The 448,981-nt window shown below is 73.0% G+C and carries 453 protein-coding genes, 9 tRNA genes and 1 riboswitch (1 of these 463 cut by a window edge); of the genes, 177 read left to right on the top strand and 285 right to left on the bottom strand.

Features of this window, described 5'->3' with window-relative positions; translation table 11 throughout:
• A protein-coding gene (locus tag IE331_RS02820) for a hypothetical protein (protein ID WP_192140282.1) crosses the window boundary here: on the top strand, positions 1-856 show its 3' portion. 380 nt of this gene lie to the left of the window's left edge; 856 of the gene's 1,236 nt are visible here — the last part of the coding sequence; its start codon lies off the left edge, out of view; its stop codon occupies positions 854-856.
• A 38-nt stretch (positions 857-894) separates the two neighbouring features.
• On the opposite strand, the gene tsaD is transcribed toward IE331_RS02820, so the two are convergent.
• The 7 genes from tsaD to IE331_RS02785 form a co-directional block, all read right to left on the bottom strand.
• On the bottom strand, positions 895-1,938 hold the full coding sequence (tsaD, locus tag IE331_RS02815; RefSeq protein WP_192140280.1) for a tRNA (adenosine(37)-N6)-threonylcarbamoyltransferase complex transferase subunit TsaD: 1,044 nt from the start codon (positions 1,936-1,938) through the stop codon (positions 895-897).
• On the bottom strand, positions 1,935-2,393 hold the full coding sequence (gene rimI, locus IE331_RS02810; RefSeq protein ID WP_192140278.1) for a ribosomal protein S18-alanine N-acetyltransferase: 459 nt from the start codon (positions 2,391-2,393) through the stop codon (positions 1,935-1,937). The genes tsaD and rimI overlap by 4 nt, the downstream gene beginning before the upstream one ends.
• Positions 2,390-3,028: a tRNA (adenosine(37)-N6)-threonylcarbamoyltransferase complex dimerization subunit type 1 TsaB gene (tsaB, locus tag IE331_RS02805; RefSeq protein WP_192140276.1), complete on the bottom strand. Its 639-nt coding sequence runs from the start codon at positions 3,026-3,028 to the stop codon at positions 2,390-2,392. The genes rimI and tsaB overlap by 4 nt, the downstream gene beginning before the upstream one ends.
• A gap of 9 nt (positions 3,029-3,037) precedes the next feature.
• Positions 3,038-3,970, bottom strand: a complete 933-nt coding sequence (tsaE, locus tag IE331_RS02800) for a tRNA (adenosine(37)-N6)-threonylcarbamoyltransferase complex ATPase subunit type 1 TsaE (protein WP_192140274.1) — start codon at positions 3,968-3,970, stop codon at positions 3,038-3,040.
• On the bottom strand, positions 3,967-5,058 hold the full coding sequence (locus IE331_RS02795) for an alpha/beta fold hydrolase (protein ID WP_192140266.1): 1,092 nt from the start codon (positions 5,056-5,058) through the stop codon (positions 3,967-3,969). Before IE331_RS02795 ends, tsaE begins: the two co-directional genes overlap by 4 nt.
• Entirely contained in the window at positions 5,055-6,206 is a 1,152-nt protein-coding gene (alr, locus tag IE331_RS02790) for an alanine racemase (RefSeq protein ID WP_192140264.1), read from the bottom strand. The genes IE331_RS02795 and alr overlap by 4 nt, the downstream gene beginning before the upstream one ends.
• Before the next feature lie 74 nt (positions 6,207-6,280).
• Positions 6,281-7,675 carry an NAD(P)H-hydrate dehydratase gene (locus IE331_RS02785; protein ID WP_192140262.1) on the bottom strand — a complete coding sequence of 465 codons (1,395 nt, stop codon included), beginning with the start codon at positions 7,673-7,675 and terminating at the stop codon, positions 6,281-6,283.
• A 132-nt stretch (positions 7,676-7,807) separates the two neighbouring features.
• Here IE331_RS02785 and IE331_RS02780 point away from each other — a divergent pair, with 132 nt between their 5' ends.
• Positions 7,808-8,731, top strand: a complete 924-nt coding sequence (locus tag IE331_RS02780) for a hypothetical protein (RefSeq protein WP_192140260.1) — start codon at positions 7,808-7,810, stop codon at positions 8,729-8,731.
• Here the strand turns inward: IE331_RS02780 and IE331_RS02775 are convergent.
• A complete protein-coding gene (locus IE331_RS02775; protein WP_192140258.1) occupies positions 8,726-9,097 on the bottom strand; it encodes a holo-ACP synthase in 372 nt (123 codons plus the stop codon). The genes IE331_RS02780 and IE331_RS02775 overlap by 6 nt on opposite strands.
• Positions 9,094-10,938, bottom strand: coding sequence for a glutamine--fructose-6-phosphate transaminase (isomerizing) (gene glmS, locus IE331_RS02770; RefSeq protein WP_192140256.1), 1,845 nt, complete (start codon positions 10,936-10,938; stop codon positions 9,094-9,096). Before glmS ends, IE331_RS02775 begins: the two co-directional genes overlap by 4 nt.
• 68 nt (positions 10,939-11,006) lie before the next feature.
• On the opposite strand from glmS, the gene coaA reads away from it, so the two are divergent.
• Positions 11,007-12,047, top strand: coding sequence for a type I pantothenate kinase (coaA, locus tag IE331_RS02765; RefSeq protein WP_192140254.1), 1,041 nt, complete (start codon positions 11,007-11,009; stop codon positions 12,045-12,047).
• A gap of 48 nt (positions 12,048-12,095) precedes the next feature.
• Here coaA and IE331_RS02760 read toward each other — a convergent pair whose 3' ends face one another.
• The 5 genes from IE331_RS02760 to rplM are packed head-to-tail and all read right to left on the bottom strand — an operon-like array spanning position 12,096 to position 15,554.
• Positions 12,096-12,254 (bottom strand): hypothetical protein, encoded by a 159-nt coding sequence (locus IE331_RS02760; protein WP_192140252.1) that lies wholly within the window; start codon positions 12,252-12,254, stop codon positions 12,096-12,098.
• Positions 12,251-13,141, bottom strand: coding sequence for a GNAT family N-acetyltransferase (locus IE331_RS02755; RefSeq protein WP_192140250.1), 891 nt, complete (start codon positions 13,139-13,141; stop codon positions 12,251-12,253). The genes IE331_RS02760 and IE331_RS02755 overlap by 4 nt, the downstream gene beginning before the upstream one ends.
• Positions 13,142-13,198: 57 nt before the next feature.
• On the bottom strand, positions 13,199-14,548 hold the full coding sequence (glmM, locus tag IE331_RS02750) for a phosphoglucosamine mutase (RefSeq protein ID WP_192140248.1): 1,350 nt from the start codon (positions 14,546-14,548) through the stop codon (positions 13,199-13,201).
• Positions 14,549-14,570: 22 nt separating this feature from the next.
• Complete coding sequence (rpsI, locus tag IE331_RS02745; protein ID WP_192140246.1) at positions 14,571-15,077, bottom strand: 30S ribosomal protein S9; 507 nt, start codon at positions 15,075-15,077, stop codon at positions 14,571-14,573.
• Positions 15,078-15,110: 33 nt separating this feature from the next.
• Positions 15,111-15,554: a 50S ribosomal protein L13 gene (gene rplM / locus IE331_RS02740; RefSeq protein ID WP_192140244.1), complete on the bottom strand. Its 444-nt coding sequence runs from the start codon at positions 15,552-15,554 to the stop codon at positions 15,111-15,113.
• A gap of 312 nt (positions 15,555-15,866) precedes the next feature.
• Here rplM and IE331_RS02735 point away from each other — a divergent pair, with 312 nt between their 5' ends.
• Entirely contained in the window at positions 15,867-17,198 is a 1,332-nt protein-coding gene (locus IE331_RS02735) for a citrate synthase (RefSeq protein WP_192140242.1), read from the top strand.
• A gap of 108 nt (positions 17,199-17,306) precedes the next feature.
• On the top strand, positions 17,307-17,474 hold the full coding sequence (locus IE331_RS02730) for a hypothetical protein (RefSeq protein ID WP_192140237.1): 168 nt from the start codon (positions 17,307-17,309) through the stop codon (positions 17,472-17,474).
• A gap of 8 nt (positions 17,475-17,482) precedes the next feature.
• Here the strand turns inward: IE331_RS02730 and IE331_RS02725 are convergent, their stop codons facing one another.
• The gene (locus IE331_RS02725) at positions 17,483-19,054 is read right to left on the bottom strand and encodes a long-chain-fatty-acid--CoA ligase (RefSeq protein WP_192140235.1); all 1,572 of its coding nucleotides are present in this window, start codon (positions 19,052-19,054) and stop codon (positions 17,483-17,485) included.
• A 72-nt stretch (positions 19,055-19,126) separates the two neighbouring features.
• Between IE331_RS02725 and IE331_RS02720 the strand changes: the two genes are divergently transcribed.
• On the top strand, positions 19,127-19,678 hold the full coding sequence (locus IE331_RS02720) for an MOSC domain-containing protein (RefSeq protein WP_192140233.1): 552 nt from the start codon (positions 19,127-19,129) through the stop codon (positions 19,676-19,678).
• Between the two features lie 19 nt (positions 19,679-19,697).
• Here IE331_RS02720 and IE331_RS02715 read toward each other — a convergent pair whose 3' ends face one another.
• The gene (locus tag IE331_RS02715; protein WP_192140231.1) at positions 19,698-20,621 is read right to left on the bottom strand and encodes a zinc metalloprotease; all 924 of its coding nucleotides are present in this window, start codon (positions 20,619-20,621) and stop codon (positions 19,698-19,700) included.
• Between the two features lie 285 nt (positions 20,622-20,906).
• Between IE331_RS02715 and IE331_RS02710 the strand changes: the two genes are divergently transcribed.
• Entirely contained in the window at positions 20,907-23,075 is a 2,169-nt protein-coding gene (locus IE331_RS02710) for an ATP-binding protein (RefSeq protein WP_192140229.1), read from the top strand.
• Here the strand turns inward: IE331_RS02710 and IE331_RS02705 are convergent.
• Together IE331_RS02705 and IE331_RS02700 are read right to left on the bottom strand one after the other, a co-directional pair.
• Positions 23,021-24,727, bottom strand: a complete 1,707-nt coding sequence (locus IE331_RS02705; protein WP_192140227.1) for an ABC-F family ATP-binding cassette domain-containing protein — start codon at positions 24,725-24,727, stop codon at positions 23,021-23,023. The genes IE331_RS02710 and IE331_RS02705 overlap by 55 nt on opposite strands.
• Before the next feature lie 57 nt (positions 24,728-24,784).
• Positions 24,785-25,111 (bottom strand): DMT family transporter, encoded by a 327-nt coding sequence (locus IE331_RS02700; RefSeq protein ID WP_192140225.1) that lies wholly within the window; start codon positions 25,109-25,111, stop codon positions 24,785-24,787.
• Positions 25,112-25,185: 74 nt separating this feature from the next.
• Here IE331_RS02700 and IE331_RS02695 point away from each other — a divergent pair, with 74 nt between their 5' ends.
• Together IE331_RS02695 and IE331_RS02690 are read left to right on the top strand one after the other, a co-directional pair.
• Positions 25,186-25,734: a TetR/AcrR family transcriptional regulator gene (locus IE331_RS02695; protein ID WP_192140223.1), complete on the top strand. Its 549-nt coding sequence runs from the start codon at positions 25,186-25,188 to the stop codon at positions 25,732-25,734.
• 62 nt (positions 25,735-25,796) lie between these two features.
• Complete coding sequence (locus tag IE331_RS02690; RefSeq protein ID WP_192140221.1) at positions 25,797-26,747, top strand: phosphatase PAP2 family protein; 951 nt, start codon at positions 25,797-25,799, stop codon at positions 26,745-26,747.
• Positions 26,748-26,759: 12 nt separating this feature from the next.
• Here the strand turns inward: IE331_RS02690 and IE331_RS02685 are convergent, their stop codons facing one another.
• From IE331_RS02685 to IE331_RS02470, 44 genes are all read right to left on the bottom strand, one after another.
• Complete coding sequence (locus IE331_RS02685) at positions 26,760-27,356, bottom strand: class I SAM-dependent methyltransferase (RefSeq protein WP_192140219.1); 597 nt, start codon at positions 27,354-27,356, stop codon at positions 26,760-26,762.
• Entirely contained in the window at positions 27,349-28,215 is an 867-nt protein-coding gene (truA, locus tag IE331_RS02680; RefSeq protein WP_318646754.1) for a tRNA pseudouridine(38-40) synthase TruA, read from the bottom strand. Before truA ends, IE331_RS02685 begins: the two co-directional genes overlap by 8 nt.
• A gap of 29 nt (positions 28,216-28,244) precedes the next feature.
• Positions 28,245-29,153, bottom strand: coding sequence for a carbohydrate kinase family protein (locus tag IE331_RS02675; RefSeq protein ID WP_192140217.1), 909 nt, complete (start codon positions 29,151-29,153; stop codon positions 28,245-28,247).
• A gap of 104 nt (positions 29,154-29,257) precedes the next feature.
• The gene (rplQ, locus tag IE331_RS02670) at positions 29,258-29,860 is read right to left on the bottom strand and encodes a 50S ribosomal protein L17 (RefSeq protein ID WP_192140215.1); all 603 of its coding nucleotides are present in this window, start codon (positions 29,858-29,860) and stop codon (positions 29,258-29,260) included.
• 113 nt (positions 29,861-29,973) lie between these two features.
• Positions 29,974-30,990 (bottom strand): DNA-directed RNA polymerase subunit alpha, encoded by a 1,017-nt coding sequence (locus IE331_RS02665; protein ID WP_192140213.1) that lies wholly within the window; start codon positions 30,988-30,990, stop codon positions 29,974-29,976.
• A gap of 70 nt (positions 30,991-31,060) precedes the next feature.
• Positions 31,061-31,669, bottom strand: coding sequence for a 30S ribosomal protein S4 (rpsD, locus tag IE331_RS02660; protein WP_192140211.1), 609 nt, complete (start codon positions 31,667-31,669; stop codon positions 31,061-31,063).
• Positions 31,670-31,710: 41 nt separating this feature from the next.
• Complete coding sequence (gene rpsK / locus IE331_RS02655; protein WP_192140205.1) at positions 31,711-32,118, bottom strand: 30S ribosomal protein S11; 408 nt, start codon at positions 32,116-32,118, stop codon at positions 31,711-31,713.
• Positions 32,119-32,212: 94 nt separating this feature from the next.
• Positions 32,213-32,587, bottom strand: a complete 375-nt coding sequence (gene rpsM / locus IE331_RS02650) for a 30S ribosomal protein S13 (protein WP_192140203.1) — start codon at positions 32,585-32,587, stop codon at positions 32,213-32,215.
• A gap of 204 nt (positions 32,588-32,791) precedes the next feature.
• Positions 32,792-32,905: a 50S ribosomal protein L36 gene (gene rpmJ, locus IE331_RS02645; protein ID WP_192140201.1), complete on the bottom strand. Its 114-nt coding sequence runs from the start codon at positions 32,903-32,905 to the stop codon at positions 32,792-32,794.
• Positions 32,906-32,933: 28 nt separating this feature from the next.
• Positions 32,934-33,155, bottom strand: coding sequence for a translation initiation factor IF-1 (gene infA / locus IE331_RS02640; protein WP_192140199.1), 222 nt, complete (start codon positions 33,153-33,155; stop codon positions 32,934-32,936).
• Between the two features lie 226 nt (positions 33,156-33,381).
• Positions 33,382-34,500 (bottom strand): LLM class flavin-dependent oxidoreductase, encoded by a 1,119-nt coding sequence (locus tag IE331_RS02635; protein ID WP_201930944.1) that lies wholly within the window; start codon positions 34,498-34,500, stop codon positions 33,382-33,384.
• A 145-nt stretch (positions 34,501-34,645) separates the two neighbouring features.
• A complete protein-coding gene (map, locus tag IE331_RS02630; RefSeq protein WP_404821736.1) occupies positions 34,646-35,461 on the bottom strand; it encodes a type I methionyl aminopeptidase in 816 nt (271 codons plus the stop codon).
• Between the two features lie 13 nt (positions 35,462-35,474).
• The gene (locus IE331_RS02625; RefSeq protein WP_192140195.1) at positions 35,475-36,050 is read right to left on the bottom strand and encodes an adenylate kinase; all 576 of its coding nucleotides are present in this window, start codon (positions 36,048-36,050) and stop codon (positions 35,475-35,477) included.
• 1 nt (position 36,051) lies between these two features.
• A complete protein-coding gene (gene secY, locus IE331_RS02620) occupies positions 36,052-37,353 on the bottom strand; it encodes a preprotein translocase subunit SecY (RefSeq protein ID WP_192141648.1) in 1,302 nt (433 codons plus the stop codon).
• Between the two features lie 155 nt (positions 37,354-37,508).
• Positions 37,509-37,952: a 50S ribosomal protein L15 gene (gene rplO, locus IE331_RS02615; protein ID WP_192140193.1), complete on the bottom strand. Its 444-nt coding sequence runs from the start codon at positions 37,950-37,952 to the stop codon at positions 37,509-37,511.
• Positions 37,949-38,149 carry a 50S ribosomal protein L30 gene (gene rpmD, locus IE331_RS02610; RefSeq protein ID WP_192140191.1) on the bottom strand — a complete coding sequence of 67 codons (201 nt, stop codon included), beginning with the start codon at positions 38,147-38,149 and terminating at the stop codon, positions 37,949-37,951. The genes rplO and rpmD overlap by 4 nt, the downstream gene beginning before the upstream one ends.
• The gene (gene rpsE, locus IE331_RS02605; protein WP_192140189.1) at positions 38,149-38,745 is read right to left on the bottom strand and encodes a 30S ribosomal protein S5; all 597 of its coding nucleotides are present in this window, start codon (positions 38,743-38,745) and stop codon (positions 38,149-38,151) included. The genes rpmD and rpsE overlap by 1 nt, the downstream gene beginning before the upstream one ends.
• Positions 38,746-38,782: 37 nt before the next feature.
• The gene (gene rplR, locus IE331_RS02600) at positions 38,783-39,166 is read right to left on the bottom strand and encodes a 50S ribosomal protein L18 (RefSeq protein WP_192141646.1); all 384 of its coding nucleotides are present in this window, start codon (positions 39,164-39,166) and stop codon (positions 38,783-38,785) included.
• 2 nt (positions 39,167-39,168) lie between these two features.
• Positions 39,169-39,708 (bottom strand): 50S ribosomal protein L6, encoded by a 540-nt coding sequence (gene rplF / locus IE331_RS02595; RefSeq protein ID WP_192140187.1) that lies wholly within the window; start codon positions 39,706-39,708, stop codon positions 39,169-39,171.
• 28 nt (positions 39,709-39,736) lie between these two features.
• Positions 39,737-40,144, bottom strand: coding sequence for a 30S ribosomal protein S8 (rpsH, locus tag IE331_RS02590; RefSeq protein WP_192140185.1), 408 nt, complete (start codon positions 40,142-40,144; stop codon positions 39,737-39,739).
• Between the two features lie 86 nt (positions 40,145-40,230).
• Positions 40,231-40,416 (bottom strand): type Z 30S ribosomal protein S14, encoded by a 186-nt coding sequence (locus tag IE331_RS02585; RefSeq protein WP_010831721.1) that lies wholly within the window; start codon positions 40,414-40,416, stop codon positions 40,231-40,233.
• Position 40,417: 1 nt separating this feature from the next.
• Positions 40,418-40,999, bottom strand: coding sequence for a 50S ribosomal protein L5 (rplE, locus tag IE331_RS02580; protein WP_318646753.1), 582 nt, complete (start codon positions 40,997-40,999; stop codon positions 40,418-40,420).
• A 1-nt stretch (position 41,000) separates the two neighbouring features.
• Positions 41,001-41,366 (bottom strand): 50S ribosomal protein L24, encoded by a 366-nt coding sequence (rplX, locus tag IE331_RS02575; protein WP_225579333.1) that lies wholly within the window; start codon positions 41,364-41,366, stop codon positions 41,001-41,003.
• Between the two features lie 3 nt (positions 41,367-41,369).
• Positions 41,370-41,738: a 50S ribosomal protein L14 gene (gene rplN / locus IE331_RS02570; RefSeq protein WP_192140182.1), complete on the bottom strand. Its 369-nt coding sequence runs from the start codon at positions 41,736-41,738 to the stop codon at positions 41,370-41,372.
• Between the two features lie 108 nt (positions 41,739-41,846).
• Positions 41,847-42,125, bottom strand: a complete 279-nt coding sequence (gene rpsQ / locus IE331_RS02565; RefSeq protein ID WP_192140180.1) for a 30S ribosomal protein S17 — start codon at positions 42,123-42,125, stop codon at positions 41,847-41,849.
• The gene (gene rpmC / locus IE331_RS02560; RefSeq protein WP_192140178.1) at positions 42,122-42,394 is read right to left on the bottom strand and encodes a 50S ribosomal protein L29; all 273 of its coding nucleotides are present in this window, start codon (positions 42,392-42,394) and stop codon (positions 42,122-42,124) included. Before rpmC ends, rpsQ begins: the two co-directional genes overlap by 4 nt.
• Positions 42,394-42,813 (bottom strand): 50S ribosomal protein L16, encoded by a 420-nt coding sequence (gene rplP / locus IE331_RS02555; protein WP_192140176.1) that lies wholly within the window; start codon positions 42,811-42,813, stop codon positions 42,394-42,396. Before rplP ends, rpmC begins: the two co-directional genes overlap by 1 nt.
• 5 nt (positions 42,814-42,818) lie before the next feature.
• Complete coding sequence (gene rpsC, locus IE331_RS02550) at positions 42,819-43,649, bottom strand: 30S ribosomal protein S3 (protein ID WP_192140174.1); 831 nt, start codon at positions 43,647-43,649, stop codon at positions 42,819-42,821.
• The gene (gene rplV, locus IE331_RS02545; RefSeq protein ID WP_192140172.1) at positions 43,649-44,074 is read right to left on the bottom strand and encodes a 50S ribosomal protein L22; all 426 of its coding nucleotides are present in this window, start codon (positions 44,072-44,074) and stop codon (positions 43,649-43,651) included. The genes rpsC and rplV overlap by 1 nt, the downstream gene beginning before the upstream one ends.
• Positions 44,071-44,352 carry a 30S ribosomal protein S19 gene (gene rpsS / locus IE331_RS02540; protein ID WP_192140162.1) on the bottom strand — a complete coding sequence of 94 codons (282 nt, stop codon included), beginning with the start codon at positions 44,350-44,352 and terminating at the stop codon, positions 44,071-44,073. Before rpsS ends, rplV begins: the two co-directional genes overlap by 4 nt.
• Positions 44,353-44,357: 5 nt before the next feature.
• Positions 44,358-45,194, bottom strand: coding sequence for a 50S ribosomal protein L2 (gene rplB, locus IE331_RS02535; protein WP_192140159.1), 837 nt, complete (start codon positions 45,192-45,194; stop codon positions 44,358-44,360).
• A gap of 38 nt (positions 45,195-45,232) precedes the next feature.
• Positions 45,233-45,538: a 50S ribosomal protein L23 gene (gene rplW / locus IE331_RS02530; protein ID WP_192140157.1), complete on the bottom strand. Its 306-nt coding sequence runs from the start codon at positions 45,536-45,538 to the stop codon at positions 45,233-45,235.
• Positions 45,535-46,179: a 50S ribosomal protein L4 gene (gene rplD / locus IE331_RS02525; RefSeq protein WP_192140155.1), complete on the bottom strand. Its 645-nt coding sequence runs from the start codon at positions 46,177-46,179 to the stop codon at positions 45,535-45,537. Before rplD ends, rplW begins: the two co-directional genes overlap by 4 nt.
• Positions 46,176-46,835, bottom strand: coding sequence for a 50S ribosomal protein L3 (rplC, locus tag IE331_RS02520; RefSeq protein WP_192140153.1), 660 nt, complete (start codon positions 46,833-46,835; stop codon positions 46,176-46,178). The genes rplD and rplC overlap by 4 nt, the downstream gene beginning before the upstream one ends.
• 8 nt (positions 46,836-46,843) lie before the next feature.
• Entirely contained in the window at positions 46,844-47,152 is a 309-nt protein-coding gene (rpsJ, locus tag IE331_RS02515) for a 30S ribosomal protein S10 (RefSeq protein ID WP_008360994.1), read from the bottom strand.
• A gap of 412 nt (positions 47,153-47,564) precedes the next feature.
• Positions 47,565-49,214, bottom strand: a complete 1,650-nt coding sequence (locus tag IE331_RS02510) for a S8 family serine peptidase (protein WP_201930942.1) — start codon at positions 49,212-49,214, stop codon at positions 47,565-47,567.
• Positions 49,215-49,368: 154 nt separating this feature from the next.
• Positions 49,369-49,746, bottom strand: a complete 378-nt coding sequence (locus tag IE331_RS02505; RefSeq protein WP_192140151.1) for a hypothetical protein — start codon at positions 49,744-49,746, stop codon at positions 49,369-49,371.
• 7 nt (positions 49,747-49,753) lie between these two features.
• Positions 49,754-50,509 (bottom strand): tRNA (guanosine(46)-N7)-methyltransferase TrmB, encoded by a 756-nt coding sequence (gene trmB, locus IE331_RS02500; RefSeq protein WP_192140149.1) that lies wholly within the window; start codon positions 50,507-50,509, stop codon positions 49,754-49,756.
• A 108-nt stretch (positions 50,510-50,617) separates the two neighbouring features.
• A complete protein-coding gene (tuf, locus tag IE331_RS02495; protein WP_192140147.1) occupies positions 50,618-51,811 on the bottom strand; it encodes an elongation factor Tu in 1,194 nt (397 codons plus the stop codon).
• 86 nt (positions 51,812-51,897) lie between these two features.
• Positions 51,898-54,009 (bottom strand): elongation factor G, encoded by a 2,112-nt coding sequence (fusA, locus tag IE331_RS02490; RefSeq protein ID WP_192140145.1) that lies wholly within the window; start codon positions 54,007-54,009, stop codon positions 51,898-51,900.
• An 83-nt stretch (positions 54,010-54,092) separates the two neighbouring features.
• On the bottom strand, positions 54,093-54,563 hold the full coding sequence (rpsG, locus tag IE331_RS02485; protein WP_192140143.1) for a 30S ribosomal protein S7: 471 nt from the start codon (positions 54,561-54,563) through the stop codon (positions 54,093-54,095).
• Positions 54,563-54,937, bottom strand: coding sequence for a 30S ribosomal protein S12 (gene rpsL / locus IE331_RS02480; RefSeq protein WP_056681807.1), 375 nt, complete (start codon positions 54,935-54,937; stop codon positions 54,563-54,565). The genes rpsG and rpsL overlap by 1 nt, the downstream gene beginning before the upstream one ends.
• A gap of 168 nt (positions 54,938-55,105) precedes the next feature.
• A complete protein-coding gene (locus IE331_RS02475) occupies positions 55,106-56,410 on the bottom strand; it encodes an MFS transporter (protein WP_192140141.1) in 1,305 nt (434 codons plus the stop codon).
• Positions 56,407-56,856 (bottom strand): MarR family winged helix-turn-helix transcriptional regulator, encoded by a 450-nt coding sequence (locus tag IE331_RS02470; RefSeq protein WP_192140139.1) that lies wholly within the window; start codon positions 56,854-56,856, stop codon positions 56,407-56,409. The genes IE331_RS02475 and IE331_RS02470 overlap by 4 nt, the downstream gene beginning before the upstream one ends.
• A 67-nt stretch (positions 56,857-56,923) precedes the next feature.
• Between IE331_RS02470 and IE331_RS02465 the strand changes: the two genes are divergently transcribed.
• The gene (locus IE331_RS02465) at positions 56,924-57,451 is read left to right on the top strand and encodes a GrpB family protein (RefSeq protein WP_192140137.1); all 528 of its coding nucleotides are present in this window, start codon (positions 56,924-56,926) and stop codon (positions 57,449-57,451) included.
• 3 nt (positions 57,452-57,454) lie between these two features.
• Here the strand turns inward: IE331_RS02465 and IE331_RS02460 are convergent, their stop codons facing one another.
• Entirely contained in the window at positions 57,455-58,951 is a 1,497-nt protein-coding gene (locus IE331_RS02460) for an NCS2 family permease (protein ID WP_192140136.1), read from the bottom strand.
• Positions 58,952-59,051: 100 nt separating this feature from the next.
• Here IE331_RS02460 and IE331_RS16880 point away from each other — a divergent pair, with 100 nt between their 5' ends.
• On the top strand, positions 59,052-59,360 hold the full coding sequence (locus tag IE331_RS16880; protein WP_201930940.1) for a DUF2530 domain-containing protein: 309 nt from the start codon (positions 59,052-59,054) through the stop codon (positions 59,358-59,360).
• 19 nt (positions 59,361-59,379) lie between these two features.
• Here the strand turns inward: IE331_RS16880 and IE331_RS02450 are convergent, their stop codons facing one another.
• Positions 59,380-60,165, bottom strand: a complete 786-nt coding sequence (locus IE331_RS02450; protein ID WP_192141638.1) for a DUF3027 domain-containing protein — start codon at positions 60,163-60,165, stop codon at positions 59,380-59,382.
• A gap of 90 nt (positions 60,166-60,255) precedes the next feature.
• Here IE331_RS02450 and IE331_RS02445 point away from each other — a divergent pair, with 90 nt between their 5' ends.
• A complete protein-coding gene (locus tag IE331_RS02445) occupies positions 60,256-61,809 on the top strand; it encodes an MFS transporter (RefSeq protein ID WP_201930936.1) in 1,554 nt (517 codons plus the stop codon).
• A 58-nt stretch (positions 61,810-61,867) separates the two neighbouring features.
• Here the strand turns inward: IE331_RS02445 and IE331_RS02440 are convergent, their stop codons facing one another.
• Entirely contained in the window at positions 61,868-62,263 is a 396-nt protein-coding gene (locus IE331_RS02440) for a cold-shock protein (RefSeq protein ID WP_192140132.1), read from the bottom strand.
• A gap of 44 nt (positions 62,264-62,307) precedes the next feature.
• Positions 62,308-63,798 carry an HAD hydrolase-like protein gene (locus IE331_RS02435; protein WP_225579332.1) on the bottom strand — a complete coding sequence of 497 codons (1,491 nt, stop codon included), beginning with the start codon at positions 63,796-63,798 and terminating at the stop codon, positions 62,308-62,310.
• A 184-nt stretch (positions 63,799-63,982) separates the two neighbouring features.
• On the opposite strand from IE331_RS02435, the gene IE331_RS02430 reads away from it, so the two are divergent.
• Positions 63,983-66,124 (top strand): S8 family serine peptidase, encoded by a 2,142-nt coding sequence (locus tag IE331_RS02430; protein ID WP_192140130.1) that lies wholly within the window; start codon positions 63,983-63,985, stop codon positions 66,122-66,124.
• Between the two features lie 60 nt (positions 66,125-66,184).
• On the opposite strand, the gene IE331_RS02425 is transcribed toward IE331_RS02430, so the two are convergent.
• The 4 genes from IE331_RS02425 to IE331_RS02410 form a co-directional block, all read right to left on the bottom strand.
• Entirely contained in the window at positions 66,185-67,003 is an 819-nt protein-coding gene (locus IE331_RS02425; RefSeq protein WP_192140128.1) for an ABC-2 transporter permease, read from the bottom strand.
• The gene (locus IE331_RS02420; protein ID WP_201930934.1) at positions 67,000-67,944 is read right to left on the bottom strand and encodes an ATP-binding cassette domain-containing protein; all 945 of its coding nucleotides are present in this window, start codon (positions 67,942-67,944) and stop codon (positions 67,000-67,002) included. The genes IE331_RS02425 and IE331_RS02420 overlap by 4 nt, the downstream gene beginning before the upstream one ends.
• A gap of 142 nt (positions 67,945-68,086) precedes the next feature.
• Positions 68,087-68,578, bottom strand: a complete 492-nt coding sequence (locus tag IE331_RS02415) for a hypothetical protein (RefSeq protein ID WP_192140126.1) — start codon at positions 68,576-68,578, stop codon at positions 68,087-68,089.
• Between the two features lie 66 nt (positions 68,579-68,644).
• Positions 68,645-69,394 (bottom strand): PP2C family protein-serine/threonine phosphatase, encoded by a 750-nt coding sequence (locus IE331_RS02410; protein ID WP_192140124.1) that lies wholly within the window; start codon positions 69,392-69,394, stop codon positions 68,645-68,647.
• 84 nt (positions 69,395-69,478) lie between these two features.
• Between IE331_RS02410 and IE331_RS02405 the strand changes: the two genes are divergently transcribed.
• The gene (locus IE331_RS02405) at positions 69,479-71,494 is read left to right on the top strand and encodes a helicase C-terminal domain-containing protein (protein WP_192140122.1); all 2,016 of its coding nucleotides are present in this window, start codon (positions 69,479-69,481) and stop codon (positions 71,492-71,494) included.
• A 49-nt stretch (positions 71,495-71,543) separates the two neighbouring features.
• Entirely contained in the window at positions 71,544-73,175 is a 1,632-nt protein-coding gene (locus tag IE331_RS02400; protein WP_192140120.1) for a DNA repair helicase XPB, read from the top strand.
• 39 nt (positions 73,176-73,214) lie between these two features.
• On the opposite strand, the gene IE331_RS02395 is transcribed toward IE331_RS02400, so the two are convergent.
• Positions 73,215-73,913 (bottom strand): hypothetical protein, encoded by a 699-nt coding sequence (locus tag IE331_RS02395; RefSeq protein WP_192140118.1) that lies wholly within the window; start codon positions 73,911-73,913, stop codon positions 73,215-73,217.
• Positions 73,914-74,045: 132 nt separating this feature from the next.
• On the opposite strand from IE331_RS02395, the gene IE331_RS02390 reads away from it, so the two are divergent.
• The 4 genes from IE331_RS02390 to IE331_RS02375 all read left to right on the top strand — a co-directional run bounded on the left by IE331_RS02390 (position 74,046) and on the right by IE331_RS02375 (position 77,387).
• Positions 74,046-74,729 (top strand): TetR/AcrR family transcriptional regulator, encoded by a 684-nt coding sequence (locus tag IE331_RS02390; RefSeq protein WP_192140116.1) that lies wholly within the window; start codon positions 74,046-74,048, stop codon positions 74,727-74,729.
• A gap of 70 nt (positions 74,730-74,799) precedes the next feature.
• Positions 74,800-76,005: a phosphoglycerate dehydrogenase gene (gene serA / locus IE331_RS02385; RefSeq protein WP_192140114.1), complete on the top strand. Its 1,206-nt coding sequence runs from the start codon at positions 74,800-74,802 to the stop codon at positions 76,003-76,005.
• A gap of 176 nt (positions 76,006-76,181) precedes the next feature.
• A complete protein-coding gene (locus IE331_RS02380) occupies positions 76,182-77,108 on the top strand; it encodes an oxygenase MpaB family protein (protein WP_192140112.1) in 927 nt (308 codons plus the stop codon).
• A gap of 96 nt (positions 77,109-77,204) precedes the next feature.
• On the top strand, positions 77,205-77,387 hold the full coding sequence (locus tag IE331_RS02375; protein WP_192140110.1) for a PspC domain-containing protein: 183 nt from the start codon (positions 77,205-77,207) through the stop codon (positions 77,385-77,387).
• Positions 77,388-77,493: 106 nt separating this feature from the next.
• Here IE331_RS02375 and IE331_RS02370 read toward each other — a convergent pair whose 3' ends face one another.
• Positions 77,494-78,048, bottom strand: coding sequence for a hypothetical protein (locus tag IE331_RS02370; protein ID WP_192140108.1), 555 nt, complete (start codon positions 78,046-78,048; stop codon positions 77,494-77,496).
• 407 nt (positions 78,049-78,455) lie between these two features.
• Here IE331_RS02370 and IE331_RS02365 point away from each other — a divergent pair, with 407 nt between their 5' ends.
• Positions 78,456-78,956, top strand: a complete 501-nt coding sequence (locus IE331_RS02365) for a hypothetical protein (RefSeq protein WP_192140107.1) — start codon at positions 78,456-78,458, stop codon at positions 78,954-78,956.
• 76 nt (positions 78,957-79,032) lie between these two features.
• Here the strand turns inward: IE331_RS02365 and IE331_RS02360 are convergent, their stop codons facing one another.
• On the bottom strand, positions 79,033-79,938 hold the full coding sequence (locus IE331_RS02360) for an NAD-dependent epimerase/dehydratase family protein (RefSeq protein WP_192140105.1): 906 nt from the start codon (positions 79,936-79,938) through the stop codon (positions 79,033-79,035).
• Positions 79,939-79,974: 36 nt separating this feature from the next.
• On the bottom strand, positions 79,975-80,529 hold the full coding sequence (locus tag IE331_RS02355) for a GNAT family N-acetyltransferase (protein WP_192140103.1): 555 nt from the start codon (positions 80,527-80,529) through the stop codon (positions 79,975-79,977).
• 75 nt (positions 80,530-80,604) lie between these two features.
• Here IE331_RS02355 and IE331_RS02350 point away from each other — a divergent pair, with 75 nt between their 5' ends.
• Positions 80,605-81,057 carry an SRPBCC family protein gene (locus tag IE331_RS02350; protein WP_192140101.1) on the top strand — a complete coding sequence of 151 codons (453 nt, stop codon included), beginning with the start codon at positions 80,605-80,607 and terminating at the stop codon, positions 81,055-81,057.
• On the opposite strand, the gene IE331_RS02345 is transcribed toward IE331_RS02350, so the two are convergent.
• Entirely contained in the window at positions 81,041-81,754 is a 714-nt protein-coding gene (locus IE331_RS02345; protein ID WP_192140099.1) for a hypothetical protein, read from the bottom strand. The genes IE331_RS02350 and IE331_RS02345 overlap by 17 nt on opposite strands.
• A gap of 78 nt (positions 81,755-81,832) precedes the next feature.
• Positions 81,833-82,045 carry a hypothetical protein gene (locus IE331_RS02340; protein ID WP_192140097.1) on the bottom strand — a complete coding sequence of 71 codons (213 nt, stop codon included), beginning with the start codon at positions 82,043-82,045 and terminating at the stop codon, positions 81,833-81,835.
• A 125-nt stretch (positions 82,046-82,170) separates the two neighbouring features.
• Between IE331_RS02340 and IE331_RS02335 the strand changes: the two genes are divergently transcribed.
• From IE331_RS02335 to katG, 5 genes are all read left to right on the top strand, one after another.
• The gene (locus IE331_RS02335) at positions 82,171-82,713 is read left to right on the top strand and encodes a dihydrofolate reductase family protein (RefSeq protein ID WP_192140096.1); all 543 of its coding nucleotides are present in this window, start codon (positions 82,171-82,173) and stop codon (positions 82,711-82,713) included.
• Positions 82,714-82,806: 93 nt separating this feature from the next.
• Positions 82,807-83,367 (top strand): cyclodeaminase/cyclohydrolase family protein, encoded by a 561-nt coding sequence (locus IE331_RS02330; RefSeq protein ID WP_192140095.1) that lies wholly within the window; start codon positions 82,807-82,809, stop codon positions 83,365-83,367.
• Entirely contained in the window at positions 83,368-85,047 is a 1,680-nt protein-coding gene (locus IE331_RS02325) for a formate--tetrahydrofolate ligase (RefSeq protein WP_192140094.1), read from the top strand.
• Positions 85,048-85,119: 72 nt separating this feature from the next.
• Positions 85,120-85,548 (top strand): Fur family transcriptional regulator, encoded by a 429-nt coding sequence (locus IE331_RS02320; protein ID WP_192140093.1) that lies wholly within the window; start codon positions 85,120-85,122, stop codon positions 85,546-85,548.
• A 28-nt stretch (positions 85,549-85,576) separates the two neighbouring features.
• Positions 85,577-87,820 (top strand): catalase/peroxidase HPI, encoded by a 2,244-nt coding sequence (gene katG / locus IE331_RS02315; RefSeq protein ID WP_192140091.1) that lies wholly within the window; start codon positions 85,577-85,579, stop codon positions 87,818-87,820.
• Positions 87,821-87,871: 51 nt separating this feature from the next.
• Here the strand turns inward: katG and IE331_RS02310 are convergent, their stop codons facing one another.
• Together IE331_RS02310 and IE331_RS02305 are read right to left on the bottom strand one after the other, a co-directional pair.
• Complete coding sequence (locus tag IE331_RS02310) at positions 87,872-88,327, bottom strand: hypothetical protein (protein ID WP_192140089.1); 456 nt, start codon at positions 88,325-88,327, stop codon at positions 87,872-87,874.
• 98 nt (positions 88,328-88,425) lie between these two features.
• Positions 88,426-89,343: an NAD-dependent epimerase/dehydratase family protein gene (locus tag IE331_RS02305; protein ID WP_192140087.1), complete on the bottom strand. Its 918-nt coding sequence runs from the start codon at positions 89,341-89,343 to the stop codon at positions 88,426-88,428.
• A 55-nt stretch (positions 89,344-89,398) separates the two neighbouring features.
• Between IE331_RS02305 and IE331_RS02300 the strand changes: the two genes are divergently transcribed.
• The 4 genes from IE331_RS02300 to IE331_RS02285 all read left to right on the top strand — a co-directional run bounded on the left by IE331_RS02300 (position 89,399) and on the right by IE331_RS02285 (position 92,656).
• Positions 89,399-90,193 (top strand): retropepsin-like aspartic protease, encoded by a 795-nt coding sequence (locus tag IE331_RS02300; protein WP_192140085.1) that lies wholly within the window; start codon positions 89,399-89,401, stop codon positions 90,191-90,193.
• The gene (locus tag IE331_RS02295; protein ID WP_192140084.1) at positions 90,190-91,110 is read left to right on the top strand and encodes an aminotransferase class IV; all 921 of its coding nucleotides are present in this window, start codon (positions 90,190-90,192) and stop codon (positions 91,108-91,110) included. The genes IE331_RS02300 and IE331_RS02295 overlap by 4 nt, the downstream gene beginning before the upstream one ends.
• A gap of 76 nt (positions 91,111-91,186) precedes the next feature.
• Positions 91,187-91,330 carry a hypothetical protein gene (locus IE331_RS02290; protein ID WP_192140077.1) on the top strand — a complete coding sequence of 48 codons (144 nt, stop codon included), beginning with the start codon at positions 91,187-91,189 and terminating at the stop codon, positions 91,328-91,330.
• A 60-nt stretch (positions 91,331-91,390) separates the two neighbouring features.
• Positions 91,391-92,656 (top strand): GNAT family N-acetyltransferase, encoded by a 1,266-nt coding sequence (locus tag IE331_RS02285; RefSeq protein WP_192140076.1) that lies wholly within the window; start codon positions 91,391-91,393, stop codon positions 92,654-92,656.
• 21 nt (positions 92,657-92,677) lie between these two features.
• Here the strand turns inward: IE331_RS02285 and IE331_RS02280 are convergent, their stop codons facing one another.
• From IE331_RS02280 to IE331_RS02250, 7 genes are all read right to left on the bottom strand, one after another.
• Positions 92,678-93,031 carry a VOC family protein gene (locus IE331_RS02280; RefSeq protein WP_192140075.1) on the bottom strand — a complete coding sequence of 118 codons (354 nt, stop codon included), beginning with the start codon at positions 93,029-93,031 and terminating at the stop codon, positions 92,678-92,680.
• A 368-nt stretch (positions 93,032-93,399) separates the two neighbouring features.
• A complete protein-coding gene (locus tag IE331_RS02275) occupies positions 93,400-94,086 on the bottom strand; it encodes a copper homeostasis protein CutC (RefSeq protein ID WP_192140074.1) in 687 nt (228 codons plus the stop codon).
• Positions 94,079-94,495: a DUF2177 family protein gene (locus IE331_RS02270; RefSeq protein WP_192140073.1), complete on the bottom strand. Its 417-nt coding sequence runs from the start codon at positions 94,493-94,495 to the stop codon at positions 94,079-94,081. The genes IE331_RS02275 and IE331_RS02270 overlap by 8 nt, the downstream gene beginning before the upstream one ends.
• A 57-nt stretch (positions 94,496-94,552) precedes the next feature.
• Entirely contained in the window at positions 94,553-95,278 is a 726-nt protein-coding gene (locus IE331_RS02265; RefSeq protein WP_201930933.1) for a GntR family transcriptional regulator, read from the bottom strand.
• 79 nt (positions 95,279-95,357) lie between these two features.
• Entirely contained in the window at positions 95,358-97,907 is a 2,550-nt protein-coding gene (locus IE331_RS02260) for an ABC transporter permease (protein WP_192140071.1), read from the bottom strand.
• Positions 97,907-98,665, bottom strand: a complete 759-nt coding sequence (locus tag IE331_RS02255; protein WP_192140069.1) for an ABC transporter ATP-binding protein — start codon at positions 98,663-98,665, stop codon at positions 97,907-97,909. Before IE331_RS02255 ends, IE331_RS02260 begins: the two co-directional genes overlap by 1 nt.
• Before the next feature lie 175 nt (positions 98,666-98,840).
• A complete protein-coding gene (locus IE331_RS02250) occupies positions 98,841-99,791 on the bottom strand; it encodes a class II glutamine amidotransferase (RefSeq protein WP_192140067.1) in 951 nt (316 codons plus the stop codon).
• A 349-nt stretch (positions 99,792-100,140) separates the two neighbouring features.
• On the opposite strand from IE331_RS02250, the gene IE331_RS02245 reads away from it, so the two are divergent.
• The 3 genes from IE331_RS02245 (at position 100,141) to IE331_RS02235 (ending at position 103,692) form a co-directional block, all read left to right on the top strand.
• On the top strand, positions 100,141-100,704 hold the full coding sequence (locus tag IE331_RS02245) for a dihydrofolate reductase family protein (RefSeq protein ID WP_192140065.1): 564 nt from the start codon (positions 100,141-100,143) through the stop codon (positions 100,702-100,704).
• Positions 100,705-100,824: 120 nt separating this feature from the next.
• Complete coding sequence (locus IE331_RS02240) at positions 100,825-101,469, top strand: DUF998 domain-containing protein (RefSeq protein ID WP_192140063.1); 645 nt, start codon at positions 100,825-100,827, stop codon at positions 101,467-101,469.
• Between the two features lie 126 nt (positions 101,470-101,595).
• Positions 101,596-103,692 carry an elongation factor G-like protein EF-G2 gene (locus tag IE331_RS02235; RefSeq protein WP_192140061.1) on the top strand — a complete coding sequence of 699 codons (2,097 nt, stop codon included), beginning with the start codon at positions 101,596-101,598 and terminating at the stop codon, positions 103,690-103,692.
• On the opposite strand, the gene IE331_RS02230 is transcribed toward IE331_RS02235, so the two are convergent.
• Genes IE331_RS02230 through IE331_RS02215 form a run of 4 tightly spaced genes read right to left on the bottom strand, consistent with a single transcriptional unit; the run spans position 103,689 to position 106,287 of the window.
• Positions 103,689-104,168 carry a hypothetical protein gene (locus IE331_RS02230; RefSeq protein ID WP_192140059.1) on the bottom strand — a complete coding sequence of 160 codons (480 nt, stop codon included), beginning with the start codon at positions 104,166-104,168 and terminating at the stop codon, positions 103,689-103,691. The genes IE331_RS02235 and IE331_RS02230 overlap by 4 nt on opposite strands.
• On the bottom strand, positions 104,165-104,620 hold the full coding sequence (locus IE331_RS02225) for an SRPBCC family protein (protein WP_192140057.1): 456 nt from the start codon (positions 104,618-104,620) through the stop codon (positions 104,165-104,167). Before IE331_RS02225 ends, IE331_RS02230 begins: the two co-directional genes overlap by 4 nt.
• The gene (locus tag IE331_RS02220; protein WP_192140055.1) at positions 104,613-104,975 is read right to left on the bottom strand and encodes an ArsR/SmtB family transcription factor; all 363 of its coding nucleotides are present in this window, start codon (positions 104,973-104,975) and stop codon (positions 104,613-104,615) included. Before IE331_RS02220 ends, IE331_RS02225 begins: the two co-directional genes overlap by 8 nt.
• Positions 104,976-105,021: 46 nt before the next feature.
• Entirely contained in the window at positions 105,022-106,287 is a 1,266-nt protein-coding gene (locus IE331_RS02215) for a PucR family transcriptional regulator (protein ID WP_192140053.1), read from the bottom strand.
• Between the two features lie 172 nt (positions 106,288-106,459).
• Here IE331_RS02215 and IE331_RS02210 point away from each other — a divergent pair, with 172 nt between their 5' ends.
• The 7 genes from IE331_RS02210 (at position 106,460) to IE331_RS02180 (ending at position 114,136) form a co-directional block, all read left to right on the top strand.
• Positions 106,460-107,248: an ABC transporter ATP-binding protein gene (locus IE331_RS02210; protein ID WP_192140051.1), complete on the top strand. Its 789-nt coding sequence runs from the start codon at positions 106,460-106,462 to the stop codon at positions 107,246-107,248.
• Positions 107,245-108,021: an ABC transporter ATP-binding protein gene (locus tag IE331_RS02205; protein ID WP_192140049.1), complete on the top strand. Its 777-nt coding sequence runs from the start codon at positions 107,245-107,247 to the stop codon at positions 108,019-108,021. The genes IE331_RS02210 and IE331_RS02205 overlap by 4 nt, the downstream gene beginning before the upstream one ends.
• A complete protein-coding gene (locus IE331_RS02200) occupies positions 108,018-109,856 on the top strand; it encodes an AMP-dependent synthetase/ligase (protein WP_192140047.1) in 1,839 nt (612 codons plus the stop codon). Before IE331_RS02205 ends, IE331_RS02200 begins: the two co-directional genes overlap by 4 nt.
• Entirely contained in the window at positions 109,853-110,764 is a 912-nt protein-coding gene (locus tag IE331_RS02195; protein WP_192140045.1) for a branched-chain amino acid ABC transporter permease, read from the top strand. The genes IE331_RS02200 and IE331_RS02195 overlap by 4 nt, the downstream gene beginning before the upstream one ends.
• On the top strand, positions 110,761-111,936 hold the full coding sequence (locus IE331_RS02190) for a branched-chain amino acid ABC transporter permease (RefSeq protein ID WP_192140043.1): 1,176 nt from the start codon (positions 110,761-110,763) through the stop codon (positions 111,934-111,936). The genes IE331_RS02195 and IE331_RS02190 overlap by 4 nt, the downstream gene beginning before the upstream one ends.
• 40 nt (positions 111,937-111,976) lie before the next feature.
• Complete coding sequence (locus IE331_RS02185; protein ID WP_201930931.1) at positions 111,977-113,263, top strand: ABC transporter substrate-binding protein; 1,287 nt, start codon at positions 111,977-111,979, stop codon at positions 113,261-113,263.
• A 240-nt stretch (positions 113,264-113,503) separates the two neighbouring features.
• Entirely contained in the window at positions 113,504-114,136 is a 633-nt protein-coding gene (locus tag IE331_RS02180) for an alpha-ketoglutarate-dependent dioxygenase AlkB (protein ID WP_404821732.1), read from the top strand.
• 88 nt (positions 114,137-114,224) lie between these two features.
• Here the strand turns inward: IE331_RS02180 and IE331_RS02175 are convergent, their stop codons facing one another.
• From IE331_RS02175 to IE331_RS02135, 9 genes are all read right to left on the bottom strand, one after another.
• Complete coding sequence (locus IE331_RS02175) at positions 114,225-115,049, bottom strand: SRPBCC family protein (RefSeq protein ID WP_192140039.1); 825 nt, start codon at positions 115,047-115,049, stop codon at positions 114,225-114,227.
• Positions 115,050-115,053: 4 nt separating this feature from the next.
• Positions 115,054-115,908, bottom strand: coding sequence for an FAD binding domain-containing protein (locus tag IE331_RS02170; RefSeq protein WP_192140037.1), 855 nt, complete (start codon positions 115,906-115,908; stop codon positions 115,054-115,056).
• On the bottom strand, positions 115,905-118,373 hold the full coding sequence (locus IE331_RS02165; protein ID WP_192140036.1) for a xanthine dehydrogenase family protein molybdopterin-binding subunit: 2,469 nt from the start codon (positions 118,371-118,373) through the stop codon (positions 115,905-115,907). Before IE331_RS02165 ends, IE331_RS02170 begins: the two co-directional genes overlap by 4 nt.
• Entirely contained in the window at positions 118,370-118,843 is a 474-nt protein-coding gene (locus IE331_RS02160; protein ID WP_192140035.1) for a (2Fe-2S)-binding protein, read from the bottom strand. The genes IE331_RS02165 and IE331_RS02160 overlap by 4 nt, the downstream gene beginning before the upstream one ends.
• Positions 118,844-118,983: 140 nt before the next feature.
• The gene (locus tag IE331_RS02155) at positions 118,984-120,228 is read right to left on the bottom strand and encodes a helix-turn-helix domain-containing protein (RefSeq protein ID WP_201930930.1); all 1,245 of its coding nucleotides are present in this window, start codon (positions 120,226-120,228) and stop codon (positions 118,984-118,986) included.
• 79 nt (positions 120,229-120,307) lie between these two features.
• The gene (locus IE331_RS02150) at positions 120,308-121,504 is read right to left on the bottom strand and encodes an XdhC family protein (RefSeq protein WP_192140034.1); all 1,197 of its coding nucleotides are present in this window, start codon (positions 121,502-121,504) and stop codon (positions 120,308-120,310) included.
• Entirely contained in the window at positions 121,497-122,600 is a 1,104-nt protein-coding gene (locus tag IE331_RS02145) for a vWA domain-containing protein (protein WP_192140032.1), read from the bottom strand. The genes IE331_RS02150 and IE331_RS02145 overlap by 8 nt, the downstream gene beginning before the upstream one ends.
• A 2-nt stretch (positions 122,601-122,602) precedes the next feature.
• Positions 122,603-123,475: an AAA family ATPase gene (locus IE331_RS02140; RefSeq protein WP_192140030.1), complete on the bottom strand. Its 873-nt coding sequence runs from the start codon at positions 123,473-123,475 to the stop codon at positions 122,603-122,605.
• Positions 123,476-123,548: 73 nt separating this feature from the next.
• Positions 123,549-124,088 (bottom strand): nucleotidyltransferase family protein, encoded by a 540-nt coding sequence (locus tag IE331_RS02135; protein WP_201930928.1) that lies wholly within the window; start codon positions 124,086-124,088, stop codon positions 123,549-123,551.
• A 91-nt stretch (positions 124,089-124,179) separates the two neighbouring features.
• Here IE331_RS02135 and IE331_RS02130 point away from each other — a divergent pair, with 91 nt between their 5' ends.
• Positions 124,180-124,527, top strand: a complete 348-nt coding sequence (locus IE331_RS02130) for a hypothetical protein (RefSeq protein WP_318646752.1) — start codon at positions 124,180-124,182, stop codon at positions 124,525-124,527.
• 130 nt (positions 124,528-124,657) lie between these two features.
• Here IE331_RS02130 and groL read toward each other — a convergent pair whose 3' ends face one another.
• The 4 genes from groL to IE331_RS02110 form a co-directional block, all read right to left on the bottom strand.
• Entirely contained in the window at positions 124,658-126,292 is a 1,635-nt protein-coding gene (gene groL, locus IE331_RS02125) for a chaperonin GroEL (protein WP_192140024.1), read from the bottom strand.
• A 221-nt stretch (positions 126,293-126,513) separates the two neighbouring features.
• Positions 126,514-127,398, bottom strand: a complete 885-nt coding sequence (locus tag IE331_RS02120; protein WP_192140022.1) for an ATP-grasp domain-containing protein — start codon at positions 127,396-127,398, stop codon at positions 126,514-126,516.
• Between the two features lie 46 nt (positions 127,399-127,444).
• Complete coding sequence (locus IE331_RS02115) at positions 127,445-127,702, bottom strand: DUF3618 domain-containing protein (protein ID WP_192140020.1); 258 nt, start codon at positions 127,700-127,702, stop codon at positions 127,445-127,447.
• Complete coding sequence (locus tag IE331_RS02110; protein WP_192140018.1) at positions 127,699-128,133, bottom strand: phage holin family protein; 435 nt, start codon at positions 128,131-128,133, stop codon at positions 127,699-127,701. The genes IE331_RS02115 and IE331_RS02110 overlap by 4 nt, the downstream gene beginning before the upstream one ends.
• Positions 128,134-128,272: 139 nt before the next feature.
• On the opposite strand from IE331_RS02110, the gene IE331_RS02105 reads away from it, so the two are divergent.
• Complete coding sequence (locus IE331_RS02105; RefSeq protein ID WP_192140016.1) at positions 128,273-129,529, top strand: DUF2157 domain-containing protein; 1,257 nt, start codon at positions 128,273-128,275, stop codon at positions 129,527-129,529.
• The gene (locus IE331_RS02100) at positions 129,526-129,999 is read left to right on the top strand and encodes a GDYXXLXY domain-containing protein (RefSeq protein ID WP_192140014.1); all 474 of its coding nucleotides are present in this window, start codon (positions 129,526-129,528) and stop codon (positions 129,997-129,999) included. Before IE331_RS02105 ends, IE331_RS02100 begins: the two co-directional genes overlap by 4 nt.
• 52 nt (positions 130,000-130,051) lie before the next feature.
• Here the strand turns inward: IE331_RS02100 and IE331_RS02095 are convergent, their stop codons facing one another.
• The 5 genes from IE331_RS02095 to IE331_RS02075 all read right to left on the bottom strand — a co-directional run bounded on the left by IE331_RS02095 (position 130,052) and on the right by IE331_RS02075 (position 133,593).
• Positions 130,052-130,327 carry a MoaD/ThiS family protein gene (locus tag IE331_RS02095; protein WP_192140012.1) on the bottom strand — a complete coding sequence of 92 codons (276 nt, stop codon included), beginning with the start codon at positions 130,325-130,327 and terminating at the stop codon, positions 130,052-130,054.
• A 39-nt stretch (positions 130,328-130,366) separates the two neighbouring features.
• A complete protein-coding gene (thrC, locus tag IE331_RS02090) occupies positions 130,367-131,695 on the bottom strand; it encodes a threonine synthase (protein ID WP_201930926.1) in 1,329 nt (442 codons plus the stop codon).
• A gap of 10 nt (positions 131,696-131,705) precedes the next feature.
• A riboswitch (SAM riboswitch) is annotated at positions 131,706-131,848 on the bottom strand.
• 66 nt (positions 131,849-131,914) lie between these two features.
• On the bottom strand, positions 131,915-132,760 hold the full coding sequence (otsB, locus tag IE331_RS02085; protein WP_192140010.1) for a trehalose-phosphatase: 846 nt from the start codon (positions 132,758-132,760) through the stop codon (positions 131,915-131,917).
• Between the two features lie 33 nt (positions 132,761-132,793).
• Positions 132,794-133,297: a LytR C-terminal domain-containing protein gene (locus IE331_RS02080; protein ID WP_192140008.1), complete on the bottom strand. Its 504-nt coding sequence runs from the start codon at positions 133,295-133,297 to the stop codon at positions 132,794-132,796.
• Positions 133,298-133,299: 2 nt separating this feature from the next.
• Entirely contained in the window at positions 133,300-133,593 is a 294-nt protein-coding gene (locus IE331_RS02075) for a DUF3263 domain-containing protein (protein WP_192140006.1), read from the bottom strand.
• Between the two features lie 245 nt (positions 133,594-133,838).
• On the opposite strand from IE331_RS02075, the gene IE331_RS02070 reads away from it, so the two are divergent.
• The 4 genes from IE331_RS02070 (at position 133,839) to IE331_RS02055 (ending at position 137,491) form a co-directional block, all read left to right on the top strand.
• A complete protein-coding gene (locus IE331_RS02070) occupies positions 133,839-134,234 on the top strand; it encodes a cyclic nucleotide-binding domain-containing protein (protein WP_201930924.1) in 396 nt (131 codons plus the stop codon).
• A gap of 62 nt (positions 134,235-134,296) precedes the next feature.
• On the top strand, positions 134,297-135,316 hold the full coding sequence (locus tag IE331_RS02065) for an adenylate/guanylate cyclase domain-containing protein (protein WP_192140004.1): 1,020 nt from the start codon (positions 134,297-134,299) through the stop codon (positions 135,314-135,316).
• 10 nt (positions 135,317-135,326) lie between these two features.
• Entirely contained in the window at positions 135,327-136,766 is a 1,440-nt protein-coding gene (locus IE331_RS02060) for an alpha,alpha-trehalose-phosphate synthase (UDP-forming) (RefSeq protein ID WP_318646751.1), read from the top strand.
• 17 nt (positions 136,767-136,783) lie between these two features.
• Positions 136,784-137,491 carry a spermine/spermidine synthase domain-containing protein gene (locus IE331_RS02055; RefSeq protein ID WP_192140000.1) on the top strand — a complete coding sequence of 236 codons (708 nt, stop codon included), beginning with the start codon at positions 136,784-136,786 and terminating at the stop codon, positions 137,489-137,491.
• A 25-nt stretch (positions 137,492-137,516) separates the two neighbouring features.
• Here IE331_RS02055 and IE331_RS02050 read toward each other — a convergent pair whose 3' ends face one another.
• Positions 137,517-138,413, bottom strand: coding sequence for a LysR family transcriptional regulator (locus IE331_RS02050; protein WP_192139998.1), 897 nt, complete (start codon positions 138,411-138,413; stop codon positions 137,517-137,519).
• A gap of 70 nt (positions 138,414-138,483) precedes the next feature.
• On the opposite strand from IE331_RS02050, the gene IE331_RS02045 reads away from it, so the two are divergent.
• Positions 138,484-139,551 carry a YeiH family protein gene (locus IE331_RS02045; RefSeq protein WP_192139996.1) on the top strand — a complete coding sequence of 356 codons (1,068 nt, stop codon included), beginning with the start codon at positions 138,484-138,486 and terminating at the stop codon, positions 139,549-139,551.
• Between the two features lie 112 nt (positions 139,552-139,663).
• Here the strand turns inward: IE331_RS02045 and IE331_RS02040 are convergent, their stop codons facing one another.
• The gene (locus IE331_RS02040) at positions 139,664-141,853 is read right to left on the bottom strand and encodes a hypothetical protein (protein ID WP_192139994.1); all 2,190 of its coding nucleotides are present in this window, start codon (positions 141,851-141,853) and stop codon (positions 139,664-139,666) included.
• A gap of 229 nt (positions 141,854-142,082) precedes the next feature.
• Between IE331_RS02040 and IE331_RS02035 the strand changes: the two genes are divergently transcribed.
• Together IE331_RS02035 and IE331_RS02030 are read left to right on the top strand one after the other, a co-directional pair.
• Entirely contained in the window at positions 142,083-142,625 is a 543-nt protein-coding gene (locus IE331_RS02035; RefSeq protein WP_201930922.1) for a sigma-70 family RNA polymerase sigma factor, read from the top strand.
• The gene (locus IE331_RS02030; RefSeq protein WP_192139990.1) at positions 142,622-143,365 is read left to right on the top strand and encodes a zf-HC2 domain-containing protein; all 744 of its coding nucleotides are present in this window, start codon (positions 142,622-142,624) and stop codon (positions 143,363-143,365) included. Before IE331_RS02035 ends, IE331_RS02030 begins: the two co-directional genes overlap by 4 nt.
• Before the next feature lie 10 nt (positions 143,366-143,375).
• Here IE331_RS02030 and IE331_RS02025 read toward each other — a convergent pair whose 3' ends face one another.
• The 3 genes from IE331_RS02025 to IE331_RS02015 all read right to left on the bottom strand — a co-directional run bounded on the left by IE331_RS02025 (position 143,376) and on the right by IE331_RS02015 (position 147,474).
• Positions 143,376-144,749: an MFS transporter gene (locus IE331_RS02025; protein WP_192139988.1), complete on the bottom strand. Its 1,374-nt coding sequence runs from the start codon at positions 144,747-144,749 to the stop codon at positions 143,376-143,378.
• Between the two features lie 11 nt (positions 144,750-144,760).
• Positions 144,761-145,531: a 3-hydroxybutyrate dehydrogenase gene (locus IE331_RS02020; RefSeq protein ID WP_192139986.1), complete on the bottom strand. Its 771-nt coding sequence runs from the start codon at positions 145,529-145,531 to the stop codon at positions 144,761-144,763.
• Positions 145,532-145,611: 80 nt separating this feature from the next.
• Positions 145,612-147,474, bottom strand: a complete 1,863-nt coding sequence (locus IE331_RS02015; protein WP_201930919.1) for a helix-turn-helix domain-containing protein — start codon at positions 147,472-147,474, stop codon at positions 145,612-145,614.
• 61 nt (positions 147,475-147,535) lie between these two features.
• Between IE331_RS02015 and IE331_RS02010 the strand changes: the two genes are divergently transcribed.
• Positions 147,536-148,864: an alpha/beta fold hydrolase gene (locus IE331_RS02010; protein WP_201930917.1), complete on the top strand. Its 1,329-nt coding sequence runs from the start codon at positions 147,536-147,538 to the stop codon at positions 148,862-148,864.
• 72 nt (positions 148,865-148,936) lie between these two features.
• Here IE331_RS02010 and IE331_RS02005 read toward each other — a convergent pair whose 3' ends face one another.
• Positions 148,937-149,644, bottom strand: a complete 708-nt coding sequence (locus tag IE331_RS02005) for a uracil-DNA glycosylase (protein ID WP_201930915.1) — start codon at positions 149,642-149,644, stop codon at positions 148,937-148,939.
• 63 nt (positions 149,645-149,707) lie between these two features.
• Between IE331_RS02005 and IE331_RS02000 the strand changes: the two genes are divergently transcribed.
• Positions 149,708-150,481, top strand: coding sequence for a dioxygenase family protein (locus IE331_RS02000; RefSeq protein WP_201930913.1), 774 nt, complete (start codon positions 149,708-149,710; stop codon positions 150,479-150,481).
• Between the two features lie 123 nt (positions 150,482-150,604).
• The gene (gene pdxY, locus IE331_RS01995) at positions 150,605-151,456 is read left to right on the top strand and encodes a pyridoxal kinase PdxY (RefSeq protein WP_192139984.1); all 852 of its coding nucleotides are present in this window, start codon (positions 150,605-150,607) and stop codon (positions 151,454-151,456) included.
• 23 nt (positions 151,457-151,479) lie between these two features.
• Here the strand turns inward: pdxY and IE331_RS01990 are convergent.
• The 3 genes from IE331_RS01990 to IE331_RS01980 form a co-directional block, all read right to left on the bottom strand.
• Positions 151,480-151,552, bottom strand: a tRNA-Thr gene (locus tag IE331_RS01990).
• Between the two features lie 90 nt (positions 151,553-151,642).
• Positions 151,643-152,557 carry a transketolase family protein gene (locus IE331_RS01985; protein ID WP_192139982.1) on the bottom strand — a complete coding sequence of 305 codons (915 nt, stop codon included), beginning with the start codon at positions 152,555-152,557 and terminating at the stop codon, positions 151,643-151,645.
• Positions 152,554-153,261, bottom strand: a complete 708-nt coding sequence (locus IE331_RS01980; RefSeq protein WP_192139980.1) for a thiamine pyrophosphate-dependent enzyme — start codon at positions 153,259-153,261, stop codon at positions 152,554-152,556. The genes IE331_RS01985 and IE331_RS01980 overlap by 4 nt, the downstream gene beginning before the upstream one ends.
• A gap of 48 nt (positions 153,262-153,309) precedes the next feature.
• Between IE331_RS01980 and soxR the strand changes: the two genes are divergently transcribed.
• From soxR to IE331_RS01965, 3 genes are read left to right on the top strand one after another with little or no spacing between them, the layout of a single operon-like run.
• Positions 153,310-153,741, top strand: a complete 432-nt coding sequence (soxR, locus tag IE331_RS01975; RefSeq protein WP_192139979.1) for a redox-sensitive transcriptional activator SoxR — start codon at positions 153,310-153,312, stop codon at positions 153,739-153,741.
• 49 nt (positions 153,742-153,790) lie between these two features.
• Positions 153,791-155,671: a glycoside hydrolase family 13 protein gene (locus IE331_RS01970; protein ID WP_192139978.1), complete on the top strand. Its 1,881-nt coding sequence runs from the start codon at positions 153,791-153,793 to the stop codon at positions 155,669-155,671.
• A gap of 48 nt (positions 155,672-155,719) precedes the next feature.
• Positions 155,720-156,928 carry a DUF4032 domain-containing protein gene (locus tag IE331_RS01965; protein ID WP_192139976.1) on the top strand — a complete coding sequence of 403 codons (1,209 nt, stop codon included), beginning with the start codon at positions 155,720-155,722 and terminating at the stop codon, positions 156,926-156,928.
• Between the two features lie 4 nt (positions 156,929-156,932).
• On the opposite strand, the gene IE331_RS01960 is transcribed toward IE331_RS01965, so the two are convergent.
• The 4 genes from IE331_RS01960 to IE331_RS01945 all read right to left on the bottom strand — a co-directional run bounded on the left by IE331_RS01960 (position 156,933) and on the right by IE331_RS01945 (position 162,767).
• Positions 156,933-158,576, bottom strand: a complete 1,644-nt coding sequence (locus tag IE331_RS01960; RefSeq protein WP_192139974.1) for a metallophosphoesterase — start codon at positions 158,574-158,576, stop codon at positions 156,933-156,935.
• A gap of 73 nt (positions 158,577-158,649) precedes the next feature.
• Entirely contained in the window at positions 158,650-159,606 is a 957-nt protein-coding gene (rlmB, locus tag IE331_RS01955) for a 23S rRNA (guanosine(2251)-2'-O)-methyltransferase RlmB (protein WP_192139972.1), read from the bottom strand.
• Complete coding sequence (gene cysS, locus IE331_RS01950; RefSeq protein ID WP_192139970.1) at positions 159,606-161,132, bottom strand: cysteine--tRNA ligase; 1,527 nt, start codon at positions 161,130-161,132, stop codon at positions 159,606-159,608. The genes rlmB and cysS overlap by 1 nt, the downstream gene beginning before the upstream one ends.
• A gap of 78 nt (positions 161,133-161,210) precedes the next feature.
• Positions 161,211-162,767: a molybdopterin-dependent oxidoreductase gene (locus IE331_RS01945; protein ID WP_201930911.1), complete on the bottom strand. Its 1,557-nt coding sequence runs from the start codon at positions 162,765-162,767 to the stop codon at positions 161,211-161,213.
• A 32-nt stretch (positions 162,768-162,799) separates the two neighbouring features.
• On the opposite strand from IE331_RS01945, the gene ispF reads away from it, so the two are divergent.
• Entirely contained in the window at positions 162,800-163,273 is a 474-nt protein-coding gene (ispF, locus tag IE331_RS01940) for a 2-C-methyl-D-erythritol 2,4-cyclodiphosphate synthase (RefSeq protein WP_192139968.1), read from the top strand.
• 108 nt (positions 163,274-163,381) lie between these two features.
• On the opposite strand, the gene IE331_RS01935 is transcribed toward ispF, so the two are convergent.
• Entirely contained in the window at positions 163,382-163,867 is a 486-nt protein-coding gene (locus tag IE331_RS01935) for a CarD family transcriptional regulator (RefSeq protein WP_116570704.1), read from the bottom strand.
• 212 nt (positions 163,868-164,079) lie between these two features.
• On the opposite strand from IE331_RS01935, the gene IE331_RS01930 reads away from it, so the two are divergent.
• From IE331_RS01930 to IE331_RS01920, 3 genes are all read left to right on the top strand, one after another.
• A complete protein-coding gene (locus tag IE331_RS01930) occupies positions 164,080-164,862 on the top strand; it encodes a UbiA family prenyltransferase (protein ID WP_192139966.1) in 783 nt (260 codons plus the stop codon).
• A gap of 81 nt (positions 164,863-164,943) precedes the next feature.
• Positions 164,944-165,516, top strand: coding sequence for a hypothetical protein (locus IE331_RS01925; protein WP_192139964.1), 573 nt, complete (start codon positions 164,944-164,946; stop codon positions 165,514-165,516).
• A complete protein-coding gene (locus IE331_RS01920) occupies positions 165,513-166,259 on the top strand; it encodes a phosphoglyceromutase (RefSeq protein ID WP_192139962.1) in 747 nt (248 codons plus the stop codon). Before IE331_RS01925 ends, IE331_RS01920 begins: the two co-directional genes overlap by 4 nt.
• A 6-nt stretch (positions 166,260-166,265) precedes the next feature.
• Here IE331_RS01920 and phoU read toward each other — a convergent pair whose 3' ends face one another.
• Positions 166,266-166,922, bottom strand: a complete 657-nt coding sequence (gene phoU / locus IE331_RS01915; protein ID WP_192139960.1) for a phosphate signaling complex protein PhoU — start codon at positions 166,920-166,922, stop codon at positions 166,266-166,268.
• 144 nt (positions 166,923-167,066) lie between these two features.
• Between phoU and IE331_RS01910 the strand changes: the two genes are divergently transcribed.
• The 3 genes from IE331_RS01910 to IE331_RS01900 all read left to right on the top strand — a co-directional run bounded on the left by IE331_RS01910 (position 167,067) and on the right by IE331_RS01900 (position 170,030).
• Positions 167,067-168,212, top strand: coding sequence for a sensor histidine kinase (locus IE331_RS01910; RefSeq protein WP_192139958.1), 1,146 nt, complete (start codon positions 167,067-167,069; stop codon positions 168,210-168,212).
• Complete coding sequence (locus IE331_RS01905; RefSeq protein ID WP_192139956.1) at positions 168,209-168,886, top strand: response regulator; 678 nt, start codon at positions 168,209-168,211, stop codon at positions 168,884-168,886. The genes IE331_RS01910 and IE331_RS01905 overlap by 4 nt, the downstream gene beginning before the upstream one ends.
• Positions 168,887-169,028: 142 nt before the next feature.
• Positions 169,029-170,030 carry a DMT family transporter gene (locus IE331_RS01900; protein ID WP_201930909.1) on the top strand — a complete coding sequence of 334 codons (1,002 nt, stop codon included), beginning with the start codon at positions 169,029-169,031 and terminating at the stop codon, positions 170,028-170,030.
• On the opposite strand, the gene IE331_RS01895 is transcribed toward IE331_RS01900, so the two are convergent.
• The 4 genes from IE331_RS01895 to IE331_RS01880 all read right to left on the bottom strand — a co-directional run bounded on the left by IE331_RS01895 (position 170,027) and on the right by IE331_RS01880 (position 175,077).
• Positions 170,027-170,539, bottom strand: coding sequence for a type III secretion system chaperone family protein (locus IE331_RS01895; protein ID WP_192139952.1), 513 nt, complete (start codon positions 170,537-170,539; stop codon positions 170,027-170,029). The two genes, IE331_RS01900 and IE331_RS01895, sit on opposite strands and share 4 nt — an antisense overlap.
• The gene (mshA, locus tag IE331_RS01890) at positions 170,532-171,788 is read right to left on the bottom strand and encodes a D-inositol-3-phosphate glycosyltransferase (protein WP_192139950.1); all 1,257 of its coding nucleotides are present in this window, start codon (positions 171,786-171,788) and stop codon (positions 170,532-170,534) included. The genes IE331_RS01895 and mshA overlap by 8 nt, the downstream gene beginning before the upstream one ends.
• Before the next feature lie 189 nt (positions 171,789-171,977).
• The gene (locus IE331_RS01885; RefSeq protein ID WP_201930907.1) at positions 171,978-174,632 is read right to left on the bottom strand and encodes an AMP-binding protein; all 2,655 of its coding nucleotides are present in this window, start codon (positions 174,630-174,632) and stop codon (positions 171,978-171,980) included.
• Positions 174,633-174,684: 52 nt separating this feature from the next.
• Positions 174,685-175,077: a hypothetical protein gene (locus IE331_RS01880; RefSeq protein WP_192139948.1), complete on the bottom strand. Its 393-nt coding sequence runs from the start codon at positions 175,075-175,077 to the stop codon at positions 174,685-174,687.
• 92 nt (positions 175,078-175,169) lie between these two features.
• Between IE331_RS01880 and IE331_RS01875 the strand changes: the two genes are divergently transcribed.
• Together IE331_RS01875 and IE331_RS01870 are read left to right on the top strand one after the other, a co-directional pair.
• Positions 175,170-175,952, top strand: a complete 783-nt coding sequence (locus IE331_RS01875) for an SDR family oxidoreductase (protein ID WP_192139946.1) — start codon at positions 175,170-175,172, stop codon at positions 175,950-175,952.
• Positions 175,953-175,999: 47 nt separating this feature from the next.
• Positions 176,000-176,689: an aspartate/glutamate racemase family protein gene (locus tag IE331_RS01870; protein WP_192139944.1), complete on the top strand. Its 690-nt coding sequence runs from the start codon at positions 176,000-176,002 to the stop codon at positions 176,687-176,689.
• Positions 176,690-176,699: 10 nt separating this feature from the next.
• Here IE331_RS01870 and IE331_RS01865 read toward each other — a convergent pair whose 3' ends face one another.
• Positions 176,700-178,037: a M4 family metallopeptidase gene (locus IE331_RS01865; protein ID WP_192139942.1), complete on the bottom strand. Its 1,338-nt coding sequence runs from the start codon at positions 178,035-178,037 to the stop codon at positions 176,700-176,702.
• Positions 178,038-178,275: 238 nt separating this feature from the next.
• On the opposite strand from IE331_RS01865, the gene heR reads away from it, so the two are divergent.
• Together heR and typA are read left to right on the top strand one after the other, a co-directional pair.
• Positions 178,276-179,076: a heliorhodopsin HeR gene (gene heR, locus IE331_RS01860; RefSeq protein WP_192139940.1), complete on the top strand. Its 801-nt coding sequence runs from the start codon at positions 178,276-178,278 to the stop codon at positions 179,074-179,076.
• Positions 179,077-179,201: 125 nt separating this feature from the next.
• On the top strand, positions 179,202-181,094 hold the full coding sequence (typA, locus tag IE331_RS01855; protein ID WP_192139936.1) for a translational GTPase TypA: 1,893 nt from the start codon (positions 179,202-179,204) through the stop codon (positions 181,092-181,094).
• A 41-nt stretch (positions 181,095-181,135) separates the two neighbouring features.
• Here typA and IE331_RS01850 read toward each other — a convergent pair whose 3' ends face one another.
• The 3 genes from IE331_RS01850 to IE331_RS01840 form a co-directional block, all read right to left on the bottom strand.
• The gene (locus IE331_RS01850; RefSeq protein ID WP_192139934.1) at positions 181,136-182,029 is read right to left on the bottom strand and encodes a hypothetical protein; all 894 of its coding nucleotides are present in this window, start codon (positions 182,027-182,029) and stop codon (positions 181,136-181,138) included.
• A gap of 127 nt (positions 182,030-182,156) precedes the next feature.
• Positions 182,157-183,476 carry an MFS transporter gene (locus tag IE331_RS01845; RefSeq protein WP_192139932.1) on the bottom strand — a complete coding sequence of 440 codons (1,320 nt, stop codon included), beginning with the start codon at positions 183,474-183,476 and terminating at the stop codon, positions 182,157-182,159.
• 68 nt (positions 183,477-183,544) lie between these two features.
• Positions 183,545-184,114 carry a TetR/AcrR family transcriptional regulator gene (locus IE331_RS01840; RefSeq protein WP_192139930.1) on the bottom strand — a complete coding sequence of 190 codons (570 nt, stop codon included), beginning with the start codon at positions 184,112-184,114 and terminating at the stop codon, positions 183,545-183,547.
• An 82-nt stretch (positions 184,115-184,196) separates the two neighbouring features.
• Between IE331_RS01840 and IE331_RS01835 the strand changes: the two genes are divergently transcribed.
• Genes IE331_RS01835 through IE331_RS01825 form a run of 3 tightly spaced genes read left to right on the top strand, consistent with a single transcriptional unit; the run spans position 184,197 to position 186,663 of the window.
• Positions 184,197-185,375 carry an acyl-CoA dehydrogenase family protein gene (locus tag IE331_RS01835; RefSeq protein ID WP_192139928.1) on the top strand — a complete coding sequence of 393 codons (1,179 nt, stop codon included), beginning with the start codon at positions 184,197-184,199 and terminating at the stop codon, positions 185,373-185,375.
• Positions 185,375-186,133 carry an SDR family oxidoreductase gene (locus tag IE331_RS01830; protein ID WP_192139926.1) on the top strand — a complete coding sequence of 253 codons (759 nt, stop codon included), beginning with the start codon at positions 185,375-185,377 and terminating at the stop codon, positions 186,131-186,133. Before IE331_RS01835 ends, IE331_RS01830 begins: the two co-directional genes overlap by 1 nt.
• A 32-nt stretch (positions 186,134-186,165) precedes the next feature.
• On the top strand, positions 186,166-186,663 hold the full coding sequence (locus IE331_RS01825) for a thioesterase family protein (RefSeq protein WP_192139924.1): 498 nt from the start codon (positions 186,166-186,168) through the stop codon (positions 186,661-186,663).
• On the opposite strand, the gene IE331_RS01820 is transcribed toward IE331_RS01825, so the two are convergent.
• Genes IE331_RS01820 through IE331_RS01790 form a run of 7 tightly spaced genes read right to left on the bottom strand, consistent with a single transcriptional unit; the run spans position 186,660 to position 192,382 of the window.
• Positions 186,660-187,346 carry a dihydrofolate reductase family protein gene (locus IE331_RS01820; RefSeq protein WP_192141608.1) on the bottom strand — a complete coding sequence of 229 codons (687 nt, stop codon included), beginning with the start codon at positions 187,344-187,346 and terminating at the stop codon, positions 186,660-186,662. The two genes, IE331_RS01825 and IE331_RS01820, sit on opposite strands and share 4 nt — an antisense overlap.
• Positions 187,334-187,927: a class III extradiol ring-cleavage dioxygenase family protein gene (locus tag IE331_RS01815; protein WP_201930903.1), complete on the bottom strand. Its 594-nt coding sequence runs from the start codon at positions 187,925-187,927 to the stop codon at positions 187,334-187,336. The genes IE331_RS01820 and IE331_RS01815 overlap by 13 nt, the downstream gene beginning before the upstream one ends.
• Positions 187,924-188,787 carry a dihydropteroate synthase gene (gene folP / locus IE331_RS01810; RefSeq protein WP_192139922.1) on the bottom strand — a complete coding sequence of 288 codons (864 nt, stop codon included), beginning with the start codon at positions 188,785-188,787 and terminating at the stop codon, positions 187,924-187,926. The genes IE331_RS01815 and folP overlap by 4 nt, the downstream gene beginning before the upstream one ends.
• Positions 188,784-189,776 (bottom strand): glucosyl-3-phosphoglycerate synthase, encoded by a 993-nt coding sequence (locus tag IE331_RS01805; protein ID WP_192139920.1) that lies wholly within the window; start codon positions 189,774-189,776, stop codon positions 188,784-188,786. Before IE331_RS01805 ends, folP begins: the two co-directional genes overlap by 4 nt.
• Positions 189,777-189,785: 9 nt before the next feature.
• The gene (locus tag IE331_RS01800) at positions 189,786-190,643 is read right to left on the bottom strand and encodes an HAD family hydrolase (RefSeq protein WP_201930901.1); all 858 of its coding nucleotides are present in this window, start codon (positions 190,641-190,643) and stop codon (positions 189,786-189,788) included.
• Positions 190,644-190,657: 14 nt separating this feature from the next.
• Positions 190,658-191,569, bottom strand: a complete 912-nt coding sequence (locus IE331_RS01795; protein WP_192139917.1) for an alpha/beta hydrolase — start codon at positions 191,567-191,569, stop codon at positions 190,658-190,660.
• A 9-nt stretch (positions 191,570-191,578) separates the two neighbouring features.
• Positions 191,579-192,382, bottom strand: a complete 804-nt coding sequence (locus tag IE331_RS01790) for an N-acetylmuramoyl-L-alanine amidase (protein ID WP_192139915.1) — start codon at positions 192,380-192,382, stop codon at positions 191,579-191,581.
• A gap of 89 nt (positions 192,383-192,471) precedes the next feature.
• Between IE331_RS01790 and galE the strand changes: the two genes are divergently transcribed.
• On the top strand, positions 192,472-193,452 hold the full coding sequence (gene galE / locus IE331_RS01785; RefSeq protein ID WP_192139913.1) for a UDP-glucose 4-epimerase GalE: 981 nt from the start codon (positions 192,472-192,474) through the stop codon (positions 193,450-193,452).
• 22 nt (positions 193,453-193,474) lie between these two features.
• Here the strand turns inward: galE and IE331_RS01780 are convergent, their stop codons facing one another.
• From IE331_RS01780 to rfbA, 3 genes are all read right to left on the bottom strand, one after another.
• Entirely contained in the window at positions 193,475-193,963 is a 489-nt protein-coding gene (locus IE331_RS01780; RefSeq protein WP_192139911.1) for an SRPBCC family protein, read from the bottom strand.
• Entirely contained in the window at positions 193,960-194,316 is a 357-nt protein-coding gene (locus IE331_RS01775) for an ArsR/SmtB family transcription factor (protein WP_192139909.1), read from the bottom strand. The genes IE331_RS01780 and IE331_RS01775 overlap by 4 nt, the downstream gene beginning before the upstream one ends.
• A 103-nt stretch (positions 194,317-194,419) precedes the next feature.
• Positions 194,420-195,283, bottom strand: a complete 864-nt coding sequence (rfbA, locus tag IE331_RS01770; RefSeq protein ID WP_192139907.1) for a glucose-1-phosphate thymidylyltransferase RfbA — start codon at positions 195,281-195,283, stop codon at positions 194,420-194,422.
• An 87-nt stretch (positions 195,284-195,370) separates the two neighbouring features.
• Here rfbA and IE331_RS01765 point away from each other — a divergent pair, with 87 nt between their 5' ends.
• From IE331_RS01765 to rfbD, 3 genes are read left to right on the top strand one after another with little or no spacing between them, the layout of a single operon-like run.
• Complete coding sequence (locus IE331_RS01765) at positions 195,371-196,453, top strand: LCP family protein (RefSeq protein ID WP_192139905.1); 1,083 nt, start codon at positions 195,371-195,373, stop codon at positions 196,451-196,453.
• Between the two features lie 36 nt (positions 196,454-196,489).
• Positions 196,490-197,488 (top strand): dTDP-glucose 4,6-dehydratase, encoded by a 999-nt coding sequence (rfbB, locus tag IE331_RS01760; protein ID WP_192139903.1) that lies wholly within the window; start codon positions 196,490-196,492, stop codon positions 197,486-197,488.
• A 7-nt stretch (positions 197,489-197,495) separates the two neighbouring features.
• Positions 197,496-198,890, top strand: coding sequence for a dTDP-4-dehydrorhamnose reductase (rfbD, locus tag IE331_RS01755; RefSeq protein WP_192139901.1), 1,395 nt, complete (start codon positions 197,496-197,498; stop codon positions 198,888-198,890).
• Here the strand turns inward: rfbD and IE331_RS01750 are convergent.
• From IE331_RS01750 to IE331_RS01735, 4 genes are all read right to left on the bottom strand, one after another.
• Positions 198,877-199,170: a DUF2516 family protein gene (locus IE331_RS01750; RefSeq protein ID WP_201930899.1), complete on the bottom strand. Its 294-nt coding sequence runs from the start codon at positions 199,168-199,170 to the stop codon at positions 198,877-198,879. The two genes, rfbD and IE331_RS01750, sit on opposite strands and share 14 nt — an antisense overlap.
• A 138-nt stretch (positions 199,171-199,308) precedes the next feature.
• Positions 199,309-200,097, bottom strand: a complete 789-nt coding sequence (locus IE331_RS01745; protein ID WP_192139899.1) for a hypothetical protein — start codon at positions 200,095-200,097, stop codon at positions 199,309-199,311.
• A gap of 56 nt (positions 200,098-200,153) precedes the next feature.
• Positions 200,154-200,573, bottom strand: a complete 420-nt coding sequence (locus tag IE331_RS01740; protein WP_192139897.1) for a helix-turn-helix domain-containing protein — start codon at positions 200,571-200,573, stop codon at positions 200,154-200,156.
• 89 nt (positions 200,574-200,662) lie between these two features.
• Positions 200,663-201,688: an asparaginase gene (locus tag IE331_RS01735; RefSeq protein WP_192139895.1), complete on the bottom strand. Its 1,026-nt coding sequence runs from the start codon at positions 201,686-201,688 to the stop codon at positions 200,663-200,665.
• 40 nt (positions 201,689-201,728) lie between these two features.
• On the opposite strand from IE331_RS01735, the gene cysC reads away from it, so the two are divergent.
• The 4 genes from cysC (at position 201,729) to IE331_RS01715 (ending at position 206,247) form a co-directional block, all read left to right on the top strand.
• A complete protein-coding gene (gene cysC, locus IE331_RS01730) occupies positions 201,729-202,922 on the top strand; it encodes an adenylyl-sulfate kinase (protein ID WP_318646750.1) in 1,194 nt (397 codons plus the stop codon).
• Between the two features lie 100 nt (positions 202,923-203,022).
• Positions 203,023-203,976, top strand: a complete 954-nt coding sequence (locus IE331_RS01725) for a sulfite exporter TauE/SafE family protein (protein WP_192139891.1) — start codon at positions 203,023-203,025, stop codon at positions 203,974-203,976.
• A 58-nt stretch (positions 203,977-204,034) separates the two neighbouring features.
• On the top strand, positions 204,035-204,949 hold the full coding sequence (cysD, locus tag IE331_RS01720; protein WP_192139889.1) for a sulfate adenylyltransferase subunit CysD: 915 nt from the start codon (positions 204,035-204,037) through the stop codon (positions 204,947-204,949).
• Positions 204,949-206,247: a sulfate adenylyltransferase subunit 1 gene (locus tag IE331_RS01715; RefSeq protein ID WP_192139887.1), complete on the top strand. Its 1,299-nt coding sequence runs from the start codon at positions 204,949-204,951 to the stop codon at positions 206,245-206,247. Before cysD ends, IE331_RS01715 begins: the two co-directional genes overlap by 1 nt.
• 148 nt (positions 206,248-206,395) lie before the next feature.
• On the opposite strand, the gene IE331_RS01710 is transcribed toward IE331_RS01715, so the two are convergent.
• The 4 genes from IE331_RS01710 to IE331_RS01695 all read right to left on the bottom strand — a co-directional run bounded on the left by IE331_RS01710 (position 206,396) and on the right by IE331_RS01695 (position 208,786).
• On the bottom strand, positions 206,396-206,746 hold the full coding sequence (locus tag IE331_RS01710; protein WP_192139884.1) for a phosphomannose isomerase type II C-terminal cupin domain: 351 nt from the start codon (positions 206,744-206,746) through the stop codon (positions 206,396-206,398).
• A gap of 86 nt (positions 206,747-206,832) precedes the next feature.
• Positions 206,833-207,801, bottom strand: a complete 969-nt coding sequence (ygfZ, locus tag IE331_RS01705; protein ID WP_192139882.1) for a CAF17-like 4Fe-4S cluster assembly/insertion protein YgfZ — start codon at positions 207,799-207,801, stop codon at positions 206,833-206,835.
• Positions 207,802-207,810: 9 nt separating this feature from the next.
• The gene (locus IE331_RS01700; RefSeq protein ID WP_192139880.1) at positions 207,811-208,275 is read right to left on the bottom strand and encodes a Fur family transcriptional regulator; all 465 of its coding nucleotides are present in this window, start codon (positions 208,273-208,275) and stop codon (positions 207,811-207,813) included.
• Between the two features lie 16 nt (positions 208,276-208,291).
• Positions 208,292-208,786, bottom strand: a complete 495-nt coding sequence (locus IE331_RS01695) for an FABP family protein (protein ID WP_192139878.1) — start codon at positions 208,784-208,786, stop codon at positions 208,292-208,294.
• 54 nt (positions 208,787-208,840) lie between these two features.
• On the opposite strand from IE331_RS01695, the gene IE331_RS01690 reads away from it, so the two are divergent.
• Positions 208,841-209,200 (top strand): DsrE family protein, encoded by a 360-nt coding sequence (locus tag IE331_RS01690; RefSeq protein ID WP_192139876.1) that lies wholly within the window; start codon positions 208,841-208,843, stop codon positions 209,198-209,200.
• 5 nt (positions 209,201-209,205) lie between these two features.
• Here IE331_RS01690 and IE331_RS01685 read toward each other — a convergent pair whose 3' ends face one another.
• Entirely contained in the window at positions 209,206-210,036 is an 831-nt protein-coding gene (locus IE331_RS01685; RefSeq protein WP_192139874.1) for a BKACE family enzyme, read from the bottom strand.
• 59 nt (positions 210,037-210,095) lie between these two features.
• On the opposite strand from IE331_RS01685, the gene dtd reads away from it, so the two are divergent.
• Complete coding sequence (dtd, locus tag IE331_RS01680) at positions 210,096-210,524, top strand: D-aminoacyl-tRNA deacylase (RefSeq protein WP_192139872.1); 429 nt, start codon at positions 210,096-210,098, stop codon at positions 210,522-210,524.
• Positions 210,525-210,632: 108 nt separating this feature from the next.
• Here the strand turns inward: dtd and IE331_RS01675 are convergent, their stop codons facing one another.
• The 5 genes from IE331_RS01675 to IE331_RS01655 all read right to left on the bottom strand — a co-directional run bounded on the left by IE331_RS01675 (position 210,633) and on the right by IE331_RS01655 (position 213,388).
• Positions 210,633-210,929, bottom strand: coding sequence for a DUF1416 domain-containing protein (locus tag IE331_RS01675; protein WP_192139870.1), 297 nt, complete (start codon positions 210,927-210,929; stop codon positions 210,633-210,635).
• Entirely contained in the window at positions 210,929-211,777 is an 849-nt protein-coding gene (locus IE331_RS01670) for a sulfurtransferase (RefSeq protein WP_192139868.1), read from the bottom strand. Before IE331_RS01670 ends, IE331_RS01675 begins: the two co-directional genes overlap by 1 nt.
• A 103-nt stretch (positions 211,778-211,880) precedes the next feature.
• Positions 211,881-212,327, bottom strand: a complete 447-nt coding sequence (locus IE331_RS01665) for a DUF4395 domain-containing protein (protein WP_192139866.1) — start codon at positions 212,325-212,327, stop codon at positions 211,881-211,883.
• Positions 212,328-212,628: 301 nt separating this feature from the next.
• Positions 212,629-213,078, bottom strand: coding sequence for a TlpA family protein disulfide reductase (locus tag IE331_RS01660; protein WP_192139864.1), 450 nt, complete (start codon positions 213,076-213,078; stop codon positions 212,629-212,631).
• A 7-nt stretch (positions 213,079-213,085) separates the two neighbouring features.
• Positions 213,086-213,388, bottom strand: coding sequence for a MoaD/ThiS family protein (locus tag IE331_RS01655; protein WP_192139862.1), 303 nt, complete (start codon positions 213,386-213,388; stop codon positions 213,086-213,088).
• A gap of 53 nt (positions 213,389-213,441) precedes the next feature.
• Between IE331_RS01655 and IE331_RS01650 the strand changes: the two genes are divergently transcribed.
• Positions 213,442-214,164 carry a response regulator transcription factor gene (locus IE331_RS01650; protein ID WP_192139860.1) on the top strand — a complete coding sequence of 241 codons (723 nt, stop codon included), beginning with the start codon at positions 213,442-213,444 and terminating at the stop codon, positions 214,162-214,164.
• A gap of 164 nt (positions 214,165-214,328) precedes the next feature.
• Positions 214,329-215,210 (top strand): mycothiol synthase, encoded by an 882-nt coding sequence (mshD, locus tag IE331_RS01645; protein WP_192139858.1) that lies wholly within the window; start codon positions 214,329-214,331, stop codon positions 215,208-215,210.
• Positions 215,211-215,286: 76 nt separating this feature from the next.
• Here mshD and IE331_RS01640 read toward each other — a convergent pair whose 3' ends face one another.
• Positions 215,287-216,333, bottom strand: coding sequence for an alpha/beta hydrolase (locus tag IE331_RS01640; RefSeq protein WP_192139856.1), 1,047 nt, complete (start codon positions 216,331-216,333; stop codon positions 215,287-215,289).
• Between the two features lie 68 nt (positions 216,334-216,401).
• Between IE331_RS01640 and IE331_RS01635 the strand changes: the two genes are divergently transcribed.
• The gene (locus IE331_RS01635; protein ID WP_192139854.1) at positions 216,402-218,582 is read left to right on the top strand and encodes an RNA degradosome polyphosphate kinase; all 2,181 of its coding nucleotides are present in this window, start codon (positions 216,402-216,404) and stop codon (positions 218,580-218,582) included.
• Between the two features lie 54 nt (positions 218,583-218,636).
• On the opposite strand, the gene IE331_RS01630 is transcribed toward IE331_RS01635, so the two are convergent.
• A complete protein-coding gene (locus IE331_RS01630; protein WP_192139852.1) occupies positions 218,637-219,698 on the bottom strand; it encodes a hypothetical protein in 1,062 nt (353 codons plus the stop codon).
• 47 nt (positions 219,699-219,745) lie between these two features.
• Between IE331_RS01630 and IE331_RS01625 the strand changes: the two genes are divergently transcribed.
• The 6 genes from IE331_RS01625 to IE331_RS01600 all read left to right on the top strand — a co-directional run bounded on the left by IE331_RS01625 (position 219,746) and on the right by IE331_RS01600 (position 225,712).
• Positions 219,746-220,615, top strand: a complete 870-nt coding sequence (locus tag IE331_RS01625; protein WP_192139850.1) for an NUDIX hydrolase — start codon at positions 219,746-219,748, stop codon at positions 220,613-220,615.
• Between the two features lie 200 nt (positions 220,616-220,815).
• Positions 220,816-221,757, top strand: a complete 942-nt coding sequence (locus tag IE331_RS01620) for a PstS family phosphate ABC transporter substrate-binding protein (RefSeq protein WP_192139848.1) — start codon at positions 220,816-220,818, stop codon at positions 221,755-221,757.
• A 19-nt stretch (positions 221,758-221,776) separates the two neighbouring features.
• Positions 221,777-222,709: a phosphate ABC transporter permease subunit PstC gene (pstC, locus tag IE331_RS01615; RefSeq protein WP_192139846.1), complete on the top strand. Its 933-nt coding sequence runs from the start codon at positions 221,777-221,779 to the stop codon at positions 222,707-222,709.
• Positions 222,709-223,617, top strand: a complete 909-nt coding sequence (gene pstA, locus IE331_RS01610) for a phosphate ABC transporter permease PstA (protein WP_192139843.1) — start codon at positions 222,709-222,711, stop codon at positions 223,615-223,617. The genes pstC and pstA overlap by 1 nt, the downstream gene beginning before the upstream one ends.
• Positions 223,618-223,745: 128 nt before the next feature.
• The gene (pstB, locus tag IE331_RS01605) at positions 223,746-224,516 is read left to right on the top strand and encodes a phosphate ABC transporter ATP-binding protein PstB (RefSeq protein ID WP_201931226.1); all 771 of its coding nucleotides are present in this window, start codon (positions 223,746-223,748) and stop codon (positions 224,514-224,516) included.
• Between the two features lie 185 nt (positions 224,517-224,701).
• Entirely contained in the window at positions 224,702-225,712 is a 1,011-nt protein-coding gene (locus tag IE331_RS01600) for a hypothetical protein (RefSeq protein WP_192139839.1), read from the top strand.
• Between the two features lie 103 nt (positions 225,713-225,815).
• On the opposite strand, the gene IE331_RS01595 is transcribed toward IE331_RS01600, so the two are convergent.
• The 8 genes from IE331_RS01595 to IE331_RS01560 form a co-directional block, all read right to left on the bottom strand.
• Entirely contained in the window at positions 225,816-226,820 is a 1,005-nt protein-coding gene (locus IE331_RS01595) for an inorganic phosphate transporter (protein WP_192139837.1), read from the bottom strand.
• Positions 226,821-226,822: 2 nt separating this feature from the next.
• On the bottom strand, positions 226,823-227,440 hold the full coding sequence (locus IE331_RS01590) for a DUF47 domain-containing protein (RefSeq protein WP_192139835.1): 618 nt from the start codon (positions 227,438-227,440) through the stop codon (positions 226,823-226,825).
• Between the two features lie 76 nt (positions 227,441-227,516).
• Positions 227,517-229,733, bottom strand: a complete 2,217-nt coding sequence (locus IE331_RS01585) for a heavy metal translocating P-type ATPase (protein WP_192141600.1) — start codon at positions 229,731-229,733, stop codon at positions 227,517-227,519.
• Between the two features lie 52 nt (positions 229,734-229,785).
• On the bottom strand, positions 229,786-229,998 hold the full coding sequence (locus IE331_RS01580; RefSeq protein WP_192139833.1) for a heavy-metal-associated domain-containing protein: 213 nt from the start codon (positions 229,996-229,998) through the stop codon (positions 229,786-229,788).
• A 10-nt stretch (positions 229,999-230,008) separates the two neighbouring features.
• Positions 230,009-230,302, bottom strand: coding sequence for a metal-sensitive transcriptional regulator (locus tag IE331_RS01575; protein WP_192139831.1), 294 nt, complete (start codon positions 230,300-230,302; stop codon positions 230,009-230,011).
• Positions 230,303-230,388: 86 nt separating this feature from the next.
• Positions 230,389-230,547 (bottom strand): hypothetical protein, encoded by a 159-nt coding sequence (locus IE331_RS01570; RefSeq protein WP_192139829.1) that lies wholly within the window; start codon positions 230,545-230,547, stop codon positions 230,389-230,391.
• Between the two features lie 220 nt (positions 230,548-230,767).
• Positions 230,768-230,971 (bottom strand): cold-shock protein, encoded by a 204-nt coding sequence (locus IE331_RS01565; RefSeq protein ID WP_045548871.1) that lies wholly within the window; start codon positions 230,969-230,971, stop codon positions 230,768-230,770.
• 319 nt (positions 230,972-231,290) lie between these two features.
• A complete protein-coding gene (locus tag IE331_RS01560) occupies positions 231,291-231,980 on the bottom strand; it encodes a helix-turn-helix transcriptional regulator (protein WP_192139827.1) in 690 nt (229 codons plus the stop codon).
• 73 nt (positions 231,981-232,053) lie between these two features.
• Here IE331_RS01560 and IE331_RS01555 point away from each other — a divergent pair, with 73 nt between their 5' ends.
• Together IE331_RS01555 and IE331_RS01550 are read left to right on the top strand one after the other, a co-directional pair.
• On the top strand, positions 232,054-232,791 hold the full coding sequence (locus IE331_RS01555) for an alpha/beta hydrolase (RefSeq protein ID WP_192139825.1): 738 nt from the start codon (positions 232,054-232,056) through the stop codon (positions 232,789-232,791).
• A 148-nt stretch (positions 232,792-232,939) separates the two neighbouring features.
• Positions 232,940-233,012 (top strand) — tRNA-Lys (locus tag IE331_RS01550).
• 272 nt (positions 233,013-233,284) lie between these two features.
• On the opposite strand, the gene IE331_RS01545 is transcribed toward IE331_RS01550, so the two are convergent.
• From IE331_RS01545 to IE331_RS01535, 3 genes are all read right to left on the bottom strand, one after another.
• Positions 233,285-233,890, bottom strand: a complete 606-nt coding sequence (locus IE331_RS01545) for a hypothetical protein (protein ID WP_192139823.1) — start codon at positions 233,888-233,890, stop codon at positions 233,285-233,287.
• On the bottom strand, positions 233,877-235,175 hold the full coding sequence (locus IE331_RS01540) for a hypothetical protein (RefSeq protein ID WP_192139821.1): 1,299 nt from the start codon (positions 235,173-235,175) through the stop codon (positions 233,877-233,879). Before IE331_RS01540 ends, IE331_RS01545 begins: the two co-directional genes overlap by 14 nt.
• Positions 235,176-235,272: 97 nt before the next feature.
• Positions 235,273-236,757, bottom strand: coding sequence for an NAD(P)/FAD-dependent oxidoreductase (locus IE331_RS01535; RefSeq protein ID WP_201930890.1), 1,485 nt, complete (start codon positions 236,755-236,757; stop codon positions 235,273-235,275).
• Positions 236,758-236,944: 187 nt separating this feature from the next.
• Here IE331_RS01535 and IE331_RS01530 point away from each other — a divergent pair, with 187 nt between their 5' ends.
• From IE331_RS01530 to IE331_RS01520, 3 genes are read left to right on the top strand one after another with little or no spacing between them, the layout of a single operon-like run.
• Entirely contained in the window at positions 236,945-237,886 is a 942-nt protein-coding gene (locus IE331_RS01530; RefSeq protein ID WP_192139817.1) for an ATP-binding protein, read from the top strand.
• Positions 237,883-238,302: a fluoride efflux transporter FluC gene (locus IE331_RS01525; RefSeq protein WP_192139815.1), complete on the top strand. Its 420-nt coding sequence runs from the start codon at positions 237,883-237,885 to the stop codon at positions 238,300-238,302. The genes IE331_RS01530 and IE331_RS01525 overlap by 4 nt, the downstream gene beginning before the upstream one ends.
• Positions 238,299-238,634, top strand: a complete 336-nt coding sequence (locus tag IE331_RS01520; protein WP_192139814.1) for a fluoride efflux transporter FluC — start codon at positions 238,299-238,301, stop codon at positions 238,632-238,634. Before IE331_RS01525 ends, IE331_RS01520 begins: the two co-directional genes overlap by 4 nt.
• Here IE331_RS01520 and IE331_RS01515 read toward each other — a convergent pair.
• The 3 genes from IE331_RS01515 to IE331_RS01505 all read right to left on the bottom strand — a co-directional run bounded on the left by IE331_RS01515 (position 238,625) and on the right by IE331_RS01505 (position 239,305).
• Positions 238,625-238,978 (bottom strand): metallopeptidase family protein, encoded by a 354-nt coding sequence (locus IE331_RS01515; protein WP_318646749.1) that lies wholly within the window; start codon positions 238,976-238,978, stop codon positions 238,625-238,627. The two genes, IE331_RS01520 and IE331_RS01515, sit on opposite strands and share 10 nt — an antisense overlap.
• Before the next feature lie 89 nt (positions 238,979-239,067).
• Positions 239,068-239,144 (bottom strand) — tRNA-Asp (locus tag IE331_RS01510).
• A gap of 85 nt (positions 239,145-239,229) precedes the next feature.
• Positions 239,230-239,305, bottom strand: a tRNA-Glu gene (locus IE331_RS01505).
• Between the two features lie 132 nt (positions 239,306-239,437).
• Between IE331_RS01505 and IE331_RS01500 the strand changes: the two genes are divergently transcribed.
• From IE331_RS01500 to IE331_RS01490, 3 genes are all read left to right on the top strand, one after another.
• Positions 239,438-239,511, top strand: a tRNA-Phe gene (locus tag IE331_RS01500).
• A gap of 90 nt (positions 239,512-239,601) precedes the next feature.
• On the top strand, positions 239,602-240,894 hold the full coding sequence (locus IE331_RS01495) for a hypothetical protein (RefSeq protein WP_192139812.1): 1,293 nt from the start codon (positions 239,602-239,604) through the stop codon (positions 240,892-240,894).
• 12 nt (positions 240,895-240,906) lie between these two features.
• Positions 240,907-241,737, top strand: a complete 831-nt coding sequence (locus IE331_RS01490) for a crotonase/enoyl-CoA hydratase family protein (protein ID WP_192139810.1) — start codon at positions 240,907-240,909, stop codon at positions 241,735-241,737.
• 27 nt (positions 241,738-241,764) lie between these two features.
• On the opposite strand, the gene IE331_RS01485 is transcribed toward IE331_RS01490, so the two are convergent.
• Positions 241,765-241,956 carry a BldC family transcriptional regulator gene (locus tag IE331_RS01485; protein ID WP_192139808.1) on the bottom strand — a complete coding sequence of 64 codons (192 nt, stop codon included), beginning with the start codon at positions 241,954-241,956 and terminating at the stop codon, positions 241,765-241,767.
• Positions 241,957-242,101: 145 nt separating this feature from the next.
• Here IE331_RS01485 and IE331_RS01480 point away from each other — a divergent pair, with 145 nt between their 5' ends.
• A complete protein-coding gene (locus IE331_RS01480; RefSeq protein ID WP_192139806.1) occupies positions 242,102-243,178 on the top strand; it encodes a Glu/Leu/Phe/Val dehydrogenase dimerization domain-containing protein in 1,077 nt (358 codons plus the stop codon).
• Between the two features lie 198 nt (positions 243,179-243,376).
• Here IE331_RS01480 and IE331_RS01475 read toward each other — a convergent pair whose 3' ends face one another.
• From IE331_RS01475 to purF, 3 genes are all read right to left on the bottom strand, one after another.
• Positions 243,377-243,574: a DUF3073 domain-containing protein gene (locus IE331_RS01475; RefSeq protein ID WP_192139804.1), complete on the bottom strand. Its 198-nt coding sequence runs from the start codon at positions 243,572-243,574 to the stop codon at positions 243,377-243,379.
• A 177-nt stretch (positions 243,575-243,751) separates the two neighbouring features.
• Positions 243,752-244,819, bottom strand: coding sequence for a phosphoribosylformylglycinamidine cyclo-ligase (purM, locus tag IE331_RS01470; protein WP_192139802.1), 1,068 nt, complete (start codon positions 244,817-244,819; stop codon positions 243,752-243,754).
• 20 nt (positions 244,820-244,839) lie between these two features.
• Positions 244,840-246,402, bottom strand: a complete 1,563-nt coding sequence (gene purF, locus IE331_RS01465) for an amidophosphoribosyltransferase (RefSeq protein WP_225579415.1) — start codon at positions 246,400-246,402, stop codon at positions 244,840-244,842.
• A gap of 140 nt (positions 246,403-246,542) precedes the next feature.
• Between purF and IE331_RS01460 the strand changes: the two genes are divergently transcribed.
• Entirely contained in the window at positions 246,543-248,342 is a 1,800-nt protein-coding gene (locus tag IE331_RS01460; RefSeq protein WP_192139798.1) for a sensor histidine kinase, read from the top strand.
• Between the two features lie 107 nt (positions 248,343-248,449).
• Here the strand turns inward: IE331_RS01460 and IE331_RS01455 are convergent, their stop codons facing one another.
• From IE331_RS01455 to arfB, 8 genes are all read right to left on the bottom strand, one after another.
• The gene (locus IE331_RS01455; RefSeq protein WP_192139796.1) at positions 248,450-248,944 is read right to left on the bottom strand and encodes a (2Fe-2S)-binding protein; all 495 of its coding nucleotides are present in this window, start codon (positions 248,942-248,944) and stop codon (positions 248,450-248,452) included.
• A gap of 18 nt (positions 248,945-248,962) precedes the next feature.
• Positions 248,963-251,353, bottom strand: coding sequence for a molybdopterin cofactor-binding domain-containing protein (locus IE331_RS01450; protein WP_192139794.1), 2,391 nt, complete (start codon positions 251,351-251,353; stop codon positions 248,963-248,965).
• A 150-nt stretch (positions 251,354-251,503) separates the two neighbouring features.
• Entirely contained in the window at positions 251,504-252,748 is a 1,245-nt protein-coding gene (locus IE331_RS01445) for a PucR family transcriptional regulator (RefSeq protein ID WP_192139792.1), read from the bottom strand.
• Positions 252,749-252,764: 16 nt separating this feature from the next.
• Entirely contained in the window at positions 252,765-254,096 is a 1,332-nt protein-coding gene (locus IE331_RS01440) for a dipeptidase (protein WP_192139790.1), read from the bottom strand.
• A gap of 79 nt (positions 254,097-254,175) precedes the next feature.
• Positions 254,176-255,126, bottom strand: coding sequence for a 2-hydroxyacid dehydrogenase (locus tag IE331_RS01435; RefSeq protein WP_201930888.1), 951 nt, complete (start codon positions 255,124-255,126; stop codon positions 254,176-254,178).
• Entirely contained in the window at positions 255,123-255,488 is a 366-nt protein-coding gene (locus IE331_RS01430) for a sterol carrier family protein (RefSeq protein WP_192139788.1), read from the bottom strand. The genes IE331_RS01435 and IE331_RS01430 overlap by 4 nt, the downstream gene beginning before the upstream one ends.
• Before the next feature lie 106 nt (positions 255,489-255,594).
• Positions 255,595-256,470 carry an alpha/beta hydrolase family protein gene (locus IE331_RS01425; RefSeq protein ID WP_201930885.1) on the bottom strand — a complete coding sequence of 292 codons (876 nt, stop codon included), beginning with the start codon at positions 256,468-256,470 and terminating at the stop codon, positions 255,595-255,597.
• Positions 256,471-256,639: 169 nt separating this feature from the next.
• Positions 256,640-257,068, bottom strand: a complete 429-nt coding sequence (gene arfB / locus IE331_RS01420) for an alternative ribosome rescue aminoacyl-tRNA hydrolase ArfB (protein ID WP_192139786.1) — start codon at positions 257,066-257,068, stop codon at positions 256,640-256,642.
• A 102-nt stretch (positions 257,069-257,170) separates the two neighbouring features.
• On the opposite strand from arfB, the gene IE331_RS01415 reads away from it, so the two are divergent.
• Positions 257,171-258,019 carry an SCO6745 family protein gene (locus tag IE331_RS01415; protein WP_192139784.1) on the top strand — a complete coding sequence of 283 codons (849 nt, stop codon included), beginning with the start codon at positions 257,171-257,173 and terminating at the stop codon, positions 258,017-258,019.
• A 7-nt stretch (positions 258,020-258,026) separates the two neighbouring features.
• Here IE331_RS01415 and purL read toward each other — a convergent pair whose 3' ends face one another.
• Complete coding sequence (purL, locus tag IE331_RS01410) at positions 258,027-260,270, bottom strand: phosphoribosylformylglycinamidine synthase subunit PurL (RefSeq protein WP_318646778.1); 2,244 nt, start codon at positions 260,268-260,270, stop codon at positions 258,027-258,029.
• A 289-nt stretch (positions 260,271-260,559) separates the two neighbouring features.
• On the opposite strand from purL, the gene IE331_RS01405 reads away from it, so the two are divergent.
• A complete protein-coding gene (locus IE331_RS01405; protein WP_192139780.1) occupies positions 260,560-261,939 on the top strand; it encodes a glycoside hydrolase domain-containing protein in 1,380 nt (459 codons plus the stop codon).
• 130 nt (positions 261,940-262,069) lie between these two features.
• Here the strand turns inward: IE331_RS01405 and IE331_RS01400 are convergent, their stop codons facing one another.
• The 10 genes from IE331_RS01400 to IE331_RS01355 form a co-directional block, all read right to left on the bottom strand.
• Positions 262,070-262,582 carry a DUF3817 domain-containing protein gene (locus tag IE331_RS01400; protein WP_192139778.1) on the bottom strand — a complete coding sequence of 171 codons (513 nt, stop codon included), beginning with the start codon at positions 262,580-262,582 and terminating at the stop codon, positions 262,070-262,072.
• 5 nt (positions 262,583-262,587) lie between these two features.
• On the bottom strand, positions 262,588-263,241 hold the full coding sequence (gene purQ, locus IE331_RS01395; RefSeq protein WP_318646748.1) for a phosphoribosylformylglycinamidine synthase subunit PurQ: 654 nt from the start codon (positions 263,239-263,241) through the stop codon (positions 262,588-262,590).
• Between the two features lie 25 nt (positions 263,242-263,266).
• Positions 263,267-263,536, bottom strand: a complete 270-nt coding sequence (purS, locus tag IE331_RS01390; RefSeq protein ID WP_192139774.1) for a phosphoribosylformylglycinamidine synthase subunit PurS — start codon at positions 263,534-263,536, stop codon at positions 263,267-263,269.
• Positions 263,537-263,655: 119 nt separating this feature from the next.
• Positions 263,656-263,847 (bottom strand): hypothetical protein, encoded by a 192-nt coding sequence (locus tag IE331_RS01385; RefSeq protein WP_192139772.1) that lies wholly within the window; start codon positions 263,845-263,847, stop codon positions 263,656-263,658.
• Positions 263,848-263,849: 2 nt separating this feature from the next.
• Positions 263,850-265,403, bottom strand: coding sequence for a long-chain-fatty-acid--CoA ligase (locus IE331_RS01380; protein WP_192139770.1), 1,554 nt, complete (start codon positions 265,401-265,403; stop codon positions 263,850-263,852).
• A 73-nt stretch (positions 265,404-265,476) separates the two neighbouring features.
• Positions 265,477-265,917, bottom strand: coding sequence for an SRPBCC family protein (locus IE331_RS01375; RefSeq protein ID WP_192139768.1), 441 nt, complete (start codon positions 265,915-265,917; stop codon positions 265,477-265,479).
• Positions 265,904-266,788, bottom strand: a complete 885-nt coding sequence (locus IE331_RS01370) for a phosphoribosylaminoimidazolesuccinocarboxamide synthase (protein ID WP_192139766.1) — start codon at positions 266,786-266,788, stop codon at positions 265,904-265,906. The genes IE331_RS01375 and IE331_RS01370 overlap by 14 nt, the downstream gene beginning before the upstream one ends.
• A 19-nt stretch (positions 266,789-266,807) precedes the next feature.
• A complete protein-coding gene (locus IE331_RS01365) occupies positions 266,808-267,764 on the bottom strand; it encodes an ABC transporter substrate-binding protein (protein ID WP_192139764.1) in 957 nt (318 codons plus the stop codon).
• A gap of 97 nt (positions 267,765-267,861) precedes the next feature.
• Positions 267,862-268,656 carry an ABC transporter permease gene (locus IE331_RS01360; RefSeq protein WP_192139762.1) on the bottom strand — a complete coding sequence of 265 codons (795 nt, stop codon included), beginning with the start codon at positions 268,654-268,656 and terminating at the stop codon, positions 267,862-267,864.
• Positions 268,653-269,360 (bottom strand): ABC transporter permease, encoded by a 708-nt coding sequence (locus tag IE331_RS01355; protein WP_192139760.1) that lies wholly within the window; start codon positions 269,358-269,360, stop codon positions 268,653-268,655. Before IE331_RS01355 ends, IE331_RS01360 begins: the two co-directional genes overlap by 4 nt.
• A 3-nt stretch (positions 269,361-269,363) precedes the next feature.
• Here IE331_RS01355 and IE331_RS01350 point away from each other — a divergent pair, with 3 nt between their 5' ends.
• Complete coding sequence (locus tag IE331_RS01350) at positions 269,364-270,371, top strand: ABC transporter ATP-binding protein (RefSeq protein WP_404821731.1); 1,008 nt, start codon at positions 269,364-269,366, stop codon at positions 270,369-270,371.
• A gap of 37 nt (positions 270,372-270,408) precedes the next feature.
• Here the strand turns inward: IE331_RS01350 and IE331_RS01345 are convergent, their stop codons facing one another.
• Positions 270,409-270,984, bottom strand: coding sequence for an antibiotic biosynthesis monooxygenase (locus tag IE331_RS01345; RefSeq protein ID WP_192139758.1), 576 nt, complete (start codon positions 270,982-270,984; stop codon positions 270,409-270,411).
• Positions 270,985-271,051: 67 nt separating this feature from the next.
• On the opposite strand from IE331_RS01345, the gene IE331_RS01340 reads away from it, so the two are divergent.
• From IE331_RS01340 to IE331_RS01325, 4 genes are all read left to right on the top strand, one after another.
• Positions 271,052-271,684, top strand: a complete 633-nt coding sequence (locus IE331_RS01340) for a class I SAM-dependent methyltransferase (protein ID WP_192139756.1) — start codon at positions 271,052-271,054, stop codon at positions 271,682-271,684.
• Between the two features lie 68 nt (positions 271,685-271,752).
• Complete coding sequence (locus IE331_RS01335; protein ID WP_201930883.1) at positions 271,753-272,382, top strand: RNA polymerase sigma factor; 630 nt, start codon at positions 271,753-271,755, stop codon at positions 272,380-272,382.
• On the top strand, positions 272,379-272,648 hold the full coding sequence (locus IE331_RS01330) for an anti-sigma factor (protein WP_192139752.1): 270 nt from the start codon (positions 272,379-272,381) through the stop codon (positions 272,646-272,648). Before IE331_RS01335 ends, IE331_RS01330 begins: the two co-directional genes overlap by 4 nt.
• Positions 272,645-274,159, top strand: a complete 1,515-nt coding sequence (locus IE331_RS01325) for a dihydrolipoyl dehydrogenase family protein (protein WP_192139750.1) — start codon at positions 272,645-272,647, stop codon at positions 274,157-274,159. Before IE331_RS01330 ends, IE331_RS01325 begins: the two co-directional genes overlap by 4 nt.
• Here the strand turns inward: IE331_RS01325 and IE331_RS01320 are convergent.
• The 7 genes from IE331_RS01320 to IE331_RS01290 all read right to left on the bottom strand — a co-directional run bounded on the left by IE331_RS01320 (position 274,113) and on the right by IE331_RS01290 (position 279,951).
• Positions 274,113-274,832 carry a TVP38/TMEM64 family protein gene (locus tag IE331_RS01320; RefSeq protein ID WP_192139748.1) on the bottom strand — a complete coding sequence of 240 codons (720 nt, stop codon included), beginning with the start codon at positions 274,830-274,832 and terminating at the stop codon, positions 274,113-274,115. The genes IE331_RS01325 and IE331_RS01320 overlap by 47 nt on opposite strands.
• Positions 274,829-275,968 (bottom strand): ABC transporter ATP-binding protein, encoded by a 1,140-nt coding sequence (locus IE331_RS01315; protein WP_192139746.1) that lies wholly within the window; start codon positions 275,966-275,968, stop codon positions 274,829-274,831. Before IE331_RS01315 ends, IE331_RS01320 begins: the two co-directional genes overlap by 4 nt.
• Positions 275,961-276,782: an ABC transporter permease gene (locus IE331_RS01310; protein ID WP_201930881.1), complete on the bottom strand. Its 822-nt coding sequence runs from the start codon at positions 276,780-276,782 to the stop codon at positions 275,961-275,963. The genes IE331_RS01315 and IE331_RS01310 overlap by 8 nt, the downstream gene beginning before the upstream one ends.
• A complete protein-coding gene (locus tag IE331_RS01305) occupies positions 276,779-277,648 on the bottom strand; it encodes an ABC transporter permease (RefSeq protein ID WP_192139744.1) in 870 nt (289 codons plus the stop codon). The genes IE331_RS01310 and IE331_RS01305 overlap by 4 nt, the downstream gene beginning before the upstream one ends.
• Positions 277,645-278,934, bottom strand: a complete 1,290-nt coding sequence (locus tag IE331_RS01300; RefSeq protein WP_192139742.1) for an ABC transporter substrate-binding protein — start codon at positions 278,932-278,934, stop codon at positions 277,645-277,647. Before IE331_RS01300 ends, IE331_RS01305 begins: the two co-directional genes overlap by 4 nt.
• Positions 278,931-279,572, bottom strand: coding sequence for a CDP-alcohol phosphatidyltransferase family protein (locus IE331_RS01295; protein ID WP_192139740.1), 642 nt, complete (start codon positions 279,570-279,572; stop codon positions 278,931-278,933). Before IE331_RS01295 ends, IE331_RS01300 begins: the two co-directional genes overlap by 4 nt.
• A 112-nt stretch (positions 279,573-279,684) precedes the next feature.
• Positions 279,685-279,951, bottom strand: coding sequence for an acylphosphatase (locus tag IE331_RS01290; protein ID WP_192139738.1), 267 nt, complete (start codon positions 279,949-279,951; stop codon positions 279,685-279,687).
• A 45-nt stretch (positions 279,952-279,996) separates the two neighbouring features.
• Between IE331_RS01290 and IE331_RS01285 the strand changes: the two genes are divergently transcribed.
• Positions 279,997-281,478, top strand: coding sequence for an MFS transporter (locus IE331_RS01285; protein WP_201930879.1), 1,482 nt, complete (start codon positions 279,997-279,999; stop codon positions 281,476-281,478).
• 18 nt (positions 281,479-281,496) lie between these two features.
• On the opposite strand, the gene purB is transcribed toward IE331_RS01285, so the two are convergent.
• From purB to IE331_RS01270, 3 genes are all read right to left on the bottom strand, one after another.
• Positions 281,497-282,921: an adenylosuccinate lyase gene (gene purB, locus IE331_RS01280; RefSeq protein ID WP_192139736.1), complete on the bottom strand. Its 1,425-nt coding sequence runs from the start codon at positions 282,919-282,921 to the stop codon at positions 281,497-281,499.
• On the bottom strand, positions 282,918-284,177 hold the full coding sequence (gene purD, locus IE331_RS01275) for a phosphoribosylamine--glycine ligase (protein WP_192139734.1): 1,260 nt from the start codon (positions 284,175-284,177) through the stop codon (positions 282,918-282,920). The genes purB and purD overlap by 4 nt, the downstream gene beginning before the upstream one ends.
• A 74-nt stretch (positions 284,178-284,251) precedes the next feature.
• Positions 284,252-285,544: an adenylosuccinate synthase gene (locus IE331_RS01270; RefSeq protein WP_192139732.1), complete on the bottom strand. Its 1,293-nt coding sequence runs from the start codon at positions 285,542-285,544 to the stop codon at positions 284,252-284,254.
• A gap of 102 nt (positions 285,545-285,646) precedes the next feature.
• Between IE331_RS01270 and IE331_RS01265 the strand changes: the two genes are divergently transcribed.
• Positions 285,647-286,567 (top strand): diacylglycerol/lipid kinase family protein, encoded by a 921-nt coding sequence (locus tag IE331_RS01265; RefSeq protein WP_201930872.1) that lies wholly within the window; start codon positions 285,647-285,649, stop codon positions 286,565-286,567.
• 43 nt (positions 286,568-286,610) lie between these two features.
• On the opposite strand, the gene IE331_RS01260 is transcribed toward IE331_RS01265, so the two are convergent.
• Positions 286,611-287,603 (bottom strand): helix-turn-helix domain-containing protein, encoded by a 993-nt coding sequence (locus IE331_RS01260; RefSeq protein ID WP_192139730.1) that lies wholly within the window; start codon positions 287,601-287,603, stop codon positions 286,611-286,613.
• Positions 287,604-287,906: 303 nt separating this feature from the next.
• Between IE331_RS01260 and lysS the strand changes: the two genes are divergently transcribed.
• On the top strand, positions 287,907-289,625 hold the full coding sequence (gene lysS, locus IE331_RS01255) for a lysine--tRNA ligase (RefSeq protein ID WP_192139728.1): 1,719 nt from the start codon (positions 287,907-287,909) through the stop codon (positions 289,623-289,625).
• A gap of 147 nt (positions 289,626-289,772) precedes the next feature.
• On the opposite strand, the gene IE331_RS01250 is transcribed toward lysS, so the two are convergent.
• Together IE331_RS01250 and fbaA are read right to left on the bottom strand one after the other, a co-directional pair.
• Entirely contained in the window at positions 289,773-290,183 is a 411-nt protein-coding gene (locus IE331_RS01250) for a DUF3151 domain-containing protein (protein ID WP_192139726.1), read from the bottom strand.
• On the bottom strand, positions 290,180-291,211 hold the full coding sequence (fbaA, locus tag IE331_RS01245; RefSeq protein ID WP_192139724.1) for a class II fructose-bisphosphate aldolase: 1,032 nt from the start codon (positions 291,209-291,211) through the stop codon (positions 290,180-290,182). The genes IE331_RS01250 and fbaA overlap by 4 nt, the downstream gene beginning before the upstream one ends.
• A gap of 117 nt (positions 291,212-291,328) precedes the next feature.
• Here fbaA and IE331_RS01240 point away from each other — a divergent pair, with 117 nt between their 5' ends.
• A complete protein-coding gene (locus IE331_RS01240) occupies positions 291,329-291,796 on the top strand; it encodes a DUF2867 domain-containing protein (RefSeq protein WP_192139722.1) in 468 nt (155 codons plus the stop codon).
• Positions 291,797-291,860: 64 nt separating this feature from the next.
• Here IE331_RS01240 and IE331_RS01235 read toward each other — a convergent pair whose 3' ends face one another.
• From IE331_RS01235 to IE331_RS01215, 5 genes are all read right to left on the bottom strand, one after another.
• A complete protein-coding gene (locus tag IE331_RS01235) occupies positions 291,861-292,331 on the bottom strand; it encodes an SRPBCC family protein (RefSeq protein ID WP_192139720.1) in 471 nt (156 codons plus the stop codon).
• A 2-nt stretch (positions 292,332-292,333) separates the two neighbouring features.
• A complete protein-coding gene (locus tag IE331_RS01230; RefSeq protein WP_192139718.1) occupies positions 292,334-293,065 on the bottom strand; it encodes a mycothiol-dependent nitroreductase Rv2466c family protein in 732 nt (243 codons plus the stop codon).
• A gap of 38 nt (positions 293,066-293,103) precedes the next feature.
• Positions 293,104-293,742: a TrmH family RNA methyltransferase gene (locus IE331_RS01225; protein WP_192141584.1), complete on the bottom strand. Its 639-nt coding sequence runs from the start codon at positions 293,740-293,742 to the stop codon at positions 293,104-293,106.
• 137 nt (positions 293,743-293,879) lie between these two features.
• Entirely contained in the window at positions 293,880-294,824 is a 945-nt protein-coding gene (locus IE331_RS01220) for a DUF368 domain-containing protein (protein ID WP_201930867.1), read from the bottom strand.
• A gap of 10 nt (positions 294,825-294,834) precedes the next feature.
• On the bottom strand, positions 294,835-295,554 hold the full coding sequence (locus tag IE331_RS01215) for a class E sortase (RefSeq protein ID WP_201930865.1): 720 nt from the start codon (positions 295,552-295,554) through the stop codon (positions 294,835-294,837).
• A gap of 31 nt (positions 295,555-295,585) precedes the next feature.
• Here IE331_RS01215 and IE331_RS01210 point away from each other — a divergent pair, with 31 nt between their 5' ends.
• Entirely contained in the window at positions 295,586-296,749 is a 1,164-nt protein-coding gene (locus tag IE331_RS01210) for a pyridoxal phosphate-dependent aminotransferase (protein ID WP_192139714.1), read from the top strand.
• A 30-nt stretch (positions 296,750-296,779) separates the two neighbouring features.
• Here the strand turns inward: IE331_RS01210 and IE331_RS01205 are convergent, their stop codons facing one another.
• From IE331_RS01205 to IE331_RS01160, 10 genes are all read right to left on the bottom strand, one after another.
• Entirely contained in the window at positions 296,780-297,436 is a 657-nt protein-coding gene (locus IE331_RS01205; RefSeq protein WP_192139712.1) for a hypothetical protein, read from the bottom strand.
• Positions 297,433-298,437, bottom strand: a complete 1,005-nt coding sequence (locus tag IE331_RS01200) for a hypothetical protein (RefSeq protein ID WP_192139710.1) — start codon at positions 298,435-298,437, stop codon at positions 297,433-297,435. The genes IE331_RS01205 and IE331_RS01200 overlap by 4 nt, the downstream gene beginning before the upstream one ends.
• Positions 298,438-298,467: 30 nt before the next feature.
• Positions 298,468-301,065, bottom strand: a complete 2,598-nt coding sequence (gene clpB, locus IE331_RS01195; protein ID WP_192139708.1) for an ATP-dependent chaperone ClpB — start codon at positions 301,063-301,065, stop codon at positions 298,468-298,470.
• 127 nt (positions 301,066-301,192) lie between these two features.
• Complete coding sequence (locus IE331_RS01190) at positions 301,193-302,161, bottom strand: Abi-alpha family protein (RefSeq protein ID WP_192139706.1); 969 nt, start codon at positions 302,159-302,161, stop codon at positions 301,193-301,195.
• Entirely contained in the window at positions 302,158-303,459 is a 1,302-nt protein-coding gene (locus IE331_RS01185) for a hypothetical protein (protein WP_192139704.1), read from the bottom strand. Before IE331_RS01185 ends, IE331_RS01190 begins: the two co-directional genes overlap by 4 nt.
• Positions 303,460-303,593: 134 nt before the next feature.
• Entirely contained in the window at positions 303,594-304,064 is a 471-nt protein-coding gene (locus IE331_RS01180; protein ID WP_192139702.1) for a heat shock protein transcriptional repressor HspR, read from the bottom strand.
• 1 nt (position 304,065) lies between these two features.
• The gene (gene dnaJ, locus IE331_RS01175; protein ID WP_192139700.1) at positions 304,066-305,196 is read right to left on the bottom strand and encodes a molecular chaperone DnaJ; all 1,131 of its coding nucleotides are present in this window, start codon (positions 305,194-305,196) and stop codon (positions 304,066-304,068) included.
• Positions 305,197-305,291: 95 nt separating this feature from the next.
• Positions 305,292-305,990, bottom strand: coding sequence for a nucleotide exchange factor GrpE (grpE, locus tag IE331_RS16875; RefSeq protein WP_201930863.1), 699 nt, complete (start codon positions 305,988-305,990; stop codon positions 305,292-305,294).
• Positions 305,987-307,861, bottom strand: coding sequence for a molecular chaperone DnaK (dnaK, locus tag IE331_RS01165; RefSeq protein ID WP_192139698.1), 1,875 nt, complete (start codon positions 307,859-307,861; stop codon positions 305,987-305,989). The genes grpE and dnaK overlap by 4 nt, the downstream gene beginning before the upstream one ends.
• A 147-nt stretch (positions 307,862-308,008) precedes the next feature.
• Entirely contained in the window at positions 308,009-308,614 is a 606-nt protein-coding gene (locus tag IE331_RS01160; RefSeq protein WP_192139696.1) for a hypothetical protein, read from the bottom strand.
• 206 nt (positions 308,615-308,820) lie between these two features.
• Here IE331_RS01160 and IE331_RS01155 point away from each other — a divergent pair, with 206 nt between their 5' ends.
• Positions 308,821-309,666 carry an aldo/keto reductase gene (locus IE331_RS01155; RefSeq protein WP_192139694.1) on the top strand — a complete coding sequence of 282 codons (846 nt, stop codon included), beginning with the start codon at positions 308,821-308,823 and terminating at the stop codon, positions 309,664-309,666.
• A gap of 32 nt (positions 309,667-309,698) precedes the next feature.
• Here IE331_RS01155 and IE331_RS01150 read toward each other — a convergent pair whose 3' ends face one another.
• Complete coding sequence (locus IE331_RS01150) at positions 309,699-310,205, bottom strand: MarR family winged helix-turn-helix transcriptional regulator (RefSeq protein WP_192139691.1); 507 nt, start codon at positions 310,203-310,205, stop codon at positions 309,699-309,701.
• A 39-nt stretch (positions 310,206-310,244) separates the two neighbouring features.
• Between IE331_RS01150 and IE331_RS01145 the strand changes: the two genes are divergently transcribed.
• Entirely contained in the window at positions 310,245-311,393 is a 1,149-nt protein-coding gene (locus IE331_RS01145) for an EamA family transporter (protein ID WP_192139689.1), read from the top strand.
• 601 nt (positions 311,394-311,994) lie between these two features.
• On the opposite strand, the gene IE331_RS01140 is transcribed toward IE331_RS01145, so the two are convergent.
• From IE331_RS01140 to IE331_RS01115, 6 genes are all read right to left on the bottom strand, one after another.
• On the bottom strand, positions 311,995-313,383 hold the full coding sequence (locus tag IE331_RS01140) for a cytochrome P450 (protein ID WP_192139687.1): 1,389 nt from the start codon (positions 313,381-313,383) through the stop codon (positions 311,995-311,997).
• Positions 313,384-313,553: 170 nt separating this feature from the next.
• Positions 313,554-316,493, bottom strand: coding sequence for a helix-turn-helix transcriptional regulator (locus IE331_RS16700; RefSeq protein ID WP_192139685.1), 2,940 nt, complete (start codon positions 316,491-316,493; stop codon positions 313,554-313,556).
• 49 nt (positions 316,494-316,542) lie between these two features.
• Entirely contained in the window at positions 316,543-316,686 is a 144-nt protein-coding gene (locus tag IE331_RS01130; RefSeq protein ID WP_192139683.1) for a hypothetical protein, read from the bottom strand.
• Positions 316,687-316,827: 141 nt separating this feature from the next.
• Complete coding sequence (hutI, locus tag IE331_RS01125; RefSeq protein WP_192139681.1) at positions 316,828-317,982, bottom strand: imidazolonepropionase; 1,155 nt, start codon at positions 317,980-317,982, stop codon at positions 316,828-316,830.
• The gene (locus IE331_RS01120; protein ID WP_201930861.1) at positions 317,982-319,370 is read right to left on the bottom strand and encodes a formimidoylglutamate deiminase; all 1,389 of its coding nucleotides are present in this window, start codon (positions 319,368-319,370) and stop codon (positions 317,982-317,984) included. Before IE331_RS01120 ends, hutI begins: the two co-directional genes overlap by 1 nt.
• Before the next feature lie 14 nt (positions 319,371-319,384).
• A complete protein-coding gene (locus IE331_RS01115) occupies positions 319,385-320,653 on the bottom strand; it encodes an allantoate amidohydrolase (RefSeq protein WP_201930859.1) in 1,269 nt (422 codons plus the stop codon).
• A gap of 98 nt (positions 320,654-320,751) precedes the next feature.
• Here IE331_RS01115 and IE331_RS01110 point away from each other — a divergent pair, with 98 nt between their 5' ends.
• The 4 genes from IE331_RS01110 to IE331_RS01095 all read left to right on the top strand — a co-directional run bounded on the left by IE331_RS01110 (position 320,752) and on the right by IE331_RS01095 (position 323,679).
• On the top strand, positions 320,752-321,354 hold the full coding sequence (locus tag IE331_RS01110; RefSeq protein ID WP_192139679.1) for a nitroreductase family protein: 603 nt from the start codon (positions 320,752-320,754) through the stop codon (positions 321,352-321,354).
• A 24-nt stretch (positions 321,355-321,378) separates the two neighbouring features.
• Positions 321,379-321,978 carry a DnaJ family domain-containing protein gene (locus IE331_RS16695; RefSeq protein ID WP_192139677.1) on the top strand — a complete coding sequence of 200 codons (600 nt, stop codon included), beginning with the start codon at positions 321,379-321,381 and terminating at the stop codon, positions 321,976-321,978.
• Positions 321,979-322,037: 59 nt separating this feature from the next.
• Positions 322,038-322,181 (top strand): hypothetical protein, encoded by a 144-nt coding sequence (locus IE331_RS01100; RefSeq protein ID WP_192139675.1) that lies wholly within the window; start codon positions 322,038-322,040, stop codon positions 322,179-322,181.
• A gap of 217 nt (positions 322,182-322,398) precedes the next feature.
• A complete protein-coding gene (locus IE331_RS01095; RefSeq protein WP_192139673.1) occupies positions 322,399-323,679 on the top strand; it encodes a peptidoglycan DD-metalloendopeptidase family protein in 1,281 nt (426 codons plus the stop codon).
• Between the two features lie 48 nt (positions 323,680-323,727).
• Here the strand turns inward: IE331_RS01095 and hutU are convergent, their stop codons facing one another.
• Together hutU and hutH are read right to left on the bottom strand one after the other, a co-directional pair.
• Positions 323,728-325,425, bottom strand: coding sequence for a urocanate hydratase (gene hutU, locus IE331_RS01090; protein WP_225579327.1), 1,698 nt, complete (start codon positions 325,423-325,425; stop codon positions 323,728-323,730).
• Positions 325,422-326,987 carry a histidine ammonia-lyase gene (hutH, locus tag IE331_RS01085; protein WP_192139671.1) on the bottom strand — a complete coding sequence of 522 codons (1,566 nt, stop codon included), beginning with the start codon at positions 326,985-326,987 and terminating at the stop codon, positions 325,422-325,424. The genes hutU and hutH overlap by 4 nt, the downstream gene beginning before the upstream one ends.
• 214 nt (positions 326,988-327,201) lie before the next feature.
• Here hutH and IE331_RS01080 point away from each other — a divergent pair, with 214 nt between their 5' ends.
• The 8 genes from IE331_RS01080 (at position 327,202) to IE331_RS01045 (ending at position 336,943) form a co-directional block, all read left to right on the top strand.
• Positions 327,202-327,684: a hypothetical protein gene (locus IE331_RS01080; RefSeq protein ID WP_192139669.1), complete on the top strand. Its 483-nt coding sequence runs from the start codon at positions 327,202-327,204 to the stop codon at positions 327,682-327,684.
• Positions 327,685-327,732: 48 nt separating this feature from the next.
• Positions 327,733-328,530 (top strand): IclR family transcriptional regulator, encoded by a 798-nt coding sequence (locus IE331_RS01075; RefSeq protein ID WP_192139667.1) that lies wholly within the window; start codon positions 327,733-327,735, stop codon positions 328,528-328,530.
• A gap of 30 nt (positions 328,531-328,560) precedes the next feature.
• Positions 328,561-331,167, top strand: coding sequence for a peptidase (locus tag IE331_RS01070; RefSeq protein ID WP_192139665.1), 2,607 nt, complete (start codon positions 328,561-328,563; stop codon positions 331,165-331,167).
• Between the two features lie 131 nt (positions 331,168-331,298).
• Positions 331,299-331,508 carry a hypothetical protein gene (locus tag IE331_RS01065; RefSeq protein WP_192139664.1) on the top strand — a complete coding sequence of 70 codons (210 nt, stop codon included), beginning with the start codon at positions 331,299-331,301 and terminating at the stop codon, positions 331,506-331,508.
• Between the two features lie 147 nt (positions 331,509-331,655).
• A complete protein-coding gene (locus tag IE331_RS01060) occupies positions 331,656-335,171 on the top strand; it encodes a heterodisulfide reductase-related iron-sulfur binding cluster (protein WP_192139662.1) in 3,516 nt (1,171 codons plus the stop codon).
• A gap of 140 nt (positions 335,172-335,311) precedes the next feature.
• Positions 335,312-335,848 (top strand): pilus assembly protein HicB, encoded by a 537-nt coding sequence (locus tag IE331_RS01055; RefSeq protein WP_192139660.1) that lies wholly within the window; start codon positions 335,312-335,314, stop codon positions 335,846-335,848.
• A gap of 85 nt (positions 335,849-335,933) precedes the next feature.
• Positions 335,934-336,758: a DUF4097 family beta strand repeat-containing protein gene (locus IE331_RS01050; protein ID WP_192139658.1), complete on the top strand. Its 825-nt coding sequence runs from the start codon at positions 335,934-335,936 to the stop codon at positions 336,756-336,758.
• Between the two features lie 11 nt (positions 336,759-336,769).
• Positions 336,770-336,943, top strand: coding sequence for a hypothetical protein (locus IE331_RS01045; RefSeq protein ID WP_192139656.1), 174 nt, complete (start codon positions 336,770-336,772; stop codon positions 336,941-336,943).
• Between the two features lie 39 nt (positions 336,944-336,982).
• Here IE331_RS01045 and dcd read toward each other — a convergent pair whose 3' ends face one another.
• Positions 336,983-337,558 carry a dCTP deaminase gene (gene dcd / locus IE331_RS01040; protein WP_192139654.1) on the bottom strand — a complete coding sequence of 192 codons (576 nt, stop codon included), beginning with the start codon at positions 337,556-337,558 and terminating at the stop codon, positions 336,983-336,985.
• Positions 337,559-337,638: 80 nt separating this feature from the next.
• Between dcd and IE331_RS01035 the strand changes: the two genes are divergently transcribed.
• The 5 genes from IE331_RS01035 (at position 337,639) to IE331_RS01015 (ending at position 341,661) form a co-directional block, all read left to right on the top strand.
• A complete protein-coding gene (locus IE331_RS01035; protein WP_192139651.1) occupies positions 337,639-338,400 on the top strand; it encodes an SGNH/GDSL hydrolase family protein in 762 nt (253 codons plus the stop codon).
• 28 nt (positions 338,401-338,428) lie between these two features.
• Positions 338,429-338,504, top strand: a tRNA-Gly gene (locus IE331_RS01030).
• A gap of 323 nt (positions 338,505-338,827) precedes the next feature.
• Positions 338,828-340,099: an ATP-binding protein gene (locus IE331_RS01025; protein ID WP_192139649.1), complete on the top strand. Its 1,272-nt coding sequence runs from the start codon at positions 338,828-338,830 to the stop codon at positions 340,097-340,099.
• Positions 340,100-340,286: 187 nt separating this feature from the next.
• On the top strand, positions 340,287-340,922 hold the full coding sequence (locus tag IE331_RS01020) for a DUF2461 domain-containing protein (protein ID WP_192139647.1): 636 nt from the start codon (positions 340,287-340,289) through the stop codon (positions 340,920-340,922).
• A gap of 163 nt (positions 340,923-341,085) precedes the next feature.
• Positions 341,086-341,661 carry a hypothetical protein gene (locus tag IE331_RS01015; RefSeq protein WP_192139645.1) on the top strand — a complete coding sequence of 192 codons (576 nt, stop codon included), beginning with the start codon at positions 341,086-341,088 and terminating at the stop codon, positions 341,659-341,661.
• A 15-nt stretch (positions 341,662-341,676) separates the two neighbouring features.
• Here the strand turns inward: IE331_RS01015 and IE331_RS01010 are convergent, their stop codons facing one another.
• Positions 341,677-342,135, bottom strand: coding sequence for an RrF2 family transcriptional regulator (locus tag IE331_RS01010; RefSeq protein ID WP_192139643.1), 459 nt, complete (start codon positions 342,133-342,135; stop codon positions 341,677-341,679).
• Between the two features lie 80 nt (positions 342,136-342,215).
• Entirely contained in the window at positions 342,216-343,109 is an 894-nt protein-coding gene (locus tag IE331_RS01005; RefSeq protein WP_192139641.1) for a sulfite exporter TauE/SafE family protein, read from the bottom strand.
• 289 nt (positions 343,110-343,398) lie between these two features.
• Here IE331_RS01005 and IE331_RS01000 point away from each other — a divergent pair, with 289 nt between their 5' ends.
• Positions 343,399-345,258, top strand: a complete 1,860-nt coding sequence (locus IE331_RS01000; protein ID WP_192139639.1) for an acyl-CoA dehydrogenase — start codon at positions 343,399-343,401, stop codon at positions 345,256-345,258.
• Positions 345,259-345,340: 82 nt separating this feature from the next.
• On the top strand, positions 345,341-345,565 hold the full coding sequence (locus IE331_RS00995; protein ID WP_192139637.1) for a DUF6458 family protein: 225 nt from the start codon (positions 345,341-345,343) through the stop codon (positions 345,563-345,565).
• A gap of 74 nt (positions 345,566-345,639) precedes the next feature.
• Here the strand turns inward: IE331_RS00995 and IE331_RS00990 are convergent, their stop codons facing one another.
• A complete protein-coding gene (locus IE331_RS00990; RefSeq protein WP_192139635.1) occupies positions 345,640-347,436 on the bottom strand; it encodes an NHL domain-containing thioredoxin family protein in 1,797 nt (598 codons plus the stop codon).
• 46 nt (positions 347,437-347,482) lie between these two features.
• Positions 347,483-347,917: a MarR family winged helix-turn-helix transcriptional regulator gene (locus tag IE331_RS00985; protein ID WP_192139634.1), complete on the bottom strand. Its 435-nt coding sequence runs from the start codon at positions 347,915-347,917 to the stop codon at positions 347,483-347,485.
• A 189-nt stretch (positions 347,918-348,106) separates the two neighbouring features.
• On the opposite strand from IE331_RS00985, the gene sigK reads away from it, so the two are divergent.
• A complete protein-coding gene (gene sigK, locus IE331_RS00980; protein ID WP_201930857.1) occupies positions 348,107-348,640 on the top strand; it encodes an ECF RNA polymerase sigma factor SigK in 534 nt (177 codons plus the stop codon).
• A gap of 15 nt (positions 348,641-348,655) precedes the next feature.
• Here sigK and IE331_RS00975 read toward each other — a convergent pair whose 3' ends face one another.
• Positions 348,656-348,943, bottom strand: a complete 288-nt coding sequence (locus IE331_RS00975) for a DUF1330 domain-containing protein (RefSeq protein ID WP_192139630.1) — start codon at positions 348,941-348,943, stop codon at positions 348,656-348,658.
• Between the two features lie 52 nt (positions 348,944-348,995).
• Here IE331_RS00975 and IE331_RS00970 point away from each other — a divergent pair, with 52 nt between their 5' ends.
• Complete coding sequence (locus IE331_RS00970; RefSeq protein ID WP_192139628.1) at positions 348,996-349,817, top strand: maleylpyruvate isomerase family mycothiol-dependent enzyme; 822 nt, start codon at positions 348,996-348,998, stop codon at positions 349,815-349,817.
• A complete protein-coding gene (locus IE331_RS00965) occupies positions 349,814-350,740 on the top strand; it encodes an oxidoreductase (protein ID WP_192139626.1) in 927 nt (308 codons plus the stop codon). Before IE331_RS00970 ends, IE331_RS00965 begins: the two co-directional genes overlap by 4 nt.
• Positions 350,741-350,777: 37 nt before the next feature.
• Here the strand turns inward: IE331_RS00965 and IE331_RS00960 are convergent, their stop codons facing one another.
• Positions 350,778-351,071 carry a putative quinol monooxygenase gene (locus IE331_RS00960; protein ID WP_192139624.1) on the bottom strand — a complete coding sequence of 98 codons (294 nt, stop codon included), beginning with the start codon at positions 351,069-351,071 and terminating at the stop codon, positions 350,778-350,780.
• Between the two features lie 157 nt (positions 351,072-351,228).
• On the opposite strand from IE331_RS00960, the gene IE331_RS00955 reads away from it, so the two are divergent.
• From IE331_RS00955 to IE331_RS00940, 4 genes are all read left to right on the top strand, one after another.
• A complete protein-coding gene (locus tag IE331_RS00955; RefSeq protein WP_192139622.1) occupies positions 351,229-352,686 on the top strand; it encodes a hypothetical protein in 1,458 nt (485 codons plus the stop codon).
• Complete coding sequence (locus tag IE331_RS00950; RefSeq protein ID WP_192139620.1) at positions 352,686-353,015, top strand: hypothetical protein; 330 nt, start codon at positions 352,686-352,688, stop codon at positions 353,013-353,015. The genes IE331_RS00955 and IE331_RS00950 overlap by 1 nt, the downstream gene beginning before the upstream one ends.
• A 21-nt stretch (positions 353,016-353,036) precedes the next feature.
• Positions 353,037-354,449 carry a hypothetical protein gene (locus tag IE331_RS00945; protein WP_192139618.1) on the top strand — a complete coding sequence of 471 codons (1,413 nt, stop codon included), beginning with the start codon at positions 353,037-353,039 and terminating at the stop codon, positions 354,447-354,449.
• A gap of 285 nt (positions 354,450-354,734) precedes the next feature.
• Entirely contained in the window at positions 354,735-356,228 is a 1,494-nt protein-coding gene (locus IE331_RS00940) for an HNH endonuclease signature motif containing protein (RefSeq protein ID WP_192139616.1), read from the top strand.
• Positions 356,229-356,686: 458 nt separating this feature from the next.
• Here IE331_RS00940 and paaN read toward each other — a convergent pair whose 3' ends face one another.
• Both paaN and IE331_RS00930 read right to left on the bottom strand, forming a co-directional pair.
• Positions 356,687-358,384 carry a phenylacetic acid degradation protein PaaN gene (gene paaN, locus IE331_RS00935; protein WP_192139614.1) on the bottom strand — a complete coding sequence of 566 codons (1,698 nt, stop codon included), beginning with the start codon at positions 358,382-358,384 and terminating at the stop codon, positions 356,687-356,689.
• A 423-nt stretch (positions 358,385-358,807) separates the two neighbouring features.
• The gene (locus IE331_RS00930; protein WP_201930855.1) at positions 358,808-359,590 is read right to left on the bottom strand and encodes a GAF and ANTAR domain-containing protein; all 783 of its coding nucleotides are present in this window, start codon (positions 359,588-359,590) and stop codon (positions 358,808-358,810) included.
• A gap of 133 nt (positions 359,591-359,723) precedes the next feature.
• On the opposite strand from IE331_RS00930, the gene IE331_RS00925 reads away from it, so the two are divergent.
• From IE331_RS00925 to IE331_RS00885, 9 genes are all read left to right on the top strand, one after another.
• Complete coding sequence (locus IE331_RS00925) at positions 359,724-360,221, top strand: GNAT family N-acetyltransferase (protein ID WP_192139612.1); 498 nt, start codon at positions 359,724-359,726, stop codon at positions 360,219-360,221.
• Positions 360,222-360,236: 15 nt separating this feature from the next.
• On the top strand, positions 360,237-361,220 hold the full coding sequence (locus IE331_RS00920) for an NAD-dependent epimerase/dehydratase family protein (protein ID WP_192139610.1): 984 nt from the start codon (positions 360,237-360,239) through the stop codon (positions 361,218-361,220).
• Complete coding sequence (locus IE331_RS00915) at positions 361,217-362,692, top strand: carboxyl transferase domain-containing protein (protein ID WP_192139608.1); 1,476 nt, start codon at positions 361,217-361,219, stop codon at positions 362,690-362,692. The genes IE331_RS00920 and IE331_RS00915 overlap by 4 nt, the downstream gene beginning before the upstream one ends.
• A gap of 155 nt (positions 362,693-362,847) precedes the next feature.
• Complete coding sequence (locus IE331_RS00910) at positions 362,848-363,774, top strand: methylenetetrahydrofolate reductase (protein ID WP_201930854.1); 927 nt, start codon at positions 362,848-362,850, stop codon at positions 363,772-363,774.
• A gap of 22 nt (positions 363,775-363,796) precedes the next feature.
• Entirely contained in the window at positions 363,797-365,101 is a 1,305-nt protein-coding gene (locus IE331_RS00905; protein WP_192139606.1) for a glycine cleavage T C-terminal barrel domain-containing protein, read from the top strand.
• A gap of 182 nt (positions 365,102-365,283) precedes the next feature.
• On the top strand, positions 365,284-366,084 hold the full coding sequence (locus IE331_RS00900) for an IclR family transcriptional regulator (protein ID WP_192139604.1): 801 nt from the start codon (positions 365,284-365,286) through the stop codon (positions 366,082-366,084).
• Between the two features lie 99 nt (positions 366,085-366,183).
• Complete coding sequence (locus IE331_RS00895) at positions 366,184-368,697, top strand: GcvT family protein (RefSeq protein ID WP_192139602.1); 2,514 nt, start codon at positions 366,184-366,186, stop codon at positions 368,695-368,697.
• Positions 368,694-369,464 (top strand): electron transfer flavoprotein subunit beta/FixA family protein, encoded by a 771-nt coding sequence (locus IE331_RS00890; RefSeq protein WP_192139600.1) that lies wholly within the window; start codon positions 368,694-368,696, stop codon positions 369,462-369,464. The genes IE331_RS00895 and IE331_RS00890 overlap by 4 nt, the downstream gene beginning before the upstream one ends.
• Entirely contained in the window at positions 369,461-370,453 is a 993-nt protein-coding gene (locus IE331_RS00885) for an electron transfer flavoprotein subunit alpha/FixB family protein (RefSeq protein ID WP_192139598.1), read from the top strand. Before IE331_RS00890 ends, IE331_RS00885 begins: the two co-directional genes overlap by 4 nt.
• 46 nt (positions 370,454-370,499) lie before the next feature.
• Here IE331_RS00885 and IE331_RS00880 read toward each other — a convergent pair whose 3' ends face one another.
• From IE331_RS00880 to IE331_RS00865, 4 genes are all read right to left on the bottom strand, one after another.
• Entirely contained in the window at positions 370,500-372,002 is a 1,503-nt protein-coding gene (locus IE331_RS00880; protein ID WP_192139596.1) for a dihydrolipoamide acetyltransferase family protein, read from the bottom strand.
• Positions 372,003-372,032: 30 nt separating this feature from the next.
• Complete coding sequence (locus tag IE331_RS00875) at positions 372,033-373,007, bottom strand: alpha-ketoacid dehydrogenase subunit beta (RefSeq protein ID WP_192139594.1); 975 nt, start codon at positions 373,005-373,007, stop codon at positions 372,033-372,035.
• A complete protein-coding gene (gene pdhA, locus IE331_RS00870) occupies positions 373,007-374,176 on the bottom strand; it encodes a pyruvate dehydrogenase (acetyl-transferring) E1 component subunit alpha (RefSeq protein WP_192139592.1) in 1,170 nt (389 codons plus the stop codon). Before pdhA ends, IE331_RS00875 begins: the two co-directional genes overlap by 1 nt.
• A 231-nt stretch (positions 374,177-374,407) precedes the next feature.
• Entirely contained in the window at positions 374,408-375,445 is a 1,038-nt protein-coding gene (locus IE331_RS00865) for an aromatic acid exporter family protein (RefSeq protein WP_192139590.1), read from the bottom strand.
• A gap of 69 nt (positions 375,446-375,514) precedes the next feature.
• Here IE331_RS00865 and IE331_RS00860 point away from each other — a divergent pair, with 69 nt between their 5' ends.
• Genes IE331_RS00860 through IE331_RS00850 form a run of 3 tightly spaced genes read left to right on the top strand, consistent with a single transcriptional unit; the run spans position 375,515 to position 377,779 of the window.
• Positions 375,515-375,994: an SRPBCC family protein gene (locus IE331_RS00860; RefSeq protein WP_192139588.1), complete on the top strand. Its 480-nt coding sequence runs from the start codon at positions 375,515-375,517 to the stop codon at positions 375,992-375,994.
• Entirely contained in the window at positions 375,991-376,437 is a 447-nt protein-coding gene (locus IE331_RS00855) for an MOSC domain-containing protein (protein ID WP_201930850.1), read from the top strand. The genes IE331_RS00860 and IE331_RS00855 overlap by 4 nt, the downstream gene beginning before the upstream one ends.
• Before the next feature lie 55 nt (positions 376,438-376,492).
• Positions 376,493-377,779 carry a bifunctional alpha/beta hydrolase/OsmC family protein gene (locus IE331_RS00850; protein WP_192139586.1) on the top strand — a complete coding sequence of 429 codons (1,287 nt, stop codon included), beginning with the start codon at positions 376,493-376,495 and terminating at the stop codon, positions 377,777-377,779.
• 9 nt (positions 377,780-377,788) lie between these two features.
• Here IE331_RS00850 and IE331_RS00845 read toward each other — a convergent pair whose 3' ends face one another.
• The 3 genes from IE331_RS00845 to hisC all read right to left on the bottom strand — a co-directional run bounded on the left by IE331_RS00845 (position 377,789) and on the right by hisC (position 380,967).
• Positions 377,789-378,724 carry a cation diffusion facilitator family transporter gene (locus IE331_RS00845; protein ID WP_192139584.1) on the bottom strand — a complete coding sequence of 312 codons (936 nt, stop codon included), beginning with the start codon at positions 378,722-378,724 and terminating at the stop codon, positions 377,789-377,791.
• Between the two features lie 48 nt (positions 378,725-378,772).
• The gene (locus IE331_RS00840) at positions 378,773-379,792 is read right to left on the bottom strand and encodes a glutathione S-transferase family protein (RefSeq protein ID WP_192139582.1); all 1,020 of its coding nucleotides are present in this window, start codon (positions 379,790-379,792) and stop codon (positions 378,773-378,775) included.
• Between the two features lie 83 nt (positions 379,793-379,875).
• Complete coding sequence (gene hisC / locus IE331_RS00835; protein ID WP_192139580.1) at positions 379,876-380,967, bottom strand: histidinol-phosphate transaminase; 1,092 nt, start codon at positions 380,965-380,967, stop codon at positions 379,876-379,878.
• Positions 380,968-381,274: 307 nt separating this feature from the next.
• Here hisC and IE331_RS00830 point away from each other — a divergent pair, with 307 nt between their 5' ends.
• Positions 381,275-386,461 carry a DUF7927 domain-containing protein gene (locus tag IE331_RS00830; RefSeq protein ID WP_192139578.1) on the top strand — a complete coding sequence of 1,729 codons (5,187 nt, stop codon included), beginning with the start codon at positions 381,275-381,277 and terminating at the stop codon, positions 386,459-386,461.
• Between the two features lie 80 nt (positions 386,462-386,541).
• Here IE331_RS00830 and IE331_RS00825 read toward each other — a convergent pair whose 3' ends face one another.
• Positions 386,542-387,441, bottom strand: a complete 900-nt coding sequence (locus tag IE331_RS00825; RefSeq protein ID WP_192139576.1) for a dimethylarginine dimethylaminohydrolase family protein — start codon at positions 387,439-387,441, stop codon at positions 386,542-386,544.
• A 99-nt stretch (positions 387,442-387,540) separates the two neighbouring features.
• Between IE331_RS00825 and IE331_RS00820 the strand changes: the two genes are divergently transcribed.
• From IE331_RS00820 to IE331_RS00795, 6 genes are all read left to right on the top strand, one after another.
• Positions 387,541-388,212, top strand: a complete 672-nt coding sequence (locus tag IE331_RS00820) for a GntR family transcriptional regulator (protein ID WP_192139574.1) — start codon at positions 387,541-387,543, stop codon at positions 388,210-388,212.
• Positions 388,213-388,222: 10 nt separating this feature from the next.
• Positions 388,223-388,597 carry a phage holin family protein gene (locus tag IE331_RS00815; RefSeq protein ID WP_192139571.1) on the top strand — a complete coding sequence of 125 codons (375 nt, stop codon included), beginning with the start codon at positions 388,223-388,225 and terminating at the stop codon, positions 388,595-388,597.
• Positions 388,594-389,169 (top strand): low molecular weight protein-tyrosine-phosphatase, encoded by a 576-nt coding sequence (locus tag IE331_RS00810; RefSeq protein ID WP_201930843.1) that lies wholly within the window; start codon positions 388,594-388,596, stop codon positions 389,167-389,169. The genes IE331_RS00815 and IE331_RS00810 overlap by 4 nt, the downstream gene beginning before the upstream one ends.
• Complete coding sequence (locus tag IE331_RS00805; RefSeq protein WP_192139569.1) at positions 389,166-390,029, top strand: fructosamine kinase family protein; 864 nt, start codon at positions 389,166-389,168, stop codon at positions 390,027-390,029. The genes IE331_RS00810 and IE331_RS00805 overlap by 4 nt, the downstream gene beginning before the upstream one ends.
• 69 nt (positions 390,030-390,098) lie before the next feature.
• Entirely contained in the window at positions 390,099-390,800 is a 702-nt protein-coding gene (locus tag IE331_RS00800; RefSeq protein WP_192139567.1) for a response regulator transcription factor, read from the top strand.
• Positions 390,800-392,191 (top strand): sensor histidine kinase, encoded by a 1,392-nt coding sequence (locus IE331_RS00795; protein ID WP_192139564.1) that lies wholly within the window; start codon positions 390,800-390,802, stop codon positions 392,189-392,191. The genes IE331_RS00800 and IE331_RS00795 overlap by 1 nt, the downstream gene beginning before the upstream one ends.
• A 14-nt stretch (positions 392,192-392,205) precedes the next feature.
• Here IE331_RS00795 and IE331_RS00790 read toward each other — a convergent pair whose 3' ends face one another.
• The 9 genes from IE331_RS00790 to IE331_RS00750 form a co-directional block, all read right to left on the bottom strand.
• Positions 392,206-393,516, bottom strand: coding sequence for an anthranilate synthase component I family protein (locus tag IE331_RS00790; protein WP_201930841.1), 1,311 nt, complete (start codon positions 393,514-393,516; stop codon positions 392,206-392,208).
• The gene (locus IE331_RS00785) at positions 393,507-394,097 is read right to left on the bottom strand and encodes an anthranilate synthase component II (protein WP_192139562.1); all 591 of its coding nucleotides are present in this window, start codon (positions 394,095-394,097) and stop codon (positions 393,507-393,509) included. The genes IE331_RS00790 and IE331_RS00785 overlap by 10 nt, the downstream gene beginning before the upstream one ends.
• A 10-nt stretch (positions 394,098-394,107) precedes the next feature.
• On the bottom strand, positions 394,108-395,844 hold the full coding sequence (locus tag IE331_RS00780) for a sulfatase-like hydrolase/transferase (RefSeq protein WP_192139560.1): 1,737 nt from the start codon (positions 395,842-395,844) through the stop codon (positions 394,108-394,110).
• Between the two features lie 100 nt (positions 395,845-395,944).
• Entirely contained in the window at positions 395,945-397,873 is a 1,929-nt protein-coding gene (locus tag IE331_RS00775; protein ID WP_192139558.1) for an anthranilate synthase family protein, read from the bottom strand.
• A 76-nt stretch (positions 397,874-397,949) separates the two neighbouring features.
• Entirely contained in the window at positions 397,950-398,618 is a 669-nt protein-coding gene (locus tag IE331_RS00770; RefSeq protein ID WP_192139556.1) for a hypothetical protein, read from the bottom strand.
• A 78-nt stretch (positions 398,619-398,696) separates the two neighbouring features.
• Positions 398,697-400,070, bottom strand: coding sequence for an NAD(P)(+) transhydrogenase (Re/Si-specific) subunit beta (locus IE331_RS00765; protein ID WP_192139554.1), 1,374 nt, complete (start codon positions 400,068-400,070; stop codon positions 398,697-398,699).
• Complete coding sequence (locus IE331_RS00760) at positions 400,070-400,405, bottom strand: NAD(P) transhydrogenase subunit alpha (protein ID WP_192139552.1); 336 nt, start codon at positions 400,403-400,405, stop codon at positions 400,070-400,072. The genes IE331_RS00765 and IE331_RS00760 overlap by 1 nt, the downstream gene beginning before the upstream one ends.
• Complete coding sequence (locus tag IE331_RS00755) at positions 400,402-401,559, bottom strand: NAD(P) transhydrogenase subunit alpha (RefSeq protein WP_192139550.1); 1,158 nt, start codon at positions 401,557-401,559, stop codon at positions 400,402-400,404. Before IE331_RS00755 ends, IE331_RS00760 begins: the two co-directional genes overlap by 4 nt.
• 54 nt (positions 401,560-401,613) lie before the next feature.
• Entirely contained in the window at positions 401,614-402,321 is a 708-nt protein-coding gene (locus tag IE331_RS00750; protein ID WP_192139548.1) for an NAD-dependent deacylase, read from the bottom strand.
• 152 nt (positions 402,322-402,473) lie between these two features.
• Between IE331_RS00750 and IE331_RS16690 the strand changes: the two genes are divergently transcribed.
• From IE331_RS16690 to IE331_RS00725, 5 genes are all read left to right on the top strand, one after another.
• Positions 402,474-403,400 (top strand): ABC transporter ATP-binding protein, encoded by a 927-nt coding sequence (locus tag IE331_RS16690; RefSeq protein ID WP_192139546.1) that lies wholly within the window; start codon positions 402,474-402,476, stop codon positions 403,398-403,400.
• Positions 403,397-404,203 carry an ABC transporter permease gene (locus IE331_RS00740; RefSeq protein WP_201930839.1) on the top strand — a complete coding sequence of 269 codons (807 nt, stop codon included), beginning with the start codon at positions 403,397-403,399 and terminating at the stop codon, positions 404,201-404,203. The genes IE331_RS16690 and IE331_RS00740 overlap by 4 nt, the downstream gene beginning before the upstream one ends.
• Positions 404,200-405,264, top strand: coding sequence for a sensor histidine kinase (locus IE331_RS16870; RefSeq protein ID WP_192139544.1), 1,065 nt, complete (start codon positions 404,200-404,202; stop codon positions 405,262-405,264). Before IE331_RS00740 ends, IE331_RS16870 begins: the two co-directional genes overlap by 4 nt.
• Positions 405,261-405,866: a response regulator transcription factor gene (locus IE331_RS00730; RefSeq protein WP_192139542.1), complete on the top strand. Its 606-nt coding sequence runs from the start codon at positions 405,261-405,263 to the stop codon at positions 405,864-405,866. The genes IE331_RS16870 and IE331_RS00730 overlap by 4 nt, the downstream gene beginning before the upstream one ends.
• Before the next feature lie 246 nt (positions 405,867-406,112).
• Positions 406,113-406,448 (top strand): tyrosine-type recombinase/integrase, encoded by a 336-nt coding sequence (locus IE331_RS00725; protein WP_201931225.1) that lies wholly within the window; start codon positions 406,113-406,115, stop codon positions 406,446-406,448.
• Between the two features lie 303 nt (positions 406,449-406,751).
• Here the strand turns inward: IE331_RS00725 and IE331_RS00720 are convergent, their stop codons facing one another.
• On the bottom strand, positions 406,752-407,669 hold the full coding sequence (locus IE331_RS00720) for a 1,4-dihydroxy-2-naphthoyl-CoA synthase (RefSeq protein ID WP_192139540.1): 918 nt from the start codon (positions 407,667-407,669) through the stop codon (positions 406,752-406,754).
• 63 nt (positions 407,670-407,732) lie between these two features.
• On the opposite strand from IE331_RS00720, the gene IE331_RS00715 reads away from it, so the two are divergent.
• Complete coding sequence (locus tag IE331_RS00715; RefSeq protein ID WP_192139538.1) at positions 407,733-408,167, top strand: nitroreductase family deazaflavin-dependent oxidoreductase; 435 nt, start codon at positions 407,733-407,735, stop codon at positions 408,165-408,167.
• Between the two features lie 44 nt (positions 408,168-408,211).
• Here IE331_RS00715 and IE331_RS00710 read toward each other — a convergent pair whose 3' ends face one another.
• From IE331_RS00710 to IE331_RS00645, 14 genes are all read right to left on the bottom strand, one after another.
• Complete coding sequence (locus tag IE331_RS00710; RefSeq protein ID WP_192139536.1) at positions 408,212-408,826, bottom strand: ACT domain-containing protein; 615 nt, start codon at positions 408,824-408,826, stop codon at positions 408,212-408,214.
• Between the two features lie 53 nt (positions 408,827-408,879).
• The gene (locus IE331_RS00705) at positions 408,880-409,644 is read right to left on the bottom strand and encodes a MerR family transcriptional regulator (protein WP_192139534.1); all 765 of its coding nucleotides are present in this window, start codon (positions 409,642-409,644) and stop codon (positions 408,880-408,882) included.
• 68 nt (positions 409,645-409,712) lie between these two features.
• On the bottom strand, positions 409,713-410,279 hold the full coding sequence (gene thpR / locus IE331_RS00700; protein WP_192139532.1) for an RNA 2',3'-cyclic phosphodiesterase: 567 nt from the start codon (positions 410,277-410,279) through the stop codon (positions 409,713-409,715).
• A 5-nt stretch (positions 410,280-410,284) separates the two neighbouring features.
• Complete coding sequence (locus IE331_RS00695; RefSeq protein WP_192139530.1) at positions 410,285-411,430, bottom strand: acyl-CoA dehydrogenase family protein; 1,146 nt, start codon at positions 411,428-411,430, stop codon at positions 410,285-410,287.
• Between the two features lie 43 nt (positions 411,431-411,473).
• On the bottom strand, positions 411,474-412,514 hold the full coding sequence (locus tag IE331_RS00690; RefSeq protein ID WP_192139528.1) for a hypothetical protein: 1,041 nt from the start codon (positions 412,512-412,514) through the stop codon (positions 411,474-411,476).
• 27 nt (positions 412,515-412,541) lie between these two features.
• Entirely contained in the window at positions 412,542-414,398 is a 1,857-nt protein-coding gene (gene recD / locus IE331_RS00685; RefSeq protein ID WP_192139526.1) for an exodeoxyribonuclease V subunit alpha, read from the bottom strand.
• Positions 414,395-417,775, bottom strand: coding sequence for a UvrD-helicase domain-containing protein (locus IE331_RS00680; protein WP_192139524.1), 3,381 nt, complete (start codon positions 417,773-417,775; stop codon positions 414,395-414,397). Before IE331_RS00680 ends, recD begins: the two co-directional genes overlap by 4 nt.
• Positions 417,772-421,155, bottom strand: a complete 3,384-nt coding sequence (gene recC / locus IE331_RS00675; RefSeq protein WP_192139522.1) for an exodeoxyribonuclease V subunit gamma — start codon at positions 421,153-421,155, stop codon at positions 417,772-417,774. The genes IE331_RS00680 and recC overlap by 4 nt, the downstream gene beginning before the upstream one ends.
• 121 nt (positions 421,156-421,276) lie before the next feature.
• The gene (locus tag IE331_RS00670) at positions 421,277-422,473 is read right to left on the bottom strand and encodes an exonuclease/endonuclease/phosphatase family protein (protein WP_192139520.1); all 1,197 of its coding nucleotides are present in this window, start codon (positions 422,471-422,473) and stop codon (positions 421,277-421,279) included.
• 228 nt (positions 422,474-422,701) lie between these two features.
• Positions 422,702-424,213 carry a S8 family peptidase gene (locus IE331_RS00665; RefSeq protein WP_192139519.1) on the bottom strand — a complete coding sequence of 504 codons (1,512 nt, stop codon included), beginning with the start codon at positions 424,211-424,213 and terminating at the stop codon, positions 422,702-422,704.
• Between the two features lie 158 nt (positions 424,214-424,371).
• Positions 424,372-425,235 carry an oxidoreductase gene (locus IE331_RS00660; protein ID WP_192139518.1) on the bottom strand — a complete coding sequence of 288 codons (864 nt, stop codon included), beginning with the start codon at positions 425,233-425,235 and terminating at the stop codon, positions 424,372-424,374.
• Between the two features lie 362 nt (positions 425,236-425,597).
• Positions 425,598-425,670 (bottom strand) — tRNA-Arg (locus IE331_RS00655).
• Positions 425,671-425,740: 70 nt separating this feature from the next.
• On the bottom strand, positions 425,741-426,817 hold the full coding sequence (locus tag IE331_RS00650) for an NAD(P)H-binding protein (protein WP_192139516.1): 1,077 nt from the start codon (positions 426,815-426,817) through the stop codon (positions 425,741-425,743).
• A 7-nt stretch (positions 426,818-426,824) separates the two neighbouring features.
• Positions 426,825-427,196 carry a hypothetical protein gene (locus IE331_RS00645; RefSeq protein WP_192139514.1) on the bottom strand — a complete coding sequence of 124 codons (372 nt, stop codon included), beginning with the start codon at positions 427,194-427,196 and terminating at the stop codon, positions 426,825-426,827.
• 240 nt (positions 427,197-427,436) lie between these two features.
• Here IE331_RS00645 and IE331_RS00640 point away from each other — a divergent pair, with 240 nt between their 5' ends.
• Together IE331_RS00640 and IE331_RS00635 are read left to right on the top strand one after the other, a co-directional pair.
• Positions 427,437-429,263 (top strand): phosphoenolpyruvate carboxykinase (GTP), encoded by a 1,827-nt coding sequence (locus IE331_RS00640; RefSeq protein WP_192139512.1) that lies wholly within the window; start codon positions 427,437-427,439, stop codon positions 429,261-429,263.
• A 111-nt stretch (positions 429,264-429,374) separates the two neighbouring features.
• The gene (locus IE331_RS00635; RefSeq protein WP_192139510.1) at positions 429,375-430,367 is read left to right on the top strand and encodes a LuxR family transcriptional regulator; all 993 of its coding nucleotides are present in this window, start codon (positions 429,375-429,377) and stop codon (positions 430,365-430,367) included.
• A 162-nt stretch (positions 430,368-430,529) separates the two neighbouring features.
• On the opposite strand, the gene IE331_RS16685 is transcribed toward IE331_RS00635, so the two are convergent.
• The 3 genes from IE331_RS16685 to IE331_RS00625 all read right to left on the bottom strand — a co-directional run bounded on the left by IE331_RS16685 (position 430,530) and on the right by IE331_RS00625 (position 431,460).
• Positions 430,530-430,658: a hypothetical protein gene (locus IE331_RS16685; RefSeq protein ID WP_263863294.1), complete on the bottom strand. Its 129-nt coding sequence runs from the start codon at positions 430,656-430,658 to the stop codon at positions 430,530-430,532.
• A 202-nt stretch (positions 430,659-430,860) separates the two neighbouring features.
• Positions 430,861-430,953: transfer RNA gene (locus tag IE331_RS00630), tRNA-Ser, on the bottom strand.
• Between the two features lie 66 nt (positions 430,954-431,019).
• Positions 431,020-431,460, bottom strand: a complete 441-nt coding sequence (locus IE331_RS00625; RefSeq protein WP_192139508.1) for a hypothetical protein — start codon at positions 431,458-431,460, stop codon at positions 431,020-431,022.
• Between the two features lie 101 nt (positions 431,461-431,561).
• On the opposite strand from IE331_RS00625, the gene IE331_RS00620 reads away from it, so the two are divergent.
• Both IE331_RS00620 and IE331_RS00615 read left to right on the top strand, forming a co-directional pair.
• On the top strand, positions 431,562-431,930 hold the full coding sequence (locus IE331_RS00620; protein ID WP_192139506.1) for a hypothetical protein: 369 nt from the start codon (positions 431,562-431,564) through the stop codon (positions 431,928-431,930).
• Between the two features lie 83 nt (positions 431,931-432,013).
• Positions 432,014-432,102, top strand: a tRNA-Ser gene (locus IE331_RS00615).
• A gap of 206 nt (positions 432,103-432,308) precedes the next feature.
• Here IE331_RS00615 and IE331_RS00610 read toward each other — a convergent pair.
• Both IE331_RS00610 and IE331_RS00605 read right to left on the bottom strand, forming a co-directional pair.
• The gene (locus tag IE331_RS00610; RefSeq protein WP_192139504.1) at positions 432,309-433,343 is read right to left on the bottom strand and encodes a hypothetical protein; all 1,035 of its coding nucleotides are present in this window, start codon (positions 433,341-433,343) and stop codon (positions 432,309-432,311) included.
• Positions 433,344-433,352: 9 nt separating this feature from the next.
• The gene (locus tag IE331_RS00605; protein ID WP_192139502.1) at positions 433,353-434,183 is read right to left on the bottom strand and encodes a carbon-nitrogen hydrolase family protein; all 831 of its coding nucleotides are present in this window, start codon (positions 434,181-434,183) and stop codon (positions 433,353-433,355) included.
• A gap of 44 nt (positions 434,184-434,227) precedes the next feature.
• Between IE331_RS00605 and mobA the strand changes: the two genes are divergently transcribed.
• From mobA to IE331_RS00585, 4 genes are read left to right on the top strand one after another with little or no spacing between them, the layout of a single operon-like run.
• Positions 434,228-434,845, top strand: a complete 618-nt coding sequence (mobA, locus tag IE331_RS00600; protein ID WP_192139500.1) for a molybdenum cofactor guanylyltransferase — start codon at positions 434,228-434,230, stop codon at positions 434,843-434,845.
• A gap of 53 nt (positions 434,846-434,898) precedes the next feature.
• Positions 434,899-435,222: a DUF6457 domain-containing protein gene (locus IE331_RS00595; RefSeq protein ID WP_192139498.1), complete on the top strand. Its 324-nt coding sequence runs from the start codon at positions 434,899-434,901 to the stop codon at positions 435,220-435,222.
• 54 nt (positions 435,223-435,276) lie between these two features.
• Complete coding sequence (locus IE331_RS00590; RefSeq protein ID WP_192139496.1) at positions 435,277-436,245, top strand: NAD(P)H-quinone oxidoreductase; 969 nt, start codon at positions 435,277-435,279, stop codon at positions 436,243-436,245.
• Positions 436,246-436,254: 9 nt separating this feature from the next.
• A complete protein-coding gene (locus IE331_RS00585) occupies positions 436,255-436,878 on the top strand; it encodes a bacterial proteasome activator family protein (RefSeq protein ID WP_192139494.1) in 624 nt (207 codons plus the stop codon).
• 59 nt (positions 436,879-436,937) lie between these two features.
• On the opposite strand, the gene IE331_RS00580 is transcribed toward IE331_RS00585, so the two are convergent.
• The 6 genes from IE331_RS00580 to IE331_RS00555 all read right to left on the bottom strand — a co-directional run bounded on the left by IE331_RS00580 (position 436,938) and on the right by IE331_RS00555 (position 442,019).
• Positions 436,938-437,552: a hypothetical protein gene (locus IE331_RS00580; RefSeq protein ID WP_192139492.1), complete on the bottom strand. Its 615-nt coding sequence runs from the start codon at positions 437,550-437,552 to the stop codon at positions 436,938-436,940.
• Between the two features lie 78 nt (positions 437,553-437,630).
• The gene (locus IE331_RS00575; RefSeq protein ID WP_192139490.1) at positions 437,631-438,428 is read right to left on the bottom strand and encodes an HAD family hydrolase; all 798 of its coding nucleotides are present in this window, start codon (positions 438,426-438,428) and stop codon (positions 437,631-437,633) included.
• Positions 438,425-438,940 carry a GNAT family N-acetyltransferase gene (locus tag IE331_RS00570; protein WP_192139488.1) on the bottom strand — a complete coding sequence of 172 codons (516 nt, stop codon included), beginning with the start codon at positions 438,938-438,940 and terminating at the stop codon, positions 438,425-438,427. The genes IE331_RS00575 and IE331_RS00570 overlap by 4 nt, the downstream gene beginning before the upstream one ends.
• Positions 438,937-439,773, bottom strand: a complete 837-nt coding sequence (locus IE331_RS00565) for an HAD family hydrolase (protein WP_201930837.1) — start codon at positions 439,771-439,773, stop codon at positions 438,937-438,939. Before IE331_RS00565 ends, IE331_RS00570 begins: the two co-directional genes overlap by 4 nt.
• Entirely contained in the window at positions 439,766-441,040 is a 1,275-nt protein-coding gene (serS, locus tag IE331_RS00560) for a serine--tRNA ligase (protein ID WP_192139486.1), read from the bottom strand. The genes IE331_RS00565 and serS overlap by 8 nt, the downstream gene beginning before the upstream one ends.
• Positions 441,041-441,095: 55 nt before the next feature.
• A complete protein-coding gene (locus IE331_RS00555) occupies positions 441,096-442,019 on the bottom strand; it encodes a hypothetical protein (RefSeq protein WP_192139484.1) in 924 nt (307 codons plus the stop codon).
• 112 nt (positions 442,020-442,131) lie between these two features.
• Here IE331_RS00555 and IE331_RS00550 point away from each other — a divergent pair, with 112 nt between their 5' ends.
• Positions 442,132-443,712: a diacylglycerol kinase family protein gene (locus IE331_RS00550; RefSeq protein WP_201930835.1), complete on the top strand. Its 1,581-nt coding sequence runs from the start codon at positions 442,132-442,134 to the stop codon at positions 443,710-443,712.
• Positions 443,713-443,769: 57 nt separating this feature from the next.
• On the opposite strand, the gene IE331_RS00545 is transcribed toward IE331_RS00550, so the two are convergent.
• Positions 443,770-444,165 carry a DUF4446 family protein gene (locus tag IE331_RS00545; RefSeq protein ID WP_201930833.1) on the bottom strand — a complete coding sequence of 132 codons (396 nt, stop codon included), beginning with the start codon at positions 444,163-444,165 and terminating at the stop codon, positions 443,770-443,772.
• A gap of 70 nt (positions 444,166-444,235) precedes the next feature.
• Between IE331_RS00545 and IE331_RS00540 the strand changes: the two genes are divergently transcribed.
• Entirely contained in the window at positions 444,236-445,084 is an 849-nt protein-coding gene (locus tag IE331_RS00540) for a prephenate dehydratase (protein WP_192139480.1), read from the top strand.
• Between the two features lie 63 nt (positions 445,085-445,147).
• Here the strand turns inward: IE331_RS00540 and IE331_RS00535 are convergent, their stop codons facing one another.
• Entirely contained in the window at positions 445,148-445,939 is a 792-nt protein-coding gene (locus IE331_RS00535) for a VOC family protein (protein ID WP_192139478.1), read from the bottom strand.
• Positions 445,940-446,033: 94 nt separating this feature from the next.
• Between IE331_RS00535 and larB the strand changes: the two genes are divergently transcribed.
• Genes larB through IE331_RS00520 form a run of 3 tightly spaced genes read left to right on the top strand, consistent with a single transcriptional unit; the run spans position 446,034 to position 448,794 of the window.
• Positions 446,034-446,972, top strand: coding sequence for a nickel pincer cofactor biosynthesis protein LarB (gene larB, locus IE331_RS00530; RefSeq protein ID WP_201930825.1), 939 nt, complete (start codon positions 446,034-446,036; stop codon positions 446,970-446,972).
• Positions 446,969-448,168, top strand: coding sequence for a nickel pincer cofactor biosynthesis protein LarC (gene larC, locus IE331_RS00525; RefSeq protein WP_192139473.1), 1,200 nt, complete (start codon positions 446,969-446,971; stop codon positions 448,166-448,168). Before larB ends, larC begins: the two co-directional genes overlap by 4 nt.
• Entirely contained in the window at positions 448,168-448,794 is a 627-nt protein-coding gene (locus IE331_RS00520) for a TMEM165/GDT1 family protein (RefSeq protein ID WP_192139471.1), read from the top strand. The genes larC and IE331_RS00520 overlap by 1 nt, the downstream gene beginning before the upstream one ends.
• Positions 448,795-448,981 lie beyond the last annotated feature (187 nt).

Genomic DNA, 448,981 nt, shown 5'->3' with positions numbered 1-448,981 from the left:
GCACACCGCCGACGGCGAGAACATCCGGCTGGAGGGGACCTACGAGGACGTCGTCCGCTACGACGACGGATGGCTCGGCATCGGTGGGGGGCTGGCGGTCCTTCTCGACGCCGACGGTGCCGAGACCGGCGAGTCCTGGGTGACGGCGCGGAACCTCGCGACCGGGCAGGGCGGCGACGTGGTCCTCTTCGTCGCCGACGGGGAGCTGCGGCTGCACGACAACGTCGACGGGGAGACCACCGTGCTGCGCGACGGGATGCCGGACACCGCCGAGATGATCGGCGTCGACGACGAGGACACCGCGGCGTACAACCTGGTCGGCCCGCAGGGTGAGCCGTTCGCGGCGCTCAACCGCGACGGCGAGGAGACGATCCCGGACCCGGGCACCGATGCCTACGTGCTCAATGACGTGACCGAGGCCGGCTGGGTCAGCGCGATCACCCAGCTCATGGACGACGGCACCTGCTCGCGGACGGTGGCACCGAACGGTGACGTCGCCGGCGAGACCTGCGAGCTGATGTTCGACCGGTTCTCCCCGGACCAGCGGCACGTGATCGCGGGTCCGGCGTACGCCGACGGGTACGGCGCCGGGCAGCTCGCGGTCCTGCCGGTCGACTTCACCGACGGCGACGACCCGGTGCTGGAGCTCCTGCAGAGCGGGGCCCGGGACGCGACCCTCATGTCGTGGGGCTGGGAGGACGACGACCACATCCTGGTCGTCACCGCCACCCCGGTCGATGGCAGCACCGACATGACCTGGCAGCTGGTCCGGATCGGGCTGGACGGCACGGTGGAGAACGCTGCCACCCCCGTCCGCGGCGACGAGTTCGCGTTCCCCTTCGCCCTCACCTCCTGACCCTCCGCACCCCTACCGGACAGGTGGTGTGGGGTCGGTCAGGCGACGACGGTGGTGATCGGCTGGGAGGAGTCGGCGGGGAGGTCCAGGGAGGAGGCGTCCCGGCCGCGGGCGACCAGCTCGGCCCCGAGGGCGGCCACCATGGCGCCGTTGTCGGTGCACAGCCCCGGACGCGGCACCCGGACCCGGATCCCGGCGGCCGCGGCGCGCTCCGTGGCCATCGCCCGCAGCCGGGTGTTCGCGGCGACGCCGCCGCCGATCAGGATGTCGTCGATGCCCTGGTCGGACGCGGCATCCACCGCCTTGCGCACCAGCACGTCGCAGACCGCCTCCTGGAAGCTGGCTGCCACGTCGGCCACCGGCACCGGCTCACCGGCCCGCTCCCGGGCCTCGACCCAGCGGGCGACCGAGGTCTTGAGCCCGGAGAAGGAGAAGTCGAACCGGTGCCGCTCGAGGTCGCGCCGCGAGGTCAGGCCGCGCGGGAAGTCGACGTACACGCTCGAGCCGGACTGCGCCGCCCGGTCGATGTGCGGGCCGCCCGGGAACGGCAGCCCCAGCAGCCGGGCCACCTTGTCGAACGCCTCCCCCGCCGCGTCGTCGATGGTCGCGCCCAGCGGCTCCACGCCGAGGGTGACGTCCTCGACCCGCAGCAGCGAGGAGTGCCCGCCGCTGACCAGCATCGCCAGGCAGGGCTCGGGCAGCGGTCCGTGCTCGAGCTGGTCGACCGCCACGTGCGCGGCGAGGTGGTTCACCCCGTACAGCGGCTTGCCCAGGCCGAGGGCCAGCGCCTTGGCGGAGGCCACCCCGACCAGCAGGGCGCCGGCCAGCCCGGGGCCGCTGGTGACCGCGATCGCGTCCACGTCCTGGAGCCGGATGCCGGCGGTCCCGCAGGCGCGCTCGATCGTGGGCACCATCGCCTCGAGGTGCGCCCGTGAGGCGACCTCCGGCACCACCCCGCCGAAGCGGGCGTGCTCCTCGACGCTGCTGGCGACCGCGTCGGCGAGCAGCGTGTTCCCGCGGACGATGCCGACGCCGGTCTCGTCGCAGGAGGTCTCGATGCCCAGCACGAGTGGTTCGGTCATGGCCTCTCCCCGGGGCAGTCCGCCAGCAGCGGGCGGTGGTGGATGATCGCGTCCGAGCCGTCACGGTAGTACCGCCCCCGCACGTCGACCCGGGCGAACCCGGCGGCGGCGTAGAACGCCAGCGCCGCGTCGTTCCCCGAGGAGACCTCGAGCAGCACCCGCTCAGCACCGCCGGCCCGGCACCGCGCGAGCAGGTCCTCGACGAGCGCGGCCGCGATGCCCCGCCGCTGCCGGTGCGGGTGCACGCCCAGACGCAGCAGGTCGGCCACGTCGCCGGCCAGCATCCCGATCGCGTAGCCCGCGACGGCGCCCTCCTCCTCGGCGACGAGCACGGTCCGGCCGGGCCCGGTGAGCTCCTCGGCCAGCGACGTCGCCGGCCAGGCGTCGGCCCCGAAGAGCGACGCCTCGAGTACGGCGACCTCGGCGAGGTCGGCGTCGACGGCGGGCCGGATCACGAGACCGACTTCGGCTTCCCGGGGGCGACCGCGTCCGGGCGGCGCAGGTACATCGGCTCGGGCTCCAGCAGGGTGGCCCGCTCCTCGGCGACCAGCCGGGCCAGCCAGCCGGCGGAGGGCCGCTCCGGCGCCAGCCCCAGCGGGAACGTCGCCGGGTAGAGCGAGGCCCCCTCCCCGACGACCGGGCCGGCCCAGTCGACGTCCAGCGGCCGGTCGACCGCGGGATCGGTGAGCCGCTCCGCCCGGGGTCCGTACCTCGCCCAGTAGACCTCGCGGCGCCGCGCGTCGGTCGCCACGACGAAGTCCTCCGCCACGTCCCCGGTGAGCACCGCCTCGGCGGCGAGCACGTCGAGCGAGCACACGCCGTAGACCGGGATGCCGAGCACGTGCCCGAGGGTCCGGGCGGTGACCAACCCGACCCGCAGTCCGGTGAACGGTCCCGGGCCGACGCCGGCCGCGATCGCGGTGAGCTCGCCGCGGTCCGTCCCGGTGCGCTCGAGCAGCGCGGCGACCATCGGCGCGAGCTGCTCGCCGTGCTTCATCGTCTGCTCCGAGGCGGCCTCGTCGAGGACGTCGGCGTCACGGGCCAGCGCGACGCTGACCTGGGGCGAGGAGGTGTCGAGGGCGAGCAGCACGGTCCGAGGCTAGCCGGTGAGGCTCTCGAGTCCGGAGTCGAGCCAGCGCAGCCCGACCGGCTGGAGCACCAGGTCGCGGGGGTCGTGGTCGTCGAGGGACTGCTCGCCACCGGGTGCTCGGACGATCCGGATCTCCAGGCGCTCGTCGGCCAGGCTTTCGGCGACGTCCTCGCCCCACTCCACGACCGTGACCGCCTCGGTGAGCGAGGTGTCGAGGTCGAGGTCGTCCAGCTCGTCGATGCCGCCCAGCCGGTAGGCGTCGACGTGCACCAGCGGCGGGCCGGAGTCCAGGCCGGGATGGACCCGCGAGATGACGAAGGTCGGCGAGGTGATCTGCCCGCGCACCCCCAGCCCGGCGCCGATCCCCTGGGTGAGGGTGGTCTTGCCGGCACCCAGGTCGCCGCTCAGCAGCAGCAGGTCCCCGGCCCGGAGCAGCCCGGCGAGCCGCTCCCCGAAGTCGCGGACGTCGTCGGCGGTCGCGAGGGTGTAGCGCCGCGGGAAGACCTTGGCCAGCCGGAGCGTCACCCCGACCCGGCCCGAGCGGGTGTAGCCGTGGTACTCCCAGAACGCGATCGACTCCGGCAGCTCGACCCGCGACTTGACCCGCAGTCCGTGGTAGCCGTTGGCCAGGGCGTGCTCCTCCGCGACCCGCACCAGACCGCTGGCCACACCGTGCCCCTGCGCGGTCGGGGCGACGCCGAACCGGCGCAGCATCAGGCCCGGCCCGGAGTGGTCGAAGAGCATCGACCCGACCGGCTCCCCGCGCAGCGTCGCCAGCACGCCGCCGTACGCCGCCAGCTCCTCGGCCACCGTCTCGACCGTCTCCGACAGCGCGTCGGCGGGCGGGTCGATCGGCGGACGGGCGCGGAACGCCTCCTGGATCACCTGGTGGACGGCCGCGGCCGCCTCGACCCCGACGACCGAGACCTCGAGGTCGCTCACTCGGGCTCCGAGGGGACGTACGCCGCGGCCGCGGCGAGCAACTGGTCCAGGGCGGCGTTGACCTGTTCGTGCCGCTCGAGGATCACCATGTGCCCGGCGCCGGGGCACTCGACCAGGGTGGAGCCGGCGACCAGGCGGTGCAGCTTCCGGCTGTGCTCGACCGGTGTCATCCGGTCGGAGGTGCCGCACACGATCACGGTGGGCACCCGCTCGAGGGCGTTGAGGGTGGCGAACTTGTCGAGCGCGGCGAAGTTGGGGAAGAACTCCGCGAGCACCTCGTACGGCGTCCCCGACAGCATGCGGTCGACGAACTCGACGTAGCTGGGGGGTACGTCGTCGCCGAAGGCGAACATGTCCGTGGCGACCATGGCGATGTCCTTGCCGAGGCGGCGCAGGCCGTCGACGGCGCGTCCGCCGTGCGCGAGCGCGGCGACCAGCCGGTGCGCCAGGTCGCCGCCCAGGCCGCTCAGGCCCTCCGGCAGCATCGGGAGCACCATCCGGTGCGGGGCCAGCCCACCCGCGGTGGTCGAGATCAGGGCGACGCCGGTGATCCGGTGACCGAACAGCTCGGGGTGCTGCTCGGCCAGCGAGATCACCGACATGCCACCCATCGAGTGGCCGACCAGCACCACCCGACCCTCGGGCACCACCTCGTCGAGCACCCGTCGCAGGTCCTGGCCGAGGTGGTCGATGGTGGCGTGACCGTCCGGGGCCCGGCCCGAGCGGCCGTGCGAGCGCTGGTCGTAGTAGACCGCGCGCACCAGACCCCGGTAGCCGGCCCGCTGGAAGTGCCAGCAGTCGAGGCTGAGGGCGTAGCCGTGCACGAAGACCACCGTGAACGGCTCCACCGTCCGGCGGCGACGACCCCGCGCGGCCTCGGCCGGCAGCTCGTCGACCTCCACGTGCAACGGCACCCCGTCGTCGGCGACCACGGTAACCGGGGCCGAGCGCAGCGAGCCGAAGCGGGCCTCTCCGCGGTCGCGCCGCGCGATGACGTGCCGCTGCCGGGCGATGCCGATCGCGGTCCCGGTGAGGGCCACGCCGACCGCGCCGGCCGCCAGCCCCCAGATCCGACGTCGCCCGGTCATGGCTGCGTCCCCTCGCTGTCGACGATCGTGCGGGTGAAGCGGCCACCGATCCGGGTGACGATCTCGTAGTTGATGGTCTCGCAGGCCTGCGCCCACTCGGTCGCGGTGGGTCCCCCGCCGGCGCCGGTGCCGAACAGCACGACCTCGTCGCCGGGTCGCGCCTCCGCGTCGCCGAGCTCGACCACCACCTGGTCCATGCAGACCCGCCCGCGGAGCGGTCGGCGCGCGCCGGCCGCCCACGCCGAGACCCGGTCGGAGGCGATCCGCGGCACCCCGTCGCCGTACCCGGCCGGCACCAGGCCCACCGTGGTGTCGTACGGCGCGGTCCACCGGTGCCCGTAGGAGACGGAGTCCCCGGCGCGCAGGCGCTTCACCATCGACAGGCGGGCGCGGACGGTCATCGCCGGCACCAGCCCGAGGTCGGGGGCGGTCTCGCCGGGGGCCGGGTCCAGCCCGTAGCTGGCGATCCCGCACCGGACCAGGTCGTAGTGCGACCCCGGTCGCAGGACGGTGGCGGCGCTGTTGGCGAGGTGCCGCACCTCGGGGGTCAGGCCGGCGGCGGCCGTGATCTCCAGGGCCTCCTCGAACACCCGCTGCTGGTCGTCGTTGGCCGGGTGTCGCGGCTCGTCGCTGCACGCGAAGTGGGACCAGACGCCGGTGACCCGGACCAGCCCGACCGACTCTGCCTTCGCGGCCGCGGCGACCAGGTCCGGCCAGTCCTCGAGTCGGGCGCCGCCGCGGGCGAGACCCGTGTCGACCTTGAGCTGCAGGCGGGCGGTCACGCCCGTGGCCCGCGCCGCGTCCTCGATCTCAGCCAGCTCCGCCTGGGAGTACGCCGTCACGTCGATGTCGCCCGCCAGCGCGGCGGAGTAGTCCTCACCCGGGACCCCGAGCCAGCACAGGAGTCGCCCGGTGTCTCCGGCCTCACGCAGCGCCAGGGCCTCCTCGACGGTGGCGACCCCGAGCCAGGTGGCGCCGGCGGTGCGGGCTGCCGCGGCGACCGCCGACATGCCGTGGCCGTACCCGTCGGCCTTGACCACGGTCATCATCGCCACGTCGGGACCGGTCAGGCCGCGCAGGAGGCGGACGTTGTGCCGGACCGCCGCCAGGTCGACGACGATCTCGGCACGTGCCGGATCCGGAGCCATGGGGAGGATTGTCTCAGGTCCGGGCCGGAGGGTGGGGCGGGTGGGTCGCTGGTCGGACGGGACCGGGTGGCGGCTCACGGCAGGCGGCGCACCGCCTCGGGGATCGCCGAGGCCACCTCGGGGGCGGTGATCGGCCCCCCGGCCGAGGCGAGGGTGGCCGCCGCTCCGTGCAGCCAGGAGCCGACCGCGGCGGCGTCGAAGGCGTCCAGGCCGGTCGCGAGCAGGGCGCCGACGAGCCCGGCCAGCACGTCCCCGGCACCGGCCGTGGCCAGCCACGGCACCCCCGTGCTGGTGACCGCGGCCCGACCGTCGGGGGCGACGACCAGCGACCGGCGCCCCTTGAGCAGGCACACCGCCCCCCACCGGTCGGCGGCCCGGCGGGCGTGCTCGAGCTGGGCGCCCTCGACGGCGGCCCGGTCGACGCCGAGCATCCGGGCCAGCTCACCGGCGTGCGGTGTCAGCACGGTGCCCGCGGGGAGCTCCTCCGGCAGGTGCCGCAGGCCGTCGGCGTCCACGACGACCGGCACCTCGTCGGCCAGCGCCGTCGCCAGGTCCTCACCCGCGGCGTCCCCGCCGCCCGAGCCGACCACCCAGGCCTGCACCCGTCCGGCGCCGACCACGACGTCGGGCCGGGCGGCCCGGACCAGGTCGGCGACCTCGTCGGGGCCGGCGTACCTGACCATCCCGGCCAGCCCGGACGCCGCCCCCGCCAGGCTGAGCAGCCCGGCACCGGAGTACGCCGTGCCGGTGCGCAGGCCGACCACGCCGCGGGTGTACTTGTGATCGGTGTCGCCGGGGGTGCGCAGCAGGGAGGAGACGTCGGCCGCCTGCAGCGCCACCACGTCGACCGGCGGCAGCCGCAGCCCGAGGTCGACCAGCTCGACCGCTCCGCAGGCCGCGGCGGCGGGGTCGACCAGGTGGCAGACCTTGTGGGTGCCGAAGGTGACGGTCAGGTCCGCGGTCACGTGGGGGCCGACCAGCCGGCCGTCGTCCACGGAGACCCCGGAGGGCACGTCCACCGACACCACCGGCACCCCGCGGTGCCGCTCCAGCTCGGCGACCGCCTCGGGGCGCAGCCCGGGCCGACCTCCGATGCCGACGATGCCGTCGACGACGACGTCCGGGCGGGAGCGCGGGCCGCTCTCGCCGCTCGAGCCGCCGGGGACCACCCGACCGCCGGCGGCCCGCAGCGCCGCCAGGCCGGCCTCGTGGACCGAGGAGCCGAGCAGCACGGCCTCGACGGCACAGCCGCGGCGGGCCAGCCGAGCCCCGGCGAAGGCGGCGTCACCGCCGTTGTCCCCGGATCCCAGCAGCAGGAGCACCCGCCGGCCGTAGGCGCCGCCGAGCAGGTCGACGACGGCCGCGGCCAGCCCTGCCGCGGCCCGGTCCATCAGCGTCCCGGCGGGCAGCTCGGCCAGGAGGGCGCCCTCTGCGGCGCGGACCTGCTCGACCGTGTGGGCGCTGCGCATCCCCCCAACCTAGCCGGGCGGGTCCGGGTCGTGTGCCCCTCGACGCGCCAGCGCGCGTCCTCGGGCACACGACCGCGGAGGGCTGTGGAGGAGCCGTCCCGGACCGCGGTCTCCCGGGTGAGGCTGGACGGCGTGGAGGACTGGAAGGCACTCGCCGCGCGGCAGCAGGGGATGCTCGCGCGCCGCCAGCTCAACCGGCTCGGCTTCGACTCCGACCGGGTGCGCAACCAGCTCGCGGCCGGGCGCTGGAGCGAGCGCACCCCGACGGTGGTCAGCGTCACCACCGGCCCTCTCTCCTGGGAGCAGCGGCTCTGGCTGGCTGTCCTGCATGCCGGTCCCGGCGCCCTGGTCGGCGGGCTGAGCGCGGCCGCCGTGCACGGTCTGCGGCACTGGGAGCGGCCCACGATCACCGTGCTGGTCGACGACGAGCGTGCCTTCGACCCGGTCGCGGGGGTCGACTTCTTCCGGACCCGACGGGACCGGGTCGCCCTGCGCCAGCCTGCCCTGGCCATGCCGGTGTGCCGGCTCGAGCCCGCGGTGCTGCTGTTCGCCGGCTACGAACGACACCGCCGCACCGCCCACGGCGTGCTCGCCGCGGTCGTCCAGCAGCGACTCACCACCCCGGAGCGGCTCGGGGAGTGGCTGGCGACGATGCGGCCGCTGCGCCGGGCGAGGGAGTTCCGGGCCACCCTCCTCGACCTCGCCGGAGGCGCCCAGTCGGTCGCCGAGATCGACGTCCGGCGGCTCTGCGACCGGTTCGGGCTGGTCCGGCCCTCACGCCAGGTGCCCCGAGTGGACCGGTCCGGCCGACCTCGCTGGACCGACTGCGAGTGGCGGCTGAGGACCGGACGGACGCTGGTGCTCGAGGTGGACGGCGCGTTCCACCTCGACGTCACCCACCAGAGCCGGGACGTACGCCGGGCGCGGCGGCTCACGACTCTCGATCGGGTCGTGCTCCGGTGCACCTCGTTCGAGCTGCGACACGAGCCGCACGAGGTGGCCGCGGACCTCATCGCCCTCGGCGTACCCCGTCGTGTGCCCCTCGACGCGTCATAGCGCGTCGTCGGGCACACGACCCTCGAGGACGACGAAGGCGGAGGCGATCCCGCCGTCGTGGGAGAGCGAGAGGTGCACAGTCCCGGCGCCGAGCGCGGCGGCCGCCGAGCGCACCGTCCCGCGCAGCTCGAAGTGCGGCCGGCCGGACGGGGCCGAGACCACCTCGGCGTCGTGCCAGGCCAGGCCGGCCGGTGCGCCGAGCGCCTTCGCGATCGCCTCCTTGGCCGCGAACCGGGCCGCGAGCGACTGCGGCTGCAGCCGCGCCTCGGCCGGTGTGAAGAGCCGGGTGCGCAGCGACGGGGTGCGCTCCAGGGACTCCGCGAACCGCACGATCTCGACGACGTCGATGCCGACCCCGACGATCACTCGACCGTGACCGACTTCGCGAGGTTGCGGGGCTGGTCGACGTCGTGGCCGAGCTGGGTGGCGAGCTCGCAGGCGAAGAGCTGCAGCGGCACCACCGCCACCAGCGGCTGCAGCAGCGTCGGCACCTTCGGCAGCCGGATCAGCACGTCGGCGTACGGCTCGATCGCGGTGTCGCCCTCCTCGGCCAGGCAGATCGTGCGAGCCCCCCGGGCCCGCACCTCCTGGATGCCGCTGACCATCTTCTCGTGCAGCTGGTCGCGACCGCGGGGCGGGACGACGCACAGCACGGGCAGCTGGTCCTCGATGAGCGCGATCGGCCCGTGCTTGAGCTCGCCGGCCGCGAAGCCCTCGGCGTGCAGGTAGGCCAGCTCCTTGAGCTTCAGCGCGCCCTCGAGCGCCACCGGGTAGCCGGCGTGCCGACCCAGGAACAGCACCGACCGCGCCCCGACGTACTCCCGGGCCAGCGCGTACACCTGATCCGCGTCGGCCAGCACCGACTCGATGTGGCCCGGCATCGCCTCGAGCTGGTCGACGACCTGGTTGATCTCGTCGCCGTAGCGGGTGCCCTTGACCTGCGCGAGGTAGAGCGCCAGCAGGTAGCAGGCCACCAGCTGGGTCAGGAAGCCCTTGGTCGAGGCGACCCCGATCTCGGGCCCGGCGCGGGTGTAGATGACCGCGTCGGACTCCCGCGGGATCGTCGAGCCGTTGGTGTTGCAGATCGCGAGCACCTTGGAGCGCTGGGTGCGGGCGTGCCGGATCGCCTGGAGGGTGTCGGCGGTCTCGCCGGACTGGGAGATCGCCACGACGAGGGTGTCGTGGGTCAGGATCGGGTCGCGGTAGCGGAACTCCGAGGACAGCTCGACCTCGACCGGGATCCGGGTCCAGTGCTCGATGGCGTACTTCGCCACCATGCCCGCGTAGAACGAGGTCCCCGCCGCGATGATGATGATCTTGTCGATGTCGCGCAGGTCCTCGTCGGAGAGCCGCACCTCGTCGAGCTGCAGCAGCCCCTCCGGCGTACGCCGGCTCAGCAGCGAGTCGGCGACGGCCCGGGGCTGCTCGTGGATCTCCTTGCGCATGAACCAGTCGTGACCGTCCTTCTCGGCGGCCGAGAGGTCCCAGTCGACGTGGTAGCGACGACCCTCCGAGGGCGACCCGTCGAAGCCGGTGACCTCGACGCCCTCGCGGGTGATCGTCACGACCTGGTCCTGGCCCAGCTCCATCGCCTCGCGGGTGTGCCCGATGAAGGCGGACACGTCCGAGCCGACGAAGTTCTCGCCCTCGCCGAGGCCGACCACCAGGGGGCTGCTCCGCCGGGCGGCGACCACGCGGGAGGAGTCCTCGCAGTCGACCGCGACCAGCGTGAACGCGCCCTCGAGCCGGCGGCAGGCGCTCTGCATCGCGGTGGTGAGGTCGGCTCCGGCGACCAGCTCGCGCTCGATCAGGTGCGCGGCCACCTCGGTGTCGGTCTCGGACAGCAGGTCGTGCCCGTCCGCCTCGAGCTCGGCGCGGATCTCGGCGAAGTTCTCGATGATGCCGTTGTGCACCAGTGCCAGCCGGGACCGCCGGCCGTGGTGGGGGTGGGCGTTGCGGTCGTTGGGGGCGCCGTGGGTGGCCCAGCGGGTGTGTCCGATGCCGGTCGTGGACGGCGGCAGCGGCGTCTCGGCGAGCGCCTTGTCCAGGTTCGCCAGCTTGCCGGCCCGCTTGTCGCTGGCGATGGCATCGCCCGCGACCAGGGCGATCCCGGCGGAGTCGTAGCCGCGGTACTCGAGCCGGCGCAGACCCTCCATCACGACGGTCTGTGCCTGCTTCTCCCCGACATAACCCACGATTCCGCACATGCGCCGGAGTCTATCGGCCCACCCGGGACCTGCCCGCCGCACCGTGCCGGACTGCAACAATGCACCGCATGTCCTCCCCCGGCGGCCCGTCCTGTCGCGAGCCCCATCGAGAACAGGGCCGCGATCAGGCCCGCGAACCGGCCCGGGAGCAGGGCCGGGAGCAGGGCCGGGAGACCTCGCCGTACGTCGAGCTGGACCGGGCCGCCTGGGCGGCCCTCACCGAGCCCGGCGAGCAGCAGCCGCTCACGACCGGGGAGATCGAGCGGGTCCGCGGGCTCGGCGAGGAGCTGGACCTGGCCGAGGTCGAGCAGGTCTACCTCCCCCTGTCCCGCCTGCTGAGCATGTACGTCGAGGCGGCCGGCAACCTGCACCGCCGGCAGGAGGAGTTCCTCGACCGGCCGATCCCGCCGCGCACGCCGTTCGTCATCGGGCTGGCCGGCTCGGTCGCGGTCGGCAAGTCGACGACGGCGCGGGTGCTGCAGCAGATGCTGGCGCACTGGCCCGAGCACCCGTCGGTCGCGCTGGTGACCACGGACGGCTTCCTGCTCCCCAACGCGGAGCTGGAGCGCCGCGGGCTGCTGCTGCGCAAGGGCTTCCCCGAGTCCTACGACCGCCGGGCCCTGCTGCGGTTCGTGGTCGACATCAAGTCCGGCAAGGACGAGATCGAGGCGCCGATGTACTCGCACCTCACCTACGACGTGCTCCCCGAGGAGCGGGTGGTCATCAAGCGCCCCGACATCGTGATCATCGAGGGCCTCAACGTGCTGCAGCCGGCGAGGGTCCTCGAGGACGGCCGCACCGGGCCGGCGGTCAGCGACTTCTTCGACTTCAGCGTGTACGTCGACGCGGCGACCAGCGACATCCGCCGCTGGTACATCGACCGTTTCCTGCGGCTGCGCGAGACCGCGTTCCGGGACCCGGACTCCTACTTCAGCCGCTACGCCAGCCTGACCGAGGCGGAGGCGGTGGCGGAGGCGGAGCGGATCTGGGACTCGATCAACGGTCCGAACCTGATCCAGAACGTGCAGCCGACCCGCTCCCGGGCGACGCTCGTGCTGCGCAAGGACGCCGACCACTCGGTGCGCTACGTCCGGGTCCGCAAGCTCTGACCGGGCAGGCGCCGGTCAGATCGCCGGCCGGGAGGCCTTCGACCCGGCTCACAGGGACTTCTGGAACTCCAGCCGTCGCTCCACGGGTCGGAAGCCGAGCTCGGTGTTGACCGCGTTCATGTGCGCGTTGACCGCGGCGTTGCCGGTCAGCAGCGTCGCGCACCCGGGGAACGCCGCCCGAAGCTGCCGCTGGTTGGCCAGCTTCATCGCGGCGCCGAGGCGGTGCCCCGCTCCTCGGGCAGCACCAGGGTGCCGCCGATCCACGCCAGGTGGGTCTGGCCGTCGGTGACGTAGAGGTCGGTGAACCCCACGACGCGACCGTCGGCGGCGACCGCGACGACCACGAACCGGTGCTGGCCGGCCCGGGCATCGCGCTCCTCGTCCTCCCGGAGCCGGGCCTCGTCCCAGTCGCTGCCGGCCAGGTCCAGCTCCCCCAGCGGGATCTCGTCCATGAACCGGGCGTAGAGGGCGCAGGTGCCCTCGACCAGCTCGGAGGGCGTCGAGCCGCGCCAGGCGACCAGCCGGTGGCCGGGGTGGTGGCCGGCCAGGGCGGCGGCGTGCCCGGCCCAGCCGCCCTCGGAGGAGGCCAGGTCGAGGGCCTTCACCTCCTCGGCGCTGGCCAGGGTGAACCCCTGGGCGGCGGCGAAGCCGGCACCGGCCGGGTCCCCCCGCATCGGAGCGAGCACGTCGCCCAGCAGGCTGCGCCGGCCGGCGGCCCTGGCCTCGCCCTCGAGGGTCGCGAGCAGTCGGCTGCCGTGGCCGCGCCGGCGGTGCTCCTCGAGCACCTGGACCTGCGCGTAGGCGGCGTGGGTGTTCTCCTCCAGCGGGAGGTCGACCCGACCCGCCGCCACGATCTGGCCGTCGTCGAGCACCGCAAAGGGCCGACGGTCCGCGTCCGCCCTCGGATCGTTGAGCAGGATCCGGCAGGCCTCGAACGGCCAGTGGTCGTCGATCGGCCGGACCGCCTCGACCTGACGGCCCACGTCCCACCACGCCCGCAGCCCGTCGATGTCGGCCGGATCCACCCGGCGCACCTCGACCCGGCGCACCTCGACCCGGGGTGCGCGGACCCGCGGCTGGTCGGTCTCGGTCACGCTCGGAGCCTAGGCGCGCGGCTCCCGCCGGAGCGAGGGGTTTTCGTGCCGGACGGCTCAGAGGGCCAGGCGGTCGCGCACCACGGTCGCCAGGCGGTCCGCCACGGCGCCGGCCTGGTCGGCGGTGGGGGCCTCCACCATCACCCGCACCAGCGGCTCGGTGCCCGAGGGCCGCAGCAGCACCCGGCCGTCGTCGCCGAGCTCGGCCTCCGCCTCGGCGACGGCAGCGGCGAGGACGGCGTCGTCGTCGGTGCGCGACTTGTCGACGTCCGCGACGTTGACCAGGACCTGGGGCAGCCGGGTCATCACGGCTGCCAGCTCGGCGAGCGGAGCCCGGGTGGCCGCCATCCGCGCGAGCACGTGCAGGGCGGTGAGCACGCCGTCCCCGGTGGTGGCGTGGCCGGTCATGATCACGTGGCCGGACTGCTCGCCGCCGAGGCTGTAGCGGCCGGCCTTCATGGCCTCGAGCACGTACCGGTCGCCCACCTTGGTCTGGCGTACGCCGACCCCGGCGGACCGCATCGCCTGGACGAAGCCGAGGTTGCTCATCACCGTGGCGACCACGGTGTCACTGGCCAGCTCGCCGGCGTCGCGCATCGCCAGCGCGAGCACGGCCAGGATCTGGTCGCCGTCGACGACCTCGCCGGTCGCATCCACGGCCAGCACCCGGTCGGCGTCGCCGTCGACCGCGAAGCCGGCGTCGGCGCCGTGCTCGGCGACCGCCTTCTGCAGGTCCTCCAGGTGGGTGGAGCCGCAGTCGTCGTTGATGTTCAGCCCGTCCGGCTGGTCATGGATCGCGACCACCTCCGCCCCCGCGGCGCGCAGCGCCTGCGGCCCGAGCCGGTGGGCGGCGCCCTCGGCACAGTCGAGGACCACCTTCAGGCCGGTCAGGGGGGCGCGGATCGTCGCCGCGAGGTGCGCGGCGTACTCGTCGACCGCGGTCTCGTGGGCCGAGACCCGTCCGACGCCGGACCCCGTGGGCCGCTCCCACGGCTCACGCAGCCGCTTCTCGATGGCGACCTCGACGGCGTCGTCGAGCTTGTGGCCGCCGCGGGCGAGGAACTTGATGCCGTTGTCGGGCATCGGGTTGTGCGAGGCGCTGATCATCACGCCCAGGTCGGCCTCCAGCGCGGAGGTGAGGTGGGCGACCCCGGGCGTCGGGAGCACACCGAGGAGCAGGACGTCGACACCGGCCGAGGCCAGCCCGGCGACCACGGCGGCCTCCAGGAACTGCCCGGAGATGCGGGGGTCCCGGCCGACGACGGCACGCGGCCGGTGCCCGGCGAACTCGCCGCGGTCGGCGAGGACGTGGGCCGCGGCGACCGACAGGTCCAGGGCCAGCTCCGCGGTCAGCTGACCGTTGGCCAGCCCCCGGACCCCGTCGGTGCCGAACAGCTTCTGCGACATGCGGCGCAGACCAGCCCGCGACTCAGCGCTTGCTGAACTGCGAGGCCTTGCGGGCCTTCTTGAGACCGGCCTTCTTGCGCTCGATGACGCGGGCGTCACGCGTGAGCAGCCCGGCCTTCTTGAGCGAGGGACGGTTGGCCTCGAGGTCGATCGCGTTCAGGGCACGGGCCACACCGAGGCGCAGCGCGCCGGCCTGACCGGTGATGCCGCCGCCGTGGATCCGGGCGATGACGTCGAAGCGGTTCTCCAGGTCGGTGGTCACGAAGGGCTCGTTGACGACCTGCTGGTGCAGCTTGTTCGGGAAGTAGGCGTCCAGCGGTCGGCCGTTGACGGTCCACTCGCCGGTGCCGGGCACCAGGCGGACGCGGGCGACGGCCTCCTTACGACGGCCGGTCGCGCCGGCCGGCGCGATGGTCGCGGGACGCAGCGGGGCGTCGGCGGAGGGGGCGCTCTCCGAGCTGTAGGCGACGCCCTGCTCGTCGACCTCGAAGGTCTCCTCGGCGGGGGTCTCGTTGGTGGTGTCAGCCACGGGTGTTCCTTACCTCGTCCTCGTTGCGAAAAGTCACTGGGAGACCTGGGTGATCTCGAAGGGGGTGGCCTTCTGGGCCGCGTGCGGGTGCTCGGGGCCGGAGTAGACCTTGAGCTTCTTCAGCATCTGGCGGCCCAGGCGGTTCTTGGGGAGCATGCCCCAGACCGCGGCCTCGATGGCCTTGCGGGCGTCCTTCTCGAGGACCTCGCCGATCGGGGTGGCCGAGAGGCCACCGGGGTAGCCGGAGTGCCGGTAGGCCATCTTCTTGGTCATCTTGCTGCCGGTCAGGGCTACCTTCTCGGCGTTGACGACGATGACGAAGTCACCGGTGTCGACGTGGGGCGCGAACATCGGCTTGTGCTTGCCGCGCAGGAGGTTGGCGGTCTGGACGGCGAGCCGGCCGAGGACCACGTCGGTGGCGTCGATCACGTGCCATTCGCGCTGGATGTCAGCGGGCTTCGGGCTGTACGTACGCACGGTTTGAGCCTTACTCGTTCGTTGGGCCCGACCAGACGACCCGGCCGGGAGGGAAAGCTGCGGCTTCTGACGAACACGGCCCGGCTTCGCCACTGCGAGGTGGTTGTCCGGATCTGCACCGTGACGTGCGGTCACGGCGCGGCAGGAGTCGCGACGCATGAGTTTAGGACGCGGGCGGTCCGGGCGTCAAAACGCCCTGCGTTCGCATGATCGTGCCCGACGGAATAGGTTGGCCCTCTGCACAAGTCGAGAGTCGACACCCACTCGCCTCACACTCGAACAGCACTCGCACCCTCCCAGACAGGAGCCGACGTGACCGACGTACAGGCCGCCAGCGACGCCGCCGATTCCTCGGGGAAGACCTCCCTGACCGTCCGCGACAACCGCACCGGCAACGAGTACGACCTGCCCATCGTCGACGGCACGGTCAGGGCCGCCGACCTGGGCCAGATCCGTGTCGACGAGGAGCAGCCCGGCCTGGCGGTCTACGACCCCGGCTTCGTCAACACCGCCTCCTGTCGCAGCGCCGTCACCTACATCGACGGCGACAAGGGCATCCTGGAGTACCGCGGCTACCCGATCGAGCAGCTCGCGGAGCACTCGAACTTCCTCGAGGTCGCCTACCTGCTGATCAACGGCACCCTGCCCTCCAAGCAGGAGTACGGCGCGTGGGAGCACGAGATCACCTTCCACACCTTCGTGCACGAGAACGTGAAGCGGTTCATGCACGGCTTCCGCTACGACGCGCACCCGATGGGCATGCTGATGGCCTCGGTCGGGGCGCTGTCGACGTTCTACCCCGACGCCCGCAACATCGGCGACGCCGACAACCGGCACATGCAGATCGTCCGCATGATCGCCAAGATGCCGACGCTGGGCGCGTGGTCCTACCGGCACGCGCAGGGCAAGCCGTTCGTCTACCCCGACAACGAGCTCAGCTACACCGAGAACTTCCTCTCGATGCTGTTCAAGATGAGCGAGAAGAAGTTCGAGGCCGACCCGCGGCTGGTCAAGGCCCTCGACGTCCTGTTCATCCTGCACGCCGACCATGAGCAGAACTGCTCGACCAACGCGGTGCGCTCGGTCGGGTCCTCGCAGGTCGACCCCTACTCGGCGGTCTCCGCCGGCGTGGCGGCGCTCTTCGGCCCGCTGCACGGCGGCGCCAACGAGGCGGTGCTGCGGATGCTGCGCCGGATCGGCAAGAAGGAGAACATCCCCTCCTTCATCGAGGGCGTGAAGAACGGCAACGAGAAGCTCATGGGCTTCGGCCACCGGGTCTACAAGAACTACGACCCGCGCGCGCAGATCATCAAGAAGGCCTGCGACGACGTCTTCGAGGTGACCGGGGTGAACCCGCTGCTCGAGATCGCCCAGGAGCTGGAGAAGATCGCGCTGGAGGACGAGTACTTCGTCAAGCGCAAGCTCTACCCCAACGTCGACTTCTACTCGGGCCTGATCTACGAGGCCTTCCAGTTCCCGCCGGAGATGTTCACGGTGCTGTTCGCCATCGGCCGCACCCCCGGCTGGCTGGCGCAGTGGCTGGAGCTGGTGCAGGACAAGGAGCAGAAGATCGCCCGCCCGAAGCAGATCTACACCGGCGACCGCACGCTCGACTTCGTGCCGGCCGCGCAGCGCTGGGCCTGACCCACGCCGTACGTCGACGAGTGCCGCTCCCGGTCACCCGGGGGCGGCACTCGTCGTTCGGGGACCCTGCGGTCGTATCTCCGCGGCGCCGCTCCCCTCCTCGCTGTCATGATCGCACCGCACCCGCTCGCCAGCTGGGTCCAGCTCCGGCAGTCCCCGAGACCCGGCGTCCGAGGCCGACGCCGCGGCGACCAGGGCCCGGACTCCGAGGACCGGACCACCCCGCGCACCCGCTTCGGCCGGCGCCGGGGAGGCTCGGACACCCCCGACACCTGACCGGCCGCTCACACGACGGCCGTGTCGTGGCCCTCCCAGTAGGGGCGGCGGAGGTCCCGCTTGAGGATCTTGCCCGTGGGGTTGCGCGGCAGAGCCTCGATCAGGTCCACCGACCTGGGGCACTTGAAGCCCGCGAGCGACTCGCGGCACCAGGCCAGGAGGTCGGCCTCGGTGGCCTCGGCGCCCGGGTGCAGGGCGACGACGGCCTTGACCGCCTCGCCCCAGGTGTCGTCCGGGATCCCGATGATCGCGACCTCCATGACGGCGGGGTGCTCGGCCAGCACCCGCTCCACCTCGGGTGAGTAGACGTTCTCCCCGCCGCTGATGATCATGTCCTTGATCCGGTCCTCGACGAAGACGTATCCCTCGTCGTCGACCCGGCCGATGTCGCCGGTGCGGAACCAGCCGTCGTCGGTGATCACCTCGGCGGTCTCCTCGGGGCGGTGGAGGAAGCCCTTCATCAGCTGCGGCGTCCGCAGCCAGATCTCCCCGTGCTCCCCGACCGGGACCTCCTCGAGGCTGCCGGGGTCGACCACCCGCAGCTCGCACTCGGGCACCGGCCGGCCCGCGGACACCAGCCGCTCCGGATGGTCGGGGTCCCGGTGCTCGTCCGGCATGAGGTGGGTGGCGACGCCCGCCACCTCGGTGAGTCCGTAGACGTGGATGAAGTCGGTGTCCGGCCACGCCGTCATGGCGGCGCGGAGCAGCGGGGCCGGCATCGGCGCGGCGCCGTAGGTGTAGGTCTTGAGCGCACCGAACAGCCGGATCGCGTCGTCCCCCGACTGCAGCACCTGGGCGAGCACCGCCGGCACCAGGAACGTCCGGTTGGCTCCCGCCATGATCGCGCCGGCGAGGGAGGCGCCGTCGGGGTCGCGGGTCATGACGCTGGGGATGCCGTCGTGGATGCCGAACATGACCCAGGAGGACCCGCCGACGTGGAACAGCGGCATCGAGACCATCGCCTTGTCGCCGGGCTCGAAGCTCCATCCGTCATGGGCGTTCCGGGTGTGGCTGAGCATGTTGCGGTGGCTGAGCATGATGCCCTTGGGCCGACCCGTGGTGCCTGAGGAGTACATCACCAGGCACACGTCGTCCGGGTCGAGGTCCTCGGCCCGGCCGGTCGGGACGGCGGCCGCGAGCCACGCCTCATACTCGTCCGCGTCGGCTCCGTCGGGGGTCACCTCGATCACCCGCTCCACGGCGTCCAGCCGGTCGCGCACCTTCTCGACGGTGGGCACCAGCTCGGAGCCGACGAACAGCACCCGGGCACCGGAGTCGTTGACGGCGTAGTGCACCTCGTCTGGCGCCGAGCGCCAGTTGACGATCGCGGTGGCCGCGCCCAGGGAGGCGGCGGCGTTCGTGACCTCGACGCAGGCGGGGTGGTTCTTGTCGAGGAACGCGACCACGTCCCCCCGACCGATGCCCAGCTCCCGCAGACCACCCGCCGCCCGGCGGACCCGGTCGTCCCACTTCGCCCAGGTCCACGACCGGGACAGGTAGGACATCGCCTGTGCGTCGGGGGTCTGCTCCGCCCACCAGGAGATGCGCTCGTCGATCGAGGTCGGCTCGGGTGCGTCCATCCGGCGATTGTGTCCTACCTCACACGGCGGGACAACGGGCCCCTGGGTGCGCCGCGGTGCCATGATGCCCCCATGGCGCACCGGACCACTGCCGAGCTGGAGCCGGCACTGCCCTCCCTCAGGGCCGCGCCACGACGCGAGGGCAGCCTGGACCTGCTGGTCCGCCGACCCGGTGCCGCCGAGCGCGAGGTGCTCGAGGAGGGCGTGCTCGACGAGGCGCTCGGGCTGATCGGCGACGACTGGCTCGACCGGGCCACCTCACGGGCGGTGTCCGAGGGACGCCATCTCAAGGCGCAGCTGAACGTGATGAGCGCCCGCATGGTCAGGCTCCTGGCCGACAGCCCGGAGGAGCAGGCCCTCGCCGGGGACCAGCTCTACGTCGACCTCGACCTCTCCCACGACAACCTGCCGACCGGGGCGCGGCTCGCCATCGGGCCGGACGCCGTCATCGAGGTGACCGACAAGCCCCACAACGGGTGCGCCAAGTTCGAGCGCCGCTTCGGTGCCGACGCCCTGTCCTTCGTGAACTCCCCCGCCGGCAAGGAGCTGCGACTGCGCGGGCTCAACGCCCGGGTCGTCTCCGGGGGGCTCGTGCACCCCGGAGACGACGTACGGCGCCTGTGACCGGCAGCGCCGGACCGGCTCAGGCGCGGAACGCCAGCCAGGCGTCGCTCATCCGGTCCACCTGGCCGCGGGTGAACATGTTCATGCAGGAGTCCTGGGTGTAGTCCATGAAGTTGTGGATCGGGTCGTCGCCGGGCGCCGCGCAGGTGTCCCTGCCCTCGGGGCAGTCGAACGCCGGCGAGGCCTCCTTCGGGGTGTCGGCGACGAAGTCGTTCGACGCCGAGCACCCGCCGTTGAACGTGTGGTGCAGCGCCAGCCAGTGCCCGACCTCGTGGGTGAGCGTGTCGCCCTCGGCGTACTTGCCGGCCGTGCCGCCCGGCATCGACTCGTCGAGCATCACCACACCGTCGCGGTAGTCGTTGCCGTTGTTGTAGCCCTGCGGGAAGTAGGCCCAGCCCAGCAGGCCGGCGCCGATGTCGGCGGCGTAGACGTTCAGGGTCCTCGCGTCGCCGCGGTGCAGCTCGCGCTTCATGTCCCGCTCGGTCTTGCCCGGCACGACGTGGTACCACTCCGGCCGGTTGTGGATCACGAGGTCGACCAGGTCGAAGCGGAACGGCGAGTTCGCCGCGAGCGGCGCGGTGCTGCCGGAGAAGGAGTCGTTGAGCACCTCCATCTGGTCGTCCACCAGACGCTGCCACCGGGCCAGCTCGCCCGCGCCCAGCTCGTGGTCGGAGATCAGGTTGAAGACCGTGCGGACGGTGACACTGCCGTCGGCCATGGTCGGCTGGTCCTTGATCTGCCCGTACGCCTTGGCCTGGCTGTCCTTGAACAGCTTCGGCTCGGCCGCCTTGCGATTCTTCACCCGCGCCGCGGCCGAGCCGTCCACGCACTCCTCCCCGGACGCCTCGGCGGCGGAGTGCTGGGGCGGCACCGCCCCGCCGGTGCAGAGGACGACGGTCGCGGCGACGGCGAGAGCGGCACGCCACGGCAGGCGGTGGGACATGGGGAACCCTTCTCCGAACGATTGTCGGCGCGCGGGCGCGCGCACGCGAGGAATCTAGCCCGGGAGGCTCCTGACCGGAAGACCTCCGGCCCACCCGCCGCTCGCCCGCGGCCCACCCGCGGCCCACCCGAGCACCGGACCACGAGCCGCGTGGCCGGCCTCGGCGCGCCGGCGCACAGATCATGATTACCTCAAGATGGGGGCCGGTTGCCCCGCCGGATGCCGGGTCACGGAAGGATGGGGCACTCCGCCGCTGGGGCGGTGACCTGGCAGCTGGGAGACACGGTGGGTGAGCGCGACCGCCGCCGCATCACCGGCGGCCCGGACGGCTACCTGTCCGACCGCACCTGGGCGCTGCTGGTCGTGCCTGCCCTGCTCGCCGTGCTGGCTCTCGGCCAGGTCTCGGTGGCCCTGGCACCGCCCGGCAGCAGCGTCGCCGCCTGGTGGCCGGCCGCCGGGGTCTCGGTCGCCCTCGCCCTGTGGACCCGGCCCGGGCTCCTCTGGATCGCCGTCGGGGGCATCTTCGTCTTCAGTGGGGCCGCCAACTGGCTCGGCGGGCGACCCCTCGACGTGTCGGCGGGCTTCGCACTGACCAATGCCGCCGAGGCCGTGGTGGTCGTGTGGTGGCTCAAGAAGGGGCGGCCCGGCCCGCCCCGGCTGGTCGAGCTGGGTGACCTGTGGCGCCTGATCGGGGCGGCGCTGCTCGGCGCGACGACCGCCGGCGTCCTCGGCGGTCTCACGGTCGGCCTGCTCACCCCCGGCGACCTGGTCGTGACCGGGCGAGCCGTGATGGCCTCCCACGCGGCGGCGGTCCTGATCCTCTGCCCACTGGTGATGCTGCCGGCCCCCCGGCCCAGCCGCATCAGCCGCGTCGAGATGGTCCTGCAGCCGATCGTGCTGGTCGCGACCGTGGTCCCGATCTTCGTCATGCAGAACGGGCTGCCGCTGGCGTTCCTGCCGATGCCGATCCTCGCCTGGGGGGCGGCCCGCTTCGGGGTGCAGGTCGCCGCAGTGCAGCTGCTGCTGGCCGGCGTCGTGTCCTCCCTGCTGACCACGCGGGGGCGCGGTCCGTTCGCGGCGGCGGTCGACCGGCTCGACCTGATGCCGGAGGTCACCGGCACGCTGCTGCAGGCGAACCTCGTCGCCTACGCGCTGGTGTCGCTGCCGATCGCGCTCGTCACCGCGCAGAGTGCCGCCGCGCTGGAGCGGGCCCGGTCGTCGACGGCCCTGCTAGAGGGGGTCATGGACGCGGCGAACCGGACCGCGATCATCGGCACCGACCTCGACAGCACGATCACCTTCTTCAACGCCGGCGCCGAGAACCTGCTCGGCTACTCAGCCGAGGAGCTGGTCGGCCTCCGCACTCCCGAGGTCTTCCACGACCACACCGAGCTGGCCGAGCGCGCCGCCGAGCTGTCTCTGCCGCCCGGACTGGGCCCGGTCGGCGCGACCCTCGACAGCGGGGCGACCTCGGAGCAGCGGGACTGGACCTGGTGGGCGAGGGACGGTCGCCGGATGACGGTCTCACTGCGGGTCAGCCGACGCTACGACGCCCAGGACCGCTTCATCGGCTACCTGGGGGTCGCCGACGACGTCACCGAGACCCGGCGCACCGAGGAGGTCCTGCGGGCCGCCCTCGACCGCGAACGCGAGGCCGTGCAGCGGCTGGCCCTGCTGGACCAGACCAAGAACGACTTCGTCGCGTCCGTGAGCCACGAGCTGCGGACCCCGATCACCAGCGTGATGGGCAACCTCGAGCTCGTCCTCGACGGGGGTGGCGGCGAGCTGACGCCCGCCCAGGCCACGATGCTCGAGCGAGTGGACCGCAACGCCCGGCGGCTGCTGGGCCTGATCGAGGACCTGCTGACGCTCTCGCGGGTCGAGGCGGGCACCTTCCGGGTGAAGGCGCAGCCGACCGACCTGAGCGAGGTGGTGTCCCGGTCGCTGGAGGCCCTCGGGCCCCAGGGGTGCACGGGTGACCGGCTCGACGTGCGTACGCCGGCCGAGCCGGTCACGGTGGCCGGCGACCCCGACCAGCTGGAGCGGGTGATCACGAACCTGGTCTCGAACGCCCTGAAGTTCAGCGACGAGCAGAGCACCGTCGTGCTGGACCTCGCGGCCGCTCCGACCGGCGCCCTCCTCACCGTCACCGACACGGGGGTCGGCATCTCCCCCGAAGACCTTCCGCAGGTCTTCGACCGCTTCTTCCGCTCGGCGGCCGCCACCCGCCAGGCGGTGCCCGGGACCGGGCTCGGTCTCTCGATCGTGCAGGCGATCGTGGCCGGCCACGGCGGACGGGTCGAGGTGGAGTCGACCGAGGGGGTGGGCAGCAGGTTCACCGCCTTCCTGCCCGAGGCCGGGCCCTCGGCGGCACCCTGCACCGGCCGGGCCGAGGGGTCTCAGCGCGTCCTGTCCACCCTGCCCTCGTCCCACACGGGGCCGTCCGCCTCGTAGACCGACCCGTCGGCCCCGTAGACGAGGAACCGGTCGAACCCGCGCGCGAACCACCGGTCGTGGGTCACCGCGAGCACCGTCCCCTCGAACGCCCGCAGCCCCTCTTCCAGCGCCTCCGCGGACTGCACGTCGAGGTTGTCGGTCGGCTCGTCGAGCAGCAGCAGCGTGGCCCCGGACAGCTCGAGGAGCAGGATCTGGAACCGCGCCTGCTGGCCACCCGAGAGCGAGTCGAAGCGCTGCTCCGACGAGGCGCTCAGCTCGTAGCGGTCGAGGACCCGCGAGGCCTCCTCCCGCCCCATGCCGGAGCGTCCGCGCCCGTCCGGCTGGGCGTCCCCGCGGTGCAGGATCTCCAGCAGCGTGCGCCCGGCAAGCTCGGGGTGCTCGTGGGTCTGGACGAACCAGCCCGGCCGCACCCGAGCCCCCAGCCTGGCCCGGCCGCTGTGCGGCACGGGCTGCACCTCGACGTCACCGACGGGTCGGTGCTCGACCTCCGGACTGGTCCCGCCCGCGGCAAGCAGGCGGAGGAAGTGCGACTTGCCCGAGCCGTTCGAGCCGAGGACGGCGACCCGCTCGCCGTACCAGACCTCGAGGTCGAAGGGCCGCATCAGGCCGGTCAGCTCGAGCTCCTCGCACACGACCGCCCGCTTGCCGGTCCGGCCGCCACGCAGCCGCATCGCCACCTGCTGCTCCCGAGGCTGCTCGGTCGGCGGCCCGGCGTCCTCGAACCGTCGCAGCCGGGTCTGGGCGGCCTGGTAGCGCGAGGCCATGTCGGCGTTGTAGGCCGCCTTCTGCTTGTACATCAGCATCTGCGCCCGCAGCTTCGCGTGCTCCTCGTCCCACCGTCGGCGCAGCTCCTCGAAGCGCGCGAAGCGGTCGCGGCGCGCCTCGTGGTAGGAGGCGAACCCACCCGGATGGGTCCAGACCGCGTTGCCGGCGCCCCCGCGTCCGAGCTCGACGGTGACCACCCGGGAGGCGGTGTTGGCGAGCAGCTCCCGGTCGTGACTGATGAACAGCACCGTCTTGTCGGACTCCCCGAGCCGCGCCTCGAGCCACCGCTTGCCGGGGACGTCGAGGAAGTTGTCGGGCTCGTCCAGCAGCAGCACCTGCTCCGGGCCGCGGAGCAGGTACTCCAGCACGAGGCGCTTCTGCTCGCCACCGCTGAGCGTGCGCAGGTCGCGGTACTTGGCCCGGTCGTACGGCACGCCGAGGGCGGCGGTGGTGCAGACGTCCCACACCACCTCCAGGTCGTAGCCACCGGCGTCGCCGAACTCCGCGAGCGCGGTGGCGTAGCGCATCTGGACCCGCTCGTCGTCGGTCTCCATCAGCGCCAGCTCGCAGGCGTGCACCTCGGCGGCCGCCTGGCGGGTCCGCGGCGGAGCGACCGAGAGCAGCAGGTCCGCGACCGTGGCGTCCTCGGCCAGGCCGGCGGTGACCATCTGCGGCATGACACCCAGGCCGCCCGAGCGCGTGACGGCCCCCTGGTGCGGCGACAGCTCACCGGAGACGATGCGCAGCAAGGTGGTCTTGCCGGCGCCGTTGGCGCCCACCAGAGCCACCTTGGCCCCCTCGCCGACCCGGAACGAGACGTCGTCGAGCAGCACCCGCCCGTCCGGGAGCTCGAAGCGCACACCGGCGACATCCACGTGACCCACGTCGGAGCAGTCTGCCGCATGACGACCGGGACGGCACCGGGGTTTTCCGCGGGCGCCTCAGTGCCCGGCGACCAGGTTCAGCCCCACCACGCCGGCGATGATCATCGCCAGGAAGAACGCCTTCGCCGGGCCGACCGACTCGCCGAGCAGGGTGAGGCCGACGATCGCGACGAGTGCCGTGCCCGCCCCGGACCACACGGCGTAGGCCACCGAGACCGGCATCTCCCGCACGACGATCGCGAGCAGCCAGATGGAGACGGCGTAGCCGCCCAGCACGAACGCCGACCAGACCGGGTCGGTGAATCCCTGGGCGCGCGGCAACGCCGCCGTCGCCGCCACCTCGACCACGATCGCCGCACCGAGCAGCAGGTAGGCCAGCCCCATCTCGTCACCTCCATCGCCTGTAGCAGTTGCTACATAGCCTGGTGGCAAGCGTAGCACCTGCTACATTCACCGCCATGGGACGCAGAGAGCAGCTGCTGGAGGGGGCGACCGACCACGTCCTCGAGAGCGGCCTGATCGGGCTCAGCCTGAGGCCGCTGGGGGAGGCACTGGGCACGAGCGACCGGATGCTCCTCTACCACTTCGGGAGCCGCGCGGAGCTCGTGACCGCGATCATCGACTCCGCCAACGACCGCGCGATCGCCACCCTGAGCACGGTGCCTCGGGGGCGCACGGTGCGAGCAGGTGTGCTGCGGCTGTGGGAGGCGTTCCGGGAGGAGCCACTGCGGTCGTGCGAGGACCTCTACGTGCAGGCCGCCGCGAGCGGGCTGCTCGGCGAGGAGCCCTACCGGTCCGGAGTCCGGCGCAGCAACGAGCGGTGGATGCAGGCGCTCGGCGGCTTCCTCGGCGACTGCGGCGCCCGCCCGGCCCGGGTCGCCCGGGTGACCCGCCTGGTCGACGTGGGCCTCCTGGGCCTGCACGTGGACCTCGCCGTCGACGCCCCCGAGGAGCTGGACCGAGCCGCGCGCGACCTGGCCGACGCCGCCCACGCGCTGGCCCGCTGACGGGCCGCTGCTGGGTCGCTGGCGGCACGCCCACGAGGCTCCGAGGAGCCTAGGATGAGTGGATGGGGAAGCGGGGCGCGGAGGGAGCACCCGCCGTCCGCGAGGTCGGCTCCCCGGTCGCGATCACCCGGACCGGGCCCCGGATCGCCGCCGTCAGCGGCTACCTCGTCCTGCTGGTCGCCTGGACCCTCGCCTGGGGCGTCCCCAGCGACACGGTCCAGATCTTCGGCTGGCTGTGGCTGGCCACGGTCTGCTGGCACGTCGAGGCCCCACCGGGCCACCACCTGGGCTTCCTCAGGGACTGGTGGCCTCCGGTGGCGGCCCTCGTCGTCTACTTCTACAGCCGCGGGCTGGCCGACGAGCTCGGCTTCACGCCCGAGGTGACGATGCCGATCGCGGTGGACACCTGGCTCGGCGGCGGCGAGCTGCCGTCGTACCGGCTGCAGACCGCCCTGTGCGGTCAACCGTGCGTCGGCTCCGGGGGCGCGCGGTGGTACGACGTGCTGTTCACGTCCGTCTACACGACCCACTTCGTGGCCGGGCTGGCCCTCGCCATGGTGCTGTGGCTGACCCGGCGCGTGGAGTGGCGGCGGTGGATGCGCCGCTACGTCGCGGCCAACCTGGCCGCCCTGGTGGTCTACGTCCTCTACCCGATGGCTCCCCCGTGGATGGCCTCCCGCGACGGGTACCTGACCCACGAGGTGCTGCGGATCACCGACCGGGGATGGGGCGACACGGACCTGGCACGGTTCCACCTGGTGCTCACCGGGGTGGGCAACCCGGTCGCGGCCATGCCCTCGCTGCACGCGGGGATCGCCTTCCTGCTCGCGCTCTACGGGATCCAGCGCCTGCGCGGCCCCTGGCGGTGGGCCCTCCTGGCCTACCCCCTGACGATGTCGCTCGGGCTCGTCTACAGCGGCGAGCACTACGTCGTCGACATCGTGGCCGGAGCCGTGCTCGCCGTGGGCGTGCTGGGCGCCTGCTCCTGGTGGGAGCGGATCCGCGGCGACTGAGCCACGCGGCCCTCAGCCGCGCCGGCACTCCAGCACCCTGAACCCCTTGGCGCTGGCCAGGCGCCCGGTCGGGAACCCCCGGTCGGTCAGCCACCGCTGCAACGAGTCGGCACCGAGGTTCTTGCCGACCACCAGCACGGCGCGACCGCCCGGCGCCAGGCGGGGCAGCCACTCCAGCAGCAGGGCGTGCAGGGCCTGCTTGCCGATCCGGATGGGCGGGTTCGACCAGATCTCGTCGTACGTCGCGTCGGCGGGCACCGCGTCCGGCAGGACGGCGGTGAACCGGTCCGCCAGGCCCAGGGCGGCGGCGTTCTCGGTGGCGAGCAGCAGCGCACGCTCGTTGACGTCGACCCCCGTGACCGTGGCGCCCGGGACGGCGGAGGCGATGGCCAGGCCGATCATCCCGTAGCCGCAGCCGAGATCGAGGATCCGCCCGGGCCGCGGCGGCTCGGTCTCGCGGAAGAGCACGGCCGTGCCGACGTCGAGTCGTCCTTGGGCGAAGACCCCGGACCCGCTCGTGAGCGAGAAGTCCCGATCCCAGACCCGGGCCACCACGGGCGCCCGCCGGAACGGCACCGACGGGTCGGCGGAGAAGTAGTGCTCATCCATCGTCGGTCCCCTCCGCAGGCTCGGGTCGGCCGCGGACGCGGCGGGTCGCGTCGGCCTGGTCCGCGAGGGCGTCGTCGGGCGGGTAGCGGACCTCCTCGAGCACAAGGCCGTGCGCCGCCAGGACCGGCACCGCGGGATCCCGTCGTCCCGCGCGGAGGATCTCGCGGACCCATGCGGGCTCACGCCGCCCCTCCCCCACCCTGACCAGGCAGCCCATCAGCGAGCGGACCATGTGGTGGCAGAAGGCGTCGGCCTGGACCGTCGCCACCACCAGCCCCTCGGGGAGCCGTCCGACGTGCAGTGCGAGCACCCGACGGACCGTGGTCGCCCCCTCGCGCCGCTTGCAGAACGCCGCGAAGTCGTGCTCGCCGAGCAACGGGGCCGCCGCCGTGTTCATCGCGTCCAGGTCCAGGGGCCGGGGCCAGGACAGGACGTGCCCGCGGGCGAGCGGGTCGGCGGTCCCCGAGTCGTCGATGCGGTAGGCGTAGCGCCGCCAGAGCGCCGAGAAGCGGGCGTCGAAGCCGGAGGCGGCCGGGACCACCCGGCGGATCCGGACGTCGTCGGGCAGCAGGCCGTTCAGCCGCCGCGCGAGCACCTCGGTGGCCTCCGCCCCGGCGTCGGCGGCGCGGCGGCCGGCGACCGCCCGCAGGACCTCCTCGGAGAGGTCGACGTGGGCGACCTGACCGCGGGCGTGCACCCCGGTGTCGGTGCGACCGGCACACGTCACGCTCGTCGACGACCGCCGCAGCACGGTGTCCAGCGCCGTCTCCAGCTCCGCCTGGACCGTGCGCAGGCCCGGCTGCCGGGCCCAGCCCTTGAAGTCGGTGCCGTCGTAGGCGAGGTCGATCCGGAGGCGCACGATCGGCCATCCTGCCACGCGGGTCCGGATCAGCCGAGGTCGCTCCGGCGCGGCGGATCGGCACCCGGTCGCGACACCGTGACCCGGGCCGCGGCGCCGGCGAACTCGAGCACCTCCCGCCAGCCCTCCGGGTCCAGCCCGACCAGGCCGTCACCGACGAGCAGGCCTCGCTCCCCCAGCGCCACCAGCAGCGCGGCACCGAAGGTGTCGCCGGCGCCGACGGTGTCGACGACCTCCACCGGCTCCGCGGCGACGTGCACCTCGCCCTGCGGCCCGTACCACGACGCGCCGGCACCACCCCGCGTCACCACGACCGCCGCCGGGCCGAGGCCCAGCAGCAGCCCGGCCGCGTCGGCGATCGGCAGGTCCGGGTGCAGGGCGGCCAGGTCCTCGTCGCTGGCCTTGACCACGTCGGCCAGGGCCACCATCCGGTCGACCCGTTCGGCGATCTCCGGCCCGGTGCCCGTGACGCCCGGCCGGAGGTTCAGGTCGTAGCTGACCACCGCGCCCTCGGACAGCCCGGCCACGAGGTCGGCCACCCGTTCGCACCCCGGGGCGAGGACCGCCGCCAGCGAGCAGGTGTGCACCAGGGTCGGCCGCAGCCCTCCGGGCAGCACCACCGGCGGGAGGTCCCACTCGATGTCGAACTCGTAGGTCGCGGCCCCGCCGGCGCCGATCGTGGCGACGGCGGACGAGGTGCGGGCCATGCCGGCGTACGGCCCCACCAATGTGACGCCGTTGCCCTCGAGGTGGGCCGCGATCCGCCGACCGTGGTCGTCCTCGCCGAGCCGGGTCACCAACGACGTGGCGACGTCGAGCCGGGCCAGGGCGAGCGCGGTGTTCGCCGCGCTCCCACCGGCATGCTCCTGCACGGCGCCCTCCGCGTGCACCACGTCCATCAGGGCCTCGCCGACCACCAGCGCAGAGAACGGAGTCATGCCCCCTCTCTACACGATCCGGCCGCGGACCGGGGCGCGTCTCGGATGCGGCAGGGCCCGCCACCGTGTCCGGTGACGGGCCCTGTGCGTGCGACGGTGCCGGGTCAGGCGTCCTTCGACTCGCCCTCGGCGGGCTCCTCGGCGGGTGCGTCGGACTCCTCGGCGGGTGCGTCGGCGACCTCGGCGGCCTCCGTGCTCTGCGCCTCGGCGGTCTCGACGTCGGCGGCCTGGGTCTCGACGACCTCGGTCTCACCGTCGGTGCCGGTGGCCTCGACCTCGGCCGGGGCGGCGTCGGTCTCGACCGGCGCGGCGGCCTGGGTCTTCTTGGTCGACGGCGCCTTGGGGCTGTAGGCCTCGGTCACCAGCTCGATGACCGCCATGGGGGCGTTGTCGCCCTTGCGGGGGCCGATCTTCGTGACCCGGGTGTAGCCCCCGGGGCGCTCGGCGAACGTCGGTGCGATCTCGGTGAAGAGGGTGTGCACGACCGACTTGTCGCGGACCGTCTTGAGGACCTCGCGACGGTTGTGCAGGTCGCCGCGCTTCGCCTTGGTGATCAGCTTCTCCGCGACCGGGCGCAGCACCCGCGCCTTGGCCTCGGTGGTGGTGATCCGTCCGTGCTCGAACAGCGCGGTGGCCAGGTTCGCGACCATGAGCCGCTGGTGGGCCGGGCTGCCGCCGAGGCGCGTGCCCTTCTTGGGGGTAGGCATCTCTGGTTCTCTCGATTCTCCCCGGCCGTGTCAGGTACCGGGATAGAGGGTTTGTCTCGCGGGCCGGGCCCGTCGAGGTCAGCAGACCTCGACGAGCCCGTCCGTCGAGGGGATCAGTACTGCTCGTCCTCGACGAACGCGTCGTCGTCGTCGTCGCCGTACGCCGCCAGGGCGGCCTGCGGGTCGAAGCCGGGCGCGCTGTCCTTGAGGGACAGGCCCATCTCGACCAGCTTGCCCTTGACCTCGTCGATCGACTTCGAGCCGAAGTTGCGGATGTCGAGCAGGTCCTGCTCCGAGCGGGAGATGAGCTCACCCACGGTGTGGATGCCCTCGCGCTTGAGGCAGTTGTAGGACCGCACGGTCAGCTGCAGGTCCTCGACCGGGAGGGCGAGGTCGGCAGCCAGCTGCTCGTCGACGGGCGAGGGGCCGATGTCGATGCCCTCGGCCTCGACGTTGAGCTCCCGGGCCAGGCCGAACAGCTCGACCAGGGTCTTGCCGGCCGAGGCGATCGCGTCACGGGGACGGATCGACGGCTTGGTCTCGACGTCGATGACGAGCTTGTCGAAGTCGGTCCGCTGCTCGACACGCGTGGCCTCGACCTTGTAGGTCACCTTGAGGACCGGCGAGTAGATCGAGTCGACCGGCATCCGGCCGATCTCGTTGTCGCCGCCCTTGTTCTGGACCGCGCTGACGTAGCCGCGGCCACGCTCGACGACCAGCTCCATCTCCAGCTTGCCGCTGTCGGAGAGGGTGGCGATGGTCAGGTCCGGGTTGTGCACCTCCACGCCGGCCGGCGGTGCGATGTCGGCCGCGGTGACCGCGCCCGCACCCTGCTTGCGCAGGTACATCGTGACCGGCTCGTCGTGCTCGGAGGAGACGACCAGGCCCTTCAGGTTGAGGATGACCTCGGTGACATCCTCCTTCACGCCCTCGATGGTCGAGAACTCGTGCAGGACGTTGTCGATCTTGATGCTGGTGACGGACGCGCCCGGGATCGAGCTGAGGAGCGTGCGACGCAGCGAGTTGCCGAGCGTGTACCCGAATCCGGGCTCCAGCGGCTCGATCACGAACCGTGAGCGGAACTCGTCAACGGACTCTTCCGACAGGGTCGGGCGCTGAGCGATAAGCACTGAGACTGTCCTTTCCGGGCCCACCCACCATTTGACGGGCCCGAACTTCGGTGATCGATGAGGGAGGGGGTTACTTCTTCGAGTAGTACTCGACGATCAGCTGCTCCTGGACCGGGATGTCGATCTGGGCCCGGACCGGGAGCTGGTGAACGAGGACGCGCATGCGGTTGGGCAGCGCCTCGAGCCATGCGGGGACGACACGCTCGCCGTGGGTCTCGCGAGCCACGATGAACGGGGTCATCTCCAGGGACTTCTCACGCACGTCGATCACGTCGTGCGCCGAGACCTGGAAGGACGGGATGTCGACCTTCTTGCCGTTCACGGTGAAGTGACCGTGGACGACGAGCTGACGGGCGTGGCGGCGGGTGCGGGCGAAGCCGGCACGGTAGACCACGTTGTCGAGACGGCACTCGAGCATCTGCAGCAGGTTGTCACCGGTCTTGCCGGCGCGCCGCGAGGCCTCCACGTAGTAGTTGTGGAACTGCTTCTCCAGCACGCCGTAGGAGATGCGGGCCTTCTGCTTCTCCCGCAGCTGGAGGAGGTACTCGCTCTCCTTGATGCGGCCGCGGCCGTGCTGGCCGGGCGGGTAGGGACGACGCTCGAATGCCGAGTCGCCGCCCACGAGGTCGACACCGAGACGGCGCGACTTCTTGGTCATGGGGCCGATGTAACGGGCCATAGCTCAATGACTCCTTGGTCTCTGCTGGTCTTGGTGGCGGGTCAGACGCGCCGGCGCTTGGGCGGGCGGCATCCGTTGTGGGGCGTGGGCGTGACGTCCTGGATGGTGCCGACCTCGAGGCCGATCGCACCCAGGGACCGGATCGCCGTCTCGCGGCCCGAGCCCGGGCCCTTGACGAAGACGTCGATCTTCTTCATGCCGTGCTCCATCGCCCGGCGACCAGCAGCCTCGGCTGCCATCTGTGCGGCGTACGGCGTGGACTTGCGCGAGCCCTTGAAGCCCACGGTGCCCGCCGAGGCCCACGAGATCACCGCGCCGGTCGGGTCGGTGATCGTGACGATCGTGTTGTTGAACGTGCTCTTGATGTGGGCTTCGCCCTGAGCGATGTTCTTCTTCTCCTTGCGGCGCACCTTCTTGGCGCCGGCCGCGGTGCGGCTCTTGGGAGGCATACGTTTCTCCTGAGGTTCTGGAAGCTGTGAGTTCGAGTGAAGTCAGCAGGTGCGGCGGTGTGCCGGGTCGCGGAGGACCCTCAGCGCACCGACGTCACTTGGTCTTCTTCTTGCCGGCGACAGTCCGCTTCGGACCCTTGCGGGTGCGGGCGTTGGTCTTGGTGCGCTGACCGCGGACCGGGAGGCCCATGCGGTGGCGGCGACCCTGGTAGCTGCCGATCTCGATCTTGCGACGGATGTCGGCCTGGACCTCGCGACGGAGGTCACCCTCGATCTTGAAGTTGGCTTCGATCTGGTCGCGGAGCTTGACCAGCTCCTCGTCGCCCAGCTCGTGGACGCGGAGCTCGGGGCTGACGCCCGAGAGCTCCAGCAGCTGCTGGGCGCGGGTACGGCCGATGCCGTAGATGTAGGTGAGTGCGATCTCGATGCGCTTGTCGCGCGGGAGGTCAACACCAACGAGGCGTGCCATGTGGTGGCGGTTTCCCTTCGGTTCTCACAGAGGTGTCTGGTCGTGTCGCGCCCCGGTCCTCGAACCGGGCTCCGGCCTCTGCTCCGGAGGTGATTCGGTCTCGCCGGTCGGGCCGGCGCAGACCTCAGCGATCACGTTGTGAGGTGTCTTCAGTTGTGGTGGCTCAGGTGCCGGACCGGGACGCTGCGCGCCCGGCCCAGGAACTCAGCCCTGCCGCTGCTTGTGCCGCGGGTTGGAGCAGATGACCATGACCCGGCCGTGGCGGCGTACCACCTGGCACTTGTCGCAGATCCTCTTGACGCTCGGGTTGACCTTCATGAGAGGCCTTTCACTGTCGGCTGACGTGTCACTTGTACCGGTAGACGATCCGACCCCGGGTGAGGTCGTACGGAGAGAGCTCCACCACCACCCGGTCCTCGGGGAGGATCCGGATGTAGTGCTGACGCATCTTGCCGCTGATGTGGGCGAGGACCTTGTGCCCGTTGCTCAGCTCTACCCGGAACATCGCGTTCGGGAGAGCCTCGATGACGGTGCCCTCGATCTCGATCACGCCTTCTTTCTTCGGCATGTCCTCCGCAATCTGATCGTGTGTGATCTACCGTGAAAACCTGGCCCGGGAACCTCTCCGCTCGCGCGAAGTGGACCTCGTGCAGCCGTTCCGAGGACCTCTTCCCGGGCGCGCTGCGACCTGCTCACCGAGCAGGACGGTTGGCGATCCGGGCAGCCGCGAGGCACCACGAAACAGACCCACGTTGGGCCGACCGCTCAGTCTAGTGCGATCGTGCACGGATTCCCTAATCGCGTCCGGACCTCGCCGGGGCCATCGCCTGCTGCAACAGCGCCAGGGTGCGCTCGCGGGCCGGCGCCGCGTCGGCGGGCTCGGAGGCCATCGCCCCCGCCACCGGATGCACCATCACCTCGTCGACGCCGTACGTCGTCGCCAGCCGCCGCACCTCCGCCGCCGCGCCGGCCGGCTCGTCGAGGACCCAGCGGCCGGCCATCGCCTCGAGCAGGCCCCGGTGCTGGTCCGGCACCGTGGTCGCCTCCGCCTCCTCCACGAGCATCTGCGGCCCCAGGGGAGCACCGGTGCGCAGGGCCAGCATCGCGTGCTGCTGCGGGAGCGCCCGCCGCCGGGCCTCCTCGGCGGTCTCGGCGACGCCCACGTTGACGGTGAGGAAGGTGCGCGGCTCGGGGCAGTCGCCGGAGGGGCGGAACCGGGTCCGGTACAGCTCCAGGGCCTCGGCGGTGCCCTTGCCCGCGAAGTGGTGGGCGAAGACGTAGGGCAGGCCCTGCTCGGCTGCGAGCCGGGCGGAGTAGTCGGAGGACCCCAGCAGCCACACCGGCGGCCGGCCGGCGGCCCGCGGGGTGGCGCGGAGCTCGTGGGTGCGGCCGGCCACCGCCATCGACACCCCCGACTCCTCCATCATCGACACCACGTTGCCGACGTACTCGGGGAAGCGCTCGACGGCGCTGTCGTCGACACCGCCGGCGCCGTAGCGCAGCGCGTAGCGGGTGACCGGGTCCGTGCCCGGGGCTCGGCCGATGCCGAGGTCGATCCGGCCGGGGAAGGCGGCCTCGAGCAGGGCGAACTGCTCGGCGACGACGAGCGGGGCGTGGTTGGGGAGCATCACGCCGCCCGAGCCGACCCTGATCCGCTCGGTGGCGGCGGCGAGCAGCCCGATCAGCACCGGCGGGTTGGTGGCGGCGACGGCGGGCATGTTGTGGTGCTCGGCCACCCAGTAGCGCCGGTAGCCGTGCCGCTCAGCGACCCGGACCAGCGACCTGGCTGCGGTCAGCGCCTCGGCGCTGGTCTGGTTGCTGCGCACCGGCACCAGGTCCAGCACCGACAGCGCCGGCCCGGTCCCGTCGGGCAGCGCCGGCCCGGTCCCGTCGGCCATGTCATGGGGGCTCATATGCGCTGGCAACACCGCCCCCTCCCTCCTTGTTCCCCGACCCGTCGCTTGTGTCGGCCCCCAGCGCCTCGACCCGTCGCTTGTGTCAGGCCGACACAAGCGACGGGTCGGCGGGTGTGAGACCGACACAAGCGACGGGTCGGGGTCAGCCGGCGAAGGGGACGCCGAGCTCGGCGAGCCGGGACTCGCCCCCGTCGAGGGCGGTGAGGATCCACAGCCCGTCGGGGGTGATCGTGAAGGTGTGTTCGAAGTGGGCGGCGAAGCTGCCGTCGGCGGTGACGATCGTCCAGTCGTCGTCGAGCACGTCGGTGTGCCTGGAGCCGAGGGTGACCATCGGCTCGACGGCCAGGGCCAGGCCGCGGACCAGCTTGGCGCCACGACCGGCGCGACCGACGTTGGGGACGTTGGGCGGCTGGTGCATCTCGGTGCCGATCCCGTGACCCGTGTACTCCTCGAGGATCCCGTAGTCGCCCTGGGACCGCACGTAGGACTCCACCGCCGCCGAGATGTCGCCGACCCGGCCGCCGAGCCGGGCGGCGGCGAAGCCGCGCCACATGGACTCCTCGGTGACCCGCATCAGCTCGGTCACCGCGTCCGGGATCGTGCCCACGGCCACCGTGATCGCCGCGTCCCCGTGCCAGCCGTCCACGATCGCACCGCAGTCGATCGAGATCACGTCGCCCTCGACCAGCTCCCGGTCACCGGGGATGCCGTGCACGACCTGCTCGTTCACCGACGCGCAGATCGAGGCCGGGAACGGCGGGTGGCTGTAGCCCTTGAACGACGGGACCCCGCCGCCGGCGCGGATGTTCTCCTCGGCGATGGCGTCGAGCTCACCGGTGGTCACGCCCGGCCGGACCGACCGCCGCAGCAGCTCCAGGGTCTCGCCGACCAGCAGGCCGGCGACCCGCATCTTCGCGATCTGCTCCGGGGTCTTGATCTGGATCCCGCGGTCCAGCAGGCCCATGCCGGGCTCAGCTCTCGGGGACCGTGGACAACGCCGCGAAGATGCGCTCGGTCACCTCGTCGACCTCGCCCATGCCGTCGACCTCGACCAGGATCCCCCGCTGGCGGTAGACGTCGATGAGCGGCGCGGTCTGCTCGCCGTACACCTCCTGGCGACGACGGATGACCTCTTCGGTGTCGTCCGCGCGACCCTCGACCTGGGCACGGGCCAGCAGCCGCTGCACCACCTCGTCCTCGTCGACGGTGAGCACCACCACCGCGTCCAGCTGGTGACCGGTGAACCGGATCATGCCGTCGAGCTCCTCGACCTGGGCGACGGTCCGGGGGTAGCCGTCGAGCAGGAACCCCGGCTCCGCGTCCGGCTGGTCGATCCGGTTGCGGACCATCCGGTTCGTGACGTCGTCGGGGACGTACTCCCCCGCGTCCATGTAGCGCTTGGCCTCGATGCCGAGCGGCGTGCCCTCGGAGACGTTCGCCCGGAAGATGTCGCCGGTCGAGACGGCCGGGACGCCGAAGCGCTCCGCGACGAACTTGGCCTGGGTTCCCTTACCGGCACCCGGCGGGCCCATGATGATGAGTCTCATCTCAGCGGAGGAATCCTTCGTAGTTGCGCTGCTGGAGCTGGCTCTCGATCTGCTTCACCGTATCCAGCGCGACACCCACCATGATCAGGATGGAGGTGCCGCCGAAGGGGAAGTTCTGGTTCGCGTTGATCACCGCGAAGGCGATCAGCGGGACCAGCGAGATCAGACCGAGGTAGAGCGCGCCCGGCAGCGTGATCCGGGACAGGACGTAGGACAGGTAGTCCTCGGTCGGCTTGCCCGCCCGGATCCCGGGGATGAAGCCGCCGTACTTCTTCATGTTGTCCGCGACCTCGTTCGGGTTGAACGTGATCGAGACGTAGAAGTAGGTGAAGAAGATGATCAGCCCGAAGTAGACGGCCATGTACAGCGGGTGGCTGCCGTCGACCAGGTACTTGTTCAGGAAGCTGACCCACACGGGCTGCGGGTTCGCGCCCGCGTTGAACTGCACGGCCATGGCCGGCAGGTAGAGCAGTGAGCTGGCGAAGATGACCGGGATGATGCCCGCCTGGTTCACCTTGAGCGGGATGTACGTCGAGCTGCCGCCGAACATCTTGCGGCCCACCATCCGGCGGGCGTACTGCACCGGGATCCGGCGCTGGGCCTGCTCGATGAAGATGACCGCCGCGACCAGCACGAGTCCGATCGCCATCACGATGCCGAAGGTCCACACGCCCTGGGAGACCTTGACCTGCCACAGCGACGAGGGGAACGTGGCGATGACCTGGGTGAAGATCAGGATCGACATGCCGTTGCCGACGCCGCGGTCGGTGATCAGCTCGCCGAGCCACATGATGACCGCGGTGCCGGCCGTCATCGTGAGCACCATGATCAGGAAGGTGGCGATGCCGTCGTCGTGCAGCAGCGGACGGTCACACCCGGTGAGCAGCTGCCCGGACCGGGCCAGCGCGACGATGCCGGTCGCCTGCAGTACGGCGAGGGCCAGGGTGAGGTAGCGCGTGTACTGGGTGATCTTGGTCTGGCCCGCCTGACCCTCCTTCTTCAGCGCCTCGAGCCGCGGGATGACCACGACGAGCAGCTGCAGGATGATGCTGGCGGTGATGTAGGGCATGATCCCCAGCGCGAAGATCGTCAGCTGGAGCAGCGCACCGCCCGAGAACAGGTTGATCAGCGTGTAGACGCTGCTGTCCTCGAGCTGGTTCAGGCAGGTCTGCACGTTGGCCGTGTCGACCCCGGGGGCCGGGACCTGTGAGCCGAGCCGGAAGATCACGATGATCCCCAGGACGAACAGCAACTTGCGTCGCAGGTCGGGAGTCCGGAAAGCGTTGGCGAACGCGCCTAGCACGTGATCTGCCTTTCTCATGCTGATGACTCTCGCCGGGCCAGTGGACCCCGGGCGAGAACTCGGGGAAGCCTAACAGGCCGACCCCGGAGGCCTTCGGGTGAGACAGGGCGAGGGGCGCCGGACGGATCCGGGCCCCTCGCATGGTCTGACTGGCGTCAGGAAAGCACCGTCACGGTGCCGCCTGCGGCCTCGATCTTCTCCTTGGCGGAAGCGGAGAACGCGTGCGCGCTCACCTGGACCGCCACCGAGATCTCGCCCTGACCGAGCACCTTCACGGGCTGTGAGTCGCGGACCGCGCCGCGCGCGACCAGCTCCTCGACCCCGACGGTTCCGCCCTCGGGGAACAGCGAGCCCAGGCGGTCCAGGTTCACGACCTGGAACTCGACCTTGAACGGGTTCCTGAACCCCTTGAGCTTCGGCAGCCGCATGTGCAGCGGCATCTGGCCACCCTCGAAGCGGGCCGGCACCTGGTAGCGGGCCTTGGTGCCCTTGGTGCCGCGACCGGCCGTCTTGCCCTTCGACGCCTCACCGCGACCCACACGGGTCTTCGCGGTCTTGGCGCCCTGGGCGGGACGCAGGTGATGCAGCTTGAGTGTCATTTCGCGTCGACCTCCCCGTCGATCACCGAGACCGTCACCAGGTGACGGACGGCGTGGACCATGCCCCGGATCTCCGGGCGGTCCTCCTTGACGACCACGTCGCCGATGCGCTTGAGACCGAGCGTGCGCAGGGTCTCCCGCTGGTTGGGCTTGCAGCCGATCGTGGATCGGTGCTGCTGGACCTGGAGCTGTGCCATCAGGAGGTCACCTCCGCCCGAGCCCTCAGCAGGGCCGCCGGGGCGACGTCCTCCACCGGCAGGCCGCGACGGGCCGCGACTGCCTCGGGCTCCTCCAGCATCCGCAGCGCCTCGACGGTCGCGTGGACGATGTTGATCTGGTTGGACGACCCGAGCGACTTGCTCAGGACGTCGTGGATGCCGGCGCACTCGAGCACCGCACGCACCGGACCACCGGCGATGACACCGGTACCGGGGGCCGCCGGGCGCAGCAGCACGACACCGGCCGCCTTCTCGCCCGTGACCGGGTGCGGGATCGTGCCCTGGATGCGAGGGACGCGGAAGAAGTGCTTCTTCGCCTCCTCGACACCCTTGGCGATCGCCGAGGGCACCTCCTTGGCCTTGCCGTAGCCGACACCGACCATGCCTTCGCCGTCGCCGACGATCACCAGGGCGGTGAAGCTGAAGCGTCGACCACCCTTGACGACCTTGGCGACTCGGTTGATCGCGACGACACGCTCGATGTAGGCGGTCTTGTCGGCAGCTCCTCCACGACGGTCGTCACGGCCTCCGCGACGGTCGCCGCCGGCGCGCTGTCCGCGCTGGGCTCCGCTCATCAGACTTTCCTCTTCTCTCTCTTGCTCGTCTTCGCGATCAGAACGTCAGTCCGCCCTCGCGGGCGGCGTCAGCCAGGGCCGCGACGCGGCCGTGATACCTGTTGCCGGCACGGTCGAAGGTGACCGTGTCCACGCCCTCCGCCTTCGCGCGCTCGGCGACCAGTTCGCCGACGCGCTTGGCCTTGGCGGTCTTGTCACCGTCGAGGGCGCGCAGGTCCTGCTCCATCGTGGAGGCGGCCGCGAGCGTCCGCCCGGTCAGGTCGTCGACGACCTGGACCCCGATGTGCTTGCTGGACCGGGTCACGACGAGGCGCGGACGCTCCGCGGTGCCGGTGATCCGCTTGCGGCCCCGGACCTGACGACGCAGACGCGACGCGGTGCGAGCAGCGGTGTGCTTGTTGTGCTTGAGCGAGATCGCCATGGTCACTTACCAGCCTTTCCGACCTTGCGGCGGATGTGCTCACCCGCGTAGCGAACGCCCTTGCCCTTGTAGGGCTCGGGCTTGCGCAGCTTGCGGATGTTGGCCGCGACCTCACCGACGAGCTGCTTGTCGATGCCCTGCACGCCCAGCTTCGTCGGGCCGTCCACGCTGAACGTGATGCCCTCGGGAGCGTTGAACGTGATGGAGTGGGAGTAGCCCAGCTGGAACTCGAGCTGGGTCGGGCCCTTCGAGAGGACCCGGTAGCCGACTCCGACGATCTCGAGCTTCTTCTCGTAGCCGTCGGTCACACCGACGACCATGTTGTTGATCAGGGTTCGGGTCAGGCCGTGGAGCGAGCGGCTCTCGCGCTCGTCGTCGGGCCGCTTGACCTCGAGGGCGTCCTCGTTGCGGTCGACCGTGATCGGGGCGGCCACCGTGTGGCTCAGCGTGCCCTTGGGGCCCTTGACCGTCACGAGGCGCTCGTCGATGGACACGTCGACACCCGACGGGACCACGATGGGGAGCTTGCCAATGCGCGACATGCTTTGCGTTCTCCTTCTGGTCTCGTCGTTACCAGACGTAGGCGAGGACTTCCCCACCCACGCCCTTCTGGTTTGCCTGGCGGTCGGTCAGCAGGCCTTGGCTGGTCGAGATGACCGCGATGCCGAGGCCGCCGAGCACCTTGGGCAGGCCCGTGTGCTTGGCGTAGACCCGCAGGCCGGGCTTGCTGATCCGGCGGACGCCCGCGATGGAGCGCTCCCGGTTGCGGCCGTACTTGAGCGTGATCGACAGGGTCTTGCCGACCTCGCCCTCGGACGGCTCCGCCACGTCGAACGACGTGATGTAGCCCTCCTGCTTGAGGATCTCGGCGACGCCAGCCTTGAGCTTGCTGTACGGCATCGCCACCGAGTCGTGGTACGCCTGGTTGGCGTTGCGCAGACGCGTGAGCATGTCTGCGATCGGGTCAGTCATCGTCATGGCCGAATGGCCCTTTCCCACCGTGGTTTCGACCCGCCGTGCGCGGGCCGACCTTCAGCGATCGTTGATGGAGTCGAGTTGCGAGGTCACCAGCTGGACTTGGTCACGCCGGGCAGCTCGCCACGGTGCGCCATTTCCCGCAGGCAGATGCGGCACAGGCCGAACTTGCGGTAGACGGCCTTGGGCCGTCCGCAGCGCTGGCAGCGGGTGTAGCCGCGGACAGCGAACTTCGGCTTGCGGGCGGCCTTGACCTTCAGTGAAGTCTTCGCCATGTCAGTTGCCTTCCTTGAACGGGAAGCCGAGCTGCTTGAGCAGCGCCCGACCCTCGTCGTCGTTCGTGGCCGTGGTCACGATGGTGATGTCCATGCCCCGGGACCGGTCGATCTTGTCCTGGTCGATCTCGTGGAACATGACCTGCTCGGTCAGACCGAAGGTGTAGTTCCCCCGGCCGTCGAACTGCTTGCCGTTGAGGCCGCGGAAGTCGCGGATGCGGGGCAGCGCGAGCGACAGCAGCCGGTCGAGGAACTCCCACATCCGGTCGCCGCGCAGTGTGACGTGCGCACCGATCGGCATGCCCTCACGCAGCTTGAACTGCGCGATGGACTTGCGGGCCTTCGTGACCTGGGGCTTCTGGCCGGTGATCGCGGTGAGGTCGCGGACGGCGCCCTCGATCAGCTTGGAGTCGCGAGCCGCCTCGCCGACGCCCATGTTGACCACGATCTTGGTCAGGCCGGGGACCTGCATCACGTTCGCGATCTCGAACTCGGACTGCAGCGCCGGGATGATCTCCTCCCGGTAGCGCTGCTTGAACCGGGGCATCGTGCGCTCGGTGCCCTTGTCGATGGTCTCGGTCATCTCAGATCTCCTTGCCCGAGGTGCGCGCCACGCGGACGCTGCGCTGGGCGGTGTACTCGGAGCCGTCGGTACGACGCTTGGTCACCTCGTCGCGGCGGAACCCGACCCGGGTCACGCCGTCACCGTCGACCAGCATCACGTTCGAGACGTGGATGGCGGCCTCCGTGGTCACGATGCCGCCGGTGTTGCCGGCGCGGCCGCCCTGGTTGACGGCCTTCTCGTGCTTCTTGACGCGGTTGACGCCCTCGACGATCACCCGGTCCTGCTCGCGCAGCACGGAGATCACCTTGCCCTCGGCGCCCTTGTCCTTGCCGGCGATCACCTTGACGGTGTCACCCTTCTTGATGTTCACGTTCTTCTTCGCCATGGCTCAGAGCACCTCCGGTGCGAGCGAGATGATCTTCATGAACTTCTTCTCGCGCAGCTCGCGGCCCACCGGGCCGAAGATGCGGGTGCCTCGCGGCTCGCCGTCGTTCTTGAGGATCACTGCGGCGTTCTCGTCGAAGCGGATGTAGGAGCCGTCGGGACGACGGCGCTCCTTCACGGTCCGCACGACGACGGCCTTGACGACGTCACCCTTCTTGACGTTGCCACCGGGGATCGCGTCCTTCACGGTGGCTACGACGACGTCGCCGATACCGGCGTAGCGCCGACCCGAACCGCCAAGAACACGGATGCAGAGGATCTCCTTCGCACCGGTGTTGTCGGCGACCTTGAGTCGCGACTCCTGCTGGATCATCGGTTATCTCCTGGTTGTCGAGCCGGTTCTCGCCGTGCCCCGCGGGGCGGCCGGCGAGCCTTGCCGAACTTGAATTGAACTAGAACGTGGGTGTGGCGGACGGGGCCGTCACTTGGCCTTCTCGACGACCGAGACCACGCGCCAGCGCTTGGTCGCGGACAGCGGTCGGGTCTCCATGATCTGGACCCGGTCGCCGATGCCGCACTCGTTGGCCTCGTCGTGCGCCTTGAGCTTGCTGTTGCGGCGCAGGACCTTGCCGTACAGCGCGTGCTTGACGCGGTCCTCGACGGACACGACCACGGTCTTGTCCATCTTGTCGCTGACGACCAGGCCCTCGCGGACCTTGCGCGCGGTGCGCTCGTTCGTCACATCGGTCGGCTCGCTCATGCGGCGCCACCCTTCTCCGTGGCCTCGTCGGCGTCGTCGGTGTCGGCGCCCGGAGTGGCCCGGATGCCGAGCTCGCGCTCGCGCACCACGGTGTAGATCCGGGCAATGTCCTTCTTGACCGTGCGGAGCCGGCCGTGGCTCTCCAGCTGGCCGGTGGCGGCCTGGAACCGGAGGTTGAACAGCTCCTCCTTGGCCTCACGCAGCTTGGCCTCGAGGTCCACCTCAGTGAGCTGGTCGAGCTCGTGCGCGGTGCTGGTCTTGGCGCTCATCAGAATTCACCTGCCTCGCGGGAGACGAAGCGGCACTTCATCGGAAGCTTGTGCATCGCGCGGCGCATGGCCTCGCGAGCAATGTCATCCGGAACGCCGGAGAGTTCGAACATGATGCGGCCGGGCTTCACGTTGGCAACCCACCACTCGGGGGAGCCCTTGCCGGAACCCATGCGGGTCTCGGCGGGCTTCTTGGTCAGCGGGCGGTCGGGGTAGATGTTGATCCACACCTTGCCGCCGCGCTTGATGTGCCGGGTCATGGCGATACGAGCCGACTCGATCTGCCGGTTCGTCACGTAGTGACCCTCGATGGCCTGGATCCCGTACTCGCCGAAGGCGAGGTGGGTGCCACCCTTGGCCGCACCGGTCCGCTTGGGGTGGTGCTGCTTGCGGTGCTTGACGCGTCGGGGCATCAACATGGTGCTCAGCCCTCCTGTCCGGTGCTCGGCGCCTCGGCGCCGGTGCTCGCGGGCGCCTCGGCGGTGGCCGGCTCGGGGGCGGTGCCCCGGTCGGCGCGCGACGGGCGGTCGCCGCGGGACCCGCGGCCGGGACGCTCGCCGCCGCGGGAGGGCCGGCCGCGACCGGGCGCGCCGGCCCGGGCAGCGGCCTGGGCCTCGCGCTCGGCGCGGGTGCCCGCGACCTCGCCCTTGTAGATCCAGACCTTCACGCCGATGCGGCCGAAGGTCGTGCGGGCCTCGTAGAACCCGTAGTCGATGTCCGCGCGGAGCGTGTGCAGCGGCACCCGGCCCTCGCGGTAGAACTCGGTGCGCGACATCTCGGCGCCGTTGAGCCGGCCGGAGCACTGGATCCGGATCCCCTTGGCGCCGGAGCGCATGGAGGTCTGGATCGCCTTGCGCATCGCCCGGCGGAACTGCACCCGGCCGGCGAGCTGCTCGGCCACGCCCTGGGCGACCAGCTGGGCCTCGACCTCGGGGCTCTTGACCTCGAGGATGTTCAGCTGGACCTGCTTGCCGGTGAGCTTCTCGAGCTCGCCACGGATCCGGTCCGCCTCGGCGCCACGGCGACCGATGACGATGCCCGGACGGGCGGTGTGGATGTCGACACGGACCCGGTCGCGGGTGCGCTCGATCTCGACCTTGGCGATGCCGGCGCGCTCCATGCCCTTGGACAGGAGCTTGCGGATCGCGACGTCCTCACCGACGTACGCCTTGTACAGCTTGTCGGCGTACCACCGGCTCTTGTGGTCGGTCGAGATACCCAGGCGGAACCCGTTCGGGTTGATCTTCTGCCCCATCAGGCAGTCCTTCCCTTCTTCGCGGGCGACACGTCAGCCGGCTGCACAGCGATCGTGATGTGGCTGGTGCGCTTGTTGATGCGGGTGGCCCGGCCCTGGGCCCGGGGGCGCCAGCGCTTCATCGTGGGGCCCTCGTCGACCCGCGCGACCGAGACGACCAGCGAGGACGCGTCCAGGCTCTCGGTGGTCTCGGCGTTCGCGACGGCGCTCTCGACGACCTTGTAGACGGTCTCGGCAGCGGCCTGCGGCGCGAACTGCAGCAGGGCGAGGGCGTCCTCGACGGGCAGGCCGCGGACCATGTCGACGACACGGCGGGCCTTCATCGGGGTGATCCGCACGAAACGCGCGCTCGCGAAGGCACCCGGCTGGTCACCGAGCAGCGACTCGCGACGGGCGCTGGTGCGCCTGCGCTCAGTAACACTCATCGACGTCGTCCCTTCCGGTCTTCCTTCACGTGCCCGCGGTAGGTGCGGGTGGGGGCGAATTCACCGAGCTTGTGGCCGACCATGGCGTCGGTCACGAACACGGGAACGTGCTTGCGACCGTCGTGCACCGCGATGGTGTGACCGATCATGTCGGGCACGATCATCGAGCGGCGCGACCAGGTCTTGATCACGTTGTGGCTGCCCTTCTCGTTCTCCGCGTCCACCTTCTTGCTCAGGTGGTCGTCGATGAAGGGGCCCTTCTTCAGGCTGCGAGGCATGTCGTTTACTTCCTACCCTTGCCGGTCTTGCGGCGACGGATGATCTGGGCATCGCTGGACTTGCGCTTGCGCGTGCGTCCCTCCGGCTGACCCCAGGGGGACACCGGGTGACGACCACCCGAGGTCTTGCCCTCGCCACCGCCGTGCGGGTGGTCGACCGGGTTCATGACCACACCGCGGACGGTCGGGCGCTTGCCCTTCCAGCGCATGCGGCCGGCCTTGCCCCAGTTGATGTTGGACTGCTCGGCGTTGCCGACCTCGCCGAGGGTGGCGCGGCATCGCACGTCGACGAACCGCATCTCGCCGGACGGCATGCGCAGCGTGGCGCGCGAGCCCTCCTTGGCGACGAGCTGGGCGGAGTTGCCGGCCGAGCGGGCGATCTTGGCGCCGCCACCCGGACGGAGCTCGACGCAGTGGATCGTCGAGCCGACCGGGATGTTGCGCAGCGGCAGGTTGTTGCCGGGCTTGATGTCGGCGCCGACACCGGACTCGACCGCGGTGCCCTGCACCAGGCCGCGCGGCGCGATGATGTAGCGCTTCTCGCCGTCGGCGTAGTGCAGCAGCGCGATCCGCGCGGTGCGGTTCGGGTCGTACTCGATGTGCGCGACCTTCGCCGGCACCCCGTCCTTGTCGTAGCGGCGGAAGTCGATGATGCGGTAGGCCCGCTTGTGACCGCCACCCTGGTGCCGGGTGGTGATCCGGCCCTGGTTGTTGCGGCCGCCCTTCTTGGGCAGCGGACGCGTCAGCGACTTCTCCGGCGTCGACCGGGTGACCTCGACGAAGTCAGCGACCGACGAGCCGCGACGGCCCGGCGTGGTCGGCTTGTACTTGCGGATAGCCATGAGAAGAGTTCCTCAGTCCTAGTCGTTCAGGCACCCGGTCAGGAGACCGGGCCTCCGAAGATGTCGATGCGGTGGCCCTCGGCGAGGCTGACGATCGCGCGCTTGGTGTCCGGGCGCTTGCCCATGCCGAAGCGCGTGCGACGCGTCTTGCCCTGACGGTTGATGGTGTTCACCGACGTCACCTTCACGTCGAACACCTTCTCGACCGCGATCTTGATCTCGGTCTTGTTGGCGTCCGGGCGCACGATGAAGGTGTACTTGTTCGCGTCGAGCAGGCCGTAGCTCTTCTCGGACACGACCGGCGCGATCAGGACGTCGCGGTGGTCCTTGTGCAGCGTGCTCACTTGGCAGCCTCCTCGGTGGCCGGCGTGCCCTTCGGGGCGGTGCCGACGAACTTCTCGTACGCCGCCCGGCTGAACACCACGTCGTCGGAGTGCAGCACGTCGTAGGTGTTGAGCTGGTCGACGGCGACGATGTGGACGTTCCCCGCGTTGCGCAGGGAGAGCCAGGTCAGGTTGTCGCCACGCTCGAGCACGACCAGGAACTGGCGCCGACGGCCGGTGTCCTGGCCGAGGCCGGACAGCGCCGAGAGCGCGCCCCGGGTCGAGGGCACGTCGCCCTCCACGAGGGACTCCACGACGTGGATCCGGCCGTTGCGGGCCCGGTCCGACAGCGCGCCCTTGAGGGCGGCGGCCTTCATCTTCTTGGGCGTGCGCTGGTCGTAGTCGCGCGGCTGCGGGCCGTGGACGGTGCCACCGCCGGCGAACTGCGGCGAGCGGGTCGAGCCCTGGCGGGCGCGGCCGGTGCCCTTCTGCTTGTAGGGCTTGCGGCCACCGCCGCGGACCTCGCCGCGGGTCTTGGTGGCGTGGGTGCCCTGCCGGGCGGCCGCCTGCTGGGCGACGACGACCTGGTGGATCAGCGGGACGTTGACGGCCACGTCGAAGATCTCGGCGGGGAAGTCAACCTTCACGGTCTTGGCGCTCACTGGGCGACCTCCTTCTTGACGGCCGTGCGCAGGACGACGAGCCCGCCCTTGGGGCCGGGGACGGCGCCCTTGAGCAGGATCAGACCCTTCTCGGCGTCGACGGCGTGCACGGTGACGTTCTGGGTGGTGACGGTGTCGCCACCCATCCGGCCGGCCATGCGCATGCCCTTGAAGACGCGGCCCGGGGTCGCGCAGGCGCCGATCGAGCCGGGCTTGCGGTGGTTGCGGTGCGCACCGTGCGAGGCGCTGACACCGTGGAACCCGTGCCGCTTCATGACGCCGGCGAAGCCCTTGCCCTTGCTGGTGCCGGTGACGTCGAGCGCCTCGCCGGCGGCGAACAGCTCGGGGCTGAGCTCTTGGCCGATCGAGTACGACGCGGCGTCGGCGGTGCGGATCTCCACGACGTGGCGACGCGGGGTCACGCCGGCGCGGGTGAAGTGACCCGCCCGCGGCTTGGTGACCTTGCGGCCCTCGATCTCGCCGAAGCCGACCTGGATGGCGTTGTAGCCGTCGGTCTCGGGCTGGCGGACCTGCGTGATGACGTTGGTGCCCGCGGCGACCACGGTGATGGGGACGATCCGGTTGTTCTCGTCCCAGGTCTGGGTCATGCCGAGCTTGGTGCCCAGCAGCCCCTTCACGTTGTGTTCAGTAGTCATGACCGACCTCAGAGCTTGATCTCGATGTCGACGCCGGCAGGCAGGTCGAGACGCATGAGCGAGTCGACGGTCTTCGGCGTGGGGTCAATGATGTCGATGAGGCGCTTGTGGGTGCGCATCTCGAAGTGCTCGCGGGAGTCCTTGTACTTGTGGGGCGAGCGGATGACGCAGTACACGTTCTTCTCGGTCGGCAGCGGCACGGGGCCGGCGACCTTCGCACCCGTACGGGTGACGGTGTCCACGATCTTGCGCGCCGAGGTGTCGATCACCTCGTGGTCATAGGCCTTGAGCCTGATGCGGATCTTCTGTCCCGCCATAGGTCTCTCTCGTCCTTATCTCTAGTACCGGGCCTGGCCCGGCACCGCGTGCCTTCATTTCCCGACGCGGCTCCGGGTGAAGCCGCCCCGCCCGTGCCCCACCACTGTCCGACCCCCGCGGTCGGGCGTGTCGGCCTGGGTGGGCGCAACACGACACCGGATCCTGCGTGTAGTTGGTGGCGCCCGACGGTTCGTCGGGCTGATCGGGTCTCCAGGTTCGGTGCAGCCGCACGACGACACAGAACGCAGATCGATGGAGACGCGATTCAGTAGTCAAGGTGTGCCACACCCCGGCAACCCGCCGGAGCAACCTGACCATCTTGGCAGATCCCCCCGCCGGACACCAAATCGCTTCCGCAGACGCCACCGCGCCGCCCGGGAGACCCGGGCGGCGCGGCGTGGGGAGGGTCCGTCAGGAGGCCAGCACCGAGACGTCGTCGATGAGGAACGAGGTCTGCAGGTAGTAGTCCTCGGTGCCGCTGAACTTCAGGTTCACCGTCTGGCCCTTGTACGCCGAGAGGTCGATCGTCCGGGTCACGTAGCCGGAGGTCTCGTCCACGTTGGACCAGGTCCCGACCACCGTCGAGCCGACGTAGACCCGCAGCCGGTCGTAGGCGGTCGAGCCGGACTCGGCGGAGTCGATCCGGAGCTTGAAGGTCAGCGTCGCCGGGCCGGTGCCGGACGGGATCGAGACCGACTGGTTGACCTGCTCGGTGGAGGTGTTGCCGTAGCCGTTGAGCCAGACCTTCCGGGTGCCCGACGCCGCGGCGTACCCCGAGGTGGTGATCGTGCCGGTGTCGCCGCTCCAGCCGGTCGCGCCGGACTCGAAGTCCCCGTTCGTGACCAGCTCACCGCCGGTGGGCGGAGGGGTGCCGCCGCCGGTGGGGTCGGTGAAGAGGAGCCGGTTCGGCGAGCCCTTGACGTCGCTGATCTTGCCGGTGCTGGCCTTGCCGGTCAGGGCGTTCGTGACGGTCGTCGGGCTGGCACCGGGGTTGCCCTGGAGGTACAGCGCCGCCGCGCCGGCGACGTGCGGGGAGGCCATCGACGTGCCCGAGATCGTGTTCGTGGCCGAGCCGGAGCCGATCCAGGCCGACGTGATGCTGCTGCCGGGCGCGAACAGGTCGACGCACGAGCCCCAGTTGGAGAAGCTCGAGCGGGCGTCGGTGCTCGTGGAGGACGCGACGGTGATGGCCGACGCGGCCCGGGCCGGCGAGACGTTGCAGGCGTTCTGGTTCTCGTTGCCGGCCGCCACCGCGACCGTGACCCCGGCGTTGACCATCCGGCTCACGGCGTCGTCCGTGGCGGTGCTGGCGCCGCCGCCGAGGCTCATGTTGGCCACCTTCGGCGCGGAGCCGGTGCGGGTCGCGACCCAGTCCATCCCGGCGATGACGCCGGAGTTGGAGCCGCTGCCCTGGCAGTCGAGGACCCGGACCGGGATCACGGTCGCCTTCTTCGCGACGCCGTACGTCGTCCCGGCGACGGTGCCGGCCACGTGCGTCCCGTGCCCGTGGCAGTCGCCGGTCCCGCGACCGTCGCTGATCGCGGTGTAGCCGGACGCCACCCGGCCGGAGAACTCCTGGTGGGAGGCGTTCAGCCCGGTGTCGATGACGTAGGCGTTCACGCCCTGCCCGGTCGCGGAGTAGGTGTAGGTCCCCGAGAGCGGGCGGTCCCGCTGGTCGATCCGGTCCAGGCCCCAGGTCGCGTTGCTCTGGGTGTCCACCGTCTCCATCAGCTGGTCCTGCTCGACGTAGGCCACCTTCGGGTCGCGGCGCACCTTCGCGAGCTGGTCGGCGTCGAGCCGAGCGGCGTAGCCGCCCAGCCCGCGGAACGTCCGCTCCACCCGGGCACCGTGGCCCCGGGCCCGGTCCGCGGCGGCGCGGGTGGCGGCGGCGCCGTTGCCGCGCTCGAGCATGACGATGTACTGCCCGGCGATCGCACGGTCCGCCGTGACCAGCGGCGCCGGCTGCTCGTCCGGAGCCCCCGTCGCCGATGTGACCGTGCCGGCGCTCATGCCGAACACCGCGGCGGCCAGGGCCACCAATCCCGCTACCGACTTCCTCAACACCTGTGCTCCTCCCTACGGGCCTGTGGGCCCGGCCTGACACCGCCCGAGAACCGGCGGCGGGGTGACCGATGGCCACCTGCGCCCGAGCGTGTCAGCGGCGATGCGGGTGGGGGTAGCGGGAAAACCCTCGTTCCGACGCCGGGGTCCGACCTCAGCGGGCAAGGAGCTGGGCGACGATGAAGCCGACGCCCAGGAGGACCAGCACCGTCGTCTCCCGCACCGGACGGTCAAGCGGCCGGAACACCCGGTCCCGGGCTGGGTCGTAGACCAGTGCCGTGGACTCGCCCGCCGTGAACCGGTGCTGGCCGAACCTCGTCGGCTCGAGCACGGCCTCCACCCCGGTGAGGGGGTGCCGGTACGCCACACGGGGCGCGTAGGTCCGGCTGTTCCTCCCGGTCTGGGTCGACCTGCGCGAGAGCTCCTCGAGGACGGTGCCCGTGAACTCGACGGCACCGGGAGGGGTCCGGTGCGAGCGCAGCCGCCAGGTCGCGAACGCCAGGATCCCGAGCCCGATCAGGTAGCCGGCCATCGGCCCCTCACCCCCCGTCGACCCGGCGGTAGCACAGGTCGGTGATCGCCCGTCCGGCCTCGACGCCCTTGCGCTCGAAGCGGGTCACCGGACGCTCGGACCAGCGCTCCACGACGCCGCCCTCAAGGCGCGGCTCGGCGTCCAGCACGGCGCGCATCTGCTCGGCGTAGTGGGCCCAGTCGGTGGCCAGACGCCACCGGCCGCCCACCCGGAGGCGGGAGGCGATCAGCCGGGCGTTGTCCTGGGTCACCAGCCGACGCTTGTGGTGCCTGGTCTTGGGCCAGGGGTCGGGGAAGAACGTCCACACCTCGTCCAGCTCGCCCTCGCCGACGAGGTGCTCGAGCGACCAGATCGCGTCCACGCCACACATGCGGACGTTCGTCAGGCCGGCCTCCCCCAGCCGACCGACGCAGTCGGCGATGCCGGGGCGCCAGACCTCCAGGCCGAGGATGTCGGCCCCGGGTCGGGTCGCGGCCAGGGCGACGGTGGCCTCGCCGATGCCGCAGCCGATCTCCACGATCAGCGGGCGCCGGCCGTCGGCGTACCCGGGGTGGTCCGGACCCCCGAACTGCTCGGCCAGCCGGAAGTCGGGGTCTTCGACGGCGTCGTCCGGGATGACCAGCCGGTGGGCGTGGGCGTCCCACCCCTCCTGCTGGCGCGGCGTGAACCGGCTGCCCCGGCGCGAGTAGCTCAGCACCTCGCGCATCCGCCGGCCGTCCTCGGTGAGCCGCTGGTGCGGCCGCGCCGGTCGTACCTCGTTCATGCCGCCATTCTCTTCCATCTCGCTGGGGATCTCCGGTCCGCGCCGAGGCGCGAAGAGGCCCCGCCTCCCGGGAGGGAGACGGGGCCTCTCTGCTGGTGGATCAGTCGATCACTTGGTGATCTTGGTGACCCGGCCGGCGCCGACGGTGCGGCCACCCTCGCGGATCGCGAACCGCAGGCCCTCGTCCATGGCGATCGGCTGGATCAGCTCGACGGCCATCTCCGTGTTGTCACCCGGCATGACCATCTCGGTGCCCTCGGGGAGGGTCACGACGCCGGTCACGTCCGTGGTGCGGAAGTAGAACTGCGGGCGGTAGTTGTTGAAGAACGGCGTGTGACGGCCGCCCTCCTCCTTCGAGAGGATGTAGACGCTCGCCTCGAAGTTGGTGTGCGGGGTCGTGGTGCCCGGCTTGATGACGACCATGCCGCGCTCGACGTCCTCGCGCTTGGTGCCACGCAGGAGCAGCCCGACGTTCTCGCCGGCCTGGCCCTCGTCGAGCAGCTTGCGGAACATCTCGACGCCGGTCACGGTCGACTTCTGGGCCTTCTCGCGGATGCCGACGATCTCGACCTCCTCGTTGACCTTGACGATGCCGCGCTCGATGCGACCGGTGATCACGGTGCCACGACCGGTGATCGTGAAGACGTCCTCGACGGGCATGAGGAACGGCTTGTCGGTGTCGCGCTCGGGCTGCGGGATCCACTCGTCGACGGCCGTCATGAGCTCGGCGATCGAGTCGCCCCACTTGGCGTCCCCGTTGAGGGCCGGGAACGCGGCCACCCGGACGACGGGGATGTCGTCGCCGGCGAACTCGTACTCGGAGAGGAGCTCGCGCACCTCCATCTCGACGAGCTCGATGAGCTCCTCGTCGTCGACCATGTCGCACTTGTTGAGCGCCACGACCAGGGCCGGCACGCCGACCTGGCGGGCGAGCAGCACGTGCTCGCGGGTCTGCGGCATGGGACCGTCGGTCGCGGCCACGACCAGGATCGCGCCGTCCATCTGCGCGGCACCGGTGATCATGTTCTTGATGTAGTCCGCGTGACCCGGGCAGTCGACGTGGGCGTAGTGACGGTTCTCCGTCTGGTACTCCACGTGCGCGATCGAGATCGTGATGCCGCGCTGACGCTCCTCGGGAGCCTTGTCGATCTCATCGAACGGCGTGAACGGGTTCAGGTCCGGGTGCTTGTCGTGCAGCACCTTGGTGATCGCCGCGGTCAGCGTCGTCTTGCCATGGTCGATGTGACCGATGGTGCCGATGTTGATGTGCGGCTTGGTCCGCTCGAACTTCGCCTTAGCCACTGGGGGCTCCTCCTGGGTTGTGTGTTTCTTTGACTCGTGCTGGTTGGGTTACTGCTGCGCCGAGGGCTCGCGCCTGGGTCGGATGACTACTCGCCGCGGACCTTCTTGATGATCTCGTCGGCGACGTTCTGGGGAACCTCGGCGTACGAGTCGAACTCCATCGAGTACGACGCCTGACCGGAGGTCTTGGACCTCAGGTCGCCAACGTACCCGAACATCTCGGAGAGCGGCACGAGGGCGTTGACCACCCGGTCGCCGTGACGCTCCTCCATGCTCTGCACCTGCCCGCGACGGCTGTTGATGTCGCCGATCACGTCGCCCAGGTAGTCGTCCGGGGTGGTGACCTCGACCGCGAACATGGGCTCGAGCAGGACCGGCTTCGCCATGCGGGCGGCCTCCTTGAAGGCCTGGTTGCCGGCGATCTTGAACGCGAGCTCGGAGGAGTCCACGTCGTGGTACGCGCCGTCCTGCAGCGTGAACTTCACGTCGACCATGGGGTACCCGGCGAGCACGCCGAACTCCATGCCGTCCTGGCCGCCCTGGTCCACCGAGGGGATGTACTCCTTCGGCACCCGGCCGCCGGTCACCTTGTTGACGAACTCGTAGCCGCCGCCGACACCGGTCTCCGGGTCGATGTTGGGTCCGAGGTCGACGACGACCTTGGCGAACTGGCCGGAGCCACCGGTCTGCTTCTTGTGCGTGTAGCTGTGACCGGTGATCTCCTTGCGGAGCGTCTCGCGGTAGGCGACCTGCGGCTTGCCGACGGTGGCCTCGACCCGGAACTCGCGACGCATGCGGTCCACGAGGATGTCGAGGTGCAGCTCGCCCATGCCGGCGATGATCGTCTGACCGGTCTCCTCGTCGGACTTGACGGTGAACGTCGGGTCCTCGTCGGAGAGCCGCTGGATGGCCATGGAGAGCTTCTCCTGGTCACCCTTGGTCTTCGGCTCGATGGCGACCTCGATCACCGGGGCCGGGAACGACATCGACTCGAGCACGACCGGCTTCGAGGAGTCGCACAGGGTGTGCCCGGTCTTGGTCTCCTTGAGGCCCATCACGGCCACGATCTGGCCGGCGCCGACCGACGCGATCTCCTCACGCTTGTTGGCGTGCATCTGGTAGACCTTGCCGATCCGCTCCTTGCGGCCGGTGACCGAGTTCAGCACGCTCGTGCCCGCCTCCAGCTTGCCGGAGTAGACGCGCACGTAGATCAGCTTGCCGAGGTGCGGGTCGGAGGCGATCTTGTAGGCCAGGCCCGCGAACGGCTCGCTGTCGGAGGGCTTGCGGAGGATCTCCTCCTCCTCGTCGTTGACCGCGTGGCCGACGATGGCGTCCACGTCGAGCGGCGAGGGGAGGTACTTCACGACCGCGTCGAGCAGGGGCTGGACGCCCTTGTTCTTGAACGCGGTGCCGCACAGGACCGGGTTCAGCTTGTCGGCCAGGGTGGCGCGACGGATCGCGGCCTCGAGCTCCTCGACGGAGAACTCGCCCTCCTCGAGGTACTTCTCCATCACGGCGTCGTCGGCCTCGGCCAGCGTCTCCAGGAGCTTCTCGCGGTACTCCGCGGCCTGCTCGGCGAGCTCGGCCGGGATCTCCTCGATGTCGTAGTCCTCACCGATCTTGGTCTCGCCGCGCCAGGTCAGGGCACGCATGCCGACCAGGTCGACGACGCCGAGGAAGTCGGCCTCGGCACCGATCGGGAGCTGCAGGACCAGCGGGGTGGAGTTGAGGCGCTCGACCATCATGTCGACGCAGCGGAAGAAGTCCGCCCCGGTGCGGTCGAGCTTGTTGACGAAGCACATCCGGGGGACGGAGTACTTGTTCGCCTGGCGCCACACCGTCATCGTCTGCGGCTCGACGCCGGCCACGCCGTCGAACACCGCGACCGCGCCGTCGAGGACGCGCAGCGAGCGCTCGACCTCGGCGGTGAAGTCGACGTGCCCGGGGGTGTCGATGATGTTGACCTGGTGGTCCTTCCACCAGCAGGTGGTCGCGGCGGAGGTGATCGTGATGCCGCGCTCCTGCTCCTGCTCCATCCAGTCCATCGTGGCAGCGCCGTCGTGGACCTCACCGATCTTGTACGAGATGCCGGTGTAGAACAGGATCCGCTCGGTGGTGGTGGTCTTGCCGGCGTCGATGTGCGCCATGATGCCGATGTTGCGGACCTTGTGCAGGTCCGTGGTGATGTCGACAGCCACTGTGAGTCGCGTTCCTTACAAAGTTGGTGGATTGCGGGTGGGGGTGGGACCGGGACACCGTCGGCGTCCCGGTCGCACCGGCCTCACCAGCGGTAGTGGGCGAAGGCCTTGTTGGACTCGGCCATCTTGTGCGTGTCCTCGCGCTTCTTCACAGCGGCACCCAGGCCGTTGCTGGCGTCGAGGACCTCGTTCATCAGCCGCTCGGACATCGTCTTCTCACGACGGTCCGCGGCGTAGCCGACCAGCCAGCGCAGCGCGAGCGTGGTGCCGCGGGTGCCCTTGACCTCGATCGGGACCTGGTAGGTCGCACCGCCGACGCGGCGGGACTTGACCTCCAGGGCGGGCTTGACGTTGTCGAGCGCACGCTTGAGCGTGACGACCGGGTCGGTGCCGGTCTTCTCGCGGCAGCCCTCGAGGGCGCCGTACACGATCCGCTGGGCGACCTGCTTCTTGCCGTCGACCAGGACCTTGCTGACCAGCTGGGAGACCAGCGGGGAGCCGTAGACCGGATCGACGTCGATCGGCCGCTTCGGAGCGGGACCCTTGCGCGGCATCAGCTCTTCTCCTTCTTCGCGCCGTAGCGGCTACGAGCCTGCTTGCGGTTCTTCACACCCTGGGTGTCGAGGGACCCGCGGATGATCTTGTAGCGAACACCGGGGAGGTCCTTCACACGCCCACCACGGACGAGCACGATCGAGTGCTCCTGGAGGTTGTGCCCCACACCCGGGATGTACGCCGTGACCTCGACGCCGCTGGACAGGCGCACGCGGGCGACCTTGCGCAGGGCGGAGTTCGGCTTCTTCGGGGTGGTGGTGTAGACGCGGGTGCACACACCGCGTCGCTGGGGCGAACCCTTGAGGGCAGGCGTCTTGTTCTTCGACACCTTGTCCTGGCGGCCCTTGCGGACCAACTGCTGAATGGTGGGCACCGGGTGGTTCCCCTTCTTGTTCTCTCTCAGGACCCGGCACTCTGCCGGGAACGATGATCTGCTGTGGTGTCTGGGTGGTGCTGGTGCAACCTCGTCGCGCAGCACCCCCGCGGTCGGGAGTGTCGCCCTGCGCCCATCGCCGGAGACGGTGACCGCCCGGCGAGGCGCCTATTTTCGAGCACGCGCAACGGCCTGGTTGTCCCAGACACGAGGAGTCAATCTACCCGGCCACCCGACGGGGGTCAAAACGCGCCCCTGGCCCCGTTCGTGCCTCCAGAACAACCCCGCCGCGAGCAGCGTCCCGAGGATCGTCAGGGCCCCTCCCCCGAGCAGGGTCCAGCGGGCACCGAAGGTCTCGCCGATCCAGCCCACGAAGGGGGCGCCGGCCGGCGTGCCGCCCATGAAGATCATCAGGTAGAGCGCCATCACCCGACCCCGCATCCCGGCGTCGGTGTGCAGCTGCACGAAGGCGTTGGCGGCGGTGATCATCGTCAGCGCGCTGAGGCCGACGAGCGGGATGACCAGGGCGAAGACGAGGTACGACGGCGCCAGGCCGGCGACGATCTCGGTCAGCCCGAACAGCACCGCGGCCCCGACGATCAGCCGGTGCCGGACCCGCTCCCGTCGGGCGGCGAGCAGCGAGCCGGTCAGCGAGCCGACCGCCATGAACGTGCCGAGCAGGCCGTACTCGGTGGCGCCCTTCTCGAACACCTCGGTGGCCATCAGCGCGGAGGTCATCTGGAAGTTCAGGCCGAACGTGCCCGCGCAGAAGACGACGGCGAGCACCATCATCAGGTCGGGCCGGTTCCGGACGTAGCGGACGCCCTCCCGGATCATCCCCGGGGTGCGGGCCACCACGACGGCCGGGTCGAGGGCCGAGCGGTCCAGCTTCTGGAGGGCCAGGATCGGGGCGGAGTAGCTGAGCGCGTTGGCCAGCACCACCCAGCCGGTGGCCTCGACGCCGCCGCCGAGACCGGCGATCAGCAGCCCGGCCGCCGCCGGGCCGACGATCCGGGCGGCGTTGAAGCTGGCCGAGTTCAGGCCGACCGCATTGGTCAGCTCCGCGGGGTCGACCAGCTCGGAGACGAACGACTGGCGGGCCGGGGCGTCGAAGGCGGCCCCGGTGCCGAGCAGCAGCGCGAGGACGTAGACGTGCCAGATCTGGGCGGTGCCGGTGACCGCGAGCAGGCCCAGCACGAGGGCCGGGACCGCCATCATCAGGTTGGTGACCTGCAGCAGCCGCTGTTTGGGGACCCGGTCGGCAACCAGGCCGGCCACGGGCGAGAGCACGAGGAAGGGCAGGAACTGCAGGCCGGTCGTGATCCCAATCGCGGTGCCGCTGTTCGCGGTCAGCTGCAGGACCATCCAGTCCTGGGCGACCCGCTGCATCCAGGTGCCGGTGTTGGAGACGACGCCGCCCGCGGCGTACAGGCGGTAGTTGCGGTTCGCGAGCGCCCGGAAGGTGGGACTCAAGCCGAGGACAGCCTCTCCAGCAGGGGCGCCGCGGTGCGCAGCACCTCCCGCTCCTCGGGGGTCAGCTCGCGGAGCCGGTGCACCAGCCAGGCGTCGCGACGACGACGCTCCCGGGCGATCGCGTCCCGGCCGGCCCCGGAGAGCGCGACCAGCACCTGCCGGCCGTCGGTCTCGTGGGGCCGGCGGACGACGAAGCCGTCCTCGACCAGGCAGTTCACGGTCCTCGTCATGGACGGGGGCTGGACCCGCTCGTGCGTCGCCAGCTGCCCGACCGTCAGCTCGCCCTCGCGGGCGAGGGCGCCGAGGACCGAGAAGGCGGCCACGCTGAGGTCGACGGCCGGGTCCTGCTCGGTGCGCAGCCGACGGCCCAGCCGGGCGACCGAGACCCGCAGGACCGACGCCAGGCCGGCGTCGGTGCGGGCGATCTTCTCGACGGTGGGAGTCATGATAGTTAGCATAAGTCATTACCTGTGCTAACTATTCCCCGGGGTGGGTGACGGCTAGCATGACCGCGTGGAACAGCTGCTGCCGCCGGGGCCGGGCTCCGAGGTGGCCCTCGTGCCGTACGACGAGGACTGGCCGGCCGCCTTCGCCCGCGAGCGGGACCGGATCCGGGCGGCACTCGTCGGCGCCGAGGTCCACCACGTGGGCTCGACGTCGGTCCCGGGGCTGGTCGCCAAGCCGGTGCTCGACCTGGTCCTGGTCGTCGACGACCCCGCCGACGAGGCGGCGTACGTCCCGGCGCTGGTCCGGGTCGGGCTCGCACTCTCGCACCGCGAGCCGGAGTGGTTCGAGCACCGGCTGCTCAAGCGCACGGCACCGCGGGTGAACCTGCACGTCTTCGGCACCGGCTGCCCGGAGGTGGCGCGGATGCTGGCCTTCCGGGACCGACTGCGGGACGACCCGGGCGACCGGGCGCTCTACGCGCGGGTCAAGCGCGGCCTCGCGGAGCGGACCTGGCCGACGGTCCAGGACTACGCCGACACCAAGACCGCGGTGGTGGCCGAGATCATGACCCGCGCCGAGCCGCCCCCGCCGTGAGGGTCAGGTGAGCCAGCGGGTGATCGGGTCGATGGCGAAGTAGGCCACGAACAGGGCCGCGACCACCCACATCAGGGGGTGCACCTCGCGGACCTTGCCGACCACCAGCTTGATCAGCACGAAGGCGAGGAAGCCGGCGCCGATGCCGACGGTGATCGAGTACGTGAACGGCATCAGCACGATCGTCAGGAACGCCGGGATCGCGATCTCGACGTCGTCCCAGGCGATGCCGGTGACCTGCTGCATCATCAGGAAGCCGACCAGCACGAGCGCGGGGACCGCCGCCTCGGACGGGATCACCGCCACCAGCGGGGCGAGGAAGATCGTGAGCAGGAACAGCACGCCGGTGACCACCGAGGCCAGACCGGTGCGGGCCCCCTCGCCGACGCCGGAGGCGGACTCGATGTAGGAGGTGTTCGACGACACCCCCGCCGCACCGCCGGCCGCCGCGGCCAGCGAGTCGACGACCAGGATCCGCTGGGAGTTGGGCGGGGTGCCCTCCTCGTCCAGCAGGCCGGCCTCGGCGCCGATCGCGGTCATCGTGCCCATCGTGTCGAAGAAGTCCGCGAGCAGCAGCGTGAACACCAGCAGCAGCGCGGCGACCACGCCGACCGACTCGAACGACCCGAGCAGTGAGAACTCGCCGAGCGTCCCGAAGTCCGGCAGGTCGAGCACGTCGTCGGGCAGCGCCGGCACGGTGAGCGCCCAGCCACCGGCGTTCTGGGTGATCGAGCCGAGCTCGAGCACGGCCTCGAGGACCACCGCGACCAGCGTCGAGGCGGTGATCGCGATCAGGATGGCGCCGCGGACCCGGCGCACCCACAGGACGACGACGAGCGCGAGGCCGACCGCGAAGACCAGGACCGGCCACCCGGACAGGGTGCCGGCCGAGCCGAGCTGGACCGGCACCGTGGTGCCCGCGGCGTCGGGGATCCGCTGGACGAAGCCGGCGTCGACGAAGCCGATCAGGGCGATGAACAGGCCGATCCCCACGGAGATCGCGATCTTGAGCTGCGCGGGGACGGCGTGGAACACGGCCTTGCGGAAGCCGGTGAGGACCAGCACGAGGATCACCAGGCCCTCGAGGACGACCAGCCCCATCGCATCGGCCCACGACATCTGGCTGGCGATCGCGAACGCGACGAAGGCGTTCAGTCCCAGGCCGGTGGCCAGGGCCAGCGGGTAGTTGGCGACCACGCCCATGAGGATGGTCAGGACGCCGGCCACGAGCGCGGTACCGGCGGCGATCGCGGCCAGGTTGGAGCCGTCACCGGGCCCGCCGCCGAGGTAGTTGCCGTCGGCGTCGGCGGCGAAGCCGAGGATCAGCGGGTTGAGCACCACGATGTAGGCCATCGTGAAGAAGGTGACCACGCCGCCGCGCACCTCGCGGGTGATCGTGGAGCCACGCTCGGTGATGGCGAAGAAGCCGTCCAGGCCGCTGCGCCGAGCGCTCCTCGCCTCGCCGGACCCGGACCGTGTGGTGTCACTCGTCTCGCTCACGGGCGCATGGTTGCAGACGCACGGGTCCCGCGCACCCCCGCCGGTCGGCCTCCCACCGTGCGGGACCGCCCCGACCCGGGCGCCGACTAGGCTTGCCCCCGTGGAGGACCAGCCGAAGACGCACGAGATCGGGAACCGCACCTACATCGTCGCGGACGTCGAGCCGCTCGACGTCGACGGGGTGCGCACGCTCGAGGTCGGGTCGGTGCTGTGGCTGGTCGCCTTCCTGGCGCTGCTGCCGTTCTACGGCCGGCTCGAGGCGGACGGTCGCGGCTGGTGGGTGTGGACCTGCCTGGCCGGCTTCGGCCTCGGCCTGTTCGGCCTGGAGTACTGCCGCCGGCGGCGCCGCATGCGGGCGGCCGCGCGGGAGCGCCGGGACGGCGGGGCCCCGCCGCGCCGGCGCGGCTGAGCGCCGGAAGGCCAGCCGGCTAGAACGACTCCAGCTCGTCGGTGGCGAGCGTGTCGAAGACCGGGTCCGGCAGCGGCACCGGCTGGTGCTTCTTCGCCAGCTGGACCTCGGAGTGGGCACCGCAGCCGTGGTCGAAGGAGACCACCCGGCCGTCGTCGTTGGCGTTGCCGTTCGCGCAGACGCCGAACATCTCCCCGAGCGGACCGGCGATCCGGACCAGGAAGCCGCAGGTCGTGCAGGACGCGGGGGCGGACTGCGCGATGGGGGCGGCCGGGCCGCCGTCGCCGTCGTACCAGCGCTCGGCGGCGTCGTCGCGGCCCTCGACGGAGAGCGTCCGGACCCGGCCCAGGCCCAGCTCGCGGGCGACGGCGCGGACCTGGGCGCGGTCCTCGTCGCTCAGCAGCGGGTCGTCGCCGTCGTCACCGAAGGTGTAGGTCGGCACCAGGCGCGGGTCGTCGTCCTCGACCGGGAGCAGGTCGCCCGGGGAGAGGTCCCCCGGCTGCAGGCGCTCCTTCCACGGCACCCACTCGGGGGCGACGATGGAGTCGGGGCCGGGGAGCAGCACGATCTCGTCCACCGTGACGTGCTTCTGGCGCGGCGCCCGGGCGACCGTGACCGCCCAGCGCCAGCCGCGGTAGCCGGCCCGGGCGCAGGTGAAGTAGTGGCTGACCGCCCGCTCGTCCTCGACGTCGTGCCCGAGGTGGTCGCCGACGTCCCCCGCGCCGACCTGGGCGGCGAGGGCGTCCCGGGCCTCGTCCACCGCTCGGACAAGGGTGGCGTCGGGCTTGGTGCGGGTGCTGGCCATCACGTGCGTGATTGTGTCCCATGCGGAGGGTTCCTGTCTCGCCCGGGGGGTCGCCTGCGCCCGGCGCCGGTCAGCGGGCAGGATGGCCACATGACCGGCAGCCCACCCCCGGACGGCGACCCGGGCGCCCCGGACGGGCTCGCCGGGCCTCCGCCGGACCCGGCCTCGGCGCGGCCCGGCGACGCTTCCGCGCGGACCGACGACGCCTCCGCACGGCCCGGCGAGGCTTCCGCGCGGTCCGGCGAGGCCGCCGCGCGGACCGGTGAGGCCGCCGCCAAGATGGCCAGGGCGAGCGCCAAGGCGAGTGCCACCGGCGCCAAGGCCATGGCCCGTGGCACGGCCCGCGCCAGCCGGGCGACGTACCGGGTGGCGCGGCGGGCCTCGCACGCGGAGGGCGCCGGGGCCTCCGGGATGTACCGCCTGATCGAGCTGCACGCCTTCAACGCCGCCGGCGACACCGCGGTGGCGATATCCCTGGCCGGCACCCTGTTCTTCCAGGTGCCCACCGGCGAGGCCCGGGGGCAGGTGGCCCTGTTCCTCGGCCTGACGATGCTCCCGTTCGCGATCGTGGCGCCGCTCATCGGCCCGTTCCTGGACCGCTTCAGCCACGGCCGCCGCTGGGCGATCGGCTCCACGATGGCGATCCGGGCCCTGCTCTGCCTCGCCCTGGCGGCGGCGGTCGCCACCGACTCGACGTGGCTGTTCCCGGCCGCGCTCGGCGTGCTGGTCTCCTCGAAGGCGTACGGCGTGACGAAGGCGGCCGCCGCCCCCCGGCTGGTGCCGCCCGGCATCACACTGGTCAAGGCGAACGCCCGGATCTCGCTCGCCGGCGTCGTCGGAGCCGCCGTGTCCGCCCCCATCGCCGGGCTGCTGGCGACCATCGGCCCGTCCTGGTCGCTGCGCTACGGGTTCCTGGTCTTCGCCGCCGCGACCGTGCTGGCCATCCTGCTGCCGGCCAAGGTCGACTCCGCCGCCGGCGAGGCCCGGCTCGAGCTCATGGGCGGCCCGAGCGCACGCGGCACGTCCCGGCCGGGGCTGCGGATCCCCAGCCCGGTCGCCTTCGCGCTCCGGGCCAACTGCGGCCCCCGGTTCCTGTCCGGCTTCCTCACGATGTTCATGGCGTTCCTGCTGCGGGAGAACCCGATCGACGGCTGGGAGGACCGGCCGGAGCTGCTGCTCGGGCTGGTCATCGGCGCGGCCGGGCTCGGCAACACCCTCGGCATCGCGCTCGCCTCGCTGCTGAAGTCGGTCAACCCGGCGATCACGGTGGTCCTGGTGCTGCTCGCCGACGCCACCATGGCGCTGCTGGCGGCGGTCTTCTACGGCCTGGTGCCGCTGGCCCTGCTCGGCCTCACCGCGGGGCTGGCCCAGTCACTGGCCAAGCTGTCCCTGGACTCCACGATCCAAAGGCACGTGCACGACCGGGTGCAGACCAGCGCCTTCGCGCGCTCGGACACGATGCTCCAGCTGGCGTGGGTGGTCGGGGGCTTCGTGGGCATCGCGCTGCCGCTGAACCCGCACCTCGGCCTGGGCGTGGCCTTTGTGGCGCTCGCCGCCTGGGCGGTGTTCGTGCTCTCCTACCGGCCCGGCCGGCCACCGCGGCCCCGCACCGCCCCCGGCGGCATGCCCTGGCACCACGCCTGAGCCGCCCGGACTCCGACCGCCCGGGCTCCGAGACCCCGGACTCTGATGAATCGGGCTCCTACAGCTCGAGCTCGTCCGCGAGCGCGCGCAGCAGCTTGGCGGTCGGCTTGGCGGTGCGGGACTCCGGGTGCCGCCCACGGCGGTAGGTCTCCCCCACGTCGTCGAGCAGCCGGATCAGGTCCTCGACGATGCCGGCCATGTCCTCGGGCTTCTTGCGCTGCGCCTTCGACTGGTTCCGCGAGACCGAGGCGGGGGCGTCGAGCAGCCGCACCTGGAGCGCCTGGTCGCCCTTGCGACCCTGTGCGATGCCGAACTCGACCCGGGTGCCGGCCTTGAGCGTGGGTACGCCGTCGGGCAGCGCCTCGGCGCGCACGTAGACATCGGGGCCGTCCTCTTGGGAGAGGAAACCGAACCCCTTGTCCGCGTCGTACCACTTCACCTTGCCAGTGGGCACCTGTCGACCTCGTTCTCGAATCCGTGTGCGGGTGTGCAGACCGGTCAGCCTATGTCGGCGGCGGTGGCGGCGGCCAACGGGTTGTCGGCCCGGTCCGGCGCCAGGTCGTCGTTGAGCGACCCGGACCGGAAGCCGCGCCGGTCGAGCCCGGCCTCGGCGAAGCCGGCGGCCCGCACCGCCGCGCAGACCTCCTCGACCACACCGGCACCCGACCGGCCGGCCAGATCCCCGGCGACCAGGTCGGCGTCCAGCTCCACCGAGGCGTGGTCGTCACGGTCCCGGACCCGCAGGTCGGCGCTCTCGAGGCCGTGCCGGGCGAGCACCCGGCGGACCTCGGCCTCGGCCCGCTCCACCCGCGCCAGGCGGGCCGGGCTGATCTCGAGGCCGTAGGCGATGCGTGAGGAGAGGCAGGCCGCGGCCGGCTTCGCCCACGTGGGCAGCCCCCACCGCCGGGAGGCCTCCCGGACCTGGGCCTTGGTCAGCCCGGCGTCGGCCAGTGGCGTGATCGCCCCCCGCTCGGCGGCCGCCCGGATGCCGGGCCGGAAGCCGGCGACCACGTCGTCGGCGTTGGTGCCGGTCGCGACCTGCCGGAGCCCGTGCTCCTCCGCGAGCGGGCCGAGCACGTCGAGCAGCTCGGCCTTGCAGAAGTAGCAGCGCTGCCCGGAGTTGGCGCGGTAGCCCTCGCGCTCCATCTCGCGGGTGGCCGGGGTGAGCACCGGGATCCCCAGCGAGGCGGCGAAGTCGGCGGCCGGGCCACGCTCGGAGGCCGGCAGCGAGTCGGAGTACGCCGTCGCGGCCGCGACCCGGTCCGGCCCGAGCGCCCGCACGGCGGCCGCGAGGACCAGCGCCGAGTCGGCGCCCCCGGAGAAGGCGACGAGGACCGACTCCCGCCCGGCCAGGTCGGCCTCGAGGGCGGCCAGCCGGGTGGTCAGCAGGTGCTCCTCGAGCCAGTCGGGGAAGGCCAGCAGGTCGTCGAGCACGACATGGGTCCCGGCCGCCTCGAGCTCGGCCCGGGTCGAGCCCCCGGTGAGCACCGAGACGCTGGTCGCGCCGGCGGCCAGGGCGCCCTCGACGTCGTGGACGTGGTCGCCGACGTAGACCGAGGCCCCCTCGGCGCGCAGCACGTCGGCCTTGCCCACCCCCCACACCCAGCCCTCGACGTGGTCGACGTCCAGCCCCAGGTGGTCGACGTGGAGGCCGGCGTTGCGTGGGAACTTGCCGGTGACCAGCAGCACCCGCCCCCGCTGCCGACGGACCGCGGCGATCGCCTCGTGGGCGCCCGCCAGCACCGGGGTGGGCGCGATCGCGTGGTCGCGGTAGAGCTCGCGGAACCGGTCACCGGCCCCGGCGACCGCCTCCGGTGCCAGGTGGTCGGCGAGCAGGTGGTCCAGGGGCGGGCCGAGCCGACGGGTCAGGTCCTCGGCCGGGAAGGCCACCCCCAGCTCGTCGCCGAGCGCGGCCAGCGTCGCGGAGAACCCGGGCACGGTGTCGATCAGCGTCATGTCCAGGTCGAAGCCGACCACGAGGGGGTCCATGCCGCCAGCCTAGGCACGAGGACCGGACCGATCGGGTGCCACCCTCCGGCGGCCGGTCACCGGCCGGTTGATTCGTGCCGATCCGGGTGCCACGCTGGGACATTTGGGCCAGACTGTCCCCTCGCCGCTGCGTGGCGCGGGCACCGGTGCGGTGCGGACAGGGCCGAGGAAAGGGGGTGGGCACATGTGGGAGCGGTTCCGCTGGCTGCCTGCCCTGGTGGCCGCCTCGACCGTGGTCGCGGGCGGCCTGCCCACCGCCGCCACCGCTGCCGCCGCCTCGGAGTCTCCGCTTGGGGAGCGCCTCTACCTCGTCACGCTGGACGGCCCAGGCACCTCCGGGGGCACGAGCGGCGTCGACGCGGCGCGACTGCGCGCCGAGCAGGACGCCGTCCTGGAGCGGGTCGAGACGGACCAGCCGGTCTACCGCTGGACCACCGCCCTCAACGGCTTCGCCGTCGAGCTGACCCGCTTCGAGGCCGCCCGTCTGGCCGTCGCGCCCGGGGTCGCCCGGGTCGAGCCGTCCCGGGTCCGTCCGGTCGCCGGCACCGACGTCGCCGCGGCGGCCGCTCCCGCGCTCCGGCCCGGCGACCCGGAGAGCCCCGGGGGCTCACAGGGCTCAGGCGGTGAGGGCGTCGTGATCGGCTTCGTCGACACCGGCATCCACCCCGACAGCCCGGTGTTCGCCGGGACCGGCCGGCTCGGCCGCCGCCCGGACGGGTTCACCGGCTCCTGCCCCGCCGTGGACGGCTGGACCGGCGGCGACTGCTCCGCCAAGGTCCTCGGCGCCCGGCACTACCTTGCCGGGTTCGGGGCCGACCGGCTCAGCGCCTCGGCCTCGCAGTCGCCGTACGACGACGACGGGCACGGCTCGGAGGTGGCCTCGGTGGCGGCCGGGAACGCCGACGTGTCGGCGCTGTCCGGCGGCGAGGACCTCGGTCGCTTCTCCGGTGTCGCCCCGCGGGCCCGGATCGCGGTCTACAAGGCCTGCTGGTCGGCCCCCGACCCGGACGACGACGGCTGCTCCACCGCCGACGTGGTCGCGGCGATCGACCAGGCCACGGCCGACGGGGTGGACGTGCTCTCGGTCGCGGTGACCGGGTCGAGCGACCTCGACACCGTCGACCTGGCGCTGCTCGGGGCCGCCGAGGCGGACGTCGCGGTGGTGGCGGCGGCCGGCAACGACCTCCCCCGGGCCGGCAACGCCCAGCCGTGGGTGACGACCGTGGGCGGCACGACCGGTCCCGCGCGGCCCGGCGAGCTGCGCCTGACCGACGGCACCGTGATGCCCGGTGTCACGACCGGCGGCCGCCCCGTGGGTCCGGCCCGGGTCGTGCGCGGGGAGCAGATCCCGGCGCCCGGCAGCAGCCGCGAGGACGCCCGCCTCTGTGTGCCCGGCTCGCTGGACGCCGCCCGGGCCGCCGACAGCATCGTGGTCTGCGAGCGCGGCCGGGTCGCCCGCGTCGACAAGTCCTCCGCGGTGGACCTCGCCGACGGCCTCGGCATGGTCCTCACGAACACCCAGCCGCAGGACCTGTCGGCCGACCTGCACGCTGTGCCGACCCTGCACGTCGCCGTCGGCACCGCCGAGACCCTGCGGGCGCGGCTGCGGGACGGCGTGGTGCGGGCCCGGCTGGTCCCGACCGACGCGTCGAGCACCCGGCCGCGCGTGCTCGGCAGCTCCGCCGGCGGCGACCCCGGCGGCGCCGCCCTCAAGCCCGACCTGGTCGCCGCCGGCGCGGGGCTGCTCGCGGCCAGCTCCCCCGAGACCGGCGCCCGCTGGGCGCTGACCTCGGGGACGTCGGCCGCCACCGCCCAGGTGGCCGGCCTCACCGCCCGGCTCCGCAGCGACCGTCCCCAGTGGTCGGCGGCGCGGGTCCGCTCCGCCCTGATGACCTCCGCCGGTCGGGTCCCCAGTGACGTGCCCACCCTGCGCCAGGGCGCCGGCGCGCCCAGGGCCGGTGCGACCGCACCAGGCCTGGTGCTCGACGTCCCGTCCGGCGCCTACCGTCGCGCGCTCGAGGCCGGGGAGCCCGGTCGGCTCAACCTGCCCTCGGTGCTCGCCGACATCGGCTCCCGGCCGGTCACGCTGACCCGCCGGGTGACCAGCACGGCCGACCGCCCGACGTACTTCTCCTCGGGTGCCTCCGGCTTCGACCGGCACCGGGTCACGGTCACCCCCGAGGCGGTCCGGATCGCCCCGGGTGAGACCCGGACGTTCCGGGTGCGGGTGACCCCGACCGGCCGGGCCGGGGACACCGACTCCGGGTGGGTCACCTGGCGCGGCGCCGACGGCACCCGGGTCCGGCTCCCGGTCGCCCTGCGCTGAGGAGTCGCTGGCCCACGCTGAGGAGTCGCTGGCCCGCGCTCAGGCGTCGCTGGCCCGCGCTCAGGCGTCGCGGCGCTCGAACAGCGCGAGCGCCAGCACCATGAGCACCGCCGCGAACAGGCCGAACACCACGAGGCCACCGACCGCGTTCAGGGGGTCGCCGAACACCGCGTCGGCCGACGGCTCGCGCTGCATGATCCGGCCGCCGGCGTTGAACGGCAGGAACCGGGTCAGCTCCCGGTGCTCGCTGAGGCCCGGGATCGTGAAGATGCCCTTGACCACGGTCTCGATGGCCATCGGCCACAGGTACATCACCACCAGCGCGAAGGTCTGGTTGCGGACCAGGACGGTCAGGCTCATCACCACCCACGTCAGCAGCACCGTGTAGCCCATCCGGCGGACGACCGCCGCGGCCAGCGCCGGCAGGTCGACGTCGAGCCCGAGACCGGCCAGCCACAGGGCCGCGACGGCGAAGGACAGCAGGCAGGTCACCAGGACGACGGTGGCGGTCCAGCCGGCCGCGACGGCGTACTTCGCGGTCCACACGGCGCGGCGCTGCGGCACCGCGGTCAGGGTGGCCCGGATCATGCCGTGCCGGTACTCGTGCCCCCAGCTGAAGATCCCGATGATCGCGACGATGTAGGCCACCAGGTAGAACATCGGGTCGAAGTTGGAGAACTGGGTGGTCAGCATCTCCAGCACGATCAGCGAGTCGTCCGCGGACATCGCCTCGGCCACCATCTCGGCGCCCGAGAGCCGCAGCGCCATGGCCACCAGGAAGGTCAGCCCGACCCCCAGGACGACGGCTCCGATGCTGAGCCACCAGGTCGAGCGCAGGGTGGTGATCCGCCGCCACTCGTAGGCGAACGCGTCGCTCATGCCCGTCCTCCCTCGTGGTGGCCCGCGCCGCGGGCCCGGAACTCCTCGTCCCCACCGGTCAGCTCGAGGAAGACGTCCTCGAGCGAGGCCTGCTGCGCAGTGAGCCCGTGCACCCGGATCCGGTGCTCGAACGCCAGGTCGCCCACCTCCTGGGCGCTCAGCCCGGTCACGGACACCTCGCCGTCGTCGGTGGCCTGCACCGACCCGGTGCCGGCGAGCCGCGCGCCCACCAAGGAGGCCAGCTCGCGGGCCTGCGGGGTGCGCACCAGCACCCGGTTGCCGGCGCTGCGGCCGGTGAGCTCGGCGACCGGGCCGTGGGTGATCAGACGGCCCCGGCCCAGCACGACCAGCTCGTCGGCCATCAGCGCCATCTCGCTGAGCAGGTGGCTGGAGACGAGGACCGAGCGCCCCTCGGAGGCCAGCCGCTTGAGCAGGTCGCGCATCCAGCGGATGCCCTGCGGGTCGAGGCCGTTGGCCGGCTCGTCGAGGATCAGCGTGTGCGGGTCCCCCAGCAGCGCCGCCGCCAGGCCGAGCCGCTGGCCCATGCCCATCGAGAACGTCGACGGCTTCTTGCGGGCGACCTCGGAGAGGCCGACCAGCCCGAGCACCTCGTCGACCCGGCGGTCCGGGATCCGGTGTCCGGCCGCCAGCACCCGCAGGTGGTTGCGCGCGGTGCGGGTCGGGTGGAACGGCTTGGCCTCGAGGAGCGCCCCGACCTCGCGCATCGGCTGCCGGATGGTGTCGAACGGCCGGCCGTCGAACGTCGTGCTCCCGGCTCCGCGGTCCAGCCCGAGCATCAGCCGCATCGTGGTGGACTTGCCGGCCCCGTTCGGGCCGAGGAAGCCGGTCACGGTGCCGGGGCGGACGTCGAAGGACAGGTCCGTCACCGCCGGCTTGCCGCCGTAGCTCTTGCCCAGGCCCCGGGCCTCGATCACCGCCATCAGCGGTCCCCCTCATTCGTCGTCGCTGCCGCGCCACAGCGTCTCGTGCCCGGCACCGGAAGGCAGGATCGACACGCCACACGCGAGGGCAGGCGCGGTCAGACCCGCCGGCACCGTTGGGCCGGAGCCGCCGGCGCGGCCGTCACCGGGACGGGATCGCAGGCGGCCACGGCGGCACCAGGGCCGGCTGGTCCACCCGGGAGACCCGCACCAGGCCGTCGTTCATCGCGAAGTGCGAGCTCTCCCACGAGTCCGCGACCAGCAGCATGGTGGCCACCACGTCCGTGAGCGACCGCTCGACCCAGGTGGAGGCGTCCCGGCCGTCGAGGACGACCGTCCCCCCGTCGCGCAGCGCCAGCTCCGCGCAGGCCGCCCCGCGGAGCAGGATCCTGGAGGGTCCCTCGTCCAGGCCCAGGAGGACGAACGCCGGCAGCTCCCGCAGGCCGTCGACGATCAGGGAGTCGAGCACCTCGTCGAAGCCGGCACCGTCGTGGGCCAGCTCCCACAGCCCGGCCACCCGGGCCTTCAGCTCCGGGGGGAGCAGCACCCCGACCCGCTCGCCGAACAGGGCGAACCAGTCCCCCGGGCGGTAGGACCGCGTGGCCCGGCTGCCCTCCGCGTGGGCGTGGGTCATGGCGCTGCCCCCTGATCCTCGTCGTGACCGGGGTCGCGCACGAGGGCGCCCCCTCCCCGGTCCCGGTCATCCCACCACATCGACGACGACGGCGCTGGCGTTGTCCTCACCACCGGCGGCGAGCGCGGCCTCGACCAGACCGGCTGCGGCGTCCCGGGCCCGGTCCGCGGCACCGACGATCCGCGCCATCTCGGCGTGGGAGAGCATGCCGCTGACCCCGTCCGAGCAGAGCACGAGGCGGCCGGGCCCCAGCGGGAGCTCGAAGAGGTCCGGCCCGGCCGAGAAGGCCTCGCCGCCCAGGGCCCGGGTCACCACGTGCCGAGCGGGGTGCCGGCGGGCCTCGCCCTCGTCGATCTCGCCGGCGGTCACCAGCTCCTGGACCAGCGAGTGGTCCACGGTGAGCTGCGCGAGCCGGTCGTCCTCGAGCCGGTAGGCACGCGAGTCGCCGAGGTTGGCGACCAGCCACCGCTCCTCACCGGGGCCGGCGTCGTCGCAGAGCAGCGCGGCCACCACCGTGGTGCCGGTGCGCCACTCGCGGGCGCCGGAGGCCCGCTGCTCGGCGGTGTAGGCCTGGATCCGCCGCTGGCACTCGGCCAGGGCGCCGCTCACGGCCGCCGCCCCACGGCGTACGTCGTAGCGCTCCTCGCCGAGCCGGGCGAACTCCTCCACGACGATGCTGCTGGCCACCTCGCCGCCCTGGTGGCCGCCCATGCCGTCGGCGACGACGAAGACCGGGTCGGCCGCCAGGCAGGCGTCCTCGTTCACCTCGCGCACGTGCCCGACGTCAGTCGCGGCACCGCTCTCCAGGTGGACCATGGGCCTGCCTTCCCTGCTGCCATCGGTGCGGCCGGTCCGGACAGGATGCCCGCGGCCCACCCGCAGGCTAGTAGCGTGGAGCGGATGGCCGGAACCTCCTCGACCGGGACCACCCAGGTCGCCCGCTCCCTGGCGGACCAGCTGCGCGGCTGGCCCGACGACCGGCTCGCGCAGCTGCTGGTGGCGCGCCCGGACCTGGCCACGCCCCCGCCGCACGACTCCGGCCAGCTCGCCTCGCGGGCGGCGACCCGGGCCTCGGTGCTGCGCGCCCTCGACCGGCTGACCCACGGGGAGTTGGCGATCTTGTCCGCCCTGGTGACGGCCGGCCAGACCCCCCGGGCCGAGGTCCCCGCGCTGGTGCCGGGGACCTCGACCGTGGAGCACGCCGTACGCCGCCTGGAGGACCTCGCCCTCGTGTGGGAGTCGTCGGTCGGGCTTCGACCCCTCAGCGTGGTCGCCGACCTGGTCTCGCGCAGCACCCTTCCCGAGGGGGCGCCGCTGGACGGGCCCCCGGACCTCGTGGTCACCGAGCACCCCGCCGAGCGGGTCGACCGGGCCGGTGCCGGGGCCGCGTTCGAGACCGTGCACCGGCTCGAGGTGCTGCTGGACGCCTGGGGCAACCAGCCTCCGGTCGCGCTGCGGTCCGGCGGCCTCGGCGTCCGCGACCAGCGGAGCACGGCCGCCCTGCTGCACGTGGAGGAGCGCACCGCCGCCTTCCTGGTGGAGCTGGCCGGTGCCGCCGGGCTGCTCGCGACCGGCTCGCCGGGCGAGCTGCCCGAGAGCTGGCTCCCGACCGACGCGTACGACGCGTGGTGCCGCCGGCCGGCCGCCGAGCGCTGGGTCGACCTGGTCCGGACCTGGGCGTCCTCGGCCCGGATCCCGGGCCGGGTCGGCGCCCGCGACGCCTCGGGCCGTGTCCTCAACGCCCTGGCGCCGGACCTGGTCGACCCGCACGCGGTCGACACCCGGCTGCTCGCGTTGGCACAGCTGACCGCCCTCGCCCCGGGCGCGGCACTGGCGACCGGCACCGGCGTGCCGTCCCTGGTGGCCCGGCTGCGCTGGCTGCGCCCGCGCCGGCCCGCCTCGCAGGACGCCCTGGCCGCCTGGGCGGTGGAGGAGGCCGCCGTGCTGGGCGTGACCGGCCTGGGTGCGATCAGCACCGCCGGGCGGGCCGCCCTCGCCGGGGACGGCGACCGCGCCGTCGAGCTGCTCACCCCGCTGCTGCCCGAGCCCCTCGACCACGTGCTGCTCCAGGGCGACCTGACCGCCGTGGCGCCGGGCCCCCTGCTGCCCGAGCTCGCCGGCCGGCTGCACCTGGTGGCCGACGTCGAGTCCCGGGGCGGCGCGAGCGTGCACCGGTTCTCCTCCGGGTCGCTGCGCCGGGCGCTCGACGCCGGCTGGTCCGGCCAGGAGATCCACGACTTCCTGGCGGAGATCTCCCGCACCCCGGTGCCGCAGGCGCTGTCCTACCTGGTCGACGACACCGTGCGCACGTTCGGGACCCTGCGGGTCGGCTACGCGGAGGCGTTCCTGCGGGCCGACGACCCGGCCGCCCTCGAGGAGCTGCTGCGGGACCGTCGCGCCGGCGCGCTGGGGCTGCGGCGGATCGCACCGACCGTGCTGATCTCCACGACCCCGATCGAGGTGCTGCTCCCGCGGCTGCGCGAGATCGGCGCCGCCCCCGTCGTCGAGGCCTCGGACGGCACGGTCCGGGTCGCCCGACCCGACGTGCACCGCGCCCGCACCCCCCGCACCCGCGGCGCCGGCCGGGCCGCCGCCCGCAACGCCGCCGGGATCACCGCCGCGGTGTCGGCGATCCGGGCCGGCGACCGGGCCGGCGACCTGCGCCCCCCAGACCCGACCGGCACCACCCCGGCGGCCGCGCTGGCGATGCTGCGCCAGGCCATCGAGGCGGAGTCGGCGGTGTGGATCGGGTACGTCGACGACCAGGGTGGCTCCACCGAGCGGGTCGTGGACCCGGTCCGGCTGGAGGGCGGCCGGCTCACGGCGTACGACCACCGCACCGACGGCGAGCGCAGCTTCGCCGTGCACCGGATCACCGCGGTCCGCCTGGTGGCGGACCGCCCCGACGGCGCCTGAGGAGTCCCTCGCGTCTCGAGGGCCACGGCCCCCTCCGTAGGCTGGGGCGGTGAACGACGGCCCCCTGATCGTCCAGAGCGACAAGACGCTGCTGCTGGAGATCGACCACCCCGGCGCTGCGGCCTGCCGCACCGCCATCGCGCCCTTCGCCGAGCTGGAGCGCTCCCCCGAGCACGTCCACACCTACCGGCTCACCCCGCTGGGGCTGTGGAACGCGCGCGCAGCCGGGCACGACGCCGAGCAGGTCGTCGACACCCTGCTCGAGCACTCCCGCTACGCCGTGCCGCACGCGCTGCTGGTCGACGTGGCCGAGACGATGGCCCGCTTCGGGCGGCTCCGCCTGGAGAAGCACCCCACGCACGGGCTGGTGATGTCCTCCACCGACCGTCCGGTCCTGGAGGAGGTGCTCCGGTCGAAGAAGGTCGCCGGCCTGGTCGGGGCCCGCCTCGACGACGACACCGTCGCGGTCCACCCCGCGGAGCGGGGCAACCTCAAGCAGGTCCTGCTCAAGCTGGGCTGGCCCGCCGAGGACTACGCGGGGTACGTCGACGGCGAGGCGCACGCGATCGCCCTCGACGAGAGCGAGTGGACGCTGCGGGCCTACCAGAAGGAGGCCGCGGAGTCGTTCTGGCACGGCGGCTCCGGGGTGGTGGTCCTGCCGTGCGGCGCCGGCAAGACCCTGGTCGGGGCGGCCGCCATGGGCCACGCCCAGGCGACCACGCTGATCCTGGTCACGAACACCGTCTCGGCCCGTCAGTGGAAGGACGAGCTGGTCCGGCGCACCTCGCTGACCCCCGACGAGATCGGTGAGTACTCCGGCTCGGTCAAGGAGGTCCGGCCGGTGACGATCGCGACGTACCAGGTGCTGACCACCCGCCGGAAGGGCGTCTACCCGCACCTCGAACTGCTCGACGCCCGCGACTGGGGACTGGTGGTCTACGACGAGGTGCACCTGCTGCCGGCGCCGATCTTCCGGATGACCGCGAACCTCCAGGCCCGTCGTCGGCTGGGCCTGACCGCGACCCTGGTCCGCGAGGACGGCCGCGAGGGGGACGTGTTCTCGCTGATCGGCCCGAAGCGCTACGACGCACCGTGGAAGGACATCGAGGCCCAGGGCTGGATCGCCCCCGCCGACTGCGTCGAGGTGCGGGTCACGCTGCCCCAGGGCGAGCGGCTGGCCTACGCCACCGCGGAGCCCGAGGAGCGCTACCGGCTGGCCTCCTGCACCCACCACAAGATCGACGTGACCCGGCGACTGGTCGCGCAGCACGCCGGGCAGCCGACGCTGGTGATCGGGCAGTACATCGACCAGCTCGACGAGCTGGCCGCCGCCCTCGACGCCCCGGTGATCAAGGGCGAGACCCCGGTCAAGGAGCGGCAGCGGCTCTTCGAGGCGTTCCGCTCCGGGGAGCTCGGGCTGCTCGTGGTCTCCAAGGTGGCGAACTTCTCCATCGACCTGCCCTCGGCGGAGGTGGCGATCCAGGTCTCCGGCTCGTTCGGCTCCCGGCAGGAGGAGGCCCAGCGCCTGGGCCGGCTCCTGCGTCCGAAGGAGGAGGGCAAGACCGCCCACTTCTACACGATCGTGTCGCGCGACACCGTGGACGCCGACTTCGCCCAGAACCGGCAGCGGTTCCTGGCGGAGCAGGGCTACGCCTACAGAATTGTCGATGCCGATGCGTGAGCGCGCGGAGCGCCAGCGGAGCGGGCGAGCTGCGAGGCATCACGAAGGCACAGATGCCGACGCGTGAGCGCGCGGAGCGCCAGCGGAGCTGACGGGGGCCCGGCGGGCGGCGGTGACACCGACGAGCACCAGGCCGAGGCCGAGGACGACGCCGTGCAGCATGCGCAGCTCCGGTGTGCCGTAGAACTGGGGCAGGAACGTGGCCAGGCCGAGCCCGGCCAGCAGGCCGCCGGTCCGGCCGAGGGTGCCGCTCGCCCAGAGCCCGTACCCGAGTCGGGCACCCACCAGCACCAGGAGCAGCAGTCCGGTACCGAAGGTGGTGATCTCGACCGACGCGTAGCGGAAGCCGTCGGCCACGGCCAGCACACTCGGGTCGCCGCTCTCGACGGCGTGCCGGCCGAGGGCACCCAGCCCGTAGGCCTCGGCGCCGTAGTAGGGCAGGAGCAGGGCGACGGCCAGCCACATCCGGGTCTCGGCCTCGCGCACCGGGCGCCCGCTCCAGCGCCAGGCCTCGGGGCGGGTGTGCGCCGCGGCACGGAGCCCGAACGCCAGGGCGACGAAGCCGACCACCGCGAGCAGGTGGGCGACCAGCCACGCCGGTGAGGCGAAGGTGTCGGCACCGGCGGCGCCCGACTCGGGGCCGTAGGGACGGACGACCGGATAGGCGGCCAGGGCCAGCCCGGAGAGCACGAAGGCGGCGAAGACGGCGGGGGCGGCCGGTGGGGACAAGCGGGACATGACGACTCCTGTGTGGTTTGAGAGAGCACTGCTCTCGATTGCGGTGAGCTCAGTCTGCACCCGACTTCTCCGAATTGCAAGAGCAGTGCTCTCTCAAGTGACTGCCGCTCTCGGTCGTGGCATGATGGCCGGGTGCCCACCGGACCCACCCCCCGCCAGCAAGCCCGCGCCGACAACATCGTCCGGATCAAGGAGCTGGCTCTCGCCCAGCTCGCCGAGTCCGGCGCGGCGGCACTGTCGCTGCGGGCGGTCGCCCGGGAGCTGAACCTGGTCTCGAGCGCGATCTACCGCTACTACGCCAGCCGCGACGACCTGCTCACCGACCTGATCGTCGACGCCTACGCCGACCTGGCGGAGGTCCTCGAGGCCGCAGGCGCACCCGACCGGCGCGGCGCCCGTCGTCGTTGGATCGACACCTGTCTCGCGCTGCGGGCCTGGGCCACCGCCGAGCCGCACCGGTTCACGCTGATCTACGGCTCGACGATCCCCGGCTACGCAGCACCGGAGGCCACGATCGCGCCGGCGGGACGCGTGGTGCGGGCACTCTGCCTCCCGGCGGCCGCCGGCCCCTCCGCCGGCCCTTCCGCCGCCCGGCGCGGACCTGGCGGGGAGCTCGGCGGCCAGCTCGGCGCCGCCGCGGAGGCACTGGGCCTCGAGGTCGACCGGACCCGGATGCTCGACCTGACGGCCGCGTTCGCCCGACTGGTGGGCCTGCTGACGCTGGAGCTCAACGGCCAGTTCACCGGCGGCTTCGAGCCGGCCGACGCGCTGTACGGCGTACTCGTGGAGCGGGAGGCGGACGTGCTCGGCCTGTGAGCCCACGGGCGGCCTTCTCGCATGCTCGACACGGTCCGGCCTCCACCGTGCCGGGCCCTAGGCTGGGCGCATGAAGGCGCTGCTGCTGGAGAACATCCACCCCACGGCCGTGGCGCGTCTGGAGGAGGCGGGCTACGACGTCGACCTGCGGTCGCGCTCGATGTCGGAGGAGGAGCTCGTGCACGCCCTCCCAGGGGTGCACCTGCTCGGCATCCGCTCCAACACCCACCTGACTGAGGCGGTCCTGGAGAAGTCGCCCGATTTGATGGCCGTCGGCGCGTTCTGCATCGGCACCAACCAGATCGACCTCCCGGCAGCGACGGCCGCCGACGTGGCGGTGTTCAACGCCCCGCACTCCAACACCCGCAGCGTGGTCGAGCTGGTGATCGGCGAGATCATCGTGCTCGCCCGCCGGCTGGCCGAGAAGACCACCCGGATGCACGACGGCATCTGGGACAAGTCCGCCGCCGGCAGCCACGAGGTCCGCGGCAGGACCCTCGGCATCGTCGGCTACGGGAACATCGGCTCCCAGCTCTCGGTGGTCGCGGAGGCGCTGGGGCTGCGGGTGGTCTTCTACGACATCGCCGACCGGCTGGCGCACGGCAACGCCCGGCGGATGGGCAGCCTCGAGGAGCTGCTCGCCGTCGCCGACGTGGTCTCGCTGCACGTCGACGGCCGACCCGGCAACGCCGGGCTCTTCGGCCCGCAGCTGTTCGACCAGATGAAGCCTCGGGCGCTGTTCATCAACGCCTCCCGTGGCATGACGGTGGACACCGAGGCGCTGCGCGAGCGGATCATCTCTGGTCACATCGCCGGCGCCGCCCTCGACGTCTTCCCGGTCGAGCCGAAGGCGCAGGGCGACCCGTTCGAGTCGCCGCTGCGCGGCCTCGACAACGTGATCCTCACCCCGCACGTGGGCGGCTCCACCCAGGAGGCGCAGGAGGAGATCGGCCAGTTCGTCGCCGGCAAGCTGGACTCCTACGTCAGGCACGGCAGCACCGCCCTGTCGGTGAACTTCCCCGAGGTCGGGCCGGCCCGGGAGCCGGGCAGCGCCCGGCTGACCGTCCTGCACGACAACGTCCCGGGCGTGCTGGCGCGGATCAACCTGATCCTCGCCGACAGCGCGGTCAACATCCTGGGTCAGTCGCTCTCGACCCGCGGCGAGCGCGGGTACGTCGTCACCGACGTCTCCGGCGAGCTCGAGGAGTCGGTGCTCTCCCAGCTGCGGGACATGGAGCACACGCTGCTGCTGCGCGCCCTTCCCGCGCACGGCTGAGCCCCGCACGGCCGAGCCCCGCACGGCCGAGCCCGCCCCCCGGCTGAGTGCCCTTGGGCTATGCCCTTCGCCCGAGCCCGTGGGCTGAGCCCGTGGCCTGAGAGCCCTGGCCTGCCCCCCGGGCCTGAGCCAGCGCCCGCCGGCGTGGGTTGGTGCCGCCGGGCACGATGGAGCCCATGAGCCTCGCCGAGCGGCCAGCGGGTCCGCGAGTCACCGAGCTGGTCAGCGGCGTCCGGGAGCGGCTCGGCGCGGCGATCTTCCATCGCGTGGCCGGCCCCCAGGGCCCGGCCCAGCGGGACCGGATCCACGGCACGCCCGGTCCACGCTGGTTCGCCCCCGACTCCCCCATCGGCCGGGTGCACGGTGATGCCTCGATGTTCGTCGGCGGGATGCGCGCGCTGATGCTGCAGAGCCTTCACCCCAAGGCGATGACCGCCGTCGCCGAGCACTCCGGCTACCGCGGCGACATGTGGGGCCGGCTGGCCCGCACCAGCACCTACCTCGCGGTGACCACGTTCGGGACCGCGGAGCACGCCGAGGCCTCGATCGCCACCATCCGCCGGATCCACGACCGGATCACGGGCACGATGCCCGACGGCACGCCGTACGCCGCCTCGGACCCGCACCTGCTCGCCTGGGTGCACGTGGCCGAGATCGACAGCTTCCTGCGTGCCCACCAGCTGTACGGCGCCGCGCCGCTCGACCAGGCCGGGCGCGACGAGTACGTCGCACAGACCGCCAAGGTCGCGCGGCGGCTCGGGGTGCTCGACCCGCCGCACACCGAGGCCGCGCTGGCCGCGACGCTGGAGTCCTACCGCCCCGAGCTGGCCGGCTCCGAGCACGCCCGCGACGCCATCGACTTCCTGCTTCGCGACCCGCCCCTGCCCCGGGCTGCCCGGCCGGCGTACGCCGCCCTGGCGCTGGCCGCGGTCGCGACCATGCCGCAGTGGACCCGTGAGCCGCTCGGGCTGCCCGACCGACCTGCCGTGGACCGCACCGCCGGTCGCGCCTCCGGGGCGGTCATGACCCGGGCGATCCGCTGGGCGATGACTCCCGGGCGTGCGTCCGCTCAGGAGAAGGCCGCGCTCCGCGACAGCGCCTGACAACTCCCGCCGCCAGGCTCGGGTGGAACCCTGAACCGACCCTGGTTCAGGCTCGGAACCCGTGACTTCGCTTGGGCGGCGAGGGACCGTGGGGGCATGAACTCCTCTCTCGTCCGTCCCCGCGACCGCATGATCGCCGGCGTGTGCGCCGGCCTCGGCCGACGCTTCGGGATGACCCCCAACACCGTCCGCATCCTCTTCGTGCTCAGCTGCCTGCTGCCCGGGCCGCAGTTCGTCGTCTACATCGCCCTGTGGGTGTTGATGCCAAACGAGGAGTGACCGGGACTGCGTTGGAGAGGCGTAGGCCTTTCCCACCTGGACCGAGTCTGGCCGGACACCGGTCCTACGGAAATCGTCTAGTAGCTGCCGAAACGGCTGACAGAGGTTAGGCGGGCGCCGAGCGGGCCAGGGTCCAGCCCAACCAGATCCACAGGACGGCGAGACCGACCAGTGGTACTTCCAGCAGCCGCTCGTCCCACTCCGACAGCACACCGCCGACGACCAGGGCGGGGGTCATGCTCAGGCCGATGATCCATCCGAGGCGATGGGCTCGGTCCCTTTCTCGTCGGCCCAGCGCAATCAGGCCAACGACCAGGCAGAGCGCCGCAATCAGGAGAGATGCCCCCAGGACGCCGCCCGCGAGCTCGGTCGCAACCCCGACAAGGCTTGCCAGGAGCGAGATCGAACCCAAGGCCACGACCGCGGATCGTCGGCGGCCGCGTCGCGAGAGCGTCAGCCCGAGCCCCATCAGCGCGGCAGCGTAGAAGACCGGAGCCACCTCGAGCAGCAGCGGTGGCTGTTCGTCGAAAGCGAGGATCGCGGTGCCCTTGACCAGCCAGGCCAGGCCGCCGAGGAGCGCGGCGATCCCTGCCGCGGTGTTGACCCACGAGGGCACCTGACCGACTTGCTCGGCGTTCGCGGCCACGGGATCCCGGCTCATACACGAAGAGTGGCAGCACCAACTGCCGCTTTGGGCTCCCCGGCCGGTCCGCCGGGATTCAGGGGGCCTGCCGGGAGGTCCTGGATACGAGTCCGGCCGTCGCCGTTGAGGGTGGAGGACGGAGTGAGTCATACCACCGCGATCGGGTCCTTCCCAGACCGCGGCCACGACGAAGGCGAGGCCCTTCTTCCAGGTGGCACGTATGTCGGCCGCGACCTGCCTCCAACCCTTGCCCGCTTCTGTCATCGGTTCTTCATGCCACTGACCCAGGTCCGCCAGTCGGTGCCGAACACCGCGAGAGCCACAGCACAACCGGGTGACGTCCCCGCAGTCCCCGAGGCGGGCCGGCGCGAGGACGGCCGGTCGTTCTCGCAGTGCCGACCCGCGATCGCCGGTAGCGTGCCCGCGTGACCCGGACCCGTCGAACGCGCGCCGCGCCCCCACGAGCCCTCGTCGCTACGGTCGTCGTTGCCCTCGTACTCGGCTCGGCGCTCGCATGGTTCGGCGGGGCCGATGAGCGACGCGTCAACGGCGCCTGCGACACCTGGCTCGTCGAGCGAGCTGCCCTGCGCACGGTCCTCAGCGAGGCCGAGGAGGCAGTCGGCCGCGCCGAGGCAGCAGGCGACAGGGACGTCAGCCGACACTTCAACGACCTTGACCGGGACCTCGCATCGCTCGAACGGTGGGAGGCAGTCGGACCCGGCACCCAGAGCAGCCTTTCCGGTGATGGCGGCGCCAGCCGCATCGAGAGGGGAGCCGAGTCGGCATTCGGCTACCTCAACTCTGCAGTCACCGGGCTGCACCAGCGCCTCGACGACGGGGACCCGACCGAGCTGGCGCAGTGGGTGCCCGAGGCCGGCGCTCGATTCCAGAACGTCGACGACACCTGCCTCGCGGCGGCAAGGTAACCGAGCGCTGAGCTGGACGCGCTGGTGCACGGGGCGACCCGAATCGTCTAGTGCTCGCCTGCGCCGAACGCGCCGCTCAGCGGCTGCGGTCGTCGGGGTCCGCGAGCACGTCGCGCCACGAGTGCTCGGGCGAGTAGTCGAGCAGCTCACGCGCCTTGTCGATCGCGTAGAACGTCTCTCGCTCCCCCATCTCCCGCCGCAGCTCCACCCCGTCGTAGAAGCGATCGCGGATCTCCTGGGTCGTCCCGGCGACGGACATGTCGGCGTTGGCGACGTTGAAGACCTCGTAGCCGAGCCCGTCGACCTCCAGGCAACGCTCCACCATCTGAGCCAGGTCGCGGGTGTCGATGTAGGCGAAGATGTTGCGGCGCCGCAGCGACGGGTCGGCCAGGAAGGCGGGGAACAGCTCGGCGTACTCGTGCGGCTCGATGACGTTGTTGATGCGCAGGCCGTACACGTCGGCGCCGGTGCGGGCCTGGAAGGAGCGCGCCGTCACCTCGCCGGCGACCTTCGACATCGCGTAGGAGTCCTCCGGCACCGTCGGGTGGTCCTCGTCGACGGGGAGGTAGTCGGGTCGCCGCTCCCCCTGGGCGAAGCAGACCCCGTACGTCGTCTCCGAGGAGGCGAACACGATCTTGCCGACACCGAGTCGGGTCGCGGCCTCGAGCACGTTGTAGGTGCTGAGCACGTTCGTGGCGTACGTCGTGGCGTCGGGGGCGAGCAGGATCCGCGGCACCGCGGCGAAGTGCACCACGGCGTCGTACGACGGCTTCCGCGGCAGGTCCAGCTCGTCCATGGTCGCCAGCCCAGCCATGGCGGAGTACGTCTGCCCCGCGTCGGTGAGGTCGACCCGCAGGTCGGCCACGTCCGGGTGCCCGAGGGGGACCAGATCGGCGTTGGTGACCTGGTGGCCCTGCTCGGCCAGGTGGGCCGCGACGTGCCGGCCGGCCTTGCCGCTGGCTCCGGTGAAGAAGATGCGCATGCCCCGCTCAACCACAGGAGCCGCCGCAGACTTCCCTCACGGCCGGTCATCGCCGGACGCCGCGTGCCAGGGCCGCGGGTCCGTCCGGAGCAGCGAGTACACCACCACGTCCTGGTTGTGGCCGCCGTTGTAGAACGCCCCTCGGGCGACTCCCTCCTCCACGAAGCCGCACTTGTCCGCGATGCGACGGGAGGCGGCGTTCTCCCCGACGATGACCAGCTGGATCCGGTGCTCCTTCTTCGTGTCGAACAGGTAGTCCACCAGCAGCCGGACCGCCTCGGTGGCGAGCCCACGCCCGGCGTACCGGTCGTCATAGAGCTGGTAGGACAGCTCGAACGCATCCCAGTAGGACACCGGGCGGAAGAACTCGATGTGGCCGGCGATCTCGCCCTCCGGGGACACCATGACCAGCATCCCCTCGGTCTGCTGCCAGTAGCCGTGCTCGGCGTACTGGCCCCGGAAGGCGGTCTCCGACATGACCCCGAGCGGGAAGAACGCGCCGCGGTTGCGGATGTCGGCATGGGCGTCGTAGAGCGAGTCCAGGTCGGCCTCGCGGACCTGGCGCAGCGTGACGGACCGTCCCACCAGCATGCTCGCAGCGTAGACCCTCGCCTCGGCCCGGGAACCTCGCTTCTCAGGGCCCGGCAACCGCGAGAGGCTGGCGCCATGACCAGTACGGCGGACCAGTGGGTGCTCGAGCTGAGCCGCATGCTGGACGGCACACGCGAGCGCACCTTCAGGGCGCTGACCGACCCGGTCGAGCTGGCGCAGTGGTGGGGGCCGGCCGGGTTCACGACGCCCGAGGTCCGGATCGACCTGTACGTCGGCGGGGGCTACCGCTTCGGCATGCAGCCGCCCGAGGGCTCGCTGTTCCACCTCGTCGGCGAGTTCCTCGAGGTCGAACCGCCGAGCCGCCTGGCCTACAGCTTCCGCTGGGAGGACCCCGACCCCGATGACCGGGAGACCGTCGTCAGCATCCACCTCGAGGACATGGGGAGCCGGACACAACTGTCGGTGCGGCAGGGGCCGTTCGCGACCGAGGCGCGGCTGGCGCTGCACACGAGCGGTTGGACGGAGTCGTTGCAGCGGCTGTCGGCGCACATCAGGTCGACCCCCTGACGGGAGAGCGCGGCGCCGCCGACGTGGTCCGGGGAGGCATCGGTGTCGGCGTTCGTCCAGGTGTGGCGCCCGTTCCGAAGGCGGCGGCACTCACCAGGCACAGGGAGGCGGCCACGATGAACAGGCCGGAGACCGCCTCCCACCATGGCTGTGCGTCGTAGGGGCCCACCGCGTAGGTGGGGGCGGCCACGAGGGGAGTCGACAGGATCAGCCAGACGGCTGCCACCCGGCCCCAGCCGCGGCCGGCGATCGCGAACCGAGCCAGCAGCGCCGGCGGCACCAGGTACCACACGGGAACCGTCAGCTCGGAGGCGATCGGGTCGACCGGGGTGCCGGTGAGCGCCGAGCGCACAGTGGCGACGCCCACGGCCGCCATGGCCAGCACGGCACAGCTCGATGCCACGGCGGAGACGATGCCCGGGCGTCGACCCGCGAGGGCCCACGGCAGCGCCACGAAGGCGACGGCGAGGAGCAGCAGGGACCACCCGGCCAGCAGCGCGGCATCGCCGACGGGCTCCCACGGTGCGGTCGGGGCCACGAAGTCGTAGCGGTGGTCCTGGAGGCCGTCGCACGGGGCGCCCTGACGCTCACCCCACGGGCAGGCGTCAGCCCAGCGCTGCCACGACGCAGCGCAGATCAGTGCTCCGGAGGCACCCAGCAGCACGGCCACACCGACCCGCAGGACGCGCAGCGCCATGGTCTTCCTCCTCGCGTCCAGTGTGCGACGGCGACCGCTGGCGAGGAAGGGGCGTGGCGGAGTCGGTGCCGCCGGCGGTCAGCGCTCCGGCAGCACGACCACGGTGCCGCACTCACCGCACCGGCGCGCCGGGGCGGTGTGGTTGAAGACCCCGCTGGTCAGCGGCGTGCCGGTGAGGTCCCCTGCGAGACCCTGGCTGGCCTTGAACTTGACCCCCGGCGAGCGGCCGACGATGACGCCGGCCGTCAGGTCGTCGTGGCCGCAACTCGGACAGGACATGGTCTCGGACACGACCCCATCCTCCCCGATCCGTGCCGTCCCCGGAGGTCGGATCAGGTGTCCTCGTGACACCGATGACTTCCGGAGTCCGCCGAGGTCTACCCCGGCACACACGATCACTCGGAAGGCAGACCACCATGACCCGCAGGACCACCGCCCACCTGTTCTCCTCCGTCAACGGCGTTGTCGAGTCGCCGGACCGCTTCCAGTTCGACGCCTTCGGCCCGGAGGAGGGCGAGATGATGGGCAAGTCGATCGGGAGCGTCACCGACGTCGTCATCGGCCGCAAGCTCTGGCAGGAGTGGTCGGACTACTGGCCCACCGCCGACGACCCGTTCGGCTCCTTCATCAACCCGGTGCGCAAGCACGTCGTGACCAGCACGCTGGGCGCCGACCCCGGCTGGAACAGCACCGTCGTCGACGGCGACCCGGTGGCGTACGTCAGGAGGCTCCAGCAGACCGGTGAGGGCGACATCGCGGTGGTGGGCGGGGTCGAGACCGTCCGGTCGCTGTTCGTGGCCGGGGTCGTCGACGCCCTGACCCTGACCGTGCACCCGGCGGTCACCAGTGAGGGACGACGACTCTTTGACGAGTCCGTGCCGCTCACCCGGCTCACGCTGCTGGAGGGCACCACGACCAGCGCCGGAAACGCCGTGCTCACCTACGGCCTCCGCCCCTGACGGGACCCCGGTCGGAAGCCAGCAGCAAGCCGGAGAATTTCGGCGGCCCCGACCCGATGACACCGGGTTCCGGCAGGGTCTAGCGTGGCGCCCGTGGATCCCGACGCGAAGGCGAGCGCCGGGACAGTCACGGCCTTCCTCGACCGTCTCGGCGCCCGCACGCCGACCCCCGCGGGTGGCTCGGTCGCCGCGCTGTGCACCGCGCAGGCCGCGGCGCTGGTGGCCATGGTGGCCCGCTACTGCCAGGCCCAGCCCCTCGTCGAGGAGGCCGAGCAGCTCGTCGACGCGGCCCAGCGGCTGGCCGACGACGACGAGGTCGCCTTCGGGGCCGTCGCCGCGGCGTGGGCGCTCCCCCGGGGCACCGCGGACGACGACCTGGCACGCCGTACGGCGATCGACGAGGCCCTGCTCGGAGCCGCCGTGCCGCAGGCGCTCGTGGTGGAGGTGGCGATCGAGGTGCTGGTGCTCGTCGACCGGCTCCGACCCGCAGCCCGCCCCGGACTGGCCGCCGACCTGGTCGCGGCCGCCGAGGTGGCGCAGGCCGGGTCCGCGATCGCCCGGCGCAACGTGGAGTCCAACCTGAGCACCCTCCCGGACTCCGACGAGCGGTCCGGGCTGCTCAGGCGCATCGGCGTGGCCAACGGGAGGGACTGAATGCTGTCGGACATCGAGATCGCGAACGCCGCCGAGCTGCACCCGATCACGGCGGTGGCGGAGCGGGAGCTGGGCATCGACGCCGAGCACCTGGTGCCGTACGGGCACCACAAGGCGAAGGTCGACCTCGGGTACGTGCAGTCGCTGGGCGACCGGCCGCCCGGCAGGCTGATCCTGATGACCGCCCTGTCCCCGACGCCGGCCGGTGAGGGCAAGACCACGACCACGGTCGGGCTCGCGGACGCTCTGCACGGGCTCGGACTGCGGTCGATGGCCTGCCTGCGCGAGCCGTCGATGGGGCCGGTCTTCGGCATGAAGGGCGGCGCGGCCGGCGGCGGCTACGCCCAGGTGGTGCCGATGACCGACATCAACCTGCACTTCACCGGAGACTTCGCGGCGATCGGGGCCGCCAACAACCTGCTCTCGGCCATGATCGACAACCACATCCACCACGGCAACGCGCTCGGCATCGACGTGCGCTCGGTCGACTGGAAGCGGGTTCTCGACCTCAATGACCGGGCCCTGCGCGACCTCGTGGTCGGACTCGGCGGCCTCGCCAACGGCTACCCGCGCGAGGACGGCTTCGACATCGTCGTCGCCTCCGAGCTGATGGCGATCTTCTGCCTGACCGAGTCCTGGGCCGACCTCAAGCGTCGGATCGGCGACATCGTGGTCGGCTACACCCGCGCCAAGACGCCGGTCACGGCCCGGGAGCTCGGGGCCGACGGCGCGGTCGCCGTGCTCCTCCGCGATGCGCTGGCACCCAACCTGGTGCAGACCCTGGAGCACACGCCCGCCTTCGTGCACGGCGGCCCGTTCGCCAACATCGCGCACGGCTGCAGCTCGGTGATCGCGACCCGGGCGGCGCTGCGGCTCTCCGACTACGTGGTCACCGAGGCCGGCTTCGGTGCCGACCTGGGCGCAGAGAAGTTCGTCGACATCAAGTGCCGCAAGTCCGGCCTCCGTCCCGACGCCGCGGTCGTGGTGGCCACCGTGCGGGCGCTGAAGTTCCACGGCGGCGTCGACGTGCCGGACCTCGGCCGGGAGGACCTCGACGCCGTGGAGAGCGGCATGGAGAACCTCGCGCGGCACCTGCGCAACGTGCGCGAGGTGTACGGCATCCCCTGCGTGGTCGCGCTGAACCGCTTCCCCGCCGACACCGACGCCGAGGTCGCCAAGGTCGTCGAGCTGGTCGACGCGCTCGGGGTGCGGGCCTACGCCGCCACCCACTTCGTCGACGGCGGCACCGGCGCGGAGGACCTCGCCAAGGGGGTGCTCGCCCTGCTCGAGGAGTCCGACCCGTCGACGTTCTCCTTCACCTACCCCGACGACGTGTCGCTGAAGGAGAAGGCGGAGACCTTGGCCCACCGCCTGTACGGCGCCTCCAGCGTCACCTGGGACGGGAAGGCCAAGCGCCGCCTCGAGCGCCTGGAGGCCGACGGGTACGGCGGGCTGCCGGTCTGCGTCGCGAAGACGCAGTACTCCTTCTCCACCGACGCCACCCTGCGCGGCGCGCCGACCGGGCACGACCTGCACGTGCGCGAGGTCCGGCTCTCCGCCGGAGCCGGCTTCGTGGTGCTGGTGTGCGGCGACGTGATGACGATGCCCGGCCTGCCGGCCGACCCCGCCGCGACCCGGATCGACCTGCTGGACGACGGGACGATCGTCGGGCTGTCCTGACCCCGCGGCGGCGACACCCCGCCGTTCCCTGATTTCTTGACTCGTTCAAGAAAGGGGAGCAGACTCGGCACCGTGTCCACGACCACCGAGTTCGAGCGCTCACTGCGCGAGGCCCAGCTGCGGGTCACGCGTCCGCGGGTGGCCGTGCTCGGTGCCGTCCGGGACCACCCGCACGCGGACACCGAGTCGATCATCCGAGCCGTCCGGTCGGACCTCGGCGAGGTCTCCCACCAGGCGGTCTACGACGTGCTCCGCGTGCTCACGGACGCAGGCCTGGTGCGACGCATCCAGCCGTCCGGCTCCGTGGCCCGCTACGAGTCGCAGCTCGCCGACAACCACCACCACCTCGTGTGCCGCTCCTGCAGCGTCATCGTCGACGTGGAGTGCGCCGTCGGCGCCGCACCCTGCCTGACCGCCGCCGACGACCGGGGCTTCACGATCGACGAGGCCGAGGTCGTCTACTGGGGCCTGTGCCCCGACTGCACCACCCAGAACACCTGATCCACCCTCCACCCTGGAAGGAACCGCCATGCATGAGCACCACGACGCCGTCGTCGGCGAGATGAACGAGGAGGCCGGCGAGCCCAGCGAGAGCAGGTGCCCGGTCGTCCACGGACGCGCCCCGCACCCGACCCAGGGCGGTGGGAACCGCGGCTGGTGGCCGGACCGGCTGAACCTGAAGATCCTCGCCAAGAACCCCGCCGTGGCGAACCCCTTCGGCGACGACTTCGACTACGCCGCGGCGTTCACGAGCCTCGACCTGGCGGCGGTGAAGCAGGACATCTCCGAGGTCCTCACCACCTCCCAGGACTGGTGGCCGGCCGACTTCGGTCACTACGGCCCGTTCATGATCCGGATGGCCTGGCACAGCGCCGGCACCTACCGGATCAACGACGGCCGTGGGGGCGCCGGTGCCGGCCAGCAGCGCTTCGCGCCGCTCAACAGCTGGCCCGACAACGGCAACCTCGACAAGGCCCGTCGCCTGCTGTGGCCGGTGAAGAAGAAGTACGGCAAGAGCCTCTCCTGGGCCGACCTGATGGTGCTGACCGGCAACGTGGCGCTGGAGTCCATGGGCTTCGAGACCTTCGGCTTCGCCGGAGGCCGTGAGGACGTCTGGGAGCCCGACGAGGACGTCTACTGGGGTCCGGAGACCGAGTGGCTCGGCGACGAGCGCTACAGCGGCGACCGCGACCTGGAGAACCCCCTCGCCGCCGTCCAGATGGGGCTGATCTACGTCAACCCCGAGGGCCCCAACGGCAACCCCGACCCGGTCGCCGCGGCCCGCGACATCCGCGAGACGTTCGCCCGGATGGCCATGAACGACGAGGAGACCGTCGCGCTGATCGCCGGCGGCCACACGTTCGGCAAGACCCACGGCGCGGCCGACCCCGAGGAGTACGTCGGCAACGAGCCGGAGGGTGCCCCCCTGGAGGAGATGGGCCTGGGCTGGAAGAACTCGTTCGGCACCGGCAAGGGCGAGGACGCGATCACCAGCGGCCTCGAGGTCACCTGGACCACCACGCCGACGCGGTGGAGCAACGACTTCTTCGACCACCTCTTCGGCTACGAGTGGGAGCTGACCAAGAGCCCCGCCGGCGCCCACCAGTGGCAGCCGAAGGACGGCGCCGGTGCGGGCACCGTCCCGGGCCCCGGCCCGGACTCCGCCGCGCGGGTGCCGACGATGCTCACCACCGACCTGTCGCTGCGGTTCGACCCGATCTACGGGCCGATCTCGAAGCGCTTCCATGAGAACCCGGCGGAGTTCGCGGACGCCTTCGCCCGCGCCTGGTTCAAGCTGACGCACCGCGACATGGGCCCGATCGAGCGCTACCTCGGTCCCGAGGTGCCGCAGGAGACGCTGCTCTGGCAGGACCCGATCCCCGCGGTCACCCACGAGCTGATCGGCGCGGAGGACGTCGCCGACCTCAAGCGCCAGGTGCTGGACTCCGGGCTGTCCGTCTCCCAGCTGGTCTCCACCGCCTGGGCGTCGGCCTCGACGTTCCGAGGCAGTGACAAGCGGGGCGGCGCCAACGGCGCCCGGATCCGCCTCGAGCCGCAGAGCACCTGGGAGGTCAACGACCCCGACCAGCTGGCGACGGTGCTGCGCACCCTCGAGGGCGTCCGGGAGTCGTTCAACTCCGGGCAGTCCGGTGACAAGCAGGTGTCGCTGGCCGACCTGATCGTGCTGGCCGGCTGCGCCGGGGTCGAGCAGGCCGCGCGCGCCGCCGGTCACGAGGTCGAGGTGCCGTTCACCCCGGGTCGGGCCGACGCCTCGCAGGAGCAGACCGACGTCGAGTCGTTCGCCGCCCTCGAGCCGACGGTGGACGGGTTCCGCAACCACCTCGGCAAGGGCCAGCGACTCCCCGCGGAGTACCTCCTCCTCGACCGGGCGAACCTGCTCACGCTGAGCGCCCCGGAGATGACCGTCCTGGTGGGTGGTCTGCGGGTCCTGGGTGCCAACACCAAGCAGTCCTCGATGGGCGTGCTCACCCACAACCCCGGGTCGCTGACGAACGACTTCTTCGTCAACCTGCTCGACCTGGGCACGACCTGGAAGCCGACCGACGACACGCAGGAGACGTTCGAGGCCCGCGACGCCTCGGGCGAGGTGACGTGGACCGGCAGCCGGGTGGACCTCGTGTTCGGCTCGAACTCCGAGCTGCGCGCCCTCGCCGAGGTCTACGCCAGCGACGACGCGCAGGAGAAGTTCGTGCACGACTTCGTCGCTGCCTGGGCCCGGGTCATGGACCTGGACCGGTTCGATCTGTCCTGATCAGCACGACAGAGGGGCCCGGTCGCGCATAGCGGCCGGGCCCTTCCGCGCTCAGGCCGCCTCGTGCCCGCTCCCTCGTCCCCGGGCGAGGCGGTAGAGGCCGTGCCCGGCGAGCGCCACCAGCGCCCAGGTCCAGGGCGCCCACAGCACGCCGCCGATGCCGTCCCAGGCCGAGGACGACGGCACGGTCGCCGGCTCCGCCTCCCGGGCGGCCGCGGCGGCGTTGACCGCGAGGGCGCCCAGCACCGCGGCCGTGACACCTGTCGGCACCAGCAGCCACCGGGGCCCGGCGTGCGTCACGATCGCCGGGACCGCCAGGGCCAGGACGACCGCGGCGGCGCCGTACCCGCCCGAGGAGACGAGGTAGTCGTCGGCGTCGGCGGTCTCCCCGAAGAGCTGGAACCAGACGACGCCGTAGCCCACCACGACGCCGTTCAGGGCGGTGGCGAGGACCGCGCCGACCCAGACGGCGACGACCCAGAGACGACGAGCCCTCGTGCTGACCATGTCCACTCCCCCGACGTCGGTTCCCTGGGACCAAGCATCAGGCCTCCGCGGCGGGGAGGGCATCCGCACGCGTACTCAGGCCGGCGACCCCCACGGGGCTACTCGCCGAGGCCCTCCTCGATCTCCGCCAGCGCCCGGGCGAGGTCCACGGTCGGCGCCCAGCCCCAGCCGCGGGCCCGATCGGCCAGCAGGGCACCGGTCCACGCCGGCTCGTCGTCCCAGACCGGGTCGACGCCGACGGCCGCGGTGACCGTGCCGAAGTAGTCGCCCAGCGTGGCCGGCCCCGCGGCGACGTTGACGGCGGTGCACGCGCCGGGCACCGGCCCGCTGGCCGGGTCCGGGGCCGCCGCCACCCGCCCGGACGCGACCTCCGCGGCCAGCGCGGCGAGGTCGTCGACGTGGATCCACGGGAAGCTCTGCTCCGGCACGGCGTGCCGGGCGGCCTCGTCGTCGCGGACGGCGGCCGGCCGCAGGGTGTTCCAGATCGAGCTCGCGCCCGGGCCGAGGATCGCCGGCGGTCGCAGCAGGATCCGGGTGAGCCCGTCGACCTCGGCCAGCGCCGCGTCGGTGTCCCGCTTGGTCACCGGGTAGTCGCCGGCGTCGTCCCCGACCAGCGACGACGACTCGTCGACGTCACCGACCCCGGGTGAGCGGTCGTAGACCGCCGCAGTCGAGATGTGCACGAGGCGGTCGACCCCCGCGTCGCGCGCCGCCCGGGCGATCACCGGTGTGCCCTCGACCCCGATCCGGCGCTGGGTCCCGAGGTCCGAGCCCATCGGGTGCACGGTGGTGACGACCCCGCTGGCGCCGTCCACGACGGCGGCCGCGAAGGCCGGGTCGTCGAACTCACCGACATGCTCCTCGACGCCGTCGAGAGCGGGCGCGGTGCCCGGACGGCGTACGACGGCCCGCACGGTCGCGCCCCGCTCGACCAGCGCGGCGCAGGTGCGGGAGCCGACCAGGCCGTTGGCGCCGGTGACCACGACGACAGGAGAGGCAGCAGTGGTTTCGCTCATGCGGCCACCCTGCCACGCCCGCCCACAGCGGGTCGGCGTCTGCTTGGCTGGGGGCATGATCGAGATGGACCTGCGGTTGGTCCCCGACCCGGATGACGTCGACGGCACCCGGGTCCTGGTCCCGGCGTGGGCCGACGGCCTCGAGGTCGAGCTGCTCCTCGACACCGGTGCGGCCAGCACCACGCTGCCGCACCTGGACGAGCTGGCCTCGCTGCCCACGCGCCAAGAGGCGGGTGGGTACGGGGCCTCCGGGCAGCGGATCGACCGGGCGCTCGTGGTCGTCGACCGTTTCCGGGCCGGTCCGTTCGAGCGGGAGCGGCTGGAGGTGGCGCTGCTCCCGGCCGACAGCCCGGCCCCGCCCGTGCTCGGCATGGACCTGCTCGGGTCGCGCTGCTGCGAGTTCCGGATCTCCGAGCAGCGGCTGGTCGTGGACCCCGAGCACCCAGCCGCCGACCCGCTGCCGCTCCGTCGTCAGGTCGGGGGCCAGCCGCTGGTCGAGGTGCGGGTGGGCGCCACCACCACCTCGGCCGTCTGGGACACCGGGGCCAGCCTCACGGTCGTGGACAAGTCCTGGGCCCGCGCGCACCCGCACGCCGTGACGGCAGTGTCCGAGGCGAGCGAGGGCCGCGACGCCACCGGCGCCTCCGTCGCCTCGGCCACGAGCCTCCTCGCCGACTGCCGGATCGGCGACACGACGTTCCCTGAGTCGCGGTGCGCCGTCGTGGACCTCGGGCCGCTGAACGCCCGGCTGGCGGAGCCGATCGAGGTGATCCTGGGCCTCTCCGTCATCGGGCAGGCGACCTGGTGGATGGACTTCCCCGAGAACCGGTGGAGCGTGTCCCGCCCATGACCGGCACGGGGCACGAGGCGCCCTGGCCGGCCGGCGCGGCGTACGTCGACGGGGCGTTCTGCCCGATCGAGGACGCCAGGATCTCGGTGCTCGACCTGGGCCTGACCCGCTCGGACGGCACCTACGACGTCGTCCACGTCCGGCGGGGCCGCTTCTACCGGCTCGGCGACCACCTCGACCGGTTCCTCGCCGGGATGAGCGCGCTCCGGCTCGACCCCGGCGTCTCCCGCACGGAGCTGGAGCGGATCCTGCACGAGTGCGTCGCCCGCACCGGCCTCGAGGACGCCTACGTGTCGATGACCTGCACCCGGGGGCGGCTGCCGGCCGGCAGCCGCGACCTGCGTACGGCCCGGCACACGTTCTACTGCTTCGCGGTGCCGTTCGTCTGGATCCACACCCCGGAGCAGCAGGAGCGCGGCGCGAGCCTGTGGATCAGCTCCACCCCTCGGATCCCTCCGGAGAGCATCGATCCGCGCGTGAAGAACTACCACTGGCTGGACCTCGACCGGGCGCAGCTGGACGCCTACGACCACGGGGCCGAGCTGGTGGTCCTGCGGGACGCCGCCGGGTCGATCACCGAGGGCCCCGGCTACAACGTCTTCGGCCACTGGGACGGCGCGTGGCACACCCCTGCCGAGGGCGTGCTGGCCGGCATCACCCGCCGCTCGGTCATCGAGCTGGCCGAGGAGGGCGGCGGGCGGGTCGAGCAGGGGCCGGTCAGCGCCGAAAGGCTGCGGGACGCCTCCGAGGTGCTGGTCACCTCCACCGCCGGTGGCGTCATGCCGGTGACCACCGTCGACGGACGCCCGGTCGGCTCCGGCGAGCCGGGACCGATGACGGTCGACCTGCGGCGCAGGTACTGGGCACGCCACGACGACCCCGCCTGGACGACGCCCGTGCGCCGCCCCGCGCCGTAACCGGCTGCGGCGGACCGATGCCCCACGGCGTGCCACAGCCACGTGGCGACGGTGTCGCGTGGAAGGATCGACGGCGATGGACGAGATGGCGTGCGACAACTGCGGGGCGACGATGCGCTGGGAGACCTCGCACTCCCGGTGCGACCGGTGCGGCCACATCCGCCCGTGCTGCGAGGGCGCGCCGGTGACGGCGAGCTGCGTCGTCCCGTCCGCCGAGTAGCGGCGGGCCCCCTGCGGGAAATCGGTTGAGGGTCCGACCCGCGGGCGGTTGGGTGGAGCCATGACAGACAACCCGGTCCGCGTCGGACGCGCGAGCGACCCGCAGCGCTACGTCGCCACCGACCAGACCGTGTGGTTCGCCGAGGTCCCGGACGCGAGCCCCGAGCAGCTGCTCGTGGGCCTGGCCGAGGAGCACCGGTACGCCGCGGAGGTCGACGGCGCCGACCCGGGCACCTACCCGGGCGTCTACGGCGTCTTCCCCCTGCGTCTGGCGGTCCCCGGCCCCGGAGCGGCGGCCCGGCAGGTGCCGTGCGCCGGTCTGACCTGGGTCGGGGTGCATCCCGACCACCGCCGGAAGGGGGTGCTCACTGCCATGCTGCGGCACCACCTCGAGCAGGTCCACGAGGAGGAGGGCACCCACGTGTCGGCGCTGCATGCCAGTGAACCGGCGATCTACGGGCGGTACGGCTACGGCCTCGCCTCCCTCGAGCTCGAGGTGACCCTGAGCCGCGGCGCCACGCTCACCGCACCTCACCTCGACGCCGCGGCCGGGGCCGTGACCACCCAGTTCGCGACGATCTCCGACGCCGACGTGCCGGAGCGGATGCACGCCTGCCACCTCGCCCAGGCGGAGCCCGGCGCGGTGGTCGGGGACGCCGGCTACTACGCCCGGATTTGCACGCAGCTCCCGGAGGAGCTGCGCGACAAGGAGTCGTGGCGGGTGCTGTTCGCCCGCCAGGACGGCGCGGACGTCGGGTTCGCGATGTTCCGCCGCGCGCACAAGTGGGAGCGCGGCCGCACCGCGGGAGAGCTCACCGTGTGGGCGGTGGTCGGCGACCCCGCGGCGCGGTTGGCGCTGCTGCGCCGGCTCGTCGACTTCGACCTCATGGGGACCGTCAAGATCGGCACGGTCGGTGTCGACGACCCGCTGCTGCACTGGGCGGGCGGGCCGCGCGCGACGGCCGACATCGCGACGTACGACAGCCTGTGGGTGCGACTGGTGGACCTGCCCGAGGCGCTCCAGGCGCGGGCGTGGAGCGCGCCGTGCGACGTCGTGGTCGAGGTGGCGGACACCGCCGCGCCCTGGAACGCCGGGACCTGGCGGATCCGGGCCGACGGCGCCGGTCAGGCCACCGTCGAGCGCACGACGGCCGAGGCCGAGGTGGCCCTGCCCGTGGAGGCGCTGGGTGCGGCGTACCTCGGTGGCAGCAGCCTGGTCGCGCTGCTCCGCGCCGGGCAGCTCACCGAGCGCCGGACGGGTGCGGTCGCCGAGCTCTGGCGGGGCCTGCGCACCGACGTCGCGCCGACGGCGGCGGTCGGCTTCTGAGCATCCGCTCCGGGGCGCGACTCAGGAACGGTGCGCGAGGACGTTGAGGACGTTGCCTGCGGCGTCACGGAGGAAGAAGCGGCGCACGCCCCACTCCTCGTCCTGCAGCTCGTGCACGATCTCGAAGCCCTCGGCGAGGGCGGCGTCGTAGGCCGCGTCGACGTCGTCCACCTCGATCGAGACCGCGGGATTGACCGGCGCGGTCCGGTCGGTGGTCATGAGGCTCACCTGCCGTTGCCCGCTCCCGTCGGCGAGCGTGACCACCCAGCCGAGGTCCATCACCTCGACCAGTCCCAGCACCTCGGCGTATCGCGTGCGCTCTGCGTCGATGTCCCCGACGGTGAGGATCGGGACGACGCGTCTCGTCTCGGTCATGGTTCCAGTGGAACCGACACCGCCGCTCGCATCAACCCCCGGTGGTTGAGCCCGCGAGTCCAGGGCCGTCGGCGGTTGAGCCGCGAGCGCTGCGCCCTCGGCGGTTGAGCCGCGAGCGCCAGCGAGCGAGTCGAAACCCCGCACCATGCAGAACTACGTGCAGCACCCCGGCTCCGAGCCCGGTCGCGGCCCTTCCGGCCGCCGGCTGTGCGTCGTTCTGGACAGCGCACAGGCGGGGGTGGCGGGGGTGGTTTCGAGACGCTCGCTGGCGCTCGCTCCTCAACCGGCGGGGAGCCGGCGGTGGTGGGCGGGGGTGGTTTCGAGACGCTCGCTGGCGCTCGCTCCTCAACCAACCGAGGGGAGGCGCGTCAGGAGTCGAGCAGCAGGCGCCAGGAGCGCACGTGGCCGGCGTCGACGTAGGCCTTGTCGGTGCCACCGGGTCGTACCTGCGAGCCGACGTGCACCTGTCGGACGCCGGCCCGGGCCAGCCACGGCACGTGCTCGGGCACCAGCCCGCCGCCGGGGAGCATCAGCGCAGCCGCGGCCGGGTCCGACTGCGCGAGCGCCAGCAGGTCGTCGTACCCGACGGCCAGCCCCCGCGGCGAGCCGGCGGTGAGCACCGCGTCCAGCCCGGGCAGCGTGCGCAAACGCCGCCACGCGCGGCTCGGCTCGAGACAGAGGTCGACGACGTCGTGGAAGGTCCACGGCACCTCTGGCAGTGCCTCGGCCAGGGCCGTGGAGGTCTCCACGTCGACCTCCAGGTCGGGGTCGAGGAAGCCGAAGGCGACCCCCTCCGCGCCGAGGGCGAGATACTCCTCGGCGAGCCCGACCAGGCGCCCGAACTCGCCGCCGGTCGTGGTCGGGCCGTCGTTGAGCCGGAGCATCACCCGCACCGGGGCGGCGCTCTCGCGCAGCACCGCCGAGGCCACCGCCAGGTCGGGTGAGAGGCCCGCCTGCGTGCTCAACAGCAGTCGGTCCGCCCCGCCCTCGACGGCTCCGGGGACGTCGCGCTGGTGCTGGACCCGCACCTCGAGCAGCACGCGCACCTCAGGCATCCCGTCCGGCCCTGGCCCGCAGCACGGCGTACGTCGTGGTCGCGACCGAGGCGGACAGCACCATCCCCCAGGCCAAGTCGATCGGGACCAGGGCCACCGGGAAGTCGCGGAGCACGGCCAGGCTGGTCAGGTCCCACGTCGCATACGTCACCAGGCCGAAGAAGGCGCCGCTCCCCGCCGCCCGGCGCCAGGAGGCCGCCGCCAGCGCGGGCTGCACCACGAAGAAGACCAGGCCGGCGACGAAGATGGCGTAGAAGACGACAGCGGCGGCCACGTTGGGGGACGGCGCGAGCAGGTCTCCGAGCTGGTCCTCGTAGAGCGCCTGGGCCACGAAGGCCAGCCAGACGAAGTCGATGAGGACGAAGGCCACGGCCGCCACGACGTACTGCACCAGCCAGGAGACCTTCATGGGGTCAGTAAACCGCCCGCGCGGCGCTGGGCCGGGAGCGACGTGCCCGTACGCCGACTACTCGCCGGCGAACTGCACCCAGAGCGTGAACCGGTCCGCGCGGAAGGTGGACCGGGAGACCTCCACGGCCTTCTCGTGGCAGAAGGCGCGCCGGGCCACCCGCAGCACCGAGCTCCCCGGGGCGATCTCGAGCAGCCCCGCCTCCTCGACGGTGGCGACGTCCGCCTGGATCGAGTCCTCGGCCCAGGTCGGGCGCAGGCCGCGCCGCTCCAGAGCGTCGTAGAGGCTGGTGGGCATCCCGCTCTGCAGGAAGCCGGGGATCAGCACCTCGGAGAGGTAGGCGTCCTCGACGCACATGGGTACGGCGTCCGCCCGACGCAGCCGCTTCCAGTGGATGACCGCGTCGCCCTCGGTCAGCTCGAGCGCCCGGGCCACCCCGGGGCCGGCCTTCTCGCGGCGCGCGATCAGGGTCTGGGACTCGGCGAGCAGGCCCCGGACGCTCATCTCCTCGGTGTAGCCGCGGAGCTGGCCGACGGCGCCGAGCCGCTCGCGCACGAACGTCCCCCGGCCCGGGATGCGCTCGAGCAGGCCCTCGGACACGAGCGCGTCCATCGCCTGGCGGACCGTCATCCGGGCCACGCCGAAGCGGGCCACCAGCTCCCGCTCGGAGGGTGCCGCGGTGCCGGCCGGCGAGTCCCCGACGAGCCCGCGCACGTACTCCCGCACCTGGACGTGCTTCAGCTGGGCACGTCGGGCGGCTGTCTCGGTGTCGGTCAGGCTCACGCCCGGAGTGTAGGCATGGTCTGGACCATCCTCGGGCGGCTCTGAGACCAAGATGGCCCGATCGGACTAGGGATCCGAACTACTCGGTGGCGATGGCGCGTAGCACGTCCAGACGCCCCGCCCGGCGCGCCGGGAAGACCGCGGCCAGCACGCCCACGAGCAGCGAGACGACCAGGAACGCGGCGAGCTGACCCCACGGCACCGCGATCACCTCGAGCCCCTCGGACTCGAGGTCCTTCATCAGCACCACGCCGAAGACCAGTCCCAGGCCGGTGCCCAGCAGCGCCCCGAGAACGGCGATCACGACCGACTCCAGGCGGATCATCGTCCGCAGCTGGCGGCGGGACAGGCCGATCGCCCGCAGCAGCCCGATCTCGCGGGTGCGCTCGATGACGCTCAGCGCCAGGGTGTTGACGATGCCCAGGACGGCGATCACCAGCGCGAGCGCGAGCAGCCCGTAGATCAGCGTGAGCAGCTGGTCGATCGGACCGCGCTGCTCCTCCGCGAGCCCCTCCTGGTCCTTGACCGAGACCAGGGTGTTGCCGGCGACGATGTCCTCCATCGCCGCCCGGGCCGCCTCGCGGTCGGAGCCCGCCGCCACGTCGACGAACAGGAAGTTGTCCGACGGCTGGAAGCCCGCGTCCGCGAACGCCTCCAGGGTGACCACCAGCGGGAACGACAGGACCGGGTTCTCGGCGAAGATGCCCGCGACGGTGAACGTGCTGTCGCCGCCGATCGCCTGCACCTCGAGCCGGTCGCCCACGCCGACGCCGCGGTCCTCGGCCACGTCCTCGGCGATCACGACCGAGCTCGCGTCGAGCTCCGCCAGCGAGCCCTCGACCATCTCGATCTGGGCGGTCTCGGCGAGGGAGGCCGGGTCGGTGCCGAGCAGCCCCTCGCGCTCGCCGTCCACCTCGACCGGCCCGAACCGCAGCCGGGTCACCGAGTCGACGCCGGCGACGTCCTCCTCGATCCGGTCGGCGACGGACGGGGAGAACGGGACGCCGAAGACGTTGGAGACGACGAAGTCCCCGACGAAGTTCTCCTCGACCGCGGCGTCGACGCTGGCCTTCGCCGAGGAGCCGACGATCGCCATCGTCACGCACAGCGTCAGGCCGATCATCAGCGCGGAGGCGGTGGCGGCGGTACGCCGGGGGTTGCGGCGCGAGTTCTGCCCGGCGAGGGTACCCACGGCGCCGAACCCGCGGGCGTAGCCGCTGCTGGTCCCGGCGAGGAACGGCCGGGCCAGCACCGGGCTGGCCGCGGCGACACCGAGCAGCACCGCCAGCGTGCCGCCGCCGAGCACGTAGCCGGCCCGGGGCACGCTCCCGAAGAGCGCCAGCCCGATCCCGACCGCGCCGGCCGCAACGAGGGCCAGGCCCACGAGGAACCGGCGGTGCAGGGTGTCCTCGGGCAGTGCCACGTCGTCGCGCAGGGCGGCGACCGGCGCGATCCGCGACGTACGCCTCGCCGGCACCCACGCGGCCAGCACGGTCACCACCACCCCGACGGCGTACGCCGCCAGCACGGTCCGCGGCTCGAACACCATCGCGGTGCCGGAGATGTCCAGCCCGAACTGGCCGAACGCCGCCCGGATGCCGAGGAACAGCAGCACGCCGAGGCCCAGGCCGAGGGTGGAGCCGACCAGGCCGACGACCGTCGCCTCGATCAGCACCATCCGCCTGACCTGGCGGCGGGAGGCCCCGAGCGCCCGCAGCAGCGCGAGCTCGCGGCTGCGCTGGGCGACCAGGATCGAGAACGTGTTGACGATCAGGAAGGAGCCGACCACCAAGGAGATCGCGGCGAAGATCAGCAGGAAGGTGGTGATGAACGAGATCGCGGTCAGCAGCTGGCTGGCGGACTCGTCGGCCGCCTCGTCGCCGGTGACCGCCTCCACTCCCTCGGGCAGCACCTCGGCGACCCGGTCCCGCAGGACCTCCTGGCTGACGCCGTCGGCGGCGGTCACCCAGTAGCTGTTGAAGGCGTCCTGGCCGCCGAGGAAGAGGTCCTGGGCGGCGCCGGTCTCGAAGATCGCGAGGGTGGCGCCGTTGAGCGAGCCGCCGTCCCCGAAGTCGGCGGTGCCGACCAGGGTGGGGCTGAGCTCGGCCTGTTGGAACGCGGTCACCAGCGACACGTCGTCGCCGAGGTCGTAGCCGGACTTCTCCGCGGTCTTCGCGTCCAGCACCACCTCGCCGGGGCCCTCGGGCTCGCGGCCCTCGGTGATCACGAGGCTGGTCAGGCCGTTGCCGGCCGGGGCGTCGGTCCAGTTGCCGGCCAGGGCCGGCGGGCCGGCACCGCCGATGGGCTTGCCGTCGGCGTCGATGACGAAGACTCCGAACGCCTCGACGTTCCCGTCCGCCCGGGCGGCGCCCTCCACGGCGGCCAGGTCCTGGGTCAGCGTGGCGGGGATGGTGACCGTCGAGGGCCCGCCCTCGCCGACCGGGCCGCCCTCGGGCCGGACGACGACGTCGCCGACCGAGCTGGCGAAGATCGCGGTGAAGCTGCGGCTGAGGGTGTCGCTGAAGATCAGGGTGCCGGCCACGAAGCCGACCCCGAGCACGATGGCGAAGGTGCTCATGAGCAGGCGGAGCTTGCGGCCCAGCAGGCTGCGCAGGGCGGCGCGGAACATCAGGCGACCTCGCCCGGCCGGGCCGAGGCGCGCGCCATGACCTCGAGCACCTGCTCACGGTCCGGGGAGCGGAGCTCGTCGACGACGCGGCCGTCGGCGAGGAAGACCACCCGGTCGGTCCAGGCGGCGGCCACCGGGTCGTGGGTGACCATGACGATCGTCTGGCCGTGCTCGTCGGCGCTGCGGCGCAGCAACGAGAGCACCTCGGCGCCCGAGTGCGAGTCGAGGTTGCCGGTCGGCTCGTCGGCGAAGACGATCCGCGGCCGGCTGACCAGCGCCCGGGCCACCGCCACCCGCTGCTGCTGCCCACCGGAGAGCTCGCTCGGCTTGTGGGTGAGCCGGTCGCCGAGCTCGACGGTGTCGATGACCGAGCGATACCACTCCGGGTCCGGCTTGCGGCCGGCGATCGCGAGCGGGAGGAGGATGTTCTCCTCGGCGGTCAGTGTCGGGACCAGGTTGAACGACTGGAAGACGAAGCCGATCTGGTCGCGGCGGAGCCGGGTCAGCTCCTTGTCCTTCATCCCGGTCAGGTCCTGGTCGCCGAGGAAGACGGCGCCACTGTCGTAGGTCTCCAGCGCGGCACAGCAGTGCATCAGCGTGGACTTGCCGGACCCGCTCGGGCCCATCACGGCCGTGAACTCGCCGTCGCCCAGCTCGAGGGTGATCCCGTCCAGGGCCCGGACCAGCGCCTCCCCCGCGCCGTACGTCTTGGTCAGCCCCTCCACGCGCGCCGCCGGCGCCCCGCTCCCGTTGCTCATGGGGTCCAACCTAGGCCGCGGCGCCCCGCGCAGGGCACCGGATTCCCCTCCGTGGACCCCTGAGCCGGCCCCGAGGATCCCCCGAGGCCGGCGACCCGGGGCCGATTCATGTGCGGAGGGTCCGGGAGCACCAGCGGTTGCGTCTGTGTGGAGCAGGCGCTGACCTCTGGCGCGTCTAGACGTCCAACCTGGTCACGGTCTTCGTGACGTGCTCGCCGTCCTTGGCGAGGAACACGATCTCGCCGAACTCGAGGTGCGACCAGCCGTCGTCGCCGTCCGTCAGGGGCTCGGAGGCGAAGATGGCAGCCGTCGCCTCGTCCTCGGTGCACACCTCGAAGTCGTAGGACGTCTCGTCGTGCTGGAAGTTGCGACCCATCAGCAGGTACATCGGCTCCAGGAGCATCGAGAGCGCGAAGTCGCTCGTGCCCGGACCGGACTCTCGAAGCTCCTTCCAGTCCCCGATCGGGTCGGTCTCGCCCTCGTGACCGAGACCGACGTTGACCCCGATGATGCGGTTCGGCGACACCAGGGCCAGCTTCAGCTTGGTCAGGGCAGCCAGGTCGAGATCCCTCATCGCCTGGGCGATGAGCCTCAACACCGTCTCGATCGCACGTTGGACGTCCTCGTCGCTGTCGCTCTCGATCAGGGAGAGCAGCAGCACGTAGAGGAACTCCGTGTCGGTCGTGCCCCGCATCTGCTTGAGGTACCGGTCCTCGCAGTGCTGCAACAGCTCCCTCTGCAGGAGTTGCCAGTTCGGCAGGTCACCGTTCTGCGCGATGATCCAAGGGGTCTCCTCGAAGGAGAACGGGTGGCAGTTCTCGTCGGCCAAGACGGTCTTCGAGTTGTAGGCGGCTGCTCGTACATGAGCGAGCATCGTGCTGGCCTGGAGGCTCGGAATGATGCGATCGGCGTTGTCGTCGTAGAAGGCAGCCATGGGCCGGCGGTAGACGAAGGGCTCCTCCGCTCTGAGCAGATGCTCGCCCCACGCCCCGAACCCCCACCCTGCCAGTTGGAGCTCCGGGTGACGCTCCGGGTCGAGCGACTGGTTGATGAGACTGTTCGCCGGCTTGAGCAGCAGGCTCTCCAGCGGTGTCTCCGGCCCGATGTAGGCGAGCACTCGGCACATACGTTTCCTTCGCTGACGGGTCGATGTGTAGCGATCAGTTCGACGTCGGTGCTGTGCCCTGGAGGAGGTTGGGTGACCTTGAGGAATCCGACCGGCACCACCACGAGCGTCTCCAGCCTATGGCCCGGGCCGCGCTGCGGTCGGCGTGGCGCGGTTCCAGCCCCCGAGTACGGCGTCAGTGGAGGCTTCGAGCACCCGCACGATCGCGCCGCTCGTGGACGCGCGGACCTCCGGTGCGAGGACGTGGGCGTACCACCAGCCTGCGGGTGCAGTTCGCGCACCGATGAGTTCCCGTGGCGGGCGCGGTCGACACATGGGAGACCGACACAGCTGGTGGAAGGCTGAGACCGTGCGCAGACTGATCTACTCCATGAACGTGACCCTGGACGGCTACATCGCCGCGCCCGGCGACGACATCGGCTGGGGCGTGCCCAGCGCCGAGCTGCACCAGTGGTTCAACGACCGAGCCCGCGGGATCGGTGTCTCGCTGTACGGCCGCAAGCTGTGGGAGGTGATGAGCGCGCACTGGCCGACCGCCGACCAGAAGCCGGGCACGGCGCCCGTCGAGGTCGAGTTCGCCCGCATCTGGCAGAGGACGCCGAAGGTGGTGTTCTCCACGACCCTCGACGAGGTCAGCGGGAACGCGCGTCTGGTCACCGACGACGCCGTCGCCGAGATCACCCGACTGAAGGCCGAGGACGGCGCACCGATGGAGATCGGCGGCGCCACACTCGCGGGCGCGGCGATGCGCGCCGGCCTGATCGACGAGTTCCAGGTGGTCACGCACCCGGTGCTGGTCGGCGGCGGCACGCCGTTCTTCAGCACGCTGGACTCCTGGGTGAACCTGAGCCTCGTGGAGACGAGAACGTTTCCCGACGACGTGACCCTCTCCCGCTACGAACCCCGACGCTGACCGCGCCGAGGACATCGGGTCGTGTGCCTGAGAGCGCGCCATAGCCCGGTGTCAGGCACACGACCCGAGCTGCGAGCCTGCTGACCGGCGACACACCACGGCACCGTCTAGGGTGACCGGATGCCGGCGACCCGAGGACGAGACGTCCTCGGAGCCACCAGGGCTCGGGCCACGCGCTGGGGAGCGCTGGCGCTGCTCGTGCGGCCGGCCTACATCGCCACCGAGTTCGTGGTTGCCGCGGCAACGGTCGGCGGCTACGACTTCGTCGTCGATTCGGTGAGTCGGCTCGGGGAGGTCGGGTGCTCGGCGGCGTACTGCTCGCCGCGCCACGAGCTCATGAACGGCTCCTTCATGGGCTTCGGCTTCCTGCTGGTCGGCGGGGCGGTGCTGCTGTCGCGGTCGCTGGGGCCGTGGGTGACGGGGCTGCTCGTGATCTCCGGGCTCAGCTCGATCGCCACGGGCCTGGCCCCGCTCGACCAGAACGCCACGCTGCATGCGATCGCCGCAGCCCCGCTGTTCGTGGCGCAGCCGGTCGCGCTGATCGTGCTCGGAGCACGGTTGCGGGAGGACCAACCGGCCCTGGCCAGGGCACTCCTCGCGACCGGAGCGGTCACCGCTGCGGCGGCCGTGTCGTTCGTGCTCTCCGGTGACGGATCCGCCTCGGGTGCCCTCGAGCGCCTGGCGCTGTGGCCGGTGCTGGTGGGGCTGGCCGCCTTCGCATGGACGCGACTCGCCGGCACGGCGCCCGGTCGACGTACCCACTAGCCGGCCCCGGCCCACCCCGGCCATGAAAACTCCTGGGGCGGTGACTGCTTGTCTCGCGAGGCCGATCGGGTGAACAGTGGGCTGACACTCTTCGGACCGTCGGGCTAGGGAGCAGGGGCCGTCACGATGAGCAGAGAGGTCGCCGGGGTCGACAGCCAGGCCGGGCCTCCGGTCGCTATCCGGCCGGAGGCGATCCGCAACGTGCTGGTCGTGGGTGCGGCGGGCGCGGGGAAGACCACCCTCGTCGAGCGGCTGCTGGTCGAGGCCGGCGTGCTGAACCGGGCCGGGACCACCGAGGACGGCACCACGGTCTGCGACTTCGACGAGATCGAGCACCGCCAGCAGCGCTCCGTGGCCCTGGCCCTCGCGCCGCTGGTGCACGACGGCGTGAAGGTCAACCTGCTGGACGCCCCCGGGTACGTCGACTACCTCGGCGAGGTGCGCGCGGGCCTGCGGGCTGCCGACTGCGCCCTGTTCGTCATCGCCGCCAACGAGGGGGTCGACGAGCCGACGCGGGCGCTCTGGCGCGAGTGCGCCGACGTGGCCATGCCCCGCGTGCTCGTCGTCACCAAGCTCGACCACGCCCGCGCCGACGTCGACGGCGTAGTGGCCCAGGCGCAGGGCGTCTTCGGCGACCGGGTGCTGCCGGTCCACCTGCACGACGACGGACGTGTCGTCGGCCTGATCACCGACGACCACGGCCACGAGGCGGAGCGGGCGGCGCTCATCGAGGGGATCATCGAGGAGTCCGAGGACGAGACCCTGATGGAGCGCTACCTGGCCGGCGAGCCCATCGACACCGATGTCCTGGTCCGAGACCTGGAGCTCGCCGTCGCCCGGGGGTCGTTCCATCCCGTCGTCCCGGTTGACTCGACCAGCGGCGCCGGGGCCACGGAGCTGCTCGACCTCATGGTGTCGGCCTTCCCCTCACCACTGGAGCATCGGCTGCCGACGGTCTACACCCCCGCGGGCCGTCCAGGCCCGGCGATCGCGTGCGACCCGGCCGGTCCGCTGGTCGCGGAGGTGGTCAAGACGACCACCGACCCCTACGTGGGGCGGGTCAGCCTGGTCCGCGTGTTCTCGGGGACCGTGCGGCCGGACGCCTCGGTGCACGTGTCCGGGCACCGCTCGGCGTGGGCCGGCACCGGCACCGACCCGGCCTCGAGCCACCCGGACCACGACGAGGTGGAGCGGATCGGGAGCCTCTCGGTGCCGCTGGGCAAGACCCAGCGCACTGCCCCGGCCGTCATCGCGGGCGACCTCTGCGCCATCGGACGGCTCCGACGGGCCGAGACCAGCGACACCCTCGCCTCCGTCGACCTGCCGCTGGTCCTGGAGCCCTGGCGGATGCCCGAACCCCAGCTGCCGGTGGCGATCCGGGTCACGGCGCGCAGCGACGAGGACAAGCTCGGCCTGGGACTCCAGCGGCTGGCCGCCGAGGACCCCACCCTGCGGGTCGAGCACAGCGACGAGACCCACCAGATCGTGCTGTGGACGATGGGCGAGGCCCACGCCGACGTGCTGCTCGACCGGCTCGCGACCCGCTACGGCGTGGGCGTCGAGGAGGTCGAGCTCCGCGTGCCCCTGCGGGAGACGTTCGTGCGGCCCGCCACCGGCCACGGCCGGCACGTCAAGCAGAGCGGCGGGCACGGGCAGTACGCCGTGTGCAGCATCGAGGTCGAACCACTTGCGCAAGGGGCCGGCTTCGAGTTCGTCGACCGGGTCGTCGGTGGTGCCGTGCCCCGACAGTTCATCCCCTCGGTCGAGAAGGGCGTCCGGGCGCAGATGGCTCAGGGCGTCGAGTCCGGCCACCCGATGGTCGACCTCCGGGTGACCCTGACCGACGGCAAGGCGCACAGCGTCGACTCCTCCGACATGGCGTTCCAGACCGCCGGCGGGCTGGCGCTGCGCGATGCTGCGACCCGAGGCGGGACGTGCCTCCTCGAGCCGGTCGACGAGGTGGAGGTGGTCGTCGCCGACGCCCTGGTCGGCACGGTCATGGGGGACCTGTCCGCGCGGCGGGGGAAGGTCCTGGGCAGCGAGCCCGCCGGCGAGCCGGGCCTGGTCGTGGTCAGGGCCCAGGTGCCCCAGCTGGAGCTGCGTCGCTACTCCGCCGACCTGCGCTCCATCACCCACGGCTCGGCCTCGTTCACGCGCGCGTTCGCCCGCTACGAGCGGGTCCCGGACCCGGTGGCCACGACGCTGGAGCCCGCTCCTGACTAAGCCGCCCGCGTGAACGTGACCGGAACGGGACGACGCACGCCGCGGTGGACGGCGTACCCCACGAGCCCGACGGCCAGCAGGGCGATGCCCCACAGCCCTTCGGAGAGCGGCATCAGCCCGGGCGCCAGCAGGAACGCCACCAGCCCCAGGTCCAGCACGGCGGCCACGCCGACGGCCACTGCCGCCTGCCACGACCGACCCGTACGCCGCCACGCCAGCGCGAGCGCCAGGACCAGGAGCCCGGCGGCCGCGATGTTGAACCCGTGGAAGTGGACCACCGCGGCAGCGGCCTCCCCGGCGGGGTCGGGCGCGGGGGTGGCCGCCCCGGGCGCCAGCGTGTCGAGGCCCTCGGTGCCGCCGGCGGCCAGGAGGGACGCCCCACCGACCAGGTGCAGGAGCCCCCACCCGGCCAGCCCCCAGACGAACACCTCGCGACCCACGCGCGAGCGCACGGGTGCGGCCTGCCCCGCGCTCACGACAGGCTCCGCTCGAGCTCGACCGCTCGCTCGGCCAGCGTGGCCAGGTGGTCGTGCCAGCCGCCCTGGTTGCTCTCCAGGTCGACGGGGTCCACGAACCCGCGGTGGGTCACCACCAGGCGGGTCCCCTCCCCCTGCGGCTCGAGCGTGAAGGTCACCGAGGTGACCAGCTCCTCGTCGAGCGAGCGCCAGGTGTGCACGAGCCTGGTCGGGGGCTCGATCACCTCGTAGAACCCCTCGATCCCGACCGTCAGGTCCGCGGCCGGGATCGCGATGGACAGGCCCAGCCGCCCGCCGAGCCGGACGTCCATCGACTCCACGGTCACGACCGACCCGGCAGGCCCGAACCAGCGGGCGTAGAGCTCCGGCTCCGTGAGCAGGCGGTAGACGGTCTCCGGCCTGGCGTCGACCAGCTGGTCGACCTCCAGGCTCAGGTGGGTGGTCTCAGTCACTGTCTTCTCCTTCTGCCTCGAGGTGGGCAGCCACGGCAGCCAGCCGCTCCAGGCTGTGCTCCCACAGACTGCGGTAGCGGTCGATCCAGTCCTCGGCGAGCAGGAGCCGCTCCGACTCCAGGCTCAGGACGTGCCGGCGACCGGCCAGGCGACGGGACACCAGGCCGGCCTCCTCCAGCACCTTCACGTGCTTGGTGATGCCCGCCGGCGACAGGTCGAGGCCCCGACTGGCCTCGCCCACGCTCAGCGCGCCGCGCTCGGCCAGCTGCACCAGGATGTGACGCCGGGAGGCGTCGCCGAGGGCGACGAACAGTCGGTCCATCGCCGCCGGGGACATGCCTGCAAAGTTCGCCATATGGCAAACATTACGCTGATTGGCGTACTAAATCAATAGTGCGACGTCAGTGCCGCTCGCTCCGGACCAGGCGCACGGCCAGCAGCAGGTCGATCAGCTCGTCCACGCGGCGTACGTCGCAGCCGGTGCGCTCGGCGATCCGCTCCAGGCGGTAGTAGACGGTGTTCGCGTGCACGTGCAGCTTCATCGCAGCAAGCTTGGCGTTGAGGTCGTGGGCGACGTACTGGCTGAGCGTCTCGACGAACATGCCGTCGCCGGCCAGGTCCTCCAGCACGAACGCCCGCACCTCGGGGCGCACCATGCGCTGCGCCTCGGTGCCGTGGGAGGCCACCAGGAAGTCCAGGGTCGACATCTCGGCCAGGCTGCGGACGCCCGGGGCGGACAGGGCCCGGCCCGCCATCCGGGCCTCGTCGTAGGCCTCGGGCACGTCGTGCAGGCCGGCACGCGCGGTGCTGACGCCGACCTCGGCGAAGACGCCCTGGCCGGACAGCGAGGTGACCGCGCTGCGCAGCCCCTCGAGCACCCGGCCCTCGGAGCCGGGGCTGACCGGCAGCACCGCGACCACCTCGTCCTGGCGGACGACGGCCAGGCCGCGACCGGGGCTGGCCAGCGCCGTCCGGAGCCGGAACAGGTCGCGGCGGCCAGCGGGCGCCTCGTCCGGGGCGGGCACCCGGCCCACCGCGACGAACAGGGGACGGTCCTCGGCCAGCCCGACCTCGGCCAGGGCCACCACCCGGGGTCGCACCGTGGGCGGCCGACCGGCCAGCAGGTCCTCGAGCAGGTCCCGGGCCAGCCGGGCGGAGTCGGCGATCTTGAACTGCTGCGCCTCGAGGTAGGCCTCCGCCGCGGCGGTGCTGCCGACCTCGATCGTGCGCATCACCTGGTTGACCAGGAGCAGCGCGGCGTCCTTGGCGCCGGGGTTCTCGCGGACGCCCTCGAGGATGTCGTCCCAGAGCGTGATCTGCCCGATCCGGAACGCCTTCATGAAGTCCGGGAGCGCGATGCCGAGGTCCACGCGGCGCATGGCGTGCCGGCTGGTCCAGGGGAAGTCGGCGCGGCCCGGGTTGCGACGCCCGTCCACGCTGGCCAGGAACGCGAGGAACACCTGCCGGCAGTGCGCGGCCACCTCCGGCTTGAGGGTCTGGTCGGCGCGGTCGCCGTAGGCGTCCACCTCCGCCCAGATCGCCTCGGTGGCGTCGTGGGCGACGGCGTCGGCGCGCCCCCGGACCCAGTCCGCGAGCACCTCGACCCCACGGGCGTCGTCGTGCAGCGACAGGACGTCCTGGACCATCACCACCTCCCCGGTAGTCACCCGCGATCCTCCCCCATGAGCCCCGGGCGCACCACCGTTCGTCCAGATCCGGTTGTGACCCGGGAACGAACCGGGGCCCGAGGATTTGGGCAGCCGCCCAAAGACACGCCGCACCGACAGCACGCACGATGAGTGCCACGTCACACGCCTCCCCAGCGGAAAACGGAGTCACATGCTGAGTGCACGCAACCTCGAGGTCGTCTACGACGACGTCGTGCTGGCCCTCCGGGGGGTGAGCCTGGAGGTCCCGGAAGGCAAGATCGTGGCACTGCTCGGCTCCAACGGAGCCGGCAAGACGACGCTGCTGAGGGCCCTCACCGGCCTGCTCGGCATCCACGAGGGCGCGGTCACCAAGGGCGGCGTCGACCTCGACGGCAAGCCCCTGCACCGCACCTCCCCGGAGAAGATCGTCAAGAACGGCGTGCGCCAGGTGCTCGAGGGCCGCCGGGTCTTCGTCGAGCTCAGCATCGAGGAGAACCTCAAGGTCGGGGCGCACACCGCCCGCCCGCAGATGGCCGACAACCTGGAGCGGGTCTACGGCCTGTTCCCGGTGCTGGCCGAGCGGCGCGGCAAGGTCGCGGGCTACCTGTCCGGCGGCGAGCAGCAGATGCTGGCGATCGGCCGGGCGATGATGTCCGACCCCCGCTACCTGCTGCTCGACGAGCCGACCCTGGGGTTGGCCCCGCTGATGGTCGAGGCGATCCGCGACGTGATCCTGGAGATCAACCGGACCGGCACCAGCGTGCTCCTCGTCGAGCAGAACGCGACGATGGCGCTGTCGGTGGCCGACCACGGCTACGTGATGGAGACCGGCCGGGTGGTCATGGACAAGCCGGCCGCCGCGCTGCTGCGCGACGACGACGTCCGCGAGTTCTACCTGGGCCTGCACCCCGGCGAGGACGGTCGCAAGTCGTTCCGCGACACCAAGCACTACCGGCGGAAGAAGAGGTGGTCGGCATGAGTGCACCCGTGGCCCGGCTCGACGACGTACACCTGTCCTTCGCCGGCGTGAAGGCCGTCAACGGGGTCAGCTTCGAGGTCAACCCCGGCGAGCTCTTCGCGATCATCGGCCCGAACGGCGCCGGCAAGACCTCGCTGTTCAACGTCCTGTCCGGCGTCTACCGCCCGCAGCAGGGCTCGGTGCGGTTCCTCGGCGAGGACATCCTCGGTCGCCGGCCGTTCCGGATCGCCGCCATGGGGATGGCCCGCACCTTCCAGAACATCGCGCTCTTCGAGCACCTCACCGTGCTCGACAACCTCATGCTCGGGCGGCACCAGCACATCGGGTACGGCGCGGCCGCGGCGTTCCTGTGGCGCGGCAAGGCCCGCAACCAGGAGCTCGAGCACCGCCGCTTCGTCGAGGAGATCGTGGACTTCCTCGAGCTGGAGGCCTGGCGCAGCCTGCCGGTGGGGCTCCTGCCCTACGGCGTGCAGAAGCGCGTCGAGCTCGGCCGGGCCCTCGCCATGGAGCCCAAGCTGCTGCTGCTCGACGAGCCGGTCGCCGGCATGAACCTCGAGGAGACCGAGGACACCGCCCGCTACATCCTCGACATCCGCGACGAGCTGGACGTCCCGATCATCATGGTGGAGCACGACATGGGGCTGGTGATGGACCTCGCCGACCGGATCATGGTCGTCGACTTCGGCACCCCGATCACCACCGGGACGCCGGCCGAGGTGCAGCAGCACCCCGACGTCATCCGCGCCTACCTCGGTGAGGAGATCGGCTCATGAGCACCTCCAGCCCGGTCACCCGGATCCGGGACCACGCCACGGTCCGCCCGCACGCCGTCGCCCTGCGCGACAAGCACCTCGGCGTCTGGCGCGAGTACACGTGGGAGGACTACTGGGAGCAGGTCCAGCTCGCCGGCCACGCCTACCTGGCGCTCGGGCTGGAGCCCGGCGACCGGGTCGCGATCCACGCCGAGAACCGACCCGAGTGGCTGATCGCCGACATGGGCGCCCTCGCCGCCCGGGCCGCCTCGGTCGGCGTCTACCCCACCAACCCCGCCGCCGAGGTCGGCTACCTGCTCGGGGACTCCGGCGCCAAGGTGATCCTCGCCGAGGACCAGGAGCAGGTCGACAAGACCTTCGAGGTCCTCGACCAGGCCCCGGACCTGCGCAAGGTGGTCTACCTCGAGCCGCGCGGCATCCGGAACCGCTACGACCACGAGCTGCTGATGCCGTGGGAGGACTTCCTCGAGCTGGGCCGTGAGCACCGGGACGCGCACCCCGACGCGATCGCCGCCACCATGGACGCCGCCGAGCCCGAGGACCTGGCCACGCTCATCTACACCTCCGGCACCACCGGGCCGCCCAAGGGCGCGATGCTCAGCATCGCCAACGTGGAGTTCGCCATCAGGATCCTCGCCGAGGAGGGCGCCTTCACCGACCCGCCGCCGGGACCCGACGACCTGCTGCTGTCCTACCTGCCGCTCTCGCACGTGGCCGAGCGGATCTTCACCACCTGGTTCAACGCCTCGGCCGGCACCCAGGTGAACTTCGCCGAGTCCGCCGAGACCGTGCCGGCGAACCTGCGCGAGGTGCAGCCCACCGTGCTCTTCGGCGTGCCCCGGATCTGGGAGAAGCTCCTGGCCGGCGTCGAGATCCGGCTCTCCGGCGCCTCCTGGTTCAAGCGCAAGGTCGCCGCCTACTGGCTGAAGGTGGCCGACCGGCTCGGGCACCAGCTCGTCGCCAACGGCGGCGCGCACACCGCCCGCACCCGGCTGGTCTACGGCATCGGCTACGTCGTGTTCTACCGCGCCCTCAAGGACCGGCTCGGCATGCGCAAGGTCCGGTACGCCGCCTCCGGCGCCGCCCCGATCGCCCCCGAGGTGCTCCGCTTCTTCATGGGGATCGGGGTGCCGATGCACGAGGTCTACGGGATGACCGAGAACACCGCCGTCGCCACCGCCAACCGGCCCGGCCGGATCCGGCTCGGCACCGTCGGCGAGGCGCACCCCGGTGTCGAGGTCAGGATCGACGAGGCCACCGGCGAGATCCTCACCCGGCACCCCGGGGTCTTCGTCGGCTACTGGCGCAAGCCCGAGGCGACCGCGGAGGTCCTCGGCGCGGACGGCTGGCTGCGCACCGGCGACGTCGGCGAGTGGGTGGAGGGCACGCACCTCAAGATCACCGACCGGATGAAGGACATCATCATCACCGCCGGCGGCAAGAACATCTCGCCCTCGATGATCGAGAACGAGCTCAAGGCGTCGCCGTACGTCCGCGAGGCGATCGTCGTCGGCGACGGCCGCAAGTACCTCACCGCGCTCATCGGCATCGAGCTCGACACCGTCGGCGAGTGGGCGCAGCGCAAGCAGCTCGGCTTCAGCACCTACAAGGACCTGACCGCCAAGCCGGAGGTCGTCGAGCTCATCAGCGGCGTGGTCAAGGACGTCAACACCCGGCTGGCGCAGGTCGAGCAGGTCAAGGAGTTCCGCCTGCTGCCCAAGGAGCTCGACCACGAGGACGGCGAGCTGACCGCCACCCAGAAGGTCAAGCGCTCCGCCATCGCCCAGATGTTCGACGACACCGTCTCCGAGATGTACGCCAGGAGCAGCTCATGACCGACTTCCTGGAGGTGCTGCTGCGCGGGCTCGGGGTGGGCTCGGTCTACGCGCTGCTCGCGCTCGGCTTCGTCATCATCTACAAGGCCACGGGCGTGATCAGCTTCGCCCAGCCGGCGCTCATGCTCACCGGCGCCGTCGTCACCAGCTACGTCGCGCCCGCGATCGGCTTCATGCTGTTCACCGGGCTGACCTTCTTCGTCTCGCTCGGGGCCGCGGCGCTGATCACCGCGGTCATCGCACTGATCGTGGAGCGGCTGGCGATCCGGCCGATGATCGGCCGACCGGCGTTCGTGGTCGCGATCATCACGATCGGCCTCGACATCGCGATCCGGGTGGTGGCGAGCGGCTTCATCGGGCTCGGCGCCCGGCCGATCCCGAACCCGTGGGGCCTGCAGCGCACCGAGCTGCTCGGCCTGCGCGTGCAGGAGCGGCACCTGGTGTCGATGCTGGCGCTGGCGGTGATCGTGGCCGCGCTCGTCTGGTTCTACCGCTACACCCGCTACGGCCTGGCCATGCGGGCCGCGGCGTTCGACCAGGAGGCGGCGCTCACCCAGGGGGTCAGCGTCGGCAGCGTGTTCGCGATGTCGTGGGCGATGGCCGGTGCTCTGGCCGCCATCGCCGGCACCCTGCTCGCCACCAGCGCCGGCGTGGACCGGCAGCTGTGGATCGTCGCCCTGGTGGCGCTGCCGGCGATCATCCTCGGCGGTCTCGACTCGTTGGAGGGCGCCGTGATCGGCGGGCTGGCGGTCGGCGTCGTCGAGTCGATGGTCGGCAGCTACCAGCGCGACCTCGCCCCCTGGCTGGGCAACAACTTCGCGGGCGTGTCCCCCTACGTCCTGATGCTGCTGGTGCTGCTCGCCAAGCCCTACGGCATCTTCGGCACACCGGAGGTGAGGCGGGTATGAGCACCACGACATCGACCCCGGGCGCCGGGAGCAGTCGCCCCGCCGCCCGTCGGGGCCACCGGTCACGGCGGCCCGGAGGCCGGCCGCACTTCTACCGGTCCTACGGGCAGGAGCTGGCGCTGTTCAACACGCGCCCCAAGCTCTCTGGCGTGGGCGCGATCATCCTGGTCGCGCTGGTGCTCCCGTTCATGCTGGCCGACAACCTGCTGCAGACGCTGGCGCTGGCGTTCGCCTTCGCGATCGGCGCCCTCGGCCTCAACATCGTCACCGGCCTGGCCGGGCAGGTCTCGCTCGGGCACGCGTTCTTCCTCGGCGTCGGCGCCTACACCGCGGCCGCGATCTCCGGGGACCCCGACGGCCGGACCATCGGCTTCGGGATCACGAACATGCTGGTCTGGCTGCCGGCCGCCGGCATCGTCGCCGCCCTGGCCGGAGTGCTGATCGCCCCGATCGCGACCCGGCTGCGCGGGCTCTACCTGGCGATCGTCACGCTCGGCCTGGTCTTCATCGGGGAGCACATCTTCCGGGAGTGGCGCGACCTCACCGGCGGCGCGGGGGTCGGCCGCGAGGCCGCGACGCCGGAGCTGTTCGGCTTCTCGTTCGCACGGTCCAACGCGCTCTTCACCACCGACCAGAACCTCTACCTGCTGATGCTGGTGCTGATGCTGGTCTTCGCGCTCGGGGCCCGGAACCTCGCACGGTCCCGCGTCGGCCGAGCCTTCGCCGCGGTCCGCGACCGGGACATGGCCGCGGAGATGATGGCGATCGACCTGCCGCGCACCAAGCTGGTCGCCTTCGGCATCTCCTCGTTCTACGCCGGGTGCTCGGGTGCGCTGATCTACAGCGTCATCGGGTTCTTCGAGCCGAGCAGCTTCAACCTGCTGCTGTCGGTGCAGTTCATCGCGATGGTGCTGATCGGCGGGGCGGGCACCGTGGCCGGCACGATCATGGGCGCCCTGTTCATCTCGCTGCTCCCGACGCTGACGCGCGAGCTGCCGGCGTACATCCCGATCATCTCGGGGTCGGTGACCGAGACCCCCAACGTCTTCCAGCTGGAGTCGATCCTCTACGGACTGCTGATCGTGGTGTTCCTGCTCTTCGAGCCCCGGGGGCTGTTCGGCATCTGGATCCGGATCCGCACCTACTGGAAGGGCTGGCCGTTCAGCTACTGAGTGGCCCTGACAACCGAGTAACCAACGAAGGAGAAGTGCTGTGAAAGTGCACAAGTACGGAGTGCTGCTGGCGGCACTCGCCATGGTGGCCACCGGGTGCCGTGCCGGCGACGACGGCGGCGGCAGCGAGGCCGTTGACGCCCCCGGCGTGACCGACGACGCGTGCCCGGATGCGGTCAACGAGGACAACGGCTGCATCTACCTCGGCACGATCTCCGACCTCACCCAGGGCCCCTTCGCGCCGCTCGGCGTGCCGATCACCGAGGCCCAGAAGGCCTTCTGGAACAGGGTGAACGAGGACGGCGGCATCGGTGGCTACGACATCGACACCGACAAGTTCGTCAAGGACAACCTCTACAACCCGCAGACCCACAAGCAGGTCTACTCCGAGATCAAGGACGACGTCCTCGCACTCGCCCAATCGCTCGGCTCGCCGACCACGCTGGCGATCGTCGGGGACCTCGAGCGGGACGAGATGATCGCCGCGCCGGCCTCGTGGACGTCGCTGTGGCCGTTCGAGGACACGATCCTGGAGTCCGGCGCGCCGTACTGCGCCGAGGCGATGAACATCGTCGACTACATGGTCGAGAACAAGTCCATCAAGTCGGTCATGTCGGTCGGTTTCCCCGGTGACTTCGGTGGCGACGGCGCGGCCGGTGCCAAGATCGCGGCGGACTCGAACTCGCTGAAGTACACCAACGTCGAGACCGCGCCCGGCCAGGAGGCACAGGCGGGCGCGATCAGCGCGGTCGTCAAGAACAAGCCGGACCTGGTCATCCTGGGCACCGGCCCGACCGAGACGGCCGTGATCGTCGGCCAGGCCGCCGCGCAGGGCTACCAGGGTCAGTTCGTGGGCCTCGGCCCGGCGTGGAACCCGGCACTGCTGGGCACGCCGTCCGCCAAGGCGCTCGAGGCGCTCTACCTGGCCTCCGGCTACTGGGGCAGCTTCGGCACCGACACCCCCGGCCACGAGGCCATGCGTGAGGCCGTGGGCGAGGTGGAGCAGGAGAACGACGGCTACACCGCCGGCTGGGCCTGGTCCTACCCGCTGAAGGCCGCGCTCGAGGAGTGGCTGGACGGGGACTACGACAAGACCCGTGCCGGCCTGCTCGAGGCCGTGGGCTCGTTGGAGACCGTCGACTACGAGGGCATGCTCCCCGAGGAGGCCGGCAACCGCGCCGGTGACCCCAACGAGACGATCTTCCGGCAGACCGTGCTGAGCAAGGTCGACCCGAAGGAGCCGGCCGGCCTGGCCCTGGAGGAGGACTTCTTCTCCGGTCCGACCGCCGAGGGCTACGAGTTCGACGGGCCCTGCTTCGAGGGCTGATCCAACCCGCTCGAGATCGGGGAACGCCGCGTCCGCTGCCAGCGGGCGCGGCGTTCGCCGTCGGCGGGTCGAGCGGGTCGGCCGAGCAGCCCGGACCTGTCATTCGGCCGCAATTGCGGCCGTATGACACATTTTCGAGCCGATCCCATGTCATTCGGCCGCAATTGCGGTCGAATTGCACATCCGAAGACCCGGTCGCGTCGGTCGAACACGTGTTCGATTCTCCGCTACACTCGACCCGTGGAGTTCCAGGCGAATCTCTTCGACGTGGCCGAGGCGACCTCGCTGGCCGACCTCGGCGAGACCCGACGTACGCCGCTCGCGCGGGGCGCCTGGGTCGACGTCAGGCCGAACTTCGTCGCCGGGGCCGACGCGGTGCTCGACGCGCTCGTCGCCGGGGTGCCGTGGCGCGCCGAGCGACGGCAGATGTGGGACCGGGTGGTGGACGTCCCCCGGCTGGTGCACACCTACGGGGCCGGCGAGGCGCTGCCGCACCCGACACTCACCGAGGCCCGGTCGGCGCTGAGCGAGCACTACGCGCCCGAGCTCGGCGAGCCGTTCGTGACCGCCGGGTGCTGCTTCTACCGCGACGGGCGGGACTCCGTGGCCTGGCACGGGGACACGATCGGGCGTGGCAGCAGCGAGGACACCATGGTCGCGATCCTCAGCTTCGGCGACCCGAGGCGGTTGATGCTGCGCCCGCGCCGAGACCGGCCGGGGGCGGGCGGCGCCTCGCTGGCGTTCACGCTCTCGCACGGGGATCTGCTGGTCATGGGCGGCTCCTGCCAGCGCACCTGGGAGCACGCGGTCCCGAAGACCGCCACCGCGGGCCCCCGGATCTCCGTGCAGTTCCGCCCCCGCAACGTCCTCTGACGCCGACCCGTCGCTTGTGTCGGCCCACAGACCGTCGACCCGTCGCTTGTGTCCCGCAGGGGATGGGACACAAGCGACGGGTCGGGGATCAGAAGAGGCGCTTGACCACCCAGACCAGCACCAGCAGGCCGGCCAGACCGGCGGCGAACTGCTTGCCGTAGGACTTGATCAGCACCGGGATCACCGTGGCGCCGAGGTCGAGCGCGTCGTCGGCGCCCGCGGACCCCGAGGAGCTCGACGACCCAGCAGCCGCGGAGCGCCCAGCAGCCGACGACCCAGCAGCCCCCGGCCCGGCGGCCGAGCCGCCGGTCGACGCCGCCGCCACGCCGGCTCCCGAGCCGGGCGCCCCGGCTCCCGAAGACATCGCGCCGCCATCGGGCGTGCCGTCCCCGGGGGCGCCGAGGTCGGCCTGGACGTCGTCGCCGGCACGGGCGTCCGCGGAGGCCCCGGGGCCGGCCTCGGCCTCGGATCCCCCGCCGACCTTGCCGGCGAGGCAGTCGACGAACTGCGCGAGCAGCTTGTCGCTGACGTCCTGCATGACACCGCGGCCGAACTGGGCCGGCTTGCCGGTGATCGCGAGGTCGGTGACCACCGTGACCGTCGTACCGCCCTCGACCTCGCTCATGCTCGCGGTGACGTTGGCGCCGGCGGTGCCGTTGCCGCGCTTGTCCTTGCCCTTGGCCTCGATCCGCATGGTGCGCGCGGCTTCGTCCTTCTCGACGAAGGTGCCGGTGCCGTTGTAGACGAGGGCGATCGGCCCCAGCTTCACCTTGCACGAGCCCTTGAACGTGTCGCCCTCCACGGAGGTCACGACCGCCCCGGGGAAGCACCCGCCGACGGACTCGATGTCGTTGAACGCCTCCCAGGTCTCCTCGATCGACGCCGGCACCGTGAACTCGTGGGTCAGGTCCACGCGCTCACCCCCCGGCCGCGGCGAGCACGGCACGCCGGGTGAGCACGGTCGCTAGGTGCCGGCGGTAGTCGGCGTCGCCGTTGAGGTCCGAGGGCGGGTTCGTGCCCTCGGCCGCGGCGCCGGCCGCCTCCCGTACGGCGTCCTCGGTGGCCGGCTGCCCCACGAGGGCCTGCTCGACGGCTCGGGCCCGCAACGGGGTGGAGCCCATGTTGGTCAGGCCCACCCGGGCCTCGGCGATCGTCCCCCCGTCCGCCTTCACGGTCGCGGCCACGGCCACGATCGGCCACTGGTGCGCGACCCGCACGAACTTCTCGTAGTGGGCGCCCCAGCCGGTGTGCTTGGGGATCCGGACCTCGGTGAGGATCTCGTCCTCACCGATCGCGGTGGTGAACAGGTCCTCGAAGAAGTCGTCCGCGGCGACGGTCCGGGTGCCCCCGGATCCGGCGATGACGAACTCCGCCCCCAGGGCCAGCGCCGGCGCCCCGAGGTCACCCGCCGGGTCGGCGTGCGCCAGCGCACCGCCGAAGGTGCCGCGGTGCCGGATCTGCGAGTCGGCCAGGTGCTCCACCGCCTTGCTGATCAGGGCGGCGTGCTCGGCGACCGCGGAGTCGGAGGCGACCGTGGCGTGCGTGGTCATCGCCCCGATGACGAGGTGGTCCCCGTCGTCGCGGATCCCGCGCAGCGACTCGATCTTGCCGAGGTCGATGACCATCTCGGGCGCGTTCAGCCGCATCCGGAGCACCGGGAGCAGGCTCTGTCCGCCGGCGATGATCTTGGCGTCGTCGCCGTGCTCGGCGAGCGCGGCCAGGGCCTCGTCGAGGCTGGTCGGTGCCAGGTAGTCGAACTGGGCGGGGATCACTGGGCTGCTCCGTCCGTGCGGTCGGCCACGTCGGCCGGGTCGAAGTGGGGTGCGGCGTCACCGGTGGTCGGGTCCGCCCCGCCACCGTCCTTGGCGTGGATCGCCTTCCAGACCCGTTCGGGCGTGCACGGCATCTGGATGTCGTTCACCCCGAAGGACCGGACCGCGTCCACCACGGCGTTCACCACGGCCGGGGTGGAGGCGATCGTCCCGGCCTCGCCCACGCCCTTGGTGCCGAGGGTGTTGGTCAGCGACGGCGTCGAGCGGTGCCCGATGTCGAAGTTGATCGTGTCCGCCGCCGTGGGCACCAGGTAGTCGACGAACGAGGCCGAGACCAGGGTGCCGGCGTCGTCGTGGACCGCCTCCTCCCACAGGGCCTGGGCGATGCCCTGGGCGAGCCCGCCGTGCACCTGACCGGCGACGATGAGCGGGTTGATGACGTTGCCGATGTCGTCGACGCAGGTGTACTTGCGCATCTTGACCTGGCCGGTCTCGGTGTCGACCTCCATCGCACACAGGTGGGTGCCGTGCGGGTAGTTGAAGTTCACCGGGTCGTAGGTCGCGTCGGAGTCGAGCGAGGGCTCGACGCCCTCGGGGTAGTTGTGCGCCGCGAACGTCGCCAGCGCCACCTCCCCGATGCCCAGCCCCTGGTCGGTGCCGCGCACCGAGAACCGGCCGGAGCTGAACTCCAGGTCGTCGACGGAGGCCTCGAGCAGGTGGGCCGCGATCGGCTTGGCCTTCTCGATCACCTTGTCCGCGGCCTTGACCAGCGCCTCGCCACCGACCACCAGCGACCGCGACCCATAGGTGTCCAGGCCCTTGTGCGCGATCTGGGTGTCCCCGTGCAGCACCTCGACGTCCTCGAACGGGACCCCGAGCCGGTCGGCGATGATCTGGCTGAACGCCGTCTCGTGGCCCTGCCCGTGCGCCGAGGCCCCGGTGAGCACCTCGACCTTGCCGGTCGGCAGCATCCGCACGCTCGCGTGCTCCCAGCCGCCCGCGCCGTAGTCGAGCGAGCCGAGCACCCGGGAGGGAGCCAGGCCGCACATCTCGGTGAAGGTCGAGACCCCGATCCCCAGCTGGATCGGGTCACCGGACTCCCTGCGCCGCTGCTGCTCGGCCCGGAGCTCGTCGTATCCGAACTTCTCCTTGGCCTTCTCAGTGGCCGCCTCGTAGTTGCCGGAGTCGTACTCCAGTCCGGCGACCGTGGTGAACGGGAACTCCTCGTGGGTGATCCAGTTCTTCTCCCGGATCTCGAGGGGGTCGACGCCGACCTCGACGGCGAGCTCGTCCATGATCCGCTCGATCGCGAACGTCGCCTCGGGCCGGCCGGCGCCGCGGTAGGCGTCGGTCCAGGTCTTGTTGGTGAGCACCGTCTGGCAGTTGAACTGGTACGCCGGGAACTTATAGATCGAGTTGTACATGAACGCCCCGAGCACCGGGACGCCGCCGCCGATGAGAGAGACGTAGGACCCGAGGTCGGCGAGCAGCTCGACCTTGAGGCCGGTCACGCTGCCGTCCTTCTCGGCCGACAGGGTGATCTTCTGCCACTGGTCGCGGCCGTGGTGGCCGGCCATCAGCGACTCCGAGCGGGTCTCGGTGTACTTCACCGGCCGGCCCAGGCGTCGTGCCAGGACCATCGCGATGAACTCCTCCGGCGTGGTCTGCAGCTTGCCGCCGAAGCCCCCGCCGACGTCCGGGGCGATGACCCGGATCTTGGACTCGGAGACGCCCAGCACCGCGGCGAGCAGGAACCGCAGGATGTGCGGGATCTGGGTCGCCGACCACATCGTGATCTGCTCGCCGGTCGGGTCGACCACCACGGAGCGGGGCTCCATGAACGCTGGGATCAGCCGCTGCTGGCGGAACTCGCGCTCGACGACGATGCCGTCGCCACGGGCCTTCTCGATGGCCTCGTCCACGTCGCCACCGGTGCCGGCCTGCGCGGAGTCGAAGACCCACAGCGCCGACTTGTTGGTGCCGAGGTCGGGGTGGGCCAGGACGGTGTCCGCGGCGGCCTCCTTGAGGTCGAGGGCCGCGGGAAGCTCCTCGTAGTCGACGTCCACGAGCTCGGCGGCGTCGCGGGCCTCGGCCTGGGTGCGCGCCACGACGACCGCGACGATCTCCCCGGCGAACGTCACCCGGTCCACCGCGACCGGCGGGTGCGGCGGGGTGACCTGGTCGGGGGTGATCGGCCAGGCGTTGGGCAGCGAGCCCTGCTCCTCGGCGACGTCGGCGCCGGTGATGACCGTGACGACGTTCGTGGCGGCCTTGGCGTCCGCGGTGTCGATGTTGGTGATCTTCGCGTGCGCGAACGGGCTGCGGACCATGGCCATGTGCAGCATGCCCGGGAGGGCGAGGTTGTCGGTCCAGCGGGTGCGCCCGGTGATCAGGCGCTGGTCCTCCTTGCGGCGCCGGTCCCGGCCGATCTCCGTGGCGGTCGTGGGCTCCTCGGTGACGGTCATGCCGCCCCACCTCCCGAACCGGCCGCCGTGCGCACGGCCTTGACGATGTTGTGGTAGCCGGTGCAGCGGCAGAGGTTGCCCTCGATGCCGAGCCGGACCTCCTCCTCGGAGGGGTCGGGGTTCTCCTTGAGCAGGTCGACGGCCTGCATGATCATCCCGGGGGTGCAGAAGCCGCACTGCAGGGCGTGACACTCGTGGAAGGCGGCCTGCATCGGGTGCAGCTCGCCGTCCTGGGCCAGGCCCTCGATCGTGGTCACCTCGCCGCCGTCCGCCTGGACGGCCAGGACGTTGCAGGACTTCACGCTCTGCCCGTCAAGGTGGACGGTGCACGCACCGCAGTTGCTGGTGTCGCAGCCGATCACGGTGCCGGTCTTGCCGACCTTCTCGCGGAGGTACTGCACCAGCAGCATGCGGGGCTCGACGTCGTCGGAGACCTTCGCCCCGTCGACGGTGAGTTCGATCCTGGCCATGTGGCGACTCCCTGACTCTCTGTGGGCGAGTGACTCTCGTCACGGTAGGCGCCCGAGGTTGGAGAAAGGTTGGCGGCCTTGGCGGCGGCGACCGATCTCGATGGTCCCGGAGCGGGGAGCGGGATGGTGAGGGGGGGAGATCAGCGGCCGGCGGCGGCGAGCCGGCCCTTGAGCAGGGCCTTGGCGGGGTGCGCCGTGTCGCCCAGCCGGGCCAGGCAGACCTCGACGACCTCGGTGTCGTACGGCGCGATCTCGACGTAGCGCATCACCGCGTCCGGCTGCGGATCGGCCAGGAGCGCCTCCCGGACGGCGACCGCGACGTAGTCGGCCAGCTCGGTCAGCGCCGGGGAGTCGGTGCCGGGCATCAGGTCGCCGCCGTACGCCGCCACCGCGTCCGCCACGCGGCCCCGACGGAGCAGCTGGATCACGTTGTCGACGTCGATCCGCACCGGCATGGTCAGCCGGTACGGGCGGGACGCGAGCTGGCCGCCCAGCGCGTGCCGCAGGTGGGAGACCTCGGACTTCAGCGTGGAGAGGGTCACCGCGGAGTCGCCGTACAGCAGCGCGTGCAGGTGCTCCGAGGAGAGCCCCTCGGGGTGCAGCGCCAGGAGGGCGAGGATCTCGGTCTGGCGGCGGTTGAGCAGGAGCCGGTGACCGTCCACACGGGCCTGCGCGGTGCCGAGCAGCGTGAGGTCGAGCCCGGGCTCGACGCTCATCGCCTCGACGGCGGCGCGGTTGCCGTAGCGCCCGGTCTCGGGCATCGCGGTCTCGATCAGCCGGGCCATCACCCGGGCGGTGGCCAGCCCGATCGGGTGGCTGCGGTCCCAGGTGGTCGAGAGGTCGATGACCCCGAGCTGCTCGCCGCTGACCGGGTCGTGCACGGGCGCGGCCCAGCAGACCCAGTTGTGCACGATCGAGGCGTAGTGCTCGGCGCTGAACACCATCGACGGCGCGTCCACCCGCGCCGCCAGGTCGAGGGCGTTGGTGCCCACGCTGGTCTCGTCCCACCGGCCGCCGGCGACGAAGTTCACCGTCTCCGCCTTGCGGCGCATCACCCGGCCGCCGTAGGTCCACAGGATCCGGGTGTCGGCGTCGGTGACGGCGACCACCAGGTCGCCGTCCTCGGCGGTACGCCGCAGCTCGGCCTCGACCCGCGCGACCGCGGTCTGCAGCGGGGAGTCCTGCCAGAAGGAGCGGGTGTCGGACTCGTCGGCCATCGGGGCCTCGGCGACCTCGGGAGAGATCGCGGCCCCGGAGCGCTGCCAGGAGTCGAGGATCTCCGGGCGGACCCGGGCCTGCGCGCCGTCGCCCTGCTCGACGAACATGCTCCAGGCCTGGACGGCCTCGAGCCGCCGGTCGTGCAGCTCCCTGTGCGCCTCGCTCACGGCGACTCCTGCGTGGTCCTGTGTTTCCTGTCACCGTATCCGAGGGCCCCACACGGCGGAACGCTTCCGCGACGAAGGCTCAGTCGGTCCCGACGTGGGCCTCGTCGTGGTGGATCCGCCCGGTCGTCCCGGCCAGTCGCTCGCCGGTGCCGCCCCACTGGCCGGCGATGATCTCCGCGGCGATGCTGACCGCGGTCTCCTCGGGGGTCCGGGCACCGAGGTCCAGGCCGATGGGGCTGCTGAGCCGGCTCAGCTCGTGCTCGTCGAGGCCGGTCTCGCGGAGCCGGGCCATCCGGTCGTCGTGGGTGCGTCGCGACCCCATCGCCCCGACGTACGCGACTTCGGGCAGGCGGAGCGCGACCTCGAGCAGCGGGACGTCGAACTTGGGGTCGTGGGTGAGCACGCAGATGACGGTCCGCCCGTCGATCCGGCCGGCCTCGACCTCGGCCTCGAGGTAGCGGTGCGGCCAGTCGACGACCACGTCGTCGGCCTCGGGGAAGCGGCTGGCGGTGGCGAAGACCGGGCGGGCGTCGCAGACCGTGACCTGGTAGCCGAGGAAGCTGCCGACCCGGGCCACGGCGGCGGCGAAGTCGATCGCGCCGAAGACCAGCATCCGCGGCTTGGGGGCGAACGCCCAGACGAACACCCGCATCCCCTCGCCGCGCCGCTCGCCGTCCGGGCCGTACTCCAGCACCTCGCTGCGACCCACCCCGAGCAGCCCCAGGGCATCGTCGTGGATCGCCGCGTCCGCCCTCGCACTCCCCGTCGTCCCCGATAGTCCACGAACTTCGAGTCGCGATTCCGCCTCATCGACGACTCGATCTTCGTGGACTATCCCCTCAGGACGGACGAGGAGGCGGCGGCCGAGGAGGGCGGGGTCGGGGTGGGAGACGACGGTGGCGACGGCCACGGGGCGGCCGGCGTCGAGGTCGGCGGCGATCTCCTCCAGCTCCGGGAAGGTCTCCCGGGACACCTTCTCGACGTAGACGTCGAGGATCCCGCCGCAGGTCAGGCCCACGGCGAAGGCGTCGTCGTCGGAGACGCCGTACCGCTCCAGCGCGGGCGTGCCGGAGCCCACGACCTCCTGCGCCAGCTCGTAGACCGCGCCCTCGACGCAGCCGCCGGACACCGATCCGACAGCCGACCCGTCCGGGCCGACCAGCATCGACGCGCCCGCCGGCCGGGGCGCGGACCGGAAGGTCGCCACCACCGTGCCCATGCCGACCGTCTCCCCGGCCCGCCACCAGGCGAGCAGCTCGGACATCACCTCACGCACGCGCCACGACCTCCACGAGCTCGGCGTACGTCGCGAGCGAGTGCCCGGCGACGAAGTCGTCGACGTGCGGCAGCACCGCCAGCACGCCCTGCTGGACCGGCTCGTAGCCGGCCTTGCCCCGGTGCGGGTTCACCCACACGGTCCGGTGCGCCACCCGGCGGAGCCGGGCCATCTGCTCGGCGAGGTGCGAGGCGTCGCCGCGCTCCCAGCCGTCGCTGAACACCACGACCATCGCGCCCCGGGCCAGCCCGCGGGCGCCCCACCGGTCGAGGAACACCTGCAGCGTCTCCCCCAGCCGGGTGCCGCCGGACCAGTCCGGGACGGTCTCGCCGGCGGCCACCAGCGCCCGCTCCGCGTCGCGCAGCCGCATCGCCCGGGTGATCCGGGTCAGCCGGGTGCCGATCGTGAACACCTCGACCGGTCGCGACCCGGCGCCGGGCGCCGTGGCGAACCGGTGCGCCAGCCGCAGCAACGGGTCGGCGTACCCGCTCATCGAGCCGCTGACGTCGATGAGCAGCACCACCCGCCGAGACTTCACGCCGCGCCGCCGCCAGGCGATGTCGCCGGGCTCGCCCATGCGGCGCAGGGTGTTGCGCAGGGTCCGGTTGGCGTCGAGGTCGCCGCGGTGCCAGCGCTGGTGCCGGGCGGTACGCCGCAGCGGGGAGCGCGGCCGCAGGTCGTCGAACATGCCCTCCAGCCGACGCTTCTCGGACGCCGAGAGCGCGGCCACGTCCCGGTGCCGCAGCACCTCCTCGGCGCTGGCGGCGGCGCGCACCGCCTCGTCGGCCTCGCCGGTCTCGCCGTCCCCCTCAGGGACGTCGAGCAGGACGGTGGACGACGACTCCTGCGCGGGCACGCTGCGCGGCAGCCCGTCCCTGGCGTTGAACCAGGCCTCGAAGACCTGGTCGTAGCGGTCGAGGTCGTCCGGGCCGGCGCAGAGCGTGGCCCGCCCCGCCCAGTACGTCGCCTGCCGGTCGTCGAGCCCGACCATGCTCACCGCGCGGAGGAAGCCGTGCCCGCGGTCCTGGGTGACCGGGACCCCGGCCGCGCGCAGCGCCCGGGTGAAGCCGAGCAGGATCTCGTCCGCGGCGTGCATGGTCAGCCCGCCAGCATCCGGTCCAGCGCCTGGCGCACCCGGTCGCCGTCCTCGCGGTACTTCACCAGCGCGCCGAGCGTGGTCGAGGCGGCCTCGAGGTCGATCTCCTCGGCGCCGAGCATGGTCAGCGCCCGCGCCCAGTCGAGGGTCTCGGCGACGCCCGGCGGCTTGAGCAGGTCGGTGCGCTCGCGCAGGCTCTGGACGACGGTGACGACCTGCCGGGCCAGCACCTCGGAGATCTCCGGCGCCCGGGAGCGCAGGATCTCCACCTCGCGGTCCAGGCCGGGGTGGTCGATCCAGTGGTAGAGGCATCGCCGCTTCAGGGCGTCGTGCAGCTCGCGGGTGCGGTTCGAGGTGAGCACCACGATCGGGGGCGTCGCAGCCTTGACGGTGCCGATCTCCGGGATCGTCACCTGGTAGGTCGAGAGCACCTCGAGCAGGAACGCCTCGAACTCGTCGTCGGCCCGGTCCACCTCGTCGACGAGAAGCACGGCGGGGCTCTCGCGCAGCGCCGCCAGCACCGGCCGGGCCAGGAGGAATCGCTCGTCGAAGAGGCTCTTCTCGGCCTCCTCGACGTCCGTGCCGCCGGCCGCCTCCAGGGCTCGCAGGTGCAGGATCTGGCGTGGGAAGTCCCAGTCGTAGAGCGCCTGGGTGGCGTCGATGCCCTCGTAGCACTGCAGCCGCACCAGCGGCAGGCCGAGCGCCTCCGCGACGGCCTCGGCGAGCGAGGTCTTCCCGGTCCCGGGCTCGCCCTCGAGCAGCAGGGGCCGCTGCATGCCCAGCGAGAGGTAGACGACCGTGGCCAGGGCGTCGTCGCAGACGTAGCCGGTCCCGGTCAGCCGGCGCGCCACGTCGCCGGGGCTGGTGAGCTCCATGACCCGAGGCTACGTGGGTCACGTTGGCCCAAGGTTGGCCGCCTCCAGCCCCAACGTGCGGCGGGGCGCCGGGTCAGCTCGGCCGGTCGACGTCGCGGCCGGTCGCGAGGTCCCCGCACTCGACGACCTCCACCTCCCGGGCGGCCAGGTAGTCGCGGGCCCCGCGGTCGCCGGTGGCCGACTCCGCCACGCCGGCCCAGTGGTCCCGGCCCAGCAGCACCGGGTGCCCGGGGATCCCGTCGTACGCCGCCCGCCGCAGCGTCGTCGCCCCGACCGGAGCGGCCAGCAGCCGAGCGATCACGTCGGCCCCGACGTCGGGCAGGTCCACCAGCGTGACCAGGACCGCGTCGAGCGGCGACAGGGCAGCCAGCCCGGCCCGCAGGGACGCGCCCATCCCCTCCGCCCAGTCGGTCGCGACCACCACCATGGCCAGGTCGTCACCGAGCCGGGCGACCGCCTCGTCCGACGCCGCCCCGAGGACCACGGTCACCGGGTCGCACCCTCCCACCCGCAGCGCCCGGACGCCCCGGGAGAGCCAGTCGTCGACCAGCGCCTTGGGGCGTCCCATGCGCCGACCGGCGCCAGCGGCGAGGAGGAGTCCGTGGACCTGCACGCCCCCACTGTGCCAGCCGGGGCCACCCGGGCCGGCCGACCGGCCGCGTCCGCGGGATGCGCGCTCACCGTCGCCGACGCACAATGGAGAGGTGAGCGACCACCTGCTGTCCGCACGCGCGCGCGTCATGCGCGACCTGGAAGCGACCGGCATCGCCACCGCCGATGTGGTCTCCGCGTTGGAGGACGCCGTCGCCGAGCGACGATGGTGGGCCGACCAGTGGCCCGAGGGCTGCCCGTACGTCGAGGGGCTGGTCGCCCAGGACGTGCAGGACGGGCTGCTGGAGACGCTGGGGCGGTGGCCGTTGTGCACCGGCTGCGGCCCGGACGCCACCCACGCGCTCTACATCCACCCCGAGCTGGGTGGACCCGACCCGATGTGGGTGTGCGAGGTGTCCGGCTCCGTGGTCGCGCCGCTCGGGGCGCTGCCCCGCCGCTGAGCAGGCAGCCGTCACCGAACTCGCCGTGGAACGAGCCGAGGGGCCCCGGCTCGAAAGCCGGGGCCCCTCGGTTCTGCTACAGCGGACGGTCACGGTCACCCTCCGGCGACCGGACCGACCCCCGCTTCGATCAGAAGTCCATGCCACCCATGCCGCCCATGCCACCGGACGGGTCGCCCATCGGGGCGGCCTTCTCCGGCTTGTCGGCGACGACGGCCTCGGTGGTCAGGAACAGCGCCGCGATGGAGGCGGCGTTCTGCAGTGCCGAGCGGGTCACCTTGGCGGGGTCGATGATGCCCTCGGCGATCATGTCGACGTACTCGCCGGTGGCCGCGTTCAGGCCGTGACCCGGGGTCAGGTTGCGCACCTTCTCCGCCACGACGCCGCCCTCGAGGCCGGCGTTGATCGCGATCTGCTTGAGCGGAGCCTCGGTGGCGAACCGCACGATCGCGGCACCGGTGGACTCGTCGCCCACCAGCTCGAGCTTCTCGAACGCCGCGTCGGCCGCCTGCACCAGGGCGACGCCGCCGCCGGCGACGATGCCCTCCTCGACGGCCGCCTTGGCGTTGCGCACGGCGTCCTCGATGCGGTGCTTGCGCTCCTTCAGCTCGACCTCGGTGGCCGCGCCGACCTTGATCACCGCGACACCGCCGGCCAGCTTGGCCAGGCGCTCCTGCAGCTTCTCGCGGTCGTAGTCGGAGTCCGACTTCTCGATCTCGGCGCGGATCTGGTTGACCCGTCCGTTGATCTGGTCCGCGTCGCCGGCACCCTCGACGATGGTGGTCTCGTCCTTGGTGATGACGACCTTGCGGGCCTGGCCGAGCATCTCGATGCCGGTCGACTCCAGCTTCAGGCCGACCTCCTCGGAGATGACCTGGCCGCCGGTCAGGATCGCGATGTCCTGCAGCATGGCCTTGCGGCGGTCACCGAAGCCAGGAGCCTTGACGGCCACGGACTTGAAGGTGCCACGGATCTTGTTGACGACCAGCGTGGACAGGGCCTCGCCGTCGACGTCCTCGGAGAGGATCAGCAGCGGCTTGCCGGACTGCATGACCTTCTCGAGCAGCGGCAGAAGGTCCTTGACGTTCGAGATCTTCTGGTTCGCGATCAGGATGTAGGGGTCCTCGAGGACCGTCTCCATCCGCTCGGGGTCGGTGACGAAGTACGCCGAGATGTAGCCCTTGTCGAAGCGCATGCCCTCGGTGAGCTCGAGGTCGAGCCCGAAGGTGTTCGACTCCTCGACGGTGATGACACCTTCCTTGCCGACCTTGTCCATCGCCTCGGCGATGATCTCGCCGACGGTCGGGTCGGCGGCGGAGATGCTCGCGGTGGACGCGATCTGCTCCTTGGTCTCGACGTCCTTGGCCATGCCGAGCAGCTGCTCGGACACGGCGTCGACGGCCGCCTCGATGCCGCGCTTGAGACCCATCGGGTTGGCGCCGGCCGCGACGTTGCGCAGGCCCTCACGCACCATCGCCTGGGCGAGCACGGTCGCCGTCGTCGTGCCGTCACCGGCGACGTCGTCGGTCTTCTTGGCGACCTCCTTGACGAGCTCGGCCCCGATCTTCTCGTACGGGTCCTCCAGCTCGATCTCCTTGGCGATCGAGACACCATCGTTGGTGATGGTGGGAGCGCCCCACTTCTTCTCGAGGACGACGTTGCGGCCCTTGGGGCCGAGAGTGACCTTGACGGCGTCGGCTAGCGTGTTCATGCCACGCTCGAGACCGCGCCGGGCCTCCTCATTGAAAGCAATCAGCTTTGGCATAACTCCTGCGATTCCTTCACGCTAGAGAGTCGTGGACGGACCGGCTCGTTGCCCGCGACGGACGATCTGGCCGAACCGGCGGACCCTTCCCGCCGACGCTGCAGACCTCAACTCCCCGGTCCGGTTCGTTCTGTCACTCTCATGCTGAGAGTGCCAGCATCATGTTTAGCACTCGGCACCCCCGAGTGCAAGAACGGCCCCCCGCCGGTCGGGCGGTCGGGTCAGCCCCCGACGGGTACGCCGAGGGCCCGGGCGACCAGGTCGGCGAACGGGTCGGCGTTGCCCGGCACCACGTCCAGGTAGAGGCCGGGCTCGATCAGCTCCAGCTCGCTGACCGCGAGGGTGCCGTCGGCCAGCCGCATCATGTCCACCCGGGCGTAGTCGAGGTCGCCCGGCACCAGCGCGCGGGCGGCCGCGACGGCCCCGGTCGCGAGCGTCGCCGCCTCGTCGCGGAGCGGGACGCCCCGGGTCGAGCCGCCGTAGTGCTCGTGCACCCGGATCTCGCCGCCCGCCGGCAGCTTGTCGGCCTGCGAGACCGCGACCCCGTCGAGCACGAACACCGAGGTCTCGCCCTCGGTCCGGACGGCGTCGACGAGCGGCTGGACCACCCACGGGCCGCCGGCCGGCGGCAGGTCGGGATGACTGCGCACGACCGTCCCGAGTCGCGGGTCGGCCGGGTCGTCGACGACCAGCACCCCCACGCCGCCCGCTCCGACCCGCGGCTTGACGACCGCGGTGCCCCAGCGGCGTACCGCCTCGGCCAGCTCGGCGCGCGAGTCGGCGGTGACCGTCGGCACCACCGGCACCTCGGGCAGGTCGCACAGGTAGGCCTTGTCGAGGTTCCACGCGAACACCCCGGCGCCGTTGAGGAGCCGGCCGCCGCGCTCCACGCCGCGGGCCCAGTCGAGGAAGGCCTCGGGCCGGCCGACGTAGTCCCACGTGGCTCGCACCGCCACCAGGCCCGCAGCGGCCCAGTCGACCGCCGGGTCGTCCCACGACGCCCAGCGCCCCGCGATCCCCCGTGCGGCGAGGGCCCGGTCGAGGTGCTCGGCGCCGGGCTCGCCCTGGGGCAGGTCGGCACAGGTCGCGAGGAGTACGTCGGTCACGGCGGCGAGGCTAGGCCCGGGAGACGGGCGGACGCCACCCGGGCGCTCAGCGGCGCCGACGCCAGACGACGAGACCGACGACCAGCACGACGACGCCGACGGCCCCGGCCACGAGCTCCGGACGCGGGCTCCCGCCGTCGGTGGTGGCCCGGTGCCTGACCTCGGCGGCCTTGTCCCGGGCCCGGCCCTTGACGTCCAGGCGGTCGTGCAGGGCGTCCACCGTCTCGGCCAGCTGCTCGCGCTGGCGCTCGATGTCCGCCTCGATCTCGGCCGGGGTGCGGGGCTCGGTGCCGTTCCCACTCATGCGCGTCCTCCCTTGACGACGGCGACGTCCTCCCGGACGCCCTCCATGGCCCGCTCGGGGGCGGCCGGCGTGGCCGCCTGCACCCGGCTGCGCCCGAAGATCCCGGCGGCCCCCGCCGCGGCGAGGACGACGGCGGCGACGATCAGGGCCGCCACCCACGCCGGAAGCACCAGCGCCAGGGCGAGCACGGCGGTGGTCAGCAGCAGCGCCAGCCCGAAGAAGGCCAGCAGCCCGGCGGCGCTGAAGGCACCGAGGCCGATGCCGGCCGCCTTGCCCTTCTCGGCCAGCTCGGCCTGGGCCAGGCGCATCTCGCTGCGGATCAGCTCGGGCACCTGCTGCGTGAGCTGGTGGACGAGCGCCCCGATGGGCTCGTCGCCGGACACCCCGGACACCCCGGGCGGGCGCGGGTCGGTCGTGTGGTTCTCGGTCATGGGTGGCCGGTTCCCACATCCGGGCTCCTCAATCACGCCCCGGCCCACTCCCGGTGGGTCTCGACGTGAGCCGTCGGACCCACCCGATCTGAGCACGGGTACCCATGTGCCCGGGGCCGCCAGGTCGCACGCTGGGGGCATGACCACTGACATCGCACCCGGGCCGGCCCACATGCCGGCCTCCGGGCCGAGTCGGCACCAGCGGGCCGCCACACCGGCCCAGCTGGCCTGGCTCGGCACCGAGACCGCAGACTGGACGGCGCAGGGCCTGCTGCGTCCCGACCAGGCCGAGGCGATCCTCGGCCACTACCGCGCCACCCGAAGGTTCTCCCTGGGGCGCCTGCTGCTCACGCTCGGGGGCGTCTTCGTGGGGGTCGGCCTGATCTGGCTGGTGGCCGCCAACCTCGAGACGCTCCCGCCATCGGCCCGGTTCGCCGTCGTCACCGCCATCTGGCTGGCGCTGGTCGCGGCCGCGCACCTGGGCGCCGAGCGGCGCCGTACCCGCGGCCGGCACGGACCCTCGCCGCTGGTCGGCACCGGCCGACTCCTGGCCGCGCTGGCCTTCGGGGCGGTCGTCTTCCAGGCGGCCCAGAGCCTGCAGGTGCCGGCGTACGAGCCGCTGCTGATCGGCGTCTGGTCCGCGGGGGCACTCGTCTACGCGTACGCCGTCCGCGCGGTGACGCCGCTGCTGGTGGGCCTCGTGACCGGCGTGGCCTGGGTGCTCTGGCAGACCGTCGAGGCGGCGCCCTCGGAGCTCGCGGTCGTGGTGACGCTGCTCGCCGTGGCCGCCGGGGCCTCGGCGGTCTCGGTGCTGCACACGAGGTTCGGTCCCGCCGGGTTCACGGCGGCCTGGCGTGAGGCCGGCGCCCTGCTGCTGCTGGTCGGGCTGTTCGCGGCGGCGGTGCCGAGCCTGACCGCCGACGGCTTCGTGGTGACTCCCCCGCTGGTGCTGCTGGGCCTGGTCGCGGTCGCCCTGGCCGCTGCCGCGACCTACCTCGGGCGGGACACCACCCGACTGGAGCCGCCGGTGGTGCTGGCGGTCGCCGCGGTCGCCGTCGGCCTCGTGGCCTGGGAGCCGTCCCAGGCCGCCGTCTCCGGCACCGGGTCGCTCCCCGTGGGCGACTGGGCCCAGGCGGCGCTCAGCGTGGCGGCCTACGTCGCGGTGGCGACCTGGGTGGCGGTGCTCGGCATCTGGCGCGACAGCGGACGCCTGACCTTCCTGGCGCTCGCCGCGCTCGTGGTGTTCACGGTGTTCCAGAGCTTCGCGGTCTTCGCGCGGATCTTCGACGGAGCCTGGCTGTTCCTGGCGCTGGGCATGGTCCTCTTCGGCGCCGGCTTCCTGTTCGACCGCGGTCGGCGCCAGCTCGAGGCGAGCCTGGCCGGAGCGGACCGATGAGCCGCCGGCTGGTGGCCGTGACGCTGGCCGTGGTGGTCCAGCTCGGCCTGGTGGCGGTCGGCGTGGGCCCGCAGCTCTCGGCGCGGGCGCTGGGCGAGGAGTACCGCCTGCGGGTGGCGCCCGTCGACCCGATCGACCCGTTCCGGGGGGCCTACGTCGCGCTCGACTACCCGGACCTGCCCCGGCCCGACGAGGCCCGGCTCGACCAGCGCGAGGTCTACGTGCCGCTCGTGGAGAAGGACGGCGTCTGGGTCGGCCGGCGGCCCTCCGCCGAGCGCCCCGAGTCCGGGCCCTACCTGGCCTGCACGGCCGGGTGGTGGGACGGCGGCGGGTGCGGCATCGAGAGCTGGTTCCTGCCCCAGGACGAGGCGCTGGAGATGGAGCGGGCGGTCACCGGGGGCGACGCCGTCGCCACCGTGCGGATCGACCGCTGGGGCAACGCCGCACTGGTCTCGGTCGACGCCTCGTGAGCCGGCCCGAGCCTCGGTCCGCGGGGCCGAGGCTCGGGTCCGCCGGGCCGGCTCAGCCGCCGGCGACCGCCGGGATGACCGAGATCTGGGTGCCGGCCGGGGTGGGCGTCTCCAGCCCGTCGAGGAAGCGCACGTCGTCGTTGCCGACGTAGACGTTCACGAACCGGCGCAGCTCCCCCTTCTCGTCGAGCACCCGGCCCTTGATCCCGGAGTAGTTCCGGTCGAGGTCGTCGAGGACACCCGCCAGGGTGTCCCCCTCGGCGGCCACCTCGGAGTCGCCACCGGTGTAGGTGCGCAGGATGGTCGGGATGCGGACGCTGACGCTCATGGTTCTCCTCGGTGCCGTCGGGGGTCGACCTGCAGGCTCTCAGACGATCTCGGTGCGGGTGAAGGCCGCGTACGACGGGTCGATGGTGGCCGCCGGGCCGACCGAGCCGGCCACGGCGTCGAGGGTCTTGAGGCCGTGGCCGGTGTTGATGACGACGGTCTCCAGGGTCGGGTCCAGGGCGCCGGACTCGACCAGCTTCTTCAGCACGCCGACGGTGGTGCCGCCGGCGGTCTCGGTGAAGATGCCCTCGGTGCGGGCCAGCAGCACGATTGCGGCGCGCACCTCCTCGTCGGTGATGTCCTCGACCGAGCCGCCGGTCTCGCGGCAGATGTCGAGCACGTAGACGCCGTCCGCGGGGTTCCCGATCGCGAGGCTCTTGGCGATGGTGGCGGGCTTGACCGGCCGGATCGCGTCGACCCCGGCCTTGTAGGCCACCGAGACCGGGGAGCAGCCGGTGGCCTGGGCGCCGTACACCTTGTAGGGCTTGTCCTCGACCAGGCCGAGCGAGATCAGCTCCTGGAACGCCTTGTGCACCTTGGTCAGCTGCGACCCGGAGGCCACCGGGATCACGATCTGGTCGGGCAGCCGCCAGCCGAGCTGCTCGGCGATCTCGTAGCCCAGCGTCTTCGAGCCCTCGGCGTAGTAGGGGCGGACGTTGACGTTGACGAAGGCCCAGCCCTCCTCCTCGCCGGCGATCTCGGAGGCGAGCCGGTTGACGTCGTCGTAGTTGCCGTTCACGGCCACCAGGCTGTCGGTGTAGACGGCCGAGTTGACCTGCTTGGGCTGCTCGAGGTCGGACGGGATGAACACCACGGTCTTGATCCCGGCCCGCGCGCCGGCGGCGGCCACCGCGTTGGCGAGGTTCCCCGTGGACGGACACGCGAACACCGTGCTGCCGAACTCGCGGGCCGCGCTCAGCGCACAGGCGACGACCCGGTCCTTGAAGCTGTTGGTGGGGTTGGTCGAGTCGTCCTTGACCCACAGGTTGTCGATGCCGAGGGTGGCGCCGAGGTTGTGCGCCTTGAGCAGCCGGGTGAACCCGGGCTCCATGTTCGGGCTCTCCTCGATGTCGGAGGGCACCGGCAGCAGTGCCTTGTAGCGCCAGATGTTGCGCGGCCCGGCCTCGATCTCGGCGCGGGTGACCGCGGGGAAGTCGTAGGCGATCTCCAGGGGACCGAAGCACTCCGGACAGGCGTAGTGCGGTCCGAGCGCGACCTGGTGGCCGCACTCGCGGCAGGCCAGGGCGGTCGCGTTGCCGAAGGCACCGTGGCGCAGGCCGGTGGTGCCGTCGGTCGGGCCATCGGTGGTGTTGTCGGTGGGGGCCGTGCGGCCCTCCGGTGTGGTGGGTGTCGTCGCCAGCACGCTCATGAGTACCTCCCTCTCATCTGTCCCGTGGCGGACCTCGCCACGGGGCGGAATTAGCACCGTTTCCGCGACGACACCCGGTGGTCCGGGGGTCGGAGGCTCGCGGCGGTTGCCGGGACTTCACAGGGCCGTTCCCTCAGTCCCTCTCGATGAGCTGTCCCCAATGTACGAGCGGCGTCTCACCATGCGCACATCGGTCCCACATGCTGGTCGTCGCGCGCGCTACTTCCGGGCGGCGTCGGCCGTCAGCGTGCGCAGGAAGTCCAGGACCCCGTCCGGGCCGGCGACGACCACGTCGGCCAGGTCGCGCAGCGCGCTGCCCTCGTCCTCGTCGTGGTCCGCGCAGACCAGGAGGGTGTCGGCGCCGCCGGCACGCAGCTCGGCCACGGCCTCGAAGGCCTCCCGGTCGCCGAGGTCGTCCCCCACGAAGACGAACCCGCGGACCTCCGGGTCGGCGGCGAGCCGCTGCACCACCGCGCCCTTGTGCATGCCCGGGGCGCGCACCTCGACGACGTTGCGACCGGGCTCGACGGCCAGGTCGTGGGCGTCGGCGGCCGCGCTCAGGAGCGGCAGCAGCCGCTCGAAGGCTCCCGCGGGGTCCGGAAGCCGACGGGTGTGCACGGCCACCGCCAGCCCCTTGTCCTCGACGTACGCCTCGGCGGCCTCACCGCGGCGCAGGAGCCCCGGCAGCTCGCTGAGGAACGACGACAGGCCGGCCGGTGGACGGGGCGAGACCACGCGACGGTCGAAGGAGGTCCACCGCTCGTTGCCGTACTGCCCGAAGACCAACAGCTCGTGTCCGGCCTCGCCCATCGCGTCGCCGACCTCGTCCAGTCCGCCGAGCGCGAGCACCTGCCGGGCCGGCCGGCCGGTGACCACGGCCACGGCGTGGACCTGCTCGGCGAGGGCGACCAGGACGCCGGGGGCGGCGGGATGGATGCCGGCGGCCTCGGGGTCGTCGACGATCGGGGAGAGCGTCCCGTCGAAGTCCAGGCCGACGACCGTCGCCCCGGCGGACCGCACCAGGGCGGCGTAGCGTCGTTCACCGTCGGGAGAGCTGAACTCCATGGGTCAACTCAACCACGACCCCGGGCCGACGGCTCACGGCCCGGTGAGGATCACCGTCAGGCGGTCCAGGCGCATGGGCGCCACCGCCGGGTTGAGCCGGGCGATGCCGAGGTCCTTCGCGAGCAGCTTGGCGGCCGGCTCGAGCCGCTCGGGGTAGTAGACGGTCGAGGCGGGGATCGTGCCGAACCAGTTGTCCGAGCCGACGACCTTCCAGCCCGCGTCGGCGGCCTCCGTGGCGGTGCGGCCGGCCAGCCCGGCGATGCCGGAGTTGTTGTAGACCTCGACGTAGACCTCGGCCCGCTTGATCGCGACCGGCTGCCTGGTCTTCTTGGGCTTCTTCGGCTCCGTCGGCCGGACCACCGGCTCCGGAGCGGTGGCGGTGGGCGCCGGCTCGGGCCGCGAGACAGTCTGCAGCTCCTGCTCGCCGCCGGGGCGGTCGGTGGCGACGAAGGCGATCCCGGCCATGGCGACGGCCACGATGCTCAGCATCACCACGGGCGAGGGGAAGGCGACGCCACGCTCGTCGCGGGTGGGCACGATCAGACCTCGAAGCCGAGCCGGCGTGCCGAACGCTGCCGCTGCCGGGCGGCCCGGAGGCGGCGCAGCCGGCGCACCAGCAGCGGGTCCGCGGCGAGGGCCTCGGGCTTGTCGATCAGGGCGTTGAGGACCTGGTAGTACCGGGTCGCGGACATGTCGAACTTCTCGCGGACCGCCTGCTCCTTGGCGCCGGCGTACTTCCACCACTGGCGCTCGAACTCCAGGATCTCCGCGTCCCGCTCGGACAGGGCCGGTCCGTCGACCGGCTCACCGTGGTTGACCGCTGCGGCGTCCATGCACCTCGACCCTTCGCCTGACTGTCACTTGCCCGAGCGCGCGTGCGCTCGGGCTCATCCTACGCACGAAGATGACACCGTTGTCATTCGATCCCCGGCGAGTCCTCCTCCGGCTGCGCTCGCACCCGTCGGCCGCCGGCACGTGAGTCCGGCCACACCGGGCCGTCGGGGCGCCCGAATGACTGGACACCGGGAGGGACCGCCGCGAAGATCGAGCCCGGGAGGGCCTGCTGAGAGGAATTGCTGTGACCGACACGTCTCGCTTGTCCGAGCTGGACCGCTTCTCGTCGCTCTCCGACGCCGAGGTGAGGCTGATCGCCAGCCGCGGCACCGCCGTGCACATCCCGGCCAACTGGTCGCTGATCTGGGAGAAGACCCCCGCCGACAAGGCCTACATCATCCTGGACGGGCGGGTCTCGGTCCGCCGCGGCGCGGAGGAGGTGGCCCAGCTGGGCCCGGGCGACACCGTCGGGGAGAGCGCGATCGTCGCCCACCGACTGCGCAGCGCCAACGTCGTCTCGATCACCGAGCTCGACGTCCTGCACTTCACCAGCCAGGCCGTGCAGGAGCTCATCGACGAGGTGCCGACGTTCCGCGCGGCCCTGGAGCAGACCACCAGGGAACGGCTGGGCCAGGGCTGAGCGGCCGGACGGAGGACCCCAGCGGGCTCGACCCGGAGCTCTTCGCCGCGATCGAGCGGGCGGTGCTCGGACAGCGGCCCCACCTCTCCCGGGCCGAGGTGCTCGAGCGGTCGGGCGTGAGCCGGGAGCGGGCCCAGTCCCTGTGGCTCTCGTTGGGCTTCAGCCCCCCGCTGGACGACGACGAGGTGATGTTCACCGAGGCCGACGTCGAGGCGCTGGGGGCGCTCACGGCCCTCATCGACTCCGGGATCGTGGACCCGCGCACCGAGTTCGCGCTCACCCGGAGCATGGGGCGCAGCTTCGCCCGGCTCGCCGAGTGGGAGGTCGGCGAGCTGGCCGGCAACGCGCTCTCCGGGGCGGCCGAGGTCGACCCGGACACGCTCGAGGAGTTCGTCAGCCAGACCCTTCCCGAGGTCGAGCGGCTGCAGAGCTACATCTGGCGTCGGCACCTCGCCGGCGCGGCCGGGCGGCTGCTGCTGGCGGCGACCGGGGACGACGACGCGGTCACGATGACGGTGGGCTTCGCCGACATCGTGGGCTTCACCCGCCGCAGCCGCCACCTCAGCGTCGAGGAGCTCGGCTCGATGGTGGAGACCTTCGAGAGCACGGTCACCCGGGTGATCGCCGACCAGGGCGGCCAGGTCATCAAGACGATCGGCGACGAGGTGCTCTTCGCCGCCGACGACCCGCTGGCCGGCGCCCGGATCGCGCTGCTGCTCGCCGCCGGCCACAAGGCCGATGACGACTTCCCCGAGGTCCGGGTCGGGCTCGCCCACGGCCCGGTGCTGCGGCGTCTCGGGGACGTGTTCGGCGAGGTGGTCAACATCGCCTCCAGGCTGACCGGGCTGGCCCGTCCGGGCCGGATCCTCACCAACCGCGAGCTGGCCGACCGGCTGGCGGACCACCCCGACGACTTCCGGGTGCGCCGGGCCCGGACGGCACCGGTCAAGGGCTACCACCGGCTCGAGGCCTGGGCACTCAAGCCGCCGCGCCCTCCGCGAGAGCCCCGGGATCGACCGACCGACCCGCGTGAGGCCCTGGGGGCGGTCGCGGAGCGGCTCCCGCTTCCGCGCACCCACTAGGGTGCGTGGTGTGACGACTTCGGGCTCCGCAGACCTGGTGATCCTGGCCAACCGGCTCCCGGTCGACCGGGTCCGGTCGGCCGACGGCACCCTCGGCTGGCGACGCTCTCCGGGCGGTCTGGTCAGCGCGCTGGAGCCCATCATGCGCAACAACGACGGCGCCTGGATCGGCTGGCCGGGCGTGCCCGACGAGGACGTCGAGCCCTTCGTGGACGAGGGCCTGTCCCTCGTCCCGGTGCCGATGAGCGCCCAGGAGGTCGAGGAGTTCTACGAGGGCTTCTCCAACGGCACCCTGTGGCCGCTCTACCACGACGTCGTCGCCAAGCCGGAGTTCCACCGTGAGTGGTGGGACTCCTACGTCGCGGTCAACGAGCGGTTCGCGGAGAAGGCGGCCGAGATCGCCGCCGAGGGCGCGACGGTATGGGTGCAGGACTACCAGATGCAGCTGGTGCCGCGGATGCTGCGCGAGCGGCGCCCGGACCTGCGGATCGGCTTCTACCTGCACATCCCGTTCCCGCCCACCGAGCTCTTCCAGCAGCTGCCCTGGCGGCGCCAGATCCTCGAGGGCCTCCTCGGCGCGGACATCGTCGGCTTCCAGCTCAACGGCGCGGCGCAGAACTTCGTCCGGCTGGTCCGGCAACGGGTAGGGCACAAGACGCACCGCGACACCGTGTACCTCCCGGACGGGCGCACCGTGCAGGCCCGCGCCTTCCCGATCTCGATCGACACCCGGGGCTTCGAGGAGCTCGCCCGGTCGGAGTCGGTGACCCAGCGCGCAGCCCAGATCCGCGAGGCGCTCGGCAACCCGAAGACGGTCCTGCTCGGCATCGACCGCCTCGACTACACCAAGGGCATCTACCCGCGGCTGCGCGCCTACTCCGAGCTCGTGGCCGAGGGACGCTTCTCGGTCGACGACGCGGTCTTCGTGCAGGTGGCGACCCCCTCCCGGGAGCGGGTCGAGCAGTACCGCGTCCTGCGCGACGACATCGACCGGCTGGTCGGCCGGATCAACGGCGACCTCGGGCGCATCGGTCAGCCGGCGATCTCCTACATGCACTCCTCGTTCCCCCGGCACGAGATGGCGGCGCTCTACCGGGCCGCGGACATCATGGTGGTGACGCCGTACCGCGACGGCATGAACCTCGTCGCCAAGGAGTACGTCGCCTGCCGCTACGACAACGACGGTGCGCTGGTGCTGAGCGAGTTCGCTGGCGCGGCCGAGGAGCTGCGCCAGGCGTGGCGGGTGAACCCCTACGACATCAACGGCATGAAGGCGGCGATCCTCGAGGCGGCCCACGCCGACGACCGCGAGGTCACGCGGCGCATGAAGGCGATGCGCAAGACGATCATGGAGCACGACGTGGCCGGCTGGGCGGCGGCCTTCCTCGGAGCGCTGTCCGAGGTCCAAGGCACGCACAGCAAGACGCTGCGCCCGTCGCGGCGCTCCTGAGCGGCGGAGGCGGCATCGTGGGCGCACGGTTCGAGGAGCTCGACTGGTGCGACTCCCCCATCGGCGTGATCAGCCTGCGCCGCCGCCACGAGCCGGTGACCGGTCGTGAGGTGTACGAGGTGAAGATCGACGACGAGTTCCTGATGTCGAGCCTGTTCACGGTGGTGGAGATCGAGCTGGCCCGGCTCGGGCTGGCGCGCGTCGACGGCGCCGACCTCTCGGTGCTGGTCGGCGGGCTCGGCCTCGGGTACACCGCCCGCGCGGTGCTCGAGGACCCGCGGGTGCGCTCGCTCGAGGTGGTCGAGGCGGTCGCCCCGGTGATCGACTGGCACCGGCGGGACCTGCTGCCGGACACCGTCGGGCTGGCCGCGGACCCCCGGTGCGAGCTCGTCGAGGACGACTTCTTCGCCATGGTCGCCGAGCGCCGTGCGGGCCGGCGCCACGACGCGGTCCTGCTCGACGTCGACCACTCGCCGCGCAACGTGCTGCACCCCTCGCACGAGGCGTTCTACACCCCCGACGGCCTCGGCCGGCTGGCCGACCTGCTGGTGCCCGACGGCGTGTTCGGCCTGTGGTCCGACGACCCGCCGGACGCGGCGTTCGAGGCCGACCTGGCCGCGACCTTCCGCGACACCGAGACCCATGTCGTCTCGTTCCCCAACCCGCTCACCCGGGCCGAGTCGGCCAGCACCGTGTACGTCGCCCGGTCGCCCCTCGCGCCCTGAGGCCGGGCAGGCCCGGGCCACCCGGTCACCGGAGCCGGCCGACCACCTCGAGCAGGCTCCGCACGCCCGGGGGCGCGACGGCGTCGCGCCTCCACACCGCGGTCAGCGGCCGCCTCAGGTCCAGGTCCGGCACCGGCACCGCCACCAGGCGACCGGCGGCGAGGTCGTCGGCCAGCGCCGAGGCGGAGAGCACCACCGGCCCGGCCCCGGCGATCGCCGCCGACCGGAGCGCGGCGTTCGAGGCCATCTCGAAGCCGGGCGTCAGGGTCAGCGACATCCGGGCGAGGGCATGCTCGAGGGTCTCCCGGGTGCCGGAGCCGGGCTCGCGCACCAGCAGGGCGGCCTCGGCCAGCAGCCGCGCGGCCAGCGGCTCGTCGCGGTCGGCCCACGGGTGGCCGGGTGGGACGGCGACGACCAGGTCGTCCCAGGCGAACCGGCGCCGCCGCAGCGAGGAGCGGACCGTCGGCGACTCGAGGAAGCCGATGTCGGCCCCGCCCTGCTCGACCCGGTCGGCGACCTCCGTGGAGTTGGTGACCGACATCGACACCCGCAGACGAGGGGTGACCTCGGCCAGGGAGGCCAGCCAGGCAGGGGCGTGGTGCTCGGCGATCGTCATGCTGACCGCCACCCGCAGCGACGCGTCCCGCTCGTCCCGGAGGGTGGCCACGCTGCGGGAGAAGCCGTCGGCGGCGTCGAGGAGCGAGGTGGCCCAGTCGACCACCACCCGGCCGGCCGGGGTCAGCACACTCCCCTGACGGCTGCGGTGCAGCAGCACCACGCCGAGCGACCGCTCGAGGGCCGCGACCCGCCGGCTCACGGCGGGCTGGGAGAGCCCGAGCTCGGCGGCGGCCTGCCCGATGCTGCCGCACCGGGCCACCAGACCGAGCAGGTCGAGGTCGTCGAGGTCCGGCCTGCTGGTCATGCACACAGCGTATGACGTGATGCCGGGTTGCCGGCTACCGGCGACGGTCGGCACCGCGGAGCATGGGTGCATGACCCCATCGACGTCGGCGGCTCCTCCGCGGCTCCAGCAGGGTGCGGCGACCGCGGCCCCGGGTGTGACCGCGGGTCTCTGGCTCGCCTCGGCCGGCGTCCTGGCGGCCGTCGTCGCGCACCGGTTGCTGCCACAGGTGGGGGTGCTCACCTTCGCCGTGCTGTTCGGTGCCGCGCTCACCAACCTGGGACTGCTGCCCGCCTCGGCGGCACCCGGGCTCCGGCTCGCGACCCGGACCCTCCTGCGGGCCGGCGTGGTCCTGCTGGGGTTCTCGCTGCCCCTCGGCGCGATCGTGGCGCTCGGAGCACCGGTCGTCGGCCTGGTCGTGGTCACCCTGCTCACGACGCTCGCGGGCACGTTCTGGCTGGGGACGAGGCTCGGTCTCGGCCGGCCGCGCAGCCTCCTGATCGCCACCGGCTTCTCGATCTGCGGCGCCTCCGCGATCGCCGGCATGCAGCGGACCGCGGAGGCCGACGAGGACGACGTGGCCCTCGCCGTCGCCATGGTCACCGTCTGGGGCACGGCCGCGATGGTCGCCGTACCGCTGCTCCAGGGACCGCTCGGCCTCGACGACGCCCAGCTGGGGGTCTGGGCCGGTGCCGGCGTGCACGAGGTCGGCCAGGTGGTGGCGGCGGCCGGCCCGGCCGGGGCGGCCGCCGTGGCGATAGCGACCGTGGTCAAGCTGACTCGGGTCCTGATGCTGGCACCGGTCGTCGCCGGGGTCGCCGTCCTCCGCCGACGCGAGCTGGCCCGCGGCTCCGACCGGCGCGCCGGGTCCGGCGCCTCCGCTCCGCTCACGGGCGAGCTGCCGCCGCTGGTCCCGGCGTTCGTGGTCGGGTTCCTGGCCTGCTCGCTGCTGCGGACGGCCGGACTGGTCCCCGACGTGCTGTTCGCCCCGGTCGAGACGCTCCAGACGCTGACCCTCGGAGCGGCCCTGTTCGGGCTCGGGACCGCGGTGCGGCTCGCAGGACTGGTCCGTGCGAGCGGCCCGGCCCTCGTGCTGTCCGGGGCCTCGACCCTGATCGTGGCCGGCGTCTCCCTGGCCGGCGTCCTGCTCGTGGTGTGAGCACGGCCCGGCGGGCGGACGCCCGAAGGCCCCCCGCGACGGGTCGCGGGGGGCCTTCGGGTCCTGCTCGATCCTCAGCTGGGCACGAGGCCCTCTCGTCGGCTGCCCGAGATCAGTTGCTGAAGTCGTTGTCGCCCGGCGGGATCGGCGTGCCGTCGACCGTGAACGTGCCACCCGGGGGCTGGTTGAACACGTTCGGCCCGACCGGTGCGGTGTTCCCACGGATCGTGACCCCGGTGGTCCGGATCGTGCCCACGGCGCTGTTCCAGAGCCCACCACCCTCGTTCGCGGCGGCGTTGTTGGTCACCGTCCCGCCGTCGTAGTCGACCCGACCGTTCCCGGAGACGTGCAGACCGCCACCGTTGCCCGGGTTGTCACCCGCGGTGTTGCCGAACATGTCGACCCCCTCGAGGGTGACCTCCCCGGCGTTGGTCTCGATGCCACCGCCGGCGCGCTCGGCGTCGTTCTGCCGGAGCACGGTGTCGCCCATCCACAGCAGGCCGCCCTCGTTGAAGACGCCGCCGCCCGAGCCGGACGCGCCGGTCGCGGAGTTGCGCTTGATCTTCGAGTCGAGCACGTTGAGGAAGCCGCCGTCGTTGAACAGACCGCCGCCGCCGTTGGTCGCGTCGTCGCCCTCGGCGACGTTGCCACGGACCACGAGGTCCTCCAGACGCATCTCCCCGGTCACGCTGTTCCAGAGCCCGCCACCTTCGCTGCCGGCCCGGTTCCCGACCACGGCGCCGTGGATGTAGGTGACCTTCGAGCGACCGGTCACGTGCAGGCCGCCACCGTTGCCGGGGGCCGTGCCCGCCTCGTTGCGGACCAGGTCCGTGCGTCGCAGGCTGACCGGTCCGGAGTTGGTCTCGATGCCGCCCCCGGCCCGCTGGGCGTCGTTCGCGCGGAGGGTGGTCCGACCGAGGCGCAGGAAGCCGCCGTTGTTCAGGACGCCACCGCCGGAGCCGGCCGCACCGCTGGCGGAGTTCCCGGAGATCGAGGAGTGCCGGGACTTGAGGAAGCCGCCGTCGTTGTAGAGCCCGCCGCCACCGTTGTCCGAGTCGTCGCCGTCGGCAACGTTCTCCTCCACGTCGACGTAGTCGAGCAGCATCCGGCCCCCGGCGCTGTTCCACAGGCCGCCGCCCTCGAGCGAGGCGTAGTTGCCGAACACGGTGCCGCGGACGTAGTCGACGACACCGGCACCGCTCACGTGCAGACCGCCGCCGTTGCCCGGGTTGGCGCCGACCTCGTTCCGGATCAGGTCGGTGCGCCGCAGGTCCACGGTGCCCGCGTTGGTCTCGATGCCGCCACCGGCCCGCTCCGCCTCGTTGTCCCGCACCGTGCTGCGGCCGAGCCGCAGCCGGCCGGCGTCGTTGAGGACACCGCCGCCGGAGCCGGAGGCCCCGGTCGCCGAGTTCCCCTGGACCAGGGACCGGCGCACGTTCAGGAAGCCGCCGTCGTTGAACAGCCCGCCGCCACCGTTGGTGGCCTCGGCGCCCTCCGCGACGTTGCCCCGGACCTCGGAGCGGAGCACCACGAAGGTGCCCGCCGCGGAGTTCCACAGGCCGCCGCCCTCGGCGGTCGCGGTGTTGCGCAGCACGTCGGAGTCGGTGACCTCGACCCGGCCCTCGCCGGTCAGGTGCAGGCCGCCGCCGTTCCCGGGGGTCGGGCCCGCGCTGTTGTTCACCAGCCGCGAGCCGAGCACCCGGGTGGTGCCGGCGTTCGCCTCGATCGCGCCCCCGGCGCGCACCGCGGCGTTCCGCTTGAGGATGCTGCCCTCCACGAGGAGGGTGCCGCCGTCGTTGAACAGCGCCCCACCCGAGGCGCCCGCCCCCTCGACCGCGTTGCCCACGGCCACCGAGTCGCGTACGACCAGGCTGCCCGTGCTGCGGACGGCGCCACCGCTCTCGCCCAGCGCCGGGGCGCCGCCGCGGAGCACCAGGCCCTGCAGCGTGAGCGCGACGTCCCCGGTGACGTCGAAGACCCGGTCCACCCCGTTGGCGTCGATCGTCTTGCCGGAGCCGAGCACGGTGAGCTCGTCGGTGACGTCGAGGTCACCCGTCTGCGGACCGTCCGGCCCCGGGATCGCCTCCTCGGGCGAGGAGCCGAACGTGATCGAGGCCCGGAGCACGATCCGGTCGGCCCCCGGGTTCTCGTTGGCGTCGACCACCGCGGCGCGCAGCTGGGCCTCGGTCCGCACCTCGTAGGTGGTCGCGGCCGCCTGGGCCGGAGACATGACGGCCGCGGCGCTCAGTGCCAGCACGCCGGCCGCACCTCCGGCCACGGTCCTGAAGCTTCGTTTTCTCACGAGATTCCCCTTCACGAGCGGATCCGACGACCGGAGGCGAAACACATGTGGCTCTCACATGGCTGACCCGCGCTGGCGATCCCTACGGATGCCGGGGGCGCCCCGTTCACCGCATCGCCGGCGGATGCCGCGTGTCGAGCGGCCCCGGGAGCCCGGCGTCCGGCACGGTGAACGCGGAGCCGACCGCCGCCGTAGACAACCCGACCGGTCGAGACGAGGGGTACGAGGCGTGGACGAGGTCGTGGTCGCGGGGCTGGGCAGCGAGGACGAGGTGTATGCCGCGTACCTGCTGCACGGGCCGGAGCTCTACCGCTTCGTGCTCCGCGGCCTCGGCGACGCCGGCGCCGCCCAGGACGTGACCCAGGAGACCTTCCTGCGCGCGTGGCGGGCCGCCGACCGGTTCGACCCGGCGCTGGCCTCGCTGCGGGTGTGGCTGTTCGCGATCGCCCGGAACGCCATGATCGACCACGCCCGCGCCGCCAGGGTCCGACCCTGGCAGCGCAACCTGATGGACCCGCCCACGGCCGAGGCCGTCGGGCGGAGCGCCGAGGACCCCACCGAGCAGCTGCTCCTGTCCTGGGTCGTCGAAGAGGCTCTGCAGCGGATCTCCGAGGAGCACCGGACCGCGATCGTGCACACGCACCTCAGGGAGCGCCCGTACGCCGAGGTGGCCGCCGAGCTGGGCGTTCCCGTGGGTACCCTCCGGAGCCGCGTGTTCTACGGCCTCAAGGCGCTCCGGGTGGCCATGGACGAGATGGGAGTGTCACCGTGATCGACGACGAGTCGCACCGCCGGCTGCGCGAGCAGCTGGGCTCCTACGCCCTCGGCCACCTGTCCGGCCAGGAGTCCGCCGCCGTCCGCGCCCACCTCGACGGGTGCCCGGCCTGCCGTGCCGAGCTGGCCGAGATCGAGCCGGTGCGCCGGGGCCTGGACTTGGTCGACCCTGGGCTCCTCGCCGACCCGCCGACGCCGCCGGCCTGGCTGGGCGAGCGGATCCGGGAGCGGGTGGCCGCCGAGCGGGCCGCCCGGCCGGTGCCGCCCCCGGTCTCCGCCTCCCGGACCTCGGTGCGGTCCTTCCGTCGGCCGGCGGCGGGCCGCGTCGTACGACTCTCGGCCGCCGCGGCGGTCCTGCTGGTGGCCGCCGGCGGCGGCGCCGTCCTCGGCCGGGCCACCGCCCCCGAGCCGGCGGCGGTCCCGATGGAGCAGATCGCCCTGCGTCCGGCCGGGGACTCCGGCCTGGCCGTGGAGAGCGCGATCCTGGTCCCGCACACGTGGGGCGTCGAGGTGCGGTTCACCGGCACCGGCTTCGCCGAGGGCGTGGTCTACCGCGCCGCGGTGCGGTCGGCGGACGGCACGACGACCCCGGCCGGCGAGTTCGTGGGCGCCGGGACCGGGGTCAGCGTGACCTGCAACATGCAGTCGGCCCTGCTGCGCGACGAGACCGTGCGCTTCGTGGTCAGGGACGAGGCGGGCGAGCGGGTTCTCACCGCGGACCTGCCCGCCCCGTCCTGAACCTCGGGCCTCAGACCTTGGCGTCCTCGACCACCCGGTCGTGCCGCAGCGAGCTGCCGCTGGTCTCCTTCGCGAAGAGCACGGCGGCCACCGTGATGACGCTCGCGACCGCGACGTAGACCCCGACCGCGGTGGTGTTGCCGTCGTTCACGTCACCGAGCAGCTTGAGCGCGATGATGGGGGCCAGCGCGCCCGCGAAGATCGACGCCAGCTGGTAGCCGACCGAGGCGCCGGTGTAGCGGACGGTGGTGCCGAACAGCTCGGAGAAGAACGCCGCCTGCGGGGCGTACATGAACGAGTGCAGCACCAGACCCACGACGACCGCGAGCAGGATCAGGTTCGGCGACCCGGTGTCGACCAGGTCGAAGAACACGAACGTCCAGACGCCCACGCCCACGGCGCCGATCAGGTAGAGCGGCCGGCGGCCCACCCGGTCCGAGAGCGCGCCGATGGCGGGCACCACGAAGAACTGGATGGCGGCACCGATCAGCAGCGCCTTGAGGATGATCGACTTGTCGAGGTCGGCGAAGTCGGCTGCGTAGGTGAGCACGACGACGGTGAAGATGTAGTAGGAGATGTTCTCGGCCATCCGCATCCCCATGGCGATGAGCACCTCGCGGGGGTAGCTGCGGATCACCTGCAGCAGCGGCATCTGACCGGGCGAGCCCGCGTCCGCCGCCTTGGCCTCCAGCTCCGCCTTGGCCTCGGTGAACACCGGGGACTCCTCGATGGAGAGCCGGACCCAGAGCCCGAGGATCACCAGCACCGCGCTGAGCAGGAACGGCACCCGCCAGCCCCACTCGAGGAAGGCCTCGTCGCTCTGCACGGCGGCGAGCACCCAGAGCACGCCGGTGGCGAGCAGGTTGCCGAGCGCCACGCCGGCCTGCGGCCAGGAGGACCAGAAGCCTCGCTGGTCGTCGCGACCGTGCTCGGCGGCCATCAGCACCGCGCCGCCCCACTCGCCGCCGACCGCGAAGCCCTGGATCAGCCGGCAGACCACCAGCAGGATCGGGGCGAAGATGCCGATCGCGGCGTACGTCGGCAGCAGGCCGATCGCGAACGTCCCGAGCCCCATCATCAGCAGCGAGACGACCAGCATGGTCTTGCGGCCGACCTTGTCCCCGAAGTGGCCGAAGACGATCCCGCCGAGCGGGCGGGCGACGAACCCGAGCGCGTAGGTCATGAACGCGTACAGGGTGCCGTTGGTGCCGCCGATCTCACCGAAGAACACCTCGCCGAAGACGAGGGCGGCGGCCGAGCCGAAGAGGAAGAAGTCGTACCACTCGACGGCGGTGCCGACGAGGCTGGCGCCGACGATCCGGACGATCGAGCGCCGGCCCGGGTCGGTGCCCGGGTCGTCGGCGGTCTGGGCGTGGGTGGTCATGTCGTGTCCTTTCATGCGGCGGTCCAGCCGCCGTCCATCAGGTGGGAGGTGCCGGTGATCGAGTCGGTGCCGGGGCCGCAGAGGAAGCCGACCATCCCGGCCACCTCGTCGGGCTCCACGAGGCGCTTGACCGCGGTGCGGGCCAGCAGCACGTCGTGCAGCACGTCGGACTCGGCGATGCCGTGGCTGGTCGCCTGGTCGGCGATCTGGTCCTCGACGAGCGGCGTGCGCACGTAGCCGGGGCAGACGGTGTTGCTGGTGACGCCGCGCCCCGCGCCTTCGAGCGCGAGCACCTTGGAGAGCCCCTCGAGGCCGTGCTTGGCGCTCACGTAGGCCGACTTGTACGCCGAGGCGCGGTGCCCGTGCGCCGACGAGACGTGCACGAGCCGACCCCACCCGGCGGCGTACATGCCGGGCAGGAGCGCGCGGGCGAGCAGGAACGGGGCCTGCAGCATGACCCGGTGGATCGCGGCGAAGGCGACCGGCTCGAAGTCCTCGACCGGCGCGACGTGCTGGAAGCCGGCGTTGTTGACCAGGATGTCGGCGCGGATCTCGGTGCCCAGGCCGAGGGCGTCGATCTCGCGCGGGTCGCCGAGGTCGGCGACCAGGTGCTCGCCGCCGACCTCCGCGGCGACCTCCTTGGCCTCCCGCTCCTCGCGGTCCAGCACGAACACGTGGGCGCCGTCGGCGGACAGGCGGGCGGCGACCGCGCGGCCGATGCCGCTGGCGGCACCGGTGACGAGGGCGGTGCGGCCGGTCAGGGGCGCAACGGATTCAGGCATGCCGGGGACGCTACTGACCCGCGATCACCCTCGACCATGTGTGGAGAGCACACATCCAGCGCCGTCATGTGTGCCGAGGGTCAGGCCCTCAGGCAGTGCAGGCGCAGCGCGAGCTGCACGTCGAGGGCCCGGTCCGGCTCCCGCCAGCCGGCCCCCAGCAGCGAGCCGACCCGCTCGAGTCGCTGGGAGACGGTGTTGGGGTGCACGTGGAGCGCGGCCGCCGCCGAGCGCAGGGAGCCCCCGGCCGAGAACCACGCGGCCAGGGTGTCGGCCAGCTCCGCGCCCCGCCCGGCGTCGTAGGCCAGCACCGGACCGAGGACCGCGTCCACGAAGTCGTCGAGCTCCTCGCGGCCGCTGCTGCCCAGCAGCAGGCGGGCCAGTCCGAGGTGCGGCGGGTCGCTGACCTCCCCGTCCCGGCCGAGCGCGAGCAGGGTGTCGACGCAGCGGCGCGCCTCGGCATGACCGGCCGGGACACCGTCGCTGCCGGGCACGGCGACCACGCCGACGGTGACCCGGTCCGGCTCCGCGCCCACCCGGGCCCGGAGCGCCTCGCCCACCTCGAGCGCCTCGTCCCCCGGCACCAGCAGCACGACGTGGCCCTCGTGGGCGGCGGCCAGGCCGTGCCGCTCCCGGGCCAGCCGGCCTGCCATCCGGGCCGCCCGGTGCAGGTCCGCCCCGGCCACGCGGGCGACCGCCAGGACGCCGGGCTTCTCGACCTCCGCGCCCTGCCTGCGGGCCCGCTCCCGCAGCCGCTCCCTGTCGAGCTCCCGACCGGCGAGCAGGTCGACGAGCAGCTCCCCGCGCACCCGCTCCTCGGCCTCCGCCTCGGTGCGGGCGAACAGCAGCACCAGGGCGGTGACGATGGCGCCCCGCTCCAGGGTCCGGCGCTCACCCTGCTCCAGGGGGCCGGTGCGCACCAGCAGGGTCCCGAGGTGTCCCTCGCCGGCGGCGGCCACGGCCACGTAGGTGCCCGGCGCGAGCTCCACCGACCTGCCCGAGCGCAGCGCCTGCTCCACCGCCGCGTCCAGCCCGGGGACGTCCTCCGGCTCTCCCGCGAGCAGGCGCTGCGCCTCGTCGTACACGGTGACCTGACCCCCGAGCACCCCGGCGAGCACCTCGGCGATCTCGGCGACCCCGCCGCCGTGCAGCAGCACGTCGGTGAGCCGGTCGTGGGCGCGGGCCGCCCCCTCCACCTGCTCCGATCGGCTGCGCAGCAGCGCGTTGGCCTCGTCGGCGGCGTCCACCGCCGCCCGTGCCTGCTCGAACAGCCGGGCGTTCTCGAGGGCCACCGCGGCGTGCGCCGCGAACGACGTGAGCAGGGTGACCTCCCCGGGCGGGAACGGGCGCACGGTCCGGTGCACCGCGAGCAGGGCCCCGATCACGTGGCCGTCGACGACCAGCGGCACCCCCAGGATCGCCCGGATCCGCTCGCCGGCCACGGCGCTGTCGATGTACTCGCGGTGCACGAAGCGCTCGTCGACCTGGTAGTCCTCGGTGAAGTACGGCGCCCCGGCCTGGGCGACCAGCCCGAGCAGGCCGGTGCCGAGCGGCAGCCGCAGCTCCCGGAACTCGGGCGTCAGGGCGCCGTCGGTGACCTTCATGTAGGAGGCGCCCTCGGCCTCGTCGTTCAGGGAGAGGTAGGTCATGTCGGCGTGCAGCAGCTGCCGCGCCCGACGCACGATCGCGCCCAGGATCGTGTCCAGGTCACGGATCGCGGTCAGGTCTCCGGCGGTGTCGTAGAGCGCCGACAGCTCCGCCTCCCGGCCACGGTGCCGGGCCACCCGCTCCCGGACCTGCAGGGCGAGGGCGTGCTGCTCGGCGGCGGCGTCCCCGAGCCGTTCGCGCAGCCGGTCGCACAGCTCGTCGTACGCCGCGGGCGGGGCGTCCTCGTAGAGCAGCTCGAGGAAGGTCTCCGCCATCAGTCCCGCACCGGGGCGTTCCACGTCATGGACTCAGGTGTAGCCGCACTCCCCGGCGATGTCGAGCGTCGGGTACTTTTCGCCCATGGATCTGATCCCGAAGCCCGATCAGGTCGTCTCCGCCGCCAGCAACGTCGCGCACAAGGTGCTCTACGGCGGTCTCGCCGATCTCCGGAAGATGCCGCGCACGCTCATCGACGAGGGGATGCTGCGCCAGCTCTACCACTACCGCCCGGCGGGTCGGGTCAAGGAGGACGGCGACCCGGTGCTGCTGGTGACGCCGTTGGCCGCGCCCTCGTCCTGCTTCGACCTGCGGCGCGGCTGCTCACTGGTCGAGCACCTGGTCACCGAAGGGCACCCGACCTACCTCGTGGAGTACGGCGAGGTGTCGTTCCGCGACCGCAACCTCGGGATGGAGCACTGGATCGACGAGGTGGTGCCGGAGGCGATCCGGCACACCTCGGAGCACGCCGGCGGCCGGCCGGTGCACGTGGTCGGCTGGAGTCTCGGCGGGATCTTCGCCACCCTCGCCGCCGCCGACCAGCCCGACCTGCCGATCGCGTCGATGACCGTCGTCGGCTCGCCCTTCGACGTCTCGAAGGTGCCGATGATCGCGCCGCTGCGGCCCCTGCTGAACCTCACCGACCGGTCGCTGTTCGGCCTCACCGACGGCCGCGGCCCGGTGACCCGGCTCTACCAGACCCTCGGCGGGGCGCCCAAGCCCCTGGTCCGCTGGGTCTTCCAGCTGACCGCCGCCCAGAAGCTGGTGACCAAGCCGCTGGTGCAGCTGCAGAACCTCGACGACACCGACTTCCTGGCCCAGATCGAGGCGGTCGACGCGTTCACCGCGAACATGATCGCCTACCCCGGCCGCACCTTCGGGCAGCTCTACCACCGGTTCGTCAAGACCAACGACCTCCAGCACGGCGCCATGGACCTGGGCGACCGGAGGATCGAGATCAAGGACCTCGACAAGCCGGTCCTCGTCTTCGGCGGCTCCACCGACGGCATCGCGCCGATCCCGTCGGTGCAGGCGGTCGTCCCGCTGCTGACGGGGGCACCCGAGGTGCGCTTCGAGGTGGTGCCCGGCGGCCACCTGGGGATGCTCACCGGCCGCGGGGCGCGGCGTACCACCTGGCGGGTGATCGACGAGTGGATCGAGCGCTGGTCCAGCGACGCGGGCTCCTCGGTGGCCGAGGCTGCGGCGGGGTCGAAGCCGGCGGGGTCGAAGCCGTCCGGGGCGAAGCCGGCGGGTTCCAAGCCGGCGCGGTCCAAGCCGGCCGGGTCGACGCGCAGCCGGAAGCCGGCCCCGCGCGCTCCGAGGCCCGGCGGGAGCGGCGCCTCGCCCGACTCGATCGGTGCGAACCCGAGCCGTCGCTACGGTTCCGGCGGCTCCCGCTCGCTCGCCCCCTGACCCCGGATCCTTCGGAGTGGCGGCGAGGCCGGGGGCGCTCCTCGATCGGCCCTCGCCTTCGACCCGTCGGTCCTAGGTTGTCGGCTCCAGCGCCCAGTCGACGGGACCGCCGCCCTGCTCCTCCAGCATCCGGTTGACGCGGCTGAACGGGCGGGAGCCGAAGAACCCGCGCCGCGCGCTCAGGGGTGACGGGTGCGCCGACTCCACCCACGGCACCGGGCCGAGCATCGGCTTGAGCGACTGGGCGTCGCGGCCCCAGAGGATCGCGGCCAGCGGTCCGCCGCGGCGTACCAGGGCCGAGATCGCGCACTCGGTGACCTCCTCCCAGCCGCGACCCCGGTGCGAGGCCGGCTCCCCCGGTCGGACGGTCAGCACCCGGTTGAGCAGCATCACCCCGGAGTCGGCCCAGGCGGTGAGGTCGCCGTGCCCGACCGGGGCCAGGCCGAGGTCGTCGTGGAGCTCGGCGTAGATGTTGGCCAGGCTGCGGGGGATCGGGCGCACGTCCCGGGCCACGGCGAAGCTCAGCCCGATCGGGTGGCCGGGGGTCGGGTAGGGGTCCTGACCGACGACGAGCACCCGTACGTCGGCCAGTGGGCGGGCGAACGCCCGCAGGACGTGCTCGCCGTCCGGGAGGTACGGCCTGCCTGCGGCGAGCTCCGCACGCAGGAAGCCGCCCATCGCGGCGATCCGATCCTCGACCGGCGCCAGCGCCTCGGCCCAGTCCGCCGCGACCAGCCCCCGGGTCACCAGCCCGTCCAGCGTCCCCCGCGTCTCGTCCACGCTCCCGCACCCTACTCGCCGCGGCGATCCCCAAGAGATTGAATGATGAACTACTCTGGTCTCGTGAACGCGCGAATGCCGGCCCTGTACATCGGACACGGGGCTCCCCCTCTGCTCGACGACCCGGTGTGGTCGGGACAGCTGGCGGCGTGGGCCGAGGACCTGCCGCGACCGACGGCCATCCTCATCGTCAGCGCGCACTGGGAGTCGGCTCCGGTGAGCCTGACCGCCTCCGGCGCACCGCTCGTCTACGACTTCGGCGGGTTCGCGCCGAAGTACTACGAGATGACCTACCGCACGCCCGACGCGTCGGCGCTGGCCGCTCGGGTGGCGGCGATGATGCCGGACGGCGAACCGGTCCACCAGCACACCAGCCGGGGTCTCGACCACGGCGCCTGGGTGCCCCTGAAGATCATGTACCCCGCCGGGGACGTGCCGGTGCTGCAGATGTCCCTGCCGACGCAGGACCCCTACCGCCTCCTCGCCCTCGGCGAGCGGCTGCGCCCCTTGCGCGACGAGGGGGTGCTGATCATCGGCTCCGGCTTCCTCACCCACGGCCTGCCGTTCCTGCGCGACTTCAGCCTGGACGCGACGCCGCCGGGCTGGTCACGCGAGTTCGACGCCTGGGCGGCCGACGCCCTGGCCCGGGGCGACGTGGACGAGCTGGCGGCGTACCGCACCCGCGCGCCCGGGATGCCCTACGCCCACCCGACGGTCGAGCACTACACGCCGCTGTTCATCACGCTGGGCGCGGCCAGCCGTGCCGACGAGCCCGGGGAGCAGCTGGTCGACGGGTTCTGGCTGGGGCTGTCCAAGCGGTCTCTGCAGGTGGCCTGACCCCGACACTGGCGACGGGTCGACGTGCTTGGGGCCGACACTGGCGACGGGTCGGCGTGCCTGAGGCCGACACTGACGACGGGTCGGTTTGCCGGGAGGGGGACGGGGCCCAAGGATGGGACCATGCGCGTGCTCTCGATCCAGTCCTCGGTCGCCTACGGCCACGTCGGCAACTCCGCGGCCGTGTTCCCCCTCCAGCGGCTCGGGCACGAGGTGTGGCCGGTGTTCACCGTCCACTTCTCCAACCACACCGGGTACGGCGCGTGGCGCGGTCCGCTGCTCGCCGCCGACGACGTGCGCGAGGTCATCACCGGGATCGAGGAGCGCGGGGTGCTGGGCAGCGTCGACGCGGTGCTCTCCGGGTACCAGGGGGGCGAGGACATCGGCGAGGTGATCCTCGACGCCGTCGCCCGGGTCAAGGCGGCCAACCCGGAGGCGACGTACACCTGCGATCCGGTGATGGGCAACGCCAGGAGCGGCTGTTTCGTGCAGCCGGGCATCCCGGTCCTGCTGCGTGAGCGCGTGGTGCCGGCGGCGGACGTGATCACCCCGAACCAGTTCGAGCTCGGCTTCCTGACCGGCACCGAGCCGCTCTCCCTGGAGAGCACCCTGGACGCCGTCGACCGGGCCCGGGCGATGGGGCCGCACACCGTGTTGGTGACCAGCGTCGAGCGCCCGGACCGACCGGAGGGGACCATCGAGATGCTGGCCGTCGACGACTCCGGGGCCTGGATCGTCCGGACGCCGCTGCTCCCCATCAAGGCCAACGGCTCCGGGGACGTGACCGCCGCGCTGTTCACCGCGCACCGGCACGAGACCGGGTCGATCGCCGAGGCGCTGGCCCGCACCGCCTCCAGCGTCTTCGGACTGCTGCAGGCCACCCACGACTCCGGCGAGCGCGAGCTGCAGCTGGTCGCGGCCCAGGAGCACTTCGCCTCGCCGGCCGGGCAGTTCGAGGCCCGGCAGGTGCGTTGAGCGCCCCCGCACCCAGGGATCGGAGCCGGTGACAGGAGTCGAACCCGCGACATCCTCATTACAAGTGAGGCGCTCTACCAACTGAGCTACACCGGCGCGCGCCCGGCACGGGCGGCGGCCACATCGTAGTCACCGCGCCGCGTCGCGCTCCGCCCGGAGGGCTCGCGGGTCCGGTCGTCGCCCACGTCACGAGATCGCCCGCAGGCTGCCGGCGGCCAGGAACCCGGCGATCGAGGCCCGCAGCCCGGCGGCATCCAGACCGTGGGCGGCGACGTGCTCCTCGGGTCGGCCGTAGCGGCGCAGCTCGTGCCGACGGTCCACGCCGAGCGCCAGCAGCCGGTGCGGGACCTCGCGCAGCGCCTCGGCCACCGCGTGCGCCGAGGTCCCGGCGGTCCACGGCTCGACGAGCACCACCTCGGGTACGTCGACCACGGCTCGCAGGCCGGCGGGGTCGAACGGTCGGATCGTGTTCGCGTAGAGCACCGTGGCCGGCCGGTCGGCGGTCGCGGCGAGCACGGCGTCCAGCGCGGGGCCGACGGCGAGCACGACCGGGGCGCCCGGGACCCGGCGTACGACGTGGAACCGGCCCGGTCGGTGGGGGTAGGAGACCTCGTTGGTCTGGGCGACCACACGCAGGTAGTCGAGTCCGTCGGAGGCGATCGCGGCCCGCAGCGCGGCGTCGACCTCGGCCGACGTCGAGGGCGCGTGGAGGGAGATGCCGGGCAGGGTGTCGAGCAGGGCCATGTCGCCCGGCGCCTGGTGCGTCCGGCCGCCGGCGGCGACGTCGAACGAGCCGCCGACGCCGACCAGCACGCCCCCGACGCCCTGGTGGCCGAACCCGAGCTTGACCTGCTCGAACGCGCGCTCCACCAGGAACGAGGAGAACGTGTGCACGATGGGCCGCAGACCGGCCAGCGCCATCCCGGCGCCCACGTTCACGAGCAGCTGCTCCCGGATGCCGACGTTGACCACCCGGTCGGGATGGTCCCGCTCCACCTCGCCGAGGAACTGCCCGGAGATCTCCGCGTACACCAGCGCGACGGAGGGGTCCTCGCGGACCAGGGCTGAGGCGGTGGCGGCGAACTGCTGACGGGGGTTCATCGGGCGTCCTCGGGGTGGGTCGACGGGGCGGGGGCGACGGGGCGGACCGGTCCGGAGACGTCGGCGACCACCACGTTGGGCCGTCCGGGGCGGGCCGAGAGGGCCGAGGCGAGCGCGTCGTGGTCGTGGCCGTCCACGACCGCGTAGGCCCAGCCCTCGGCCACGAACCGGGCGACGATCCGCCCGGGGGTGGTGAACGACGCGGACCGGTTGTCGACGACCACGACCGTGAGCGCGTCCAGTCCCCTGGCCGCCGCGAGCGCCAGCGCCTCGGCGTTGCTGCCCTCGTCGAGCTCGGCGTCGCCGACCAGGACGACGACCCGGCTGTCGACGCCCCGGGCCCGCAGGCCGAGCGCGGTGCCGACCGCGAGCGGGAGCCCGTGGCCAAGCGATCCGCTGGAGATCTCCACCCCGGGCACGAGGTTCCGGTCCGGATGGAGGCCCAGTGGCGACTCGAAGCTCCCCCAGTCGGTCAGCCACTCCTCGGGCACCAGGCCCCTGGCCGCCAGCACCGCGTAGTACGCCATCGGGCCGTGCCCCTTGGACAGTAGGAAGCGATCGCGGTCCTCCCCCGGGCCCAGGGAGAGCACCCGGTCGTGCAGCACCCAGATCACGTCGAGGGTGGACGTGGCGGCGGCCGAGTGCTTCTCGTCACCGGTCATCAGCGACATCAGCCGCGGCAGTTCCTCGTAGGTCGAAGTCATGACACCATGATGAAAGTTGAATCCAACTTGAAGTCAAGGGACGAGATCATGAACCAGCTCACCATCGGCCAGCTCTCCGAGCGCTCCGGTGTCGCCACGTCCGCGATCCGCTTCTACGAGTCGCGCGGCCTGGTCCACTCCGAGCGGACGAGCGGCAACCAGCGCCGCTACCACCAGGCGACGCTGCGGAGGGTCGGGTTCATCCGCGCCGCGCAACGGGTCGGCCTGAGCCTCGAGGAGATCACCGAGGCGCTCGCGACCCTTCCCGAGCACCGCACCCCGACGAAGGCCGACTGGACCCGGCTCAGCCGGAGCTGGCGATCCCGGCTCGACGAGCAGATCGTCCGCCTGGAGCGGTTGCGAGACCGGCTGGACGGCTGCATCGGCTGCGGCTGCCTCTCCCTGCGGCGCTGCGCGCTGAGCAACCCCGGCGACGAGGTCGCCGGCCGCGGCCCGGGCGCCGTCCTCCTCGAGCCCTGAGCACCCTCCGGCGCGCGTCGACCGGGTGCGCCGCGTAGCGTCTCCTCCCATGAACCCGTCCCCCACCGGGCCCCTCTCCTCCGCCGCGCACCACGACGGGTCCCCGGCGTACGTCGCCGAGGAGGCGCCCGCCCTCGGGAGCACGGTGACCGTCCGGGTCCGGACCTCGCCGGAGGCACCGGTCGACGAGATGTGGCTGCGCACCACGATGGACGCCGAGCCGACCTTCCACCCCTGCACCCGTGCCCCCGCCGCGGACGCGACCGCCGACGCGACCGCGGACGCCCAGGCCGTCTGGTGGGAGGCCCAGCTGCCGGTGCGCAACCCGGTCGCCCACTACCGCTTCCTGCTCGTCGCCGACGGCACCCAGACCTGGCTCACCGGTGCCGGCACCTTCGACCACGACGTACCGGACGCGTTCGACTTCCGGCTGCCCACCCACGCCCCGGCGCCGGACTGGGGCCGGGACGCGGTGGTCTACCAGGTCTTCCCGGACCGGTTCGCCCGCTCCGCGGCGGCACCGGAGCGTCCGGTCCCGGACTGGGCCGTGCCCGCGGCGTGGGACGACGAGGTGGTCTTCGAGGGCAGCGACCCGCGCACGCCGCTGCAGTTCTTCGGCGGCGACCTGGACGGGATCACCGAGCACCTGGACCACGTCGCCGAGGTGGGGGCGGACGTGCTCTACACGACCCCGGTCTTCCCCGGCGAGTCCAACCACCGCTACAACGCCTCGACGTTCGCCCACGTGGACGAGCTCCTCGGTGGGGACGCGGCCTACCAGCGGCTCTCCGAGGCCGTCCACGCCCGCGGCTGGCGGATCCTCGGCGACCTGACCACCAACCACACCGGCGACACCCACGAGTGGTTCCGGCGGGCGCTCGCCGATCCGGACGCACCGGAGCGCGGCTACTACAGCTTCCGAGACGACGGGTCCTACGAGACCTGGATGGGGCACGCCACGCTGCCCAAGATCGACCACACGAACCCGGCGCTGCGGGCCGCCTTCGTCGAGGGCCCGGAGTCGATCGTGGGCCGCTGGCTGGTCCCGCCGTACGACGTCGACGGCTGGCGCATCGACGTGGCCAACATGACCGGCCGGCTCGGTGCGGTCGACGTGAACGCAGAGGTGGCCCGGGCGGTCCGCCGCACCGCGGTCGCCCTGCGCCCGGACGCCCTGGTGATCGGCGAGCACAACCACGACGCCTCCACCGACGTCGACGGCGACGGCTGGCACGGGACCATGAACTACTCCGGCTTCTCGTGGCCGGTGTGGGAGTGGCTGCGCGCCGACGACACGCCGGCCCGCTCGTTCGGGACGCCGGTGCCGGTGCCCTCGCGCACCGGCGGACAGGTGGTCGCGGCCATGCGGATGTGGATGGGGCGGCTCGGCTGGCGGGCGACGGCGGCGTCGTGGAACATCCTCGGCTCCCACGACAGCGCCCGGATCCGCACGCTCGTCGGCTCCGGCGCCCGGCACCGGGTGGCGGCCGGGCTGCAGTTCGCGCTGCCCGGCGTGCCGATGATCTTCGCCGGCGACGAGATCGGCCTGGAGGGCGTGCTCGGCGAGGACTCCCGCCGACCGATGCCCTGGGCGGAGCCGGACCGGTGGGACCACGAGACGCTCGCGACGTACGGCGCCCTGGCCGGCCTCCGCCGGGCGCACCCGTCACTGCGCCGGGGCGGCCTGCGCTGGCTGCACGTCGACGACGACGTCCTCGTCCTGCTCCGCGAGCACCCGTCCGGCTCGGTCCTGGTGACCGCCCGCCGGTCCGCGAGCCCCGAGGTGGTGCTGCCCCTGGCGTGCCTCGGCGGCACCCCGGTCGAGGAGCTGCTCCGCACCGGCCCGGCCGCCGGCGCGGTCGTCCGCGGCGACGACGTCGTGCTGCCCGCCTCGGAGGGGCCCGAGCTCGGCCTGCACCTCCTGGGCTGAGCTCGGGACGTCGACCCCCCGACTCCTCCGGTGGGGGAGGATGTCCCCATGGACCTGCGCGTGGTGGCGACCCGGCCTGACCCGGCCCTGCTGGCCCTGCCGTGGGCGCAGCGGCTCGAGGACTGGGCCGACGAGCACCTGGTGGCTCTGCCGCAGGGGCTCTCCCGCCACGTCGTCCGGATCATCCGCACCGGCCCCGGCGGCGCCGTCTACGTGGCGAAGGAGACCGAGGAGCGGATCGCGCTCGGTGAGTACCAGCTGCTCCGCGAGCTCGGCCGGGAGCGGCTCCCGTGCGTCGAGCCGCAGTGCGTGATCACCGGGCGACGCGACGAGCACGGCGAGCCACTGCCCGCGGTCCTGGTCACCCGGCACCTGCGCTTCTCGCTGCCGTACCGGTGGCTGTTCTCGCACGGCACCGACGCCGGCCAGATCCCGCGGCTGGTCGACGCGCTCGTCGTCCTGCTGGTCCGGCTGCACCTGGCGGGCTTCTTCTGGGGCGACGTCTCCCTGTCCAACGTGCTGTTCCGACGCAACGCGGGGGCGTTCGCGGCCTACCTCGTCGACGCCGAGACCGGCGAGCTCCGCTCCGCCCTGGGCGACGGGATGCGTCAGCACGACGTCACCGTCGGCCGGGAGAACGTCTTCGCCGAGCTGCTCGACCTGCAGGCGAGCGGCATGCTCGAGGGGGATGTCGACGGCCTGGAGATGATCGACCTGATCCAGGAGCGGTACGACGCCCTGTGGGCCGAGCTGACCGCGGTCGAGGAGTTCGGCCCGGACGAGATGTGGCGGGTCGAGCAGCGCATCGAGCGGCTCAACGACCTCGGCTTCGACGTCGAGGAGATCGAGATGGTCGCCGACCCGGACCGGAACCGGTTCCGGCTGCAGCCCAAGGTCATCGAGCTCGGGCACCACAGCCGCGAGCTGCAGCGGCTCACGGGCCTCGACGTCGAGGAGAACCAGGCCCGTCGCCTGCTCAACGACCTGGCCGCGTTCACGCTCAGCATGGGCCTGGGCTCGCACCCGCCGGAGCAGGTCGCCACCCGCTGGCTCACCGAGATCTACGAGCCGGTCCGCGACCTGGTGCCGCCGTCCACGCTGCCGCGGCTGGAGCCGGCGGAGGTGTTCCACGAGATCCTCGAGCACCGCTGGTACCTCTCCGAGCGGGCCGGCGCCGAGGTGGACCTCTTCGAGGCCGCGCGCGACTACATCGAGACCGTGCTGCCGCACCGGCCGGCGCTGCCGACGCCGGGCTGAGGGCTCACCCCTCCCCCGGCGACGAGCCCTCGCCGCCAGGTCCGGCGTCCGTCCCGGTCTCCGGATCCACGTCCGCGTCCGGGTCCGGGTCCGGGCCGTCCAGCCCGGGGCCGGTGTCCGCGTCGGTCCCGGAGTCCGGGTCCTCGGCAGTGACGTCGCCGTAGTCGAGCTCCACGTAGTCGCCGACATCGAAGACGCCGTTGGTCTGGAGCAGCACGCTCTGGATGCCCACGGGTCGCCCGTCCCGGTAGGTGACCAGCGAGACCTCGGCCGGTCGCCGCAGCTTGCTGCCCACCGCGATGGCGTACGCCGCCCCGCCGCTGGTGCCGTTGGTGTAGCTGAACCCGGTCACCCCGTTCTCGCCGACCACCGGGTCCGGGCCCTCCTGGACGTGCAGGTGCCCGCCGACGACCAGGTCCACGCAGCCGCGCTCCAGGGCCGGCTCCCCGAGGTTCGCGTCGTGCACGAGCAGGGTGTTGACCCGATCCGGTGCCGCGCAGGCCTCGTCGGCGAGCCGCTCGCTGGCGTCGCCGAAGCTGAGCTCGGGCTCGTCGCGCCACGTCCCGAGGCCACTGGAGCGCGGGTCGTTGATGGCCAGCAGGACCGAGCCACCGGGGCCCTCCACGGGCTCGCCCGTGGCCGTGCGCCAGCCGCGGTCCCTGAGGTAGGCGTCGACGAACGTCCCGTTGTCGTGGTTCCCGGCCACGGAGTAGCGCTGGTCGCCGTAGTCGGCGTAGGCGTCGTCGAGGGAGTCGAGGCTGAACGCCTCCCAGGCGGCACCGGTCGAGGTGTCGTCGCCGGCGTCCAGCACCGCGGTGGCCCCGGCTCGGTCCGCGATCGCCCGCGAGACCGGATCCATGCCGATGTTGTCGTGCCGGTCGGCCACCAGCAGCGCCACCGTCTCGCCCTCCTCGGGCTGGCGCAGCTCGAGCTCGGCGGCGCGCTCACGCGCACCGCTGTAGAACGTACGGCTGCGCTGGTAGGTGTCGACCGCGCTGAGGATCAGCCGCTTCGTGCCCCGGGTGGTCGCGGACGCGGCGACCTCGATGTCCTGCGCCTCGGCAGGGACGTCGACCTCGGGGAGGTACTCCCCGAGCGGGAACCAGGCGGAGTCGTCGGCCAGCATCTCCCGGTCGCTCTCCCAGGAGGCGGCCACCAGCAGGCCGCCGGCCACGACCAGCGCCGTACCCGCGGCCACCACGGTCATGCCGCGGCGGGTCCGGACGCCCGCGGCCAGCTCCCGTCGGCGCCGGTCGCCGATCGCGGCCCACACGCCCAGCGGCAGCACCGCGACCAGCCCGGCCCGCAGCGCCGCCCGGTAGGCGAGGCTCGTGAGCGACCCCTCCACCTGGGCCACCTGCCCGTCGGGCTGGCTGGCGATGAACGCGTAGCGCTGGACCAGCTGCTCCGCCGACCCGGCCTCGGTCTTGCCGAGCGAGATGTCGACCCCGAGCCGCCGCTCCGAGGCCATCCGGACATCCGGCAGGAACGGGCCGGTGCGCAGCGTGACGTAGCCGTCGATCGTGGGCCGGACGACCGCGTCGTGGCTTGCGACCGTGGTGCTCGTCTGCGAGGTCAGGAACACCACCGCCGCGAGGGGGACGGTCAGCACCAGCCAGGCGAGCACGTACGCGCTCGCCGTCGTCATGCCGCGCACCGTCCGCGGCCCCGGTCGTCGCAACCCCACGGCCCCAACGTACCGAGCCGGTGGAGTCGCCCGGTCAGGTGGTGCGACGGGCCTGGGCGACGGCGTACAGCGTCACCGAGGCGGCGACGCCGGCGTTCAGGGACTCCAGGTCACCGGACATCGGGATCGAGACCAGCTGGTCGCAGGTCTCGGACACCAGGCGGGACAGGCCCTTGCCCTCGGAGCCCACGACGACCACCAGCGGGCCGTCGGCCAGCGCCAGGTCGGGCAGCGAGACGTCGCCGTCGGCGGCCAGACCGACCACCATGCAGCCGGCCTGCTGGTAGGCCTTCAGCTGGCGGACCAGGTTGACGGCCTGGGCGACCGGCACCCGGGCCGCGGCGCCGGCCGAGGTCTTCCAGGCCGAGGCGGTCATCCCGGCGGCCCGGCGTTCGGGGATCAGCACCCCGTGCGCGCCGAAGCCCGCCGCCGACCGGACGACCGCCCCCAGGTTGCGGGGATCGGTCACCGAGTCCAGGGCCACGACGAGCGGCGGCTGGCCCAGCGCGGCGGCGGCCTCGAGCAGGTCGTCGGGGTGGGCGTACTCGTACGGCGGCACCCGGGCGGCCAGCCCCTGGTGCACGGCCCCGGCGGTCATCTTGTCCAGCTCGGCCCGCGGCACCTCGAGCAGGGCCAGCCCGCGGTCGGCGGCGAGCGCGAACGCCTCCCGCAGCCGGCCGTCCCGCTCGGTGCCCTCCGCGACGTAGAGACCGGTCACCGGCATCTCGGCGCGCAGCGCCTCCACGACCGCGTTCCGGCCGGCCACCCACTCCGAGTCGCCGCCGCGCCCGCCCTGCCGCTTCGGTCGGGCCGCCGCGGCCCGCTCGGCCTTGGTGCGCTGCTTGTAGACCTTGTGGTTGGGCCGGTCCTTGGCCTTCGGGGTCGGGCCCCGGCCCTCGAGACCGCGCTTGACCCGGCCACCCGACCCGGCGGTCGGGTTGCCCTTGCTGGTCTTGCGGATCGCGCCCTTGCGCTGGGAGTTGCCGGCCATCAGATGCTCCACCTCGGTCCGCTGGGGGTGTCCTCGATCTCGATCCCGGCCGCCTTGATACGGTCCCGGATCGCGTCCGCGGCGGCGTAGTCCCGCGCCGCCCGGGCCCGGTCCCGCTCGCCGAGCAGTCCGGCCACCAGGGTGTCGACGGCCGTCTCCAGCCGCCCCTGTGCCGAGGACGTGCCCGCGGCGTACGCCGGGTCGGCGGGGTCGAGCCCCAGCACGTCGAGCATCGCCCGCACGGCGCCGGCCTGCTCGGCGGCCCGGTCCCGGTCCCCCGCCGCGAGCAGCCGGTTCCCCTCCCGGACCGCGTCGTGGACGGCCGCGACCGCCGCCGGCGTGCCGAGGTCGTCGTCCATCGCGGCCACGAACGCCGCAGGCAGCTGGTCCAACAGCCGCAATTGCGCCCGTTCGACATGTTCTGCGCCGATTTCCATGTCAATCGGCCGCAATTGCGGCTCTTTGACAGTCCCAGTCCCAGTCCCGGTCCCGGTCCCGGACCCGGACCCGGAGCCAGAGGCAGGCAGATCCCCCGCCCGCTCGAGGAAGCTCTCGATCCGGCGGTAGCCGGCGGCGGCCTCGTCGAGCGCCTCGAAGGAGAACTCGACGTGCGAGCGGTAGTGCGCCGAGACGAGGTAGAACCGCAGCTCCACACCGCGCACCCGCTCGAGCACGTTCGGCACCAGCAGCGAGTTGCCGAGCGACTTGCTCATCTTCTCGCCCGAGGTGGTGATCCAGGCGTTGTGCAGCCAGTACGACGCGAACCGCTGCCCGGCGGCCCGGGACTGCGCCTGCTCGTTCTCGTGGTGGGGGAAGCGCAGGTCGATGCCGCCGCCGTGGATGTCGAAGGCCGCGCCGAGGTACTTCCCGGCCATCGCCGAGCACTCGATGTGCCAGCCCGGCCGGCCGCGCCCCCACGGCGACGGCCACGAGGCCGTCTCCGGCTCGGTCTCGGACTTCCAGCCCTTCCACAGCGCGAAGTCACGCGGGTCCCGCTTGCCCCGCGGGTCGGCGTCGGCCGCGGCCTCCATGTCCTCGACCCGCTGCCCGGAGAGCTCGCCGTACGCGGGCCAGGACCCCACGTCGAAGTAGACGTCGCCCGAGTCGTCGGCCGCCGGGTAGGCGTGGCCGCGCTCGACCAGCCGGCCGATCAGCTCGACCATCTCCGGGACGTGCCCGGTCGCGGCCGGCTCGTACGTCGGCCGCTGGACGTTCAGCGAGGCGTAGGCGGCGGAGAGCTCGTGGGCCATGTCGTAGGCGAGGTTGTACCAGGGCCGTCCCTGCTCGGCCGCCTTCACCAGGATCTTGTCGTCGATGTCGGTGACGTTGCGGATGAACGTCACCGCGTAGCCCGAGTGCCGCAGCCACCGCTGCAGGACGTCGAAGTTCACCGCGGAGCGGACGTGCCCGACGTGCGGCTCGGACTGGACGGTCAGGCCGCACACGTAGATGCCGACGCGCCCCTCCTCGAGGGGCACGAAGTCGCGTGCGTCGCGGGTCGCTGAGTCGTAGAGCCGGAGTGCCACCGTCCAATCCTAGGGTCGAGCCGCCCGAGACTCCCCATCCCCACCGCCTCGGGCACCGCCGTGGCCGACGGCACCGGGTCAGGACGCGCTGAACGAGATCCCGTGCCAGCCGGTCGCACCGTCGGGCAGGACGTCGCGCTCGACCCCGGTCTGGGTCTCGCCGTCCTTGCCGATCGCGCGGACCCGCAGCTCGTGGTCGCCCTCGTCGAGGTCGAGCGTGGCCGCCCACTGGACCCAGGTGTCGTCGTTGGGGGCGCCGGCGATCTCGGCGGCGCGCCAGCCGCCGCCGTCGAGCGCCACCTCGACCCCGGCGATGCCGGTGTGCTGCGCCCAGGCGACCCCACCGACGCGGGCCGCGCCGGTGGGCAGGTCGCCACCGTTGCGGGGGACCTCGATCCGGGACCCGATCTTCACCGGGCCGCGCTCACCCCAGCCCTTGCCGGTCCAGTAGGCCTCGAAGTCGGCGAACCGGGTCACCTCGAGGTCGACCAGCCACTTGGTGGCCGAGACGTAGCCGTAGAGACCCGGCACGATCATCCGCACCGGGAAGCCGTGCGTGATCGGCAGCGGGCGCCCGTTCATGCCGATCGCGAGCATCGCGTTGCGCTCCGGGTCGGTCAGGGCACCGAGCGGCGTGCCGCAGGTCCACCCGTCCTGCGAGGTCTGCTTGACCGCGTCCGCCCCCGGGGCCGGGCCGGCCTCGGCGAGCAGCGTGTCGATGCGTACGCCGCTCCACCAGGCGTTGCCGATGAGCGGGCCGCCCACCTGGTTCGAGACGCAGTTGAGCGTGATCCAGTCCTCGGCGAGCTCCCGGTCGAGCAGGTCCTGGTAGGTCAGCGTGATCTCCCGCTCGACCATGCCGTGGATCCGCAGGCGCCAGTCCTGGGGCGCGATCGTGGGCACCACGATCGCGGTGTGGATCTGGTAGAACGCCGCGTTCGGGGTCTGCCACGGCCCGACGCCGTCGACGTCGACCCGCACGTCGTCCGGGGGTCGAGGACGGGTGAGCGGCAGGTTCAGCAGCGCCCGGGTCTGCTCGACCCGGCGGCGCTGCCGCCCGAACTGCTCGCCGAAGACGCCGAGCCCGATCGCGATCGCGCCGACCACCCCGCCCCGGAGCAGGAAGCCGCGGCGGGTGTGCCCGGACTCGGGGATGCCGGACGCGGCCTCGACCCGGAGCGGGTCGGTCAGGAACGACAGCGCCACCATCCACGTGACGACGCCGGCGATCACCGGCAGCACGTCGACCGGCCGGGCGTCGTACCGGGTGAGCATGGCCACGGTGCCGATGCCGCCGAGGACGGCGTAGACCACCAGCGGCTTCCACCACGCCCGGGCGGCCAGTCGCCCGGCGTAGACGAGCAGCCCACCCACGACCAGCAGCACCCCGACGACCAGCACCGGCTTGTCGGCCCGGCCGAGGACGTCGATGGCGGTCTCGGCGACCACCCCGGGGACGTACTGCACGAACAGCTCGGCCACGGCGACGGGAGGGGTGGCGCGGGAGGTGAGCACCAGCGTCGCGGCGTGGCTGACCGCGAGTCCGGCCAGCCCGGCGAGCAGGCCGGCGATCTCCCAGGCGCCCCGCGGGGCACCGCGGGGAGCCGTGTCCATCTCGCCTCGGGGGGTGCTCACGTCCTCCATGGTCCCTCAGGCATGATCATGGCGTGACGAACACCCCTCGGATCGGTATCGGCTCCGACGTGCACCGCTTCGCCGAGGGGCGGCCGATGATGCTGGCCGGACTCGCCTGGCCGGACGAGGCGGCCGGGCTCGAGGGCCACTCCGACGCCGACGTCGCCGCCCACGCGGCGTGCGACGCGCTGCTCTCGGCGGCGGGGCTCGGCGACCTGGGCAGCAACTTCGGCACCGGCGAGCCGCAGTGGGCCGGCGCCTCGGGGGTGGCGCTGCTGACCGAGACCGCGCGCCGGGTGCGCGCGGCCGGCTTCGAGGTCGGCAACGTGGCGGTCCAGGTGATCGGCAACCGCCCGCGGATGGGTGCCCGACGGGCCGAGGCCGAGCAGGTGCTCGGCGCGGCGGTCGGGGCGCCGGTGTCGGTGTCGGCCACCACCACCGACGGACTGGGCCTGACCGGGCGCGGCGAGGGCGTCGCCGCCATCGCCACCGCCCTGCTCGTCTGATCCGCCGTCGCTCGGCGCGCCCGCGGTCCGAGCAGCGCGAAGCCCCCCGGACCGGGTCCGGGGGGCTTCGCCGTGCTGTTGCGGGCGGCCGCTCGCGGCGGCCTCAGGTCAGGACGCGAGCACCTCGTCGAGGATGGCCTCGGCCTTGTCCTCGTTGGTGTGCTCGGCCAGCGCCAACTCGGAGACGAGGATCTGGCGAGCCTTCGCCAGCATCCGCTTCTCCCCGGCCGACAGACCGCGGTCGCGCTCCCGGCGCCAGAGGTCGCGGACGACCTCGGCCACCTTCATCACATCGCCCGAGTGGAGCTTCTCGAGGTTCGCCTTGTAGCGCCGCGACCAGTTGGTCGGCTCCTCGACGTGCGCGGCACGGAGGACGTCGAACACACGGTCGAGCCCCTCCTTGTCGACGACGTCGCGGACCCCGACCAGATCGAGGTTGCAGGCCGGGACCCGAACCACCAGATCCTGCTGGGCGACGATGCGGAGAACCAGGTACTGCCTGTCCTCTCCCTTGATGGTGCGGGTCTCGATGTCCTCGATGACCGCTGCTCCGTGATTTGGGTAAACAACCGTTTCGCCGACGGTGAATGTCATGTGCCAAGTACCCCTTCCTAGGTGACCAGTCTAACACGGGTCCAGACCGGTCAGATCCGCGTTTGTGCAGGTCAGGGCGGCAATCGGGGCTTGACAGAACCGCGCTCCGTGTGGTGCGCCCGACCGCCGCGGCCGTTCCGGGGCCGCGCCGGACGCACCCGGGACCGGACAAAGCCCCCGTTCGCGGGCCGTCTTGGTCGATACTGCGTCCTATGTCTGTGCGGACCGATCAGTCACCTCGCGGAGAGCAGGGGGACCGGCGCCCGGCCCGCCCCTGGCGGCAGCGCCTGTCCGCCTCGCTGCCCGTGGCGCTGGCGCGGTGCGCGCACCCGCGGCAGGCCCTGGCGATCACCCTCGCGCTGGGCGTCGCGGCCGCCGTGGCCGGCCGCAGCACCCGGGAGGTCGGCCTGGTGCTGGCCACCGTGCTGGTTGGCCAGGTCCTGCTGGGCTGGCACAACGACATCGTCGACACCGAGCGGGACCGCCGGCACAGCCGTCCCGACAAGCCGATCGCGCTCGGCCAGGTCGAGCGCGGGACGGTCTCCTACGCGCTCGCGTGCGGGGTCCTGGTCGTGGTCCCGCTCTCGATCGCGAACGGCGTCGTCGCCGGCCTCACGCACGTCGGCGTACTCCTCGTGGCCATGGCCGGCAACGCCGGGCTGCTTCGCCGCAGCCGGTTCTCCTACCTGCCGTGGATGGCGACCTTCGGGCTGCTGCCCGCCTTCCTCTCCTACGGGGGGTTCGCCGGCGAGGGTAGCGGCGGACCGCCCACCATCGCGATGACCGCGCTCGCCGCCCTCCTCGGCATCGGCGTGCACGTGACCCGGGCCCTTCCCGGCCTGGTGGACGACGACCGGGACGGGATCCGCAGCTTCCCGCTCCGGGTGGCGCTCAGGACGGGCGCACCGCGGCTGCTGGTGATCGCGACCGCCTACAACCTCGCGGTGGGGGCCGGGATCCTGGTCGCGGCCCGCGCGGTCGGCCTGGTGCAGTGAAACGCTAGGCTGTCCCCGCACACCCGCCGCCGCGTTCCCCGCCGCCAGGCACCGGACGCCGACGAGACCCGAAGGCCACAGATGCTGCTTCGCAACCGGATCGCCCGCGTGAGCGCCGCCGGCACCCTCCTCCTCGCCACCCCCCTGCTGGCCGCGTGCGGCTCGTTCGCCACCGACCAGGTGTACACACCGGGCGTGGGCACCAACGACCGGGACAGCAGCGTGGACGTCCTCGGCGCGGTGATCGTGGCCACGGAGGACGGCGAGGGCACGTTCGTGACCACGCTCGTGAACAACGAGACCGCCGAGTTCGTGGACGGCGAGTTCACCGACGCCGGCGACCGGCTGCTGAGCGTGTCCGCGCCCGGGGGCGGGCTGACCCTCGAGCTCGAGCGGCCGGTGCCGATCGACAGCGCCGGGCTGGCCAAACTCGCCGACGGCGACGGGATCCCGGTCGAGGGCGAGGCCGTCGTGCTCGGCTCGTTCGTCGAGCTGGAGCTGACGTTCGCCAACGCCGACCCGGTCCGCATCGAGGTGCCGGTGGTGCCCAACAACGGCGCCTTCGCCGGCCAGGACGGCACCGAGCTGACCCCCACCACAGCCGAGGAAGTCGAGGCCTCCGGTCACTCCGGCGGCGAGGAGGCCGAGGAATGAGCGAGCACACCCTGGTCCTGCTGCGGCACGGCGAGAGCGACTGGAACGCCAAGAACCTCTTCACCGGCTGGGTCGACGTCGACCTGACCGACAAGGGCCGCGCCGAGGCGACGCGGGGCGGCGAGCTGCTGACCGAGGCGGGCGTGCTGCCCGACGTGGTCCACACCTCCCTGCAGCGCCGGGCGATCTCCACCGCCTGCCTCGCCCTGGACGCGGCCGACCGGCACTGGATCCCGGTCCGGCGCTCCTGGCGGCTCAACGAGCGGCACTACGGCGCCCTGCAGGGCAAGGACAAGAAGCAGACGCTCGAGGAGTTCGGCGAGGAGCAGTTCATGCTCTGGCGGCGCAGCTTCGACGTGCCCCCGCCGCCGCTCGACGACGACAGCGAGTACTCCCAGGCCGGCGACCCGCAGTACGCCGACCTCGGCGAGGAGCTGCCCCGCAGCGAGTGCCTCAAGGACGTCATCACCCGGCTGCTGCCGTACTGGCGGTCCGAGGTGACCACGGACCTGCGGGCCGGCCACACGGTGCTCGTCGCGGCCCACGGGAACAGCCTGCGGGCCATCGTCAAGCACCTCGACGGGATCAGCGACGAGGACATCGCCGGGCTGAACATCCCCACCGGCATGCCCCTGGTCTACCGGCTCGACGACGAGCTGCGACCCACCGTCCCGGGCGGGGAGTACCTCGACCCGGAGGCGGCCGCGCAGGCGGCCGCCGCAGTGGCCAACCAGGGTCGCTGAGACCGCTCAGGCGTCGGAGCTGACCACCGGCTCGCCGGTGACCACGTAGACGACCCGGTTCGCGACCGAGACCGCGTGGTCGGCGATGCGCTCGTAGTAGCGGCCGAGCAGGGCCAGGTCGACGGCCGGCTCGACGCCGTGCGGCCAGTCGGCCCCGAGCAGCTCCCGGAAGGAGTTGCGGCGCAGCTCGTCCATCTCCTCGTCGGCGCTGGCCAGCTCGGCGGCGCCGGCGACGTCGCGCTCGGCGATGATCCGCGCCACCTTGCCGACCATCAGCTCGGCCACCATCGCCATCCGGCGGATCGTGGGCTCGGCGTCCTCGGGCACCGCGGTGTCCGGCACCCGCAGCCGGGCGATCTTCGCGACGTGCACGGACAGGTCGCCCATCCGCTCCAGCTCGGCCACCATCCGCAGCCCCGCCACGAGGGTCCGCAGGTCCCGGGCCACGGGCTGCTGGAGGGAGAGCAGGCTGAAGGAGTGCTCCTCCACCCGCTCGCGGGCGGCGTCGATGTCGGCATCGCCGGAGATCACCGCCTCGGCGACCTCGGCGTCGGCGTTGAGCAGCGCCTCGGTCGCCCGGGCCACCGAGGTCTGCACCTGGTCGGCGATGGCGGCGAGATCGTTGAAGACGGAGTCGAGCTGGTCATGGAAAGCCTCACGCATGTCCCCGATCCTAGGCCCGTCAGGTGACGACGCCAGATGCGGTGGGTGACCAGACGGGGTCGACGCGTGAACGAGGCGTGAACAAGTGGCCCGCAGCGCCCCTGGGAGGCGGTCCCCGGGTCGGCCCGTGCGTACGATCGGGGCGTGACGACGACCCAGGCGGTGCTCCTCGTGCTGCTCGGAGCGGCGCTCGTGGGCGGGGTGGTCTATGCCTGGCACGTCAGCGAGCAGCAGCAGAGGCAGATTCCCCGGATCGACGAGCCGGTCGTGCCGGCGGGAGTGGCGACCGTCCTGTCGGTGCTGCGCTCCAGCGCGGTGGTCGTCAACGACGAGGACGTGGTGCTCAAGGCCTCCGCGCCGGCGTACGCGCTGGGGCTGGTCCGTGGCAACGAGATCGTCGACGCCGACCTGGCCGAGGTGGTGCGGCAGGTCCGCCGCGACGGCCAGATCCGGGAGACCGAGCTGGTCATCGCCCGCAGCCCCGGTGGGCAGGCCCGCCACGTCACCGCCCGGGTGGCGCCGCTGGGCACCCGTCAGGTGCTGGTGCTGGTCGAGGACCGCACCCGGGAGCGCCGGGTGGAGGCGATCCGCAGGGACTTCGTGGCCAACGTCTCGCACGAGCTGAAGACGCCGGTCGGCGCGATCCGGCTGCTCGCCGAGGCCGTGCAGGACGCCTCGGAGGATCCTGAGGCGGTCGAGCGGTTCGCCGGGCGCATGATCACCGAGAGCGACCGGCTGAGTCGGCTGGTGCAGCAGATCATCGAGCTCTCCCGCCTGCAGGGCGACAACCCGCTCGACGAGCCGAGCCCGGTGCCGCTCGACTCCGTCGTCGCGACCGCCGTCGACGCCACCGCGATCGACGCCCAGCACCGAGGCATCTCCGTGGTGACCTCGGGCGATCCCGGGCTCGAGGTGCTCGGCAACCAGGAGCAGGTCACGGTCGCGATCGGGAACCTGGTCGCGAACGCCGTCGCCTACTCCCCCGACCGGTCGTCGGTGCTCGTGGCCACCCGCGCCCACGAGCAGTCCGTCGAGATCTCCGTGACCGACCAGGGGATCGGCATCCCGGCCGGGGAGATCGACCGGATCTTCGAGCGCTTCTACCGGATCGACCCGGCCCGGCACCGCTCCACGGGTGGGACCGGGCTCGGGCTCTCCATCGTCAAGCACGTGGCGGCCACGCACGGCGGGGACATCCGCGTGTGGTCCGTCGAGGGGCAGGGCTCGACCTTCACGCTCACCCTGCCCCGCAACCACGCCGTCAGGACCAACCAGGAGGCACGCACGTGACCCGGGTACTCGTCGTCGAGGATGAGGAGAGCTACTCCGACGCCCTCGCCTACATGCTGCGCAAGGAGGGCTTCGAGGTCTCCATCGCCAACGACGGGAACGAGGCGCTCGCCGAGTTCGACCGGGCCGGGGCCGACATCGTGCTCCTCGACCTCATGCTGCCGGGGATCCCCGGGACCGAGGTGTGCCGGCAGATCCGGCAGACCTCCTCGGTCCCGGTGATCATGGTGACCGCGAAGGACGACGAGGTCGACAAGGTCGTCGGGCTCGAGCTCGGCGCCGACGACTACGTGACCAAGCCCTACTCGCCGCGGGAGCTGGTGGCCCGGATCCGGGCGGTGCTGCGGCGCGGCCAGGAGCCGGAGCTGGCCCCCGCCACCCTCGAGGCCGGACCGGTCCGGATGGACGTCGAGCGGCACGTCGTGACCGTCGACGGCGAGGAGCAGCGGCTGCCGCTCAAGGAGTTCGAGCTGCTGGAGATGTTCCTGCGCAACCCGGGCCGGGTGCTGACCCGGGGCCAGCTCATCGACCGGGTCTGGGGCTCGGACTACGTCGGCGACACCAAGACCCTCGACGTCCACGTCAAGCGGCTGCGCGCCAAGCTGGAGCCGGACCCGGGCCTGCCGCAGTACCTCGTGACCGTGCGCGGGCTCGGCTACAAGCTCGACCTCTGAGCGCCGTCCCCTTCCCCGTCCCCGTCTCCGTCCCCGCCTCCGGCGCCGTCTCCCGCGTCGCGGCCGCGATGGGGCGGGATCTCGGGCCAGGATGGCCGAAACCCGCGCGACCCGGGACCGTTCGGCTCCCTACGCTGGAGCGGTGACGACGACGGCGACTCCCCCCGCAGCGACCGCGGCCCGTGTGGGGCTGCCGGCGGCCGCCGCGGCGACCACCCTGGTGCTCTGGGGGTCGGCGTTCGTGGCGATCCGGCACCTCGGCCAGGAGGTCGAGCCGGGCGCGCTGACGATCAGCCGGCTCGCGATCGCCTCGCTCGTGCTGGGCCTCATGCTGATGCGCCGCCCCCGGGTGTGGCCGCGTGGGCGTGAGTGGCCGCTGGTGCTGGCCTGCGGGGTGATGTGGTTCGGCGTCTACAACCTCGCGCTCAACGAGGCCGAGCAACGGATCGATGCCGGCACCGCGGCGATGCTGATCCAGATCGGCCCCCTCGTCGTCGCGCTGCTCGCGGCGGTGTTCCTCGACGAGCGGCTCACCCCCTGGCTGCTGGTCGGGCTGGTGGTGGCGTTCGCGGGTGTCGTCGTGATCGGCCGGGCCACCGACGGGGCCGGCGACCGGGACCTCTGGGGGGTCGCACTCACGGTCCTCGCGGCGGTGTCCTACGCGATCGGGGTGGTCACCCAGAAGCCGCTGACCCGGCGGATCCCGCCGTTCGAGCTGACCTTCCTCGCCTGCGTCATCGGCCTGGTCACGGCGCTGCCGTTCTCCGGCCAGGCGGTCACCCTCGTCCGGACCGCCGACGCCGGCACCTGGTGGTGGATCGTCTACCTGGGTGTGGGGCCGACCGCGCTGGCCTTCAGCACCTGGGCCTACGCGCTCACGCGGATGGGCGCCGGTCGGCTCGCGATCACGACCTTCCTGGTCCCGCCGATCACGATCGCGCTGGCGTGGCTGCTGCTCGGCGAGGTGCCGCCGACCGCGGCGTACGTCGGCGGGCTGCTGTGCGTGGCCGGGGTGCTGGTCTCACGCCGCGGTCGCCCCCGCCCGGCGGCGCCCGTCCCGTCGCCCGTCGTCTCGCCCGACCCGTCGCCGGCCCCGCGTCCGGCCGGGCAGGAGCCGTCCGACGGGGTGCCGAGCCGAGGCTAGGCGTCCGGCCGGTCCTCCTCGGAGCTTCCGGCCTCGAGCCAGCCGCGGAAGGCCTCGAGGTTGCGCGTCGACTCGCCCCGCGCGATGCGCCACTCCCACTCCTTGCGGATGGAGCTGGCGAAGCCGAGCTCGAGGATCGTGTTGAACGAGTCGTCCGCGGTGGCCAGCACCGTGCCGAGGATCCGGTCGAGGTCCTCCGGGGTGGCCGAGGAGAGCGGCAGCCGGGCATCGAGGTAGATGTCCCCGTGGTGGTCGATCGCGAACGCCACGCCGTACAGCTTGAGGTTCTTCTCGAGCAGCCAGCGGTGCACCCGGGCGTGGTTCTCGTCGGGGTTGCGGCAGACGAAGGCGTGCACGCCGAGCGCGTGCGGGCCGACGTCGACCCGGACCGGCGTGGACAGCTTGCGCTCCCCGGGCAGCCCGAAGGAGAACATCCCGGGGGCGGTCTCGTCGTACTCGACCTCGTTGTCCGCCAGCCACTCCCGGACCACGGTCGCCGGCTCAGCCAACGAAGAGCTCCTCGCGCATCAGGCCGACCGCCTGCCGGTAGACCTCGAGGGTGCGGTCGGCGGTGCGCTCCCACGAGAACTGACGCGCCTGCTCCAGCGCGCCCGCGGACAGCCTCGCACGCAGGTCGTCGTCGGCGAGCACCCGACGCAGCGCCCGGGCCCAGTCGGCCGGGTCGTGGGAGTCGACGAGCAGCCCGGAGTGGCCGTCGCGGACGACGGTCGGCAGCCCCCCGACGGCGGCGGCGACGACCGGGGTCCCGGTGGCCTGGGCCTCGACTGCGACCAGGCCGAACGACTCGTTGTAGGACGGTACGGCGACCAGCGTCGCCGCCGCGCACCACCGGGCCAGCACGTCCTGGGTGACCGGGGGCACGAACCGGACCACGTCGTCCAGGCCCAGGCTGGCGGCCAGGTCCGCGAGCGCCTCCGGGTGCTCGAGCCCGCTGCCGGACGGACCGCCCACCACGGGCACCACCAGCCGGCCGCGGAGCGACGGGTCGGCGGCCAGGAGCTCCGCGACCGCGCGGAGCAGCACGTCGGGGGCCTTCAACGGCTGCAGCCGTCCCGCGAACATCAGCACGTGGGCGTCGGGCGGCAGGCCGAGCCGTCTCCGCGCCTCGCGCTGGTCGGCGGGCCGGAAGACGTCCAGGTCGACCCCGGGATGCACCACCTCGACCCGCGCCGGCTCGGCGTCGTACAGGTCGATCAGCTGCCGGGCCTCGATGTCGGTGTTCGCGATGAGCATGTCCGCGGCCTCGACCACCTGCTCCTCGCCGATGACCCGGGAGGTCGGCTCCGGGCTGTCACCGTCGGCGAGCGCCGCGTTCTTGACCTTGGCCATCGTGTGCATGGAGTGGACCAGGGGGACCCCCCACCGGTCGCGGGCGAGGGCCCCGACCTGGCCGGAGAGCCAGTAGTGGGAGTGCACCGCGTCGTAGTGACCGGCCTGGTGCCCGGCCTCGGTGCGCATGACCTCGCGGGCGAACACGCACAGCTGCCCGGGGAGCTCGGTCTTGGTGAGCCCCTCGAAGGGGCCGGCGTGGATGTGCCGCACCAGGACCCGGTCCGCGACCTCGACGACGGGGGCCTGCCGGGAGGAGGTCGCGCGGGTGAAGATGTCGACGTCGACGCCCCGCTCGGCCAGTCGGCGGGCCAGCTCGATGACGTAGACGTTCATGCCGCCGGCGTCCCCGGTGCCGGGCTGGTCCAGCGGGGAGGTGTGCAGGCTCACCATCGCGATCCGACCCATGGCCTCGTCCCACCTGCCCGTCGCTGTCGTCCTGCCCTGGTGTCCCAGGAGCCCGGTTGGTCGTCGGTCCAGGTGCCCCGGACCTCCCGCCTTCAACCTCCGGCATCCCCCCGATATTCCGCCCCTCCTCGGATGGTCAGGGACGTGTGGCCCCCGAAACCGGCCGGGAAGGGGCGCAGACGTCCGGGACTATCGCGAGAGGAGAAGCAGGCGGCGGGAGAGGGACCAGGCGAGGACGCCGGCCGCGAGCGAGAGCAGGGTGGCGGCGAGGGGGACGGTGTCCTCCAGCCACGGGTAGACCTGCCAGTGCACGAGATAGGTCCACAGCGAGGCCGCCGCCAATAGGCCGGTGAGCCGGGCCAGCAGGTCCGGCAGGCGCACGACGGGCACCCACACCAGCAGGAGCAGGCCGGCCATGACCAGCAGCTCGCGCTGCGGGTCTCCGAAGAAGCCGACCAGGCTCAGGACGGTCAACGCCGAGAGCAGCAGTCGGTGCCCGTGTCGGGTGGCGGCCGAGGCGGCCCACCCCAGGGCGAAGAGCCACAGCAGCACGTGCGCCCGGTGCACCTCGTCGCCGCCGCGCAGCTCGACCAGCCCGTAGCGCGTGGTCAGGGCGAGGACCGCCACACCCAGCGGGAACCAGAACGGCGCCCGTCGCGCCAGCCGACCGAGCGGCGGCACCGCGAGCAGGGCGGCGCCCGCGACCAGCAGCGCCAGGGCGGCCTCGACGAACCAGTAGTGCCACGCCGGCTCGGTCCAGGTGGGCGACCCGAGCAGCCCGTTGAGCAGCAGCGCGCTGCGCCACCCCAGGCCCGGAGTCACCAGCGCGACGGCGCCGATCACCAGCACGGAGGGTACGGCGATCCGGGCGGCGCTGCGTCCGACCGCCCGCAGCCGCTCCGAGCCCGCCAGGGGTGCGTGGAACCGACCGAAGTTGAAGCCGAGCACGCCGAGCAGGACGTGCGCCCCGCCGACGAGCACGAAGAGGTTGGCGTGGCTGCCCACGATCGCGACGATCGCCAGTGCCCGCAGCAGGACGCTGGTCTCGACCCGTCGTCCGCGCCGAGCCGACGGACCGCCCGGCAGGCCGCCCGGCAGACCGCCCGGCACGCGCCCGCCGGAGACACCGCCCGGCCGGCGACCCGGCTCGCGGCCGCTCATGCCGAGCGGGCCGTCGGCCCCGGGCCCGGCGGGCAGGTCGGCGAGCGAGCCCAGCGGTCGGTGCGGCCAGTCGGCCGGCAGGTCCCCCAGCAGACCCTCGAGGCGCAGGGAGACCTCGACGTAGGACAGCGAGTCCCCACCGAGCTGGACGAAGCTGTGGTCCGGGGTGGCGTCGGGCCGGCCGAGCAGCTCGCCGACCAGCGCGGTGACCTCCTCGCCCGGGTCCGCGGTCGACGCGGCCTCCTCCGCCGCGGCCTCCGCACCGTCCCGGGTCGCGAGCGCCACCAGCGCCCGGTGGTCGGTCTTGCCGTTGGGCAGTCGGGGCAGCTCGGGGAGCAGGACCAGCCGGACCGCCGCCGGGGGGAGGCCGAGCTCGGAGCGCACCAGGTCGAGCAGCGCCGCCGGGTCCACCGCGCCGGCGCCGGTGCCGACCCCGAGCACGAGGACGTCGCCGCCGTCGGTCGCGGCCGCGACCACGCCCCGGCGTGCCAGCACCCGCTCGACGTGGTCCAGGTCCACCCGCAGCCCGAACACCTTCACGAACCGGCTGCGCCGGCCGACGATCTCGAAGAGCCCGTCCTCGCGCTGGCGACCCACGTCGCCGGTCCGCAGCTCGGTCACGGTCCGGCCCAGCGCCAGGTCGGCCGGCCCCTCGGCGTAGCCGAGCATCACGCTGTCCCCGTGGAAGACCAGCTCGCCGACCTCGGGCTCGTCGGAGCCGGGCAGGGGCCGCTCCGGCAGCGGCTCGACGGTGAACCGGCCGCCGGGGATGGGGATCCCGATCGTCTCGGGAGCCGTCTCGGCGAGCAGCGGCGGCAGCCAGGCCATCCGGGCGGTGGCCTCGGTCTGCCCGTACATCACCACCAGGTCCCAGCCCCGCTCGCGGCCGAGCGCGGCGTACCGGCGCACGTCGTCGGGCGCCAGCCGCCCGCCGGCCTGGGTGAGGTAGCGCAGCGAGGGCAGGTCGAGGTCGGGGAAGCCGACCCGGTCGAGCAGCTCGAAGGTGTACGGCACCCCCGCCAGGGAGGTGCCGCCGTGCCGCCGGAACTCCTCCCAGAACCCTGGGTCGACGACCGAGCCGTCGGTCAGCAGCACGGTGGCGCCGGCGAGCAGGTGGCTGTGCAGCACCGAGAGGCCGTAGCAGTAGTGGATCGGCAGCGCCGTGGGGGCGACGTCGGCCTCGGTGATGCCCAGGTAGTCCACGATCGCGGCGGCGTTGGCGATCAGGTTGCGGTGGGAGAGCCGGACCAGCTTCGGCGACCCGGTCGTGCCCGAGGTGGACAGCAGCAGCGCCAGGTCGGGGTGCAGCTCGGCGGCCGGCTCGGCGCGCCTCTCGATGAGGCCGTGCTCGGGCGTCCACCGCACGTCCGGGTCGTACGTCGCCGCGACCCGGCCGGCTCCGGGACCGGTGAGCAGCACCGGCGATCCGGCGGCCAGGGCCCCGAGATGGGTCACGATCGCGTCGACGTGGTGGGCGCCCTCCACGTGGACGAGCCGGCGGCGGGTGCCGAGCCGGTCGGCGACGTCCGCCACCCGGTCGGCCAGGTCGGCGTAGCTGAGGCCGCCGTCCGGGGCGCCGTTGCCCACGAGCGCGGGGCGGGCGCCGAAGCCGGCCAGGAACTCCACCAGCGAGAGGTCGGCGAGCGTTCCCGGGGCTCGGCCGAGGTGGGGGAGCGTGGTCACCCGCCCACAGTAATTAGGTAAGCCTTACCTTGGCAAGACGGACCGTGCCGACTCAGGCGCTGTGCGCGCCGCGGGTGCCGCGCGACCTCGGCCCGGTCCGCCCGTGCCGGGACTCATCCCGCGCCTCCCCCGCCTCGGACCGCCAGCGCACCGCCAGGAACCCGAACAGGAGGATCACGGCCGCACCGGCCACGACGTCCACGGTCGCCGCGTCGAGCTCGGCCCGCACGGTGGCCAGCACCGAGCCGGACAGGCCCACTGACCCGATCCCGACGATGGCCTGGAGCCAGGTCGGCGCGCGGGGGGTGAGCTGCAGGCCCAGCACGAAGACGGCGAGGGCGAGCAGGGCGGCGCCGGCCCAGTACACCGCCGCCCCTCCGAGGATCGCCGATGCGATCCAGCCGGCACCACCGAGAAGGGCAGCGACGCAGGCGAGCGCACGCATCAGGGACCTCCAAGTCGACAGGGTTGTCGACAGTGTGCCGCGAGTCCGGGCGGTCCGCATCCCCAGCTGGGGCCTGCGGCACAATCAGGAGCATGAGCAGCAGCCCGACGCCCGAGACCACCGGCCCCCAGGCAGCCCGGCCGACGGCCGTCGTCACCGGCGCCTCCAGCGGGATCGGGGCGGCCACCGCCGAGGCCCTCGCCGGCGAGGGGTACCGGGTGGTCTGCGCGGCCCGTCGGGCCGACCGCGTGCAGGCGCTGGCCGACCGCATCGACGGCGTGCCGGCGGCCTGCGACGTCACCGACCCCGCCTCGGTCGCGGCCCTCGCGGAGGTCGCGGGCAGCCCCGTCCACGTGCTCGTGAACAACGCCGGGGGCGCGTTCGGGGCGGACCCGATCGAGTCGGCCGACCCCGAGCAGTGGCGGGCGATGTACGAGGTGAACGTGCTCGGCACGCTCCACGTCACCCAGGCCCTGCTCCCCGCCCTGCGGGCCAGCGGCGACGGGCTGGTCGTGAACGTCGGCTCCACGGCCGGCCGGATCGCCTACGAGGGCGGGGCCGGCTACACCGCCGCGAAGCACGGGACGCAGGTGCTGACCGAGACGCTGCGCCTCGAGCTGTGCGGCGAGCCGATCCGGGTCTCGGAGGTCGCGCCCGGGATGGTCCGCACAGACGAGTTCGGCCTGGTGCGCTTCGGCGGCGACGCCGACCGGGCCGCGGAGGTGTACGCCGGGGTGCCCGACCCGCTGGTCGCGGACGACGTCGCCCAGGCGATCGCCTGGATCGCCACCCGCCCCTCGCACGTGAACATCGACGAGCTGGTGATCCGGCCGCGCGCCCAGGCCGCCCAGCACAAGGTGCACCGCCTCAGCTGATGGACCCGGGGTGGCAGCCGAGGGGTCCGGCAGGACAGACTGCGCGGGTGCAGACCATCGGACTCGTCGGCGGCATGAGCTGGGAGAGCAGCGCCGAGTACTACAAGGACCTCAACCTCGGCGTCGAGCGCCGGCTCGGCGGCCTCTCCTCCGCGCGGACCGTGCTGGCCTCGGTCGACTTCGCGGAGGTGACGGCGCTCCAGCAGGCGGAGGACTGGGACGGCGTGGCCGCGATCCTCGTGGACGCCGCCCGGTCGGTGGAGCGGGCCGGCGCCGACTTCCTGGTCCTCTGCACGACGACCTTCCACCTGGTCGCCGAGCAGGTCCAGGCGGCGGTCGAGGTGCCCCTGCTCCACCTGGCCGACGTGGTCGCCGAGGCGTGCCGCGAGCACCGCCTCGAGGAGGTGGCGCTGATCGGCACCGAGTTCGCGATGTCCCGCTCGTTCTTCATCGACCGAATCGCCTCGCACGGGCTGCGGGTGCACGTGCCGGCCGCCGAGCACCACGCCGAGATCAACCGGATCATCTACGACGAGCTCGTGCACGGGAAGGTGCTCGACTCCTCCCGCCGGACCATCGTCGGCCTGGTCGACGAGCTGTGGGACGCCGGCGCGGGCGGCGTGATCCTGGGCTGCACCGAGCTCGAGCTGCTCGTGAAGCAGGCCGACTCCGAGCTGCCGGTCTTCCCGTGCACCTCTCTGCACGTCGAGGCCGCCCTGGACCGCGCCCTGGGCTGACCGCCCGACCTCAGACCCGGTCGTCGAGCAGCAGGTCGACCAGGCGCCGCAGGTCGCCGGTGAGGTCCGACTCCACGAGCTGGACGGTCCACCGCTGCGTGGAGACCACGTAGACGTAGCCGTCCGGGTGCGGGCTGCCGGTCGGCACGGACTCCGGGTCCACCCGGTCGATCAGCTCCCGGACCTCGCCCGCCCGGGGGTCCGATCCGCCGAGGTCGACGTGCCCGGTGACGGTCCGGCCGAGGAGCCCGCCGCTGCGGCGTACCTCCACCTGCGCCGGCTCCGGCTGCGACCGGTCGGGGTCGGCCTCCGGGACGTCGGGCCCGGGCCCCGGGTGGACGCCCACCTCGCGCCACGCCTCCTCGACCGTGCCGGCGTGCTCCCCGGCCGCGGCGACGGTGGCGGCCGCGAAGGTCGCGAAGTCGGCGCTCGGCCGCACCGTCCCGAGTGCCTGCCACCAGATCGCCCCGGCCCCGTGCGCCGACGTCCCTCCGATGCCGGTGGCGGCCAGGTGGAAGGCGCGGTTCGGGATCCCGGAGTTGAGGTGCACCCCACCGTTGTCGTCGTCGGTGACGACGTAGCCGGACATGTGGTCGGGCTGCGGATCGCGCCCCAGCAGGGGGTCGTCGTACGCCGTCCCGGGCGCGCTCATCGACCGCAGCCCCCGGGCCCGGATCCGCGGCAGGAAGAGCTCGGCGCCGATCAGCCAGTCGCCGTCGACGGCGTCCTGCCCGAGCAGCCGCTGCTTGAGACAGCTGGCGAAGACGTCCGAGACGGACTCGTTGAGGGCGCCCGACTGACCCCGGTAGACCAGCCCGGCGGTGTGCTCGGTCACGGCGTGGGTGAGCTCGTGGCCGAGGACGTCGACGGGGCGCGTGAACCGTCCGAAGACCTGGCCGTCGCCGTCGCCGAAGACCAGGTTCGCCCCGTCCCAGAAGGCGTTGGCGTAGTCGCGCTCGTAGTGGACGGTGGCGCTCACCGACGCCCCGAGCCCGTCGTAGGAGCGGTGTCCGTACACCTCGGCGAAGAGCGCCAGCGAGGCCCGCACCCCCTCCCACGCCTCGTCGGCGGCCGGGTCGCCGAGGGCCGGCTGGTCCTGGTCCCGGATCGGCCGACCGGGCAGTGCCGAGCCGCCGTCGGCGGTGTGCACGCGCCAGCGGAGCGGGGCCTCCGGGTCCGCCCCGCGCGCGGACGCCTGCGTCCGCGGGGCGGTCAGGTGCGCCTCACGGTTCACCCGGAAGGCCGCGTCGAGGGCGAGCGTGCGGTGGCACCTGCTCGCCGCCGCGACCTCCCGGGACGCCGCGATCCGGCTCAGCAGGTACGGCGGGACGAACGAGCATCTCTCCACCCCCGATGTCTACCAAGCCCGGACCGGGAACGCCACGGGCGCCGGGCCGTCTGAACGGCCCGGCGCCCGGATCCCCCTGCACCCCCGTGCTCCCCTCGGCGACCCGCGGCTCCCCCGGGATCCGCACGGTCGTCGGCTCAGGAGCGGGCTCGGCCGTGCCAGATACATCCACCGCACGCCGCCTCGGAGCCGGGCGCCGCCCCGGGTGCTGGCATAGGCTTCAGGCAGAGGTGAGGCCATGACCCCGGGCAAGCACACCGCCGTCCCCGACCAGCGACCCGACGCACCCGGCGTCGACGACGCCCGGCTCCGCAACCTGCGGCGATGGAACCTGGGGCTCACCGTGCTCCACGCCGCCCAGGCGGTCGTGGTGCTGGTGCTCGCCACCGACTTCGCGATCACCGTCACGACGTCGTTCCCCGCGGGTCCGCCGGGCACCGTCCCACCGGCGCCCGAGGCGCTCTTCGACGTCCGGATCGGGGTGGCGATCGCCGCCTTCCTGCTGCTGGCGGCCGTCGACCACCTGCTCACCGCGACCCTCTTCCGGGCCAGGTACGAGACCGAGCTGCGGGCCGGCTTCAACCGGTTCCGGTGGCTGGAGTACTCCGTCAGCGCCACGATCATGATCGTGCTGATCGCCTTCTACAACGGCATCACCGGCACCTCGGCGCTGATCGCGATCATCGGGGCCAACGTCGCGATGATCCTGTTCGGCTGGCTGCAGGAGATCATGAACCCGCCCGGACGCACCACGACGACGATGGTGCCGTTCTGGTTCGGCACCGTCGCCGGCGCCGCCCCCTGGGTCGCGATCCTGGTCAACACCCTCGGCGCGGACACCGTGCCCGGGTGCGTCTACGGGATCATCGGATCCCTGTTCGTGTTCTTCATGAGCTTCGCGGTCAACCAGTGGCTGCAGTACCGCGAGGTCGGCCCCTGGGCCAGCTACGCGTTCGGCGAGAAGGCCTACCTGGTGCTCAGCCTGGGCGCGAAGTCGGCGCTCGCGTGGCAGATCTTCGGCGGCTCGCTGGCCGGCTGAGAGCCGGCCGCCGCGGGGGCCGCCCTCCGGCGCCGATGCGGGCTCCGGGCGCCCGCCCGACTAGACTCGATGCGGCCCGTCGGGCCGCTCGCCCCTCACGCCATCGAAAGTGACTGCGTACGCCCATGTCTGGAAGCACCACCCGCGTCGACCTCCGCAACGTCGCCATCGTCGCCCACGTCGACCACGGCAAGACCACCCTGGTCGACGCGATGCTGCGCCAGGGCGGCGCCTTCACCGAGCACCAGGCGGAGGGGGTCGCGGACCGGGTGATGGACTCCGGGGACCTCGAGCGCGAGAAGGGCATCACGATCCTCGCGAAGAACACCGCGATCCACTACGCAGGCCCGGCCGCCGACGGCAAGCCGATGACGATCAACATCATCGACACCCCCGGCCACGCCGACTTCGGCGGCGAGGTGGAGCGCGGCCTGTCGATGGTCGACGGCATCGTGCTGCTCGTCGACGCCTCCGAGGGCCCGCTCCCGCAGACCCGCTTCGTGCTCCGCAAGGCCCTCAACGCCGACATGCCCGTCGTGCTCGTGGTCAACAAGGTCGACCGCGGCGACGCCCGGATCTCCGAGGTCGTCGACGAGACCTACGAGCTGTTCATGGACCTGCTCGACGAGCACCACAGCCAGGACGCGCTCGACTTCCCGGTCGTCTACGCCTCCGCGAAGGCCGGCAAGGCCTCGCTGGAGATGCCGGAGAACGGCGGGCTGCCCGACTCCCCCGACCTCGAGCCGCTCTTCCGCACGATCCTCGAGTCGATCCCGGCCCCGACGTACGACGAGGGCGCGCCGCTGCAGGCCCACGTCACCAACCTGGACGCCTCGCCGTTCCTCGGCAGGCTGGCGCTGGTCCGGGTGCACCAGGGCACCCTGCGGAAGGGCCAGAGCGTCGCCTGGATGAAGCGCGACGGCACGACGAAGAACGTCCGGATCACCGAGCTGCTGGTCACCGAGGGCCTCGAGCGCAAGCCCGGCGAGTCGGCCGGCCCCGGCGACATCGTGGCGGTCGCCGGCATCCCCGACATCACCATCGGCGAGACCCTGGCCGACCCGGAGACGCCGGTCGCCCTCCCCCTGATCCACGTGGACGAGCCGGCGATCTCGATGACGATCGGCACCAACACCAGCCCGCTCGTCGGCCGGGTCAAGGGCGGCAAGGTCACCGCCCGCCTGGTCAAGGACCGGCTCGACAGCGAGCTCATCGGCAACGTCTCCCTCAAGGTGCTCCCGACCGAGCGCCCGGACGCCTGGGAGGTGCAGGGCCGCGGCGAGCTGGCGCTGGCGATCCTGGTCGAGCAGATGCGACGTGAGGGCTTCGAGCTGACCGTCGGCAAGCCGCAGGTGGTCACCAAGGAGGTCGACGGCAAGGTCCACGAGCCCGTGGAGCGGCTGACGATCGACGCCCCGGAGGAGTACCTCGGCACGATCACCGAGCTGCTCGCCTCCCGCAAGGGCCGCATGGAGCAGATGACCAACCACGGCACCGGCTGGGTCCGCATGGAGTTCCTGGTGCCGGCGCGCGGCCTCATCGGCTTCCGCACCGAGTTCCTCACCGACACCCGAGGCACCGGCATCGCCCACCACATCTCCGAGGGCTACGAGCCCTGGGCCGGCGAGATCCGCTCCCGCAACAACGGGTCGCTGGTCGCGGACCGCAAGGGCGCCGCGACGGCGTACGCGATGACGAACCTGCAGGAGCGCGGCACGATGTTCGTCGAGCCGACCACCGAGGTCTACGAGGGGATGATCGTCGGCGAGAACTCCCGCGCCGACGACATGGACGTCAACATCACCAAGGAGAAGGCGCAGACCAACATCCGGTCCGCGACCTCCGACAACTTCGAGAAGCTGGTGCCGCCGCGCAAGCTCTCGCTGGAGCAGTGCCTGGAGTTCTGCCGCGAGGACGAGTGCGTCGAGGTCACGCCGGAGATGGTGCGGATCCGCAAGGTGGTGCTGGACGCGAACGAGCGGGCCAAGACCGCCTCCCGCGCCCGCAAGGCCAAGTAGCCCCGGCTGCACCGGCAGGACTACTGGCAGCCGGCCGGCCCTCACGGCGTACGTCGGCCGCGGCCGGGCCGGGCTGCACGTAGTCCTGCACGCTGCCGTGCCATCGCGGCCAGCGTGGCCCGCACGTAGTCCCCGTCGCGCATCGCGTGCTCCCACGCGAAGCGCACGACGACCAGCCCGAGACGGGCGCAGGCGTTGTAGCGCTCGCAGTCGCGCTGCAGCGCGTACCGGCTGGCATGGAACCCGAACGAGTCGCACTCGACGACCAGCCCGAGCGCCTCGTCGAGCAGGTCGGGGTAGCCGACGCCCGGCAGGTACTGCTGGGGCACCAGGCTGAGGCCGGGGACGTCGAGGCCGTGGGCGCGCACCGCAGACTCGAAGGGGTTCTCCGCCCGGGCGTCGGCGGCCAGGCCGATCCGGCGCACGCGGCCGCGGAACTGCACGGGCAGCTCCTCGGCGGCGGCGAGGATCTCCGCACGGGTCACCAGCCCCGAGCGCAGGGCGGAGTCGCCCACGGCGAGAGCGGCGTCGGGCTCGAGCGTGCGCAGGCAGTCGATGACGCTGCGCAGCGGCGACGTCACCTCCCGGCGCCGGAGCTCGTCGGGCCGCAGCGTCCCCCAGCGCACGTCGACGCCCTCCCGGCGGGCGGGGGTGAGCTTCCGGCCGCGCGGGACGGTGACCACCGGCTCGAGCGGCTGGTGCTTGACCGGCCACTCCCAGTACAGCGCGGCCGAGAGGTGGGAGATCACGCCGTTGACCCGGAAGGCGGCGGCGCGCGCCAGGTCGACGCTCGGCAGCGCGTAGCGACCGTGCGTGAGCCGCACGATCTGACCGCTCTCGAGCGCCGCGCGGACCTGCCCACGCGACGTGGCCTCGACCAGCCGGGCGTGGGTCGCGACCGTCCCCAGGCGGGCGAGCGCCCGCGTCACCTCCACTCGCTCACCCTGCCCGATCACGCCGGTCGAGGCCGGCGGCCCTCCACAGGCAGAACTACGTGCAGCTCCCCCGCGCACGGCGTACGTCGGCCGCGGCCGGGCCGGGCTGCACGTAGTCCTGCACGCGTCAGGCGGCGGGGACCGGCCGGCGCAGGGTCGGGGCGAGGGCCAGCAGGCCGAGCGCCGGCAGCACCGCCAGCAGCGCCAGGGCACCGCCGATGCCGATGAGCCCCCCGAGCCCGCCGACCACGGCGGAGCCGATGCTGCCTCCGACGAGGAACAGCAGGGTCGCCACCCCGAGGGCGACGCCGCGGACGTCGACCTCGACCGCCCCACCGACCGCGGCCGACAGGGCCGGCTGGCCGAGCCCGAAGCCGACCGTCACCAGCACCACCGACAGCGCCAGGACCAGCGCGGAGACCGCGGCTGCGCCGGCCGCGGCCACGAGCAGCGCGACCGAGGCGATCACGCCGGCGACGGCCAGGGCGGCGGCCGGCCCGATCCGCTCCATGAGCGGCCCGGCGTAGCGCGGGGTCAGCAGTCCCACGGCACCGCTCGGGACCAGGATCAGCCCGACCTGCCAGGGCTCCCAGCCGGCGCCGACGAGGACGGCGGGCACCGCGATCAGCATCGCGAACCAGGCCGCCGGGATCGCCGAGGCGGCCAGGGCGCTGCGCACCACGACCGCGTTCCGGATCACCTCCAACGGCAGGAACCCGTGTGGCCGGCGTCGCACCCGCAGCGCGACGAGCGGGGTCCCGAGCACCAGCAGCAGGATGCCGAGGAGCGCCACGGGTACGCCGGTGGAGGGCGACTGCACGAGCAGCACGGCGCCGGCGGCGGTGCCGGCGACGAGGACCGCACCGAGGATGTCGAGGCGGGCGCCGGTGCCGCCGGCGTCCAGGGCGCGCCACAGGAACGGGATCACCAGCACCCCGAGGATGGGCAGGGCCATGACCGCCCGCCAGCCGAGCTGGCTCTCGACGAGGCCGCCGATCAGCGGGCCGAGCGCGCTGACGGCCGCGGTGACGCCGGCCAGGCGGCCGAGGGCGAGACCGCGGACCGAGCCCTCGTAGCGCGCGCTGAGCACCGCGACCCCGATGGTGGGCACGGCGGCGGCGCCGGCGCCCTGGAAGAGCCGGGCGACCAGGAGCACCGAGAACGTCGGGGCGAAGGCCGCGACGACGGCGCCGGTGGTCATGAGCCCGATGCCGATGAGCAGCGGGAGTCGCACGCCGACCAGGTCGGAGACCCGGCCGTAGACGGCGGTGGTGACCGCCAGCATCAGGGCGTAGAGGCTGATCGTCCAGGCGCTGACACCCACCGTGACGCCCAGGTCCTCGGCGAGCCGGGGCAGCGCGATCGCAGCCGAGGACGACCCCATCCCGGCCAGTCCGAAGAGCACGCCGAGCAGGACGGAGACGCGTCCTGCGTCGTGGGGTGGCATGTGCGTCCCAACCGCGGAGCCGCCCGATCCATTCCGTCCGGCCGGCAGGCGGTCAGGAGGTCAGGGGGTCAGGGGGTCAGGGCGTGGACCAGCAGCGAGGCGAGCTCGGCGTACGCCTCGGCGTCGCTGATCTCCAGTCGGGCGAACATCTCGCCGCGCTGGATGCCGAACATCGTGGACGCCGCCATCTCGGCGGCGAACGCCGCGTTGACCTCGCGGAACGCACCGGCCTCGATGCCCTCCGCGATCAGCTCCCGGATCCGCTGGGTCGCGGCCGCCGTGTTGACCCGGTACACCTCGGCGGCGGGAGCGAACCCCGACAGGTCGTCCATGAACGCCCGCGACAGCGGCCGCAGGTAGTCGGCCACCGCCTCGAGGTAGGCCACCACCCGGTCGGCCGGGTCCCGCGCGCCGGCGACGCGGGCCTCCACCTGCGGCACCGAGGCGCGGAAGAACTGCTTGACCACTTCGACGACCAGCTCCTGCTTGGAGTCGGCCAGGGCGTAGAGCGTGGTCTTCGAGCACCGCATCCGCGCGGCGAGGTCGTCGAGGGTGAAGCCGGCGAAGCCCTCGGCCGCCACCAGGTCGACCAGCCGGTCGAGCAGCTCGACCTGGCGGGCGGTGCGCTGGCGGGCCATGCGGACGACCTTCCCGTGGTGACAGATGATACCGAGAACGATACTGTAGCCCTTTCCTGAGTATCACTGCGAGGAGTTCCGCATGCCCGCCAGCCGTGTCCTGCCCACCGACGAGGCCACCGACCTGCTGCGCCTGGTGCGCGAGCTGGCCGCCACCGAGCTGGCACCGCTGGCCGCGCAGGCCGAGTCCACCGAGACGTTCCCCCGCGAGACGTTCCGACTCCTCGGGCGGATCGGCGTCCTCGGCCTCCCGTACGCCGAGGAGTACGGCGGCGGGGGTCAGCCCTACGAGGTGTACCTCCAGGTGCTCGAGGAGATCGCCGCGGTCTGGTCCAGCGTCGGCGTCGGCGTCTCGGTGCACGCCCTGTCCTGCTTCGGCCTGGTCACCCGCGGGACCGAGGAGCAGAAGCAGCGCTGGCTGCCGGACATGCTCGGCGGCGACCTGCTCGGCGCCTACTGCCTCTCCGAGGCGCACGCCGGCTCCGACCCGGCCGCCATGCGGACCACCGCCCGGCGCGACGGCGACGACTACGTCCTCGACGGCGCCAAGGCGTGGACCACGCACGGCGGGGAGGCCGACTTCTACAAGGTGATGGCCCGCACCTCCGACGACCGCAACGGCATCTCCTGCTTCCTGGTGCCGGCCGACACCCCCGGCCTGAGCGCCGACTCCCCCGAGCGCAAGATGGGGCTGACCGGCTCGACGACCGCCACCATGCTGCTCGACGGCGTCCGGATCCCCGCGGAGCGCCGACTCGGCGAGGAGGGCGACGGCCTGCGGATCGCCCTGGCCGGGCTCGACTCCGGCCGGCTCGGCATCGCCGCCGTGGCGACCGGGCTGGCCCAGGGCGCCCTCGACCAGGCGGTGGCCTACGCCAAGGAGCGCGAGACCTTCGGCAGGCGGATCATCGACCACCAGGGCCTCGGCTTCGTCCTGGCCGACATGGAGGCCGCGGTGCAGAGCGCCCGCGCGACCACGCTGCACGCCGCCCGGCTCAAGGACCGGGGGCTGCCGTTCAGCCGGGAGGCGAGCATCGCCAAGATGGTGGCCACCGACAACGCCATGAAGGTCACCACGGACGCCGTGCAGGTGCTCGGCGGCTACGGCTACACCCGTGACTTCCCGGTCGAGCGCTACATGCGCGAGGCCAAGGTCATGCAGATCTTCGAGGGCACCAACCAGATCCAGCGCATGGTCATCAGCCGCGGCCTGGCGCAGGACAGCACCGCCACGATCACCCACCACGAGGAGCAGAGCTGATGCAGGTCAAGGACACCGCCGCCGTCGTCACCGGAGGGGCCAGTGGCCTCGGAGCGGCCACCGCGGCCGCCCTGGCCGAGCGCGGCGCCCGCGTGTTCGCCTTCGACCTGCCCGCCTCGATCGAGCAGGCCGCGCCGGTGCCCGGCGTGCAGTACGTCGCCGTCGACGTCACCGACCCCGAGCAGGTCGCCGACGGCATCGGCGTCGCGGCCGCCGGCGACGCGCCGCTGCGGACGGCGGTCAACTGTGCCGGCATCGGCCCGTCGATGCGGATCCTCGGCCGCAAGGGCCCGCACGACCTGGCCGTCTACGCGAAGGTCGTGCAGGTCAACCTCGTCGGCACGTTCAACGTCATGACGCTCGCCGCCGAGCAGATCGCGGCCACCGACCCGCTCGCCGACGGGGCCCGCGGCGCCGTGGTCAACACCGCCTCGATCGCGGCGTACGACGGCCAGGTCGGCCAGGCGGCGTACGCCTCCTCCAAGGGGGGCGTCGTGGGGCTGACCCTGCCGGCCGCCCGCGACCTCGCCCAGCACGGCATCCGGGTGAACACGATCGCGCCCGGCATCGTCGAGACCCCGATGCTGGCCACCGTCTCGGAGGAGTTCCGGGCCGGGCTGGCGGCCGGGGTGCCGTTCCCGCAGCGACTGGGCCGGCCCGAGGAGTTCGCCTCCCTGGTGCTGACACTGGTCGAGCACGACTACCTCAACGGCGAGACGATCCGCATGGACGGCGCCCTCCGGATGGCCCCGCGCTGACCCAGGCGGGCCGGCGTCGTACGGTCGTCCCCGTGACTACCCTGCCGACCTACGACCAGGTCTCCGAGCTCCCCGCCCACTGCGAGCAGGCCGTCCCGGCCGCGTTCGAGGACGTCAACGGGCACCTGAACATCCGCCACTACCTCGGCCTGACCAGCGAGGGCCTCGACGAGTCGCTGACCGGCGTCGGGATCCCCCAGAACTGGCCGACGGTGGCCGGACGGGCGGTGTTCTCCGCCGAGCACCACCTCACCTACCTGTCCGAGCTGACCACCGGCGACCGGATCTCGGTCCGGGTCCGGCTGGTGGGCCGCTCGGAGCGGGCGATGCACGCGGTGGCGTTCCTGCTCGACGAGACCGGGCGCCGGATCAGCTACGTCATGGAGGAGATCTTCCTCTGCATCGACATGGGGACCCGCCGCACGACCGCCTGGCCCGACGACGTCGCCGCCAGCCTGGACGCCCGGATCGCCGAGCAGCAGGCCCTGCCGTGGCCGGCGCCGCTGTCCGGCTCGATGGCTCTCCGCTAGGGCTGACGGACCAGCCAGCGGCCCAGCAGGGTCCCGTCCTCCTCGAGCAGTAGGCCCAGCTCGAGGTCCACGTCGACGGGCGGGCCGGAGGTGATCCGGCGGTGGTCACCGGCGAGCAGCCGCGGCACCGTGGTCGCGCAGAGCTCGTCGACGGCGCCCGCCGCCAGCAGGTCCCGCAGCAGGTGCGGACCGCCCTCGCAGAGCACCCGGCCCAGGCCCCGGTCGGCGAGCACCCGCCGCAGGCCGGGCAGGTCGACCCGGTGCGACCCGAGCTCCAGCACGCAGTCCTCGCCCAGCGCGGCCCGGGCCGCGGCCAGCTCCGGCGCCGCCGAACAGGTCGCCACGAGCACCGACCCCGCCGGACCGCCGAGCAGCGACGTCGGCACCCGACCGCGCCGACTGACCACCACGATCGGGCAGTCCGCCGGCCGGTACCCCTCCGCGGCGGCGGTGCCGGCACCCACCAGCACCGCGTCCGCGGTGCGCCGCAGCAGGTCGAAGACCCGCTTGTCCACGGCGTTGTTGACCGACCCGCTGCGTCCGTCCGCGCCGGTGGCGGCGCCGTCGACGGCGCTGACCATGTTCACCCGGAGCCACGGCGACCGCGGCGGGGCGTAGAACTCCTCGAGGCGGGCGTCGGTGACGTCCTCCTCGGGGCCGTTCGGACCGGTCAGAGCACGCATTGCCACCTCACCACCCAGTACTGCACGCCGAACGGGTCGCCGGCGTAGTCGAGGTCGACCTGCTCCACCGGCAGGTCGAGGGCGCCGAGGGCCTGCAGCGCCGGCACGCCCCGGGCCAGGAGCTCGGCGCCGAGCCGGACGTCGAGGGACTCCAGGGCCGCGCTGTCGGCGAGCATCAGAGCCTCCTCCACGGCCGCGTCGAAGGCGAACGAGCGCTCGTCGAGGTGCCCCGGCGCCTTCTCCCCCCGTCGGGCACTCCCGTCGGCGACCACCAGGACGGTCTCCACCTGCTCTCCGGGCCTCGCCCCGGCCACGACCTCCCCGGCGAAGCCGGCACGACGCAAGAGATGCTCGGCCACCCGAGGGCCCAGGTCCGGGGCGCCGTTGGCGCGCTCCTCGCCGGTGGGCGGGGAGGTCAGGACGTGCACCAGCGGCGGTCGCCGCTGCACCAGCCACTCGACCGCGCCCGTGCAGGCCGCCGTCAGCGCCGGCGCCGGGTCGCCGGCGGCGGCGTACTCCGCGAGCAGGAGCGGCGCGGACGGGACCACGACCGCCTTGACCACCGTCCCCGAGCCGCTCACGCCAGCCCCCGGACCGCGCGGGCCGGCGGCCGGCGCCCGGCGATCGTGTTGACCATGTCGACGACCTGGCGGGTCTCGACCACCTCGTGCACCCGGTAGACGCGGGCCCCGTGCAGGGCCGCGACCGCCGTCGCCGCCAGCGTGCCGGTGAGCCGCTCCCCGACCGGAAGGTCGAGGGTCTCGCCGACGAAGTCCTTGTTGGACAGCGAGACCAGCACCGGCCAGCCGGTCGCCACCATCTCGCCCAGCCGCCGGGTGACCTCGAGCGAGTGGTGGGTGTTCTTCCCGAAGTCGTGGGCCGGGTCGATCAGCACCGAGCGCCGGTCGACCCCCGCGGCGACCGCGCGATCGGCGTAGGCCACCGTGTCGGCGAGCACCGAGGCCATGAGGTCGGCGTACTCGATGCGGTGCGGTCGGGTGCGTGGGACGACGCCACCGGTGTGCGTGCAGACCAGTGCGGCGCCGGCCTGGGCCGCGACCTCGGGCAGACCGGGGTCGGCCCCGCCCCAGGCGTCGTTGAGGACGTCGGCGCCCTCGGCGCAGACCACGCGCGCCACCTCGGCCCGCCAGGTGTCGACCGAGATCACCAGGGACGGGTACGCCGACCGGACCCGGGCCACGAAGGAGGCGACCCGGCGGATCTCCTCGGCGGCGTCGACCTCGACCCCCGGAGCCGCCTTGATGCCCCCGATGTCGACGATCTCCGCCCCCTGCTCGACCACCAGCCCGACCCGGTCGAAGGCCTGGTCCTCGGCCCAGGTGGCGCCCCGGTCGTAGAAGGAGTCCGGGGTCCGGTTCACGATCGCCATCATCAGCGTGGCGTCGTCGGGGAACTCGTGCCGGCCCAGCAGCAGGGTCATGCGACAGCCTCCGGCAGCCCGGCGACCGGCGGCCTCTCGGCCACGTCGACGAGCCGAGTCCTCGGGGTCGGGGCGCCGTCCTGCAAGAGGTACTGCCGCAGCGCGAGGGATTCGACGACGGGCTCGACGGGCGTTTCCGCGGTCCGGCGCTGGGCGGCGGCGAGGATCTGGGTCGCCATCGCCCCCAGGTCCCGCAGGGCCTGGTGCCGGTGGGCCCGGCGCCCCAGGTCCACCTGGGCGATCGCGTCCATCCCCTTCGCGCGCACGGTGTCGACCAGCGCGGCCAGCTCGACGGCGTACCCGGTCGGGACGGAGAGCCCGGCGAACAGCGAGCGGCGCACGGCCCACTCCCCGGCGAGCGGCTGGAGCAGCCCGGCCAGCTCGGGGAAGTGCAGCGCGATCAGCGGCCGGGCGAGCAGCTCGGTCACCCGGCCGCCCTCGAGGCCGCCGGGATCCCCGCCGCCATCGCCGCTGCCGGGATCCACGGTGCCCTCCCCGGCCGGGAGGAGCGGTCGCTCGTAGAAGCCCTTGACCAGCTCGACCGCGGGGTCGGTGAGCAGCGGGCCCAGCAGGCCGGGCACGAAGTGGGTGTCCCAGTCCACGAGGTCGGCATCCATGAAGACCAGGAGGTCGCCATGGGTGACGAAGAGCGACTTCCACATCGCCTCGCCCTTGCCGGGGGTCGAGCCCAGGTCGGGGCGGATGTCCGCGGCCCGGTGCACCACCGCGCCGGCGTCGGCGGCGACCGCGAACGTGTCGTCGGTCGAGTCGGAGTCGATGACCACGATCTCGTCCAGCAGCGCGACGGTGTCGACCAGCGCCTCCCGGACCCGCGAGACCACGTCGCCGACCGTGGCCGCCTCGTTGCGAGCGGGGACCACCAGGCTGACCCGCGTCCCGGACTTGGCGGCGACCAGGTCCGGCAGCGACCAGTCCTGCCACCGGTGCGTGTGCCGCCCGAACCAGTCCTCGGTCTTGGCGTCGGTCACCGTGCCACCCTAGCCGCGCCCGGCGGTCGGGTCCGGGCCGAACCAGCGGTCGAGCTCGGCGGCCACGCCGTCCTCGTCCACCGGGAGCGTCGTGGCGTCGGCCGCGGCCCGCACCTCGGCGTCCGCCTGGCCCATGGCGACACCGCGCCCGGCCCAGGTCAGCATCTCGATGTCGTTCGCCCCGTCGCCGATGGCCAGCACCTCGGCCCGCGCCACGCCCAGCTCCTCGGCGACCGTGGCCAGCCCGGAGGCCTTCGTCACCCCCGCCGGGGAGAGGTCCAGCCAGTCGGTAAGCCCCACGACGTAGCCGGTCCCGGCCACCCCTGCCCGGCCGAGCTCGGCCGCCAGCGCGTCCAGCCCGCCCGGGTCGTGGCGCTCCGGCCGGCGGACGATCACCCGGGTCGCCTCGTGGGCGCCGAGCTCCTCCGGGCGCACCCGGGCGACCCGCCCGGAGAGCTCGCCGCGCGGGAAGTCGGCCGTGACCCGGTAGCCGCTCCGGGCGTCCTCGACGGCGAGCCGGGCGTCCGGAAGCCGGCGCAGGACGGCGGCCACGGCGTCGGAGGCGTCGAAGGTGGTGGCCCGGACCACCTCCAGGGGCGGGTGTCGGCAGAGCACCGCCCCGTTCGAGGCCACGAACCACAGACGCCCGGTCCCCGCAGACGGCAGGCCCAGGAGACCGGCGACGTCCGCGAGCCCCAGCCCGGACCGACCGCTGGCCAGCACGACCGGCACGCCGGCCGCGACCACCCGGCGTACGGCCTGGCGCACCGCGGGCCTGACCCGCTCCTCGGCCTTGACCGTGCCGGGCGTCCACTGGAGCAGGCAGCCGTCGACGTCGAGGGCGACCAGTCGGGGGCGTCGGGTCACGGGTCGACCGGGTCTCAGCGGTGCAGCAGGGCCCGGAACCGGGCGTGCACGTCGGACACCGCCGTCGCCGCGGCCGGGCTGAACGCGCCCATGTCCAGGAACCCGTGGATCAGGCCGTCGTACCGGACCAGGTCGACCTCGCCGCCGGCCTCGCGCAGGGCGGCGGCGTAGGCCTCGCCCTCGTCGCGCAGCGGGTCGAACTCGGCGGTCGCGACCACGGCCGGCGGGAGCCCGGCGAGGTCACCGTGCACGGGCGAGAGCCGCCCGTCGCGCTCGGCGAGCTCGACGTCGGTGAGGTAGTGGCCGAGGAACCAGGCCATCGTCGGCAGGTCGAGGAAGTAGCGGGCGCCGTTCTCGGAGCGGGAGCCGTGCTCGCCGAACGCGTCGGTCGCCGGGTAGACCAGCAGCTGGGCGGTCAGGCCGGGGACCCGCTGGCTGACGACGGCGGCGAGGTTGCCGCCCGCGCTGTCCCCCGCCACGCCCAGCCGGTCGGTGCCGCCGAGCTCGGCGAGGTGCTGCTGCAGGTGCCGGGCCGCCGCGACCGAGTCCTCGACCGCGGCCGGGAACGGGTGCTCGGGCGCCAGCCGGTAGTCCACCGCCACGACGACCGTGTCCACGTCGCGGCACAGCCGGCGGCAGGAGCTGTCGTGGGTGTCGAGTCCCCCGACGACGAAGCCGCCGCCGTGCAGGAAGAGCACCGTCGGGCGCGGCTCCGGGCCCACGGGCCGGTAGACCCGAGCCGGTCTCCCCGCCACCTCCCGGTCCTCGACGGACCCGACCTCGACCGGCCCCTCCTCGGCCACCGCGATCCGGGAGAGCGCCCGGAACGCGTCCCTGGCCTGGTCGGGGGTGCCCTCGTGCATCGCCGGGCGGGAGGGGTCCTCGAGGACGGTGAGAAGGCCGGCGAGTCCGGGGTCCAGGGGCATGCCCGGAGACTACCGACCCAGGTGCCGCACCAGGCCGTCGAGCAGTGCCGAGGCGTACGCCGTCCGCCCGGCCGGCGAGGTCATCCTCCGCGCGTCCCGCGGGGAGCGCATGTTCCCCAGCTCGACCAGCGCCACCGGCACCCGGGCCAGGTTGAGCGTGGCCAGGTCGTCGCGCCGGTCGAGCCCGTCGCCACCGGCGACGTAGTCGGCCACCGGGAGGCCGCCGGCCCGCAGGGCGGTGCGCAGCGTCCGCGCCAGCGCCAGCGACTCGCGGACCGCGGGGTCGGTCGGCCGCAGCCCCGGGGCGATCACGTGGAAGCCGCGGGCGCTCGAGGCGGTCGAGCCGTCCGCGTGGATGCTGAGCGCGACGTCGGCGCCGGCCCGCTGGCCAGCCCGCCCGCGCTCGTCGACGCACGGCCCCCACAGGTCGGCCCGGTCGCGGGTGCGGGTCATCACCACCCGGGCCCCGTGCTCCCGCAGCCCGACCCGCAGCAGTCGGGCGACGGCCATCGTGAACGTCGCCTCCGGGTAGCCACCGGCCGTCGCGGCCCCGTCGGTGTTGCACGCCTTCTCGAAGCCGCCGGCCGGCACCGGCCGCGAGGTCTCCGCGGGGAAGCGTGCGTTGCCGAGCTGGTGACCGGGGTCGAGCAGCACCGTCCGGCCGGCCAGCACCCCGCCCGGGTCGCCGGGCTCGACACCCTGCCGGGTCGGCGGCGAGGACGGCCGCGGCTCGCCGACCGGCACCGCCGGCAGCACCGCCGCGACGAGGGCCGCGCCCGCGGCCAGCGACAGGCCGAGACCGCGCAGCACCATGGCGTCCGAGTGTATGCCGGGGCGGCACCGCCCCGGGGGCGGGCGGCCCTAGGGTGGGGTTCCGCGGATCGACGACACGAGGAGCGCACATGACCTGGATGGTGACCGGCGGGGCGGGCTACATCGGCGCGCACGTGGTCAGGGCCCTGCGGGACGCCGGCCTCACGACGGTGGTCCTCGACGACCTCTCCACGGGGTTCGACCGGTTCGTCCCCGAGGGGGTACCGCTGGTGCGCGGCTCCATCACCGACGGCGCCACCGTCACGGACGCCATCCGCGAGCACCGGGTGACCGGCGTGATCCACGTCGCCGGCTTCAAGTACGCCGGGGTCTCGGTGCAGCGCCCCTTCCACACCTACGAGCAGAACGTCGAGGGCACGGTCACGCTGCTCCGGGCGATGCGGGACGCCGACGTCGACCGGTGCGTGTTCTCCTCCAGCGCCGCGACGTACGGCACCCCGGACACCGACCTGGTGACCGAGGGCACCGCGGTCGCGCCGGAGTCGCCGTACGGCGAGAGCAAGCTGATCGGCGAGTGGCTGCTCCGCGACGCCGAGGTGGCCTACGGGCTGCGGCACACCTCGCTGCGGTACTTCAACGTCGTCGGGTCGGGGTCGGAGGACCTCTTCGACGCCAGCCCGCACAACCTCTTCCCGCTGGTGTTCGACATGCTCTACCGCGACGCCACCCCGCGGATCAACGGCACCGACTACGACACCCCGGACGGCACCTGCGTGCGGGACTACATCCACGTGGCCGACCTGGCGCTCGCGCACGTCGAGGCCGCGCGCCGGCTCGACGCCGGGTCCCCGACCGAGCCGGTCTACAACCTCGGCAGCGGTCGGGGCAGCTCGGTGCGCGAGATCATGGACACGATCCGCGAGGTCACCGGCCACGACTTCGAGCCCGAGCTGGCGGCGAGGCGTCCGGGCGACCCGGCCCGGATCGTGGCGAGCGGGGAGCTCGCGGCCCGCGACCTGGGCTGGGAGATGCGGCACGACCTGCGGGACATGGTGGCCAGCGCGTGGCGGGCCCGGGTGGCCGCCGGTGACGGCTACCCGACCCGCTGAGGCGGGCGCAGGACACAGGAGCTCAGGGCAGCTCGGGCAGCAGCGCGTCGAGCGTGGCGTAGCCCTCGTTGACCCCGACCTCCATGCCGCTGGCCAGGAAGGCGTCGCGGCCGGCCATGGAGTCGACCAGCGACTGGGCGTGCAGCCGGGTGCGCCCCTGGCCGAGCTCCTCGAACCACAGCGTCTCCAGCGCGACGGAGTCCGGCGCCCCGTCGTAGGCAAAGGTCTGCACGATCCGGTCCGGGCGCACCTCGTGGAAGGCGCCGAAGAAGCCCGCGATGTCCTCGCCGTCCCGGGTGGCGGTGTAGCGCCAGCTGCCGCCGGTGCGGGCGTCCCAGTGCTCGATCCGGGTGCCGATGCTGTCCGGGCCGACCCACCGGGCGAAGAGCTCGGGGTCGGTGTGCGCCCGGAGCAGCTGGTCCGGGGTGGCGTCGAAGTCGCGGGTGATCCGCACGATCGGCAGCTCGGGATCGGCCTCGATGGCGGTCTGGTGGCGGGTGCTGGTGCTCATGATGCTGCTCCTTCTTCTCCGAGGGGTTCTGGCTGGTCGAGCTCGGCGAGCACGCCGTCGAGGCGGGAGAACCGCTCCTCGGCCTGCTGCCGGTAGCGCTCGATCCACTTCGTCATGAGGTCGAGGACCTCGGGCTCGAGGTGGCACGGCCTGCGCTGGGCGTCCCGGGACCGGCTGACGAGTCCGGCCTCCTCCAGCACCCGGACGTGCTTGGAGACGGCCTGGAGCGAGACGTCGTACGGCGCGGCGAGCTCGCCGACGCCGGCGTCACCGACCGCGAGCCGACGGACGATGTCGCGACGGGTGGGGTCGGCGAGGGCGGCGAACACCCGGGACAGCCGGTCGTCGCTCATGCCCGCGCCTTGGTCAACCACATGGTTGAACACTAGGGCGCGGGGCCGGGCTTGGTCAACCCTTCGGTTGAGGACGACGTGCGACCTCCGCGAGCAGGACCCCTCAGGACTCGAGCAGGCCGAGCAGGTAGCCGCCGTAGCCGCTCTTGGTCAGCCCCTCGCCGAGCCGGCGCAGCCCGTCGTCGTCGATGTACCCCATCCGCCACGCCACCTCCTCCGGCGAGCCGATCTTCATCCCCTGCCGACCCTCGATCGTGCGCACGTAGTTGCTGGCGTCGTTGAGCGAGTCGAAGGTGCCCGTGTCCAGCCAGGCGGTGCCGCGCGGCAGGATCTCGACCTGGAGCCGACCGGCCTCGAGGTAGCGGCGGTTCAGGTCGGTGATCTCGAGCTCGCCGCGGGCCGAGGGCACCAGGTCGCGCGCCAGCTCGACCACGTCGTTGTCGTAGAAGTAGAGCCCCGGCACCGCATAGCTGCTCCGCGGGTGGGTCGGCTTCTCCTCGAGCGAGAGCGCCCGGCCCGCGGCGTCGAACTCCACCACGCCGTACGCCGTCGGGTCGGCCACGTGGTAGCCGAAGATCGCGGCACCCTCGATGTCCTGGAACCGGCGCAGCTGGTGCCCCAACCGGGGGCCGTAGAAGATGTTGTCGCCGAGCACCAGCGCGCACGTGTCCGCCCCGATGTGCTCGGCGCCGATCCGGAAGGCCTGGGCCAGTCCCTCGGGCCGGGGCTGGGTGGCGTAGGTGATGGAGAGCCCCAGGTCCGAGCCGTCACCGAGCAGCCGGGCGAACGGCTCGGCGTCCTGTGGGGTGGTGATGACGAGGATCTCGTGGATGCCGGCCAGCATCAGCGTCGACAGCGGGTAGTAGATCATCGGCTTGTCGTAGACCGGCAGCAGCTGCTTGCTGACCGGCTGGGTCACCGGGTGCAGGCGGGACCCCGTCCCCCCGGCCAGGATGATTCCTCGCATGCCGAGTCATCCTAGGCCGACGCCCGATCGCGGTGTCCTCGATTTCCGGCGGTCCGGGGCCGGGCGCGGCGATAAACTCGCCTCGAGATGAGCCGATCCCCGGACGCCCGGTCGGGGCCGGAGGGTCGAGCCCCGGCCCACCGGCCCGGCTTCGTGCGGCGCCACCTGGCGCTGTCGATCCTCGCCGCCACGGCCCTCACCCTCACCCTGGCCGTCGGCGGCTGGGTCGCCTACCTGCAGTCCCAGCTCGTCGACGTGCCGCGGTTCGAGGTCGACCTCGAGCGGCCGGGCCGCCCGGCGGCGGTGCCCGGGGACGCGGTCACGCTGCTGCTCGCCGGGGTCGACGTCAACCAGGGCCGGGGCGGGACCGACCTGGCGACCATGCTCGAGTCCGGCGCCTGGGAGCCGGGCTCCTATCGCAGCGACGCGATCATGGTCCTGCACATCGAGGCGGGCGCCCGCGCCGCGCAGCTCGTCTCCATCCCCCGCGACTCCTACGTGCCGGTCGCGGGACGCGGCAGCACCAAGATCAACGCGGCCCTGTCCGCGGGGGGACCCGCGCTCCTGGCCCGCACGGTCGAGGACCTGATCGGGATCCGGCTCGACCACGTCGTCCTGGTCGACTACGCCGGCTTCACGGGCATCACCCGGCTACTCGGCGGCGTCGAGGTCACGGTCGCGGAAACCGTGCACGACCCCAAGAACGACAAGACGTGGCAGGCCGGGAGGCACGTGCTGGAGGGCGAGGAGGCGCTGCTCTACGTGCGCCAGCGCTACGGCCTGGGTCGGGGGGACTTCGACCGGGTGCAGCGGCAGCAGAACTTCCTGCGGGCGCTGCTGGGCAAGGCCACCGGCAGCGGGGTGCTGGCCAACCCGGTGACGCTGACCCGGTTCGTGCGGGACCTCTCCGACCTGGTCGCGGTCGACAGCTCGCTGACTCCCGGGCGGCTGCGCTCGCTCGCCCTCGACAACCGCCGGCTCCGGGGCCGCGACCTCCGGTTCCTCACCGTCCCGCACCTCGGCACTGCGACCATCGGGGGCGCGAGCGTGGTGCTGCTGGACCGGGTCGCGACCCGCGAGATGTTCGCCGCGGTCGCCGTGGACGACTTCGCCGGCTGGGCCCGGGACCGCGACGTCGAGGAGCTGCCACCCGAGGATCGGGTGCGTTGAGCCACACGGGCGCACGTGTGCTCCTAGCATCGACCCATGGACCGACTCCTCGTCACCGGCGGCGCCGGCTTCATCGGCTCCAACTTCGTCCGCCACGTCGTGGACCGCACCCGGATGGACGTCACGGTGCTCGACAAGCTCACCTACGCCGCGTCCCGCGAGGCGCTGGCCGGGCTGCCCGCGGACCGGGTCCGGCTGGTCGTGGGGGACATCCTCGACGCCGAGGCGGTGGACCCGCTGGTCCGCGACCACGACGCCGTCGTGCACTTCGCCGCGGAGTCGCACAACGACAACTCTCTGGCCGACCCGGGGTCCTTCGTTCGCACCAACGTGCTCGGCACCTACACGCTGCTCGAGGCGGTCCGCCGGCACGGCACCCGCTTCCACCACGTCTCGACCGACGAGGTGTACGGCGACCTCGCGCTCGACGACCCGACCCGGTTCACCGAGGCCACCCCCTACAACCCGAGCAGTCCCTACTCGGCGACCAAGGCCGGCTCGGACCACCTGGTCCGCGCCTGGGTCCGCAGCTTCGGGGTGCCGGCCACGATCTCCAACTGCTCCAACAACTACGGCCCCTGGCAGCACGTGGAGAAGTTCATCCCGCGCCAGGTGACCAACGTCCTCGACGGCTCCCGCCCCAAGCTCTACGGCAGCGGCGAGAACGTCCGCGACTGGATCCACACCGACGACCACAGCTCGGCGGTGCTGCGGATCCTCGAGGACGGCGCGATCGGTGAGACCTACCTCGTCGGCGCGGACGGCGAGCACAGCAACCTCGAGGTGGTCCGGCTGATCCTCGAGCTGCTGGGCCGGGACCCCGACGACTTCGAGCACGTCACCGACCGGGCCGGGCACGACCTGCGCTACGCGATCGACTCCACGCGCCTGCGCAGCGAGCTCGGCTGGGAGCCGCGGTACGCCGACTTCCCGAGCGGCCTGGCGGCCACCGTGGAGTGGTACCGCGAGCATGCCGACTGGTGGCGGCCGCACAAGCAGCGCACCGAGGCGGCGTACGCCGCGCGCGGCCAGTGAGGCGGGGATGAGCGGGGAGCCCACGATCGAGCGGACCGCGATCCCGGGGCTGCTCGTGCTGCGGCTCCCGGTGCACGCCGACGAGCGCGGCTGGTTCAAGGAGAACTGGCAGCGCCAGAAGATGCTCGCCCTCGGCCTGCCGGACTTCGGCCCGGTGCAGAACAACGTCTCCTTCAACGCCCGCCGCGGCGCGACCCGCGGCTTCCACGCCGAACCCTGGGACAAGCTGGTCTCGGTCGCCTCGGGCCGGGTGCTGGCCGCGTGGGTCGACCTGCGGGCCGGGGACTCGTTCGGGAGCACCGTCACCGTCGAGATCGACCCCGGTGTCGCGGTCTTCGTGCCGCGGGGCGTCGGCAACGCCTACCAGGCGCTGGAGGACGCGACCGCCTACACCTACCTGGTCAACGGCCACTGGCGCGCGGACATGACCTACCCGGCCCTCGACCTCGCCGACCCGGATCTCGGCGTCGCGTGGCCGGTGCCCCTCGACGTGGCCGAGGTGTCCGCGAAGGACCGGGCGAACCCCCGGCTGGCGGAGATCGAGCCGGTGCCCGCTCGCCGGGCGCTGGTGCTCGGCGCCGGCGGCCAGCTCGGGCGGGCGCTGATGGCCGCCTTCCCGGGGGCGCGGGGCGTGACCCGGGCCGAGCTGGACCTCGCCGACCCGGCCGCCGTCGCCGACTGGGCGTGGCACGAGCACGACACGGTCCTGAACGCCGCCGCCCACACCGGCGTCGACGCCGCGGAGCAGGACCGGGCCGTGGCCTGGGCGCTCAACGCCTCGGCACCGGCGCAGCTGGCCGGCCTGGCCGCCAGACACGGGTTCACGCTGGTCCACTACTCGACCGACTACGTCTTCGACGGCACCCGGGCCGAGCACCCGGAGGACGAGCCGCTCTCCCCGCTCGGCGTCTACGGGCAGAGCAAGGCGGCCGGCGAGGTCGCCGTCGGCACCGCGCCCCGGCACTACGTCCTGCGCACGTCGTGGCTCGTCGGGGAGGGGCCGAACTTCGTGCGAACCATGTGCCGGCTCGCGCGCGAGGGGGTCAGCCCCTCGGTCGTCGACGACCAGGTCGGCCGGCTGACGTTCGCCGACGAGCTGGCCCGCGCCACCCGACACCTGCTGGAGGTCGCCGCGGCGTACGGCACCTACCACGTCACCAACGCCGGCCCGCCGACCAGCTGGGCCGACGTGGCCCGTCAGGTCTTCGAGCTCTGCGGCCGGGACCCGCGCGACGTCACCCCGGTGTCGACGCAGGAGTACGCCGCCGGGCGGGCGCTGGCGCCGCGGCCGCCGTGGAGCACGCTCTCGTCGAGCCGGCTCGAGGCGACCGGATTCGTTCCAGGGGACGCCGGCGAGGCGCTTCGGCGCTACCTCTCGGACGACCCGGTCAGCGCCGGGTGAGGTCCGCGACGGCCGGGCGCACGTCGACCAGGAACACGATCGCCGCGATCGAGGCGATCAGGTGGATGGGGTTGAGCGGCGAGGAGCCGATCAGGAGCAGCTGGGCGGCCAGGCCCAGGCCCAGGATCGCCAGCCAGGCCGGCTTGGTGAGCTTGCCCGCAGCGGGGTAGGCCTCGGCCGGCCAGATGAGGGCGTTGACGAAGGCGAAGGCCTTGACCGCCAGCGAGACGACGATGATCGCGAGGATCACGTACCCCTCGAGCACGAAGATGTTGACCACCCCCAGAGCCTACGAGACGACCCCCGGGAAGGGCACGACCCCCGGACACCTGGGTCCGGGGGTCGTGCTCACGCTCACGTCGGCGTTGGCGGATCAGAACAGCACGAGCTGCCCGTCACCGTGGTCGCCGGCGTCCCTTCAGCTGTTCGACGCGCCGGTCGACGTCCCGGTCGACGTCCCGTTCGACGCCGCAGCCTTCGTGGCCGGAGCCTTCGTGGCGGCGCTCTTCGTGGCGGCGCTCTTCGTGGCCGGGGCCTTCGTGGCGGGCGCCTTCTTCGCCGGGGCCTTCTTCGCGGCCGGGGCCTTCGTGGCGGACGCCTTCTTCGCCGGCGCCTTCTTGGCCGGCGTGCTCGTGGCGGGAGCCTTGCCGGCCGGGGTCTTGTCGACACCGGTGGAGGTCTTCGCCTCGGCGGTCACCGTGGTCTTGGTCGCCTTGGGGTCGACGTCGAGCTTGACCTCGACCCGACGCAGCTTGGCCACGGCCTGCTCGCCGCGCTTGACCAGGTCGGTGTAGGTGTCGGTGACGTCGTTGACGTAGTCGGTCACGAAGGCCTGGGCGCGTGCCGGGAAGGTCTTGGCGTCGGACTGGAACTCCGCGAGCCGGGCCTCGAACCGCGACTGCGCGTCCTTGAGCTCGGCCTGGAGCTCGACGAGCCGCGCCTCCAGCTTCGCCTGGGCGTCCTTGGCCTCCTTCTTGGCCTCCTTGGTCACCGTGTCGACGCGGGTCGAGACCGCCGAGGTGGCCCGGGCGTTGAGGTTCTTGGGCTCGAACTCGTAGGCGGACACCCTCTTCTGCACGTCCGCCACGCGGGTCTGCACGTCCGCGACGTACTGGCGGGCGACCTCGACCGCGAGGCCGGTCGCGCCGACGGTGGCGTAGAACGGGCGGGTCGCTTCGGTCCTGATGTCGAACTTGGCCTCGGCCATGCTCTTCTCCTCTGTTCGTCGTGGTCCCGGGGCGGCGAGCGCCGCCCCGAGGGTGTTCAGCTGTCGGTCCCGCTGTCGGGGCCGTCAGTGGGTTCGTGGGAGTCGCCCTCGGCCGCGTTCAGCTCGAGGAACGACGCGTAGACCTTCAGCAGGGACTGCTTCTGGCGCTCGGTCAGGCCGGCGTCGGCCAGGACCGCCAGCTCCACCGATCCACCGGCGCCGTCCTCGAGGCTGAGGATCCCGGCCCGGACGTAGAGCTGTTCGGCGGAGATCCGCAGCGCCTTGGCGATCTGCTGGAGGACGTCGGCGGACGGCTTGCGCAGCCCCCGCTCGATCTGGCTGAGGTAGGGGTTGGACACACCGGCCTGCTCGGCGAGCTGCCGCAGGGAGAGCTGGGCGCTGACCCGCTGCTCCTTGAGGTAGTCACCGAGTGACTCGACGGTCTTGCCGACCATCCCCTTGGGACTCTTTGCCATGTCCCCCATGGTGCTAACTCTTGTTAGCAGAATCAAACCGTGGGTACGTGAGACGCCCCACAGGCGCCCCGGGCAGCCCCGGGCAGCCCCTAGAAGGTGGCGCGGATCTCGCCCACGGGCACCCCGCCGCCGAGCAGCTCGACCAGGCCGGTGCGCCGCACGGCCTCCCCGTCGACACCCTCCTCGTCGGTGACCCCGAGCCGACGCAGGGCCTCGGCCATGAGCACCGGCCGGACCCGGGGGGCGCCGTCGTCGCACTTCAGCGCCACGGCCCGGCCGTCCGGCAGCGCGACGGCGTAGCAGGACTCGGCCCCGGCCTTGCCGATCGCGCCCGGCACCGCCTCCAGCAGCGTGCGCTCGTCGCGGGTGCTGCCGGAGACCATCTCCGGGTGGCTGCGGATCGCCTCCGCGACCCCGTGCTCGGGCCCCTCCGTCGCCGTCGCCAGCCGGGCGAAGGCCCGGGCCAGGCCCGCCAGCGAGGTGGACAGCAGGGGCGCGCCGCAGCCGTCGACCGCGACCGGCTCGACCGACTCCCCGGTCAGCTCCGCGAAGGTCTCCGCGATCGCCCGCTGGAGGGGGTGCTGCGGGTCCAGGTACGTCGCGGTGTCCCACCCGTTCGCGACGCAGGTGGCCAGCATGGCGGCGTGCTTGCCCGAGCAGTTCATGAGGATCGGCGACCGCTCACCCCCCGCGGCGATCACCGCGGTCCGGGCGTCCTCGTCGAGGGGGAAGTCCGGTGGCGTCCGCAGCGCCGCCTCGTCGAGCCCGGCGGCGGCGAGCACGCGGCGTACGCCCTCGACGTGGAACGGCTCACCGGAGTGCGACGCACAGGCCAGGGCCAGCAGGTCCGGCGGCAGGTCGAGCCCGGCCCGCACCATGGCCAACGCCTGGATCGGCTTGTTGCAGGACCGCGGGAACACCGGGACGTCCGTGCCGCCGACCGACCAGAGCACCTCCCCGTCGCGCCCGGTGGCGACCACCGAGCCGTAGTGGTGGCCCTCCACGACGCCGGAGCGGATGATCTCGGCGACCACCACCGGCTCGACGACCGGGGAGACCAGCGAGGCGGCGACGGAGGCTGAGGAGACGGTGTGGGAGCCGGTGGCGGGGGACATGCCCGCGAGGCTACCCACCGCCGGATGGCAGGATGACGCCGTGCCCACCGACCCGCTCCCCCAGCACTGCCCGACGCCCCGCGAGCTCGACGACCTCGAGCTGCTCGTGAGCGGCGCGCTGGCCCCCCTCACCGGCTTCAACGAGCCCGGGTCGCCGGTCACCCTGTCCCTGCCGCCGGAGGTCGCCGGCCAGGACGTCGAGCTCGTCGACCCGGAGGGCCTGCCGCTGGCCAGGGTGACCGGGGACGGGAGCGTCGCCTCCCTGACCCACGCCCAGTTCGGCCCCTTCCGGCGGCTCTACCTGACGCCCGGCGAGGTCCGGGAGCGGCACGCCGGCTCGGTGTTCGTCCCGGTCAGCGGCCCGCTCACCCGCGGCCAGGTCGCCACCCTCCCCACGGACCCCCCGGTCGTGCTGCTGGTCCTGGTCGGCGCCGGCACCCCCGAGGGGCTGAGCCCGGTCGGGCTGATCCGGGCCACCCTGGCCGCCGCCGAGGCCCTGCCCCAGGCATCCGTGGTGGCGGTCCCGCTCGCCTCGCACGGCGACCCGACGGCCGACCACCTGCTCGGCCACCAGGTCGTCGGCAACTACGCCGCCGGGGACGAGGTGCGCGGGGTCACCGACGACGACGAGGGCGACCTGTCCGACGAGGTGGCCGCCGTCGTGGACTTCGACCGGCCACCAGCCGACGAGCGCGGCCTGGTGCTGTTCTTCACCGGGCTGTCGGGCAGCGGCAAGTCGACCCTCGCCCGCGCGCTCCAGGACCGGATCCTCGAGGGCGGCCGGCGCACCGTCACCTCGCTGGACGGTGACGTGGTCCGGCGCAACCTGTCCGCCGGCCTGAGCTTCTCCCGGGAGGACCGCGAGACCAACATCCGGCGCATCGGCTGGGTGGCGGCCGAGGTCTCCCGGCACGGCGGCGTGGCGATCTGCTCCCCGATCGCGCCGTTCGACGAGACCCGGCAGCAGGTCCGGGCGATGGTCGAGGACGCGGGCGGCGAGTTCTTCCTCATCCACGTGGCGACCCCGCTCGAGGAGTGCGAGCGCCGCGACCGCAAGGGCCTCTACGCGAAGGCCCGGGCCGGTGAGATCCCCGAGTTCACCGGCATCTCCTCCCCCTACGAGGAGCCCGACGACGCCGCCGTACGCGTCGACACCACCGGGCGCAGCATCGAGGACGCCCTGGCGGACGTCGAGCGGGCGCTCGCGGCGGCCGGCCTGCTCGACCTCGGGTGAGCGGCGCGACGCCGGTCCGGGCGACCTGGACCCGTATGCTCAGCCCCGGTCGGCCGAGACGACCCTCCCCGCAGGCTGCGGGACGTCCCAAGGAGAACTGATGGCGGAGCTCTTCACCACCGCGGCGCTGGCCGTGCTGGCGGTGTCCTTCGGTGTGGGCATCGTCGTGGGCCTCACCGGCATGGGCGGCGGGGCGCTGATGACTCCCGCGCTGATCTTCCTCGGCGTCCCGGCCACGACCGCGGTGGCCAACGACCTGGTGGCCGCCTCGGTCAACAAGTCCGTCGGTGCGGCCGTGCACTGGCGGCACGGCGCGCCCAACCTGCGCCTGGCCGGCCTGCTGGTCGGCGGCTCGGTGCCGTTCGCCTTCGCGGGCGCCTTCATCGTCGACCGGTTCGGAGGAGAGTCGGCCGAGGAGTTCGTCGTCAACGCGATCGGCGGCGCCCTCCTGTTCACCGCCGCGACCTACACGCTGCGGATGTACCTCCAGCTGCGCATGGTGACCAGCGGCAACGAGGCGCCCTCGGAGGAGATCACCGTCCGGCCGGTGCCCACGCTGCTGGTCGGCGCCATCGGCGGCCTGCTGGTCGGGATCACCTCGGTCGGGTCCGGCTCCCTGATCATGGTGGCCCTGCTGCTGCTCTACCCCACGCTGTCGGCCCTCAAGCTGGTCGGCACCGACCTCGTGCAGGCGGTCCCGCTGGTGCTCGCCGCGGCCATCGGGCACGTGATCGTCAACGGCGTCGACTGGGCCGTGCTCATCCCGCTGATCGTGGGCGGCACACCCGGCACGTTCCTCGGTGCCCGGATGGCCGCCTGGGTGTCCCAGTCGGTGATCCGTCGCGGCATCGTCATCGTCCTCACCCTCACCGGGCTCAAGCTGCTCGGGCTCTCCCCCGAGGCGGTCGGCATCATCGGCGCCGGGCTGCTGCTGCTCGGGCCGCTCGCGTGGGGTTTCGTGCGACAGACGCGCGGGCTGCCGCCGTTCGACAACAACGCCGGCGCCTGGCGCCTGATCAAGGACGAGCCCGGAATCGGGCCCCGAGGCGATTAGCCGATACGATGTCCGCTGCTGTCCCGACGAGAGGTCCCCAAGAATGGCAGAGCCGGTCATGGCCGCGACTCACGCCGACTACCAGCTGAGTCAGCTCGACCAGCTGGAGGCGGAGTCCATCCACATCTTCCGCGAGGTCGCGGCGGAGTTCGAGAAGCCCGTCCTGATGTTCTCCGGCGGCAAGGACTCCATCGTGATGCTCCGGCTGGCGGAGAAGGCCTTCTACCCCGCCAAGATCCCCTTCCCGATGCTGCAGGTCGACACCGGGTACGACTTCCCCGAGGTGCTCGAGTGCCGTGACTCCTGGGTCAACCGGCTCGGTGTCCGCCTCGTGGTCGCCTCGGTCGAGGAGGCGATCGCCAACGGCGTCGTCGTCGACGACGGCAAGACCAGCCGGAACCGGCTCCAGATCGGCACCCTGCTCAACGCCGTCGAGGAGGAGGGCTTCACCGCCGCCTTCGGTGGCGGTCGCCGCGACGAGGAGAAGGCCCGCGCCAAGGAGCGCGTCTACTCCCACCGCGACGAGTTCGGCCAGTGGGACCCCAAGATGCAGCGGCCCGAGCTGTGGAGCCTCTACAACGGGCGCCTGCACGAGGGCGAGCACATGCGGATCTTCCCGCTGTCGAACTGGACCGAGCTCGACATCTGGCACTACATCGACCGCGAGGGGATCGAGATCCCCTCGATCTACTTCTCCCACCAGCGCAGCGTGTTCGAGCGCGACGGCATGCTGCTCACCGAGAGCGACTTCAACCCGCTCCGCAAGGGCGAGACGGCCGAGACCCGCACCGTCCGGTTCCGCACCGTCGGCGACCTCACCCTGACCGGCTGCGTCGAGAGCAGTGCCAGCACCACCGCCGAGATCATCGAGGAGATCGCGATCGCGAAGGTCACCGAGCGCGGGGCGACCCGTGGCGACGACCGGTTCTCCGAGGCGGCCATGGAAGACCGGAAGAAGGAAGGCTACTTCTGATGACTGCCGACACCGTAGAGACCGGCCAGCAGGCCATCAGCGAGAACGCGGACCTGCTGCGCTTCGCCACGGCCGGGTCCGTCGACGACGGCAAGTCCACCCTCATCGGGCGGCTGCTGCTCGACTCCAAGGCGATCTTCGAGGACCAGCTCGAGTCGGTCGAGAGCACCAGCAAGTCGCGGGGCTACGACTACACCGACCTGGCGCTGCTGACCGACGGCCTGCGCTCCGAGCGCGAGCAGGGCATCACGATCGACGTGGCCTACCGCTACTTCGCGACGCCCGACCGCAAGTTCATCATCGCCGACACCCCGGGCCACGTGCAGTACACGCGGAACATGGTCACCGGCGCGTCCACCGCCGACCTCGGCCTGGTGCTGGTCGACGCCCGCCAGGGCCTCACCGAGCAGTCCCGGCGGCACGCGGTGATCCTGTCGCTGCTGCGGGTCCCGCACCTCGTGCTGGCCGTGAACAAGATGGACCTCGTGGACTTCTCCGAGGACGTCTTCAACGACATCCACCGCGAGTTCACCTCGTTCGCGACGAAGCTGTCGATCCCCGACCTCGAGATCATCCCGATCTCGGCGCTCCAGGGCGACAACGTCGTGACCCGCTCCGAGAAGATGGAGTGGTACAGCGGCCCGACCCTCATGCACCACCTCGAGCACGTCCACGTCGCGTCCGACCGCGACCTCGTCGACGTCCGGTTCCCGGTGCAGTACGTCGTCCGCCCCAAGTCCGACGAGCACCACGACTACCGCGGGTACGGCGGCCAGGTCGCCGGTGGCGTGCTCAAGCCGGGCGACGAGGTCGTGGTGCTGCCGAGCGGCATGACCTCGACCATCGAGGGCATCGACCTCTTCGACCGGGAGATCGAGGAGGCCTACCCTCCGATGTCGGTCACCGTGCGTCTGGCCGACGACGTCGACGTCTCGCGCGGAGACATGATCGCCCGGGTGCGCAACGCCCCCCAGCCGAGCCAGGACATCGACGCGATGGTCTGCTGGATGACCAACGAGCCGTTGCGGCCGCGCCAGAAGCTCGCGATCAAGCACACCACCCGCACCGGACGGGCTCTCATCAAGGACGTGCAGTACCGCCTGGACGTGAACAGCCTGCACCGCGACCAGGACACCAAGGAGCTCGGCCTCAACGAGATCGGCCGCGTCCAGCTGCGCACCACCGTGCCGCTGCTGTGCGACCCGTACTCGAAGAACCGGACCACGGGGTCGTTCATCCTGATCGACGAGGGCACCGGCAAGACCGTCGGCGCCGGGATGATCAACTCCGGCAGCTGACCACGCGTCCACGCGTCGACTCGACAGTCCCCGGCGACCGGGGTCCGCACCGCGGGCCCGGTCGCCGGGGACTGTCGCGTCGGGCAGATCTCGAGGCTGATCTCGGGACAGACCCCGGGGCAGACGGCTGGACAGGCGTCCGGGACCCTCAGTCCTCGCGGCCGTAGTCGTCCTCGAGGCGGCAGATGTCGTCCTCGCCGGTGTAGGCACCGTGCTGCACCTCGACGATCACCAGCTCCTCGGCGTGCTCGTTGATGATCCGGTGCGCGGCACCCGTGGCCACGTCGACCGACTCGCCGGGTCCGGCCACGATCGTCTCCCCGTCGATGACGCAGGTGGCGACGCCGAAGATCACGACCCAGTGCTCGGAGCGGTGCTCGTGGGTCTGGTAGGAGAGCCGCTGGCCCGGGTGCACGTGGATCCGCTTGACCTTGTAGCCCCGGCTCTCGTCGAGCACGTGCCAGGACCCCCAGGGGCGCTCCGCCGATTCCAATGCCATCTCCAGCCTTCCCCCGAGACCGCTTCCGGTCGCCACGTCGGCGCCAGTGTAGGTCGCAGCCGGAGCGGGCCGGCGGCCGAGTCGGGTCAGCCCCGCATGGTGGGCCGGACGTGCAGCCCGACCTCCGGGTCGACGACGACCTCCTGGGTCACCGGCATCCCGTCGACCTCGAGGGTCGCCTCGACCGGGACGTTGCGCTTGACCATGGCCAGCGCGATGGGGCCGAGCTCGTGGTGGCGGGCCGAGGTGCCGACGAAGCCCACGACCCGGTCCTCACGACGCAGCTCCGCGCCGACCGGCGGCAGCCGGTTCTCCGACCCGTCCAGGTGCAGCATCGTCAACCGACGGGGCGGGCGACCGAGCGTGTGCACGCGGGCCACGGTCTCCTGGCCCCGGTAGCAGCCCTTCTCGAGGTGGACGGCGCTGCCGATCCAGCCGGCCTCGTTGGGGATGGTGCGATGGTCGGTGTCCAGACCCAGCCGTGGCTCCCCGCGGGCGATCCGCAGCGCCTCGAACGCCCAGATCCCGGCCGCCGGGCCGGCCGCCGCGGCATAGGCCTCGAGCCGGTCGCGCGGGACCAGCTCGTAGCCGTCGTACGCCACACCCGTCCGGGCCGAGGGCCGCCAGGCGACTGCCAGCTCCCCGGTGAGGTCCGCGACCTCCACCCGGGTCATGAACTTCATGCGCTCGAGGAACTCCACCAGGGCCGGGCCCCGGCCGGGCTCGACATGGGCGGTGAAGGAGCCGTCCTCGCCGCCGCTGTCGACGGCGTACATCGCGTGCTCGACGTGGCCCTGGGGGCTGAGCACCAGCGCCGCCGTGGGCACCCCGGGCTGCAGGTCGACGAGGTGCTGGGAGGTCAGGTTGTGCAGCCAGCCGAGCCGCTCCGGCCCGGAGACCCGCACCACGTCCCGGTGGGACAGGTCGACGAAGCCCTCGCCGGCCTCGAGGGAGCGCTGCTCACCGTGGAAGGAGCCGTAGTGAGCGGCCACCGGGGCGTCGAGGCCGTCGGCGGCCACGGCACCGGGCAGGTCGAGCAGCGGGCTGGCAGACATGCCCCCAGCCTACGTCGTGGGCGGGGCGCCCCCGTCGGGCCGGTCCGAGCCCTCCGCGGCCCGGGCCGCGCAGCGGCGACAGGTGCCGAACAGCGTGAGGTGGCCGATGTCCGTGCCGAACCCGAACTTCTCCTGCAATAGCGTCCCGAGGGCGGCGAACTCCTCCGCGCCCACCGAGGTGACGTCACGGCAGGTGCGGCACACGAGGTGGAAGTGCTCGTGGCCGCCCACCGAGTGGTACGTCGGGGCGCGGTCACTCAGGTGCGCGTGCCGGACCAGCCCGAGCTCCTCGAGCACCTCGAGGTTGCGGTAGACCGTGGACACGTTCACGGCCGACGCGTGCCGACGCACCTCGGCCAGCACCTCGTCGGGGGTGGCGTGCCCGAGCGCCTCGACGGCGCGCAGGATCAGCTCGCGCTGCGGGGTCAGCCGCTTGCCGCTGCTGCGCAGCCGGTCGGCGAAGTCGTCGCTCACGCGTGCCGCCGTCGGCTCACCGGCGCTGGAGCCGGGCCCACAGGTGCGGCTGCAGGGGCTGGCCCATGGCGGCCATGTCGTAGGCGTAGAGCAGGTCCCCCTCGACGTACCCGTAGAGGCGCTTGCCGCCGGTGACCTCCTTCGCCGACTCGGTGCGGGCGATGGCGTCGGTGGCGATCTCCATGCGCGCGTCGCCGGCCGAGCCGTACCAGACCTCGGCGAAGCCGGACGAGTGCGACAGCAGCATCTCGACCCGGCCCTCGGGGCGGCAGCGCACGAAGCCGCTCTCCAGGGCGGCGTCACGGACCTTCGTGCCGTCGCCGTCGACGATCCAGGACCGCGCCAGGTAGTGCAGGAAGGGCCGCCCGTCGTGGGTGAAGATCAGCTCCTGGCCGAACTCGAACGCGTCGATCGTGGGGTAGTCGCCATGACCGTTGCCGGCCCAGGTGCCGAGCATCCAGGCGACGGGGGCGCAGTCGGGATGGAGGTTGTCGGGGAGCTCGAACGGCATGCGGGCAGTCTAGGTGCAGCGCGCGGCGCGCGGACCGGCGACTAGGCTCGGCGCATGCGAAGCCTGCTGGTCAAGGTCACGTGCGGCGCCGACGACCCGGAGCGCTGCAACCAGGCGTTCACGGTCGCCGCAGCGGCGGTCGCCTCCGGCGCCGAGGTCTCGCTCTGGCTGACCGGCGAGGCGGCCTGGTTCGCGGTGCCGGGTCGCGCCGAGGAGTTCTCGCTGCCGCTGGCCACGCCGCTCGCCGACCTGCTCGGCGCGGTGCTCGCCGGCGGCCGGGTGACCCTGTGCACCCAGTGCGCCGAGCGACGGGGGCTGAGCGCCGAGGGGATCCGGGACGGCATCACGATCGCCGGCGCCGCGGCGTTCACCGAGGCGGCGCTGGGTGACGGCGTCCAGGCGCTGGTGTACTGACCGGGTCAGGCGGCGCGCACCTGCAGCATCGCGCGGGCGTCCGCGGGCGAGGCCGGCTCGCGCTGCGCCAGCTCCCCCAGTCGTACGGCGCGCTCCACGAGCTGGGCGTTGCCGGTGACCGGGACCCCCTTGGCGAGGGTGAGGGTGTCCTCCATGCCGACCCGCAGGTGCCCGCCCTTGGCGAGCGCGGCCAGCATGACCGGCAGGCTGGTGCGCCCGACGCCGGTCGCCGACCAGCTGGTCACCGCGTCCGGGAAGGCGGCCACCGCGGCGACCAGCGCGTCGACGGTGCCGGGCATGCCACCCGGGACGCCCATGACCAGGTCCACGTGCACCCGGCCGCCGTACGGCAGCCCGTGCCGGTCGAGCAGGCGGTGCAGCGAGTGGACGTGCCCGAGGTCGAACAGCTCGAACTCCGGCACCACCTCGGCGTCCCTGGCCCGCTCGTGCAGCTCGACCACGAACGGCCAGGGGTTGCTGAAGACGTCGTCGCCGAAGTTGGTCGTGCCCATGGTCAGCGAGCAGGAGTCCGGCGCCGCCTCGAGCACCCTGAGCCGGTCCTCCAGCGGATCGTGCACCGACCCCCCGGTGCTCAGCTGCACGACCAGTCCGGTCTCCTGGCGCAGCGCGGCGACGGTCTCGGTGAGCCGGCCGAGGTCGAGGGTGGGCCGGTGCTCGGCGTCGCGGATGTGCACGTGCACCATGGCCGCCCCGGCGGCCTCGCACTCGCGGGCGCTGGCGACCAGCTCCTCCAGGGTGGTCGGCAGTGCCGGGCAGTCGGCCTTGTCGGTCTCGGCACCGGTCGGCGCCACGGTGATGAGCAGCGGGTCTCCCATGGCGGCATCGTGCCAGACTGCCGACAGGCCCAGCCAGTCAGGACAGGAGATTCTTTCGCATGCGCGCAGTGATCCAGCGGGTTCTCCGCGCCCAGGTCGTCGTCGCCGGTGAAGTTGTCGGCTCCTTCGACGAACCGGGGCTGGTCGTCTACCTGGGCGTCACCCACGACGACCGCCCCGCCGACGCGGCCTGGACGGCCCGCAAGATCTGGGAGCTGCGACTGCTGGACGGGGAGCGCTCGGCCTCCGAGGTGGGCGCGCCGGTGCTGGTCGTCAGCCAGTTCACGGTGTACGGCGAGGGGCGCAAGGGTCGGCGCCCGACCTGGCAGGCGGCCGCGCCCGGCCCGGTCTCCGAGCCGCTCTACGACGCCGTCTGCGCCGAGCTCGAGCGGCTCGGGGCGCGGGTCGAGCGGGGGGTCTTCGGCGCCGACATGGCCGTGGACCAGCTCAACGACGGGCCGGTCACGCTCGTGCTCGACTCGCCGTGACCGACACGAGCGACGGGTCGGCGGTCCGGGAGCCGACACAAGCGACGGGTCGGCGGGGACGGTCGCGGTCCCGGCCGCTGGGAGCGACCGGGACCGCGACCATGCGACTCAGAGGCTGATCGTCACCTCGGCCACGGAGCCGACCGTCGCCACGACGGAGCGGTCGACCGGGTCGGCCTTCGGGGCCAGCGTGCGCAGGGTCCACTCGCCCTCGCCGGCGAAGAACCGGAAGTGCCCCTCCGGGGAGGTGGGCACCTCGGCGGTGAACTCGCCGGTGCGGTCCAGCAGCCGCACGTAGGCGTTCGGCACCGGCTCACCGCCGCGCGTCACCTGCCCCTGCACGACCGCCTCCTTGGCGACGTTGACGCCCTCGAGCGAGAGTCCGCCCTCGACCGCGCCGCACATCAGGCCTCGCCCCGCTCGTCGCCGAGGGCCACGGGGACGCCGACCAGGGAGCCGTACTCGGTCCACGAGCCGTCGTAGTTCTTCACGTTGTCCTGGCCGAGGATCTCCTTGAGCACGAACCAGGTGTGGCTCGAGCGCTCCCCGATCCGGCAGTAGGCGATGGTGTCCTTGTCCCAGTCGACACCGGCCTCGGTGTAGATCTTCCTCAGCTCGTCGTCGGAGCGGAAGGTGCCGTCGTCGTTGGCCGCCTTGCTCCACGGGACGCTGGCCGCGGTCGGGATGTGCCCGGCGCGCTGCGCCTGCTCCTGCGGGAGGTGGGCCGGCGCGAGCAGCCGGCCGGCGTACTCGTCGGGGCTGCGCACGTCGACCAGGTTCTGCGTGCCGATCGCGGCCACGACCTCGTCGCGGAACGCGCGGATCGTGTGGTCCTGCTCCTGGGCGGTGTAGGAGGTCTGCTCGCGCTCGGTCGGCGCGTCGGTGAGCTCGCGGCTGTCGAGCTCCCACTTCTTGCGGCCGCCGTCGAGGAGCTTGACGTCCTGGTGCCCGTAGAGCTTGAAGTACCAGTAGGCGTAGGCGGCGAACCAGTTGTTGTTGCCGCCGTAGAGGACGACGGTGTGGTCGTTGCCGACGCCACGCTCGGAGAGCAGCGCCTCGAACTGCTGCTTGTTCACGAAGTCCCGGCGCACCTGGTCCTGCAGGTCCGTGGTCCAGTCGAGCTTGATCGCGCCACGGATGTGGCCCTTGTCGTACGACGTGGTGTCCTCGTCGACCTCGACCAGGACGATCTGGTCGTTGTCGAGGTTGTCCTCCACCCACTGGGCGGTGACGAGCGTGTTCTCGCGGCTCATGTCTGTCTCTCTTTCGGGAAGGGGATGTGCGGAAGGTGGGGATCCGGCCGAGTCGCTCAGCCCAGGACTCAGCCCAAGACTCGGCCCAGGACTCGGCCCAGGCTCAGCCGAGCACCGGTCGGGCCGGCTGGGTCAGCCGGCGCAGTGCCAGGTAGGCCTCGCAGCCCAGGCACAGGCCGAAGGCGGCGTTGAGCAGGGCGGCAGCGAGGGCGAGGCCCACCGCCACCGCTCCGACGACCGGGGCGCCGGCGAGGTAGCCGACCAGGCCGACCCCCGCGAAGGCGAGCCCGACGCCCTGGGCGAAGCGCGGCGGGCGCTCGTCCTCGAGCTCGGCCGGGGGCCCCAGTCGCGGCCGGATCAGGGAGGCGTAGACCCAGGCGTGCGGCGTGGACCGGACGCCGAGGCCGGCGCCGACCGCGAACAGCAGCACCTGCGCGGTCAGCAGCCCCAGCCCGAGCGGGCCGGGAGCGGTGAGGAGCACCGCGGCGAGGACGACCACGGTGATGGCGGCTGCGAACTGCTGGCCGCGGGGATCGATGGTGGGGTTCACGGGAAATGCTCAGTCCTGTCGGGTGGCCGGTGGGGGCAGGCGTCTCCGGCGCGTTGACCGGGACGCGGGACCTCGTCGGCACTCCCCGGGACGGGGGCGCGCGGAGCGGCTCAGCCGGCTCCGGGCATGCGGGGACGAGGGTCCGTCAGGACATTCGACAGAGCGCGGAGCGGACGCGGCAGTGGTCCACTGCGCGCCGCTTCGTCAGCATCGTCGAGGTCATGGACCCAGACTAGGCGGGCACCCGGGTGCGGCACGAACCGAATGTCCGAATCGTGGACGACTTGTCCATGATGTGGAATCAGTCCGCCAGCAGGCCGGCCAGCGCGCCCAGCACCTGCTGCTTCTCCGGCGCTCCCGTGGCCCGGGTCACCTCGCGACCGCGCTCGTCGAGCACCAGCGTCGTCGGCGTCCGGGTGATACCGAGCCGGCGGACGAGGTCGAGGTGGTGCTCGGCGTCGATCTCGACGTGCTCCACCCCGGGGACGACGCCGGCCACGTCGGCCAGGATCCGACGGGTGGCCCGGCACGGGGCGCAGAAGGCACTGGAGAACTGGAGCAGGGTGGCCCGCTCCCCCAGCTCGTGGTCGAGGTCGGCCCCGGCCAGGACGCTGGGCTCGTGCGTGTCGTCGGGCGGTCCGCCGCGGACCTCGTGCGTGCCGCGGAACCGGCCGTCGGCGTACGCGCGATAGAGGCCGAACAGCAGGGCGGCGACCACCGCCGCCACCAGGACCCACGCTCCGGTGCTCATCGGGGGATCAACCGCCGGCGAACGGCGGTAGGAACTCCACGGTCTGCCCGGGCACGACCACGACGTCGGCCGGGTCGCGACGACCGGCCGGGGCATCCCCCACCAGCGCCGAGCAGGTCGCCAGCACCGCGGCCAGCCGCTCGGAGCCGTCCCGGGCGGCCACGGCCAGGGTCCGCACGTCGGCCAGGGAGACCGGACCCGTGACCGGCAACCGGTCCTCCGCGACGCCGGCAGCGGCCCGGGCCCCGGCCCAGTAGCGCACCAGGACGTGCGTCTCGCCCTGTGCGATCGTCGGGGAGTCGGCGCTCATGCCCGATATCCTTGCTCATCCACGCAAGCGTGTCGCTCCCGGGAGGAGACTGCATGAGCACCCTGCTGCTGCTCACCAGTGCCCTCCAGTCCTCCGTCGAGGTGCTCCCCGGTCTGGCGCTGCTCAACCACACCGTGAAGATCCTCCCGGCCGAGGGCAGCGCGCTGCTCGAGGCGCCCGACAACGACCTGGTGCTCGTGGACGGCCGCCAGGAGCTGGCCCGGGCCCGTGACCTGTGCCGGCTGATCCGGACCACCGGCTCGGACGTGCCCGTGGTGCTGGTGGTCACCGAGGGCGGCCTCTCGGTCGTCTCCGTCGACTGGGGGATGGACGACGTGCTGCTCAGCACCAGCGGCCCGGCCGAGATCGACGCGCGGATCCGGCTCCTCCTCGGCCGGCTGGCCGCCCACCGGGACCAGCAGGATCCCGAGGCGCACGTCATCCGCAGCGGCGAGGTGACCGTGGACGAGGTCACCTACACGGCCCGGCTCGGCAAGCGCGCCCTCGACCTGACGTTCAAGGAGTTCGAGCTGCTCAAGTTCCTGGCCCAGCACCCGGGCCGGGTGTTCTCCCGCCAGCAGCTCCTCCAGGAGGTGTGGGGCTACGACTACTACGGGGGCACCCGCACGGTGGACGTCCACGTCCGCCGGCTGCGGGCCAAGCTCGGGCCCGAGCACGAGACGCTGATCGGCACCGTGCGCAACGTCGGCTACCGGTTCGTGCTGCCCCCGCAGCGCAAGGGCGAGCAGCCCTCCGAACGGACCGAGGACGCCTGACCACCGGCGCCCCGTCTCCTTCCCCACCCACGGAACCCCCTCCGCCACCACTCGGCCGCGAGGCTCTACGCAGCGCAGGTTCTCCGGCCCGCGAACCTGCCATCCGTAGAGCCTGGGACCCGACCGTGTTCCCGGGGCCCGACGGGGTGCGCGACCATGGCGCCATGGACGTCAGCGAGCTCGCCCCGACCGACTGGGACCCCGCGACGGCGGCCGCACTCGAGCGGATCCGCGCCGAGTCGCGCACCGCCGACGGCCACGACCCGCTCGACGAGGCCGCCGCCCTGAGACTGCGTCACCACGGCCTGGCCGGGGCCCGGCTCTGGCTCGCCGACGACGGGTTCGCCCTGCTGCACGACGGCTCGCTGGAGCTCGCGGTCGCACCGACGGCACGCGGCCGGGGTCTCGGCTCGGCGCTGGCCGCCGCTGCCGCCGGGGACGCGGTGCGGGCCTGGTCGCACGGCGACCACCCCGCGGCGTACGCGCTGGCCGGCCGGCACGGGCTGCGCCGGGCCCGCGAGCTATGGGTGATGCGGCGCCCGGCCTCCGAGCCGCTGCCGCAGACCCCGTCCGAGCCGACCGTCCGCGGCTTCCGCGCCGGCGACGAGCCGGAGCTGCTGCGGGTGAACGCGGCGGCGTTCGCCGACCACCCCGAGCAGGGCGCCCTCGACGAGGCGGGGCTGGCCGAGCGGATGGCCGAGCCGTGGTTCGACCCGGAGGGGCTGCTGCTCGCCGAGGACCCGACCGGCCGGCTGCTCGGCTTCCACTGGACCAAGCGGCACGACGAGCGGACCGGCGAGGTGTACGTCGTCGCGATCGCGCCCGACGCCCAGGGGCAGGGCCTGGGCCGGACCCTTACCCTGGCCGGGCTGCACCACCTGCACGGGCACCTGTCCGGGTCCGAGCACGACGACGCCGGAGGGGACCCGTCGGGCGAGGTGATCCTCTACGTGGAGTCGGACAACCGGCCGGCGCGGGCCGTCTACGAACGGCTCGGCTTCAGCCACGCCCCGGCCGACACCCACGTCCAGTACCTGCGCCCGTAGCGCCCGTAGCGGCCGGCCCCGGCCGGGCACCCGGGTCGGGTGGCGCGGGCCGGGCACCCGGGTCGGGTGGCGCGGGTCAGTGGAGGGCGGCGCCGAGCCGGTCGGCGATCCGGCCGACCGCGTCCCGGGCCTGGCCCGGCAGCCCGACCCAGTTGAGGAAGCCGTGGATCAGGCCCGGCTCCCGGCGGCTGTCGACCGCGACGCCCGCCTCCTCCAGCCGCGACGCGTAGGCCTCCCCCTCGTCGCGGAGCGGGTCGAAGCCGGCGGTGACGACGTGCGCGGGAGCCAGCCCGTCGGGGATCTCCGCGAAGAGCGGGGAGAGCCGCGGGTCGCGGAGCAGGTCGGCGCTCGGCACGTAGCTCTCGGTCGCCAGGTCCATGAACGCGGTGGTCAGGAAGAACCCCTCACCGAAGGTCCGCCGGCTCACCGACGAGGCGGTGCAGTCGGTCATCGGGTAGACCAGCAGTTGGAGTGCCAGCGGCAGTCCCTCGCGCGCCGCCGCCAGGGCCACGCCGGTCGCCAGGTTGCCGCCGGCGGAGTCCCCGCCGACCGCGAGCCGGTCGACGTCGACGCAGTGGCTCCGTGCGTCCGAGAGCAGCTCCCGGTACGCCGCCACCGAGTCGTCGTACGCCGCGGGGAACGGCGCCTCGGGCGCCAGCCGGTAGTCGACCGCGACCACCTGCACCCCGGCGCGCTCGGCGAGGAACCGGCACGGGGCGTCGTGGGTGGCGTGCCCTCCGCCGTAGATGAAGCCGCCGCCGTGCAGGAACAGCAGCGTCGGGCGGGACGCCGAGGCCAGGAGCGCCCGGGGCACGTAGACCCGGGTCGGCAGCCCGGCCAGGACGGTGTCGAGCACCGCGCCCACCGGGTGCCGGCCGCCCACCGTCAGGCTCTGCGCGGCCAGGATCTCGCGGCCCTCCGCCACCGGGTGCTGCTCCGCGGCCGGCTCGCGCAGGAGCCGCTGCAGCCGCAGCACCAGCTGGGTCCCGGGGTCGAGGGTCTGGCCGTCCACGACCACCGGCGGCCCGGCCAGCCGACGGAGGACCGGGTCCGGCAGGGAGAGCAGGCCGGCCAGGGTGCGGCCCTGGATCCGGGCCTGGACGGCGGCGAGTCGGGGGCGCATGCCTGGAACCTACCGGCCCTCCACCGCACGTCACCCGCCGTTCACCGATCGGTGCCACACTCGGACACATGAGTCACGACAGCCAGGAGAGCCTGCCCGCGCACGCCACGGGCTCCCTCGACGACGGCCCCGTGGACTCCTCGCTGCACGTCGTCGAGACCTTCGACGTCGAGCCGCCGTACGTCCCCGGCGAGGACGAGATCGCCGGCCTCGACGGCTTCCCGGACCGGTTCCTGGACCGCGAGCTCTCCTGGCTGCACTTCAACCAGCGGGTGCTGGAGCTGGCCGCCGACCCGGGCCTTCCCCTGCTCGAGCGGGTCCGGTTCCTGGCCATCTTCGCCAGCAACCTCGACGAGTTCTTCATGGTGCGCGTGGCCGGCCTGAAGCGACGGATCGCGGCGGGCGTGGCCGTGCGGGCCGCCTCCGGGCACCTGCCGCGCGAGGTCCTGGACTCGATCTGGGACGCCGCCGACCAGCAGATGTCGGCACACGCCGCCGTGTTCGTCGAGCAGGTGGTGCCCCAGCTCGACGCGCAGGGGATCCAGCTGGTCCGCTGGGACGACCTGGACAAGGACGAGCAGAAGCAGTGCAAGCGGCTCTTCAAGGACCGGGTCTTTCCGGTGCTCACCCCGCTCGCCGTCGACCCGGCCCACCCGTTCCCCTACATCTCCGGGCTCTCGCTCAACATCGCGGTGCTCGTGCGCAACCCCAAGACCGGCAAGGAGCGGTTCGCCCGGGTCAAGGTGCCGCCGATCTTCGACCGCTTCGTCTCGGTCGGCAACCAGCGCTTCGTCCCGTTGGAGGATGTCATCGGGGAGCACCTCAAGCGGCTCTTCCCCGGCATGGAGATCCTCCAGGTCCACACCTTCCGGGTGACCCGCAACGAGGACCTCGAGGTCGAGGAGGACGACGCCGAGAACCTGCTCGCGGCACTGGAGAAGGAGCTCCTGCGTCGCAAGTTCGGACCGCCCGTGCGGCTCGAGGTCGAGGAGTCGATCGACGACCGGGTCCTCGACCTGCTGGTCTCCGAGCTGGGGATCTCCCGGTCCGAGGTGTTCCGGCTCCCCGGCCCGCTCGACCTGCGCGGCCTGCACGACATCGCCGACCTGCCCCGCGAGGACCTGAAGTACCCCGCGTTCGTGCCCACCACGCACAGCCAGCTCGCCGAGGTGGAGAGCGCCAGCCCGGTCGACGTGTTCAAGGCCGCCCGGCGCCACGACGTACTCCTGCACCACCCCTACGACTCGTTCGCCACGTCGGTCCAGCGGTTCCTCGAGCAGGCCGCCGCCGACCCGCACGTGCTGGCCATCAAGCAGACCCTCTACCGCACCTCGGGCGACTCGCCGATCATCGACGCGCTGGTCGACGCCGCCGAGGCCGGCAAGCAGGTGCTGGTGATCGTCGAGATCAAGGCCCGCTTCGACGAGACCAACAACATCCGCTGGGCCCGCAAGCTCGAGCACGCGGGCTGCCACGTGGTCTACGGCCTGGTCGGCCTGAAGACGCACTGCAAGCTGGCGATGGTGGTCCGCGACGAGCCGGACGGGATCCACCGCTACACCCACATCGGGACCGGCAACTACAACCCCAAGACCGCACGCATGTACGAGGACTTCGGGCTGCTGACGGCGGACCCGGCCATCGGCGAGGACGTCGCGCACCTGTTCAACAACCTGTCCGGCTTCTCCCGGAACGCCTCGTACGACGAGCTGCTGGTCGCCCCGGACTCGGTGCGGGACGGGCTCGTCGAGCAGATCCACGCCGAGGTCGCCCACCACCGGGCCGGCCGGCCGGCCCGGATCCGGTTCAAGGCCAACTCGATCGTCGACGAGAAGATCATCGATGCGCTCTACCTCGCCTCGCAGGCGGGGGTGCCCGTGCAGCTGCTGGTCCGTGGCATCTGCGCCCTGCGGCCGGGGGTGCCGGGACTGTCCGAGACGATCGAGGTGCGCTCGGTGCTGGGTCGCTTCCTCGAGCACAGCCGGATCTTCTGGTTCGGCAACGGCGGCCAGCCGGTCGCCTGGATCGGCTCCGCGGACCTCATGCACCGCAACCTCGATCGCCGGGTGGAGGTGCTGGTGCGGCTGCCCGGCGACGACCTGGTGGCCTCGGTGGTCGAGGTGCTGGACCTGGCGTTCGCCGACGACGCGGCCGCGTGGGAGCTCGGCGCCGACGGCGAGTGGCGGCGTACCGACGGCAACGTGCACCTGCAGGACCAGCTCGTCGAGCGCCAGCGGCGGCGGCGCTGACCGCAGGTCTCACCGGGCTCGGCGGGCTCACCGCGCTCAGCGGGCTCACCGGTCTCAGCAGGTGGCGAGCAGCACCGGCCCCTCGGTGAGGTTCGACAGCGGGGCCAGGTCCGGCTCGGTCTCCCCGGTGAGCACCAGGGTGTGCCCGTCCCGCTCCAGCGAGGAGACCGTGAACAGCTCCCGGTAGGACAGGAACTGGGCCGGGTCCTCGACCTCGGCCAGCGCCCGCCGCGACGCCTCGTTCTGACGGGCGCGGTCCTCGTCCTCGAAGTCGAAGACCACCGAGATCCGCTCGCCGGCGCCGAGCGCCACGAGGTAGCCGGTCAGCGCGGTGACCCCGCCGGCCTCGGCGACCAGCTGGTCGCCCACGGCCTGCGCGTCCGCGTCCGCCGAGGCCATCGACAGCGCCTCGCAGGCGTAGTCCTCGAGGTAGCCGACGGCGTTGATCGGCTCCCCGACCTCCTCGGTCAGCACCCCGGCGTCCAGTCCGTCCTCGTCGCCGGCCGCCACCGGGACCGCGTCGGCGAGGTAGTCGGCCTCGTCCGAGGCCAGCAGCAGCCCCTCGTCGGCGAGGAAGGCCACGTGCTGCAGCTCGTAGGTCGCCAGCCCCGGCACGTTGGAGACGACGTCGGCCCCGCCCTCCCAGACGGCGCCCGCCATGGCGTCCTCCTCGGGCTCGGAGAAGCCGAGCTCCGCGAACCGCTCCCCCACCTCGGCCAGGTCGGTGCCGTCCCCGACCTTGAGCACCAGCACCATCCCGTCCCGACCCTGCCCGAGCAGCTCCCACTCGGTCGCGAGCGGGTTGAAGCCGAGGTTCTCCTCCAGCAGCACCGCGGAGGCAGCCAGAGAGGAGGAGGTCAGGTCCCGGTCCTCGGCCTGCTGCAGCACCTCCTCGGACCGCGCGCCGCTGACCGGGCCCGTGCCGAGCTCGGCGCGGACGCCGGACCAGTCGGTCCAGGCGATCCGCAGGGTCCCCTCCGGCAGCAGGCCGGTGGCCCGGTCGAACTCGCTGGAGCGGGGCCAGGCGACGTACCCGACCGCGACGATCGCGGCCGCGACCACCAGCGTCGACGCGGCGAGCAGGGCGGTACGTCGGCGGGGCCGGCGGGCGGGCATGGACAGGCCTCTCCACGGGGACGGTCGGGTGGTGTGAGACTAGCCGCATGCCGAGTCCTCCCGACCCCGCTGACGTCATCGCGGCCGGCGCCGTGGTCCTGCGCACGGGCGGCGAGGTCCTGCTCGTGCACCGCCCCAAGTACGACGACTGGTCGTTCCCCAAGGGCAAGCTGGACCGCGGCGAGCTGGCCCCGTCGGCGGCCGTGCGGGAGGTGGCCGAGGAGACCGGGCTCGACGTGCGGCTGGGCCGCCCCCTGGACGTGCAGCACTACCCGGTGGCGGCGGGCACGAAGACCGTCCACTACTGGATCGGCCGGGTCGTCGGCAGCGACGACGTCGGCAGCTACACCGCGAACGCCGAGATCGACCAGGTGGCCTGGGTGGGGCACGAGAAGGCGTCCCGCCTGCTCACCTACGAGCACGACCGGGCCACGCTGGCCGAGGCCAGGGCGTCCCGCCGCAAGACCCGGACGCTGGTGGTGCTGCGGCACGCGAAGGCCCGCTCCCGCTCGCGCTGGCGCAGTGACGACCGGTTCCGGCCCCTGCTCCGCGACGGCGAGCGCCAGGCCCAGCACCTGGTCCCGCTCCTGGCGGCGTACGACGTGCGCCGGCTGGTCTCCTCCAGCAGCACCCGCTGCGTCACCACGCTGGTGCCGTACGCCGAGGCGAGCGGCCGGCACGTCGAGACCGAGGACCGGCTGACCGAGGAGGCGGCCACCCCGGAGGCACTCTCGGCCCTCCTCGAGGAGCTCGACGACGACCCCGAGCGCACCGTGCTGTGCTCGCACCGCCCGGTGCTGCCCATGCTCCTGGAGATGCTGGGGGTGGCCGACCCGGGGCTCGACACCGGCGCCATGGTGGTCGTCCACCACCGCGACGGCGAGGTGGCCGCGATCGAGCTGCACGGGGTGCACTGAGGCGGCCTGGCTGCCGGAGGGTGGTCCCCGTCACGCCGCCACGCTGTCGTTCACGTGACGGCCGTCTCATTTCCGCGTCCCCGTGACCGACGCGCCGGGCATCGTTCACCGCTCGTTCACCGAGCGCGAGGAGTCCGGACACCTGGCCTGCCTACGTTTCCGAGGTGTCAGCACACTGCTACGACCTCAGGAGAACCGAAGTGAAGCGCACTTCCTACAGCCGGGCCCTCGTCCCGGCCGTGGCTGCCCTGGCCCTCGCCCTCACCGCGTGCGGCGGCGGCGCAGCCGGCGGCGGCGCCTCCGGCACCGTTGCCGTCGACGGCTCCTCGACGGTGTTCCCGATGAGCAACGCCGCCTACGAGCTGCTCAGCGAGGAGAGCCCGGGCGTGCAGGTCACCGTCGGCGCCTCCGGCACCGGCGGCGGCTTCGAGAAGTTCTGCTCCGGCGAGACCGACATCTCCGACGCCTCCCGGCCGATCAAGGACGAGGAGGCCGAGGTCTGCAAGAAGAACGACGTCGAGTTCACCGAGCTCCAGGTCGCCACCGACGCCCTGACGATCGTGGCCCACAAGGACCTCGCCGTCGACTGCCTCACCACCGACCAGCTGATCAAGCTGTGGGGCCCGAACTCCAAGGTCGACAACTGGAAGCAGCTCGACCCGAGCTTCCCCGACCAGGAGATCAAGCTCTTCGGCCCCGGCACCGACTCGGGCACCTACGACTACCTGGCCGCCGACGTCATCGCCGACGAGTCGGAGTCGACCCGCAAGGACTACGAGGCCTCCGAGGACGACAACGTGCTCGTCCAGGGCGTGTCCGGCACCCCCGGCGGCACCGGCTACTTCGGGTACACCTACTTCGAGGAGAACGCCGACTCGCTGAAGGCGCTCGCCATCGACGACGGCGACGGCTGCGTCGAGCCCTCCGCGGAGACCGCCCAGGCCGGGGAGTACACCCCGCTGGCCCGGCCGCTGTTCATCTACACGAACAACGCCAAGTACACCGGCAACGAGGCCGTGGCGACGTACACCGACTTCTACATCGAGAACCTCGAGGCGATCGCCGAGGCTGCGCAGTACATCCCGCTCAGCGAGGACCAGTACGCCGAGACGCAGTCCGCCCTCGAGGGCATCGGAAGCTGAACGGGGCACACTGCACCTCATGAGCGACGCACACACCGGCGCAGGCTCGTCCCTCGGGACGGGCCTGCCCGGCGTTCCCCCTGACCTGAGCGGCCGGAGCCGACCCGGCGAACGCGCCATCCAGGCGGTGCTCTTCACCTCGGCACTCGTCTCGGTGGCGATCACCGTCGGCATCGTCGTGGCGCTGGTCCGACCGGTCGTCGACTTCTTCGCCGACGTCCCCTTCGGCGACTTCTTCGCCCTCGAGGGCGACCTGGCGGTGGTGCCGCTGGTCGCCGCGACCTTCGTGGTCACCGCGATCGCCATGCTGGTGGCCGTCCCGCTCGGGCTGGGCGCGGCGATGTACCTCTCGGAGTACGCCTCGCCCCGGGTCCGCAAGGTCCTGAAGCCGACCGTCGAGCTGCTCGCCGGCGTGCCGTCGGTCGTCTACGGGTTCTTCGCGCTGGCCTTCGTCACCCCGACCCTGCTGCAGAAGATCCTGAACCTCGAGGTCGGCTTCACGAACGCGCTGGCCGCAGGCCTGGTCCTCGGGGTGATGATCATCCCGACGATCGCGTCGCTGGCCGAGGACGCCATGGCCGCCGTGCCGCAGGCGATGCGCCAGGGCTCGCTGGCCATGGGCGCCAACCGCATGCAGACGACGCTGCGGGTGGTCTTCCCCGCGGCGCTGTCCGGCATCGCCGCGGCCGTCGTGCTCGGGCTGTCCCGCGCCGTCGGCGAGACGATGATCGTCGCGCTCGCCGCCGGTGCCCGCAAGAACCTCTCGATCGACCCCCGCGAGGGCATGCAGACGATGACCGGCTTCATCGCGCAGACCGCCGGCGGCGAGAACCCGGTCGGGTCCACGTCGTACAACATGCTCTTCGCGGTCGGGCTGCTGCTGTTCGTGATCACGCTGATCATCAACATCATCAGCATCTCGATCGTCCGACGCTTCAGGCAGGTGTACTGATGAGCTCCGTGGCCGCCCGCACCGCCCGCGACCTGACCCGGATCACCACCGGGCGCAGCCGGGACCGCACCCCGGGCTCGCTGATCTTCCTCGGCGGGCTCTGGTTCTCGCTGTTCTTCGGCGTGATGGTGCTGATCGTGCTGATCGTGACCACCGCCATCGACGGCGCTCCCCGCTTCGACGGCGCCCTGTTCACGGCGTACGACTCCACGCTGGCGCCCGAGCGCACCGGCTTCCGCGCCGGCATCCTCGGCAGCATCTGGCTGATGTTCACCACCGCGGTGCTTGCGGTGCCGCTGGGCATCGCCGCGGCGCTGTACCTGGAGGAGTTCGCCGACAACGGCCGCTGGTACAACCGCTTCATCGAGGTCAACCTGCAGAACCTGGCCGCCGTGCCCTCGGTGGTCTACGGCCTGCTCGCGGTCGCGGTGATGGCCCTGATGGGCTTCGAGCGCAAGGGCATCGTGCTCGGCGGCGCCATCGCGCTGGCGATGCTGATCCTGCCGGTCATCATCATCACCACCCGCGAGGCGGTGCGCGCGGTGCCGACCGAGATCCGGCACGGTTCGCTCGCCCTCGGCGCGACCGTGCTGCAGACGACCTGGCGGCAGACGCTGCCGTCGGCGGTGCCCGGCATCGCTACGGGAACGATCCTCGGACTGTCCCGCGCGATCGGCGAGGCGGCACCGCTGCTGCTGATCGGCCTGGCCGGCGCGGTCCGGTTCGACCCGGCCGGCATCTTCAGCCCGGTCACCGCGCTGCCCATCCAGATCTACTCCATGACCTCGCAGTCGCAGGAGGCCTACCAGCAGGCGGCCTCGGCTGCGATCATCGTGCTGCTGGTCATGATCCTGAGTCTCAACGCCCTTGCGATCTTCATCCGCAACAAGTTCCAGCGATCCTGGTGAGGAACCACATGTCTACGTCCCCCGCGACCATCTCCGCCTCGGGCTCCACCACGGACCGAGTGGGCAGTCTCGCCGACGTCCACGAGGCCGCCGAGCGAGTGCTGCCCGACCTGCCCACGGACCCGGTGATGGAGGCGCTCGACCTCAACGTCTACTACGGCGACTTCCACGCCGTGCACAACGTGAACCTGGCGTTCGGGCGCAACGAGATCACCGCCCTCATCGGGCCCTCGGGCTGCGGCAAGTCCACCGTCCTGCGCTGCCTGAACCGGATGAACGACCTGGTCGCCGGCGCCCGCGTCGAGGGCGAGGTCAGCTACCACGGCCAGAACATCTACGCCCGGGGCGTGGACCCGATCGCGGTCCGCACCCAGGTCGGCATGGTCTTCCAGAAGCCGAACCCGTTCCCCAAGTCGATCTACGACAACGTCGCCTACGGCCCCCGGGTCACCGGCATGAAGGTCGAGAACATGGACGACCTGGTCGAGGAGGCCCTGCGCGGGGCAGCCCTGTGGGACGAGGTGAAGGACAAGCTCAAGCAGTCGGCGTACGGCCTCTCGGGTGGGCAGCAGCAGCGCCTGTGCATCGCCCGGACCATCGCGACCAAGCCGGACGTGATCCTCATGGACGAGCCGTGCTCGGCGCTCGACCCGATCGCGACCTCCCGCGTCGAGGACCTGATGATCTCGCTGCGTGAGGACTACACGATCATCGTCGTCACCCACAACATGCAGCAGGCCGCCCGGGTCTCGGACCGGACCGCGTTCTTCACCGCCCGTCCCGATGAGACCACCGGCAACCGCACCGGCCTCCTCGTCGAGTACAACCTCACCAGCAACATCTTCTCCAACCCCAACGACAAGCGCACCGAGGACTACATCTCCGGCCGCTTCGGCTGATCGCGAGGGGATAGTCCACGAAGTTCGAGTCGCCGAAGCGGCATTCGGGCGACTCGAAGTTCGTGGAGTATCGGCCGGGGCGGGCCTGTGGATGAGGACCTGAGCGCTCCGGAGATTCAGGGAACCATGGAGCCATGGACGTCCCCGACCTGGCGGACGGCCGGGTCGATGCGGGAGACCGTGGAGTGGTCTGGCCGGTGCGCGTGGATCCCTCAGGGCGCACCGGCCCGACCAAGAGCGTGGCCAGGCGATCGCACTGGCGCCGCACGAGCCAGGGCTTCTACGTGCCGTCGACGGTCGACCCGACGAGGCCCGAGCAGCGCATCGTCGAGGCGGCCGTGGTGCTGCCTGGCTATGGCGGGGTCACCGGCTGGGCAGCGCTTCGCTGGCTCGGAGGCGGCTGGTTCACGGGACTGAACGGCGCGGGCCAGCCGCGCGATGTCACGCTGGCGACCGGGTTCTCCTCGATCGTCGCGCAGCCCGGGATCGCCATCTCCCAGGAACGGCTCTCTCCGCATGAGCTCGACACCGAACGGGGACTGCGCCTCACCGTGCCGGTGCGCGCGGCGTGCTTCGAGATGCGCCGTGCCCACGACGTGTACGGCGCGGTCGTGGCGCTCGACATGGCCGCCTACAACGACCTCGTGTCGATCCGCGAGATGAGCGACTACGTCGAGCAGCACCCGGGGTGGACGGGCATCGCACAGTGCCGCGAAGCCATCACCCTGGCTGACGAGAACAGCTGGTCACCCCAGGAGTCGTTGATGCGCCTCATCTGGGTGCGGGAGGCCGGTCTTCCCACGCCGGTCAGCAACGTTCCACTGTTCGACGCGGACGGGCGGCACCTCGGCACCCCGGACCTCCTTGATCCCCACGCCGGGGTGGTCGCCGAGTACGACGGTGGGCTGCATCTCGAGGGCGCCCAGCGGGCACGGGACATCCGGCGGGACGAGCGGTACCGACGTCTCGGCCTTGAGGTGTTCACGATGGTGGCGGGCGACTCGCACGACCGGACGGAGACCGCGCACCGGATGCGGTCGGCGTACAGCCTCGCCCGATCCCTCCCTGACCGACGGCGGTCCTGGACCATCACTCCGCCGGCTTGGTGGAGGCCGACGACCACGGTGGCCGAGCGCCGAGCGCTGGGGGATGCCGATCGGCAGCGGTTCCTGCGGCTGCGACTTCGCCCCCGTTGAGCGGTGCGCCAGCCACACCTAGTCGATACTCCACGAAGTTCGAGTCGTCAGAACGCCCTGTCGACGACTCGAACTTCGTGGACTATCCGGCAGGGCGATCGGCTCAGGGGAGGACTTCGATGAAGAGGTGGGCGAGCCAGTAGCAGACGGCGGCGGCGGCACCGGCCATGGGGAAGGTGAGGACCCAGGCGGTGAGGATCGACTTCGCCACGCCCCACCGCACGGCCGAGAGACGCTTGGTGGCCCCCACGCCCATCACGGCGGAGGTGATCGTGTGCGTCGTCGAGATCGGCGCCTCATAGACGTACGCCGTGGTGTAGAGGACCGACGCCGCCACGGACTCGGCGGCGAATCCGCGCGGGGGGTCCAGGGCGATGATCCGGCGGCCCAGCGTCCGCATGATCCGCCAGCCACCCGACCAGGTGCCCAGCGAGATCGCCGTCGCGGCCGCGATGATCACCCACAGCGGCAGCGGGTCGTCGGAGGCGACGTACCCGCCGGAGAGCAGGGCCAGGAAGATCACGCCCATCGTCTTCTGGGCGTCCTGGAGGCCGTGCCCGAGCGCCATCGCGGCCGCGGAGACGGTCTGGGCGAGCTTGAAGCCGCGGTTCGCCCGCGCCGGCCGGGCCCGCCGGAACAGCCACATGATCGCCACCATCACGGCGAACGCGGCCGAGAAGGCGAACAGGGGCGAGAGGACCATCGGGATGACGACCTTGTCGAGCACGACCTGCCACTCGACGCCGGCACCGGCGGCGACGGCGGCGCCGACCAGCCCACCGATGAGCGCGTGCGAGGAGGACGACGGCAGACCGTAGTACCAGGTGATCATGTTCCAGGTGATCGCGCCGAGCAGGCCGGCCATCACGATCACCAGGGCATGGGTCCCCTGACCGGGGGAGATCGTGTCGGAGACGGTCTGGGCGACCTTCTGCCCGAGGAACGCGCCGACGAAGTTCATCACCGCCGCCATGGCGAGGGCGACGCGCGGCGTCAGGGCGCGGGTCGAGACCGACGTGGCGATGGCATTGGCAGCGTCGTGGAACCCGTTGGTGTAGTCGAACACCAGGGCGACGACGACCACCGCGACGATGATCGCGAGCTCCACGGTCAGGACTCCTTGACCGCGATCTGTTCCACGATGTTGGCGACCTTCTCGAAGGCGTCGATCGCGTCCTCGAGGGACTCCACGATGTCCTTCAGCTTCAGCACCTCGAGCGCCTCGTAGGAGCCGCTGAACAGCGAGGCGAGGATCCGCCGGTAGCTCTTGTCGCCGGTGTTCTCCAGCCGGTTGATCTCGATCCAGTACTCGTCGAGGTCCTTCATCGCCTGCAGCCGCGGCATCGCCGCCGCGGTGAGCTCGGCGCAGCGCTGGAGCACCTCGACCTGCGTCGAGAGCTCTGAGGGGAGCTGGCCGACCTCGTAGAGCAGGATCAGGTCGACGGCCTCGTCCATCTCGTCCATCACGTCGTCCAACCCGGAGGCGAGCGAGTAGATGTCCTCACGGTCGAAGGGGGTGACGAACGTGCTGTTCACCCGGCGCACGATGGCATGCGTGGTCTCGTCCGCGGCATGCTCGGCGTCCCGCATGCGCTGGGCCGTCGCCGACCGGTCGTTGTCGTCGGTCAGCATCTCGGTGAGCAGAGCCGCACCGGTGACCAGGTGCTGCGCCGACTCGGCGAACAGGTCGTAGAACGATGCGTCGACCGGACGGAAGCGGAAACCCACGGACAACTCCTGGTGAGGCGGGTCTGAACGCACCACATGCTAGGGGCATTCGCGGCGACGCGCGCAACCGGCGCTGTCAGTCGTCGAGCCGGAAGCGCCTCAGGCGCAGGCTGTTGGTGACCACGAACACCGACGAGAGGGCCATCGCCGCTCCGGCGAGCATCGGGTTCAGCAGTCCGGCCGCCGCCAGCGGCAGACCGGCCACGTTGTAGGCGAAGGCCCAGAACAGGTTGCCCTGGATCGTCCGGAGGGTACGTCGCGACAGTCGGATCGCGTCCGCCGCGAGACGCAGGTCGCCACGCACCAGGGTGAGGTCGCCGGCCTCGATGGCGACGTCGGAGCCGGTGCCCATGGCGATCCCGAGATCGGCCCCGGCGAGGGCGGCCGCGTCGTTGACGCCGTCCCCGACCATCGCCACCACGGCACCGGAGTCCTGGAGGCCTCGCACCACCGACACCTTGTCGGCGGGGAGCACCTCGGCGACCACGTCGTCGATGCCCACCTCCCGGGCCACGGCACGGGCGGATCGCTCGTTGTCGCCGGTGAGCAGCACCGGGTGCAGGCCGAGGCCGCGGAGTCGGCGTACCGCCTCGGCGGAGGTGTCCTTGATCGTGTCCGCCACGACGAGCACGCCGCGCGCCCGGCCGTCCCAGCCGACGGCCACCGCGGTGTGGCCCTGCGCCTCGGCCGTCTCGAGCGCCTCGACCAGCGCGGGCGGGAGGTGCTGGGACCACTCGGCGAGCAGGCGTGGTCGCCCGACGAGCACGGCTCGTCCGTCGACGGTGCCCTGGACGCCGAGCCCGGAGATGCTCCGGAAGTCCGCCACCTCGGGCAGGTCGGCCGGCGCCCCGGCGACGATCGCCTGCGCGACCGGGTGCTCGGAGGCGGCCTCCAGGGCCGCGGCCAGCCTCAGCACCTCGTCCTCGGTGACGTCGTCGGAGTCGTCGGCGTGCACGCCCACCAGCGACATCGCGCCGCGGGTGATCGTGCCGGTCTTGTCGAGCACCACCGTGTCGACCCGCCGGGTCGACTCCAGGACCTCGGGCCCGCGGATCAGGATCCCGAGCTGGGCCCCGCGCCCGGTGCCGACCATGAGCGCGGTCGGGGTGGCCAGCCCGAGCGCGCAGGGGCAGGCGATGATGAGCACGGCCACGGCCGCGGTGAACGCGAACGAGGTCTCCGCCCCCGCCACCAGCCAGAACCCGAGGGTGCCCAGGGAGAGTGCGATGACGATCGGCACGAAGATCCCCGAGATCCGGTCGGCCAGCCGCTGCACGGGCGCCTTGCCGTTCTGGGCATCCTCTACCAGCCGCGCCATCCTGGCCAGCTGCGTGTCACCGCCGACGAGGGTGGCCCGGACGACCAGTCGCCCTCCGGCGTTGACGGTGGCACCGGTGACCGGGCTGCCGGGGCCCACCTCGACCGGGAGGGACTCCCCCGTGAGCAGGGAGGCGTCGACGGCCGAGGTGCCGCTCTCGACGACGCCGTCGGTGGCGATCCGCTCGCCGGGTCGGACCACGAAGTGGTCGCCCACGGCCAGCTGCTCCACCGGGATCCGGGTCTCGACGCCGTCGCGGCGCACCGCGACGTCCTTGGCGCCGAGCTCGAGGAGCGCCCGCAGCGCGGACCCGGCGCGCCGCTTGGCACGGGCCTCGAACCACCGCCCGGCCAGCAGGAACGTGGTCACCCCCGCGGCCACCTCGAGGTAGATGTTGGCGGTCCCGTCGGTACGCCGCGGGGTCAGGTCGAACGCGTGCTGCATGCCGGCCATCCCCGCCTCTCCGAGGAACAGCGCGTAGAGCGACCACCCGAAGGCGGCGATCGTCCCGGCCGACACGAGCGTGTCCATGGTGGTGGCGCCGTGCCGCAGGTTGGTCCACGCGGCGCGGTGGAACGGGGCGCCGCCCCACACCACGACCGGTGCCGCCAGCGTCAGCGAGGCCCACTGCCAGTAGGTGAACTGCAGGGCCGGGACCATGGCGAGGACGATCACCGGGAGGCTCAGCGCGGCGCTGACCACGAGCCGCCACCGCGCCTCGTCAGGAGCGGCCGTGCCCTGCGGGGCGTCGGTCGCGGCATCGCCCGGGGAGTCGGTCCGCGGGTCGGCGGGGATCGGCGCCGGCGCCAGCACGCCGTACCCGGCGGCCTCGACGGTGGCCACCAGCAGCGCCTCGTCGGGCTCGCCGTCGACGCTCACGTACGCCTTCTCGGTGGCGTAGTTGACGGTGGCGCTCACGCCGTCGAGCTTGTTCAGCTTCCGCTCGATCCGGTTCGCGCAGGACGCGCAGGTCATCCCCGAGATCCGGAGCTCGGTGGCGGTGGCGGTGGGGTCGGTGGCCACGGCGTCAGGCCAGGGCGTAGCCGGCCTCGGTCACGGCGGCCTCGACGGCGTCCCGCGACAGGGGCTCGGCGCTGGTGACGGTGACCGCTCCGCTGTCGAGCTCGACGGCGACGGCCTGGACGCCGGGCAGCTCGTGCAGCTCCTCGGTGACCGAGGCGACGCAGTGCCCGCAGGTCATGCCGGTGACGGTCCAGGTGCTGGTGCTGGTCTCGCTCATGGCGTGCTCCTCAGGATCGGACGAGGCGGGCGATCGCCTCGGTGGCTTCCTTGACCTTCTCGGCCGCCTCGCGGTCGCCCGCGCGGGCGGCCTCGACGACACAGTGGCTCATGTGCTCCTCGAGCAGGCCCAGCGAGACGGACTGCAGTGCCTTGGTCATGGCCGAGACCTGGGTGAGGATGTCGATGCAGTACTTCTCGTCCTCCACCATCCGCTGCAGGCCTCGGGCCTGCCCCTCGATCCGCCGCAGGCGCTTGAGGTAGTCGTCCTTGCGCTGGATGTAGCCGTACTCGTGCTGAGCCATGCCACATACAATACCCCCCTAGGGTATATGCGCAAGCCCACCCCAGTACGGCGCTGCTCGGGCGCCCCGCGACCGCCGTACGGTCGCTAGTCCGCGGACCCGGGATCGAGGCCCAGGATGGCGTCGATCTGCGACTGGCTCAGCGGCCCGTCGGCCTCGCTGGCGGCGATGATCAGGTTCGTGGTCAGCTCCACCTCGGCGAGGAGGTCGTCGTCCTCGAGCGTGATGTCGAACTGGTCAGCCACGCGGAGCCTCCCTTCGCCGGCAGCCGGGCAGCGTCCGGCCCAGGGTGGAGCGGAGCTGCGACTCCAAGACTGCCCGTCAACGACGCCTCCAAACCTGGATCGGGCAAATATGGCCCGGAAATGACACGAAGGTCCTGACCCCCCTAGGGGCCAGGACCTCCGTCGAAGTCAGACCGGCAGGTCCTTCCTCGCGACTCTCAGTCGGTGTGATCCACGTCGATCAGAGCGGACGGACGTTCTCCGCCTGCGGGCCCTTGGGGCCCTGGGTGACGTCGAACTCGACCTTCTGGTTCTCGTCGAGCGACTTGTAGCCGTTCGTCTGGATGGCCGAGTAGTGAACGAAGACGTCGTCTCCGCCGTCCTCCTGGGCGATGAAGCCGAAACCCTTCTCGGCGTTGAACCACTTGACGGTGCCCTGAGCCATTGCTCGTTACTCCTTAGTCGGGGCGAGAGGCCGTCACTTCGACGACCCCACACTTGATGCGGTGACACGTCGCTCCGACTCGGTGAGGCAGGCCCACGAAGAAGAAACGCCGTTGGATCACAAACTCCGCGGGCGTCAGCCTTGCTGGAACTTGCACCTCGTGCGGTGTGAACTGTACCAACAAAGCGGCGTGATCAAACCGTCGGCGTTCACAATCTTCCGCGGGTCTCCGCGGGCCCCGCTCCGGGGCGGCCGGACGAGGCTCCCCGACGCTCCGGAGGCACCGGTCCGACAGCACGACGAGCGGCGCTCGGCCGGCTCAGACGCCCACCGGCATCGCCGTCTCCGGGGGCGTGCCGATCTCGCTGACGTCGTGGCCGGAGCAGGGGCGACGGGTGGCGGTCGCGGCCCGGATCCGGGACACGTCGAACCACCGGACGTCGTCGCGCAGCCGGCACCACGCCACGACCAGCCAGCGTCCGCCGGTGAGCGCGAAGATCATCGGCTCCACCTCGCGCCGGGTGCGCTGCCCGCGCGCGTCGACGTAGGTCAGGTTCACCGTGCGCTGGTCCACCAGGGCCTGCTCGAGCACCGAGGCCACTCGCCGCGGCGCCCCCTCCCGCACGTCCACCCACACCCGGTCGGCCAGCGCCCGGGCACGGCGGCGGGCGAGGGGGTCGAGCACGTCGAGCACCTTGCGGGAGGCAGCTCGGGCCGAGTCGGAGAACGGCGCGTGCCGGGTCGCGGCCACGGCGGCGCTCAGGGCCAGCGCCTGGGTCGGCGTGAGGTTCACTGGCGGCAGGGACGAGCTCTCCGCCAGCCCGTAGCCGCCGCCGGGGCCGGTCCGCCCCCAGACGGGCAGGCCGCCCGCCTCCAGGGCCGCCAGGTCCCGCTTGACGGTGCGGCTGGAGACCTCGAACTCCTCGGCGAGCTGGGCAGCCGTGCGTCCGCGCGCACCGGCCCGCCGCAGCGACTCCGCGACGGCATGCAGGCGCTCGGTGCGGTTCATCCGTCCATCGTCCCACAGATAGTGACGCGAATAGTGACACGCCGTCGTCCATCCCTCCGACGATCATGGGGGCATGGACACCACCACGACCCCCGCACCGCCGTCGATCGTCCTCATCCCCGGGCACTGGCTCGGCGCCTGGGCCTGGGACGCCGTCGCGGCCGACCTGCGCAGCCGCGGCCACCAGGTCACGGCGCTGACCCTCCCAGGGCTCGACCCCGACGACCCGCGTCGTGCCGAGGCGACGCTGAGCCGGCAGGCCGACGCCGTGCGCGCCGCCGTCGGTGCCGCGGGGCGCGACGGCGCGCCGGTCGTCCTCGTCGCCCACAGCGGCGCCGGCCACCCGACCTCGGTGGCGCTCGACCGGGACCCCGGGGCGGTCGCCCGGATCGTGTACGTCGACAGCGGGCCGGCCGCCGACGGATCGGCCTTCGACGCCTCGCTGCCCGACGACGTCGACGAGGTGGCCCTGCCGCCGTTCGACCGGCTCGGCGAGCAGGCCAGCCTGGACGGCCTCGCCGAGGAGGACCTGGAGCGGTTCCGCCGGCGGGCGGTGCCCGAGCCCGGACCCGTGCTGCGCGAGCCGACCCACCTGGTCGACGACCGCCGCCGCGACATCCCGGCGACGATCATCGCCTGCTCGATGCCCTCCGAGGTGATGTGGCAGATGGCCCGCGAAGGGCACCCGATGCTGGCCGAGGTGGGCACGCTGCGCGAGCTCGACGTCGTCGACCTCCGGACCGGGCACTGGCCGATGTGGAGCCGACCCGCCGACCTCGCCGCGGCCATCTCGGCCGCGGCCTGCCGCTGACGAGGCGGTCCCGGCCGCGCCCGGCGGGTTCGGGTGGCCGACTCCCCGCACCGCACCCGGATGCGCGATACTTGCTCGCCGGAGCATGGGTCGCAGCGACGGGGTGAGGCCCCCGAGGGTCATCCCCGTCGCAGGTGCCCGTGCCCCAGGGCCTCTAGCTCAATTGGCAGAGCTCCGGACTTTTAATCCGTTGGTTGTGGGTTCGAGTCCCACGGGGCCCACCGCACCGACACGGCCGACCGGGCGAGCTGTCCCGGCGTCCGACACGACCGGGCCCCTGTGATCCCGGTCCCGTCGGACGTCCCCCGCAACCGGCCCACCGCCCCCGTGACGGTGGTCCACCCCCCAGCCCACATGCTGCCGCACCTCGGTCCGCGCGACGATCGACCGACCGGACCAATTGCATGGCCCATCCGGGTGGGTCCCACGACCACAGGACCCCAGGGTGCGTATGGCCCGGCAACCCCCTGCGAGGGCGGCAGGAGTCGCGGGATCAGGGGCGATCCACGACCGAGAAGCCGTCCAGCACCGGCTGGTAGGACCGGCGCAGCTGCTTCGCGGTGACGTCTCGGTCTGCGAACATCACCGCCGACCAGGTCCGCCGGCCGCGGGCGGTCGTGGTGACCGAGAAGACCAGCTGCTGGCCGTCCGCGCGCCGCAGCGATCCCACGGATCGCAGGGCGTCACGGCCGCCCATGGTCGCCTCGGCACCGCGCTCGACCCGGACGGCGGGGTAGCCGGCCTCGACGTCCGACACCGCGGCGTCGTGAGCCGTCCGCAGGCCCCGCCGAGGACCGGGCGCGACGGTGATCACCATGGACCGGTCGGCGCGGGCGACCCGGATGCCCTTGCCGACCTTGGCTCCCGTCAGCCGCTCCGGCACCGCCAGGGCGAACCCGCCCCCGCGGGAGACGACCCGCACAAGGCCGTCGTCGACCGACGTGCCGGCCGCCGGCGCGGGGTCCGGGTCGCCGTCCCACGGGAGCCCCCACGTCAGCCAAGCCAGGAGGCCGGAGACCAGCGCGGCGACGACACCCGTGGCGACGGCGACCCGGACTCCCCGGACACCCTCACCGGGCAGCCGGTCAAGCAGACCCATCGGCCACACCGGCCACACCGGTCAGGGCGCTGCGTCGCGACCAGGCCACCAGCAGGGACCCGAGGCCGACCCCGCCCAGGGCGAGGGCGAGGAAGCCGGTCCAGACGCCGCCGGTGTTCGGCAGGACGCCGCCCGCGGCGACCTGCCCTGCCTGCGAGCCGTCGGAGACGCCGGACGGGGCGACACCGGAGTCGCCACCCGGGCCGTTCGGGCCGTCGGGGTCGGCCGGGAACTTCCGGGCCAGGCTCTCCGACCCGGACACCTCGGCCAGCACGGTGCCGTCCAGGGCCGTGGCCTCGAGCGCGGTCACCGCGTGGCCGGCGACGCCGTCACCGAGGTAGGTCTCCCCCTGCTCCAGGAACACGCACGCCAGCGCCGGGTCGTCCGAGCACTCCGGCGGCAGCCCGAACGCACCGGGGCCGTCGCTGAACGACACCGACTCGTCTCCGAGCTCGAGCCCGACCACCTCGGTGTCCTTGGAGGAGCTGCCACGTGAGCTCGACCGGCCCTCCGAGGAGAGCACCCTCGCGGCTGCGGAGCAGCCGGTCTCCGGGTCGGGCACCAGGCACACGGTTCCCGCCGAGGAGCTCGAGCCGGCCTCGGTGTGGCCGTCCCGACCCCGCTCGATCTCCGACTCGCTGGTGAGCGCGGACGCGCCCACGGGCCCGGAGCAGTCATCCGATCCGGCGCTCCCGCCGATGCACGCGTCGGCCAGGCCGGTCTCGCCGCGGCCACGCTGCCGGCCGTCCCGCTCACGGGAGGATGCGTTCGCGTACAGCAGCTCGGCGCACAGGGCTCCGTCGCTCTCCGCACACAGCGGCGCCAGCGGATCGCCCACGGAGTCGGACTCGTTGCCCTCGGCGTGGGCGCCGATCACCTCGTGACCACCCAACGAGAGCAGCGTGGCGTCGCCGCTGGCGGAGTCGTCGTCGCGCACGGTCGCGTCGGTGCTGCCGACGTCCGCGACCTGCTCGTCGGCCACCTCGACGCCGGCGTTGCCGGCCGAGGCATGGTCGGGAGGCCGCGGGTCGGCCTGCTCTCGGTCCGGGTCGTCGTTCTCCTTGACGGGCAGTCGGCCCTCCGTCCGCCGACTGTCCGTGCCGGATCGTTCCGTGCCGCCGCCGGACCCCGAGACTCCGGCGATGACGTCCTCGAGACCGCCGACGACGTCGTCGGCGGGATTGGCACCGACCGGCGCCGACCCGAGGACCAGGACTCCGCTGGCGGCGATCGCGACCAGGGTGGCGCGCTTCCCGATGAAGCGCGTGAGATGCGAGTTGCTCATGTGAGGCCTCCGTTCTCGTTGGTGGGTCAACGAGAAGCGGGGCCATCGGTTACTGCCGCTCTCCGATGCGACGCAGCCCTCGGCCGGTCGGGCCGCCTCAGCGGTCGGCGTGCACCCCGCGCCGGCCCTCGTCGCTGAGCCGGGCCTCCTCGGCCGCCTGCGCCTCGAGCTCGGCCCGCCTGGTGGTCTCCAGCAGCTCCCGGCTGGCGTCGTAGGCCCCCGGCCGCGAGACCAGGTCGGCCGCTCCGCCCTCGAGTCTCTGCAGTGCGGCGCGTCCGAAGATCTGCTGCTCGGTCGTGGTCCGCTCGGAGCGGCCCCGACCCAGGAAGGAGACCGCCCAGTGCAGCACCGCGGTCAGCCGGTTCTTGAAGCCGGTGATGTAGACGAGGTGGACGGCCAGCCACATCAGCCAGGCGATCACGCCCGTGAGCCGCAGCTTGCCCACCATGGCGACGGCCCGGAAGCGGCTGATGATCGCCATCGAGCCCTTGTCGAAGTAGTGGAAGGGCTCCTGCGGCGGCTTCCCGGCCTGCCGGCTGCGGATCTCCTTCGCGGCGTACTTCGCTCCCTGGATGGCGACCTGCGCCACCCCGGGCAGGTTGTCGAGGGTGATCATGTCCCCCACGACGAACACCTCCGGGTGGCCCGGGAGCGTCAGGTCCGGGTTCACCCCGATCCGGCCGGCCCGGTCCAGGGGAGCGCCGGTCTGCTCCGAGAGGGTCCGGCCCAAGGGGTTGGCCTGGACGCCGGCGGCCCAGATCTTGGTCATCGACTCGATCCGCCGGACGGTCCCGTCGCGGTCCTTGACCTCGAGACCGCGCTCGTCGACGTCGGTGACCATCGCGCCGAGCTGGACCTCCACGCCGAGACCCTCGAGCTCCTTCTGCGCCTTGGCGCCGAGGCGGGCACCGAACGGCGGCAGCACCTGCGAGGCGGCGTCGACCAGGATCACGCGGGCGCTGCGGCTGTTGATCGAGCGGAAGTCGCGCTTGAGGGTGCGGTGCGCGAGCTCGGCGATCTGACCGGCCATCTCCACGCCCGTGGGTCCGGCGCCCACGACCACGAAGGTCAGGTGGTGGTCGACGTCGTCGCCCTTGGCGGCGGCGAGCTCGGCCCACTCGAAGGCCCCGAAGATCCGGCCGCGCAGCTCGAGGGCGTCGTCGATGGTCTTCATCCCGGGCGCGAACTCGGCGAAGTGGTCGTTGCCGAAGTAGGACTGCCCCGCCCCGGCCGCGACGATCAGGCTGTCGTACGGCGTCACGGTCTGGCGCCCGAGCACGTTGTGGGAGACCGTCCGGGCCTCGAGGTCGATGTCGGTCACGTCGCCGAGGATCACCCGGGCGTTGCTCTGGCCGCTCAGGATCTCCCGCGTGGGGGGTGCGATCTCGCCCTGCGACAGGATGCCGGTCGCCACCTGGTAGAGCAGCGGCTGGAAGAGGTGGTGGGTGGTCCGAGCCACCATCGTGACGTCGACGTCGGCGCGCCTGAGGGCCTTCGCGCCGAACAGGCCGCCGAAGCCGGAGCCGATGATCACGACCCGGTGCCGGCCGGTGGTCGTGCTGGCGTCGTCGAGGGCTGACATCCCCATGTGCCTTTCGGTCTACGAATAGCTGCAGGATCGAGGTCCCATCATCCCACCGGGCCGGCCGATCGGGCGAAACGGACCCCCGATGACCACGTCGAAGGAGGTTTCGTGGCGCGGCAGGCTGGGTATTGGCCGCGCGTCTGACACATGATGGTCCTGACGACCCCGGCCCGAAGGTTCGCTGTTGCCGCTCAACCAGCCTGCGCTCGCCCTCGAGGCCGGCCCGCGATCCGTGCAGGACGCGCGCCGGTGGGCTACTGACGCGTGCCGGGCCCTGAAGCGGGACGAGCTGATCCCCAGCGCCGAGTCGGGCATCTCGGAGCTGGTGACCAACGCCCTGCTGCACGGGCAGCCGCCGATCTGCGTCCGCGTGCGCGGCACGCGCGAGCATCCCCGGATCGAGGTCATCGACTCCTCACCCAAGCCGCCGGCCCCGAACCCGCGCATGACCGACGAGGACGAGCTGCTCTCCACCATCGGCCGCGGGCTCGGCCTGGTCGCGATGTCCTCGCACGCCTGGGGGGCCGACCGGCAGGCGGACGGCAAGATCGTCTGGTTCGAGCCGCGTGCCGACGTCAATGAGGCCCCGGACTTCGCCGGGGACGTCTTCGGCTTCGGCACGCCGCCGGGCCTGGACCTCGCGAGCGGCGCCGAGGGGGGCCTGCTCGACGTCCACTTCGAGAACCTTCCCCTCGCCCTGTACGTCGACTTCCGCCGGCACTTCCGTGAGCTGAGCCGCGAGCTGCGGCTGCTGTCGCTGGCGCACGAGAGCGAGTACCCCGTCGCGAAGGACCTCTCCGACCTGTTCCTGCGGTTCGAGGAGGAGCAGCACGCGGCGATCGGGTCCGTGGAGCTCCAGCACGAGATCGACGCCGGCTCCCGGCAGGCGCAGATCAGGATGGTGGTGCCCCGGGACGCCCCGGCCACGATGGCCCAGATGATCAGCCTGCTCGAGCTCGCCGATGCCTTCTGCCGAGAGCAGCGCCTGCTCTCGCTGGCCACCACGCCACAGCAGCAGCACTTCCAGCGCTGGTACCTCGGTGAGTACGTCCGCCAGGCCAGGGGCGAGGACCCCCTCCCCTGGGCCGGCAGCGACCGCGCCGACGGCTACCCCAGCGACGCGTGACCCGCCCGACTCCCACGCCTGGCCTGGTGGCCGCGGTGGCGCTCGGTGGCGCCCTGGGCGCGCTGGGCCGCTGGGCCGTCGGCGAGCTGACGCCACCCAGCCCCGGCTTCCCGTGGGCCACCCTGGCGGTCAACGTGGCCGGCACGCTCCTGCTCGCGCTGCTTCCGGCCGTCCCGCTGGTACGCCGCCGGCCGGCGTTGCCGCTCTTCCTCGGCACCGGTGTCCTGGGCGGCTTCACCACGCTGTCGGCGTACGCCGAGGAGTCGCGGTCGATGCTCGCGGACGGCTCGACCGGACCGGCGCTGGCCTACCTGGTCGGGACGCTGCTCGCGTGCGTGGCCGCGGTGCACCTGGGCCACCACTTCACCGACCGCGCCGAGCGCGCGGCGTTCGCCGAGGCGGAGGGCGACGAGTGACGGCGCTGCTGGTCGCGCTCGGTGCCGCCGTCGGGGCCCCACTGCGCTACCTGGCCGGCCACCACCTCGACCGCGCGGTGCCGTGGGGCACGTTCGCGGTCAACGTGGCCGGCTCGTTCCTGCTGGGTGCCTTCACCGCGTCGGCGCTGTCGGGCGCGGCGCTGGCGCTGCTGGGCACCGGGTTCTGCGGCGCGCTGACCACCTACTCGGCGTTCGCGGTCCGGGCGGTCGAGCTCGGCGGCCTCCGCTCCCTGGGCTACGCGGGCGGCACCATCGTCCTCGCGCTGGCGGCCTGCGCGGCGGGGTTCGTGCTGGTCGCCGGTCAGCCGTAGCCGAGGCGCTCCAGCTGGTCGTCGTCGATGCCGAAGTGGTGCGCGATCTCGTGCACGACGGTGACCTCGACCTCGGCGACCAGGTCGTCCTCGGAGTCGCACAGGTCGAGCAGGGGGTTGCGGAACACGAAGATCCGGTCCGGCAGCTCCAGGGCGTGGTTGGCGGTCCGCTCGGTGAGCGCCACCCCGTCGTAGAGCCCCAGCAGGTCGGGTTCCTCGGCCGGCGGCTCGTCCTCCACCAGCACCACGAGGTTGTGCACCAGCGCGGCAAGCTCGGCCGGGATCGCATCGAGGGCGCGGTCGACCAGCTCCTCGAAGCGCTGACGACTCATCTCCACCGGCACACCTCCCACGCTACGACCCGCCGGGTCGACGGACACACATCCTTGGAGAAGCAGAAGAGGCCCAGGCGGATGCCTGGGCCTCTTCGCGTTGGCGACCCCGACGGGACTCGAACCCGCGGCCTCCGCCGTGACAGGGCGGCGCGCTAACCAACTGCGCTACGGGGCCAGGTGTTGCTCCATTTGCGGAAGCGGCTGAACTCTAACCCATCCCGCCCGGCGCATCCCAATCGGGAAACCGCGCCGTGCCGAGATGGCACCCCCAACGGGATTCGAACCCGTGCTACCGCCGTGAAAGGGCGACGTCCTAGGCCGCTAGACGATGGGGGCCCGCCCCGCGCGATGTCGACGGAGGACGCCGGCGCCACGGGGCCGACCCAGCATAGAGGGCCGGGCGGCGGTCGACCAAGATGACTCGTTTTCACGGCGCCCCGGGCTCTGGGGTAAGGTTTCCCGCGGCTTGGCCAGGTAGCTCAGTTGGTACGAGCGACCGACTGAAAATCGGTAGGTCGGCGGTTCGACCCCGCCCCTGGCCACCCCACCACGACCGCAGGTCCGCAGCCCGGGCCTGCGGTCGTGTCACGTCCGGCGCCCCGAGGGCCGCCACCCTCACTAGGGTGGCTGGGATGCTGCCCCGCTTCGAGCTCGTGCACCGCTCCCGGCCGGTCCGCCTGGTGGCCGACGAGCGCCGCAGCGGCTTCCTGGCGCCGTTCGCCGCCATCGAGGCCGAGCTCGCCGGGCGGGACCTGCCCGGTCGGCTCGGGCTCGGCTTCGCGACGCCGGACGGGCGGCACCGCACGGCCTGGTGGGACGGCGGGCGACGGCTGGCCGGGCTGGAGGTCGGCGACGCCAGAGGCGTCTCGCACCGGGCCCGGTCCCGTCGGCACGGTCGGGCGCCGACACCGCCCGAGGCCGTGGCCGCCACCCTCACCGGCCGGCAGCTCAGCGTGCTCACCCGCGACGCGGGACGCTGGACCGTGCGCGGCCGGACCGACGTCGGAGAGGTCGCGCCCGAGGGGCTCGAGGTCGAGGTCACCTGGCTGCCCCGCGACGGCGCCGGCGCGCCCCCGTGGCGCAGCGGCACCTTCGGCCAGCTCGGCGTGCGCGACGTCCGGCTGGTCACCCACGCCGAGGGCGAGCCGGTCGTGGAGGGCGGTCGGCTCCTGCTGACGATGGCGCACGCCGGCCCCGGCTTCTTCGACACCGCCCACACCGGGGTCTGGTCGTTCGACCCGGAGACATGCGCGATCGAGCACCGGGCGGACCTGTGGTTCCGCAGGGGCGGCCGGGTGCGCGGCGACCACGCCACCCACCTCGTGCGGCACGAGGGTCGCTGGCTGGTGGCGACGAGCACCTGGGGCGACTTCGACGGCACGCACGTCGGGGTCGTCCTGGCCACCTCCGAGGAGGACCTGCTGCACGGCGAGCACGTCCTGGACGCCGCACCGGTCGCGCTGCCCGGCACCGCGGTCGGCACCTGGGACCCGCACCTCACCCTGATCGACGGGCACTGGCACCTGGCCCACGTGGCTGCCCGGAGGTTCTTCGAGTTCCACCCCGTGCTGCTCCGCGCCGCAGATCCGGGGCGGCTCGACGGCTGGCAGGTGCTCGGGGCCGCCACCGACCGGCTCGCCACCGAGGGCCCGGCACTGGTCCGGCTGGACGGCGTCTGGCGGGTGGTCGCCAGCGACGGCCGCGACAACCCGGCCCCGGTGGCCGGCCGGTTCCCCGTGTTCGACCTGACGATGCGCGAGGTCGGCGCGCTCGACGCGCCGTACCCCTCCAACCTCCCCTGGCCCGCGCTGGCCCGGCACGCCGGCGGCTGGGTGCTGCCGACGTTCGACGGCACGCCGTACGGCGGGGAGGTGCCGGGGTACGGGACCCACGGCGACTTCCTCGTCCTCCGCACCGGCACCTGACAGGATCCGGCCATGGACGCCACCCCCGCCCACGAGCCGGTCCTGGTCGAGACCGACGGCACGGTCACCACCATCACGCTGAACCGGCCCGACGTCCGCAACGCCGTGGACGGCCCGACCGCGGCAGCCCTGGCCGAGGCGTTCCGCGCCTTCGACGCCTCGCCGGCCTCGGTCGCGGTGCTGACGGGCAGCGGCGGCACCTTCTGCGCCGGCGCCGACCTCTCGGGCCTCGACCCGGAGACCGGCAGCGGACGGGCGAACCGGGTCGCCCCGGACGGCGACGGGCCGATGGGGCCGACCCGGATGCGCCTCGGCAAGCCGGTGATCGCCGCGATCGAGGGGTACGCCGTGGCCGGCGGGCTCGAGCTGGCCGTCTGGGCGGACCTCCGGGTGGCCGCCAGCGACGCGGTGCTCGGGGTGTTCTGCCGTCGGTTCGGGGTGCCGCTGATCGACGGCGGCACCGTGCGCCTGCCCCGCCTCATCGGTCAGAGCCGGGCGATGGACCTGGTGCTCACCGGCCGCCCGGTCGGCGCGGACGAGGCGCTGGGCTTCGGCCTGGTCAACCGGGTCGTCGCACCCGGCACGGCACTGGCCGCCGCCCAGCGGCTCGCCGGCGAGCTGGCCGGGCACCCGCAGCAGTGCCTGCGCCACGACCGGCTCAGCCTGCTCGAGCAGTGGGGCCTCGACGAGGACGAGGCCATCGCCGCCGAGCTGCGGCACGGGATGGTTCCGCTCGCCTCGGAGAGCGGCGCGGGTGCGGCCTCGTTCGTGGCCGGCCGCGGACGGCACGGGGCCTTCGACGGGGCCGGCGGGCCCTTCGACAGGGCCACCGACAGGGACTGACGGGTCGGCCGACGGGGACCGGGAGGGTCAGGCCTGACGCTCGTCCAGCAGCTCCAGCACCTCGGCCCGGCGGAAGCGGCGGTGCCCGCCCAGCGTGCGGATCGAGCTGAGCTTGCCGGCCTTCGCCCACCGGGTGACGGTCTTCGGGTCGACGCGGAAGAGCGCGGCCACCTCTGACGGGGTCAGCAGGTTCTCGGCCTCGGTGTCGCGCGCGTTCATCGGTCCTCTTCCTCGGAGATGTGGGTGGCCTTTCGGACCGTTACGCTGGTCCCCGGGACCGGGAGCACACGCCACCCCTGTGCGCTCTCGCCAGACTGGACAAATTCTGCCACACCCATGGCCGATACACAGAAAGGTCGCCACAGTGACCGCTTTTCCCCCCGCGCTGCTCGAGACCGAGCACGAGCAGGTCGTCTTCTGCCACGACGAGCCCAGTGGGCTCAAGGCGGTCATCGCCATCCACTCCACGGCCCTGGGGCCGGCGCTCGGCGGGACCCGGTTCTACCCCTACGCCAGCACGGCCGACGCCGTGGACGACGTCCTCAACCTGTCCCGTGGGATGTCCTACAAGGCGGCCCTGGCCGGCCTCGACCTCGGCGGCGGCAAGGCCGTCATCATCGGCGACCCGAAGACCCTGAAGACCGAGACCCTGCTGCGCGCCTACGGCCGCTTCGTCCAGTCCCTGGCCGGGCGCTACTACACCGCGTGCGACGTCGGCACCTACAGCGCCGACATGGACCACATCGCACGCGAGTGCGACTTCGTCACCGGCCGGACCGTCGCCCACGGCGGCGCGGGCGACTCGTCGGTGCTCACGGCGTACGGCGTGTTCCAAGGCATGCGGGCCGCGGCCGAGGCGACCTGGGGCGAGCCCACCCTGGGCGGGCGCACCGTCGGCGTGGCCGGGGTCGGCAAGGTCGGGCACCACCTGGTGCGGCACCTGGTCGAGGACGGCGCCTCGGTCGTCGTGACCGACGTGTGGCAGCCGGCGCTGGACCGGGTCGTGGAGGAGTTCCCGCAGGTGCAGGTCGTCGGCTCCACCGAGGAACTGGTCACCGCCCAGATCGACGTCTACGCCCCGTGCGCGCTCGGTGGCGCGATCACCGACGCGGTCGTCGAGACCACCCCCGCGGTGATCGTGTGCGGCGCCGCCAACAACCAGCTCGAGCACCCGGGCATCGAGAAGGCGCTCGCCGAGCGCGGCATCCTCTACGCCCCCGACTACTGCGTGAACTCCGGCGGCCTGATCCAGGTCGCGGACGAGCTCGAGGGCTTCTCGTTCGAGCGGGCGCAGCAGCGCGCCTCGGGCATCTTCGAGACCACCCGGGCCGTCTTCGCCGCCGCCCGGGAGGACGGCGTACCCCCGGCGATCGCCGCCGACCGGCTGGCCGAGCGGCGCATGCGCGACGTCGGCCGCCTGCGCGGGATCCACCTGACCTGAGGCCGCGGCCGTGCGCCGGGCCACGGTCCCGCCGCACCGCCGGGGCATGACCCGAGTCCGGGCACCCGTGGCGCACACGATCGGGCACACAGCGGGCGCGCGAGAACCGTCCGGCCGCCGCGGCGGTCGGACGGTGCGCTGCTGGCGACGTGGCCGGGGCTCTCGGAGCCGCGAGCCCGTCAGCCCGACGTCAGATCGTCAGTCGCGCGAGGAGTCGGGGTGTCCCGACCACTCGTCGGCGTCGTCGGTGCCCGACGACCCCGACTCCGGGGAGTCGGTGCTGCCACTCTGCCCGTGCAGCTCGTTGGCCAGCGCCCCGAAGTCCGTCTCGTGCGTCCGGTACTTCAGGTCGCGGGCGACCTTCGTCTGCTTGGCTTTTGCTCGGCCGCGTCCCACAGGAACGACCCCCTCGCGCGCTTGGCCGGGGCACACGGTCTGACCCGCGGCTCCCGGACTACTTGGTCCATTTCTCGTGGGGGCAACGCTACCTGCTCCCTGGGTGTTCCCGCACACCGAGGGTCGGCAATTCCGCTGCCGGCGAAACCCCGGCGCCGCACGGAGCACCTCCGGGGGTCACCAGCCGGGGTGCTGGCCGACCAGGTGGACGCTGCCGTCCCCGGCCGCGACGCCACCCGCCACCCACGCCGAGACCCCGTGCCGGTCGAGCACCCGGATCGCGTCGTCGGCGTCGTCGGGCGCGACCAGCGCGACCATGCCCACCCCGCAGTTCAGGGTCTGCTCGAGGTCGGGCTGCGGCACCTGGCCGACCCGACGGACCAGGTCGAAGACCGGCTGCGGCGTCCACGTCGACCGGTCCAGCGTCGCGCTCAGCTCCTCGGGCATCACCCGCGCCAGGTTGGCCGCGAGACCACCACCGGTGATGTGCGACATGGCGTGCGTCGCGGTCTCCCCGGCCAGCGCCAGGCAGGCCTTGGCGTAGATGCGGGTCGGCTCCAGGAGCTCCTCCCCGAGTGTCCGGCCCAGCTCGTCGACGTGCCGGTCGAGCTGCCAGCCGGCCGACCCGAGCAGCACGTGGCGGACCAGCGAGTACCCGTTGGAGTGCAGGCCGCTGGCCCGCATCGCGACCACCACGTCCCCCGGCCGGACCCGGCCCGGGCCGAGCAGCCGCTCGGCCTCGACCACGCCCGTCGTCGACCCGGCGACGTCGTACTCGTCGGGCTCCAGCAGCCCCGGGTGCTCGGCCGTCTCGCCGCCGATGAGCGCGCAGCCGGCCTCCACGCAGGCCTCGGCGATCCCCTTGACGATCGCGGCAACCCGCTCGGGTACGACGCGGCCGGTGGCGATGTAGTCGGTGAGGAACCACGGCTCCGCGCCGCAGACGACCAGGTCGTCGACGAGCATGCCGACCAGGTCGAAGCCGATCGTGTCGTGCTTGTCCATGGCCTGGGCGATCGCGACCTTCGTGCCGACGCCGTCGGCGCTGCTGGCGAGCAGGGGCCGGGTGTAGGCCTTCAGCGCGCTGGCGTCGAACAGCCCGGCGAAGCCGCCGATGCCGCCGATCATCTCGGGCCGCCGCGCCGACTCGACGTACCCCTTCATCAGCTCGATCGCGCGGTCGCCCGCCTCGATCGAGACGCCGGAGGCGGCGTAGGTGTTCCCCGGGGAGGGCGGCTGTGTCACGGGTTCTCCTGGGGCGGGGGTCAGGGCCGGTCGAGGGCGTCGGTCGCCCCGCCGCCGGCGAAGGACGTGGCGAGCCCGTCGACGTCGAGGGGCAGCGGGGGCTCGAGGAGGTTCTTGCCGAGCAGCTCCGGCTCGGGGAGCGGCACCGGGTAGACCCCGTCGAAGCACGCCCGACAGAGGTCGTCCATGGGCACCTCGGTCGCCTCCACCAGCTCCTCCAGCGAGATGTAGGCGAGCGAGTCCGCGCCGATGGAGCGGCAGATCTCGTCCACCGCGAGCCCGTTGGCGACCAGCTCGGCGCGGGAGGCGAAGTCGATGCCGTAGAAGCAGGGCCACTTCACCGGCGGGGAGGAGATCCGCACGTGCACCTCGCGGGCTCCGGCCTCGCGCAGCATCCGTACCAGCGCGCGCTGGGTGTTGCCGCGGACGATCGAGTCGTCGACGACGACCAGCCGCTTGCCCTCGATGACGTCGCGCAGCGGGTTCAGCTTCAGGCGGATCCCGAGCTGACGGATGGTCTGGCTGGGCTGGATGAAGGTGCGGCCGACGTAGGAGTTCTTCACCAGCCCCATGCCGTAGGGGATGCCCGACTCCTCGGCGTACCCGATCGCGGCGGGGGTGCCGGACTCGGGCACCGGGATGACCAGGTCGGCCTCGGCGGGGAAGTCGCGGGCCAGCCGGCGCCCGATCTCGAGCCGGACGCTGTGCACGCGCTGGCCGGACATCCGGGTGTCGGGGCGGGCGAGGTAGACGAACTCGAAGAGGCAGTGCTTGGGGGCGGCCTCGGCGAAGCGCCGGCTGCGCAGCCCGTCGCCGTCGACCGCGACCATCTCGCCGGGCTCGATCTCGCGGATGAACGACGCGCCGACGATGTCCAGCGCCGCGGTCTCCGAGGCGATCACCCAGCCCCGCTCGAGCCGGCCGAGCACCAGCGGGCGGATGCCCTGCGGGTCCCGGGCGGCGTACAGCGTGTGCTCGTCCATCCACACGAACGAGAAGGCGCCGCGCACCTGCGGCAGCAGCTCCATCGCCTTCTCCTCGACGGTGCTGTCGGGGTGGTGGGCCAGGAGCGCGGTGACCACGCTGGTGTCGTTGGTGGCCAGCGCCGGCTTGCGGACCTGCAGGTCGAGCTCACCGGTCAGCACCGACAGGTCGTCCACCATGGTCGCCAGCTCGGCGGTGTTGGTGAGGTTGCCGTTGTGCGCGAGCGCGATCGAGCCGTGCCTCGTGGGGTGGAACGTCGGCTGGGCGTTATCCCAGGTGCTGGCCCCGGTGGTCGAGTAGCGGGCGTGACCGATGGCCAGGTGCCCCTGGAGCGCCGCCAGGGTGGACTCGTCGAAGACCTGCGAGACCAGTCCCATGTCCTTGTAGACCAGGATCTGCCGGCCGTTGCTGACCGCGATGCCCGCGGACTCCTGGCCACGGTGCTGCAGCGCGTAGAGGCCGTAGTAGGTGAGCTTGGCGACCTCCTCGCCGGGAGCCCAGACACCGAAGACGCCGCAGGCGTCCTGCGGCCCGGTGTCCTGGGGGTCGAGCGAGGCCGTCAGACGACCGTCGCCACCCTTGCGGCGATTGCTGGGCAGGGGCACGCGGCGAGTCTAGAGGCTCCCCGGTCGCACCCGGACCTCGGCACGGAAACGGGCCTCCCCCGGGAACCGCACCCACGGGGGGCGCCGTGGCCGTAGCCTGTCCCTCGGTAGCGGGAGGAAAGCACATCGCGGGCATGACGTTGGAGCCAGGACTCAGAGGCGCCACCTGGGGTCAGGTGGAGGGCCTGCTCGCGCGCGGATGGTCCTCGGGCGTCCTGCAGGACGCGCTGCAGATGCTCGCCGAGGGGGTGACCAGCCGGGTCGGGTTCGCGGTCGCCACGATCCAGGTGCTGCGCAGCACCGACGAGTTCGAGACGGTGGCCGTGGCCGGCAGCCCGGAGGCCTCCGCCCAGCTGCTCGGGACCTTCCGCCCCCGGTCGTCCTTCGAGCACGACCTCGCGCTGGCCGAGGACTGGGGGTCGCTGCGGTTCGTCTCCCACGACCGGCTCGCGCCGGAGGAGGACGACCTCGGGTGGGTCCCCGACCTGGTCCCGGTGGCCGGGCCGAACGCCTGGCACCCGCTCGACCTGCTGTTCGCTCCGCTGCACGGCGAGTCCGGCAAGGTCATCGGCAGCCTGTGCGTCGACCTGCCCACCGACGGCCTGCGACCCGGCCCGGAGCGACGGCGCGAGCTCGCGCGGTACGTCGTCCAGTGCGCCCGCGCCGTGGACGCGCTGCTGCAGCGGGATCGGCTCACCGAGCGGGTCCGGCTGGCCGACGCGGCGCGGGAGGTGGTCCGTGCCGCCAGCTCCCAGTTCACGCCGGCGCGGATCGTCGCCGAGTGCGAGGAGCAGCTCCGGCGCACCTTCGACGCGCGCGGGATGTGGATCCAGGCCCTGGACGACTTCGGCGACGGGCCGGCGGCCCTGCACACCCCGGTCGGGATGGAGGTCCACCTGGACGAGGACCTCTCCCGGATCGCCGTCGCCGCGGCCCGGCGAGGCTGGCAGGAGCAGCGGGTCGGCATCGTCTCCCCCAGCCGGGCACCGACGAGCCTGGTCACCGTGGAGCAGCACGCCCGGATCCAGGCCTTCCTGTCCGGGCTCGGGCTGAGCTCGGTCATGTTCGTGCCGCTCGGTGCTGGCCCGGAGTGCCTGGGCAACCTGGTGCTGGCCCGCCGCGACGGCGACCCGGCGTGGAGCGACGTCGAGTGCGCCGCGGCGCTGGAGATCGGGCACGACCTCGGGCGGGCCCTCCTCAACGCCCGGCTGTTCGAGCAGGAGCGACGGCTCAGCGAGGAGCTGAAGGCCCTCGACGGCTACAAGAGCCAGCTGCTGGCCACCGTCTCGCACGAGCTGAAGAACCCGCTGACCGGCATCGTGGGCCACCTCGAGCTGCTCGAGGGCGCCGACGTCGGCGAGGCCGGCCCGTCGATCGCCGCGGTGCACCGCAACACGCTCCGGATCCGGCGCCTGGTCGACGACCTGCTGCTGCTGGCCCGCAGCTCGGACCCCGGGCGACGCGCCCAGCGCGAGCCGGTGGACCTGCGCGAGGTGGTCGAGGATGCCGTGGAGCTGCTGTCGGTGCAGGCCACTGTCGGGGGCCTGGAGATCGTCGTCGTCGCCCCCGATACACCTGTGTGCACGAGTGGCGACCCCACCGACCTCGAGCGGATCTGCGCCAACCTGCTGGGCAACGCGGTGAAGTACTCCCCCGACGGGGGCACGATCACCCTGACCCTCGACCACGGACCGGAACCGGACACGGTGACCTTGGTCTGCGAGGACCAGGGCATCGGCATCGCGCCCGAGGAGCAGGAGCACCTGTGGACCGAGTTCTTCCGCTCCAGCGACCCGGCCGCAGAGAAGCAGGTCGGCACCGGCCTCGGACTCGCGATCGTCGCTCGGATCGTGGAGCGGCACGGCGGAAGCATCGACGTCTCCTCCGAGCTCGGCCGCGGCAGCCGCTTCCGGGTCACCCTCCCCGCCTGCTGACCTCACCCGCCCGCTGACCTCACCGGCCGGTGGGCGATAGTCCACGAAGTTCGAGTCGTGATCCGTGGCGTACGACGACTCGAACTTCGTGGACTATCGGGGGTGGGTCACATGGTGCGGGAGCCTTCGGCGATGGCCTCGCGGATCCGGGTGTAGGTGCCGCAGCGGCAGATGTTGCGGATCGTGTCGAGGTCGGAGGCGGAGAGGGCGCGGCCCTCGCGGCGTACCTTCCGGACCAGCGCGACCGCGGCCATGATCTGGCCGGGCTGGCAGTAGCCGCACTGGGCGACGTCCCGGTCCAGCCAGGCCTCCTGCATCGGGTGCAGGCCGTTCGGGCCGCGCTTCTTGGCGGGAAGGGTGTCCGGCAGGCCCTCGATCGTGGTGATCTCGTCACCGCGGCCGATCTCCCCGACCGGCACCGCGCACGGGTTGAACGCCTTGCCGTTGATGTGCGAGGTGCAGGCCTTGCACACGTTGATGCCGCAGCCGTACTTCGGCCCCTTCACGCCGAGCAGGTCGCGCAGCACCCACAGGAGCCGCACGTTGTCCGGCACGTCCACGGTGACGGTCTGGCCGTTGAGCTTGAATGTCTGACGAGGCATGGCTCGGTCTCCCGGGGCTCAGTAGGTGAAGCGCAGGCCGTTGACGGGCGACTGCGGGATGGGCGGGCTGAACGGCTTGGGAGTGAAGGCCAACGGGTCCTTGTGGTTGATCGGGAAGTACGTCGGGTTGGTGCGCGTCGCGCGGGCGAACGCACAGGCGACGGCCGCGTTCGCCGCAGCCACGCCGGCCTCCCCGGCGCCGCCGGGCTGCCCGGACTCCGACGGCATCACGATCACCTCGACCTCGGGTGGGGTGTTCCACTGCCGGGTGTAGAAGTAGTTGTCCCAGCTGCCCTCGAGGAAGTGCCCGTCCCGCAGGTGCAGGCTCGAGGTCAGCGCGAGGGCGATGCCGTCGTTGATGCCGCCCTGCATCTGCGCCTCCAGGCCGCGGGGGTTGATGGCCAGCCCCACGTCGATCGCGAAGACGACCTTGGTGACCCGGGGCCCGGTGACGGCGTCCCGGATGTCCCGGTCGACGGTCCCCGGCCGGGCGTCGAGCTCCACGAGGCAGGCGCTGGCGCCCTTGTACTCCTTGTGGATCGCGATCCCCTGGGCGGTGCCGGCCGGCATCGACCGGCCCCAGTTCCCCACCGTGGCCACCTTGTCGAGCACGGCCCTGACCCGCTCGTTGCGGATGAACTCCTGGCGGAACCGGTAGGGGTCCTTCCTCATCGCCGCGGCCAGCTGGTCGATGACCAGCTCGGCGGCCACCCGCACGTCCGGGGAGTAGATGTTGCGCATGCTCCCGGTGTTGAAGCGCTCGTCGGCCTCCACGAGGGTCTGCGTCACCACCCCGAAGTCGTAGGGGATCTCCTGGGTGAGCCCGAAGACGGTCTGGGCGAAGCCCTGGTTGCCCAGCCCCGCGGGCAGGTCCGCGGCCCGCGCGGTCAGCACCTCACCGAGGCCGTGCCGGTAGTCGGTCTCGACGCTCGTGTGCGACTGCTGGAACGAGAGCACCTGCCCGGCCAGGTACGTCGCCCGGATCCGGCTGGTGCACATGGGGTGGGTGCGCCCCGCCCGCGCGTCGTCGGCCCGGTGCCACATCAGCTTGACCGGCTCGCCCATGGCCTGGGAGACCTTGGCGGCCTCCAGCGCGCCGTCGAAGAAGAGCCGGCGGCCGAACGATCCGCCGCCCTGGACGACGTTCACGGTGACCTGCCCCTCGGCCATCCCCAGGGCCTCGGCGATCCGCTGCTGGGCGACGATCGGGGACTTCAGGCCGGCCCACACCGTGGCCCGGTCGGACCGGACGTCCGCGACCGCGGAGTTGGTGTCCATGGGTGAGTTGCTGCGGAAGTAGAACGCGAAGTCGGCCTCGATCGTCTTCGCCAGCGGGTTCAGGCCCAGGGACGGCAGCGGCACCTCGGCCTTCCGCAGGTTGGCGAGGATGTCCTCGTCGTCCATCCCGGCCACGGGTCCGTCGTTCCACTCGACGTCGAGGGCACGGACCGCGTCGATGCACTGGCCGAACGTGAGCGCGCGCACCGCGACGCCGGTGTCGACCAGGGCGACGTTGCGGACGCCCGGCATGCCCTCGACCTGCTGCTGGTTGAGCACCCTCTTCGGGGTCCCGTTGAGCGTCGGCGGCCGGCAGAGCATCGTGGGCAGGGCGCCGGGCACGTCGAGGTCGGTCGCGAACTCCTTGGCGCCGGTCACCGCCGCGAGCGCGTCCACCCGGTTGCGCGGGGTGCCGACCACGGTGAACTCGTCGGTGGACTTGAGCTCGACCTCGACCTCACGGTCGACCAGGCTGGCGGCCTTGGTCGCCAGCTCGCCGTAGGTCACCGACGAGCCGTCGGGGGCGGTGATGACGCCGTCCTTGGACTTCAGCAGCTCGACGGTGTCGCCGAGCTGGATGGCGGCCGCCTCGAGCAGCGCCATCTTCGCGATCGCCGCCGCCACCCGGATGGGCGTGTACGTCGAGATGGTGGTGTTGGAGGCACCGGTGAGCTGGTTGAGCAGCAGCTCGGGACGGGCCGGGGCGAGCGTCACCTCCACCTTCGACAGCGGCAGGTCGAGCTCCTCGGCGATGATCATCGCGGTCGAGGTGGTGACCCCCTGCCCGTTCTCGGAGCGGGGCAGCGCGAAGGAGGCGGTGCCGTCCTCGTTCACGGTCACCGTGATCAGGTTCGCCGTCGGCCGGCACGAGTCGGTCAGCGCGTCGTTGAGGTCGTACAGCTCGGCCGGCTGCGGCAGCGTTGGGACCGCGGCGGCGGCCGGCTCGGCGAGCATGCCCAGATCCGCGGCGGCCATCAGCGTCGCGCCGCCGAGGACGTAGCCGAGGAAGCGGCGCCGGCCCACCGAGTGGGGACCTCCGGTCGGGAGCGGTCCGACCGGGTCCGGCCGGTCGTGGCCGCCGAGGGTCTGGTCGGGCTGGTCCTGCTGGTCGTGCCGGGGGATCGCGGCCATGCGGGAAACTCCTCAAGGTGCCGTCGGCCCGGACCGGAGGGTCCGGGATGCTGCCTCCCCCGCGACTCACCGTGACACGCGTCACCTGCGCCCGCCATGCCCGCGGTGCCCACCATCCACCTCGCCGGAATGGGCAGAGTGCACAACGCCTCAGGAGGGCGGCGCCACCCTCAGGACCCGCAGCGCCAGCGCCAGCTCCAACGGCGGAGCCGCCTCGGAGAGGTCGCGGCCGGTGAGCTCCGCGACCCGTCGCAACCGGTTGATGACCGTGTTCCGGTGGCAGTGGGTCCGGCTCGCGGTGCGGGTGGTCGACCCGCCGGTCGCGACCCAGTGCTCGAGGGTCTCCAGGAGCGGCCGGCTCTCGGCGTCGGGGAGGGCCAGGACGCCGCCCAGCCAGATGTCGAGCAGCCGGCCGGCCACATCGGGCGACCCGAGCAGCAGCGCCTCCGGGAGCCGCTCGTCGAACGTCGCGACGCCGGCCCGGCCCCCGCAGGAGCGCAGCGCCAGCAGGGCCTGGCGGAACGCCGGCTCGACGCCGGCCAGCCCCGTCGCCTCGCCCGAGTGCCCGATCGGCAGCGAGGCGATCCTGCCCAGGGCGGCGGTGACCGCCTCCATCCGTGCGCGGCCCAGGGACACGAGGCCGACGGTGCCCGGCGTGCGGCGTACCCACCGGGTCACGGCGCCGGCCGCCGTGCGGTGCGACATCGCGGGGTCGCCGGGCAGGTGACCGGCCACCGCGACCACGAGGTAGCGCCCCGACACCGGGAGGTCGAGGATCCGGCCCGCCTCCTCGGCGAAGGCGGGGTCGGCGGCCCGCCCGCCGAGCAGGCCCTCCCAGAGCTCGGCGCGGCGCTGCTCGTCCTCCTGCACGTGCAGTCGCTCGGTCGCGTGGTAGGCGGCCGCGACCTGTGCCGAGGTCTCGTCGACCACCTGCCAGAGTCCGGTGCCCAGGACCCGCAGGTCGGCCGGGTCGAGGGAGTCCGCCGCCTCGTCGACCAGGTCCTCCCAGATGATCCGGCCGCCGAACCGGAACGAGCGCAGGACGGCGTCGAGCGGCATCCCCTGCTCGGCGCGACGCCGGCCGGTCTCCCGGGCGGCGTCGTAGAGGCCGTCGAGCGGGTCGCCGGGCGCCGCCACGAGGCCGGCGCCGGCGGCCGCGTCGCCCCCGGCCGCCTCGTCGCGGGCCACCTCCAGCCCCAGCAGCTCCAGGACCCGGACGATGTTGTCGTGGCAGGAGGCTCGCAGGTCCGCGGTCGGCACCCGGTCGAGGTCGAGGTAGTCCGGCGCGGTGGCCTGGATCCGGCCGACCAGCCCGTCGGTGAGGGCGTCGACGCGTTCGCGCCGGTGCCGCGCGAGGAAGCCCCCGAGGGGCGTCGATCCGACCGGTGCGTCCATGGCGGTCAGGGTCCGGTCAGAGATTCGTCAGGAGGAGGGTCTCGGCGACGCAGACCCGCTCGAACTCGGCGAGGTGCAGGCCCTCGTTCGCACCGTGGGCCCGGGTGTCGGGGTCCTCGACCCCGGTGACCAGCACGCTCGCCTCGGGGAACGCCTCGAGGAAGGCCGCGATGAACGGGATCGATCCCCCCACGCCCATGTCGACGGGTGCGGTGCCGTCCCACGCCTGGCGGAACGCCTCGCGCGCCACGTCGTACGCCGGGCCGGTGGCGTCGATCTGCGTGGCCTCGCCGGTGTCCACGACGGTCAGGGTGAGCTCGGCGCCCCAGGGGACGTGCTGCTCGAGGTGCGCGCGCAGGCAGGCGAGCGCGTTCTCGGTGGTGTCCCCGGGCGCGATTCGCATCGAGATCTTGGCCCGGGCGGACGGGACGAGGGTGTTGCTGGCGCCGTCGACCTTCGGGGCGTCGAGGCCGGTGATGCTGAGCGACGGCTTGGTCCAGAGCCGCTCGACCGCGCTCCCGGAGCCGATCCAGTGCAGTCCCTCGATCGCGCCGGACTCGGCCCGCAGCCGCTCCTCGGGGTAGTCGACGTCGGCGGCGGGGCCGGCGTGCAGACCCGCGACCGCGACGTTGCCGGCGTCGTCGTGCAGGCTGGCGACCACCCGCGACAACGCGATCAGCGCGTCCGGGACCAGGCCGCCCCACATGCCGGAGTGCACCGCGTGGGTGAGGGTGCGGACCTCGACGTCGGCCCGCACCAGGCCGCGCAGGCTGGTGGTCAGTGCCGGGACGCCGATGTCCCAGTTGCCGGAGTCGGCGATGACGATGACGTCGGCCTCCAGCCGCTCCTGGTAGGTCTCCAGGAACGCCGGCAGCGAGTCCGAGCCGACCTCCTCCTCGCCCTCGATGAACACCGTCACGCCGACCGGGAGCTCGTCGCCGAGGATCCGCACGGCGGCGAGGTGGGCGGCGATGCCGGCCTTGTCGTCGGCCGCGCCACGGGCGTAGAGCCGGTCCCCGCGCTCGGTCGGCTCGAACGGTGGGGAGTCCCACTCGGCAGGGTCGTTCTCGGGCTGGACGTCGTGGTGGGCGTAGAGCAGCACGGTCCGGGAGCCGGGCGGGCCCGGCTTCGTCGCGACCACCGCCGGGGCACCCCCGTCGGCGCTGAGGATCTCGGCGTCGAAGCCCTCGGCGGCGAACAGGTCGCGGACCGCCTCGGCGCTGCGCTGCACCTCCCCCGCCCGGGCCGGGTCGGCGCTCACGGACTCGATGCGGACCAGGTCCTCGAGGTCGCGGCGGACGGCGGGCATGAGCTCGGCCAGGCGGGCACGGATGGCGTCGATGTGCATGGCCGCATTGTGCCGGGTCGGGTGCTCGGGCGGTCGCCCGGGCAACCACCCGGGCACCCGACCCAGGTGAGGAACGGGGTCAGGGGGCGACGACGTTGCCGGGCGGCTCGCCGGCGGCGTACGCCGTCAGCTGGGCGCGTGCCAGCGCTGCCATCCGCGGCAGCATCGCGGTCGTGCCGCCCGCGATGTGCGGGGTGATCAGGACGTCGGGGGCGGTCCAGAGCGGGTGCCGGTCCGGGAGCGGCTCGGGGTCGGTCACGTCCAGGGCGAAGCGGAGCCGGCCGGCGTGGGCCAGCACCGCCGCGGTGTCCACGACCGGGCCGCGCCCGACGTTGACCACCAGGCAGCCGTCCGGCAGCCGGGCCAGCAGCCCGTCGTCGACGAGGTGGTGCGTGGCGTCGCCGTGCGGGAGCAGGACGACGACGACGTCGACCTCGGGCAGCAGCGCGGGCAGCTCGTCGATGCCGTGGACCGTGCCGACCAGGTCGTCGCCGCGTGGTCGGCTCGCGACCGCGACCACCCGGGCCCTCATCGCGAGCAGCCGCTCGGCCAGCGAGCGGCCGATCGAGCCGTAGCCGAGCACGAGGACCCGGCTGTCGGCCAGGGACCGGCGGCCGGGCATCGGCCGCCAGGTGCCGTGCTGGCGCACCGCCTGGTCGATCCCGCGCAGCCCGGCGAGGACGAGTCCGACGGCCAGCTCCGCGGTGGCGTCGTCGTGGACGCCTCGCGCGTTGGCCAGCGTGACGCCCTCGGGCAACAGCGCCGGCATCCCGTCGTACCCGGCCGTCTGGACCTGCACCAGCCTCAGTGCCGGCAGGGTGTCGATGCCGTCGAGCGCCGCGGTGCCGGTGACGTAGGGAGCCACCCAGACCTCGACCTCGTCGCGGCGGTCGTCCTGCTCCCCCATCACCAGCACCTCGACGCCGTCGAGGTCTCCGATCGCCTCCCGCAGCCGCTCGTCGGGCACGAGGGCGACCACGCCGGAGGCTGCGCCGCCCCGGGCGCCCGGGGGCCCGCCCGCCGGGCTCACGCGGGCTCCAGCGGCAGGTACGGCGCCAGGTCCGCGCGCTGCCCACTGGCACGCACCCGCCCCGACGCCTCGGCCTCGACCCAGGTCGTCTCGCCCAGGGCCAGGTCGAGCCAGGTGGGCGGGTCCATCTCCACCACCGCCGGCGGCGTGCCCCGGGTGTGCCGGACCCCGGGGATCACCTGGACCGCGGCGTACGGCGGGACCCGCACCTCGACGGAGTGGCCCGGCGCGGTCTCTTCCAGCCGGGCCAGCAGGGCCCGGGTCAGCAGCCGCAGCTCCGCCGGACCGGCGGTGCCGGCGAGGTAGGCCGCCCGGGCGGCCGCGACCGCGGCGGGGTCGGCGGGGCGACGACGGGACGGCACCGTCCCATTCGACCACGACCCGCGGTGGTTCGGTCCTGGGGCTCCTCGGGTCTGTCGGGCTCCTCGGGCTCCTCGGGCGCCTCGGGCTCGCCGGCCGCCGGGCCGGTCACAGCCGGTCGAGCAGCTCCAGCGTCCGGGCCCAGGCCTCCGAGCCGGCGTCGATGAGCACGAAGTGGTCCCCGTCGACCTCGGTCAGGCTGGCGTCCGCCCCGGCGGCGACCGCCGCCTCGACGTAGCGGCGGGACTGCTCGATCGGGACGATCGTGTCCGAGCGTCCGTGGACGCAGCGGACCGGGACCTCGAGCGGTGCCTGCCGCGCCGGGTCGACCTGGTCCGCCGACGACCCGAGCTCGCCGGCGAAGTCGCTCACCGCACCTGCGCCGAGACCGGCGTCGACCGCGGCGTCGAAGTCGAGCACCCCCGCCTGGGAGATCACCCCGGTCACCGGCACCCGCTCGGGCTGCCAGGCCGCGAACCGACCACGGGCCGCCGCCCAGGCCGCGAGGTGCCCTCCGGCGGAGTGCCCGATCGTCACCACCCGAGACAGGTCGAGGTCGGCCATGTCAGCCAGATCGGCCAGGGCGTCGATGCCCGCGGCCACGTCGTCGAGGGTCTGCGGCACCCCGCCGCCGTTGCCGACCCGGCGGTACTCCAGGTTCCACGCCGTCCAGCCCCGCTCGGCCAGGCTCGCGGCGAGCGGGCGGCCGAGGGAGAGGTCGTACTGGGCCCGCCAGAAGCCGCCGTGGATCACCACGGCGACCCCCTTCGACGCACCAGGGGGCCGGGTCAGCTCCCCGAACTGGGCCGGGTCGTCGCCGTAGGGGATCGTCTCCACGCCAGCCTGCTCCTCGTCGTCGGTGCCCGCGCCACCCGGCGTACCGCCGCCCGGCGAAGCGCAGGCGGCCACGGTGCCGAGGCCGACCATGCCAGCCAGACCGACCAGGCCGAGCAGCGTTCTGCGATCGGGACTCGGCTGCGGCACGGACCCATCCCAGCATGCGCGGCCAACCGGCACCCGTGTCCAGCGCTCTGACGAGCCCTCAGCGTCGATGTCAAAGCGCCGCAATTGCGGCCGAATTGCATGGTTCCGAGCCGATTCCATGTCAGACGGCCGCAATTGCGGCTCTTCGACCAGCCGCGGGAGAGGTCGGCTACTCGTCGTAGCGGCCCTGACGTCCGCGCTTGACCACACCCCGTTGACGCTTGCCCTCGAGCCGGCGGCGCTGGGACCCGCGGGTCGGTCGCGTCGGACGCCGGGGGCGGGGCGGCGGCCCGGTCGCCTCCCGCAGCAGGGCGGCCAGCCGCTCCCGGGCGGCCCGGCGGTTGGCGAGCTGGGTGCGGTGCTCGCTGGCGGCGACGGTGAGCACCCCGTCGACCAGCCGGCCGGCGAGCCGCTGCCGTAGCCGGGCCCGCACCGGGTCGGGGAGGGACGGCGAGCCGAGCACGTCGAAGGACAGCTCGACCCGGCTGTCGGTCGTGTTCACGCCCTGGCCGCCGGGGCCCGAGGAGCGGGAGAAGCGCTCGCTCAGCTCGGCCGCCGGGATCACCAGCGACCGGGTCACGGGCAGGTCGTCGGGCACCCGCCCATCATGCCCGCGCAGGTCGACGGCCGGGGGCGGGCGGTGGTCGCCCCCGAGGGCCGCCCGCACCCGCCGCGACGGGTCATGGGGTAGACAGGCGCCATGGATCCCCGCGCCGCCGGCCGCCTGGCCCGCTCCCTCGAGACGCTGCACGCCCTCGGCTACTTCGCCCCGGACGTGGAGGCCGAGCTGGTGGCCACCGGCCTCAAGCGCGGCCGGATGACGTACTTCGCCTCCCGCTCGGCGCCGATGGGCCGGGTCGGCGCCGGCCCGGTCGCGGCCGCGTTCTTCGTGTTCAGCCCGAGCCTCGTGGCCAGGTTCCTCCCGGAGGCATGGGAGTCCGCCGGCCCGGAGGAGGTCACGGCCGCGCGCTACCGCGGCGTCTCCGCCGCCTGGCACCGGCTCCTGGGTGCGGACCTGCTGGCCTCGGGCGAGGTGGCCGAGGCCGCGGACCTGGCGCGGGAGGCCGCCCAGGGGTGCACCGTGGCGGGCCGACCCCTGTACGCCGCGCACGCCGACCTCGCCTGGCCCTCCGAGCCGCACCTGGTGCTGTTCCACGCGCTGACACTGCTGCGCGAGCACCGCGGGGACGGTCACGTGGCCGCACTGCTCTCGCACGGCCTCACCGGCCTCGAGGCGCTGGTCACGCACACCGCGACCGGCCGCGGCTTCACCGTCCCGGCGGCGCAGGCCACACGGGGCTGGTCGCCGGAGGCGTGGGACGCGGCCGTCGCGGGCCTGACCGAGCGCGGGGTCATGACCTCCGACGGCGAGCTCACCGACGACGGCGTGGCGCTGCGCCGGAGCGTGGAGCGCGCCACCGACGAGATGGCCGCGGCCCCGTGGGCGGGGCTCGGCGAGCAGGGCGCGACCCGGCTCGGCGAGCTCGGCAAGCCGCTGGTGATGCGGGCGCTCGCGGCCGGGGCGTTCCCGGACGGCGTCTTCGCCTGAGCGGCGCTCAGCCCAGCGCGGCCGGCAGCGTCGCCGACCAGGCGGCCCGCAGCTCGGTCACGGGCACCTCGAACAGCCCGTCCACGACCACCGCGTCACCGCCGGTGCTGCCCAGGCGGGTCAGCGGTACGCCGTGGTGCCCGGCGAGGGCGGTCAGGGCGGCGGTGCCGGTCTCGGAGACGGTGACCACCGCCCGGGCCGCGGACTCCGAGAAGAGACCCACGAAGGGGTCGCCGGCCAGCGACACCCGGCACCCGATGCCCTCGCGCAGCGACGACTCGACGAGGGTCTGGGCGAGCCCGCCGTCGGAGACGTCGTGGGCGCTGGTGACCAGCAGCCCCTGGGACGCCTCGACGAGCAGCGCGGCCAGGGCCTGCTCGGCGGCGAGGTCGACCCGCGGGGGCCGGCCGCCGAGGTGCCCGTGGATGACGTGCGCCCACTCCGAGCCGCTGAGCTCCTCGCGCGTCGTCCCGAGGAGGTAGACCGCCTCGCCCTCGTGCACGAAGTGCGACGGGGTCCGCCGGGTGACGTCCTGGATGACGCCGAGCACCGCCACCACCGGCGTCGGCAGGATCGCGGTCTCCCCGGTCTGGTTGTAGAGGCTGACGTTGCCGCCGGTCACCGGGATCCCCAGCTCCAGGCAGGCGTCCTTGAGGCCGCGGCAGGCCTCCGCGAACTGCCACATCACGTCCGGGTCCTCCGGCGAGCCGAAGTTCAGGCAGTCCGAGACCGCCAGCGGCCGGGCACCGCCGGTCGCGACGTTCCGGTACGACTCGGCCAGCGCGAGCTGCGCGCCGGCGTACGGGTCGAGCCGGGCGAAGCGGCCGTTGCAGTCGGTGGAGACGGCGACGCCGAGGTTGGTCCGGTCGTCGATCCGGACCATGCCGGAGTCCTCGGGCTGGGCCAGGACGGTGTTGCCGCGGACGTACCGGTCGTACTGGTCGGTGATCCACGACTTGTCGCACAGGTTCGGGCTGGCCACGAGGCGCAGCAGCGCCCGGCGCAGCTCGTCGCCCGTGCCGGGCCGGGGCAGGGACTCCGCGGCGTCGGCCTGGAGCGCGTCCTGCCAGCGGGGTCGGGCGTAGGGGCGCTGGTACGTCGGCCCGTCGTGCGCCACGGACCGCGGCGGCACGTCGACGACCCGCTCGCCGTGCCAGTCGATGTGCAGCCGTCCGGTGTCGGTGACCTCGCCGACGACCACCGCCTCGACGTCCCACTTCGCGCAGATCGCGAGGAACGCCTCGACGTCGGCCGGCTCGACGACCGCCATCATCCGCTCCTGCGACTCGCTCATGAGGATCTCCTCGGGCGCCAGCGTGGAGTCGCGCAGCGGCACCGAGTCAAGGTGCACGTGCATGCCGCCGTCGCCGGCCGAGGCCAGCTCGGAGGTGGCGCAGGACAGCCCGGCGCCGCCGAGGTCCTGGATGCCGGCGACCAGGCCGGCGGCGAAGATCTCCAGGGTGCACTCGATGAGCAGCTTCTCCATGAACGGGTCGCCCACCTGGACGCTGGGCCGCTTGGCCGGCCCGTCCGCGGCGAAGGTCTCGCTGGCCAGGACGCTGACGCCGCCGATGCCGTCGCCGCCGGTCCGGGCGCCGTACAGGATGACCTGGTTGCCGACCCCGGTCGCCTTCGCGAGGTGCAGGTCCTCGTGCCGCAGGACCCCGACGCACAGGGCGTTGACGAGCGGGTTCCCGAGGTAGGTCTCGTCGAAGACCGCCTCGCCACCGATGTTGGGCAGGCCGAGGCAGTTGCCGTAGCCGCCTACTCCGGCCACGATCCCGGGCAGCACCCGGTGGGTGTCGTGGGCATCGAGCGGGCCGAACCGCAGGGGGTCCATCACCGCGACCGGCCGGGCGCCCATCGCCAGGATGTCGCGGACGATGCCGCCGATGCCGGTCGCGGCACCCTGGTAGGGCTCGACGTACGACGGGTGGTTGTGGCTCTCGACCTTGAACGTGACGGCGTACCCCTGACCGATGTCGATCACACCGGCGTTCTCGCCGATGCCCGCGAGCATCGCCCCGGCCGGGGTCTCCTGCGGGATCTCGCCGAACTGCTTGAGGTGCACCTTGGAGGACTTGTAGGAGCAGTGCTCGCTCCACATCACCGAGTACATCGCCAGCTCGCTGGAGGTGGGCCGGCGACCGAGGATCTCGCGGATCCGGTCGTACTCGTCGTGCTTGAGTCCGAGGTCGGCCCAGGGCTGCTGGCGAGCCGGGTCGGCCGCGGCGGCGGCCACGGTGTCCACCTGTCCCGTCGGGCCGTCACCGGGGCGGCCGGTCGGCTGGGTCGCGTCAGGGGGCAGCTGCTGCGTGTCGGGCACGCGGCTCATCCTAGGCGGGCCGCGGCCTCCCTCCGACGCCCGCCCGGGAGCCGGAAGGCCGACCCGTTCCCGGGTTCCGGCGCGCACGGGCGGCCCGGCGGCATCGTCGCTGGTCAGGCCGCGAAATCGGCCCTGTGAATTACAGGTTTGTAGTTGTCCGGAACCGCTGTTACGGGTGTGACTAGTGGGGTTATCTTCATCAGGTTCCGACCTGATGGAGACCCTCATGCGACCCCTTCCCCGACGTTCCTCGCCCTTCCGGGCGATGCTCGCCGTCGCCCTGACCGCCGGCGTGCTGGCCACGTCACCCACCGCCCCGGCCGCCGCCGAGAACCGAGTCACCCCGGGCAACTTCACCGGCTACGGCTTCGACCAGTGCGTGGCCCCCGAGTCCTGGAAGATGGACCGCTGGATGGCGCAGTCGCCGTTCTCGGCGGTCGGCATCTACATCTCCGGGGCCTCCCGCGGCTGCCGCACCCAGCCGAACCTCACCCCGTCGTGGATCTCGCACCAGCTGGAGAACGGGTGGCGGCTGCTGCCGATCACGTTGGGGCCGCAGGCCGCCTGCCACCCGTCGTTCCCGCGCTACGGCAACGACCCGACGATCAGCACCGACCGCACCCGCAACTACCGCAAGGCCCGCGTCCAGGCACGCGACGAGGCCGACACCGCGGTCGCGGCGGCCACGAAGCTCGGGATCAGCAAGGGCAGCACGCTCTGGTACGACCTCGAGGGCACCGACGGGCTGCTCAACAACACCGCCTGCCGTGAGTCGGCACTGCAGTTCCTGCACAAGTGGACCAAGCAGATCCACCGCCGCGGCTACGTCTCCGGGGTCTACTCCAGCGCCGGGTCCGGGATGCGGATCCTCGACGACGCGCGGGTGAACCGACCCAACGCCTTCACCATGCCCGACGCGATCTGGATCGCGCGCTGGGACGGGCGGGCCAACCTGGACGCCTGCCGCGACCAGCCGGTCTGCTACGTCCGGACCGACGGCTGGCAGCCGCACAAGCGGATCAAGCAGTACCGCGGCGGTCACCAGGAGACCTGGGGCGGCGTCACGATCAACATCGACAGCAACTACATGAGCCTCGGCTCGGGCTCGCTGCGGCTGCGCGGCCGCGGCCTGCGGTGCGGTGACGTCCCCGTCGACCGGCGGAAGTACCCCACCCTGAACGCCGACTACGCGCCGGCCAAGGGCGTGGCCGCGGCGAAGTGCCTGCTCACCAAGAAGGGGCTCTACGACGGCCCGCTCGACGGCAGCTTCTCGCAGGAGTTCCTGGCCGCCGCCAACGCGTGGCAGCGCCGGGTCGGCGACCCGGTCCAGCCGCGGTGGACCAAGCGGAACTGGACCCAGGCGCTCGCCCGCGGCCGGGAGGGCGTGGTCAAGGTCGGCACCTCGAAGGCCCGGGTCAAGCGCGTGCAGCGGGCCCTCATGGCGGCGACCAACGAGCGGCTCGCGATCGACGGGGTGTTCCTCGGCTCCAGCGAGCGGGTCATGAAGATCTGGCAGCGCCGGGTCGGGTTGCCCCAGACCGGCGTCGTCAACGACCGCGCCTGGGAGCTGCTGAAGGCCGGTCGCCGCAGCTGATCCCCCGGTCGAGTGCCGGTCGAGTGCCGGTCGAGTGCTGGTCGAGTGCCCGGATCGAGTGCCCGGGTCGGGCCCACGCGTCGAGTGCTCAGGTGGTCGCCCTGGCAGCCACCTGGGCACTCGACCCGTCTCAGACCGGGGGGCCGAGGGCCAGCGCGACCCCGGTGAGCACGCCCACGGCGAGCAGTCCGGTGAGGGCGCCGCGGGCCGGGTTCCGCAGCAGCCAGGCCACGGCCCGCTCGTGCGGCCCGCGCGGGGCGGTCGCGGCGGCCGGGGCGGTCTGGGCGGTCGGGGCCATCAAGCCTTGACCCTCCCCCGCGGGCGCCGGGTCTCCGGTCAGGCGCCAGCGCAGCGGCAGCAGGCCGCGCGCCGCGGCGTACCTCTCGAACCAGAGCGTGAGGAACGGGGGTACGGCGGCCGCCAGGCCGACGACCAGCCGGCCGAAGGACCACCGCTGGTCGACGGCCAGGAGCACGGTCACCAGGCAGTAGCCGATGAAGACCACGCCGTGCACCATGCCGAAGACCCGGACCCCGAGCTCGGTGGTGCCGGTGCCGTACTTGAGCACCATGCCGGTGAGCAGCAGCGCCCAGGTGACCGCCTCGGTGACGGCGACCCGGCGGAACAGGGTGGCGGGGCTCATCGCGCTCAGGCCAGGACGGTGGCGGCGAGCGAGGTGAAGAAGCCGAGCCCGTCGGTGCCCGGACCGCAGAGGTCCTCGACGGCGTGCTCGGGGTGCGGCATCAGCCCGACGACGTTGCCGGCCGCGTTGCTGATGCCGGCGATGTCACGCAGCGAGCCGTTCGGGTTGCCGTCGAGGTAGCGGGCCACCACCCGGCCCTCGCCCTCGAGACGGTCCAGGGTGGCCTCGTCGGCGACGTAGGAGCCCTCGCCGTTCTTGAGCACGACGGTGATCTCCTCACCCTGGGTGTAGGAGCGGGTCCACGGGGTGCCGGTGTTCTCGATCCGGAGCCGCTGGTCGCGGCAGACGAACCTGCGGTGGTCGTTGCGGATCAGGGCCCCGGGCAGCAGGTGGGACTCGCAGAGCACCTGGAAGCCGTTGCAGATGCCGAGCACCGGCAGCCCCCGACCGGCGGCGTCGATCACCTCGGCCATCACCGGCGAGAAGCGCGAGATCGCGCCGCAGCGCAGGTAGTCCCCGTAGGAGAAGCCGCCGGGCAGCACCACGGCGTCGACGCCGCGCAGGTCGTGGTCGCCGTGCCAGAGCGGCACCGCCTCGTGGCCGCCGAGCCGGGCGGCGCGCTGGGCGTCGACGTCGTCGAGCGAGCCGGGGAAGGTCACCACCCCGACCCTGAGACCGCCCGCCTCAGGCACGGTGCTTCCCGGAGGCGACGCCCTCGACGTGCACCTCGAAGTCCTCGATCACCGGGTTCGAGAGCAGGGTCTCGGCCATCCGGTGCACCTCGGCCAGCCGGGCCTCGGTCACCTCGCCCTCGACCTGGAGCTCGAACCGCTTGCCCTGCCGGACGTCGGCGATGCCCTCGAAGCCCAGCCGGGGCAGGGCACCGTGCACCGCCTTGCCCTGCGGGTCGAGGATCTCCGGCTTGAGCATGACGTCGACGACGACACGGGCCACGGCGTACTCCTGTGCTGCTGGGGTGGGGGGCCCGCCCAGTCTAGGGAGGCGGCGGGACGGGACCGCCACCCCGTCCCGGATCCGGACCGATCCCGGGGCCGACGCCCCCGTCAGGGCCGCTACCCGCGAGGGCCGCGCGTCCCCACCAGGACCAGGGCCACCCCGAAGCCGGCGACGATCGGCCCGACCACCGCCCAGAAGGAGGCGCCGGTCATCGGGCTGCCCTCGAGGTAGCCCAGCCCCTGCAGGGTCCACACGGCCCCGACGAGCACCATCAGCCCGCCGAGGCCGAGGGCCAGGGCCTTCTGCACCGTCAGGAGAGCTCGCGCTTGAGGATCTTGCCGGTGGCGGTCATCGGCAGGTCGTCGACGAACTCGACGACGCGGGGGTACTTGTAGCCGGCCATCTGCTCCTTGCCCCACGCGACCAGCTCGTCCTCGGTGACGCTGGCACCCTCGTTGCGGATCACGACGGCCTTGATCTCCTCGCCGTGGCTCTCGTGGGGTACGCCGATCACGGCGGCGAGCGAGACGTCCTCGTGGCTCATCAGGACCTCCTCGATCTCGCGCGGGTAGACGTTGAAGCCACCACGGATGATCATGTCCTTCGAGCGGTCGACGATGTAGTACCAGCCGTCCTCGTCCCGGCGGCCGAGGTCGCCGGAGCGGAACCAGCCGTCCCGGATCGACTCGTCGGTCGCGTCCGGGCGGTTGTAGTAGCCCTTCATGATGTTCGGGCCCTTGATCGCGATCTCGCCGACGGCGTCGGGGCCGTCCTCGACCTCGGACCAGTCGTCCTGGATCAGCTTCATCTCCACGCCCGGGATCGGCACGCCGATGGAGCCGACCCGCACGTCCTCGCCCCACTTGGAGAAGCTGGCCACCGGCGAGGTCTCGGAGAGCCCGTAGCCCTCGAGGATCGTCACCCCGAACCGCTCCTGGAAGGACTTGTGCACCTCGACCGGCAGGGCGGCGCCACCGGCGACCGCCACCCGCAGGGTCTTGGCGAGCAGCTTCACGTCGACGGTGTCGTCGAGCGCGCCCAGCAGGCCCCAGTACATCGTCGGCACCCCGGCGAAGAAGGTCACCTTCTCCGACATCATCAGCTTGAGCGCCGGCTCGGCCTCGAACCGCGGCAGCATCACGACGGTGCCGCCGTAGGCGAAGCCGCTGTTCTGGATCACGGTCTGTCCGAACGAGTGGAACAGCGGCAGGACGCAGAGGTAGGTGTCCGGGTTGTCGGCGTCGGCGCCGAAGAGGTCGGCGCCGGTCAGCGCGTTGGAGTGCATGTTGCGGTGCCGCAGCTCGGCGCCCTTGGGCTGCCCGGTGGTGCCCGAGGTGTAGAGGATCACCGCGGTGTCGTCCTCGTCGGTGGCGACGGTCTCGAACGTCGGGGGCTGGGCCGCCATCGCCGCGCCCAGCGTCTCGGTGCCCTCGATCGGGGACTCGGCGGACGGGTCGGCGGTGATCATGAGGAAGTGCTCACAGCCGTCGGTCTGCCCGAAGCCCTCGTGGCCGGCCTGGCCGATCGGCAGCTCGGCGGTGCCCTCGAAGCACAGGTAGGCCTTGGCCTCGGAGTCGGCCAGGTGGTAGGCGACCTCGCGACCCTTGAGCAGCACGTTGAGCGGCACCACCGTGCCGCCTGCCTTGAGGATCCCGTAGTAGACGATCGAGAAGTACGGCAGGTTCGGGCAGCTGAGCGCCACCTTGTCGCCGGGCTGGATCCCCCGCTCCACCAGCGCGTTCGCCACCTGGTTCGCGGCCCCGTCGACCTGGGCGTACGTCAACCGGGTGTCGCCGAAGACGATGGCGTCGCGGTCTGGGTAGGAGCGGGCGGAGTCTTCGAGGAACACGGACAGGTTGAGCACAGTGGTCTCCCTGGGGCTGGTCAGGCGCGGACGTCCTCGAACCTACTCGGTGCCCCGCAACCGGGACAGGCGCTCAGGGGATCAGTCTCACCGCGCGCCGCAGATCCGCCCGCACGGCGCCGGGAGCCAGCCGGTTCAGCACCGCCACCAACGGTGCCAGCGCTCGGTGGGGGGAGCTGATCTCGAAGGCGACGTGCAACCGGGTCCCGCCGTCGTGCGGGGTGAACCCGAGCCGGAGGGTGGCCTCGACGCCGCGCCAGGTCCCGGTCTCGGCCCAGGACTCGTCCTGCTCGTGGTGGGTGACCCGCATGTGCGGGCGGGCGCCGACGGCCGTCACGTCGCGCCAGGTGGTCCCCACCTCGCCCGAGCCCTGCAGGTCCGCGATCGCGCGCAGGCTGGACTGCCACTCGGGTCGGGTGCGGGGGTCGGAGAGGTAGCCGAACACGGCCGGCACCGGCTGGGGGAAGTCGACGACCATCGTCACCGGCAGCGCACCCCCGTCACCAGGTCTCACCGGTCAGGCGCTCGTAGGCCTCGACGTACCGGGATCTGGTCAGCTCCACGACGTGCTCGGGCAGCGGTGGCGGCGGCTCGCCGGAGCCCCTGTCCCACCCGGACTCGGGCGAGAGCAGCCAGTTGCGGACGATCTGCTTGTCGTACGACGGCTGGGTGCGGCCGGGCTGCCACTCGTCGGCCGGCCAGTAGCGGCTGGAGTCGGGGGTCAGCACCTCGTCGGCGAGGACGATGGTGCCGGCCTCCGGGCCGTGGGTCCGGACGCCGAACTCGAACTTGGTGTCGGCGAGCAGGATGCCGCGCTCCCGGGCGACCTTCTCCGCCCGCTCGTAGAGCGTCAGGGTCAGGTCGCGCAGGCGGGCAGCGACCTGCGGGCCCACCGTGGCCACGATCGCCTCGAAGGAGACGTTCTCGTCGTGCTCCCCGACGGCGGCCTTGGTGGCCGGGGTGAACACCGGCTCCGGCAGCCGGCTGCCGTCCTCCAGCCCGGCCGGCAGCCCGACGCCGCAGACCTCGCCGGTGGCCCGGTAGTCGACCAGGCCGGAGCCGGTGAGGTAGCCGCGGGCGACGCACTCGACCGGGAACATGTCCAGGCTCTCGCAGACCACCGCCCGGCCGCGCACCTGCTCCGGGACGTCGGTGGAGATGACGTGGTGCGGCACGTCCAGCCGGTCGAACCACCACAGCGACATCCGGGTCAGCACCTCGCCCTTGTCGGGGATGGTGCTGGCCAGGACGTGGTCGAACGCCGAGATCCGGTCGCTCGCCACCATCAGCAGGTCGCCACCGTCGAGCCGGTAGAGGTCGCGCACCTTGCCCGAGTGCAGATGTGTGGCGCCCTCGATCTCGGGGGCCGCCGGGATGCTCACCATGCCGCGAGCCTAGTCGCCCTCAGAGCAGCCCTTCGTCCTCCAGGAACGAGCGGGCCACGTCCTCCGGCTTCTCCCGGTCGACGGCGACCCGGCCGTTGAGCTCGGTGAGGTTCTCGGTGGTCAGCGCGTCCATGAGCGGGTTCAGCACGTCGGCGACGTCGGGGTTGTCGTCGAGGAAGGCGGTGCTCACCGCCGGCACGAGGTTCTGGGCCGGCTGGATCTGCTGGTCGTCCTCGAGCACCACCAGGCCCTGGGACTCCAGGGTGCCGTCGGTCGTGCTGGTCTCACCGAGCTCGGCCTCACCGTCGAGCACGGCCTGGTAGGTCTGGTTGCTGGCGTAGCCGAGCGGCAGCACCTTGGTGATGTCGATGCCGTACTCGTCGGACAGCCCGCCCTCGCAGTCCAGCCGGCCCTCGCAGTCGGGGGCGGCGGCCAGCTTCAGGGACTTGCCCTCCAGGTCGGAGAGCGTGGAGACGTCGTTCTCCTCGGCGTACTCCTCGGTCACGAAGAAGGCGTTGGTGTCGGTGGCCTCGGACAGGTCGAGCAGGCTGATCCCGGCCGACTCGAGCAGGTCGGCACCCTCGTCGGCCAGCTCCGAGCCGTCCCCGGCCGTGAGCGGCTCGGCGTCGGCGCCGTTCTCACGGGCGTTGAGGAAGTTGACGATGCCGCCGACGTACTCCGGCACCACGTCGATGCTGTCGGGGAACGTCGCCATGTAGGCGTCCCGGGCGTCGACCAGCTTCACGTCGGTGGTGTAGCCGGCGTCGGTGAGGAGCTGGTCGTACATCTCGGCGACCAGCGTCGCCTCGGGGAAGCTCTGGCCGGAGATCGTGACCGACCCCTTGTCGGCCGAGTCCCCGGAGTCGCCGCCGGAGTCGAGGTCGTCGCCGGCGCAGCCGGCCAGGAGCAGGGAGCCGAGGGCCACCGCGGCGGTGGCCAGGGTACGGCGGAACGGTGCGGGCTTCGAGGGCTGCATGGGGGATCCTTCTGTGTCCCGCGACGGTGCGTCGCGCGTGTCCGGACGCCACCGGTGGGCTCGTCATGCAGCCGCCGGTCGCGCTGTTGGCACCAGCCTAGTGTTCTGCCGCAGCCGGGTCGATCCGCTCGGATGCCGAGACGGAACCGTGATCCCCGCCGGTGGACCCGCCCCCGGACCCGCCCGGTGACCGGCCCGGCGACTGGCCCGCCGGCACCGGTCGGGCCAGTCGCTGCACCGCGGCGGCCAGCAGCTCGAGGGCCAGGGCGACCACGGCGACGACCACCGCCCCGGCCAGGCCCTTGCCGTAGTTGGTGCGGAAGAAGCCGTCGGTGATCACCCGCCCCAGGCCCGGGCCGGCGACCAGGGCGGCGATGGTGGCGGTGGCCCAGACCTGCACCAGGGCCAGCCGGACCCCGGACAGCACGAGCGGCAGCGCGAGCGGGAGCTCGACCCGCGCGAAGCGCTGCCGTCCGGACATGCCCATCCCGTCGGCGGCCTGGACCACGTCGTCGGGGACCTCGCGGACCGCGACGTAGGCGTTGGTGATGATCGGTGGCAGGGCGAACAACGTGAGCGCGAGCAGCGTGGCCAGCCCGGCCCGGCCGTAGGGCCCGAGGGTGTCGGTGCCCGGGAAGTCCGCGGTCACGAAGAGCGCGAGCAGCGCGAAGGTCGGGACCGCCCGGCCGACGTTGGAGATGTTGATCGCGAGGAACCCCCCGCGACCGAGGTGTCCCAGCCACAGGGCCACCGGCAGGCCCAGGCCGCAGGCCAGGGCGAGCGCGGTGAACGTGAGCAACAGCTGCTGCAGCAGCAGCTGGAGCATCCCCCCGGAGCCGGTCCAGTTGCCGGCGTCGGTCAGGTAGGCCCACATGTCGGTGAAGACGGTCATGCCCGCACCCCCCGGGTCCACGGAGTCAGCACCCGCTGCGCCAGCACGATCAGGACGTCGAGCAGCACGGCCAGCGCCACGCACAGGACCGCGGCCGTGAAGAGCTCGGCGCGGAAGTTCGTGCTGACACCGTCCCGGATCAGGTTCCCGAGGCCGCCGTAGGCGACCAGCGAGCCGACCGTCGTGAGCGCCACCGTGGAGACGGTGGCCACCCGCAGGCCGGCCATGATCACCGGGATCGCCAGCGGCAGCTCGACCCGGAAGAGCAGCCGGGTGGCGCCGTAGCCCAGCCCGCGCGCCGACTCGACGATGTCGTCGGGCACCGCGCGCAGCCCCTCCAGCATCGCCCGGACCAGGATCGTCAGGGCGTAGAGCGCCAGGCCGATCACCACCGTCGTGGGGGTCAGGCCGGTGAACGGCACCAGCAGCGGGAACAGCGCCAACGAGGGCACCGTGTAGATCCCGGTGCTGACGCCCAGGACGCTCGCCTCGAGCCGCGGGAAGCGACGCGCCGCCAGGGCCATCGGGAACGCGATGAGGATCCCGAGCGCGACGCTGGCCAGCGTGATCGCGACGTGCTGGACGGTCGCGTCGAGGATCTCCGACTGCCGGTCCCGCACGTAGTCGGCGCACACCCACTCGTTGACCGCACGGCTGTAGCAGCTCGGCTCCTCCGCGGCCGAGGCCCGCACCAGTAGGGTCACCGCATGGACACTACCGGCCGGGACGAGCCGTCCGCGGAGCCCACGGCGACCATGATCCGGCTGACCCGGGTCGGGAAGACCTACCCCGACGGCACCGTCGCGGTGCACGAGCTGGACCTCGAGGTGGGCCGCGGCGAGCTGGTCTGCCTGGTCGGCCCGTCGGGCTGCGGCAAGTCCACCACGCTGAAGATGATCAACCGGCTCATCGAGCCCTCGTCCGGGACGATCGAGATCGACGGGCGGGACGTGACCACCAGCGACCCCGTGACGCTGCGCCGGGGGATCGGCTACGTGATCCAGCAGGTCGGCCTGTTCCCGCACCAGAGGATCGTCACCAACGTGATGACCGTGCCGCTGCTGTACGGCGAGTCGAAGGCGGTCGCCCGTGAGCGGGCCGAGTCGCTGATGTCCCTGGTCGGCCTCGACCCCGCGACGTACGCCGACCGGTACCCGCACCAGCTCTCCGGCGGGCAGCGGCAGCGGGTCGGCGTTGCCCGGGCCCTCGCCGCGGACCCGCCGGTCCTGCTCATGGACGAGCCGTTCGGCGCGGTGGACCCGGTGGTCCGGGTCCGGCTGCAGGAGGAGTTCCTCCGGCTCCAGCAGGACCTCGACAAGACCGTCGTGCTGGTCACCCACGACATCGACGAGGCGGTGAAGATGGGCGACCGGGTGGCGGTCTTCGCCGACGGCGGACGGCTGGCGCAGTACGCCACCCCGGCCGAGCTGCTGGCCCGACCGGCCGACGACTTCGTGGCCGACTTCGTCGGCTCCACCCGCGGCCTGCGCCGGCTGGCGGTCACCCCGATCGACCCGGCACTGCTGGAGCCGATGGACGGTGTCACCGCCGGGGAGCTCGGGGCGGCGGTCGACGTCGACTCCACGCTGGAGCAGGCGCTGGCCGAGATGATGCGTCAGGACAAGGCGATGATCGGGGTCAAGGACGGGCACCGGTTCGTCGGCGTGCTCACCCCGGCCGGGGTGCACCACGCCCTGCGGGCGTCCCTGCGATGAGCGGACCGGCCGGCTGGGTGGTCCGGTCCCGACGTGGTCACCGGCGCCAGGGCGCCGGGCGACCGTGCAGCCACCACTCCATCCGTCGGGTGATCCAGGGCAGCGCCAGGTAGGTCATCACCGGGGTCATCAGCAGCACCGACACGAGCACCCGCGCGGGCAGGAACAACCCGGTCAGGAACGCCCCGGCCAGCCAGTTGACGATCAGGCTGAGCGGGAAGAACACGAGGAAGATCACGCACGCCTGCTTCCACCGCGGCGGCGCCGGGGGTGGCGGCCGCAGGTCCTGCACGTCGGTCTGGGTCGGCTCGTCGAACCACCCCTCGATGCCGGTCCGCCGCTCCAGCCGCGACTCGCCGACCAGCCCCTGGGCGGCACCCAGCCACCAGCGGCGCTGCGAGGACTCCTCCCAGCGGGCCAACGACTCCTCGTCGGCGAAGCGGTAGAGCATGTGCCACACCTCGGAGTCCGGGCCGGACCGCACCCACCCAGTGCCGAGAAACCCCTCGAAGCGCACCGCGAGCGCGCCTCCTGCCCGGATCCAGGCGAGCATCTCGTCGGAGTGCTCGGGCGCGACGTGGCGGGTGATCGAGACCGTGACGGGCATGGACATCCGGTCATCGTCGGGCCGGGAGCCGAGCCCCCGCAAATCGTCGCCGGCACTGGGGCATGCTGGGGGCATGCCCCAGCTCCGACCCCGGCGGTACTCCGGGGGCGCCCGCCTGTACGACGTGCTGTCGGGCGAGCGCCCGGTCTACCGCGTCGGTCGGACCCGGGCGATCGAGCTGCTGGCACTCCGCCCCGGTGACCGGGTGCTGGACATCGGCTGCGGGACCGGGCTGAACCTGCCCCTGCTGCGCGCGGCGGTGGGGCCTGGCGGCCAGGTGACCGGGCTGGACGCGAGCGCCGACATGCTGGCGGTCGCCCGGCGCCGGGCGTCGCGCGCCGGTTGGGACAACGTCCGCCTCGTCGAGGGTGACGCCGCCCGGTTGCGCGACCTGGCGGGGCCCGGGCCCTTCGACGCGGTCATCGCCACCTATGCCCTGTCGCTGATGCCGGCGTGGGAGTCGACCTGGGAGCAGGCGCTCGGGCTGCTCGCCCCCGGCGGCCGGGCCGCGGTGGTGGACCTCTCGCTGCCGTCAGGGGTCGGCCTGCCGCTCCGGCCGCTGGCCAGGCTGGCCTGCTGGTCCGGCGGCGCGGACCCGCACCGCGAGCCCTGGCGGCTCCTCGAGCGGGACCTCCCAGGCGCCACGACGGAGACCCACCGTGCCGGGCACGTGGTGCTCAGCGTCGGCCGCCGGCCGGGGGCATGAGCGTGCCGTCCTCGAGTGGGGGGCGACGGCCGGGGAAGGGCGGACGCCCGACACCGGGTTCACCTGACGTGAGCGTCGACCAGAGCACCCGGCACGCTGTCGGACCCGGGCCGGACCCGGCTGCCGGAGACCCGGACGCGAGCACCGGCCGGGCCGAGCTGTTCGGGACCTACGTGGAGCCGGAGATCGAGGCGATGCTGCGGGTGGCGCACCGCCTGACCGGCTCGTGGAACGACGCGGAGGACGTCGTGCAGGACTCCCTCGTGCGGGCCTACCGGGCGATCGACCGCTTCGACGGCCGCCACCCCCGCGCCTGGTTGTTCACGATCGTCCGGAACACCCATCTCAACTCCCTGCGGCGGACCCGGCCGGTCCCGGCGGAGGACGAGTGGCTGGAGCGCCGGACGCCGGCCTTCGGCGCGGACCGCGCCCCGTCCGCGGAGGAGGTGTACGCCGACCGGCACTTCGACGCCGACGTCGAGGCGGCCCTGGCAGCGCTGGACCCCCGTTTCCGCCGGGTCGTGCTGCTGGTCGACCTCGACCACCTGACGTACGCCGAGGCGGCCGAGGTGCTCGGTGTGCCGGTCGGCACCGTCATGTCCCGGCTCAGTCGGGCCCGGAGCCGACTCCGTGAGCAGCTGGCCCACCGCCGCCCCGGCCCCGACCCGACAACCGACCCGAAGGGGAAGCGCCGATGAGCGTCCCGATGCTCGACTGCTGGCTCTCGGCGCGCAGGCTCGACCGGTACCTGGACCGCGACGACTCGGCCCGGCTCACCGACGGGCAGGCGCGGCGGCTCGAGCACCACCTCAGCGTCTGCGCCCGGTGCGCCTCCTCGGCCGAGGACCGGATGCGGGTGCGGGCCGCGCTGCACCGGCTCGGCGCCCGGCACCGTCCCGACCCGGCAGCGGTGGCACGTCTCGAGGACGTCGCGGCCCGGCTGCGGACCGGTGAGGGCGCATGAGCGCGCCCGAGACGACCCGGTCCCCGCGGGTGACCGACGACGCGAGCTGGCCCTCCGACCCGGTGGCCGGCACCTGGGACCTTCTGGTCGTCGGCGGAGGGACGGCCGGACTGGTCGCCGCGCACACGGCCGGCGACCTGGGGGCCTCCGTGCTCCTCGTCGAGCGGTCCCGCACCGGTGGTGACTGCCTGTGGACCGGTTGCGTCCCCAGCAAGTCGCTGCTGGCGGCCGGCCATGCCGCCGCCGAGGCCCGCGCCGGCGGCTCCCTCGGCGTCCACGTGGGCTCGGTGGAGGTCGACTTCGCCGCGGTCATGGCCCACGTCCGCGGTGCGATCGCCGCCATCGCACCGGTCGACTCACCGGACGCGGTGCGGCGCTCGGGGGCCGCGGTCGCGCAGGGCACGGTGCGGTTCACCGGGCCGCGCACCGCCGAGGTCGACGGCACCGCGGTGTCGTTCCGTCAGGCGGTCCTGGCCACCGGCTCGGCGCCGATCGTCCCCGGCCTCCCCGGCCTGCGCGAGTCCGAGCCGCTCACCTCCGACACGGTCTGGGACCTGACCGAGCTCCCGGCACGGCTGCTGGTGCTCGGCGGCGGACCGATCGGCTGCGAGCTCGGCCAGGCCCTCGCCCGCCTGGGCTCGCAGGTCACGATCGTCGAGGCGGCGGACCGGGTTCTGGCCCGCGAGGAGCAGGACGCCTCGCGGATCGTCGACGCCGCCCTGCGGGCCGACGGCATCGACCTGCGCACCGGCGTCGCCCTCACCTCGGTCGGGACCGGGACCGGAGGGGATCCGACCGGCACACCGGACGACCAGGAGTACGTCGCACACCTGGACGACGGGAGCACGGTGACCTGCGACCGGATCCTGGTCGCGGTCGGGCGCCGGCCGGGCACCGCGGATCTCGGCCTGGACGCCGCCGGTGTGGAGCTGGACGAGCGGGGGTACGTCGTCGTCGACGACGCCCTGCGCACCAGCAACCCCCGGATCCGTGCTGCCGGCGACCTGACCGGCCACCCGCCGTTCACGCACGTCGCCGGCTCGCACGGAAGCCTCGCCGCGAGCAACGCCGTGCTCGGTCTGCGCCGCAAGGTCAAGCCGGACCTGGTCCCGCGGGTCACCTACACCTCGCCGGAGGTGGCGGCGTTCGGAGTGGCCCCGGACGGCGCGGGCGTGACCGTGAGACGGGTCGAGCACGACGAGGTGGACCGGGCGCGGGCCGAGGGCCGCACCGCCGGCTACTCCAGCCTGGTCCTCGACCGGCGCGGGCGCGTGGTCGGCGCCACCGTCGTGGGGCCCCGGGCCGGCGAGAGCCTGGCCGAGGCCGTCCTCGCCGCCCAGGCCGGACTACGGGCCCGCACCGTGGCGGGCACGATGCATGCCTACCCGACCTGGTCGGACGGGGTCTGGAAGGCCGGCCTCGCGCAGGGCCGCGCCGACCTGTCCGCCCCCACGACCCGCCGGGTCACCGGTGCCCTGCGACGTCTCCGTCGGGCCTGGGTGTCGCGCTGACGCCGGCGTCACCGACCGGCGCCGCCGTGGACCCGTCGTCGGATCGGGATCTCCTCGCGCGCACCGCACCGACCACGCTGAGCAGCACCAGCCCGGCCACGGCCAGCAGGAACGGCCACGACCCCGGCTCGGAGCCGAAGGCACCCACCGAGACGTAGACGACCGTACCCGGCACGATCCCCACCGCCGTCGCCGTGACGTAGGCACGGCCGGTCACCGAGGTCAGGCCGAAGGCGAAGTTGGCGGTGCTGAACGGGACCAGCGGCACCAGCCGGGCCACCAGCACGGTCGCGAACCCGTGCTCGCGGACCTTCTCGTCCAGCGCCTGCACCCGGGCGCCGCTGATCCGTCGTACCGCGTCCCGCCCCAGCAGCCTGCTGACGGAGAACGCCACCGTCGCACCGAGCACGGCGCCGGTCAGCACCGCGGGAAGACCGACGGCGAAGCCCAGCAGCGCGCCGCCGACGATCGTCACCACCGCGGTGGGGCCGGCCGGCAACAGACAGACCAGGACGTAGACCGCCACGAAGGCCGGCACCGCCCAGGCGCCCAGGCCGTCGAGCGTCGAGCGGACCTCGTCCTGGCTCGGCAGACCGACCAGCACCTGCACCAGCACGGCCGTCACGACCAGCGCCAGCAGCACGGTCACCCTGAGGGCCAGACCGCGCTTCACGGCGCCCCCGTCCCCGACGTCCGGGTCGGGTCGACCTCGGCCAGCACGGTGCAGCGCTCCGGCGGCAGCCACACCCCGACCCGCTCCCCCACGGCCGGCTCCGATCCCACCGGCACGTGCGCGCGGAGCCGCTGTCCGTCCGGCAGCGCCACGTCGACGACGACGTGGGTCCCGGCGAACCGCTGGTCCTTCACCCGGACCGACGGGCCGATCCCGCCCGCCCCGGCCCGGGCCGTGCCGGTGTCCTCCCCTGCCGGGCCCAGCCGCACCGCCTCGGGCCGGACGACGAGTGTGGCCGCCCCCGGTGCCAGGTCGCAGCGCGCGCTCACGGTCCCGTCCGCAGAGCGGAAGACGCCGCCGGCGACCTGCCCCCGGATCTCGTTCTCGAACCCGAAGAAGCGCGCGGTCCGCAGCGTCGGGGGCCGGGTGTAGATCTCCTGCGGCGTGCCGGAGCCGGCGATCCGGCCGTCCAGCATCAGCGCGATCCGGTCGGAGACCTCGACGGCCTCCTCCCGGTCGTGGGTCACGAACAGCGTGGTGACTCCGGCCTCGTCGTGCAGCTCGCGCACCAGCGTCCGCATCTCCGCCCGCAGGTCGGCGTCGAGCTGGGAGAACGGCTCGTCGAGGAGCAGCACCCGCGGCCGGCGGACCAGGGCCCGGGCCAGCGATACCCGTTGCTCCTGCCCGCCGGAGAGCTCCCCGATCCTGCGGTCCGCCAGGCCGTCGAGACGGACCCGCTCCAGCATCGCGGCCACCTCGGCCGCCGCCTCGCGGCGCGGGACCCGCCGCATCCGCAGCCCGAAGCCGACGTTCTGCGCGACCGTCAGGTGCGGGAACAGCAGCGGCTTCTGGAAGACCAGCGACAGCGGTCGGCGCTCTGGGGCGGTGTCACCCAGGGCGGTGCCGTCGAGCAGCACCTCGCCCTCGTCGGCCCGCTGCAGGCCGGCCAGCACGGCCAGCGTCGTGCTCTTCCCGCAGCCGGACGGCCCGAGGAGCGCGGTGAACGACCCGGGCTCCAGGGCCAGGTCGATGCCGTCGACGGCCGGCACCCCGGCGTAGCGGACGACGAGCCGGCGCACCTCGAGCCGGGCCGAGGCCGGGCCCGGGGACTCCGGACCGGGCAGGCGTTCACGCACGGGCCACCCCCAGGAAGGCGTCGTCGCGACTGCCCAGCAGCCGGGCGACCACCAGCACGAGCAGCACCGGCGGCAGCACGACCAGCAACCCCAGCGCGGCGGCCGCCGTCCGGTCCGAGGACTCGATGGCCGAGAACAGCAGCAGCGGCAGCGTGGTCACGCGGCCCCCTCCGATCAACAGGGTCAGGATGTACTCGCTCCACGAGATGAGGAACGTCAGCAGCCAGGTCGTCACCAGGGCCGGGCGCAGCAGCGGCACCGTCACCGCGGCCACGGTCCGCCACGGGCCGGCGCCGAGGACCCGCGCCTGGCGCTCGTGGTCGGCGTCGAGGTTGGCGTACGACGCCCCGAGCAGGGTGGCGGCGTAGGGCACCGTGGGCATCAGCTGCACCAGGACCACCCCGGTCACCGTGTCGGCGAGGCCGAGCCGGATGAAGAAGACCTGCAGTCCCAGGGTCACCGCCAGCGCGGGCACCAGGACCGGCGCCAGCAGCAGGAACTGCACCACCCGCCGGCCCCGGAAGGAGTGCATGCCGAGGGCCCGCCCGGCCGGGAACCCGACCGCGCAGGCCAGGCAGGCGACCGCGGTGGCGATCAGGGTCGAGGTGCCGAGGGCGCCCAGCACCGAGGACCCGGTCACCAGCCGCAGGCCCCGGCCGGTGAGGCCACCGGGCAGCAGGTCGGGGTAGCGCCAGGTGTCGGCGACCGCCCACAGCAGCACCGGCAGCAGTGGGAGCAGCACCAGCAGCACGACCACGGCCAGGGCGGCCCGGTGCCGCAGCCGGGTCCCGGCCGTCGGCCGCGGGCCGCTCACACCTGCCTCCTGGTCAGCCCGGCGACCAGCCGCAGGTAGGCCAGCACGACGACGATGCTCAGCACGGCCAGCACGGTGGCGATGGCCATGGCCTCGGGGCGGACGCCGAGATCGGTGTCGCGGAACCGCTGGAAGGCCTCGACCGGCAGCATCGCCGGGAACGGCCGCCCCAGGAGCCGCGGCACCTCGTAGGAGGCCATCGTGAACGCGAACACCAGGACCGAGGCGGCGGCCACGGGTGGCGCCAGGAGCGGGATGGTGACGCTGCGCAGGCGCTGCCCGGCGCCGGCGCCGAGGGTGCGGGCGACCCCCTCGAGCTCCCCCACGCCGCGGCTCAGCGCGGCCAGGGCGACGACCGCGATGAACGGCGTCTCCTTCCACACGTACTCCGCGATGATCCCCCAGCCGAACGCGTCCTGGGTGAGCACCGGGAAGGACTGTGCGTCGTCGACCAGCCCGAGGGCCTGGCCCACCCGCGAGAGCAGCCCGGACGGAGCCAGCAGCAGGCCGATGCTCAGCGCACCGACCAGGTGCGGGATCGCGAGCGTGCCGTGGAAGAGCGCGGTCATCCGGGCCCGGCCCCCGACCCGGCGCACCAGCAGCGCCAGCCCGACCCCGAGCACGGTCGCCACCCCGGTCGAGATCAGTGCCACCCGCATCGTCAGCAGCAGCGACGCCACGAACGCGGGATCGGTGAGCACGGCACGGTAGGCGTCCAGCGACCAGGTGCTCTCGCCGAGCAGCGGCTGGTGACCGAGGCTCTGCAGCACCGCCTGGGCGACGCCGCCGACGAAGAAGACGCCGACCACCGTCAGGGCCGGCGCCAGCAGCAGCGCCACCCGCAGCGGCTCCGGCCACCGCCTCATCGGCGACCCTGGAGCACCCGGTCCACCCAGTCGTCCTCGATCCGCTCGAGGTACTCGCTGGCGAGCTCGGGTCGGGCGTCACGGGTGAGCTCCTCCGGGCTGAGCACCGACGGCGACGTGGCCACTGCGGCGAACCGCTCCTGCACCTCCGGGTCGGTGCGGCGCACGTCGATGGCCGGGTAGATGCCGGCCGCCTCGTACAGCCCGAGCTGGACTTCCGGGTCCTGCAGCACGTTCGCCAGCACCAGCGCACCGGCCTGGTCGCCGGCGTTGGCGGGGACGGCGACGAAGCTGACGTTGCTGATGTTGCCGACCGAGAGCACCGCCTCCCGGGTCGACTCCGGGAACACGCCGTCCTCGACCAGGGAGCCGACGGCGCCGGGACCGTAGGTGAGGAAGGCGCTGATCTCGCCGTCCGCGAAGAGCTTCTCCACCTGCTCCTGCGACTGCGGGTAGGTCTCGCCGCGCCGCCACAGGGTCGGTGCGATCTCCCGGAGCCGGTCCCACAGGCGGGCGCTCGCCTCGTCGTACGCCGCCGGGTCGAAGTCGCCGGCCAGCTCCTCGGGGCCGCCGAGGGTGTCGTAGAGCACGGTCCGCACGGCCATCGACCCGGTGAAGTCGGGCGGTGCCGGGTAGGTGAACCGGCCCGGGTTCCGCTCCGCCCAGGCCAGCAGCGCGTCGAGCGAGGCGACGTCGTCCTCGTCGAGCGCCGCGGAGTCGTAGACCAGCGCCGAGTTGGCCTGCTGCCAGGCCGCCTCGCAGCCCTCGGTGGGGACCCCGAAGTCGGTCGCGACCGCGGGCGAGTCGAGGTCGACGAACTCGGCGTTCGGCAGGTCCTCGGCCCACCCGCACCGCCAGGCCTCGGCCTGCACCCCGGTGGCGAAGTTCTCGCCGTTGAGCCAGATCGCGTCCACACTGCCGCCGGAGCGGCGGCCGGCCTGCTGCTCGCCGAGCACCTTGTTGACGGCGTCGGCGGTGTCGGAGATCCGGACCTGCCTCAGGGTGACCCCGAGGTCGCCGAGCCGGTCGGCGACCTCCCCGTTCACGAAGCGGTTCAGCCGCTCGTCACCGCCGTACATGTACCAGTCGACGGTCTGCCCGTCGGCCTCGGCGAGCACCGCGTCCCAGTCGTCGGGGGCGGCGGTCTCGACCGCCTCGCTGCCACCGCCGCAGGCGGCGGCGAGCAGCGCGGCCGCCGACAGGGTCGCGGCGAGCCCCACCCGTCGGGGCGCGCGGGACGTCCCGTGGGCTGCACCGCGCGGGGCCCGGGAAGGGGGACGGGTCATGGGGATCGCTCCTGGTCGTGGTCGTGCGCGGGAGTGGTTCGTGGCCGACCCAGCACCCGGATGCCGAGCCCGACCCGCTGGGCCGCCGTCAGCCCGACGAGGCCGGCGAAGAGCCAGGCGATCGTCGCCGCGTGCTCGGGGAGGAGGCAGAAGGCGACATAGGCCAGGACGGTCTCGGTGCCCTCGGCCAGGCCGCCGACGAAGAGGACCGACCGGCCGTCGCCGGCGGCGCCGCGGCGCTCCAGCATCGGGGAGAGCAGCAGGAAGGCGGTGCCCGAGAGGTAGTAGGCCAGCAGCAGCGCCAGGCAGGCGATCCGGGCCTCGGGCACCGCGACGCCGACGGCGACCACGAACCCGGCGTAGATGCTGAAGTCCGCGACCAGGTCGAGGAAGCCGCCGAGCTCGGTGGCGCCAGTCCGGCGCGCGAGCGGGCCGTCCAGCCCGTCGAGCAGCCGGTTCCCCAGCCACAGGGCCAGTGCCCACCACCAGTGGCCGGTGCCGGCGGCGACGCAGGCGGCGACACCGACCAGCCAGCCGACCAGGGTCACGCCGAGGGGCCGGACGTGCGCCCGCTCGAGGAGCCCGGCCGCGGCGTCCAGCGGCGGCGCGAGCACCCGACGCGCGGGGGCATCGAGCATGGCGCCGCTCCTCCTCTACCGTCGCTGGCCGGCGGCCGGCGGTCGCCGGGCCGGCTGGGCCCGGTCGGGCCACCGGGCGTGGAACCCCCCGGACCGGGCAGATCCTTCCGGCTCAGCCGCGGATCCGGAAGCCGGTCTCACCGCGGTCGGGGACCTCGCGGACGCTGACCCGGTCCACCCGTGCGTACGACGGCCCGTGCCGGCACCACGCGGCGAGCGCCTCGACCTTCTCCTCCGGACCCTCCGCGTGGACCAGCACGCTCCCGTCCGGCTCGTTGCGCACCCAGCCGGACACCCCCAGCCGCTCGGCCTCCTCCTGGGTGTAGGCCCGGAACGCCACGCCCTGCACCCGACCCTCGACACCGACCTCGACCGCCACCCGACCATGATGGCCCAGGTTTCCGCCGTCGGGGATGCTGGGGCGGTGACCGACGACACCGCGGCCCGCTCCTCGGCGGGCCCCGACAGCACCGACGAGCACCGGCCCGACCCGCGTCGGTGGCGGATCCTCGGTGTCTCCCTGGTCATCGGCTTCATGTCGCTGCTCGACGTCACGATCGTCAACGTCGCGATTCCCTCGATCCGGGCCGGCCTGGACACCTCGGCGGGCACCGTGCAGTGGATCGTCTCGGGCTACGCGCTGGCGTTCGGCCTGACCCTGGTCACCGGCGGCCGGCTCGGGGACGCGTACGGCCGACGCCGGCTGATGGTGGTCGGCCTGGTCGGCTTCGTGGTCGCCAGCGCCGGGGTCGGGCTGGCACCCACCGCCGGGCTGGTGATCGCGGCTCGGCTGCTGCAGGGGGCCGCGGCGGGCCTCCTGACGCCGCAGAACTCCGGGCTGATCCAGGACCTGTTCCGGGGACCCGAGCGCGGACGGGCGTTCGGGCTGTTCGGGCTCACCGTGTCGGTGTCCTCGGCCGCCGGTCCGCTGATCGGCGGCGGGATCATCGCGCTGCTCGGGCCGGAGAACGGCTGGCGCTGGCTGTTCCTGGTCAACGTCCCGATCGGCCTGGTCGCCCTCGTCGCGGTGATCCGGCTGGTGCCCTCGAAGCCGGCCGGCGACGGAGACCGGCTGGCCGCGCGCGGGCTGGACCTGCCCGGGGCGGCGCTGCTGGGGCTCGGGGTGCTGGCGATCCTCTACCCCCTGGTCAGCCTGGAGGGCGGCGCCCGGCTGCCCCTCCTGCTGCTGGTGCTGGCGCCGCTGCTGCTGGTCGGCTTCGTCCGGTGGGAGCGACGGGTGGCCGCCCGGGGACGGGCGCCGCTGCTCGACGTGGGCCTCCTGCGTCGGGTGCCCGGCTACGCGAACGGGATCGCGGTCGGCACCCTCTACTTCACCGGCTTCACCGGGATCTTCCTGGTGCTGTCGGTCTTCGTGCAGGAGGAGCTCGGCTACTCCCCGCTGGCGGCCGGGTTCCTGACGATGCCCTTCGCGATCGGGTCGGCCCTGACCGCGCAGCTGGCCGGCCGGCTGGTCTCCCGCATCGGCCGACGGATCACGGTGATCGCGCTGCTGGTGATGATGAGCGGCGTGGCCGGCCTGGCACTGCTCACGCCGTACGCCGATCCGGACCGGCTGTGGGTGGTCGTGGTCCCGACCCTGCTGCTGGCCGGGCTCGGCGGCGGCGGCGTGATCTCCCCGAACTTCACCCTGAGCCTCGACCAGGTCCCCACCCGCATGGGCGGCGCCGCCGGTGCGGCCCTCCAGACGGGGCAGAGGATCGGCTCCGCCCTGGGCGCGGCCCTGCTGATGACGACCTACCAGCTGACCCTCGGACAGGTCGACGAGCCGGCCCGGGCGTTCCAGGCCACCCTGGTGGCGGCCCTGCTGGTGCTGCTGGTCGCGCTGGCGATGGCGCTCCGCTCGCGTCGTCAGGACGACCGGGTGGCGTCGCTCCGAGGGGCGTGAGCCGGGTTCAGGGCGGGCTCAGAGGATGGCGCCGGGGACGTAGCCGGCCGCCTCCGGGTGCCGGGCGGCCAGCTCGTCCACCCGGCGTACGACGGCCTGCACCTGGTCGGCGGCGGCACCGGTGAACGTGATCGGCTCGGCGACCAGCGTGGCGAGCTGCCGCTCGGTGAGCCCGAGCCGGTCGTCGGCGGCCAGCCGGGCGAAGACGTCGTTGTCGGTCTGGCCCTGGCGCATGTCCAGCGCCACCCCGACCGCGGCCTCCTTGATGGCCTCGTGCGCCGACTCGCGGCCCACGCCGTTGCGGACCGCGGCCATGAGCACCTTGGTGGTGGCCAGGAACGGCAGGTAGCGGTCCAGCTCGCGCTGGATGACGGCGGGGAACGCCCCGAACTCGTCCAGCACGGTGAGGAAGGTCTGGAACAGGCCGTCGGCGGCGAAGAAGGCGTCCGGCAGCGCCACCCGGCGGACCACCGAGCAGGACACGTCCCCCTCGTTCCACTGGTCGCCGGCCAGCTCGCCGACCATCGACAGGTGGCCGCGGAGCACGACCGCGAGGCCGTTGACGCGTTCGCAGGAGCGGGTGTTCATCTTGTGCGGCATCGCCGAGGAGCCGACCTGGCCCTCCTGGAAGCCCTCGGTGACGAGCTCGATGCCGGCCATCAGCCGGATCGTGGTGGCCAGGTTGGAGGGGGCCGCCGCGAGCTGGACCAGCGCCGAGACCACGTCGAAGTCGAGGGAGCGGGGATAGACCTGGCCGACCGAGGTCAGCACCCGCTCGAAGCCGAGGTGGGCGGCCACCCGCCGCTCGAGCCCGGCCAGCCGGTCGGCGTCGCCGTCGAGCAGGTCGAGCATGTCCTGGGAGGTGCCGACCGGGCCCTTGATGCCACGCAGCGGGTAGCGGGCCAGCAGCTCCTCGACGCGCTCGACCGCGACCAGCATCTCGTCCGCGACCGTGGCGAACCGCTTGCCCAGGGTGGTCGCCTGGGCGGCGACGTTGTGCGAGCGGCCGGCCATCACCGTGGTCTCGTGCTCGGCGGCGAGCCGGCCGAGCCGGGCGAGCGCGGCGACCGCCCGGTCCCGCAGCAGCTCGAGCGAGGCCCGCACCTGGAGCTGCTCGACATTCTCGGTCAGGTCGCGGGAGGTCATGCCCTTGTGGATGTGCTCGTGGCCGGCGAGCGCGCAGAACTCCTCGATCCGCGCCTTCACGTCGTGCCGGGTGACTCGCTCCCGGGCGGCGATGGAGTCCAGGTCGACCCGGTCGACCACGGCGCGGTAGTCCTCGACGACACCGTCCGGGACGGCCACGCCGAGGTCGCGCTGCGCCTCGAGGACCGCGATCCAGAGCTGCCGCTCCAGCACGATCTTGTGCTCCGGGGACCAGATGCCGGCGAGGTCCGCTCCGGCGTACCGGGTGGCGAGCACGTTGGGGACGGTGGCGGTCATCGTGGCAGCTCCTCGTGTGCCGCCCGGCGGGCGATGTCGGTGCGGTGGTGGGCGCCCGGGAAGCTGATCGCAGCGACCCCCTCGTAGGCCTTGGCCCGGGCGTCGGCGACGTCGGCGCCGACGGCGACCACGGCGAGGACCCGGCCGCCGGCGGTGACCAGGTGACCGTCCCCGTCGCGCCCGGTGCTGGCGTGCACGACGTGCACGACCGGGTCCGCGAGGAGGGTCTCGGTGCCGACGATCCGGTCACCGCTCGACGACGAGGCGGGGTAGCCGCGGCTGGACAGCACGACCGCGACCGCGGCGCCGTCCTTCCAGCGGGGCGGCTCGACGTCGCCGAGGCCGCCGGTGGCGGCGGCGTGGAGCAGCGGCCCCAACGGGCTGTCCAGCAGCGCCAGCAGCGGTTGCGTCTCGGGGTCGCCGAACCGGGCGTTGAACTCGATCACCCGGGTGCCGCGCGAGGTGAGGGCCAGGCCCGCGTAGAGCAGCCCTTGGAACGGCGTCCCCCGACGCGCGAGCTCGTCGACGGTCGGCTGGAGCACGGTGTCGAGGACCTCCTCGACCAGGCCGGGCGGCGCCCAGGGCAGGGGGGTGTAGGCGCCCATCCCTCCGGTGTTCGGTCCCCGGTCGCCGTCGTCGATGCGCTTGAAGTCCTGGGCCGGCAGCAGGGGACGGACCGTCGTGCCGTCGCTGAGTGCGAACAGCGAGACCTCCGGGCCGTCGAGGAACTCCTCGACGACGACCCGGTCGCACGCCGCGGCGTGGTCGAGCGCGGCCTGCCGGTCGTCGGTGACGACCACGCCCTTGCCGGCGGCGAGACCGTCGTCCTTGACGACGTACGGCGGGCCGAAGGCGTCCAGGGCGGTGGCGGCCTCCTCCGGCGTCCGGCACACGTGGGCCTGAGCGGTCGGCACCCCGGCGGCGGCCATGACCTCCTTGGCGAAGGCCTTGGAGCCCTCGAGCCGGGCGGCCTCCGCCGAGGGACCGAAGCAGGCGATCCCGGCCGCCCGGACCGCGTCGGCGACCCCGGCGACCAGGGGCGCCTCGGGGCCCACGACGACGAGGTCGGCGCCCAGCCGGGTGGCCAGCGCGGCGACCTCCTCCCCCGACATCGGGTCGACGTCGTGGAGGGTGGCGACGCCGGCGATGCCGGGGTTGCCGGGTGCGGCGTGCACCTCGGGACTGCCCGGGTCGCGTGCCAGTGCCCTGGCGAGCGCGTGCTCGCGTCCGCCGCTGCCGATCACGAGTGTCCTCACGGGAGCCCAGCCTAGGCGGGTCGAGTGCTCAGGTGCTCGCCCAGGCCACCACCCGGGCACTCGGTCCGAGGAGATCAGGGGACGATGGTCTGCTCCCGGCCGGGTCCGACGCCGATCCCCCAGAACGGCGCCCCGCTGATCTCCTCCAGCGCGGAGACGTAGGCCTGCGCGTTCTTCGGGAGGTCGGCGAAGGTCCGGCAGCCGGAGATGTCCGTGCCCCATCCGTCGAAGTGCTCGTAGATCGGGGTCGCCCGGTCGAACTCGGTCTGGGTCATCGGCATCTCGTCGTGCCGGACCCCGTCGATGTCGTAGGCCACGCACACGGGGATCCGCTCCCAGGTGTCGAGCACGTCGAGCTTGGTGAGGAAGAACTCGGTGAGACCGTTCACCCGCGCCGCGTAGCGGGCGATGACGGCGTCGTACCAGCCGCAGCGACGGGTGCGACCGGTCGAGACGCCGATCTCGCCGCCGATGCGCTGCAGGTCGGCGCCGTCCTGGTCGAACAGCTCGGTCGGGAACGGGCCGGAGCCGACCCGGGTCGTGTAGGCCTTGATGACGCCGATGACCCGGTCGATCCGGGTCGGCCCCACGCCGGCACCCACGCACACGCCGCCGGCGACCGGGTTGCTGCTGGTGACGAACGGGTAGGTGCCGTGGTCGACGTCGAGCATCGTCGCCTGGGCCCCCTCGAACAGCACCGTCCGGCCCTCGTCCAGTGCGGTGTTGAGCAGCAGCGAGGTGTCGGCGACCATCGGCCGCAACCGGTCGACGTAGGAGGTGAGCTCCTCGACGACGGCGTCCACCGCGATCGCGCGCCGGTTGTAGACCTTGGCCAGGAGGTGGTTGCGGACGTCGAGCGCGGCCTCGACCTTGGCGGTGAGGAGCTGCTCGTCGAAGAGGTCCGCGACCCGCACTCCGACCCGGTTGATCTTGTCCGCGTAGGCGGGGCCGATGCCGCGCCCGGTCGTGCCGATCTGGTTCTTGCCGAGGAACCGCTCGGTGACCTTGTCGATCACCGAGTGGTAGGACGCGATCACGTGGGCGTTGGCCGAGACCACCAGGTCGGCGACCTCGACCCCGCGCTCCAGCAGCCCGTCCAGCTCCCGGAACAGCGCCTCGGGCGAGACCACGACGCCGTTGGCGATGACGCTGGTGGCGCCCGGCGTGAGGATGCCGCTGGGCAGCAGGTGGGTGGCGTACTTCTCGCCGTTGACGACGATCGTGTGCCCGGCGTTGTGCCCGCCGCTGGTGCGCACGACGTAGTCGATCTGCGCACCGCCGGACTCGCGCTGGGTCGCCAGCAGGTCGGTTGCCTTGCCCTTGCCCTCGTCGCCCCACTGGGCGCCGAGGATCACGATTGCGGGCATGCGTCATCCCTTCACAAAGAAACAGCCCCGTCCGGGTGCGCAAGGCATGGGCGGGGCTCTTGCGGCCATACGCTACCAAATCCGCAGGTAGGGTTCCCTGCCGTGGACCCCCTCCTCGTGATCACCAACAGCGACGCCGGAACCGCCGACGCGCAGCGCCTCGAGGGCGCGCTCGACATCCTGCGCCGCAGCGCGAGCGTCGAGGTGTCCGCCACCTCGAACCCGGGCGAGCTGGACGGGGTCCTGCACCGGGCCGGATCCCGCCGGATCGTGGTCGCCGGAGGGGACGGCAGCATGCACGCCGTGGTGGCCGCGCTGCACCGCCGGCACGAGCTGGCCGACCGGGTGCTGGGGCTGCTGCCGGTCGGCACCGGCAACGACTTCGCCCGCGGCAACGGCATCCCGCTCGACGTGGTCGAGGCGGCCGAGCTGGTGCTCCACGGAGAGCCACGCCCGGTCGACCTGCTCATCGACGAGCTCGGCGACATCGTCGTCAACAACGTGCACGTCGGCGCCGGCGCCCAGGCCAGCCGCCGCGGCCACCGCTGGAAGCACCGGCTCGGCGCCGTGGGCGTCGGCAAGGTCAACCTCGGCAAGCTCGGCTACCCCATCGGCGCGCTGCTCGCCGCCACCCACCCCCCGGCGGTGCGGCTGCGGGTGAAGGTGGACGGCCGCGTGGTCAACGACCTCGACCGGCCGGTGCTGATGGTCGCGCTCGGCAACGGCGCCCGGGTCGGCGGCGGCACCGAGCTGAACCCGGACGCGGACACCGAGGACGGCCGGATCGACGTGATGATCTCGCGGTCGGTGGGGCCGTTCGCGAAGTTCGCCTACGTCGCCCACCTGAGCCGCGGCCGGCACCCCGAGCGGGACGACGTGGTCCAGCTCAAGGGCAGCACGGTGGCGATCACCGGCGAGGAGTTCTGGTGCAGTGCCGACGGCGAGGTGCACGGGCCGGAGCGGCGTCGCACCTGGCGGCTCGAGCCCGCGGCGTACTCGCTGATCCTCCCGCCGCAGGGCTGACGGGGCGGTTGTCCCCGGCCGAGGGCGCCCCTCTCTCTCGCGGCTAGATCCAGCCGCGGCGTACCGCCTCGACACCGGCCTGGAAGCGGGTGTCCGCACCGAGCTCGATGAGCACGTCGGCCACCCGGCGCCGCACCGTCCGCAGGCTGATGCCGAGGGTGCGGGAGATCTGCTCGTCGTTCGCGCCCTCCGCGAGCTGCTGGAGGAGGAACCGGCGCAGGTCCGGCCGGGCCTCGCCGCGGTCCAGCTCCGGCACCGGCGAGGCCCGGTTCCACAGCTCTTCGAACAGCAGCGTGAACCCCTCGACGATGGACCGCTGACGCACCAGGATCCGGGGCTCGTCGACGAAGCCGAGCGGCTCGGGGACGATCGCGTGGGTGTCGCCGATGACCAGGAGCCGGGTCGGGAGCGTCGGCAGGATCCGGATCTGCTCGCCGGCCTCGGCGCGGGCGCGGAGCATGTCGGGGGCCTCGGTCAGCGCGACCACGGGGTAGATGGCCCGCGAGGACCGCCCGGTGGCGACCGCCGCGGCGATCACCCGGGCCATCGCGGACTCGCGGGGCATCCGCCAGACGTCGGGACGCAGCCCGAGCAGGTCGCCCTTGCTCTGGGAGATCAGGGCGGTGAGCAGGCTGAGCGGGTCCCCGCCCGAGCTCAGCTCCCCGTCCAGGGGGCCGCGCTCGGTGACCTCGCCCGGGCCGGGGCCGACGCCCGCGGCGGTCAGGAACGGCACCGCCCGCGCCAGCCCCTCCAGCATCGTCTTCACCTGGCTGGTGGCGTGGGCCTGCTCGCGGAGCAGCTCGGCGATCGCCTCCGTGGGGTCGCGGACGATGATCCGGTCCCCCTCCAGCCGGACCACCCCGTGCCGGACGAACGTCTCGACCTCGCTCATGAGCTGGTCGGGGGTCCGCAGCAGCGACGAGGCGACCGTGGACACCTCACCGCCGCTGAGCGCGAGGAGCTGGCCGTACAGACGTTCGAGATCCGGCGGGATCCCGAGAGCCGACGCGACGGAGGTGGGGACACGGCGAGGCATGGTGGCATGTTAGTGCCAGCGGCAGCCAGGAGCCAGGTGGCAGGGAGAGGCCAGTGCCATGATCGTGTCCCGCCGGTCGCCGCCGAGGTCAGGGGTCTGACCCCGATCTCGGCTGCAGGCGTCGGGGGATCGACCGCAGGGCACCGGCTCTCGGGGCTCCGCGGAGGACCGGCGGACCGCAGGCTGGCGGGCCGGAATGGCAGCAGGGGACCATTCCGGCACGTCAGCCGCCCGCGTTCCTCGACGTCGTGCTCCGGTAGCGTGTGCCGCCCCCACCCCCTTCCGGCACGCAGGAGTGAGCCCATGGCCCGCAGCGGAGACCCCCGCGACCCCGTGGACTGGGTGACCCGCGCCGCCGACGACGCGATCCGGCATGCCGGCGGCGAGGAGACGCTCGCTGCCGGCGGCACGGTCACGGTCGCCTCCGGAGCCTCGCCGTCCGGCCCGATCCATCTCGGCAACCTGCGCGAGTTCCTGACCGTCCACTTCGTCGCCGAGGAGCTGCGGCGGCGCGGCCTCCGCACCCGTCACCTGCACTCGTGGGACGACTACGACCGGTTCCGCAAGGTGCCCGCCGGCGTCGACCCGGCCTGGTCCCAGCACATCGGCCGCCCGCTCTCGGCCGTGCCCGACCCGTGGGAGTGCCACGACTCCTGGGCCGAGCACTTCAAGGCTCCGCTGCGCGACTCCCTGGCCACCCTCGGGGTGGAGATGGAGGAGATCAGCCAGACCGAGATGTACCGCGCCGGCCGCTACCGCACCCAGATCCTCACCGCGGCCGAGCGCCGCGGTGACATCGAGCGGATCCTGGCCCGCTACCGCACCAAGGCAGCGCCGGCGCCCACCTCCGACGAGGAGGCCGCGGCGCTCGCCGACTCTGTCGCCGACGCCGACGACCAGCCCGGCATCGGTGCCGGCGACCTGGCCCGGTTCCCCTTCAAGCCCTACTGCCGCGAGTGCGGGCGCGACACGACCGACGCCACGGCGTACGACGACGCGACCCACGAGCTGGCCTACAGCTGCTCCTCCTGCGGGTACGCCGGCTCCACGAACCTGGCCACGCAGGACGAGGGCAAGCTGGTGTGGAAGGTCGACTGGCCGATGCGGTGGGCCTTCGAGGGCGTCGACTTCGAGCCCGGCGGGCTGGACCACGCGACCCCCGGGTCGTCGTACACCGTCGGCAAGGAGATCGTGAAGGAGATCTACGGCGGACGGGCCCCGTCGTTCGTGGCCTACGCGTTCGTCGGCGTGGCGGGCATGGCGAAGATGTCCTCCTCGCGGGGCGGGGTGCCGACCGCGGCCGACGCGCTGCGGATCCTCGAGGCGCCGATCCTGCGCTGGCTCTACGTCCGTCGGCAGCCGAAGCAGGCGTTCAACATCGAGTTCGGGCCCGAGGTGGTGCGGCTCTACGACGAGTGGGACGCGCTCGGCCGGAAGGCCGGCGACCCGGACCGCCGGGACCCGCAGGTGCTCGCCTACGAGCGGGCCGCGAGCACCGCCGCGGCCGGGCGGCTGCCGACCCCGCCGGTCGTCGTGCCGTTCCGGGTGCTGTCCTCGGTCGCCGACGTCACCGCAGGCTCGGCGGACCAGATCAGCCGGATCGTCTCCGACGTCGGCCACGCCCACGACTCCGTGGCCGACCTCGAGCCGCGGCTGTCGCGGGCGATGGCGTGGACCGCCGACTTCGTCGACCCCGAGGACCGGACCGTGGTCCGCGAGTCGCCCGACCTGGCACGGCTCGGCTCCCTCACCGACACCGAGGCCCGCTGGCTGGAGCTCCTGCTGGCGAACCTGCCGGCCGAGGCCGACCTGGAGGCGGTGACCGCGGTGGTCTACGGGGTCCCGAAGCTGGCACACGGGCTCGACGTCGATGCCGCCCCGACCGAGGCCGTCAAGGCCGACCAGAAGGCGTTCTTCCGGCTGCTCTACAACCTGCTCGTCGACAAGGACCGCGGCCCCCGGCTGCCGACGCTGGTGCTCGCCCTCGGCCCGGAGCGCGTGCGGACGCTGCTGTCCCGCTGACGGGCTCGGGCCGGCGCGGGGCTGTCCGTGCAGACCGGACCTGTCATTCGGCCGCATGACATGTTTTCTCGCCGATTCCCTGCTCAACGGCCGCAATTGCGGCCGTGCGTCAGCGCCGAGGACGCGGCCGGTCCCGACCCGTCGCCGTCAGTCCAGCAACGCGTCGTACGCCGCGGGGCTGGAGTCGCGGAGGAACTCCGAGCACCGTTCCCACTCGGGCTGTTCGCCGATCGCCTTGGCGGCGGTCGCGAGGACGGCCAGGCAGCGCAGGAAGCCACGGTTGGGCTCGTGCTCCCACGGGACCGGGCCGTGGCCCTTCCAGCCGTTGCGACGCAGCATGTCGAGGCTGCGGTGGTAGCCGACGCGCGCGTAGGCGTAGACGGTGACGTCGTCGGCGCCCCCGTCGCGGGCCTCCTCGGCCAGCGCCGCCCAGGCGAACGGCGAGGCCGGGTGCGCCCGGACGACGTCCACGGCGGCCGCCTCGGCCAGCTCGGCCTCGGCCGGGTCGACCGGCAGGTGGGTGGCGGGCGGGCCGGCCATCAGGTCGACGTGGCTCATCGGACCGCCTTGCCGGCCGAGCGCAGGTTCTCGCAGGCCTCGACGATGCGGGCCGCCATGCCGGCCTCACCGGCCTTGCCCCAGGCCCGCGGGTCGTAGGCCTTCTTGTTGCCGACCTCGCCGTCGACCTTCAGGACGCCGTCGAAGTTGCCGAACATGTGCGCCGCCACCGGCCGGGTGAAGGCGTACTGCGTGTCGGTGTCCACGTTCATCTTGATCACGCCGTAGTCGACCGCGGCGCCGATCTCCTCGGCACTCGATCCGGAGCCGCCGTGGAAGACCAGGTCGAAGGGCTTGGCGTCGGCGTCGAGGCCGAGCTCGGCGACGACGGCCTCCTGAGCCGCCTTGAGGATCTCGGGACGGAGCTTGACGTTGCCGGGCTTGTAGACGCCGTGCACGTTGCCGAACGTCAGCGCCGTGAGGTACCGGCCCTTCTCGCCGGTGCCGAGCGCCCGCACGGTGGCCAGCGCGTCGTCCGGGGTGGTGTAGAGCTTGTCGTCGATCGCGCCGACGACACCGTCCTCCTCGCCGCCGACCACGCCGACCTCGATCTCCAGGACGATGTGGGCGGCCGCGCACTGCGCGAGCAGCTCCTCGGCGATCTGCAGGTTCTCGTCCAACGGCACGGCCGAGCCGTCCCACATGTGCGACTGGAACAGCGGCGCCTCGCCCCGCTCGACGCGCTCCTTCGAGATCGCGACCAGCGGGCGGACGAAGGAGTCGAGCTTGTCCTTGGGGCAGTGGTCGGTGTGCAGCGCGATGTTCACCGGGTAGTTCTTGGCGACCTCAGCGGCGTAGGCGGCGAAGGCCGCCGAGCCGCTCACCATGTTCTTCACCGACGGGCCGGAGAGGTACTCCGCGCCGCCCGTGGAGACCTGGATGATGCCGTCCGACTCGGCGTCGGCGAAGCCCTTGAGGGCCGCGTTGAGGGTCTGCGACGACGACACGTTGATCGCCGGGTAGGCGAACGCGTTCGCCTTCGCCTTGTCGAGCATCTCGGCGTAGGCCTCGGGGGTGGCGATGGGCATGGGGTCTCCTCCGCATTCACTGCTGACGTCGCCGCCAGCCTAGCCGCAGGAAGCGGCTGCCGCCCGGTCGGTCCACGGCCGTCCCAGGTGCTGGGTCGCCCGGCTAGCGTCGGGAGCATGCGGCTCACGACCAGCACCCGATCGACGGCCGTGCCGATGCCCCCGGAGTCGGCGTACGCCGTGGTCGCGAGCGGTCGACCGGGTCCTCAGTGGTACGCCGACGCGGCGCCGCTGGTCCTCCGCGGCGCCCTGGACCGGGTCCTCGGCGGGCCCGGGCGACGGTGGCCGGCCCCGGACCGGCCGCTGCTGAGCCGGGGCGACCGGGTCGGTTTCTGGCGCGTGGTCGCGGCCGGTGACGGGGTGCTCGACCTGGAGGCCGAGGTGCGGGCCCCGGGGTCGGTGCGGCTGCGCACGGAGGTGCTCCCCGACGGACCGGGCAGCCGGGTCGACCAGCGGGTGTCGTTCGCCCCCGACGGGCTGCTCGGCGCGGCGTACCTGCTCGCCGACCTTCCGGCCCGGGAGACCCTGATCGCCCTGGTCCACCGCCGCCTGCTCCGCGATCTCACAGCCGCCCCACCCCGATAGTCCACGAAGTTCGAGTCGCCCGGACACCGATCCGACGACTCGATGTTCGTGGACTATCGAGCGATCAGGCGTCGGACTCGGCCAAGCGCTTGAGGGCGGCCAGGGTCTCGGGGATGCCGGCGCGGGCCTGGTCGGCGCGGAGTCGGATCCGGGCAGGGGCCTCGTCGCCGTACTTCTCCCGGAACATCGCCAGGCCGGCCGGCAGGAACTCCCAGCTCTCGGTGAGCTCGGTGCCGCCCGCCACCGGGGCGAGGCGGTAGCCCCACCGCACGAAGCCGGCGCCGACCTCCCAGGCGAACTTCCGGCCCGGCTCCGCGGCGACCACGGTCGAGCGGGTCTCCCAGGAACGGGTCTCGTCGGTGTTGTGGCCGACGAAGCGGGCGCCGACCGCGGGCCCGTCGCCCTCCTCCCACTCGCAGTGGGTGCAGATCGGGCTCCACTCACCGGTCCGACCGATGTCGGTGACCAGCGCGTAGACGCGGTCGGGGTCGGCCTCGACGACGACGGACTCCTCGTGCCTCAGGTCCTCGGCCACGGCTACTTCTTCTGCCGCCGGCTGCCGCCGTGCCAGTCCTCCTGGACGCCCACGTCACCCTCCTCGACGCCGAGGCCGCGCAGCTGGGGCAGCTCGCGCAGGCTCCGCTTGAGCTCGGCGAAGCCGGGGAACCGGGCCAGTCCGATCACGTGGTCCCAGAGCTCGACGGCCTCCTCCTCCGAGGGCAGCCGGCTGATCACCGGGCCGAAGAAGGCGACCCCCTCCGGAGGCTCGAAGTGGATGATCGGCGTCCCGACGTCCTTGCCGGTCAGCCCGAGCGCCTGGTCGGTCTCGGAGCGGATCACCGCGTCCCACGACTCGTCGTCCAGGGCGTCGGCCAGCCCCGCGGGCAGCCCGACCTCCTCGAGCACCGGCAGCAGGAACTCGCGCGTTCCCCGGTAGCCGGCGTCGTGACCGTCCGCATCCGACGGTGGGGCGGAGTCGAAGATGTGCGCGCCGTACGCGGCGTACAGCCGGCCGACGGCCTCGCCGCCGTGCTCCTCGCGGACCCGCGCGGCCACCCGCAGCAGCCGGAGCCCGGCGGTGTGGCCGGCCTCGTACTCCGGCGGGAAGTGGGCGTCGTAGTCGACCTGCGCGTTGACCAGGCGCAGCGAGATGAAGCGCCACTCCACGGTGTAGTCGCGCTGCGCCATCACCCGGCGCACCCACTTGCTGGTCATCCAGGCGAAGGGGCACACGGGGTCGAAGTAGAAGTCGATGTCGGCTCGGCTCATGCCTTCGAGGCTGCCACGCCCCTGGTGACGGCGACCCGTCAGCCCCGCCAGGTGCCGCCGTCGTCGAGGTCGGCGTGGGCGCGGATCCACGCGTGCATCGCGATCGCCGCCGCCGCGCTGGCGTTGATCGAGCGGGTCGAGCCGAACTGCGCGATCGAGAACGTGCCGTCACAGGCCGCCCGGGCTGGCTCGGAGAGCCCGGGCCCCTCCTGCCCGAACAGGAAGCAGACCCGCTCCGGCACCGTGGCCGTCTCCAGGTGCAGCGACCCGGGCAGGTTGTCGATGCCGAGCAGCCTGACCTCCCGCTCATGCAGGTACGCCGCGAGGTCCGCTGCGCTCTCGTGGTGCCGCAGGTGCTGGTAGCGGTCGGTCACCATCGCACCGCGCCGGTTCCAGCGCCGCCGCCCGACGATGTGCACCTCGGCGGCCAGGAAGGCGTTGGCGGTGCGCACGATCGTGCCGATGTTGAAGTCGTGCTGCCAGTTCTCGATGGCGACGTGGAAGCCGTGCCGCCGGGTGTCGAGGTCGGCCACGATGGCCTCGAGCCGCCAGTAGCGGTACCGGTCGACGACGTTGCGGCGGTCCCCCGCGGCGAGCAGCTCGGGGTCGTACTCCGGTCCGGTCGGCCAGGGCCCCGGCCACGGCCCGACCCCGACCTCCTCGGGCCCGTGCGGCATCGGGTCGTACGGCGCCCGGTGCAGGGGGGCGGCCCCCGGGTCGGGCTGGGCGTCGGGCCGGGCATCGGGCCGGTTGTCGGGCTGGTTGTCGGGCCGGGCCTCGGGTTGAGGGTCGGGCTGGCGGTCCACGGCGCGACTCAGGAGGTCGGGTCGGGGACCGGAGCCGCCTCGCGGGCCTCGCGCCGGGCCTCGACGAGGACCAGCGCGAGCACGACGAGGGCGCCGACCACGATCAGCAGCAACGGGCCCGCCCACGGGTCGTAGGGGCCGCGCAGGCCACCCGCCCCGTCGGTGTCGGACTCGGTCTGCCAGGGCCACAGGGCCCGCAGGGACCCCAGCATCAGCCCCGCCATCACCAGCAGGGTGGTCCGACGGTGGGCGTCGAGCAGCCAGCGCAGCACCTGCACGAACGAGCCGAGCCCCAGCACGGCGCCGACGGCGAAGACCGCGAGGTAGCCGAGGTCCCGCTCGTCGACCGCGGTCAGGGTCGGGGCGTAGAGGCCGACCGCGAGCAGGAAGAAGGAGCCGGAGACCCCGGGCAGCGCGAGCGCGCACACGGCGATGGCGGCGGCGACCAGCACGACCGGCAGGGCCGGGTCCTCGATCTCGCGGCCGGAGGCGAGGCCGACCAGCCCGAACGCGACGACCGCCGAGAGCAGCACGACGACGACGTCCCGCCACCGGGGGGCACCGCCCCGGTCCTCGGGCAGCATCCGCAGCGGCACCGCGATGCTGACCGCGACCATGCCGAGGAACAGTCCGCGGGCGTGCTCGGGGTGGTCGGTGACGAAGCCCTCCATCGCGCCGGCGACGGTGAGCACCGCCGCGCCCATCCCCGCCAGCACGGGCAGCACCAGCCACCAGTCGACGCGGCGCAGCTCAGCGGTCGCCTCCCGCGCCCGGTCCGGGCCGGTGACCAGCGAGCGCAGGGCGGAGACGCCGTGGTCGGCGGAGCGGATCAGGCGCTCGTACACGCCGGTCACCAGGGCGACCGTCCCGCCGGACACACCGGGCACCAGCTCGGCGAGGCCGATGAGGACGCCGCGCAGCACGTTCAGCGGCAGGGACAGGCGGGAGGTCACGCCGCGCAGCCTAGTCGGCGGCCTGGCCGCTCCCCGAGCCCGTGCGCGGCGTCCGGTCCGTCAGGACCCCGAAGGCGATCAGCCGGTTGTCGGTGTGGAACAGCTCCGCGCAGGTGGTGAGCGTCAACAGTCGCTGCCCGGGCTCCTGCGCCGGCTCGGGCTCGCCGGCGTCGGGGTTGTCGGGCAGCGGGTCCACGACCCAGGTCTCGGTGAACGGCACCTCGAGGTCGTCGCCGCCGGAGGTCAGCTCGTAGGTGTACGTCGCGGCGCGGGTCTCCACGATCACCTCGTCGCCGATCTCGAGGGACGGCATGTCGCGCAGCGGCTCCCCGTGCGTGACCCGGTGCGCGGCGACCGCGTAGTTCCCGACCTTGCCCGGCCGCGCCGAGTTGTCGAAGTGCCCGTAGCCCGCGGCGAGCACCTCGTCGCTGGTGCCGGCCAGCACCGGCACGACGTAGTCGGCACCGAAGCGTGGGACCCGGATCAGGGCGGTGACCTCGCCCTCCGGCACCTGGACCGACCCGGCGTCGCGGACCGTGCCGCTCCCGGTCCCCGGCGGCCGGTCCCAGTCCCCGAGCACGTCGTCCACGATCCGCTCCTGGGCGCGCTGGGAGACCCAGTTGGTGCCCCAGTACTGCCAGCCGACGTACCCGAGCAGGCCGAGCCCGGCCAGGACCATCCCGATCCCGACCCACCGCACCACCGACCGGCGTCCGCTGCGTGCACCCACGGCACGAGTGTCCCCCATTACCCTCGACGGCATGGCACGTCACGCAGACCGGCTCCGGGGCATCGCCCCCACGATCTTCTCCCAGATGTCCGCGCTCGCGGTCCGCACCGGTGCGGTGAACCTCGGCCAGGGGTTCCCCGACCGCAGCGGCCCGGACGCGGTGGTGGACGCGGCGGAGGCGGCGATGCGAGCCGGGCAGAACCAGTACGCCCCCGGCATCGGGGTGCCGGACCTGCGGCAGGCCATCGCCGCCCACCAGGCGAGGCACTACGGGATCGGGCTGGACCCGGACCGGGAGGTCGTGGTCACCACCGGCTGCACCGAGGCCGTCGCCGCCGCCCTGCTGGGACTGGTGAACCCCGGCGACGAGGTGCTCGTGCTCGAGCCGTACTACGACTCCTACCTCGCGATGATCGCCTTCGCCGGAGGGGTCCGCCTCCCGGTCACCCTGCGGGCGCCGGACTTCCGCCTCGACGTCGAGGAGCTGCGGCGGGCGGTGACGGACCGGACCCGGGTGCTGCTGCTGAACTCGCCGCACAACCCGACCGGCAGCGTCCTCACCCGGGCCGAGCTGCAGGCCGTGGCCGACGTGGCCACCGAGCACGACCTCGTCGTGATCACCGACGAGGTCTACGAGCACCTGGTCTTCGACGACCACGAGCACATCCCGCTCGCCACGCTCCCCGGCATGGCCGAGCGGACGCTGACGCTCTCCAGCGCCGGCAAGATGTTCTCGTTCACCGGGTGGAAGGTCGGCTGGGCGACCGGCCCCGAGGAGCTGGTGGGCGCGGTGCTGAGCGCCAAGCAGTGGCTCTCGTTCAGCAGCGGCACTCCCCTCCAGGCGGCGGTCGCGCACGCCCTGACCCACGAGGCGTCCTTCTACGAGGAGCTCCGGGTCTCCCTCCAGGGCAGGCGGGACCTGCTCTGCGCGGGCCTCGGCGAGCTGGACGTGGACGTCCGGGTGCCCGAGGGCACCTACTTCGCCACCACCGACGTCAGCCGGCTGGGCTGGGAGGACGGGATGGCCTTCTGCCGGGCCCTGCCCGAGCGCGCCGGCGTGGTCGCGATCCCCGCCCAGGCGTTCTACGACGACCTGGCGGAGGGCCGGCACCTGGTGCGCTGGGCGTTCTGCAAGGAGGCCGAGGTGATCGAGGACGGCCTGCTGAAGCTGCAGAAGGCCGACCTCACGGCCTGAGCGGCGTCGTGGGACCGGCGCCGCCCGTGCTCAGGCGCGCCTGAACCAGGCGCTGGCACCACCGGCGAAGAGCAGGACGATCGTCACGACGCAGGCGATGACCCACACGAACGGCACGATCGCCAGGCTCAGCGGCAGGCTGATCAGGGTCGCGATGACCGCCAGCACGATCAGGCCGGTCCGGGCCACGCGGCTGCGCCGGATGACGAAGACCGCCAGCACCATCGCCAGCAGCGAGAGCACCACCACCAGCAGCAGGAACACCAGCGCGCCCTGCTGGACGATGTCGGCCACCCGATCGGCGCTGATGTCGGTGTCGCGGAACGTGCCGTCCTGCTCGATCTGGCGGATCAGCTCGTCACGGTCGGCCCGGACCAGCCCGAACGTCGCCAGCGCCAGCAGGATCGCGAGCGGGGCGAAGATCCAGGTGAGCACACAGGCGGCCGTGACCGTCCCGGGTCGCTTGTCGCTCGGGGCGGGCGCCTGCCCGTACGGCGACTGACCGTAGGGCGACTGACCATACGGCGACTGGCCGTAGGGCGACTGACCGTAGGGGGAGGACGTCCCGGCGGAGGCCGGCGGGTTCTGGCCGTACGCCGGCGGGTTCTCGCCGTAGGAGGGGGGCGGGTTCTGGCCGTAGGGGGGCGGGTTCTGGCCGTGCTCGGGGGGCGGGTTCTGGTCGGTCATGGGTTCCTCTCCACGGGACGGTCGGTGAACCACGCGGTGCTGGCCGGCCGGACCAGCTGCACCACGGTCAGCGCGCAGGCGGCGGTGAGCATCAGGACCACCGGCAGCGCGATCGCCGCGACCAGGCTCAGCGCGCCGGCGACGGCGGCCGAGACGATAAGCGTGATCCGGGCCCACTCGTGCCGGCGGTAGGTGAGCACGCCCAGCACCAGGGCGACGATCGCCCACACCCCGAAGAGTCCGGCGAACACGGCCGCGGTGAGCCGGACGTCGTCGAGCGAGAGCCCGGCATCGGCCAGCACCGGGTCACTGGCGTAGGCCTCCTGCAGCACCGAGCTGTCGAGTGCCAGGGCCAGGCCGCTCACGAGCACCGTGCCGAGCACCATCGACGAGAACGCCCAGGTGAGGATGCACGCCTGCACGACCGGCCGCGGCCGGACGGCGTACGGGTGGTCCGGGACCGAGCCGGCCACCAGGGCGCCCTCCTGCGGCGGCAGCGTGCCGAAGCCGGAGAACGGCGGCGGGCCGAGCGCGGGGTCGCGGGGCGGTGGCGGGGAGGGCGGGGCCGCGGGTGCGATCCCGTTGAACCAGTCCCTGGCCGGCCGGCTCCAGAGCAGCACCACGGAGACCGCGACCATGGAGGACAGGAAGCCGCCGGTGACGATGCCGGCCACGAACAGCGGCACCACCAGGACGCTCAGCGCCACCCGGGCGAGGGTGTTGCGTCGCAGCACCTGCCAGCCGAGGATCGCGGCCGCCGTCGCGCACGCCGCGGCCACCACGGCCATCACGTGCATCAGGCTCAGCGCCCGCTCCACGCCGAGTCCGAGGCCGTCGAGGGGCGGGCTGCCGAGCGTCTCCTCGACACTGGTGCGGGTGTCGAGCGAGCGGAGGTTCGCCACGGTGTCGAAGACGGTCAGCACGAGGAACGCCGAGCCCACGATCGTGACCCAGGCGGCCATCGTCACCTGGGGTGGGCGCACCAGCTTGCCGTCGGACATGACTCCAGTGTCTCAGGCGGCACCCACGCCTCAGGTCCCGGGGACGAGCCGCAGCGCCCCGTCGACCAGGTCCACGGCGACCGTGCCGCCGTCGACCACGTCGCCGGCGATGAGCATCCGCGCCAGCGGGTCGCCGATCGCGGTCTGGATCAGGCGGCGCAACGGACGCGCGCCGTACGCCGGGTCGTAGCCGGTCTCGGCGAGCCAGGCGCGGGCCTCGTCGGTCACCGTGATCGAGATCCGGCGCACCGCCAGCCGCCGCTCGAGCAGCGCCAGCTGCAGGTCGACGATGTGGGTCAGCGCCTCCCTGCTCAGGGCGTCGAACAGCACGACCTCGTCGAGCCGGTTGAGGAACTCGGGCTTGAAGTGGCCGCGCACCACGCCCATCACCGACTCCCGCTTGGCCTCCGGGGACAGCGCCGGGTCCACGAGGTAGGTCGAGCCGAGGTTGCTGGTGAGGATCAGCAGCGTGTTGCGGAAGTCGACGGTGCGTCCCTGGCCGTCGGTCAGTCGCCCGTCGTCGAGCACCTGGAGCAGGATGTCGAAGACCTCGTGGTGGGCCTTCTCCACCTCGTCGAGGAGCACGACCGAGTACGGACGGCGGCGTACCGCCTCGGTGAGCTGGCCGCCCTCGTCGTAGCCGACGTACCCGGGCGGGGCGCCGACCAGCCGGGAGACCGAGTGCTTCTCGGAGTACTCGCTCATGTCGACCCGGACGATGGCCCGCTCGTCGTCGAAGAGGAAGTCCGCGAGCGCCTTCGCCAGCTCGGTCTTGCCGGTGCCGGTCGGGCCGAGGAACAGGAACGAGCCGGTGGGCCGGTTCGGGTCGGAGACCCCGGCCCGGGACCGGCGTACGGCGTCGCTCACGGCGTTGACGGCCGCCTCCTGGCCGACCAGCCGCTCACCGATCACGTCCTCCATCTCGAGCAGCCTGCTGGACTCGCCCTGGAGCATCTTGCCGGTCGGGATGCCGGTCCACGCCTCGACGACGTCGGCGATCTGCTCGGCGCCGACCTCCTCGCCGACCAGCGGCTCACCGGCCCCGGTGGAGCGCTCGGCCTCCTCGGCGGCGGCGATCTGCTTCTCCAGCTCCGGCACCCGGCCGTAGAGGATCTCGCTGGCCCCGCCCAGGTCGCCCTCCCGCTGCAGCCGCTCGGCCTCGATCCGGAGCGCGTCGAGCTGGCGGCGCAGCTCGCCCTCACCCTCGATCGTCGACTTCTCTCGCTCCCAGCGGGTCTCGAGGGCGCGCAGCTCCTCCTCCCGGTCGGCGAGGTCCGCGCGGAGCTTGTCGAGGCGCTCGACCGACGCCTCGTCGCTCTCCTTCGCGAGCGCGAACTCCTCCATCTTCAGCCGGTCGACGGCGCGGCGGAGGACGTCGATCTCCTCCGGCGAGGACTCCCGCTCCATCCGCAGCCGGCTGGAGGCCTCGTCGATCAGGTCGATCGCCTTGTCCGGGAGCTGGCGGCCGGTGATGTAGCGGTCGCTGAGGGTGGCCGCCGCGACCAGCGCCGCGTCGGTGATCCGGACGCCGTGGTGCGCCTCGTACTTCTCCTGGATGCCGCGCAGGATGCCGATCGTGTCCTCGACGCTGGGCTCGCCGACGAAGACCTGCTGGAAGCGCCGCTCCAGGGCCGGGTCCTTCTCGATCCGCTCGCGGTACTCGTCGAGCGTGGTGGCGCCGATCATGTGCAGCTCGCCGCGAGCCAGCATCGGCTTGAGCATGTTGCCGGCGTCCATGGCGGAGTCGCCGCCGGCACCGGCGCCGACGACGGTGTGCAGCTCGTCGATGAAGGTCACGACCTGCCCGCCGGCGTCCTTGATCTCCTCGAGCACGGCCTTGAGCCGCTCCTCGAACTCGCCGCGGTACTTCGCGCCGGCCACCATCGCGGCCAGGTCGAGCGAGAGCACCCGGCGGCCCTTGAGCGAGTCCGGCACGTCACCGGCGACCACGCGCTGCGCCAGCCCCTCGACGACCGCGGTCTTCCCGACGCCCGGCTCCCCGATCAGCACCGGGTTGTTCTTGGTGCGCCGACTGAGCACCTGGACCACCCGCCGGATCTCGGCGTCGCGGCCGATGACCGGATCCAGCCGTCCGTCCTCAGCGGCCGCGGTGAGGTCGACGGAGTACTTCTCCAGCGCCTCGTACGTCGATTCCGCCTCGGGGCTGGTCACCCGCCGGTTGCCGCGCACCGCGGTGAGCCCCTCGCGCAGCCCGGCCTCGGTCAGACCCGCCCGGGTGAGCAGCTTCTGGGCCGGGCTCTCGGTGCCGGCGAGCGCGATCAGCAGGTGCTCGGTCGCGACATAGTCGTCCTTCATGGACGAGGCCAGGTCGAGGGCTCCGGCGAGGACCCGGGTCAGGGCCCCCGACGCGCCCGGCTGCTGGACGGTGGCGCCGCTCGCCGTCGGCAGGGCAGCCATCTCCTGCTGGGCCTCGCGGGCCAGGGCCCCCGCGTCGACGCCGGCCTTGGTGACCAGGGTGCGTGCGGTGCCGTCCTCGGGCGCGAGCAGCGCCACCAGCAGGTGGATCGGCTCGGTATTGCTGTTCCCGGCGCTGGTCGCGGCCAGCTGCGCGGCCTCGATGGCCTCGCGGCTGCGCGTGGTGAACCTCTCGGCCCCGAACTGGCTCATGGCGGACCACCCTCTTCTCTCGCGATGGCTTCTGGATCCGACGCGGGCGGCCCGGCAGGCGCTCCGCGACTACTACTGCAACGGATGAAGAGTTGAGTCTGTTCCACTCAACTTTGACATTTCTCCGTCAGTTTCCCGGGTCGCGTGGCGCCCGGTGGCTCGGGCGGTCGCCGTCCTCCCCCTCGTGGACCAGGCAGGTCCGGCAGAACTCCTCCCCGAAGGGGGTGAGGTGGATGCTGCGCCGGACCACCTTGTGGAACCGCACCGAGTGCGCCGCCGCGAGCACGTCCGGCTGCGCCTCCAGCACCTGGTACTCCGTCGGGTCCTCCACCGGCTCCCGGGCGAGCCAGACCAGGCCCAGCCGGTCCAGGTTGTTCACGTACGACGGCACCCGGTCCAGGTAGCGCACCCCGGCCCGGGGGCCGAGCATGTTCAGTCCGGGGGCGACGAGCTGTGAGCTGACCATGCCGACCGGCCCCCCGGTCCGGACGTCGACGCTCGGCTGGGGCCCCGACCGGACCAGCAGGAGCAGGATCCGGGCCTCGTCGGGGGCCAGGTCGTCGAGGATCCGGGAGAACGCCGGGTGGATGTGCTCATCGGACCAGACGTCGCGCGAGCGCTGGAGGAGCCGGGCGCCGCGGTCGCGGAGGTCCTGCGGCCGCTGCTCGTACGCCGCGGCGGGGGCCGGGCTCCCCGAGCCGGTGGGTCCCGACTGGCCCGAAGTCTGGTGCGCCCTGCTGCCCGGGCCGGACGGGCGCGGGGTCGCCCCCTCCAGCAGGGCCCTGCCGATGGGCGTGCCGGATCCGATGCGGCGCGCGACGACCGAGATCGTGCGGGTCGCCTCGGCCACGTCCTGGGCCACCTCCTGCACCAGCTCGGCGCCGCTGGCCGGGTGGGTGACCGTGCGTGCCAGGAGCCGGCCGGAGCGGGCTGCGGCGCCCGCGGTGAACGTGGTCGAGCGCCACCAGGCCCCGGCCACGATCCGGGTCAGCCCGGGCAGCTGGTCGGAGGCCGAGTCCAGGAGGATCGGCAGGTTCTCGCGCAGCGAGTCCAGGGGCTGCCGGTCCTCGCCGTCACGGGTCGGGCGCTCGCTCATCCGCCCACCCCGAACACCGCGAGGTGCAGGACCCCGCCACCGAATCCCATGATCGCTCCGTGGGCGTAGAGCATCCACTCATCCTCCCTGATCGCGGCGCGCATCATCTCGACGAAGTCCGAGGGTGGCAGTTCCTTGCACCGGCGCGCCACCAGCTCGCGGATCCTGGTCGCCTGCCGGCGGGAGAACTCCGGGTCCCGGAACGGGACCAGGGTCCGGTCGACCGCGACCTGGGCGATGGACTCCCGGATGCTGTCGAAGCGCTCGGTCCCGACGGCCACCCGCACCGCCGCGCGGGCCGGGCCGGCCGCGCGGTCGATCGCCGGTCGCAGCGACTCGACCAGCATCTGGCGGGTCCGGTCGCCGCGCGGGCCCTCCAGCAGGAAGTCGCCGATGTTCTCCAGGGTGATCACGTCGCTGGCGATGATGTCGGCGTACACCTCGGCCGCCTCCGACTGGCGCCGCGGGAAGAGTCCGTGGACGGTGAAGGGTCCGAACCGGCGCGGCTCCGGAGGCTCGAAGATCAGCCACATGCCCAGGGCGTTGGTCACCCACCCGACGACGACACCGAGGACCGGGAGCAGCCACCACTGGTGGAAGACGTGGTCGAGGACCGCCACCGGGATGCCGAGGAGGAAGCCGAACACGAAGCCGAAGGCGACCATGAGGTTCAGCTCCCTCTGACCGAAGTCGCGGAAGATCCGGACCACCAGCGACGGCTCGCGACGGAACTGGTCGATGACCATGATCTTCGGGTCAAGCAGCTGGTCGATGTGCTCCCCGATCTGGTCGGTGACGTTCTTGACCACGGCCGGCAGCTGGGCCTGGACCCGCTCGACGAGGGCCCTGCGTCCCCAGGGCGGGAGATCCCGCCACAGACTCGGGTGCTCGGCGAGCATCACCTCCTCCACCACCTGGGGCATCTCGGGCTGGAAGACCGCGACGATGTGCTCGGCGATCTGGTCCGGCTCGAGCTGCTGGTAGAAGTCGCCGGGCGTGCCCAGCTTCGCGATCGCCTTGTCCACGGCGATGCTGCCCATCTTGGCCGCCCGCGCGGGGACGATGCCCTGCCAGCCGATGCCGCCCTGGAGGAGCCCGGGCACCTCCTGCAGCTTGCGGGGGAGCACCCTCGAGATGGCCTGGAGCCCGGGGACGGAGAGGCCGTGGAAGCGCACCGGGGAGAACAGCATCACCAGCCCGCTCCAGTTGATGAGCCAGCCGACCACCCCGGTGAAGATCGGGATGGTGACGAAGTGCACCCAGTTGACGTCGTCGACGAGCGCCGAGAGACCCTCCATGCTCGACACCGCCTCGCTCCGGTCCGGGGACACCGATCTCGCGCCCGGGTCCGCACTGGCCTATGGGCGCCGAGCGTAGCGACAACGAGCGAGGACGGCAGAGGTCACCGACCTGCGCGTGCCGAGCCGGAGGCTCAGGGCCGGCCGCGCCGCCAGACGACGACGGACTGGGCGGCCTCACGGGCCCGGAGCACCGGCAGCCGGTCGAGGGCGGCCGGGGCCTCGGGGCGGGCTGCCATCGCCACCCGCAGGGCCTCGCGGGTGGCCTCGAGCTCGGCGACGAGCTCCTCGTTGCGCGCCCCGAGCGCCGCGACCCGGTCCTCGAGCTGGAGGATCCGGCGGACCCCCTCCAGGCCGATGCCGTGCCCGGTGAGGTCGGCGATCACGCGCAGCGTCTCGATGTCGCGCACCGAGTAGCGCCGCCCGCCGCCGCCGGTGCGGCGGGGCGTGATCAGGCCCATCCGCTCGTACGTGCGCAGCGTCTGGGGGTGCAGCCCGGTCAGCTCGGCGGCCACGCTGATGACGTAGACCCCGACCTCCGGTCCGGGTGGCGGCACCTCCCCGGGCAGCCGGGACGGGGGTCGGCGGGCCGACTCGCGGGGCATCTCAGGCCTCCTCGAACAGCCTGCCGCGGAGGGGCTTGCCGGCGGTGGCCTCGCGGTAGGCCTGCACCGCCTCCCGGGCGGTCGCGTCGAGCACCGCGGGCACGTGCACCTCCACCGTGACGAGGAGGTCGCCGTTGGTGCCGTCCTTGCGGCGCACGCCCTTGCCGCGGACCCGGAAGGTCCGGCCGTTGGGGGTGCCGGCGGGGATCTTCAGGGTGACCGGGGCGCCACCGAGCGTCGGGACCTTGATCTCCGCGCCGAGCGCGGCCTCGTCGAAGGAGACCGGCACCTCGAGGGTGAGGTTGTCCGCCTTGCGGCCGAAGAGCCGGTGCGGGGTGACCTTCACGGTCACGAACAGGTCGCCCGCGGGGCCGCCGTTCTCTCCGGCCGCACCCTTGCCGCGCAGTCGGATCCGCTGGCCGTCGCTGACCCCGGCCGGGATCCGGGCCTGGATGGAGCGGGCAGACATGCCACGGCCGGTGCCGCGGCAGGTCGGGCACGGCTGGTCGTAGACCAGCTGGCGACCACCGCACGCCGGGCAGGTCTCGTTCATGCTGAACGCCCCACCGGTGGAGGCGACCACGAAGCCGGCGCCCTCGCACTCGGGGCACACGTGCGGCCGGGTGCCGGGCTTGCCGCCGGTCCCGGAGCAGTCCGGGCACGGGGCGTCGCTGGTCAGCCGCAGGCTGATCGTGACCCCCTCGACGGCATCGGTGAACCCGATGGTCGCGGTGGTCTCCACGTCCGCGCCGCGCTGCGGTCGCGGGGCGCGGGGCCGGCGTCCGCCGAAGATGTCGCCGAACATGTCGCCGAAGCCGGCACCGCCCGCCTGCTCGCGGAGCAGGTCGTTGATGTCGAACCCACCGCCGCCCGTCGGCGACCCGAAGCCGCCGCGCGGCATGCTGCGCAGCTCGTCGTACTTCGCGCGCTTCTCGGGGTCCCCGAGCACGTCGTACGCCTCGGCGACCGCCTTGAAGGTGTCGTGCTTGGCGGCGTCCCCCGGGTTGGAGTCGGGGTGGTTGGCCCGTGCCAGCCTGCGGTAGGCCTTCTTGATCTCCTCGGCCGAGGCGTCCTTGGGCACCGCCAGGACGGCGTAGAAGTCCTTCGTGGCCCAGTCAGCCTTCGCGGTCATCTGCCACCTCCCTTCGTCGCCTCACCTTGCGTCGGTCGATCGGGTCGAGCTCGTCGAGCGGGTCGAGCCGGTCGCGCGGCGACCGTGCCGAAACCCTATGCGTCCACGGGGTCGACCACGAGCACCTGCGCGGCCCGGACCACGCGGTCACCGATGCGGTAGCCGGCCTTGGCGATCACCTTGCACGTCGTCACCTCGACGTCGGGGTCCTCGCCGATGTGGCTCAGCGCCTCGTGCACGGTCGGGTCGAACGGGTCGCCGACCGCTCCGAACCGGGTCAGGCCCAGGCCGGCCACGACCCGCTCGAGCTGGTCGGCCACGGCCTTGAAGCCGTCCTCGAGAGGTCCGTGCTCGCGTGCCCGCTCGATCGTGTCGAGCACCTCGGTGATCGGCGCCAGCGCCTGGTAGGTCGCGTTCTCCCGGATGAGCTCCCGGTCCCGGTCGACCCGGCGCTTGTAGTTCAGGAACTCCGCCTGGAGCCGCTGCAGGTCCAGCGTGCGCTCCTCGAGCGCCGTCCGCACCAGGGCCAGCTCGTCGGCCGGCCCCCCCGGCTCGGCCGACTCGTCCGGCTCGCCGGGCTCCGGGCTCTCCGCGGACGCCGCGTCGGGGTCGAACGACTCGTCGGGGATCTCCCCGGCGGTCTCGCCGAAGGAGTGCTCCTCGACCCGTTCTCCGTCACCGGCCGCTCGGGCAGGGGGCGCCACGTCGTCGGCCGGGCCCGTCTCGGCACCGGCGCCGGCGCCCGCCGGGACCTCCTCGGTCCCGGCGGGCTCCTGACCGTGGCGATCGGTCACTTGCTCTCACCCTCGGCGGACTCCTCGCCCGACTCGGCCGAACCCTCGTCGACGATCTCGGCGTCGACGACGTCCTCGTCACCCTCGCCGGTGCTGCCGGTGCTGCCACCGGCGGCGGCCTCGTCGGCCTCGGCGGCGGCGTACATCGCGGCGCCCATCTTCTGGCTGGACTCACCGAGCTTGGTGACCCCGGCCTCGATCTCCTCGGCGCCGGCCTCGTCGTTCTCGAGGGTGGCCTTGAGCGCGTCGACGTCGGCACGGACCTCGGTCTTGACGTCGTCGGGCAGCTTCTCGTCGTTCTCGGTGAGGAACTTCTCGGTCGTGTACACGAGGCTGTCGGCCTGGTTGCGGGCGTCGACGGCGGCGCGCCGCTGCGCGTCCTCCTCGGCGTACTGCTCGGCCTCCTTGACCATCCGGTCGATCTCGTCCTTCGACAGCGCGGAGCCGCCGGAGATCGTCATCGACTGCTCGCGGCCGGACGCGTGGTCCTTCGCCGAGACGTGGACGATGCCGTTGGCGTCGATGTCGAAGGTCACCTCGATCTTCGGCACCCCACGCGGGGCCGGCGGCAGGCCGGTGAGCTCGAAGTTGCCGAGGGGCTGGTTCTGCGCCCACATCTGGCGCTCGCCCTGCGCGACCTTGATCTCCACCGACGGCTGGTTGTCGTCGGCGGTGGTGAAGATCTCCGAGCGCTTGGTCGGGATCGTGGTGTTGCGCTCGATCAGGGTGGTCATCACGCCGCCCTTGGTCTCGATGCCGAGGGAGAGCGGGGTGACGTCGAGCAGCAGGACGTCCTTGACCTCGCCCTTGAGCACGCCGGCCTGGAGCGCGGCGCCGACCGCGACGACCTCGTCGGGGTTGACGCCCTTGTTGGGCTCCTTGCCGCCGAGCAGCTCCTTGACGACCTCGGTGACGGCCGGCATCCGCGTGGATCCGCCGACGAGCACGACGTGGTCGATGTTCTTGACCGCGACGCCGCCGTCCTTGAGCACCGACTGGAAGGGCGCCTTGGTGCGGTCGAGCAGGTCGGAGGTGAGCTTCTGGAACTCGGAGCGGGTCAGCTTCTCCTCGAAGTGGAGCGGGCCGGACTCGCCGTGCGTGATGTAGGGCAGGTGGATCGTGGTCTCGCTCGAGCTGGACAGCTCGATCTTCGCCTTCTCCGCGGCCTCCTGGAGGCGCTGCTTGGCGATCTTGTCCGCGCCGAGGTCGACGTTGTTGTTGGCCTTGAACTGCTTGACCATCCACTCGACGACCCGGTTGTCCCAGTCGTCGCCGCCGAGGTGGTTGTCACCGCTGGTGGCCTTGACCTCCACGACGCCCTCGCCGATCTCGAGCAGCGACACGTCGAAGGTGCCGCCACCGAGGTCGAAGACCAGGATGGTCTGGTCGTCGCCCTTGTCCAGGCCGTAGGCCAGGGCGGCCGCGGTCGGCTCGTTGACGATGCGGCTCACGTTCAGCCCGGCGATCTCGCCGGCCTCCTTGGTGGCCTGACGCTGGGCGTCGGAGAAGTACGCCGGGACGGTGATCACGGCGTCGGTGACCGGCTCGCCCAGGTAGGACTCGGCGTCACGCTTGAGCTTCTGCAGCACGAAGGCGCTGATCTGCTGGGGCGTGAACGACTTGTCGTCGATCTGCTGGGACCAGTCGGTGCCCATGTGGCGCTTGACCGAGCGGATGGTCCGGTCGACGTTGGTGACGGCCTGCCGCTTGGCGACCTCACCGACGAGGACCTCGCCGGACTTGGTGAACGCGACCACCGAGGGGGTGGTGCGGGCACCCTCTGCGTTCGCGATGACGGTGGGTTCGCCACCTTCGAGGACCGAGACGACGGAGTTCGTCGTGCCGAGGTCGATGCCGACCGCGCGAGCCATGGTGTACCTCCGGGGTTGCGGATGCGTGGAACAGGGTGGTTGCCGTGCTGGGTGGCCGGGGCACGGACCCCGTCAGGGGCGTGCCGCGTCGGCAGACATCCTGCCGCGGCTACGACAAGTCTGACAAATAAGTTGAGTCCGTTCAACTCAACTTGTCTCAGGGTCCTCCCGGCCGTCCCGGCGCCGGCCGGTACGACGGCCGCGTGTCGACCGGGGCGTGGGTGCGGCGCGGCGCCCGGCGGGGCGCTCCCGGGCTGACCGTCCGGCCGAGCGACTGGTCGCCCGCCTCTTGGGGTCCGCACCCGCCCTGTCCGCTGCCGTCGGGGCCGCACTCGTCGGGGCCGCACTCCGCCGGCCCGTGGCGCCCCCCGCCGCGGCGTCCCCGGCCACCCGCCCCGGAGCGGGTCGGTCGGCAGCGGGCCGGTCGGGAGCTGGCCGACGGATCGCCGGCAGCAGCAGGGCGCCGGCCGCACCGATGCCGACCACGCTCAGGGGGACGAAGACCAGCACCCGGCGGAGGGTGACGGCGGAGGCGCAGTCGTCCTGCTGTGCCGGAGCGGTCTGGTTGGTGCCGCACACGGCCCTGCCGGTGTCCGCACCGCTGCGGACCGGCGCGAGGGTCAGCCAGGCGCACCCCGCGACGACCAGTCCGGCGACGAGCACCCCTGTCACGCGGGGCCAGACCCGGGCCTCCCGGTCGTCGGCGGTGACCAGCACCAGCCCCAGCAGCACGGTCGCGACCATACCTGCCACCAGTGCCCCCGCACCCCACCCGGCGCCCATGCACCCTCCATCACCCGTCGGTGGCTGCGATCCGGCCGACCACTGCGCTCTCGACCCGGACTCGACCGTCCGGGCTCTGCCCCGAGGCTAGCCCGCCCTCGGCAAGCGGCACACCGGGCGCCCCCGACAGCCTCGGCTACGGGAATAGAGGGCAGCGGATGGTTGTAGGGACCCCTATGACTGTCCCCGCACTGACCATGAACGACGGCCACTCCATCCCCCAGCTCGGCTTCGGCGTCTTCCAGGTGCCGCCCGAGGAGACCGAGGCGACGGTGACCAGCGCCCTCGAGGTCGGCTACCGGCACATCGACACGGCGCAGATGTACCAGAACGAGGCAGGCGTCGGCGCCGCCCTGGCCTCCTCCGGCCTGGCCCGGGACGACCTGTTCGTGACGACCAAGCTCAACAACGGCTTCCACCGACCCGACGACGCCCGGCGCGCCTTCGACACCTCCCTCGAGGCACTCGGCCTGGACCACGTGGACCTCTTCCTCATCCACTGGCCGCTGCCGACGCGCTACGTCGGCGACTACGTCTCGACCTGGCAGGTGCTGGCCGAGCTCGCCCAGGACGGCCGGGCCCGATCGATCGGGGTCTCGAACTTCGAGCCCGACCACCTCGACCGGATCATCGACGAGACCGGCGTCCTCCCGGCCGTCAACCAGATCGAGGTGCACCCGTTCTTCGGCAACGAGGCCGCCCGGGCCTCCGGGGCCGGCCACCGGGTGCTCACCGAGGCCTGGTCGCCGATCGCCCAGGGCAAGGTGCTCGGCAACGACGTCATCCGCGAGATCGGCGAGAAGCACGGCAGGACGGAGTCCCAGGTGACGCTGCGCTGGCACGTCGAGCGGGGCGACATCGTCTTCCCCAAGTCGATGAAGGTGGAGCGGATGCGCGAGAACTTCGAGATCTTCGACTTCTCCCTCACCCCCGACGAGGTCGAGGCGATCACCGCGCTCGACCAGGGCTCCGCCGGCCGGATCGGTCCGGACCCGAGCACGTTCGACTTCATCCCCGACTAGAGCCACCTCTCCCGGCCGCGCGCCGGGCAGGCTCAGACCCCGAGGGCCCGGCCCCACTCCTCCAGCAGGCGTGCGAGCTGGGCCCTCTGGCGTCCGTCCAGCCCGAGGAGCAGCCGACGCTCGTTGGCCAGGTGCCGCTCGAGCACCCGGTCCACGAGCGTCCGCCCCTCGGCAGTGAGCCGGACCCGGCGGGACCGCCCGTCGGAGGCCGAGGGGGCGCGCGCGACCAGCCCGGCGCGGGCCAGGCGGTCCACCCGTTTGGTGACCGCGCCGGAGGTGACCATCGTGCTGGCCGCGATCTCACCCGGCGTCAGCTCGAACGGGTCACCGGCGCGGCGCAGCGTCGCCAGCAGGTCGAACTCGCCGTCGGAGAGTCCCTCGGCCGCGAAGACGGTGCGGAGCTCGGCGTCGAGGGCGGCGGCCAGCCGGTGCAAGCGGCCGATCACCGCCATCGGACTCACGTCCAGGTCCGGGCGCTCCCGCTGCCACTGGGCCATGATCCGGCTGACGTGGTCGGGGGTCGGGTCCTGGTCTGCCATGGCCGGAATATATCTTCCCCGGAAGAGATTCTGTCTTCCATGGAAAGCATCTCATCGGCGCGGCCGTCGCTGACCACGGCCCTGATCACCGCGGTGGCTCCCGCCGCCTGGGGGACGACGTACCTCGTCACCGCCGAGTTCCTGCCCCCGGACCGGCCGCTGTTCGCGGCCGCCGTCCGGGCCCTGCCGGCCGGGCTGCTGCTGCTCGCCTGGCGCCGCCGGCTGCCGACCGGGAGCTGGTGGTGGCGCGCCACGCTCCTGGGCTGGCTGAACATCGGGCTCTTCTTCCCGCTGATCTTCCTCGCCGCCTACCACCTGCCCGGCGGGCTGGCGGCGACCCTGCAGGCCAGCTCGCCCCTGGCCGTGATGGCCCTGGCCTTCCTGCTGCTCCGTGAGCGGCCAGGCACGGTGCGGGTGCTGGCCGCGCTGGTCGGGCTGGGCGGCGTTGGGCTGCTGGTGCTGCGGGCACCGGGCGAGATGTCGACGGCGGGGCTGGTGGGGGCGTTCGGGTCGGTGCTGGTCTCGGCGCTGGGGTTCGTCATGGTGAAGCGGTGGCCGGCGCCGGTCGACCTGGTCACGCTGGTGTCGTGGCAGCTGGTCGCCGGCGGGCTGCTGCTGGTGCCGATCGCCCTGCTGGTCGAGGGCCCGCCCCCGGCCGTCGACGTACCCGCGGCGGCAGGGTTCGTGTGGCTGGGAGCGATCGGCACGGCACTGGCCTACGTCTGCTGGTTCCACGGGCTGACCCGGATGCCGGCGGGGGCCGTCTCCCTGGTCGGACTGCTCAACCCGGTCGTCGGCACGACGCTGGGCGCCGTGGTGGTCGGCGAGGTGTTCGGCACCGCACAGGCGGTGGGCATGGTGCTGGTCCTCGGCGGAGTCCTCGCCGGTCAGCCGGCGGTCTCCGGTCGGCTCGCGGCCGGCCTCTCAGCCGTGCTGGACCGTCACCGGGTTCGAGAACAGCTTCCGCGAGGCGTCGCGCATCCGCCACTGGATGCGGCCGGTGCGGAAGGTCTCGACGTAGGTGGTGAAGGTCTCGTTGGAGACGTTCACGTCGAGCGGGAACTCCTGCCAGGCGCCGCCGCCCTGGCGCGACTCGATGTCGAGGACCACGCCCTCGCCGCCCGGGTAGACGCCGGTGAGGTAGAGCTGCCCGCCCGCGGCGACCTGGTTCGACCCTGCGCTGAGTGAGATCTTCGGCTGCGGCTTCTTCTTGGGCTGCTTGGAGGGCTTCTTGCTCTTCTTCTGGGGCTGCTCCTCCACGCCGGGCGCGAACGAGAACAGTGGGCCCTCGGACTCCTCGGTGGGCACCGGCTTCGGCAGGTACAGCGACTCGCCCGCGGCCGCATCACCCGAGCCCCCAGCGCTGGCGCCGTCGAGGCCGAGCACCCGACTGCCCATCAGCGCGGCCACGCCGGCCAGCAGACCCACGACCACGGCGACAGCGACCAGGGCCACCAGCCCGCTGAGCACCGGCCGGTCCTGTGTGTCGGCCATCTGGGTCACCTCCCCCGCGACGTACGCTCGGTCACCGACATTGTTGCAGGCGCCCCGATGCGCGGCACCGCTCCCGCTCCCCCGAACTGGTCGAACGGCCGCAATTGCGGCCCTGCGACACATTTTCCGACCAGATCCATGTCATTCGGCCGCAATTGCGGCTGTTGGACAGGTGGGGGCGGCCCGGCCATGTCATTCGGCCGCAAATGCGGGCGAATTGCACGTTCTCGGGCCGGATCCATGTCATTCGGCGGCAATTGCGGACCTTGGGCGCGCGGGGGCGGACTGGGCGACCTCAGTGGCGGGCGACCCGGATCTGCGCGCCGCGGCGAGGCACCGAGGTGATGTTGCGGACCTTCGGCTCGTCCTCGCCGATCGCGGTGACGTCGACGGCGAGCAGCACCTCGCGCAGCACGGCGACGCCCTCCATCAGCGAGAAGCCGGCGCCGATGCAGCGGCGCACCCCACCGCCGAACGGCAGCCAGGTGTTCGGCGCCGGGCCCACCCGGTTGTCGTGGTGCTCGAGGAACCGCTCGGGACGGAACGTGGTCGGGTCCTGGTGGTTCTCCTCCCGCGCGTGGGCCAGCAGGATCGAGGGCCCGATCGTGGCCCCGGCGGGCAGGTCGACCCCGCCGATCGTCACGGGCCGCATCAGGGTCCGCACGACCATGGGGATCACCGGGTGCAGCCGCATCGACTCCTTCATCACCGCCTCGAGGTGGCCGTCGTCCTCCGCGAGCGCGGCGGCGCGGGCCCGCTCCAGCTGGACCGGGTCGCGCCCCAGCTCGTGCAGCGCCCAGGCCAACGCGGTCGCCGTGGTCTCGTGGCCGGCCAGCAGCAGGGTCACGAGCTGGTCGCGCAGCTCGGCGTCGCTGAGCGCGTCCCCGTCGTCGTCGGCTCGGATGAGGCGGGAGAGTACGTCGCTGCGCTCGGCCAGGTCCTCGGCCGCCCGCCGCTCGCCGATCTCGGCGTAGATCAGCCGGTCCAGCTCCCGCTGGTTCTCGACCTGCGCCTTCCAGGGGCCGAACCGCTGGAGCCGCGGCCACCCCCAGCCGAGCAGGATCGCCGGGCTGATGTTGACGGTCTCGTTGACCCGCGGCCGCAGGGTCGCCAGCCGCGCCTCGTCGGTCACCCCGAACACCACCCGGAGGATCACCTCGAGGGTCAGCGCGTTCATCCGGTCCAGCGAGCGGAAGGTCGAACCGTCCTGCCATCGGGACACCTCGTCCCGCGCCAGCTCGGTGACCAGCGACTCGTAGCCGCGCAGGGCGGCGCCGTTGAAGGCCGGCATCAGCAGCTTGCGGGCCCGCTTGTGCTCGGTGCTGTCCTGGAGCAGCAGGGAGTGCTCGCCCATGATCGGCCCCAGGACGGCGTTGCCCTTGCCGGCGTGGAAGACCTCCGGGTCCCCGGCGAAGATCTCCTTGGCGTGCTCGGGGCGGGCGAACAGCACCAGCGGCTGCCCGCCCGGGATGAGCCGGACCGTGAACACGTCGCCGTAGCGCCGGTGCATCCACGGCACGAACCTGTGCCGGAAGCGCAGCAGGCCCACGCTCTGCAGGAACGCCGGCCACGGCAGGCCCGGCGGGAGCTCGGCGGCCGGGATCCGCCGCCGTCCCGAGGTCGGTCGGGTGTGGGCGAAGCGTTCGTCGGTCAGGCGGTCGACCTGCTCGTCGGTGAGGGCCATGCCGGTGATGCTACGCGCGGGTAGCAGTGCCCGGCTGTGGCGCCGGTCACCCGGAGCCCGCAGGCCCGACGCAGGCACGACCCCGGGCCGGACGCAGGCCCGCAGCGGGCCGACGCGGGTCCCGACGACGCCGACCCGGGACGTCGGGGAGGCGTAGGGGCGGGCGTCGGTCAGGCGTCGATGAGCCCCCGCCTCCGGCCGATCGCCGCCGCCTCGGTCCGCCCCGCGGCGCCGAGCTTCCCGAGGATGTTGGACACGTGGACGCTGACCGTCTTGGTGCTGATGAAGAGCTGTCGTCCGATCTCGCCGTTGCTGCGCCCGGCCGCGACCAGCGTGAGGATCTCGGTCTCGCGGGGCGTCAGCCCGACCCCGCCCGCCGGCTCGGCGCGCTGCGGGGAGCTCCCGAGGAGCCGCAGGTCGCCGAGGACGGTGACCGCGCCGAGCTCGGTGGCCGCGGCCCGGGCCAGGTCCGCCACCTCCCGCGCCGCGGCCGTGTCGCCGGCGGCCCGGAGGACGGCGGCGAGCCGACTGCGGGTGACCGCGAGCTCGTGCACGTGCGCCAGCTCGACGAAGGCGGCCTCGGCCTTGCGCCAGCCCGCCACCAGGGCGTCGTACGACGGGGGGTCGGCGTCGAGCAGCCAGCGCAGCCGCAGGTGCTCGGCGTCGAGGCGGGCCACCCACGCCCTGCCCTCGGGCCCCCAGACCAGGCCGGACTCGGCGTGGAAGGCGAACGTCTGCCGACCCTCGGCGTAGAGCTGCGCGGCCCGCTGGGCGAGCGGTGCCCGGTCCTGCGTCGAGGTAGCCGGGAGCGCCGCGGACACTGCGGCCACCGCGGTGGCCGCCAGCCGGACCCGGGCCTGGAAGTGCGGGCCCCAGGTGGGTGCCAGGGTCCGGACGACCTCGTCGTGCACGGTGAGCACGCCGTCGACGTCGCCGGCCCGGCCCAGGGCCTCCATCTCGGCCGGCCCGGCGAGGATCGCGATCAGCCCCTCCCTGTCCCAGGAGCGGCGCATCCGGGCGAAGGCCGCCTCCTGCGGCTCGCCCCGGGCGACCAGGATCGCCGAGCGGAGGGCCGAGAGCATCGCCTCGGCCACCGGCGGCGGCGCCTGCCCGTCCACGTCGGTCAGCTCCAGCGCCCGGTCCCACGCCCCGGAGACGTAGTCGACCTGGGCGTGCATGAAGCGCCCGTCGAACGCGTACGGCGCCCACGGCACGCCCCCGGCCCGGCCCCGCTCGGCGGCGCGCTGGAAGGCCGCCCGGGCGGCCTCGTGGTCGCCCCGGTCCTGGTGGGTTCGGCCGAGGAGGTACAGCGCCCGCAGCTCGGCCTGGACGGCACCGGTCTCGGCGGCCCGGCGAGCGGCCTCGTCGAGCGCCGTGGCCAGCTCCTCCTGCGGGGCGGTGCGCTGGTCGAGCCCGACCAGCGTGGTGGTCGCGTCGGACGCGGTCCGGGGCAGGTGATGCTGCTCAGCGAGGGCCAACGCCTCGAGAGCGGCCTCCCTGGCCTGCGGTCGGCGGTGCATGGCCTGCACCCGGGCGTAGGCCGCGAGCATCCGGGCCCGGTCCGCCCCCGGCTCGGCCGGGCCCAGGGCCAGCGCGCGCTCGGCGTGGTCGGACCAGTCGATCTCGTTGTCGAAGAGCGAGGCGGTGTACGCCAGGTGCAGGTGCAGCTGGGCGCGCACGGCCGGTGCGGCGTCCTCCGGCACGGCGGCCAGGTGCCGTTCGACGAGGCTGGCGGCGCGGTGCACCAGGCCGGCCGCCACCAGCGCCTCGGCCGTGGCCGCCACCAGGGCGGAGACATCCACCTCGGCGGACGCCTGGCGGTCGGCGGCGAGCTCCAGGGCCCGCTCGTAGTGACGGGCCGCCTCGTCGGGGCCGCCGACGGCCATGGCCTCCTCGCCGGCCCGGACACTGGCCCGCAGGGCCGTGGGCAGGTCCATGGCGGCGCGGGCGTGCCGGGCCAGCTCCGCCGCGGTCCCCCGGCCGTCGTCGTCGCACAACGCCGCGGCGTACGCCGCGTGCAGCCGCACCCGCTCGCCGGGCAGCAGGTCGTCGTAGACCGCCTCGGCCAGCAGCGCGTGGCGGAAGGAGTAGCTGTCGTCCTTGGAGATCACCAGGACGTGGGACTCGACCGCCGAGCGCAGCGCCGCGTCGAGCGTCCCGGCCGGCAGGCCGCTGGCCGCGCTCAGCAGGGCGTGCGTCACCCGCCGCCCGGCCACCGACATCGCCCGCACGACCTGGGTCGCGGCCTCGTCCAACCGCTCCAGGCGAACCAGCAGCACGTCGGCCAGGTCCTCCGGGATGCCCCCACCCGCGGACTGCCGCAGCGCGCCGACCAGCTCCTCGACGAAGAACGCGTTGCCCTCCGCCCGGCCCACCACGTCGGCGACGTCGGCCTCCGCGAGCGGCTCCGGGTGCAGCTCGCGGACCAGGGCCCGCACGGCGCGCTCGGACAGGGGACCGAGCTGGAGCCGCTGCACCCCCCGCACCCGGGACCACTCCGCGACCGTGCCCCGCAGCGGGTGTCGTCGGTGCAGGTCCTCGGCCCGGTAGCTGACCACGATGCCCACCGGCGCGGCGAACGGCCGCGAGATCAGGAAGCTCACGAGGTCGCGCGTGGACCGGTCGGCCCAGTGGGCGTCCTCGACGACGAGCAGCAGCGGGGCCGCCCCGGCGGCGGCCTCGAGCAGCGCGTGGATCGCGGCGAACAGGTCGGCCCGGTCGAGGGAGGGGCCCTCGGTGGCCGTCGGGAGCGGTCGTCGCCGCGGCTGGAGTCGGGCCAGGGCCGGGTGGGCCCGCCCGACGGCCTCGACGACGTCGGGCAGGTCGGAGGCGAGGCGGGAGACCACCTCGGAGAACGGGAGATAGGGCAGGGCGGAGTCGCCGAAGTCCACGCAGTGACCGGCCACCACCTGCCACCCGGCGCCGAACGCCACGTCACGCAGCTCGGTCAGCAGCCGGGTCTTGCCGACCCCGGCGTCACCGGCGAGCAGCACGACGTTCGGCAGTGCCGACGGCCACGCGCGCGACGGCCGCACGCCGAGCAGCGAGCTCAGCTCGCCGAGCTCGGAGTCCCGGCCCACGAGGGCCTGATGCTGACCTGCGGGAGCCACGTCACCCATCATGCCCGGCGCCTCGGGGCGGGGCCGGCGCATCGTCGGCTCAGGTGTCTCCGAGGTCCGCGCGGCGTGGCTTGCGGGACCGGGTCTCCCGTGCCCGACGACGGGGCGCGGTGCGCCCCCGGTGCGACTGCTCGTTGCGGTAGTCCATCTCGGCCCGGACGGCCTCGATCGTGGTGAAGTACATCGCTCGGCTCCGCTGCTCTCGACTGATGACTCGAGAGTGCGCGCCTGAGGTAGCCGGGGACATCGGGCGAGCGGCGTACATCGACCTGCCGCGCGGGGCCCGACTACCTCAGACGACGGGCCGACACCTCAGGCCGCGACCTCACGCGGGTCGACCGGCGACCCAGGTCTCGGCCACCAGGGGCACCCCCGGTCGGTAGGCGAGGTGGGCATGTCCCGGCGCGTCCAGCACGGCGAGGTCCGCCCTCGCTCCGACGCCCAGGTGACCGACGTCCTCGCGCCCGAGCGCCGCCGCCCCCATCGCGGTGGCGGCGTGCAGCGCCTCGGTGGGCGTCATCCCCATCTCCCGGACCGCCAGCGCCAGGCAGAACGGCACCGAGCTGGTGAAGCACGATCCGGGGTTGCAGTCGCTCGCGATCGCGACCCGCACGCCGGCGTCCAGCAACGACCGGGCATCGGGGTAGGGCTGCCTGGTGGAGAACTCCACGCCGGGCAGCAGCGTCGCGATCGTGCCGCTGTCGCGCAGGGCGGACACGTCGGCATCGTCGAGGTAGGTGCAGTGGTCGACCGCGACCAGCCCCAGCTCGCAGGCGAGGCGGACACCGGGGCCGGGGCCCAGCTGGTTGGCGTGCAGCCGCCCGCGGAGGCCCGCGTCGGCGCCGGCGGCGAGCACCGCGCGAGCCTGGTCGGCGTCGAAGGCCCCCCGCTCGCAGAACGCGTCGACCCACCGGGCATGGGGGGCGGCGGCGGCCAGCATCGGGCCGGTGACCAGGGCGACGTACTCCTCCGGGGTGCTGCCCTCGGGCACCACGTGGGCGCCGAGGAACGTGGTCTCGTCGGTGAACTGCGCGGCCACGGCCAAGGAGCGGGCCTCGTCGGCCACGGTCAGCCCGTAGCCGCTCTTGATCTCCACCGTGGTCGTGCCCTGGCGGCGCATCTCCGCCACGAGCCGGGCCACGTGCGAGGTGAGCTGCTCGTCGGTGGCGGCGCGGGTGGCGCGCACCGTGGTCCGGATCCCGCCCGCCGCGTAGGCCTCCCCGGCCATGCGCGCGGTGAACTCCGCGGACCGCTCGCCCGCGAACACCAGGTGGCTGTGGCTGTCGACGAAGCCGGGGACGACCGCGCGCCCGCCCACGTCGTACGCCGTGTCCGCGGCCGGCACCTCGGCCCTCGGACCCACCCAGGCGACGTGGCCGGCCTCGACGACCAGCGCGGCGTCGGCCAGCACCGGGCGGTCCGGCGCCCAGGTGGTCAGCTCGCCGATGCCGGTGAGCACGGTGCTGGTTCCGGCGGGCATCAGGTGTCCTCCCACAGGCGGTCGACGGCCGCCGCGAGCTCACGGCCGATCTGCTCCCGGTCACCCTGCCGCACCACGACCCGACCGTCGACCACCACCCGGGTGACGTCCTCCGCGGCGGCCGCGAAGACCGCCGTGCCCTCGTCGCCCCCGGTGCCGGCGGTGCGCACCGAGGCGGTGTCCAGCGTGACCAGGTCGGCGCGGTTCCCCACCGCGATCCGACCGGCGTCGGGGAAGCCGAGGCTGTCCTGCCCGGTGCCGGTGGCGGCCTCGAGCAGCTCGGCCGCCGACCAGTGGCCGCGCCTCCGGGTCGCCAGCCGCTCATCGAGCTCGACCGCCCGCATCTCCTCGAACAGGTCGATCACCGCGTGGCTGTCCGAGCCCAGGGTGAGCGGGGAGCCGGCGTCCCGGAGCCGGCGACTGGGGCCGATGCCGTCCCCGAGGTCGCGCTCGGTGGTCGGGCAGAAGCAGGCCCGGGTCCGGGTCCCGCCGAGCCGGGCGATGTCGTCGTCGGTGAGGTGCGTGGCGTGGACGACGGTGGTCCGCTCGCCGAGCAGGCCGGCGTCGTGCAGCAGCCGGGTCGGGGTGACACCGTGCGCCGCCAGGCAGGCGTCGTTCTCGGCGACCTGCTCGGAGAGGTGGACGTGCAGCGGGTCGGCACGCTGCCCGACCTGCCCGACCTGCCCGACCTGCCCGACCTGCCCGATGTGGCCCGCGAGGTCGGCGATCTGGTCCGCGGAGGCCGCCCGCACCGAGTGCAGCGCCCGGCCGGCGACGACGTCGTCCCGGGTCGCGACCGACCGCGCCAGTCGCGTCGACCGCTCCACCCAGCCGGCGACGTCACCGTCGCTGTAGCGCCGCTGCACGCCCTCGACCGGGCTCCCGAATCCGCTGCTGAGGTAGGCGGTGTCGAGCAGGGCGATCCGCAGCCCCGCCTCGCGGGCGGCGGCGACCAGGGCCTGGCCCATGGCGTCGGGCTCGTCGTACGGCGTGCCGTCCGGCTGGTGGTGCAGGTAGTGGAACTCGCCCACGGTGCTGATCCCCGCGGCGACCATCTCCCGGTACGTCGCCCGGGCCAGCGCGAAGTACGAGTCCGGGTCCAGCCTGGCCGCGACGGCGTACATCTGCTCGCGCCAGGTCCAGAAGCTGCCGCGCTCGCGCTGGGTGCGGCCGCGCAGCGCCCGGTGGAAGGCGTGCGAGTGGCAGTTCGCCAGCCCCGGCAGCGTCAGGCCGGGGACCCGCTCGGCCGCCGGCGCCGCGCCGGCGGAGACCTGCACCCGCGAGAACCGGCCGTCGGCGACCTCGACCAGCACCTCGTCGCGGACCGCGCCGTCGACCCAGGCCCGCTCGAGCAGCCAGCCGACGCCCCCCTCGATCGCCGGGCTCACTTGGCTCGCCGGGCTCACCGGGCGAGCCCGGCGAGCACGTCCGCGAGCGCCTCGACACCGGCCAGGCAGTCCTCGACCCCCGCCGACTCGGCCGGCGAGTGCGAGACGCCGGTGGGGTTGCGGACGAACAGCATGGCGCTGGGGATGCCGGCCGCCGAGAGCACACCGGCATCGTGCCCGGCCTGGGTCGGGATCACCGGCCAGTCGCGTCCGGCGACGATCCGCTCCGCCAGGTCGGGGGCGAAGCCGACCGCCCCGGAGACGGACTCGGCGGTCACGGCCAGGCCGGTGCCGTCCCGGTCCGCCCGCTCCCGGGCGAGGCGGTCGATCCCGGCCACCAGGTCGGCCAGGGCGGCGTCGGTCTCGGCGCGGGCGTCCAGCCAGGCGGTCACCCGGGACGGCACCGCGTTGGTGCCGTTGGGGACCGCCTCGACCCGGCCGAAGGTGGCCCGTTGGCCGAGCACCCGGGCCTGCTCGTTGGCCGTCAGCACGGTCGTCGCATAGGTCAGCATCGGGTCGTGCCGGTCCTCCATGCGGGTGCTGCCCGCGTGGTTCGCCTCGCCGGTGAAGTCGAAGCGGTAGCGCCCGTGCGGCCAGATCTCGCTGGCCACCCCGACCGGCGCGTCCCGGTGGACCAGGTCCCGGCCCTGCTCGACGTGCAGCTCCACGAAGCAGTCGATGCCGTCGAGCAGCGAGGAGCGACCGAGGTCCGGCTCCACCCCGGCGCCGGCCATGGCGTCGAGCAGCGGCACGCCGTCACGGTCCCGCAGCTCGCGGGCCTGCTCGGGGGTGGTCGCACCGGTCAGCAGACGGGAGCCCAGGCACGCCAGGCCGAAGCGGGACCCCTCCTCCTCGGCGAAGGTCGCCACCCCGATCGGCCGGCCCGGTCGGATCCCGCGCTCGCGGAGCAGGTCCACCGCCGCCAGCGCGGAGACCACCCCCAACGGCCCGTCGTACGCCCCGCCGTCGAGCACCGAGTCCAGGTGCGACCCCGTCACCACCCCGCCCTCAACCGATAGTCCACGAAGATCGGACCCCTGATCAGCGCTTCCGGCGACTCGATCTTCGTGGACTATCGAAAAGGCGGCGGGGTGCGGGTGCCACCAGGCGACGGTGTTGCCGTTCCCGTCGGTGCGGACGTCGAGGTCGCGGGCGGCGCACTGCTCGAGGAACCAGGCCTGGCACTCGCGCTCGGCCGAGCCGAAGGGCTGGCGGAAGTAGCCGCCGCTCGCGGCCGAGCGGCCGACGGGGGCGAGGTCGCGCCACATCTGTTCGAAGCTCACCCGCTCATCCCACCGGCCCGCCGGCACCCGGTCAACGACGCTCCCGCCCGGCCCGTCTCGGATACGAGACGCGGTCCGCGGGATGGCAGGGTGTCCACATGGAGTTCCGAGAGGTCGTCCGACGACGCCGAATGATCCGCAGGTACGACGCCCGGCCGGTCGACGAGGCGATCGTCGACCGGATGCTCGAGCACGCGATCCGCGCCCCCAGTGCCGGGTTCAGCCAGGGCTGGGCGTTCCTGCGCCTGGACACCCCCGACGACGTCGACCGCTTCTGGCGCTCCTCCTCGCCCGACCCGGGCGCGGAGACGGACTGGCTCGAGGGGATGCGCACCGCGCCGGTCGTGCTGGTGCCACTGTCGAACAAGAGCGCCTACCTGGACCGGTACGCCGAGCCGGACAAGGGCTTCGCGGACCGCAGCGAGGACCGCTGGCCGGCGCCGTACTGGGACATCGACACCGGCATGGCCGCCCTGCTGATCCTCCAGACCGCGGTCGACGAGGGCCTGGGCGCCTGCTTCTTCGGGATCCCGCCGGAGCGCGTGGCCGCGCTCCGGGCGGAGTTCGAGGTCCCCGAGCAGTACTCCCCCATCGGCGCGATCACGGTGGGCCACCGGCTGCCGGACGCCGGCACCGCGGGGTCGGCCGCGCGCAGGTCGCGCCGGGGCACCGGGGAGGTCGTCCACCGCGGCTCCTGGTGACCCGCGGCGACCTACAGTGGGCCCATGGAGGAACGGGAGACTCCACGCCCGCCGACCGACCGCGACGCCCGCACCGGCCGCAGCGCCGCGGCGAACCGCATCCGGCACCAGGGCCAGTGGGTCGAGGAGCAGCTCAGGATCGCCCGGGAGCGCGGCGACTTCGACGACCTGCCCGGGCTCGGCAAGCCGATCGAGGGGCTGGGCGAGGCCCACGACCCGGACTGGTGGCTCAAGCGGTTGGTGGAGCGGGAGCACATCTCGGTGCTGCCGCCGGCGCTGGCGATCCGTCGGGAGGACGCCGCACTGGACGCCGTCCTCGACCGGATCTCCGTCGAGCGCGAGGTGCGCCGCGAGGTGGAGGAGTTCAACGCGCGGGTGCGATCGGCCCGGATCCAGCCGCTCGGCGGGCCGCCGATGGTGACCTCCGAGCGCGACGTCGAGGCCGAGGTGGCCCGGTGGGCCGAGCGCCGGCGGGTACGCCGCCGGGCCGGGTCCGCACCCGCGGCAGGGGCCGGCCGCGCAGGCCAGGGCGACCGGGCTCAGGGCGACCGACCCGACTCCGGCGACCCGGCCCCCCGGCGCCGCCGGGGGTGGCTCCGGCGCCGACACCACCCCGAGGGGTGAGCGCACGTGTCGCCGGATAGTGGTAGACCTGTCCCACCTACAAGGAGGGAGCAACACCCATGGTCGTGCTTGGACTCATCCTGCTCATCATCGGGCTCGTGGCGAGCATCTCGATCCTGACGACGATCGGAGCGATCCTGCTCGTCGTCGGCCTGATCCTGAACCTGGTCCCGATCGGCGGCAGCAAGCGCCGCGTCTATTGATCGACCCACTGACGTGCGACCTCGGCCCCCGGACCCCTGTGGTCCGGGGGCCGGCGTCGTTCCGGACGGATGTCGTCGTTCCGGACGGGTGTCGTCGCTCCCCGCCTGAATGACAACCGTGTAATATAACAAGTTTCCCATCAGCACCACGAATGGCCAGTCGTTGCGGCACATTGGGGCGGTCCCGACCACGAGATGTGCCGTGAGGAACCCGCCCATGACCCCGCTCGACCTCGTCATCCGTCGCCGCCGATCCGCACGCGCCGCCGCCGTGACCCTGGCCCTGCTCGGCCCCGTCGCCCTCGTGGCTGGCACGACCGGCAGCGCCTCGGCCGCCTACGACCCCGGACCGCCGTTCGTCTCCCGTCCGCTGCCCGCCACCGCCTCCGACGGGGTCGTGAGCGGACGGGTCACCAAGCCGAGCGCCGAGTTCCGGGCCTCCTGCGGCACGCCGGTCGTCGCCGCGCACCCCGGCGTGGCCAGGCTGACCAGCACACCGTGGGCCGGCGAGCACCACGTCAAGATCACCACGCAGGGCGGGGTGCGCACTGAGTACGGCTACCTCGCCTCCGCCTCGGTCGCCGACGGCCAGCTGATCCAGGCCGGCCAGGAGATCGGCCGGGTCGGCGCCGAGGGCAAGGCGACCCGGTGCGGCATGCGGATGCGCGTGGTGGCCCAGGGCCGGCGCGTCGACCCGGTCGACTGGCTGGACCGACGCGTCGGCAAGCCGGTCGACTCGTCGGGGCTGTTCAAGGACGACGGCTTCACGCTGGGGTCGTTCAACGTGCTCGGTGCCAGCCACACGGCCAAGGGCGGCAACAAGGCGAAGTGGCCCGACTACCACGTCCGCCTGCCCAAGGCCATCGACGCGTTGGAGTCCGCCGGCGCCGACGTCGTGGGGCTGCAGGAGTTCCAGCGCAAGCAGCGCGCGCTCTTCAAGGAGCTGACCGAGCGGCGCTGGGGCATCTTCCCGAAGGGCACGAAGGCCGACCCGGAGAACTCGATCGTCTGGCGCAAGTCGCAGTTCCGTCGGCTCGAGGGTGCGACCTTCCCGGTCCCCTACTTCGAGGGTCGGATCCGGCAGATGCCCTACGTCCTGCTCCAGGACAAGCAGACCGGCCGGACGGCGTACGTCATCAACGTGCACAACCCGGCCACCACGCCCTCCCACCCCGGGTCGGCCAAGTGGCGGGTCGAGGCGCTCAAGCGTGAGCGGCAGCTGGTCATCGACCTGCGGGCGAGCGGCCGACCGGTGTTCCTCACCGGCGACTTCAACGACCGGGAGAAGGCCTTCTGCCCGCTCACCGAGGGCAAGCTGATGATCTCGCCGAACAGCATCCCCTCGTTCGACTGCGCGATGCCGAAGTACTACTGGGTCGACTGGATCTTCGCCGCCGGGCAGGCCCGGTTCACCACGCTCAGCGTCGACACCAGCATGAAGCCGAAGCAGATCACCGACCACCCGCTGGTGCTGGCGCGGACGCACCTGGCCGACTGACCCGGACCCGGCCGGCCTGAGGGCCGGCTGGGACCCCGGGCGGGGGTCTCAGTCGGCCATCGGGATCCGTACGCCGCGCTCGGCGGCCACCTCGGCCGCCCGGTCGTAGCCGGCGTCGACGTGCCGGATCACACCCATGCCCGGGTCGTTGGTGAGCACCCGTTCGATCTTCTCCGCCGCCAGCGCGGTGCCGTCGGCGACGCACACCTGCCCGGCGTGGATGGAGCGGCCCATGCCGACCCCGCCGCCGTGGTGGATCGAGACCCAGGAGGCCCCGGAGGCGGTGTTGACCAACGCGTTCAGCAGGGCCCAGTCGGCGATCGCGTCGGAGCCGTCGAGCATGGCCTCGGTCTCGCGGTACGGCGAGGCGACCGAGCCGCAGTCGAGGTGGTCCCGGCCGATGACGACCGGGGCGGAGAGCTCGCCCGAGGCGACCATCTCGTTGAAGCGCAGACCGGCCCGATGCCGCTCGCCGTACCCCAGCCAGCAGATCCGGGCCGGCAGCCCCTGGAAGGCCACCCGCTCGCCGGCCATCGTGATCCACCGGTGCAGGCGCTCGTTCTGCGGCGACTCCTCGGCCGGGAACAGCTCGAGGATCGCCCGGTCGGTGGCCGCGATGTCGGCCGGGTCGCCCGAGAGCGCGGCCCACCGGAACGGCCCGCGGCCCTCGCAGAACAGCGGCCGGATGTAGGCGGGGACGAACCCGGGGAACTCGAACGCCCGGTCGTAGCCGCCGGTGCGGGCCTCGTCGCGGATCGAGTTGCCGTAGTCGAAGACCTCGGCGCCGCGGTCCTGGAACTCGACCATCGCCCTGACGTGGGCGGCCATCGAGGCCTGCGCCGCCTTGGTGAAGCCGGCCGGGTCCGCCTCGCGCTGGGCCTGCCACTCCTCGAACGGCACCCCGGCCGGCAGGTAGAACAGCGGGTCGTGGGCGGAGGTCTGGTCGGTCACGACGTCGATCGGCGCGCCCTGCTGGAGCAGGTCGGGGACCATCTCGGCGGCGTTGCCGAGGACGCCGATCGACAAGGGCCGACGGGCGTCCCGGGCCTCGACGGCGAGCGCGACCGCGTGCTCGAGCGAGTCCGCCCGGACGTCGAGGTAGCGGTGCTCGATGCGGCGGGCGATCCGTGCGTCGTCGCACTCGATGCAGATCACCACGCCGTCGTTCATCGTGACCGCGAGCGGCTGCGCCCCGCCCATGCCGCCGAGCCCGGCGGTGAGCGTGATGGTGCCGGCCAGCGTGCCGCCGAACCGCTTGTCGGCGACGGCCGCGAAGGTCTCGAAGGTGCCCTGCAGGATGCCCTGGGTGCCGATGTAGATCCACGAGCCGGCGGTCATCTGGCCGTACATCGTGAGCCCGAGGTCCTCCAGCCTCCGGAACTCCTCCCAGTTCGCCCAGTCGCCGACCAGGTTGGAGTTGGCGATCAGCACCCGCGGCGCCCAGGCATGGGTGCGCATGACGCCCACCGGCTTGCCCGACTGCACGAGCATCGTCTCGTCGTCCCCGAGGTCGCGGAGGGTCCGCACCAGCGCGTCGTACGCCTCCCAGGTGCGGGCGGCCTTCCCGGTGCCGCCGTAGACCACGAGGTCCTCGGGTCGCTCGGCGTTCTCCGGGTCGAGGTTGTTCATCAGCATCCGCAGCGGGGCCTCGGTCTGCCACGACCGCGCGGTCAGCCCGGTGCCCCGGGCCGCGCGGATCGGCAGCCGCTCGTTGCCCGCGCCGTCGGGGCCTGTCGAAACCATCATGCGAGTTCTCCGATCACGTCTTCGGCGGCCGCGAGCACGGCGCCGGAGGAGACGAGGTCCACCGCGACCTCGATCTCCGGGGACAGGTGCCGGTCCGGCCCGGGGCCCTCGATGCCGGCCTCCCGCAGCCGGCGTACGACGGCGCCGGTGGCCGGCGACGGCTCCAGCGGTGCCCTCAGGTCGAGGGCGCGGGTGGCGGTGAGCACCTCGACCGCGACGACGCGGGTCAGGCCGTCGATGCTGCGCCGCAGCTTGCGGGCCGCCGACCAGCCCATCGACACGTGGTCCTCCTGCATCGCCGAGGACGGGATCGAGTCGACCGAGGCCGGGACCGCGAGCCGCTTGAGCTCCGAGACGACCGCGGCCTGGGTGTACTGCGCGATCATGTGCCCCGAGTCGACGCCGGGGTCGTCGGCCAGGAACGGCGGGAGCCCGTGGTTGCGGGCCCGGTCGAGGAACCGGTCGGTGCGCCGCTCGCTCATCGAGGCGACGTCCGCGGCGACGATGGCCAGGAAGTCGAGCACGTAGCCGACCGGCGCTCCGTGGAAGTTGCCGTTGGACTCCACGCGCCCGCCGGCCGCGAGGTCCTCGTCGAGGAGCACCACCGGGTTGTCGACCGCGGCGGACAGCTCCCGGCCGGCGACCGTGGCGGCGTGCTCCACGGTGTCGCGGGCCGCGCCGTGCACCTGCGGCGAGCAGCGCAGCGAGTAGGCGTCCTGCACCCGGTTGCAGTCCGGCCCCCGGTGCGAGGCGACGACGCCGGAGTCGGCCAGCAGGCGGACCAGGTTCGCCGCCGACGACGCCTGGCCGGGGTGCGGCCGGATCGCCTGCAGCTCGGGGGCGAAGACCCGGTCGGTGCCGAGCTGGCCCTCGACCGACATGGCGGCGGCGACGTCGGCAGTGCGCAGCAGCCGGCGCAGGTCGAGGATCGCCAGCACCAGCATCCCGAGCATGCCGTCGGTGCCGTTGATCAGCGCCAGGCCCTCCTTCTCGGCGAGCCGCACCGGCGCCAGTCCGGCGCCCGACAGGGCGGCGGCCGCGGGCATCAGCTCACCGACCGCGTCGCGCACGGACCCCTCGCCCATGAGGGCCAGCGCGCAGTGCGAGAGCGGCGCCAGGTCGCCGGAGCAGCCGAGCGAGCCGTACTCGTGGACGACCGGGGTGATCCCGTGACTGAGCAGGTCCGCGAGCAGCTGCGCGGTCTCGAGCCGGATCCCGGTGCGCCCGGTGGCCAGCGTGGAGAGCCGCAGCAGCATCAGCCCCCGGGTCACCTCGCGCTCGACCTCGGGTCCGGAGCCGGCGGCGTGCGAGCGCACGAGCGACCGCTGGAGCTGGGCCCGCTGCTCGGTGGGGATGTGCCGGGTGGCGAGGGCACCGAACCCCGTCGAGATGCCGTACGCCGGGGTCTCGGCGCCGGCGAGCGCCTCGACCACGCGTCGTGAGGCGTCGATGGCGGCCCGGGCCTCGGGGGCGAGCGTCACGGGGGCGCCGTCCCGCGCCACCGCGAGCACGTCGTCGAAGGCGAGCGGGCCGGTGCCGACCACGACAGGGACTCGAGTCATGGCTCCATCCAAACTCCCGGGACCGCCCGCGCACCACGCCCGAGCGACCCACTATGTCTCGGATCCGAGACTTCCAGGTCAGCAGGGTGGCAGGTCCGTAGGCGCGGCCGGCCGCCGTGCCCGGGCGGCATGCATGCTCCGCGTCCGATCCGGGTAAGAGCAGGAGTGCGGACTTCGCCCGGGTACCCCCGGGCCCGCTGTGGAGGGAGATTCCATGAGCTCGACCTTGGTCTGGATCATCATCGCTGCGGTGATCCTGCTCGCCGTCGTCGCAGTGGCCGCGACGTTGATGAGCAAGCAGAACAAGTCTCGCCGTCGGGACCAGGCCACGGAGCTGCGGTCCGAGGCCCGCGCCCAGAGTGGGGGCCTGGCTCAGGAGGAGGCCCAGGCACGCGCCGCGAAGGCGGAGGCCGACAAGCTCCGCGCCGAGGCCGAGCAGGCCGACCACCGGGCCGCCGAGGCAGCCCGCGCCCGGGACATGCAGCACGCGGAGCAGGAGGACCAGGTCAGGGAGGCGGACCGGCTCGACCCGGACGTCGACCACAAGACCGACGACTACGCGCCACGGCTGGACCGCGACGTTCCCCAGGACGGGACCGCCGACGCGGGCACCGCTCCCGGCGAGCCGACCGACGGCCGGCCCACGGACGCTCCCGGGACCCCCGGCAGCCACCGCGAGGGCACGCCTCCCCGCTGAGAGCCCGCTGAGAGTCGCCGGGCCGTCGGGCGTGCGATCCTGTCGCCCGTGACCCAGGTCCCGGCAGCGACCCGCGCGCTGCGCGTGCTCCGCTTCCTCGCCAGCCAGCCCGATCCGGTCCCGCTGGACCGGATCATGCGGGCCTGCGACCTGCCGCGGAGCACGGCGTACCACCTGCTCAACGCCATGATCGACGAGGGATTCGTGATCCACCTCGGCGAGGAGCGGCGGTACGGGCTGGGGGTGGCCGCGTTCGAGGTGGGGAGCGGCTACTCCCGCCAGGAGCCGCTGCAGCGGATCGCCCGCCGACCGCTGGCCGACCTGGTCGACGGCACCCGGCAGAGCGCACACCTGGCGGTCCTGCACGGTCGCGACGTGCTCTACGTCGTGGAGGAGCGGGCCCCGGGGCGGCCACCCCTCGTCACCGACGTGGGGGTGCGCCTCCCGGCCCAGCTCACAGCGAGCGGCCGGGCGGTGCTGGCCGCGCTGCCGCTCCCCCAGGTGCGGGCGCTGTTCCCGGATCGGGCCGCCTTCGTGCAGCGGCACGGCACCGGGCCGACCAGCCTGAGCGCGCTGCGCACCCTGCTCCAGGAGACCCGGGGCCGTGGCTACGCCATGGAGGACGGCGAGGTCACCCCGGGGCTGGCGAGCGTCGCCGCCGCGGTGCTCGACCACAACGACTACCCGGTCGCCGGGGTGGCGGTGACCTTCCCGAGCGGGTCGGACGAGGTCGTCGACCTGGCCGGCGTCGTCGCTCAGGTGCGCCGGGCCGCGGGACGACTCACCGCCCGGCTCGGGGGCCGGCCCTCCCGCCCGGCGACGGCCGGGCCGCGACAGTCCCAGTGACGCCGGGGCCGGTCGGTCGTTGAGCCCGGCGTGCCCCCTGCAGACCACGCTGCCACCCGCCCCGCCTCCCACGACGCGGACCACCGGGCCGACCGTCCCGGAGACCACCTCGTGGACGGGTCCGCCGGCCGCCCGGCCCGACGGCGGCTCGCGGTCGCGGGCGTCCTCGCCCTGACCCTGGTGGGCGGCGCGCTGCTGGTCCCCGACCCCGGCGACGCGGGCGGCTCCGCTCCGGGCACCGGCTTCCGCGCCCGGATGGCCGCCGAGACCGGTGCCGCGCCGGCCGGGTCGGCACCGAGCGCACCCGTCGACGCACCGGACGGGCACGGGCACGACCACACCGACCCCACCACCAAGAACGCGATCTCGCGGGCCGGGCGGGCGGCCGGCAGTGCGGACCCGACCACGGCCGACGAGGCCCGTGCGAGCGTCGAGTACGTCGCCCGCAGCCGGAGGACGGCCGACCCGGAGCTGACCACGGTGCCGCCCCGCACCCCGCGCCACCGGACACCCCGGACCCGCTACGCGGTCGCGGGCGGCTGCTACACCCTCGAGGGCGACCCGGTCCGGTTCCGGGCCACCGACCTGGGGATCCACCTGCTCTACGACACCGCCCGTCGCTTCCTCACTGCCCGCCCGGACGGCACCGTGACCTGGGCCGCCGAGCCGTCGCCGGACGCGGAGTGGACGACCCGCCGCCGGGACGGGCGGTTCACGTTCCGCCTGCCCGACGGCCGGGCCCTGACCCGCACCGCGGACGGCCTGGGCACCGGCGGCGAGCCGAGTCGGTTCGCCCTCCGCCGGACCCGCGGGTGTCCGGCCTACCCCGAGCCGCGGGTGGGTGTGACCGGCGACCCGCACGCCGGCGTGACGCCGTTCCAGGAGGTCAGGGGCTACGTCGACGCGCACACCCACGGGATGGCGTACGAGTTCCTCGGCGGCGAGGTGCACTGCGGCAAGCCCTGGGACAAGTACGGCGTCGCGCACGCGCTGGTGGACTGCGAGGACCACACCCTCACCGACGGCAAGGGCGCGGTGCTGGAGTCGGCGCTGTCCGGGGAACCCTCGCACGACCCGGCCGGCTGGCCGACGCTCGTGGACTGGCCGGCGCCGAACTCGCTCACCCACGAGGGCACCTACCACTCCTGGCTGGAGCGGGCCTGGCGCGGCGGCCAGCGGGTGTTCGTGAACCTGCTGGTCGAGAACGGCCAGCTGTGCACCGTCTACCCGCTCAAGCGCAACTCGTGCGACGAGATGACCTCGGTGCGGCTGCAGGCCCGGAGGATGCGCGAGCTCGAGCGCTACGTCGACGCGCAGTACGGCGGCCCCGGTCGCGGCTGGTACCGGATCGTCACCACCCCGTGGGAGGCCCGGCGGGTCATCAACGAGGGCAAGCTGGCGGTGATCATGGGCATCGAGACCAGCGTGCCGTTCGGGTGCAGCGTCAAGCGGGTCGTCGGCGGGGACCGGGCCGAGTGCGACGAGGCGTCGGTGAACCGGCAGATCGACGAGATGTGGCGCCTGGGCGTCCGCCAGATGGAGCTGGTCAACAAGTTCGACAACGCCCTGTCGGGGGTGGCCGGCGACGCCGGCGAGACCGGCGTGGCGGTGAACTCCGCGAACTTCCTCGAGACCCTGTCGTTCTGGGACATGCGGCACTGCGAGCCGGCCGACGGCGAGTCCGCGGACCGCACCCAGCTGGCCGCCCCCGACATCAGCGCCGGCCAGCAGGACGCACTGTTCGGTGCGGTCGCCGAGCTGGGCGGCCTGCTCAACGCCCCGGCCGTGCCGGCGTACCCGACGCCCGCCCACTGCAACGCCCGCGGCCTGACCGGACTCGGCGAGCACGTGGTGGACCGGCTGGCCGACCGGCGGATGCTGATCGACCCCGACCACATGAGCGTCAAGGCACGCAACAGCCTGCTCGACCTCCTGGAGGCCCGGGACTACCCGGGCGTGCTCTCCAGCCACTCCTGGGCGACCCCGGACGCCTACCCCCGGATCTACGCGCTGGGCGGCTTCGTGGCGCCGTACGCCGGGGACTCGGAGGGCTTCGTCGCCAAGTGGCGGCGACACCTCGGTTGGGCCGACGAGCGCTACTACTTCGGCTTCGGGTTCGGCGCCGACATCAACGGCCTGGGCGCGCAGGGCGACCCCCGAGGCGCCGACGTCGCGAACCCGGTGCGCTACCCGTTCACGGGGCTGAACGGGGTGCGGGTCGACCGCCAGCGCAGCGGCGAGCGGGTCTACGACCTCAACGTCGACGGGGTGTCCCACTACGGCCTGTACCCGGACTGGATCGAGGACCTCCGCCAGGTCGGCGGCCCGGAGGACGGCGAGGCGATCGTGGAGGACATGAGCCGTGGCGCCGAGGCGTACCTGCAGACCTGGGAGCGCGGGTTCGGGATCGCCGCGGACTCGTGCCGGAACCCGGAGCTGCGCCGGCGGGTCTCGACCGTCCGGGACCTGGTCCGGCCCGGGATGACGCCAGTGGCGGTCATGCGCGCCGTCGGTCAGCCCTACACCCGGCTCGGCGACACCTACGGCCTGTGTGCGCGGAGCCGGTCGTCGGCCCGGGTGCCGATGGAGATGCTGTTCGGCGCGGAGGGTCGGGTGCGCGAGGTCCGACGGGGCTGACTTGTGCAGGTTCCTGCATTGCAGAAACGTGAGGGACCGCAGGTGTTGTGCCAGCCGCGTCTGCAGGGTGTGCTACCCCGGGCCCGGTGAACCGCACCGGCCCGTCAGCACCCACCCAGGAGCCTCCACCCATGATGCGCATCCTCACCACCGTCGCCAGCGCCGCCACCCTCGCGGTCCTCTCCGTCGGGCTCGCCGGCCCGGCCACCGCGGTCTCCCTCGAGAACGAGCCCGTCGCCCCGCGCACCCTCGAGAACGAGCCCGTCGCCCCGCGCACCCTCGAGAACGAGCCCGTCGCCCTGCGGGTCCTGGAGAACGAGCCGGTCTCCCCGCGGGTCTGATGCGCACGGTCTGACGCGGCCGCGAAGTTACCTCCAAGTAGGATCCTCCTCACAGGGCCGTGGCACTGACGCGGGCGCGTCGGTCGCCCTAGGCTCGCCCCACGCCTGACCAGGTGGCCCACCCGCCGGACGAGGAGCAGTTCCTTCATGCAGATCTTCGCGATCGTCGTTTCCCTGGCCATTGCCGTCGTCGGCGTGGCGCTGTTCGTCCGCGCGATCCGGAGCATGCTCGGCGTGGTCCGGGTCGGTCAGCCGGTGTCCCGCACCGACGACCCGGCGGCCCGCACGGTGACGCTGGTCAAGGAGACGCTCGGCCACACCCGGATGCTGCAGTGGACCGTGGTGGGGGCCGCCCACTGGTTCGTGTTCGTCGGCTTCGGGCTGCTCTTCTTCACCCTGGTCACGGCGTTCGGCCAGCTGTTCGACGCGCACTTCGCCCTGCCCCTGATCGGCCACTTCTTCCTGTGGGAGTGGGTGACCGAGTTCTTCACGGTCGTGATGATCGTCGCGATCGTCGGCTTCATCGGCTACCGCGCCAGCCGGCCCACCGAGCGCACCCGTGGAGCCAAGGGTCGGCTCTTCGGCTCGACGATGTGGCAGGGGTACTTCGTCGAGGCCGTGATCCTCGGCGTCGGCCTGTGCATCATGACGCTGCGCGGACTCGAGTACGCCCTACTGGCCAAGGGCGGCGAGCACTCGGAGGACGCGACCGCGTTCCACTTCCCGTTCTCGGCCTGGCTGGGCGAGGCGTTCTCGGGGATGTCGACCTCGGGCATCGAGAGCTGGATCTACGCGATCGCGATGCTGAAGATCGTCATCTCCTTCACCTGGATGATCGTCATCTCGCTCAACACCACCATGGGCGTGGCCTGGCACCGGTTCACCGCCTTCTTCAACATCTGGTTCAAGCGCGAGTCGTCCGGCGGCACGGCGCTGGGCGCCATGAAGCCGCTGACCTCTGAGGGGAAAGCGATCACCCTCGACGACATCGACGACCTCGACGAGGACTCGGTGCTCGGCGTCGGCAAGGTGGAGGACTTCTCCTGGAAGGGGATCCTCGACTTCACCTCCTGTACCGAGTGCGGCCGCTGCCAGTCGCAGTGCCCGGCCTGGAACACCGAGAAGCCGCTGTCGCCGAAGCTGCTCATCACGATGCTGCGCGACCACGCCTACGCGAAGGCGCCGTACCTGCAGGCGGACTCCGAGGAGGCCCGCGCCGAGCTGCCCGGCGACGTGCTGGTCGAGGCGGAGCGGCCGCTCGTCGGCGCCACCGAGGGCGAGTGGGCGTGGATGCCCGAGGGCGGCGCCGTGATCGACGACGACGTGCTCTGGTCCTGCACCTCGTGCGGCGCCTGCGTCCAGCAGTGCCCGGTGGACATCGAGCACGTCGACCACATCATGGACATGCGTCGCTACCAGGTGCTCGTCGAGGCGAACTTCCCGGCCGAGCTGAACCAGCTCTTCAAGGGGCTGGAGAACAAGGGCAACCCGTGGAACATGGCCGGCAGCGCCCGGCTGGACTGGGCCAAGGACCTGCCCTTCGACGTCAAGGTCGTCGGAGAGGACCTGGAGTCCCTCGACGAGGTCGACTGGCTGTTCTGGGTCGGCTGTGCGGGCGCCTACGAGGACCGTGCCAAGAAGACCACCCGCGCGGTCGCCGAGCTGCTCGACCTGGCCGGCGTCAGCTTCGGCGTGCTCGGCAAGGGCGAGACCTGCACCGGCGACCCGGCCCGCCGGGCCGGCAACGAGTTCGTCTTCCAGGGGCTCGCGCAGCAGAACGCCGAGTCGTTCAAGGAGTTCAAGGTCAAGAAGGTCGTCTCGACCTGCGCCCACTGCTTCAACACCCTCAAGAACGAGTACGCCGACTTCGGCGTCGAGCTCGAGGTGGTCCACCACACCCAACTGCTCAACCGGCTGGTCCGCGAGGGCAAGCTGACCCCGGTCACCGACGGGGCCGGCGCGGCCAAGCGCTCGATCACCTACCACGACCCGTGCTTCCTCGGACGGCACAACCAGGTCTACTCCCCGCCGCGCGAGCTCCTGCAGATCATGCCCGGGGCCGAGGTCGTGGAGATGGAGCGCAACTCCGAGAAGTCCTTCTGCTGCGGTGCCGGCGGCGCCCGGATGTGGATGGAGGAGAACATCGGGGAGCGGATCAACCTCAACCGCACCAAGGAGGCGGTGGGCACCGGGGCCGACCAGATCGCGGTCGGCTGCCCGTTCTGCCGGGTGATGCTCTCCGACGGCCTGACCTCGGAGCAGGCGAACGGCAACGCCCGCGAGGAGGTCGAGGTCCTCGACGTCGCACAGATGCTGCTCGCCTCGGTGAAGGGTGAGACCGCGACCCGGACCAAGCCGGCGGAGCGGGCCGGCCCGAAGGCGCAGCCGGCCGCCAAGGCCGGGGCCGTAGGGACCGGGGCGGCGGGGGCCGGGGCGGCCACCGACGTCGCGACCAAGGCCGAGCCGGACGCCGGCGACGTCACGCAGACCGAGGAGACGGTCACCGACACCGAGGACGTGGGCCCGGCCGCCAAGGCGAGCGGCGGGTCCTCGCTGTTCGACACCCCGGCCGAGCCCGGGCCCGCCGCCGAGGCAGGCGGGGGGTCCTCGCTCTTCGACACGCCCGCCGACACCGAGGCTCCGAAGCAGTCCGAGGAGCCTGCCGAGGAGCCGGCCGCCCAGGCCGGCGGGTCGCTGTTCGACCTCGGCGGCGACATGGACAAGGACGGGGTCAACGACGGGGCCGACGACGGGGCGGGGGCTCCCGCCGCCGAGGCGCCGGAGCCCGTGGCCGGCGACGAGCCGGCTGCGAGCGCGGAGCCGGCCGGCGCCGACGAGGCGGGGCCGGCGACGAGCGTCGACCAGGCCGACGAGGACGAGCCCCTGGGCAGCAGCGGGTCGCTGTTCGACCTCGGTGGCGAACCGGACCCGAGCGCGACGGCCGCGGCCGGCCAGCCCACCCCTGATACTCCGGCGGCGTCGGTCGCCGAGCCGGAGCCGGAGACCGATGCAGCGCAGGACCAGCCTGCGGCGGAGCCCGAGACCGCCGCCGAGCCCGCGCAGGCCGTCGGCGCCGAGCCGGCACCGGAGCCGTCCACCGAGATCCCCGACGGCGGGTCGCTGTTCGACATCGCCGCCCCGGAGCCCGCGGCCCCGGCGGCTTCTGCGACCTCCACGGCCTCCACGGCACCGGCCGTCGAGCCGGAGGCGGCGGAGTCCGCCGCGACCGAGGACGACCCGGAGCCCGAGCCGGCCGCGGTGCCGTCGGGGCCCGAGACCGTCGCGGACAGCGACACCTCCGCACCGGAGCCTCAGGTCGAGTCGGAGCCACAGGTCGAGGCCGCCTCGGAGCCGGCCCCGGAGATCCCCGAGGACGGCTCGCTGTTCGACATCGCCGCACCCGAGCCGGCCGCTCCGGCGGCCAAGCCGGTCGCCGAGCCCGAGCCGGAGACCGAGGCAGAGCCCGAGCCGGAGGCAGAGGCAGAGCCGGAGGCAGAGGCAGAGCCGGAGGCAGAGGACAAGGCCGAGCCGGAGACCGAGGCAGAGCCCGAGCCGGAGCCGGAGGCCGCAGCCAAGGACGAACCGGAAGGCAGGCCGAGCGGCGCCGAGCACACGCCGAAGGCCGCCGACATCGACGAGGCCGGTTCGCTCTTCGATCTCTGAGCCGTTCCACCGGAGCGGACGAGGTTCACCCCGACAGCGCGGTGGATCGCGGGCACCTGGTGCCTGGGATCCACCGCGCTGTCGTCTGTGACGTCACAAGGATCTTGTCATGACGTCAGAGTGATGTCATAGTGATGCGCATGGACATCACGCCGTACGTCGAGAGCCTCCGCCGCGACCTGGTCGCGGCCGCCGAAGCCGGCGGGGACGACATCCGGTCCGCGGCCGACCGGCTGGTCGCCGCCCTCGAGCCCGCCGCCCGGCTGGCGCTGATGGAGGCCGTCTCGCAGGCCGCGAGCGAGATCACCGCCGAGATGCCGGCCGGCTCAGTCGACGTGCGGCTCAACGGCCGGGAGCTGGGCTTCGTCCTCGACCTGCCGGCGCCGGCACCGCCCCCGCCACCGAATCCGGCCCCCGCCGCCGAGGAGACCGAGGAGGACGGCGCGATCGCCCGGATCACCCTGCGCCTGCCCGAGTCGGTCAAGAGCCGCGCCGAGGAGCTCGCCGCCCGGTCCGGCCACTCCCTCAACACCTGGCTGGTCAACGTGGTCCGCGGTGCGACCACGGCCGACCAGTCGATCAACGTCGACATCGACCTGTCCAGCATCCCGTTCCTCGGCGGCGACCCGTTCGGGCGGGGCGGCCGCCGCGGCAACCGCATGACCGGCTGGGTCTGACCGGCCCCGCACCACCACCCACCACCCACACCCTCCGCGGACCGGCTCCGGCCGGCCCGGCGGACCAGCACACCCTGGAGGAGCCATGGAACGCACCTACGAGACACCGGAGCCGGTCGAGCTGTACGTCGAGCTCGGCAAGGGCACCCTCACCGTGACCGCGACCGAGACCTCGCGGAGCACCGTCACCGTCACCGGCGACCAGTCCGACGACGTGGTGATCGAGCAGACCGGACGCCGGATCACGGTCCTGGCCCCGCGGCAGAGGCTCGGCTTCCTCGGAGGCCACGAGTCCGGCCTCCGGGTGGTGGTGAGCGTCCCGACCGGCTCCGACCTCGAGACCCGCACCGGCTCCGCCGACCAGGTCGCCGACGGCACGTTCGGCACGGTCCGGCTCAAGTCGGGGTCCGGCGACGTGCGGGTCGAGCGCAGCATCGGCGTCACGGTCATCGACACCGGCTCCGGGGACATCGACCTGGTCGACATCGGAGGCGACCTGCGGGTCAAGAGCGGGTCCGGTGACGTCGAGGTCGGCAGCATCGCCGGCACCAGCGGCGTCTCCACCGGCAGCGGCGACGTCACCATCGGCCGCACCCAGGACTCCTCGGTGCTGAAGTCCGGCTCCGGCAGCCTCACGATCGCGCACGCCGACGGCGACATCAGCCTGAGCGCGGCCAGCGGCGACCTGGAGGTCGGGACCCTGCACGCCGGGGGGCTCCAGGCCAAGAACGTCTCGGGCGACGTCGTCGTCGGCGTGCCCGCCGGCGTGCCGGTGTGGACCGACGTGTCCACGCTCACCGGCCACGTCGCCTCCGAACTGGCCGCTGTCGGCCGCCCCCAGGACGGCGAGCAGCACATCGAGATCCGCGCCCGCAGCGTCAGCGGCGACATTGTCCTCAAGCAGAGCTGAAGGAGCACCCCATGATCGACCACATCACCCACGAGGCCCAGGCCCGGCACCGCATCGACCAGCGCACGGTCCGGTCCGCCTCCCGGACGAACCGGCCGGGCGACGCCCCGGCGAGCGCCCCCCGCTCCCCGCGGCGGGCGCTGGCCCGCGGCGTACGCCGGCTCGCCGACGTGATCGACACCTGATCCGCCGGCGGCGGGTCGGGAAGCGGCCGGCGGCCGCCCTCAGATCGAGGTGCGGTGGAAGTTCTGGAACGACCGGGACGGCGTCGGACCGCGCTGACCCTGGTAGCGGGAGCCGTACTTCGCCGAGCCGTAGGGGTGCTCGGAGGACGAGGAGAGCCGGAAGAAGCAGAACTGCCCGATCTTCATCCCCGGGTAGAGCTTGATCGGCAGGGTCGCGACGTTCGCCAGTTCCAGGGTCACGTGCCCGGAGAAGCCGGGGTCGACGAAGCCGGCGGTGGCGTGGGTGAGCAGGCCCAGCCGGCCCAGCGACGACTTGCCCTCCACCCGCGCGGCGATGTCGTCGGGCAGCGAGACCACCTCGTAGGTGGACCCCAGCACGAACTCGCCCGGATGCAGGATGAACGCCTCGTCGCCGTCGGGCTCGACCATCCGGGTCAGGTCCGACTGGTCGGCCGCCGGGTCGATGTGCGGGTACTTGTGGTTCTCGAACACCCGGAAGTAGCGGTCCAGCCGGACGTCGATCGACGACGGCTGCACCATGCCCTCCTCGAAGGGATCGAGCCGGACCCGGCCGGCGTCGATCTCGGCCAGGATGTCGCGATCGGAGAGCAGCACGGGTGGCACCCTACCCAGCGGCCGCCGTCGGTGAGGAGGGCCCGCGCCACGCGTCTCGAAACCACTCGTAGGCTCCCGGCATGGGTTTCCACCGCTACGTCGCCCTCGGCGACTCCTTCACCGAGGGCGTGGGCGATCCGGACCCGCACCGCCCGAACGGCCTGCGCGGGTGGGCGGACCGGGTCGCCGAGGCCCTCGCCGTCCACCAGCCGGACCTCGGCTACGCCAACCTCGCCGTCCGGGGCCGCAAGCTGGGTCAGATCCTCGACCAGCAGCTCGAGCCGGCGCTGGCGATGCGCCCGGACCTGGTCACCGTCTATGCGGGCGCGAACGACATCATGCGGCCGCAGGTCGACCTCGACGCCCTCGTGGCGGCGTACGACGCGGGGCTGGGGCGGATCGCGGCCACCGGCGCCCGGCTGCTCGTGTGGACCGCGTTCGACCCGGGCGGCTCGGCGATCTACCGGGCACTGCGGGGGCGGTTCGCGCTCTACAACGAGCTGGTGCGCGAGAGCGCCGACCGGCACGGGGCCACGGTCGTCGACTTCTGGCGGATGCGCGACTACCGCGACTGGCGCTACTGGGACACCGACCGGATGCACATGAGCACGCTCGGCCACCAGCGGATGGCGGTCCACGTGCTCGACACCCTCGACGTGAGCCACGACCTGCCACTGCCCACGCTGCCCGAGCGGGAGACCCCGGGCCGGGCGCAGCGACTGGCGGCCGACCTCGCGTGGACCCGGTCGTTCGCGGTGCCGTGGGTGCACCGACGCCTGACCGGCCGCTCCAGCGGCGACACGGTGACCCCACGGCACCCGGACCTCGGCCCGTTCGCGTAACATCTCCTCCGACCGGTCCGCCGGTCCTGCGGATGTAGCTCAGCTGGTAGAGCGCGACCTTCCCAAGGTCGATGTCGCGAGTTCGAATCTCGTCATCCGCTCCACGTGCTAGGTGCGAAACCTAGCCACGGAGATGAGCCCCGCGGCCGTCCCCGCGGCGTTGCGCTTGCCGCCGCGCCACCTTCCGAGAGCGACGTCGGAACGCCGGACAGTCACCGACCATCCCACTAGCCGCGTGAGCAGGGTCGACCGCGGCGATTTGCGACCTGGCCAAGGGCGACAGCGAGCACAGGAGGATGATCCCGGCCCTCCGAACTCGCGAAAGAAACGTAGGGCTCATCGAAGGAACTAGAAGCCCCAGACGCAATTAATAACACAATAAAGTTCACTTTGATATCTTATATACCGGCATGATAGATTGTGTCGCATGGAATCTGACGTCGTTGCCGCAAGCGTGCACGTGGCCACGCTCAGCAAGATCTTCAAGCCATCGGCTCCAACAGACGACCGCCAACTGTTCCGAGGCCGGGCCCAGCAACTGAGCAGCCTCGTGTCGGCCATGCAGGAAGAAGGCCAGCACGCCATCGTGTTCGGCGAGCGTGGAGTGGGTAAGACTTCGCTCGCGTACATGGGCATGGCCATCTTTGGCATCCAGGCTCCAGACGGCATCCGCCTACGCCTCACCTGTGGAGCCGAGGACGACTTCAGCACTGTGTGGCAGAAGTTGGTGCCTCGTCTTCAGCAGTTCTTAGACACCACAGACGATGAGGTCCGCGCGAGCCTCGCCGGGACGATCGACCGCATCGAGGACATGTTCATGGATGCGCCCACGCCCGAGAGTGTTGGCCGCGCCCTTCACCTCCTCGCATCCCGCGCCCCGCTCCTCGTGGTGGTGGACGAGTTCGATCGCATCAACGGCTACGCACACGGCGACGCGTTCGCCGATCTCGTCAAGCAGATCTCAGACGACCTGGTCGAATGCACCGTCTGCCTCGTCGGGGTGGCAGACGATGTTTCCGGCCTCATCGCAGGCCACGCCTCGGTCGACCGGTCGTTACGTCAGATCGCGATGCCCCGCATGACACAGGATGAGTTGTCCGAGATCGTTACCCGCGGCTTCCAGGCGTTCGGGGAGAGGTCCGGGTACACCCTGGACATCGACGCAAGCGCCGTAAGCGCGATCGCGAACCTGTCTCAAGGCTTCCCCTATTACACGCACCTTCTGGCCAGTTCCGTCGGCAAGCGGTCGATCTACGCGAATGAACACGTCATCACCTTCGAGCAGGTGTTCGATGCCCTCATGCAGGCGAAGGACGACGCCGAGCCAAGTATCAAGGAGAATTACTACAAGGCCACGATTGCCGCGCGAAGCGACGCCACGTTCGACAAGACCATTCTCGCGTGCGCCATGGCGGTGCCCGATCACTTGGGCCACTTCACCGCGTCTGACGTGCGGCCGCCCCTGGAGGAGTTGCTCGGGGTGCCGCGACGGAACTCTGACTTCAACGCACACCTGAAGAGGTTCAGTAGCGAACCGCCGTACATCTTGGAGTCAACTTCGGTTACTCGAACACCTAGGTACAGGTTCCGCAATCCCCTCATGAAGCCTTTCGTGCTCATGCAAGGGTTTGCTTCCGGTCTGCTGAGCCAAGACCGACTGAGCCTGCGGGACTCTAACGAGCCCACCAACCAGGGCTAAGTCGTCACGGCTCGTGAGATGTTCCCAATTGGTCGCGGGGAAACCGGTCCCAACCGGGATCGCATCACTGCAGGTGAGCGAGGTTTCGCAACTACCCCTCCACGCGATCCAACCAGGGAAGCCCCCGGCCCCGGCCGGGGGCTTCGCGCGTTCCGTGCCCTCTCCGCGCTCGGCTACCGTTTCCCGGGTGAGCGACTTCGCCGGCTTCCCCCCAGCCGCCCTCGACTTCTACGACGACCTCGAGGTCGACAACACCAAGTCCTTCTGGGAGGCCCACAAGCACGTCTACCGGGAGTCGGTCCTGGCGCCGATGACCGCGCTGACCTCCGCGCTGGCCGACGAGTTCGGGCCGGCGAAGGTGTTCCGGCCCTACCGGGACGTGCGGTTCGCCAAGGACAAGACGCCGTACAAGACACACCAGGGCGCGTTCGTCGCCGCCGGCCCGTCGACCGGCTGGTACGTCGAGGTCTCGCCGCGCGGGGTCCGCACCGGCGCCGGCTTCTACGAGGCGACCGGCCCCCGGCTGGCGGCGGTCCGGGAGGCGATCGACGACGAGCGCACCGGGCGAGCGCTCGAGCGAGTGCTCGCCACGCTCCGCCGGGGCGGCTGGGAGGTGGGCGGGGACCGACTCAAGACCAGCCCCCGCGGCTACCCGGCCGACCACCCCCGGATCGAGCTGCTGCGGCACCGCTCCCTCACGGTGGGCCGCTCGCACGGCTTCGAGCCGGTGATCCACACCCCCGAGCTGCTCGACGTCGTCCGGGCGGACTGGCGCGAGCTCCGCCCGCTCGTGTCCTGGATCAGCGAGCGCACCGACCGCTGACCCGTCGCGTGCCCCGCCGACCCGTCGCTTGTGTCGGGCTCAGCACCGCCGACCCGTCGCTTGTGTCGGGCTCGGTCAGATGCGGGGCACCGGTCACCGACCCGAGCCGACCCGTTCGCCGGTGGTTCACCGGGCCGACGACTGCCGCTGAGACGCTCCCGGCATGGGACGTCGCATCGCACTGCTGCACGTGGGCCCGCGGGCGCCGCACCGCCCGCTCGCCGACCACCACGAGCTCCTCGCCCGCGCCGGCTGCCTCACGCCCACCGACGGCACCGCCGTGGAGACGGCGGCGGTCGAGATGCTCCGCCGGCACCGGGAGGCCGGCCTGCGCCGTCGCGACGTCGAGGGCGCCTGGGCCGGGCTCTGCCGTCGGGCGCACCGGGCCGGGCGCGACACCGTGCTCAGCCAGCCGCGCTTCGCCGAGGCGACCGAGGAGCAGGCGGCCCTGATCCTCGACGCCCTCGCCGGCTTCGAGGTGCACCTCGTCCTCACGACGTACGCCGACTCCGCACCGGTCGCGGGCCCGCTCGAGACCTGGGCGCCTCTGCTGCCGGCCGGGCGGGTGCACGTGCGTCGCCTGGAGGAGGGAGCCGGCTCGGTCGACCTGGCCGAGCAGCTGGCCGGGGTCGTGCTCACCGTCCGGCGCCGCCGACTCGAGCGCAGGAACCCGGTCGTCACGCGCCTGCGCCGGTGGGTGGCCCCGCGCGAGCAACGCGACCTGCTCGTCGCCTCCTGAGGAGGAGCCGGCCGGTCAGTGCGACTGCCAAGCGTCCTCGTCGGCGGTCCGGGCGGTCACCGCGTCGGGGAGCGCCCGCCCGGCGAGGTCGGCGATGCTGACCTGCTCGAAGACGTCGCGCAGCGAGTGCCGGGCCGCGATCCACACGTGCTGCAGCACATCGGCGCGGTCGTTGTAGGTGACCGCCTCCGGCCGCAGCCCGTAGACCGAGACCAGCGGCCCGTCCACCGCGCGGATGACGTCGGCGACGGTGACCCGTGTCGCCTCCCCGGCGAGCCGCCAGCCCCCGGCCTGCCCGCGCTGCGACACCAGGATCCCGGCCCGCCGCAGGTCGGCCAGGATCGCCTGCAGGAAGCCGTGCGGGATCTCCTGCAGTCGGCCGATCTCCTCCGCGCTCACCGGACGGCCGTCGGAGCGGCCGGCGATCTCGATGAGCGCGCGGAGGGCGTAGTCGGACTTCGCGGAGACGCGCATGGTGCCCAGTCTCCCAGAGTTCTGCACCAGGTCACCTTGTTCACTGCACTTCGCCCACGACGGCGGGCCGGGAGCGACGCTCACGCCACGAGCACCGGCTCCCGGTCGGCCACGGCCCGCACCCCACGCTCCTGGCGTACCGCCCACACGATGCCGGCGACCCAGAGGACGAACAGGCCCAGGCAGAGCATCCCGACGGTGGCGCCGTCGGCGCCGAGGGAGTCGGCGACGGTCCGCGCGTTGGTCAGCACGATCAGCCCGCCCGCGGCGACGCCGAGGATCCGGGCCGGCATGATCCGCACCAGCCAGGCCGCGACCGGGGCGGCCAGCACGCCGCCGACGAGCAGCGCGACGACGTAGCCCCACTCGATGCCGGCCGACCCCAGGGCCAGCAGGAAGCCGAGCGAGCCTCCGACCGCCACGACGAACTCCGAGGTGTCGATGGACCCGACCACCTTGCGCGGCTCCAGTCGGCCGGAGGAGAGCAGCGACGTGGTGCCGACCGGACCCCAGCCGCCCCCGCCGATCGCGTCGAGCGCTCCGCCGAACAGTCCCATCGGCGCCAGGAAGCCGACCGACGGCCTGCCCCGGAACTGCGGTCGGCGGCCACCGAGCGCGAGGAAGCGCCAGATCACGTAGCCGCCGAGCCCGAGCAGCAGGCCCGCCACCCAGGGCTTGGCAGCGTCACCGTCCAGCCCGACCAGGAACGTGGCGCCGGCGAAGGCGCCCACGAAGCCCGGCACCGCGAGGATGCCCACGGTCCGCCAGTCGACGTTGCCGAACCGGCTGTGCGCCACCCCCGAGACCAGCGAGGTGCCGATCTCGGAGAAGTGCACGGCCGCCGAGGCCGCGGCCGGCGCTACCCCGGCCGCGAGCAGCAGCGTCGAGGAGGTGACGCCGTACGCCATCCCGAGGGAGCCGTCGATGAGCTGGGCCAGCAGCCCGACGACACCGAGCACGATCAGCTTGCGCATGAGGAGCGCCTTTCTCTTCAATGTCTACCAATGTAGTTTTATTACTGGCTTAGTGGACATCGGATCAGCGCCGACGTCAACTCCGACCCGCCGCCGCGTGACGGCGATCACGCCCGGACGCGCGTTCTGCGTCACTTCCCGGGGTCTGCTCCTTGCGGTCGGCGTCCCGACGTAGGATGATTTTGTTACCGACCAGTAGCCGGGCACCGATGACGGCCTGCTGGACCGCGAAGAAGGACCGGATCCCGCGCCGGGACCGGTGCCCCGAAACAGCGAAAAGGGTGGGTCCGTGAGCCACTACAAGAGCAATCTGCGCGACATCGAGTTCAACCTCTTCGAGGTGCTCGGCCGGGACGACGTCCTGGGCCAGGGCCCCTTCGGCGAGGTCGACGGCGAGACCGCGCGCTACATCCTCGGCGAGGTCGACCGGCTGGCCCGCGAGGACCTGGCCGCCTCCTACGAGGACAGCGACCGCAACCCCCCGGTCTTCGACCCCGAGACCAGCACGGCACCGATCCCCGAGTCGTTCAAGAAGAGCTACCAGACCTGGATGGACGCCGAGTACTGGCGGCTCCAGATCACCGAGGACCTCGGCGGCACCCCCGCCCCGTCGTCGCTGAACTGGGCGATCGGCGAGCTGGTGCTCGGGTCCAACGCACCGATCCACATGTACGCCGCGGGCGCGCCCTTCGCGGGCGTCGTGCACCGCAACGGCAACGAGCGGGACAAGCGCATCGCGCAGTTCATGGTCGACCGCCAGTGGGGCTGCACGATGGTGCTGACCGAGCCCGACGCCGGCTCCGACGTCGGCGCCGGCCGGGCCAAGGCCACGATGAACGACGACGGCACCTGGAACGTCGAGGGCGTCAAGCGGTTCATCACCTCGGCCGAGCACGACATGTCCGAGAACATCATCCACCTCGTCCTGGCCCGCCCGGTCGGCGTCGAGGGCGTCGGCGGCCCGGGCACCAAGGGCCTGTCGCTGTTCATCGTGCCGAAGTTCGACTTCGACCTCGAGACCGGCGACCTCACCGGCGAGCGCAACGGCGTCTACGTCACCAACGTCGAGCACAAGATGGGCCTCAAGGTCTCGAACACCTGCGAGCTGACCCTCGGCGAGAAGGAGCCGGCGAAGGGCTGGCTGCTGGGCGAGGTGCACGAGGGCATCGCCCAGATGTTCCAGGTGATCGAGAACGCCCGGATGATGGTCGGCACGAAGGCCATCGCCACCCTCTCCACCGGCTACCTCAACGCGCTCGACTACGCCAAGCAGCGGGTGCAGGGCGCCGACCTCACCGAGGCCGCGGACAAGACCGCCCCGCGGGTCACGATCACCCACCACCCCGACGTCCGCCGGTCGCTGATGACCCAGAAGTCGTACGCCGAGGCGATGCGCGCGCTGGTCCTCTACACCGCGAGCTGGCAGGACAAGGTGCAGATCGCCGAGCACACCGGCGAGCGGGACGAGCTGGCCGAGAAGGTCAACGACCTGCTGCTGCCGATCGTCAAGGGCTACGGCTCGGAGCGGTCCTGGGTGCTGCTGGGCACCGAGTCGCTGCAGACCTTCGGCGGCTCCGGCTTCCTGCAGGAGTACCCGGTCGAGCAGTACGTGCGCGACGCCAAGATCGACACCCTCTACGAGGGCACCACCGCGATCCAGGGCCAGGACCTGTTCTTCCGCAAGATCGTGAAGGACCAGGCCACCGCACTGGGGCACGTCGCCGGCGAGATCGAGGCCTTCATCAAGTCCGAGGCCGGCAACGGCCGACTGAAGGTCGAGCGCGAGCTGCTCGCCACCGCCCTCGAGGACGGCAACGCGATCGTCGGCGAGCTGATCAACCAGCTCATGAGCGCCGACGCCAGCGCCGAGGGCGGCGACCTGCGCAACATCTACAAGGTCGGGCTGAACACCAGCCGCCTGCTCATGGTGCTCGGTGACATCGTCTGCGCGTGGCTGCTGCTGCGTCAGGCCGAGGTCGCCCTGGGCAAGCTCGCCGGCGACGCCGGGAAGGACCAGTCGTTCTACGAGGGCAAGGTCGCCGCGGCGCAGTTCTTCGCGCGCAACGTGCTGCCGAGGATCGCCGCCGAGCGGGCCATCGCCGAGGCGACCGACCTCTCGCTGATGGATCTCCCCGAAGACGCCTTCTGAGCGCCACCCCCGAGGGTGATTGACAAGACGTGCCCGCCGGTCGACGGTGTGCACAACGTCCGCAACGCTAAGGAGTGCTCACATGGGCATCGGTATCGGAATCGTGCTGCTCGTCATCGGTCTGATCTTCGCGACCGGCGCGATCGACTTGCCGGCAAGCGTGGATGACGCGATCGCGGCCGAGACGCTGGGCTGGATCTTCATCGTGGTCGGGGTGCTGGCGATCGTGCTGGCCCTGGTCATGAACCAGCAGCGCACCCGCAGCACCACCGTGGTCGACGACCGTCGGCCGCCGCCGCCCGCCTGAGGCGCAGCACAGGCGAACCGCACCCGACGGCCGGCGTACCGCAGGTACGCCGGCCGTCGTGCGTCCCGGTGGCCTCAGGTGACCCCGCCCAGCGGCAGCACCAGCTCGGCCGAGCCGTCCGTGGCCACCCGGACCGGGATCCCCCAGTCCTGCTGGTGCATCCGGCAGGCGGCGCCCTCGCCACCGCCCTCGTCGCACGTGGCCGCCCGGGCCGCGACGTGCAGCACGCCCTCGCCGACGGCGGGGTCCAGGACCAGCTCCCGGCCCAGCTCGACCCCCCGCCCGTCGCCTCCGCGCAGCAGCGCCGGTGGCGTCGCGGTGACCACCAGCTGGGCGGACGGACCGAAGCGGTCGTCCACCGTCTGCCCGGGCGGCGGCGTGAACGGCACCGTCAGCGTGAGCCCCGCCGCCACCTCCGTCACCGGGCGCTGGGTGGCGGCCGCGAAGCCGTCCGCGGCCTGCTCCCCCGCGGCGCCGTCCAGCCGGGTCACCCGGTGCCCGGTCGACTCCACCGCGTGCACCTCGCCGTCGAAGGACACCAGCCCGGACGGTTCGCCCAGCCCGGTCGCCATCGTCGAGAGCAGCCCGGTCGCGGCGTCGTAGCGGCGGACCGCGCCGTTGTAGGTGTCGGCGACCGCGACCCCCGCTCCGTCGGGCAGGAGGAGGACGCCGAGCGGGTGCTGCAGGCGGGCCCGCTCCCGGTCCCCGTCGCGGAAGCCGAAGTCGAACAGGCCGTGGCCGACCACGGTGGTCACCGCCAACGCGCCGTCCGGCCCGGGGGCGAGGTGGCGCAGGGAGGAGGTCTCGCTGTCGACCAGCCACAGCCGGTCGCCGTCCGGCGCGAGCCCGCCGGTCTGGGCGAACCACGCCTCGGCCAGCGGCCCGTCGACCAGCCCCTCGTGGCCGGTGCCGGCGGCGACCTCGACGACCCCGGTCTCCGGGTCGAAGGTCCAGAGCTGGTGGACGCCGGCCATCGCCACCCAGACCCGGTCCCGCCACCAGGTGACCGCCCACGGGCTGGAGAGCCGGGCCCCCTCGTCCCGGCCGGGGTCGGCCATCGCCTGTCGGCCGTCCCCGGCCAGGGTGCTCAGCCGACCGGAGGCGAGGTGCAGCCCGCGGAGCGCGTGGTTGACGGTGTCGGCGACCACGACGTCGTAGCCGACCCGGGCGGCCACGGCGTCGGGCAGCAGGCACAGGCCGTTCGGCTCGTTGAGCGACTCGGGCCCCAGGCCCCGCTCCCCGGACCCGTACCGGCGCACGACCCGACCCCCGGCCAGCTCCACCAGCTGGTGGTGGCCGGCGTCGGCGACCAGGAGGCTCCCACCCGGCAGCGCCACGGCGTCGGCCGGGAACCGCAGGTCGGTCTGCTCCGGCTCGGGCGGCACGTACGGCGAGTCCCCGGGCTGGAGGGTCCCCCGCTCCCGGTGCACGGCGGTGAGCTCCTCCAGCAGCGCGTCGATCGCGTGGGCGTGGCCCTCGCCGGCGTAGTGCGCCACGACGTACCCCTCGGGGTCCACCAGCACGAGCGTCGGCCAGGCCCGGGCGGCGTACGCCTGCCAGGTGTCCAGGTCGGGGTCGTCCAGCACCGGGTGGGTGACGCCGTACCGCTCGACGGCCGCCGCCAGCGCGTCGGCGTCCGCCTCGTGCACGAACTTCGGGGAGTGCACGCCGACCACGACCAGCGCGTCGGCGTGCTTCTCCTCGACCCAGCGCAGCTCGTCGAGCACGTGCAGGCAGTTGATGCAGCAGAAGGTCCAGAAGTCGAGCAGCACGAACCGGCCGCGCAGCTCGCGCAGGGACAGCGGGCCGGCGGTGTTGAGCCAGCCGCGTCCCTGGAGCTCGGGGGCGCGGACGCGGGGTCGGGTGCTCACGTCGACATTCTCCCCGGAGGCGGCACGCCGACCCACGCGGGGCGCGCTACCTCGTGACGCTGCCGGTGAGCGTCCGGAGCGCGGTCTGCAGGCTCGCCAGCTCGGCGTCGTCGAGGCCCATGGCCTCCTTCATGCCGCAGTGGATCCTCGTGGCGTGGACCCGCAGCGCGTCGCCGCTGGGCGTCAGGGCGATCTCCACGAACCGCTCGTCGCTGCTCAGCCGGCGCCGGGTGATCAACCCGTGGGTCTCCATCCGACGCAGCAACGGGGTCAGCGTGGCGTGGTCGAGCCGGAGGAGGTCGGCGAGCGTCCGGACCCGGCAGGTGCCCTCGTCCCAGAGCACGATCAGGACGAGGTACTGCGGGAAGGTCAGGCCGAGCTCGCTGAGCACCGGGCGGTAGGCGCCGGTCACCGCTCGCGACGCGGCGTACAGGTCGAAGCACACCTGATCGGTAAGCGGTGGTGTCTGAGTTTCGGCCATATCCCGAATTCTGCCACGAGCAATGATAGTTTGCGCACAAGATACTCGCGCATGACCTATTGCCGCCTGCCCCGAAGGACGACCATGCCCGCTCGGCCGCCCGGGGACGCCCCGTCGGTTGCCAGTCGTCCGGTTGCCAGTCCGCCGGGTGCCAGTCATCGGCTGATCAGCCCGGTCGAGTCGCAGCTCGTGGCCTCGGGCGCGGGTGACACCTCGGCCTTCGCCGAGCTCTACGAGGACCTCGCCCCGCGCCTGCACGGACTCGTCCTGCGGATCCTGCGCGACGAGCACCAGGCCGAGGAGGTCACCCAGGAGGTGTTCCTCGAGATCTGGCAGACCTGCCACCGCTTCGATCCGGACCGCGGCACGGCCCTGTCGTGGCTGATGACCCTGGCGCACCATCGGGCGGTGGACCGCGTCCGCGGCTCCGAGGCGCGGCGCCGCCGTGACACCCGGGACGCCGAGCGGAGCCGACCGGCCGCGTTCGACCAGACCGCGGAGACGGCGCACGCGACCATCGACGCCCAGAGCGTCCACGCCGCCCTCGCCCGGCTCTCGCCGGTCCAGCGTGAGGCCCTCGAGCTCGCCTACTTCGGCGGGTACACCCACACCGAGGTCTCGCGGCTGCTCGAGCTCCCCCTCGGCACCGCCAAGACCCGCATCCGGGACGGGCTGCTGCGGTTGCGGGGCCTGCTGGCCACGATGGCCGTGGACCCGGCCTAGGTGTACCCGGCCGGCTCAGGCGCCGGGAACGACGCGCATGTCCCGCACGGCGCCGCCGTCCAGCGCGGCCAGCGCCGCCTGGTAGGCCGGGCTGTCGTGCGCGGCCCGGGCCGCCTCGACGGAGTCGAAGGCGATGACCACCGTTCGGGTCAGCTCACCGGCCTCGTAGGTCTGCTCGGGCAGACCTCGGACCAGGAAGGTGCCGCCGGCCCCCTCCAGGGCGGGGCCGGCCAGCGCCGCGTACGCCGCCACCTTGGCCTCGTCGACGATCTCGCGGTACTCGGTGATCCAGTAGGCAGTCATGACGCCATCCTGCCCGCCGTGGGCCGGTGCTGGCGCCGCTAGGGTGCAGCCCATGAACGAGGAGAGCACCGACGACGCCGACCGGCTCGCGGGGTACGTCGAGGTCTGGTGGCAGGCGGTCGACGACTTCACTGCCGTCCTGGAGGGCCTCCCCGCCGAGGAGTGGCACACGCACACCGACCTGCCGGGCTGGGACGTGCACGCGATCGTCGCGCACACCGCGCACCTCGAGGCGGTGCTCGCCGGCGCCCCGGAGGAGACCGTCGAGGTCGGGGAGCCCGAGCACGCCCGCGGCCTCATGGGCCTCTACACCGAGCAGGGCGTCGCCGCCCGACGCGACCGCACGCCCGACGAGCTGATCACCGAGCTCCGCGAGTCCGCGACCCGCCGCAAGACCGAGCTGCTCGCCGACCCGCCGCGGGACGCCTCCGCCTCCCCCGCCCGGACCTTCGGCGGCATGCCGTGGACGTGGGAGCGGCTCCTGCGCAACCGCCCGCTCGACATCTGGATGCACGAGCAGGACGTACGCCGCGCGGTCGGCCGCCCCGGCGGCCTGGACAGCGCACCGGCCCGGCACACGGCCGACTACCTGCTCGAGAGCCTGGGCATGGTCGTGGGCAAGCGGGTCGGACCGCCGGCCGGCAGCACGGTCGTGCTCGACGTCGCCGGCAGCACGCCGTACGCCGTCCGCGTCGGCGACGACGGCCGGGCGACACCGGTGCCGCCGCCCACGGGGCCGACCGTGCTCATCTCCCTCTCCCGGGAGGACTTCATCGTGCTCGCCGGGGGCCGACGGGCCCCGCGGCAGGTGCGGCTGGAGGGCGACGAGGAGCTCGGCCGCCGGGTCGTCGACGCGCTGGCGGTGACGCCGTGAGCACGGCCTGGCACCCCGACGACATCCCCGACCTCACCGGCCGGACCTGCCTGGTGACCGGCGCGACCAGCGGCATCGGCCGCTGGACGGCGCTGGAGCTGGCCCGGCACGGCGCCCGGGTGGTGCTGGCCGCCCGCTCGGAGGACAAGCTGGCCGCCACGGCCGCCGCGATCACCCAGGAGGTGCCCGGTGCCGACCTGGACTCGCTCCTGGTCGACCTCTCCGACCTCTCCTCGGTGCGCCGCGCCGGGGCGACCGCGACCCGGGTCGGCCCGATCCACCTGCTCGTGAACAACGCCGGGGTGATGGCCACCCCCGAGCAGCGCACCGGCGACGGCCTCGACCTGCAGATGGCCACGAACCACTTCGGCCCGTTCCTGCTCACCGGGCTGCTGCTGCCACAGCTCGTCGCGTCCGAGGACGCGCGGGTGGTCAGCGTCTCCTCGAACGCGCACCGGATGGCGCGGACGGCCCCGGTCGGCGACCCGCGCACCTCGAAGGGCCGGTACCGCCGCTGGCAGGTCTACGGCCAGTCCAAGCTGGCGAACCTGCTGTTCACCCACGAATTGGACCGACGCGCCCGGGCCGAGGACCTGCCGGTCACGGCGCTGGCCGCGCACCCCGGCTACACCGCCACCCACCTGCTCTCCTCCGGGCGGACCACGAAGCAGTCCGGCTCGGCGAAGGCCATCCTCGACGCCGCGATGCGGGCCACCGCCCAGTCGCCCCAGATGGGCGCGCTGCCGACCCTGATGGCGGCCACCGCCGACCTGCCGGGGTCGACGTACTGCGGGCCGAGCGGGCTCGGCGAGGTGCGGGGCCTCCCGCGCGTGGTGACCGCCTCACAGCTGGCCCGCAGCCCCCGCGCTCAGAAGGCGCTCTGGGACCTCAGTGAGGAGGTCGTCGGCCTCCGCTGGCCGTGAGCCCGAGTCCAGCGGGTCGGACCCCGACGGCCGTGGGTCAGGAGACCGGGGCCAGGGGGTGGATGGCGACCTCGCCGCCGAGGTGGTCCGCGGCGGCCGCGAACGCCGCACCGACGTGCGGGGTGGCCATGTGCGCGTCGAGAGCCTCCTGGCCGGACCAGCGCTCCACGGTCACGAACGTGCCCGGCGCCGCGGCCGACTCGTAGAGGTCGTAGGAGAGGCAACCCTCCTCATCACGGGTCGCCGCGACCAGCGTCGTGAGGGCCTCTCGGATCACCGCCTCCGATCCCGACCTCGCAGGGATGGTGGCGACGACGTGCAGCTGGCTCATGGGAGGCCTCTCGGTGGACGGACCTCCACCGTAGGCGGCACGTCAACGGGATCGGTTCGCGCCGCGTGCCGACTCCTCGTATCAGCGCGCCCCCTGTCCGCTCCTGTCCGGTGGAGCACCCGTGGTCGGCGCGGGTGCGCACGAGAGGACGTGGACGATGGTCGCGGACGAGGGCCTTCGGGAGTTGCGGGCGGTCCCCCTGCCGGGGATCTCGCGGCACAGCGGCAGGGTCCTCGGCGACCTGCTCGCTGCACAGCGCCAGGCCGCGCGGGACGCCGACTGGCCGGCCCTGCTCGGAACCTCGCTGACCCTGCTGGGTGCGGGACAGGGGCACGCCGTGGCCGTGCGAGCCGTGCGCTCCAGCGACGGCACGCTGGCCGAGGACGCGCTGACGGGGGTCGGCGAGGTCCTCGACGGGCTCCGTCAGCTGGCCGCGCGACCCGACCACGAGGCCCAGGCCGAGGGGATCCGTGCGCTGCTCCAGGAGAGCGACGCGGGTCTGGCCGCGCGCGCCGCGCCACTGCTGGACCAGGTGGCGGCCGGCGCCGTGGACCCGTCGGCGTTCGAGGAGGGCGAGCGGCTCGCCGACCTGCTGGGGCAGGCCCCCGGCACCGACGTCGAGGCCGGCCTCTGCGTGGCCGCGGTGACTCGAGGCCTCCTCGGCGTGGTCCACGGCACCCTGAACACCACTCGACCCACGGACCCCGACCCGGCGGGGGCCGAGCGTCGGCTGGCGACGCTGCGCTCGATCGTCGACCGCGTGGACGGCGCCCTCACCACCGCCGAGCGCTCGCTGTTCGACGCGTGTGCCGGAGGCGAGCGTGACGAGATCGCCGCCGCGGCAGTGGCGCTGGCGCGCCGGGCGCAGGACCTGCTGGTTCACTTCGCGGCCGCGCAGGCCGAGGGAGCGGCGCTCGCCCGGACGCTGCGGTCGGCGGGCCGCAACGCCGACGCGGAGCGGGTCGGCCGGGCTCTGGCCCGCGGCGGGCGACTCGTACGCCGCGCCGTCGCCGACGCCGCAGTCGGCACCCGACTCGACCTGGACCTCGCCCTGCGGGTGCTCCCGCCCGCCGTGGCCGACCTGACGGACACCGCGGGGCTCGCCTTCGCCGCGGCACTGCCGGACGGGCGCAACACCGAGATCGCCCACCTCGGCCCCGACGACGACGGCGACCTCGTCGAGGTCGCCGGGTTCGTGACCGCGGCGAGCGCCGCCCGCGAGCCGGACGGCAAGCTGGTCGGCCGGGTCACGCTCCTCGACCCCTCGAGCGGCAGCAGCGTGGAGCTCTCGCTGCTGTTCGTGCATCCCGCGCACGCGGGGCTCACCCTGGACGGCTACGCCGTCGCCCACGGCAGGTACCGATCCGCCTCGGAGCGGCTGGACGGAGGTCCCGGGGTCGAGGTCGATGTGCTCGCCCCGACCGCCCTGTCCCGGGAGTCGTGGCAGGCCCGGTTGTGGTTCTCCGCGACACCCTGGCTGCACCCGTGGCGCGGGCGCCTGCACCTCGACTGGTCCCTCGGCACCCACTCCGCCGGCCCGGACGACTTCGAGGACGCGACCCGCGGGGCCGCCGAGCTGATCCTCACCCCCTTCACCCGAACGGAGAACCTGTGATGGCTGCCTGTGACGCCCTCGCCGAGGAGGCCGAGGAGGCCCGCGAGCGGGCCGAGGAGGCCGCCGCCGAGACCAAGGACGAGCTGCAGGAGGCCCGCACCGACACGCTGCAGGCGATCTCCGTGTGCGGGGCGGCTGCCGGGGGCTTCGCCGCCGGGGTGGCCGCCGGACTGGCCGCCGCTCCCGCCTGCGTGTCCTCGGCGTGGGAGGCGGTGACCTCGTGGTGCGACGCCCGCGACTCCGCGCGCGGCACCGGCGCTGCCGCCGAGCAGGCGGCCGCCGCCCAAGCGGCGTACCTCGCGTGCCTCAACGACCACAAGCGCGGCTGACGCCGCAGGCGTGGGGTCACCGTGGCGCGCTTCGTCTACAACCTCTCACCGGACACGTTCACCGAGGAGACACTGGCCGCCACGCACCCGTTCGGCTACCTGCTGGCCCCGAACAACGCCACCCCGCAGCTGGCGGGGCTGGCCGCGCAGGTCCGCGGCCGGGGGCTGCCGCTGATGGCCGACAACGGCAACTTCGCGCTCATCGGCCAGGTCGCCTCGGCGCTGCGGGGACGGGCGACCATAATGCGCGCGCGGTTGCGCGAGGTGGAGGACCGCCTCGGCCGGTCGGTGCGGCCCGGCGACCTCCCGGACGACCTCACCCGTGACTACCTCGCGCTGTCGGTCGCGGCCCGCGAGGAGGCCCGACGCCTCGCCGGCGACGGGGAGAGGGGTCTGCCGGACCAGCTCGGGCTGGACCCCACGATCCTGATCGGCGTCGAGGACATCACCCCCGCCTGCTGGCTGGCGCTCGACCTCGAGCGCGCCTACACGGGGCGACGACGGCGGGACTGGGCCCGCCTCAACGCCGGCACGGCGCGTCGGGCCGCCGCCCGGCTGCCCGACCTCCCCGCCGGGCTGCGGGAGTCCTACTACCCGGTCGCCTCCGCGGAGTCCTACGACACGGCGGTCGACGCCGGGCGGATCTTCGGGGAGCACGGCCTCTCCCGGGTCGCGGCCGGCTTCGGCGCCTACATGGCCGACGGCAACTACACCGACCACGTCCGGGTCGCCGGTCGCCGGATCGACTTCGGGGGCAGGCTGCCGAACCGCTACACCCGCACCGTGCTGGCCGCCCGCGGCCTGCACCACGGCTACCGGGCCGCCACCGGCCGGCCCATGGCCGGGCTGCACCACCTCGGCCTCGGCGCACCGATCATGCTGCCGCTGGTCGCCCTCGCCGCAGATCCGACGACGGAGCTGACCTTCGACGCGACCAGCCCGATCAAGGACGCGCTGCGCGACGGGGTCCTGTACGTGACCACCCCGTCGTACCTCAAGATCCGGCTCCGCCGCAGCGCCGCCTGGCTGGGGGCGGACCCGACCCGGCGGTGGGACTGCCCGTGCCCGTTCTGCCGAGCCTTCGTGCTCCGGTTCCCCTTCGACTACGCCGCGGGCCACGCCTTCCACCTGGCGCACCCGGACCACGAGCCCGACGCGGCGGATCTGCGCCCGGGCGGGGGCCTGTTCGAGGCGTACCCGCTCTTCTCGGAGCCTCCGGGCGGGGAGCGCCGGGACGCCGTCGACCACGCCCGGGTCGGGCACAACCACTGGGCCCTCGAGCAGGTCCTGGCCGGGATCCGGGACGCCGCCACGGCCGGGGAGCTCGAGGCACACGTACGCCGCGTGGTCGCCGACTACACGCCGACCACGTCAGCGCCGTTCGCCCGGGCGGTCGAGCAGGGGCTGGCGTTCGCCACCATGTCGGCCCCTTGAGCCGTGGGCCGTGGTGGATGAGCCACGAGCCCCGTACTCCGCCGGTTGCCCCGCGAGCCCCCGCCGGTTGAGCCGCGAGCCCCGTGGCCGCCGGTTGAGCCGCGAGCCCCACACTCCGCCGGTTGAGCCGCGAGCCCCGCGAGCGAGTCGAAACCCACCACCGCCGGTCGCCCCGCGAGCCCCCGCCGGTTGAGCCGCGAGCCCCGCGAGCGAGTCGAAACCCGTTGTGCATAAGGGGTTCCCGATCGCATCCGACTGTCAGTGGCTTCCCCTAGCGTGGTCTCTATGAAGACGACGACCGCCCCGGAGACCGACACCGCTGACGCGGTGCTGGCGTCGGCGCGGGATCTTCGCCGGACCGCCGACCGAGCCGAGGCCGGGCTGCTGGTGCAGGCCTGCCGCTGGGCGGACCTGCACCCGCCGGAGGGCATCGCCCCGGCGGCGACGATGTCGTGTCGGTTGTTCGGGGACACCGGGCTGCCGGTGGCCGGCGTGGGGGCGCCGGAGGTGGCGGAGTTCTGCGTGGCGGAGTTCGCCTCCGCGGTCGGGCTGGGCACCGAGGCCGGGAAGGCGCTGATCGGGGAGGCACTGGAGCTGCGGCACCGGCTCCCCAACCTCTGGGGCCGGGTCCAGGCCGAGGATCTGCCGGCGTGGAAGGCGCGTCGGGTGGCGGCGGCCACGGTCCCCCTCTCGGCCGAGGCGGCGTCGTTCGTGGACGTGGCGGTCACCCCGGTGGCGCACAAGGTGAGCCGGGGGCAGGTGGACCGGCTGGTCTCGGAGGCGATCGGGCGATGTGACCCCGAGCTGGCGCAGGAGCGGGCGGACCGGGCGGTCGCGGGCCGGTACTTCGACGTCACCCATCAGCAGGTCTCCTTCGACGGCACCAGTCAGGTGCACGGGATCCTGGACCTGGCCGATGCGCTGGACCTGGATGCCGCGGTCACCCACGGCGCCGCGGTCCTGAAGGCACTGGGGTCGACCGAGCCGGTGGAGGCGCGGCGGGCGACCGCGGTCGGCGAACTCGCCCGCAGACAGCTCGCCCTGGACCTCAATCCGACTCGGGATGTCACCGGCGACACGGCTGCCGACGATCGCGACACCCACGACGGCGCTGACGGCGACGACGGCGAAGCGTCCGGTCGCTCCCCCAGCACCGGCAGCGACGGCACACCCGTACTGGCCGACCCCATGCGTGCCGGCCGGGCAGGTGCGGGATTGAAGCCGCGGCAGGCGGTGCTCTACGTGCACCTGGCCGCGGACGCGATCACCGGCACCCACACCACCGGCGGCGGCCGCGGCGGCGACGGTCGCGACGGGGTGGTGGGGCGGTGCGAGCAGACCCGGTCCCCGGTCACCGGGGACCAGGTCCGGGCCTGGTTGGCCCACCCCGACGCGCAGGTGGTCGTGAAGCCGGTCCTGGACCACGACGGCCTGGTGCCGGTCGACGCCTACGAGGTGCCGGCCCGGATGGCCGAGGCGGTCCGGCTCCGGGACGGGACGTGCGTGTTCCCGTGGTGCACCCGACCGGCGAGGTCGTGCGATGCCGACCACGTGCGGCCCTACGACCCCGACGGCCCGCCGGGCCAGACCGCGGTGAGCAAGCTCGGCGCGCTGTGCCGGCGACACCACCGGCTCAAGACCCACGGCGCCTGGACCTGTGTCAGCCCCGAGGCGGGGGTGTTCGAGTGGACCTCACCGCACGGGCTGAGGTTCCTCCGCGATCGCACCGGCACGGTGGACATCACCGACCGCCCGCTCGGCGACCCGCCCGAGCGATGAGGACCACGCCCCTCACCCCACCCTGGGCAGCATCGGGTGGGGGCAGCGGCATGCCCGGGGCTGGAGCAAGGGCGTCGCGGCCACGGGCAGAACTACGTGCAGCGCCCGCCCCCGAAGGCGGTGGCGGCCAGTCCGCCCGGCGGCTGTACGTCGTTGTGCACGCGCACCAGAGCACCGCGTGGTTTCGAGACGCTCGCTGGCGCTCGCTCCTCAACCACCGAGGGCGAGGCGCTGGCTCCTCAACCACCGATGGCGCGGCGCTCGCTCCTCAACCACCGAGGGCGAGGCGCTGGCTCCTCAACCACCGATGGCGCGGCGCTCGCTCCTCAACCACCGAGGGCGCGGCGCTGGCCCCTCAACCACCGATAATGAGGCGCTCGCTCCTCAACCACCGATACCGCGACGCTGGCCCCTCAACCACCGAGGGCGAGGCGCGCTCGACCCTGGATCGGCGGGACTCAGATGTGGCGTCGGGACTGCACGACCCGGAACCGACTCGCGACGTAGGCGCCGTCGGTGTACGACGCGTTCGCGGCCGGGTTGGCCCCGGTGCCGTGGAAGTCGGAGAAGGCGGCCGACTGGTTGACGAAGACCGCGCCGTGCAGGTTCTCACTCAGCGCGACCCCGGCGTCGAGCGCCGCCTCGCGCATCCGCTGCACCACCTCGTCGGAGGTCGAGTAGACCGCGGCGGTCATCGCCCCGCGACGCTGGACGGTGTCGCGGAAGAGGTCGATCGACTCGTCGGTGCCATCGGTGGAGATCAGGAACCCGACCGGCCCGAAGCACTCGCTCTCGTAGACCTCCGCGTCGGCGGCGGTGAGTCCCACCAGGGTCGGGGTGCGGACGGTGGCGTCGTCGTACGCCGGGTGCGTGACCTCGCGCGAGGGCACCAGCACCTCGCCCTTGGAGGGGGCCTCCGCGAGCCGCTCGAGTACCCCGGAGTTCACGACCCCGCCGAGCAGCTCGACGGCGCGGGCGTCGTCGCCGAGCAGCTTCTCGAACGCTGCGCCGATGCCCTGCGCCACCTCGGCCGGGGACTTGGTGCCGTCCTCGGTTCGGATGCCCGACGCGGGCAGGTAGACGTTCTGCGGAGCGGTGCACATCTGGCCGCTGTACAGCGCGAATGAGAAGGCGAGGTTGCCGCACATGGCACGGAAGGAGTCGGTCGAGTCGACCACCACCGTGTTGACGCCGGCCTTCTCGGTGAAGACGATCGCCTGGCGGGCGTTCTCCTCGAGCCAGTCGCCGAAGGCGTTGCCGCCGGTGTAGTCGACGAGCCGGATCTGCGGGTGCACCGCCAGCGTGGAGGCCAGCCTGTCGTCGGGCGCCTCGGCGGCCAGCGTGACCAGCCGGGGGTCGAAGCCGGCCTCGGCGAGCACCTCCTGGCAGACCTGCACGGTGATCGCGAGCGGCAGGACCGCCTGCGGGTGCGGCTTGACCACGACCGGGTTGCCCGTCACCAGGCTCGCGAACAGGCCGGGCCAGGAGTTCCAGGTCGGGAACGTGTTGCAGCCGATGACCAGCGCGGTGCCGCGCGGCACGACGGTGAAGGTCTTCTCCATGCGCAGCGGCTCGGCACCCGGCTTGGGGCCGGGCTTCTCCCACACCGCGGTCGCCGGCGTGCGGGTCATCTCCGTGTGGGCGTAGGCGATCGCTTCCAGGGCCCGGTCCAGGGCGTGCGCGCCGCCGGCCTGGAAGGCCATCACGAACGCCTGGCCGCTGGTGTGCTGCACCGCGTTGGCGAGCTCGAAGACCCGGCCGTGCAGCCGGTCGAGGATCTCGAGGCAGACGCCCGTGCGCCCGTCCGGCCCGGCGTCGCGCCAGGCCCGCGCACCCGCCGACACCCCCTCCAGCAGGGCGTCGACGTCGTGGGCCCGGGGGTAGCGCACCCCGAGCTCGAAGCCGTACGGCGAGGTCTCGGTCGCCACGTCGCCCTCGGCGCCGGGCGTCGTCAGCGGGAACGCGGTGCCGAGGTGCGCCTCGAACGCGGCCTTGCCCTCGGCGGCAGCGCCCTCGCCGTACACGCGCGGGGACGGCGACTCGTCGAACGCCGAGAACCAGGTCCGCCCCGCGGAGGCGGCCTTCGCGCCGTCGAGGCGGTCGCGGTGCCGGTCGAGGAACGAGGCGGCCGGGGGGACATCGGTCTGTGACACCATGATGCAACTCTGGCACAGATGTGTCACATCACCAATCCCCCGGGACCCCCGACCGCACCCGGTCGTCCCCGCGGCCTCCGGCGACGTTCGACGAACTCTGGTCATGCCGTGCGCGTCGGCGTAGTGTGACCGGTGGTTGGGAGGTCAGCCGGCGGCAGTCAGCCGCGACCGGCTCATCACCGCGAGGACACCTCCCGATGCGCGACGAGGCCCAGCACCTCTCAGGCCATCTCTTCGGCCGCACTCCCGGTCCCGACACCGGTTGAGACGATCCTTCCTCACCAGTGGCGGCGGACGCACCTGCCACCGGGGGGATCGGGGGACCAGGAGCCCGGCCTCACGCAGGCCGGGCTCCTGCTGCGCCCCGGCGCGTTGACGTGGTCCCGACGAGCCCCCGTGGGACCGGTGCGCGGCGCCCGCCGCTCAGCCCCGGGGAGCGCCCGCGCCGCCGCGGCCCGAGCCCGGTCCACCCGTCTCGAACGGCGCCGACGGCGTCGGCGGCTCACCGCCGACCCGCCGCACGATCTCGGCGGCCACCGCCCGCAGCTTGCGGTTGTGCGACTGGGAGTGGTGCCGCAGCGCCTCGAACGCCGCCCGGGCCGGGATCCGCTGCTCGGCCATCAGGATCCCGACCGCCTGGTCGATCAGGGTCCGCGACAGCAGGGCCTGGTGGAGCTGGGCCGTGAGGTCCTGCTGCTCGGCGAACCGGATCCGCGTCGTCAGCGCCGCGCAGGCCTGGGCGGCGAACGCGTCGGCGCGCTGCCGCTCGGGCCCGTCGAAGGCGTGCGCGCGACCGTAGTGGTAGAGGTTCATCGCCCCCATGGACCGGCCGTCCACCAGCAACGGGAGGCTCAGTGAGGAGCGCACACCCTGCGCCACCGCCGCCTCGCGGTAGACCTCCCACCGCCGGTCCGTGCGCTGGTCGACCACCTCCACGACGCGTCCGCTGCCCATCGCCTCCAGGCAGGGCCCCTCCCCCGCGCCGTACTGGTGCTCGTCGATGAGGCTGGCTCGCTCGTCACTGGACGCGACCGTGATCGGCTCGCCGTCGTGCCGGACGGTGATCCCGCACGACGCGTGCGGCTCCACGGCCGTCGCCGCCAGCGCGGCGAGGCCGCCGAGGAACTCCTCCATCTGCGGGGTCCCGAGCAGCAGTCCGTGCAGCGCACCGAGCGCCGCCACGAAGTCGTCGTCGATGCCGCTCATGCCACCAGCGCCCGTCCGGATCCCACCGACCATGGAGAACCGAAGACGACGCGGCCGAGGAGGGCCGGGTACGAGAAACCCGCGGCACCCTCGACGCTACTCCGGTGCTGGGCCGGCGTGTCAGAGTTGGCCCGTGATCGAGGAGACCCTGCGGCCCATCGAGGCCGACGACCGTGCGTTCGTGCTCGAGCTCAACCAGCGCAACGTCGAGGTGCTCTCCCCGTTGGACCCGGCCCGGCTCGACGCCCTCATCGGCCTCGCCGACCGGGCCGACGTCGTGGAGTACGACGGCCGCTCGGCCGGCTTCGTGCTGACCTTCGGGCCCGGCGTCGACTACGACTCCGACAACTACCGCTGGTTCAGCCGGGAGTACGGCCCGGACTTCTACTACCTCGACCGGATCGTGCTCGACGAGGAGTTCCGGCGCACCGGCATCGGGCGGGCCGTCTACGACGAGCTCGAGCGCCGCGCCGCGGCGTACTCCCGGATGGCGCTGGAGGTCAACCTCGAGCCCCCCAACGAGGGGTCGCTCGCCTTCCACCGCCGACGCGGCTACACCGAGGTCGGCCGGCTCGGCGGCGCCGGCAAGACGGTGGCGCTGATGACCCGCGAGCTCGCCGGACCGAGCTGAGCGGCGGCTCCGACCATGCGGCTCCTCGTGCTCGGCGGCTCGGCGTTCCTCTCCCGGGAGGTGGCCCGGCAGGCGGTCGAGCGCGGCCACCGGGTCACCTGCGCCTGCCGGGGCACCTCCGGCCCGCTGCCGGACGGGGTCCGGCACGTCGCCTGGGACCGCGACCAGCCACCGCCGCCCGACCTCGGGCAGGACCACGACGCGGTCATCGACGTAGCCCGGCACCCCTCACGGGTGCGGGCGGCGGTCGCCGCGCTGCCGGAGGCGCACTGGGTCTTCGTCTCCACGATCAGCGTGTACGCCGACAGCTCGGTCCCCGGCGGCACGCCGGACACGCTGCCGCTGCTCGACCCGGTCACCACCGACGAGGACCCGATGAGCTCGCCGGAGACCTACGGCGCGATGAAGGTCGCGTGCGAGCAGGCGGTCGCCGCCGGAGCGGCCTCGTCGCTGATCGCCCGGCCGGGCCTCATCGTCGGGCCGGGCGACCCCTCGGGCCGGTTCTCCTACTGGCCGGAACGGATCGCGGACGGCGGCGAGGTGCTGGCGCCCGGCTCGCCGGACGACGCCGTGCAGGTGGTCGACGTCCGCGACCTGGCGGCCTGGCTGGTCGACGGCGCCGAGCGGCGGCGTACCGGGACGCTCGACGCCGTCGGACCGGTCGGCTCCCGCGGCGCCGTCCTGGACGCGATCGCCACCGGGGTCGGCGTGCCGCTGCGGGCGACCTGGGTGCCGCAGGAGTTCCTCCTCGAGCAGCAGGTCGAGCCGTGGATGGGGCCGCGGTCCCTCCCGCTGTGGCTGCCCCTGCCGGAGCACGCCGGACTCATGGCGCACGACGCCTCGCCCGCCCGCGCCGCGGGTCTGACCACCCGGCCCGTCGAGGAGACCGCCCGGGACACGCTGGCGTGGCTGCGCGCCACCCCCGAGCCGCCCCGCACCGGTCTCACCCGCAGGGACGAGGCCGCTCTGCTCGCCGCCTGGCATAGCCTGCGCCAGTGACCGACCGCCTCTCCGCCGCCGACCTCATCGACCTCGTCCTCGACGAGGGCTCCTGGACCTCGTGGGACGTGCCGCCGCGACGCACGGGGATCAGCCCCGAGTACGCCGCCGAGCTGGCGGCGGCCGAGGCGCGCAGCGGCGTCGATGAGTCGGTGCTCAGCGGCGAGGGCCTGATGCGCGGCCGTCGGGTGGCGGTCGTGGTCTGCGAGTTCGGCTTCCTCGCCGGCTCGATCGGGCGCGACGCCGCCGACCGGCTGGTGGCCGCGGTCGAGCGCGCGACGGCGGAGGGCCTGCCGCTGCTGGCGGCCCCGACCAGCGGCGGCACCCGCATGCAGGAGGGCACGCCGGCCTTCGTGCAGATGGTCCGGATCAGCGGCGCCGTCGCCGCGCACAAGGCGGCCGGCCTGCCCTACCTCGTCTACCTGCGCAACCCCACCACCGGCGGGGTGATGGCGTCCTGGGGCTCGCTCGGCCAGGTCACGGTCGCCGAGCCGGGAGCGCTCACCGGCTTCCTCGGCCCCCGGGTCTACGAGGCGCTCTACGGGAGGGCCTTCCCGGACGGCGTGCAGACAGCTGAGAACCTCTACGCGCACGGGATCATCGATGCGGTGGTGCCGCCGGAGCAGATCGCCGACATCCTCGACCGGGCGCTGCGGATCCTGCTGGCACCCCGCACCGGGATCGCGCCCGTCGCCGAGTCCGTGACCCTGCCCGTCCCCGACGTGGACGCCTGGGACGTGGTCACCCGGTCCCGCAACCCCCAGCGCCCCGGCGTCCGACGCCTGCTCCGGTACGCCGCCTCCGACGTGGTCCCGCTCAACGGCACCGGCGAGGGCGAGTCGGACCCGGGGCTGCTGATCGCGCTCGCCCGGTTCGGGGATGCCCCGTGCGTGTTCCTCGGCCAGGACCGCCGCGGCCAGACCCCCGAGCACCCGATGGGGCCCGAGGCGCTGCGCGAGGCCCGCCGCGGGATGCGGCTGGCCTCCGAGCTCGGACTGCCGCTGGTCACGGTCATCGACACCCAGGGGGCGGCGCTCTCGGTGGAGGCCGAGGAGGGCGGGCTGGCCGGCGAGATCGCGCGCTGCCTCTCGGACCTGGTGACGCTGGACGCGCCGACCCTGTGCCTGATGCTCGGCGAGGGGAACGGCGGCGGCGCCCTGGCCCTGCTCCCGGCCGACCGGCTGGTCGCCGCCCAGCACGCCTGGCTGTCGCCACTGCCGCCGGAGGGGGCCAGTGCCATCGTGCACCGGGACACCGACCACGCGCCGGAGATGGCGCGGGCCCAGCTGGTGCGGGCGATCGACCTGCACGAGCGCGGCATCGTCGACCGGATCGTCGCCGAGCAGCCGGACGCGGCGGACGAGCCGGAGGAGTTCTGCCGGCGGATGGGCCGGGTCCTGGAGTTCGAGCTCGCGGCGCTGCTGTCCACGGGCCCGGGCCCGCTCGCCGAGCGCACCGCCCGCTACCTGTAGCCCCGTTGGCGGGGGGGGTCGCCCGAGGCCGCCACCCAGCACCCGACCCGGCGCTCCGACATGCCAGAAAATCGATGCCTCGCACCTCTTTCTCGCGAGGGTGGTCGCGTCCTACCCTGACCACGTCGGGTGCGTATAACGAAACTGGTCGTGGCATGCGCAACACTTTGCACCTCCTGAGCCGTCCTGGACGGCCGCGCGAGCGGATGAAGCTGCTCTCGCTGCTCGACCACGCCCGCTACGAGGTGCTCCCGACCGAGGGGATCGAGGAGGCCGTGCTCGCGCACGTACCCACCGAGCGCACCGTGACCGTCACCGCCTCGCCGCGGCGCGGGCTGGGAGCCACGCTCGACCTGACCGAGCGCCTGGCCGGACACGGGTACGACGTGGTGCCCCACCTCGCCGCCCGGATGATCAGCGGCCGGGACGAGCTGGCGGAGATCTGCGACCGGCTCACCTCCCACGGCGTACGCCGCGTGTTCGTCCCCGGCGGCGACGCCGAGGCCGCCGGCGCGTACGCCGACGCGCTGGCCCTTCTCGCCGACCTGAGGACCCTGGGCTCCCCCTTCGCGGAGGTCGGGATCACCGCCTACCCCGAGTCGCACCCCACCATCCACGACGACCTGACCATCCAGGCGATGTGGGACAAGCGGCAGCACGCCACCGAGCTGGTCAGCAACCTGACCTTCGACCCGACGGTGCTGGCGACGTGGCTGGCGCGGGTGCGGGCGCGCGGCGTGACCATGCCGCTGCTGCTCGGCCTGCCCGGTCCGGTCGACCCGGCGCGGCTGCTGGCGGTGGCCACCCGGATCGGGGTCGGGGAGTCGACCCGCTTCCTGCTCAAGCACCGGCGCACGCTCTCGCGGCTGACCACGCCCGGCGGCTTCACCGGCGAGCGCTTCCTCCTCGACTGCGCACCCGCCCTGACCCGCCCCGACGCCGCGGTGGTGGGCCTGCACGTCTTCACGTTCAACCAGGTCGCCGAGACCGAGGCATGGCGGCGTGACCTGGTCGCCCGCCTCGGCCGCACGAGAGGAGCCGCCCCGCCGACCGCCGCCGGTGGTCCCACCGACATGTCCTAGCACTGCCACCCAGGAGAGCACCATGCACGACAACGCCCCCTCCGTCGACCAGTCCGGCCGACTCGTCCCCATCAACCTGCGCCAGTCCGGACCGACACCGGTGGAGATGCTCATCGACACCCGGGTCCGCAAGTCGCCGTACTGGCACCTCTCGCACGAAGCCGGCTGCTGGCGGGCCTCGGTCTACAACCGGATGTACCACCCGCGCGGCTACGTCCGTCCCGAGGACGGCGGCGCCATGGTCGAGTACGACGCGCTGGTCAACCACGTGACGATGTGGAACGTCGCCGTCGAGCGGCAGATCCGGGTGCTCGGCCCCGACGCGGCCGACTTCGTCAACTTCGTCATCACCCGCGACGCCACCAAGATCCCGCCGATGCGGGCCCGCTACGTCATCCTCTGCAACGAGGCCGGCGGCATCCTCAACGACCCGGTGCTGCTGCGGATCTCGGAGGAGGAGTACTGGTTCAGCCTCTCCGACTCCGACCTGATGTTCTGGCTCCAGGGCATCAACGTCGGGCACCGCTTCGACGTCGAGATCGCCGAGATCGACGTCGCCCCCGTGCAGATCCAGGGTCCGAAGTCGGTGGACCTCATGACCGACCTGTTCGGGCCCGAGGTGGCCGAGCTGCCGCCGTACGGCCTGCTCGCCGGCGAGGTTGCCGGCTGCCAGGTGATCGTCTCGCAGACCGGCTTCTCCGGCGAGAAGGGCTACGAGATCTACCTGCGCGACGCCACCCTGCACGCCGAGGTGATGTGGAACGCGGTCCTCGAAGCCGGGCGACCGCACGACCTGGCGGTCATCGCGCCCGCCCACCACCGCCGGATCGCCGCGGGGATCCTCTCGTGGGGCCAGGACATGGACGCCGAGACGCTGCCGTTCCAGGTGAACCTCGGCTACCAGGTGCCGCGCACCAAGGAGGCCGACTACGTCGGCAAGGCGGCGCTCGAGGCGGCCCGCGCCGCGCTCGAGGCGGGCGACCCGCCCTGGACGCACACGCTGGTCGGACTGCGTCTCGAGGGCCGGCCGATCGACGACTACGCGCCGGACTTCTGGCTGGTCAGCGCCGAGCACGGGGCCGACCCGCTCGGCTACGTCACCTCGCCGTGGTACTCCCCCGAGCTCGGCACGAACATCGCGATGGCCCACGTCCCGATCGGGCTGTCCGCGCTCGGGACCACGCTGTGGGTGCACCTCCCGGACAAGTACGCCGACTCGCCCGGCGTCCCGGTCCCGGCCGAGGTGGTGTCGATGCCGTTCCGTCCGTCGGTCAACCCCAACCAGCGCGAGATCCTGCACTCCCGCGGGCTCGACGCCGCCGTCTGACGCGCTCCGTGTGGGAAGGTCCCGGACGTTCGGCCCCTGGATCGCAGGTCTCAGGGGTGTCGAACGTCCGGGACCATCCGCCAGGCCTGTCCGTCGAGCGGCCAGGCGTGGCGAGGCGAGTTGTTGCGTCCTGTGGAGTACGAATGTGCGATACGCAACGGAAGATGGGCTAGCGTCGGGGTATGGCGAGCGCGGAGATCGAGACCCCGACCGGCCCGGGCAACGGGATCGTCCAGTCGGTCGACCGGGCGATCCGGATCCTGGAGATCCTGGCCGCGGCCGGCGAGGCCGGCGTGACCGAGATCGCCGGCGAGCTCGGCGTGCACAAGAGTACGGCGTTCCGGCTGGTCGGCACGCTCGAGGCACGCGGACTGGTCGAGCAGTCCGAGGACCGCGGCAAGTACCGGCCCGGGCTGGGGCTGGTCCGGCTGGCCGGCGCCACCTCGGCCCGGCTCGACCTGGTGCAGGAGGCTCGGCCGGTCTGCAAGGAGCTGGCCGCGGCGACCGGCGAGACCGTCAACGTCGCGGTGCTGGCCGAGGGCTCCGCGCTCTACCTCGACCAGATCGCCGGCTCCTCGGCCCTGCAGCCCAACAACTGGGTCGGCCAGCGGATCCCGCTGCACGCCACCAGCAACGGCAAGGTGCTGCTCTCCGGGCTGGACGCCCGGTCGCTGCGGCCGCTGCTGGCCCGGCTGACGGCGTACACCGAGGCGACGGTGACCGATCCCGCCACCCTCCGCCGCCAGCTCGAGGAGACCCGCGAGCGCGGCTACGCCATGGCCGTCGACGAGCTCGAGGAGGGGCTGACCGCGGTCGCCGCCCCGATCCGGGACGCCCACGGCGAGGTGGTCGCGGCCCTCAGCGTCAGCGGCTCGACGTTCCGCCTCGACGAGGCGGGGATCGGCGAGGTGCTGCCGCGGCTCCAGGCGGCCGCGGAGGAGATCACCCGGCGGCTCGGGTGGGGCGACGGCCCGGCCGGCTAGTCCCACGGCCGCGACCCTTGACAGCCACCGGTCCGCCGGTGAGGCTTGATTCGTCTCGCATCGCGCGTTCCGTTGCGAGTGACGCAACCGGGAGGTTCCATGGCCACCGTTCCCAGCACCGCCCGTGCCGTGGTGATCGGCGCCGGCATCGTCGGCAACAGCCTCGTGCACCACCTGGCCCGCCTCGGCTGGCGCGACATCGTCCAGCTGGACAAGGGGGCCCTGCCGAACCCGGGCGGCTCGACCGGCCACGCCTCCAACTTCATCTTCCCCGTCGACCACTCCCGCGAGATCACCGACCTGACCCTCGACTCGGTCCGGCAGTACCAGGAGCTCGGCGTCTTCACCCGGTCCGGCGGCTTCGAGATCGCCCGGACCGAGGCCCGCATGGAGGAGCTGCGCCGGCGGATGTCCAGCGCCCGGGCCTGGGGCATCGAGAGCGAGCTGGTCACCCCGGAGCAGGTCCGTGAGCGGGTGCCGTTCCTGGAGACCGGCGACCTGCTGGGGGCGTTCTGGACGCCGTCGGTGGGCGTCGTGGACTCGCTGCGCGCCGGCACCCTGATGCGGGAGGCCGCCCAGGAGCTCGGCGCCGTGACCGTGGTGCCGACCGTCGAGGTCACCGGCCTCGACGTGCACCGGGGCGCGATCCGAGGGGTCCGCACCACCGGCGGCGACATCGCCACCGACGTGGTCGTCGTCGCCTGCGGCGTGTGGAGCCCGCGGATCGCGGCGATGGCGGGGGCCGCGATCCCACTCACCCCCGCAGTGCACCAGATGATCAGCGTCGGCCCGATCCCCCAGCTGGCCGGCACCGAGGGCGAGATCTCGTTCCCGATCATCCGGGACATGGACACCTTCTGCTACGAGCGCCAGCACGGCGCCGACATGGAGGTCGGCTCCTACGCCCACCGCGCGATCCTGCACGACCCCGACGAGATCCCCTCGATCGAGCAGGCCCGGCTCAGCCCCACCGAGATGCCCTTCACCCCCGACGACTTCGACCCCCAGCTCGAGCAGGCCCTGGACCTGATGCCGGACGCGCTGGGTGCCGACGGCGCCGAGATGCGCTACGCGATCAACGGCCTGCTCTCGCTCACCCCGGACGGCGCCCCGGTCCTGGGCGAGACCCCCGAGGTGAGCGGGCTCTGGTCGGCGGCGGCGGTCTGGATCAAGGAGGGGCCGGGTGTCGGCCGCGCGCTGGCCGAGTGGATGACCCACGGCCACCCGGAGATCGACCTGCACCACAGCGACGTGGCCCGCTTCCACCCCCACCAGCGCACCCGCGAGCACGTCCGGGCCCGCACCTCGGAGGCCTTCAACAAGACCTACGGCATCGTCCACCCCGGCGAGCAGTGGGCCTCCGACCGCGGCAAGCGGCTGGCACCCATGCACACCGACCAGGTCGCCCGCGGCGCGGTCTTCTTCGAGGTCGCCGGCTGGGAGCGGCCCCAGTGGTACGCCGCCAACGAGGCCCTGCTCGGCGACTACGGCGACGCGGTCCTGCCGCGCGAGCACGAGTGGGACAGCCGCTGGTGGAGCCCGATCATCAACGCCGAGCACCTCGCGATGCGCGAGCGGGCCGGCATCGTCGACCTCTCGGCGTTCGTGATCTTCGACGTGGTCGGCCCGGAGGCCTGCCAGGCGGTGCAGTCGATCGTGGTGGCCCAGGTCGACGTCGCCGACGGGCGGGTCGTCTACACCCCCGTCCTGGACGGGCGCGGCGGCTTCCGGGCGGACCTCACCGTGATGCGCCTGGGCCACGACCGGTTCCGCGTCGTCACCGGTGGCGCCCACGGCATGGCGGACCGGACCTGGTTCGCCCGGCACGTCTCCGGGTGGGCGGCGACGGTGGTCGACCTCACCTCGTCGTACACCACGATCGGGCTGTGGGGGCCGCGGGCCCGCGACGTGCTGGGCGAGCTGACCACCGCCGACATCAGCCACGAGGGCTTCGGCTTCCTCACCTGTCGTGACATCTCGATCGGAAGCCTGTCCGTGCTCGCCTCCCGGATCTCCTACGTCGGCGAGCTCGGCTGGGAGCTCTACCTGCCGATGGAGCAGGGCGCCCGGCTCTGGAGCCTGCTGCACGAGGCCGGGGACGGCTACGGGGCGGTGCCGGTCGGCATCGGCGTCTACGGCGGCACCGGCCGGCTGGAGAAGGGCTACCGCGCCTTCGGCGCCGAGCTGGACGCCGAGCGGACCATCGTCGAGGCCGGCATGCAGCGGCCCAAGGTGAAGTCGGCCGACTTCGTCGGCAAGGACGCCTACCTCAAGCAGCGCACCGAGCCGCCGGCCGCGGTGCTGTGCACGATGGCGGTCGACGACCACACCTCCGCCTCCGGGCAGCGGCGCTTCATGCTCGGCGGCGAGCCGATCCTGACCCGCGACGGCGGCGAGCTGACCGACGGGCACGGCCTCCACCCCTACGTCACCTCCGCCGGCTCCGCGCCGAGCCTCGGGCGGCACCTGCTGATGGCCTACCTGCCCCCCGACCTCGCGGCCGTGGGCACCGAGCTCGCGGTCTCCTACATGGAGGAGCGGTACCCGGTCACCGTGATCAGCCCGGACGCCACCCCGGCCTTCGACCCCGGCAACGAGAGGCTGCGGTCGTGACCCGGGTGCTGGTCTGCGTGAAGCGGGTCCCGGACTCCTCGGGCGAGGTGGTGCTCACCGACGACGGGCAGGCCGTGGACGGCCGGTACGCCGGGTTCACGATCAGCGACCACGAGAACTGCGCGGTCGAGCTCGGGATCCGGCTCGCCGACGCCACCGGAGGCTCGGTCACGGTGCTCACCGTGGGTCCGGCCGAGGCGGTCGACCAGCTCCGTGCCGCGCTGGCCCTCGGCGCCGGTGCCGCCGTCCACGTGCAGGCGGACCCGGCCCGGCTCGGGCCCGACGACGTGGCCCACGAGATCGCCGCCGTGGTGCGCGACCACCGGGCGGCCGGGGCGGCGTACGACCTGGTGCTGCTCGGCAACGACGCCTCGGACAGCGGGGACTTCCAGGTGCCGGTGCGGCTCGGCTACCGGCTCGGGCTGCCGATCGTCACGGGCGCCTCGACCGCCGAGGTGACCGGCGACCGGGTGATCGCCGAGGCGGACGGGCCCGAGGGCCGGGAGACCTACTCGGTGCCGCTGCCCGCGGTGGTCTCGGTGCTCGAGGGCGGCGTCGAGCCGCGGTACCCCACCATGCGGGGCCGGATGGCGGCCCGCAAGATCGAGGTCGAGACCCGGCAGCCGACCCGCGAGCCGGTCGGGCCGAGCCGGGTGCGGCTGCTGCTGCCGCCTCCCGCGCCGGCGACGGCCGAGGTGCTCGGGGAGGGCCCGGAGGCGGCGCCGGCCGTGGTCGACCTGTTCGAGCGGCTGGGGGTCGGCCGATGATCCTGGTCCTCGTGGAGACCGCCGACGGGGCGGCCGCCGAGGTCAGCCTGGAGACCCTGGCCCTGGCCCGCGCGCTGGCCGCCGAGGGCGGCGGGGTCCCGGTGCAGGCGGTCGTCGTCGGCGAGGTGCCCGACCCGGCCGCGCTCGCGGAGGAGCTCGGCGAGCACGGGGTGGCCGAGGTGCACCAGGCCACGGGGGACGGCGTCGCCGCGTTCGGCGGCGCCGCCTGGGCGGCAGCCGTCCAAGAAGCCCGCGAGGCCACCGGCTCGGTCGTGGTGACCGCCGCCGGAAGCGTCCGCGGCAACGAGGTGCTGGCCCACCTCGCCGCCCGGCTCCAGGTGCCGATGGCGGCCAACGTGACCGCGTTCTCCGGGCTCGCGCCGTTCGTGGTCACCCGGCAGGTGGTCGGCGGGGCCGCGCTCGAGGAGATGCGACTGGACCAGCGGCCGGCGGTGTTCACCGTCGCCGGTCACGCGTGGCAGGCGGCCGTCGCCCCGACCGGGCCGGCCACCTGGCACACCTTCGCCCCCGACGTGGCCCCCGCGGACCTGGTCGCGAGCGTCGTGTCCGTGGCGGAGAAGGAGCCCGACACCTCCGACTCGCTCCGGTCGGCACGGGTGGTGGTCGGCGCGGGTCGCGGGGCCGGCGGGCCGGACGGGTTCGCCCCGGTCGCCGAGCTCGCCGAGCTGCTCGGCGGGGCGGTCGGGGTCTCCCGCGTCGTCACCAGCCTGGGCTGGCGGCCCCACCACGAGCAGGTCGGCCAGACCGGTAGCCGGATCACGCCGGACCTCTACGTGCCCTGCGGCATCAGCGGCGCGATCCAGCACTGGGCCGGCTGCGCGAGCTCGAAGACGATCCTGGCGATCAACACCGACCCGGACGCGCCGATGATGACCAAGGCGACCTACGCCGTCGTCGGCGACATGCACGAGGTGGTGCCGGCCATCGTGGCCGAGCTCCGCCGCCGGCGTACCGGGGTCGAGTGCTGAGGCGGTCGCCGGAGCAACGACCTGAGCACTCGACCCGCGGGGAACGCTAGAACAGCAGCGCGGAGGCCGGGTCCTCCAGGATGCCGGCGACGTCGGCGAGGAACCGGGAGCCCTTCTCGCCGTCGATGTGCCGGTGGTCGAAGGACAGCGCCAGCGTGGTGATCTGCCGGACGGCCAGCGAGTCCTGCCCGTCGGCGTCGGTGACCACCCACGGCTGCTTGCGGACCGCGCCGAAGCAGAGGATCGCCGACTCGCCCGGGTTGATGATCGGCGTCCCCGCATCGACGCCGAAGACCCCGACGTTCGTGATCGTGAACGTGCCGCCGCTCATCTCCGCCGGCTGGGTGCGGCCCTCCCGCGCGGTGGCCGTGAGCTGGCCGAGCTCGGCCGCCAGGTCCACCAGCGAGAGGTCCTGGGCGTCCTTGACGTTGGGCACGACGAGGCCGCGCGGGGTGGCCGCCGCGATCCCGAGGTTCACGTAGGACTTGTAGACGACCTCCTGGGCGGCCTCGTCCCAGAAGGAGTTGATCTCCGGCGTCCGACGCATCGCGAGCAGCACCGCGCGGGAGAGCACCAGCAGCGGCGAGACCTTGACGTCGCGGAGCTCGCGGCGCGCCTTGAGCCGCTCGACCAGCTCCATCGTCGCCGTGACGTCGACGGTGACCCACTCGGTGACGTGCGGGGCGGTGAACGCGGAGTCGCGCATGGCCTGCGCCATCATCTTGCGCACGCCCTTCACCGGCTCGCGGCGCTCGCGCTCACCCGACCGGCCCGAGGTGTCGGGTCGAGCGGCGGAGGCCGGGGCCGACCCGCCGGAGGCCGCGGCCTCGACGTCGGCGCGGGTGACGGTGCCGTGCGGCCCCGTGGGCGTGAGCAGGGCGAGGTCGACGCCGAGGTCCTTGGCCAGCTTGCGGACCGGGGGCTTGGCCAGCGCCCGCGCCTCGTCCGGGGTCCGGGCCCGGTCCGGCACCAGCGCCGGGGCGCTCGGGCCGGGCTCGGCCGGCGCCTCGGACCTGGCGGGGACAGCCGGCTCGTCCGCCTCAACGACCGCCTGGCTCTGGGCACCGCCGGGCGCGAACGCGCCCTGGACCTGCATCTGGGTGGCGGCGGCCGCCTCGGTCGACGGCGAGGCCGTGCCCTTGCGGGGCCGGCGGCGGGCCGTCACCTCGCGGGGGCCGTAGCCGACCAGCGTGGCGTTCTCCCCCGCGGCCGGTGGGACGTTGGTGTCGATGACGACGTGCTCGTCGCTCGCCGGCTCCTCGGCACCGGCCGACCCGCCGGACTCCGGGGCCGGCTCCTCCGCGGGCTCCTCGCCCTCGGCGCCGACCCGGATGATCGGGGTGCCGACCGGGATCGTCTCCCCCTCCGGCACCAGCAGGGCCTGGACCGTGCCGGCGTACGGCGACGGCAGCTCGACCAGCGACTTGGCGGTCTCGATCTCCACGACGATGTCGTTGATCTCGATGACGTCGCCGACCTTGACCTTCCACGAGACGATCTCCGCCTCGGTGAGGCCCTCGCCGACGTCGGGCAGCTTGTACTCAGCCATGGATCAGCACTCTCTCCTGGTCGGAACGCGTCAGAACGCGAGGGAACGGTCGACGGCGTCGAGCACCCGGTCGAGGTCGGGCAACCACTCCTCCTCCACCCGCGACGGCGGGTAGGGGGTGTCGAAGCCACCGACGCGCAGCACCGGGGCCTCGAGGGAGTAGAAGCACTGCTCGGTGATCCGGGCGGCCACCTCCGAGCCCATGCCGAGGTTGACGTGCGCCTCGTGCGTGATCACCGCGCGACCGGTGCGGCGCACCGAGTCCAGCACCGGCCCCATGTCGAGCGGGGACAGCGTGCGCAGGTCGATCACCTCGATCGACCGGCCCTCGGTGGCGGCCGCCTCGGCGGCCTTGAGGCTGGTCTTCACCATCGGCCCGTAGGCGATCAGCGTGAGGTCGGTGCCCTGGCGGATGACCCGGGACGCGTGCAGCGGATCGGGGGTGGCGTCCTCGTCGAGCTCGGCCTTGTCGGCGTGGTACTGCCGCTTCGGCTCGAGGAAGATCACCGGGTCGTCGGAGGCGATGGCCTGCTGGATCATCCAGTAGCCGTCGACGGGGTTGGAGCAGGAGACCACCTTGAGCCCCGGGGTGTGCGCGAACTGCGCCTCGGGGGACTCCGAGTGGTGCTCGACCGCGCCGATGCCGCCGCCGTAGGGGATCCGGATCACGATCGGCATCGGGACCCGGCCCTGGCTGCGGTAGTTGATCTTCGCGACCTGGCAGACGATCTGGTCGTAGGCCGGGTAGACGAAGCCGTCGAACTGAATCTCCACCACCGGCCGGTAGCCGCGCATCGCCATGCCGACGGCGGTGCCGACGATCCCGGACTCCGCGAGCGGGCTGTCGATGACCCGGTCCTCGCCGAAGTCCTTCTGCAGCCCGTCGGTGATCCGGAAGACGCCACCGAGCTTGCCGACGTCCTCACCCATCATGAGGACCTTCGGGTTGTCCTCCATGGCCTTGCGCAGGCCCATGTTGAGGCCCTTCGCGAGCGTGATCTTCATCAGTGACCCTCCCCCTCGAACGACGCGAGGTAGTCGGCGTAGCCGTCACGCTGGGCGGCCAGCTCCTCGGTCATCTCGGCGTACACGTGCTCGAAGCCCTGCAGCGGCGTCGGGTCCGGCAGCGCCTTGCAGCCCTCCCGCAGGTGGGCGCCGAGCTCGGCCGCCTCCTGCTGGACCCCGGCGAAGAAGTCGTCGTCGGCCAGGCCGTTGCGCTTGAGGTAGACCTCGACCCGCGCGATCGGGTCCTTGAGCTTCCAGTGCTCGACGTCGTCGGAGAGCCGGTAGCGGGTCGGGTCGTCGGTCGTGGTGTGCGCGCCCATCCGGTAGGTGTAGGCCTCGACGAAGGTCGGCCCCTGCCCGTCCCGGGCCCGGTCCAGCGCGGCCTTCGTGACGGCGTACGTCGCCAGGACGTCGTTGCCGTCGACCCGGAGACCGGGGAAGCCGAAGCCCAGGGCCCGCTGGTAGAGCGGGATCCGGGTCTGGCGCTCGATCGGCTCGGAGATCGCCCACTGGTTGTTCTGGCAGAAGAAGACGACCGGCGCGTTGTAGGAGGCGGCGAAGATGAACGCCTCGTTGACGTCGCCCTGCGAGGAGGCCCCGTCACCGAAGTGCGCGATCACGGCCGAGTCGCGCTCGGGGTCGCCGGTGCCGACCGCCCCGTCGCGCTGCATGCCCATGGCGTAGCCGGTCGCGTGCAGGGTCTGGGCCCCGATCACGATCGTGTAGAGGCCGAAGTTGTTGTCGTTGGGGTCCCAGCCGCCCTGGTCGACGCCGCGGAACAGGCCGAGCAGGTTCAGCGGGTCGACGCCCTTGCACCAGGCGACGCCGTGCTCGCGGTAGGTCGGGAAGGCGAAGTCCTGGGTGCGCATGGCACGGCCGGCGCCGATCTGTGCGGCCTCCTGGCCGAGCAGCTGCGCCCAGATGCCGAGCTCGCCGTGCCGCTGGAGCGCGGTCGCCTCGGTGTCGATGCGCCGGGTGAGGACCATGTCGCGGTAGAAGCCGCGGACCGCCTCGTCGTCGAGGTCGAAGGAGAACTCCGGGTGCTCGACGCGCTCCCCCTCGGGGGTCAGCAGCTGGACAAGCTCGGGGCCGCCGGAATCGTGGCGGACCTGGTGTGACGGACCGAAGACCTCTGCGAGGTCCGGTCCGAACTCGGCCTGGTGGGTCACCTGCACTCCTTCTCGTCGCCGGGCCACGGGGTCACCGGTGCCGGGGTGGGATCCCGCGGCGACGACGAAGGGGTGGTACGCCGGGTCCCGCGGGTCGAGCGCGGCGTCTGGCCCGTCCTGTGACGGGGGACACACTGCCGCAGAGACCAAGTTACCCGCCCGGCCGGGGAGGCCGCCAATCGCAGCCCGGATACCCCGGTCCCCCGGCCGCCGTCGCGGCGCCGGTCCGGGTCAGCCGTGCCGCTCGGGCAGGGCCGGGCCGCGGTTCGCGAGCGCCTCCAGGGCCCGGCCGGCGGCCGTCACGATGCCACCGGCGGTCACCAGGTCGTCGCCGGTGGCCTCCCGGACCTCCCGCATCGCCACCACCAGCTGCTCGACCTCGTGGTAGGCCTGTCGCAGGGCCGCCGGGCGCTCCGGTCCGACCGCCCCGAGCGCCGTGGCCAGCGCCCCGAGCGCGCGGGCCGCCGGCGGCCGCAGGGGCGGCCCGAGCGCCACCAGGTCCCGGTCGGCGTGCTCCTGGTCGCGGACCAGGTCGCTGAGGTCGTCCACGAGCAGCGCGACCCGCTCCATGGCCCGGACCCGCTCGTAGCGGGCCCCGGCGGTGACCTGCCAGCGACGGGCCCGCCAGTTCAGCCGGCGCGCCTCGGCCGAGGAGGTGGCCAGCAGCCGCAGCCGGTCGATGACCTCGTCGAGCTCCCCGACCTGCTGCCGCCACTCCTCCCGGGACGGCGGCAGGTCGCTCCCCAGGGCCTGCGCGACCCGCTCCAGGTGACGCGACAGGTCGGCCCGCGCGTGGGCCAGCGCCTGGTCCTCGGTGCGGGCCGGCAGGGGCGGCCAGCCCATGCTGACCACGGTGCCGACGAGGGCGCCGAGCCCGGTCAGGCCGACGTACGCCGCGGCGTACTCCCAGGGATCGGTGCCCCCGATGACCAGCACGAACACCGCGGTCACCGGGGTCCAGCTCGCGGCCGCGCCGAGCCGCTCCCCCACCGGGGACACCGCGATCGCCGTGCCCAGCGCGACCACGAGCACCAGCCCGGGCAGCTGCGGCAGCGGCGCGACCGCCGCCGCCAGCGCCACGCCCGGGGCCATCGCCAGCACGGTGCGGACCGACTCCCGCATCGAGCCCGCCACCGTCGAGGTGACGGCGATGACCGCACCCAGGGGCGCGTAGTAGCGGTAGTCGTCGATCATTCCGCCGAAGGGCTGCACCGCCACCCACGCGAGCGTGGCCGCCACCGTCGCCCGGATGATCCGTCCGAAGTCCATGGCTCATGGTGCCCCCGCCTCGCCGGGGCAACCGCCCCGACCCGGGTACCCGCGGGTAACGTCGGGGGCATGACCGACCACACCGTCTCCTCCCGCGCCGCGATCGCGGCCCCGCCCGAGGTCGTCTTCGCGATCCTCGCCGACCCCCGCCAGCACGCCCGGATCGACGGCTCGGGGTCGGTGCAGGAGATTGTCTCCGGACCCGACCGGCTCGAGCGGGGTGCGGAGTTCGGCGTGGACATGAAGATGTTCGGGATGCCCTACAAGATCCGCAACCGGGTCGTGGAGTTCGAGGAGGGTCGGCTCATCGCGTGGCGGCACTTCGGCGGCCACCGCTGGCGCTACCAGCTCGAGCCGACCGACGACGGCGGCACCCAGGTCACCGAGACCTTCGACTACAGCAGGTACAACCGCTTCTGGCGGCTGGGCATCACGCTGGCCGGCTTCCCCGAGCGCAACCGGCGCGGCATCGAGCAGACCCTGGTCCGACTGGCGCGCGCCGCCGAGGAGGACGCCGGGCAGGGCACCGGTCCGGCGCCCCAGGTGTGACCGGGCCGACCGTCACGCACCTGCACGTCGCCAAGGGGCGACGGCTCCCCATGCGGTCCGTCGGCTCCGTGGAGGCCGAGGAGGGTCGTGGCCTCGTGGGCGACCGCTACCACGGCAGCCGGCACCGGCACGTGACCGTGCAGAGCGGCACCGCCCTCGCGGAGGCGGCCGAGCGGCTGGGCCGACCGGTGCCGCCCGAGGGCACCCGCCGCAACGTGACGCTCTCCCACGGCGAGGTCCCCACGGCACCCGGCTCGCTGATCCGGATCGGCCCGGTGCTGCTCGAGGTGGTCCGGGTGGCGGCGCCCTGCCGGCTGCTGGACGACGAGCTCGGTCCCGGCGCCCAGGAAGCCCTGCGCCGTCGCGCGGGTTCCGTCTGCCGGGTGCTGGGCTCTGGCACGATCACGGTCGGGGATCCGATCACGGTCCAGGCACCCCCGTAGGACCCGGCCCCGGCCGGACCCGCACACACGAGACCGACACCGACCGGAGGCACGCATGCGCACCGAACGACTGGAGTTCCCCGGCTCGGCCGGCACCCTGACCGGTCGGCTCGAGCTCCCGGACGAGACGCCCCGCGCCCATGCGCTGTTCGCGCACTGCTTCACCTGCAGCAAGGACTCCGCCGCCGCGTCGCGGATCTCCCGCGCGCTCACCGGTCACGGGATCGCCGTCCTCCGCTTCGACTTCACCGGCCTGGGCGGCTCCGACGGCGACTTCGCCAACACCGACTTCACCTCCAACGTCGCCGACCTCGTGCAGGCCGCGGCGTACCTCCGCGAGCACCACGAGGCACCCACCGTGCTGGTCGGGCACTCGCTGGGCGGGGCCGCCGTCCTCGCGGCATCGGGCCGGATCCCCGAGACCCGGGCGGTGGTGACGGTCGGCGCGCCGGCCTCGACCGAGCACCTGACCAACCTCTTCACCGAGTCGCTGGCGGCGATCCGCGAGCACGGCGAGGGCGAGGTGTGCCTGGCCGAGCGCACCTTCCGGATCCGACGCGAGTTCCTCGACGACATCGCCGCGCAGCCGCAGGACCGGCGGATCGCCGAGCTCGGGGTGCCGCTGCTGGTCATGCACTCCCCGATCGATGAGACCGTGGGCGTCGACAACGCCCGCCAGATCTACGAGCTGGCCAGGCACCCCAAGTCGTTCGTGGCGCTCGACGGCGCCGACCACCTGCTGAGCGTCCCCCGCGACGCCCGGTTCGCGGCCGGGGTGCTGGCGGCGTGGGCGGACCGGTACCTGCCGGAGGCCGAGGAGCGGCCGTCCGCGGAGCCGGCCGGGGTCCGGGCGCGCGACGAGGCGAGCGATGACGCGGGTGACGGGGAGGGTGACGGGGAGGGCGAGGCCCCCGTGCTCACCGTCACCGAGAACGCCGACGACCCGTTCGGCCAGGACATCACCGTCCGCGGCCACCGACTCACCGCCGACGAGCCGGTCCCGCTCGGGCAGGACACCGGCCCCTCGCCGTACGACCTGGTGCTGGCGGGGCTGGGCGCCTGCACGTCGATGACGCTGCGGATGTACGCCCAGCGCAAGGAGCTGCCGCTGGAGCGGGTCTCGGTGCGGCTCACGCACTCACGGATCCACGCCCGCGATTGCGAGGAGTGCGAGTCCAGCACCGGCCACCTCGACCGCATCGACCGTGAGATCGAGCTCGTCGGCGACCTCGACGACGACCAGCGGACCCGGCTGCTCGAGATCGCCGACCGCTGCCCGGTGCACCGCACTCTGCACCGCGAGGTGAGCGTCCGGACCCGGCTGGCCGACGCCGGGGAGTGAGCGCGCCCGCTACTCGCAGCCGGCCTCACCGAGGTCCTCGTGCCGGCGGTGGCTGACCGGCTCCACCTGGAAGGTGGCGTGCCGGACGCCGAAGTGGCCGGCCACGCAGACCGACAGCTCGTCGAGCAGCACTCCCACCCCCCGGGCCGCCAGCGCCTCGTCGGTCACGGTCACGTGCGCGGACAGGCTCGGGATCCCGCTCGTGATCGTCCACGCGTGCAGGTCGTGCACCTCGGTCACCCCGTCCACGCCGGCCAGGTGCCGCTCCACCTCCGCCAGGTCCAGGCCGCGGGGCGTCGACTCCATGAGCACGGAGACCGACTCGCGGAGCAGTGAGAAGGACCGGGGCAGGATCAGCCCGGCGATCAGCAGCGAGGCGATCGCGTCCGCCCGGTGGAAGCCGGTGAGCACGATGACCACCCCGGCCGCCACGGCCAGCACCGAGCCCACCAGGTCGCTGGCCACCTCCAGCCAGGCGCCGCGCATGTTCAGCGAGCCGGAGTCGGAGCGCTGCAGCACCAGCAGCGAGACCGCGTTGGCGAGCAGGCCGACCGCGGCGAACGCGATCATCGGTCCCGCCTCCACCTCCGACGGCGTGATCAGTCGCCGCACGCCGACGTACCCCAGGAAGGTGCAGACCCCGAGGAGCACCACGGCGTTGACCAGCGCGGCGAGGATCTCGGCCCGGTGCAGCCCGAAGGTGCGACGCGGGGTGGCGGGTCGGGTGGCGACGTACGCCGCGGAGAGGGCGATCACGACGCCGGTCGCGTCCGTGGCCATGTGGCCGGCGTCGGCGAGCAGGGCCAGGGAGCCGGTCAGCAGGGCTCCGACCAGCTCGACCACGAGGACCGTGACCGTGATCAGCAGGACCAGGCGCAACCGCCCGCGGTCCGCCGCCCGGCCGGCGGCATGGCCGTGGCCGGCCCCGGCGCCCGTGCTGCCCATGGGCCCAACCCTAGGAGCCGGTGCTCACCAGGCCACCCGCTGGGCCGCTCACCAGGCCTCGATCGGCGTCCCGCCCAGGGCCTCCCGGCCGTGCGGGGAGTCCCACCAGTCCGGCTCCGGGCCGCGCGGGACGATCCCGGTGGGGTTCACGTCGCTGTGCACCACGTAGTAGTGGGCCTTGATCTGCTCGAAGTCGATGGTCTCGCCGAACCCCGGCGTCTGGAACAGGTCGCGGGCGTAGCCCCACAGCGCCGGCATCTCGGTGAGCCGCTGCCGGTTGCACTTGAAGTGCCCGTGGTAGACGGCGTCGAAGCGCACCAGCGTCGTGAACAGCCGGATGTCGGCCTCGGTGATCACGTCGCCCATGAGGTAGCGCCGGTCGGTGAGCCGCTCCTCGAGCCAGTCCAGGGCGGCCCAGAGCCGGTCGAACGCGGCGTCGTAGGACGCCTGCGACCCGGCGAACCCGCAGCGGTAGACACCGTTGTTGACCTCGGTGAAGACCCGCTGCATGACCTCCTCCATCTCCTCGCGGACGTCCTCCGGCCAGAGGTCCGGGGCCCCGGGACGGTGGTGGTCGCGCCACTCGAAGAACAGGTCGTGGGTGATCGAGGGGAAGTCGTTGGTGACCACCTTGCCGCTCTCGACCTCGACCAGCGCGGGCACGGTGATCCCACGCGGGTAGTCCGGGTCCCGCTCGAAGTAGGCCTCCTGGAGCCGCTCGATGCCGAGCACCGGGTCCCGGTCGCCCTCGTCGAGGTCGAAGGTCCAGCTCCGGTCGTCGTGGACCGGGCCGGGAGTCCCGAGCGAGAGCACGTCCTCGAGTCCCAGCAGGCGGCGGACGATGATCGACCGGTTCGCCCACGGGCAGGCCTGGGCGGCGACCAGCCGGTACCGGCCCGGCTCGATTGGCCAGGTGGCCACCTCCAGGGCGCCGTCCCGCGCCGCGGGGTCGTGCGGGTCACGGGAGCGGCCGGGCTCCGCGGTGATCCGGTCCGGGATGTAGTTCATGTCCCGGTCGAACTCCTCGCCGGGCTCGACGTACGTCGGGGTGCCGCTGTCCTTGCTCATTGCTCGAACCTACCCACCCCCACCCACCCCGACCCGTCGCTTGTGTCGGGGTTACGCCGACACAAGCGACGGGTCGGCGACTCTCAGGTCGGCAGAAACGACGGGTCGGCGAGCTGGAGGAGGCGGTCGTTGGCCTCGGGCTCGCCGATGCTGACCCGGGCGCCGTCGCCGGCGAAGGGCCGGACCGTGATCCCGGCCTCGCCGGCCGCGGCGGCGAAGTCGAGGGTGGCCTCCCCGAGCGGCAGCCAGACGAAGTTGCCCTGCGCGTCCGGGACCTCCCAGCCGGCCGAGCGCAGCCCCTCGAGCACGCGGGTGCGCTCGCCCACCAGCGCCTCGACCCGCTCGAACAGCGCGTCCTCGGCCTCGAGCGAGGCGATGGCGGCCGCCTGTGCCACCCCGGAGACGCCGAACGGGAGCGAGACCGCCCGGAGCGCGGCCGCCACCGGCGCCTGCGCGACGGCGTACCCGACCCGGAGGTTGGCCAGTCCGTAGGCCTTGGAGAAGGTCCGGGTGACGACCACGTTGGGGAACTCGCGGTAGAGCGCGAGCGCGTCCACCGGGTCCGGGCGGCGCACGAACTCGACGTACGCCTCGTCGACGACGACCAGCACCCGGGGCGGGACCTCCGCGAGGAAGGCGCGCAGCGCCGTGTGGCTCACCGCGGGGCCGGTCGGGTTGTTCGGCGTGCAGACCATCGCGACCCGGGTCCGGTCGGTGATCGCGGCCGCCATCGCGTCGAGGTCGTGCTCGCCGCTGCCGGTCACCGGCACCTGGACCGAGGTCGCGGCGGCCGCCGAGACGGCGATCGGGTATGCCTCGAACGAGCGCCAGGCGTAGACCACCTCGTCCCCGGGGTCGCAGAAGGCCTGCAGCAGCTGGTAGATCAGCGCGACCGAGCCGGTGGCCGCGGCCAGGTCCTCGACGGGTACGCCGAAGCGCGCGGCCAGGGCGTCGTACAACGCCGTGCACCCCATGTCCGGGTACCGGTTCATCTGCTCGACCACCGAGGTGGCCGCCGCCACCACACCGGGCAGGGGCGGGTACGGGTTCTCGTTCGAGCTCAGCTTGTACGCCGTCAGGCCGGGGCGGGCGACCGGGGGCTTGCCGGGCACGTAGGCGGGGATGGTGCCGACGTTCTCGCGCGGTCGCACGGTCGAGGGTGTGGTCTGGTCCATGCGCGACACCCTAAGGCCGGACCGGACTGGTCCACCGGCCACCGACCCCCGCCCCGGCCCTGCGGCGCCACGCTCCCGGCGCATGGCCCACGTGGCACTGGGGTGGGGACTGGGGGCCACCCCTAGTGCCGCCACCGGCCTGCGGACGCAGGGTGAGAGCACGTGACATGTCGTCTCGTCCCGGACCGATGTCAGGTCGGTCCGGTGGCGGGACGTCGCACTCCCGGAGCTGTTCCGGGAGGTCTTCGAAGTCTTGGGGGGACTGCGCCATCGGGTGCGCGAGCCCTCCAGCCCGTGGGGGGAAGTTGTGAACGCATCCGCTCGTCGTGCCGGCCGTCCGGTCGGCTCCATCCAGATCGTCCTCCGGTTCGCGGTGGCCCTGGCCGTGGCGCTCCTGTCGCTGCCGCTGCTCGGCGGGGCCGCGCACGGCGCCGACGGCGTCGACCCGGCAGCAGATGCCGGCACGGAGAGCCCGTCGTCCGCGGCAGAGGATCCGGCTCCCGCCACGGATGGCGGCGCCGCCGGCTCGGCGACCGAGCCGGCCGGTGACCCGGAGCCCGCCCCCGAGCCCGCCCCGGAGCCCGCCGCCGAGCCCGCCGACGAGGCCCCCGCCGCGACCACGACGAAGGAGCCGGCCCCGGCCGGCCCGGCCCCCGCGACGCGCCGGCTCACCCAGCAGGTCGAGCAGACGCCCACCACGCAGACCGCCGGCTGCTCCGTGTCGTCCTTCCAGCAGAACACCCGGCAGGACCGCACCGGCAGCTGGATCAACGGCGCCCTGAACCACAACAACTCCTCCTACGCCGAGGGCGACCACGTGCCCCAGCGGGCGGTGCTCAACGGCCTGCAGCCCGGGGAGCACACGCTGCAGTTCAGCTACGACCGCACGAAGAACGGCAAGTACGCCTACGACTTCGTCAGCAACCTGGGCATCGTCGGCGGCACCGCCACCTGGGACGCCGCGGCCCCCACCCCGCCCATGCCGTTCGCCGAGACCGTGTTCGTGACGATCACCTTCACCGTCCCGGCCGGCAGCAACGGCACCGTGACGATCACCTGGGACGGTCACATCGCCTCGGAGGTGGACTACGGGCCGGGCACGGGCGCCGGCTCCATCAACGGCGCGTCGTACCACTTCTCGCTCACCGGCCTCAGCTGCGGCAACGTCGGCCAGCAGGACAACCAGCTCATGGCGTCCGCCGTCGACGCGGGCGTCATCACGATCGTCAAGGACGCCAAGCCCGACGCGGCCCAGGACTTCACGTTCTCGCTCGCGGCACCCAACGGCGGGGCCGCGGTGACGCTGGACGACGACCCGGACAGCGACACCCCGAACCAGGTCACCTACCGGGTGGCCCCCGGCACCACCACGGTCACCGAGACCGCGATCCCCGACGGCTGGTCGCTCACCGGCCTCGTCTGCGACGGCGGGTCGCCGCAGAAGGACCTCGCCAAGGCCCGTGTCTCGGTGACCCTCGCCGACGACCAGCACGTGACCTGCACCTTCACCAACACCCGGGAGGCGACGGTCCGGGTCGACAAGTACTGGGTGATCAACGGTGGTACGCCGATCGTCGACGGCTCCACGCCCGAGCACCTCGAGCTGGACGCCCACGTGCACATCGGCGGCTTCCACGAGCCCTGGGCCACCGACGTCGGCGGCTTCAAGCCGGGCGACGAGGTGCTGCTGAGCGAGGACGCACGGACCACCAACCCGCTGTGCACGCTCACCGGCACCCACATCGACACCAACGGCGGGATCATCCCGGCGACGGTGCGGCTGCAGGCGGGCGCGAACCGCTACACGATGACCAACTTCGTCACCTGCGAGGCCAAGCTCAAGCTGGTCAAGGAGGTCGTCAACGACGACGGCGGCACGGCCGGTGCCGAGGACTGGACGCTGCACGCGGGCGGCAGGTCCGGCCCGTCCGGCAGCTCGTTCACCGTGGCCGCGGACAGGACCTTCGACCTGAGCGAGACCGGAGGCCCCGAGGGCTACTCCCTGACCGGGATCGTCTGCTCCGACGCCCCGCAGACCCCGGTCACCTCGGTGACCTCGGCCGCCGGGCGCAAGACCACCTGCACCTTCACCAACGACGACGACCCCGGGACCCTGACCCTGCAGAAGCGGGTGCTCGACCCGGACGGCTCGGGCACGCTGATCGAGGCCGAGGACTTCACCCTCACGGCGACCCCGCTCGGCATCGACGGGCAGGACGTGGTCTCCGGCGCCGGTGGCGTCGAGGCCGCCGCGGTGCACGCCGGCCGCTACGCCCTGAGCGAGAGCTACGACGGTGACGAGGACGACTTCATCGAGGGCGACTGGAGCTGCGTCGGCGGCTCCTTCGACGGCGAGTCCGACGTCGTGACGGTGGCCAACGGCGGGACCGTGACCTGTCAGATCACCAACACCGCGGTGGCCCCCCTGCTCACCCTGGTGAAGTACGCCGACGCCGGGGACACCGGGGCCGACGCCGACCCCGAGCGCTGGACGCTCTCCGCGTCCGGGCCGGAGACCGAGGCCGGGGCCGGTGGCTTCGGACCGACCGCGATGATGATCGGCGACTACGACCTCTTCGAGACCGGGCCGGGCGCGCCCGGGTGGAAGCAGTCCGACTGGGAGTGCGACAGCACCTCGGTCCGCACCGACGAGGACGGCACCGGGCACCTGACCCTCGGCCTCGGCGACGTCGTGATCTGCCAGGTCACGAACACCGCGGTGGAGCCGAAGCTGACCCTGAAGAAGATCGTCGACAACGCGGGCACCGGCGGCACCGCCGAGGCCACCGACTGGACGCTGCGGGCCGAGAGCAGCACCGACCCGGCGACGTACCTCGAGGGTGCCGGCGGCGCCACCGGCCGGCTCCCGGTCGGCAGCTACGACCTCTCGGAGCGGGGCGGCCCGGTCGGGTACGACGCCGGTGCGTGGATCTGCGACGGCGAGGAGGTCACCGGCGACCGGGTCCTGCTCGAGCTCGGCGACCGCGTCACCTGCACGGTCACCAACACCGCACAGGGCAGCACGCTCACGCTGCTCAAGCACGTGGACGCCAACGGCACCGGCGACACCACCCCGGCGTCCGCCTGGGAGCTCACGGCCACCGGGCCCAGCACGGTCAGCGGCACGAGCGGTGTCAGCGAGGCCGTCCGGACGGGCCGCTACCTGCTCTCCGAGGACGGCCCGGACGGCTACGCCCAGGTCGGCTGGCAGTGCGACGGCGCGTGGCACGACGACGGCAGCGCGGTGATGGTCGGGCTCGGCCAGGACGTCACCTGCACGGTCACCAACCGCGCCAAGGCCCCGGACCTGACGCTGCTCAAGAGCGTCGACGCCAACGACACCGGAGTGGTCGAGCCGGACACCGCCTGGACCCTGGTCGCCACCGGGGCCGGAGGGACGATCAGCGGCACCGAGGGCGAGCCGGAGATCAGCGGCGCCGCCGTGCAGGTCGGCACCTACGCGCTGACCGAGTCCGGGGGTCCGGACGGCTGGGAGCAGGTGGGCTGGGAGTGCACCGGCGCGAAGGCCTGGACCGAGGGCGGCGACACCCTGGTCGAGATCGGCCTCGGCGACTCCGTGACCTGCGAGGTCACCAACCGGGCGATCCCGTCGACATGGGCGGTCACCAAGTCCAACTCTCCCGGGAGCGGCGAGACGGTGGGCAGCGGGGAGGTGATCACCTACTCCGTCACCGCGACCAAGTCGGCGACCGGGGTGGCGATCCTCGACGCCGTGGTCACCGACGACCTTTCCGACATCATGCCCAGCAAGGGCACGCTGGTGCCGGGAAGCATCGTCGCCCCGGCCGGCAGCAGCGCCGAGCTCCTCGGCACCGACCTGGTGTGGACGATCGATGAGCTGGGCGGGACGCCGCAGACCCTCGAGTACCAGGTCCGGGTCGGGGACCTGCACGGCGTGACCCTGCGCAACCACGCGACCGGGTCCGGCGCCGAGAAGTGCGAGAAGGGCGACCCCGACTGCACGACCGTCAACCACACGCCGCACTGGGTGCTGGAGAAGTCCAGCACCACACCCACCGTGGTGGAGCCCGGGGACGACATCGGCTACCGGCTGACCGTCACCAACGACACCGCCGCGGCGGTCGTGGACGACGCGGTCGTGCTGGACGACATCTCCGACGTGCTCGAGCACGCCAGCCTCGACGAGGGTGCCCTGCCGGCCGGGGTGACCCTGACCGACGGGGTCCTGCGGTGGGTGGTCCCCGAGCTGGGCCCGGGCGAGAGCGCCAGCGTGGACTACACCGTCACCGTCGACACCGAGGGTGCGTGGGGTGTGGATCTGGTCAACATCGCGACGCCGGAGGAGCCGGACGGCCCGGGCGAGTGCGTCGAGCCCGAGGACTGCACGACGACGCACGAGACCCCGGACGTCACCACGCTCGTGGTGAAGAAGGTCGACTTCGAGACCGCCGCGGTGCTCGGGGGCGCCACCTTCGGCCTCTACGTGGACCACGAGCCGTACGCCGACCCCTCGGACCCGGCGCGCGGCCCCGAGGACACGCTCGTGAGCGAGCAGGTCACCGGACCCGCCGGCCTGGCGAAGTGGGCCGAGATCCGGCCGGGTGAGTACCTCGTCGAGGAGCTCGCCGCCCCGGTCGGCTACCACCTGCCGGACCAGCCGCTGATGGTGGTGTCCGTCGTCGAGGGCGAGGGCGGGAACTTCGTCCCCGGTGGCGAGATGGCCGCGATCGTCTTCCGCGACTTCGCGCAGGGCAGCCTCTCGATCCTCGCGAAGAAGCAGTTCGAGCTCATCGGCGACGCCTGGGTCGAGAGCGACGGCGTCGTCGAGCACGGCGACACGGTGCGCTACGTCGTCTCGGCCGAGGCGATCGGCCCGAAGCTGTTCCACAACGTCGAGTTGAGCGACTACGTGCCCGGCTTCGACCCCGCGGACAGCACCTCCACGGGTCAGGCGACGCTGGTGCCGGACTCGGCGGTGTGCACCGGCGAGCTGCAGGCGATCTGCGAGGTCAGCATCAGCCCCGGCAACGAGATCACCTGGGCGCTGGGTGGCGGCGAGCCGATCACCGACGTGGCCGGGACGGTCGAGTTCGTCGTGCAGTTCCCGGAGCTGCCCGACGAGCCGCCGTACGACGCGGACGGTGTGTTCACCACGACGCTGTGGAACGTCGCCTACCTCGACCACGACGAGGTCTCGGGCGGCAAGCCCGGGCACCCGGAGTTCGTGCACCTGAGCAGCACCTCCAACGAGGTGCAGGTCACCGCGACCGCGCTCGAGCCGGAGACCCCGGTGGTGCCGCCGAACCCGCCGAACCCGCCCCAGCCGCCGGTGCCGCCGAACCCGCCGCAGCCGCCGGTGCCGCCGGCCCCGGGCCTCATCCCGAGCCAGCCGGTGCTGCCGAACACAGGGGCCCCGGCCAACCTGGGCCAGCTGGCGCTGCTGGGCGGCCTGGCCGTCGCCCTCGGGCTGATGCTGAGCCTGTGGCGCCGGCGCGACCCGGCAAAGGGCTGAGCGGGTGCGCTGAGGGCGCCGACAGCTGACGGGGCCGTGCCGGGGATCCCCCCGGAACCGGCACGGTCCCGTCGACCACCTCAGGGCAGGACGACGCTCCCGCCGGGCAGCGCCGGAAGGTCCCGACCCACGACGATGTCGAGCGGGTTGGTCAGGCAGCGGATCGAGCCGCCGCCCTTGTGGAACTCGGAGACGTCGACCAGCACGATCTCGAAGCCCCAGCCCTCGAGCACCGCGCGAACCCGGTCCGGGCAGGCGGGCATCACGACGGTCCGCCCGACGACGACCGAGTTCGCGCAGAAGGTCAGCGCCTCGGCCTCGGAGAGCACCAGCGGCTCCGGCACCAGCGCGAGCAGCGCCGCCGCGGACTCCTCGTCGAAGGCGTCCGGGCAGACCATCGCCCGGCGCCCGTCGAGCGGGTTGAAGGCCAGGTCCATGTGGTACATCCCAGGGTGGGTGATCCGGAAGCCGCGCACCCGCACGCCGAGCTCGACGGCGAGCTGCTTGAGCCCGAGCTCGTCGGTGCGAGGCCCGTAGCCCACGACCAGCGCGTCCCCGAACGGGAAGGCGTCCCCGGCCTCGAAGTGCGCGCCGACCCCGTCCCGACCGACGTACGCCGTGCTGCGGGAGCGGGCGAACCAGTCGCGCGCGGTCGCGGTCTCCATCCTCCGCTCAGGGAAGCGCATGTGGCTGAGCACCGCGTGTGCGGAGCCGTCCGGTCGGAGGACGCCGAGCCCGAGGTTCATCGCGTAGACCATGTCGGGGGCGTCCGGGCGCTGGTCGAGCACCTCGACCCGGGCACCGAGGCCCTCGAGCGTGGCCACCATGCGCTGCCACTGCGCCAGGGCGCGGGCCGGGTCGGGCTGGTCGGCGGGGTCCATGAACGGATTGATCACGTAGTCGACCCGGAAGTGGTCGGGGCGGACGGCCAGGTAGTGCCTGCCCCACGGGAGGACGGCGGGCGCACCGGTGCGGGTCATGGCACCTCATTCACTCTTGCATGATTGTCGGACAATCCGACACTAGCAGAGCCGGACAGGATGTGCCCGGTGGCAAGCCGATGCGGGACAATGGCCGGCATGTCGCAGTTCGACTCGCTGAGCCTCGAGGTCACCTCGACCGTGGACCGGGTCGTCGAGGAGCTGCGCCGGGCGCTCTTCGACGGCGAGCTCGAGGCCGGGACCCCCCTGCGCGAGATGGCGATCGCCGACAGCCTGGGCATCAGCCGCTCGACCGTCCGCGAGGCGCTCGGGGTGCTGGTCGCCGAGGGTCTCGCGGTCCGGCTGCCGAACCGCGGTGTCCAGGTCGCCTCACCCGATCCGGCGTCGGTGCGGGACCTGTGCCGGGCCCGGGCCGTCCTCGAGGCGGCCGGGGTGCGCGGATGGCCGGCCGCGGACGAGCAGCAGCGGGACGCCGTCCGTCGCGCCCTGGTCGACTACACCGCCGCGGTGCACGACGGCGCGTCGTACCAGACCCTCAACGAGCGGCACCTGGCGATCCACCTCTCCCTGGTCGGCCTGCTCGGCTCGCCACGACTGGTGGCCACCGCCGAGACGCTCAGTGCCGAGCTGCGCCTCGCCCTGGCCCAGATCGACCGGATCCGGCGCAACGCGCACGACCAAGCGGGGTCGCACACCCATCTGCTCCGGCTGCTCGAGCGCGGCGACGTCGAGGCCGCCGCGGCCGAGATCGGGCACCACCTGGAGGACGCCGAGGTCGCCATCCTCGCCGCGCTGGCCCCCGAGTCCTAGTCTGGGGCCCGTGGGCATCCTCTACCGACTGGTCAGCGTCAGCGCCGCACTCGCGGTGGCGGCGTGGCTTCTCGACGGCATCCGCATCGCGGGAGCGACCTGGCAGGACAAGGTGCCGACGCTGCTGGTGGTGGCCGTGATCCTCGCGCTGGTCAACGCCGTCGTGGCACCCGTGGCGAAGCTGCTCTCGCTGCCCGTGATCATCCTGACGCTGGGGCTCTTCCTGCTGGTCGTCAACGCCCTGATGCTGCTGCTCACCGCGTGGGTGGCCGACCAGTTCGACGTCGGGTTCACGGTGAACGGCTTCTGGAACGCCCTGGTCGGCGGGCTGGTGATCTCGCTGGTCACGATGTTCGTCAGCTCGGTTCTCGGGGACGACCGGTGACCGCGGGCCCCGCCCTCCCCGCACCGCGCCCCGACCGCACCGGCGACCCCGGCCGGCCGTACCGGATCGCGTTGGTCTGCCTCGGGAACATCTGCCGCTCCCCGATGGCCCACGTCGTGCTCGACGCCCGGCTCGCGGACGCCGGGCTGGCGGACCGGGTGCGGGTGGACAGCGCCGGCACCGCCGGCTGGCACGTGGGCCGCGGCATGGACGAGCGGGCCGCCGCCGCGCTGGCCGCGGCGGGACTGGACCCCACCCGGCACCGCGCCGCCCGGTTCACCGGCGACCGGGTCGGCGAGCACGACCTGGTCCTGGCCATGGACCACGCCAACCTCGAGGACCTGGCCCGGCTCGGCGTCGACCCGGACCGGCTCCGACTGTTCCGCGACCTCGACCCGGAGCCGGGGGACGGCGCGGTCCCCGACCCCTACTACGGCGACGACGACGGCTTCGCCGCAGTGCTGGGGATGGTCGAGCGGACCGCGGAGGCGCTGGTCGCCGGGCTGACCGAGCTGCTGCCGGGGTCCGGGGCGGCGACAGGCTCCGGGGCCGGCAGGACGGACCAGGCATGACCCGCCAGTCCGCGACCGCCCGCCGCGCCGAGGAGCTCCTCGGCGTTCCCGTCGTCGCCACCGCACCGGTCGCGGGCGGGGACATCTGCACCGCCACCCGGGTCAAGCTCTCGGACGGCCGCTCCGCGCTGGTCAAGACCCTGGCCCAGCCTCCCGACGGCTTCTTCGCCGCCGAGGCCAGGGGGCTGCGTCGGCTCGCGGACGTGGGCGGACCGGCCGGGCTGGCGGTCCCCGAGGTGCTCGCCGTCGCCGACGACTGCCTGGTGCTGCCCTGGATCGAGCCCGGCAAGCCCACCGCCGAGACCGCGGCCGCGTTCGGCCGGGCCCTGGCCGGCACGCACGGCGCCGGCGCGGCGGCGTACGGCGCGGAGCGGGACGGGTTCATCGGCCGGCTGCCGCTGCCGAACGCGCCCGCGGACACCTGGGCGGAGTTCTACGCCACCCGGCGGGTGCTTCCCTACCTGCACCTGGCCCGGGACCGGGGCGCGGTCTCGGAGCCGGAGGTGACGGCCGTGGAGTCGGTGGTCGGGCGGCTGGCCGAGCTGGTCCCCGAGGAGGGGCCGGCCCCGCTGCACGGCGACCTCTGGAACGGCAACGTGATCTGGGGTGCCGACGGCGCCGCCCACGTGGTCGACCCGGCCGCGCACGCCGGCCACCGCGAGACCGACCTGGCGATGCTGGCGCTGTTCGGCCTCCCGCACCTGCAGCGGGTCGTGGAGTCCTACGCCGAGTCCGCGCCCCTCGCCGACGGGTGGGAGGACCGGCAGGGCCTGCACCAGCTGCACCCGCTGCTCGTCCACGCCTGCCTGTTCGGCGGAGGGTACGGCGCCCGCGCCGCCGCCGTCGCCTCCCACTTCTGACCGCCCCTGCGGGGATGGCGGCGCGGGGAATCTCAGGCTGGGCTCAGGGGCGGCTGGCAGAGTGGAGTGGTGACTGCCCACCCCGCCGCCCGTGTGCTGGTCGTCGACGACGACCGCGCGGTGCGCGAGTCCCTGCGCCGCTCCCTCGAGTTCAACGGGTACGCCGTGTCGCTGGCCTCCGACGGCGCGGAGGCGCTGGCCGGGATCGGGACGATGCGCCCGGACGTCGTCGTGATGGACGTGATGATGCCGCGGCTGGACGGGCTGGAGACCACCCGGGCCCTGAGGGCGGCCGGGCACGACCTGCCGATCCTGGTGCTCACCGCCCGCGACGCCGTCGGTGACCGGGTGGAGGGCCTGGACGCCGGCGCCGACGACTACCTGACCAAGCCGTTCGCCCTCCAGGAGCTGCTGGCCCGGCTGCGCGCGCTCCTGCGCCGGGTGGTGCCGGAGGAGGACGAGTCGGACGAGCGGCTCTCCTTCGCCGACCTCAGTCTCGACGTCGCCACCCGGGAGGTCTGCCGGGGGGAGCGCCTGATCGAGCTGACCCGCACCGAGTTCACCCTGCTGGAGATGTTCCTGCGCCGTCCGCGACGGGTGCTCGAGCGGTCCTTCATCCTCGAGGAGGTCTGGGGCTACGACTTCCCGACCACCGCCAACTCGCTCGAGGTCTACGTCGGCTACCTGCGCCGCAAGACCGAGGCCGAGGGGGAGCCGCGGCTGCTCCACACCGTGCGCGGCGTGGGCTACGTGCTGCGGGAGAGCGCCTGATGCGTCTGCCGGCGCCACGACCCCGGTGGCACTACCGGCGGGGCCTGGCCAGCCGGGTCACCCTGCTCACCACGCTCGCGGTCGGGCTGACCGTCGCGGTGCTGGCCCTCGGCGCCTACGTGACCGTGCGGATGCAGATGCAGGCCGCCCTCGACGCCTCGCTCATCAACCGCGCCGAGCGGGCGGCGAGGACCCCGGCCCTCGAGCTCACCAGCGAGCTGAAGATCCCCTCCTGGGCGCTCGGCGCCGCCGACGTGCGGATCATCCTGCTCAACGTGGGCCAGCCGGCCCGGTCGATGGACGACGGACCCACCCTCCGGCTCGGCCCACCGGAGGCGGACGTGCTGCTGGGTCGCAGCGACCACGCCCTGCGCACGATCCAGGCCGACGACACCACCTACCGCGTCGCCACCGTCCCCGCGGGCCGGGGCTCGGCCCTCGTGGTGGCCCAGTCCGTCGAGCCCAACGAGCTGGTCCTGCACCGGCTCGGGATCGTCATGCTGCTCTTCGGCGCCGCCGGCGTGGTGGGGGCCGCCCTGGCCGGCTGGGGCGTGGCCCGCAACGGGCTCCGGCCGGTGCGCCGGCTGACCGACGCCGCGGAGGAGATCGCCCGGACCGAGGAGCTGCGGCCGATCACCGTCGAGGGCAACGACGAGATCGCCCGGCTGGCGCTGGCGTTCAACTCGATGCTGGCCGCCCTCGAGGCCTCCCGGGACCGGCAGCGGCAGCTGGTCGCCGACGCCGGCCACGAGCTGCGCACCCCGCTCACCTCGCTGCGGACCAACCTGGACCTGCTGCTGCAGGCCGACGCGACCGGTGGGATGGCGCCGACCGCCCGGGCCGAGCTGCTCTCAGACGTGCAGGCCCAGATCGAGGAGATGACCACGCTGATCGGCGACCTGGTCGAGCTGGCCCGCGAGGAGCCCTCGCCGCACGTGGTCAGCACCGTCGAGCTCCGCGAGGTGCTGGACCGGGCCTTGGTGCGGGTACGCCGGCGCGCGCCGGCCGTCGACTTCCGCGTGGACGCCGAGGTCTGGTGGCTGACCGGCGAGCCTGCCGCCCTGGAGCGGGCGATCACGAACCTGCTCGACAACGCCGCCAAGTGGAGCCCGGCCGGCGGCGTCGTGGACGTCGTGCTCCGCGACGGCGTGCTGACCGTGCGCGACCAGGGCCCGGGCATCGCCGAGAAGGACCTGCCGCACGTCTTCGACCGCTTCTACCGATCGCCGGAGTCCCGGTCGATGCCGGGCTCCGGCCTGGGCCTCTCGATCGTCCGCCAGGTCGCGCTCCGGCACTCCGGATCGGTCGAGGCCGGATCCGCCGCGGGCGGCGGCGCGGAGCTCACGCTCCGGTTGCCCGGGGCTCCCGAGCCGCGCGGCGCAGCGGACTGACCCCGGCCCCCGGTTCACTCCCCGGCCAGCACCCGCAGCAGCCGGTCCGCCTTCCAGCGGGACTCGGCGTACTCCTCGGCCGGCTCGGACCTGACCGTGATGCCGCCGCCGGTGCCGAGGGTCCAGTGGCCGTCGCCGGCCGTGGTCAGGCTGCGGATCACCACCCCCAGGTCGGCCCGGCCGTCCTCGGCGATCCAGCCGAACGCCCCGGCGTACACCCCGCGGGGGGTGGCCTCGACCTCCTCGATCACCTCCATCGTGCGCAGCTTGGGGGCGCCGGTCATCGACCCGGCCGGGAACAGCGCGCGCAGCGCCCCGACCGTCGTGACGTCGTCGCGGAGCCGGCCGCGAACCGTCGAGACGAGCTGGTGGACCGAGGGGTAGGACTCCACCTCCATCAGCCCCGGCACCGTGACCGTCCCGGGCCGGCACACCATGCCGAGGTCGTTGCGCAGCAGGTCGGTGATCATCAGGTTCTCGGCGCGCAGCTTGGGGTCGGTGCCGAGCAGCCTGCGCAGCCGCTCGTCCTCGGCCGGCGTCGCCCCCCGCGGCGTGGTGCCCTTGATCGGCTTGGTCTCGATCCTGCGGTGCCGGTCGACGGTCGCGTACCGCTCCGGGGAGCTGCTCAGCAGCCAGCTGCCCCGGTGCTGCAGGAAGCCGGCGTACGGCGCGGGGTTGAGCTCGCGCAGCCGGAGGTAGGCCGCGACCGGGTCCAGCTCGCTGGGCACGGTGATCCGGTGGGTGAGGTTGACCTCGTAGGTGTTGCCGGCGCGCAGGTGCTCCTGAACCCGGGCGAACGCGTCGAGGTAGACGGCGGGCGGGTCCGGCTCGTCGTCCGCCCGGGGCGACGGTGCTGCGCCGACGGCAGGGGGTGGGGCCGGATGGTCGATCACGTCGACCTGCCGGGCTCGCATCCAGACCGCGGTCGGGAGGCCCGCCGGATCCCCCGGCCGGACCGGAGGGTCGCTCAGGGCCGGCAGGTCCGGTCGCGAGGCGTAGCCGAAGTAGCCGACCCACTGGCCCCCGCCGCCCCCGGAGCGCGAGGAGCCCCCGGGACCCCCGCCGTCCCTGGCGATCTCGCGCTCGAGCACCGCGAAGACGTCGTCGCCGACCACCTCGGAGGCACCTCCGCAGTGCCGGATCACCTCGCCGGTCGCCGCGTCGTAGGTCAGCGAGACGTCGTCGTCGTCGAGCCAGCCGAGCAGCGAGCGGCGACCCGACCAGGCCCGGGCCCCGCCGCCGTCGAGCCAGAAGCAGCGGTCGTGGGTCGCGGCCATCTCGACGAACCGGTCGACCGGGTCCTCCGGCCCGCCGGTCACGGGCACCCCAGGAAGTTCTCGACCAGTCGGGCGCCGGAGGAGCTGAGGATCGACTCGGGGTGGAACTGCACCCCGTGCAGCGGCAGGTCGCGGTGCCGGACCCCCATGACGACGTCCGGCTCCCCGGGCGCCCCGGCGCAGGTCGCGGTCACGGCCAGCACGTCGGGCACGACGGTGGCCGCCAGCGAGTGGTAGCGCACCATCGGGACCGGCGAGGGCAGGCCGGCGAAGACGGAGGTGCCGTCGTGGACCACGTCGGCGACGTCGCCGTGCGCCGGCTCGACCCGCGCCACCACGCCGCCGTACGCCGTGACCAGGCCCTGCATGCCGAGGCAGACCCCCAGCACCGGCCGGGTGCCGGCGCGCAGCACCTCGGCCCCGACCGCGAAGTCCGTCGGCACCGCCGGGTGACCCGGGCCCGCCGAGAGCACGACGTGGCTGTAGGACAGCACCTCGGCGGCGTCGGCCTCGTCGTGCTGGAGCACGGCCGGGAGCTCGCCGGTGACCGCCGCGACCAGGTGCACCAGGTTCCACGTGTAGGAGTCGTGGTGGTCGACCACCACGACCCGCGGGGCGGCGGGCTTCACAGCCCGCAACCTACTGGGTCAGCCGCCGGCACCTCGCGCTGACCGGCTCGGAGCCGCGCACGTCGCGGCAGTCGAGGAAGCCCCGGATCCGCTTCTTGAGGAACCGGACCTCGGCCCGCTTGTCGGCCCGGGCCACGGTGTTGGTGCGCTCGAAGGGGGCGTCGCGGTAGTCGTAGAACTCCCAGGCGACGTCCTCGCCCTCCCAGCTCGGGTCCAGGTCGAGCCGCACCAGCAGTCCGGTCCGGCTCCGCACCGCGACGTAGGAGGGGATCCGGTCGATCGTCCCACCGGAGTAGGAGCGGTCCGGGTCGAAGCCGAGCGACGGCGCCCAGGTGTGCTCGATGAACGTCACCCCGCGCCGGTCCAGGTCGCGGTCGGCGAACGTGGGCACCAGCGACGTGCCGGCCCGGTAGCGCGGCGAGGTCGCCCCGGCCAGCTCCTCGAAGGTCGGGGCGAGGTCGATGTTGCTGACCACCTCGCGGCGGACCCCGGGCACCACGCCGGGCCCGGTGACGACCAGCGGGACGTGGACGTCGGAGTCGTAGGGCGTCCCCTTGCCCCGCCCCAGGCCGTGCTGGCCGAGGTGGAAGCCGTTGTCGGAGGTCAGCACCACGTAGGTGTCGTCGTCCACCGCGTCGAGGATCCGGCCCAGCATCCGGTCGACCGAGGCGACCATCCGGGCTCGGTTGCGGAGGCTGTCGGCCGCGTGCTCGGCGGCGAGCGGTGCCGCCTCGCCCTTCCAGGAGGGCGCCCGGGAGCCGTCGGCGTAGCGCGGCAGGTTGTCGTCCTGCGGGTCGCCGAAGCCGACCAGGTCCCGCTCGGTCAGGCGCGGGCAGGAGCGCAGGCCGCAGTTGCCGGTGCCCCGGCCGGGACCGGCCCGGTCGCGGAAGGCCGGCGGGAAGACCGGGTCGCCCGGGTAGGCACCCTCTGGGCCGACCCGGCTGTGCGGGGAGTAGGAGGCCACCTCCAGGAAGTACGGCGCCTCGTCGTCGCCGTGCTCGTCGAGGAAGTCCAGTGCCATCTGCTCGGTGACGGCGCCGACGTAGGCGGCGTCCTTGGTCGCGTCGTCGGCGTCGGCCGGGGGCGCCGGGTGGTCGCGGACCCGGAGCCGGCCGTCCTCGACGTAGCTGGACTGGAAGCCCCACCCGTCATAGGCGGACCCGAAGATCACGTTGAACTCGTCCCACCCGTCGACCAGCGGCGGGACCACGCCGTCGCGGGCCTCGTACTGGTTGAGGAACTTGCCGATGAAGCCGGTCGTGTAACCGCGCCGCTGGAGGGCCCGGCTGACCGTGCGCTCCTCGTTGCCGTAGGCGGCGTACGCCTCCCAGCCCCCGATCGGGCCGTAGGGGTTCGGGGTGTTGGCGGTGTTGGTGAGCACGCCGGTCTGGTGCGGGTACTGCCCGGTCAGCAGGCTGGCCCGCGACACGCAGCACAGCGAGTCGACGACGAAGGCGTTGCGGTAGGTCGCGCCCCGACGCTGCATGCGCCGGGCGTGGCGCATCGTGGGCAGCAGGTCGAGGGAGAAGTCGTCGAGCAGCACGAGGACGACGTTGGGCGGCGGGGCGAGCACGGGGCGGGCGCCGGTGGCGGCGCGCACCACGGTGTCCGCGGCCGACCGCGGGCCGGTGGCCTGCTGGTCGGGACCGACCGCGGTCGCGACCCCGTCGCCCGAGTGCGCGAGCGCCACCGCGCTCCATGAGACCAGGACGGCAAGCAGCACCGCCGTCACCACCCGAGCATGCACCGTCGACTCCCCCGTTCCGTCCGCCTGCCCATTGTGACGCCCTGGCGGGCCGATCGGTTGCCGGAGTCGACCGGAAAGTCGCGCTATTTCCCGCGGCCGGTCAGGCCAGCAGGTCGCGGACCAGGTCGTGGATCAGCCGGAAGCCGTGCTGAGTGAGGATCGACTCGGCGTGGAACTGGATCCCCCGGTAGTGCGACCCGGACACCAGGTGCACGTCGCCGGTGGCCGGGTCCACCTCCACCCCGACGCCCTCGGGCAGGGCCGTGCCCTCCGGCGCCCGGCCCACGAAGGTGTTGTAGAAGCCGACCCGCTCGGTGCGGCCGTCGATCGACACCGGCGACTGGGTGCCCTGGAAGACGATGTCCTTGAAGGCCAGCGGGATGCCGAGCAGGTGACACAGCGTCTGGTGGCCCAGGCAGACCGCGAGGAACGGTCGACCGGAGGCGAGCAGCGCGGAGGTCGCCGCCCGGAACGCCGCGATCTTGGGGTGGTCGCCGTCCCGGGGGTCACCGGGACCGGGGCCCACGATCACCAGGTCCGCCCCGTCGAGCACCCCCTCGGCGTAGTCCTCGTGCCGGACCACCCGGGAGGTCATGCCGATCACGCCGAGCACGTGGCGCAGCATGTTCACGAAGTCGTCCTCGCCGTCGAGGATCACCACGGACCGGCCGCGCAGCGACGGGTCCGGGTCGGTGCCGCCCTGGTCGGTGAGCCAGAACGTGCTCAGTCGCTGGTTGCGGGAGTTGAGCGCGATCAGCACGTCCTCGTCCCGGGTGAGGGCGGCGGTGTCGTCGGCCGGCACCGGAGCCGCCGGCACCAGGCCGAAGGCGGAGAGGATCCCGCCGGCCTTGGCGTGCGTCTCGGCGACCTCGTACGCCGGGTCGGAGTCGCGGACCAGGGTCGCGCCGGCACTGACCCGCAGGGCGCCGTCGGGGCTGACGTCCGCGGTGCGGATGACGATCGGGCTGTCCGCCGTGGGAGCCCCGTCGGCGTCCCGGCCGAAGAGGGCCAGGGCGGCGCCGTAGTAGCCACGGCCCTGCGTCTCGTACTCCGTGATGAGCCGGCAGGCGTTCTCCACCGGCGAGCCGGTGACGGTGGCGGCGTACATCGTGTCGCGCAGCACCTCGCGGACGTCGCGGCTGGTGCGACCTGCGAGGAGGTACTCGGTGTGCACGAGGTGGGTCATCGGCTTGAGGAACGGGCCGAGCACCTGGCCGCCCTCGTTGCAGATGTCGCACATCATCTTGAGCTCCTCGTCGACGACCATGAAGAGCTCGTAGATCTCCTTCTCGTCGGCGAGGAAGTCGAGCAGCGCCTGCTTGCCGCCGTCGGCGTCCGGGCCGCGCGGGATCCGGAAGGTCCCCGAGATCGGGTTCATCCGCACGTCGCCGCCGTGCACGCTGACGTGCCGTTCGGGGCTGGCGCCGATGAGGTACCGGTCTCCGGTGAAGAAGCAGTAGGTCCAGTAGGCGCCGCGCTCGCGCTCGAACAGCCGGCGCAGCACGGTCAGCGCGGTGCCCGCGTCCCAGCTCTCCACCTCGGCGCGGTAGTTGCGGGCGACGACCAGGTTGGCACCCTCGCCGTTGCCGATCTCCTCGGCGATGATCCGCTCCACGACCGTCGCGTAGTCGGCGTCGGAGGTCTCGAAGCCGCCGCGGTCGGAGAAGGTGACCGGTACGTCGGGCAGGGCGGCCAGCAGGTCGGCGTACGGCACCTCGGTCTCGGTGTCGACGTCGACGACCACGAGCGGGGCGCCGTCGTCGTGCGCCTCGAAGCCGCGCTCGCGCACCTGACGGAACGGCACCGCCACCAGCCGGTCGAAGCGCCGGCCCTCGGGAGGCGGACCCTCCTCGAGCGGGACGTCGAGCAACGAGCCGACCTCGGACCGGCTGCCCCCGAGCAGGGTCACGGTCGGTGAGTCGCGGAGCCGGACGACGGCCCAGGCCTCGCGCCCGCGCAGCTCCTCGAGCAGGGCGGCCGGGTCCGGCGCGGCGGGGTCCGGGGCTGAGGGGTCCGGGGCGGCGGGCATGGGCGGCACTCTATGTGCCGTCCTCCCTCTACCGGTCGGGTGCTCAGGTGGTGGCGCGGGGCGACCACCCGGGCACTCACCCTGCGCGTCGGGCGCCGGTGCGGGGCACGCCCAGGGCGAGCGGTGCCGCCTCGCCTCGGCCGGCGAGGTCGGGGAGGTCGGCGAGGTCGGCGAGCAGGGCTCGTAGGTCCCGGGCGCGACGCAGCGGGTGCATGGTCGCCAGCGTCTCGCGGAGCCGCTCGGGGGTGCTCAGCCGCTGCTGGACGACGGCGGCCACCGCCGCGAGGCCGGTGCGCCGGCTCGGCTCGTAGCCGGCGAACAGCAGGACCGCCGGCTCGACCTGCCACACCGGCAGCCGGCCAGGCGCCAGGGCGGTGCCGATCGGCCGCCGGGTCCGGACCACGTGCAGCCCCTCGACCGGCGCGAACGAGAGCGGGCCGGGCACCAGCACCGTGACCCGTGGCCGGTCCCAGCCGCGCAGCCCGTGCACGGCGGCCGCCGAGAGCCCGCCGACGGCCGAGCCGGGGCCGCAGTGCAGGACCGCGACCCACAGCCGCTGCCCCCACGAGAGCGGGCCGGTCGTCGTGGTGAGCACCGACCCGGTCCGCCAGGCCCAGCGGCCCGCGGAGACCTGGGCCCGGATCGTCGCCCGGGACACCCCGAGGTCCCGCAGCTGCCGACGCCCGAGCACGCCGTGCTGCCGTGCCGCCTGTGCCCGCCAGCCGGCGCCCCTGGTCTCGCCCATGGGCCGATCCTCGCCCCGGCCGGCCGGGGGCGCGACCGGTCCTCCACAGGGCGCCGGGTCCGGCGGTGAGGGGAGGGGTCAGAGGGACTTCACGGAGCTGAGCAGCTTGCCCATCGAGTCCTTGGCGTCGCCGAAGAGCAGGGTGGTGTTGGGCTCGAAGAGCAGCTCGTTCTCGATGCCGGCGAAGCCGGGCCGCATCGAGCGCTTCATGAACACCACCTGCTTGGCCTCGTCGGCGTTCAGGATCGGCATCCCGTAGATCGGGGCGCCCGGCGTCGTCTTCGCGGCCGGGTTGACCACGTCGTTGGCGCCGACCACGAGCACGACGTCGGCGTCCTTGAAGTCGCCGTTGATCTCGTCCATCTCGATCAGCTGCTCGTAGGGCACCTGCGCCTCGGCCAGCAGGACGTTCATGTGGCCGGGCATCCGGCCGGCGACCGGGTGGATGGCGTAGTCCACGTCGGCGCCACGCTCGATCAGCACGTCGACCAGCTCGCGGAGGGTGTGCTGGGCCTGGGCGACCGCCAGCCCGTAGCCGGGCACGATGATGACCCGCTCGGCGTAGGCCAGCATGATCGCGACGTCCTCGGGACCGGCCGACTTCACCGGGCGGTCCGACGCCTCGCCGGCACCCAGCGTCGAGCCGCCCTTGAGCGCCCCGAACAGGATGTTGGCGACCGAGCGGCCCATGGCCCCGGCCATGAGCAGGGTGAGGAAGGTGCCGGCCGCGCCGACCAGCGTGCCGGCGACCAGGAGGACGGTGTTCTGCAGGACGTACCCGCCGGCCGCCACCGTGAGACCGGTGAAGGCGTTGAGCAGCGAGATCACGATCGGCACGTCGGCGCCGCCGACCGGCAGCACGAGCAGGACGCCGATCGCCAGACCCAGCAGGCCGAGCAGGATGCCGACCAGCATGGTGGGGTCGCTGACGACCAGCACCGAGAGCACCACGGCGGCGAGCAGCGAGCCGCCGAAGGCGATCGGCAGGCCCGGGAACACGACCGGCCGCGAGCTCATCAGCTCCTGCAGCTTGGCGAAGGTGACCACGGAGCCGGCGAAGGACACCGAGCCGACCACGATCGTGAAGGCCGTGGCGACCAGGAAGAAGACCGGCACCTCCTCCTCGACCATGTGCTCGAGCTCGAGCAGGGCGACCAGCGCCGCGGCCCCGCCGCCGACGCCGTTGAAGAGCGCGACCATCTGCGGCATCTGGGTCATCTGCACGACCCGGGCGCCGTAGGCACCGCCGGCGCTGCCGACGACCACGGCGCCGAGGATCAGCCCGACGTGGTCGAGGTCGAGGTAGAGGAACGGCACCGCGCACGCCACCACCGCGGCGGCGGCGCCGATGAGGTTGCCGCCGCGGGCGGTCTTGGGACCCGAGAGCCCCTTGAGCGCGAGGATGAACGCGACCGCGCAGAGCAGGTAGACGAGCTGGACCCAGATCGGCATCAGGCGGCGCTCCCGTCGGTCTTGGCGGCCGCGGGCTTGGGCTTCTTGCGGGTGAACATCTGGAGCATCCGGTCGGTGACCATGAAGCCGCCGACCATGTTCACCGCGGCCAGCACGATCGCGACCAGGCCGACGACCAGCGCCACCGTGCCCTCGGCGGTGCCGGTGACCAGGATCGCGCCGAGCAGGATGATGCCGTGGATCGCGTTGGCGCCGGACATGAGCGGCGTGTGCAGGGTCGAGGAGACCTTGGAGATCACCTCGATGCCGACGAAGACGCTGAGCACGAAGATCGTCAGCCAGACGATCCCGTTGTCGAGGACGAGGTCGTTCATGCGGGGCCTCCTTCGGCCGGTCCCTCGAGGGACGCGCGCGTCGGCTCGTGGTGGATCGCGCCGTCCTTGGTGATGCAGGACGAGTCGACGATCTCGTCGTCGAAGTCGGGGGCGAAGGTCCCCGGCACGGCCGCCTCACCGGTGGCGGTCATCAGCGTGAGGATGTTGACGACGTTCTGGGCGTAGAGCCGTGAGGCCGGCCCGGGCATCTGGGAGGGCACGTTGCGCCCGCCCCACACCTGGGCGTTGCCGACGGTGGCGATCGAGCCGGCGATCGAGCCCTCGACGTTGCCGCCGGACTCCGCGGCCAGGTCGACGACCACCGAGCCTGGCTTCATCTGCTCGACCATCGCGGCGGTCACGAGCAGCGGCGCCTGCCGGCCGGGCACGGCCGCGGTGGTGATCAGGGCGTCCGCGTTCGCGATGTACGGCGCCAGCAGGTCGCGCTGCCGGGCGGCACGGTCCTCGGTCATCTCGCGGGCGTAGCCGCCGGTCCCCTCGAGCGTCTCGAGCTCGAGGTCGATCGCCTTGGCACCCATGGAGCGGATCTCCTCGGCGGCGGCGGCCCGGACGTCGTAGGCCCTGACCACGGCGCCGAGCCGCTTCGCGGTGGCGATCGCCTGCAGCCCGGCGACGCCGGCCCCGAGGACCACCACCTCGGCCGGCTGGACGGTGCCGGCGGCGGTCATGTTGAGCGGGAAGAACCGGCGCAGCAGGCCGGCGGCCACGATCGCGCAGCGGTAGCCCGCGACCAGCGCCTGGGAGGACAGGGCGTCCATCGACTGGGCGCGCGAGATCCGGGGCACGAACTCCATCCCGAAGGAGGTCACCCCGCAGTCACGGAGGTTGGCCACCTCGTCCGGGGCCTGGTCGCCGGGCAGGAACGAGACCGTCGTGGCGCCCGCCCGCAGCCGGCGGATCGCGTCCACCGACAGCGGCTGCACGCTCACCACCACGTCCGAGTCCTCGAGCGCGCGGGGGTCCGGCTCGGCACCGGCCTCGGCGTACTCCTCGTCGGTGAACAGGGCGCCGCCTCCGGCCCCCGGCTCGACGCACACGTCGTACCCCAGCGCGGTCAGCTTCCCGACCAGCTCGGGCACCATCGCGACGCGGGTCTCCCCGTCGCGGGTCTCCCTGGCTACAGCGATCCTCACCCGCCGCAACCTAGGGCACTCAGGAGCGCACGACCACCCCTTGAGACCCGAGTCTCACCGCGTGTCGACACCGAGGGAGGCCGCGACCTCGTCGACCCAGTCAGGGACCAGCCGCCCGGCGGGACCGTGCCGCGCCTCGTCGAAGAACGACGTGCCCTCGCTGGGCACCAGGTTGAGCTCGAGGGTCCGGGCGCCGCAGGCGGCCGCCATCTGCACGAAACCGGCCGCCGGGTAGACCGCCCCGGACGTCCCGATCGAGACGAACACGTCCGCCCGCATGAGGGCGCTCTGGATCCGTTCCATCTGGTAGGGGATCTCGCCGAACCACACCACGTCCGGGCGGAGGTCGGTCATGCCGCACCCGGGGCAGGGCGGGAAGTCGGCGAGGTCGCCGGCCCAGCGGCACCGCGAGCGGCAGCTCGCGCAGAGCGCCGAGAGCAGCTCGCCGTGCATGTGCAGCACGTCGGTGGCACCGGCCCGCTCGTGCAGGTCGTCGATGTTCTGGGTGACCAGGAGCAGGTCGACGCCGGGCAGCGTGCCAAGCCGGGCGAGCGCGGTGTGGGCCGGGTTCGGCGCAACGAGGGCCAGGGCGGCGCGGCGCTCGTCGTAGAACCGCTGCACGACGCCGGGCTGCATCTCGAACGCCTCGGGGGTGGCGACGTCCTCGACCCGGTGCCCCTCCCAGAGCCCGTCGGCGTCCCGGAACGTGGGCACCCCGCTCTCGGCGGAGACCCCCGCGCCGGTCAGGACCACGATCCTCATCGCTGCAGGCTAGCCCCTCCGTGCGGGGACGGTCCGCCTGCCGCGACGCATCCGGGTCCGGCTCGACCGAGAGCAGGGCCATGACAGGTGTCATGCCCAGGTCGTGACATCTCCCCCGGGGCTCACACCGCCCGGAGCCGGAGGCTGGTGCCATGACCACACCAGCACTCGAGGCGATCGGCCTGACGAAGCGGTTCCGTGGACCGGGAGGCCACAGCCTCACCGCGGTCGACGGCATCGACCTGACCATCGGCTCCGGCGAGATCGTCGCCTTCCTCGGCCCCAACGGCGCCGGCAAGACCACCACCGTGGACATGCTCCTCGGGCTGACCTCGCCGTCCGGCGGGACCGTCCGGGTCTACGGCGAGGCGCCGCGTCGCGCGGTCGTGGACGGCCGCGTCTCCGCCGTCATGCAGACCGGGGGGCTGCTGCCCGACTTCACCGTGCGGGAGACGATCCGCGCGATCGCCGCCCTGCACGGCCGGCCCGACCGGGTCGACACCGTCGTCGAGCGCGCCGGGCTCGGGAAGCTCGCCGACCGGCTGGTGCAGGCCTGCTCGGGCGGCGAGCAGCAGCGCCTGAAGTTCGCCCTGGCGCTCGTCCCCGACCCGGACCTGGTGATCCTGGACGAGCCGACGACCGGGATGGACGTGGGCGCGCGCCAGGAGTTCTGGGACACCATGCGCGCCCACGCCGCGGACGGACGCACCGTCGTCTTCGCGACCCACTACCTGGCCGAGGCCGACGCGTTCGCCGACCGCACCGTGCTGATGTCGCACGGCCGGATCAGGGCCGACGGCCCGACCGCCGAGGTGCGCGCCGCGTACGGCGGCCAGACGATGACGATCCGCCCGCCCGCCGACGTCGTCGGTGTCGACGGCATCGACCGGGCCTGGCTCGACGACGTACGGCGGGCTGTGGCTCCCCTGGGCGTCACCGACCTCGAGGTCTCCAGCGCCAGCCTCGAGGCCGCGTTCCTGGCCCTCACCGGAGCGCCGGAGACCGACCCGGGCCCGAGTGGCGCCGCGACCTACACACCCACCGATCTCCCCACCGTCGCCCAGGAGGCCCTGCAGTGAGCACCGTGACGATCACCGACACCGAGCACCCGGTCGGCACCGGGCGGCGTACGGCACGACCCGTGGCCCTCACCTACGCCGGCCTGGACCTGAAGCGACAGCTGCGCGACCGGGTGGGGATGTTCTTCATCGTGGCGCTGCCGGCGTTCCTGTTCTTCGTCTTCGGCATGGGTGACGACGAGGCGTACGGCAGTGCGAACGTCGCGATGTACGTCATGGTCTCGATGGCGGCGTACGGCGCCGTCACGGCGACCACGACCGTGGCCGGGTCGGCCGCGACCGAGCAGACGATGGGGTGGGGGCGGCAGATCGCCCTGACGCCGCTGCCGTCGTTGACCTTCGTGGCGATCAAGACTGCCGTGGCGATGCTGGTCGCGGCCGTCCCGATCGCGCTGATCTACGCGATCGGTGCGGCGACCGGCTCGTCGGGGAACACCGTCGACTGGCTGGCGAGCGCCGCCATCGTGTGGTTCGGCTCGGCCCTGTTCGCGGTCTACGGCCTGGCGATGTGCCTGATCCTCAAGGGTGAGAACGCCTCCGGCATCGCGTCCGGGCTGATCGTGATCATGAGCTTCCTCGGCAACGTGTTCACGCCGATGGACGGCATCATCCTGGAGTTCGGCCGCTTCACCCCGCTCTACGGGTACGCCGGGCTGGCCCGCTACCCGATCTCGGAGGGCTACCTGCCCATCGACGCCGGACACGACCCGGTGTGGCTGTTGCTGGCTAACGTGGGCTCGTGGACGGTGATCTTCGCGGCGCTGGCGGTCTGGGGGCTTCGCCGACGGCGGGAGCGGGTGTGACGGCCTCCCTCGCCGCGACCCACCCCACTCGCTCCCCCTGGGAGCGGTGGGGATGGGTCATCGCCGCGATCTGGCTGGTCTTCCTCACCTACCCGGTGATCGAGACGCTCGAAACCGACGCGTCGGCGCCGGCCAAGGGGGTCTCGCTGACGCTGATCGCCGCCTTCGCCGTGACCTACCTGCTCGGGTGGAGCGTGTGGCGCCGGCATGCGCTGAGGATCTGGTTGGCGATGCTCCTGCTCGCACTGGGGACGGTGCCGGTGATCGGCATCGAAGCCATCGGGCTCACCCCCTACCTCGGGGCGTACGCCGCGATGGTGGTGCCGGCGCCGTGGTGGAAGGGGACCACCCTCGTCAGCGCCCTGCTGCCGATCCTCTCGCTCATCGGCGGCGACTTCCCGGCGTTCTTCTTCCTGATGGTCTGGCCGCTCATCGGGTTCTTCACGGCGCTGCGCGTGTTCTCGGACCTCGAGGAGCGCTCCGAGGAGGCCCGGGCGGAGCTGGCCCTGGTGGCCGAGCGCGACCGGGTGGCCCGCGACGTCCACGACGTGCTCGGCCACTCGTTGACGGCGCTCTCGATCAAGGCCGAGCTCGCGGCCCGGCTCATCGAGGTCGACCCCGCGCGGGCCCGCGCGGAACTCGAGTCGATCCAGGAGACCGCCCGGCAGGCGCTCACGGAGGTCCGCTCGACCGTCGGCGGCCTGCGCGCGGCCAGTCTCGACGCGGAGCTGGAGGCCGCACCCCGCGTGCTCGCCGACGCCGGCGTCCGGACGCGGCTGCTCGGCACCGTCGCCGACACCGACCCGCGGCACCGCACCCTGCTGGCCTGGGTGCTGCGCGAGTCGGTGACCAACGTCGTCCGGCACGCCGGGGCGTCGACGGTCTCGATCGAGCTCACGGCGACCGGCCTGGTCGTGGCCGACGACGGCACGGGCCTCGGGACGGACGACCGGCGCGAGGGCAACGGACTGCGCGGCATGCGCGAGCGGGTCGCGGCCGCCGGCGGCACGCTGCGGCTCACGGGCGGCTCGGGCACCCGGGTGGAGGTCGTGCTGCCGTGATCCGGATCCTGCTGGCCGACGACCAGGCCCTGGTCCGTGGCGCGCTCGCGGCCCCGCTCGACCTCGAGACCGACCTCGAGGTCGTCGCCCAGGTCGGCCGTGGCGACGAGGTGGTGGCCACTGCCCGCGCGTCACAGGCGGAGGTGTGCCTGCTCGACATCGAGATGCCGGGCCTCACCGGCCTCGAGGTGGCCGAGCGGCTGCGCGCCGAGCTGCCGACGGTGCGCTCGCTGATCGTGACCACCTTCGGGCGGCCGGGCTACGTGCGCCGTGCGCTCGACGCCGGTGCCGCGGGCTTCCTGGTCAAGGACCGGCCGGCCCGCGAGCTCGCGGACGCCGTCCGCCGAGTGCATGCCGGGCTGCGCGTGGTGGACCCGGACCTGGCGACCGAGTCGCTGATGGCCGGCCCGTCCCCGCTCACGGCCCGGGAGGCGGAGATCCTGCTGCTCGCGATGGACGGATCCCCCGTCGCGGTGATCGCCGCGCGCGCCCACCTCTCCGTCGGCACGGTCCGCAACCACCTCTCGGCCGCGATCGGCAAGACAGGAGCGTCCACCAGGGCGGAGGCGGCGCGGGTCGCCCAGACGAACGGGTGGATCTGATCCGCCGTCGTACGTGAACGCCGGACGTCACTGCCTCAGGACGCTCACTGAACAGACAACAGTGCGCTTGACCCGCCGCTCCGGTCGCACCATCGGATCGAGGTCACCAGCCCGGTGGCCCAACGACACTGGAGGCAAGAGATGAAGCAGGACAGAAGCGGGGGCACGCTTCGACGAGACCGGCTCGAAGGTGATCATTGACGGGCTGGCTCTCGCCGGGTCGGACCTCGTCACCGAGGCTCGGCACTGGCGCACCGGAGAACGAGGACAGCGCTGCGCGCCCCGGCGCTGCTCGTCGACGCCGACCTGACGAAGTTCGCGACGGGGTGGCGCGCGACTCCGACCTCAGCCGGTCTGCCACACGTCCGCCTGCACGACCTGCGGCACTTCTACGCGTCGGGGCTGATCGCTGCCGGCTGCGACGTGGTCACGGTGCAGCGGGCGCTGGGACACTCGTCGGCGACGACCACGCTGAACACCTACAGCCACCTGTGGCCGACGGCGCAGGATCGGACGCGGGCTGCGGCCAGCAGCCTCATGCGAGACGCGATGACCAGCCAACCCAGAGTTGGAAGCTGTTAGTCGCGCGACAGGATGGAGATGGCTTCTTCGCAGGCAAACATCCGGCCGTAGCTGCTCCCGGTTACCTCGCGGAGAATGCCGTGCTCAAGCAGACCTGAAGTCTCCGGCATGAATTCATAGGATACGCCATGACCCCTTAATTTCAGGCCTGAGATTCATAGGTTTAGCAATCGACAACCCCCGTCGCCCAAGCGAAGAACGGTCGGAGGGCATCGGACGCCGTCGACACCGTGCGGACTTTTTGCGGACCAGCCGCGGACTTTGGAACCTCAACCCCCGCCTGACCTGCACAAACGCGCCAGATCAGTAGTACCAGGGGTACGGCGACCAGTCCGGCTCCCGCTTCTCCAGGAACTGGTCGCGGCCCTCCTGCGCCTCGTCGGTCATGTACGCCAGCCGGGTGGTCTCGCCGGCGAACAACTGCTGGCCCACGAGCCCGTCGTCGATGAGGTTGAAGGAGTACTTCAGCATCCGCTGCGCCGTCGGCGACTTGCCGTTGACCTTCCGCCCCCACTCGAGCGCGACTGCCTCGAGCTCGGCGTGCGGGACCACCGAGTTCACCGCACCCATGCGGTGCGCGTCGGCGGCGTCGTACTCGTCGCCGAGGAAGAAGATCTCCCGGGCGAACTTCTGCCCCACCTGGCGGGCGAGGTACGCCGACCCGAAGCCGCCGTCGAACGAGCCCACGTCGGCGTCGGTCTGCTTGAAGCGGGCGTGCTCGGCGCTGGCGATGGTGAGGTCGCAGACGACGTGCAGCGAGTGGCCGCCGCCGGCCGCCCAGCCGTTGACCACGCAGATGACGACCTTCGGCATGAACCGGATCAGCCGCTGGCACTCCAGGATGTGCAGCCGCCCGAGCCGGGCGGCGTCGACGGTTTCGGCCTGCTCGCCCTCGGCGTACTGGTATCCGGCGCGGCCGCGGATCCGCTGGTCGCCGCCGGTGCAGAACGCCCACTTGCCGTGCCGCTCGCCCGGGCCGTTGCCGGTGAGCAGCACGCAGCCCACGTCACTGGAGGTGCGGGCGTGCTCGAGCACCCGCAACAGCTCGTCGACGGTGTGGGGCCGGAAGGCGTTGAGGACGTCGGGCCGGTCGAAGGCGATCCGGACGGTGCCGTGCGCCCTGGCACGGTGGTAGGTGAGGTCCGTGAGGTCATCGAAGCCGGGGACCGGGTCCCAGGCGTCGGGGTCGAACGTGCCGGAGACTCCCTCGATGGCGCTCATGCGCGCAGGCTATCGGTGCCGGTTCGGAGGAACATCCGGGCCGGGCCCGTGGTTGAGTGACCTATGGCACTTCAGGGAACGTACGAGCCGAGCCCGAGCGAGTGGGTCCGCGAGCAGGTCGAGACCTACGAGCGCACCGGCGGGGCCGAGGGCAACACGATGCGCGGCGTCCCGATCGTGGTGATCACCTCGGTCGGCGCCAAGTCCGGCAAGCTGCGCAAGAACCCGGTGATGCGAGTCGAGCACGACGGCGCCTACCTCGCGGTGGCGTCGAAGGGCGGCGCCCCCGAGCACCCGGAGTGGTACCACAACTTCGTGGCCCACCCGAAGGTCCAGCTCCAGGACGGCCCCGAGCCGCACGAGTACGTCGCGCGCCGGGTCGAGGGCGAGGAGCGGGCCACCTGGTGGGAGCGGGCCGTGGCGGTCTGGCCCGACTACGACGAGTACCAGCAGAAGACCGACCGCGAGGTCCCGCTCTTCGTGCTCGAGCGCGCCTGACCCGCCGCCGGGGCCAAGCGCTCATCGGCGCGGATCGGCGCGGCTCAGGTCGTGGAGATCGAGACCGCGAGCGCGACCAGGTGCCCCAGCCGGGCCAGCTCGGAGTCGAGGATGTCCGGGCCGCCACGGCGGCCGATGAGCACCAGCTCGTCGCCCGGCAGCGGTGCGGCAGCGAGCACGTTGTTCTCGTCCGCCGACGGCACCCGGGCCGCCTTGTCCAGCTCGTGCCAGGCCAACGTGTCCGGCGCCGCGCTGGTCGCGTGCAGGCGCTCGGCCCCGTCCCCGTTGTGCCGCACCCGGGCGCCCCAGTCGGCGCGGAAGGTGGCCGGCAGCAGGTCGACGAGCCGGTCCAGCGCGGTCTCGGGGTGGGCGGTGAGGTCCTCGACCGCCTCGAGGTCCAGGAACAGGTTGCCGCCCGCGGCGTAGCGGGAGATGAAGAGCACCCGCACCCCGTCCAGGGCGCTGCAGGCCGAGACGATCGAGTCCGGCATCGTGCCCGGGGTGGTCTCCAGCAGCACGTCGTCGACGGCCGTGCCGTCCTGACGGTGCTCGACGATCTCGATCGCCTCGATGTCCCCGCCGGCCTCGCCGATGGCGCTCGCCACCCGACCCAGGGACCCCGGGATGTCGGGCAGCTCGACGCGCAGCAGGAACGGCATGCCCCGAGCCTAGTTCTTCGGTGTTTCGCGCGTGTGTCCCCGGGTGCCGCCGGTCACAGGGTGCGCATGAACGACCACAGGCCGCCCTCGCTGTCGCGGGCGCCGTACTCCCGGACCCCGTATGGCATGTCGGTCGGCGGGTAGACGATCTCCGCCCCGGCGGCCTCGGCCCGCCGGTGGTGGGCGTCCACGTCGTCGACGTCGATCGCCATGCAGTGCGCGGAGCCCCCGAGCGTCGCCGGCGAGGCGAGGCGGAAGTCGGCCGACTCCCGGTGCATCCAGATCACCCCGTCCCCGGCGAACACCTCGCCGTGCACCACCTCACCGGCACCGTCCCGGGAGAGCTCGCCGGCGACCAGCCCGAACTGGTCGACCAGGCACTGCTGGGCGGCGGCGATGTCGCGGTAGACCAGCAGCGTCAGCCGCCGGGTCACGGCCGGCTCGTCGGCCGGCAGGCCGGCCAGCAGGTCCAGGATCTCCTCGTCGGTGGAGGGCGCGCCGCGCAGGAGCCGCTCCTCCGCCGACCGCACCGCCTCGCGCGTGCGGGCCAGCTCGGCCAGCCGGGCGTCGAGGTCGACCAGGCGCCGCCGGGTGAGCGGAAGGAGCTGGTCGGCGTCGGGATCCACCTCGGCAAGCGGCGTGCCCAGCTCCCGGAGCAGCCGGACCCGGTACAACCGGTCGAGGTCCTCGGAGCGGTACCGGCGCCGACCGCCCCCGTCCCGCTCGGGCGAGAGGAGCCCGAGCTCCTCGTAGTAGCGCAGCGTCCGCTGGGTGAGGCCGGTCCGGTGGGCCACGTCACCGATGCTCAGGTCGTCCATGGCGGTCACGCTAGGACCTCCCGTCGGGTGAGGAGCAAGACCCGCGCCCCCGTCGTCGAGCCGGGAGCTCAGGGAGCGAGGGGGAAGCGGTCCAGCACCTCGTGCCGCGGGCGGTTCCGTGGCCCCTCGCCGAGGTGCGAGGCGATCAGCGCGATCTCGTCGACGGCCCACGCCGGGCCGGCGTACCCGTCCAGCAGCCGCACCCACCGGCCGACCTCGGCGGGCCGGCCCAGCCGGGCCAGGGTCAGGTGGGCCCGGAACCGGGCGCCCTCGGGTGCGGCGCCGGCCCGGTTCGCGGCCGCCCGGGCGCCGGTCGCGAGCCGGTCGAGCTCGGTGCGGGCCGACTCCTCGGCGCGCAGGCCCGCCCACAGCACCCGCGCCCGCGCCGGGTTCGGGAAGGCGCCCCCGCCGGCCAGGGCGAGCTCGAAGGACGTACGTCGACCGGCCGCCCGCGCCAGCCGGTCGCCGAGGTCGTCGAGCCGGCGGTCGGCGACGTCGGGCAGGAAGGCGAGCGTCAGGTGCCACTGCCCGGGGTCGGACCAGCGGAAGGCCCCGGCCTCGCGCCGCGGAGCGAGGAGGCCGTCGAGGTCCTCGACGGCCTCCTCCGACGGGGTCACCGCCACGAACAGCCGCACCCGGATCAGAGCCCGAGGTCGCGCCCGATGAGCTCCTTCATGATCTCGTTGGAGCCGGCCCAGATCTTCGTGACCCGGGCGTCCCGCCAGGCCCGCGCGACCCGGTACTCGTTCATGAAGCCGTAGCCGCCGTGCAGCTGGACGCAGTGGTCCAGCACGTCGCTCTGCACCTGCGCGGTCCACCACTTCGCCTTCGCCGCATCGATGGGGGTGAGCTCGCCGCGGGTGTGCGCCATCACGCACTGGTCGACGTAGTGCTGGGTGACCTCGACCTGCGTGTAGAGCTCGGCCAGCAGGAACTTGTTGTGCTGGAACTGGCCGATGGACTGGCCGAACGCCTTGCGGTCCTTGGTGTACTGCAGGGTCTCGTCGAGGATCTGCGCGGCGTGGGCGAGGTTCGTGATCGCCGACCCGAGCCGCTCCTGCGGCAGGAACGTCATCATGTGGATGAAGCCGCTGTCGAGCTCGCCGATGATGTTCGCGTCGGGGACCCGGACGTCCTCGAAGAACAGCTCGGCGGTGTCGGACTCGTCCTGGCCGACCTTGTCCAGCTTGCGCCCGCGCGAGAACCCGTCCCGGTCGGCCTCGACGCCGAACAGCGTGATGCCGCGGGCCTTCTTCTCCGGGCTGGTCCGGGCCGCGACCACGATCAGGTCGCCGGAGTAGCCGTTGGTGATGAAGGTCTTCGACCCGTTGAGGACCCAGTCCTCGCCGTCCTTGACGGCGGTGGTCTTCAGCGCCGCCAGGTCCGACCCGCCGGAGGGCTCGGTCATGCCGATCGCGGTGAGCATCTCTCCGGAGCAGAAGCCGGGCAGCCACCGCTTCTTCTGCTCCTCGTCGGTCAGGTGCACGAGATACGGCGCCACGATGTCGGCGTGGATGCCGACGCACGAGGGCAGCGCCATGTTCACCTTGGCCAACTCCTCGGTGAGCACCGCGTTGAAGCGGTAGTCGCCCGCCTCGGAGCCGCCGTACTCCTCGGGGATCTCCAGGCCGAGGAAGCCCTGCTTGCCGGCCTCGATCCAGAACTCGCGCGGGATCGCCTTGTCCGCGATGTGCTGCTCGAGGTGCGGGGTCACCTGGCGGTCCAGGAACTCCTTCACCGAGCTGCGGAAGGCCTCGTGGTCGTCGTCGTAGATGGTCCGCTTCATGTACTCGAGGGTAACCGGCGCCGGCGCGGGGCGGTCGGCGCGCTCAGAACCAGGCGCCCTCGCCGGTCTCGAAGAGCAGGGTCGGCTCCTCGGGCAGCTGGAACGTGTCGCTGACCGGTGCGCAGGCCCCGCCCGACACCTCGCAGGTGACGATCCGGGTCCGGCCGGCGGCGCCGTCCGCCGACGAGCTGCTGGCCGCCCCGAAGAAGGTGTCGTCGTCGAGCCAGCCACCGAGCTCGAAGAACTCCGCCCCCGGGTCGAACCGGACCCGCTCCCCCGAGTCGGCGTCGAAGAGCCCCACGCGCGGCGCGCTCCGGCTGTACACCACGTCGCCCGCCGGGGAGCGGTAGGCGATCAGCACCCCGGCATCGGGGTCCTCCGGGTACCCGATCCGGTCGCCGGGTGCCGGCGCCGCCGTCACCGGGGTGCCCGACGGCCCGGCTACCCGCGGCCGGGGGTGGTCGGGCAGCGAGGAGAGGGAGCCGTCGTCGAGGGCGATCCGGGTTGTCCCCTCGCGCAGCGGGTCGGCGACGTACGCCGCCTCGTCGTCGAAGCCGAGGAAGTACGGCGGGAGCTCTCCGTAGAGGTCGCCCAGGTCCTCGTCCGCGGCGTCGTCGGGGGCTGCGATCCGCAGCACCTGCTCACCGGTGCCGACGTCGAGCACCACCGGGACCGCCGGGACGTCCCCGAAGGCGAGCCGGGGTCCGTGCCCCCGGTCGAGGAGGCCGAGGAGCCGGCCGTCCGGCGAGAGCGACAGGTGCGAGGCACGCACCGTGGCCACCTCCTCCGCGGGCCCGCCGTCGGTGAACCACAGCACCCCGTCCGCGAGGTAGTGGATGCCGGCGTCGGTGACCACGAACGCCTCGGGAGCCGGGTCGACCGCGATCACGTCCTCGCCGACGTGGATCTCGCCGCCCACCGCCCACGCCGGGGCGGCCGCGTCGTACGCCGGGTCACCGACCGGCAGCGTGAAGGGCTCGTCGTCGACGCCGAGCGCCCACACCAGCCCACCACCGACCAGCACCGCGACCAGCGCGGCCAGCCCGGCCAGCAGCGCGATCCGTCCTCTCCTCCGAGACCCCATGCCTCCACGGTAGGCGACCCGGGGCGCTCAGGTCATGGGATCGGCCCTGCCCAGGCGCGCGTCCGGACTCGCGCCCAGGCGCGAGCCCAACCCGCTCGCCCGCTGGGCGCGCCGCGCGATCGCGGCCCGGACCGCCTGCTCGTCGCCGACGACGCGCACCCGCTGCCGGGCCCGGGTCACCGCGGTGTAGAACAGCTCGCGGGTCAGCAGGCGCGACTCCTCGTCGGGCAGCAGGACGGTCACCTCGTCGGCCTGGCTGCCCTGGCTCTTGTGGATGGTCAGCGCGTGCATGGTCTCGACGTCCCCGAGCCGGGACGGCGCCAGGTCGAGCACCTCGGTGCCGGTGCGCAGCACCACCCGCCGACCCTCGGGCCGGCTCACGACGACACCGCTGTCGCCGTTGTAGACCCCGAGCCGGTAGTCGTTGGCGGTGACCAGCAGCGGACGCCCCAGGTAGGCCGACTCGAAGAGCGGGTCGCCGGTCTCGGCGGTCAGCCACTGCTCGATCCTGCGGTTCCAGTGGCGTACGCCGGCCGGTCCCTCACGGTGCGCGCAGAGCAGCCGGTGCCGGTCGAGGGCGGCCAGGGCCCGGTCGGCGTCCCCGGCGAGGGCGGCGTCGCGGACGGCCAGCGCAGCCGGCAGGGCGGCCCGGCGGAGCGCGCTCGACGGGTCGTCGTCGGTGACCCACTCGACCTCGTCGTGGCCGGCGGCGAGGACCTCGACCGCCGCGTCGGCGTCCCCGCGCCTCAGCGCGTCGGCCAGCGCGCCGATCCGGGCGCCGTACCGGTGGCCGGTGCGCAGCGCCACCACCGGCGAGTCCGGGCGGCCGCGGTAGCCGCGCACCAGGTCGCTCAGCACGGCGCCGGCCTCGACCGAGGACAGCTGGTCGGGGTCGCCGACCAGGACCAGCCGGGCCTCCGGCCGCACCGCCTCGAGCAGCCGCGCCATCATCGTCAGCGACACCATCGAGGACTCGTCGACGACGACCACGTCGTGCGGCAGCCGGTTGCCGCGGTGGTGCCGGAACCGGGTGGAGTTGCCGGGGTGACGGCGCAGCAGCCGGTGCAGCGTCGAGGCCTGCAGTCCGGCGACCCGCTCCCGGTCGTCGGCGGTGAACCCGCCGGCGGACTCCGTGACCGCCTCCTGCAGCCGGGCGGCGGCCTTCCCGGTGGGGGCGGTCAGCGCCACCCGCAGCCGCTCCCCCCGTGCCTCGGCCTGCTCGACGAGCGCGACCAGCAGGCCGGCCACGGCGGTCGTCTTGCCGGTGCCGGGACCGCCCGTGAGCACGGTGGTGCGCTGGTGGGCGGCGGTCCGGGCTGCGTCGCGCTGCTCGGCGAAGCCGTCGCCGGGGAAGACGCGGGCCAGGGAGCGCTCCAGCAGGGCCGGCTCGGGATCGGGCCGGCTCCGGGCGCGGGCGGCGAGGTCGTCGATCACCTGGGTCTCCTGCTCGTGGTAGCGATCCAGGTAGAGCAGACCGTCCTCCCACCTCAGCACCCCCTGGGCCACGAGCCGGCTGCCGGCCACGGCGTCCGCCCACGCCGGCAGCTCCGGAAACTCCGGCAGCGTCAGGGCTGCCGGCATCGCACCCGATGCGTCCGCATCGCCCGGTGCCGCGACCACGGGACCGTCGCCGGACTCCGACGTCAGGTCGGCGACCGCCCCCAGCTCGAGGCACACGGACCCGCCGCGGACCGCGCGGGAGGTCAGCGCCACCGCCAGCAGCACGCTCTCGTCGGCCTCGCCGACCAGCGCCCCGAGGGTCCGGGCCAGGTGGCAGTCGGCCGAGGTGACCAGGCCGGCCCGGTTGAACCGGCCGAGCAGGCCGGTGGCCCGCAGCGCGAGCCTCGGGTCCTGCTCGTCGAGGGCCGTGAACAGCTCGCTCATGTGCTCACCTGCCCGTCGAGCAGGGCGGAGAGCTCCTCGACCAGCGGCACCGGCGGGGACCAGGCGAAGACCCCGCAGGGGGCGCCGTCGACGTCGGGCGTCGCCGGCCCGCACATGCCCCGCAGGTAGAGGTAGAGCACCCCGCCGAGGTGTCGCCCCGGGTCGTAGTCGGGCAGCCGCCAGCGCAGGAAGCGGTGCAGGACGACCGTGTAGAGCAGCGCCTGCAGCGGGTAGTCGGAGTGCCCCATCGCCTCGGCCAGTGCCGCCGGCCGGTAGTCGCGGGCGGTGAGGTCGGTGCCGATCTCCCCGAGCCAGTTGGTCTTGTAGTCGACGGTCAGGTAGCGGGTCTCGCCGTCGACGGGCACCCGGAGGACGACGTCGATCGAGCCGGTGAGGTAGCCGCGGAGCGGCTGCCCGGCCAGGGCGGGGTCGGCGTCGAGCGCGTCGGCGTACGCCCCGACCGGGTCGTCGGCGGACAGGTGTCGACGCAGCACCGGGGCGAGGTGGCCGAGCGTCACCGCGGCCGCCGGGTGCTCCCGGTCGTCCCCGCCGGCGAGCGGCATCTCGAAGTCCAGCTCGCGGAGCCGGTCACCCAGGGGCACCTGGCGCAGCCGGGCGCCGCCTGCCAGCGGCCCGAGCGGGCTGTCGCAGACCGCGACCAGGGCGTCGGCCAGCTCGTCGGCGTCGAGGTCCACCGGCCACCAGGTGCGCTGCTCGGCGATGTGCCCGAGCAGCTCGGCGCGCAGGTCGGGCGCCTGGGGATCGGCGTGCTCGAGCACCGCGTGCACCAGCGAGCCGAACGTCGCACCGACCGGCAGCCCGGTCATCGGGGACGGCACCGCCGCGAGCGCCAGGTCGGGCGGCTCCCCGCCTGCCTCCGGCCCCGGCTCCGACTCCGGCCCCGGCTCTGCCGAGGCCAGCTCCAGCTCGGACTCGGGGAGCTCCTCGGGCTCGGTCAGGGAGCGGTCCGGGCCGGTGTGGTCGACCCGGGCGACCGAGAGCCCGGAGTACGACGTCCGCCGCCAGGCGGTGTCGACGGTCCGGGTGAACCGGCGCGCCGCCAGCTCGGGGCGGTCGCGGTCGGGAACGGGGGCCTCGGGCCGCTCCGCGGTGGCGAGCTCCGGTGTCGGCCCGCCCGCGTCGCGCCAGTGCCCGAGGATCTCCACGGCCCGCTCGTCGTCGACCAGCGCCTGCTCGTCGGGCACCTCCGCCGTCCCCGGTCGGCGACCGAACAGCATCCGGTGCAGCGGCGAGGCCGGGGTGTTGTTCGCCGCCGGGGCGTACCACGCGACCACCTGGGACTGGGCCCGGGTCAGCGCGACGTACAGCAGCCGCAGCGACTCGCCGGCGTCCTCGGCCCAGTGCCGCTGCAGGTTGGCGGCGAGGTGCGGCCCGGGCCCGCCGACGTCGCGGCATCTGACGCCGTCGGCGTCGTGGAAGAGCGGCACCGCCGGGGGCCGCCCGGTGTAGCGGTTCCACAGCGTGGGTGCGTAGACGACGGGGTACTGCAGGCCCTTGCTGCCGTGGATCGTCACCAGCTGCACGGCCTCCGCGTCCGAGTCGAGCCGGCGGGTGCGCTCGGAGGCGACCTCGAGCTTGTCGTCGGCGACCTGGGCCCGCAGCCAGCCGAGCAGTCCCACGGCGCCGAGCCGCTCGGCGACCGAGACCCGGTGCAGCTCCTCGCCGATGTGGCGCAGGTCGGTCAGGGTCCGCTCGCCGCCGAGGGTGGCCAGCACCCGCTCCGTGAGGCCGTCGACGACCGAGCACTCGAGGACCGCGGCCACCCCGCGGGCGGCCAGCACCTCGGCCAGCGTCCGGACCCGGTCGGCGAGCTCGTCGGTGAGCGGGTCACCCCCGGCGTCGAGGTCGCGGGCGGAGATCCCGAGGAAGGGGGTGAGCGCGACCGCGCGGACCCGGTCGGAGCGGTGCGGCTGCTCGAGGGCCTCGAGCAGCGTCAGCCAGGCGGTGGCCGACGGCGTGTGGAAGACCGACCCCCCGGCGTTGACGACCGACGGCACGCCGAGCGCGGCGAGAGCCTGCTGCGCGGCGTTCAACTCGTTGCGGCGGGCGGCGAGCACCGCCACGTCGCCGGCCCGCAGCTCCCGGCCCTCGAAGGTGGCCCCGGCCGTGAGCAGCCGCTTGATGTCGCAGGCGAGGTCGTCGATCACGTGCGTGCGCCACCGGTCCACCCGGGGTCTGGCGCGGGGGCCGACGCCGAGCTCCTCGCGTCGAGCGAGCCGGAGCCGGAACGGGTCGCCGGCTCCGGTCAGGCGTGAGTCCTGCTGGTGCGCCGCCACCGGGTGCACCACGATCCGCTCGTCGCCGAGGCTCGCCCCCCGCATCAGGCCCTGCAGCGCGTCGACGAGGGGCTGGTCGGCCCGCCAGTTCACCCCGAGGGTCTGGATCGTGGTGGCTCGCTGGGCCGCGGCGAGGTAGGTGACGACGTCGCCGCCGCGGAAGGCATAGATCGCCTGCTTGGGGTCGCCGATGAGCACCAGCGTGGACACCCCGTCGAAGGCCCGCTCGAACACCTCCCACTGGACCGGGTCGGTGTCCTGGAACTCGTCGATGAGCGCGACCTTCCACCGCTGCCGCATGCGGGTGCGGGCCGGTGAGTTCGGCTCGGCGAGGGCGTCGGCGAGCTGGCCGAGCAGGTCGTCGTAGCTGAGCACGCCGAGCCGGCGCTTGCGCACCTCGATCTCGGCCAGCACGGCCAGCGCGAACCGCACCCGGTCGGCGGCGACCGAGTCCGGCGCCTGGGTCAGCACCGCCTGCGGCTCGACCCGGGCCCGGGGGTCGCCGACCACCTCCCGGGCGATCTCCAGGGCCTCGCCGCGGGTCATCGTGGGCGCCTCGTCGTCGGCGAACCGGGCCAGGTAGAGGTCGTCGACGACCTCCGTGGTGAGCTGCTCGAGGTCCTCGACCAGGGTCGCGCCCGAGTCGGTGTCGCCGGCCACGCCGAGGCTGCGCAGCACGAGCTGGCAGAACTGGTGGATGGTCGCGATCGTGGCGGCGTCGAACGAGCTGAGGGCGGCACGCAGCCGTGCCCGGCGGCGTACGAGCTCCTCCGGCCCGGCGTCCAGGAGCAGGTCCAGGAGGTCGCTGTCGCTCCGCGGCGCGTCCGGCTCGGCCAGGGCGCGCTCGGCCTCGACCAGCTGGGCGCGGACCCGGGCCCGCAGCTCCTGGCTGGCGGCCCGGGTGAAGGTCACCACGAGCAGCTCGTCGAGCGTGGCCTCGCCCTCGGCGACGTACCGGGTGACCAGCGCGGCGATCGTCCAGGTCTTGCCGGTGCCCGCGCTGGCCTCGAGCAGCGTGGTGCCCGTGGGCAGCGGTCCGGTGATGTCGAAGGTGCCCGGTCCGGGGACGGTGCGGCTCACAGCGACCTCACCTGCTCGACCCCGTCGGTCAGCAGCGGACCCCACAGGCGCCAGGCGTACCGTCCGAGCCGGTGCGGGGCGTCGTTCCAGTCCTCCCCGGGCAGCGGAGGGCAGGCCAGGACCGAGTCGTACGCCGCCCGCTCGCCGAACGCCCGCACGTGCCAGGCGTCGGCGTCCTCCGTGGGGATGCCGCTGTCGCTGAACGCCGGCGTCTCCCACGCGGCACGGGCCCGCGCGTCCGGGTCGGCGTCGCGGCCGAGCCGGGTGTTGACGTACTCCTCAGCCCACCGGCAGGCGGCCTTCACCGGCAGCGGCAGCGGGTCGCACAGGCCGCGGTCGCGGACGTCGACGAGCTCGCGCAGCCAGCGTCGGGCGGCGTCCTCGGGGAGCGGGCGGATGATCGCGCGCTGGCCGCCGGAGCGGTGCTTGCCGATGGTGTGCCCGGTCCAGTTCTCGTCGGGGTGCCCGGCAGCCAGGGCGAGCGCGTCGAGCCAGGTCGCGAACCGGTGCTTCGCGCCGAGGTTGGAGTAGCCGACGTGGACCAGGTCGTTGCCGAACACCTGGCCCACCGTGCCGGTGAGACGTCGCCCGTCGCCCAGGTCGATGTCGACGTCGAGGGTCCGGGCCGGGCCGCGGCGCAGCTCGAGACCACGCTCGACGAGCGGCTGCGCGGTGCGGGCGATGGCGGTGAGCGTCCGGACCCCGAGCTGCCTCGGCGGCAGCAGCCCGCGCAGCTGCTCGGCGAGCATGCCGTCCTGCGGTGCGGCCCCCGCGAGAACGTCGCCGACCAGCCGGTCACCGACCGCCCACCGCTCGAGCGCGTCGAGGTCGATCGGGATCGCGTCCTCGGCCTCGTCGACCTCGCGAGGGGTGCCGATGCCGAGCCGGGAGCGCAGGAAGCCGCGCACGGGGTGGGCGAAGAAGTCGTGCAGGTCGGCCAGGGACACGTCCTCGGCCGGCAGCGCGACGAGGGGGTCGCCGACGAGCGCACCGACCTCGGTGCGGGTGCCACGGGCGGACTCGGCCCCGGCCAGGGCGGCCCGGTCGAAGGTGAAGGGCCGGTCGCCGACCAGCCGCCCGGGGACGAGCGCGGCCTCGTCGAAGGGCTGCAGCGGGTGCGCCACGCAGAGCCGGTCCCGGACCGGCTCGGCGGCGGTGTCGTCGAGCGCGTCGAGGAGCTCGCCGAGCGGGACCGACGGGGGTCGTTCGGCTCCGGTGTGCTCGCCCCGGCCGGTGTAGGTCACGACGAGGGTCTCGGTGGCCGCGCCGATCGCGTCGAGCAGCAGCTGGCGGTCCTCGGCCCGCACGTCGCGCTCGCCGGTGTGCGGCCGTCGGGCGAGGACGTCGTCGCCGTCGACGCTGCCGACCCGCGGGAAGACGCCGTCGTCGAGGCCGACCAGGCACACCACCCGGTGCGGCACCGAGCGCATCGGCACCATCGTGCACACCGTCAGGGTGCCGGTGCGGAAGTTCGAGCGGGTGGGCCGACCCCCGAGCCGCTGGCGCAGCAGGGCCCGGACGTCGGGGTGCCGGAGCACCGCACCCCCGCCCGAGTCGGCCCCTGCGCGCATCCGGGCCAGCTCGCGGTCGAACTGCGCGGCCTGCCAGGCCTCCTCCGGGTCGGTCGCGGTCAGCCGGGCGACCCCCTCGGACAGCGCCGTGGTCCAGTCAGCGGCGGTGCGGGCCGAGCCGACCGCCAGCAGGAACGCGTGCAGGCGGTCGACGAGCTCGGCGAACCGACCGGCCAGGTCGAGGTCGCCGTCGCCGACGTCGTCCAGCGGCAGGGTGCCGGCCACCTGCCGGTGCCCGGCCCCGGCGACGGCGCCTCCGAGGAGCACCCGGCGCAGCCCGGCGGCCCAGGTGTTGGCGTCGAACCCCAGCCCGTAGTCGGCGCGGTGCTCGCCGTCGAGCCCCCACCGGATGCCGGCCTCGGCGACCCACCTGGAGATCCGTTCGAGGGCGTCGTCGTCGAAGCCGAAGCGGCGGCGGACCGGGGCGGCGGCGGCCAGGTCGAGCACCTCGGTGGCGGTGAGCCGCCCGCCAGCCAGCTCGACGATCGTCGCGGCGACCGCCAGCAGCGGGTTGGTGGCGCCCGGAGCTCGGTCGGCCAGCCGCACCCGCAGCTGGTGGGCCGGATGGCCCAGCCCCTCGCCGGCCACGTCGGCGAGGCCGAAGCCGGCGGAGATCAGCGGCGCGTAGCTCTCGATGTCGGGGCACATGACGAGGATGTCCCGCGGCTCGAGGGTGGGGTCGTCCTGCAGCAGCCCGACCAGGACCTCACGGAGCACGTCGACCTGGCGGGCCGACCCGTGGCAGGAGTGCACCTGCACCGAGCGGTCGTCCTCGCGCAGCACCCGGCCGGCGCGGGTGTCCCGGGACGGGACCCGGTTGCCGCGCAGGTCGGCCTGCAGCCAGCCCAACATGCTGTCCGGGGTGGGCGTCGGCTCCGGCACGGGCCCCTCGGTCAGCGGACCCAGCCCACGGCGCAGCTCCCGGGCGTCCCGGCCCAGGGAGGCCAGCAGCGGGTGCCCACCGGCCGCGAGCGCCCTGGTCGCCGAGTCATCCGCGTCGCGGGGCACCGGCCCCTCCTCGGCGGTCGGCGCGAGCTGCTCCCACAGCGTCGGCGACACCTGGGGCAGCCAGAGGTGCACGTCGCGGTGCTCGCCCAGCGCCCGCAGCAGCTCGACCTCGGTGGCCGGGAGCCGGGTGTGGCCGAAGAGGCTCAGCCGCGGTGGCAGGTCGAGTCCCTCGCCACCGTCCCCCCGATCCCGGAGCCGGGCCAGGGTGGTCGCGTGCCGCTCGTCGGGCCCGGGGGCGCCGACGGCCGCGAGGAGCCGCCGCCACAGCTCCGGCTGCCAGCGCAGGTCGTCGTCGAGCCGGCCGCCCGCACCGTCGGTGTCGCGCCCGGCCCGCCAGTCCCGGACCAGCGTCGGCCGCTGGACGGCGTACGAGGCGAAGAGACCGGCCAGCCGGCGGGCGACCGCGTAGCGTCGGGCCGACCGCTCGCCGTCCGGGTCGCCGTGGCCGAGGTGCGCGGAGAGGGTCTCGAAGCCGGGCTCCCCGAGCGCCCCGTCGATGACCTCCAGCAGGGGCCAGACCAGGCAGTCCGGCTCCCACGGGTCGTCGCGGTCGGTGCCCAGGAGCATCGCCACCAGCGAGCGCGGGCTGAGGAAGTCGACGCCGGCGCAGACACCGTCGGCCGCGCTCGCGCCGACGCCGAGCCGGTGCGCCAGCCGCTGGGTGAGCCAGCGCTCGATGCCGCGCGCCGGCACCACCACGACCTCACGGGCGAACGGGTCCGCCAGCGGACGCGCCAGCAGGTCGCCGAGACCGTCGGCGAGACGGTCCGTGCGGTCCGCGGTGTGGACGTGCAGGCTCACGGCTGCACCCAATCACGCCGCACCGACAGACCCCGGCAGGACCGGCGCCCGAACCGGCGTCAGGCCCGGCTGGACGACCGGCCGCACCGCCTGCTGAGCGACCTGCTGACTGACCGGCCGATCAGAGACCGCGCAGGCGGAGCACCACCCCGGCGTGGTCGGAGGGCCACAGCCCGGTGGCCGGGTCCCGGTCGCCGAGCTCGTCACCGGTCACCCGGCCGCGGTCCACACCCAGTCCGCGACCGTCCGCGGTCCGGCCGAACACCATGTCGATGCGGTGGTCGAACCCGGCGGCCGTGGCGTCGCGCACCCCCTCGGAGAGGCCGGAGGTCCAGCCCTCCTCGGCCGGGGCCCACTCCAGCCACTCGTCGGTGAAGCCGGCCGGCCCGGTGATCAGGTCGTACGGCGCCCGGTGCGGCACCGTGTCGATCGGCTTGACCCGGTCGTTCAGCGGGTCGGAGTTGCAGTCGCAGACGAAGACCGTGGTCCGGTCGGTCGGCGTGTGGGCCACCACCTCGGCCGCCTGGGCGAGCGCCAGGTCGGAGCTGAACGCCTCGAAGTGGCTGTTGTAGAACCGGAACCGCTGCGAGCCGGCCCGCACGTCGACCCACTGGAACCCGCGGTCGAAGCGCATCGTGGTGCCGGCGATCGGCACGGCGAGGTTGTGCTCGAAGATCCGGTCCCCGCTGTCACCCACCTTCAGGCTGCCGCTGTCGCGCACCAGGATCACGTCGCGCATCGTCATCCGCACGTCCCGGGGGCTGCCGATGGTGCCGTCGAACGGGCTGCCGGTGAAGGACGGCGCCTCCACGTCCGCCCGCCGGCCGACGTTGACGGCCGAGTAGCTCGCGCCGCGGTCGGCGAGCGCGTCCAGGAGGATCTGCAGGTAGTCGTAGTCGACGCCCTGCGCGTTCGGCACCGCGACCTTGTCGAGCTCGAGCGGCCCGGACCGCCACAGCGCGACCTCCTGCAGCCCGACCAGGTCGGGGCGGGTGGCCACGATCTCGTCGGCGAGCAGCCCGGCGCGCACCGGGAAGGCCGTGTCGTCGACGATCCGGCGGGTCACGTGCGTGGCGTTGGCCAGCGCGACCAGCACCTCAGCCGCCGACTTCCCCTGTGCCTCCGCGGTCAGGGCGGCGGTGACCGGGCGGTTGATGTCCGCGCCGAGGTAGAGGTTGCGGGTCATCACGGTGACCGGCTTGGCCGGCCGGTCGTGCCGCACCCCGGGGCCGGCGTCGGCCGGGACGGCGGCGAGCGGTGCGAGCACCAGTCCCACCGCGCAGGTCAGTGCCGAGAGTCGAGCGCGCCACGTTCGCATGGTCCCTCCCAGGATCGTCGTGCTCCCGATCCTCGCCCCGGCGGGCGGCACAGGCAATGGCCCGCCAGGATGCTGGGGTCCGTGGCCTCAGGCTCTACGTTCGGCAGGTTCTCGGGTCCGGGAACCTGCCAGACGTAGAGCCTCGCGCACCGACGGCCCACGGGGACGACGAACGGCCGGCGGGGAGGTGTGGCTCCCCGCCGGCCGCTCGCCGGTGTGTCTGGTGGATCAGCGCTGGCCGCGCTTCTTCCCCTTCGACCGCTTCGCCTTCGTCGCGGTGCTCGTGCCCCCGACAGCGGCCGCCGCCGCCACCACGTCGACCAGGCCGTAGCCCTTGTCGAAGCTGGTGGTGCCGAGCGGGCCCTGCTCGTACGCCGCGCCGTCGGCGTACTTGTACGCCGTGGACTTGATCGCGTTCTCGACCTGGGCCGGCGTCGCCGACGGGTTCGCCTGGAAGAGCTGGGCCACGATGCCCGCGATGTGCGGCGCCGCCATCGAGGTGCCGCTGATCGTGTTGAACGTGCCGATGTCGGTCGCACCCGGGCCGTTGCGCGGGTCCAGGCCGGTGGAGCAGATCGGCAGGTAGGGCCGGCAGGACGAGGTGATGTCCTCACCAGGCGCCGAGATGTCCGGGTACGTCGACTGGTCGCCGGCCTCGCCGCGCGAGGAGTAGTCGGAGACCTGGCCGTCGCGGGTGCCGGTGTCCTCGTCGTAGTAGGACGCGACCGAGATGACGCCGCCCGTCGGGTCCATGCCGGGCGGGTTGGACAGGCTCTCGGAGCCGTCGCCGCCGTCGTTGCCGTTGGCCCACACGGTGGCCACGCCCTCGGCCGCCAGCTCGCGCTGCAGCTTCACGGTCGCCGACTGCGGGTCGAACTCGCCGCCGCCGCTGGGGCCGTAGGAGTTGTTGGTGACCTTGATCGGCGGGCACTCGGCCGCCGACACGCCCTCGCCGCACGGGGCCTCGTGGTTCTCGAGCACCCAGTTGAGCGCGGCGTCGGCGCCGATGATGAACAGCACCGCACCGGTGGAGAGCGAGACCAGCTTGGAGCCGGGCGCCGCGCCCTGCAGCTCGGCGCCGTCGGTCAGCGTGGTCGGCCGGCCGCCGACGATGCCGGCGACGTGGGTGCCGTGCCCGCCACCGGAGAGGGTGTCGGTGTCGACGTTGTTCGGCACCTCCTGCACGGTGCAGGCGAAGTCGAACGGGTCGCAGACGGTCTTGAGGTTCGCGACGACCGCGCTGCTGCCGTCCTCCTCGGCGAAGTACGGGTTGGTCGGGTCGACGCCGGAGTCGATGACCGCCACCGAGACGCCCTCGCCGGTCAGGGCCTTGCCGTTCGCCCCGGTCAGGGTCCGGGTGGCCTCGAGACCGCGGGTGGCGATGTTGGAGGTCTCCTGGAACAGCTCGATCGGCGCGTTGCCCTCGACGTACGTCACGCCGGGCTCGCTGCGCACGGCCTCGATCTGGGCCCGGTCGCCGACGGCGCCGACGACGCCGATCCGGTCGAAGGTGATCGAGGTGGCCATGCCGGTCGACTCGACCGCGCTCTTGGCGTCGGCCAGGGTCGCGCCGTGCACCAGCACGGTCGCGGTGCCGCTGAGGCCACCGAGGGTGTCCGCGAGGTACGGCGAGAGGTCGGCCGGGTCGTCCCCGGCGGCCTGGGTCGGCGCCGAGAGGCTGGCCACGGTCAGCACCGCGGCGGCGCCGGCGGCGAGCGTGGTGGGGATGCGGAATCGCACGAGTTGTCCTCCTCGAAGGCCGCTCACCTCCCCGAGAGGTGCTCCGAACGGTCGGAGTGGGCCGGTCTGGACCTCCCAACGAGGAACAGCCGAGGAGGTCACGCCCCGGATCGGGCCACCGCTCGGGCCGCCTGCCGGACCAGCCGCCGGACCAGCCCTCAGCCCAGGGGCCAGGAGACCTCCGTGCGCTCCTCCGAGACCTCCCAGAGCCGGGCGGCGGCCGCGGCGTCGCTCGCCTCGGCGGAACGGGGCACGGGCCCCGGTGCCCCGCGGGTGCCGCCCAGCCTCGTGGGGCCGAGGTAGCTGTTCCCCGGGAGGTCGGCCACGACCGCCTGCACCGTCGGCCGGGAGCCGAACTCGGCGCTGGTCGCGATCACCCTGTTGCCGATCGCCATGAGCCTGATCATCAGCGGGTTCGCGTGGTGGCTCTGCAGGTTGGTCGCCGAGTAGCCGGGGTGGGCCGCGTTGGCCCGGACCGTCGAGCCCGCCGCGTCGAGACGGCGCTGCAGCTCGGCGGTGAAGAGCAGGTTGGCGAGCTTGGACTGCTGGTAGGCGCGGGTCGGGCTGTAGGACCCCGCCAGGTCGAGGTTGTCGAAGTCGAGCTGGCGGCCCTTGTGGAGCGAGGAGGAGACCGTGACCACGCGATCGGTGATCCGCGGCAGCAGCAGGTTGGTCAGCGCGAAGTGCCCCAGGTGGTTGGTGCCGAACTGGCGCTCGAAGCCGTCGGCGGTCCGGCCCTCGGCGACCATCATGATCCCGGCGTTGTTGACCAGCGCGTGGATCGGCCCGTCCCACGAGTCCGCGAACTTCCGGACCGACGCGAGGTCGGCGAGGTCGAGCTCGCGGACCTCGGTGTCGCCGGCGATCCCGGACGCGGCCTCCTCCCCGCGCTCGACGTCGCGGACGGCGAGCACGACGCGAGCGCCTGCGCCGGCGAGGGCCGCGGCGGTCTCGCGGCCGAGCCCGGAGTTCGCCCCGGTGATCACGCACGTCCTACCGGTCAGGTCAGGGAGGTTCGTCATGCGGGCCAACCTAGTCGGGCCGGGAAAGGCCGGACGAGGTGCGGCGAAAATGTGAGGCGCCCCGCAGGCGTCTCGGGTCACCTGCGGGGCGTAGGTACATCCTGCGGCATCAACGGGCCCGGATGTGACCAGATCCGACCACCTTGAGCAAAACCTGAACTCTGCAAGCGGATCCGGGCATGAAGAACGCCCCGCAGGTGTCTCGGGTCACCCGCGGGGCGCGAGCCCGATCCTGCCGCACCGGGCCGCGGGCTGTCCCCGACCTGAGGAGATCTTGCACTGCGGAATCCGTGGCCGGGGCCACCATGCGGAAAAGGCCCCCGACCGGCGTCCTCCGCCGGCCAGGGGCCCTCCTCGATCTGCGCGCCTGTAGGGATTCGAACCCCAAACCTTCTGATCCGTAGTCAGATGCTCTATCCGTTGAGCTACAGGCGCCCGTCCCGCTCGGCACCGGGGTGCCGCGAGGACTGGTCGAGGATAGCGGACCGCCCGCCGATCCCCGAAATCAGTCGCCCCGGCCCCGGAGCAGGCCGATCACGTCCCGGGCCCGCTGCTCGGCGGTGAGCGCCACCGAGCGGGCCACGGCCGGCATCGGCAGCCGGAGCCCGGTCAGCCGCTCCCCGAGCAGCCGCTCGCCGGTCCACACCGGGTCGCCCGGCGCCGACCGGTACGCCGCCAGCGCCGGGTCGCCGTCGTCGCGCAGGGACGCGCGCAGCGCCGTACGCAGTGGCGTGGAGACTCCGGGCAGCGTCCACGTGCGGGCCGGGTCGCAGACCATGTCGTGGCGCAGGCTGGCCACCAGGGAGGCGACCGTGCGGGGTGGGGCCGCGGAGAACAGCGGCGCGGCCAGCGAGACCAGCGACACCGGCACCGGCGGGGTGGGCAGCTGGATCCGCAGCAGCCTCGCCTCCCTCGCCACCGCCGCCAGCAGGTCCGGGTAGCGCACGACGTCCGGTCCGCCCACGTCCCGGGCGCCGACCGGGTCGTCGCGGTGCTCGAGCGCGTGCGCCAGGAGCGCGACCACGTCACCGACGCCGATCGGCTGGATCCTGGTGGTCAGCCAGGACGGCACCGGCTGGACCAGCAGGGCCGAGGCCATCTGCCGGATGATCTCGAACGACGTCGACCCGGCGCCGAGCACGACCCCCGCCCGCAGCGAGGTCGTCGAGGCGGAGGCGGCGAGCAGGATCTCCTCGACCTCCAGCCGGGAGGCCAGGTGCGCGGACAGCCCGTCTCCGCGCCGGTCCGGCACCAGCCCGGAGAGGTAGACCAGCCGCGGCACGCCGGCGGCGTCGACGGCCTCCCGCATCGCGGTCGCCGCCCTGCGGTCGAGGTCGGCGAAGCCGGGGCGGTCGAGCGCGTGCACGAGGTAGCAGACCGCGTCCGCGCCCCGGACCGCATCGCGCACCTGGGCCGGCTCGAGCAAGTCCATCCGCACCCAGGTGACCCGGTCCGCCCACGGGTGGGGAGAGCCTGAGGGGTCCGAGGTGGCCGTGGCGACCACGTCGTGGCCGCGCTCGAGCAGCACCGGGACCAGCCGGGAGCCGATGTAGCCGCGGGCCCCGGTGACGACGATCCGCACCTGCGGATCAGGCCTTGGCGCGCCGGGAGTCGATGGCGAGCGCCACCAGGTTGAGCGCGGCCCAGCCCATCGTCACGCCCAGCACCTTCTGCCGGGTCTGCTCGTCGCGCGCCTTGGTGGCGAGCAGGAGCCCGTCACCCACGTCGAGCATGATCCGCACCTTCATCGCGGCCTTGACCGCACCCGGGGAGCGGCCGAAGATCCCGACCGAGCTCAGCGCGAGGTCCCGGATCCCGAAGGTCTGGGAGAGCAGGTCGTAGCCGGCCCGGTCCTTGCCCTCCACGCCCATGGCGCGACCGAGATGCGCGGGATCGGCGAGCGCGTAGGCGCCGTACGAGGCGGTGGCGGTGGACATGAGGCGGCTCAGGGCGTAGGTCATGTGTCGAACGTACCCAGTCGGGTACAGGCCCATGCGGAGCGGCGATCGCGACCGCCCGGCACGCTGGATCGATCCAATAGGGGGCCCGGCGACCGGGGAGTAGCCTCGCTGCACCACAACCGTCGCCCGGCAACGGCGCAGGGCGACCGCATACACACTCCACGACACCTCCGTCGATGCGCTCGACGGCCGGGTCCGCCCACGGGGGATCCGCGAATGCGCGAGAGGGACACTCCAGGCATGACCGCCGAAACAACGCAGGCGCCCACCACCCACCAGGGCATCCTCGACTGGGTCAACGAGATCGCACAGCTCACCCAGCCCGACCACGTCCACTGGTGCACCGGCTCGGACGAGGAGTGGGCCCAGCTCACCTCGGCCCTCGAGGCCAGCGGCACCTTCACCCGGCTGAACCCGGCGATCAAGCCGAACTCCTTCCACGCCGCCTCCGACCCCTCCGACGTGGCTCGGGTCGAGGACCGCACCTACATCTGCTCCGTCGACGAGGCGGACTGCGGGCCCACCAACAACTGGATGGACCCGCACGAGATGAAGGACATCATGCGCGGGCTGTACGCCGGCTGCATGAAGGGCCGCACGATGTACGTCATCCCGTTCGTGATGGGCCACCTCGAGGCCGAGCACCCGATGTTCGGCATCGAGGTCACCGACTCGGCGTACGTCACCGTCTCGATGCGGGTCATGGCCCGGATGGGCACGCACGTGCTGCGCAAGATGGAGGAGCTCGACGCCGCCGGCCAGGACTTCCACTGGGTCCCCGCGCTGCACTCGGTCGGGATGCCGCTCGAGGAGGGCCAGCAGGACGTCGCCTGGCCCTGCAACGACACCAAGTACATCGTCCAGTTCCCCGAGGAGCGGATGATCTGGTCGTTCGGCTCCGGCTACGGCGGCAACGCCCTGCTCGGCAAGAAGTGCTACGCGCTGCGGATCGCCTCGGCGATGGCCCGCGACGAGGGCTGGCTGGCCGAGCACATGCTGATCCTCAAGCTGACCTCCCCCGAGGGTGTCGTCAAGTACGTCACCGCCGCGTTCCCCAGCGCCTGCGGCAAGACCAACCTGGCGATGCTCGAGCCGACGATCCCCGGCTGGAAGGTCGAGACCCTCGGCGACGACATCGCCTGGATGCGGATCGGCGAGGACGGCCGCCTGTGGGCGGTGAACCCGGAGTACGGCTTCTTCGGCGTCGCTCCCGGCACCAACGAGCACACCAACCCCAACGCGATGCGCACGATCAACAAGGGGAACTCGGTCTTCACCAACGTCGCGCTCACCGAGGACGGCGACATCTGGTGGGAGGGCCTGGAGAACACGCCCGACCGGGCGACGTCCTGGAAGGGCGAGGAGTGGACCCCGGAGTCCGACGAGCTCTCCAGCCACCCCAACAGCCGCTACTGCACGCCGATCAAGCAGTGCGACATCCTCGCCCCGGAGTACGACGACCCGCGCGGCGTGCCGATCGACGCGATCCTCTTCGGCGGTCGTCGCAAGACCACCGTCCCGCTGGTCTTCGAGGCCCGTGACTGGACCCACGGCACCTTCCTCGGAGCCACCCTGTCCTCGGAGACCACGGCCGCGGCGACCGGGCAGGTGGGCGTGGTCCGCCGGGACCCGATGGCGATGCTGCCGTTCATCGGCTACAACGCCGGTCACTACTTCAACCACTGGATCACGGTCGGCAAGGAGAACGACGCCGCCAAGCTGCCGAGGATCTTCTACGTCAACTGGTTCCGCCGCGACGAGGACGGCGGCTTCCTGTGGCCGGGCTTCGGCGAGAACAGCCGCGTGCTCAAGTGGATCGTCGAGCGCATCGACGGCCAGGCCGCCGCGGTCGAGACGCCGATCGGCCACGTGCCGACCGCCGACTCGCTCGACGTCGACGGCCTCGACATGACCCAGGAGGCCATCGAGGCCGCCCTGGACGTCGACGTCGAGGAGTGGAAGGCCGAGCTGCCGCAGATCCAGGAGTGGTTCGAGAAGTTCGGCGAGGACCTGCCGGCCGTGCTGTGGACCGAGCTGGACGGCCTCAGGGCGCGCCTGGGCGACTGAGCCACCAGAGGCACCCGACGACGGGGTCCGTCCGGCGAGTACGCCGGGTGGACCCCGTCGTGCTTCCGGCATACTCGACCTCAGCTCGGGGGAAGACGAAAGGGAACGCCGGTGCCACCATTCGGGACCGAGGACCGCCAGCTGTTCGAGACGGCTGCCAGTCGGCTGTTCGAGGAGATCGCCGCGCGCGGCGGCGTACCTGCCGACGACCCGCTGCTCACCGCGTCCCCGGAGGCGACCGACCTGCTCTGTCGGCTCGGCCTGCTCGTGCACGACCGGGGATCGGGCCGCCAGGTCGTCGTCGACCCGCACACCGTCCAGGGCTCCGTGGTCAGCCCACTCGGCCTGCAGGGGGCTCAGCTGATCGCCGAGTCCTCGCAGTGGGCCAGCGCGTTCTCCACCCTGGGCCAGGCCTACCGCCGGTCACCGTCCACCGAGGACGGGCCGATCACCGTGCTCAGCGGCGACCAGATCGACCGCTTCCTCGAGGACCTGGTGCCCGGGGCCCAGACCGAGCTGCTCACCGCCCAGCCGCAGGCCGGCCGATCGGCCAAGGCGCTCCGCGCGGCCGCCGCCCGCGACGTCGAGGCCTTGCAGCGCGGGGTGTCGATGCGGACGATCTACCAGCACTCCGCCCGCCGCAGCACCGCCACCCGCAGCTACGTCGCCGCGGTCACCGAGAACGGCGCCGAGGTGCGCACGCTCGACGAGTTCTTCAACCGCCTCATCGTCGTGGACCGCGAGGTCGCGATCATCCCCTCCGGCGACAACCTCGACGTGGCGCTGGCGATCCGGGACGGCGCCCTGGTCGCCTACCTCGTCGACATCTTCGAGCGGTTCTGGGACCGTGGGCGGCCCTTCACCAGCCGCTCCGCGAGCACGCTGAGCTCGATCGCCGAGGAGCAGCGGGCGATGACGATCCGGATGCTCATCGAGGGCCACGGCGACGCCACCTGCGCGAAGCGGCTCGGGGTCAGCCCCCGGACCTACGCCGGCTACGTGGCCGACCTCAAGGAGGAGTACGACGCGCAGACCCGCTTCCAGCTCGGCTACCGCATGGGGCAGGCCGGAGCCGAGGGGGCTCGGGTCCCCGAGGAGGGCTGAGCCGGACTCCGGCCGGGCCGGCCTGGACGGGACCTGCCCGCAAATCGAAGCGAGGACAGCGAGTGGGTGCTCGCTGCCCTCGCACTGAGACGGGCCGGGGGGATGGCTCTGGGACCGAACATGTGGGGGGGTTGAGTTTGGTCCTCGTCTCAGGTCTGTGGATTACGGCAGGGCCACGCGTCCCCAGCTGGTGTCGGCCTGCGCCGGCGCCGCGCCGATCGTGGCGATGCCGAGCGAGAGGCCGGTGGCCAGCAGCGCTGCCACCAGGCGACGGATCATGCTCTGCTTCATGTGTTCCCCACCTCTCCGGCTTCGCCGGACACGTACCCGATGGTGCCGGGTGCCCGGGATCTCCCGCGCTCCCCCAGTGTGTGTCGGCGCCCCGGCGAGCGCCAAGCGATCGGCGCTGCACAAATCTGCATTGCAACATCCTGCAGAACCTGCCGGGACCCGTCACAGCCCCCCGACGGGGTCCGTCGGGGGGCTGTCGCGCTGGCGGAGGCGGCGGGATTTGAACCCGCGAGAGGGGATTACCCTCAACCCGCTTAGCAGGCGGGCGCCATAAACCGGACTAGGCGACGCCTCCTCGCGATTGCGCGCAGTCAGGCTACTAGGCAGTCCCGGCAGACGCGGAATCGGGCCCGGGTGCCCTTCAGCGGCGCTGGCCCCGGTCCAGGTGCGTCTGGAGGTCCCGGACGAACTGCTCCCGGTCGACCGCGAGCACCTCCACGGGGATCGTGGTGGTGCGACCGTCCCGGAGTCGCAGCACGACGCACGGCGAGCCGGCGATCGTGTCGGTGGCGGCGTCCTCCACCTCGCTCCAGCGACCCTGGGCCACACCGACCCCGCGCACGAACCGCACCCGGTAGCCGGCCTCGGTGAGCCGGACGACGTACGCCGCGCGGGTCAGCAGGACGCCGGTGCCGAACACCCCGGCCACGCACACGAGCACCGCGGCGCTGAGCACCGCCACAGGAGCCTGCAGCAGCACCACCAGCACCGTGGCCAGGAACACCAGCAGACCCCAGCCCACCAGGGAGAGGCCCAGCAACCGGGCGGCGAGCGACGGGGCGAGTCGATAGTCGGACGGCACCGGATCATTCTCCCCGCGCCTTCGGGCAGGGGTCCACCGGCCCCTTGTGGCGGCGCCGGATCGGGGTCACACTCGAACTTCCCCGGCACCGGAGGTCGGCCATGCAGGATCCCGTCCACAACGCGCTCCACGCCCTGAGGCAGGTCCTCGACGCGTCCGGCCCGCACCCGACACCGGCCTGGCGCTGGGAGGTGCGGCGGGCGATGGCCGCCGTCCGCGACAGCCTGGTCGCCGAGAGCCCGCACGCCCGCGAGGTGTGGCTGGTCGCGCGGGAGCACTCCGTGCTGCGGGAGCGCCGGGCCCTCCTGGCCCGGCTGGCCGCCCTCGGCCCCGCGGTCCTCGACTCGCCGGACCCGGATCGGGTCCGGCACCAGCTGGCGCGCCTGGTCGCCGACGTGGCCCACCACCGCCAGCGCATGCACGACCTCGCCTACGACGAGGTGGAGCTGGAGATCGGCGGCTCCGAGTAGCCCCTGGCGATCCGGCCCGCGCGACCCCCGGCGCCGGGCCCGCTGCGTAGACTGCACCGCGCGTGGCCCCACGTGGGCCGCACGGAGGGGTGCCGGAGTGGCCGATCGGAACCGCCTTGAAAGCGGTCGCTGGCAGGGATGTCAGCCGCGGGTTCGAATCCCGCCCCCTCTGCCGACGCCCTCGGGCCCTGCCGCGGGCAGCCCGGGGAGCCCCTGAGACCCACCGTCCCCCGCCAGGCTCTACGTTCTGCAGGAATTCCGGGCCCAGAACCTGCAGAACGTAGAGCCTCGCCGCCAGCCCGGTCCGGTTCCTGCACGGTCCGGTTCCTGCACGGCCCGGTTCCTGCACGGCCCGGGCAGCACTGGATCAGCACGGGATCAGAGCAGTGGCTGGAACCGACCCGGCTCGGGCCGGAGTGCGGTCAGCTCCTCGGCGCGGCGCCCACGTCGCCCGCCCGGCGCGGTGAACGCGAGGTCGATGCGGATGATCAGGTAGCCGATCAGCAGCCCGAGGGCGAGGGAGTAGGCGGTGATCAACCCCGCCTCGGCCAGCCTGGTGGCCGGGTTGACCAGCAGTCCCGCGATCGAGACCGTCGCGGCCACGCCGAAGGCGGACACCCACCAGCCCTGCCGGCGACGGGCCCGCATGTGCGTGCCCCACACGAGGGCGGGGACCCCGACCAGCACCTGGATCGGACGCGGCACCGCCCCCAGGTTGGCCCGGACCCAGCGCACCCCCTCCACGATCGAGTCGACCACGTCGGGGGCGCCGTAGCGGCGCAGCAGCTCGGCGTAGGCCAGCGTCCCGGCGAGGACCACGCTGCCCAGCAGGACGACGACCAGGCCGCGCCGGCCGAGCCCGTACAGCCCGGCGCCGAGGCGGTACACCAGACCGGTCGCCAGCAGGAACGCCAGCGCCAGCGACAGGTAGTCGAACCGGTCCAGCTCGACCTGCGGCCGGTAGCCGATCACGGCGAACGCGCCGATGCCGGCGATGACGGCGGCCAGCAGCGCCTCCCCCACGGCGGCCCGGAATCGCACGGCGGGGACGGTGGCCATGACCGCGAGCACGCCGGCGGCCACGGCCGTCAGCACGGCCGCCCCGTCCCGGACCGTCGGCAGGTCGGCCAGCACGGCGGCGCCGCCCAGCAGCAGCGCCACCCCGCCGAACACGAGGGGCCGACCACCGGTCCGGATCGCGAGTGCGACCGTGTAGCAGGTGGAGACCAGCACCGCGGCGACCTCGTCGCCACGGGCCGGCCCGACCTCGAGGGCGCTGGCCGCGATGAGCCCCACCGCGGCGGCCATCGCCAGCCACCAGGCAGCCCGCGCGAGGTGCACGACCAGGCCGGGTCCCAGACGCGACGGCGCGCGTTCGGCGACCCGGCGACCGGGCGTTCGGGTGGAGGGCACCGCGACAGGCTAACGGGCACCCTGCCGCTGCTGGTCACGCCGGTTGGCCAGCGACGGGTTGACGGCACGGGCCTGCGCGATCACGTCGGCGTCGAGCGTGGCGGTCAGCACTGTCGGCTCCCCGTCGGCCTCGGCGAGGACCTCGCCGAGCGGGTCCACGACGATGGAGTGCCCGGTGTAGCGGGGGGCCGCCTGCCCCACGGCCGCGACGTACGTCGTGTTCTCGATCGCCCGCGCCCGGGCCAGCGTGGTCCAGTGGTCGATCTTGCGCCGGTGCTCCTCCTCGGTGCGCCCGGGCACCCAGGCGGCCGGCACGACCAGCAGGTCGGCGCCGCGCTCGACCAGGTCCCGCGCCAGCTCCGGGAAGCGCAGGTCGTAGCAGGTCAGCAGGCCGACGCCGAAGCCGCCCACCTCGACCAGGACGGGGTCCCACTCCCCGGCGCTGAGCCGGTCCGACTCGCGGTACCCGAACGAGTCGTAGAGGTGGATCTTGCGGTACGCCGCCTCCGCCGCCCCCCGCACGAGCAGCGTGTTCCACGGCCGGTCCGGGTCGTCGGAGACCTCGAACATGCCGGCCACTACGGTGCGGGTGCTGCCGGCGAACCGGCGCAGCGCCACGTCGAAGGGACCGTCCTGGGGCTCGGCCCAGGCGGAGATGTCCTCCCCCGGCGAGCCGAAGTCCCGCGCGAACGCCTCGGGCAGCACGACCAGGTCGGCCTCGACGGCCAGGTCGTCGAGGAAGGCGCGGTTCTCCGCCGGGTCCAGGTCGGACGCCTGCTGCACGAGGGCGACCCGCAGGGTGCCCTCGGCCGGCTGCGGGCCAGCGCGGTGATCGGCCATGCCCCCAGCGTGCCAGACCGTCCGAGAGGACCGATACTGGCGCCGTGCCCCCGACCAGCCCCCCGACCGGCCACCCGACCGGCCCACCGACCCCGACGTTCGGCGCCGTGGTGCTCGCCGGCGGCACCGCCGCCCGGCTCGGCGGTGCCGACAAGGCGTCGATCGAGCTGCACGGCCGGACCCTGCTCACCCACGCACTGGACGCGGTGCTGGACGCGGGCGAGGTGGTGGTGCTCGGTGACTGGGTCCCCACCCACCGACCGGTGACGTTCACCCGCGAGGATCCCGCGCACGGGGGCCCCGCCGCCGGCCTGCTCGCCGGGCTCGACGCCTTCGCCCGGCGGCCGCTGCAGATCGCCGTCCTGGCGGTCGACATGCCCTACGTCACCATGGCCACGATCGGCCGCCTCCGCGAGCACTCCGCCGGACACGACGGCGCGGTGCTCCGCGGAGCCGACGGGCGGCGCCAGCTGGCCATGGTGCTCGACACCGCGCGGCTGGCGCAGGTCCGTCCCGAGTACGCCGCCGAGCACGGACTGCCGATGCACCGACTGCTCGCGCCGTTGGACCTGGTCGAGGTGCCGGCCCTGGGCCGGGAGTCGCGGGACGTGGACGGCTGGGCCGACCTGCGCGAGCTGCGCGAGGACGGATCCAGCACCTGAGCGGTCTCGGCGTTCTGCTTGCCAGCCGGGCACGGACGTAAGACTGTGGGATCGTGAACCTCCACGACTGGATCGACGAGCTGTGCGACACCCTCGACGTCGAGATCGAGCTGGACGAGGGGCTGGTACTCGACCTGGCGCGAGTGGCCGCGCACAACGTGCAGAGGCCCGCGGCCCCGATCACGACGTTCCTGCTCGGCTATGCCGCCGCCACCCATTCGGCGGGCCCGGCCAGGATCGAGCAGCTCGCCTCGGCGGCGTCTGCGCTGGCCGACCGGTGGGAGCGTCCCGCGGACGCCCCCGACCCGACCGACGTGGACGACGACATCCCCGATGACAGCGGGGTCGACCACACCGGGGACCTGCTCGAGGACTGAGCCCGGTCCGCTTCGGCCCCGGCCGGGCCGAGCGGCCGCCCGTAGGGTGGGGCCATGCGTGCCGTCGTCGCCACCGAGCCGGGTGGACCCGAGGTCCTGTCCGTCACCGACCTGCCCGACCCCGTGCCCGGACCCGGGGAGGTGCTGGTCCGGGTCGCCGCGACGGCCGTGAACCGGGCCGACACCCTGCAGCGGCAGGGCCACTACCCGCCGCCGCCCGGGGCCTCCGACGTGATCGGGCTCGAGTGCAGCGGCACCGTCGAGGCGCTCGGTGAGGGGGTCGACGACTGGACCGTCGGCGACGAGGTCTGCGCGCTGCTGGCCGGCGGCGGCTACGCGACGTCCGTCGTGGTCCCGGCCGCCCAGCTGATGCCCGTCCCCGACGGCGTCTCGCTGGTGGGTGCGGCGGCACTCCCCGAGGTGGCCTGCACGGTCTGGTCCAACGTCTTCATGGTGGCCGGCCTGCAGCCCGGGGAGACGCTGCTCGTGCACGGCGGTGCGGGCGGCATCGGCACGTTCGCGATCCAGCTCGCCTCGGCGCTGGGCGCGACCGTGGTCGCGACCGCCGGGTCCCCGAAGAAGCTCCGGGTCTGCCTCGACCTCGGCGCCGCCACCGCCGTCGACTACCACGAGGAGGACTTCGTGGAGGTGCTCGGCCGCACCGGCGGGGCGGACGTGATCCTCGACAACATGGGCGCGAAGTACCTCCCCCGGAACGTCGACGCCCTGGCGACCGAGGGACGGCTCGTGGTGATCGGCATGCAGGGAGGCGTCAAGGGCGAGCTCGACCTCGGGAAGCTGCTGCGCAAGCGGGGCGCGGTGATCGCCACCTCGCTGCGCTCCCGGCCGGTGGGCGAGAAGGGCGCGATCTGCGCCTCGGTCGTCGAGCACGTCTGGCCCCTGGTCGCCGAGGGCCGGGTCCGCCCGATCGTGCACGCCACGATGCCGCTCGAGGACGCCGCCGAGGCCCACCGGATGCTCGAGGCCGGGGAGCACGTCGGCAAGATCGTGCTCACTGCGTAGGGTGGCGGCATGACCGAGCAGCACGAGCAGCCCACCCCGGACACCGAGGAGCAGGTCGTCATCGTCGGCCCGGACGGCAAGCCCATGGGACACGTGCCGGTGAGCGCCCTCCAGGCGCACGCCGACGGCCGGGGCGACTCAGGCGACGAGGACGACGGGGAACCGCACATCACCGACCTGGTGGAGCAGCCGGCCAAGGTGATGCGGATCGGCTCGATGATCCGCCAGCTCCTGGAGGAGGTGAAGGCGGCCCCGCTCGACGAGGCCAGCCGGAACCGGCTCAAGGAGGTGCACCAGGCCTCGATCAAGGAGCTGGAGGCCGGGCTCGCCCCCGAGCTGGTCGAGGAGCTGGAGCGGCTCTCGCTGCCGTTCGCCGAGGGCACCCCCAGTGAGGGGGAGCTGCGGATCGCCCAGGCTCAGCTGGTCGGGTGGCTCGAGGGTCTCTTCCACGGCATCCAGACCGCGATCTACGCCCAGCAGGTCGCCGCTCGCGCCCAGCTCGAGCAGATGCGCCGGGCGCTGCCGCCGGGCGCCACCCCGCCCCAGGCGGCAGGGCAGCCCGGTCAGCCGGGTCAGCCCGGGCAGCCGGGCCAGCCGGGTCCGGAGGGACCCACCGGCGGCATGTACCTCTGAGCCCGGCCCAGTCAGCTGGCCAGCCGGTCGACGGATCAGCCGGCCGGCCGGTCTCCCGGTCAGCCGCGCCGGCGGCCGAGGACCCGGGCCATCCCGAGCACCAGCAGGCCGAGCACCGCCAGGCCCACGCCGGGCAGCGAGGTGGTCGCCAGGCCGGGGGCGGTGGAGTCGTCGAGCTGGGTGAGCGAGGCCTCCCGGTCCCGCTCGATCTCCGCCTGGGTCGGAGCCATCGGAGGCTCCCCCTGGCCGAGCACCCGGGTGACGGTGTCCATGACGGCCGGCCTCTGGGGTCGGGTGCCCTCGTTGCTGAACGCGTCGACCACGCCGCCGTCGTTGGCCGACCCGGCGAGGAACACGTACCTCTCGCCCTTCTGGATGTTCCGGAGCCCGCAGTCGGCGGCCGTCGACGGGCTGCGCACGGTGGTCTCGCCGGCGATCCGGCCCTGGTAGACCCGCTTGACGTTGACGACGTACACGAGCCGCTCGTCGGGATCGGTGCGGTCGCCGACCACCTGGGTCACCGTGCCGCTGAAGACGGAGTCGGCGTCCCGCAGCTGCGCCGGGAACGACCGCTCGGGCTCGTTGCAGGCGGCGTGCGCGGGGGCGGCGGAGCCGAGGACGCTGCCGAGGGTGAGCATGAGCAGCGCCACGAAGCGGGGCACACGGGTCTCCATCGGGTCTCCTCGAGGTGATCGGATCGGGGCCAAGCCTCTCAGGCCGGGCGGTACGCCGCATCCTCCGGGTGCGGCTGCTCAGAGGTCGAACAGCTCCGCGAGCACGGTGGCGACACCGTCGAGGTCGTGGGCCGGGGCCCGGTGCACGGCGGTGGCCAGCACCGACGGGTGGGCGTTGTCCATCGCGTAGGAGTGCCCGGCCCACTGGAGCAGCGGGATGTCGTTGGGCATGTCCCCGAACGCCACCACGTCGGCGGCGGCCACGTCCAGCTCCGCGCAGAGCCGCTCCAGGGTGGAGGCCTTGGTCACGCCGTGCGCGCTCATCTCGACCAGGGCCCCCGTCGAGGACCAGGTGGTCGTGACCAGCGACCCGACCGCCTCCTCGACCCGTCGCCAGAACCCCTCCGGCGGGTGCTCCTCGTGCCGGGCCAGGATCTTGACGACGGTGCGGTCCACCAGGCGCTCGAGCGGCCCGACAGGGATGTCCGAGGGCGGCGGCACCCGGGGCAGGAAGGACTCCTCCCGCGCGAACCCGCCGGTCTTCTCGAGCGCGAAGCTGGTGCCGGGCACCGCCTGCCGCAGGGCCCGCCCGACCTCCACGGCCGTGCTCGGGTCGATCGTCAGGGCGGTGCGGACCACGTGCTCCGAGACGTCGTAGACGATGCCGCCGTTGCTGCAGATCGCCAGGCCGTGGCCGCCCACGGCCTCCCAGAGGGACTCCATCCAGCGGATCGGTCGGCCGGTGACGAACACCACGGGGACCTGGCGCGCATCGAGGGCGGCGAGCACCTCGCGGGTGCGGGGCGAGACGGTGCCGTCGGCGGCGAGCAGCGTGCCGTCGAGGTCGGTCGCCACCAGCCGGGGTGTCGCGCTCACGCGTTGCCCGCTCCCGGCAGCGGGCGGACCAGCACCAGCCGGCCGTCCTCGTCGGCACCGAGGACGTCGGTGAACCGGCAGGTGGCCAGCACCCGCAGGCTGGGCGTGTGGTCCGGCCGGACCGCCCCGCGCACGCGTACGCCGGCTCGGTCGGTCTCCCGGAGCAGCCCGCGCAGCGCCTCCGTGGCCGCGCCGTGCCCGTGTGCCTCGGGGACGAGACCGAAGCCGACCTCGACCTCCGGCTCCGTCGGCGCGTCGGGCGGCCCGGACGGTGCCGGCGGCCCGAAGAAGCCGATCGAGCCCACGACCAGGCCGTCGCCGGCCCGCACGATGTGCCGGGGACCCCACGGGTCGCCCTCCCGGCGCAGCGCCGCGGCGTCCCGGTCGGCCGGACGCGGGTAGTCGGGGTGCCAGTGCGGCCGTCCTCGTCCGGCGAGCACGTCCCGGGCCTCGTCGGCCGTCCACAGGGGCAGTCGCAGCCTCGGGGTGAGCACCACCGCGGGCAGGCTCACCTCACCGGTCCGAACCAGCGCTCCAGCTCGCGGGCGGCCCCGTCCTCGTCGACCGTCGCGGTCGTGGCGTCGGCCGCGTCCCGCACCTCCGGCACGGCCTGCCCCATCGCGACCCCGCGACCGGCCCAGCGCAGCATCTCGAGGTCGTTGCGTCCGTCCCCGATCGCGAGTGTGTCCGCGGCCGTCAGCCCGAGCCGGTCGGCGACGTGCTCCAGCCCGGAGGCCTTCGAGACCCCCACCGGCGCGAGGTCCATCCAGGCCGTCCAGCCCACGACGTAGTCGGTGCCGTGCAGGCCCAGCTTGCCGGCCAGCTCGACGAAGTCGTCCGCGGTCGCCTCCGGGTCCCGGACGATCACCCGGCTGACCGGCCCGGAGACCAGGTCGTCGACCTCGGTGAGGATCATCTCCCCGGAGAGCTCCCCTGCCGGGAAGTGGTTGCTCACCCGGTAGCCGACGCCGCGCTCCTCGACGGCCACCAGCGCGTTGGGGTGGTGCTCGAGGACCGCCGCCACCGCGTCCCGCGCGTCGAAGGTCTCCTCGTGGACGACCTCCATCGGAGGGTAGCGGAAGATCACCGCACCGTTCGAGGCCACCACCCACAGCCGGTCCCGCTCCGCGCCGTGCAGCTCCAGCAGGTCGGCGACCCGGGTCATGCCGTGCGGGGAGCGGCCGCTGGCGAGCACGACGTACGCGCCGTCGGCCAGCGCCCGGTGCACGGCGTCGAAGACCGCGGGGCTGACCTCCTCGTGCGTGCTGCCGCCGTCGACCCAGCGCAGCAGGGTCCCGTCGATGTCCAGGGCGACCAGCCGCGGTCGCCAGCCGGCCTCAGCCACGGAGCGGCTCCAGCACGTCGCGGCCCAGCCAAGGGCGCAACGCCTCCGGCACCCGCACCGAGCCGTCCGCCTGCTGGTGGGTCTCGAGGATCGCGACGATCGTCCGGGTCATGGCGCAGAGGGTCCCGTTGAGGGTGGCGACCGCCCCGATCCCCTCGTCGTACCGGGCCCGGGTGTCGAGCCGACGGGTCTGGAACTCGGTGCAGTTCGAGGCCGACGTGAGCTCGCGGTAGCGCTCCTGGGTCGGGATCCAGGCCTCGCAGTCGAACTTCCGCTGCGCCGAGAGGCCCAGGTCGCCGGCGGCCACGTCGATCACCCGGTAGGCGAGCTCGAGCTTGTCGAGGAACGCCTTCTCCCAGCCCAGCAGCCGCTCGTGCTCCGCGGCCGCCTCCTCGGGCGTGGTGTAGACGAACATCTCGACCTTGTCGAACCAGTGCACGCGGATGATGCCGCGGGTGTCCTTGCCGTGCGAGCCGGCCTCCTTGCGGAAGCACGGGCTGAACGCCGCGTAGCGCAGCGGCAGCGCGGCGCCGTCGAGGATCTCGTCGGAGTGGTAGGCGGCCATCGGCACCTCCGAGGTGCCGACCAGGTAGAGGTCCTGGCCCTCGATCCGGTAGACGTCGTCGGCGGCCTGCCCGAGGAAGCCGGTGCCCTCCATCGCCCGCGGCTTGACCAGCGACGGGGCGATGACCTGGGTGAAGCCGGACTCGCGGGCCTGCGCCATCGCCAGGTTCACCAGGGCCAGCTCCAGCTCGGCGCCGACGCCGGTGAGGAAGTAGAACCGCGAGCCCGAGACCTTCGCACCGCGCTCGACGTCGATCGCGCCGAGCCTGCGGCCCAGCTCGATGTGGTCCAGCGGGGTGAACCCCTCGGCCGCGAAGTCCCGGGGCGTCCCGACCGTCTCCAGGAGCACGAAGTCGTCCTCGCCGCCGGCCGGCGCCTGGTCGGCGGCCACGTTCGGGATCGACATGAGGGCGTCCTGCCAGGCCCGCTCGGCCTCCGCCTGGGCCGACTCCGCGGCCTTGACCTCACCGGCGATGACCTTGGTCCGGGCGAGCAGCTCGGCGCGCTCGTCCCCCTCGGCCCTCGGGATCAGCTTGCCGAGGCGCTTCTGCTCGCCCCGCTTCTCCTCGAACTCCGCGATCGCCGACCGGCGCGAGGCGTCCGCCCGCAGGGCCACGTCGACGACGTCGTCGGAGAGCCCCCGCTTGGCCTGGGCGGCGCGCACGCGGTCGGGGTCGTCACGGAGCAGCCGGGGGTCGATCATGGGCCAAGGCTATCGGCCGCCCGGCGGGTGGCCGGAGCGGTGCCGGGCGAGGCGGTCAGAGCGGTGGCAGCACCCAGGTCATGGCGGCCGCCTTGCCGGGTACGTCGGCGGCGGAGGTCCCGGCCTCGGTCCACTCCTCGGCTCCCGCCTCCTGGCTGGCCAGGCGGATCCGGTCGTCCTGCAGGCAGGCACTCCACGTCGTACCGGCGCTGTCAACCACCGCCGCCGTGGGGGCGGCCTCGTCGGAGCAGACGCCGGTCTCGGGGGCCTCGCCCGGCTCCAGCACCGAGACGCCACCGGCGGTGTAGGCGCCACCGGGCTGGTACTCGTAGGTCTTGTTCTCGCGCAGCAGCGGCTGCCCGGTGGCGCTGTCGAACATCGGGCCGAGCGCGAACCCCTTCGGCGCCTCGACCCGCTCGCCCTCGGTGGCCGTCCGCTCCTCCACCGCGACGTCGAACAGACGGCCGGAGCGGTCCAGGACGCGCAGCAGGGCCGGCGTGGCCGGGTCGAACGCCCAGCCGATCGGACGCAGGTCGTCGACCCCCGTGGCCGCCGGCAGGTCGACCTCGAGGTCGTCGTCCCCGGTCAGCGAGTGCAGCGTCACGACCCCTCGGTTGCGCTCCCGACCGGTGGCGGCGTTCGCGCCCACCGCCCAGGTCCGCCCGGCGTCGACCAGCGTGAGCGGGTTCGGCTCGAAGTCCAGGGGGGCCTGGGGGATCGAGGTGACCACCGTCTCGCCGCCGGCGGGGGCGAACCGGACGTACGCCGCCCCGTCCGGGACCTCGTCCTTGCCGGTCTCGAGCCGCACCAGCCAGGCCCGGTCGAGGGATGTCGACGTGCCGGCCGGGGTCGCGCCGCTGCCCGCCTCACCGGTGGACCCGCCCGTGCTCCCCGTGTCCTGCCCGCAGGCGGCGGTCACGGCGGCGAGGGCGACCAGCGTCGCGGTGGCGGTCGCCGCCCGGGTCGGGGTGCTGCGCATGCGGGCTCCTTGCTCGTGGCGAGGTCCGGTCCCCGCCATTATCGGTCATGGTGGGTGACGAAGGCATACTTTGCCGCGACCGACCCGCCGACGACGACGGAGACCCGCCACCGTGATCGACCGCCCGCGCGCCACCACCCTGGGCCTGGCCGCGCTGTGCCTCTCGGCGTTCGGCGTCCTGCTCGCCCTGGTCGCGGCCGGCTGGACCTCCCTGATCGAGTGGGACAGCCGGGTGACCGAGTCCCTCTCCGGGTGGGCCGACGGCCGCCCGGCGCTGCTGGACGCGCTCCGGGCGGTGGAGGTGGCGACCGGCACGATCGCGGTGGCGGTGGTGACGCTGGTGGTCGCCGGGGCGCTGTTCAGTCGCGGGCACCGGCGGGCCTCGGCGTACGTCGCGCTGGTGATGGCCACGACCATGGTCACCACCCACCTGCTCAAGTGGCTGGTCGGTCGGCCCCGGCCCCAGGTGCAGGCGGAGTTCGCCGAGCTGAGCAACGGCTCCTTCCCCTCCGGGCACGCCTCCTACATCGCGGCCCTCGGCGGGGTGCTGGTGGTGGTCACCGTGATGCTGGTCCGCAAGGCCGGCGTGCGCCGGGCGGTCGCCGTCCTGCTCGGGCTGCTGGCGGTCGTGGTCTGCGCCGACCGGCTGCTGCTGGGCCGGCACTACCCCTCCGACATCGCCGGGGGACTGCTGCTCGGCGTCGGGCTGGTGCTGCTGGGCATGGTCGTGCTCTCGCCGCTGCCGCGGGGTCACGCCGAGACCGCCGCACCGCTCGTGGAGAGCGTGCCGGTCGCCAGCCGGGACCTGCACGTCGTGCTCAACCCGATCAAGGTCGAGGACGTCGGCCAGTTCCGGTCGATCGTCTCCGCGATGGCCGCCGAGTCCGGGTGGTCCGAGCCGGTCTGGCACTACACCTCCGTGGAGGACCCCGGCACCGGGCAGGCGGCTGCGGCCGCCGTCGCGGGCGCCGACCTGGTCATGGTGTGCGGCGGGGACGGCACGGTGCGCGAGGTGTGCGCGGAGCTGGCCAGCACCGGCATCCCGGTGGGGATCGTGCCCGCCGGCACCGGCAACCTGCTCGCCCGGAACCTCGGCATCCCGCTCTACCTCCGCTCGGCGGTCGACGTGACGCTCAACGGCCAGGACCGGGCGATCGACATGGTGCGGGTCAGCGGCGACGGTCTGGCCGACACCCACTTCATGGTGATGGCCGGGCTGGGCTTCGACGCCGCGATCATGGAGGGGGTCAACGAGGGGATCAAGGAGAAGGTCGGCTGGCTGGCCTACGTGCTCTCCGCACTGAAGTCGCTGATGTTCCCGGCGGTGGGCATCGAGGTGTCCGTCGACGACGAGCCCTTCACCCGGCACCGGGCGCGCACGGTCGTGGTCGGCAACGTCGGCTACCTGCAGGCCGGGATGCCGCTGCTGCCCGACGCGACCATCGACGACGGGCTGCTCGACGTGGTGCTGATCCACCCCAAGCGGTTCCTGTCCTGGCTGCCGATCGTGTGGCGGGTGCTGGCCAAGCGCTCGCGCACCGACTCCACGCTGGACCGGATGACCGGCCGCAAGGTCGTCATCCGGGCCTCCACCGACACCCCCCGTCAGCTCGACGGCGACTCGATCGGGCCCGGCCGGGAGCTGTCGATGGAGTGCATCCACGGTCGATTGCTCGTCCGCGTCCCCCGCTGACCGGTCCCCGCATTGTCCCTGCCCGGTCCCTGCCCCGAGGATCCCGGTCGATCCCGGCTACCGGGGGCGGGCGTGGGTGATCGCCTCCTGCTCCTCCGGCGAGAGCTGCTGCTCGGAGGACCAGGCGGAGACGTTCTTGGCATAGGTGCGGGCCTCGCTGCGGCCGTGGATCGAGGTCAGCAGCACCCCGTGGCCGGCGTCGTCGAGGAGCGCCAGCGACCAGGACAGGTGTCCGCCCATGTCCCCGAAGGCGTCGTAGCGCACGACCGCGAGGTGCTTCAGCGCGTCGCGCGCCTCGGCCCGCAGCGCGGCCACCTCCTGGCGCAGCCCGTGCACGTCCTCGGGCAGCTCCTCGTCGACCCCCGGGCGCCTCTGCGCGGCCCGGAGCGAGAGCAGGGCGAGGACCAGCGCGACGAGCGCGATCACGAGGGCGAGGGTCACGGCGATCAGCACAGGCCCGAGGGTAGGTGATCGGCAGCCGGTCACCCGTCGGCCGAGGACCGCGCCGTGGGAAAATGTCGCCGTGACCCGACGACGCATCGCCTACCAGGGCGAACCCGGCGCCAACTCCCACCTCGTGTGCAAGCAGCACTACCCGGACTGGGAGGCGGTGGCCTGCCCGGCGTTCGAGGACGTCTTCGCGGCCGTGGAGTCGGGGGACGCCGACCTGGCGATGATCCCGATCGACAACTCGCTGGCCGGCCGGGTGGCCGACATCCACCACTTCCTGCCGACCTCGGACCTGCACATCGTCGCCGAGCACTTCCTCCGGATCCAGTTCACGCTGATGGCGGTCGAGGGCGCCTCGGTGGAGACGATCCGGACCGTGCACAGCCACGTCCACGCGCTGGGCCAGTGCCGCAAGGTGATCCGGGAGCTGGGGCTGACGCCGATGATTTCGGGCGACACCGCCGGCGCCGCCCGCGAGGTGGCCGACAGTCGGGACCCGAGCCAGGCCGCGCTGGCGCCGCCGCTGGCCGCGGAGATCTACGGCCTGCGGATCCTCCGCGAGGAGGTCGAGGACGAGGACCACAACACCACCCGGTTCGTGGTCCTCTCCCGCGACTACGTGCAGGCCCCGGCCGGCGACCGGCCCGTCGTCACCAGCTTCGTCTTCAACGTGCGCAACCTGCCCGCGGCGCTCTACAAGGCCCTGGGCGGGTTCGCCACCAACGGGGTGAACATGACCAAGTTGGAGAGCTACATGGTCGACGGCGAGTTCACCGCGACCCAGTTCCTCGCCGAGGTCGACGGGCACCCCGACGACGTGGGCGTCCGCAACGCCCTGGAGGAGCTGGCCTTCTTCACCCACGAGGTGAAGATCATCGGGGTCTACCCCGCCGACCCGTTCCGCGCGCTCAGCTCCTCCTGAGGCCGTCGCGGAGCCCCTCAGGGTCCGCGGTCAGCCCCGTGGGCGTCGCGTGAGGTGCCCGGCTCAGTCGGCGACGAAGTCCGCGGGGTGCTGCATGAGGTTGAACATCGCCCCCTGCGGGTCCTTGAGGAACGCCAGACGACCCACGCCGGGGATGTCCATGGCGGGGGCGACCGCCTCGGCGCCGAGATCGGTGGCCCTGGCGACCGACGCGTCGAGGTCGGCGACGTTGAAGTAGACGTTCCAGTGCGGCGGCACCCCCGGTGGCAGCGACATCGAGCCGGCCACCGACCTCCCGTCGACCTCGAAGGTCGTGTAGGTCCCCATCTCGGGCCCCATGTCCATCTCCTGCGGCGTCACTCCCAGCACCTCACGGTAGAAGCCGGCCGTCGCGGGCACGTCGTCGACCGCCACCTCGTTCCAGGTGTTGGTGCCCGGCTCGTTGGCCCGGCGGGAGCCGATGTGCTGCTTGGCCTGCCAGATCCCGAACATCGCGCCACCCGGGTCCTGGGCGAACGCCATCCGCCCGGAGTCGAACACGTCCATGGGGCCGGCCATCACCTGGCCGCCCGCCTCCTGCACCTTGGACGCCACGGCGTCCACGTCGTCCGCCGCGAAGTAGACGTTCCAGCGTGCCGGCTGGCCCTGCTCGTGCTCCATCTGGCCGCCGAGGCCGGCCACGTCGTCGCCCTCGATGCGGGCCATGGAGTAGGTGTTGCCCTGGTCGTCGATCGGCTGGTCGTCGTACTCCCAGCCGAACAGGTCGCCGTAGAACCGCTTGGCGCCGTCCTGGTCCGGTGCCATCAGGTCGATCCAGCTCGGCGTGCCCTGGGTGTATCGGTCGAACTTCGTCATGACGTGCTCCTCCTGGTCGCGACCCCACACCCAGCCAACACCCGGGCACCGACCACGGCAAGGGTGCAGCGGGCCCTGCGGCTAGGTTGTGGCCGTGCACGAGAACGACGACCGGACCGCCGACCTGGGCTTCGCCCGGGTCGACGTCGACCGAGCCGGGCGCACCGGGGACCCCGAGGTGGTCTACGGCGCCGGCAAGACCCCCGAGCAGGTCGTGGCCATCCTCGGGACGCTGCACTCCCGGCACCCGGACCGGGCGGTCCTGGCGACCCGGCTCAGCGACGAGGCGATGCACGCGGTCGCGGGCCTCGACGCCGACCTGGACCGGGTGGCGCGGGCCGCCACGCTCGGCCCGCTCCCGGCGCCGCGGGGCCGGGTCGCGGTGATCAGCGCCGGCACCTCGGACGCCCCGGTGGCCGCCGAGGCGGCCCTGACCGCCCGCGTGCACGGAGCCGAGGTCGAGGAGATCCGCGACGTCGGTGTCGCCGGGCTGCACCGGCTGCTGGCCGTCCGGGACCGGCTGGAGCACGCCGACTGCCTGGTCGTCGTGGCCGGCATGGAGGGCGCCCTGCCGTCGGTGGTGGGTGGGCTGACCGGGGTGCCGCTGGTCGCCGTGCCGACGTCGGTGGGGTACGGCGCCTCGTTCGGCGGGCTGGCCGCGCTGCTGGGGATGCTGAACTCGTGCGCACCCGGGGTGAGCGTGGTCAACATCGACAACGGCTACGGGGCGGGCGTCTTCGCCGCTCGCGTGGCGCGAAGCGCGCGACCGAAGCCACCCGCACCCGAAGAACACCCGCACGACCTCGGTCGCGCTGCGAGCGCCGCCGACGACCCGGCGCGAAGCGCGCGACCGAAGCCACCCGCACCCGAAGAACCACCGCACGACGTCGGTCGCGCTGCGAGCGCCACCGACGACCCGGCGCGAAGCGCGCGACCGAGGCCACCCGCACCCGAAGAACACCCGCCCGACCAACCGGTGGTCGAGGAGGTTGCGCAGCAACCGTCTCGAGACCCCCGGGAGCCCACCCCGTGACCGTCTGGGTCGACGCCTCCTCGGGTGCCAGCGGCGACATGCTGCTCGGCGCGCTGTTGGGGGCCGGGGTGCCGCTGCCGGTGCTCCAGGCCGCGGTCCAGGCGGTCTCCCCCGAGCCGGTGTCGTTGGCGGTCGAGCCGGTCCACCGCAACGGCCTGGCCGCCACCCGCTGCCACGTCCGGGCGGCCGAGTCCACCGCGCACCGCACCTGGCGCGACATCCGGCAGCTGCTGACCCGCGCGGATCTCGAGGAGCCGGTCCGGGTCCCGGCGCTGGAGGTGTTCGAGCGGCTGGCGGTCGCGGAGGCGACGGTGCACGGCGCCGATCCGTTGGACGTCACCTTCCACGAGGTGGGGGCGCTCGACGCGATCGCCGATGTGGTCGGGGTCTGCGCCGGGTTCGCCACGCTGCCCGAGGCGGCCGACGCGGTGGTCGTCTCGCCGGTGGCGGTCGGGTCCGGCTCGGTCCGCGCCGCGCACGGCACCCTGCCGGTGCCGCCCCCGGCCGTGGCCGAGCTGCTCCGCGGAGCACCGTCGTACGCCGGTCCGCCGGGAGCGCCGGCGATGGAGCTGTGCACGCCGACCGGGGCGGCGCTGCTGCGGACCCTGGCCACCGGCTGGGGCGCCCAGCCGGCGATGGTGACCGACCGGATCGGCACCGGCGCCGGCGGCCGCGACCCGGACGGCCACGCCAACGTGCTGCGCCTGCTCGTGGGCACCCCCGCCGACGCGAGCGGACCGGTGCCGCTGCTCGTGGAGACCAACGTCGACGACCTCGATCCGCGGGTCTGGCCGGCGGTTATCGCCGCCCTGCTCGAGGCCGGGGCCTCGGACGCCTGGCTGACCCCGATCCTCATGAAGAAGGGCCGACCGGCGCACACCCTCTCCGTGCTGGTCCGCAGCGACCGGGCGGTGCCGGTCCGGGCGGCGATCTTCCGGGAGACCTCGACGATCGGCGTCCGCGAGCATCCGCTCACCAAGCACGCCCTCGAGCGCGAGATGACCTCGATCGAGGTGGGCGGCCGGACGATCGCGGTGAAGCTGGCCCGCCATGACGGGGTCCTGGTCAACGCCCAGCCCGAGTACGACGACGTCGCGCGCGCGGCGGCGTACCTCGGCCGGCCGGTGAGCGACGTCCTGGGGGACGCGATCGCGGCCAGCCGCCGGTTCTTCGCCGACGGGGGTCCCACGCGCTGATGGACCTGCTCGTCGTCGCGCTGGCCTTCGGCACGATCTTCCTGGTCGAGCTGCCCGACAAGACCTTCATCGCCACCCTAGTGCTCAGCACCCGGTTCCGTCCGCTCTGGGTGTGGATCGGCGTCGGGCTGGCCTTCCTGGTGCAGACCGGCATCGCGGTGGGGCTGGGCTCGGTGGTCGCCCAGCTGCCGATCACCTGGGTGCGGTCCGGTGCCGCCCTGCTCTTCCTCGGGGGCGCCCTGCTGCTGCTGAGGGAGGCCCGCACCGACCCGGACCAGCCGGACACCGAGGACGCGGACCCGGCAGGCCCGGGGCAGGAGTACGCCGACAGGGCCGGCGGACCGCGCCGGGGCCTGGGCGCGGTCGCGGCCAGCTTCCTGGTGCTCTTCGCCGCCGAGTGGGGCGACCTGTCCCAGCTGCTCACGCTGTCGCTGGTGGCGCGGTACGACGCGCCGTTCTCCGTGTTCGCCGGCGCCTGGGGCGCGCTGCTCACGGTGAGCGGGTTGGCGGTCCTCGCCGGGCGGGTGCTGCTGGCCCGGATCCGGCTCAGCACCCTGCACTACGTCGGCAGCGGTGTGTGCTTCCTGTTGTTCGTGCTCACGCTGGTCGAGGTGCTCGGCTCCTGAGCCGCTCCTCGGTGCGCCGCCCGTGGGTGCGTCGCCCGTGGATGCCCCGGCCGTGGCACGAGGCTCTACGTTCTGCAGGTTCTGGGGCCCTCAAACCTGCAGAACGTAGAGCCTGACCCATCGGGGATGCGCCGAGCTGCCCGGACGCGGTCGTTGCGGCCACCCCGCGCCCGACGACTAGAGTGCG

It is taken from the genome of Nocardioides donggukensis, from assembly GCF_014842875.1.
Classification (GTDB): domain Bacteria; phylum Actinomycetota; class Actinomycetes; order Propionibacteriales; family Nocardioidaceae; genus Nocardioides; species Nocardioides donggukensis.
Note: the sequence above shows the minus strand (reverse complement) of the source record. Positions and strands in the feature narration are given on the sequence as shown.

Bases quoted from the DNA above. Each gene is read 5' to 3' on its own strand.
- tsaD (WP_192140280.1), bottom strand. From the start codon at position 1,938: ATGACCGAACCACTCGTGCTGGGCATCGAGACCTCCTGCGACGAGACC.
- IE331_RS02795 (WP_192140266.1), bottom strand. From the start codon at position 5,058: ATGACCGGGCGACGTCGGATCTGGGGGCTGGCGGCCGGCGCGGTCGGC.
- alr (WP_192140264.1), bottom strand. From the start codon at position 6,206: ATGGCTCCGGATCCGGCACGTGCCGAGATCGTCGTCGACCTGGCGGCG.
- IE331_RS02785 (WP_192140262.1), bottom strand. From the start codon at position 7,675: ATGCGCAGCGCCCACACGGTCGAGCAGGTCCGCGCCGCAGAGGGCGCC.
- glmS (WP_192140256.1), bottom strand. From the start codon at position 10,938: ATGTGCGGAATCGTGGGTTATGTCGGGGAGAAGCAGGCACAGACCGTC.
- coaA (WP_192140254.1), top strand. From the start codon at position 11,007: ATGTCCTCCCCCGGCGGCCCGTCCTGTCGCGAGCCCCATCGAGAACAG.
- IE331_RS02760 (WP_192140252.1), bottom strand. From the start codon at position 12,254: ATGAAGCTGGCCAACCAGCGGCAGCTTCGGGCGGCGTTCCCCGGGTGC.
- glmM (WP_192140248.1), bottom strand. From the start codon at position 14,548: ATGTCGCAGAAGCTGTTCGGCACCGACGGGGTCCGGGGGCTGGCCAAC.
- IE331_RS02730 (WP_192140237.1), top strand. From the start codon at position 17,307: ATGATCGCACCGCACCCGCTCGCCAGCTGGGTCCAGCTCCGGCAGTCC.
- IE331_RS02725 (WP_192140235.1), bottom strand. From the start codon at position 19,054: ATGGACGCACCCGAGCCGACCTCGATCGACGAGCGCATCTCCTGGTGG.
- IE331_RS02720 (WP_192140233.1), top strand. From the start codon at position 19,127: ATGGCGCACCGGACCACTGCCGAGCTGGAGCCGGCACTGCCCTCCCTC.
- IE331_RS02715 (WP_192140231.1), bottom strand. From the start codon at position 20,621: ATGTCCCACCGCCTGCCGTGGCGTGCCGCTCTCGCCGTCGCCGCGACC.
- IE331_RS02700 (WP_192140225.1), bottom strand. From the start codon at position 25,111: ATGGGGCTGGCCTACCTGCTGCTCGGTGCGGCGATCGTGGTCGAGGTG.
- IE331_RS02695 (WP_192140223.1), top strand. From the start codon at position 25,186: ATGGGACGCAGAGAGCAGCTGCTGGAGGGGGCGACCGACCACGTCCTC.
- IE331_RS02690 (WP_192140221.1), top strand. From the start codon at position 25,797: ATGGGGAAGCGGGGCGCGGAGGGAGCACCCGCCGTCCGCGAGGTCGGC.
- IE331_RS02685 (WP_192140219.1), bottom strand. From the start codon at position 27,356: ATGGATGAGCACTACTTCTCCGCCGACCCGTCGGTGCCGTTCCGGCGG.
- IE331_RS02675 (WP_192140217.1), bottom strand. From the start codon at position 29,153: ATGACTCCGTTCTCTGCGCTGGTGGTCGGCGAGGCCCTGATGGACGTG.
- rplQ (WP_192140215.1), bottom strand. From the start codon at position 29,860: ATGCCTACCCCCAAGAAGGGCACGCGCCTCGGCGGCAGCCCGGCCCAC.
- rpsD (WP_192140211.1), bottom strand. From the start codon at position 31,669: ATGGCCCGTTACATCGGCCCCATGACCAAGAAGTCGCGCCGTCTCGGT.
- rpsK (WP_192140205.1), bottom strand. From the start codon at position 32,118: ATGCCTCCCAAGAGCCGCACCGCGGCCGGCGCCAAGAAGGTGCGCCGC.
- rpsM (WP_192140203.1), bottom strand. From the start codon at position 32,587: ATGGCACGCCTCGTTGGTGTTGACCTCCCGCGCGACAAGCGCATCGAG.
- rpmJ (WP_192140201.1), bottom strand. From the start codon at position 32,905: ATGAAGGTCAACCCGAGCGTCAAGAGGATCTGCGACAAGTGCCAGGTG.
- infA (WP_192140199.1), bottom strand. From the start codon at position 33,155: ATGCCGAAGAAAGAAGGCGTGATCGAGATCGAGGGCACCGTCATCGAG.
- IE331_RS02635 (WP_201930944.1), bottom strand. From the start codon at position 34,500: ATGAGCCCCCATGACATGGCCGACGGGACCGGGCCGGCGCTGCCCGAC.
- IE331_RS02625 (WP_192140195.1), bottom strand. From the start codon at position 36,050: ATGAGACTCATCATCATGGGCCCGCCGGGTGCCGGTAAGGGAACCCAG.
- rplO (WP_192140193.1), bottom strand. From the start codon at position 37,952: ATGACACTCAAGCTGCATCACCTGCGTCCCGCCCAGGGCGCCAAGACC.
- rpmD (WP_192140191.1), bottom strand. From the start codon at position 38,149: ATGGCACAGCTCCAGGTCCAGCAGCACCGATCCACGATCGGCTGCAAG.
- rpsE (WP_192140189.1), bottom strand. From the start codon at position 38,745: ATGAGCGGAGCCCAGCGCGGACAGCGCGCCGGCGGCGACCGTCGCGGA.
- rplR (WP_192141646.1), bottom strand. From the start codon at position 39,166: ATGGCGATCTCGCTCAAGCACAACAAGCACACCGCTGCTCGCACCGCG.
- rplF (WP_192140187.1), bottom strand. From the start codon at position 39,708: ATGTCGCGCATTGGCAAGCTCCCCATCGTGGTCCCGTCGGGTGTCGAC.
- rpsH (WP_192140185.1), bottom strand. From the start codon at position 40,144: ATGACGATGACTGACCCGATCGCAGACATGCTCACGCGTCTGCGCAAC.
- IE331_RS02585 (WP_010831721.1), bottom strand. From the start codon at position 40,416: ATGGCGAAGACTTCACTGAAGGTCAAGGCCGCCCGCAAGCCGAAGTTC.
- rplE (WP_318646753.1), bottom strand. From the start codon at position 40,999: ATGACCGAGACCATCGACAAGGGCACCGAGCGCACGATGCCCCGGTTC.
- rplX (WP_225579333.1), bottom strand. From the start codon at position 41,366: ATGGCGAAGAAGAACGTGAACATCAAGAAGGGTGACACCGTCAAGGTG.
- rplN (WP_192140182.1), bottom strand. From the start codon at position 41,738: ATGATCCAGCAGGAGTCGCGACTCAAGGTCGCCGACAACACCGGTGCG.
- rpsQ (WP_192140180.1), bottom strand. From the start codon at position 42,125: ATGAGCGAGCCGACCGATGTGACGAACGAGCGCACCGCGCGCAAGGTC.
- rpmC (WP_192140178.1), bottom strand. From the start codon at position 42,394: ATGAGCGCCAAGACCAGCACCGCGCACGAGCTCGACCAGCTCACTGAG.
- rplP (WP_192140176.1), bottom strand. From the start codon at position 42,813: ATGTTGATGCCCCGACGCGTCAAGCACCGCAAGCAGCACCACCCCAAG.
- rpsC (WP_192140174.1), bottom strand. From the start codon at position 43,649: ATGGGGCAGAAGATCAACCCGAACGGGTTCCGCCTGGGTATCTCGACC.
- rplV (WP_192140172.1), bottom strand. From the start codon at position 44,074: ATGAGTGTTACTGAGCGCAGGCGCACCAGCGCCCGTCGCGAGTCGCTG.
- rpsS (WP_192140162.1), bottom strand. From the start codon at position 44,352: ATGCCTCGCAGCCTGAAGAAGGGCCCCTTCATCGACGACCACCTGAGC.
- rplB (WP_192140159.1), bottom strand. From the start codon at position 45,194: ATGGCTATCCGCAAGTACAAGCCGACCACGCCGGGCCGTCGCGGCTCG.
- rplC (WP_192140153.1), bottom strand. From the start codon at position 46,835: ATGACTACTGAACACAACGTGAAGGGGCTGCTGGGCACCAAGCTCGGC.
- rpsJ (WP_008360994.1), bottom strand. From the start codon at position 47,152: ATGGCGGGACAGAAGATCCGCATCAGGCTCAAGGCCTATGACCACGAG.
- IE331_RS02505 (WP_192140151.1), bottom strand. From the start codon at position 49,746: ATGGCCGGCTACCTGATCGGGCTCGGGATCCTGGCGTTCGCGACCTGG.
- trmB (WP_192140149.1), bottom strand. From the start codon at position 50,509: ATGAACGAGGTACGACCGGCGCGGCCGCACCAGCGGCTCACCGAGGAC.
- rpsG (WP_192140143.1), bottom strand. From the start codon at position 54,563: ATGCCGCGCAAGGGTCCCGCTCCGAAGCGGCCGATCGACGTCGATCCG.
- IE331_RS02470 (WP_192140139.1), bottom strand. From the start codon at position 56,856: ATGACTCCCACCGTCGAGAAGATCGCCCGCACCGACGCCGGCCTGGCG.
- IE331_RS02450 (WP_192141638.1), bottom strand. From the start codon at position 60,165: ATGGCCAGCACCCGCACCAAGCCCGACGCCACCCTTGTCCGAGCGGTG.
- IE331_RS02445 (WP_201930936.1), top strand. From the start codon at position 60,256: ATGACCGGCAGCCCACCCCCGGACGGCGACCCGGGCGCCCCGGACGGG.
- IE331_RS02435 (WP_225579332.1), bottom strand. From the start codon at position 63,798: ATGGACCCCCTCGTGGTCGGCTTCGACCTGGACATGACGCTGATCGAC.
- IE331_RS02430 (WP_192140130.1), top strand. From the start codon at position 63,983: ATGTGGGAGCGGTTCCGCTGGCTGCCTGCCCTGGTGGCCGCCTCGACC.
- IE331_RS02425 (WP_192140128.1), bottom strand. From the start codon at position 67,003: ATGAGCGACGCGTTCGCCTACGAGTGGCGGCGGATCACCACCCTGCGC.
- IE331_RS02420 (WP_201930934.1), bottom strand. From the start codon at position 67,944: ATGGCGGTGATCGAGGCCCGGGGCCTGGGCAAGAGCTACGGCGGCAAG.
- IE331_RS02415 (WP_192140126.1), bottom strand. From the start codon at position 68,578: ATGACCCACGCCCACGCGGAGGGCAGCCGGGCCACGCGGTCCTACCGC.
- IE331_RS02410 (WP_192140124.1), bottom strand. From the start codon at position 69,394: ATGGTCCACCTGGAGAGCGGTGCCGCGACTGACGTCGGGCACGTGCGC.
- IE331_RS02405 (WP_192140122.1), top strand. From the start codon at position 69,479: ATGGCCGGAACCTCCTCGACCGGGACCACCCAGGTCGCCCGCTCCCTG.
- IE331_RS02395 (WP_192140118.1), bottom strand. From the start codon at position 73,913: ATGTCCCGCTTGTCCCCACCGGCCGCCCCCGCCGTCTTCGCCGCCTTC.
- serA (WP_192140114.1), top strand. From the start codon at position 74,800: ATGAAGGCGCTGCTGCTGGAGAACATCCACCCCACGGCCGTGGCGCGT.
- IE331_RS02380 (WP_192140112.1), top strand. From the start codon at position 76,182: ATGAGCCTCGCCGAGCGGCCAGCGGGTCCGCGAGTCACCGAGCTGGTC.
- IE331_RS02375 (WP_192140110.1), top strand. From the start codon at position 77,205: ATGAACTCCTCTCTCGTCCGTCCCCGCGACCGCATGATCGCCGGCGTG.
- IE331_RS02370 (WP_192140108.1), bottom strand. From the start codon at position 78,048: ATGAGCCGGGATCCCGTGGCCGCGAACGCCGAGCAAGTCGGTCAGGTG.
- IE331_RS02360 (WP_192140105.1), bottom strand. From the start codon at position 79,938: ATGCGCATCTTCTTCACCGGAGCCAGCGGCAAGGCCGGCCGGCACGTC.
- IE331_RS02355 (WP_192140103.1), bottom strand. From the start codon at position 80,529: ATGCTGGTGGGACGGTCCGTCACGCTGCGCCAGGTCCGCGAGGCCGAC.
- IE331_RS02350 (WP_192140101.1), top strand. From the start codon at position 80,605: ATGACCAGTACGGCGGACCAGTGGGTGCTCGAGCTGAGCCGCATGCTG.
- IE331_RS02345 (WP_192140099.1), bottom strand. From the start codon at position 81,754: ATGGCGCTGCGCGTCCTGCGGGTCGGTGTGGCCGTGCTGCTGGGTGCC.
- IE331_RS02335 (WP_192140096.1), top strand. From the start codon at position 82,171: ATGACCCGCAGGACCACCGCCCACCTGTTCTCCTCCGTCAACGGCGTT.
- IE331_RS02325 (WP_192140094.1), top strand. From the start codon at position 83,368: ATGCTGTCGGACATCGAGATCGCGAACGCCGCCGAGCTGCACCCGATC.
- katG (WP_192140091.1), top strand. From the start codon at position 85,577: ATGCATGAGCACCACGACGCCGTCGTCGGCGAGATGAACGAGGAGGCC.
- IE331_RS02310 (WP_192140089.1), bottom strand. From the start codon at position 88,327: ATGGTCAGCACGAGGGCTCGTCGTCTCTGGGTCGTCGCCGTCTGGGTC.
- IE331_RS02305 (WP_192140087.1), bottom strand. From the start codon at position 89,343: ATGAGCGAAACCACTGCTGCCTCTCCTGTCGTCGTGGTCACCGGCGCC.
- IE331_RS02300 (WP_192140085.1), top strand. From the start codon at position 89,399: ATGATCGAGATGGACCTGCGGTTGGTCCCCGACCCGGATGACGTCGAC.
- IE331_RS02295 (WP_192140084.1), top strand. From the start codon at position 90,190: ATGACCGGCACGGGGCACGAGGCGCCCTGGCCGGCCGGCGCGGCGTAC.
- IE331_RS02290 (WP_192140077.1), top strand. From the start codon at position 91,187: ATGGACGAGATGGCGTGCGACAACTGCGGGGCGACGATGCGCTGGGAG.
- IE331_RS02285 (WP_192140076.1), top strand. From the start codon at position 91,391: ATGACAGACAACCCGGTCCGCGTCGGACGCGCGAGCGACCCGCAGCGC.
- IE331_RS02280 (WP_192140075.1), bottom strand. From the start codon at position 93,031: ATGACCGAGACGAGACGCGTCGTCCCGATCCTCACCGTCGGGGACATC.
- IE331_RS02275 (WP_192140074.1), bottom strand. From the start codon at position 94,086: ATGCCTGAGGTGCGCGTGCTGCTCGAGGTGCGGGTCCAGCACCAGCGC.
- IE331_RS02270 (WP_192140073.1), bottom strand. From the start codon at position 94,495: ATGAAGGTCTCCTGGCTGGTGCAGTACGTCGTGGCGGCCGTGGCCTTC.
- IE331_RS02260 (WP_192140071.1), bottom strand. From the start codon at position 97,907: ATGTTCCGCGCCGCCCTGCGCAGCCTGCTGGGCCGCAAGCTCCGCCTG.
- IE331_RS02255 (WP_192140069.1), bottom strand. From the start codon at position 98,665: ATGAGCAACGGGAGCGGGGCGCCGGCGGCGCGCGTGGAGGGGCTGACC.
- IE331_RS02250 (WP_192140067.1), bottom strand. From the start codon at position 99,791: ATGTGCCGAGTGCTCGCCTACATCGGGCCGGAGACACCGCTGGAGAGC.
- IE331_RS02240 (WP_192140063.1), top strand. From the start codon at position 100,825: ATGCCGGCGACCCGAGGACGAGACGTCCTCGGAGCCACCAGGGCTCGG.
- IE331_RS02235 (WP_192140061.1), top strand. From the start codon at position 101,596: ATGAGCAGAGAGGTCGCCGGGGTCGACAGCCAGGCCGGGCCTCCGGTC.
- IE331_RS02220 (WP_192140055.1), bottom strand. From the start codon at position 104,975: ATGGCGAACTTTGCAGGCATGTCCCCGGCGGCGATGGACCGACTGTTC.
- IE331_RS02210 (WP_192140051.1), top strand. From the start codon at position 106,460: ATGCTGAGTGCACGCAACCTCGAGGTCGTCTACGACGACGTCGTGCTG.
- IE331_RS02205 (WP_192140049.1), top strand. From the start codon at position 107,245: ATGAGTGCACCCGTGGCCCGGCTCGACGACGTACACCTGTCCTTCGCC.
- IE331_RS02200 (WP_192140047.1), top strand. From the start codon at position 108,018: ATGAGCACCTCCAGCCCGGTCACCCGGATCCGGGACCACGCCACGGTC.
- IE331_RS02195 (WP_192140045.1), top strand. From the start codon at position 109,853: ATGACCGACTTCCTGGAGGTGCTGCTGCGCGGGCTCGGGGTGGGCTCG.
- IE331_RS02190 (WP_192140043.1), top strand. From the start codon at position 110,761: ATGAGCACCACGACATCGACCCCGGGCGCCGGGAGCAGTCGCCCCGCC.
- IE331_RS02165 (WP_192140036.1), bottom strand. From the start codon at position 118,373: ATGACCGTCACCGAGGAGCCCACGACCGCCACGGAGATCGGCCGGGAC.
- IE331_RS02160 (WP_192140035.1), bottom strand. From the start codon at position 118,843: ATGGCCAGGATCGAACTCACCGTCGACGGGGCGAAGGTCTCCGACGAC.
- IE331_RS02145 (WP_192140032.1), bottom strand. From the start codon at position 122,600: ATGCACGCCGCGGACGAGATCCTGCTCGGCTTCACCCGGGCGCTGCGC.
- IE331_RS02140 (WP_192140030.1), bottom strand. From the start codon at position 123,475: ATGGAGCTCACCAGCCCCGGCGACGTGGCGCGCCGGCTGACCGGGACC.
- groL (WP_192140024.1), bottom strand. From the start codon at position 126,292: ATGCCAAAGCTGATTGCTTTCAATGAGGAGGCCCGGCGCGGTCTCGAG.
- IE331_RS02115 (WP_192140020.1), bottom strand. From the start codon at position 127,702: ATGAGTGGGAACGGCACCGAGCCCCGCACCCCGGCCGAGATCGAGGCG.
- IE331_RS02110 (WP_192140018.1), bottom strand. From the start codon at position 128,133: ATGACCGAGAACCACACGACCGACCCGCGCCCGCCCGGGGTGTCCGGG.
- IE331_RS02105 (WP_192140016.1), top strand. From the start codon at position 128,273: ATGACCACTGACATCGCACCCGGGCCGGCCCACATGCCGGCCTCCGGG.
- IE331_RS02100 (WP_192140014.1), top strand. From the start codon at position 129,526: ATGAGCCGCCGGCTGGTGGCCGTGACGCTGGCCGTGGTGGTCCAGCTC.
- IE331_RS02095 (WP_192140012.1), bottom strand. From the start codon at position 130,327: ATGAGCGTCAGCGTCCGCATCCCGACCATCCTGCGCACCTACACCGGT.
- thrC (WP_201930926.1), bottom strand. From the start codon at position 131,695: ATGAGCGTGCTGGCGACGACACCCACCACACCGGAGGGCCGCACGGCC.
- otsB (WP_192140010.1), bottom strand. From the start codon at position 132,760: ATGGAGTTCAGCTCTCCCGACGGTGAACGACGCTACGCCGCCCTGGTG.
- IE331_RS02075 (WP_192140006.1), bottom strand. From the start codon at position 133,593: ATGGACGCCGCAGCGGTCAACCACGGTGAGCCGGTCGACGGACCGGCC.
- IE331_RS02050 (WP_192139998.1), bottom strand. From the start codon at position 138,413: ATGACCAGCAGGCCGGACCTCGACGACCTCGACCTGCTCGGTCTGGTG.
- IE331_RS02045 (WP_192139996.1), top strand. From the start codon at position 138,484: ATGACCCCATCGACGTCGGCGGCTCCTCCGCGGCTCCAGCAGGGTGCG.
- IE331_RS02025 (WP_192139988.1), bottom strand. From the start codon at position 144,749: ATGACCACCCACGCCCAGACCGCCGACGACCCGGGCACCGACCCGGGC.
- IE331_RS02020 (WP_192139986.1), bottom strand. From the start codon at position 145,531: ATGCCTGAATCCGTTGCGCCCCTGACCGGCCGCACCGCCCTCGTCACC.
- IE331_RS02010 (WP_201930917.1), top strand. From the start codon at position 147,536: ATGGATCTGATCCCGAAGCCCGATCAGGTCGTCTCCGCCGCCAGCAAC.
- pdxY (WP_192139984.1), top strand. From the start codon at position 150,605: ATGCGCGTGCTCTCGATCCAGTCCTCGGTCGCCTACGGCCACGTCGGC.
- IE331_RS01985 (WP_192139982.1), bottom strand. From the start codon at position 152,557: ATGAACCCCCGTCAGCAGTTCGCCGCCACCGCCTCAGCCCTGGTCCGC.
- IE331_RS01980 (WP_192139980.1), bottom strand. From the start codon at position 153,261: ATGACTTCGACCTACGAGGAACTGCCGCGGCTGATGTCGCTGATGACC.
- soxR (WP_192139979.1), top strand. From the start codon at position 153,310: ATGAACCAGCTCACCATCGGCCAGCTCTCCGAGCGCTCCGGTGTCGCC.
- IE331_RS01970 (WP_192139978.1), top strand. From the start codon at position 153,791: ATGAACCCGTCCCCCACCGGGCCCCTCTCCTCCGCCGCGCACCACGAC.
- IE331_RS01965 (WP_192139976.1), top strand. From the start codon at position 155,720: ATGGACCTGCGCGTGGTGGCGACCCGGCCTGACCCGGCCCTGCTGGCC.
- IE331_RS01960 (WP_192139974.1), bottom strand. From the start codon at position 158,576: ATGACGACGGCGAGCGCGTACGTGCTCGCCTGGCTGGTGCTGACCGTC.
- rlmB (WP_192139972.1), bottom strand. From the start codon at position 159,606: ATGGCCGGCAACTCCCAGCGCAAGGGCGCGATCCGCAAGACCAGCAAG.
- IE331_RS01935 (WP_116570704.1), bottom strand. From the start codon at position 163,867: ATGACATTCACCGTCGGCGAAACGGTTGTTTACCCAAATCACGGAGCA.
- IE331_RS01930 (WP_192139966.1), top strand. From the start codon at position 164,080: ATGTCTGTGCGGACCGATCAGTCACCTCGCGGAGAGCAGGGGGACCGG.
- IE331_RS01925 (WP_192139964.1), top strand. From the start codon at position 164,944: ATGCTGCTTCGCAACCGGATCGCCCGCGTGAGCGCCGCCGGCACCCTC.
- IE331_RS01920 (WP_192139962.1), top strand. From the start codon at position 165,513: ATGAGCGAGCACACCCTGGTCCTGCTGCGGCACGGCGAGAGCGACTGG.
- phoU (WP_192139960.1), bottom strand. From the start codon at position 166,922: ATGCGTGAGGCTTTCCATGACCAGCTCGACTCCGTCTTCAACGATCTC.
- mshA (WP_192139950.1), bottom strand. From the start codon at position 171,788: ATGGGTCGGATCGCGATGGTGAGCCTGCACACCTCCCCGCTGGACCAG.
- IE331_RS01880 (WP_192139948.1), bottom strand. From the start codon at position 175,077: ATGCGTGCGCTCGCCTGCGTCGCTGCCCTTCTCGGTGGTGCCGGCTGG.
- IE331_RS01875 (WP_192139946.1), top strand. From the start codon at position 175,170: ATGAGCAGCAGCCCGACGCCCGAGACCACCGGCCCCCAGGCAGCCCGG.
- heR (WP_192139940.1), top strand. From the start codon at position 178,276: ATGACCCCGGGCAAGCACACCGCCGTCCCCGACCAGCGACCCGACGCA.
- typA (WP_192139936.1), top strand. From the start codon at position 179,202: ATGTCTGGAAGCACCACCCGCGTCGACCTCCGCAACGTCGCCATCGTC.
- IE331_RS01845 (WP_192139932.1), bottom strand. From the start codon at position 183,476: ATGCCACCCCACGACGCAGGACGCGTCTCCGTCCTGCTCGGCGTGCTC.
- IE331_RS01840 (WP_192139930.1), bottom strand. From the start codon at position 184,114: ATGGCCCGCCAGCGCACCGCCCGCCAGGTCGAGCTGCTCGACCGGCTG.
- IE331_RS01835 (WP_192139928.1), top strand. From the start codon at position 184,197: ATGCCCGCCAGCCGTGTCCTGCCCACCGACGAGGCCACCGACCTGCTG.
- IE331_RS01830 (WP_192139926.1), top strand. From the start codon at position 185,375: ATGCAGGTCAAGGACACCGCCGCCGTCGTCACCGGAGGGGCCAGTGGC.
- IE331_RS01820 (WP_192141608.1), bottom strand. From the start codon at position 187,346: ATGCGTGCTCTGACCGGTCCGAACGGCCCCGAGGAGGACGTCACCGAC.
- folP (WP_192139922.1), bottom strand. From the start codon at position 188,787: ATGACCCTGCTGCTGGGCCGGCACGAGTTCCCCGACGACGCCACGCTG.
- IE331_RS01795 (WP_192139917.1), bottom strand. From the start codon at position 191,569: ATGCCCCTGGACCCCGGACTCGCCGGCCTTCTCACCGTCCTCGAGGAC.
- IE331_RS01790 (WP_192139915.1), bottom strand. From the start codon at position 192,382: ATGGTGCTGCGCGGTCTCGGCCTGTCGCTGGCCGCGGGCGCGGCCCTC.
- galE (WP_192139913.1), top strand. From the start codon at position 192,472: ATGACCTGGATGGTGACCGGCGGGGCGGGCTACATCGGCGCGCACGTG.
- IE331_RS01780 (WP_192139911.1), bottom strand. From the start codon at position 193,963: ATGAGCACCAGCACCCGCCACCAGACCGCCATCGAGGCCGATCCCGAG.
- IE331_RS01775 (WP_192139909.1), bottom strand. From the start codon at position 194,316: ATGAGCGACGACCGGCTGTCCCGGGTGTTCGCCGCCCTCGCCGACCCC.
- rfbA (WP_192139907.1), bottom strand. From the start codon at position 195,283: ATGCGAGGAATCATCCTGGCCGGGGGGACGGGGTCCCGCCTGCACCCG.
- IE331_RS01765 (WP_192139905.1), top strand. From the start codon at position 195,371: ATGAGCCGATCCCCGGACGCCCGGTCGGGGCCGGAGGGTCGAGCCCCG.
- rfbB (WP_192139903.1), top strand. From the start codon at position 196,490: ATGGACCGACTCCTCGTCACCGGCGGCGCCGGCTTCATCGGCTCCAAC.
- rfbD (WP_192139901.1), top strand. From the start codon at position 197,496: ATGAGCGGGGAGCCCACGATCGAGCGGACCGCGATCCCGGGGCTGCTC.
- IE331_RS01745 (WP_192139899.1), bottom strand. From the start codon at position 200,097: ATGGCCGAGGCCAAGTTCGACATCAGGACCGAAGCGACCCGCCCGTTC.
- IE331_RS01740 (WP_192139897.1), bottom strand. From the start codon at position 200,573: ATGGCAAAGAGTCCCAAGGGGATGGTCGGCAAGACCGTCGAGTCACTC.
- IE331_RS01735 (WP_192139895.1), bottom strand. From the start codon at position 201,688: ATGTCCCCCGCCACCGGCTCCCACACCGTCTCCTCAGCCTCCGTCGCC.
- IE331_RS01725 (WP_192139891.1), top strand. From the start codon at position 203,023: ATGGCGGAGCTCTTCACCACCGCGGCGCTGGCCGTGCTGGCGGTGTCC.
- cysD (WP_192139889.1), top strand. From the start codon at position 204,035: ATGGCCGCGACTCACGCCGACTACCAGCTGAGTCAGCTCGACCAGCTG.
- IE331_RS01715 (WP_192139887.1), top strand. From the start codon at position 204,949: ATGACTGCCGACACCGTAGAGACCGGCCAGCAGGCCATCAGCGAGAAC.
- IE331_RS01710 (WP_192139884.1), bottom strand. From the start codon at position 206,746: ATGGCATTGGAATCGGCGGAGCGCCCCTGGGGGTCCTGGCACGTGCTC.
- ygfZ (WP_192139882.1), bottom strand. From the start codon at position 207,801: ATGTCTGCCAGCCCGCTGCTCGACCTGCCCGGTGCCGTGGCCGCCGAC.
- IE331_RS01695 (WP_192139878.1), bottom strand. From the start codon at position 208,786: ATGCCGTTCGAGCTCCCCGACAACCTCCATCCCGACTGCGCCCCCGTC.
- IE331_RS01690 (WP_192139876.1), top strand. From the start codon at position 208,841: ATGCGAAGCCTGCTGGTCAAGGTCACGTGCGGCGCCGACGACCCGGAG.
- IE331_RS01685 (WP_192139874.1), bottom strand. From the start codon at position 210,036: ATGGGAGACCCGCTGCTCATCACCGTGGCGCCGACCGGTGCCGAGACC.
- dtd (WP_192139872.1), top strand. From the start codon at position 210,096: ATGCGCGCAGTGATCCAGCGGGTTCTCCGCGCCCAGGTCGTCGTCGCC.
- IE331_RS01675 (WP_192139870.1), bottom strand. From the start codon at position 210,929: ATGTGCGGCGCGGTCGAGGGCGGACTCTCGCTCGAGGGCGTCAACGTC.
- IE331_RS01670 (WP_192139868.1), bottom strand. From the start codon at position 211,777: ATGAGCCGCGAGAACACGCTCGTCACCGCCCAGTGGGTGGAGGACAAC.
- IE331_RS01660 (WP_192139864.1), bottom strand. From the start codon at position 213,078: ATGAGCACCGGAGCGTGGGTCCTGGTGGCGGCGGTGGTCGCCGCCCTG.
- IE331_RS01655 (WP_192139862.1), bottom strand. From the start codon at position 213,388: ATGAGCGCCGACTCCCCGACGATCGCACAGGGCGAGACGCACGTCCTG.
- IE331_RS01650 (WP_192139860.1), top strand. From the start codon at position 213,442: ATGAGCACCCTGCTGCTGCTCACCAGTGCCCTCCAGTCCTCCGTCGAG.
- mshD (WP_192139858.1), top strand. From the start codon at position 214,329: ATGGACGTCAGCGAGCTCGCCCCGACCGACTGGGACCCCGCGACGGCG.
- IE331_RS01640 (WP_192139856.1), bottom strand. From the start codon at position 216,333: ATGCGCCCCCGACTCGCCGCCGTCCAGGCCCGGATCCAGGGCCGCACC.
- IE331_RS01635 (WP_192139854.1), top strand. From the start codon at position 216,402: ATGAGTCACGACAGCCAGGAGAGCCTGCCCGCGCACGCCACGGGCTCC.
- IE331_RS01630 (WP_192139852.1), bottom strand. From the start codon at position 219,698: ATGCCCGCCCGCCGGCCCCGCCGACGTACCGCCCTGCTCGCCGCGTCG.
- IE331_RS01625 (WP_192139850.1), top strand. From the start codon at position 219,746: ATGCCGAGTCCTCCCGACCCCGCTGACGTCATCGCGGCCGGCGCCGTG.
- pstC (WP_192139846.1), top strand. From the start codon at position 221,777: ATGAGCGACGCACACACCGGCGCAGGCTCGTCCCTCGGGACGGGCCTG.
- pstA (WP_192139843.1), top strand. From the start codon at position 222,709: ATGAGCTCCGTGGCCGCCCGCACCGCCCGCGACCTGACCCGGATCACC.
- pstB (WP_201931226.1), top strand. From the start codon at position 223,746: ATGGAGGCGCTCGACCTCAACGTCTACTACGGCGACTTCCACGCCGTG.
- IE331_RS01585 (WP_192141600.1), bottom strand. From the start codon at position 229,733: ATGACCTGCGCGTCCTGCGCGAACCGGATCGAGCGGAAGCTGAACAAG.
- IE331_RS01580 (WP_192139833.1), bottom strand. From the start codon at position 229,998: ATGAGCGAGACCAGCACCAGCACCTGGACCGTCACCGGCATGACCTGC.
- IE331_RS01575 (WP_192139831.1), bottom strand. From the start codon at position 230,302: ATGGCTCAGCACGAGTACGGCTACATCCAGCGCAAGGACGACTACCTC.
- IE331_RS01565 (WP_045548871.1), bottom strand. From the start codon at position 230,971: ATGGCTCAGGGCACCGTCAAGTGGTTCAACGCCGAGAAGGGTTTCGGC.
- IE331_RS01560 (WP_192139827.1), bottom strand. From the start codon at position 231,980: ATGAACCGCACCGAGCGCCTGCATGCCGTCGCGGAGTCGCTGCGGCGG.
- IE331_RS01555 (WP_192139825.1), top strand. From the start codon at position 232,054: ATGGACACCACCACGACCCCCGCACCGCCGTCGATCGTCCTCATCCCC.
- IE331_RS01545 (WP_192139823.1), bottom strand. From the start codon at position 233,890: ATGGGTCTGCTTGACCGGCTGCCCGGTGAGGGTGTCCGGGGAGTCCGG.
- IE331_RS01540 (WP_192139821.1), bottom strand. From the start codon at position 235,175: ATGAGCAACTCGCATCTCACGCGCTTCATCGGGAAGCGCGCCACCCTG.
- IE331_RS01535 (WP_201930890.1), bottom strand. From the start codon at position 236,757: ATGTCAGCCCTCGACGACGCCAGCACGACCACCGGCCGGCACCGGGTC.
- IE331_RS01495 (WP_192139812.1), top strand. From the start codon at position 239,602: ATGCTGCCCCGCTTCGAGCTCGTGCACCGCTCCCGGCCGGTCCGCCTG.
- IE331_RS01490 (WP_192139810.1), top strand. From the start codon at position 240,907: ATGGACGCCACCCCCGCCCACGAGCCGGTCCTGGTCGAGACCGACGGC.
- IE331_RS01485 (WP_192139808.1), bottom strand. From the start codon at position 241,956: ATGAACGCGCGCGACACCGAGGCCGAGAACCTGCTGACCCCGTCAGAG.
- IE331_RS01460 (WP_192139798.1), top strand. From the start codon at position 246,543: ATGACGTTGGAGCCAGGACTCAGAGGCGCCACCTGGGGTCAGGTGGAG.
- IE331_RS01455 (WP_192139796.1), bottom strand. From the start codon at position 248,944: ATGCCTCGTCAGACATTCAAGCTCAACGGCCAGACCGTCACCGTGGAC.
- IE331_RS01450 (WP_192139794.1), bottom strand. From the start codon at position 251,353: ATGGCCGCGATCCCCCGGCACGACCAGCAGGACCAGCCCGACCAGACC.
- IE331_RS01445 (WP_192139792.1), bottom strand. From the start codon at position 252,748: ATGGACGCACCGGTCGGATCGACGCCCCTCGGGGGCTTCCTCGCGCGG.
- IE331_RS01440 (WP_192139790.1), bottom strand. From the start codon at position 254,096: ATGCACATCGACGCCATCCGTGCCCGCCTGGCCGAGCTCATGCCCGCC.
- IE331_RS01415 (WP_192139784.1), top strand. From the start codon at position 257,171: ATGGATCCCCGCGCCGCCGGCCGCCTGGCCCGCTCCCTCGAGACGCTG.
- IE331_RS01405 (WP_192139780.1), top strand. From the start codon at position 260,560: ATGGAGACCCTCATGCGACCCCTTCCCCGACGTTCCTCGCCCTTCCGG.
- IE331_RS01400 (WP_192139778.1), bottom strand. From the start codon at position 262,582: ATGAGCCCCGCCACCCTGTTCCGCCGGGTCGCCGTCACCGAGGCGGTC.
- IE331_RS01370 (WP_192139766.1), bottom strand. From the start codon at position 266,788: ATGGTGAGCATCCCGGCGGCCCCCGAGATCGAGGGCGCCACACATCTG.
- IE331_RS01365 (WP_192139764.1), bottom strand. From the start codon at position 267,764: ATGCAGCCCTCGAAGCCCGCACCGTTCCGCCGTACCCTGGCCACCGCC.
- IE331_RS01360 (WP_192139762.1), bottom strand. From the start codon at position 268,656: ATGACCGTCTTCACCGACATGTGGGCCTACCTGACCGACGCCGGCAAC.
- IE331_RS01350 (WP_404821731.1), top strand. From the start codon at position 269,364: ATGGACACTACCGGCCGGGACGAGCCGTCCGCGGAGCCCACGGCGACC.
- IE331_RS01345 (WP_192139758.1), bottom strand. From the start codon at position 270,984: ATGTCCATGCCCGTCACGGTCTCGATCACCCGCCACGTCGCGCCCGAG.
- IE331_RS01340 (WP_192139756.1), top strand. From the start codon at position 271,052: ATGCCCCAGCTCCGACCCCGGCGGTACTCCGGGGGCGCCCGCCTGTAC.
- IE331_RS01330 (WP_192139752.1), top strand. From the start codon at position 272,379: ATGAGCGTCCCGATGCTCGACTGCTGGCTCTCGGCGCGCAGGCTCGAC.
- IE331_RS01325 (WP_192139750.1), top strand. From the start codon at position 272,645: ATGAGCGCGCCCGAGACGACCCGGTCCCCGCGGGTGACCGACGACGCG.
- IE331_RS01305 (WP_192139744.1), bottom strand. From the start codon at position 277,648: ATGAGGCGGTGGCCGGAGCCGCTGCGGGTGGCGCTGCTGCTGGCGCCG.
- IE331_RS01300 (WP_192139742.1), bottom strand. From the start codon at position 278,934: ATGACCCGTCCCCCTTCCCGGGCCCCGCGCGGTGCAGCCCACGGGACG.
- IE331_RS01295 (WP_192139740.1), bottom strand. From the start codon at position 279,572: ATGCTCGATGCCCCCGCGCGTCGGGTGCTCGCGCCGCCGCTGGACGCC.
- purB (WP_192139736.1), bottom strand. From the start codon at position 282,921: ATGACCGCCACCGTCCCCAACGTGCTCGCCACCCGGTACGCCGGAGCG.
- IE331_RS01270 (WP_192139732.1), bottom strand. From the start codon at position 285,544: ATGCCCGCAATCGTGATCCTCGGCGCCCAGTGGGGCGACGAGGGCAAG.
- IE331_RS01260 (WP_192139730.1), bottom strand. From the start codon at position 287,603: ATGCCTCGCCGTGTCCCCACCTCCGTCGCGTCGGCTCTCGGGATCCCG.
- lysS (WP_192139728.1), top strand. From the start codon at position 287,907: ATGGCCCGCAGCGGAGACCCCCGCGACCCCGTGGACTGGGTGACCCGC.
- IE331_RS01250 (WP_192139726.1), bottom strand. From the start codon at position 290,183: ATGAGCCACGTCGACCTGATGGCCGGCCCGCCCGCCACCCACCTGCCG.
- fbaA (WP_192139724.1), bottom strand. From the start codon at position 291,211: ATGCCCATCGCCACCCCCGAGGCCTACGCCGAGATGCTCGACAAGGCG.
- IE331_RS01240 (WP_192139722.1), top strand. From the start codon at position 291,329: ATGCGGCTCACGACCAGCACCCGATCGACGGCCGTGCCGATGCCCCCG.
- IE331_RS01230 (WP_192139718.1), bottom strand. From the start codon at position 293,065: ATGAGCCGAGCCGACATCGACTTCTACTTCGACCCCGTGTGCCCCTTC.
- IE331_RS01225 (WP_192141584.1), bottom strand. From the start codon at position 293,742: ATGCCGCACGGGCCCGAGGAGGTCGGGGTCGGGCCGTGGCCGGGGCCC.
- IE331_RS01210 (WP_192139714.1), top strand. From the start codon at position 295,586: ATGGCACGTCACGCAGACCGGCTCCGGGGCATCGCCCCCACGATCTTC.
- IE331_RS01205 (WP_192139712.1), bottom strand. From the start codon at position 297,436: ATGACCGACCAGAACCCGCCCCCCGAGCACGGCCAGAACCCGCCCCCC.
- IE331_RS01200 (WP_192139710.1), bottom strand. From the start codon at position 298,437: ATGTCCGACGGCAAGCTGGTGCGCCCACCCCAGGTGACGATGGCCGCC.
- clpB (WP_192139708.1), bottom strand. From the start codon at position 301,065: ATGAGCCAGTTCGGGGCCGAGAGGTTCACCACGCGCAGCCGCGAGGCC.
- IE331_RS01190 (WP_192139706.1), bottom strand. From the start codon at position 302,161: ATGAGCGAGCGCCCGACCCGTGACGGCGAGGACCGGCAGCCCCTGGAC.
- IE331_RS01185 (WP_192139704.1), bottom strand. From the start codon at position 303,459: ATGGAGGGTCTCTCGGCGCTCGTCGACGACGTCAACTGGGTGCACTTC.
- IE331_RS01180 (WP_192139702.1), bottom strand. From the start codon at position 304,064: ATGCCCCGCGAGTCGGCCCGCCGACCCCCGTCCCGGCTGCCCGGGGAG.
- dnaJ (WP_192139700.1), bottom strand. From the start codon at position 305,196: ATGACCGCGAAGGCTGACTGGGCCACGAAGGACTTCTACGCCGTCCTG.
- dnaK (WP_192139698.1), bottom strand. From the start codon at position 307,861: ATGGCTCGCGCGGTCGGCATCGACCTCGGCACGACGAACTCCGTCGTC.
- IE331_RS01155 (WP_192139694.1), top strand. From the start codon at position 308,821: ATGACTGTCCCCGCACTGACCATGAACGACGGCCACTCCATCCCCCAG.
- IE331_RS01150 (WP_192139691.1), bottom strand. From the start codon at position 310,205: ATGGCAGACCAGGACCCGACCCCCGACCACGTCAGCCGGATCATGGCC.
- IE331_RS01145 (WP_192139689.1), top strand. From the start codon at position 310,245: ATGGAAAGCATCTCATCGGCGCGGCCGTCGCTGACCACGGCCCTGATC.
- IE331_RS01140 (WP_192139687.1), bottom strand. From the start codon at position 313,383: ATGGCCCTCACCGACGAGCAGGTCGACCGCCTGACCGACGAACGCTTC.
- IE331_RS01130 (WP_192139683.1), bottom strand. From the start codon at position 316,686: ATGTACTTCACCACGATCGAGGCCGTCCGGGCCGAGATGGACTACCGC.
- hutI (WP_192139681.1), bottom strand. From the start codon at position 317,982: ATGCCCGCCGGAACCAGCACCGTGCTCACCGGCATCGGCGAGCTGACC.
- IE331_RS01110 (WP_192139679.1), top strand. From the start codon at position 320,752: ATGGAGTTCCGAGAGGTCGTCCGACGACGCCGAATGATCCGCAGGTAC.
- IE331_RS16695 (WP_192139677.1), top strand. From the start codon at position 321,379: ATGGAGGAACGGGAGACTCCACGCCCGCCGACCGACCGCGACGCCCGC.
- IE331_RS01100 (WP_192139675.1), top strand. From the start codon at position 322,038: ATGGTCGTGCTTGGACTCATCCTGCTCATCATCGGGCTCGTGGCGAGC.
- IE331_RS01095 (WP_192139673.1), top strand. From the start codon at position 322,399: ATGACCCCGCTCGACCTCGTCATCCGTCGCCGCCGATCCGCACGCGCC.
- hutU (WP_225579327.1), bottom strand. From the start codon at position 325,425: ATGATGGTTTCGACAGGCCCCGACGGCGCGGGCAACGAGCGGCTGCCG.
- hutH (WP_192139671.1), bottom strand. From the start codon at position 326,987: ATGACTCGAGTCCCTGTCGTGGTCGGCACCGGCCCGCTCGCCTTCGAC.
- IE331_RS01080 (WP_192139669.1), top strand. From the start codon at position 327,202: ATGAGCTCGACCTTGGTCTGGATCATCATCGCTGCGGTGATCCTGCTC.
- IE331_RS01065 (WP_192139664.1), top strand. From the start codon at position 331,299: ATGATGCGCATCCTCACCACCGTCGCCAGCGCCGCCACCCTCGCGGTC.
- IE331_RS01060 (WP_192139662.1), top strand. From the start codon at position 331,656: ATGCAGATCTTCGCGATCGTCGTTTCCCTGGCCATTGCCGTCGTCGGC.
- IE331_RS01055 (WP_192139660.1), top strand. From the start codon at position 335,312: ATGGACATCACGCCGTACGTCGAGAGCCTCCGCCGCGACCTGGTCGCG.
- IE331_RS01050 (WP_192139658.1), top strand. From the start codon at position 335,934: ATGGAACGCACCTACGAGACACCGGAGCCGGTCGAGCTGTACGTCGAG.
- IE331_RS01045 (WP_192139656.1), top strand. From the start codon at position 336,770: ATGATCGACCACATCACCCACGAGGCCCAGGCCCGGCACCGCATCGAC.
- IE331_RS01035 (WP_192139651.1), top strand. From the start codon at position 337,639: ATGGGTTTCCACCGCTACGTCGCCCTCGGCGACTCCTTCACCGAGGGC.
- IE331_RS01025 (WP_192139649.1), top strand. From the start codon at position 338,828: ATGGAATCTGACGTCGTTGCCGCAAGCGTGCACGTGGCCACGCTCAGC.
- IE331_RS01015 (WP_192139645.1), top strand. From the start codon at position 341,086: ATGGGACGTCGCATCGCACTGCTGCACGTGGGCCCGCGGGCGCCGCAC.
- IE331_RS01010 (WP_192139643.1), bottom strand. From the start codon at position 342,135: ATGCGCGTCTCCGCGAAGTCCGACTACGCCCTCCGCGCGCTCATCGAG.
- IE331_RS01005 (WP_192139641.1), bottom strand. From the start codon at position 343,109: ATGCGCAAGCTGATCGTGCTCGGTGTCGTCGGGCTGCTGGCCCAGCTC.
- IE331_RS00995 (WP_192139637.1), top strand. From the start codon at position 345,341: ATGGGCATCGGTATCGGAATCGTGCTGCTCGTCATCGGTCTGATCTTC.
- IE331_RS00985 (WP_192139634.1), bottom strand. From the start codon at position 347,917: ATGGCCGAAACTCAGACACCACCGCTTACCGATCAGGTGTGCTTCGAC.
- IE331_RS00975 (WP_192139630.1), bottom strand. From the start codon at position 348,943: ATGACTGCCTACTGGATCACCGAGTACCGCGAGATCGTCGACGAGGCC.
- IE331_RS00970 (WP_192139628.1), top strand. From the start codon at position 348,996: ATGAACGAGGAGAGCACCGACGACGCCGACCGGCTCGCGGGGTACGTC.
- IE331_RS00960 (WP_192139624.1), bottom strand. From the start codon at position 351,071: ATGAGCCAGCTGCACGTCGTCGCCACCATCCCTGCGAGGTCGGGATCG.
- IE331_RS00955 (WP_192139622.1), top strand. From the start codon at position 351,229: ATGGTCGCGGACGAGGGCCTTCGGGAGTTGCGGGCGGTCCCCCTGCCG.
- IE331_RS00950 (WP_192139620.1), top strand. From the start codon at position 352,686: ATGGCTGCCTGTGACGCCCTCGCCGAGGAGGCCGAGGAGGCCCGCGAG.
- IE331_RS00940 (WP_192139616.1), top strand. From the start codon at position 354,735: ATGAAGACGACGACCGCCCCGGAGACCGACACCGCTGACGCGGTGCTG.
- paaN (WP_192139614.1), bottom strand. From the start codon at position 358,384: ATGGTGTCACAGACCGATGTCCCCCCGGCCGCCTCGTTCCTCGACCGG.
- IE331_RS00930 (WP_201930855.1), bottom strand. From the start codon at position 359,590: ATGAGCGGCATCGACGACGACTTCGTGGCGGCGCTCGGTGCGCTGCAC.
- IE331_RS00920 (WP_192139610.1), top strand. From the start codon at position 360,237: ATGCGGCTCCTCGTGCTCGGCGGCTCGGCGTTCCTCTCCCGGGAGGTG.
- IE331_RS00910 (WP_201930854.1), top strand. From the start codon at position 362,848: ATGCGCAACACTTTGCACCTCCTGAGCCGTCCTGGACGGCCGCGCGAG.
- IE331_RS00905 (WP_192139606.1), top strand. From the start codon at position 363,797: ATGCACGACAACGCCCCCTCCGTCGACCAGTCCGGCCGACTCGTCCCC.
- IE331_RS00900 (WP_192139604.1), top strand. From the start codon at position 365,284: ATGGCGAGCGCGGAGATCGAGACCCCGACCGGCCCGGGCAACGGGATC.
- IE331_RS00895 (WP_192139602.1), top strand. From the start codon at position 366,184: ATGGCCACCGTTCCCAGCACCGCCCGTGCCGTGGTGATCGGCGCCGGC.
- IE331_RS00885 (WP_192139598.1), top strand. From the start codon at position 369,461: ATGATCCTGGTCCTCGTGGAGACCGCCGACGGGGCGGCCGCCGAGGTC.
- IE331_RS00880 (WP_192139596.1), bottom strand. From the start codon at position 372,002: ATGGCTGAGTACAAGCTGCCCGACGTCGGCGAGGGCCTCACCGAGGCG.
- IE331_RS00875 (WP_192139594.1), bottom strand. From the start codon at position 373,007: ATGAAGATCACGCTCGCGAAGGGCCTCAACATGGGCCTGCGCAAGGCC.
- IE331_RS00865 (WP_192139590.1), bottom strand. From the start codon at position 375,445: ATGGACTTCGGACGGATCATCCGGGCGACGGTGGCGGCCACGCTCGCG.
- IE331_RS00860 (WP_192139588.1), top strand. From the start codon at position 375,515: ATGACCGACCACACCGTCTCCTCCCGCGCCGCGATCGCGGCCCCGCCC.
- IE331_RS00850 (WP_192139586.1), top strand. From the start codon at position 376,493: ATGCGCACCGAACGACTGGAGTTCCCCGGCTCGGCCGGCACCCTGACC.
- IE331_RS00845 (WP_192139584.1), bottom strand. From the start codon at position 378,724: ATGGGCAGCACGGGCGCCGGGGCCGGCCACGGCCATGCCGCCGGCCGG.
- IE331_RS00840 (WP_192139582.1), bottom strand. From the start codon at position 379,792: ATGAGCAAGGACAGCGGCACCCCGACGTACGTCGAGCCCGGCGAGGAG.
- hisC (WP_192139580.1), bottom strand. From the start codon at position 380,967: ATGGACCAGACCACACCCTCGACCGTGCGACCGCGCGAGAACGTCGGC.
- IE331_RS00825 (WP_192139576.1), bottom strand. From the start codon at position 387,441: ATGACCCGCACCGGTGCGCCCGCCGTCCTCCCGTGGGGCAGGCACTAC.
- IE331_RS00820 (WP_192139574.1), top strand. From the start codon at position 387,541: ATGTCGCAGTTCGACTCGCTGAGCCTCGAGGTCACCTCGACCGTGGAC.
- IE331_RS00805 (WP_192139569.1), top strand. From the start codon at position 389,166: ATGACCCGCCAGTCCGCGACCGCCCGCCGCGCCGAGGAGCTCCTCGGC.
- IE331_RS00795 (WP_192139564.1), top strand. From the start codon at position 390,800: ATGCGTCTGCCGGCGCCACGACCCCGGTGGCACTACCGGCGGGGCCTG.
- IE331_RS00775 (WP_192139558.1), bottom strand. From the start codon at position 397,873: ATGCCCGCCGCCCCGGACCCCTCAGCCCCGGACCCCGCCGCGCCGGAC.
- IE331_RS00770 (WP_192139556.1), bottom strand. From the start codon at position 398,618: ATGGGCGAGACCAGGGGCGCCGGCTGGCGGGCACAGGCGGCACGGCAG.
- IE331_RS00765 (WP_192139554.1), bottom strand. From the start codon at position 400,070: ATGCCGATCTGGGTCCAGCTCGTCTACCTGCTCTGCGCGGTCGCGTTC.
- IE331_RS00760 (WP_192139552.1), bottom strand. From the start codon at position 400,405: ATGAACGACCTCGTCCTCGACAACGGGATCGTCTGGCTGACGATCTTC.
- IE331_RS00750 (WP_192139548.1), bottom strand. From the start codon at position 402,321: ATGAGGATCGTGGTCCTGACCGGCGCGGGGGTCTCCGCCGAGAGCGGG.
- IE331_RS16690 (WP_192139546.1), top strand. From the start codon at position 402,474: ATGACCACACCAGCACTCGAGGCGATCGGCCTGACGAAGCGGTTCCGT.
- IE331_RS00720 (WP_192139540.1), bottom strand. From the start codon at position 407,669: ATGAGCGCCATCGAGGGAGTCTCCGGCACGTTCGACCCCGACGCCTGG.
- IE331_RS00715 (WP_192139538.1), top strand. From the start codon at position 407,733: ATGGCACTTCAGGGAACGTACGAGCCGAGCCCGAGCGAGTGGGTCCGC.
- IE331_RS00710 (WP_192139536.1), bottom strand. From the start codon at position 408,826: ATGCCGTTCCTGCTGCGCGTCGAGCTGCCCGACATCCCGGGGTCCCTG.
- IE331_RS00705 (WP_192139534.1), bottom strand. From the start codon at position 409,644: ATGGACGACCTGAGCATCGGTGACGTGGCCCACCGGACCGGCCTCACC.
- IE331_RS00695 (WP_192139530.1), bottom strand. From the start codon at position 411,430: ATGAAGCGGACCATCTACGACGACGACCACGAGGCCTTCCGCAGCTCG.
- IE331_RS00690 (WP_192139528.1), bottom strand. From the start codon at position 412,514: ATGGGGTCTCGGAGGAGAGGACGGATCGCGCTGCTGGCCGGGCTGGCC.
- recD (WP_192139526.1), bottom strand. From the start codon at position 414,398: ATGAGCGAGCTGTTCACGGCCCTCGACGAGCAGGACCCGAGGCTCGCG.
- IE331_RS00670 (WP_192139520.1), bottom strand. From the start codon at position 422,473: ATGCGAACGTGGCGCGCTCGACTCTCGGCACTGACCTGCGCGGTGGGA.
- IE331_RS00660 (WP_192139518.1), bottom strand. From the start codon at position 425,235: ATGACGAACCTCCCTGACCTGACCGGTAGGACGTGCGTGATCACCGGG.
- IE331_RS00645 (WP_192139514.1), bottom strand. From the start codon at position 427,196: ATGACCTACGCCCTGAGCCGCCTCATGTCCACCGCCACCGCCTCGTAC.
- IE331_RS00640 (WP_192139512.1), top strand. From the start codon at position 427,437: ATGACCGCCGAAACAACGCAGGCGCCCACCACCCACCAGGGCATCCTC.
- IE331_RS16685 (WP_263863294.1), bottom strand. From the start codon at position 430,658: ATGAAGCAGAGCATGATCCGTCGCCTGGTGGCAGCGCTGCTGGCCACC.
- IE331_RS00620 (WP_192139506.1), top strand. From the start codon at position 431,562: ATGCAGGATCCCGTCCACAACGCGCTCCACGCCCTGAGGCAGGTCCTC.
- IE331_RS00605 (WP_192139502.1), bottom strand. From the start codon at position 434,183: ATGGCCGATCACCGCGCTGGCCCGCAGCCGGCCGAGGGCACCCTGCGG.
- IE331_RS00590 (WP_192139496.1), top strand. From the start codon at position 435,277: ATGCGTGCCGTCGTCGCCACCGAGCCGGGTGGACCCGAGGTCCTGTCC.
- IE331_RS00585 (WP_192139494.1), top strand. From the start codon at position 436,255: ATGACCGAGCAGCACGAGCAGCCCACCCCGGACACCGAGGAGCAGGTC.
- IE331_RS00580 (WP_192139492.1), bottom strand. From the start codon at position 437,552: ATGGAGACCCGTGTGCCCCGCTTCGTGGCGCTGCTCATGCTCACCCTC.
- serS (WP_192139486.1), bottom strand. From the start codon at position 441,040: ATGATCGACCCCCGGCTGCTCCGTGACGACCCCGACCGCGTGCGCGCC.
- IE331_RS00555 (WP_192139484.1), bottom strand. From the start codon at position 442,019: ATGCGCAGCACCCCGACCCGGGCGGCGACCGCCACCGCGACGCTGGTC.
- IE331_RS00535 (WP_192139478.1), bottom strand. From the start codon at position 445,939: ATGACGAAGTTCGACCGATACACCCAGGGCACGCCGAGCTGGATCGAC.
- IE331_RS00520 (WP_192139471.1), top strand. From the start codon at position 448,168: ATGGACCTGCTCGTCGTCGCGCTGGCCTTCGGCACGATCTTCCTGGTC.